Below are 461,373 nucleotides of genomic sequence, written 5' to 3' on the forward strand. Positions count from 1 at the left end.
CTTCTCGCGATCGGCTGGGAAGGCATGGCGCGTGCCCTCCACAATCCCCTGATCCCAGGGGTCGAGGACGTCGCGCAGGCGTTGGGCGCGATCCTGAGTGACGGCAGTTTCGTTTCACAGATGGCAGTCACCCTGCAACGCGTGGCGCTGGGCTTCGTGCTGGCGTTCGTAGTGGCCCTGATTGCCGGCATCGGCATGGGGCGCAGCCGCAAGCTGCAGCAGTTTCTTGAGCCGGCGATCCTGATCGGGCTGACGGTGCCGGGTCTGGTCTGGGCGCTGCTGTGCATCATCTGGTTCGGCATGTCGCTGATCAGTTCGACGCTGGCGGTGGCGCTGGGCATTGCGCCGGCGTTGACGTTGAGCGTGGCCCAGGGCATCCGGTCGGTCAACGCGGATCTGGTCGAGATGGCCGGTGTCTTTCAGTTGTCGTGGCTGGCGCGTTTGCGACTGTTGTGGTTCCCGACCTTGGTGCCCTTCCTGCTGAGCGGCACGCGGCTGGGGCTGTCGCTGGCGTGGAAGGTGATCGTTCTGGTGGAAGTGTTTGGTCTGTCCAGCGGCGTGGGCTACCAATTGAATACGGAATTCAGTTCGCAAAATGTGGCGGCCGTGCTGGCCTGGACGCTCGCGTTCGCGGCGGTGATGGCGGTGCTGGAGTACGGCGTGATCGGTTCGCTTGAACGCCGCGCCACTCGGTGGAAACGCGTGGCCACGGTGTGAACATCGCGTTTTGACGGACTCGCTTGATCGCACGCGCCTGCGGTGTTGCGCTGGCGCTTGCAAGGTTTGAGGGTGCTGGCGGTGTCGGGACGTTGCTTGCAGGGTTGCGACGGTGCTTGCAGGGTCGTTACGGCGCTTGCAGGGTTGCGACGGTTTGCAGGGTTGTCACGGCGCTTGCAGGGTTGCGACGGTTTGCAGGGTCGTCACGGCGCGTGCAGGGTTGCGACGGTTTGCAGGGTCGTCACGGTTTGCAGGGTTGTCACGGCGCTCGCAGGGTTGCGACGGTGCTCGCGACCGGTCTCGCCCGATCTTGAAAGATCGACGAACCTTGAACGACCGACGAACCGCCAAAGATCGAAGAAGCTGAACCTTTCGACAAGCCTCGACCTATCAACGAACCTCGACCGCTCGACACACCTCGACCTATCGACCAACTTTGACCGCTTCAAGAATCCTTATGACAACTGTTCCATCCCCAGGCGCCCTGGTGTTGCGTGACGTCGGCAAGTCGTATCCGTCGGCACACGGCAGCACCTTGGCGCTTGACCGCGTTTCCCTCTCCGTCGCGCCTGGAGAATTTGTCAGCATCATCGGCCACAGTGGCTGCGGCAAATCGACCCTGCTGCGGCTGGTGGCCGGGCTCGACAAGGCGTTCACCGGCGCCATTGCGTTCGATGGGCAACCCATTACCGGGCCGAGCCTGGAACGCGGCATCGTGTTCCAGGAACATCGTCTGTTCCCTTGGCTGTCGGTCCGGCAGAACGTTGGCCTGGCGATTCAGGAAGCGCCCCTCAGCAGAGCCGAGAAGGCCGACCGGATCCAGTCGCGTATCGACCTGGTGGGTTTGCAGGGGTTCGAAGACGCCTTTCCTTTTCAGTTGTCGGGCGGCATGGCGCAGCGTGTGGCGATCGCGCGTGCGCTGACGGCGCGCCCCAAGTTGTTGTTGCTGGATGAACCGTTCGGCGCGCTGGATGCCTTCAATCGGTTGAACATGCAGACGGAACTGCGCCGCGTCTGGCATGAGCAGCAACTGCCCATGGTGCTGGTGACGCACGATGTGGAAGAGGCCATTTTCCTGTCGGACCGGGTGGTGGTGATGTCGCCGCGTCCAGGTCGCATTCAGCGCATCGTGCCCGTACCACGTGGCGTGTCTCGCGATCGGACCAGCGCTGATTTTGTTGCGATCAAACGGTTGTTGCTCGATGAGTTGGGCGAGTCGCTGGCAGGAGCCGCGCACGACCAGGCAGCGTAAGCCGGGTCGGCGGCAGGTCAAGGTCGTCAGCGGCTCGGAGCGTCAAGTGGTCCACGCCTTACGCCCGTGCCCGATTCCCCAGTCCTGCCTCATCACGCGTCGCCAATGCGGCCGACGCAAAGAAGGTGCGATGCGCCATCAGGTGGCCGGCGGCGTCGCCCAGCAGTTCGGCATCCTGTACCCAGGCCGCACCGCGCAATGACTCGGCGCCATACCCTCCGGCCGCAACGCGCAATGATTCGGCACCATGCTCCCCGGCCGCACCACGCAATGACTCCGAGCCATGCTCCCAGGCCGCAACGCGCAATGACTCGGCGCCATGCTCTCCGGCTGCAACGCGCGATGATGCAGCAACCTGCACCTCTACCGCACCGCGCACTACCCCAGCATCCTGCACCCAGCCCACATCGCGCATGGGCGTGTTTCCGGATGACATTGCGCCCGCCATGATCTGACGCGCCACCTCCTGCAAGGCCGAGGCGGCGTTGTTCGGGTGGTGCGACACACGGGCCAGGGCGTGAATCGCTCCTCGCACGGCCGTACGCACGGCAAACGGCGTGTCGTCGGCCCGCAGCAGCGACTGCAGGCGCAGCACGGCGTGGCCGAGCTGCAGGGCAGCCATGCCGTCGCCGACGACCTGGCTCGACTGCGCATCGTTGGTCCGCGCAACCAGTCGCAGAATGCGCTGATGCATACGTGCGCGCCATTTCCATTCGGGCAGGCGAGTACGCGACCGGGCCATGCCTTCGATGTCGCCGACGATATGGCGGACCAGCACGCGCAGGCGCTGGCCCGGATCGACCGGCACGATGTAGCGGAAGGCAAGCCAGGCTGCGGTCAGGCCGAGCGTCATGGCCTGCGCGCCGCCGACGGTATCCGCCAGAGTGGTATGCATGGGCCAGGAGGGATGCGACACCAGCAAGAAGCCCATGCAGTAGTCGAGCGCGTACGGCATCGTGGTGCGATGCGCCAGCGCCAGCGCGCCGACAGCCAGCACGGCGCCGACAGCGGCGAGCAGCGCGATCTCGCTATGGACATAAGGCAGCACGAGCCAGGTGAATAGCACGGCCGCGCTCACGCCCGCGATCGACCCGAGAGCCACGTTGCGCATCAGGGCGCTGGGCGTTTCCATGGTCGAGAACAGCGGAAGGAATACGGCGGTGCCCAGCACCATGTAGGGGCCGTAGTGCCAGCCGGTGGCTACCCAGGCGCCGCCGACGAGCAGGATGGCCAGTACGGTACGGAACGCCGCCTGGCGCGCGCCGACCCAATCGCGATGGGGGTGCAACGTAAAGCTGTCGTCATTGCGCGATGCAAGCGGCGGAGCCTCCGGCTGCGGTACGTTCTGCGGTCGGGCATTCTGCAGTACTGCCGTTTTCAGCGACGACTTCTGCAGTGACGCATTGTGCAGGGACGCCTTTTGCAGTGACCCGTCGTGCAGTGACCCGTCGTGCAGTGATCCGTCGTGCAGTGACCCGTCGTGCAGTGATCCGTCCGACACCGACACGTATCGCAATGCCCCATCCCGCATAGCCCCATCCCGCAGAGCCCCATACTGCAGCATCGCATCGAGCGCCGTCACCAGCTCCGCCAGCGCCACAGCCAGCCGACTATTGGCCGGCGCCGTCGCCACCAGGCGGCGCAACGGGGCAATGGCATCCGCAGCCGCTTGACCAGCATTCATCGCCGCCTGCACAGCCCGCAGGCCGCGATCCAGGTCGTCACGCCAGGCGCGCAGCGCGGCATCTGCTTCCAGCCGATCCAGGTGCCCCACCACCGTGCGCGTTGCGGTAGCCAATGCCAGCAGCGCCGAGAACACCCGCCGCACCTGCACCATGCGGCGGCGCTTGCGCAGCGAACCAAAGGCAGCCTCGTCCAGCCCGAATTCGATGTCGGCCATCTGCCGCACGCGCGCCTGTTCTTCGGCAATCAGGGCGGGCGTAGGGCCGTTGGCAATGATGCGGGCGGCCCAGCCCAGGGTGTCGCTGACCAGGACCGGGATGCTGTCAAGCCGGGCCAACGTGCCCGAACGCGGCGTCAGCATGCCGTTGGCCAGCACGGCCACCAGCGCGCCTAGCAGCACGCCTTCCACCCGGTCGAACGCCAGGTGCGCAACGCTGCCGTGATGGTTGAGCGACAGCAAGGCGACGATGCCCGCGGTGTAGCCGGACAGCATGAATCCATACGCCCTCAGCGGCCGGGCAAGGTTGCCCAGCCAGCAGCACAGCCCAAGCCACACCGCCAGGCACAGCACCAGTTGCAGCGGCGACCCGCCGGTCGCCACGATCATTCCGGCCCCTACGAACGCACCGACGACGGTGCCGGCCACGCGGTAGAAACTGCGGGCCTTGAGCAGGCCGCGGGTGGGCTGGCTGACCAGGAATACCGTCATGGCGGCCCAGCCAGGACTATCGATGCCCAGGGCATTGGCCAGCACCAGCGCCACCAGCGCGGCCAAAGCCGTGCGCAAGGTCGCGCGGACCCGCTGGCGGTCAAAGCCATCGACCAAGTGATGCAACGCCCCGGCGCGCAGAGTCCCCACGGCCAGAGGCCCCGCAGGAAGAGTTCCCACAGGCAGAGGGCTCGCAGGCACCACCCCGCCCAAGGTCTTCTTCGAACTGTCAACGACCGGACCCATCAAGCCGCTCCCTTGTTCCGCTCGGGCTCCAGCACGGCTTCCAGCCGGTCGAACACGTCGCTGAAGCGTGCGATGTCCCGGTCATCGATGTCGCGCAGCAGGTCCTGCTCGAATTCCTGGATGCGCACATGGACGCGCCGCGCCAGGGCATGGCCGGCGTCGGTCAGGCGCAGCAACTTGGCCCGGCGGTCGGCGGCATCATCGGTGCGTTCAACCAGGCCGTCGGCACACAGGATATCGAGCAGGCGCACCACGCTGGACCCGTCCAGGCCCAGGCGGGCCGCCAGGTCTTTCTGGCGGATGGGGTGATCGACCAGATGCAGATGGATCAGCGGGCGCCAGGTGGCGTCCGTCAGGTTGAGCGACGCCAGTTCGAGATCGATCGCACGGCGCCAGTGGCGCGCAAGCGCCGACATGCGGCGGCCGAACTGTTCGCGCCGGGACGCGGCGTCGGTCGGGGCACCGGGCGCGGTTGCAGCAGTTGCAGCGGTTGCGGTTGCAGCGCTTGCAGCGGCATCGGTCGGGGCAGCGGTTGCGGTGGCAGCGCCAGCGGATCCGACGTCTGCCGCTGCCGCAGCACGGGAAGCGGTCGCGCTTTTCCTAGGTTTTGAAAGTGCAGAGCTCATGAATTAGATGATATACCATCTATTTGTATCTCACCAATATTGCCTTGCACCAGCGTTGTGCCCACGCACCGCTCCGGCTCGGATCAACGGAATCATCATGGTGCGGCAGACCGTCCGCCTGGTGCGCAAGCTATTGATTCAGAACGACTTTGGCGATTGGCACAGTCTTTGCATCGACAGCTTCGCGAGTCAACGAAGATTCGTCCCAATCTATCGAGCGCCCGGCCAACGGGTGCTGCGGACAACGGCGTCCCCTGAAGCGGTCTATGACCTCCTCACGGGACGCCGTTTGTTTTTCACGGATCCGATATGACACGTTCCACACCGCTTGCCCAATCCACGCCGGACCGTCCGGCTGCACTGCCCCAGGAGCACGACACCATGAAACTGATCGTCATCGGCCACGGCATGGTGGGCCACAAGCTGCTCGAGTCGCTGGCCGACGCAGGCGATGATCGCCTTGATGTGACGGTGCTGTGCGAAGAGCCGAGGGCCGCCTATGACCGCGTGCATCTGTCCGAATTCTTTTCCGGACGCACTGCCGAAGACCTGTCGCTGGTCAAGGCTGGCTTTTTCGATCGCGGCAACATGCTGCTGCGCCTGAATGCGCGCGCCACCGCCATCGACGCCGCGCACAAGACGGTTACGGTATCGACAGGCGAAACGCTGCATTACGACAAGCTCGTCATGGCCACCGGGTCGGTGCCTTTCGTGCCGCCGGTGCCCGGCAATGATCGCAAGGACTGTTTCGTCTATCGCACGATCGAGGACCTGGAGGCAATGCGGGAGTGCGGCGCGCGGTCGCGCACGGGCGTGGTGATCGGCGGCGGGCTGCTCGGACTGGAGTGCGCAAAAGCCCTGTGCGACATGGGCCTGCAGACGCATGTCGTGGAATTTGCGCCACGCCTGATGGCCGTGCAGATCGACGAAGCCGGCGGCCGCGTGTTGCGCAGCAAGATCGAAGCGCTGGGCGTGACGGTGCACACGCAAAAGAACACGCTGCGGATCGTGGACGGCGAAAGCGGCACGCACCGCCTGGAGTTCGCCGACGGCACGCATCTGGACACCGACATGATCGTGTTCTCGGCCGGTATTCGCCCGCGCGATGACCTGGCGCGCCATAGCGGCCTGGCGGTCGGCGCGCGCGGCGGCATCGTGATCGACAACGCCTGCGTCACGTCCGACCCCGACATTTTTGCCATTGGCGAATGCGCGCTGTGGGAAGGCAAGATCTTTGGTCTGGTGGCCCCCGGCTACGACATGGCCCGCACCGTGGCCGCGCAGCTGCGAGGCGAGACGGCCGCCTTCACTGGCGCCGACATGAGCACGAAGCTGAAGCTGATGGGCGTGGATGTGGCCAGTCTGGGCGACCCGCACGCCACGTCACCGGGCTGCCGGTCCTATCAGTACACCGACGAACGCAAGCAGGTCTACAAGAAGCTGGTGGTGTCGGACTGCGGCAAGTATCTGTTGGGGGGTGTCATGATCGGCGACGCAACCGAATACGGCACCCTGCTGCAGATGATGCTGAATCGCATCGAACTGCCTGAGTCGCCAGAATTCCTGATCCTGCCGCAAAGCGATGGCGCGGCACGCCCCGGACTGGGGGTGGACGCCCTGCCCGATAGCGCGCAGATCTGTTCCTGCAATGACGTCTCCAAAGGCCAGCTATGCCAGGCCGTGGCCGACGGCGCCGTCACCATCGGCGCGCTCAAGGCCTGCACCCAGGCGGGCACGACCTGCGGCGGCTGCGTGCCGCTCGTCACCCAGGTGATGAAGGCCGAGATGAAAAAGCAGGGCATGGCCGTCAACAACCATATCTGCGAACACTTTCCCTATTCGCGGCAGGAACTGTTCCACCTGGTGAGCGTGGGTGAGATCCGCACGTTTGCCGATCTGCTCGACAGGCACGGCAAGGGGCTGGGTTGCGATATCTGCAAGCCCACCGCCAGCAGCATTTTGGCGTCGTGCTGGAACGACTTCGTGCTGAAGAAGGAGCATGCGTCGCTGCAGGACAGCAATGACTATTTCCTGGGCAATATTCAGAAAGACGGCACCTACTCGGTCGTGCCGCGCATGACCGGCGGCGAGGTCACGCCGGATGGCCTGATCGCCGTTGGCCAGGTCGCCAAGAAATATGGCCTGTACACCAAGATCACCGGCGGCCAGCGCGTGGACCTGTTCGGCGCGCGTGTCGAACAATTGCCGCTGATCTGGGAAGAACTGATCGCCGCCGGCTTCGAGACGGGACATGCCTACGGCAAGTCGTTGCGCACCGTGAAGTCGTGCGTGGGATCGACGTGGTGCCGCTATGGCGTGGACGACAGTGTCGGCATGGCGATCCAGCTCGAGAACCGCTACAAGGGCCTGCGCTCGCCACACAAGATCAAGTTCGGCGTGTCGGGCTGCACCCGTGAATGCGCCGAAGCGCAAAGCAAGGACGTCGGCATCATCGCGACCGACAAGGGCTGGAACCTGTACGTGTGCGGCAACGGCGGCATGAAGCCGCGCCATGCCGAACTGCTGGCCACCGACCTGGATCGCGACACGCTGATCCGCATGATCGACCGGTTCCTGATGTTCTACGTGCGCACGGCCGACCGCCTGCAACGCACCAGCACCTGGCGCGACAACCTGGAAGGCGGCCTGGATTACCTGAAGCGCGTCGTGCTGGACGATTCGCTGGGCATCGCCAACGACCTGGAAGCCGACATGCAGCGCGTGGTCGACGCCTATGAATGCGAATGGAAGCGCGCCGTGAACGATCCGGAAACCCGCCGCCGCTTCCGCCACTTCGTGAACAGCGATCAGGCCGACTCGACCGTGACGTTCGTGGAAGAACGCGGCCAGATCCGCCCTGCCACGCCGGCCGAGCGTTCCCGTGCGCGCCTGATCGACATCCCCGTGGTCACCGAATCCGTCAAGGAGCTTGCCTGATGTCCGCCCAACTCGACACCGTTCCGCTGCACTGGACGCCTGTCTGCGCACTGACCGATATCGTGCCCGACACGGGCGTGTGCGCCTTGGTCGCCGGCCGGCAGGTCGCCATCTTCCGGCTGGCCCGGCTGCAGGACAAGGTCTTTGCGATCGACAACTATGATCCGAATTCGAAGGCCGCCGTGCTGTCGCGCGGGCTGGTCGGCAATCTGGGCGACCGCATCGTGGTCGCGTCGCCGATCTACAAGCAGCACTTCGACCTGGGCACGGGCGAATGCCTGGAAGCGCCCGAGCATTCGGTGTCGGCGTGGCCGGTCGACGTGCGCGACGGACAGGTCTGGATCGGCGCATGATGACGGCGCCGGACGTGCCCAGCCAGACGCCCGTGGCCAATCCTGTCGCGGCGATGCACGCGGCGGACCCGGCGGCCGCCCTGCGCGCCACGGCGCCTGCCCGCCGGCCGTCGCTGGTCGTGATCGGCAACGGCATGGCCGGCATCCGCACGATCGAAGAGCTGTTGAAGCTGGCGCCCGACCGTTACGACATCACCGTGTTCGGCGCCGAACCGCACGGCAACTACAACCGCATCCTGCTGTCGCCGCTGCTGTCGGGCGAAAAACAGCTGGACGACATCATGCTTAATCCGCGCGAATGGTATGCGCGGCACCACATCACGCTGCATGCGGGCGATCCGGTCATTGCCATCGATCGCGCGCGGCGGAGCGTGCGATCGGCGGCGGGCGTCGAGGCGCATTACGACCGGTTGTTGATCGCAACCGGTTCCAAGCCGGTGATCCTGCCTGTGCCCGGCCATGACCTGGAGGGCGTGATTGCCTTTCGCGACATCCAGGATGTGGACACCATGCTGGCCGCGGCGCGTAATCACCGTCATGCGGTCGTGATCGGCGGTGGCCTGCTTGGACTCGAAGCGGCCAATGGCCTGATGCGCCAGGGCATGTCGGTCACGGTGGTGCATGTGGCCGATGCCTTGATGAACCGGCAACTGGATGCGCCCGCGGCCGCGCTGCTGAAGCACGCGCTGGAACGACGCGGCCTGCGCTTCCTGCTGCAAGCCCATACGCAGGACATCCTGGGCGCCACGCGTGTGGAAGGCGTGCGCTTCAAGGACGGCAGCACGGTGCCGGCCGACCTGGTGGTGATGACAGCGGGTGTGCGCCCGAACATCGAACTGGCCGCGCAATGCGGCCTGTTCTGCGAACGCGCGATTGTCGTCGACGACACGCTGCAGACCTACGATCCGCGGGTGTATGCGGTGGGCGAATGCGTGCAGCATCGTTCGGCCACCTTTGGCCTGGTGGCGCCGATCTGGGAACAGGCGCGCGTATGCGCGGCGCACCTGGCCGGCGCCGGGCACCGGCGATATGTGCAGCAGGCCACCGCCACCAAGCTCAAGGTGACCGGCGTCGACCTCTATTCGGCCGGCGACATCCTTGGCGCCGCAGGCACCACGGACCTTGTGCTGCGCGATGCGCGGCGTGGCGTCTACAAACGGCTTGTCCTGGATGGGCAGGTACTGGTGGGCGCGGTGCTGTACGGTGATGTGGCCGATGGCCCGTGGTACTTCGACCTTATCCAGCAGCGCACCGACGTCGCGCCCCTGCGCGACCGTCTGCTGTTCGGCAAGGCCTTTTGCGAGGCGCTTGCCGCCTGACCGACAGGAATTCATCGTGACCGTCGTTCCCATCCTGCCCGTGTCGGCAAGTGCTGTGTCTGCATCCCCGTGGCCGTCATCGATCGCGCCTTCCCACGTGCCGGGGGCGGCGTCTTCGGCGGCGGCGCACAGAGTCACCTCCACCACCTGCCCTTATTGCGGCGTGGGCTGTGGCGTACAGGCCAGCGTGGCCGCCGATGGCAAGGTCACCGTCGCCGGCGACCCCACGCATCCATCCAACTTCGGACGCCTGTGCGTGAAAGGATCGGCGCTAGGCGAAACAGTAGGCCTGGAAGGCCGGCTGCTGCACCCCTGCAACGCACGGAGGATGGCCTGCGGCGCGTGTCGTGGGACACCGCGCTTGACACCGCCGCCAGCGGCCTGCGCCGCATCATCGACGCGCATGGGCCCGACGCGGTGGCCCTGTACGTGTCCGGTCAACTGCTGACCGAAGACTATTACGTCGCCAACAAGCTGATGAAGGGCTACGTCGGGTCGGCCAACATCGACACCAACTCGCGGCTGTGCATGTCATCGGCCGTCGCGGGGCACAAGCGCGCGTTCGGCGAAGACCTGGTGCCGGTGTCCTACGCCGACCTGGAACTGGCTGACCTGATCGTCCTGGTAGGGTCGAACACGGCATGGTGTCACCCCATCCTGTTCCAGCGGATCGCCAAGATGCGCGAGGCGCGGCCATCGGCACGGCTGGTCGTGATCGACCCGCGCCGCACGGCGACCTGCGAACTGGCCGACCTGCATCTGCCCATCAAAGCCGGCACCGATGTGTGGCTGTTCAATGGCCTGCTCAGCTATCTGACGCGTTCGGGCGCGGTCGACACCGTCTTTGTCGAAACGCACACCGCGGGCTGGGACGCTGCCCTCGTTGCCGCCGACACGGACTGCGCTGACCCGGCCCACGTCGCGCGCGTGTGCGAGATCGACCTGGATGCCTTGCTTCAGTTCTACCGGATGTTCTCGGACACCGACCGGACAATTACCGCCTTTTCGCAGGGCGTGAACCAATCGTCCGCCGGGACCGACAAGGTCAACGCCATCATCAACTGCCATCTGGCCACCGGCCGCATCGGTCGCCCGGGCGCCGGGCCGTTTTCCATTACCGGCCAGCCCAACGCCATGGGCGGACGCGAAGTCGGCGGCCTGGCCAACATGCTGGCCGCCCATCTGGATCTGGACAACGCCGGGCACCGCGATCTGGTGCAGACGTTCTGGTCGTCCCCGGCGATCGCCAGCCGGCCGGGACTCAAGGCCGTCGACCTGTTCCATGCAATCGAAGCGGGCACCGTCAAAGCCGTCTGGATCATTGCCACCAATCCCGTGGTCAGCCTGCCCGATGCCGACCAGGTCAAACGCGCACTGGCCGCCTGCGAACTGGTGATCGTCTCGGACATCATGGCCGAGACCGATACCAGCGCCTATGCCGACGTGTTGTTGCCCGCACTCGGCTGGGGCGAAAAAGACGGCACGGTCACGAGTTCGGAACGCCGCATCTCGCGCCAGCGGGCGTTCCTGCCGGCCCCCGGCGAGGCCCGCGCCGACTGGCAGGTGCTGTGCGACGTGGCCACGCGAATGGGCTATGACGGTTTCGATTTTGACGGACCGCACGCCATCTTTGATGAACATGTCCGGCTGACGGGATATCGCAATGAAGGTGATGATCCGCATCGTGTTCGGCGGGTGCTCAATCTGGGCGGGTTGAGCGGGATGGATGCCGCGCAGTTTGACGGGCTGGTGCCGGTGCAATGGCCGGTAGCCGGGGTGTCGGGCAGGATAGCGGGTGCGGTGTCGGGTGCGGCATCAGATGCGGTGTCGGGTGGCGTGTCGGGCGCAGCATCGGGTGCCGTGTCAGGTGCCGTGTCAGGTGCCGTGTCGGGTGCTATGTCGGGCGCAGTATTGACTGCGGTGTCGAGTGGCATGCCGGCCGCCGCGCCACGCGTACTGGCCGACCATGTCTTCTCCTTCACGGATGGCCGCGCGCGTTTCGTGCCCACGCCGCCGCGCGCACCACGGCATGCCGTCGACGACGACTATCCGTTGACGCTGAACACCGGCCGCGTGCGCGACCAGTGGCACACCATGACACGCACAGGCAAGTCGGCCACCCTGGCCAGCCACATTGCCGAAGCGTTCATCGACATCCACCCGCAAGACGCCTTGCGCTATGGCGTGCGGGAAGGCGGTCTGGCACGCATCCAGAGCCGCTGGGGCGCCATGGTGGCGCGCGTGCAGCACGGCGGCGGCATGACACGGGGCAGCGTCTTCGTGCCGATCCACTGGAACGACCAGTTCGCGTCCGACGCGCGGGTCGGCGCCGTCGTCAATCCCGTCGTCGACCCCGTGTCCGGCGAACCGGAATTCAAGCACACCCCCGTGCGCATCGAAGACTTTCCGGTCGCCTGGTACGGCTTCGTGCTCAGCCGCCAGCCCGTCGCCCTGGACGGCGCCGCGCACTGGACCCGCATCCAGGGCAAGCACTTCACCCGGCTGGAACTGGCGGGACGTACCGTGCTGGACGACCCACGCGCCTGGGCGCGCGCGTTGTTCGGCGCCACCGACCCCGACGCGGACTGGCTGGACTATCGTGACCAGGCCGGCGGGGTCTACCGCGCGGCCTATGTGGTCGATGACAGGATCGAAGCCTGCGTGTTCCTGTCGCCCCGCCCGTCCCTGCCATCACGCGCCTGGCTGGCAACGCTGTTCGATCACGCCGTGCTGGCCGACATCGACCGCATCGGTCTGCTCGCGGGCCAGCCCATGACACCCGGCGCGGATGTCGGGCCTATCGTCTGCTCATGTTTTGGCGTGGGACGCACCACGCTGCGCAATGCGATCGTCGACGGCGGACTGACCACGCCGGCGCAGGTCACGGCGTGCGTGAAGGCAGGCGGCAACTGCGGATCATGCGTGCCTGAAATCAAGAAGCTGATCCACGAGACGCGTATCGAAGTCGCGGCCTGACGCAACCTCCGCGCGTGCCGATATCCTAGGACATCGGCACGCCCGACAGGACCCACTCGAAGGATCAGTCACGTAGGCTTTGGGTTTGCCACCTACCGCTACGGCACGCGCCGCGTGTTGATCCATATCGAAATCCAGGGCCGCGCCGATGCCCGCTTTCCGGCGCGCATGTACCGCTACAACGCGCTGCTCAAAGACACGCGGGGCGGCCCCGTGGTTGACAGCCTGGCAGTTCTGACAGGTCATGACGCAGGCCCGGAATGGATGCGCTACCGTGACGAAGGCCTTGCCTGCACCACCGAATTCACATTCCCGGTCGTGGCGCTGGGCCACTGGCGCAGTCGCCTGCCTGAACTCATTGCATTGGCCGCCACCAACCCCTTTGCGGTCATCGTGATGGCGCAACTGCAGGCATCGCACGATCGTGACGCCGAGCATCGCCTCGACGGCAAGATCCAGCTACTGCGCCTGCTGTACCGCAGCGGTTATGCGCGCGACGACATCCGCGCGCTGATCCGATTGATCGACTGGATGATCACCCTGCCCCTGGCTTCGACCAACGATTCAAGCAGGCCGGGCGGGATATCGAGGAGGAAATAAGGATGCCTTTCGTGACGACGTTTGAACGGCTGGGCGAAGAGCGCGGTCTTGCCAAGGGACTGGAGCAAGGCCTTGAACAAGGCCGCGCCCAGGCGCGCGAGCTTGCCGAACAAAAGCTGCAGGCGATGCAGGCCGGCGCGCTGTGCCGTCTGCTCACCCGCCGTTTCGGAACCTTGCCCGCCTGGGCGTATGAGCGGCTTGGTACCGCATCGCAGGCCCAGTTCGACCTGTGGTTTGATCGGCTGCTGGATGTCGAGACGGTGGACGACGTGTTTGCGCCGGAATCTCCCGGCCCATCCTCCGACAAGGACTCGCGGTAAAAGGCGTGCGTCAGCTTGCCCGCGGTGAAGGGCCCGTTGAAGTCCCCTTGTCGACGTTCCTGCCTAGGCTCGGGCGCCGCGAACGTTCGTCATGGCGTGGCACCACCTGTCGCCGGCTCGTCGCCGCTACGCAACACCTGTCGATCAATCGTTAATTGCGCGTCTCTTCGGTAAGCAAGCCGTAACGCGCCGCCTGCCGGCCCACCCTGCGTCATCGCACGCAGGTAGACTCCTGACGATTACCTGAACAGGAACCCTTCCCATGGCCGGCAGCAGTTTTTTTGCTTTGCTCGATGACATCGCCACGATGCTCGATGACGTCTCCATCATGACCAAGGTGGCGCTGAAAAAAACCGCCGGGGTGCTGGGTGACGACCTGGCCCTGAACGCGCAGCAGGTTACCGGGGTGCCGGTCAACCGTGAACTGCCCGTGGTGTGGGCGGTGGCCAAAGGGTCTTTCATCAACAAGCTGATCCTGGTCCCCTCGGCCCTGGCGATCAGCGCCTTTGCGCCGTGGCTGGTGACGCCGCTGCTGATGGTGGGCGGCGCCTACCTGTGTTTCGAAGGCGCGGAAAAACTCGCGCACCGGTTCCTGCCCGACAGCAACGGCCACCACGCGCACGCCGAGCGTGCGGAAGCACTCAAGAACCCTCAGGTCGACATGGTTGCGTTCGAAAAGGACAAGATCAAAGGCGCTGTGCGCACCGACTTCATCCTGTCCGCCGAAATCATTGCCATTACGCTGGGCGCCGTGGCCACGGGCACGTTCACCGAACAGGTAGTCGTGCTGTCCGGCATCGCGCTGCTGATGACCGTGGGCGTGTATGGCCTGGTGGCTGGCATCGTCAAGCTTGACGACCTTGGCCTGTATCTCACGCAAAAGGCGTCGGCGGCCGCCAAGGCGATTGGCGCAGGCATTGTGCGCGCCGCGCCGGTGCTGATGAAGACGCTGTCGATCGTTGGCACTGCTGCCATGTTCATGGTGGGCGGCTCCATTCTGACCCACGGCATTCCGGTCGTCGCTCACACCATCGAAGGCTGGGCAGCCGCTGCCGGCACGATCAGTGGCGTGGGCGGCGTGTTGCAAGCCATCCTGCCGACGGTGTGCAACGCCCTGTTCGGGATCGTGGCGGGTGGCTTGGTCATGGTGGTGGTGGAAGGCGTCAAGAAGCTGTTCAAGAAGAACAAGGCGGTGTGATTGATGGCGCGATAGTGCGCTAGGACGACGGCGCGACGGGGCGGCGGCGCGACGAGGCGACGGCCGCGCATCTCTTGACGCCGCGGGCCGACCGACCCCGGCGGCAGAATGATCGAGGCGCCGCCGCACCTGTCGGCTTGCGTTGGACACTTTCTTGATCGCGGCGCCAGCGCCCCCGCTGGCTTGCGCTGATGCTTTCATGATCGCGGCGCCGCCTCCAGCCACAGCCTGCGTTGACGCTTTCTTGACGCCAACGCCGTGAATCTGAACGCCGTTTTTGCAACCCGCTTCCTACACTGGGTCATGTCCAACAACGCGGCGGCGTCCGTCGACGACGCTGCCTGCCACCATGCCCCCCAGATCGCTGTCCACCGCCGTCCCGCGCATCGCACTCCCCTGCAGCCTGACACTGCGCATCGACACTCCCCGCGCCGAGCGCACCCATCGTTGCCTGCTCGAAGCCCTGGGCAACGCCATCCAGATCGATGACATTGCCAGCGATAGCCGGGGCGGGCGCAGCACGTTGCTGTTGCATACCGACCCCGCTCATCTCGATGCCCTGATGCATACGATCATGACGTCCCTGCCCGAAGCCGAGTTCGGCCCGATCGGGCAGATCGGCCCGCAGGTGCACTGATGACCGCCCCGCTGCATGGAACGCCCCAAGGCGTAATCCGGCAGGACTTAAGGCTCCCGATCCGGCAGGGCTTGTGGATTCCCGTGGTCACGCCGTTCCACCACGACCGGATCGACCTCGGTGCGTTGCAGTCGCTGGCCCGCGATCTGGGTGCGGAAGGCGTGGCGGGCAACCTTGCCGGCGCCGTCCTGTTTGGTTCCACGGGCGAAGGACATCTGCTGTCGATCGCCGAGCGCCGCGATGCCGCCAACGCCGTTCGCGACGCCGCGCCGTCCCTGCCTCTGATCTTTGGCGCGGGCGGCATCGACACCCGCGACGTGGCCCGCGATCTGCGGGCACTGGATGCCCTCCAGCCAGACGCCTGGCTGATCCCGCCGCCCTGCTATCTCCAACCGTCGGAAGCGGGCATCCACTGGCATTACGCCACCTTGAGCGACGCCTCGGACCGCCCCATCGTGATCTACGACGTGCCCGGCCGCACGGGGGTACGCCTGTCGGCCGGCACCGTCGAATCGTTGTGCGAGACAACGTCGTGCGCGGCCATCAAGGCCTGCGACGCCGCGCTGCGTGGCGACCTGCTCGCCCAAGGACGCATCCCGGTGTTCTGTGGAGACGACACCGCCTTTCTGGCCCATGCGGCGGCGGGTGGCCAGGGGGCGATCAGCGCCTCGGCCCACGTGCGGCCGGATCTGTTCGCGGCGATCCTGCGGCTGGCCCCGACGGATGCCGTGCCGTTGGCGCACGAACTGTTCAACGCCGTCCTGCCGCTCATTCACGCGCTGTTCCAGGAACCCAATCCGGCGCCACTGAAGGCGCTGCTGGCCCAGGCGGGCCGGATTCATGATGAACTGCGCCGGCCCCTGACGCCCGCTTCCCGAACGCTGGCCCGACAGGTACGCGCACTGGCGGCGGCACTGCCTTCGCGCGATCGGGTGCAACACATGGAGAGACAGCACGGCGTGCCAACCATGACGTGCTTGTGACATCCGCCCGGTTATGACGTCCAAGCCGGAAACGCCGTGTTCACCCGGACCCAGCGCCGTCGCGGCTTGCAAGGCCTAGGACGAACGCAACCTACATGCTCGCCGGCCGCTGCCCCAGTTCGCGCGACAGCACTGCCGCCTCTTGGATCAACAACGCCCCGAAGCGCGCCACATCGTCCGCATCCAGCCGCACGCCCGGACCGAAGATGCAGATCGAGCCGGCCACCCGGTCTGATCCATCAAAGAATGGCGCCGCGACCGCCACGGCGCCGGTGATCAATTCATCGCGGCTCATGGCGTAGCCGCGCGCGCGCACGTCATCCAGCACCGCCGGATAGGTCGCCAGGTCCATGTCGATGCCCGCCGCATAGGTCGCCAGCGCGTCCGCCGACAAAGGCATGTTGGCCAGGATGCATCGCCCGCTGGCGCCGAGCACCAGCCGCTCGCGATACCCCACGCCGCGCTTGAAGCTCAGGGGCTGCGCGCTTGGCAACTCTTCCACACATAGCCGGTACACGCCTTCGGGCACGAACAGGGCGACTGTCTCGCCGGTCGCCTCCCACAGGCGTGTCAGCATCGGTTCGGCAATCGTGTGGATGCTCAGGCTTGCTCGCCATACATGCGCCAGCCGGGCCACCGAACTGCCCAGGCGAAAGCGCTGCGGATCGCCCGACGACACCAGAAAGTGATTCTGCTCCAGCGTCGCCAGCAGCCGATACAGCGTCGGCCGGCTCAGGTTCACCCGCTTGAGCAGTTCGGCCACTGTCAGCCCCTCGTCTCCGGGCCGCCAGGCCGAAAGAATTTCCAGGGCCCGGTCCACTGCCCGGACGCTGTCCTGCCCCTTGTCGTTTTCCACGCCGCCCCGCCATCCGCAAAACCTGCATGTTACTGAAAGCCCGCCGTATCGCCGTCGCGGGCGCTGCCCGCTCACGGCGCCCCCGCGCCCAGGCTGGATTGACATCGGCCAGCGCATGTCCGTAGAATGGACAACATTATCACTAAGCGGACAACCCGGGTTAGGGTTGAGGAGACACAATGGAACAAGCGATGGCAGACACCCTGGTGCGCACTGGCCCGGGCACTCCAATGGGCAACGTCATGCGGCGCTACTGGGTGCCCGTGCTGCAGGCCAATGAAATTGCCGAACCGGACTGTCCGCCCGTAAAGGTGCAGATCCTGGGCGAAAAGCTGCTGGCGTTCCGCGATACGGATGGCAAGGCCGCGCTGATCAGCGAGTTCTGCTCGCACCGTGGCGTTTCGCTGTACTTCGGCCGGAACGAAGAAAACGGCATCCGCTGCGCGTATCACGGGCTCAAGTTCGACCGGGACGGCAGATGTGTCGACGTGCCGTCCGCCCCGCAGGCGTGCAAGTCCATGGGCATTACGGCCTATCCCTGTATGGAAATGGCCGGTCTGGTGTGGGCCTACATGGGTCCGAAAGACAAGATGCCCGCGCCGCCGGATGTGGAGTGGTGCACCCTTCCGTCCAGCCATGTCTTCGTGTCCAAGCGCCTGCAGGAATGCAACTACCTGCAGGCCATGGAAGGCGGCATCGACACCAGCCATGTGTCCTACGTGCATCGCTATGAGGTCGACACCGATCCCATGCACCAGGGCACCAAGGCGCTCGATTACATCAAGGCCGACGGCAACGTCATTTTCGACATCGAAAAAACGCCTTTCGGACTGACCCTGTTCGGCCGCCGCAACGGTGACGCCGACACCTTCTACTGGCGGGTCACGCAGTACCTGTTCCCCTGGTACACCCTGATTCCCCCGTTTGGGGACCACTCGCTGGCAGGCCATGTGTGGGTGCCGATCGACGACCATTCCTGCTGGGCCTGGAGTATCAACTTCCGTCCGGACCGTCCGCTCAGCGACGAAGAAATGGCTGACCTGGAAGCCGGCAAGGGCATCCACTGCGAATACGAGGCCGGCACCAACCAACCCGGCGGCACCTTCCGGCCCAAGGCAAACAAAGACAACGACTACCTGATGGACCGCCAGGCGCAGAAAGACAAGCGAGCCTACAGCGGCGTGTTCGGCTTTGCGGTGCAGGACTCGTCCCTGCAGGAAAGCATGGGCCTGATCCAGAATCTGCGCGACGAAAAACTGCTGCCCACCGACCGCGCGATCGTGATGGCGCGCCGCATGTTGTACGAGGCCGCCACCGCACTGGCCCAGGAACAGGCCGACCCCCGGCGTTGGCCGCCGACAAGCAGCGGGTGCGCGCCGCCGGCGTGCTGCTGCCGCGCGATCAGGACCCGCAGGACTGGGCCGCCATCCACCTGGCGGACGGCAAGGACCAGCCCGTCTACACGATCTAGTTTCTTCCTTGCCGCCCCGCCCCCTCCACCGGTTCGTTTCCGGTCAGGGGTAGCGATGCGGCAGCCCCTTTTCCTGCCAAGGCGCACCAGCGCCCCGGTACGACTTTGGACCCGGCGCACAGACGCCGGGCCTTCCCTGGAGACACCTTCATGCCACGCTTCCCTTTTCCCCGCGGGCTGCTTGCTGCCGCCTTGCTCGCCTGTACGGCGGTCCCCCTGGCCGCGCAGGCCGCCGACTGGGCGCCCACCAAACTCGTCCGCATCGTGGTGCCTATCGTCGGCAGCACCAATGACGTCCTGGCCCGCCTGGTCGCGCCCGAACTGCAGCGCGTGCTGGGCCAGACTGTCATCGTCGAAAACAAAGGGGGCGCCGGCGGCAACATCGGCACGGCCGAAGTCGCGCGGTCCGCGCCCGATGGCCATACCTTGCTGGTCGGCTTCAATGGCCCGATCGCCATCAACCCGACCCTTTACAGCAAGCTGCCCTACGACCCGATCAAGGACCTGTCGCCCATTACCCTGGCTGTGACGTCGCCGCAGTTCCTTGCCGTCAACGCCAACGTGCCGGTCAAGACCGTGGCCGATCTGGTCGCCCTGAGCAAGACCCGGAACATGGCCTATGCCTCGGTCTCGACCGGCAGCGCATCGCACCTGACCATGGAAATGCTCAAGTCCGCCGCCAAGATAGACATTGCCCACGTGCCCTACAAAGGCGCCGGCCCCGCCGTGGTGGACCTGGTCGGCGGACAGGTCGATGCCGCCTTCATGGTGCCCGGCAATGTCCAGCAATTCGCCAAGGAAGGCCGCGTGCATCTGATCGCGTCCACTGGCGACAAACGCTTTGCTTCTACCCCTAACGTTCCGACCATGATCGAGTCCGGCTACCCCGGCTTTATCGCGCTGTCGTGGATCGGCTTCTTTGCGCCAGGCGGCACGCCCCAGCCCGTCATCGATCGCTATAACCGCGAACTGGTTGCCATCCTCAAGCAACCGGAAATCCGAAGCAAGCTGGAACAGATGGAATTCGACGTGGTCGCCAGTTCGCCACGACAGTTTGCGGACTGGATACAGACCGAAATTCCGCGTTGGGGCAAGGTCATCAAAGACACCGGCGCCAAGGCCGACTAAGGAGCACGCCATGTATCAGCAAGACCAGCCTTCCTCCACCGATGCCGGCCGGCGCAACGGGCGGCTGCACGGAAAAAGCGCGCTCATTACCGGCGGCGGGGGTGGTATCGGCGCCGCCACGGCAGGCGTGTTCTGCGCCGAAGGCGCATCCGTGATGCTGGTGGACGCCAGCGAAGACGGTCTGGCCCGAACGGCCGCGGCGCTGCGCGCGGCGTACCCGAGAGCGCACGTGCTGACCTGCGTGGCCGACGTCGCCGACGCCGACCGCGCACGTCAGGCCGTGGCGCAAGCCGTCAAAGGCCTGGGCGGCCTGGACATCCTGGTCAACAACGCGGCCATGCGCAATTACGATGCGCTGGCCGACGTGACCCCGCCGCGTGGCAGGCCATGGTCGCCGTCAACCTGATTGGCCCGTCCAACTACATTGCGGCCGCCCTGCCAGCGCTGCGGGCGTCCGGCAAAGGCAGTGTCGTGACGGTGTCATCGTGTTATGCGGTGACCGGGCGCAAGGGCATGGGCCTGTACGACACGACCAAGGCCGGCCTGCTCGCCATGACACGTACCCTGGCCTGCGAAGAAGCCGCGAACGGCGTGCGCGCCAATGCGCTCTGCCCGGGGTCCACGCTGACCGACTTCCATGTCGGCCGCGCCCAGGCCAGTGGCAAGTCGGTGGAAGTGCTCAAGACGCAGCGGCAGGACACGTCCCTGCTCGGGCGCTGGGCCAGTCCGGAAGAAATCGCGTGGCCCATCTTGTGGCTGGCGTCCGACGAAGCCTCGTTCATCACCGGCGCGACGCTGATGGTGGATGGCGGGCTGTCGGCCATGTAGACACGGACGCACAGGCGCGTCATTCAGTCACGGCCAGGCAAGTCGTCGTCAGACGAACCCCGCCTTGCGCGCGCCGAACTCCCGCAGTGCCGGAAAGATGTCATTCAGATCGCCGGCGCTTGCGCCGAACCACCCTCCCAAGGTCGCGGCAAAGGTCTCGACCGACGTCGACGGCAACATGCGCCCATGGTCGACAAAGCCCGGTCCGGCCACATCGATATCGGGGTGTGACCCATAGAAACGCCCGCCACGCACCGCACCGCCCATCACCAGATGATGGCCGCCCCACCCGTGATCCGACCCATTGCCGTTCGACGTCAGGGTGCGGCCGAACTCTGACGCCGTGAACGTCGTCACCTGCTTGCCCATGCCCATGGCATCGATCGCCTGCTGGAACGCCGCCATGGCCGCGCCAAGCTGCGTCAGCAGATCCTTGTGCGCGCCCATCAGGCCATCGTGATTATCAAAGCCATTGAGCGTCACCACGAACACCTGCCGATTCACGTCCAGGCTGCGCCGCGCCGCGATCATCCGCGCCACGACCTTCAACTGCTTGGCGAACGGCGTCGAAAAATCGCCCTGCACCGTGATGGGTTCCAGCGCCGCGCGCAGCTTGGCATCCGCCTCGATGGACCGCGCCACCGTCTGCGCATGCAGATCGCCCAGCACGTGCTGCTGCGACTGCGTGATCAGTTCGCGCAGCAAGGCCGTACACGTGCTCGATCCGTACGTGTCCCGACGCAGCAGTTCGATCGGCGTCGATCCGTCGATGCCGACGCGGTAGCCCGCCACATGCCGGCCGGACAGCAGCACCGCGCCTTCGCCCGCCGTCACGTTGGCGAAGGTACTCTTGCCCTTGCCCGACGCAAACAGATCGGCCAGCCGCCCGCCCCAGCCCGTCGATGCCCCCTCCGGCGCCAAGGCCTGCCAGTAGGCCTGCTGGTCGTTATGCGAGAACAGCTTGGGCGGCAATGGCACGCTGCCGGAGATGTATTGCGCCTTGGTCGTTGGCACCATCAGCGGCCCGACGTTCAACTGCACCGCCAGTTGCCCCTTGTCGAACAGCGGTTTGAGCGGCGCCAGCCCTGGCGCCAGGGCGAACTGCGCATCGTCGTCCGCGCCACCCTGCACGCGCAGGGCCGTTGCTTCCAGGCTGTTGCGCGGCAAGGCGATGTCCGTACGCGCCGCCGCGTACTTGCGATAACCGGCCGCGTCGTACGGAACGATCGTGTTGTAGGGATCGTTGCCGCCGTACAGAAAAATGCAGACCAGCGCCTTGTAGTCCGTTGCCGACTGCGCCGCCGCCTCGCTCATGGCGCCCAGGCCCAGCGCCAGCGGACTGGCCGCGCCCAGGCTGGAAATGAGGGGACCCGCGACGCCGCCCGCGCCCAGCGCCGACATCTGCTTCAGGAACGTGCGACGCGCCTCGCCCGCCAGGCTGGCGGGACGCATGGGCTGCGAAGGGCGTGTTGGCTTGGATGAATCGGACATGACGCTCCATAGGTTTGCTGCGGCGGTACTTTGCAAGAACAGGTGAAAGCCGGACGGTGGCAAGGATGAAAGCTCAGAGTTACCTTGTGCTCATCTATCCAGAGCGTTCATCGTTTTTGCAGGTTCATCTTGGTACGGCGCTCGTTTTAATGCGGTGGTTCATCTTCGTACGGTGCTCGTTGCAATGCGGTGTTCATCTTCATGCCGTGCTCATCTTCGTGCGCTGTCCAACTGCATGCCGTGCCCGCCGTTATGTCGTCTTCGTCTTCAGCCGACGCCTATTTCTGCACGAGATATTCCGGGCTGGCCACCACTAGCATCACTGCGGCGCGCACCCGGTCCTTGGCGCGATCGGCCGGAATCTCAGCCACCGCCTTCGCAATCCGCGCCGCCGTCTTGTCGCTGTACGCATCGCCTGCCAGCAAGGTCACGATGTGATCCACCAAGGCAGGCGTATCGCCCGCCAGCTTCACCTCGTCCGAGTACGTGGTTTGCAGATCCTCCCACCCTCGGTCGACGTAAACGGCCACGAAATTCAGGTAGCCGGCGACACTCGTCTCATCGGTAATCTGCAATTCGGGCGCGACCAGCCCCTTGCGTTCCAGCCTGTCTCCGGGCGGCGCATACCCCGGCCGAAAAAGTTGAAGACCGATGGCGATCGCATCGGACTCTGCGCCAGCCGGATCGTGTTGTCCGACGTATCGGGCATCGACCACTTGCCATTGGTCGACGTCGCCTTGAATGCCCGCGCCCACGCCGCAAAGCGCACGATGGGCTCACGCACCTTGCCCCAGGTCGGTGACGACAGGTCCGGCGACCGCGCTTCCGCGTCCAGCAGAATGGCGCGGAACACCGCGCGCAGATTGCCACGCACGCCCTTGCCATCGTCATCGAAGACGGCCGACACCCGCCGCACATAGGCCGGTGACGGATTGCTCGTCACCAGCCGCTGGATCAGCTGCCGCCCGATGAACGGCCCGACGTTCGGATGCGCCGCCAGCGTGTCCATGGCCATTCGCAGCGCGGTATTGCCGTCCGTGCCCGCCTTGATGGTGGTGCCCAAAAAACGTTTTTCACCCGGCGAATGCTGCGCGGCATCCAGCGCCATGGGCCGGCGATGGAACTCCACATCGCCCTCCCCGCCGCTCAGATCCCAGCCCGTGAACACCTTGGCCAGCCCCTGCACATCGGCATTGGTATAGGTGTCCACCGGCTTGCCCTTCACCAGCTTGGGCGTGCCGTCCGGGTTGAGCTGATACAGGCCGATCGTGAACAGCTGCATCACCTCGCGCGCGTAGTTCTCGTCGGGCTGCCGGCCCGTCTTCGCGTCTTCCTTGCGATTGCCGCGAAACGTCAACATCGCCGCCATCGACAGACTGCGTGACACCGCCTCGATCAGCTCGCGAAACGTGCCGAACGCGTGCCTGGTCAGCAAATCCATGAACGACGCCGCGCCAAACAGCGGCCAGGACGCCGTCACCGCCGCAACGTTCACCACAAAGATTTCCGACAACGCAAACGCCGCGCGCACCCGCACCGCGTCGGGCGCGCTGATGAACGCGCGCCACATCGTCGCATCCAGCGGCGCATTGATCCCGTTGCCCTTGAAGGCCTCGGTATTCACTTTCTGCGAGAGCAGCCAGTCGAAATGCGTGATCGACGGCGGCATGGCCAATTGCGCATCCAGCCAGCGCGCATAGCCCTGCTTGACGACCGCATCGATCGCCTCGGGCGTGGGGCCGAACGTGGCTTGGGCAAGAAAACGCGAGGCCGCGCCGCGCGTGGGCGTGTGCGCCGAATCGGCGCGTACGTCGGGTGGCATGGTGAGCGGTCCTGATGCCCGCGCGAACCGGCGCAAGCGAGGCGGCAGCAGGCAGACATACTGTCCGGAAGTGGCCAGCGGCGGACCACACGTCGGACGCCCACCTGCATCGGTTAGAGGAGTCGACTTCAGTGTAGGCGACCCACGCCCCGATCGCGTCCTGCTTCCGGCTTCATCCTTCGTACTAGTTCTTCATGTCGGAACCAGGGATAACGTCTGCCTGGCCCTGAGGCGGAGCCTGGCCCTGGAGCGGTTGCCTGACTCTGCCGCGGGGGCCTAGCCCTGGGCAGAAGCTGCTCCCGCTGGAGCTACCGACAGCCGCAATCCCACGACATGCAGCACTGCCAGCAAAGTTCTAAGCGTTGGGTTGCCGGTGGGAGACAATGCGCGATACAAAGATTCGCGGCTGATACCAGCTTCTCGCGCAACCGTCCCCAGTCCCCCATAGGCCTCGGCAACATCACGTAAGGCCAGCAGGCCGACCGCGCGGTGGTCAGGATCATCGAGCTCTTCCAGCGCGGACTTCAAATATTCGATCGCGAACTCGCGATCAGCGCGCAGTTCCACGATGGTGGCTTCCGTGTGGGACACCGAAGCTGCCTGCTTGCGACGCGTCATGATTTTCTCCGTTTCCAGTCCGTCCAAAAAGCCTTGGCCCTGGCGATGTCTGCCTGTTGCGATCCTTTGTCACCACCAGCCAGAAGAATCACCAGTTGCGTTCCGTGACGACCAAGATAGATGCGGTAGCCCGGCCCCACATCCAGTCGCAGTTCCAGGACCCCATCGCCCACGGGCTTGATGTCTCCGAGCAAACCTAGAGACACTCGGCGGATCCGGATTTCGAGCTTGGACCTTGCGCGCGCGTCGCGAAGAGCGGCCAGCCATTGCGTGAACGGCACAGAACCATCGACGCGCTGATACCGCCGCACTTCGAGCATCTTTAACTTCCATTGTAATTTAAAAGCTACAAGTCTGGCGGGTGGTCGTTGCCGTTTACGCCCACCATCCGGACGACCGGACGCGCAGCTCCCTCTGTGCGTGTCTTCAATGTTTATCGACCGCCGTGAGCCAAACGGCGATGGGCACATCTACGCTCGGCCCCCCATGTCCTACCGCATCAACAAAAAAAGCCCGTGCACACTCGCACGGGCTTTCGTCTTGCCAGCGGCGTTCACCGCCCGGTTAAGGGACCTACTCTTCGAGCGTATACGCCAGCACCGAATCGCCCGGCGTGGTGCCGATCGATCCGTGGCCGCCTGCCGCCAGCACGACGTACTGCTTGCCGTCCGCGCCGCGATAGGTCATGGGCGTGGCCTGGCCGCCCGCCGGCAGGCGCGCCTTCCACAGTTCTTCGCCCGTGCTGACGTTGTAGGCGCGCAGGTAGTTGTCCAGCGTGGCCGCGGTGAAGGACACGCCGCCGCCGGTCATCAGCGTGCCGCCATGGCTGATGATGCCCATGGGGAACGGAATCGGGAACGGGAAGGGCAGGAAGCTTGTCTTCTGATCCTTGACGGTTCCGTTGCGGCGCACCCATGCGGTCTCGCCGCTTTTCAGGTCCACGCCGGCCATGGTGCCCCAGGGGGCGCCTGGCACGGCAGACCCAGGCCCGACCGGAAGTGCTGGATGCTGACGGCGAAACGGGCGCCGAAGTTTTCGTTGAATACCGGTTTGCCGTCCTTGGTGACCATGCGCTGGTCAGGCTTCTGCTGGTACTCGGGCCGTTCCACGAAGTGGTACAGATAGGCCAGGCGCACCGGCGTGCCGATCAGCACCTGGCGCACCGGATCCACGGCTACGCTGCCCCAGTTGAACACGCCGATGTTGCCCGGGTAGATAAGCGAACCCGCAATCGTTGGCGGCGTCCACGGATTGCCGTCGTAGCGATGCTTGTTGAACGTGATGCGGCACATGAGCTGGTCGATCGGCGTCGTGCCCCACATGTCGCGTTCCTTGAGCGCAGGCGGAATGAAGTTCAAGGACGACACCGGCTGCGTGGGCGATGGCTTTTCGCCAGGCACATCGGTCTCGGTCGAAACCTGCACTTCGTCCACTGGCAACACGGGCTTGCCGTTACGGCGGTCCAGCACGAACAGGTTCCCGCCCTTGGTCGGCAGCACCAGGGAAGGCACCTGGGCGCCCTGCACGGTCAGATCGAGCAGCGACGGCTGCGACGGATTGTCGCGGTCCCACAAGTCGTGGTGAGAAGTCTGGAAGCGCCAGATGGGCGATCCGGTCTTCAGGTCCAGCGCCACGACCGTGTCGGTATAGGCTTCGTCATCGATCGACCGGTCGATGCCCAGTTGATCCGGCGATTTGTTGCCCAGCGGCACATAGACCAGGCCAAGCGCTTCGTCGGCCGCAAAGATCGTCCAGCTGGTGGGCGAGTTGGGCGTATAGGTCCGGCCTTCGGGCAACGGGCGGGTATCGGACGGATTGCCCGCATCGAAATTCCAGACCAGCTTGCCGGTCCGCACATCGAAGGCGCGCGTCACGCCTGAAGGATTGTTCACATACGCATTGTCGATGATGGAACCGCCCACGATCGCCAGGTCGCGCGTCACGGTTGGCGGCGACGTCTGCATGTAGGTCGACTTGCGGAGGTTGGTCAGGCCCTTGAGCAGATTGACGTAACCGCCTTCGCCAAAGCCCTGGCACAGCTTGCCGGTGTCGGCGTTGAGAGCAAACAGGCGGCCGTCGGTCGTGGTGGCGATCACACGGCGGCGGCAGTCGGCCGTGGCGCGGCCCGCCGCGGCCGCAGATGCGGCTACCGGAGAGACCGCGGCGGCGGGACTTGCGGCAGCCCCCACACGAGCCCCCGGTGCCGGCAAAACAGCCGCCGCGTCTTCATCGTGATACGACACGCCGCGGCACGTCTGGTGCTGCAGCATCGCGTCCGGCTCAACCACGGGGTCGAACTTCCAGCGTTCCTTGCCAGTGGCCGGGTCCAGCGCCACGATTCGATTATGCGGCGTGCACAGATACAGCATGCCGTTCACCTTCAGCGGGGTCGCCTCGAACGTATATTCGGACGCGTCCCGCGCCGGGTCCCGCAAGTCACCGGTGTGATATTCCCAGGCCAGCTTCAGCTTGCCCACATTGTCCAGATTGATGTCCTTGAGCGACGAATACCGCTGCCCCAGGTTGTTGCCGCCATAGGCGACCCAGTCGTCGGCCGGGAACGGCGCCGTACCCGGAATGGCGGGCGGCGGCACGGCGTCGGCCTGCGTGGTGGGCAGGCTGCCTTCGGTCGGGAACGGATCGTGGAAGCACATGCCTATCGTCAAGACGATCAACAGCCCCATGACGCCTGCCAGCAGGCCATGCGCGCCTTTCCACAGGGGCGCGATGCCACGGCGGCCGTCGTGCGCCCTCAGGCGCTTGGAAATCGGATCGACATTGTTCTGGCGGGCGACTTGCCCGTTGTTCAGCCGGCGCGCCACGAACGGCAGCGCCAGCCACAGTCCCAGCACGGCCAGCAAGGCGCCACGCGGAATCAGCTGCCACTTGTCGAACCCCACTTCCCAGAGAGACCAGACCAGTGTCAACAGCAACACCACCGCGTACACGCCAAACGCGGCGCGGCGGCGGCGCATGATCAGCACGCCGGACAGAATGAGGCCCAGCCCCATCACGATATAGAACGGACTTCCTCCCACCGTGACAAGGGAAATACCCAAGCCACCAATGACAAGACCAAGCACACTGAAAAGCATGCCGGTGATTAGTACTAACATCTAATAAACCCCCAGTTAAGAGCGAATAGTCCCACATCCGTGGCGCGCGGCAGGGCATAACCCTTGGGCGGTCCTAGGATAGATGGGTCAGGGCCGGACCGAATCCGCGGCAGGGGCGGTGGCGATACAAGGCAACGCGGCACCCGGTCGCGCAAGACGCGCAGCAGGGAAAAGGCCTGGTGGGCGAGCGCTAAAGGCGCCGCCATGCTCATATTGCGGACAGGCCGGCGATACGCGCCGCCACAGGCGACGCGCACGAATGGGGATATCATCAGACCATGCATCACCTTAAAGTGACCTGATGAACGTACTGATCAACAGCCTCGTTTTTGTCTCGACCGTTGTCGGGATGGAGCTTTTCGCCATCGTCGCGCACAAGTACATCATGCACGGCTGGGGGTGGGGATGGCATGCGTCGCACCACGCGCCGCGCACGGGCTGGTTCGAAAAGAACGACCTGTACGCCGTCGTGTTCGCGGGGGTGTCGATCGTGCTGATCGCGTGGGGATCAGCCGGCCACCACCCGCTGGAATGGATAGGCGCGGGCATGACGGCCTATGGCCTGCTGTATTTCCTGGCGCATGACGGGCTGGTGCATCACCGCCTGCCCTGGCGCTACACGCCGCGGCAGGGTTACCTGAAGCGGATCTACCAGGCGCACCGCATCCACCATGCCGTGCACGGCAAGGAAGGCTGCGTCTCGTTCGGTTTCCTGTATGCGCCGTCGGTGGCTACGCTCAAGCAGCAGTTGCAGCGGATCCATGGCGAGGCCGGTCTGCGCCAGGCCGCGACGTTTCCGGCGGACGCGTCATCGGCGGATCCAGATCCGGCCGTGGCCGCGCCCACAGGTGCGCGGGACGCGCGGCGGGCGTCTGCCCCCGCAGGCGAAGCGCGGTAACCGCCGCGCCGCTCAGCAGCCGCAGTTTGTCGGCCTTGGAGGTCGACACCCGCTTGTCCCAGGCGCGCGCCCCCAGCGCCTTGACCTTGACGCCAATATCGCGATAGACCCCGCGCGCCGTCGCAATCGACCACGCCGACCGCCCAGGCAGGACCTTCACCCCTTCCAGCGCCGATGCGTAATACGGCTCGGCCTCGTCCACCAGCCGCGCGCCCAGGGGCGCCAGCTGGGCGCGATACGCCGGGTCGCCCACCCGATCCAGCGGAATGCCGGCATCCCTCAGCCAGTCGGACGGGACATAACACCTGCCTACCGCCGCGTCATCCACGATGTCCCGGGCGATATTGGTCAACTGGAACGCCAGCCCCAGGTCGCACGCACGGTCCAGGGTGGCCTCGTCCTTGACGCCCATGATCACCGCCATCATCAGGCCCACGACACCGGCCACGTGATAGCAATAGCTCAGCGTGTCTTCCAGCGTTTCGTACTTGCGTTCGCGCACGTCCATCGCAAAGCCGTCCAGATGCTCGAACGCATATTGCTCGGGAATGCGATGCTTCAACGCCACTTCCTGGAACGCGGCAAAGGCGGGGTCCGTCAAGGCCTCGCCCGCATAGGCGCGGCGCGTCTCCGTGTACAGCGTGGCCAGCCGCGCTTCGCCTTCGGCCCGGTCCTGGGCCGCATTGCCGGGTTTGGCCGGCGTTGCGCCAAACCCCAGTTCCTGCCCGTCGACCACGTCATCGCAATGCCGGCACCACGCGTACAACATCAAGGCGCTGCGGCGGGTGTCGGGCGCAAACAGCCTGGCGGCAGCCGCAAAGCTTTTCGACCCGACCGCAATGGTTTGCGTCGCATGCGCCAGCAGCGCCTCGCTCATCGTCCGGCCCCCGCCAGCATCAGGGTCGCCGTTGCCTTGGCCGACCCGATCACGCCCGGCACGCCGGCGCCCGGATGCGTGCCCGCCCCTACCAGGTACAGGTTGGGCAGATCGGCATCCCGGTTGTGCGGACGGAACCACGCGCTTTGCGTCAGGATGGGTTCAAGCGAAAACGCCGACCCCACGTGCGCGTTCAGTTCGTCACGGAAATCCAGCGGCGTGAAGAATCGCGTGGTGACCAGCTGACTGCGCAGCCCCGGCATGTAGCGCTCTTCCAGATAGGCCAGGATCTTGTCGCGGTACACCGGGCCTTCCACTTCCCAGTCGATGGGCGCGTTGCCCAGGTGCGGCACCGGCGCCAGCACATAGTGGCTGCCGCAGCCCGGCGGCGCGAGCGACGGGTCGGTCACGCACGGCGCATGCAGATACAGCGAAAAATCGTCGGCCAGCGTATCCAGATGGAAGATGTCGTGGATCAGTTCCTGGTAGCGCGGACCGAAGCACACGGTGTGATGCTGCAGCTGCGCATGGTGATGATTGACGCCGAAATACAGCACGAACAGCGAATTGCTGAACCGTTTCTTGCGCAGCGCATTGGCCCGCGACACGCCGCGCGGGTGGTGCCCCAGCAGTTTTTCGTAGGTGAACATCACGTCGGCATTGGACGCGACGGCATCGGCCGGGAACAGCTCGCCCCCTTCCAGCCGAACGCCCTTTACCCGGTTGTCGTCGACCTCGATTCGGGCTACCGGGGCATTGACCTCGATCCGTCCGCCCAGGTCTTCGAACAGACGCACCAGTCCACGCACCAGCGCCCCCGTTCCTCCCTTCGGGAACCACACGCCCCACTTGCGCTCCAGCGCATGGATCAAGGTGTAGATCGACGACGTCGCAAACGGATTGCCGCCTACCAGCAAGGAATGGAAGGAGAACGCCTGGCGCAGATGGTCGTCCTGGATGAACTTGGACACGATGCTGTACACGGTGCGCCAGGCCTGCAGCTTGGCCAGCTGCGGCCCCACCGCCACCATGTCGCGGAACGACAGGAAGGGCACGGCGCCCAGCTTCAGATAGCCTTCGTCGAACACCGCCTTCGAATACGCCAGAAAGCGCTGGTATCCGGCCACATCAGCCGGATTACGCGCGTGGATCTGGCGGTTGAGCGCCTCCTGATCATTGACGTAATCGAAGCTCGATCCGTCTTCCCAGCACAGGCGATAGAAGGGCGAGACAGGCAGCATCTCGACGTAGTCCGACATCTTCCTGCCGGCCAGCGTGAACAGTTCTTCGATTGCCGACGGATCGGTAATCACGGTCGGGCCGGCATCGAACACAAACCCCTGGTCTTCGTACACATAGGCGCGGCCGCCCGGCTTGTCCCGCTTTTCCAGCAGCGTGGTCTGCACGCCGCTTGCCTGCAGGCGGATGGCCAGGGCCAGTCCGCCAAAGCCGGCGCCAATCACCACGGCACGTTGCGCGTCGCTCATTCGTCATTCCTGATTCGATGGGGATGGACCGCCAGCGCGGCCTTCATGGCCTGCGCTATCGGCACCGGCGGCTTGCCGACCAGAATGCGCAGCTTGTCGTGCAGGGCAAGGCGCCCCGCATAGAAGCGGCGGATCAGGCCTTCGGACAAGCCGTAGAAACGTTGCATGACACGCCACCGGTCATCCGATCGGCCCGCCAGGAACAGCATGCGGTTGAGAAGACGGAAGTACCCCTGCGCGCGCCATTCCTGGCGAGCCTCGTCGCGGATCGCCGCGAACAGGGCCGGAGCGCGCACGTCGGGCAAGGCCGCCAGCCGCCATGCCAGTCGCAATGCATGCGGTAGAGAATACCCGGTCGTCGGGTGGAAAAGTGCGGCGCGCAGACCGGTGGTCGGCTGCTGGCCGATATCCGCCCAGAACGCGTCGGGATCGCCTGCCAGGATGATGGGCAGCGACCCCTGTTCCTCACGGATGATCTCGGTGATCGTCCACCCCTGGACTGTGCGTACTCGGTGACATTTGCCCGCAGCAGGTCGTCCGTCAGACGCTGGTGATCGACATAATGCGTGTCCTCGATCAGCAGGCGATCCGGCCCGAACGGCAGCACGTACACAAACCGGTAGCCCCCGCGTTGCGGCACGCTGGCATCCATGATGATCGGCGCCGTCATCCCGTGGGGCTGCGCCAGCCGGACTTCCTGGCCCAGGAAAGTCTGATAGCCCAGCGCCAGATGGTCGCTGGCCCGAGGTCCCCGCCCGTCGACCACAGCGGCAGCCGTCAGCATCTGGCCGGTCGCCAATCGAACCGACGTGGGAGTGACCTCCGTCACGGCCACGCCTAGCCGCAGCCTTTCGCCCAGGACGGGACTCACGACCCGCGCAAAGTCGTCCGACGCGATGCTGGCATAGCCGCTGTGCAGCGTGCGTTGCCGTTCGGGGAAGACCACCTGATAGCTCTGCCAGCTGCTGGATATGACAGGCTCCAGCCAGGCCCGCTGCGCTGGGTCGATATCGCTGTCATGGAACGACCAGGTGTGATTGCCGCCAAGTTGGTCGCCGCCTTCCAGAAGCAGGAAGTTGATGTCTGGCCGTTCGGTCGCCAGCCGCCATGCCAGCAGACCGTTCGCCAGGCCGCCGCCGACCAGGATCATGTCCAGGGGGCGATGGCAGAAGGCGCGCCCTCGTGATCTGCGTTGTGATCCGCGTTGCGATCTGCCTTGTGATCCGCCTCGCCCTTTGCCGTGGCGTCGGCGGCGAGCGTGGACGCCGCGACCTGCTCGGCTGGTGTTGGCAACTTGCTCGCGCTCATACTTGCTCGGCAGCCGGCGTGCGAGCGCCTGCCGGTCCGGTTCGGTCAAGCGTGGCGCCGACGCTCGCCTTCTCTTCCAATGGCATCTGCGGCCCGCTGGCCAAAGGGGCCGTCTCCCCGTGCAAAGGCGGAGCTGCGTGTGCGTCGGTGGCTGCGGTGGCCACGGTGGCCGCGTGCCCAGGCGGGGTTCTTCCTTCCACCGCGTCCAGCACGATTTCCACGGCACGCCGCGTCCCGCCCGCGCGCAACACGGCCGCCGATAGCGCTTCCAGCCGCCCGGCCATCTGCGTGTCGTCCAGCAATTCCCGCAGCAGCGTTGCCAACCGGCCAACGGTTGCAAAGCGGGGCGACGCCCGCCGCCCTGCCCCGATGCGCACCATCCGCGCCGCGGCGCCGGGCTGGTCAAACGCAATCGGCATGGCCAGCATCGGCGTGCGCGTCGCCATCGCATCCAGCACGGTGTTCAAGCCCCCATGCGACACGACCGCATCGGCCCGCATCAGCGCGGCGCCCTGGGGCGCGTAATCCGTCACCCAGGTTGCGCCCGCGGCCTCCAGTTCCCGGGCCTGCTGCGCGTTCAGCCCGCCGCAATGCCCCACCAGCAACTGCGCATCCACCCGCCGGCACGCCTGCGCGATCCGCTTGAACAGATCCACCCGATACCCCTGCACCGTACCCAATGACGCAAAAACGAAAGGCCGGTCATTCGCAATCGGCCACGCCAATGGCGGACCCGACGTATCCACCGGCCGCAAGGGACCCACGTAATGGAAGTGCGCAGGCAAAGCCCGGCGGGGAAAATCGAATTCCGGGATGATCTGGCTGATCTGCGCCAAGGGCGACAGGCACTCATGCAAGGCCCCGCGCCGCGACAGGCCAAAGGCGGACGCCCGCGATTCGATCACGCGGCGATGCGGCGTCATCATCCAGTCGTACACCCGCTCGCTTTGCGCGGCCATCTGCGCCGATTTTTCGGTGTCTTCCCACACGAAAGGCATGACCGGCAACGGCAGGCCAGGCTCGCGATTGACAGGCAAGGCGCAGGCAATCGAAACATAAGGCAGGCCAACGCCTTCGGCGATCAGTCCGCCCGCGGCTTCCATCTGATCGCACAACAAGGCGTCGATGCCCAGGCGCGAAAGCGCCGCTGGTACCTCGCGGCACAGCATGTCGGTGCAGCGGGCCAGGTCGACGATCACCCGGCGCAGGCCCCACGGGCTGCCCGGATTGGCCGCGGCGCGAATGGTTTGCGCCAAGGACCCCAAAGGATGCGTATCGGCGCCCACGGCTTCGAATCCGATACGCGAGTCGGTCACGAACGGACGCGTATCGGCCTGGTGGACGAAGGTCACACGATGTCCCTTGTCGACCAGGGCCGAGGCCAGCGCCTGCAGCACCTGAAAATGGCTTGAAAACGCCGGCGCGATGACGCCAAAATGAATCATGCCCAACGTTCCATACTGAAAGAAGAAAACCCGTAAGGCGTGTTGGCCCCGCGGCGCCCATGCGGTGCTGGCGACGCCGGCCTTGACGTTGTACAACATCCGTCACGGCATCTGTCCGCCCGGCTCACGAAACTGCTACCGGCTGCGTTCCATCGTTTACAAGACTGCAGCCGAAAAGCAGGTACCCTGACGGGCTGAAGCGCTCGAAAGCATGCAGCATCGGTCCCGCACCGGGGCGAATTGTCGCAGTTCGAAGTGTCACAAGGCTTTTCAAAGGACTTGGCCTATGGTTTTACCCGTTACCGCCACGCAGGACGCCCCGCCGTCATGCGACGTGCGCGCGCTTCGCCAGGACGTGGAACGGCGGCTGGCCGACCTGTTGCCCGAAGCCGGCGGCGAACGTGACCTGATCGCCTTGGCCATGCGGGAAAGCACCCTGGCGCCTGGCAAACGCGTTCGTCCGCTGCTGCTGGTGCTGACCGCGCGCGACCTTGGGTACGACGACCCTTCCCTGCTGGACCTGGCCTGCGCCGTGGAAATGGTGCATGCAGCCTCTTTGGTGCTGGATGACATGCCCTGCATGGACAACGCCCGCCTGCGCCGCGGCCGTCCAACCATCCATCTGCATTTTGGTGAGGATGTCGCAATCCTCACGGCGGTAGCCTTGCTCACACGTGCCTTTCATCTGGTATCGAGCCTGTCGTCCGTGCCGCCCTTGCTGCGCACGCAACTGGTCGGCGGGCTGGCCAACGCGGTCGGCACGCAGGGACTCGTCAAGGGTCAGTACCAGGATCTGCGCGAAGGCACCCGGCCACGGTCAGCCGACGAAATCGCCTCGACCAATGATCTGAAAACCAGCGTGTTGTTCAGCGCCACCATCGACATGGCGGCCATCATTGCGCAGGCCGATGAACCGGTCCGCGTCACTTTGGGCAGCTTTGCGTCGGAACTCGGCCAGGCGTTCCAGTTGCTGGACGACCTGCGCGACACGCGCGACAACGACACCGCCACCACCGGCAAAGACATCTGCAAAGACGAAGGCAAATCGACGTTGATCGCGCTGCTGGGCGTCGAGGCGGCGCATCGCCGGCTCGGCATGCACCTGCATCACGCCGACGCACACCTGAGCCGCGCGATGGGCGATCGGCAAGACACCCGCGCGTTCGTGCGCGCGCTGTTCGACGCCGCCATGCTGCCGGCCGTGCAACGCACCACGGCGCTGACGGGCGCGGCGGGTTAGCGCGGCGCGTCAGTCGGCGGCGCGTTCCAACGCCGCACGCAGCGCACCCGGATCGGTATAGGTTTTCTGGTTGACCAGCACGCCATCGCGCAGCTGCAACCACGTCACCGCGTCGTTCTGCTCCACATACTTCGAAGCGACCGTGCCTTCACGATCCAGCACGATCCGGTAGCTCGCCTTCTTCATGGCCGGCACCATGAACATCCGGCCCACAGACGGCACCCGCGCGATATCCGCCACGTACACCACCTTGCGCGCTTCCAGATAGCCCGCCGGCTGGTCTTCCATCGCTGCGTTCACCACCTTGGCGGCGTCCATGCTGCGCGCCACCAGCAGCACCTTCACGTCACTGCTGAACGCATAGGGTTTGTCGAACTGATCGTCCAGGGTCCACGGCTCGACGCGCGCGCCGGCATCCATGGCATGCGCGCCCAGCGAAGCGAGCGTCAGGACCACGGCAGCAAAGGTTTTGATCATGGCGTTTCCGGTAAAGAGAAGTGCGGGCAATGTAGCCGATCGCGCGGGCGCGCAGACCGGTGCAATTGCAGCCGGATGCTACGAAAAAGAGGATTGCCGTCAGCAGGCGCCTGTCGAACGCAATCCCGTCGCCATGCGGCCTGGGCAACTGAAGAATTCGCCCATTGCCCTTCAATATTCCAGATACCAGAGCAGCTTCACCATTGCCCGCGTTTCGTTCGCGCGAAGCCGGTCCGCTGGCGCTTGCGTTTCCGGCGCATGCCGATCCGCCCCGACATACCCCAGCCGGTCGATCGAAGCGATCACCTCCCGCTTCGCCGTCCACAGCCACCGCGCGCGGGCGCTCATCCCCAACCGGCTCGACACGTTATCCCACTGCAGCAGCACGCTTTCGGACCAGCGGGTGGACGGCGTGTGATCGACCCGGAAAGTCGCCATCCGCACGGTAAACGCACCGGATGGCAAGCGGATCGCGTTGCGTGTCAGGCCTGCGCGTGCGCCCCATGTGGACGACGGCTGCCATGTCAGCGTTATCGACTGATCGTCTCGCCGGCCATGGTAATACCCGCCGGCACGCCACTCGGCCGCAGCCGACAGCGGCCTTGACGGCGCTGTCTCCAGGTTGGCAAACAGGTACCGCCAGGTGTAATTGCCGGCGTCCACCACCACGCCGGGCACCGGCGAGAACGTCGTCGCCACCTTGTCGGTCTCCACAAAAATCTCGGCCATGGCACTGTCACCCGCCGGTGTCGTGTAAGCCACCTCGGGATTGATCAGGAACGACCGCTCCACACCTCCTGGTTTGCGCCGGAAATTCCAGTCGACGCCTGGAATGAGCGTTGTGCCATTACCGGTGCGATGCCACCAACCGATCTCGCCCTTGCCGCGCGTCACCGCCGCCTCCGCCAGATACCCAAGCGCCGGACGAAAGCCTGCGCCGATATGCTGCACCTCGGCATTCCCCGTCGCGCCCAGGTTGGGATACAGGACGCTCGCGCCCCACGCCTGTCCGGCGCCGAGGTCCGGGTTCAAGGACCGCTGGGTCCATGCATGACCTTCCAGCGTCTTGCCGCCCGCGCCACCAAACAAGGAAAAATCGGTACTGCGATACTGATAGTCCACGCCCCACACCCGGCTTCCCGACGTGCCCTCAGGATTGCCTTGCGTACCCAGCATGCCGACCCGATGGCGGGCATCCAGCGCCCGCGCCACCCGCAACACCGCCACGTCGGCAGATCGCTGAGCAGGCTGGTTCGGCGCGACCGGCCCGCCCGCCACCCGCGCGCCAAACAGTCCCACATCAACGCCGCCCACCGATCCCGACAGCTTGAGCCCTGCATCCAGACTGCGCGGCCGCCTCGATGCATCCAGCCCAATGCGCCGCGAGTAATACGGAATCACCGCCGTTTCCACCAGCCCTCCAAAACTGAAGCGGCCCGCATCCTGCAGAAAGAACGCCCGCTTCTCTGGCCGGAACAACTCGAAGCGCGTCAGATTGACCTTCCGTTCATCCGCGTCGGCATCACCAAAATCCACGTTGACGGCCAGGGTAGACCGCAAGCCGGCCGGGCTGTCGTGAAACAGCTCCAGCCCCGGCTCCACCGCCCGCTGCGCGCGGCCCGTGCCGGACGCGGCGGATGACGCCGCCGTGCCTCGCAACGACGCCTTCACCCGCACCCCAAGGCCCTCGTGGTCAGCCGCAATGGCCGGCATCGGCAACGCGTCGCCCAGCGAATACACCTCCTTGTCGGGCTGGATGCCGGCAAGGCGCACCAGCTCGCTGCCATTGGGCATCCAGCGTTCCGCGTTCAGGCGCCAGGTGGGCGGCAGGCCGGCGCGCATTGCGGTTGAGTGAGTACTTCCCTGCTCGTTAGAAGTGGCTATTGAAGCGTTTGGGTTGGCGCTTGGGGTAGTGCTTGGGGTGGTGCTTGGGGTGGCGCCACCGGTCGTGCCTGTGTTGATGCCTGGGACAACCGTCGCGTTTGTGCCTGGTTCAACGCCTGTGTTTGTACCTGCCTTGACACCTGCGGTCCTGCCTGCATTAACGCCGTGTTCAAGAGCGCGCGTGCGTCCGAACACCGAGAGAGGGATCGCCACGTCCGCATGCCACCCATCGGGTCCGATGCGGGCCTGACTCGCCCACCGCGCATCCCAATCGAATCGCATCTGCCCGCCATCGAACACCAGCGCGTCGAACTGCGCGCCGTTGGCGTTCACCGCGAACAGGAACCCATTGCGTCCGTCACCATCTGGATCGATCACCACCGTGACCTGATCTTCCTTCAGCATGCCTTCCACGTCGCGCCGCATCTGCCGCGCCACCACGGTGGACGGCGCCGGGTCCCAGGCGTCGATCCGCAAGTACAGCATTCGTCCATTATGCGCTACGCGCAACTCGGTACGCCGGGTCGGCGCCATGCCCGTTTGCGGAGCGACCTGGATGAACTGGTCGATGACGGGGGCTTGGTCCAGCGATGGGAACGCGGTGGCGTCCAGCATCCGGTGATCCAGGCGATGCGCGCCCGGCAACGACGTGCTGGGCATATTTGCAAGTGCCACCGCTCCATGGCCAATGAACAATCCCTGGCAGACCGCCACGCGACCCAGCCAGGTCAGTCGCCATAAGCATGGCCTGCTACGTGCGCTGGAAAGTCCCATTCAAGCCGCCCGATCGTGTACCACGGACGAGGTTGCCTTTGGCGACGCAAGGAAAGATTGCGCACGTGCCGCCTGCGCCCGCCGGCCCCGCCATTTCTTCCACCAGATGACGAAGCCCGTCACGCTCAGCATCGCCACCGCGATTCCCATCACAGTGACGAACACATCGAATGGCAATCCCCACACCGCCGCCATGTGCAAGCTGGTCAGCCAGGTGCGCACCGTATCGCCCGCCGCCGTGCCGGTGGGCAGCCACACATGCACAAACCGGCCCGCGGTGCCATCAAACGTCAGGCGAGTACTGCCACGGTGATCCCGGATGTCCCGATCGCTACGCACCACGTACCGATAGGTGCGGGCGGACGCGTCGTAACCTAAGGCTTCCTCGTGCAGCACCACCACGGCAGGAACTTGCGCAGGCGCAAGCTCGGCCATCAGGCGGCGTCCCGTCTCCCGCGCGTGCCGCCAATCCATCACGGGCGCGGAATCGGATGCACGGGCCACCGGTGTGGCCACCTCCGGCTGATGCGCCAGCACGGTCTTCATGACCGGGTCATACACCTCCGACAGATTGAACGCGACACTGCTCCACGCAAACACAAACAGCATGGCCCACACCCAAAGCCCGCCCGCGCGATGCAGATCAAAATTCACCTTGTACGGGCCGCCGTCCCACCGTACCTTCCACGACGGCCACCATCGCCGCCGCCAGGACTTGCGATCCGGCCGCTTCGTCTTGAGCGCCGCGGGAAACGTCAGATAGGCGCCAACAAAACAATCAAGCGTCCACAGCAGGGCAATCACGCCAAACACGTAGCTGCCGATCGTGTCCAACGCCAATGAAAAATGCAGGCGATAGATGAAGGGCATCAGGTTCTTCCACCCCTGCCCGATGTCTCCCCACTTGCGCTCACCCACCACCACGCCGCGGTATGGATCGACAAAGACCTGGTCGTTCGGCAAGCCCGCCGTTGAATGCGACGCGGCGTGTCCGCTCGTCGCCTCAGCAGGCACGCCGTCACCGCCAGCGACACCGGCAGCCCCACGTTCAGCGTTGGCGGCAGGTTGGACGTCTTTACCTACCGCAGCGCGCTGCGCCGCCTCGACCTGCGCAGCGTCACGCTTCGTGGTGTCCACAGGGGCAGCAGCAGCCGTTGCTGCCCCGTCACCAGCCCCCAGATACACCACCAGCGTCCGCCCGGCTTCTATCCGCAGCGGTGCGTAGCGAACATGCGCATGCGGATAACGGGCTTGCACGCGCTCCACCAGGTCGATCGGATCCATCGGCCGCGCATCATCGGAAGGCGGCGTCACGCGAAATAAAGACGGGGACATCGCGGCGTCCAGGGTGTCGTTCCACACGAGCAACGCACCGGTCAGGCCGGCAAGCAGCAGAAAGCCCGCCAGCACCAGCCCGACCCAGCGATGGACCACGACAAACATTTGACGGTCGACCGGCCATCGCCTGCCGACCGGAACCGGCCGGACGGGCCTCACGATCCGCTCGGCGTCTCGACAGCGATCACCTGCCCGTTCTCCATCCGGACCAGCCGGTCGGCCAGATGGAAATACCGGTCATCGTGCGAGATCACCAGCACGGCTTTGCCACGTGCGCGCAACTCGGGAAGCAGCTCGCGATAGAACACTTCCTTGAACACCGGGTCCTGGTCCGCCGCCCATTCGTCGAACACCAGGAAGGGTTTGTCCTCCAGGTATGCCACCACCAGAGCCAGGCGCTTGCGCTGCCCCTGCGACAAGGCCCGTGTCGTGAACGCCCCATTCACCACCTGCACCTTGTGATGCAGGTTCAGCTTGGTCAACAAGCCATTGCCCTGGGCGTCGAGATCGGCCGACGCGCCTTCCAGCAATCGATCGAACAAATGGAAGTCGGAAAAGATGGCCGAAAAGTTCTGGCGGAATCGGTCCCGGTTGGCGTCCGTCACGGGTTTGCCATTGCACAGAATGTCGCCGCTTTCTGGCTGATACAGGCCCACCAGCAGCTTGGCCAGCGAGGTCTTGCCGCTGCCATTGCCCCCTACCAGATAGGTGATTTCGCCCGGCGCAAATTCCAACGAGATGGGACCCAGCTTGAAGAGATCGTCCAGGCCTTCGTGGTAGTAGGTATGGCAGACTTCCCGCAACACCAAGCCCGCGAACGGCAAGTCTGGCGCTGCCCAGGACGGCGCGCCGGTCGATGCTGGCGACGGCTCGCCAATCGTTGCCGATAACGGCTCGCCAGTCGTTGCCGATGACGGCGCGCCAGTCGATGCCGGGGACTGCGCGCCGGTCGACGCCGGCGATGGCGTGCCGCGGCCAAGCTCGGGTAGCGACGCATCATCCGGCGTTATGCGATCCAGCGTCGTGCGATCCAGTTGCTGCGTGATCTCGTCGATCCTCGCCCCGGACACCCGCGCCATGTTCGCGCGCGGCAGGGCCATCAGCAGGTTTTCCAGCGGCGCCACCATGTACACGAACACCAGCGCAAAACCTGTCATCACGCGGCCGCGTTCGGGCACGTCCCCCACCAGCACGAACAGCACCAGCCCGATAAAGGCGTAGATCAGAAAATTGCCCCAGGCCGTCGACACGAGAAACACCGACATGCCAAACGTGCGTTCCCGCCGCACCGTCTCGATCGATCCGCCCAGCACCGTGTCTGCAAACCGCTGCCGCTTGCCGGCATGCAGCCGCAATTCCTTTGCCCCATCCATCAATGACCGGAAGTGGTCGAACAGCGTGTCCTGCTCTTTGGCCGCCACGTCCAGATGCCGGATCGCACGCAGGTGCGCAAGGTGATATCCGACGGAGCCCAGCCCGATCACGACCACTGCCGCCAGGAACACGTACCACGACAGCAGCGCCATGTAGACCAGGCAGCCCGACACAATGATCGCGTTCACAAGAATCGTTGGAAAGCTGACAAAAAATTCGGCCACCTGCGTGCTGTGATCGGACAATGCCGACTGCACACGCGGACCGCCAATTTCTTCCAGCCGCCGATATTCCGCGTTGATCACGCGTCCGGAGATAAAGCGCCGCATGTCCGCGTGCGCCCGCTGATTCAGCCGCTCGAACAGAACCGATGCCACCATCTGGCTGCCCATGGCCACCACTGCACAACCGGCGAACCGCCACGCCAGCACGGCGCGCTCGGCCGGCGACGCCGCCGTCAGCGCTGCGGTGATCTGCGTCAGCAGCAAAACACTGCAGATGCCGCTGAGCACACTCGCCGCTGCCGCGGCGATCATCAGATTGCGCGACTGTTGAATGAGATAGGTAAGCAAGCCACGCCCTCGGAAGATGAACAAGCGCAGACCAACGTGAGCGTCGGGGTCTGCGCTTCAACTTCACTGGAACGCGGATATATCGAATTTGTTTAGCGATGACACCCGTTATTTCGGATGCAGGAGGCCATGGGCCGCAGCATGTCGCATGCAGTTTTAGCGGCTAAATTTCTCCAGGGACAAAGGCTGACTTGACCCTTCCTTCGGGGCTGGAGCCGAATCGTGGCCCGGATTGTGGCTGTAGCCACGCCTGGGATACCGATCTTCACCGAAGTGGCCCGTCGCACGGGACCGCCGAAGCGCTAAACAACCTCCGCGACTCAGCGTCCCACGCGCATGACATCTGCGCCACCTTGCACGCCGGGGCAACCGTTGCCCGCCTTCCGCCGCGGCCTTCGCAAGGCGAACCGATGATCCCGATGCTCGCGCCCCTCTTCACAGGAGACTGGACGGAGGAAGGCGAATCGCTGGCCTATGCCCCGGACTGGCCCGCCGATGCAATACCCGTATCGCAGCTCATCAACGATCCAATGCTGCTGCGCGACACCCTTTGGCGGCACGCCCGCTACCGCGGTGTCGTCGGCGCGGATCTGCGCGCAGCCACGTCGGCATGGAGCCTCAGCTATCTGTGGACCCTGCTCCCGGCGTTCGCCGCCGCAGCCAGCGTCTTGCAACATCGATTTCCCGTAGGCGCGGATGACATGGCGGTCAGCCTGGATGGTGACGGCGCCGCCACGCGGTTCCATATCCGGCGCTTGGGCGATGCGCTTCCGGGAACATCGACAGGCGAGCGTTATCAGCCCCTCCTCGCCGACCACCTAGACCCCCTGTTTGCAGCGCTCCGCGCGCAGACCCGTATCGCTCCGAAAATTCTGTGGGGCAACGCCGCGAGGTATCTGGAAAGCGTGCTCGAGCAAGGCTTGGCGCTGACGGGCGGTGCGACCGGCATCGCAGCCGACCACCACGCGCTGCTGGAATGTGCAGTGAACGATGATGGGTCGACGAATCCGCTGCATGGAACGAGGCGTGTTTCCACACGGGTGGAGAGTGGCGTGGTGACACCAGTGAGGCTGCACCGGCAATGCTGCCTGTATTACCTGCTGCCCGGCGAAGGGTATTGCGGTTTGTGCCCCCTGGCGCCTGAACACCGGCGCGGAGCAGACCCGGATCATTGATCCGCACGACTAGACCAGCCGCTGACCGAACGCCCTAACGTACAACGCGCTGACCCACGACGCCCTGACTGACGACGCGCGGAGTAACGACACGCTGACCCACGACGCAGTGTGTCAGGATGCACTGACCCGCTACGCCATGGCCCACGACGCCGTGACCCGCTCGCCGCAAGCCGGCCCTGTCGCGACTCACGGCGGCAGAACGACTCTCCGCAGTCCAGGATCCCGCGCGATGTCCGCCTCACGGAACGGAAAGTGCAACCACGCCTTGCGCGAATAGCGCGCGACCGGTTCCACGCCGCGCCCGCCCGTCAACGCCGCTTCGTCCTGGCCATGCGCCAGCAACGTCTGTGCGTCCACCCCATTGGCGCCAAAACGCACCACTTGAAGGTAGCTGTTGCCCATGGCGTCCGGCCCCCACTTGCTCTGGCCGTCCTGGTTGCACGCCACGGTGAAGTATCCGGTCGAAGCGCAACCGCCATAGACAGGCCATCGGCGGCCGCCGCTCTCGACATACCGCCGCGCCTGCAACGGCTCATTGAGCGCCCGCGCCTGTGCGTCCCATGCGGCTACTGTCAGCGCCAAGGCCTGAGCGACCCGGCCGCTTTCCGCATTCAACACACGCGGTGCGTCCAGAGGCATGGCGCTCGAAAATTCGTCGGAGTACAGGCCGGAGTGCTGCCCGGCGGTCAGGCGTGCCCAAAAAGCTTCCCACAACAGCGCACCGCGCTCGGTCGCGTCAGCAAGGTTCGACCATTGGCGCAGGACGTTGCACGCCTTCGACACGTCGACCCGACGCGGGGCGGCGCCATCGGGTCCCTTCGCCAGACCGGCGGCCACCAGCGCCTGGCCGTCCACCTGCACAACCGGCGCCGCGCACGCCTGAGTCAGTACCTGTGTCTTGAACACGTCAGCCGAGTATGCCCGGGGGTCAGCACGTCCGTCATGACACGCCGGGCGGCAGCGCCGGAAGTGCCGGGCGACGCCGCCAGGATATCCAGCGCGATCCGGTGCCCCAACCGCCCTCGCAGTGTCAGGGCCTCCCGCTCGCCGCCCATCACTGCAGGAAAGCCTTCCAATGGCTGGCGGGCGTTGCTGAGCCAATAGCTGTCGTTCATGTTGGCCACGTAGTCCGTGCGCATCAACCATGGCATGCCATCGACTGGCATGGCGCCGCCCTGGGCGGCATCCGCCGACACCTGCCAGTTGCACGCCGACCGGCTTCCATCCAACACGGGGGTAGCTGCGTCCAACTGTGCAAAGCCCTGCGCGCGAGCAGTGCTGCACGCCTTGCGCAGCGCGTCGGGCACATTAGGCACTGCGCCTATGTCGGCGTACCAGACACGTCCGTCAGACGCGGACCCGGATCCCGCCCCGGGACTGGACGTTGCCAACGCCCCGACCCTCGTCCCAGACCCGGCCTCAGCCCGAGAGCTGGCCTCTTCCCCACCCTGCTGACGCGTTCGCCCGATCGCCACCGTATTCACCCAGGGCACGGCGGCTTCCCTTCGTTGGATCGCGACAAACTCATCCAGCGACGTCGCCTGATTCCAGAAGAAGAAATTGCGGAAGATGCGGAAGTTATCGGCGTTCACGTCGCGGATTGCCATGGCGTGCCCGCCGCCCCAGCCCAGCGACGGATGGTGACCGCCAAGATTCACCACCGGCCCAAACCGCGTGCCATAGAAAGTGCGCGTCAACCGCCCGATCTTCCCGTCCGCGTCACGCACATACACGCTGACTTCCCGAGCCGTCATGGGCTCGCTCCGTCCATCTACCTGGTAGCGCTGCGGATCGGCCGCATCCAGCGTCAGGTCGAACAGGCCAAAGCGCCGCGCGGTCGACACCGTATGGGTCCAGGCCACGTCGTCGTTGAAGCCGATCATGACCAAAGGCACGCCAAGGAAACCGACGCCTGCCACGTCCACACGCCATGGAATCGTCAGATGCATCTGGTAGAAACGGTCCGGCCCGCCCCAGAACCAATGCGGATTGCCGAACAGCACGGCGCCGTCCCCGCCCGTTGCCTCGCTGCCCAACGCCAACGCATTGCTGCCGATGCCGGCCTGGGTGCCGATGCCATGCGCCAGGATCCGACGCAGCGCGTCGCCGCGCCCCATTTCGCCCACCGCAGGCAGCGTTGCCGCCGAGCCTGACGCCTGATGCGCTGGCGAATCAGCAGCGTGCGACGCAGGAACATCCCCAGGCACTGAAGACACCGGCGCACCCGCCTTCGCCGGGGTCACGTTGGTCAATTCGGTAATGAACTTGGCGTACCCGCCCGCGATCTGCGCCGCATACAGTCGGCGGTGCACATCGTCCGGCGAAATCTGTTGCACCCACGGAGCCTCCGCGCAAGCCCTGTCCTGCGGACCGGACGACGTCTTGGACGACATGCCACCCCGCCGTGCCCGCAGGTGGGCAACGTAACGGTTGTAGCCCACGGCAAACCCATCGACCAGTTCCGCCAAACCCGGCGGGTGTTGCGCGCGGTACCGTGCCAGGACCGCATCATCGACAAACGCGCGGAAAAAGAAATCCAGGTCCACATTCTTGGGCCGGCCGAACGTCGAGTCACGCGCGGGCCGGGCATCGGGACCAAAAAACAGCGATCGCCGCCCCTGGTAGGTCACGAATGCCTCGGCAAGCGTGCACAGCGCATCTTCCGCCTGCACGTAGCCCACCCCTACACCCAGTGCGTGCCAGGTCGTTGCACGAACATGGGGAATGCCGTCCGTCGTTCGGCGGATCTCGACGTCCGACCCGCTGCCACGCAGCACCGACAGGTCGGGCACGGCCATGGATTCCTGCACATCCGGTACCCGCGTCGTGACATCCACGAATGCCACGTCGCGCTCGGGCAACTGGACCACGGATGCCTCGACATTGGCCTGCACCCCACGTGCGCACACCATCACGGCCACCACTACTGCGAAGCCCAGCACGATACGAGCCGGCGTCCACGTTGCGGCACGCCCCACCCGAACCGCACGGCGCCGCCCTTTCAGAGATCTCATGACTGACACGCTACATATCCTTCCAGAACGTTCGCTACATTCACACCAATTGCGTTCACCGCATAGCCCCCTTCCAGCACAAAGACCGTCGGCAAACGTGCGTAGGCAATGTCCTCACCAACCCGCAGGTAGTCATCACTACAGAGCCGGAAGCCCGAAATCGGATCCCCTTCAAAGGTATCGACACCTAGTGACACCACCAGTGCGTCCACCCCGGCATCAGCGATCACACGCATGGCCTGTGCGAGCGCGTCCCGCCAAACCCCGAACGACGCACCGCGCGCCAACGGCAGATTCACGTTACTTCCCTCGCCCGGTCCTTGGCCGCGCTCATCCGCGTGGCCAAGGTAGAAGGGGTAGTCCGTAAGAGGATCGGCATGGATGCTGACGTAGACCACGTCAGCGCGCTCGTAGAACAACGACTGCGTGCCGTTGCCATGGTGGTAGTCGATGTCCAGCACCGCTACCCGTTTCGCGCCCCCGTCAAGCAAGGCCTGCGCCGCCAGGGCTGCATTGTTAAAAAACAATAGCCGCCAAAAAAGTCATAACCCGCGTGATGACCCGGCGGCCGGGTCAACGCAAACGCACCCTTTGCACCCAGCTGCACATGCCGAGCAGCAGCAATGGCGCACGCCGCGCCGCCGCGTGCGGCACGCCACGCTCCCTGTGTCAGCGGCGTGCCGGCATCGAACGAAAACAACCCCAGCTGCGCAGCAAAATTGCCAGGCACGACGTCACTGCGATGCTGCCGCACCGGCCACACCGACGGCAACGCGTCACGATAGGCATTGGCGGGATCCAGGGCCACCCACGACGACCAGGCATCACGCAGAAAGTCCACATAACGCGGCGCGTGCACCCTAAGCAATGCGTCATCCTTGATCGGCGCCGGGTTGGCCATGGTTCCCAGGCCACGCCGCCGCATCTCGACCAGCACCCTTTCCGCACGCGCGGCCACATCGAAACACGGCACGAACTCGCCACGGAACATCTCCACCAGACCTTCGTGATGCGCGTGCTCGGCATTGAAGAACGTCTTCATGGCGTCAAATGGGCCGGCAGTCCGGCCATCACAGCCAGCCCCTCGCACAATGCAGGAAAAAGACTGTGATGGAAATTGTTCCAGCGCAGCTCCAGGATCGTGTCATCCGGATCGACCCGGGTGTTCAACACGTCCACGATCACCTCTCCCGAGTCGATACCCGTGTCGACATAATGGAACGACGCACCGGTCATATCCACCACGGGCACCGGCTCCGTCGCCAGGGTCTTCCAATCCGTCACCCGCAGACCCCGCGCGCCATACAGCGCATCCAGCGTCGCATGGGCACCCCTGCGCTGGTAAGGCGAATGGCTACGTGTGATGCCCGGATGGATGTTCACGATCTTCCGGCTAAACGGCGCCCCCGGGCGAACCAAAGCATCCAGGATCACCAGCAACCCGTCGATGACCACCACGTCTGCCTTCAATCGTTGCAACAGGGTCAGCAGCCGTTCTTCGAACATCCGCTTCGCAACCGGCCGCTCGGGCGACGCCAGCGGCAAACGCCGGTAAGCCGACGGCACCACCCGCAGCAGGCTGTTCACCCGCACGCCCTGCACTTCCAAGGTCGGCGGATAGAACCAGCGCGCGCCCGGCATATAGGAAAATCCATAGCCCTTCAGCGCCAGTTGATCGCGCTCCGAATCCACGTCGTCATCGAACAGCACGCCACGCAGCGCGTAGGCATCGCCCAGCTCCGTATCGTTCAGTGCCTCGACAAGGAATTCCAGCGGCGACTTCATATAGCGCTGATCGCCCTTGTACGTAATGTATTGACCCGCCTTGTCGGCCGCGGCATTACGCATCGACCACAGGTACACCAGGTTCTTCTTCGCCATGCGTCGCCGTCTCCAGTCGGATCGCGCGGCGACAGCGCCCTACAGACGACAGCCGTTGCGACGGACAGCCCGTCACACGCGATACCCCCAGAGACGCACGCGCCCAACGTGCGTTTACCCCGTCCGGGGCATCGCCAGGACAGAAAGCACACCCACGCGTAAACAAACACACGCCCACCTCGTCAGGCGCCCATACACACCGATCATCGACACCCGTCGAGCGGCAGCTGCTGCCGATCGAGACCCACCAGGAGCGCGGCATGCTCGTTCACGACCTCATCGGCATAGGCTTCGGACCGTCCAATATCGCGCTCGCCATCGCGCTCGAAGAAGCACGTCCCGCCGCCCCCGCGATCAAAGCGCTCTTCATCGAACAGCACCCCCGCTTCGCATGGCATCCCGACATGATGCTGGGCGACGCCCACATGCAGATCGCCTTCCTCAAAGATCTGGCCACCCTGCGCAACCCCACCAGCCGCTACACCTTCGTCAACTACCTGCACGAAAAACAGCGGCTGCAGGACTTCATCAACCTCAAGACCTTCTATCCCAGCCGCCACGAATTCAGCGACTACTTCGCGTGGGCGGCAGGCCGGTTTGCAGAACAGGTTGCCTACGGCGAAAGCGTTGTCGACGTCCAACCCGAACTGCGTGGGGGCAACGTCGAGCTGCTGCGCATCAAAACGCGCGACCAGGCCGGCCGCCATTCGGAACGACTGACGCGCAACCTCGTCGTCAGCATTGGCGGCACACCGCGCATGCCGCCCGCGTTCCATCCTTGCGCTGACGATGACCGTGTCTTCCACACCCACCATTACCTTCGCAGCATCCAGACCAACGCCCACGCCAGCCGCATCGCCCTGATAGGCGGTGGCCAAAGCGCCGCCGAAATCTTCCTGGACCTGCATGGACGCGCCCATGCGCCCCAAGTTGACCTCATCATGCGCGCCCGCGCCTTGAAGCCTGCCGACAGCAGCCCTTATGTCAACGAAGTCTTCAACAGCGAATTCGTCGACCACGTATTCAGCCAGCCCACCGAAGCACGGGACGCCATGCTGGCCGAATTCCGCCACACCAACTACGCCTGCCCCGATCCTGCTCTCATCGACCAGATCTTCAAGATTTTCTATGAACAGCGCGTGCGGGGGACGGCCGCCACCGCTTCCTGCGACGTCACGATGTCAAGGAGGCCCGGGTCGCAGACGAAGGTGTGTATCTCACGCTGTTCGATCACAACACCACGGGCCACGTCACCCAACGGTACGACGCCGTCGTGCTGGCGACCGGCTATGAGCGGCAATCGCACCGGACGATGCTAGCCGCGCTGGCGCCGTATGCGGAAGGGTTTGAAGTGGATCGCGGGTATCGGTTGAAGACCGTGGACGAGTTCAAGCCTGCGGTCTATTTGCAAGGCTCCAATGAGCCGACGCATGGATTGAGCGACACGTTGTTGTCGGTGACGTCGGTACGGGGTGGGGAGATTGCGGAGGGGGTGTTGGCGGCGGTGCGAAAGGGGCGTGCTTCCTGATTCGAACGCCGCCTAGCTGCCACTGCTGATGCGATAAAGGCGGCTCGTTCTGCAATGCCAACACTGCTTTGCAAGCGCCCGCCCCCAGCCGCTCCATCAATGAACTACTTGGCCGCGCGCTGCGCCCTTGCCAGATCTTGCAGCATCAATAAGCCGATCATACGGTGATGATCGTCTAGAACGCGGTAAGCCCGGTGCAAAGCCTGCATGTCATTGTCATAGACCGCTTCGACTTCTTTGAGCTGCCTATCGTTCCCGGTAGCAGGCACTTCGATCATCTTGACGATATCAGAGGCCTTCACTTTTAACGCCGCAGCTAATGCCAACAGACGGTCGAGCGTCACCGCCTGTTCACCCTTCTCCAATCGTGACAGATTGGATGTCGCAAAACCCACCTCAAAAGCAACGAACTCCTGAGTCAGGCCTTGGCGGCAGCGAATGAGACGAAGGGCTTCTCCGATATGCATTCCTACATTGTCGAAGTCGCTTGCTTTACGCGCAAAGCTCCTTACGCAAAGACATTCTTTGCATATTGCGTCTCACACATAAATTTAAGCTTCGCTCAAGGGGAGTCAGCTCGGTTGGCGATGAAGTGATTGCACACTATACGCAAATCAATGCGCTAGGCAGCGGGTTCCCACACAATCAGCGAACTTATAAGTTGGATCACCAAGCTACGCCCTCTTTGATGCGGTAGAAGCCATTCGACTATGCACGCATAACTTGATTGCAGAATTAAATCGCCATTGGGAGGTCCCGGCAATTAAACGCGCCGAGGCGCGCTTCGTCGTACGTGGCACGCTGAACGTTAGAAGGACATCCTTTGCTCTCAATCACATACGATCCGCATCTGCCCATTGCACCGCCACCAAACCCGCCGCGCGCCTTCCATATCTCCTATATAAACGGGAAGAAAATCGATGTCCGACTGGCTGGGGGCATCTTAGAGGTGGATGGGCCGGAGTACACACACAGAAGCCGCTGGTCATTAGTGGTATCTGCTTCACAGCTGACTGTCACTTTGCTCGACTCTGTTGCCGGAACGATCAATGACGAGACAGTTATGGCAGCACTGGATACGGCCTTTGTGTTGTATCCATCTCTCCCCTGCTAACAGTGCAGGCGCCTAGCGAACATCTGTCAGCGCTCGTGAGTTGCGGTGCGGTTGCAAAGGCATCAGACGGAGTCGTTCGAGCTAACCGAGGCGCGTTATGGCAGCACCCACATGTGTATTACACAGCTCGACCGTTTCCCTACCCGCTTCAATACGTTATCACTGAGGGTAGGCGCCATCCGCTCAGGCCTCCGAAAACTCCAGGCGACGTCTACCGAAGGTACATACCATGGCTGCAGTGCACACTTAGTTTTCGACCTGTTGCCCCCCTTACAGACCTGCTCACCTTTCACAGATGGATGAACGATCCAGTCGTCAGCGAATTCTGGAATGAAGCCGGAAGCCTCGAGGACCACGAGGGCTACCTAGCAAGACTGGCAGCGGACCCCCACACCAATGCCTTCATCATCTGCTTCGACGAGAAACCTGCAGGTTATTTTGAAGCGTACTGGGCCAAGGAGGATCGAATAGGTGCCCACTATGACGCCGACGATTTCGACCAAGGATGGCATGTGCTGATCGGGGATTTCAGATATCGAGGGAGAGCGTTCGCTAGCGCGTGGATGCCATCTGTTTCACACTTTCTATTTCTATCGGACTGCAGGACACAGCGGCTTGTCATTGAGCCGCGCATCGATAACACAAAGATGCACCGAAACCTTGCCCAATGTGGTTATGCGGACATTAAAGAAATTGTTTTTTCTCATAAGCGAAGCAGGCTAGGAATGTTGCTCAGAGAGCGTTTTTTTGACGAAGCGCTGCTAATTCCAAAGTCGAACACCCCCAACATAAGAAAAACTTAGTCGGTACCGTCGCGCAGCAGATGATCAGCGGCTTACGAGCTGCGTAGCGGACGGACTTCGTGTCGTTTAGCCCCGAAGATCGTCAGAGCGAAACAGTCGCTGTCCGGGTGACTTCGCCGGCTAGAAGCACAGCCATACTAAGCCAGCCCCAGACCCTGGCACTTCCCACACAACGCGTTCAACCAGTTTTCAAGGCACGCTAGCTGGCCCGCGGAGTCTTTTCGCATGAATGACGTATGCCGAGCCTCGGCGCAGACCTACCGCCACTTCGGGGTGCGTCACGAGCAACGTGTATGGGGACTCGAATGACATTACGCCGGATCGGCGCTGATCTAGTCGCGCTTGCGTCAGACGCAAACTAAACAGTGCCCATTTTTGTACGTCACTCCAATCCCGAGCCATCTGACAGGGCTCACATTGTGCATGCGATTGCTCACTTCAGGGCTGGCCCATTCGTAATTCTCGGCCGCTACCCGGAACGACCGGAAGTACTGCGCAAAGCAAGCACAATTTGGACCTGCCTCCAAGGTGGCCGGATGCAAGAGCTTTCGATACCCAGCATAACCAACACACTTGGAACAGACGCATGACGTTAAGTGGATCGTTCATATCGCCCGCCTTGATTAGCGGCAACGTAGGTTTGATTGCATTGCTTATGGCAACCGCATCTCAAGCAAACGACGCTGACGCAAAACAGAACCACACCTCGATATCTCACCTTCCCGAAATTATTGTTGAAGCCAGCTCGGCATCTGATACTGCGACTGGTCCCATAAATGGATATGTTGCCAAGCAAACGCTGACCGGGGCAAAAACGCAGACCACGCTCATTGAAATCCCGCAGTCGGTCTCCATTATTGGCGTGCACGAAATCGAGGATCGTGGAGCTTCTTCTGTCATGGACGCGCTGCGCTACGTCCCGGGCGTAGCCACGGAAACATATGGAGCACTTCTCAGAGGACAAGACGATTTCCTGCAGTTACGCGGCTTTACTGGCCTGGGTACGTCGCTTTACTTAGACGGTCTTCGTATGAATACGGACGGAAACAATTTCTCGAATCAGCGCAATGAAGTCTACGGACTGGAGCGTATCGAAGTCCTGCGTGGCCCAGCGTCGGTCTTGTACGGCAAGGGCGATGTTGGTGGTGTGATAAACCGGGTAAGCAAACGTCCGCAGACCACCGATCATGGCGAGATTGAAGCGAAGTGGGGTGCCCCCAACCGACGTCACATCGCCGCAGATATCGGCGGACCTCTTGATAAGGACAAGACGTTCCTTTACCGATTGATTGGCGTGAGTACCGATGCCGATACCCAGATCAAATATCCTGATGGAAGTGTGATTAACGACCGGCGGTATTATTTTGCCCCATCGCTGACGTGGAAACCAACCGCTCGGACCTCGGTGACAGCTCTCGCAGAGACGATGCAAGACCGCAACAAGGGCTACTCCTTTCTTTACAGGCCTGTCGACAATGGCACCAGACGCTCAGACTTCACCCTGCTTGGCGACCCGAAATTCACAGGGCTGGACAGCAAGCAAATGTCTCTGGGCTATGTACTCGGTCATAGCTTCAACGATGACTGGCAACTAAGCCAGAACATGAGGTACTCGAAGGTCGACATCGCTTACAGGCGGGTCAAAGGCGGATTATTAAGCGAGGATGCACAGTCGGTAACTCGGGTCGCTCGTGTCTTCAATCAAGAAAACAATCAAACCGTGATCGACACTCATATCGAAGGTCGCCTGAAGACGGGCTCGGTCATGCACAAGCTGCTATTTGGATTCGACTTTGAGCGTCAGAACACCTCCGATCTGACGGCAAAGGGCCTGATAGGCGACCTTAATCTTTTGAATCCGATCTATGGCCAGACAGCATTCGTGTCATCGACAGCAGACGCCAACAACTCAAGGCAGCGTTTGGGCCAGCTTGGCATATACGCACAAGAACAGCTTCGATTGACACCCAGATGGCTATTTACCGTTGGAGGGCGGATCGACCGGGCAACGATACGGACCGTCGATCATATGACCGGCACCGATTGGAGACAAACAGACAACAACTTCAGTGGACGCATAGGGGTGAACTACACCCTTCGCACAGGATTGGTACCCTACTTCAGCTATTCCGAGTCATTCTTGCCCGTAGCAGGGCGTGACGCCGCCGGCAAGCCGTTCAAACCCAGTGAGGGCAAGCAGTACGAGGCAGGCGTGAAGTACTCACCCGCAAATAGTCGCAGCCTTTTCACAGCAGCGATCTTTGATTTGCGCAAGACCAATGTGTTGACCACGGACCTCAACGACTCCGAGTATTCCACTCAGACAGGAGGTGTGCGATCTCAAGGAGTTGAACTAGAAATAAAAAAGAAATCACACGAGGCGTGAATTTCATTGGAAATTACTCGTTTAGCAAGGTTGACATCACTCAGAGCAACGACGGGGACGTAGGAAAGCGGCCCATTCACACGCCCAAGCAAGTAGCCTCAGCGTGGATAAACTTCGTCGTGCCAAACGGGGAGTTGCAGGGGCTTGGGTTCGGACTCGGTATCCGACACGTTGGTGCTTCGTTTAACGACGCTCCAAACACCTGGAAAAATCCACCTGTTAATTTGTTCGATGGCGCGATCAGCTATAACGCGGCAGCATGGCGTTTGGCGTTGAATGTGACGAATCTGGCCAATAAGGAATATGTCGCGGCGTGCTTCCCCTCGGTAGGTGGAGGGAGAGAGTGTCTGTTCGGCCAGAAGAGAGCAGCAGTTCTCACCGCAAAATTACGATTCTGAGTTCAGGCACTCAGGCGTGATGTAAAAAGATGTCGAACGTCGTTGCCTCAGGCGACCTCGTTCGGCAAGCCATTGTGGGCGGTGCATAGAACCGGTCCATGTGTTGGGAACATGAGGACCTGACTTGCCAGTCATCGTCCTCGGCAACGTCGTTTCACATCGACAGCTGCAAAGCCCTGCCCAGTCCTGATGCGACCTCGCGGCTGCGAACGATGCCGAGGTGATCCGTGTCGACATTACGCTCGCTGACACGTGCCATGGCATACCAAGCGCCGAATCGTTGCCTGTCGGCAGCTGAGTTGTCGTTGGACCACCATACATGCACGGGCAATTGCGTCCCAATTGGGTCGCAGGGCGCCTCTGCAGCAGACTGCAGTACGCGCGCGGTTTTGAACATCGCCATGAGTCCATCAGCGCCCACCGCAGCATATTCGTGGAGGTCGGCCGGGTCGATGCTTGCCAGCACGGTAGTCAGCAAAGACAACGCCGATGCATCGTCAGTAACGTTTGCAAATTCAACTGATAGCACTTCATCGTTCTCGAGTGACCGCTGCGACGCAGCGGGAAGCAAGATGGCAAGGAATTGACGCAATTGGTCCTTGAACAGTGAGGGGCCGGTGTGTTGCTGGTGTGGGGTGAAAGGATCGATGACACCGACGAACTCGACGCAATAGCCACGGTGCGTCAAGGACGACGCGATGAGCAACGCCAGAGCACCACCCAGGGACCACCCCGCGATCCGATAGGGATCGGGCAGTCCCATCTCGAGGATGGCTTCGCAGTGCTTGTCAGCCAACTCAGCCAAACTGCTTGGCGAAAACCGATCATGTTCATTGGCGTTGAACGAGACACCGATCACTGGGCAAGCATTTTGAAGCGATTGGGCGATTGCTGTGTAATCCAGCACGCTTCCCCACCCGTCGTGAACCAATAGCAATGGCGGATGATTCGCGGCCGACGAATTCAGATTTACGTAACCCGGCTGGAGCCTATTTAACCGCGACAATGCGGCAACCGTTGGCTCGGCAAAAAGGCGCTGAACCGTTAGCGCCAGTTCCGGCCATTTTGCGTTCAGTCTTCGGAGAACGCGCAGGGCCAGCAAAGAATGCCCGCCGAGATCAAAGAAATTTGCGTGGCGACCAACGCGCGACACGCCAAGCTCCTCGGCCCAGATCGCAGCCATCTCCTGCTCCACCCCTGCACGCGGGGCCTCGTAGCCACCTGTCTCGTCAAAGACAGCAGCTGGCAGCGCATGCCGATCCACCTTGCCATTCGCGTTCAACGGGAAGGCATCTAGGATAATTACGGCTTCAGGAACCATGTAGGTTGGCACAAAGCGGGCGCACCACTCGCGCAGCAACGGCTGGCTTGGGCTCTCCGTTGCGCACGTCACATACGCAACCAGGCGAGGGCCGGCCGGACTATCCGATGCGACTGCCAGGGCTTCCTGGACATGCGGGTGATCCAGCAGCCGTGCTTCGATTTCGGTGAGTTCGAGGCGACGACCACGGATCTTCACTTGGTGATCCGCACGCCCGAGATATTCCAGTTGCCCAGTCTCGTTCCAGCGGACCAGATCACCTGTCCGATACAGGCGCGCACCGCCGGGCACAAAGGGGTTCGCTATGAATTTCTCTGCAGTCAGTGCTGAACGGTTCAAGTAACCTCTGCCGAGCAAAGCGCCACCGATATAGAGTTCACCGATAAGACCTGCAGCAACTGGTTCAAGCGCGAACCCAAGGACGTATGCCTGAGTATTCGCAATCGGCGAGCCGATGGGCACGGTGTGGAGGCCATCATTCCGGCACGTTCCCATCGTGACGTGAATTGTGGTTTCGGTTGGCCCGTACAAGTTATGCAGGCTGACGCCTGGAAGGCGATTCAACGCATCATTCCGCAGAGTCGCCGTCACGGCTTCGCCGCCGATCATGATGTGGCGTAGCCCTGCCATCGTGTCGCGTCGACCGTGTTGCAGATACGCGTGCAACATGGAAGGAACGAAGTTCATCACCGTGACATCGTTCGCATGGATCAATTCACCAATGCGCGCCGGATCCATCTGGTCCCCGGGCCTTGCAACAGCTAGCCTTGCACCAGCCGTCAGAGGCAAGAAAATCTCCCACATCGACACGTCAAAGGAGAACGAAGCCTTGTGAAGTATCGTGTCGCGTTCCGATATGCTGAATTCGTCGATCATCCATTGCATGCAAACTGCCAACGATTCATGCGATATGGAAACGCCTTTCGGTTGCCCTGTCGAGCCAGACGTGTAAATAACATAAGCAAGGTTCGACCCGCGAATTTCCACCGCAGGATTGCACGCGGGAAGCTGAGAAAATGCGGGCCGATCTATTGCGACGACGTCGATACCTAACTGAGAAACCAGCCCCTCAAACCGTTTCGTCTGCGTAAGCACGATACGGACGTTGCTTTGTTCGACCATAAACAAGAGGCGATCCTGGGGTAATTCTGCGTCCAAAGGAATGATTGCGCCGCCCGCCTTCAACACAGCAAGCACGGCCACAACCAGCTCGAAAGAACGGTCTACGGCCACTCCGATTTTCGTTTCGAGCGCTATGCCTGCGCTAATGAGGAAATGAGCAAGTTGATTGGCTCTCGCATTCAGCTCACCGTACGTCATGATTTCGGTATCGAATAGCAACGCTACGTCGTCTGCAAGCTTCTTTGCTTGTGTCTCGAAAGATCTGTGTACCGGGTGCGAATACAAGAGCGCCTGTTGGCCAGCACTCCACCCCAGCAAGGTTTCGCGTTCGTCCGACGTAAGGAAATCGATATGGTCAACCCGTGTGTCAGGTCGCTCTGTTGACTGCTGCAGAATCGAGATGTAGTGACCGATCATGCGATCAATGAACGATCCCGTGAATAATTCAGCTGCATAATTGATAGCAAGCACGACCGCCGTCGGCGAGTACTCAGTCACATCCAACGTCAACTCAAATTGCGCCTCAGCGCTTCCTAAATCCATATGCTGTACCGATAGGTCGGGCAACTGCACAGCAGGCTCACCATCTTCGTGCTGATAGTTCATCATCACCTGGAAGAGCGGGTGACTACCCTTCTCCCGTTCAGGATTGAGCGCTTCAACCAAATCCTCGAAAGGAAGGTCCTGAGACGACCGTGCGTCCACGACTGATTGGTGAGCACGCTTCAACACCTGGTCCAGCGTCGTGTCATCATCAAAGACACACCGCAGCACTTGCGTATTCACAAATAGACCAATGATGCCCTGAACTTCTTGCCTCTGGCGATTGGCAATCGCCACACCAACTCGAATGTCGCGCTGGTTAGAATATCGGTGCAGCAGAGTATGCAGGGCCGCCAGGAACGTGGTGAACAAAGTGACGCGATTCGCTTCAGAATTCTGCCTTATGGCGTCCAACAGCGTTCGAGGCACCCTCAGGCTGCGCTGCTCTTTGGTGTAGCGCGCATCGGCTCGACGGGGCTTGTCGGTGCATATCTGCAGTACCGGGTGGGTATCGCCGAGATACGCCGTCCAATACGCGAGTTGCCGCTGTCTTTCGCCGGCGTCCAACCAATGCCGCTGCCACGCGGCATAGTCCGCATAGTCGATTTCGAGAGGAGGCGGCTCGTAGATCCGACCCGTAGCCAACGCAGCATAGTGACGGCTGAGCTCGTCAAGAATGATGCGCATCGACCAAGCGTCAGCAATGCTGTGGTGGATCGCCAGCACCAACACGTGTTTATCAACCTGTTCCCGGAACAGCCCCACCCGCAGCAACGGCCCCTGCCGTAGATCGAAAGGTTCGAGACTGAAGGACTGTGCAGCCGCCTCAATCGTGAAGGGAGCAGTCACAGCAGTATCGGCCAGCTCGAATCGCTGCATGCAGATCTCGTCTGGCCCCATCAGTCTGGTTTGAAGGACACCGTTTTCGTCTTCCTCGAAGACCGATCGCAAGGCGGCATGCCGAGCGATCAGCATCTTAAGGCTGGAGACGAGAAAATCCGTGCGCAGCCGTCCCTTCAGAATCAGGGCTCCTCGCATGTGGTATCGAGTGCTATGAGGCTCCAGCCGCCACAGAAACCATTGTCTGGCTTGCGCAAACGACGCGACCCTGGGTGCACCATCTTTCAGCCGACTGATGGGCAAGTGGGCAAAATCAATGCCGCGGTTCTTCAAGAATTCCAAAAATACTTTTTGTTTCTCTGCAGATAAAGAAGAAAAGCGCTCCGCAAGTTCGATGTTCGGGCTTCGCTTCATTTTTCCAAAGCATCCAGGAAAGTTTTGATCGTTTCGATGTCAGGACTGCCGTGAGCGGCCCGCGTCGATGCGTCACGTAAGTGGACAGCCAGGGATGCAGGCGTCGGGTTCTCGAAGTAGGTCGCCAAAGGCAGGACAAGGGACAACTGTTCCTGAACTCTTGCCCTCAACTTTAAGATGGACAACGAGTGACCGCCCAGATTGAAGAAGTTGTCATCCCGCCCAACCCCTTCCACGCCAAGCACAAGCTCCCACATGCGCACCAGATCCGCTTCCATTTCGTTCTTTGGCGCGCTCCCTTTCATATTGACAACCGGCGCCGGCAGAGCGGACTTGTTGATCTTCCCGTTCGCGCCAAACTCGAACCGCTCAAGCGCGACGATGGCGGCCGGCACCATGTAGTCAGGCAGCTTGGTCCGCAGCGTTGCGAGCGCGGAGGCCTCATCAAATGAATCCGGTATGCCAAGGCAGACATATCCCACCAATTGGGGGTCGGATGTCGTCGTCGACTGCGCGATGGCAATGGCGTCAGTGACACCGTGCAATTGCTTCAGGCATGCGGCGATTTCTCCGAGCTCGACGCGATATCCGCGAATTTTTATCTGGTCGTCACATCGCCCCAGATAGTCCAGATTGCCCTGCTCGTCCCATCGCGCGCGATCCCCAGTACGGTACACACGACCGCCGTTGTTACCAAAGGGGTCCGCCACAAAGCGTTCTGAGGTCAGCCCTGGACGCCCGACGTAGCCGCGAGCAAGCAGTTCACCGCCAATCAAAAGATCACCAGTCATGCCGAAAGCGAGAGGAGCCATCTCCCCGTCAACTACCCACAAAGATCTTCCCGGTAGCGGCTGACCAATCCCCATATGCATGGGCAAGGCCTTGCCACCTGCAAGGTATGCACTGCAGTCAAGTACCGATGCCGTGACGGTGGCTTCGGTCGGCCCGTAAGTGTTCAGCAACTTCACATGCTTGAGCCCGATCGCCCGCCAGGCGTCAAGCGCGCCGGGTGCCAACGCTTCACCGCCGACGTTGACTTGTCGCAAGCAGCCGAGATCCGACACACCTGTTCTCACAAACTCCTGAACCAGAAAGGTCCAATAAGCGGTGGTCAGATCGGCCACGGTAATCCGCTCGCCAAGAACCCGCCGAAGAAATGTCTGAGCATCCCAAAGGTCAGGTCCGCGCATGACGATCGATGCGCCCACCAGGAGCGGCGGGTAGATCTGCTCGACGCACCCATCAAAGTTGAGCGTCGCAAACTGGAGCGAACGATCGCAATTTCCGATCGAGAAAAATCCTGCAGCAATCTGTGCGTGCTCTGCCAGGCTCGCATGAGAGATGCCCACTCCCTTGGGTCGTCCGGTAGAGCCCGATGTATAGATGATGTACGCAAGGTTTTCACCACGCACCGAGATGGCAGGAGGGCGCAGGGACAAAGAAGCCTTGGCCAGGCCATCGATGAGGACTACCTGGACTTGATTCAATGCGGGCAATCGCCTGATTACCTTCTCTTCGGTGAGCAACATCGCTAGCTGGCTATCAGTCATGATGTGCTCCAGGCGATCCGATGGATAGTCGGGGTCCAGCGGCACGTACGTTCCACCAGCCTTCAGGACTGCCAAGACTGCGACGATCAGATTCGTTGACCTTTCGACTGCAATGCCGACCCGCTGCTCGAGATGCAAACCTCTGGCCAACAAATGATGCGCCAACGCATTTGAGCCCGCTTCCAGCTCCTGATAGTTCAACCGCTGCCCATCGCAAGTCACCGCAGGCGCATCTGGCCGCAATGCAGCCTGACTAGAAATCAGTTCATGAACAGGCCGTGCTGCCGAGAAGCGGCTTTCGTTCTTCCCAAGTTTTTCAGCTAGCCGCATCTCGGATTCCGGGGCGCCGATGTCGCAAATGCGCACGCGTGCCGGATCGCAGAAGGCAACCAGCGCATGCCGGACGTAAGCAGCGATTCGCTCGACATCTTGCGTCGCCAAAGAGCCAGCGTTATAGGCGTATTCGAGAGAGAAATCTGGCTCGTCAATGATTGAGACCGTCATCGGATAGCTGGTGTCATCTTCGACATGGCGGACGACGAACTGGAGGTCGCGGAATTCGCCTGGCTCTCTGCTTTGGTGAACCAGTGGATAATTCTCAAAAACCAGAAGACTGTCGAAAAGACTTTGGCCTTTCGTATCGGCCCAAACCTGCATATCTGCCAGGGACACATGCTCGTGCTCCCTGGAAGCGATGTTCTGTGCTTGCAGGTGGCGAAGCCATTCGCCGACGACCATCCCAGGCTCTACCTGTACGACAACAGGCATGGTGCTGATGAATAGTCCCAGGGTATGTTCCGCTCCATCCAGATCGCAGGGGCGCCCAGATGTAGTGACGCCGAACGTCACGGTATCGGCCCCGACCATGCGCCGCAGGAGAAGTGCCCATGCCCCCTGAACCAGCGTGCTCAGGGTGAAATGACCGGCGCGCGCAAACTCCCGAAGGGTTCCGCACTCTTCGGGCGACAAAAGCGTGCGGATCTTTGCGGACTTTCGGCCCGCAGGCCTTGTCTGTGGCGCCCAAACGAGGCGCGTTGGCTCCTGCATCTTACTGACGACCGTTTGCCAGTAAAGTCTTGCGGCATGCCAATCCTTGGCTGCCAACCACTCGATGAAGTCCCGATACCGCCCGCTCGGCCCCAGGTCGATTGCCCCATCGTAAACCTTCGACAACTCCGAAAATAGTCGTGCCGTGCTCCAGCCATCCAGAAGCAGGTGATGGCGTGTCCAGATAAGATGGTGCCGATGCTCGGCAACTTTCGCCAGCACCAGTCGCATCAACGGGGGATTGAGATAGTCGAAGCCAGTGCGCAGTTCAGACGCTGCCAGTCCGTCGACGTCCATCTCGGCGTGCGGCCGGGCGCAGAAATCGATGATGCGTATGGGGACATCCACCGACCTTGCTACCCACTGCAGCTCCAGGTCTGCGTCAAGGAACCCCGTCCGCAAGACATCATGCCTTTGCACCAGCAGCGTCCACGCTCGCACGAACCGCGGTACATCCAGATGCATCAGGTCGATGCGAATTTGATTGATATACGCGGTATCGGCAGGACTGAGGACGCTGTGGAAAATCAATCCAGACTGCAGCGGCGACACGGGATAGATATCCTGTACATTCGCTGGATCAAGAGGCAAACGATCAATTGCCTCTTGCGTGAGCTTCGCCAACGGAACATCCGAAGGAGTGATCCCTGCAGCACCCTCCATGCAATGCTGAATCACACTGGCAAGCTCCTCCAGGTACCGATCTGCCAGGTATCGGACTTCAGTTTCGGTATGGACGCAAGAGTTGTAGGTCCACGCAACCTGCAGTTGCCCTCTTCGAATGGCCACCACGATTTCAAGTAACGTCCTGCGAGGACTGCTGCCAGCCTTCTGAGTGCCTGCGCTTTCAGGAGCAACCTGCCACAGGGCATCTTCACCCAGCGCTTGATCCTGCTGTCCGAGATAATTGAACGTCACCTGCGGGTAGGGCTGGGCAGCGAGACTTGCCCCTGCCGCACTCATGTATCGCAGCAATCCGAATCCGATACCCTTGTTCGGAATGTGCCTGAGCGTTTCTTTCACCGACTTGATGGAGTCGCCGATACTCGACTTGTTCGCGTGCAGCCGAACGGGAAACAAGGTCGTGAACCACCCCGCGGTGCAAGACAAGTCGATATCGTGCCCTGGAAGGTCTCGGCCGTGCCCTTCTAGCTCTACGAGTACGCTATCCCGCTCTGCCCAGCCGCACACGGCACGTGCCAGCGCGGTCAAAAGGATGTCGTTTATCTGGGTGCGGTATGCGTTCGAAACGTCATACAGCAGCATGCCGGTGTGGGTCTCACTGAGCGACCTGTGCAAGGTACGCTGATCCCGGACGAGATTGCTGGTCATCGACGTTCCTGGAAGACCCGGCTCCCGTTTGCCGAGAACATCGACCCAATAGGGGAGCTCCGCAAGAACTTCATCGCTGCGGGCAAATCCGAGAAGGTGGTCGGACCACGCTTGATAACTGGTCGCGGCACGAGGCAACTGCGGAGCCCGTCCAGCAGCAATCAGCCGGTAGGCGTCTTTCAGGTCATTCAAAACGATGCGCCACGAAACGACATCGATGATGAGGTGATGTGCGACAAGGAGCAATCTTGTCGACCGCCCACCGATATCCAACCAGAATGCCTTGAACAGGCTCTGAAAGGTCAGCGACTTCTGCAGCGTTTCGACGACATCGATGATGTCGGCGGAGTGCCGCAGCTGGATCTTTTCAAGGCCATTCCAACCATCGGGCGACATCACGCGCTGGCGCCAACCTCGATGATCGTGCTCGAAGCTCGTGCGTAACACGTCGTGCTGGGCGACGACAACTTTCAGCGCGGTCATGAGATCGCCCACGTCCAATGCTGTGGTTGGCGCCAGCATGACCGATTGATTCCAGTGATGCGGCTCTTTGAAGTCTTGATCGAAGAACCAGCGTTGTATGGGCGTCAACGACCATGCGCCGCCTGCCAGATCCCGACTTGATGGTGACGGCTGTAAATCCGCTTCGCTTCTTGTCATCACGGCACCGATACGAGCGATCGTTTGCAACTCGAGCAGTTGTTTCGGCAATATCTTCAATCCTTGCTTGCGCGCCCGAGCGATGATCTGAAGAGCGAGAATGGAATCTCCGCCCATCTCGAAGAAGTTGTCGTTCCGGCCGACACGCTCGATTCGCAGGACTTGCGACCAGATCTTGGCGAGGGTGTCCTCTATCTCTCCAATCGGTGCGACGAATGTTCGGTGATCGATATGTTGAGAGTCAGGGAGGCGGGCACGATCAACCTTTCCGTTCGGCGTCATCGGTATCACGTCCAGTTGCATGAAGGCGCCTGGAATCATGTGGTCTGGTAGGATGCGCCTGATTCTTTCGAGCAATCGTCGTTGATCGACCTGAACGCCGTCTGGTGTTACCAGATACGCCAGCAGATGGTATGTTCCATCGTCGTTTGCACGCGCGATCACCTCGGCCTGAGACACTTCGGGTGCCGAAGACGCGATGGCGATGGCAACTTCTTTCGGCTCGACGCGATATCCTCTAATCTTTATCTGGTCATCGGCCCGGCCTGCAAACTCAAGTATTCCGTCGTCCAACATTTTTACGCGGTCACCCGTCCTGTACATTCGTTGACCTGGCAGGACGGTACTTGCGATGAAGCGTTCCGCGGTCAGTGCGGGACGTGTCTCGTAACCTCGACCCACATTGACACCACCGATGTAAAGCTCTCCTGTTACGCCGACAGGCACAGGAATGAGATCGGCATCCAGGACGATCGCCGAGACGTTTGCGATCGGCATGCCGAGCGGAACCGTCTTACCTTGCCTGTTCTCCAGACTGGCAAGATGTGTCAGCACGCCGACCGTAGTTTCCGTCGGTCCATAATGATTGACGACCTTGCATTCGGGCCGAACTTTGGAGATGCGGTCAATAAGCGACCACGGCGTTGGCTCTCCGCCCAGAATGAGTCTGTGACGCGGCAAGACCGAAGCCACATCGGCAGCATGCATCAACGCTTGCAGATGAGCAGGCACGATTTTCAGAATGTCGATGCGGTAGCGCTTCATGTATGTAGCGAACTGATCGGGGTCGAAGGCATGGGCTGCACTGACAAGATGCAAGGTCCGGCCGGAGCAGAGCGCCCCGAACAAGCTGGTATGTCCCAGATCGGCCGCAACGGTTGATGTCATCGCAACCGCGACGGCGTCGTCAGACAGTTCGAGCGTTTGAAGCAGACCCTGAACGTAGTTGGCCAATGCCGCGTGTCCAATCACAACGCCTTTGGGTTTGCCGGTGGAGCCGGAGGTGTAGATGACGTATGCAGCCTGCTGCGGGTGGACGTCCGCGCACGTGCGACCGTCGACAGGCGCCATCGCCCCAAAGGACAGATGCAGATAAGGCGCATCCACCTTCCAGGCAGGGGCTTCAATGCCAAGCACGATGAGCGCATTGCTGTCGCTTAGCTGATAAGCAAGACGCTCAGCTGGCAACTTTGGATCCAACGGAACAAACGCAGCGCCGGACTTCAATACCGCCAGCATGCCAAGGACGAAATGGCATGAGCGGTCCACATGAATTGCAATGCGTGTTTCTGGGCCCGCCCCAAGCTGTTGGAGTTGAAACGCAAGCAAATTCGCGTGAAGGTCAAGGTCCTTGTAGGAGTATTCACCGTCGTCAGCTCGGACGGCTGTGCGTTCCGGCACGCGGTGCACTGCATCGTTCCACATATCGAGCACGGTACGGTGCGGGAATAGTCGCTTCAAGAAGCGGTGGCCTTTCCTCAATTCGTCTTCGGCAATCTTTTCGTACCCTTGATCAGGCAGATTCACAAGGACGTCGGCCAGCGCGACAAATGTCATTTCAAACCGCCTGATGGTTGCATGATCAAACAATGCGGTGTCAAAAGCGAAGACGCAGTCGATGCCTGGTTGTCGATCACAAAAATCCAAGCTCAGGTCAAAGTGAGAATCGCCGGCCGGTACAGGTGACAGTTCGATGCACAGTCCTCCCCGCTCCCAGCGGGTCGCTCCACTGCTCTGCTCCGCGCACTTCACCTGGAATAGTGGATGCACCCCGGCTTGACGTCGTGGCTGCAGCGCCTCGACCAACGCATCAAACGGAAGATCAGGGTGACTTTGCGCTTCGAGCAGGATGCGCCGCACTTCAGAAAGCAGTTCACGGAAGGTGCCGTTCCTTTCTATTTGGGTTTCAACGACCACAACATTGGTCAAGTAGCCGACCAGCTTCTGCGTCTCGGCACGCTGCCGGTTCGCGACGGGCACCCCGACCCGGACGACGGAGTCGCCGCTGACTCTGTACATCAGGAACTGGAACAAAGCGAGGACGATAATGAACAGCGACGCGTTGTTGGAACGTGCGAACTCCCTGAGAGCACTGCTGATGTCCGAAGAAAGCGTGAACGCGTGGCGGGCTTCCCGACGACTGATTCCAGAGCCACGCGGACGATCGAAAGGAAGTTCGATTGGCGCGCGATCCATCTTCAATTTTTCCCGCCAATAGGCAAGTTGCCGGTGCCGTTCTCCGGCTTCGAAAACATGGTTATGCCAGACGGCATAATCAGCAAACTGCACAGGCAAAGGCGCAAGGTACGATGTTTCCAATCGGCATTCCTGCTCGAACAACGAGAGAAATTCATCGACCAACAGGTTTAGCGACCAGCCATCGCCAGCGAGGTGATGCAACACCATCCCCAACACAGCTTCTTCGTCGGAAAGACGCCAGATGGCTGCTCGGAACGCCGGTTCTTCTTCAAGTTTGAAAGGCTGCGATGAAAAGTCCTGTAAACGGCGTGTCGACTGGTTGACGCGTTCGGCCGGCGTGAGCTCGGAAAGGTCGGCGACGACGAAGTCCCGATCCGCTGCCGGCAGTATTTCTTGAAATGCCGAATCCTGGTCATCCGCATGGAAGCGAGTTCGCAATGGCTCATGCCTTTGCACCAATGCAAGTAGTGCTCGACGAACGTGGCTCAGCTCAAGCGGCCCGCGGAAATGCAGCGCGCCTGCCATGTTGTAGCCGCTGTTGGTTGGATCCAATCTCCAGGTCAGCCAAAGACTGCGCTGTGCGAACGAGATGGGGAGGCGACCTTTGCCCGCACGCTCGTATTCGGCGGTGACGATGGGCAGCTCGGACACACTTCCACCGGCATCGGTCAATGTCCTCACAAACTCTTGCTTGCCTTTAGCGCTAAGCGCAGCGAAACGTCGGGCAAGATGGTGAGCATCGATTGTCATGATTGCGCCTCGATCTGACTGATGATTGAACTAATTTGGGATAGGCGAGATTGGCAGGAGGGGCCATCGCGTAGCGAGTTGCTGGGCAGCCGCGCCGCCAGCAGATGAAGAGTTGGGGATTCGAAGAACCACTTCACAGGCACATCCCACCCATATCGCTCCGACATCAAAGCGATAATCCGAAGCGCCATCAACGAATGGCCACCTGCATCGAAAAAGTTCTGATCCCGGCCGACTCTGTCGATGCCAAGCACTTCTGTCCAAAGCTCGGCAAGGGCCTTTTCGGCAAACGATGCTGGAGCTTCAAAGGTTAATTCGCGATCAGGCTCAGGGTCGGGCAACGCTTTTCGGTCAATCTTTCCGTTCGCATTCAGTGGCAAGCCATCAAGAATGACAATTACACTGGGCACCATGTACTCCGGCAACACCCGAGCCAATGCGGTGCGCAGCGCTGCAGGTTCAAGAATCGCGCCGGTATGCAGGGACACGAAGCCGACTAATCGCGCGCCAGTTGGCCCGTTCTTTGCTACCGCGACGGCCTCTCGGACGCCCGGCTCGGCAAGCAATCTGGCTTCCACTTCGCCCAGCTCGATACGAAAGCCGCGAATCTTCACTTGATCGTCACGCCTTCCTAGGTATTCCAGCACGCACGCACCGCTCCAACGGACGAGATCGCCTGTGCGATAAAGCCGGTCTCCGACCGTACCTGCAGGATTGGCGATGAACCTGTCTGCACTCAACGCTGGCTTGTCCAGATAACCTCGCGCCAACCCGACGCCACCCAGGTAGAGTTCTCCAGCAACGCCTAGAGGCGCCATCTGCAAGTCATCGTCGAGCACGTGGGTCGTCACGTTCCAGATGGGAAGTCCGATCGGAACGCGCAGCGACGCCTGGCGGTCGCAGGTCCAGTGCGTAACGTCGATCGCGGCCTCCGTGGGTCCGTAAAGGTTGTGGAGTTGCGTGCCTGGAAGAGCTTCCAGCAGCGCGTTCGCTGCATCGACGGGTAATGCTTCACCACTGCAGATCACACGTTTGACGCTGCTGCACTCCGCTATGCCAGCGTGCCGCAGGAAAGCCTGCAGCATGGAAGGAACGAAGTGCAATGTCGTGACCCCATGCTGCTTGATGAGTGCCGTAAGCAGGCCAGGGTCACGGTGGTCCCCTGGCGCTGCCATGCTCAGTTGCGCGCCAGCCATCAACGGCCAGAACAACTCCCATACGGACACATCAAAACTGAAAGGTGTTTTCTGAAGAACGACGTCTTCGGCGGAAAGACGATAGGCATGCTGCATCCAAGCCAGGCGATTCGAGAGGGATACGTGTCGATTGGCCGCTCCTTTGGGATTTCCGGTCGAGCCCGACGTGTATATGACATACGCCAGTTGTTCGGGATGGGTTAACACCGCGGGCGCGTCCGATGGCTCCTCGCTCAGGCTCGCCAGATCAATGGGAATGACGTCGACCGGTTGATCACGCGGCAACCGTCCTAACGCCTCGGGCTGAACAAGGACTACCTTGATTTCGCTATCTCGGATCAGGTAATCAATACGCGCCTCCGGCAGTTCAGGATCCAGCGGAAGGTAGGCGCCGCCAGACTTCAGGATCGCCAGCAATCCCACCACCATCTCGACGGACCGCGTGGCAGCGATACCCACAGGCATATCGCGTTTGATGCCGAACCGTATGAGCCGATGTGCGAGTTGGTTGGTAAGGCGATCTAACTCGCCGTAGCTGATCCTTGCGTCACCAGCGATTAGAGCCAAGCGAGACGGATGAGTGGACGCTGCGGACTGAAAGACCTGATGGACGGGCTTGAAGATCTCGTCAACCGTCGGCCCGCGACTGCAATCGGCCAATGTCCGGCGTTCCTCCTGGTCCGGTAGAACGACCTCGGAAACCCGCCCCTGGGGATCACTGGTCAGCGCCTCAAGCAAGGTTAGATAGTGACCTGCGAGGCGAGCAATTCTTGGGGATTCAAACAAGGCCGCCGCATAGACGAAAGTCGCAGTCATTCGTCCGTCGGCCAACTCCCGTGTGTGTAATGCCAAGTCGAATTGAGTATGCGGTTCAAAGCTGACGATCTTCTCGACCTGCAGTCCTGTCCAGTGTTGCTGTTCCCGTTCTTCTTTGAGGTGATTGAACATCACTTGGAACAGCGGAGTGTCGCCAAGCTGCCTTTCGGGCTTTATCGCTTCCACAATGCGGTCCAACGGCACAGCATTGTGTTCAAGCACTTCGTGAGTTTCGTTGCGAGCCTGCTCGATTAGGTCACCTGCTGTGCACTGCCCGTCGATCTCGCATTGCATGACCACCGTGTCAACGAAAAATCCCACGACTTGCTGGATATCGACATGCGATCGGTTCGTTATCGGCACCCCTATCCGCAAGCATCGTTGTCCGGTATGGCGGTACAGGAGCGCCTGAAAAGCGCTTAGCAGCCCGGCAAATACAGTAGCGCCCAATGATTTGGTGAGCCGGCGAATTCGAAGCGCCAATTCGGTCTCGATTTCGATGCTGTGCGACGCGCACGCACTGACTTTCCCGACCGTACGCGGATGATCCGTTTGCAGTGCCAGTGCAGGCAACTCTTCCGCCAGTCGGGACTTCCACCATTCAAGATGTCGCGCCTGCAGAATGTCAGCCGTCCGCTGGTTCTGCCACACTGAAAAGTCCGCGTACGAGACCCTCAAAGGAGCGAACGCGACGCACGTTCCTGCAACGTCACCGTTGTACGCAGCGGACCAATCATCGACCAGAATCTGTACCGAACGGTGGTCAGCAACAGCATGGTGTAACGCGACGTGGATCTCATGAAGATAGGGTCCGCGGCGGATAAGTAGCGCTCGGATCAATGGCCCACGTTCGAGATCGAACGGGGTTTCTTGAAGCAGTCGAATTCGCTCCAACGCATCGGTGGATCGGTCGGTACCGGTAGAAGACTGCGTATCCACGCAGGGCAGATCAATGCGCAGGTCGTCCTTCACTATCTGTCGAATATCACCTGCAGCGTCGGCTGTAAAAACCGTGCGTAAAGCGCCGTGCCGTGCTATCACCGCATTGAGACCTCGTTCAAGCGCCTGCGCATTCAGATTTCCTCTGAGTCTGAGACCGCCAAGGAGATGGTAGGCCGCGCTGTCCGGATCCAGTTTCCAGAGAAACCACTGCCTGCGCTGCGCGAGCGACGCCAATGCCTCGCCTGTGCCAGGAACTTTGGGAATCGATTCGTGCAGGGGAGTGGACACGTCGCCCCCCAGGCGTCGTTCCAGCGCGATTCGTTGCTCGGGACTCAGTTGGTCCCGGAGTCCTTCCATGTCTTGTCTTGAGATCATGAGATGCCTTTAGGGGTGGCAGACGGATCTGCAGAATGCGCGTCGCCAGATGCAATCTGGTCAATCAAAGCGGTTTCGACAAGCAGCGAAAGTGTTGCTATGGTCGGCGCTCGCAAGAAAGGTGTCGGATGGACGTCAACGCCGTACGTCATTCGCACCTTGGCAATAATTTGTATCGCCAGCAGTGAATCGCCGCCTAATTCGAATAGGTTGTCATTCACGCCAATCGGACCCACACCCAGAAGCTCACTCCATAAAGCTTCGATGGCCTTGTCGAGCGTCGTGGCTGCGCCGACGTATTGGGTAGACAGCGCAGTGGCGGTTCGCTGCGCGTGAGAACTGGCTGGGAGCAACGCTGTTACGTCGGCCAACGATGCAAGGTTCCGCCGATCTGCCAGGTCGGGATGGATGGATGAAACAACGGTCTGCGGTTGCCCTGCCCCCAGCACCGCTTCAAGTAGCGCTCCGGCCATCTCTAACGGTATTCCAACGCCGTCAGGCAGAACCTGCCTGGCGGCCATGCCCACACCGCGCCAGACGTCCCAGTTGACCGATCGGACATGCGCTTTCCGTTGCTTTGCGGCGCTCCATGCCAGTGCATCTTGAAACGCATTGGCCGCGCAGTAATCCACCTGTCCAAATCCGCCTGTGATCGACGTCAATGATGAACACATCATGAAAAAGTCCAGCGACAGGCGGGACACGGCGGCGAGGAGATTGAGCGAACCCTGGCACTTGGGTGCGATGACGCGTTCCATTGCACTGCGACTTCGCGTTTCTATCGCACCTCCACCAGGTATGCCCGCGGCGTGAATCACGCCATGCAGTGTCTGGAACCGCTGTGTTACCGCCTCTACGACACCTTGAATCTGGGTGGCGTCATTGACGTCAGCACACATGACCACAGCCTGGGCACCGTAACCTTCCAGCAGCGACACAGCGTGTTGATGCCTTGCTGCATCATCTGTCCTGGTCACGAGAACGACGGAGGCCTGGTAAGTTCGGGCCAGGTAAGTTGCAAACGCGTTGCCGAGGCCGCCCAATCCGCCGGTGATCAAATACACACCGCCTTGTCGAATACGTGACTCGGGCGGCAATTTGACTTGCGCGGGTTCAAACGCCCTGGTCCAGGCATACACGCCACGGTATGAGACTGCTCCACCAACGGAGGCTCGCAGCGAGTCTTGGATCACCTGTTCAATCAACCGGTTGCGTTCTTCTTCACCCGATGGAATTGGCACGTCTATCAGGCGACACCTAATATTCGGATACTCTTGCGGAATCACGGCGCAGGGGCCCTGCAACAACGCCCGTTCCGCCACCAGTGCATCGCTACCGGTTACGTCAAAGACGCCAGACGCGACTACCCTGATTGCGACCTCTGTGCGGAAGTCTTGTCCGAACACCTGGGCCAGCGCGAGCAGACTCCACAACGTTGACTCGAAGGCTGCATCGCCGAGCGCTGGTGAATCAACGCCGACATTCAAAAGGTGATAGATATCAATCTGCCGCCCCAGATCTCCGCCTAGCGCATACCTCAGAAGGTTGTAGTGCTCGCGGTTTCCCATATCCAGGGTGTACTCGCGCTCTCCGATCTGCGCAAAGTCGGCACCGTGCCACACGTTGAGCACGTCGTTACCGCTCTCGCGCAACGCACGCAATAGCCCACGTGCAAATGGATCATTGTTTCCAAACATGAGCACGTAACGTGGGGACCGTACATTTGCCGACGTGGGCAGCATGCCGGATACGCGCTTCCAGGTGGGCAGATAAAGCCAATCGGATGCGGCCTTGAGACGATCGGCCGAATTGGCGATTGGCTCGGGTGCAGTCCGACGTTCCACCCAATATCGCTCCCGCTCAAACGGATACCCCGGCAACGGCACCCTCCACCCTTCTCCGTCCCCACGCATTGCCGGCACGTCAACCCCCGCCACCCACAACTGCGCCAGGCAGCGCGCGGGCTGCTCACCATTGCTCGCCGCGCGCTGCGGATGGCATTGCGATGCGATGACCGGCCGGCCCGCAGCCTCGGCGTGCCGGCGCGCAAGCGCCGTCAACGTGTCGCCCGGCCCGACTTCGAGCAGCACTCGATCCGACTTTTCCAGCAACACACCCAGCCCATCGGCAAACCGAACCGTGCTTCGCACGTGATTGGCCCAGTACGCGGGGCTCGTGGCCTGGTCGTTGGTGATCCATTGGCCGGTCACGTTCGACAGGAACGGGATCGTCGGGGCGCGTAGCGGCGCGGTGGCCAGCAGGTCTTCGAAGCGGGCGAGCATGGGCTCGACCATGGCGGAATGGAAGGCATGGGACACGTGCAGTCGCCGCGCGCCGATGCCGCGGGACAGGATGTCCTGTTCGGCACGTTCGATGGCGTCGGCAGGGCCTGACAGCACGCACAGGTCGGCGGCGTTGACTGCGGCCAGGTCGCACCCGGCGTAGCGGTGCGCGCGCAGCTCTTTTTCTGGCAGGCTGATGGCGAGCATGGCGCCGGGGGGCATGGACTGGATCAGCCGTCCACGTGCCGCGACGATGCTCAACGCGTCTTCTAGCGTGAAGACGCCCGCGACGCATGCGGCGGCGTATTCACCAATGCTGTGGCCGAGCATCGCGTCGGGCTGGATGCCCTGATGCTGCCACCATTGCGCCATGGCGTACTCGATCACGAATAGCGCAGGTTGGGTTATCGCCGTTTGGGCGAGCCGCTCCGCGGCGGCAGCAGCCTGGTCTGCTGTTGGGTATAGCAGCTCGCGCAGATCCAGCGCCAGGTGGGGCCGTAGCAGAGCGCTGCATTTGTCGACGCACGCCCGGAAGACGGGTTCGGTGTCGTATAGCGCCTTGCCCATGCCGACATGCTGGGCGCCTTGCCCCGGGAACAGAAAAGCGACTGAAGGACGTTCGGACAGGATTTGGCCTTCAACGATCGTGGCTGGGTCGCGCCGCTGTAACGCGCCTGCCGCATCGGCGCAGCTGCGCGCCAGGGCGACGGCGCGGTGGGGCATGTGCCGCCGCCCGACTCGCAGGGTGTGGGCGACGTCGCGAAGCGTCACGCCGCGCGCGTTGGCAAGCGCATCGCCCAGGTGGCGCGTGGCGGACTCCAGCGCGGTGGCAGTACGTGCGCTGATCGGCAAAAGGTGCAGCGTCGTGGCTGGCAGCAACGCCGCATCCATCTCGGCGGCCACCTGCAAAGGCGCTTCTTCCAGAATGACATGCACGTTCGTTCCGCCGATGCCGAATGAACTGACACCTGCGCGTCGAACGCTGCCGTCCGTCTCCCACGGCTTGCACGCCGTGTTGACATAGAAGGGACTGTTCGCAAAGTCGATCTGCGGATTGGGCGTCTCGTAGTTGAGACTGGGCGGCAAGGTGCGATGCTTGAGCGCCAGCGCCGCCTTGATCAATCCAGTCACGCCGGCTGCAGCGTCAAGGTGACCGATGTTGGTCTTGACCGAACCAATGGCGCAGTACTGCTTGCGGGCCGTACTGACGCGGAACGCTTGCGTCAGCGCGGCGATTTCAATGGGATCGCCCAGCGTCGTGCCGGTGCCGTGGGCCTCGACATAGCCGATGGTATCCGCAGCAACGTCGGCCATCTCTTGCGCTGCGCGAATGACCGCGGCCTGGCCATTGACGCTGGGCGCCGTGAACCCGACTTTCTCCGACCCGTCGTTGTTCGCTGCGCTGCCCTTGATGACGGCATGAATGGTATCGCCGTCGCGCAGTGCGTCGTCCAGGCGCTTGAGCACGACCAGCGCGGCGCCGCTGCCTTGCAGAGTGCCGGCGGCCTTGGCGTCGAAGGCGCGGCAGTGGCCGTCGGGGGAAAAGATGGCGCCGGCCTGATATCGGTAACCTCCGTTCTGGAGCAGGTTCAACGACACGCCGCCTGCCAGGGCCATGTCGCATTCCTGGCCCAGCAAGGCCTGGCATGCCGTGTGGACCGCCATCAATGACGTGGAGCATGCGGTCTGTACGGTGACGGCAGGGCCGCGCAGGTTCAGCTTGTAGGCAACGCGGGTGGCGAGCGTATCCGGCATGTTGCCGCTCATCAGGCCGAGGAGTTCCGAGACGCCGGCGCCTTGCTCGAGCTCGCTTCCCTGCAATAGATTGCGCATCAGGTAAACGTTGGCGCCGGCCCCGGCGTAGATGCCGATCATCCTGTCGTAGCGGTGCGGGTCATAACCGGCATCTTCCAACGCGTGCCACGCGCATTCCAGGAAGATCCGATGTTGCGGATCAATGCGCTCAGCGTCTCGTGGGGTGTATCCGAAGAACGTGGCATCGAACCGGTCCATGCCTTCAAAGCGGACACCTGCCTTGACGTAGTCAGGGTCGGCAATCAATTCGGCCGGTACTCCCAAGGCGGCCAGTGCCTCATCGTCATAGCGCGTGACGGCTTCAACGCCATTGCAGAGGTTTGACCACAGGGCGTCGACACTGTCTGCGGAGGGGAATCGCCCGGCCATGCCGATGATTGCCAGGTCCAGGCTGGAAGCGGCGTGATGATGTGTCGGATCTGTCATGACCGGTTCCTTGCATTCGATCGGTTACGGGTGAGCAGCGTGGCGCGGCGGCTGGCTGAGGGCCCGCCGCGGGGATCTGCGGCATGACGGACCGCAGCGTTGGACTGGCCTTGTTCGATACGGCGGGCCAGCGCACGGATCGTTGGATACTTGAACAGGTCAATGACCGACAAGCCGGGATGCAGCGCGTCTTCCAGCGCGGCGTGGACCCGGACCAGCAGCAGGGAATGGCCGCCAAGTTCGAAGAAGTTGTCTTCGACCCCTACCCGCGCCAGACCCAGCGCAGTCGCCCAGATATCGGTGATGATTTGTTCCGTGCGCCCTTGGGGTGCGGTGTAGGCATGTGCGCTGACGTAGACAGGTGCTGGCAGCGCACTGCGGTCGAGTTTTCCGTTCGCGCTGACAGGCAGTTCGGTCATGACGACCAATGCCGCGGGAATCATGTAGTCGGGTAGCGACAGCCCGAGGCGTTCCCGCACTTGGGCCACGTCGATGACAGCGCCTTGCCTGGCGCAGAGATAGCCGGTCAACTGCTGGCCGCTCGGGCCTTCCTTTACCACCACAGCGGCGTCGCGAACGTCGGGCTGTGCGATCAGTTGAGCTTCGATTTCGGCCAGTTCTACTCGGAAGCCGCGAATCTTGACCTGGTGGTCGAGCCGGCCCAGGTACTCAAGGTGTCCTTCCGCATTCCAGCAGACGCGGTCACCCGTTCGGTACAGCCTTGCCCCGTCACTGGCGGCCACATCGGCAACGAACCGCTCGGCGCTCAGACTTGGGCGCCCGGCGTAGCCCCGCGCCAAGGCCACGCCACCCAGGTACAGTTCCCCTGGCACACCGATCGGCACATGATTGAGTCGTTCGTCCAGTACCCGCACGATCACGTTGCCAATGGGAAAGCCGATGGGAACACGCAGCGCGCCGTCGTCATGGCACGTCCAATGCGTGACATCGATCGCCGCTTCGGTCGGACCATAGAGGTTGACCAGTTCGACATGCGGCAAGGTGTGCAGGACGTCGTTTCTCAACTCCGCGGAAAGCGCTTCGCCGCTGCAGATGATGCGCCGTACGCTGTCGCACGATTGAGCAACGTCGCTGGACAGGAACGCCGCAAGCATGGACGGAACAAAATGCAGCGTGGTAATGCCATGCGTTCGAATCAGTCGCCGCAAGCGTTCTGGATCACGGTGCTCGCCAGGCTGCGCAAGCACCAGCCGGGCACCCGTCATCAGGGGCCAGAAGAATTCCCAGACAGACACGTCAAAGCTGAACGGCGTCTTTTGCAGGACGGCATCGGCTGAAGTCATCGCGTAGGCATCCTGCATCCACGCAAGTCGATTCAGCAGCGCACCATGCCGATTCGCCGCGCCCTTGGGACGCCCGGTCGACCCCGACGTGTAAATAACGTATGCAAGGTTCTCGCTGTGAACAGCGACGTCGGCGTCGCTGGCGGGAAAGGCGTTCAGATCCAACGCGTCGACGTTGATGAAAGGCAAGGCGTCATGGCTAACGACTGTGGCGTGGGTAGCGTCATGCGTCAGCGACAGGAGGACCCCACTCTCTTGCAACATGGCGGCAATGCGCCCTGCGGGGTACTCCGGCTCAAGGGGAACGTAGGCAGCACCGGCCTTCAAAACGGCCAGCATGGCGACGATGAGTTCAGAGGAACGTTGCATGCAGATGCCAACCAGTGCATCGATGCGCACGCCATGCCCGATCAGATAATGCGCAAGCCGGTTCGCACGGCGGTTCAGCTCCGCATAGGTCAGCGCCTGGTCGGCGAATACGACCGCTATGCTGTCAGGGGTGTCGCGAGCCTGTCGTTCGATCAGGCGATGTATCGGTTCTTGCTCCGGGTAAATAGCCGGCTCTTCGCTCCAGATATGCAAGGCCTGTTGCTCAGCAGGTTCAAGGATGTTGACGTCACCGACATAACGCTGTGGCTCATCGACGAACGCCGTCAACAACATCAGGAAGTGGCGGGACATCCGTTCAATCGTCGCAGGGTCGAACAGATTGGCTGCGTAGACGAAGGTGACGGTTATTGCGCCGTGCACACGCTCATGGATATCCAGGGCCAGGTCGAACTGCGCATCGCTTGGCGTCAGTTCGCAACGCTCGACCTCCACATTGCGCCATTGCTCCAGCGCCAATCGATCGTCCTGAAGGTAATTGAAGAGCACCTGGAATAGCGGACTGTGGCTGGCGCTGCGCTCAGGATTGAGCACCTCGACCAGCGCTTCGAGTGGCAAAGACTGATGCCGTTGCGCATCGACCATGGCCCGCCGTGTCGTGGCAAGCACGTGTTCCAGCGGCTCGGTACCGTCAAAAAGGTGACGCATGACCAGCGTGTTCACGAACAAACCCACTACGTTGTCAACCTGAGGCTGTGTGCGGTTCGCGACTGGCACGCCAACACGAATGTCACGTTGGCCGGTGTAGCGATACAGCAGCGCCTGGAACGCCGACAACAACACCATTGGAAGCGTTGCGTCATGGTGCGTTGCCAACGCCCTTAACCTGGACAACAGCGGTGCTTCGATTGAAAGGTGGCATCGGCCGCCCACATACTTTGTGTTGGGTGCGCGGGGCCGATCCGCGGCAAGCGCCAGGACGGGATGGCATTCGCCAGGTTCGACCGCGAGCGCTTCCCGCCAGTAGGCAAGGTGTTCCGCATGATGCTGGGTGCTTCCTCCGGCCTGTTCCCACGCGGCGTAATCGGCATACTGCAACAATGCTTCGGGCAGCAGCAGGCTTGCATCGGCACTCGCACCCGCCGAATACAAAGTGCCAAGCTCGCTCATCAGGTGCGCATTGACGCCCCATCCGACACGATGTGATGCATGGCCAGGGCAAGGATGCAGACCTGTTCGTCCAGCCACACGAGCGCCGCGCGCGCCACGGGTCCGTCAATCAGATCGAAGGGGTCGCCGAGCAAGGCGTGCAGGCTTGCCGTCGAGCGCATGTCGCGTTCACCGGGTGCGACATGGCGAAGGTCGATGATCTGCAGATCCAGCGTGCGGTCGGCGTGGACCACCTGGCGGATGACGCCGTCCGGTTCGGCGATGAATGTCGTTCGCAATAGCTCGTGGCGTCTGGCTACGACCTCCACCGCATGTCGCAGCGCGTCGACATCAATCTGCCCCTTCAGCCTCAGCGCACCCAGCACGTGATAGGCCGTGCTCATGGGATCCATCCGCCACAGGAACCACTGGCGTTGCTGCGCCGACGACAGGGGCAAGGGCTGCGCGCGCTGTTCGGCCGAAAGCACCGGGATCACGGCTGCCGGCACCGATGGACCTGCCTGCACCTGCGCGCGGATCGCCGCGGCCTGCGCCGCAAGGCGCGGGTGGTCGAAGAGGTGGCGGATCGTGAAGGGGATGTGCCAGTGCTGCGATATGCGCGCAGCCAGTTGCACGGCGGCCAGCGAATTTCCGCCCAGGGCAAGAAAATGGGCATCGCTTGCGTAGCGAAAGGAGGGCTCGTGGCCGAGCAGGTCGCGCCAGATGTCAGACAGATCGTGCGCGACGTCGTCAGGCGCTGAGGTGCCGGAGGTCGCCTTAGGCGCGGCTGCGTCGGTTGCGTGGGGCGCGCTGCCGGACTTGCCTGCACCCTCTCCCAGCACGCACCGTCCGTTCTGGAACGCGGCGTAGGCATCCAGAGAGCGCTTTTCCCACCCTTGCCTGCATGCCGACCGCTGCAGTTTGCCGCTCGACGTTTTGGGCATGGCGCCGGGGTTGAGTAGCACGACCGTCGCGGGCGCCTGGCCGCAATGTTCGCTGACGGTGGCGCCGATGGCGTCGGCCAGTACCTGGGGCGGCACGAGCTTTTGCAGGCCGCGCGAGACTTCGGCGGCGACGGCGATGCCTTCCACGCCGTCGACCATGACGGAGAATGCCGCGACCCGGCCTTTGCGCACGGCTTCGACGTGGGCTTCGACGACGCGTTCGATGTCGTGCGGATACAGGTTATGGCCGCGCACGATGATCATGTCTTTGAGCCTTCCGGCAACAAACAGCTGGCCGTCGTGCAGGAAGCCGAGGTCGCCGGTGCGCAGCCACCGCGTGCCGTCGCGCTCGACGAACGTTTCCGCGGTCTCTGCCGGTTTGTTCCAGTAGCCCGACGCGATGCTGGCGCCGGCCGCCCAGATCTCGCCGATGGCGCCGTCGTGCACCGGCGCGCCCGTGCCGGGGTCGGCGATGCGGACATGGTGGTCCCGAGGCACGCTGCCGCAGCCGACGAGTGCTGCGCCGTCGGCCTGGACCTGCGCGCTTCGGGCGCCAAGGGCGGTTTCGTCGAAGCGTGTCACGACCATGCCTTTTCCGCGCTGGCCGCCGGTGACGTACAGGGTCGCCTCGGCCAGGCCATAGCAAGGGTAGACGGCGCCGGCATCGAATCCGGCCGGTGCGAACCGGGTGCTGAAGGCGTCCATGGTGTCGTAGCGGACGGGCTCGGCGCCGGTGTAGGCAATGCGCCAGCTCGACAGGTCCAGGTCGTCGATCTGTGCGTCGCTGATGCGGTCCAGGCACAGGCGATAGGCGAAATCCGGGCCGCCGCTGATGGTGACGCGGTGGCGGGCGATCATCTGCAGCCAGCGCACGGGGCGCTCAAGAAAGAAGCGCGGCGACGACAGCACGCAAGGAATGCCGCTGTAGAAAGGCTGCAGCAGGCCGCCGATCAGGCCCATGTCGTGGAACAGGGGTGACCAGACACCGAAGATGTCGCTGGCGCCAATGGACAGCCCTTGACGGATGGCGCGTTCGTTGGCCATCAGGTTCGCGTGCGTGACCATGACGCCTTTGGGTGCGGACGTTGAACCGGACGTGTACTGAAGAAAGGCGACGTCGCCCGCGTCCGGACGATGGGGCTGCCAGGTATCGGCGGCCATGCGGTCGATCTCGTCCACCGCGATGACGGTGGACACGCCGAACTGGCTGGCGGCGGTTGCGACCATGTCCTTGAGCGTGCTCAAGGTCAGGATGCCCGACGCCTGCGCATCCAAGGCAATCCCGGCCAATCGAGCCATGTGCTGCGGGCGGGCAGATTCCGGGGGAACACGGGCACGGCAATCACGCCTGCGTGAAAGCACGCGAACATGCTGATGGCGTAGTGCTCGTCGTTGTCGAGCAGGATGAGAACCCGCTCTTCCTTGGCGAACAGGTGCTGCAGGGTGGCGGCGAGCGCCAGGACGCGTTGCGTGAAGACGCGGTAGCTCAGAACCGTTTCGATCCAGTGATCGTTGCGTTCCGCAACCACCGTCAAGGCGATGTCGTCGGGCCGGGCCGCGGCCAGCTCTTGCAGGCAGTCGACAAAGTCGGTCGGCGGGGTGAAGGTGTCGTTCCTGAACGCGGAATCGGTCGTCATGGGGTACCTCTTTGCGCGATGGGCGCGGGATGGCTCAGTGCCGGGGTGGCTTGACGCGGGGTGGTTCAGTGCGGTGGCAGATTGCTGTGTGACTCAGCCATGGCCACGACGACTTTGCGCGGTCCTTTGAAGGGGGATCGCGCGTGCGCGACAAGCATGTTGTCGAGCATCAGCACGTCGCCTTTCTCCCAAAGGAAGGACACGGCTTCGGCATCCAGTACGGCGCGTACCTCATCGAGCATGGCGTCGGGGATGCGGGAACCGTCGGCGAATGTGGTGTCGCGCGGCATGTTGTCGATGCCCAGCACGTCTTCCAATGTTTCGCGGACTTCAGGCTGCAGATTGGACACGTGGAACAAGTGCGCCTGGTTGAACCAGACCTGCTCTTGCGTAATGGGGTGGGTCTCGATGGCCTGACAACGTTGTGTCGTGCGCAGGTCGCCATCGGGCTTCCATTCAAAGGCGATGCCGGCCTGGCGGCAGAATGCTTCGACCTCGTGGCGGTGTTCGGTGTTGAAGACCTTTTGCCACGGCACGTCAAAGTCGCCATAGTTGCGGATGTAAACCAGTCCTGGCGCGAAACGTTCGCGTATCGCCCGAGGCATGCGCTTGAGCACGGCGCGGCTGTCGGCAATCGGCGTCTCGCCTTGTTCAAGCGCGGGGGTGACGCAGTGGAACCAGATCTTCATGGGCCATACGCGGGTATAGGCCTGTTCGTTATGCAGGGGGATGGCCTGGTGCGAGGGGTATTCGGTCGCGGTGTAGACACCGCCCCCCAGGCCCGAGCGCGGCGTCGATCCGAACTCGTAACTCAGCAACGGATGCCCGAAACCCGCCGCGAACTCGCGGAAGCGGTCGACCGACGGGACGTCGAAGCCACGCAGCAGCACCCCGCCCACGGTCGCCAGGTGCGCCTCGATGTCGGACTGCAGCCGGGGCAGCGCGTCCAGCAACGATTCGCCCTGGACCGCCGGCACCATCAGCGCGGGCAGGTCGGACCCAGGCGGGGCCTTGCGTTCGAATCGCTGGATCGATGCATTCATCTCAACTCCTTCAGTCAGTTCCTATCCACGCGAGTGCAGCCGCGTAGCCCTTGGGCGCCCACAGGCGACAGGCACTGACGCCCGGCGAGGCCATGCCTTCAATGACGAGGCGATAATGGCCGCCCCCCGGTGTGTCATTCGATGGGTCGGGCAAACACACCGACAGGTCGCGCAGGTGCGCTGCGACGCCGATGCCGATGGCCTTGAGCACGGCTTCCTTGGCGGTCCAGCAGTCGAAGAAGCGCGGACGTTGGGTCATGTCCGCTCGCCATTCGGCGTCGGACAGGATGTGCGGCTCGAGTTCCGGGATGTTTAGCGTGGCATCACGGCGTTCGATGTCGATACCGACATGCCGGTCGGTCGACACGGCAATCAGCACGTACTCGCCCGCGTGGGACACGTTGAAATGCAGCGCGTCGTCCATGGCGCAGGCGACCTGCAGTTGCGGCTTGCCATGACGATTCGTCTCGAGCACGACATGCGCCGGACGGATGCCCATCACATCGCCAAGCACCTGCCGCACGCCTGCCCGTGCGCATACGAACCGCATGCGATCCGCGTGCTGGCCAAAGCGCAGGGCTCGCTCGCGTTCCGCGGGGGCAAGCAGTGTCCAGTCGGTAGCTGGCAGCGGTGCGCGCAGGTCGACTTTGCGCTGGAACACGTGGATGCTTGTTGGTACGCCGTCAGGCAAGCGCAACGGCTGCATCGCCCGCTCCTTGTGCAAAGGGTGACAGCACGCGAATCAGCGCGGCAAGCACGTCTGATTCCCGGTCGCGGATGAAGAAGTGCCCACCGTCGAACCAGTCAACCGAAAAGCGATCGCGCGTCTCGTGGTGCCACTGTTCGATGGCGTGCTGGCCAATGTCGTCGTGACGGCCACCCCACGCGTGCACGGGCAGCGCCAACGCCTGGGTGGCGCGCGATGGAAAGCTGGCGCAGACGGCGTAATCCGCTGCCAGCGTATCGAGCGTCATCCGCAACATGTCGGCATGTGCGAAGACCTCGTCAGGCGTTGCGCCCTGCTTGCGCAAGTCAGCGATCAGCGTCGCGTCGTCGTGCCTGTTCGCGTAGCGCTCGGGACTGCGGCAGCGTGGCGCCGCGCTGGCCGAGACGATGAGCAGTTGCGGCATCGGCCTGGACAGCGCACGTTGCCGCAGTGCCATGCCATACGCCAGCAACGCGCCCATGCTGTGCCCGAGCAGCACAAAGTTGCCCTGCAACGCAGCAGCTTGTTCATCGCACAATTTGGCAACCAACGAATCGAAGTCCGTCACGTAAGGTTCGTTCGACCGACCGCCCCGGCCTGGCAATTCAATCGGCACGACATTCAACCAGGTGGGCAACGCGCGCCGCCAGCGCAGGTACATGGTCGCGCTGGCGCCCGCGCACGGCAGAACCAGCAGATCCAACGTTGCTTGGCGGCGGGCCATGGAACGGCTCAATGGGAGGATGGGCATGGGCATAGCGGAGGTACGGCGAGGAGTCGCGGGTTGGCGTGTTGCAGCGTGGGCGCGAGGGTGGACGGCGTGTCGGCGTTGCAGCGCGTGGGCGCCTCAAGGGGCCAGACGCCGTCGGACGATCACGACTGCGGTTCCGCCGCCTTCTTGGCCGCCTGTTCGTCCATCCACTTGCGCAGCGACAGCGGGCGCATGTCGGTCCAGGCCTGCTCGACGTAGGCAAGCACCGTTTTCTTGTCGCCCTTCACGCCGTCGATGGCGGTCCAGCCGCCAGGCACGGCCTTCCAGTGGGGCCAGATGGAATACTGTTCTTCGTGGTTGATCAGGACGATGAAGGTTTCGTCTTCGCGATCGAAGCAGCTGGTGGACATGAGCATCCTCGTGCAGGGTGGGAAAGCGTCTTGCAGCAGGCGCTGATGGACATCACGCACCTGCTGAACTTCCCTAATAGACGAAAGCGTCTCAGCACCGTTTAGCCATTTGCATGCGGCGCAATGGGTTCAGGGCAAATCGAATGGGTGTTGAACGGGGTTTCAGCTTGGAGAGGCTTGGCAGGCGTGCGGGAAAACTCGCCTGTCAGCCTTGCCAGGACAAAACACGGCGTTGACGGCTTTTGCTTAGCGCCGCACGCAAACCTTCAGGCGTGGGACATGGAAAAACCTGACGGCGCGGCGCGGTCAGGCAAGGATAGGCAGATCGGGAATGGGGACCGATGGTTCTCTGCGTGGCAGGAATCGGTCCGATGAAGGGTGTGAGCCGGTCGGGCTTTTTATTGGGCAGGCTTTCTGTAGGCCAGGCTGGCGGTGGGTCAGGCTGTCTGTCGCTTGGCCGGTCAATCAGTCAGTCATCCAGCATGTCGCGGCATTCGGCGATGGCCAGCGTGGCGTCGCGAATCATGAAGTTGATGAGCGTGGCCGAGCATCCCATCTCGGCGGCAAGTTCACGTTGCGTGAATCCGCCCAGGCGGTACAGCTCGAACGCGTGGCGCGTCTTGGCTGGCAGGGTGTCGAGCACTTTGCCCAACGCGGCGATCACCTGGCGTTCGCGCAGCCGCTGTTCCGGGCGGCAGCCGCCCGACACGTGCGGCAATTCCCCGTCGCTGGTGTGCATGCGATAGATGGATTCGGTCGACTGCCGGCGGCAGTGATCCCGTGCCACGTTGCGGATGACCTGGCAGCAGTAGCAGTACGGCTTTTCGATATCCCGGTCGTAGCCGCCGGTGATCAATTTCAGATAAGCGTCCTGAGTGACCTCGTCGGCAATTTCCGGTGTGCCGACGATGCGCTGCGCGATGCGGCGCAATTGTGGACGGTTTGCGATGAACACTTCTTCGAGTGTTGCACCTTCGATGACGATCGCCATTGCAGTTCCCCTGACCGCGCCGTGGATGGCGTGATCGAGGGATGATTGTTGCGAACTATTATCATTTGCGCAGCTTTGTAGTTCTACGACTTGCCGCGGCCGAACGGGGGATGGCGGTTGCAGTGATGAAGGTGGCGGTGATGGTGCCTTGGGCAAAAGGACCAGCGGCGGGCCGACCTTGAACCGCGCCCCCCAACGAAAAAAGGCCACGTCGCGATGACGTGGCCTTTCGAATCTTTTGGCGGAGCGGACGGGACTCGAACCCGCGACCCCCGGCGTGACAGGCCGGTATTCTAACCAACTGAACTACCGCTCCGCAGCGGCACTGCTAACTTCTGTACTGCACACTTCTACTACCTGCACTACACGCTGCCCTACCCAACCAACAGGTTTGGTGGCGTCCCCAGGGGGATTCGAACCCCCGTACTCACCGTGAAAGGGTGATGTCCTAGGCCTCTAGACGATGGGGACAACATGTACTGCTTTTTGCTTACCAGCGCGCTGTTGGCTACAGCCCGCTTAGCGAAGCCCTACATCTTACTACATACTGCTTTCTTCGCACAACTCATCGACTTGTTTGATCGAAGGTTGGTGGTGGAGGTAAGCGGGATCGAACCGCTGACCTCTTGCATGCCATGCAAGCGCTCTCCCAGCTGAGCTATACCCCCGTGCAGCGAAGAACGACATTATGCACACTTTTTAAATCCTGTGCAAGCGTTCCAGCACAACTTCTTTGCCAAGCAATTCCAGAACCGCGTCGATGGCTGGGGTTTGGGCCCGGCCGGTGACTGCTACGCGCAAAGGAATGCCCAACAGCGGCATTTTAACCCCATGTTTGGCCAGAAGTGGCTTCATGAGGCCCTGAATGTTCTCGCGGGTCCATTCGATCTGGGCCGCTTGCGCCGCGAAGTCCTGCAATATCGGGCGCGTGACGTCGGTCAGGTGCTGCGAAATTAATTCTGGCGGTGTCGCGGATGCGTCGAATTCACCGCAGAAAAGCATGGCGTCGTCGGCCAGCTGTTCAAGCGTTTCGGCGCGTTCCTTGAGCAGGCCCATGATGGCTGCGACGTTGACGCCGTCGGTCTTGCCGCCGCGCTCGGCAATGCGGGGCGCGACGCGGGCGGCCAGGTCGTCGTTGCTGCTGGCCTTGATGTAGTGGGCGTTGACCCAGTTCAGCTTTTTGGGATCCCACTGGGCTGCCGACTTTGACAGGCTGCGGGTGTCGAACCAGTCGACCAGTTGTTCACGCGAAAAGATTTCGTCGTCGCCGTGGCTCCAGCCCAGGCGGGCCAGGTAGTTGACCATGGCTTCGGGCAGGTAGCCCTGGTCGTCGTATTGCATGACACTGACGGCGCCGTGGCGCTTGGACAGTTTTTCGCCGTCGGGCCCCAGAATCATGGGGACGTGGCCGTATTCAGGCAGGCTGGCGCCGAGTGCGGTCAGGATGTTGATCTGGCGGGGGGTGTTGTTGACGTGGTCGTCGCCGCGGATGACGTGGGTGATCTTCATGTCCCAGTCGTCGACCACCACGCAGAAGTTGTACGTGGGCGTGCCGTCGGGGCGCGCGATGATCAGGTCGTCGAGTTCGCCGTTCGAAAAGCTAATGGGGCCTTTGACCATGTCGTTCCAGGTGACGTCGCCGTCGGCTGGATTCTTGAAGCGCACGACGGGTTTGCGGTCGGCGGGAATCGAGGGCAAGGTTTTGCCGGGTTCGGGGCGCCAGGTGCCGTCATAGCGCGGCTTGCGGCCTTCGGCGCGGGCGAGCTCGCGCATGGCTTCGATTTCCTGCGGCGAGCTGTAGCAGTAGTAGGCGGTACCGGCGGCCAGCATATGTGCGACGACGTCGCGATAGCGGTCCATGCGCTGCATCTGGTAGAACGGGCCTTCGTCGTGGGACAGGTCCAGCCACTGCATGCCGTCGATGATGGCCTGGACGGCTTCGGGCGTGGAGCGTTCGACGTCGGTGTCTTCGACACGCAAGATGAACGTGCCGCCGTGGTGGCGCGCGAATGCCCACGAGAACAGGGCCGTGCGGGCGCCGCCCAGGTGCAGGAAGCCGGTCGGCGACGGGGCGAACCGGGTGCGCACGTTAGCGAGGCGGGCGGGCGATGTCGGGGTGTCGGTGCTCATGGGCAATCTCGAATAAGAGGGGACTGCGGCACAGTCCAATCCCCGATTGTACGAAAAGCCTCTTGCAGTGAGACGGCATATCCCTTGAAATGGCCGCATGCCGGCCCCTGCCGGCCTTGAGAAAGGGCTATGTCACGCCACAGCTTATCCCCCTGTTCGATCCGCGTTCGCTGGTGGCGATCAGCGACCGTCCCTTGCCGCTGATGATCACGCTGCCGCCCGCGCTGCGCGCGACGACGACCGAGATCCGGCTCGATGCCCAGCAGCGGATCACCCTGCCCTCGCCCTTGTGCGGCAGTGCCGACCCCAAGGCCCGGCCCGATCTGGCGGTGATCAAGGTGCCCCGCGCGGCCTTGCGTGGCGTGCTCGAGACACTATCTTCGCTGCCGCCGCGCGCAGCCATCGTGATCACCCACGAGCCGTCGGATGACGACACGGCGTTCTGTCGGCGGTGGGCGCAGGCGCACGATTGCATGTTGCTTGGACCGCACAGTTTTGGACTGCAGCGGCCGCATGCGGGTCTGAACGCCAGTGTGCATCCGCAGCTGGCGCGGCTGGGCCGTGTGGCGCTGGTCACGCAGTCGCGCTCCATCATGGCGGTGGTCATGGATTGGGCCGACGACAATCGCACAGGCTTTTCAACGGTGGTGTCGCTGGGTGCCGAGGCCATGCTGGACGTGCCGACGGTGCTGGATTTTCTGGTGGCCGATCCACGTACCGACAGCATCGCGCTATATCTGGAAGACGTGCAGAACGCACGCGAGTTCATGAGCGCGGTGCGGGCGGCGTCCAGTGTGAAGCCGGTAGTGGTGTTGAAGGCGGGCCGCGCCGGGCAGGCGCGCACCAGTGTGCGGCCGGGCGCGCCCGCGGATACCGGCGTGCCGGACAACACGGTGTCCACGATTCCGTCCGACGTGGTGTTCGATGCGGCGCTGCGCCGGGCGGGGGCGGTGCGGGTCCGTTACTTTGTTCAACTGTTCTCGGCGGTCAAGGCATTGGGTTTTGCCAAGCGCCCGAGTGGCCGGCGCATTGCCCTGTTCGCCAATGGCAGCGGGCCGGCGCAACTGGCGTTGGATTTGATGGGGCCGGGAGGCGCGGCCGTGTCGCCTGCTGAATTGAACGAGATCACCCGGGTGGAGTTGGCGGGCGCGTTGACCGCGACGTCCTGGGTGGACAATCCCGTGGTCGAGTTTTCGGCGCTGACACCGGATGCGTGCGCCAAGGCGATTCGCAGTCTGGTCGCGGATCCGGGGGTGGATGGCGTGCTGGTGGTGCTGTCGCCGGATCCGGACGCCAATATGGAAGCCGTGGCGCAGGCCTTGACCGAGGTGGCGCCCAAGGCGGCCAAACCCGTGATCACCTGTTTCATGGGGGACGCGGCCATGCGGCCCTTGCGGCGTGTACTGGACGATGCCGGGTCTCCGGCCTTTCGCACACCCGAGTCGGCGGTGGACGCCTTCGGCAACCTGGCGACCTATCACTACAACCAGCAATTGCTGCTGCAGACGCCACCGCCCGAGCCGCCGGGCCAGTCGCCCGACCTGACGGGAGCGCGCATCATGATCGAGACGGCGCGGGCCGACGGACGGCTGACGTTGACCACGCCCGAAGCCAAGGCCTTGCTGGCCGCCTTCCATATCCCTGTCGTGTCGGTGGTGCTGGCGCGGTCGGCGGCCGAAGCCGTGATCGCCGCGCAGCAGATCGGCTTTCCGGTGGCGATCAAGATCGATTCGCCCGACGTGGAGCGCAAGTCGGCGGTGCGCGGCGTGCATCTGGACATTCGCAACACGACCGAGCTGGTGACGGCGTATCACCGCATGCTCGCCAATGCGCATGACGCGGCGCCCAACGCCCGCGTGGCCGGCATTACGGTCGAGGCCATGTCGAGCCCACCCGGCGCCGTCAAGGTCGCGATCGGTGTCGCCCGCGATCCGCTGTTCGGCCCGGTCATACGCTTTGGTACGGGCGGCACGCGCCCGGAAGGCATCAACGGAAGCGGAGTGGAACTTCCGCCGCTGAACGGCTTTCTGGCGCAGCGGCTGATGGAGCGCACGGCCGTCTGGCGGCACACCCTGGCGGGTCAGGCGTCGCCCGAGGCGCTGGATATGCTGGAAGACACGCTGGTGCGGGTGTCGGAGATCGTATGCGCCCTGCCGGATATCGCGACGATCGACATCAATCCGATCATCGTGGATGGCGCGCGCGTGCTGGCGGCGGATACGCGCATCAGCCTGATGCCAGGCGTTGCGTTGCCCGAGGGCGCCACGACATCGGGGGCGACGGAGCTGGGCGTCATCGATGCTGGCGCCACCGCCTATGCGCATATGGCCATCCATCCGTATCCCACGCGTCTGGTACGGCATGCGCAGTTTGCGAATGGCGCGCCCTATACGATCCGGCCGATCCGCCCGGAGGATGCGGTGCCCCTGCAGACGTTCACGCGCGGACTGTCGGAACATACGCGCTACATGCGCTTCATTTCGACGATGCGGGAACTGTCGCCGCGCATGCTGGCGCGCTACACGCAGGTCGATTACCACCGCGAGCTGGCCGTGGTGGCGACGGTGTGGGAACCGGATCCCGAGCGCCCTGCCCTGCTGCATGAAGTGGTGATCGGTGTCGCCCGCTATCTGCTGAATCCGGATGGCGAGAGCGCGGAGTATGCGTTGGTGATCGGTGACGACTGGCAGCGCAAGGGATTGGGCATCCAGCTGATGACGACGCTGATCGAGGCGGCGCGCAACCAGGGGCTGTCGCGCATCGAAGGCTTCGTGCTGGGCAACAACGGGCCGATGCTGACCTTGATGCGCCGTCTCGGTTTCCAGGTGGATGTGGACAAGAACGATCCGTCGATGCGGCAGGTGTGGCTGGCGCTGCAGACGGAGGGGGTGGCTCCTGAGCAGGTCGTTGACAGCAGCAACACGTTGTTTGCCGCAATCAACGAAGTGGTGGGTCAGGTCAACGTACGGTGGGTGGCTTCGAGGCCATCGTTGATCACTTCAACGAGAAGTCCACCCGCGTCGTCTTGCCATCCTTGACGCCGTTGGCGTCGGTGTGCGGTGTGATGATGAAGGCGCGTTCGCTCAGGCCGGCGTCGCGCAGCACGGCCATGACGGCCTGGGCGCGGCGCACGGCCAGCTCCCGCAACTGCGGGGCGCCGACTTCCACCTGCGCTTCGAGCAGGGATCGCATCTCGTCGTCAGGCAGCGATTTGGTCAGGCCGATGGCATTGCGCGGCTTGTCGAAGCGGGCGGCCTTGTAGGCGGCTTCGAGATAGGTTGCCTCATCACCCGCTTGCAGCGTGATCGAGGCGGGGTCGACATCGTTGCGGCGAGTCATGACGCGCCGCTTCTGGTCCAGCATCATTTGTTCGACGCCCACTTTACGCAGCGCGTCGGTATCGACGGCGGGGTCGGCGCGGCCGCTGATGTCCAGCTTGAGCGCGGGTCGGTCTTTTCAGAGCCTTGATCAGCGTGTCGATCTTGCTTCGCGCGGTGCTGCTGAGCGCCGTGCGGCCGGGTTCGAATTCCACATAGGACAGTTCCTGCGCGCCACTGCCGCCGAAGGCCGATGCGATCAACGAGAACGGTGACGTGACGGCGCGCACGATCAGGTTGCCCAGCGCGCGGAACACGACCGCGCCGATCGAAAACTGCGGGTCGTCCAGCGAGCCGGCCACGGGCAGATCCAGATTGATCTCCCCCTTGCTGTTCTTGAGCAACGAGACGGCCAGACGCACCGGAAGATTGAGCACGCTCGGTCCGTCGACACGATCACCAAAGGTCAGCTGGTCCAGCAGCAGCTTGTTGCTGGCGGTCAGCTTGCCGTTTTCGATCAGGTAGTGCACGTCCATCGACAGCTTGCCGCGTTCGATGGGGTAGCCCGCGTACTTGGCGGCGTACGGGGTCAGGCCGGGCAGGTCCACCCCTCTGGCGCTTGCCGTGATGTCCGTATAGAGCTGTTCGCCAAAGGGTTGCACCTTGCCGCGGATGTCGACGGGCGCATTGCCATCGACGCGGCCTTTCAAGGTGACGTCGGCCGGGTCCGGACGGTCGGTGGCCAGCGCGGTAATGCCGCCTTCGATGTCCGTCAGGTTGGCCGTGTAGTTGGGCTTGACGAAATTGTCGGTGAAGTTGATGTTGCCGCGGCTCAGTTGCAGGCCGCCGACGCGAATGGTGCGTTTGCCGGTGTCGGGGGCGGCGCCGACCGACGCCTGCGCCTTGCCGCTGCCGCCGCGCTCGCTTGACGCCTGCGTGATCGATGCGTTGCCTTCTTCACCCGGGGTCACCAGCAGTTCGCGCAGGTTCAAACGGCCGCTTTCACGCAAGATGACGCGGGCAAAAAAATCCTGCAGCGCAATGTCGCCAAGGTCGGCCGTCAGTACGTCGCCCTGCTGTCTGACGTCGAGTTGTTTGAAGCCCAGACGGCGCCAGCGCAGGAAGTCGGCGCGATTGGCTCTGTCGAGCAGGGTCAGATCGTTGACGTCGGCTGATCCTTTCCAGGCCACGGATTGCGGCGTGCGGCCTGCGGCGGCGGCATAGTCCAGGCGGCCCTTGGCGCCGACGACCAGACTGGCGACGGTGGCGTTGATGCGTTCGGCAATGTAGGGAGCAAAGGCCGTCAGGTTCAGGCGGGTGGCGGTCAGGTCGGCGTTGACGGCGAGTGGCGAGGGCGTGACCTTGCCGGAAGCGTCGAGCTTGCCGCCGCGTTGCAGGCCGCTGGAGAGCGTGAAGTCGATGGGGGCGGTGGCGGGCCAGGCGAGCTTGCCGGTGGTCAGGCGCAGGTCGTCCAGGCGGGCGTTGACGCGGGGCGTGACGGATTCGTCGGTGAAGCGGACGGCGGAGTCCGTGATGGCGACGCTGGTGGCGGAGACGGTCCAGGGGGTGGCGGCGGGAGCCGGCGATGCGGTGAGTGTGGCTGGTGCCGTTGGTGTAGCCGAGGCCGGTGTTGCTGGTGTGGCTGAGGCCGGTGTTGCTGGCGAGGCTAAGGCCGGTGTTGCTGGTGTGGCAGCGGCCGGTGTCGCTCGTGTGGCAGCGGCCGGTGTCGCTGGTGCGGCTGCCGGTGTCGCTGATGCGGCTGCTGGTGTCGCTGGTGTACCTGCGCTTGCTTTCGACGCGCGGCGCTTTACTGGCTTGGTATCCGCTGCGGATCTCGGTTGACGGGTGGATGCACCCGTTGCAGACGCACCCGTTGTGTTCGTCAACGATGCCCAGGATATGGCGCCGCTGCGATCGCGTTGCGCGGCAAGATTGAGCGCGCTCAGTGTGATGGCGCCCAGGTGCGCGCGGCGGGTTTGCAGGTCGCCTTCCAGGCCTTGCAGCGCCAGTTGATCGAATTGCAGTTGCGATTCGGGGTTGGCCAGCGGTGCGGCGCGCAGTTGTCTGATGCTGACGCCGCCGTTGTTCCAGGCGACTTGCATGCCGCTTGCACCTTGCGAGGCACGGACCTTGGCCTTGACGTCGAGCGTTCCGCGATCTATGGCGAGCGCGAGGTAGGGTTTCCAGAGCGGCGCGAGGGCCGGCAAAGCCAGGCCGGTCAAAGAAGCGTCCAGGTCCGCGCCGAAAGGCTGGAGGCGGACGGGGCCGCTCACCTTCACGGCTCCGGCGTCGGCGACCTTGGCGTCGAGGGACAGGGTTGCGGGTGCGTTGGCCGGGTCAGGAAAATTGAGCGCGCTCACCTTCACGGCGATGCCGGACAGCGAAGTGCCGAAGTTGTCCCTGGCGTCCTGCCAGCGGACATTGCCGCCGGTCAGGTCGATTTCCTTGACGGCAACGTGCCAGGCCGCAGATGCGGAAGTCGCCGCGGGTGCAGGGGTCGCCACAGGCGCAGGGGTCGCCGCAGGCGCAGGGTCGCCGCAGGCGCAGGGGTCGCCGCAGGCGCAGGGTCGCCGCAGGCGCAGGGTCGCCGCAGGCGCAGGGGTCGCCGCAGGCGCAGGGTCGCCGCAGGCGCAGAAGTCGGCGCAGGCGCAGGGCTGGCCGCAGGTGCAGAAGTCGGCGCAGGCGCAGGGCTGGCCGCAGGTGCAGGGGTCGCCGCGGGTACTGGGGTGGCTGCAGGCGGCGTCGTCCTGGTCGCACGCACCGTCGCTGCCGGCTGTGCCGTACCGACGCGCACTACGTTCACTTCCCCGCCGCATTCCGCGTCACATTCACGTGCGGGTCGGCCACCTCCACACGGCCTATCGTCACGCGCCGGGCCAGCGGTTCGACGGCCATCTCTTTCACGGCCAGCGTCTTGACCTGCATCAACGCGGCGTCGCCAGGGGTGCTGCGGATATCGACGTCATGCAACGCGACATCGCCGCTGATGCGGAAGGTGGGCGCAACGTCGGGCGGTGCGTCGAACACCATCTGCACTTGCGCGTCCAGCGTACCCTTGCGCAAGGCAACCGGATACGGCAAGGGCCAGGCGTCGGCGAACGCGTCGAGCGCCAGGTTGTCCAGGTGGAAGTCGAGCGAGGACGTGCGTGATGTGTCGAAGGGCCGTGCGCGGCCGCCCAGGTCCAGGGGACTGCCGTTGATGACGGCCGTGAGGCGGGGCAGGACGTCGATCTCGGCCGCGTACGGCAAGGTCGACAGGAATGGCAGGCCGATGTCGAGCGACTGCACGGTGTGCGTGCGGCCGGTGATTTTGTCTTGCAGGGTAATGGCGCCGCCCTGCAAGGACACGTTGTTCAACGAGAACCGGGGCGTGCCGCCGTCGCCGGCGGGGCGCGCGGCCAGGCGTTCAAGAATGTCGCTGATATTGAAGCGGCGGGTATCTTCGCGCACCAGGGCTAGCCGGGGCTCGGTCACGGTAATGCGATCGAGCACGGGCGCCAGCCGGAACAGCGACGTGATCGATGCGTCGACGTCCAGGCCCGCGACGGTCAGCAGCGGTGTCGTGCCGTCGGGTTCAAAGACGTGCATGCCGCGCGCGCGCAGCACCAGGGTGAACGGGTTGAAGGTGACGGTGTCGATACGCGCCGGGCGGCCAAGGATCTCGGCGGATTGCGACGCGGCAAGGTCCTGTACCAGGATGGGCACGCGCCAGGCGGCCAGGCCTGACAGCAGCAGCCAGCCGGCCACGACGCCGCCGCCGATCTTGAGGGATCGCCTGGCCCAGACGGGCAGCGTGCCAAGCCGCGCGCGCACGACCACCTCGTTCAACGCTGCGAGATGGCGAGCTGGTACAGGCGGGTGCTGCGGGCGCCGCTGCGGCAGAAGGCCAGGATCGGGCCGGGCAAGGTGTCGAGTTGCTGGGCGAAGGTGGCGACGTCGCCGGCCTGGATGTTGGCGCCGTTGACGGGCTGATGCACGTAGTTCAGGCCGGCGGCGCGCGCGGCTTCACCGATCGTATCGGCGGCGGGCTGGTCGGCGCCGCCTTCGAAATCGGGGCGGTTGTTGATCACGCTTTTGAAACCAGCGGCGGCCAGAGCAGCCATGTCTTCAGGGGCCAGTTGCGGCGCCACGGCAAAGTTGTCGGAAAGCGGGGTGAACGAAGGTGCGGACATGACGATTCCTGAACGGGAAAGGGTAAGTCAACCATGCTACCCCGGCGATGCGTCGCCGCCAAACCGGCACAAAAAAGGGGAGCCTGAGCTCCCCTTCAGCCGCCAGCGGATGGCCTCGACTGGCGGTCCTTTCTCGTTACCCACTTGACTGCTACCGGATCAGCGCCTTGCCGCCGATGCGTTGCCGGACGGCGTTGCAAGACGGCGTTGCAAGATGGCGTTGCCCGTGGGCCTTGCAAGACGGCGTTGCCGGTGGCGTTGCCTGGTGGCGTTGCGGCGTAGGCGCCGCGCCTGTGCGTTGCCTCGATGGCGTTGCGCCGGAGCGTTGCGGTCGATGTTGTGATCGATGCGTTGCCTGCCGTGCGTTGCCATGATGCGTTGCGCCAGTGCGCTGCCTTGCCGCGTTGCCGCCCTGCGTTGCCTGCCTGCGTTGCGTTCCTGCGTTGCCCTCCGACCTTGCCTTCCTGCGCTGCCCTTTCGCGCTACCTTCTGGCGTTGCCTGCCTGCGATGTGTTGCGGCAGGGCGCCGACCCGGGCCACCCTTTTTGAAACTTGCTAACGGCGTGCCTCCGCCTTGCCCGTGATTTCGAGTTCGACCCGCCGATTCGGGGCCAGGCACGCGATCAATTCCGTACGGTTGCTTTGGGTGCACTGGACCACCGGTTCGCGCGATCCGCGGCCATCGGACGTGACGACGTTGCCCGGCACGCCCGCGCGCACCAGATAGCTCGTCACCGTGGCGGCGCGTTCGCGGGACAGCCTGTCATTGGCCGCGGCGTTGCCGATGCGGTCGGCGTGTCCGATCACATGGACCCGTTCGACATCGACCGCACGGATTTCGCGGCTGAGCTCATCCAGCCGGCGGCGGCCCGCGGTCGAAATGCTGTTGATGTCGGACTTGCCGAAATCGAACAGCGCATCGGCGGCCAGCGTCACGCGCCGTGGCGCGGGGGGCGGGGGCGGCGCGACGGGAGCGACCACGGGTGCGGGCGGCGGCGGTGGCGGCGGCGCGGCCACGGGGCGCGGGAATACCATGTCCGCGCACTCGCGCTTGTCCCACGCACCGGTCTGGGTGCGCATCGCCTCGTCGTACTTGATCTGGTATTGGCAGACCAGGTACTCGTTGCCCTTGCCCGTGCGGAAGTTGAAGATGTAGTCCCACTGCCGCACGTTGAACAGGCCTTCGCTGAAGTGCGGCGGACCGACCAGGTCGTATACCTGCGGCTTGGTCAGGCCGGGGATCATCTTGCGCAGGTTTTCGATGTTGGCGAACGTACCTTCCTTCAGGGTCGCGCTGGCCTTGTCCGGGAACTGCGGGGCGCCGGCATCGGCATTGGCGACGACCGGCCGGCTCGGCGCGCCGCCCTTGAACATCGAACAGCCGCTCAACACCAGCAGCGTCAGCAGGGATGCTGCGACAAGTGCGCCCTTGCGTGGGTGGGACATGAAATTCTCCAGGGGTGGGTGGTGCCGGTTCAGGGTGGGTTGCCGATCCATGGTGGGGTGCCGCATCAGAACTGGTAACCGGCGCCGACCACCGCACCGAGCTTGCCCTGCGAGTTGACGTTGCCCGCGAACTTGTAGACCCAGCGGCCGTTATCGGTGATCGTCGACACGCCGATCGCCACCGCGGACTGGCCCAGGTAGTTGCTGACCGCGGCCGAGGCCATGCTCTTGCCCGGCTGATAGGCCGACGGCAAGCCCGCCACTGCCATTGCCGACGCCGCACCCGCATACGAATTGCGTTCGTACTTGCGCAGGTCGCCACGCAGGTTGTTGAGGTCGTCACCAAAGCCCGACGTGGCATCACGCAATTGCTGGACGTTGACCGCATCGGTGCCCTGCGTGCCGGCCCGCACGTTGGTGATCTGGCGATCTCCCGTTGCGCCACCGCCCACCGATACCGAGTTGTCGCGGCTGGCCACCGACGAGGTGCCGATCGCCACGCTGTTGGTCGCCGCGGATGCTACCTGCGTGCCATTGCCCAGCGCCATGCTGCCCGACGCCTGCGCCTGCGCATTGTTGCCAACCGCCACTGAATTGGTGCCCGAGGCCACGGCCGCCTGACCGAACGACGATGCGTTGGCGCCTGAAGCCACGGCGCCCTGTCCGAGCGATGCCGTGTTGGTGCCCGACGCGACCGCGCCGTTGCCGACGGCGGTGGCATTGCTGCCCGCGGCGTTGGCCGCGTTGCCCAGGGCCGTGGCTTGCGCACCGGCCGACAGCGCGCCCGCGCCACCTGCCACCGAGTCCACGCCCGTGGCTGCCGGCTTGGCGCGTGCCAGCGAGTTTTCGACCTGGAACATGCCGTCCTTGCCGGCGATCACATTGGTGACGTCGCCTGAGATCGCCTTGACCTGGCGCACGTTGGCCGCGTCGGTGTCCGCGACGCCGTCAGCCACGTTGGTGATCTGGCGTTCGGCGCCCACGGCGCCGACCGACACGCTGTTGGACCGGTCGGCAACGGACCCGCTGCCCAGCGCCACGCTGTTGCTGGCCGTGGCCTTGGCATCGGCGCCCAACGCGGTCGACTGCGCGCCGCTGGCGGTCGAGTTGGAACCCACTGCCACGGCAGCCGTGCCGGTCGCCGCGGCGGCATTGCCGGTCGCGACGGAGTTGTCGGCGGCGGCGTTGGCGGACTTGCCGGTCGCCACGCTGTTTGCGCCTGCCGCAACCGCTTGCGGGCCCGCCGCCGTGCTGTCGAGGCCGGTGGCCTGCGCGCCAGCCAGGGTGGAGTTGGCGCGGAAGTACGGCGAACCGCCGCTGGTGTTGATGTTCTGGATGCTGTTGTACAGGCTGGTATTGCTTAGGACATTGGTGGGGTCCTGCGTCCATCCCCACAATTGCGAGCCGTTCACGGCGTCGGTGCTGGCCGCGGTTTCGGCGCCGCGCGACAGGTTCGTGATGCGCGTCGAGCCGCCGCCGGCATTGAGCGTCAGCACGGTCTTGGTCGCATCATCGTATTTGACGGCCAGCTGGTCGAGCTGGGTGACCTGCGAGCCCACCGCGCGCAATTGCGCGATATTGGCGGCATCGGTATCGACGCTGCCCGCCGCGACATTGGTCAGCTTGCGTTCGGCGCCTGCCGAACCAATTGACACTTCACCGGCCGACGTCTGCGGCGCGGCCAAGGCCACGGCCGTGTAGCCGGTCTGCGCGCCCACCGACGTGGTGGATCCCGCGCCCAGCGCGACGCTGTTGGCCTGCGTCGCCGCGGCGTTGGTGCCCAGCGCCACCGAGTTGGCGGCCGATGCCGTCGATGCGCCCCCGCCGCCACACTGTCGGCGCCCGTTGCGGCCGCCCCGGCCAGGGTCGTGTTGGCGCGGAAGTAGCGGGTGCCTTGCAGGTCGATCGTGTTGATCGTGTCGCCCAGCGTCGTGACGGTGTTGGTGACCGTTGTCACGTTTTGGTTGGTGGCGTCCAGTTGCGCGCCGTTGACGGCATCGGTGCTGGTGGCCGAGAGCGTGCCGGCCGCCACGTTGCTGATGCGCGTGGACGTACCGCCTGCGTTCAGGGTGAGCTGGCTTCTGCTGGCATCGTCATACTTCACGGCCAGGGCGTCCAGGTCGCCAACTTGCGAGCTGACGGCGCGCAGTTGGGCAACGTTGGTGGCATCCGTATCGGCGCTGCCCGCGGCCACGTTGGTCAGCTTGCGTTCGGCGCCCGCCGAACCAATCGATACTTCGCCAGCCGAGCTTTGCGGCGCGGCCAGCCCGAACGCAGCGTAGTTGGTCTGCGCACCGACCGTGGTGCCCGCCCCCGCACCCAGGGCCACGCTGTTGGCTTGCGTGGCGTTGGCGCCGGTGCCAAGGGCAACGGAATTCGTGGCCGACGCTGTCGAGGCCCCGCCTGCCGCCACGCTGTCGATGCCGGTTGCCGACGCACCGGCCAGCGTCGAATTTGCGCGGAAGAAGCGCGTGCCCTGCAGGTCGATCGTGTTGACGGTGTCACCCAGAGTGGTGACGGTGTTGGTGACCGTGGTGACGTTCTGGTTGGTCGCGTTCAGTTGCGACCCGTTCACCGCATCGGTGCTGGTTGCAGAGACGGCGCCAGCCTTGAGGTTGGTCAGGGTGGTACCGCCGACACCGGCCAGGGTGGCGGTGCCCTTGGTGACGTCGTCGTATTTGACGGAGTTGGCATCGCCCACGTTGATCTGCGTTTCCAGTGCCCGCAGCTGGCGCAGGTTGACCGCGTCGGTGTCGACCGTGCCGCCCGCCACATTGGTGATCTGGCGTTCGGCCCCTGCGCTGCCGACTGACACCACGCCCTGCACCGGTACGGCCAGGCCGCTATAGGCTTCGACACCGGTACCTACCCGATCGGCAACCGACTGGAAGCCGAGAGCAACGCCGCCGGCCACGTTGGACGTGGCTTCCGCGCCGATGATGGTCTGGCCGTTCGCGGTGCCCAGCGTGTTGTCGCCGATCACCACTGAATGGCCCTTGCGCGCCGCGTAGTTGGTGTTGGGGACGCCCAGCATGTTGGGGTCCGTAAAGATGTCGTTCGCGTTTTCGTTCGGCAGCAGGTGGCGCGCGTTGGTGCCGATCACCACTTCCTGCGAACCGTTGGCGGACGCGCCGTCCCCGATCAGGACCTGGTTGTTCTGCGCCGCCGGAATGTCCCAGCAGGTGGCGCCTGCGATCCCCAGTACGTTCAGGCAGTTGTTGCCCTGCACGTAGGACGGCGGCGTGGTGCCAGGCAACAGCAGGCCGTTGTTGTAGGTCAGGCCGGAATTGATGTTGGTGATGTAGTTGCCCGATGTGACCCCGCCCAGCAGCGTCAGGTTCTGCTGCGGCAAGGTCCCGCCCGTAGTGCCGGCCAGCGTGCCCGTGACAGGCGCCAGGTCCAGCACCGGCAGGCCCAGCACGTTGACCACGCTGAAGCGCGCGTTGATGTTTTCACGGTTGACGGCCAGCGCGCCCGACCGCAAGAAGGTTTCCTGCTGGCCGAAGGCGGCCAGGGTCAGCGGCGCCAGGCCTTGACCCACGCCGCCGGTCACACCGGCCGTGCCGATGACCAGGCCCGACGGGGGCTCGGGGTTCAGCGGCGGCGCGATCGAGCCCGAAACGACCGGAGTGGGCGCGATCATGGGCGACACCACATTGCCGATGACAGGCAGGGCTGCCAATGGCGTTGTGATACCGCCCAGGGCGTTGGTGACCGGCGCGGCAATGACGCCGACGCCGTTGGTGACCGGGGCCAGCGGCGTCGTGACGGGCGCCAGGGCCGTTGTAACGGGTTCCAGCGCGCCGGTGACGGCGTTCAGGACCGGCGTGGTGGCCGTGGCGACAGGGGTCGTCACCGTCGTCAATGACGCTGTTACGGGCTCCACCGCGTCGGTCACGGGTGCCAGCGGCGAACTGGGCGTCCCGGCCAGCGGAGGCACCAGGGCAGCGACCGGCGCCACCACGGTGTCCAGCGTATCCGTGACCAGGCTGATGGACGGCGTGCCGTTGCTGCTGGGGGTAACGACCCGCGATACGGGCGCGATGGCGGCGTTGACCAGAGTGGGCAGGCCCGACGCCGGATTGGAACCGCCGCTTTGCGTGACCACGGTGGACAGCAGTTTGGGCACCGCGGTGCTGAGCGTGGCCAAGGGTTCGGACACGACCGGCGCGGCCGCGCCGCCCACGATCGGGCCGGTGACGGCGGCGACGGGAGCCTGCGCGGTCCGCGCAACGGGCGCCGTACGCGCGGCCGTCGTGGTGACGGCGGTGCGGACCGGCTGGGTGACCGTGGCGACGACAGCCGGCGCGGCGGTGGGTGTGGCGCCCGCCAGGGGCGCGGTGACAGCGGCCACCGGCGCCTTGAGCGTCTGCACCGTGTTCTGCAGCGAGGGCACGGGGGTGATGACGGCCGGAACTTGCGACATCGATGGCGAGGCCATCGGCGTGTCCATCAGGGGGCGTTCAGCATCGGCACCACGCCATTCATGGCGGACACCGTAGCCGATTGCAGCACGGCCGGCGCGGCGGTCGCGACCTGCACGGTCTGCGGGGTCTGGCTGACCTGATTCAACGCGGCGGTCATGCTGCCCACCAGGGGGCGGCCGTCAGACGGCCATTCAACAGGTCCGGGGTGTCATGCATGCCCGCCGCGAACGACGGCGCAGCAACCAGGGACGCGCCCAGCAGCACAGCGGCGCTTGCGCCGACCCGCGCACCGCCGCTCTTGCCCTTTGCCCGGGCGTTTTCGGCCACGGCAACCCAGGTGCGCAGGGTGTCACTCCAAACGGTGCGATAGATCTTGTTCACGTTCAATCCCCCATCACGAACTCATGAATCCACCCCTCGCTCCGTAACGCCCTGCGTTGGTCTTTGGGTGGATGGCTTGATGGATGAACTTTTGCAAAAGGTGTGCCATGGGATGACATGAGGACCCATCCGATGGATTAACCCTTCATTCGGGCAATGACACCGTTGCGCAAGTCATTGAATTCATTGGTCTTATTGATGAGCCACAGACGTTTTTCTGCCACTGCGCGTGGGTTGCCGACCCGGCTTTTTAGCCTTGGGGATTACCCTTGTTTCGTGGGGGACGTTACGTCACAGCCGATACGACGTTACGTAACGTCATCGCAAACTTGCGACTAATTCGGGCCCCGGAATTGCATTGGCTTTTCATATGGATCCATATGAATTTTTCGATAACGCATATGGGTCGGCCCCTGCTAGATTGCGTTCAGGTACCTGCTGCAGAGGTGCCCCGCAGTGCGTCGAGCCGGTTGTGCGCAGTGGTGAACCGGCCATTCACGAGACATTCCCGCTCCCCTTCGCCTCTCGAGAACCGTCATGCACCTTTGTCTTTCGCCCGCGCGCCGCGCCCTCCTCGCCTTCGCCTGTGGCGCCGCCCTGCTGGCCGGTCCCGCCGCCCAGGCCGCCGATGCCTGGCCCAGCCGGAACATCCGCCTGGTCATTCCCTATGCGCCCGGAAACGCCGGCGACGTCACGTTCCGCCTGATCCAGGCCGATCTGGAAAAGCGCCTGGGCGCGCGTTTCTATATCGACAACAAGAGCGGGGCGTCGGGAAACATCGGCGCCGAAGACGTGGCGCGCGCGGCGCCCGATGGCTACACACTGCTGCTGGGGGCCACGAACAACTTCGTCATGAACCAGTACCTGACCAAGGGGCTGCGCTACGATCCGCTCAAAGACCTGGCGGCGATCACCAAGGTCAACCTCGCGCCGTCGGTCGTCGTGGTCAATGCGGCGCTGCCCGTCAATTCGCTCAGTGCACTGACGGCGTATGCCAAAGCCCATCCGAGCAAGCTCAACTTCGGCACGCCGGGCAATGGCACGCCGCCACATCTGACCGGCGTGCTGTATGCGCAAATGACGCAGACCGAGATGGTGCACGTCGCTTTTCGCGGCGCGCCACCCGCTGTGCAGGCGCTGCTCGCCAATGACGTCCAGATCTTTTTCGCCAGCGCCGGCATCAGCACGGTGGCCGGGCATCTGGCAGCGGGCAAGCTGAAGGCCCTGGCCGTGGCCGACACGCAGCGTCTGGCCGCATTGCCCGACGTGCCCACCACAGCGGAACAGGGGCTGCCCGAACTGCGCACCGGCAACTGGTGGGGCCTGGCGGCGCCGGCGGGCACCGATCCGGCGATTCTGGAAAAAATCGCAGCCGCGGTGAAGGCATCGATATCCCTGCCCGAGACCGTTGCCAAATTCAATGAATTGGGCCTGACCGGAGTGGGCGACACGCCCGCGGAATTCGCCGCGCAGAACGCCCGGGAAGCGGCGGTGTGGCAGGCGACGATCAGCAAGGCGAATATCCAGGTCGAATGACTTTCGCACCGGCGTCATCAGCCGGTTACGCCGAGTCGGGGATAATGGATTTGTTGCAGCGCAGCGCTGCTTACGCCAGGACACCCCGCCGATGAAGTATTCCCTCGCGATCTTCGACTTTGACGGCACCCTTGCCGACTCATTCGACTTCTTCGTCAGCGTAGTGAACCGCCTAGCGGCCCACCACGGCTTCCGGCCCATCGACACCGCGCATCTCGACACGGTGCGCGGCTACGACATCAAGACCCTGCTGCGCAAGGTCGACCTGCCCTTGTGGAAGCTGCCCCAGGTCGGCAACCACTACAAGCGGCTCATGACCGAGAGCATCGAGACGATCCGCCTGTTCGACGGCATCGGGCCGCTGCTGCGCCAACTGGCTGACGGTGGCGTCGTACTTGCGGTGGTCAGTTCCAATTCGCAGGACAACGTGCGGCGGGTGCTGGGGCCGGATCTCTCCGCCCTGGTGCGCCACTATGAATGCGGCGCGGCCCTGCTCGGCAAACGCACGCACCTGCGGCGGGTGCTGTTGCACAGTGGCATCCCGGCCCACCGCGCCATCTACATTGGCGACGAGACCCGGGACCGCGAGGCCGCGCGTGCCGAGGCGATCGATTTCGGCGCGGTTGCCTGGGGCTATGCCACGCCCGCGGCGCTGGAAGCGTCGGGCCCGACCTGCATGTTCGAGTCCCCTGCTACGATCGCGGCAGCGCTGCTGCCGGACACCCAGTCGGCGGCATAGATGTTTTCCGGACCCCACCCCATGTCTGACCTGCCCACCGATATCTCGACCTTGCCAGCGCGCGAGCTTGCCGCTCTGTTCGACGCCGCGCCCGTCTCGCTGTGGCTGGAAGACTTCAGCGGCATCCATCACCTGCTGGACGGCCTGCGCGCCGGCGGCATTCAGGACCTGGCCGCCCACATTGCCGCGCATCCGTCGTTCGTCGATACCTGTCTGTCCCGCATCCGCGTGCTGGCGGTCAACGCATGCACGCTCAAGCTGTTCGGCGCGGCGTCGCAAGCGCACTTGCTGGACAACCTGCACCGCGTGTTCCGTGACGACATGGCGCAGCACTTCACCGCCGACCTGCTCGGCATGTGGGAAGGCCGCTTCGAGATCGAAACCGAGGGCGTCAACTACGCGCTGGACGGCCGTCCGGTCGAGATCCTGATGCGAAGGTCCGTGCTGCCCGGCCATGAGCACGACTGGTCGCGCGCCCTGATTTCATTGCACGACATCGGCGCGCGTAAAGACGCGGAGCGCCAGCGCGAGGTGATGCGCGATTACTCCCAAGGCCTGTTCGAACACTCGCCAGTGTCCTTGTGGGTCGAGGATTTTTCGGGCATCCGGACGCTGCTGGATGGCCTGACCGAACAGGGCGTCGCGAACCCCGCTGCCTACATTCGCACCCACCCGGACTTCGTGCAGCGATGCCTGCACGCAATCAAGGTGCTGGACGTGAACGGGCGCACCTTGCAGATGTTCCGCGCGTCGTCCAAGGCGGAACTGCTGACCAACCTGGGCACCGTGTTCGGGGGCGACATGCGCGTGCATTTCACCGAGGAACTGGTCGAAATGGCGCAGGGCCGCGTGGCGTATGAATGCGAAGGCATCAACACCACGCTGACGGGCGAACCGGTGGACGTGCACTTGCAGCGGTCCGTGATGCCGGGGTCGGAAGCGACGTGGGATCGTGTGTTGATTTCGTTGACCGACATTACCGCCCGGAAGCGGGCCGAAGCCTACATGCGCTACCTGGGCACGCACGACGCGATGACAGGTCTGCTCAATCGCGCGTCGTATGAAGAGGCGCGCGTGCGCATCGAGAAGGACGCCTCGGTCACGAGCGCCGTGGCCATGATCGATGTGAACGGCCTGAAGCCGGTGAACGATGATCTGGGACATGCGGCCGGAGACACCTTGATCCGGCGCGCGGCCGAGGTGCTGAAGGAAGTGTCGCAGTCCGGTGACATCGTGGCGCGTGTGGGCGGCGACGAATTTGCGGTGCTGATGCCCGGCCAGGACCTGGACTATGCCGCGCGCCTGGCCGACCGCCTGCAGCGATTGATTGAAGTCAACAACCAGTTCTATCAGGGCCCGGAACTGAGCGTGGCGATCGGCTATGCGCAGACCGGCCCGGACGTTCCCTTTGCCGCAGCCGAACGCGCGGCGGACATGGCGATGTATGCAAACAAGGGGGCGCGCCGGCGGTAGGTTGGGCGGGTCTGCAAGTCCGATTACGCCGGGCGTCCGGCAGGGGCGACAGGGGCCGGCACGTGGGCTATACCCGCGCCTGCCAGCGCGCCACTGCGCGCCGTGTGACTTCCATGAAGGCCAGTGACGCGGCCGACGGCGAACGGAAGCGGTCGCGCGCCAGCACGATCTGCGACGGGATGACCGGCGCGCTGACCGGCCGCACGACCGTCTTGCGCCCGGCCGGAAACAGCGCGGTGTAGGGCGGCAACAGCGCAATGCCAAAGTCCGCTTCCACCAGGCTGATGACGGTCGCCAGCTGGGCGACCTCGATCGCGATCCTGGGCGTCAGGCCCAGCTGCGCAAAGGTGCGATCCAGGAACGCGCGGAATCTGTTTTCGGGTGTTTGCGTCACCAGGGGATAGGTGGCCAGCTCTTCCCACTTGATCGCGCGTTTGTGCGCGCACGGATGATCACGCGGCATCAGCACCATCAGCGGCCCTTCCAGCAGCGGTTCGATGACACAATCGTGATCGTCGTCGCTGAACGCGCCCACCCCCACATCCACCTCGGCACTGGCAATACGCGGCAGGATGGCTTCAGACGGGATATCCAGCAGCGTCACGGCAATGTCGGGGTACTGCCGCCGGAAATCCGCGGCGACCGGGATCAGCAGCCGCGCCAGCAGCAGCGGCGGCGCGGCGACCGTGACGTGCCCATGCTGACGGGTGGCCAGACCGCGCACATTGCCGACCGCGCTGGACAGGTCGGCCAGCAGCCGCGCGGCCGGCGCCCGGAACTCGCGCCCCGCGTCGGTCAAGGTGACCTGCCGCGTGCTGCGGTCGAACAGCCGGCTATCCAGGTTCTGTTCCAGGTCGCGCACCAGGATGCTCAGCCCCGACTGCGAGATGTGGATGCGCTGCGCGGCCTTGCTGAAGCTGCCTTCATTGCAGACGGCCACAAAGGCTTCGAGCTGGCGCAGCGTGATCGACATGGCGGCTTGCAGTATTGAAGAATCGAATAAATCTATATGAACATTTCAATTTTTTCAATCTGCGCGCGCTGGTAGATTGGGCGTCTGCCTCAGGAGCCGCCCGCTGTGTCCGCTTACGTTTTCGATCGGTTTACCCAGGAAGCCCTGGACGCCCAGTACAACAATCAGCTGGCCTGTCCTGGCTTTCGCGAGACGCTGGCGCAGGGCACTGCGCTGTCCGCGGCAGCCGCCGGGTTGCCCGGCGCGCGTGATATCGCGTGGGGTCCCCATCCGCTGGAACGCCTGGATATCTACGGGCCGCCACGTGGGACGGGATCGCGCGATGCGGGGCGTCCAGGAGCCAGCGGCGAGGCGGGCGCCGCGGAGGGTGCGGCGGATCCAGGGTGGCGGGCGGAGCTCCCGGCGCCCGTACCAGCACTGCTGCCCGTCCTGCTGTTCGTGCATGGGGGCGCGTGGCTCACCCAGGACAAGGAAGACAGCGCCTTTGGTGCGCAGGCGTTTGCCGATCATGGGTGCATGTGGGTGGCGCTGGGATTTCCGGATGCGGCGGACGTTCCTTTTGCCGACATGGTGGCCAGCGTGCGGCGCGGCATTGCCTGGGTGCACGCGCACATTGCCGAGCATGGCGGCGACCCGCAACGTATCGTGCTGGCCGGACATTCGTCGGGCACGCATCTGGTCAGCCAGGCGCTTACGCATGACTGGCCGGCGGAAGGCCTTGGCGCCTGGCCGTTCCATGGCGCGGTGATGGTCAGTGGGCTGAGCGATCTGGAACCCGTGCGCCTGTCCTATCGCAATGCCCGGCTGAACCTGGATGCGGCGCATGTCCGCCGCTATTCGCTGGCCCACAACGCGCCCACGGTGCGGGTGCCGGTGGTGGTGGCCGTGGCCGAACGCGATACCGCTGAATTCCGCAGGCAAGCCCGCGCCATGGCCGACCGGCTGCGTGCGTTCGACATGCTGGCGGACTTCGACGTCGTGCCGGGGCGGCATCATTTCGATGTGATCCTGGACCTGGCCGATCCGCGCAGCAAGCTGTTTCGCGACACGCTGGGTTTGCTGAAGGGGAATGGAAGTGGCGGGGGTGGCGGCGGGAGTGATCGCGGCGGCAATGGTGACGGCGGCAACAACGGCGCCAACGACGCCAACGGCAAGGACGGCGGTAACGACCACGACGTTGGCAGCAACGCCAACCGCAACGACAGGAATCGCCTGCCATGACGACCCCGCTTGCTCCGCGGCCTGACCAGGCCACCCTGCTGCTGTACGGCGGCACGGTCATCACCTGCGATGGAGGGAGCGGCTCCGGCTCCGCCATCCATCGCAGCACAGACCGTGGTGCAGGAAGCGGCACAGGCAGTAAGACAGGCATTAGCACGGGCAACACAGGCAACACAGCCACCATCGCCCAGGCCGTCGCCATCCACGGCAACCGGATCCTGGCCGTGGGCCGCGACGATGACCTGGCCGCGCTGGCCACCCCCGCCACGCAACGCGTGCACCTGGCCGGCCGCACCGTCATGCCGGGCATGACCGATGGCCATGCCCACTTGGACCGCGAAGGCTTGCGCAAGCACCTGCCCTCCCTGCAGGGCGCGCGATGCATCGACGACATCCTTGACCGCATCGCCCAGGAAGTGCGGCGCACGCCTCCCGGCACCTGGATCGTCACACAGCCGATCGGCGAGCCGCCCGAGTATCCCGACCCCGCGGCGGGCCTGCGGGAAGGCCGCTACCCGACCCGTCATGACCTGGATCGCGTCAGCCCCGACCACCCGGTGTATATCCGGCCGATATGGGGCTACTGGCGCAACCGCGCGCCGCTGGTATCGATTGCCAATACCTTGGCGCTGCGCCTGGCCGGCATCGACCGGCACACCGTCCCGCCGAGTCCGGACATCACCCTGGGCCGCGACGCACAGGGCGACCCCGACGGCACGTTCAGCGAATCGACGCTGGTGCCGATCGTGGAACATACCCTGATGCGGGTCGCGCCCGGCTTCAGCGCCGCGCAGCGCGCCAGTGGCTTGCGCCGCGCCATGCGCGCGTACAACGCGGTCGGCACGACGGCGGTGTTCGAAGGACATGGCGTGGCGGGCGAGGTGATCGCGGCCTATCGGGATGTGGCGGACCAGCGCGCCGCCACCGTGCGCGCGACGCTGACCTTCAGCCCGCGGTGGCGAATCGAAGCCAGCGAAGCGAGCGAGGCCAGCCCGGCCGGCGAGCGCAACGCGCCCTCCACTGCCGCCGACACGGCCATCGAACTGCTCCGCGACTGGCGCACCTGGCTGCGCCGCCGCCATGGCGATCATCCATGGGTGCGACTGCAGGGCCTGTATGCCGAGATCGATGCCGATCCCTTGAACAACCAATTACGTGCCGCCAATCATCCATGCACCGGCTGGGCGGGCTTTCAGGCGGGCGCGGCCTTGCCGGCCTCGGTGCTGCAGGCACTGCTGATCGAAGCCGCGCGTGAAGGCATTCGTGTATGCGGCATCTGGCCCACGCTGCTTCCCTTGTTCCAGGCCGCGCACCGCGTGCACCCGATCCATGACCTGCGATGGGTGCTCGGCCATCAGCCCGTGCTGACAGGAGAAATGATTGCGATCGTCCACGATCTCGGCCTGGTCATCACCACGCACACCAATCGGCACATCCACAAGGATGGCGATGCGTGGGTGGAAAAACGCCGGAACCTTAGCCGGAACGACGGCGCGATGGCCGGCAGCACCGGCAGCAGCAACACCCGCGGCAGCATCCCAGGCACCCGCGATACAAGCGACCCCATCAATGACATTGTCCCCCTGCGCCGCCTGCTGGACGCCGGCATCCCGGTCGCCTTCGGCAGCGACAACCTGCCCGTGTCCCTGTTCGGTCCGATCAGCCATGCGGTGCTGCGCCAATCGCGCACGGGCAACCCGGTCGCACCCAACCAGGCGATTACCCGTGCGGAAGCGTTGACGATTGCAACGATGGGCGGCGCGTGGCTGACGCATGACGAGTCGGTACGCGGCAGCATCACGCCCGGCAAGCTGGCCGACCTGGTCCTCCTGAATGACAACCCGCTTACCTGCCCGCCGGAGGCCCTTGCCGGCCTGCGGGCAGACCAACTCATCATCGACGGCCGCCTGCATGCTGCCGACCCACCCCAGGAGTTCTCGCATGACTGACCCCACCGCCGCACCTGCCCGCCGTGCCGATTCCCGTGGCTACGCCAGCCTGTTGACCGCTGCGGCCGTGTTCATCGCAGGCGCCGCATTCACGGTGCCCGCGCACGCCGCAGACGCCTGGCCGTCACGCCCGATCCGTATCGTCGTTCCCTATGCGCCGGGCAACACCGGCGACATCACGTTCCGCTTCATCCAGCCGCAACTGGAAAAGCAGTTTGGCGTGCGCTTCCTGATCGACAACAAGAGCGGCGCATCGGGCAATATCGGCGCGGACGAAGTCGTGCGCGCGCAGCCCGATGGCTACACCTTCCTGCTGGGGGCGACCAACAACTTCGTCACGAACCAGTTCCTGTTCCGGAACATGCGTTTCGACCCGCTCAAAGACCTGATGCCCGTGGCCCTGCTGAGCAATGCACCGTCGGTCATGATCGTGAACAGCGCGCTGCCGGTGAGCACGCTCAAGGATTTCACCGAGATGGCGCGGCAAAGTCCGTCCAAACTCAACTACGGGTCGCCCGGCAACGGCACGCCGCCCCATCTGGCTGGCGAGCTATACAGCCAGCTGGCCAAGGTGCAGTTGACGCACGTGCCTTATCGCGGCTCGCCCCCTGCCGTGGCAGGGTTGCTTGGCAGCGAGATCCAGCTGTATATCACCGCCTTCAGTTCGGTGGCGGGCAACGTGGCAGGGGGCAAGCTCAAGGCACTGGCGGTGGCGAGCGATCAGCGGCTGGCGATTCTGCCCGACGTGCCCACGACGCGCGAGCAGGGCCTGCCGGACCTGTTGACCGGCAACTGGTGGGGCATGGCGGCGCCGGTGGGCACCGACCCCGCCATCATCGACAAGCTGTCGGCGGCGATCAAGGCCGCCCTGGCCGACCCGGCCGTGCGCAAGCAGTATGCGGACATTGGCGTGACCGCCGTGGGCAGCTCGCCCGCGGAATTCGGCGCGCAGATCGCCAAGGAAGCCGTCGCGTGGAAGCAGGTGATCGACCGCGCGCAGATCCAGCCGGAATGACCACCCCGTACCGCCGTCCGCGCAAGCCAGGGGCGGTGTTCGTCGCCCCCGGTCTGCCTGGCGGGTCGGCTCGGGAATCGCGGTCCGGGCACTGCCCGACGGAAACTGCGTTCTTGGAATTGCGCCCTAGAACTGCGTGTGCAATCGCACCGAAAACACCTTGGCCGGACCGCGATCCCGGTTGTAGCCCGGATTGCGGATGTATTGCGCATCGCCCGTCAGCCAGAAGTACTTGAAGGGCCGCCAGCTGTAGTAGGTCTCGGCAATCTGTTCGACGCCGTAGTTCAGCGCGCCGTCACCCAGGAAAGGACCGATGCCGCCTGCCGCCAGATAGCCACGGTGCGTGCGGCTCAGCGCGTTCACGGCCACGGCGGCGCCAACCGTGTCGTACGGCCGTGACCACTGCGTGCCCTTCACGACCACGCCGGCCGAGACGGCACGGTCGATCTCGGTGAAGGCATAGGTCTCTGTCTTGCCGTCCGACCAGCTGGCGCGCATGAAGGCATTGACGTCGTCCGTGACCGACTGATCGAAGCCTATCCCTACGCCGACCTTGGCATGTTCGCGGCGCACGGTGTCCAGTTCGGGGGCGGCCCCGGCCGCGCGGCCGGCGGCGATGGCGTCACCGAAGTCGGCCATGCGGGTCTTGTTGCGAAACCCGATGATGCGTGCCGTGCCCGGCCGGTTCCCCGCCTGGTACTGCTTTTCGAATTCGATCTGGTCGCCATAGTGCTTGCCCAGCCGCGTATCGAGCGGCAGGCCGTTCGATTCCTTGGGCATCATGAAGCGGCCGGCGCGCACGGCCCAGCCGTCATCGATGTATTCCAGCGCCGCGCCACTGGTGTAGCCGCGCGAGTCGGCGGCGTAGTCGAAGCTGCCGTGCGTCAGGAACGACCAGTTCAGGAACTGCGTGCGGGGGTCATGCGCCGATTCCAGCGAGTCGAAAATGTCGAGCATGGACACCGTGCCCACGGTCAGCACCACGCGGCGCTTGTCCTGCCCGCCCGCCAGTTGATTCATATCCCCTTCGACCGCTTCGCGCCCGCCGCCCAGGCCCCAGGTCTGCCGCAGGAAGGTGCGCGCGCGGTAATAGACCATGTCGGCGCCCGCCGTCTTGGCCAGCTCGCCATTGGTCAGTCCGCCCAGGCCATGCAGTCCCGAGAAGGCCTGGCCACGCGCACCTTCGCCATTCACATGGAACTCGGCGCCTTCCCACAGGCGCAGGCCCAGATCGACGGTGGCGGTAAAGGAATAGCTCTTGGCCTTCTTGCCTTGCAGGCTGTTTTCGCCTTCATACGGCGACGCGAATGCGGGCTTGCGCTGCCAGACATAGGTGGACTGGCCGTGCAGCGCATAGCGTTCGTCTTCGGGGATCAGGCCTGGGTCTTGCGCCCAGACCGGCGCGGCGCAGCACAGTGCAACAACCGCCGCGACGGCACGGCGTTCGAAGGTTCTTTTCATGGTGATTCCGCCAGTGCCGGCAAAGCGACAGGGTGCGTTCAAGCAGTGACAAGGGCATGACCGCGCACACCCGCATGTGGCAGTCGGCCAACGGTGTCGATTGTCCCTGTTTTATGCCGGGCCGGCGTTGCACAACGGCATCATGCTTCGAACGGCAGGCCCACGTAGTTTTCCGCCAGCGAGGTCGATGCGGCTTCCGACCCGATCAGGTAGGCAAGCTCGGCCTGCTGGATCTTGTGCCCAAAGGCGCCATTTTCAGGAAACTTGTGCATCAACGACGTCATCCACCACGAAAATCGCTCCGCTTTCCAGACGCGCTGCAGGCACTTCTGGGAATAGGTGTCGATGCCGTGCGCATCGCCATCAAAGAACTGCAGCAGCGCCTGGGACAGGTAACGCACGTCGGCCACGGCCAGGTTCAGCCCCTTGGCGCCCGTGGGCGGCACGATGTGGGCAGCGTCCCCCGCCAGGAACAGCCGTCCGAAGCGCATCGGTTCGGCCACGAAGCTGCGCAGCGGGGCAATGCTTTTTCGATCGATGGCCCCGTCACCAGGCGGTCGGCGGCCTCGTCATCCAGGCGCAACCGCAGCTCGTTCCAGAAGGCGTCATCGGACCACTGTTCCACCTTGTCGTCCAGCGAACACTGCACGTAATAGCGGCTGCGCGTGGCCGACCGCATGCTGCACAGGGCAAAGCCGCGTTCATGGTTGGAGTAGATCAGTTCGTCTGATACAGGGGGCGTGTCCGACAGGATGCCGAGCCAGCCAAAGGGATAGACACGTTCGTAGGTCTGCACGGCGTCTTGCGGCACGCTGGCCCGGCACACGCCGTGAAAGCCATCGCAGCCAGCGATCACATCGCACTCGACCTCGTGCGCCACCCCGTCCTTCAGGTACCGGACCTTGGGGTGATCCGTGTCGAAGTCATGGACGCTGACGTTCTGCGCTTCGTATACCGTCTCGTAGCCGGCAGCCTCGCGCGCGTCCATCAGGTCGTGGGTGACTTCGGTCTGGCCATACACCATGACTCGCTTGCCACCACTCAGCGCCTTCAGGTCGATGCGATGGCGCGCGCCGTTGAAGCAAAGCTCGATGCCGTCGTGATACATGCCCTCGGCGTTCATCCGGCGGTTGACGCCGATCTCGTTCAGCAGGTCGACCGTGCCCTGTTCCAGCACGCCGGCGCGGATGCGGCCCAGGACGTAGTCCTTGCTGCGCTGTTCGATGATCAGGGTGTGGATGCCAGCCCGCGACAGGATCTGGCCGAGGAACAATCCGGCAGGGCCGGATCCGATAATGGCTACTTGGACGCGCATGGCCTGTCTCCTCGATTCGTTATTTCGGCGATCTTAATAGCCGAGCACGGCCGCGAGAATAGATTTTGCCGACATTCGGATGGATAATCCGAACATCGTCCGCTACCGGCCCCCGCCATGACCAGCACCGTGCCCACCTATGCGCTGTACGGCGAACACACGCAGTCGCTGGTCCCGGACAGCCTTCACTGCGAGTCGATTCCCATGCGCAGCCGCCATTACGACTGGGAGATCAAGCCGCATCGGCATGAACTCTTCATGCAAATTCTGTACATCCGCAGCGGGTCGGCCGACATTCATTTCGATGCGCGTGAATTCCATGTGAACGGACCCTGCATGCTGGTGGTGCCGGCTTTTTTGCGCATGGTTTCCGCTTTTCGAGCAATGTGGACGGATCGGTCGTAACGGTCGTGACGCAGCACATGGAACACCTGCTGGCGCCCACGCCCGAATTGCTGGGCTGCTTCGGCAGCGCGCAGGTGCTGCATTGGCCGGCCGGCCAGCCCTCGCCCGCCGCGCGGTCGCTGGAACACTTGTTGGAAGAGTTCGATACACACGGACCCTGGCGGCTGGTGGCGCTGGAAACCCTGCTGCGTCTGGTGCTGGTGATGCTGGCCCGCGAAGTGGGCGTGCGCGCCGAACAGGCGTTGAACGCCCGGCCATCGCGGGCCGTGCAGCATGTCCAAAGCTTCAAGGCCATGCTGAATCAATGCTTTCGCGAACAGCGGGACATTGGCTACTACGCCGGACACCTGGGCATCACGCCGACGCAATTGAACCGTGTCTGCCGTGACGCGCTGGGCCAGTCCGCGCTCGAAGTCGTCCATAACCGCCTGGTCATGGAAGCCAAACGCGACCTGGCGTATTCGTCGCTCAGCATCAAGGAAATCGCGATCGCCCTGGGGTTTTCCGATCCGGGTTATTTCTCGCGTTTCTTCACGCGCCAGACGCAGTATTCCCCTACCGATTTTCGTGTGCTGGCCCGCGAGCGCCTGGCGCAGGACCGGGGCGCGCCGGTCCGCGTGGCGGCGGATCCGGCGTAACGCATACACGCTCGATGACTCCCCCATCCGGGCGACCCAAGGGGCCGCGCAGCCAAGTCATGGCATCATGGCCCGCCTGCCGCGCCCGGGTTTTATTCGACCGGGCGACAATAGGACACTTCAGACTGCCGGATTCGCTCCACACTTTCATCGACATGCCGACCTTCCTGCGCCGCATCGCCCCGATCACCGGGGTGCTCATCCTGGTCAACGTGGGCCTCTTCCTGTATCAGGTCGCCACGGGCATCAGCCCTACCAATCCGGAACTCGACGACCTGGGCCGCTGGGGCGCCAACATCGCGGCCCTGACCCTGACCGGCGAAAGCTGGCGCCTGCTGGCCAGCATGTTCCTGCACATCGGCGTGCTGCACCTGGCCCTCAACATGATCAGCCTGCTGTTCCTGGGGTCGATCGCCGAACGCAATTTCGGCAAGCTCAACTACCTGTTGGTGTACTTCCTGTCGGGCCTGGGCGGCAGCCTGGTCAGCGCCCTGTGGAACGCCCGCCCGCAGGCCGCCGCCGACCTGAGCAACGCCACGCCCACCATTTATCTGGTGGTCAGCGCGGGGGCCTCGGGCGCCGTCATGGGCCTGGCCGCCGCGGCCATCATGCTCAAGCTGCTGAAAAACGCCAGCCGCGAACCCCTTGCCCTGCCGTTCAGCGCGGTCGAACTGGCCGTGCTGGTCGGCATCAACGTGGTGTATGGCTGGCAGACCAACGGCACCGACAACGCCTGCCATATCGGCGGCCTGCTTGCGGGCGCGGTGGTCGGCCTGGTGCTGGGCGCCGTGCGCAACACGCCCCGCCCCGTGCGCATGGCCGCGTGGCTGCTGGTGCTGGTCGCGGCGGCATGGGGCACGCAGCGGATCCTGGACGTCAACGAAGCCCGCGCCGACCTGATGGACATTCGCGAAGAGCTGGATCAGGAAAGCATGGACAACGCAAAGGTGAATCCGGGGCGCGACCACGACGCGGCGCCGGCCACCGGACGGCGGTAAGCGGACATGTTATCGATTCACGCAGACACGTCCCACGTCATCCAGCTGGCAGTGGGCCCGGCGTTCATGCTGGCGGCAATCGGCGGCACTCTGACGGTGCTGACCAACCGGCTGGCCCGGGTCAACGACCGGACCTTGAAGCGCCGTGACGACTTGAAGGCCGTTGCCGACGACCAGCGCGCCGAGATCGAAGAAGAACTGCGGACCCTGAACCGCCGCGCAAAAATCATCAACGCCGCCGTGACGGCCGGCGCGGTCTGCGCGATTCTGGTGTGTGTGTTGATCGGGTCGCTGTTCGTGGGCAATGAACTGGAGATCCCGTTTGACCGGCCCGTGGCCGTGCTGTTCATCCTGGCGATGCTGGGGTTGATCGCGACCTATACCTTGCTGCTGGTGGAGATCTTCATTACGCAGCGGAGCATCAACCCGACGTAGCCTTGCCCACCACTGCCCGCATCTGCGTGGCCAGATCCGTCTGCAGCCGCGTAACCGCCGCGGTCCAGTCGCTGGCGGTCGGGAACTGCATCGTGGCGCGCGTGTTGCCCACGAAACGCGGGCCTTGCTGCAGGCCTGGCAGCGCCGCCGACACGGTCACGTCGTAGCTCGCCTGCAATTCCACTTGCCAGAACCCGGACTCCGTCCACGCCCACAGCCGATCGATCCTTGCCGTGACCGGAATGGCGCGCGCGTAGTCGGGATCCCCGCCTTGGCGACGCGGTAGCCCGCGTCCTGCAGCACTTTCAGGATCGTTGCTTCCGTGACCTTCGCCACCGATTGCCCGGCCGGCAGCAGCACGCTGCCCAGCGGCCTGCCATTGCTGTCCCGCTTTTGCGCGAAAGCGCGCGCGCGAACCGCCGGGTTGGCGGCCTCGTCGTCATTCAGGAAAGGCGTCGTGGCGACCCGCGTGCGCGGCTCGAAGCGGCGAGCATCGTCGACCCGGTCGATGCGGACGGCGGGCGGCAGCGCGGGGGTGGTGACATCGGGCAAGGGCGTCGCGCCGCTGTCGGGCGGCATGGCGTTGCGGCTGAGGGTGCAGCCGGCCAGCAGTGTGGCGGCGAGCACGAGCGAGAAGATGGATCGAATATGTGGCACGGAGCGAGTGTGTAAAAAAGGACGTTGCGTAAAGCGGCGCGGATCGAATTCCATTCATGTCATTCCAAGGTCAGCCGGGTCGCTCGCGTGGTGACATCGTCAAGGTGCCGGAAGGCGGGACTGATGCGTTCGATATCCTGGGCAGATACGCCGAATCGTTCGAAATGCACCTTCCACTCCCGGACCTCGCTCCAGACTTTTGCTACAAGCTCGCCAGCGCGTCTAGCGTTAAGGGTAAAGACGCCGCAGCCTGCAATCGCATTGTCTATCGAGGCATGCCGTCCTTGTGGTCCGACACCCAGATGGAGCTGGCGCTCTTGCGCGTGGGTCGGCCTGGGCAGCACGTCATAAAGCGGGCTCAGCCGCCAGCCCTTGATGCGCGGGTCCCACAAGAAGCCATGATTGCGCAAATGATCGTCGTCATTGGTGACGAATATATTGAACACCATGCGCATGTACAGTTCTTCGTTGTCCGCACGAATGACAGAAGGATGGCAATACCGCCGGATCGCTTGCGCAAGATCCGAGTAGCTCTTTTGGCGCGATTCCGTTTCATCGCATCCAACCATCGTCAGTCCACTGACGAACGCCCTGCGCCGTTCCGTCTTGCCAGGTCCGGGATCAAGGGACAGGGACGTCACAGGCCCTGGCACCTGGCCTTGTTCGAGCCAGTATCGATCGAAGCGCCGGATCATCATCACGCGACGATTACCCACGAGGCTCGTGCAGACGTCGGGCACGTCGAGACCCACCTGCCGTGCGAGCAGCAAGGACGCCGACTCAATGGCCGGAATATCGAATGGATCACCGGCACTGGGAAATTTGGCCATCGCCAGACGGCCGGCCGCATCCCTGACCGTCGCCTTGGGGCGCGCGCCACCCAGGCCGCTGCCGTGGTCAAAGATCATTTCCAGCGCGTTCGGGACAGGCAAACCTTGTTCGATTCGCTCGGCGGCCTCCAACAAGTAGGCCAACTGGTGCGTATGGCTGACGGATGGTGACGGCGGTGATGCGATGGACTCGCGGACATCGAGCGCGCCGACACGCTCAGAGCCTGCCTCCAGCAGGTAGGTCGATTCGGGCAGGCTGTTGGCAGGCTGACGATGTTTCGCCTCGATGACACGCCTGCCCCAGGCGTCGGGGGCGGCGTCACGAATTCCGCCAAATGCGACGAGCGCGTTGGCCGGAAACAGCCGGTTGCCTTGTGGCGACTCGCCGTGACGGAGGGGGAGGCTGACAGGATCGACCTCGATCGCATTGCTGCGAGCGACATAGCGCGTGCCATACGCAAAGCTTGACGCCAGCAGCTCCGAGCCTTCTTCGGTCATCGAAAGTTGACCGCAAGGCGCCCATGCTTCATCGAGATGCGCAAAGACCATCAGTTTGCGGTTTCTGGCCATTGATGTCAGAAATCCAGCGCGTCGCGTTCAGCAGCGGTCAACCCACGTACCCTCTGGGTAGCCTCGCGGGACGCTAATGCCTTGAGCGCAGGATCTGTTTCGAGTAGCAGGCTTTCAAGGCTGGCCCCAGGCGAAATGGCGTCCAGATACCGAAGCATCAGACCCACGGCCAACCCTGGATCGCCTTTTTCGATTCGATAAGCAGTATTGCGAGACAGCCCCGCGCGAAGCGCCGCGTCCGCCTGCTTGACCTGGCGGGCGCGACGCAGCCGGGCGAATTTGAGGCCAACCTCTCGCGCCTGGGCGATCAAGCCATCGGATAGTACTGCCGCCTGCGTTACCTTCATGATCGTTAAATCGAGTTTTATGCGCTTAAAGATTGATAATACGCGCATCACCTATTGCCAAGTGGGATTTCGTCCACGCAATAAACAAAAAACCCGCAACGCCATGCAGCGTTGCGGGTTCCTGGAATCTGGTGGGTGGTACAGGGATTGAACCTGTGACCCCTGCCGTGTGAAGGCAGTGCTCTACCGCTGAGCTAACCACCCATGTGGTTGGTACTGTAGTGGGTACTACTGGCTGCCAAACGTGGAAACGTCCTGGCAGCCCAAGAATATAGCACAGATTTCGAATCGTGCAGCAAGTGCGATCAGGCGGCTTCGGCCACGCTATCCCATTTGCGCCACACGGCCTGGCCTTTGGACTCTTTGTCCAGGCTGGCCAGGTAGGCGGCGTGGGCGGCGAGTTCGTCGGCGGGCACGGCCGGGATGGGCAGGACGGACGGATCGAACGCGCCCAGGTCCAGGGTGCCGGCGCCACCGGTATCGCCCAGGTCGATCACCAGGCTGTCCTGGCCGCGGGTCATGGCAAGCCAGACTTCGGCAAGCAGTTCGGAGTCGAGCAATGCGCCGTGCAGCACGCGATGCGCGTTGGAGATGCCGTAGCGGTCGCAGAGCGAGTCCAGGGAATTGCGTTTGCCCGGGTGCAGTTCGCGGGCGTGCAGCAGGGAGTCGATGACGTCGACGCAATGCGTGCGGAAGCCGGGGCGGTCCAGGCGGGCGAGTTCCGCATTCAGGAAGCGGATGTCGAACTCGGCGTTGTGGATGATGACGGTGGACCCCTGGATGAAGTCCAGGAATTCGTCGGCCTTTTCGTGGAAACGCGGCTTGTCGGACAGGAATTCGGTGGTCAGACCGTGCACTTCCAGCGCGCCCGGTTCGCTGTCGCGTTCGGGATTCAGGTAAGTGTGAAAGTTGCGTTGGGTGACGCGCCGGTTGAAGATTTCGACGCAACCGATTTCGATGACCCGATTGCCCAATTGGGGGTCGAGGCCGGTGGTTTCCGTATCGAGGACGACGTAACGCATAGGGGTCCGGGTATTCGTAAAAACAGCAAGGGTGCAGTGTAGGCCAACTGGCGCGGACCCGTCGATGGCGGGTCCGCGCGCCTTACCCTACCGACTCGGGCGTCGCGACATGTCCCGGCGTGCGGCCATGCTCGGGCGCGTGGCTGTCCACGCCCAGCGGCACCGGCTTGTTGCGGGCGCCGGCGATCAGGGTATAGACGCAAGGGACGACGAACAGCGTGAGCAGCGTGCCCAGGCTCATCCCGCCGACGATCACCCAGCCGATCTGCACACGGGATTCGGCGCCCGCGCCAGTGGCCAGGGCCAGGGGCACGGCGCCAAGCACCATCGCGCCGGTCGTCATCAGGATGGGGCGCAGGCGCATCACGCTGGCGTCGACGACGGCATCGACCAGGGCGTGACCTTCGTCGCGCAGTTGATTGGCAAATTCAACGATCAGGATGCCGTGCTTGGTGATCAGGCCGACCAGGGTGATCAGTCCGATCTGGCTGTAGATCGATAAGGTCCCCCCGGTCAGCCACAGGGCGAGCAAGGCGCCGGTCAAGGACAGTGGCACCGACAGCATGATGATCAGCGGGTTGCGCCAGCTTTCGAATTGCGCGGCCAGCACCAGGTAGATGAAGGCGATGGCCATGCCGAACACCAGATAGATGCTGCCGGCCGAGTCGCGGAATTCGCGCGACTGGCCATCCAGATCGGTCTGGGCCTGCAGCGGCAGCACCCGGGCCGCGATGGTGTTCATTTCCTTGAGCGCTTCGCCCAGTGAATACCCTGGCGCGGGCGCGGCCGAGATCGTGACGGAACGCAGGCGGTTGAAGTGGTTGAGCGTTTGCGGCGATACGCCTTCGCGCACGTTCAGCACGTTGGCCAGCTGGACCATTTCGCCGCTGCGCGCGCGCACGTAGATGTCCGAGATGTCGTTGGGGCGCGACCGGTCGCGCGGCACGACCTGCACCAGAACGTCGTACTGCTCGCCGCTTTCCTTGTAGCGCGTGACCTGGCGGCCGCCCAGCATCGATTCAAGCGTGCGGCCGACTCGCGACACGTCCACGCCCACGTCGGCCAGCTTGGCGCGATCGACCTGCACCCGCAGTTCCGGCGTGTTCAGCCGCAGATCGGTCTGCACGTTCTGCACGCCTGGATACTTGGCGAGTTCGGCCAGGAAAACGTCGACGATGCCCGACAGTTCCGAGTACGACACCTGGCTCATGATCACGAATTCGATCGGGGACGAGCGCTGCGATTGACCCAGCGAAGGTGGATTGAGCGGAAAGGCCTGCACACCCGGCAGCGCGGCGAACTTGGGTTGGAGCTCGCGGGCGATCTGCTGTTGCGACTTGGTGCGTTCGTCCCAGGGCTTGAGCCGCAGGATGGCGTTGCCGTCGGTCACGACCGGAAAGCCGGCCACGGCCTGGTGGGCGGCGGCTTCGGGAATGTCGGCGTAGATCTGTTCGATGCGTTCCAGGTAGTTGGTGGTGTAGCCCACCGTGGCCCCCTGCGGGGACGTGATGCGGCCAAAGATCATGCCGCGGTCTTCGACCGGCGCAAGTTCGCTTTTGATGACCGAGAACAGCGGCACCATGGCGCCGCCGACCGCCAGGCCCAACGCCACGACCCACAGCCGATGCCGCAAGGAGAATCCGAGCACCCGGCGATAGCCTCGGTTCAGGGCCTCGAGCCAGCCTTCGACCAGGTTGTACAGGCGGCCATGCTGTGTTTCGTGCCGCAGCAGCAGCGAGCACATCATGGGTGTCAACGTCAGGGCAATGAAGCCCGAGAACAGCACGGCGCCCGCAAGCGCCAGCGCGAATTCGATGAACAGGCGGCCGGTGCGGCCGGTCGCGAAGGCCAGGGGCGCGTAGACGGTCACCAGCGTCAGCGTCATCGCCACCACCGCGAAGCCGATTTCCTTGGCGCCCAGCAAGGCCGCCTGGATGCGGGTCTTGCCTTCTTCGATGTGGCGGAAAATGTTTTCGAGCACGACGATGGCGTCGTCCACCACCAGGCCGATGGCCAGCACCATGGCCAGCAACGTCAGGGTATTGATGGAAAAGCCGAACGCGAACATCAGCGTGCACGCGCCGATCAGCGACACCGGAATGGTGACGATGGGAATCAGGCTGGCCCGCCAGTTGCGCAGGAAGAAGAAGATGACGAGCACCACCAGAATCACGGCTTCGACAATGGTGTGAAAGACGGATTCGATCGACTTTTCGATGAACACCGACGTGTCGTACGCCAGGTTCAGCTTCATGCCGCTGGGCAGCGATTCGTTGATTTTCTCAATCTCTTCGCGCACCGCTTTCGACAGGTCGAGCGGGTTGGCGGTCGATTGTTTGACGACACCGATGTTCAGCGCCGGCTGCCCGTTGAAGCGCGACGTGACGCGCTCGTCCACGGGGCCCAGCCGCACGTCGGCCACGTCGCCGATGGTGACGCTGTAACCGCTGACGTTGGCAATGACGACGCGGCGGAATTCTTCGGGCGTGCGCAGATTGGTGGCGGCCACGACGGAAAATTCGCGGGCCTGCGATTCGATGCGGCCCGACGGGATTTCGACGTTCTGCGCGCGCAAGGCGTCTTCGACTTCCTGCACGGTCAGCCGGAAGGCGGCCAGTTTGCTGCGGTCGACGTTGACGCGCATGGCGGGCAGGCGCTCGCCGTACACACGCACTTCGGCCGCGCCCGGCAGCACCGACAGGCGCGGCTTGATGAAGCGGTTGATGTAGTCCGACGCTTCCATGCTCGACAGGCTGCCCGCTTCCACGGCCAGCTGGATGACGGGCTGCGAGTCGGCTTCGACCTTGGCGATGATGGGCTCGTCCACTTCGTCGGGCAGGCGGCCACGGACCCGCGCCACCTTGTCGCGCACGTCGGCGGCGGCGGCATCGGGCGGGATGTTCAGGCGAAACTTGACGTTGATGTTGCTGCGTTCGGCGCGGCTGGCCGAACTCATGATCTGCACGCCTTCGATTCCCGACAGCGAATCTTCCAGCGGCTTGGTGACCTGCGATTCGATCACCTCGGCCGACGCGCCCTTGTAGACCGTCGTGACCGATACGACCGGTTCGTCGATCTGCGGATATTCGCGCACCGTCAGGCGCGAATACGAAATCGCGCCGACCAGCACGATCAGCAGCGACAGCACCGTCGCGAAGACAGGCCGCTTGATGCAGACTTCGGAGAGCTTCATGACCGCGTTCCTGCAGGACGGGGACCGGCGCTGGGGGCGGCGGGCCTGCCGCGCTCAGCCGGAGCGGCGTCGGTTCTTGCCGTGGCAGGCCCCGTTCCGGTGGGCTTGGCGACGGTGACCGCGCCGCCGTCACGGATCTTCTGCGTACCGGCAACGACCACGATGTCCTGGTCTTCGATGCCGCGGATCACTTCCACGAGTCCATCGCGGCGCTCGCCCACTTCGATCTGCACGCGCACCGCGCGGCCCTCTTCCACCCGGAAGACGAACTGGTTGTCGCCCACCGGCACCAGCGCCGCTTCGGGCACCAGCAGGGCTTCGGACTGCCCGCCCATCTGGAGTTCGACCCGCGCGAACATGCCCGGCCGCAGCTGCGCCGCCGTGTTCCGGACCTGCGCGCGCATCACCACGGAGCGCCCGCCGGCATCGATCAGGGGACTGATGGCATAGACGGAGCCGTTGAACATCTTGTCGGGGACGGCGTCCACCATGATGCGCAGGGCCTGGCCGTTGCGGATCTGCGGCAGGTAGCGTTCGGGCATGCGAAAGTCCACCTTGAGGGCATCGATGGCCTCGATCGGCACCATGTCCTGTCCCACTGCCACGTAGTCCCCCACGGACACGCTGCGCAGACCGATCACGCCATGGAACGGCGCGCGGATCTCGCTTTTGTCGAGCTTGACCTGGGCCAGCACCATGGCTGCCTGCTGCACTTTCATGGCGTTGTCGGCTTCGTCGCGCGCCTGCTTGCTGATGAAACCCTTCTGCTGCAGTTCCATCGACCGGTCGAAATTGCTTTTGGCCAGCGAAAAGTTGGCGCGCGCCTGTTCGAATTCCGCGCGCGGCACCGAGTCATCCAGCTTGATCAGCACCTGGCCGCGCTGCACGCGTTGGCCTTCGGTAAAGCGGATTTCGCTGATGCGGCCAGCCACTTCCGGACGCAGCGTGACCGATTCGTCGGACCGCAGGCTGCCCACCGCGCTGACACCACGCACGAAGGGCTGGCGGCGGACGGTGGCGACTTCGACCGCGACAGGCCGGGCAACGGGCGGCTTGGGGGCCTCGGCCGCAGCCTGCGTTCCCGGACCGGCGGACGCGCCCAGATACCGGGGCGCGACGAAACCGATCGCGCCACCGGCGACCAGTGCGAGGACCACAAACAGGACGACGGAGCTTTTTTGCATGCTGAACGGAGGTTGAATGCCCAGGAGGTGTAGCCAAATGTAGCACCGCGATCGAGCCGGAAGCACGTCCGCAACAACTTAACTTCTGGCTTAGGCAATCGCCCCACACGACCCGTGCATGCGGGTCGGCGCGGCAGTGCCGGCTTACTCGCGCTCGCTGTCGGGCCGCGTCGCATTCATGCGCGGGGCCACCGCCACCGCGGCGGGCGGCGCAGCCGCTGGGTCTTCCAGGGCGGACCCATCAGGCGCATGCCCGCCTGCCGCTTGACCGCCGACACGATGTACAGCGACCCGCAGAACGGCCACCACTTGGCGCCCGCGTTTTCCATGAAGGCGAATCGCTGCAGCCAGACGTCGCTGCTGCAAGGTGGCACGTAGCCGCCGAAGTGGGCGCGGTCGACTTCGAATGACAGCAGCTTCAGCCAGTCCTTCAGGCGCGGCACCGGCAACGGGCCCAGGCTGGTGGGCAGGAAGGCGGCGCGTTGCCCGAGCAGGCGCCCCGCGCCCCACAGGCTCCAGGGATTGAAACCGGTCACGATCAGGCGGCCCTCGGGCATCAGCACGCGTTCGGCCTCGCGCAGCACCTGGTGCGGGTCGGCGGACACTTCAAGGGTATGCGGCAGGACGAGCAGGTCGATGCTTTGCGAGTCGAAGGGCAATTCTTCGAATTCGGCCACGACAAAGGCGTTGCACCGCGGCGCGACCATGGGCCCACCCGGGGCCTGGTCGCCCACGCACCCCTTGAAAGGCATGCGGTTGGCCCGCAGGCCGTCGATCTGGTGCAGCCCGACCTGCACCGCGAAAAAGCCAAATACATCCGATACCGCCTCGTCAAGCCGGGCTTGTTCCCAGGCCAACAGGTAGCGTCCGGGAGGCGATTCCAGCCAACGGCCGAGTTCGGAAATCGGGTAACCTTGGGCGGCAGATAGGGGCATCGGATGAAAGGTTCGGATAAACGACAGAAGCAAACCGCCAGCACCACCCCCGGCGTGCCGCCGGGCAATTCGGGCATCACCGGGTTGGCGGCGTTCAGTGACAACTATATCTGGTTGATCCGCAATGGCAGTCTTGCCGCCGTGGTCGACCCCGGCCAGGCCGCTCCCGTCCTCCAGGCCTTGCAGCAGCAACGCCTGCAACTGCGCGCCATTCTACTGACTCACCATCACAACGACCATGTTGGCGGGGTGACCGAACTGGTCGAGCGCACCGGCGCCACCGTGTTCGGCCCCGCGGGCGAAACCCTGCCGCACTGCGACCGCAAGCTGGTCGAAGGCGATCAGGTGGCATTGCCCGAACTGGACCTGAATCTGGAAGTGATCGACGTGCCGGGCCATACGGCCGGGCACATTGCCTACGCCGGCCGCGCCGGCGGGGTCGAGCCTTTGGTGTTCTGCGGCGATACGCTGTTCGCCACGGGCTGTGGCCGGCTGTTCGAAGGCACGCCCGACCAGATGACCGAATCGCTGGGCAAGCTGGCCGCCCTGCCCGACGACACCCGCGTGTACTGCGCCCATGAGTACACGATGTCGAACATCCGCTGGGCCAAGGTGGTCGAGCCGGACAACGGCGCCCTGGCGCAGTGGCACGATCAGGCCCAGGCGCTGCGCGACAGCGGGACGCCCACGGTGCCTACCACGCTGGCGCTGGAACGAGAGGTGAACCCCTTCCTGCGGACGGACGAACCTGCCGTGGCCGCCGCCGCCGTCACCCATGCCGGCCGAGCCCTGGCCACCCGGACTGAAGTATTCGCCGCGCTGCGCGAATGGAAAAATTCCTTCAAGTAATCCGGAAATATGCCGTTTGTATTGAACGTGCTCGGATCGTCGGTCAACCCCTGACATCAGCCGCTGATATGTAAGGAAGCTTGACGTGAACCCCGTCAGGCTCCTACTATGCGCAGCGCCTTTAACCCAGTCAAACTGAAGAACATCTATGGAAATACGCCTTGGCGGCGCGTGGATCTCGCGGACGACGCTCCGCGATTGCATCCCCGCGGCGCGCTCCTGAAAGTGATCACGGCGGGTGCCCTTCTGGCCCTTGCCGCTTGCGCTCCCCTCCCTCCCGCCAATCCTGGCGACTCCACGGCCACTGCCGAAACGACGTCCACCGTGGCCGATCTGCCCAACGTGCCGGCCAATCCGCGCGTGGCGGCAGCGACCCAGGGCCGGCGGCTCGACTCGCCGCTGATCAAGCAGGTGGCCCCAACGGGCCTCTCGCCGCTGGTGGTGGACCTGACCGTTGCGCCAGCCGATGTCTGGACCCGCATCCGCCGCAGCTTTGCCGTGCCGAACATCGACACGCCGCTGGTGCGCGAATGGGAAAACTTCTACGCCAGCAAGCCGGAATACCTGCAGCGCACGGCGCAGCGGGCCGGCAAGTATCTGTACTACATCATTGAAGAAATCGACCAGCGCGGCATGCCCAGCGAATTGGCATTGCTGCCCTTCGTGGAAAGTTCGTTCGACCCCTGGGCGCTGTCGCGTTCGCAGGCCTCGGGCCTGTGGCAGTTCGTACCGGCCACCGGCCGCGGCTACAACCTGAAGCAGGACTGGTGGCGTGACGAGCGCCGCGATCCGATCGCGTCGACCAACGCCGCGCTGGACTACCTGCAATACCTGTTCGAATTCCACGGCGACTGGCACCTGGCGCTGGCTTCCTATAACTGGGGAGAAGGTTCGGTCAAGCGGGCGATCGAAAAGAAGGCCGGGCAAGGCATGCCGACCGACTATCTGTCGCTGGACATGCCCGATGAAACGCGCAACTACGTGCCCAAGCTGCAGGCGATCAAGAACATCATCGCCAACCCGGCCAAGTTCAGCATCGTGCTGCCGACCATCGACAACCAGCCCTACTTCGTCACGGTCACCAAGAGCCGCAACATCGACGTGAAGCTGGCGGCGCAGCTGGCCGAAATGCCGCTGGAAGAATTCAAGGCGCTGAACCCGTCGTTCAACCGCGGCGTGATTCTGGGCCGGCATGAACCGACCCTGATCCTGCCTGCCGACCGTATCGGCGTATTCGAAGCGAACCTGCTTGCGCACAACGGCGAACTGTCGTCGTGGCATACCCACCAGATGGCGCGCGGCGACACGCTGGCCAGCGTGGCCAAGCAATACCGCACGTCGGTGGCTACCCTGCGCAGCGCCAACGGCCTGGGGCCCAAGTCGTCCGTGTCGGCGGGCGACAGCCTGATCGTCCCGGTGGGTGCGGCGGCTGGCGAACCCGCGATCATCGCGACGGCGGTGCCGGCGGCAGTGCGCCCCGTGGCCGCGCGCGGTACGGTGGCTGTGGGCAAGAAGGTACATGTGCGCACGCACCGCGTGACCAAGGGCGACAGCCTCTCGTCGATCGCCAAGCGCTACGACACGACGGTGGACCAGTTGCGCGCGCTGAACCGCATCAAGGGTAGCGCCGTGCAGATGGGCAAGACACTGCAGATTCCGGGAACGGATTCGCGCAGCTGATCGGACGTCATGACCGCAAGCAAAAAGGGGCGATATCGCCCCTTTTTGTCGTCTGGGCGTCGGGTTTTGTCTGACCCGGGCGTGGCGATACCCCGGCGGTCATTTCCCCGGAGCTCATTCCCCCGGCAGTTCAAACGCCGCGCGGTCGATGCCGTGCCGCTGCAGTTTGTCGTAGAAGGTCTTGCGCGGAATACCCAGCGCCTGCAGGGTGGCGCGCACGTCGCCGCGGTAGGTGGCCAGGGCGTCCCGGATCAGGCTCGCTTCATACCGTTCCATACGTTGCGGCAGCGTGGCCCCGGCGTCACCGGCATCGTCCGGTCGGGCCTGTATGCCTTCCATCCCCTCCTCCGCCAGTCCCAGCGCGACGCGCTCGGCAAAGTGCGCCAGTTCGCGCACGTTGCCGGGCCAGCGGTGCGTGGCCAGGTAAGCCCCGATGCCATCGGTCACGCTGGGCACGGGCATCTTGAAGCGGGCCGCGGCGCGGGACAGGAAGTAGGAGAAAAGCAGGCCGACGTCGTCGCGCCGCTCGCGCAGCGGGGGCAGCCGCAGCGTGACCACATTGAGCCGGTGGAACAGGTCTTCGCGGAAGTCGCCGCGTTGCGCCGGATCGCTCAGGTCGACCTTGGTGGCGGCCACGACGCGCAGGTCCACCTGGCGAACGTCGTTGGTGCCCAGCGGCGAGACTTCGCGCGCTTCCAGGACCCGCAGCAGCTTGACCTGCAACATGACCGGCATGCTTTCGATTTCATCAAGAAACAGCGTGCCCCGGTTCGCATGTTCGATGCGCCCGACCCGCTTGCGCTGCGCGCCGGTGAAGGCCCCGGGTTCATGACCGAACAGTTCGCTTTCAACGACCGCTTCGGGCAGCGCGCCGCAGTTCACCGCCACGAAGGCGTGTTCGCGCCGGCGACTGCTCCATTGATGCAGCGCGGTGGCCACGACTTCCTTGCCGGTGCCGGTTTCGCCTTCGATCAGCACGTCCACGTCGGCATCCGCCAGGTGCCGCACGGTGCGCCGCAGCCGCTGCATCACTGGCGTATCGCCGATCAGCGGCAGGCTGGCGCCCGCATCGTGCGCAAGCTGTTTGAGCTGACGGTTTTCCAGCACCAGGCGCCGCTTGTCCAGGGCGTTGCGGACTGTGGCCAGCAGGCGGTCGGCCGGATAGGGTTTGGGGATGAAGTCATAGGCGCCCTGGCGCATCGCGTCGACCGCCATGCCGATATCGCCGTGGCCGGTCACGAGGATCACGGGCAGGTCAGGGTCGCGTTCGTGCAGCGCGCGAAACAGCTGCAGGCCGTCGATGCCGGGCATGCGCACGTCGGTCACGACGACGCCGGGAAAGTCGGCGGTCAGCAGGTCCAGCGCAGCGCGGGCGTTGGGCAGCGCGGTGACGTCCATGCCGGCCAGTTCCAAGGTCTGGCTGTTGGCTTCGCGCAGGGCGGGGTCGTCGTCGACGAACACCACTCGTTGGGGGGCAGGACTGTCGGGCATGAGGGAAGTGACGGGTGACATCATGATGGCCTTGCGCGCTGCAACAGCAGGGTGAACCGGGTGCCGACGCCAGGTTCGCTATGCGCCTGCAGCTCGCCGCCGAAGTCGGCCGCAATGTCCCGCGAGATGACCAGCCCCAGGCCGAGGCCGTTGGGTTTGGTGGTGGTGAAGGGGGTGAACAAGGCCGCCATGACTTCCGGGGCGATGCCGGGGCCATTGTCGGTCACGTCGATGCGGACGCGATTGGCACCCTTGACGACTGCCTCTGCGTCGACGCGCACACTCAGCACGATCCGCGCGTCAGGCGTGCCTTCCAGCGCATCCACTGCGTTCTGCAGCAGATTGACCAGCACCTGTTCCAGCCGCATGCGTTCGCCCATGACCCAGACATCTTCCGTCGTGGCCGGCCGGATCAGCGTGATGCCCTGCCGTTGCAGCGCATTACCCACCAGCAGCAACGCACCATCGATCGCCGCGTCCACCCGCGTCGGCACGATGCCCGATCGCCCCTTGCGCGAGAAGGCGCGCAGTTCGTCGGTGATGGCGCCGATCCGCTGCGTCAGGCCGGCGATCGACGCCAGGTTGCGCCGCACCGGTTCAGTCTGCGCGCGATCCAGGAAGGTGGCCGCATTGTCGGCAAAGCTGCGGATCGCCGCGACCGGCTGGTTGATTTCGTGCGCAACCCCCGCGGTGATCTGACCCAGAAAGGCGAGCTTGTTGGCCTGTTCCAGCTCTTCCTGCAACTGCCGCAGGGCGGCTTCCGCGCGGCGGCGGTCGTCCATTTCACTGACCAGGTGAGCATTGGTGTCGCGCAGTTCCGCCGTGCGCGCGGCGACCCGGCGTTCAAGCTCTTCCCGCACGGCGGTCTGCGCCGCGATGGCGTTGCGGGCCAGATGCCGCCGGTGCATGACCAGCCCCGCGGCAAAGACGGACAGCAGCACGGCCAGCACGCCCACGGCCTGCGCCAGGGTCGCGGCGCGCGCCACCGGCTCACGGGTCGGCCCGAGGAAATGAAAGGTCCACTGGGTGCTCGGGACCGGCAGGCTGACCTGCAGATAGCGGTCTTCGCGGCCCGTGCCGGGCACCGTGGCCAGTACCCGTTCGTCCCCCCGGCGTTCAGGGTCGGTACGGATCGGCAAGGGCTGCAGCGGCGCATCGCCAAATTGCAGGCTGTCCCGCAGCCGGGCGCGGTCGGCGTCGGGCAAGGTGCCCAGGGTCATGAACTGCCAGTCCGGCACGGCGGACAACAGCACGACACCGTTCTCATCGGTGACGAAAGTCGGTTCGGGAAACCTGCGCCAGTTGTCTTCGACGCCATTGAATTCGACCTTGACCACCACCACGCCCAGCAGCAGGCCGTCTTTGTCCACCCGGCGCGTCAGGTACAGCCCGGGCCGCTGGCTGACATTGCCGAGCGCAAAATGCTCGGCCGCACCGTTGGCCACGCCTTCCTGGAAGTACGGGCGAAAGCCGTAGTCGCTGCCAACGAAGGACGTCGGCTCGCGCCAGTTGCTGGCCGCAAGCGTGATGCCGGCCGGGTCGATCAGATAGATGACCGCCGCGCCGGTACCCGACTTGAGCGCGAACAGTTTGGCGTCCAGCGCCTCCAGGCGTGCCGGATCGCGGGACCGCAGGGCATCCTGGACTTCCAGATCCTGGGCCAGGACAAAAGGCAGCGACCGCTGTTTTTCCAGCTCGCTCATCAACACCGCGACCTTTAATGCCGCCGAATTTTCGGCGCGGGCGCGCACGTCGTTCACCGCCTGGTCCTCGCCAACATGCGACGCCAGGAACAGCACCGCCGCCAGAGCTACGGCGGCCGCGGCCGCAAAGTAGCGCCACGCGCGGCGCTGCCGCGCCAGCAGCGCAGGCGCGGGAGTGGCGAGCGACGGCTCGGTCAGGTCATGCACGGAAGATGTCACGCGATGGGGACAACGGGAGGGCGTGTGCGGATTATCACACACGGCGCCCCCGGCGCGAGCGAAAGTCCGCACACAGGTTGGCGGTCCAGGAATCCGCCATTGCCCGAATCCCCTTATGTATCAACGTTTGATTCAGCGGGACCAACCTGGCACAGGCATTGCTAATTCCACGTACCGAATGCCGCTGGCCATTGCCGGAAGGCAGAAGACAGTGAAAACAATGTGCTGGCACGCCTTCGTGACGGAAGGCCGCCAAGCTCCAACACCTGGCAGGGGACATCCCAACATGATCGCACCACAACCCGTGGTGAGCGGCGCGCCCGCTCGTAAGAAAAACTCTATCAGCACCTGTATTTCCAGGTCATCTTCGCCATTACCCTGGGCATTCTGCTCGGGCATTTCTATCCGCAGCTCGGCGAACAGATGAAGCCGTTGGGCGACGCGTTCATCAAGCTGGTCAAGATGATCATCGCCCCGGTTATCTTCCTGACCGTGTCGACCGGCATCGCAGGCATGCAGGACTTGAAGAAGGTCGGACGCGTGGTCGGCAAGGCCATGATCTATTTCCTGACCTTTTCGACCCTGGCGCTGATCATCGGCATGGTGGTCGCAAACGTGGTCCAGCCCGGCCATGGCCTGCACATCAATCCGGCGTCGCTCGATGCGGCCAGCGTGGCCAGCTACTCGGCCAAGGCGCATGAGCAGACCTTGACCGGTTTCCTGATGAACATCATCCCGAACACCGTGGTGGGCGCGTTTGCGGGTGGCGACATCCTGCAGGTGCTGTTCTTCTCGGTATTGTTCGGGATCTCGCTGGGCGCGATTGGCGAGCGCGGCGCGCCCGTCATGAACTTCCTGACGGCCATTTCCGGCGCGTTCTTCAAGCTGGTGTCGATCCTGATGAAGGCGGCCCCGATTGGCGCGTTCGGCGCCATGGCGTTCACCATCGGCAAGTACGGCATCGGTTCGATCGCCAACCTGGCCGCGCTGGTCGCCACGTTCTACCTGACCTCCTTGCTGTTCGTGCTGGTGGTGCTGGGCGCCGTGGCCCGCTACAACGGCTTCTCGATCCTCAAGCTGATCAAGTACATCCGCGAAGAACTGCTGCTGGTGCTGGGCACCAGCTCGTCCGAAGCCGCCCTGCCGACGCTGATGGAAAAAATGGAACACGCCGGCTGCTCCAAGCCGGTGGTGGGCCTGGTTGTGCCGACCGGATATTCGTTCAACCTGGACGGCACCAACATCTACATGACGATGGCGGCGCTGTTCATTGCCCAGGCCATGGACATCCAGTTGCCGATCGCCGACCAGATCCTGCTGCTGGCCGTCGCCATGCTCAGTTCCAAGGGCGCAGCCGGCATTACCGGCGCAGGCTTCATTACCCTGGCCGCCACGTTGTCGGTGGTGCCGTCGGTGCCGGTGGCGGGCATGGCGCTGATCCTGGGCGTGGACCGTTTCATGTCCGAATGCCGCGCGCTGACCAACCTGGTCGGCAATGCGGTAGCCGCGATCGTCGTGGCCCGCTGGGAAGGCGAGCTGGACAAGGAACAGCTGGCGCTGACCTTGAGCGGCGAAAGCGTATTCGTGCCCGAAAATGCGACGTCGGGCCGCGATCCGGTGCCGGTGGGCAGCCACTGATCCGGGCAACACGGGGCGCAGCCATGCGCCGCGCGCAAACAAGGAAAGGCATGCTTTAAGGCATGCCTTTTTTCGCGCGCGAACGCTAGGAAACTACGAACCGGGAAAGTCCCTTGCATTTGCGTCACACGCAATTGGTTACATTCACTGCGACGGCCGAAGTGGCTGTTTTGTGCGTGAACAAAAGGGAGGAGAACCACCATGACAACACATGCACCGGGTTTACCGGGCAGGCGCCTGAGCGGTGGCGCGGCCGTGCTCGGGCTGACCGCGCTGACCTTGCTGTCCGGTTGCGGCGGCGACGATAGCCCGGCATCCACCGGCACCCGTGCCGGCTCGGACGCCACCTCGGCCGCGCGGCTGGCGTGTACCGACGTCTCGACAGCGGCACTGGGCCTTCCCCAGTTGCTGATCGACAGCGCCAACCACACCGGCGCGCAAGCCGGCGCCACCCCGGCGCAATCGGTGCCGGCGCACTGCCTGATCCGTGGCCGCCTGAACCACCGCAACAGCACGGTCGACGGGAAGACCTACGCAATCGGTTTCGAACTGCGCCTGCCGGACGTGTGGAACGGCCGCTTCTTTTTCAGGGCGGCGGCGGAGCGGATGGCACGGTGCGTGCGGCGCTGGGCGCGCTGAGCGGCGCCGGGCAGGTCACCAACGCCCTGTCCATGGGATTTTCCGTGGTCAGCACCGACGCCGGCCACCAGATGGAAAGCGATGCGCTGGTGGGTGGCTCGATGTTTGGCGTCGATCCGCAAGCCCGTGTCGACTATGGCTACAACGCCGTCGGCACGGTCACGCCGGCGGCCAAGACGATCGTTTCCCGGGTATATGGCCGGGGTCCGGACAAGTCCTATTTCCTTGGCTGCTCGAACGGTGGTCGGCAGGGGGTCGTTGCAGCATCGCGGCATGCGACGCTCTTTGACGGCATCGTGGCTGGCAACCCCGGCATCGACCTGCCCAAGGCGGCCGTGCAGCACGCGTGGGACACGCAACACTTTGCGGCCGCAGCGCCGTTGTCGGCGTCGGGCCGCGCCCTGATCGGCCAGTCCTTCTCGAACACCGATCTGGCGCTTGTGGCGAACGCCACGGTCGCCGCCTGCGACGCGCTGGACGTCGCCACCGATGGCATGATCGACAATCCGCAGGCCTGCAAGACGGCGTTCACCCCGGACACCCTGCAGTGCACCGGCGCCAAGCACGCCGGTTGCCTGTCCGGGCAGCAGGTCAACAGTCTGAAGGCCATTTTCAGTGGCCCAAAAAACAGCAAGGGAGAAGCGCTGTACGCCGACTGGCCCTTCGACGCCGGCGTGGGCGGGGCTGGCTGGCGTTTCTGGAAGCCGGGCTTTTCGCAGACCGACGTCCCGGACGCGCTGATCATGACCATGGGCGGCGCGGCCCTGCCCTATATCTTCACGACACCGCCCGTGAAGGTCAGCAGCACAGGCTTCCAGGTGCTCGACCACCTGCTTGCCTACGACTTCGATCGGGACGCCCCCAAGATCTTCGCGACGGATTCGATCTACACCGAGTCGGCCGTATCGTTCATGTCACCCCCGCCCCGCGGATCTCAGCGCATTCAAGAATGCCGGCGGCAAAATGATCGTCTACCACGGCAATAGCGACCCGGTGTTCTCGGTCAATCACACCATTGACTGGTATGAAAAGATCCGTGCGGCGGAACCGCAAGCGAGCGACTTCGTGCGTCTGTTCACGATACCCGGCATGCACCATTGCTATGGCGGACCGGCCACCGATCGGTTCGACATGCTTACGGCGCTGGTGAACTGGGTGGAGCGCGGCGTTCCCCCGGCGTCGGTGCCGGCGGCAACGGGTCCTGACGGCAACACGCCATGGCCCAACCGCACGCGGCCGCTGTGCCCCTACCCGCAGCAGGCGCGTTACGTCGGCACCGGGTCGCTGGAAGACGCGGCAAACTTCCGCTGCGTCGCGCCGGCTTCCTGAATCGGCTGACGGAGGGCCGGGCCCGTCCCGGCCGCTGGCCCGAGCCTTGAACAGGCGAAAAAACCGTGGTGCGAGCACCACGGTTTTTTCTGTCGCGACAGGCTCAGGCCTTCTTGACCTTCTCGAGCATCTTGAAGATGCCCTTGGGCGAACCCACAAACAGACGCTTGAAGGTTTTGCCAAGGCAACGGCGCTCGAGGGTGTTGCGACGTGTGCGCTTCTTTTCCGCCATGTCGTTCTCCAGGAAATAGATCGTTAAAACAGGCTGCCGGATAACAGACTGCCAGGAAAAGCAGACCGCTAATCGAAATAACCGCAGGCTGCTGAATCAGACTAACCCACGATTCTAACGGGTTTTTAGTGCAGCGGGGGGATGAAGGTAGGTTCGGCGGCCGGCGCGAAGTTGGCGGTCAGGTCCGACAAGAGCTCGGCGGTCTGCACTTCGGCCTTGCCCAGGACGCGCGCCAGGGCGCGGTCGGTCTGGTGGCTGACGACGTGCCAGGTGTGGGCCGCGGCCGGCACCACATTCACGGCAACCACGGTGGCGCCGATGCTTCCCGCAATGACCACGACCGCGACCAGGCGCAGGCTGCGCGGCGGCGGCGGTGCGTCACCCAGCACGCGAGGCGGCATATAAATGCCGGCTTCAACGCCGAGTGCTTCCGAAGGGGTCAGTGGACGGGCTTTCATGGCTTCATCTTACGCCTCGCTCCACCGAAAGACTGAGCCCGCAGGTGTTACCAAAGCTTGTCAGGCGTTGCCGAATGCGCGGCGGTGTGGCGTTTTTCGCGCGGCCTTGTAACGGGCTACGATCTGAGGATTGCCGACGAGCGAACCGGCCCCATCTTGCATCCATGACGTCCGCCTCTACTCCCCCGCCGTTACCGATACCGCCCTCGACACCGACACCGGCACATCCGATATCCAGGTCGTTGGCGCCCGCCAGAACAACCTCAAGAACCTGACCCTGACCATTCCCACCAACGAACTCGTGGTGGTGACCGGTGTCTCCGGGTCGGGCAAGAGCTCACTCGTGTTCGACACGTTGTATGCCGAAGGGCAGCGGCGCTATGTCGAAACCTTCTCGCCCTACGCGCGCCAGTTCCTGGACCGGATGGACAAGCCGCAGGTGGACCGCATCGACGGGATTCCGCCTGCGATCGCCATCGACCAGACCAATCCGGTGCGCAGTTCGCGCAGCACGGTCGGCACGATGACGGAGCTGAACGATCACCTGAAGCTGCTCTTTGCGCGGGCGGCCACGCTGTACGACCGCCAGACCGCGCAACCGGTGCGCAAGGACACGCCCGATTCGATCTACGACATGCTGGTCGACCGGGCCGCGCAGGCCGGGGATCCCCGTCTGGCCATCACCTTTCCGGTCCAGGTGCCGGCCAACTATGGCGAGGACGAGATCCGCGCCTTCCTGGAACGCCAGGGCTACACGCGGGTGCATGCCCGGCGCGCGGTGGGCAGCGGCAAGGACGCCGCGCAGATCCTGGATGTGGTGCAGGACCGCCTGCGCATGGCCAGCGCGGAACGCGCGCGGGTGATGGAAGCGCTGGATGCCGCCTTGCGCCTGGGCGCGGGCCGGGTGGACGTACGCGTGCTGGGCGATGACGGCGCCGATACGGCCGTGTGGAAGTTCAGCGACGAGTTGCACTGCGCCAACAGCGATATTTCGTATTCGGCGCCCACGCCCAGCGCGTTCTCTTTCAATTCGCCGCTGGGCGCCTGCGAGGCGTGCCGGGGGTTTGGCCGGGTGATCGGTGTCGATTACGGCCTGGTCGTGCCCGATGGGAACAAGACCTTGCGCGGTGGCGCGGTCAAGCCCTGGCAGACGGCCAGCAACAAGGAATGCCAGGACGACCTGATCAAGTACGCGGGCCGCGCGGGCATTCCGCTGGACGTGCCGTGGGCGCGGCTGACCGATGCGCAGCGCGAATGGGTGCTGAATGGCACGCCGGACTGGAAGGGCGCCAGCAACGCGTGGAAGAACCAGTGGTACGGCGTGAAGCGCTTCTTTGACTGGCTCGAGACCAAAGCCTACAAGATGCACATCCGGGTGCTGCTGTCGAAGTACCGCGCCTATACGCCCTGCGACGTGTGCCGCGGCTCGCGCCTGAAGCCCGATGCCCTGCTGTGGCGCGTGGGCAGCAAGGCCGACGCCGATGCCGTGCTGCCGCAGACCGATGACAAATACACGCGATTCCGCCCGGTCCATGCGGCGTGGAGCGCCGCCACCCTGGCGTCCCTGCCCGGCTTGAGCATCCATGACCTGATGATGCTGCCGATCGAGCGCGTGCGCCGTTTCTGCGACGGTCTGGCGTTCGACGGCGTGCTGGATGCCGCGACCGACCTGCTGCTGGAGGAAGTCCGTGCCCGCCTGAAGTTCCTGTGCGACGTCGGCCTGGGCTATCTGACGCTGGATCGCCAGAGCCGCACGCTGTCGGGTGGCGAGGTGCAGCGGATCAACCTGACGACCGCGCTGGGCACGTCCCTGGTGAACACCCTGTTCGTGCTGGATGAGCCGTCGATCGGCCTGCATCCCCGCGACATGAACCGCATCGTCGAAGTCATGCATCGCCTGCGCGATGCCGGCAATTCGCTGGTGGTGGTCGAACATGATCCGCAGGTCATGCTGGCGGCCGATCGCGTGATCGATATCGGCCCGGGGCCGGGCGAGCGCGGCGGCAACATCGTGTTCAACGGGTCGCCGTCGCAACTGCGCACGGCCAAGACGCTCACGGGCGATTATCTGTCGGGCCGCCGGCACGTGGCCGCGCCGCGGCCGATGCCGGTCACGGCCAGCACGCCGCGCCTGATCGTGGAAGGCGCGCGCGAGCACAACCTGAAGAACGTGACCGTGGAATTCCCGTTGGGCCGTCTGGTGACGGTGACGGGCGTATCCGGGTCGGGCAAGTCGTCCCTGGTGCAGGACGTGCTGTATCCGGGCCTGCTCAAGCTGAAGGGCAAGCCGACCGAAACGCCGGGCGCGCATGACCGCATCCTGGGTGACGACTGGCTGGTGGACGTCGTCATGGTGGACCAGTCGCAGATCGGCAAGACGGCGCGGTCCAACCCGGCCAGCTACGTTGGCGCTTTCGATGGCATCCGCAAGATCTTTGCGCAGGCGCGGCTCTCGAAGGAACGCAATTACACGGCGGGCATGTTCAGCTTCAACGCGGGCGACGGGCGCTGCCCGACCTGCGGCGGCACGGGCTTCGAACACGTGGAAATGCAGTTCCTGTCGGACGTCTACATTCGTTGCCCGGATTGCGATGGCACGCGTTTCCGCGCCGAAGTGCGCGAAGTGACGGTGGAGCGCAATGGACGCGCCGCGTCGATTTCCGACGTGCTGGACATGACCGTGACCGAAGCCCTGGAGTTCTTTGCAGGCGAGCGTGATGTGCAATATGGCCTGGCGCCGCTGGCCGATGTGGGGCTGGAATACCTGCGCCTGGGGCAGCCCGTGCCGACCCTGTCGGGCGGCGAAGCGCAGCGGCTGAAGCTGGCGGGCCATTTGGCCGAAGCGGCCCGGTCGGGCATCTCGACCGTGGGCGCCAAGCTGTCGAAGAAAGGCAGCCTGTTCCTGTTCGACGAACCGACCACCGGTCTGCACTTCGACGACATCGCCCGGCTGATGGGCGCGTTCCGCAAGCTGCTGGCCGCGGGCCATACGCTGATCGTGATCGAACACAATCTGGACGTGATCCGCGCGTCGGACTGGCTGATCGACCTGGGTCCGGAAGGCGGCGATGCTGGCGGCGAGATCGTGGCCGTGGGCACGCCCGAGCAGGTCATGAACACGCCGGCATCCCATACCGGGCTGGCGCTGCGCGAGTACGAACACGAGATCGGCGCGCTGAATGCCGACCGGCCCGAAATGTCGCCCGACATGACCCTGGCCGAGCGCATGACGCCCTACGCCACCAGCCGCACCGAGATCGACGCCGCCGCCGAACTGGCGGACGACATTGCCGAAGACCTGGGCGTGCCGCTGCAGAACGTGCTGGCCAAGCGGCGTTCCACGGCAATCGAAATCAAGAACGCACGCGAACACAACCTGAAGGGCGTGGACGTCGACATCCCGCACAACGTGTTCACGGTGATCACCGGGGTGTCGGGATCGGGCAAGTCGACCCTGGCCTTCGACATTCTGTTCAACGAAGGGCAGCGCCGCTATCTGGAATCCTTGAACGCGTACGCCCGTTCGATCGTGCAGCCCGCGGGCAAACCGGATGTGGACGCCATTTTCGGCATTCCGCCCACGGTGGCGATCGAGCAGCGCACGAGCCGCGGCGGCCGCAAGTCGACGGTCGCGACCATGACCGAGACGCATCACTTCATGCGCCTGCTGTACATGAAGCTGGGCACGCAGTACTGCCCGAATTGCGACGTGCCGGTCGAACCGCAGACCTTCGATCTGATCGTGGATCGCATCATGCGCGAGCTGAAGGGCCAACACATCGGCGTCATGGCGCCGCTGGTGACCGCGCGCAAGGGCTTCTATACCGACATGGCCAAGTGGGCGGCCAACAAGGGGCACTCGCACCTGCGGGTCGATGGCGCCTTCTTGCCGACCGCGCGCTGGCCGCGCCTGGACCGCTTCAAGGAACACAACATCGAACTGCCGGTGGCGGACTTCCTGGTCGATCCGGCCAATGAAGCGCAACTGCGCAAGGCCATCGACATTGCGCTGGAACATGGCAATGGCGTGATGAGCGTGGTGTGGCCGCTGGAACGGCTGCGCGAGGCCATGGCGGTCGACAGCAGCGCCGCGGCGCCGTCGCTGGAACAGCGCGTGTTCTCGGTCAAGCGGGCCTGCCCCTGCTGCGGCTTGAGCTTTCCCGAGCCGGATCCGCGCATGTTCTCGTACAACTCCAAGCACGGCTGGTGCCCCTCGTGTTTCGGCACGGGGGTGAAGCTGGAAGGCTTCGACCAGGAACAGACCGGCGAAGAAGCCGCCTGGAACGCTGCGTTCGAAGGCGAAGCCGTGGCCTGCCCGACCTGCGAAGGCCAGCGCCTGAATCGCAATGCGCTGGCGGTGCGCTGGCGCGGCAAGTCGATCGCGCAGATGGCGTCGCTGGCGGTGCGGGACGCGGGCAGCTTCTTCCAGACCCTGGAAACGCATGGCCGCGAAGCGGAGATCGCCCGCGACATCCTGACCGAACTGCGCAGCCGGCTGGACTTCCTGGAAGAAGTCGGACTGGGTTACCTGGCGCTGGACCGGGCCGCTCCGACGTTGTCGGGAGGCGAGGCGCAGCGCATCCGGCTGGCCGCGCAACTGGGGTCCAACCTGCAGGGCGTGTGCTATGTGCTGGACGAACCGACCATCGGCCTGCACCCGCGCGACAACCGCATTCTGTTGAACGCGCTGTCGCGGCTGGAGGGCAAGGGCAACACGCTGGTCGTGGTGGAGCATGACGAAGACACCATCCGCCGCGCCGCGCACGTGATCGATATCGGCCCGAGTGCGGGGGTGCGAGGCGGCCGCGTGGTCGCGCAGGGCACGGTCCAGGACATCATGGACAATCCCGATTCATTGACCGGCAAGTATCTGCGGCATCCGCTCAAGCACCCGCTGCAGCCGCGCCGGCCGGTGGATGCCGACACGCCATCGATCCAGGTCAAGAGCGCGCGCCTGCACAATCTGGCGAACGTCGATGCGCGTTTTCCGCTAGGCCGGCTGACGGTCGTGACGGGCGTGTCGGGGTCGGGCAAGTCGACGCTGGCGCGTGAAGTGCTGCTCGACAATCTGCAACGCGAAGTCGCCAACGCGGCCTTGCGCGAAGACAAGCGGACCAAAACGGCCTGGAAGGGCTGCGCCAACATGACTGGATGGGAAACCCTGGACCGGGTCCTGGAAGTCGACCAGACGCCGATCGGTAAGACACCGCGATCGTGCCCCGCCACCTATGTGGGCTTCTGGGACACGGTGCGCAAGCAGTTTGCCGACACGCTGGAATCGCGCATGCGCGGGTGGACGGCCGGCCGTTTCAGTTTCAACACGGCCGGGGGCCGCTGCGAGGTCTGCGAAGGCCAGGGCATGCGCACGATCGAGATGAACTTCCTGCCCGACGTGAAGGTGCCGTGCGATGTGTGCAACGGCGGCCGCTTCAACCGCGAGACCCTGGCCGTGCACATGCGCGGCAAGAGCGTGGGCGAAGTGCTGGGCATGGAAGTGGACGATGCGGTCGAATACTTCGGCGCGCATCCCTCCATCCTCAATCCCCTGCTGCTGTTGCAAAGCGTGGGGCTGGGCTATCTGACGCTGGGGCAGCCTTCCCCTACCCTGTCGGGCGGCGAGGCGCAGCGGATCAAGCTGGTGACCGAACTGGCCAAGGCACGGCTGGAAGACGGCACGATGCGAACCGGCCGCGGGTATCGCCAGCCGCATACGCTGTATGTGCTGGACGAGCCGACAGTGGGCCTGTCGATGGCCGACGTGGAAAAGCTGATCCGCGTTCTGCACCGACTGGTCGAAGCCGGCAACACCGTGGTCGTGATCGAGCACAACCTGGACGTGATTGCCGAAGCCGACTGGCTGCTGGACATGGGGCCGGAAGGCGGCAACGAAGGCGGGCAACTGGTGATCGAAGGCACGCCGGAAGCGGTGATCGACTATCGCGATCAGTCGCATACCGGGCGCGTGCTGCATGAATTCATGCAGCAGCAGGAGGGTTCATGACATGCGGCCGCATCTGATCGAAACGTTACGGGTCGAAGCCGACGGCCGCATGCCCCTGCTGCCGTGGCACATCGAACGGCTGGGCGCGTCGTCAACGGCGTTGGGGTACCGGTGGTCCATCGACGCGCCGCAGCGGGCGATTGCCCGCGCGGCGGCGCCCTTGGCGGAAGGGGTGTCGCATCGCCTGCGGTTGCGGGTGAGCGATGACGGCGTCATCGATATCGAAACGCAGGTGTTGCCTCCCCTGCCCGTCACGCCACGGGTCATGGTGGCGCGCCAGCGGCTGGCTTCCGATGAACCGTTGCTGCGGCACAAGACGACGCATCGCCCGTGGTATGCCGGCGCGGCGGCCTGGATCGCGACGCATCCGGACCATTTCGATCTGCTGTATTTCAACGAGCGCGATGAACTGTGCGAAGGCAGCCGGTGCAATGTCTATCTGCGGATCGATGGGCAGTGGGTGACCCCACCTATCACGTCAGGCGTGCTGCCGGGCGCGCAGCGGGCGGCCTTGCTGGATGACGAAGCCGCGGTAGAAGCCGTGCTGACGCGCGGCGACCTGATGCGCGCCGACGCCCTGCGGCTGTCGAATGCGTTGCGGGGATGGTTCGATGTGACGCTGCTGCCGGGCGAGGTTGCCTGACGGCGCGCCGTTATCGGGCCAGTCCGAGTCGGCTCCGGGCCAGCTCTCGGCTCAGTCCTCTGCCGGCCCGTTGGCTTCGTCCAGCAAGGCTTGCCAGGCTGCATTGACGTCGGCCGCCGACCATCCCCCCGCCACCGTGCGCTGCGCGCTGGCGGCCACGTCGGAAGGCGGCACGCGATCCGCGGGCGCCGGCCTTGCACCGGTTGAGGTCTGGCCGCGGGCCAACAGGCCGCGCAGCACGTCCAGCAGGGGTCGCCGGTTGACGGTCACGGCCAGCACAATGGATTCGCCCACCGAAAACCCTTCGTGCCAGCAGCCGGCGGGCAGGTAGAACGTATCACCCGGGTGCAGGGTCTGCTCGACGAATGCGTCGGCGGGGGCGTTCCAGATCGCCCCAGGGCAGGGGCAGGCTGTCGACGTCGGCCGGCAAGGTCACGTCGAGCGGGGCGCCGCCGGAAATCGGTTCCGGCACGTAGCGCCAGGTATAGCGGCCCGACACCTGGAAAATGCACAGCGGCGTGCTGTGGATGCCCAGGGGGTGCAAGGATCCGTCCGGACAGACCGCGCCATCGAGCTGCAGCGGAAGGGCCGATGTCTGCAGGCTTCGGTAGGCGTCCAGGAATGTCTTGAGGCGGCCTTCTTCAGGCAGCTTTTCGGCCAGTACCGTCATGCCGGCGCCCAGCATGCGCGGGATCTGCCCTGGCGTAATGGCCACATTCACCATCCACCCATCGACGTCCACGAACGATGCGTGCAGACGGCCGGCCGTGGCTGCCAACGCCTCGAAACCTTGCCGGTCGAACAGACCGTCGAAGCGCGCCGGTTCGCCGGTCAGAATCACCGCGCGCCGATCGCGGTACTGATCAAGGAAATGCGGCGCCTGCACGTCCTGGAGCAACGTGGCGAGCACAGCATCGGATGACCAGTCGGGGGTCGACACAAGGGTGGGCATTGTCGCTACAGACGTTCCGGAATGGGAAGGCACTGGGCCGCGCCGGGTAATAGCGTAACTGTAGAGCAATATCGCGACTTTGCCGTACGTCGCAAGCTTGCGTCTGTTTGTCTCAAAAAGCTAGGTCGCAAGCTCTGACAAGGCCGACTGACGGTCCGGCGCAACATTCAGGATCGCAAGAAAGCCGCTGACGTCGAACACTTCGCGCACGTGCGGCTGCATGCCGGCAAGCACCAGCTTGCCTCCAGCCTGCTTGAGGCGCTTGGCCGCCACCAGCACCACCCGCAATCCGGCGCTCGAGATGTAATCGAGCGCGGTCAGATCGAGCACGACCTTGCGCGCGCCGCCAGTCACCTGCGCAAGTATGTCGCTTTCCGCCGAGGCGGCATTGCCGCTGTTCAACTGTCCCTGGAGATCGAAGACGTGAACGTCGTCGACGCGCTGATGTGCGATCGTCATGGCTGCCTTGGAGGTGAGATCTTCATAAGTATTCTTAGCTGTTGATCATACAATGCGCCTAGTCTGGACTCATCAATGATTGACGACATGCGCGACTCTCTGGAAGTACCCGCCGACCTCGCGCAGATCGCTCACGCGCTGGCCTGGCTCGAACAGATCGGCGAACGCGATGCGTGGCCGCCGCGCCTGCGCTTCGGCATGGAATTGAGTCTGGATGAAGCGCTGACCAATATCGTGTCGTATGCCTACCCCGACGGGCGGGACGTGGGGCCGTCCGCCGGACGCATCACCCTGCACCTGGCGCGCGTCGATGACCAGGTGGCCCTGACGATTGAAGACGATGGCCTGGCCTTCGATCCCACCCAGCTGCCGCCGCCCGCCGCCGTCGACTCGATTGACGACGCCGAGATTGGCGGACACGGCATGCAACTCATGCGGCATTACATGGATGCGATCCGGTATGCCCGCGTCGATGGGCGCAATCAGCTGACGCTTGTCGCGGACGGCGTTGCCGCGCGTGGCGCATAGTGTTCGGGTAGGGTCGCCCAGGCCTGCGCCGCCTGCCGCACGTCGCGCGGTGACGCGTCGAACAGGCGCCGGAAGGCCCGGCTGAACACGGCTTCGTTGTTGAAGCACCAATGTTCGGCAATGTCCGAAATCCGCCGATGGGCGTGCACGGGCGAGACGATGTCGCGGAAACAGGCGCGCAGCCGCTGGTCCCGCAGGTAATGCGCGAAGCCGCCAAAGGGCGCGAACAACCGGAACAGCGTGGACCGCGACAGGCCGAACCGGTCGCACACCTGTTCGGCGCACAAATCGGTGCGGGTCAGGTGGTCATCGACATACCTGCGGATGCGGGTGAAGGACGCGGCACGGACCGGCGATTCGTGCGCGCCCGATGTCTGCCCCAGGCATCCCGCCATCAACGACGCCGATCCGGACAGCACGCGCTGGGCATCGTCCTGCGTCATGCGCGGCAGGTTGCGCCATAAGGACTGCAGGTGCTCGCACAGCAGGCGGCCGGCGGTCGTGCCGCCGCTCAGTACCGTACCGTGAGCGCGGTCGGGCTGGCTCAGCAGCGGTTCGAGCATCGCGCGCGGCAGCATCAGCGACAGATGCCGGAAGGGCTTGCAGGTGGCGTTCCACGTGCGCGACAGATCGAAGATGCCCACATCGCCTGGCAGGACTTCGAAGCTGCGGCCTTCGGTCACGCCGTGATAGCCGCCTTCCAGACAGGTGTGCGCCATGATGTGATCGACCTGGCTGCGCGCGATCGTGGTGCTGGTGCGCTGGCAGTACTGCGCGGCGGCGACGGCGTAAGTGATCAATGCCGGGCCCAGGTGCATGGCCGTCAGCTGCGCATGAAAGCGAATGAGTTCGGCCGCCGACGGACGCGCGACGTCGTACACCGGCGCCAGCATGTCCCGCCAACGGTCGAAGGTTTCGGCGGGTGAATCGAAGTCGGCGCTGTCGAAACGCAGCGTCGGCGTGCACAGGCCACTGCCTGCCGGCATGTCCTGCATGGCGCCCATTGTCAGCTGTCCCCCAGGCTCATGAGCCAGCTTTCGATCAGGCTGTCGGTGCTCCAGCGCGAGGCGCCGGCCAATGGCGCTGGCGCCTGACCTGATGCGTGGCCTGGCGCGTGGCCCGGGCGGGCCCCCGACCTGGCCGCGGCTTGCCGCAATTCGCGTGGCGACACATCGAACTGCCGGCGGAACGCCCGGCTGAACGTCGCTTCGCTGCCAAATCCCCAGCGCTGCGCGATATCGGCAATCCGCTGGCCCCTGGCATGCGGCGACGTCAGTTCGGTAAAGCAGCGGCGCAGGCGGCGTTCCTGGATGTACCGCATGAAGCCGCCATAGGGTTCGAACAAGCGGTACAGCGTCGGGCGGGACACGCCAAAGCGGCCGCACACCCGTTCGGCATTCAGGCTGGACGCGCCCAGGTTGCCTTCGATGAAGCGTTTGATACCGACCAGCGTGGCGGCGCGGATGTCGTCGGCGGCCATCTCGCGTGCATCGGCAGTGGGCCCGATGCACGCGCCCATCAAGGCGACCGTTCCTTGCATCAGCGCTTCGGCCTGGTCGGCCCGCAAGTCCGGAGCCTGCGTATACAAGGATGTCAGATGGTCGCGCAGCAAGGCGCCCGCGCCGGTAGTGGCCCGCAAGACGGTGCCATGGACCGCGTCGGGCGACGCCAGCAGGGGCGCCAGCATCCGGCGCGGAACGACCAGACTGATGTTCTCGAAACTTTGCGCCCGGGTCTGCAGCGGCAGGGACATGTCCAGGACGCTGACATCCCCCGGCCCCACCGCGATGCTGCGGCCATTGGCGTCGCCGTGATAGCCGCCCTGGCGATAGAGCTGCACCAGGTAGTGGTTGATGCCGTTGCGGGCAATGGTGCCGGGCGACCGGCGAAAGTGCTGCGCCGAGGCCGCCACCGACGCGAACAGGATGGTGCCCGGATGATAGGACCGCACTTCGGCGGCAAAGGTGTCGACGGCGTCGGACGATGGCAAGGCCACGTCGAACAAGGGCGACACGGCATCCCGCCAGGCCCAGAAGGCGTCATCGCCCGACCCCACGGCGGCCGTGTGGAAATGATTGCTGGGAATCGTATCGGGAGGGCGCGGCTCTGCCACGGGGTCATCCTTGCAGCGTCGGCGGGACCGAAGTGGTTGCTCAGGCTTTTGTCACCAAATGTCAGCATAGCGCAAACAATCGGTAATCAAGCGTGGGCAATCACTTCCATGGCGCGCTTTGCCGCGGGACGTTGCGTGGAAGCCCTATCAGGCGGCCGGCGGGCTTTCGAACAACAGTTGCAACACCTCGTGGGCGGCGGCCAGGCCCATGGCGGCCGTGACGGTCACGATTGATCCATATCCCGCGCACGACAGGCCCTGCAGGGCCTCGGCGCCTTCGCTCCCAGGCTCGGCGGTCACGGCTGCCTCGACCCAGGCGGCGGGCAGGCGCACTGGTTCGTTGACCCACAGGGCGCGAATGTGCATCTTGGGAATGCGCTTGAGCGGTTTGCCGCCGGGCGTGGCCGCGCGCGCATAGCCGTGCTGCCGCCGCAACTGATTGCGCACTTTCGCCAGCAGGGCGTCGTTCAGGGTTTCGGTAATGTCGGTGGCCCGGAGCGCCAGCGGATTGGTCTTGCCGCCCGCGCCGCCACAGACGACGACTGGCACGTTGTTGGCCTTGGCGAACAGGATCATGGCGACCTTGGCGGCGGCCTGGTCGGTACAGTCCAGGATGGCGGTCAGCGGGCCCGCCTGGGGGTCGTCCAGCAGGCTGGCGGCGTTGTCGGGCGTCAGGAAGTCGTCCACCCGCGTCAGCCGGCAATCGGGGTTGATGGCCAGGATGCGGTCGGCCATCGCATCGATCTTGGCCATGCCCAGCGTGCTTTCCAGTGCGTGCGCCTGGCGGTTGATATTGGATTCGGCCACGTGGTCGAGATCGATCAGCGTCAACCCGCCTATGCCGCAACGGGCCAGCGCTTCGGCGGCCCACGACCCGACGCCGCCCAGGCCCACGACCGCCACGCGGGCGTTGGCCATGGTTTCCAGGGCGCGATCGCCGTGCAGGCGCGCAACGCCGCCAAAACGGCGGTCGCGGTCCAGCGCCGGAGTCTCTTCAGTCGTCATGCGAGTCGTCCATGTCTGCCATCGAAAGCGGGATCGCGCAATGTTAGCAGCGGGATGCCTGAGGATCGGGGCGGAGCGGCGTCGCGCTGGGGAGACACCAGGACATTGTCCTGCCCCGGATACATTTTCCGCTCAGCCTCGCAGATACAATTTGTGCCGAGTGCCACGCCCGGCCGGGTAGAAGCGACTGCATCGGCCGGCTCCGCCAACCCGCGCGCCGTATTCATAAGGTTCACGTTCATGACCCGCACCGTGAGTGGCTTGCTCGCGCTGTTTGCGTTGGTGGCTGGCGCCTGCATTGCCTTGGGGGCCTATTTCACCTACGGCGCGCTGGTGGCGGCCCATCGCGATGCGCTGGAATCCCGCTACGTGCTGGCGGCGCAACGGGTCGCGGGCACAGCCGAACTGGCGGCATCGTTCGGCATCGCGCTGCCGGCGCAAACCACCTTGACGCCGTTGATCGAGCGCGAAGCGCGCCTGGACGCCAGCATCGTCGCCCTGGACGTGCTGGATGCCTCACGCACCGTCTTGTTCAGTACGCGGCCCGACCGGGTCGGGCACGCCGCCACCCCGCTGGGCGAAGACGTGGTGCGCCCTATCCGTAACGACCTGGGACGCGATATCGGCCGCGCCGTCGTTCACTATGATGACGCCGCGGCCTTGCAGGCCCGCGCATCGCTGGCGCGCCAGATCCGCACCGTGGCGATTCCGGCGGCCCTGGTGGCCAGCCTGGGCACCCTGCTGATCGGGTGGGTGCTGGCGCGGCGGCTGCACGGCCGGGCGGTGCGCGCGGCCGACCCGGTGTCGTGGCCGGCGCAGGCGCACGACGCGCTGGATGACGTGGCCGCGGTGCATGCCCGGCTGGCCGCGCGGCTGGATGCCGGCGACGCGGCGCTGTACGGAGCGCGCCCATGATCGGCTTGCGCGGCGCCCTGTCCATCTCGATTGCGCTGATCCTGTGCGCGGCGCTGGCCGTGGTCGGCTGGAGCGCGCAGCGCGCCGTGTCGGACACCATTGCCCCCGCCATTGCGGCCAAAGGCGACGCGGTGGCGCGCGGGTCGGCATCATTGATTCAGCGGGCCCTGCAGGCGGGCATCCCTTTCACTGAACTGACCGGGGTGGACGCTTCGCTTGCCGCGCTGCGCAGCGCCAATCCCGAGGTATCCGCCATCGAACTGGTCGATGCGGCCGGCGTGACGCGGCTGCGGGTGGGCCCGGCGGCCAGCGATGACGCGCCGGCGCGCGAGGCCTCGCGAGAGCCGGTCCGCGCGCCGATCCTGCTCGATGGCGCTACGGCCGGCGCCGTGATGCTTTGGGTGGATCCGGGCGTGGTGTCGCAGCGCGTGCGCAGCGTGCTGCTGGACATGGCCTTCCTGGGCGTCGTGGCGTTGCTGATCGCGCTGGAACTGCTTGCCCTGGCCGTGGGGTCGCGCAGCGCCCTGTCGCTGGGCGCGCTGGAAGACCGGCTCAAGCGCCTGGCGCACGGAAAGCTCGCCCCCGCGACCCGCACACCGCAGGACGCAGCGGTGCGCGCACTGACCGCGCCGATCGATGCCCACCTGCAGGCGATGTGGGCGCGGCATCATCAATTGATCGACGCGGCGCAGGCGCGTGGCGACACCGCCGCCCTGGCCGAACTGCGCGCGCTGGGCGACCGCCACGGCATCGATGCGCCCGTTACCCAGGAAAGCCGCGCCGCGGCCGTGGTGCGCCCTGGCCTGTTCCTGTTCATGCTGTCCGACGAACTGACGCGGCCGTTTCTGCCGGGCTTCGTGCGCAGCATTGCGCCCGACACCTGGGGCATCGGGCTGGACGTCCTGGTCAGCCTGCCCATGGCCGCCTTCATGTTGACGATGGCCCTGTGCCAGTTGCCGTTTGCGTCGTTGTCGGAACGCATCGGACGGCGCGAAGGATTCCTGGCAGGCGCCGTGCTGGCCGCTCTCGGGTATGCCGTCGCCGCCGTCACCACGCACTACGGCGTGTTTGCCGCGGCCCGCATCGTCACCGCCATCGGCTACACCTTGGTGTTCGTGTCGGCGCAAGGGCACATCATCGACGGGTCGACCGCCGCGGATCGCAGCCGCAGCCTGGCCGTGTTCGTGGGCGCCATTCTGGTGGCCGCCCTGTGCGGCCCCCCGATCGGCGGGGTGATCGCCGACCGCCTGGGCGCGTCTGCCGCCTTCGCCGCGTCGGCCGTGCTGGCCCTGCTGGCCTGCGCCGCCGCCTGGCGCATGCTGCCGAAACGCACGCCGCACACCGGCGCGATGGCACCGGGCTTTGCCCTGCACGACGTGTCGGTGGCGGTGCGCACGCCCCGGCTGCTTGGCCTGCTGTTCGGCTGCGCCTTCCCGGCCAAGTTCATCCTGGCGGCCATCTGCTTCTATCTGGTGCCGGTCGAACTCGACAAGCAGGGCTATGGCAGCGCCGAAATCGGTCGCCTGCAGATGATCTATCCGCTGATCATGGTGGTGTGCGTGCCCATGTTCGCGGCGCTGGCCGATCGCCTGCGGCAACGCACCGCCTTCGTGGTGATGGGCGGCGTGCTGGCCGGCGCGGGGGCCCTGCTTGCGGGCGTCGGCGCCAGTCCGGCCGTGATTGCCACGATTCTCTTGCTGCTTGGCCTGGGTCAGGCCATGTCGATTACCTCGCAGTCGGCGTTGGTGGCCGACAGCGCCCGCCAGGCGCCTGGCGCGTCGGGCGCGGTGCTGGGCGTCTTCCGCCTGGTCGAGCGAGGCGGCAACGCCGCCGGCCAGGCCGCCGCCGGCATCCTGCTGGGCGCCATCGGATTTTCGGCCGCTACCTTGTCGATCGGCGCACTGGTCGTGGCGGGCGCACTGGGGTTTGCCTGGTCCGTCCGCCCGGGCAGCCGTCCCACTGAGACTTCTTCCCGACCATGACTTCCCGCCGCGACCTTCTTTCCCTGGGCATGGCAAGCGCCGCGCTGCTCGCCATGCCGGTGGCTGCGCGTGCCGCGGCCGCTGCCGGCGCCGCCACGCAGGCGGCTTCTGGTCCGTTCCGCATCCTGATGATCACGTTTCGGGGCGAGACCGACGCCGAACGGGGCTTTCGTGACTACTTCGCCAGCGCGGGCATCCCGGTGGAATTCATTGCCCGCGACGTCAAGCAGAACATTGCGAACCTGGCGGCGATCCTAGAAGAAATCCCGTCGCTCAAGCCCGACCTGATCTACACCTGGGGCACGCCGGTCACCCTGGGCGTCGTCGGGCCCTTCGATGCGCCCGCCAGCACGCCCTTCGTGCGCGACATTCCCGTGGTGTTCTCGCTGGTGGCGGCGCCCGTGCAGTCGCGGATCGCGCGCAGCCTGGCCTCGTCCGGCCACAACGTCACGGGCGCCGTCCACGTGGTGCCGACCGACGTGCAATTGCGCGCCATGCAGTCCTATCTGCCGTTCAAGAAGATCGGGGTGCTGTATTCGCCGGCCGAACAGAATTCGATCGCCATCGTGGACCAGGTCAAGGACTTCTGCGCGCGCCAGAACAGCACCCTGGTGGCGCGCACCTTCAACCTGAACGCGCAAGGCCGCCCCACGGCAGACGGGGTCGAAGCCATCATTGCCGACATCAAGGCGCAAGGCGCCGACTGGCTTTACCTGTTGCCCGACACCTTCCTTGGCACGGTATATGACCGCGTGACACCGGCCGCGCTGGCGCAACGATTGCCAACCTTCGGCGCCGCCGAACTGGCCGTGCGACAGGGCGGCGCGCTGGTGGGCCTGATCAGCCGCTATCAGTCGGTGGGGCAGCTGGCCGCGGCCAAGGCCGTGGACATCCTGGTGCATCGCAAGGCGCCTGCCGACATTCCGATCGAGACGCTCAAGCGCTTTTCGCTGTTGATCAACATGCGCACGGCCAAGCAACTGGGCGGGGTCTATCCGCCCATCGACATGCTCAATTACGCCGAGGTGATCAGCCTAGGCAAGGATGGCGCGTCGTGATCGGGCGCAATGACGGCGGGCAGGGCGACGCGCAGCGGGAAGATGCCTGCCACGACGATGCGCTGCGCGGCGATCCTTTGCGGCACGATGCCATGCGCAACGATGCCTGGCGCATGCTGGGCACCGGCGATCTCGATGCCATCGAGCAGTTGCACCGGCTGTCGATCGGGTCGGCCGGACCCGACGTGGTCAAACCCGAGACGCGTGATTTCTTTGCGGGGTTGCTCGGCGGACGCGGACGCATCCTGGGATGCTTCGACGGCGGCGCGCTGGTGGCCTACGGTGTGCTGCAGACCGAAATCCTGGCCTACGACGACCCGCGTGCGGAACTGGGCTACGGCGCCGACCGCGGCATCGCCAAGCTGGCGGGGGCGGCCGTTGCGCCGTCGCATCGTGGCGCGGGCTTGCAGCGGGCGTCGATCCGGCAACGCGTGGCATTGGCGGGGAACACGCCTCTGCTGTTTTCGACGGCGGCCCCGAACAACACGGTCAGTCTGCAGAATCTGCGGGCCGAAGGGTTCGAGATACGGGCCACCGTCACGCGGTATGGCGGGTTGCGGCGGTATCTGCTGGTGCGGGAACATCAAGGTGCGGCCCAATGAGCGCCGCGCTGTCGCTGGACCGTCCCACCATCACCATCGATCTGGCCGCGATCGGCCACAACTGGCGCGCAGTCGCCAGCCGCTACCAGGGTCGGCATATCGGCGCTGTCGTCAAGAACGACGCCTATGGCCTGGGGGCGGCGCAGGTCGTGCCGCTGCTGTCATCGCTGGGCTGCCGCGACTTCTGGGTGGACCACTTCCAGGCCGCCCTCGACGTCCGGCGGCTCGTACCCACCGGGCGGGTATTCGTGCTCAATGGCCTGGCTGGCGCCGACGCCGCCCGTTGCCGCACGCACGGCATCGTGCCGGTGCTGGTGGACGAACGCGAACTGCGCCTGGCCAGCACCGAGGCCCGGCGGCACGGTCCGCTCCAGGTCGCCATCCATCTGGATAGCGGCCTGACCCGGGTCGGCCTGGACGCCGCGGCCGTATCAAGGCTGATCGCGCAACCCGACCTGCTGCACGGACTGGATGTCATTGCCTGGGTGACCCACCTGGGCCGCTTCGCCGATCCGGACGCCACCGAAAACGTCGAACAGCGCGCGCGCTTTACCGCGTGGACCGACCGGTTGCCGCGCGCCGCGCGCAGCATCGCAACGTCGTCGTGCGTCTTTGCCGACAGCAGCTGGCACATGGACATGGCGCGGGTCGGCAGCGCCCTGTACGGCGTCGACACCACGCCCTCCGCCCCGCAAGGCCTGATGCCCGCGGCCACACTGAGCGCGCCTGTGCTGCGGGTCGCAACGGTTCCCGCCGGCACGGAGATCGGCTACGCCGGCGGCTTTCGTGCGTCGCGTAGCTGCACGGTGGCGACCCTGGCGATCGGCTATGGCGACGGTCTGCCTTTCGCGCTGGCCAACCGCGGACAGGTGGCCCTGGCGGGCGGTCTTGCGCCGGTCGTGGGCGGGGTCAGCATGGGTCTTATCAGCGTGGACGTGACCGCATTGGGCGAAGGCCGGGTGCAGCCCGGGATGCACGCCGTGCTGTTCGGCGCGGATCTGCGGCTGGAGCAGGTGGCGGCAACGGCGGGCATGGCGCCCAATGCGCTGCTGGTGGCATGCGCATCGCAGGTGCATCGCAGATACAGGATGGGCGATGCGCTTGATCCGGCGGGAACGACGATCCCCGGGGCAACGGCCATGACGGGAGCAGACGCGGACGCCGCTGCAGGCACGGGCACCGATGCCGTCACCGGGCCAGGCGTGGATCCCCGGCACCTTGGGGGCAGCCGGCACGCCCCCGCCATGTCGAAGGAGGCGTCATGACCTACCGCGGCCGTCTTGCCTGGATCCTGGTCGTGGCCGTGCTTGCGGTGCTTGCCGCCACCGCATTGACCGCGGGCCGGGCCAGCCAACGCATCCGCGATGACATCGAACGCGCCCGCGGCGCGCATCTGTTGAACACGCTCAAGAACACGGTCGACAGCAACCTGGCCATCGGGCTCACCTTGGAGCAGATGGGCGTGCTGCAGACGTTGATCGAACGCGAAAAAGGCGGTGCGAATGACGTGCTGGCGATCGACGTCTTCCTGCCCGATGCCACCCTGCTGTACAGCACCGACCGGGGCGTCATCGGCGCGCCGGTCGGCGAAGACTGGGTCGCGCGGCTGGCCACGGACGATACCTGGCAGATTGCCACGCGCGGCGAAACCGTGCTGGGTGCGCGCGTTGACACCGACCTTGGCACGCCGGCGGGCGGCATTGCCGTCACGCTGGCCAACGACGACAGCCATGGCGATCTGGCCCTCTGGACGAAGGCCTGGCCCATCCTGCAGCCGCTGCTGCCCGTGTCCGGCGTGGCCGTGCTGCTGGCAATCGCCGCCGCCGCGCTGGTGACTGTGCGGATGATGCGACCCTTTCACGACGTGGCCCGGATCCTGGCCAAGCCGGAACCCGATGGATCGGCAACGCAGGCGGACCTGACCGGACCCGCAACGGGGCCAGCCGCAGCCGCCCACGACGTGCGCCGGGCCTGGGCGGACGCGGAGCGCCATGTCGCCATGGCCACCGCCGGCCTGCGGGAGATCGACGATGTCCAGTGACCGCTGCGCCATCATCCGGACGGGCCTGGTCACCGCGGTGCTGGTGCTCGTCATCGGCGGCCTGGGTAGCCTGCTCGTCCTGGCGCACGTTCAGTGCACGGTCGAAAACGACGCGCGGCAGGATGCCGGTCTGCTTGCCGATTCGGTCGCGCGCACCCTGGTGCAGCAGTTCGAAAAAGCGGGACGCTACGGCATTCCGTTCGATCGCCTGCCCGGCGTGCAGGGCGCGCTGCAACGCACGCTGGACGATGTGCCTGGCCTGGCCACCATCACGCTGACCAATGCCGCCGGCGCCACGCTGAATCGCGTTGACCGCGCGGGCGCCGTGGCGCGCGACACGGTACGTGTTCCCATTGCGGTAGCCGGCGAGCCGCTGGGCGCCATTGCCATCGGCACCGCGCCGGCCGAACTGGCGGCCGCCTTCGACACGGTGCGTCAGGTGTGCGCGATCACCACCGTGCTGCTGGCGCTGCTGGCCGGCATCGTGGCAGCCGTGGCGGCGGGGGCCTTGCTGGACAGGCGGCGGGCACAACTGCGCGACGCCCTGTCCGCCAACGCCGCCGGGCGTTTCGATCACGATCTGTCCGCCGCCGCGCTGGGCCGCGACGCCGTCGCAATGGCGTTCCGCGCCCTGGCCGATGGGCAGGCTGCGCAGCGCGAACGGCGCGAGGCCTTCGATGCCTACGCGCAGGAATTGCTGGCCGTCGATTTCGACGGCAGCCAGCGTGAATTGGTCGCCGCCTGGAGCCGCGTGGCGCGGGGCATGACGCCGGTGACCTCGGACTACCGCACGCAACCTGCCCGAGATGTGGCAGCAGGTGTTGCCGATGTCCGCGCTGGGGCCGGGGCTGATGCCGTGCCCACCCGTCTCGATCGTGACGACGGTGTGGCCGCGACGCCTGCCTCCCCCTCATCCACGCCTCGTTCCGGAGCCCGCTGATGCTGCTCCGTTCCCGCATCACCCTGATCGTCGCGCTGGGCTTTGGCGCCCTTACCCTTGCGTTGGGCAGCGCCAGCCTGGTCCGTGACCGCCTGTTAGAACAGCGGCTGGCGCAAACGTCGATCGCCGCGCAGTCCGCGCTGTGGGGCGAAATCGTTGCCGTGGAAACCGGGGCGCTGAGCGCCCGCGCGGGCGCCATCGCCATGAACCCGGCCTTTGGCGCGGCGCTGGCCCGGGGCGACCAGAACGACGCCGCGCGCGCGCTGGCGTCGCTGGGCATCGATGTCGGGTCCGCCGACAGCATCGACTTCATTGCCGTGATCGGCGCCGATCGCGAGCCGCTGTACACGGCAGGCAAGACCGCGGGCCTCGCCCTGCTCGACGCCAGCACGCTGGACCGGGTGCTGACCGGGCAGGCCGCGGCCGGCCTGCGCCAGGCATCGGCCACGCAACTGCCGGTGATCGCGGCCAGCCCCCTGCGGATCGGCGACAGCCCGGCGGCCCTGGTCGTGGGCCGCGACGTGCAGCACGCCCTGCGCCGCTACGCATCCCGCGCGGGGGCGGGCGTGACCTTGCTGACCTTGCGCGGCCGGCTGGCGGCATCGACCGATCCGGGCTTGTGGCAACGCGCCGCGCTGACCCTCAGCCCGCGCGCCGCCCTGGCCGAACAAGTCGACTTCGACAACCGTATCTACAGCCTCATCAGTGTGCCGGTGCGCGACATTGCCGACGGCGCGGTGGGTGCGATCGTGACGCTTAGCGACGCCACCGACAGTCTGGCCGCCAGCCGCTGGGTAGGCCGGCTGGCCATCGCCGGCGCCCTGCTGCTGGCACTGGTCGGCCTGGCCCTCGTTAACTTCTACCTGTGGCGCAGCTTCCGCCCCTTGCAGGCGGCCATCGCCGCGCTGCAGGCCCTGTCCCGCGGCGACGCCACCGTACGGCTTGAAGCGGGCGGATCCGACGAGATCGGCCGCATTGCCCAGGCGGTGGCCGCTTTCCGCATGAACGCGCAGGAACTGGCGGCCAGCCGCGCGCTGCGCGAACGCGTGCGCCGTCGCCAGGAAAGCGTGATCCGCCGGGAGCTGCACGCCCTGGCCGACGCCACCGACATGACACGGCGTGATGAAGTGCTGGCGCTGCTCGACGGCCCGGGCGCGTTGCAGGACGGGGGCCATGGCGCCGTGGTCAGCCCGGACCTGGACGCCACGTCCGGCGCGGCTGCCGGCTCGACTATAGGCGCCGCGTCCCCACCGCCCGCCGCCCAGGACCGCGACGATGATCAGTTGCGCCGCCTGGCTCGCATCATGGGCGACCTGACCCGTCGCATCGTGGACCAGCACAACAGCCTGTCGACCATGGTGGTCGAACTGCGCGACGCGCTGGTCAGCAAGACCCGGCTGGCCGGCCTGCAGCAGGAATTGCAGATCGCCAGCCAGGTGCAGCTAAGCATCCTGCCGCGCGACATGCCGGTCGACCCCCGCGTCAATGTGTTCTGCCACATCACCCCCGCGCGGGAAGTCGGCGGCGACTTCTACGATTACTTTCCGATCGACGCCAACCGCTTCGGCTTCGTGATTGCCGATGTGTCCGGCAAGGGCGTGCCCGCGGCGCTGTTCATGGCGATCTCGCGCACGCTGCTCAAGTCCACCGCGCTGTTCGTCGACTCGCCGTCCGCCTGCCTGCAACGCCTGAATGACCTGCTGGCCGCCGAAAACGAACAGATGCTGTTCGTGACCGTGTTCTACGCGGTGATCGACCTGTCGACCGGCCAGGTTGATTATGTCAACGCCGGCCACAACCCGCCGTGGCTGCTCCGGCGCGATGGCGACCTGTCGCCCCTGCCCCGCACGCGTGGCATCGCGGTGGCCGTGCATGAAGGCTTTGCCTACCAGCAGGGCATGGTCCAGCTTGCTCCCGGCGATACGCTCTATCTGTACACCGACGGCATTACCGAAGCCTTCGATGTCGACGGGCAGGAATATGGCGATGCGCGGCTGCAGGCGTCGCTGGAGCGTATCCCGCCCGCCACGCCCATCGACGCGCTGTCACAGCGCGTGATCGACGACGTGCGGGCGTTCGAGCGCGGCGCGGCGCAGGCGGACGACATGACCAGCCTGGCACTTCGTTACCTGGGCGGCAGGGCACCGGGAGTAGAATGAACATGCTCAATCGCGGCGCTCGCACCCGGCATTGACCCGGGCAGGCCGTCCGCGACCTTACGGCAAACTTCAGGATCGGTTCCCACGCTTTGGCCGAAGACGGTTCACAACGACAGGTGCCCGCAGGCACCGCGCACGAGACTGCGCCCCACTCCACACTCTCCAACCGCGGCGTGTACGTCTTTTGCGGCCTGGCGATTCTCAACCACTTTGCATTGACCGGCGGGCGGGTCACCGTCGCGCTGGGTTCGCTCAGCCAGGGCGCGTCGAGCTTCACGGTGGGCGTGCTGATGGCGCTGTTCGCGCTGCTGCCCATGCTGCTGTCGGTGCATACCGGGCGCTGGGTGGACCGCATCGGCGTGCGTCGCCCCATGCGGGTCGGCACCCTGCTGCTGATCTTTGGCAGCGCCCTTCCCTTTGCCATCACCCGCACCGAAGTCCTGTTCCTGTCGAGCTGCACGGTAGGCATCGGCTGCATGCTGTACATCATTGCCGCGCAGAACCTGATGGGCGCCAACATGCCGCCCGATCGGCGCATCGTGAACTTTGCGCGGCTGTCCATCTCGATGTCGATATCCGGCTTCAGCGGCCCCCTGGTAGCGGGCCTGGCGATCGACCATCTGGGCTACCGGTGGTCGTTCGGCATCCTGACCCTCGCGCCGCTGGCCGCATTGCTTGCATTGATCCACTATCGGCGACTGCTGCCGCGTACGCTCAACCTGGTCGCCCGGCAGGAAAACGCGCAGCTGAGCGACCTGCTTGCGATGCCGGTCATGCGCAAGATTCTGGTCGCTACCCTGCTGCTGTCTGGCGCCTGGGACGTCAACGCGTTCATGATGCCGATCTTCGGCAACAGCATCGGGCTGTCGGCGACCACCATCGGCGTCATCCTGGCCACCTTTGCGGCGGCCACGTTCGTGGTGCGCATGCTGCTCCCATGGATACAGCGCGCGCTGACGCCGTGGCAGCTGCTGCGCACGGCCATGTTGTCGGCTGGCACGGTCTACCTGCTGTTCCCCATGTTCACCCAGGTGCCGGTGCTGATCGGCCTGGCCTTTCTGCTGGGCCTGGCGCTGGGGAGTTGCCAGCCCAGTCTGCTGAGCCTGCTGCATACCCACGCACCGCTGGGCCGCGCGGCTGAAGCCCTGGGCCTGCGCATGGCGTTGATCAACGGGGGACAGTTCGCGCTGCCCCTGACCTGCGGCGCGCTGGGCGCGGTCGCCGGCGTCGGCCTGCCCTTCTGGACGATGGCGACCGGCCTGCTGCTGGGTGGCATCTTCAACGGACCGCCAAGGACGTCGCCTTGCCCGATCAAAGTTCCTCCGCACGACTAGACCCCGGCCAGCTGCTCGCCTCGATGGACCGCGCCCTGGCGCAACGGCCCCCAGGCGACGTATGGGTATTCGGGTACGGGTCGCTGATCTGGCGGCCCGGCTTCGAACCCGCCGGCCGCCGGATGGCGCGGGTGCGCGGGTATCACCGGTCCTTGTGCCTGTGGTCGCGCATCAATCGCGGATCCCCTGACGACCCTGGCCTGGTCTTCGGGCTGGACCGCGGTGGCAATTGCCGAGGCGTCATCCTGCAGGTGCCCGAAGACGCGCTTCGCCCTGTCTTTCACGACCTGTGGCAACGTGAAATGCTGATGGACTCCTACCTGCCGCGTTGGCTGACCTGCAGCACCCCCGACGGCGACATCAAGGCACTGGCCTTCGTCATCAACCGGCAGGCCAGCGGCTACACCGGCGAACTGCAGGAACAGCATTTGCTCGACATTGTGCGCCGGGCACGTGGCCGTTACGGCCCTTGCATGGACTACGTCATGGACACCGCCCAGGCCTTGCGCGACTGCGGCATTCGCGACCGGCGGCTGGAACACATCGTCCAGCAGCTGCAGCATGACCCGCACGCAGCGCTATAGTTGCTGGCGAGGCGCACACTTATCTTATTTACCGGAATTTCAGCATGTCGCTAGCCGACCTTCGCAAGACCTACCAACAAGGCGCGCTGCATGAGGCGGACGCGCTTCCTTCACCGGTCGACCAGTTCACCGCGTGGTTCGAACAGGCGCTGCAGGACAACCTGCTCGATCCCAACGCCATGACCCTGGCCACCGTCAAAGACGACGGCCGGCCCGCCGCGCGGATCGTGTTGTTGAAGGACTATGACGAACGCGGCTTCGTGTTCTATACGAATTATCACTCCAGCAAGGGCCATCAGCTGGAGGGCCACCCGTGGGCCAGCCTGCTGTTCTTCTGGGCGCCGCATGAACGGCAGATCCGGATCGAAGGGAAGGTCGAAAAGGTGTCCGACGCCCAGTCGGATGCCTACTTCAAAAGCCGTCCGCTGGCGTCGCGCATCGGCGCATGGGCGTCCGACCAAAGCACCGAAATCCCGCGCCGCGAATGGCTGCGCGAACGCGAAGCCGAATTTCGCGCGCGCCTGGGCGACGATCCCCCACGGCCGCCGCATTGGGGCGGCTACCGCGTGGTGCCCGACCGATTCGAATTCTGGCAGGGCCGCCCGTCGCGTCTGCATGACCGTCTGGCGTATGTCCGAGATGCCGAAAGCGGCGGCGATGCGTGGCGTCTTGCGCGGCTGTCTCCCTGAAGCCTGCACCGACGGCCACCGGCTTCGTTTGCCGGCCAGCATGCGGCACGACGTTCGCTAGCGCCTGAACAGGGCGGCGTGCCCCGGGCGGGATACGCCTGCGATTCCCGCGCCCGAATACATAAGCTGGAAGTTATGTGTCATACATAAGCCCGATGTTATGAATCAGACGTCCTTTTTCGAGCTGGATGCGCCTGATGCGCAGACAACCCCTGCCGACGCAGACGCAGCAGCCGTGCCCGCCAAGAAACGCCGGGCGCGCGGCGCCGTGGCCCAGGTGCCCCCGGCCGAGCATTCCGACGACCTTCGCGCGCTGGGCGCCGACCTGCCCGCCGACATCCATTTGGGCACGTCGTCGTGGGCGTTTCCAGGGTGGCGCGGGCTGGTCTATGGCGACGACGCCAGCGAAACGCTGCTGTCGCGGGAAGGCCTGCGCGCCTATGGCAAGCATCCCTTGCTGCGCAGCGTCAGCCTGGACCGCACCTTCTACGCGCCGATCTCCGAAGCGCAGTACGCCACCTACGCCGGCCAGGTGCCTGAGGGTTTCCGCTTCGTGGTCAAGGCGCCGAACCTGGTGACGGATGCCGTCCTGCGCCAGGACAAGGGCACCCCCACCGGTCCCAACCCCAGCTTTCTGGATGCGTCGATTGCCACCGAGCACTTCGTGACACCCTGCCTGGCCGGCCTGGGTGCGAAGGCCGGACCCCTGGTGTTCCAGTTTTCGCCGCTGCCCATGGACCTGCTGGCCGACCCGGCGGGCTGGGTCGACCGCCTGGAAGCCTTCCTGGCGGCGCTGCCGCCGCTGCCCGCGTCCGACGCTGCCCGGCAGGCCTTCTATGCCGTGGAATTTCGGGATGCCGACGTCGTCACGCCGCGCATGATGAAAATGCTGGCACGGCGCGGCGCCCGCTATTGCGTAGCCATCCACAGCCGCATGCCGCCCGCCGCGCGCCAGCTGCAGGCCGTGGCCGCGACCGGTCCGGGACCGCTGGTGGTGCGATGGAACCTGCTGGCCGGACAGCGGTACGAAGCGGCCAAGTCGCGCTTCAAGCCTTTCGACAAGATGGTCGTGCCGGATCCCGAGACCCGCAGCGCCCTGGCCGATGCCGCCGCCATCGCCCACCAGTCGGGCATGCCGGTCTGGATCGTCGCCAACAACAAGGCCGAAGGCAGCGCGCCGCTGACGATCGAAGCCCTGGCCAGGGAAATCACGGCCCGCCGCCGCACGCGCTAAACTCGAAGTCTCTCAGCCAACCTGACGTCGCCCTGGATGCCCGCTGCCCCACCGGATTTCGACTCCACCGACTTTCGCGCCGCCCTTGGACGCTTCGCCACCGGCGTGACGCTGGTCACCGCCGTGGGCGCCGATGGCCAGCCTGTGGGTTTGACCGTCAGTTCGTTCAATTCCGTGTCATTGACGCCGCCCCTGGTGTTGTGGAGCCTGACGCTCACGTCCAGTTCCTTCCGCACGCTGGAAACGTGCCAGCACTACGCGATCAACGTGCTGGCCGCCGATCAGCTCGAACTGGCCAAACGGTTCGCGACCCGCAAGGGCCCCGATCGGTTCACCGACGTGGCGTGGCGCCCGGGTGCCCACGGCGTACCGCTGATCGATGGGTGCACCGCCTGGTTCGAATGCTTCAACCGCAGCCAGTATCGCGAAGGTGACCATTGCATTTTTGTGGGCGAAGTCGAACATTGCGGGCACACACCGGCAATGCCGCTCGTGTTCCACGCAGGGGATTTCGACCTGACGCCCCAGCCGGCGCGGGCCGACGACGCGGCCTGACCGCCGCAGGACACGCATCATGTCGCAACGCCGAATGTCTGCCTATTCCTTCTTGTCCGGCCGTTTCATGGCTTGGTAAACGGCGGCCCCCGCATCCTGTCTACTGGCATCACCCCCCCTGGAGTCCACCATGCGCCGCCCTGCCCTTTTCATCGCCTTGTTCAGCGCCGCGGTGCTGGCCGCCTGCAACGGCGGCTACTTCGGTGTCGATTCCGACAACAACGGCAGCGGGGGCGGCAACGGCGCGACCAGCGACGCGCAGGGCCTGTGGACCGGCACCACCAGCGACCGCTACACCTTTGCGCTGCTGGTCACGCCAACGAATGACGTGTGGGGCCTGTCGTACGACGAAAGCGCCAATACCGCCTTCCGCCTGTTCCGCGGCACCGGGGCGCTGACCGGCAAGAACTTCACAGGAACAGGCAAGACCTATGCAAGCGGCGCCAGCGGCACCGTCACCTCGGGCACCGTAACGGGCTCGGTCACCACGGCATCCGCTTTCGATGGCAACCTGCCGAACAACCTGACGTTCACCACCAACTTCAATGGCCAGTACAACACCGCCGCCCCGCTGTCCGACTACGCCGGCACGTGGGAAGGCCGGGACAGCAGCGGCGCCCGCCTGGTCGTGACCCTGGATGGCGGCGGCCGGATCACCGCCACATCGACCGTCCCTGCCAAGCCCGATCCGTGCGCGATCAACGGCGCCCTGTCCAGTGGCGCCGGCAACAAGAACTACACGGTCTTGAACCTCAGCTTTGGTGGCGATTCCGGCTGTGCGTCCAATGTGGCAGGCCAGTCCATGCAAGGGGTGGGCGTCCGGATAGCCGACGCCGCCGGCACCGCGCAGCCGTTGCTGTTGCTGGAAGCCACCAACAACGGCCAGACCGCCGCCTGGTTTGCGTACGCGCGGCGCCGCGCGGTCGCGACGGGGTCCTGAGCCAGAACAAAAACGGCGTCCCGAGGGACGCCGTTTTTCATTCCACCCAGCCGTTTTACTGCGGGCCGAGCTTCTTGATCAGGCGATCCAGGTCGGCCAGTTCGCTGTCGTTCAGGTCGGTCAGCGGGGCGCGGACCGGACCGGCGTCATGGCCAACCAGGCGGGCGCCTGCCTTGACGATGCTGACGGCATAGCCGGCGCGGCGGTTGCGGATTTCCAGGTAGGGCAGGAAAAAGTCATCGATCAGCTTGCCCACCGTGGCGTGGTCTTCAGCCGCAATCGCGCGGTAGAAGTCCATGGCGGTTTTGGGGATGAAGTTGAACACGGCCGACGAATACACCGGCACGCCCAGCGCCTTGTAGGCCGCGGCGTAGACTTCGGCGGTCGGCAGGCCGCCCAGATACGAGAAGCGGTCGCCCATGCGGCGGCGCACCTTCACCATGTGTTCGATGTCACCCACGCCGTCCTTGAAGCCGATCAGGTTCGGGCAACGGTCGGCCAGGCGTTCCAGCGCGTCGGGGCCAAGGCGCGAGTTGGCGCGGTTATAGAAGATCACGCCGATGTCGAGCGCCTTGCAGACCTGTTCAACGTGGTCGGAAATGCCTTCTTCGCTGGCTTCGGTCAGGTAATGCGGCATCAGCAGCACGCCGTGCGCGCCCAGGCGCTGGGCTTCCTTGGCGTACGCAATCGCCGTACGGGTCGGGCCGCCGGCGCCGGCCAGGATCGGCACCTTGCCGGCGCACGTCTTGACGGCAGCGTCGATCACCTTGGAGTATTCGTCCGGTGCCAGCGAGAAGAATTCACCCGTGCCGCCCGCCGCGAACAGCGCCGTGGCGCCATAAGGCGCAAGCCATTCCAGACGTTCGATATACGTCGACTCGCGAAATTCGCCATTCTTGTCGAAGTCCGTGATCGGGAAGGACAGCAGGCCTTCGGACACGATGGACTTGAGTTCTTGGGGAGACGTTTGCATGGCACCGCACCTTCTTTGAATGGACGCCGCTACAACAGCACCGCCCCGTGTTGAGATAAGTCATCGTACAACTAAATGCCTGTATTGCACATACGGGTTGTTGCTAATGCACCCCAGCTACGTGCGCCCTGCGTACGACGTTCAATCTTACGATTGGCTTAAGGGAAATTCCCTAATGAGCAACGACCAGCTCAACATTTCCCGTGTTGTATGATGACTTATCACAAATCGGATGCAGCATCGTTCGCGACGCATTCGCACATCTCGGAGATACTCTGGTCATGTTCCTCAAACGCGTGCTTACGTCTGCTCTCGCCACACTTGCCGTCCTGGGTGGCGCGGCCACTGCCAACGCGGCAGACGACTGGCCCAGCCGCCCCATCCGCATCGTGGTCCCCTACCCTGCGGGCGGATCGTCCGACATCATCGCGCGTCTGATCAGCCAGCAACTTGGCACCGCGCTCAAACAAACCGTCATCGTCGACAACCGCCCGGGCGCCAACGGCAACCTTGGCGCGTCGCAAGTCGCCCAGGCCACCGACCAGCATACCTTCCTGCTGTGCGACGTGGGCGCACTGGCCATCAGTCCCTCGGTCTACAAAACATTGACGTTCGATCCGTCCAAAGACCTGCGCGGCGTGTCGATGCTGGCCTATTCGCCGCATATCCTGGCCGTGAATCCCTCGGTGCCCGCCAACACGCTGCCGGAACTGGTGGCGCTGGCCGGCAAGCAGCCGATCAGCTTTGCCGTGACCGCCATTGGCAGTGCGCCGCACCTGGCCGGCGTGGCCGTGGAACAGGCGACGAAGGCCAAGTGGCTGTACGTGCCCTACAAGGGCGGTTCGCAAGCCGTGACGGACACCATGGGCGGCCAGACGCAAGTCATCATGAACGGCATGCTCGCCACCCTGCCCTATGTGAAGTCGGGCAAGCTCAAGGCCATCGCCATTTCCAAGCGTGACCGCATGGCGGCCGTGCCGGACATCCCCACTCTGGCCGAACAAGGCATGACCGGCTTCGAGTCGGGCACCTGGCAAGGTGTGATGGCCCCGGCCGGCACGCCCGACGCCGCCGTCACCCGCCTGTCCGCCGAACTGGCCCGCGTGATTGCGTCGCCGGAGATCAAGGCCAAGCTGCTGGAGCAAGGCGCCGAAGTCGTCGTGCAGAACCCGAAAGAGCTGGACACCTTCTTCAACAGCGAACGCAAGCGCTGGGCGACCGTGGTCGAAAAGGGCAACATCAAGCTGGATTGATTGTCTGCTTGGTCCATCGGCTTGCGTGGCCGATGGCAGAGACGCCAGAGCCGCCGAAAGGCGGCTTTCGGCTAGGGATCGGTAATCACTTGAACGTCGCGTGGAGTCCTGTAGCGCGGGCACGAAACGCCGTCGCCCGCGGTGCCGCCTGGGCCAAACGGCACGGCCTGCAGGTCTGACTGTCCTGCCGTGGGCCGCGCGGCCCAGCCGGACAGTCTGAGCGCCCCGCCAACAACTTCACCCTTTGCCCGACCCCACCACGGCGCGCCCAAGACGGTCATTCACGGCGGCCCACGCATCGGTGTCGGGCAGCGCGTCCACCAGCAAGATGTCGCAGCCTTGCGTGTCCAGGAAACGCAGCGTGGCATACAGGTCTTGCGCGTAGGCGACAGGGTCCAGCGGCGCGCCGACCCACATCACATCCGCCGCCGGCTTGACGGTAGACCAGACCCCCACGCGACGGCCAGACGCCACCAGCATACGGGCGCGCACGTCCAGGGCGCCCGCCGGCACGCGTTCCAGCGGCGTGCGTGGTGCGTAATGGGCGGCCAGCGCGCCTGACACCCGGGGCACCTCGCGCGCGGCTTGCGTGCCGGCGTTCGTGCCGGCGTTCGTGCCAGCGTTCGTGCCGGCGTTCGTGCCGGCTTGCGTGCCGGCTTGCGTGCCGGCCTGCTTGCTGGCTTCAGCGTCGGCTTGGGCGTAGGTCTCCCTGCGCAACTCAACCTCGGCGCGCGTCAGCACCGACTTGCCCAGCGCGTCGGCCAGCATGGCGATCGAGATGTGTCCGGGCCTCAGCAGGACGGGCGTATCGCCGGTCACGTCAACGATCGTGGATTCAATGCCGACCTCGCACGGACCGCCATCCAGCACCAGGCTCAATTCCTGTCCGAACTCGTCGGCCACGTGTTGCGCGGTGGTCGGACTGACGCGGCCGAAGCGGTTCGCGGAGGGCGCTGCCACCCCGCCCCCGAAGGCCGACAGCAATGCCTGGGCGACCGGATGCGACGGGCAGCGAACGCCTACCGTGTCCTGCCCGCCCGTGACCGCATCGGGTACACCGGCCGCGCGAGGCAGGATCAAGGTCAACGGACCGGGCCAGAAGGCGTCGATCAGGGCGCGGGCGTCGCCGCTGATCGTGGCGGCCCATGCCGACAGATCATTGCCCGGCGCCACATGCACGATCACAGGATGATCGTTCGGGCGGCCCTTGGTGGCAAAAATCCGGGCGACCGCTTCGGGACTGGACGCGTCGGCGCCCAGGCCATAGACCGTCTCGGTCGGAAACGCCACGAGTTGGCCGGCGCGCAGCAGGGCCACTGCGCGATCCACGGCCTCGGGTGACGCGGGCGAAATGCGTGGCACGGCCACACTCACGGAAACGCGATGCCCAGCACGCCAGCCACCTTTGCCGCGGCCGCCGACGCTTCTTCGGCGGTGTTGCCCAGACAAGTGATATGCCCCATCTTGCGGGCGCGGCGGGCGTCGGTCTTGCCGTACAGATGCAGCTTGGCCGTCGGAACCGCCAGCACCTTGGCCCAGGCGGGTTCGGTGACCGCGTCGGCGGCGGCAGCGGCTGTATTGGCGGCGACACCTGATGCATTAGCGGCGGCACCTGATGCATTGGCGGCGGCACCGGCCGCATCGGCGGCGGCAGCGGCTGCATTGGCGTCCGCACCCTCACCTGCACCTGCACCCGCATTTGCATTTGCACCCGTGCTCGCGCCTGCCCCCGCGAACCAGACATCCCCCAGCACATTCAGCATCACCGACGGCGCCAGCACGTCGGTCGACCCCAGCGGCAATCCCGCCATGGCCCGCACCTGCTGCTCGAACTGGCTTGCCACGCACGCGTCGATCGAAAAGTGCCCGCTGTTGTGTGGCCGGGGCGCCATTTCGTTCACGACCAGGCGATCGCCTTCCAGTACGAAGAACTCGACGCACAGCACGCCGTGGTAATCCAGGCCGGCCGCGATCGTGCGGGCGGCTTCCGTCGCGCGCGCCACCACAGCGGGTGACACGTTGGGCGACGGCACGGTCGACACGGCCAGGATGCCGTCGCGATGTTCGTTTTCTGACGCCGGATAGCTGACCGACTGCCCGTCGAACCCGCGCGCCACCACAATGGAAATTTCGTACTTCAATGCCAGCATGGCTTCGAGGACGCAGGGCACGTTGCCGAAGGATGCAAACGCGGCCCTGGCTTCGTCTGCCGTCTTGACCCGAGCCTGGCCCTTGCCGTCGTAGCCCAGCCGGGCGCTTTTCAGGATGGCCGGATAGAGCGATGCCGCGGCGGCGTCCAGGTCTGCGGCGGTATGGATCTCGGCATAGGGGGCCACCGGCACGCCCTGCGACGCAATGAAAGCCTTTTCGGCCATGCGATCCTGCGCAATGCCGACGGCCTTGGCATCGGGGGCCACCGGACGTGTCGCCGCCAGGAATTCCAGGCTGGCGGCCGGCACGTTCTCGAATTCGGTGGTCACGGCAGCGCACAGATTGGCCAGTTCAGCCAGCGCGTCACGGTCGTCGTAATCCGCCACGATGTGCAGGTCCGCCACCGACCCCGCCGGGCTTTCCTGCGCCGGGTCCAGCACGGCCACACGGTAGCCCATGGCCTGTGCGGCATGACAGAACATGCGGCCCAGTTGGCCACCCCTAACATGCCCAGCCACTGGCCCGGCAAAATCGCGGCGCGCGGCGGCGTCATGGCTGCTTTCCTTGCGCGGCGCCGGTGCCCGCTGCGATGCCAGTGCCAGTGCCAGTGCCAGTGCCAGTGCCGGTGCCAGTGCCAGTGTCGGTGCCAGTGTTCAGGCCCGTGATCGGCAGCGCCATGGCGCGGGCGGCTTCGGTCTGACGGGCGCGGAAGGCGTCCAGGCGGGCACGCAGATCGTCGTCCGTCGTGGCCAAGTTGGCGATCACGTGCAGCGCCGCGTTGGCCGCGCCCGCTTCACCAATGGCAAACGTCGCCACGGGCACGCCCTTGGGCATCTGCACGATCGAGAGCAATGAATCTTCGCCCCGCAGGTAGCGCGACGGCACCGGTACGCCAAACACGGGCACCGACGTCAGCGCCGCCACCATGCCAGGCAGGTGGGCCGCGCCCCCGCGCCCGCAATGATTGCGCGCATGCCGCGCTGGGGCGCCTGCGCGCCGTAGTCGACCATGTCGAGCGGCATGCGGTGGGCGGACACGACGCGCGCTTCGAACGGAATCCCGAATTCGGTCAGGATGGTCACGGCATGCTGCATCACCTCCCAATCGCTGGACGAACCCATCACGATACCGACGGTGACGGGCGCAAGAGAAGAAGACGGTGCGGGAGCGTGACTGGACATTGGCTAAGGATCCCGGGGATCAGACCCCGATGGTAAACCGGGGATCGGACCCCGATGGTGAACGGAGGCGGCGACGCACGTTGTAGCCGCTAAAGTTGCCTGGCCGGACCTTGGCGTCTGTTCAGGTCCTTCGTGCGTCAACCGGTATATCGAACCCGCGATTTTACCGCGCTCCACGGGTTTCCCCGTTGCCTCTGCCACAAAACGCCCCACATAGAGGAAAATTCGCCTAAACGAACGCTACATAGGATGCTTGCCATGGATGTCACACTCGCCAATTTCGAACGTGAAGTCATACACGCGTCGCGGGAGGTCCCTGTCCTGGTGGACTTCTGGGCGCCGTGGTGCGGGCCCTGCCGCACATTGACCCCCACGCTGGAAAAGCTCGAGCGCGACTACGCCGGCCGCTTCAAGCTGGTCAAGGTCAACGTGGACGAGAACCCCGAACTGGCCGCCCACTTCCAGGCACGCAGCATTCCGCTGGTCGTCGCGATCGTGAACGAGCGCCCGGTCGACAAGTTCACCGGCGCGCAGCCCGAAGGCCAGATCCGCGCGTTCATCGACCGCTTCCTGCCCCTGCCGCACGAAGAGGAACACCAGCAGGCATTGGCTGCCGCCCAGGCCGGCGACATGGAAACGGCCGAAAAACACCTGCGCGCCGCGCTGGTGCTGGACGCCACCTATGATGAAGCCCGCTTCGATTATGTCGAGGTGCTGATCGCCACCGGCCGCCCCGAAGACGCCAAGGCGCAGTTCGCGCTGCTGACGCCCAAGGCCAAGGCCGACCCGCGCTATGAACCGATGGAAACGGCGCTGAACGCCGTCGACCAGGCCCAGGACCTGCCGGACGAAGACGAGATCCTGACCCGCATCGAGGCCAACCCGAACGACCTGCAGGCCCGCCTGGAACTGGCCAACAAACGTATCGCCCGGCGCGCCTGGGCCCTGGCCATGGACGAATTGCTGGAAATCGTGGCCCGCGACCGGACCTTCCAGGAAGAGATCGGCCGCAAGACCTTGATCGCGGTGTTCGGCATGGCGTCAGCGCAGCCTGAACTGGTTTCACAATACCGCCGCAAACTGTCCACATTGCTGTTCTAGACTGCAGCCTGGGCGGCGCGCGGCAACGCGCCGCTGCCCTTTACCGTCGGGTCTCTGCGGTTTGCGGTTTGCGGTTTGCGGTTTGCGGTTTGCGGTTTGCGGTTTGCGGTTTGCGGTTTGCGGCCTGCGGTCTGCCCCTTGCTGCTTGCCGCTTGCCTTTGCCGCTTTCGGCTTGCCCTTTGCTCTTTGCCGCTTTCGGCTTGCCCTTTGCTATTTGCCGCTTGCCGCTTTCCGCTTTCCGCTTTCCGCTTTGCCGCTTGCCGCTTGCCGCTTGCTGCTTGCTGCTTGCCCCGCAGTTTGCCCTTTGCCCCCCACCCTCTGCCGCCCCTTACACCGGCTGCCAGGAGCTTACCGTGTCCGCTTCCCGTCCTTTCCTGGCCCGCCTGGGCCTGTCCCTTCCCATCATCCAGGCGCCCATGGCCGGGGTGTCGACACCGCAGCTGGCCGCCGCCGTGTCCAACGCGGGCGGGATGGGCTCGCTGGGCATCGGCGCCAGCACGGTGGAACAGGCGCGCGAGGCCATCAAGGCCACGCGCGCGCTGACCAAACGCCCGTTCAACGTCAATGTGTTCTGCCATGCGCCGGCGCAGCGCGACGCCCAACGCGAAGCTGCCTGGCTGTCGCACCTGGCGCCGCTGTTTGCCGAGGCGGGCATTCCCGCGCCCGACCAGCTGAACGAAATCTACCCAAGCTTCCTGGGCGACGACGCGGCGTTCGACATGCTGATCGCCGCCCGTCCGGCCGTAGTCAGCTTTCACTTCGGCTTGCCTTCAGCGGATCAGATCCAGGCCCTGCGCAAGGCCGGCATCGTGACCATGGCCACCGCCACGAACCTGGATGAGGCTTGGCGGATCGAACAGGCCGGCGTCGACGCCATCGTGGCGCAAGGCATCGAGGCCGGCGGCCACCGTGGCATGTTCAACCCGTCTGCCGTCGACGAAGCCCTGCCCACCTGGGTGCTGGTGCGCCTGATACTGCGGGAAACCCGTCTGCCCGTGGTGGCGGCGGGCGGCATCATGGACGGCCGCGGCATCAAGGCGGCGCTGGACCTGGGCGCGGCCGCGGCGCAGCTGGGCACCGCCTTCGTGCTGTGCCCGGAATCGGCGGCCAATGCCGCCTACCGCGCCAACCTGAGCGGCGACCGGGCCTATTCCACGCGCCTGACATCGGTGCTGTCGGGCCGGCCGGCGCGCGGCATGGTCAATCGCTACATCGAGTTCGGTGAAGCCGCCGGCAGCCCTCCCCGGCCGACTATCCGCTGGCCTACGATGCGGCCAAGCAGATCAATGCCGCGGCGGGCAAGCAGGACAACCACGAGTTCGCGGCGCAATGGGCCGGGCAAGGCGCCCCGCTGGCCCGGGAAATGGCTGCGGCGGACCTGATGAAGACGCTGGCCGAAGAAATGAAAAACTGAACGCAGACGGCCGGGTGGCCAGGCAGGACCCGACGGAGCAGGCGAGGCTCGACGGATCAGGCCTGGCTCGACGGACTAGCCCAGGCCCAACGGACCGGGCCTGCCTCAACGGACCCGGCCCGGTTCGACGGACCGGGCCCTGGGACAAGGCGCAGATCCATGCGCTTCCGCGAACACGGTGCGCCGGTGGACATGCCCTGCCCTGCCGCCGCCCCAAAAAAACGCCGGTTCATGATGAACCGGCGTTTTCACATCCTGCTGACATCTCGTTTGCCGATCGCCGCGGGCTACAGACTCACCATCCACGCGATCAGCCGTTTTATTCGTCGTTTCAAGCCACCAACCTCGCACGGGCTTCCTTGTACTTGTCCGACGTCTTTTGCAGCACATCGGCCGGCAGGCGCGGGGCGGGGGCGGTCTTGCCCCAGTCCTGCGTCTCGAGCCAGTCGCGCACGAACTGCTTGTCGAACGACGGCGGGCTCATGCCCGGCGCATACGAATCGGCAGGCCAGAAACGCGACGAGTCCGGGGTCAGCACTTCGTCCATCAGGTGCAGCTGGTTGTTTTCGTCCAGGCCGAACTCGAACTTGGTGTCGGCAATGATGATGCCGCGCTGGGCGGCGTAGTCCGCCGCGACCTGGTAGATCCGCAAGGACACTTCACGGATCTGCTCGGCCAGTTGCGGGCCGACTTCGCGCACGACGTGCTCGAAATCGACGTTTTCATCGTGCGACCCCAGTTCGGCCTTGGCCGCCGGCGTAAAGATCGGCGACGGCAGCTTTTCGGCTTGCTGCAGGCCGGCCGGCAGCTTGATGCCGCAGACCGAACCGGTTGCCTGGTAATCATTCCATCCCGAACCGATCAGGTAGCCCCGCACCACGGCTTCCACCAGCACCGGCTTGAGGCGCTTCACCACCACGGCCCGGCCCGTGACCTGCTCGCGCTCCAGTTCCGTCACCACCGTTTCGGGCGCGATGCCGGTCAGGTGGTTGGGGATGATGGTCCCGAGGCGGTCGAACCAGAAGTCCGTCAGCGAGTTCAGCACTTCGCCCTTGCCTGGGATCGGGTCATCCAGGATGACGTCGAACGCGGACAGGCGGTCGGTCGTCACGATCAGCAACTTGTCGTCGCCAACCGCGTACATGTCGCGCACTTTGCCGCGTGCAAGCAACGGCAGGGATTGAATGGTGGACTGATAAAGCGGTGCGGACATGGATCTGCCTGAAGTTCGGAATGGATGCCGCTTACGCGACGACTTGCTGGAGTTTACCCGTTGCGTACAGGGTTGCGATTTCCGACAGCGGCACAGCCTTGATCTTGCTGGCGTTGCCGGCGGTGCCGAATTCCTGGTAGCGCTGCAGGCAGATCATCTTGGCGGCTTCGCGAGCAGGCTTCAGGTATTCGCGCGGGTCGAACTTTTCGGGGTTCTCGGCAAAGAACTTCCGGATCGCGGCGGTCATGGCCAGACGGATGTCGGTGTCGATGTTGATCTTGCGCACGCCGTGCTTGATGGCTTCCTGGATCTCTTCGACCGGCACGCCATACGTTTCCTTCATGTTGCCGCCGAACTCGCGGATGATCGCGAGCTGGTCCTGCGGAACACTGGAGCTGCCGTGCATGACCAGGTGGGTGCTGGGCAGGCGGCGATGGATTTCCTTGATGCGGTCGATCGCCAGGATGTCGCCCGTGGGCTTGCGCGAGAACTTGTACGCGCCGTGGCTGGTGCCGATGGCGATCGCCAGCGCGTCGATCTGGGTGCGCTTGGCGAAGTCGGCGGCTTGTTCCGGGTCGGTCAGCAGCTGTTCGCGGGTCAGGGTGCCTTCGAAGCCGTGGCCGTCTTCCTTGTCGCCCATCATGGTTTCGAGCGAGCCCAGCGAACCCAGTTCGCCTTCCACGGTAATGCCGCGGGCATGGGCCATTTCCACGACGCGCTTGGTCACGTCAAGGTTGTAGTCGTAATCGGCGATGGTCTTGCCGTCTTCCTTGAGCGAGCCGTCCATCATCACGCTGGAAAAGCCCATGTTGATGGCGCCTTCACACACTTTGGGCGACTGGCCGTGGTCCTGGTGCATCACCACCGGAATGTGCGGGTAGGTGTCGACTGCCGCGGCGATCAGGGCCTTCAGGAAGCCTTCGCCGGCGTACTTGCGGGCGCCTGCCGAGGCTTGCATGATGACCGGGCTGTCGGTTTCGTTCGCCGCTTCCATGATGGCCTGGACCTGTTCCAGGTTGTTCACGTTGAAGGCGGGAATGCCGTAACCGTTTTCTGCCGCGTGATCGAGCAGTTGACGCATGGAAACTAGGGCCATTTTTGAAACTCCTGGAGAGTGATGCCTGAGCAGATCGAAAACACGAAATCGTTGTCGCGATCAGGCGTCTGGGCCTGACCGTAAAGCATTCTGTGGGCGATATTCCGCAGACGTATCGCCGCTCGCCCGAACTAGATACGCGACAACCCGGGCGGTAGCCAGGGTTTTTGCGTTCGGTAGCGATTTACGAAAGAGGGCTCCGAAACGGCCTACCACTTTACGCCGTCTCGAAGCCCCGGGTACTACGTCAAACGCCGCAGTCCAGACGATGTCTGGCGCACGCGGATCTTTGCTTGGATCACCCCGCTCAGGCGGCGCGTTCCTGCAGGATCGCCACGGCCGGGAGCGTCTTGCCTTCCAGGAATTCCAGGAAAGCGCCGCCACCGGTCGAGATGTATCCCACCTGGTCCGCAATGCCGTACTTGGCGATCGCAGCCAGCGTGTCGCCGCCCCCGGCGATCGAAAAGGCAGGCGAGGCGGCGATGGCCTGGGCCAGCGTCTTCGTGCCGTTTTCGAACGCGTCGAACTCGAACACGCCGACCGGACCGTTCCAGACGATGGTGCCGGCCGCCTTGAGCGAATCCGCCAGGACCGCGGCCGTTTGCGGGCCGATGTCCAGGATCATGTCGTCGTCGGCCACGTCGGCAGCCGCCTTGGTCTCGGCAGGCGCGTCGGCGGCAAACTTCTTGGCGCAGACGACGTCGGTCGGGATCGGCACGGCAGCGCCACGCGACTGCATCAGGTCGATGATCGCGCGGGCTTCTTCCACCAGGTCGGGCTCGGCCAGCGACTTGCCGATCGGCAGGCCCTTGGCCAGCATGAACGTGTTGGCGATGCCACCGCCTACGATCAGCGCGTCGACCTTGTCGGCCAGCGCACGCAGGATCGTCAGCTTGGACGAGACCTTGGAACCGGCCACGATGGCGACCAGAGGACGCTTGGGCGCCAGCAGCGCACGGCCCAGGGCGTCCAGTTCGGCTTCGAGCAGCGGACCGGCGCACGCCACGGCGGCATACTTGGCAATGCCGTGGGTGGTGGCTTCGGCACGGTGGGCGGTGCCGAAGGCATCGTTCACGTACACGTCGCACAGCGCGGCCAGCTTCTTGGACAGCGCTTCGTCATTCTTCTTTTCACCCTTGTTGACGCGGCAGTTCTCGAGCAGAACCACTTCGCCCGGGGCGACGTCCACGCCGTCGACCCAGTCGGTCGCCAGGCGGACCGGCTTGCCCAGCAGTTCGGACAGGCGCTCGCCCACCACCCCCAGCGAATCCGCCGGGGTCAGCGTGCCTTCGGTCGGACGACCAAGGTGCGAGGTCACCATGACGGCGGCGCCCGCGTCCAGCGCCAGGCGGATGCCGGGCACCGACGCGCGGATGCGCGTGTCTTCCGTGATCTGGCCCTGGTCGCCAAGAGGCACGTTCAGGTCGGCGCGAATGAACACGCGCTTGCCCTTCAGCTTGCCTTCCGACGCCAGACCCGACAGCGTGAGGACCTTGCTCATGATTACTTCGCCGACGTCAGGGCGATGGTGGTGTCCAGCATGCGGTTGCTGAAGCCCCACTCGTTGTCATACCACGACGACACCTTCACCAGGTTGCCGATGACCTTGGTCAGCGTGGCGTCGAAGCTGCTGGAGGCCGGGTTGTGGTTGAAGTCGACCGACACCAGGGGCGCGGTGTTGTAGTCCAGGATGCCCTTCAGTTCGCCTTCGGCGGCTTCCTTCATGATGGCGTTGACTTCTTCAACGGTCGTGTCGCGCGAGGCCACGAACGACAGGTCGACCAGCGACACGTTGATGGTCGGGACGCGGATGGCGAAGCCGTCCAGCTTGCCGTTCAGTTCCGGCATCACCAGGCCCACGGCGGCGGCAGCGCCCGTCTTGGTCGGGATCATGCTGTGGGTGGCCGAACGGGCGCGGCGCAGGTCTTCGTGATAGACGTCGGTCAGGACCTGGTCGTTGGTGTACGAGTGGATCGTGGTCATCAGGCCCGACACCAGGCCCAGCTTGGCGTGCAGCGGCTGCACCAGCGGCGCCAGGCAGTTGGTCGTGCACGATGCGTTGGAAATGACGGTGTCGGTCGACTTCAAGACGTTGTGGTTCACGCCGTAGACGATCGTTGCGTCGACATCCTTGCCGCCCGGGGCCGAGATGATGACTTTCTTGGCGCCGCCCTTGATGTGCGCGCTGGCCTTTTCCTTCGTGGTGAAGAAGCCCGTGCATTCCATCACGACGTCGACGTTCAGCTCGCCCCACGGCAGTTCGGCCGGGTTGCGGTTGGCCAGCACGCGGATCTTGTCGCCGTTCACGACCATGTAGTCGCCGTCGACGGTGACCGTGCCCGGGAACTTGCCATGGGCCGTGTCGTACTGCGTCAGGTGGGCGTTGGTCTTGGGATCGCCCAGGTCGTTGATCGCAACGATTTCGATGTCATGCTTCTTGCCGCCTTCGTAGTGGGCACGAAGGACGTTGCGGCCGATGCGGCCGTAGCCATTGATCGCGACACGGATGGTCATGGTGTGTTTCCTCGAGGTAGTGATGTGAATATTCGGGTACTAGTCGTCAACTCTCAGCCAATCACTTTCTTGACCGCAGCCGCGACACGTTCCGCGGTGAAGCCGAAATGCTTGAACAGGACACCTGCCGGGGCGGATTCACCGAAGGTGTCGATGCCGACCACTTCGCCTTCCAGGCCCACGTACTTGCGCCAGAAATCGGTCACGCCGGCTTCGACCGCGACGCGCGGCAGCCCCTTCGGCAGGACCTTCTCGCGCCATTCGGCATCCTGCCGGTCGAACACGTCGGTGCTCGGCATCGACACGACGCGCACCAGCACGCCTTCGGCGGCCAGCGCTTCCTGCGCGGCCAGCGCCAGGCCCACTTCGGAACCGGTCGCGATGATCACCGCGGCCGCGCCCAGCGCGTCACGCAGCACATAGCCGCCGCGCGCCACGGCTTCGATGGTGTCCTGGTCGCGTTCGACGAACGGCAGGTTCTGACGCGACAGGAGCAGCGCCGTCGGGCCGCCGGCACGCACCTGCATGCCGATGCTGGCCGGACGCTCGACCGCCGCGCCCCACGCCACCGCCGTTTCCGTCGTATCGCACGGACGCCATACCGACAGGTTCGGGATCAGGCGCAGGCTGGCGGCGTGCTCGACCGATTGATGGGTCGGGCCATCTTCGCCCAGGCCGATCGAATCGTGCGTGAACACGAACACCACGCGCTGTTTCATCAGCGCCGCCATCCGCAGCGCATTGCGCGAATAGTCGGCAAAGGTCAGGAAGGTGCCGCCGAACGGCAGGTAGCCGCCGTGCAGCGCGATCCCGTTCATGATCGCGCTCATGCCGAATTCGCGGACGCCGTAGTTGATGTGGCGGCCGAACTGGATGCCCTGCTCGCCTGGCCGCACCGCCGCCACGCCCTTCCAGTCCGTGAAGTTCGACCCGGTCAGGTCGGCCGATCCGCCCAGCATTTCCGGCAAGACGTCGACCAGCGCCGTGATCGTCTGCTGCGACGCCTTGCGGCTGGCCAGCGTTTCCTGCTTGTCGGCCGTCTGGGCCACGATGCGCGCCAGGGTGTCCGAAAAATCCGCAGGCAGGTCACCCTTCATGCGGCGCTCGAACTCGGCGGCCAGCTCGGGGAATTGCGTGCGGTACTCGGCAAAGCACTTGTTCCAGGTCGACTCGGCGGCCTGCCCGGCTTCCTTGGCGTCCCAGGCGGCGTAGACGTCGGCTGGAATCTCGAACGGCGCATGCGGCCAGTCGATCGCGGTGCGCGTGGCCGAAATTTCCTTGTCGCCCAGCGGCGCGCCGTGCACGTTGTGCGTGCCGGCCATGGTCGGGGCGCCCTTGCCGATCACCGTCTTGCAGACGATCAGGGTGGGCTTGCCATTCGCGGTCGTGGCTTGCGTCCTGGCGCCTGCAATGGCCGCGTCGACAGCGTCCACATCGTGGCCGTCGACATCGCGGATCACGTTCCAGCCATAGGCTTCGAAACGTTTGGCGGTGTCGTCGCCGAACCAGGGTTCGATATGCCCGTCGATCGAGATGCCGTTTGCGTCATACAGCACCACCAGCTTGGACAGCTTGAGCGTACCTGCCAGCGACGCCACTTCGTGCGACACGCCTTCCATCAGGCAACCGTCACCCACGAATGCGTACGTGAAGTGATCGACGATGGGCAGGCCCGGGCGGTTGAATTCGTTGGCCAGCAGCGCTTCGGCCAGCGCCATGCCCACGGCGTTGGAAACGCCCTGGCCCAGCGGACCGGTCGTGGTTTCGACCCCGGGGGTGATGCCGACTTCGGGGTGGCCGGGCGTGCGGGAATGCATTTGCCGGAAATTGCGCAGCTCGTTGATCGGCAGGTCGTAGCCGGTCAGGTGCAGCAAGGCATAAATGAGCATCGAGCCGTGCCCGTTCGACAGCACGAAGCGGTCGCGGTCCGCCCACGCCGGATTGGCGGGATTGTGGCGCAGGTGCCTGTTCCACAGCGCCTGAGCGATCTCGGCCATGCCCATGGGCGCGCCGGGGTGGCCCGAATTGGCCTGTTGAACGGCATCCATCGCCAGCGCGCGAATCGCGTTGGCCATCGATGAATGAGGGGCAGCTTGCTTGCTCATAAAGGCGCTCTATCCGGCGGGAAACCCCGCAGCTACAAAGCTTTAGAGTTTAACATTCGTGTCAGCTTCGCACCGATCGCGCCTTGCGGACCGTTACTGATCTGTTACATCGACCCCCGCCCAGCATGTCTCTCCCACGTTTTTTCGTTGATCTTCCGCTTGCTGCACATACCCGCGTCCCGCTTCCCGCCGACATCGCGCACCACGCGTTCCGGGTGCTGCGCCTGCGCGACGGCGAAGACGTCATCCTGTTCAATGGACAGGGGGACAGGTCCCGGCGCGGCTGGAAGCCGAAGGCAAGGGCGGCTGGGCGGCGCTCGGGGATCACGACCCGCGCGAAGCCGAACTGCCGGGCCGCATCACCCTCGTCCAGGGCATCGCCTCGGGCGACAAGATGGACTGGGTGATCGAAAAGGCGGTCGAAGTCGGCGCCCACGCCATTCAGCCTATCGCGGCGACCCGGTCGGTGCTGCGCCTGTCGGGCGACCGGCTCGACAAGCGGCTGGTGCACTGGCGCCGCATCGCCATGGCGGCCTGCGAACAATCCGGCCGCAACCGCGTGCCGCGAGTGTTCGCGCCGTTGACGGCCGAGCAGTACTTTGCATCGGCTGCCGCTGGCGCCTCGGTGGGTGCCGCCGGCGATCCGCCCGGCAACGCTTCTCCTGCCTCGTCTTCCGCTCCGCTGCGCCTGATCTGCGACCCCGACGCCAAGAACCGCCTCACGATACTCGCGACCCAGCGCCCCGGCGACCTGGCAAATGGCCTAGAACTCCTGATTGGTCCGGAAGGAGGATGGTCACCCGAAGAAATGGCCCTGGCCGCCCGCCACGGCGTGCTGCCCGTGCGTTTCGGCGACCGCGTGCTGCGGACCGAAACCGCCGGGATTGCCATCGTGTCGGCGTTGAGCGCGGCGCTGGGCTGGGTGTAACCACGAGACTGTTCCGCGGGCGCCACACCGCGCGGCCGTCACGCGCCCTTCACATTGCGGACGGATACTGCCGCACCTTTCACTCCCGCGTCCCGCCGCCGTGCACCCATGACTGCTCTTCGAGCGACCCCTGCCGGGAACTGGCAGTCGGTGGAGGATGTGCCCTGGACGCTGGCGCGCGTGCTGGCAGATAACGCCCTGCATCCGGTGTTCCAGCCCATCGTGCGCCTGGCCGACGGCGCCGTCACCGCCCATGAAGCTCTGATCCGCGGCCCGGCGGGCACGCCGCTGCAGATGCCCGACGCCATGTTCGCGGCCGCGCGGGCGGAAGGCCTGCTGATCGAACTGGAGATCGCCTGTGTGCGGGCCGGCATCCTGGCCTGGTCGCGGCAGGCCATGAAAGGCAAGCTGTTCGTGAACATCAGCGGCGCGGCGCTGGTGGAAGCCCTCGCGCGGCACGATGTGCCCGACCTGCTGCGGGTGCTGCGGGGCATCCGGGTGTCGCCGGAATCGCTGGTGTTCGAGCTGACCGAGCACGATCGCGTGGCCGACATGCCTGCCCTGCTGGCTGCGGTGGCTCGCCTGCGGGCGTGCGGGGTGCAGATCGCGCTGGATGATTTTGGCGATGGCTGTTCCAGCTTGCGGCTGTGGACGGAGGTCAAACCCAACATCGTCAAGATCGACAAATTCTTTGCGCGCGACATTGGCGACCACGGCGAAAAGGTGCAGATGCTGGACGCCTTGCTCCGCCTGGCGGCCAGCCTGGGCACGACGGTGATCGTCGAAGGCATCGAGACCGACGTGGAACTGCGGGTGATCCGCGACCTGGGCGTGGCCTATGGCCAGGGCTATTTCTTTGGGCGGCCCGCGCCGCTCGGGGTGCGCGCGATCGACGCCGACGCCCGCCGCGAACTGGACAGCACCGAGATCGCGGTGCTGCCGGAAGTGGGCCGGGCGGTGCATTCGGACTTTCGGGTCGAACGCATGCTGATGCGCGCGCCGGCCGTGTCGCCCGACACGTCGCACCAGACCGTGGCGGTCATGTTCCAGGCCGACGAATCGCTGCAATCGATCGCCATCGTGGAAGACGGCGCACCGGTCGGCATGCTCAATCGCGAACGGTTCTTCGACCAGTACGCCAAGCCGTATTTCAAGGAGCTGTACGGCCGCAAGCCATGCACGCTGTTCGCCCACATGTCGCCGCTGACACTGGATCGGTATACCGGCATCGACACGCTGACGCAGGTGCTGACGTCGGAAGACCAGCGCTACCTGACCGAAGGCTTCATCATTACCGAAGGCGGGAAGTACCTGGGCGTCAGCACCGGCGAACAGCTGGTGCGCGCCGTGACCGAGATCCGCATCGAAGCCGCGCGCCATGCCAACCCGCTGACCTTCCTGCCCGGCAACATTCCGATCAGCCAGCACATTGCGCGATTGCTTGCGAGTGGCAACGACTTTGTCGCCTGCTACGGCGACCTCAATCACTTCAAGCCTTTCAACGACCACTACGGCTACTGGCAGGGCGATGAAATGATCCGGCTGGTGGCCAGCGTGTTCGTGGCGCACTGCGACGCGCGCCGCGATTTTGTCGGCCACGTGGGTGGCGATGACTTCGTGGTGGTGTTCCAAAGCCAGGACTGGGCTACGCGCTGCGCCGGCATCATCGATGATTTCAACGGCAAGGCACGTTCGCTGTTCGATGCCGAGGCCCTGGCGCGCGGCGGCATCGAAGCGGAAGACCGCGACGGCATGATGCGCTTCTTTGGCTTTACCACGCTGTCGATTGGCGCGGTGCGGGTACGTGGCGGGCAGTACACACAACCCGAGCAGGTCGCGTCGGCTGCCGCGCTGGCCAAGCACAAGGCCAAGCTGGCCACGCGCGGGCTGTACCTGGAGGAAGACGGGGCGCTGCGCGAGGCTCCGCCGCGGTAGGCCACGGGCAGGGCATGCGCGCGAGGCGGATCGCCTGCCGCAGACCGATTGCCGCAGGCCGCCTGTTCGGGCCGCGGCCCGCTTCCAACGATGGCCTCAGCGTGTCTTGGCGCGCTCGACGTAATCGAGCACGGTTTCCAGCATCCGGCGCAGCGTGGGCTGGACCTTGCTGGCCACGTCGGGCAAGTAGTCGAACGGCAGCGCTTCCTGCATGTAGCTCGACTGCGTCATTTCCAGCTGGATGGCCTGCACGCCGTCCGCGGGCTGGCCGTACTGGCGCGTGATGTAGCCGCCGGTGAAGCGGCCATTCAGGATGGCCGTGAGCCCTGGCGCCTGCTGCGCAATGCCATAGACCGACTCGGCCAGCTCGGCGTCGCAGCTCGATCCCTTGCCGGTGCCCAGGTTCAGGTCGGGCAGCTTGCCTTCAAAAAGCGCGGCAGCACCGACCGGATCGAATGGCAATCCCACAGTGCGACCGTGCCGTGCTCGGCCTTCATGCGGGCGAGTTCTTCGGCCAGTTTGGCGTGGTACGGATACCAGATGGCGTCGCGGCGCGCGGCCACTTCGGCATCGTCGGGCGTGTCGCTGGGGTCCAGATAAATGCCGCGGTCGTCGAAATTGTCGACCGGGCACAGACCCGTCACGCTCTGTCCAGGATACAGGCTGGCGCCATCGGGCGGACGGTTCAGGTCGATCACATACCGCGAATGGGTGGCGACCAGCACCGAGGCGCCAAGGGCGTCGGCGAAGTCATACAGCCGTTCCAGATGCCAGTCGGTGTCCGGTACCTGACGCGATTCGTCGGTCAGGCGCTGGGCCAGGTCCGGCGGCACGTAGGTGCCGACATGCGGCATCGACAACAGCAGCGGGCGGGTGCCCTGGCGGAAACGGAAAGCGGGTTCAGTGGTGGTGAACGTCATGATCATTGGTCCTGAAGAAGCTGGGCGCGCGCGGCAATGAACGCCCGCGCAGCCGTGTCGTGCAAGGAATGCCGGCCGGCGGTCACGCGCGCCTGGCCGGCCCGCCAGACCTCGGCAATGGCGGAGGTGCGATGGCTGGCAAACACATGGGCCGACAGCATATCCTCTGGCGCTAGGCCTTGCAGCGCAAGGTGGGCGCTGTCCAGCACGACAAAGTCCGCCTGCTGGCCGATCGCCAATCCGGCAATGGCCCGGCCCGACGCCTGCGCGCCGCCCTGCACCGCGCCCAGGGTCAAGGCCGTCGCGACATGGCGGTGGGCGGATTCGGCGCCCACGTTGCGTTGACGGGTGGACAGCCGCTGGCCGTATTCGAGCAGAATCAGCTCTTCGGCGGCATTGACGCAGGCATGGCTGTCGGACCCCACGCCCCACACGCCGCCGTGGTCGCGCCATCGGGAAAAGTCGAAGATGCCATCGCCCAGATTGGCTTCGGTGGTCGGGCACAGGCCGGCCACCGCACCGCTGCGCGCACCGCGATCGTATTCGTCGTGGTCCATGTGCGTGGCATGCACCAGGCACCAGCGCCCGTCCACGGGCAGGTGGTCCAGCAGCCAGGCCACCGGGCGCTGGCCGCTCCAGGCCACGCAATCGTCGACTTCCTGCGTCTGTTCGGCAATGTGGATATGCAAGGGCGAGGTCGGGTCGATGCGGTCCAGGCCCGCAATGGCATCGCGCAGGCTGTCGGGCGGCACGGCGCGCAGCGAATGGGGCGCCAGGCCCAGGCGCGCACCCTGCGCATCGCACCGAGGCTTGAGTCCTTCCAGCAGCGCAAGCATCGAGTCGGTGGACCGGATGAAGCGGCGTTGGCCTTCGGCCGGCGGCTTGGCGCCAAAGCCGCTGGTCTGGTACAGCACGGGCAGCAGGGTCAAGCCGATGCCGGTTCTGTTGGCGGCCCGCAGCAGCGCCAGGCTCAGCTCCGCATCATCGGCATAGGGCTTGCCATCGGCAGCGTGGTGCACGTACTGGAATTCGCAGACGGACGTGTAGCCCGCTTCCAGCATCTCGGCATACAGCCAGGTTGCGATGGCTTCCATCTGTTCCGGGCCCAGGCGCGAGGCAAACCGGTACATCAGGGTGCGCCAGCTCCAGAAACTGTCCTGCGCCTGGCCGCGATGCTCGGTCAGGCCCGCAAACGCGCGCTGGAACGCATGCGAATGCAGGTTGGGCATCCCGGGAATGACCGGTCCGGCGGCGCGCGCAACGTTGGCGGGGGCCAGGGTGTTGGCATCGACGTGGGTCAATGCGCCCTGTTCGTCCCAGGACAGGACCACGTCCTTGGCCCAACCAGACGGCAGCAAGGCGTCCGTGGCGAACAGTTGGCGGTGGGGGACGATGACGGTCATAGAGGGGTACCCGTGGACGATGCTGCAGGGGTCGAAGAACCGGTGGCTGCCGTTGCGGTGACGCCGCCCGATGTAGCGGGCGGCCTCGGCGCCGTCACGGCAATGCGCCCCTGGCGCACCACGGTCCGCACTGGACGCTGGCCAAACCAGTAGGCCAGTTCGGCCGGGTCGCGCACGTCCCACAGCACGAAGTTGGCGGGGACGCCGACCCGCAGTTCGCCATGCGTATCCTGCAGACCCAGCGCGCGCGCGGCATGGCGGGTCACGCCGGCCAGCGCCTCGGGCACGGTCAGCCGGAACAGCGTGCAGGCCATGTTGACCATCAGCAGCAGGCTCAAGGCGGGCGACGTGCCGGGGTTGTGATCGGTGGCCACGGCCATTGGGACGCCTGCCTTGCGCAAGGCATCGATGGGCGGCAGATGGGTGTCGCGCAAGGTGTAGTACGCGCCGGGCAGCAACACCGCAACCGTGCCCGAAGCCTTCATGGCGTCGATGCCGGCCTGGGACAGGTGCTCGATGTGGTCGCACGACAGCGCGCCGTATTTTGCGGCCAAGGCGGTGCCGCCCATGTCCGACAGTTGTTCGGCATGCAGCTTGACCGGCAAGCCCAGGGCCTGCGCCGCCTTGAAGACCTGCTCGGTTTCTTCAAGGGAAAACGCGATGCGCTCGCAGAACACATCCACCGCATCGACCAGTCCTTCGGCGGCCAGGGCGGGCAGCATGTCGTTGCACACCGCATCGATATAGTCGCCGCTGCGGCCGGCGTATTCCGGCGGCAAGGCGTGCGCGCCCAGAAAGGTCGTGCGCACCGTCACGTGGTGGGCGTCCGCAAGCCGGCGCGCCACCCGCAATTGCTTGCGTTCGTGTTCCAGCGACAGGCCGTAGCCCGATTTGACTTCAATGGCGCAGACGCCCTCGGCCAGCAAGGATTGCAGGCGGTGCGAGGCGCTGGCAAACAGTTCGTCTTCAGACGCTTCCCGCGTGGCTTTGACGGACGACACGATGCCACCGCCCGCCTTGGCAATGTCTTCGTAGCTGGCGCCGGCCAGCCGCATCGCAAATTCATTCGCGCGCTGGCCGCCATAGACCAGATGGGTGTGGCAGTCGACCAGGCCCGGCGTGACCAGCGCGCCATGCCCATCGTGACGGGGCAGCATGGCGTAATCACCAGGCAGATTGGCCGGTGAGCCCATCCACGCAATCATGCCGTCCTGGACAACGATGACGGCGTCCGACGTGTCCGTGCCGGCTGCCACGCGCAGCCGGGTCCAGACGCCGTCGGCGGAAGCGGGGCTCTGTGACGGTGCAGGGGTGATCGTTGCGTCCGTCATCGTTGCATCCTTCAACGAGTCGCCCGAACTTGAGCCGCCCTGCTCGCCTGTTCCACCCATTGCATTCTTGATCATGCTCACGTCCTTTTGCTGTTCTACCGCGGCATTGCCTGTCGCGGTTCGATGCGCACCGCGATCATGGCGGCGTCATCACCCCGCGGCGTCAGGCGCGCGCCAAACGGCGTATCCGCCCACCATACGCCCTCCCCGGCTTTCAAGGGGCGCGACGCGTCGTCGCTTTCCGCCGTCCATTCGCCGGCAACCGCCAGCAACAGGCCATGCGGCGCGGGCGCCAGGGTATGCGCCGCACGCAGCACGCGGCACTGCGACGCCAGCCGGTCCGCGCGCACCATGACGTTGAAGTCAGTGGACGTGCCGCCCAGCAGATCGCAGTCCAGCGCCGTGCCGCCGTCGAAATCAAAAGGCGCCAGCGGGGTGTCCAGCCTGTGGTCGATCGCGGCCTGCGCCGACCGCAGCCGCACGCCGCAGCCTTCCAGCAGCATGATGGTGCGCGCGACGCCTGGAAACGCCGAAAACGGACCTGGCCGGTCGATGGTCGCGATACTGACGCGCCAGTCGAACGCATCCATGCCCGCGCCCGGCGGCTGGCACACGATTTCGCGCGTGGACCCGCCCCCGTTCTTCCAGGGCATGGACAGCAGATGTTCAACGGCGAAGCGCTGCACCGTCATGGCGCCACCGCCATGCAGGTGCGGGGGTCGCCGCCGTCGATGATCCGGTAGTCGCCGCCATGGATGCTTCCGTGGCCGCCCCCATGGACGCTCGGGCAGTCGCCGCCATGGATGATCGGGTGGCCACCGCCACGCAGGTTTCAGTCGCCGCCATTCACTTGATCATCGGCAGGTTCAGCTTCTGCTTCCGGGCCGTGTCGATGGCCTGCTGATAGCCGGCATCGGCATGGCGCATCACGCCCGAACCGCTGTCGTTGACCAGCACGCGCGCCAGGCGCTTGGCCGCTTCATCGGATCCATCGGCCACGATCACCATGCCCGAGTGTTGCGAGTAACCCATGCCCACGCCGCCGCCATGATGCAGGCTGACCCAGGTCGCGCCGCCGGCGGTGTTCAACAAGGCGTTGAGCAGCGGCCAGTCCGACACGGCATCGGTGCCGTCCTTCATGGATTCGGTTTCGCGGTTCGGGCTGGCGACCGACCCGGTGTCCAGGTGGTCGCGGCCGATCACGATCGGCGCCTTCAATTCGCCGTTCCTGACCATTTCGTTGAAAGCCAGCCCGGCAAGGTGGCGTTCGCCCAGGCCCAGCCAGCAGATGCGCGCGGGCAGGCCCTGGAACGCAATCCGTTCCCGCGCCATGTCCAGCCAGCGATGCGTGTGCTTGTTCTCGGGGAACAGTTCCTTGATTTTGGCATCCGTTTTGTAGATGTCTTCCGGATCGCCCGACAGCGCCACCCAGCGGAACGGACCCTTGCCTTCGCAGAACATGGGGCGAATATAGGCCGGCACAAAGCCAGGAAAGTCGAAGGCGTTGGTCACGCCCTCGTCGAACGCGACCTGGCGGATATTGTTGCCGTAGTCAACGGTAGGCACGCCCAGCGCCTGGAAGTCCAGCATGGCCTGCACGTGCACGGCGCACGATTGCGCGGCGGCCTTGGTCAGGCGGACGTGCTGCGATGGGTCCTGTTGCGCGGCCTTCCATTCGGCCACCGACCAGCCTGCCGGCAGATAGCCGTTGATCAGGTCATGGGCGGACGTCTGGTCCGTCACGATATCGGGGACGATCTGGCCCGCCTTTGCGCGCTTGACCAGTTCGGGCAGGACTTCGGCGGCGTTGCCGAGCAGCGCGATCGACACGGCTTCCTTGGCTGCCGTGTGCTGCGTGATCAGCGCGATCGCATCGTCGATGTCCTTGGCCTGCTTGTCGACATAGCGGGTGCGCAGGCGGAAGTCGATACTGCTCTGCTGACATTCGATGTTGAGCGACACGGCGCCGGCCAGCGTCGCAGCCAGCGGCTGCGCGCCGCCCATGCCGCCCAGGCCCGCTGTCAGGATCCAGCGGCCGGCCAGGTCGTTGTTGAAGTGCTGGCGGCCCGCTTCCACAAAGGTTTCGAAGGTGCCTTGCACGATGCCCTGGCTGCCGATGTAGATCCAGCTGCCCGCCGTCATCTGGCCGTACATGAACAGGCCCTTGCGATCCAGTTCATTGAAGTGTTCCCAGTTCGCCCACTTAGGTACCAGGTTCGAATTGGCGATCAGCACGCGCGGCGCGTTGGGGTGCGTCTTGAACACGCCCACCGGCTTGCCCGACTGGATCAGCAGGGATTCGTCGTTTTCCAGGTCGCGCAGCGACGCCAGGATCTGGTCGAAGCACGCCCAGTCGCGCGCCGCGCGGCCAATGCCGCCATACACCACCAGGCTCTGCGGATTCTCGGCCACTTCGGGGTCGAGATTGTTCTGGATCATGCGGTAGGCGGCCTCGGTCAGCCAGCTCTTGCACGTCAGCTCGGTGCCACGCGGTGCGCGGATGACGCGCGTCGGGTCCACACGGGGATCTTGCAGAACGGAAGTTTCGGTTGAAGTCGTGGAGTTCATGAGGTGCTCCTGGAACAGGTACGAATAAGGAAGTGGCCGGGCGCGAATCGAGTCGGATGCCGTGTGGCCCGGTTCAAGGCAGACTTCAGGTCAATGCGGCGGCTGGAGGTGTGCCATGTGCTGCGGGTCGATGTGATGCGGTCGGTTCAATGCGGATCGGTTCAATGCGGTTCGCTTCAATGCAATCCGAGATACGCGGCTGACAGGGTGTCGTCCTGCCGGGCATCGGCGGCGCTGCCCTGCCATACGGCACGGCCGGATTCCAGCACGCAGACATCGTCTGCCACCGACAGCACGCGTTCGGTGTTCTGCTCCACCAGCAGCACGGTCATGCCATCGCTGCGCAAATGTTGCAAGGCGCTGTAGCACAGGTCGATCACTTTCGGCATCAGGCCCAGCGACAGCTCGTCGATCATGATCAGTCGCGGGCGCGCCATCAGCGCGCGCCCGATCGCCAGCATTTGCTGCTCGCCGCCCGACAGATTGCCCGCCAGCGATTTGATGCGTTCACCCAGACGGGGAAACATTGTCAGCACCCGGTCGCGATCCTGCGCATAGCCCTTGACCGGATGAATCATGCCGCCCACGCGCAGGTTGTCTTCGACCGACAAGTCCTTGAACAGACGGCGGCCTTCAGGCGAAATCGCGATGCCGCGGCGCACGCGTTCCGTTGCCGGCAGCGCGCTGACGTCCTCGCCATCGAACAGGATACTGCCGCCCTGCTGTGTCACGTGGCCGGCTATGCACATCAGGGTCGACGACTTGCCCGCGCCATTGGGGCCGATCAGCCCGGTGATGGTGCCGGGCCTGAGTGTCAGGGTCAGGTCGTGCAGCGCGTGGAAGACGCCATAGCCGCACGACAAGTTGCGAAGTTCAAGCATCAGGGGCTCCTGGCACGGTGGCGGTCGTTGCCGGTGCGGATGGGCTCGGTTGGATCGGTTGGCCCGATTGGCTAGGTCGGCTCGGTTGGCTCGATGCCGCAGCCTGCCCGCCCGCCTGACCGTCGGCCAGCGTGTCGCCGCCCAGATAGGCGCTGCGCACCGCCGGATCGTTCATGACCGCGCGGGGATCGCCTTCGGCAATCCGGCGCCCGTTGTCCAGCACGACCAGGCGTTTGCAGATGCGCATGACTTCGCCCAGATTGTGCTCGATCAGCACAATGGTCACGCCCTGCGCGTTGATATCGGCGATGGTATCGGCCAGCGAATGCGCTTCCTTGGTGTTGAGACCGGCCAGCGGTTCGTCCAGCAACAGCAGGCGCGGCGACTGGGCCAGGGCCCGCGCCATCTCCAGCCGCTTGAGCACACCCAGTGGCTGGATGGCCGGGCTTTCGTCGGCATGCCGTGCGATGCCCACCCGTTCCAGCATGACCATGGCTTGCTCGCGTTCAACGGCTTGCGACCGGTTCAGCAAGGCGCGCAGGGGCGACACGGTCTTGGCGGCGCCCGCAGCCAGTGCGACGTTGTCGATCACCGAAATGTTGCGCAGCGGCTTGACCAGCTGCTGCGACAGCGCAAGGCCCAGGCGCACACGGCGGTCGATGGACAATCCCGACAGGCTGGACCCTTCCAGCGACACGTCGCCTTCGGTAGGCCGAACCACGCCGGTGATCGACCGAAGCATGGTTGTCTTGCCCGCGCCGTTCGGCCCGATCAGCCCAAGCAGTTCGCCGGCAAATACGTCGAACGACACGCTGTCGATGGCGGTCAGTCCACCAAAGCGCACCGTCACATTGGAAACCCGGAGCAAGGGATGGCTTGTGGCCGCAGGCGTGGCAGCGATCACCCCGTTCGCCGTCGCGGTGGTTCCCGTCGTGTTCATTGCAGTCCCGCTCATGACGGCTCCTTCTTCATCGCGTTGCGCATCCTGCGGACCAGGGCTGCCATCCCGCCGGGCGAAAAGCGCATCATCAGGAACAGCAGGCCGCCGTACACCAGCAGCTTGTAGTCGCCAATGAACTGGAACCACTCGGGCAATATCGACAGCAGCGCAGCGGCCACCGTCACGCCCGCCACCGACCCGATGCCGCCCACCACCACCATCGACAGCACGGTGATCGACTCCACGAAACCAAAGCTGTCGGGGCCAATGAAGTGCAGGTGCTGCGAATACAGGGCGCCCGCCATGCCGGCCAGCGCGGTCCCGATCGCAAAGGCCGCCAGCTTGTAGCGCGGCACGTCCATGCCCAGCACCCGCATGGTGTCTTCGTCTTCGGCAATGCCGTTGAACACCCGGCCCATCCAGGACGCCCGCACGTAAACACTCAGCGCGGCAACCGCCACACACAGCCCCAGCACCAGCAGCATGAAGCCCGTGCGCGACAGGCCCGATTCCGGAAAGCCCGACAGGCCCATCTCACCGCCCAGCCAGCCCTGCTTGCGTACGATGCCGACGAACAGGAAACCGACACCCATGGTGGTGATGGCCAGGAAGTCGGCCCGCACCCGCAGGCTGGCGAAGCCGACCACGACGCCCACCAGACCCGCCAGCAGCATGGACGCCGGCAGCGTCACCAGGAAAGGCACGCCCGCTTGCGTCAGCAGCACCGACACATAGGCGCCCACCCCCAGGAAGGCGGCATGACCCAGACTGATCTGCCCGCAAAAGCCGGTGATCATGTTCAAGGACAGTGCGAACAGGACCGCAATGCCCATGCTGGTCAGGAGCGAAATTTCATATTCCATTTCGGTCTCCCTTAGCGTTTCGCGAACAGCCCTTGGGGCCGCAGCATCAGGACGAAGATCAGGAAGGCGAAGGCGATCGCATTGCGATCCAGCACGTTGCCCAGATAGATGGTGCCGTAGGCTTCGACCACGCCCAACACCAGCGCCGCCAGCAAGGTGCCGCGCACGGAACCCAGCCCGCCCAGCACGATGATGGCCAGCGCCTTGTACGAGGGCACGCTGCCCATGGTCGGCTCCACCAGATTGTTCAGCAGCGCCACCCATACGCCCGCGAAACCGGCCAGTGCCGATCCCACGAAGAAGTTCAGGTCACGCACGGTCTTGAGACGGATTCCGAACGACTCCGCCATCTTGGGATCCGACACCGTGGCCTGGCAGGCCACACCAATGCGCGTGCGCATCTGCAGCCAGCCCAGCAGGCCGATGATCAGGGCCGCGCTCACCATCACGGCAAGCTCGGCTTGCTTGAATTGCAGGCCGCCCGGCAGGACCACCTGGCCTTGCAGGAACGGCGTCACGAACGACATGCCCGACGCGCCGAAAATCAGGCGAAAGGTTTCTTCGGCCGCCACGAACAGGCCGATCGACGCAATCAAGGCCACGAATGGCGGTTGCGACAGCAGCGGCTGATAGGCCAGCCGGAACATGGCGACCCCGGCCACGCCACTGGCCAGCATGGCCGCGGCAAACCCGAGCAGCGGCATGCCGGTCGCGTTGCAGACCAGCACGCCCACGTATGCGCCCAGGGTGAACAGCGCGGCGTGGGCGACGTGCAGGATACGCAGCAGGCCGTAGACCAGAGTCAGGCCCAAAGCGACCAGGGCATAGATACTGCCCTGCACAAGGCCCTGGGCGGCAAGTTCCAACAGGAGCATGAAGAGTCCGTTCGTGGATGAAAAAGTACAGCGGACGGGGGCGCCGCCAGCCTCAGTTGCCCGCCTTGGTCGGCGGCGCGAGCAGGACCGGGTCCGAAATCACCGAATGGCGATGGAAGGCCTTGTCCTTCACGATCTGGACCTGAATGTCCTTCTTCACTTCATGCAGATCGTTGAACGACAGCTGGCCGATCGGCGTGTCGTACTTGCCTGCGGCAATCGCGTCGCGCAGCGCCTCGCCGCCCTTGCCGCCGGTCTTGGTCAGGCCGTCGATCACCACCTGCACGGCGGTGTACGACGAGGCGCCCACCATGTCGGCGCCAAAGTTGGCGGACTTGCGGAATTCGGTCAGGAAGGCCTTGGTGGCCGGTGCGGTCGAATCGCGGTCCAGCGACGTCGTGATCAGCGTGCCTTCGGACGCGGGGCCGGCGATTTCCATGAACTTCTCGGAGTCATACCCTTCCTGGCCGATGACCGGCGCGGTGATGCCCGCGGCGCGGATCTGGCTGACCAGCGGGCCTGCCGTGAAGAAGTAACCCGACGCATAGATCACGTCGGGGTTGTCGCTCTTGAGCTTGCTGACCAGCGCGCCGAACTGGCGGTCCTGCATGCCGTAGTCGTATTCGGCAACGATCTTGAAGTCGAACTTGGGCGCGGCTTCCTTGAAGCCTGCGGCCAGGGCCTGACCGAAGTCGTTGTTGATGCTGACCAGCGCCACGCGCTTCTTGCCCAGTTCGCTGACCAGCTTGGCGCCAGCGCGGCCCTGCACTTCGCCCATGGCCGACACGCGGAACATGAAGTCGCCTGCGCGGGTGATGTCCGGGTGGATCGCATAGGCCACCACGTACGGGACCTTGCCGCGCTGGAAGATCGATGCGGCGGCGCGGGTCGAACCGGAATACGAACCCGACACGGCGGCAACCACCTTGTCACGCTCGACCAGCTTGGTCGCGGCCGGCACTGCGTCTTTCGCGGCGCCCTGGTCGTCATACACCACCAGTTCCAACTTCTCGCCCTTGACACCGCCCTTGGCGTTGGCCTGGGCGATCGCCAGCTTGGCGCCTTCCAGCGCCGACTTGCCGTCCGCCGCGGCAAAGCCGGTCAGCGGCACGTTGAAACCGATCTTGATATCGGCGTGGGCGGGCAGCGCGGCGCCGGTGGCCAGTGCTGCCAACACCAGGGCCAGCGAGGTGTGCTTGAAGTGGGACATGGACGATCTCCTGCGGATAGGGTGGCCGTGGCTGACTCGGCAGCACACGCTGAACATGACTATGCCTGTATATACAAGTCAGCTCAACCCAAATTCGGCGGGGTTTTCCATTAGACGAATGCGTCCATGGAACACGCGCACCGCCGTGTATCGGTATCTTGGCTAGACAGGCATAGTCGAGTATTCTCAAAAGCATGAACTATGCCCGTCCCACCGCCGCCTACGCGCACGTCAAGCACTTCCTGAAGTCCGGTCTGGCGGAAGGCCGCTGGGCGCCCGGCACCCTGATGCCGTCTGAAGCCGAGCTGGTCGAGCAGTTCAGTGTCAGCCGCATGACGGTCAGCCGTGCCGTGCGCGAGTTGCAGGCGGAAGGCTTGGTGGAGCGGGTGCAGGGTGTCGGCACCTTTGCCGCCCAGCCCTATCGCGCGTCATCCACCCTGACGATCCGCGATCTGCATACCGAGATCAGTGAACGGGGCCACCGGCATCGGGCCGACGTGCAGCTGGTGCAGAAGGAACAGGTCACGGCGGGTGGCCTGGCGCAGCGGCTGGGCCTGCCGGTCGGCAGCGACGTCTTCCACACCCTGATCGTGCATTACGAAGACGACGTCGCACTGCTGTGCGAAGACCGCTATGTGAACCCGTCTCGCGCGCCGGACTATCTGTCGGTGGACTTCACGAAAACCACGCCGACCAACTACCTGCTGGCCGTGGCGCCGTTGTGGGAAGCGCAATATTCCATCGAGGCAGGCACCCCAACGGTGCAGGAAGCCCAACTGTTGGGCATCGAATCGGCCGACCCGTGCCTCATCATTGTGCGCAGGACGGAAAGCCAGGGCACGCCCATTACGGTGGCGCGGCTGGTGCACCCCGGGGCGCGGTACACGATCGAAGGATCGTTCAAGCCTTGAGCTGACGGCAGGCGGCCCTTACCCGTCGTAGGACGACGTGGGCGGCAGCGGCGTAGGTTCCAGCACGCCCTCGTCCGTCTCGAGCACGAACGTAAACACCTTGCCATTTTCGCGCGCGAATTCAACCGTGTCTTCACAGACCTGAACAATGCCGGCCACGTGCGGGACCAGGCCCGGATCGTTTTCGTGCAGGTGCCGCAGCGCGAGCACCATGCCCCGCTTCTGGTCGAGCAGCGTGTCGGTCAGACAGTCGTACAGCGCGTCCAGATTGCCGCCGAAATGCTCCGGAAAATCGACCGCATTGGCGATCGCACGCAAGACCGCCGACTTGGTCCGGGCGCGTGTGCAGTCGATGTCGAACAGGGCCAGCTTCAGGTCATGCGCTGCCCGGTGCAGCGTCACCGGTTCCAGCGCCGTGCGATACAGCGTGCCGCCATCTTTCAGCAGGGCATGCAAGGGCGTCGCGGTGTCGGACATGATCACTCCTGAATACGTTGAAACGATGAATAGTGATCGGACGTGTACCAGTATTCGCCGCTGGTTGCCGGGTTGCCGCCGGCGCCACGTCCCGCCACGATACGCCGTGCGCCGCGGTTGCGGGCGCCTGGGGTCGGCACCGTGTACTCGGTATAGTATCCGCGCGCTTGTGACGGCAAGAGGCGCTCTCGGTTAAAAAACGTCACGCCGTCTTTCCTGTGCGGAAACGGCCCGCCCTGCCGGATCAAGACCAGCACGCGCTGCGCTTCGGGCGGCAGGGCGCGGATCGAAATCACGTCTTGGGAAACGACGTCCTGTCGGACAATCTCTTGCCGGGCGATGTCTTGCCGACCGAATTCCTGCGTCTGACGCGCTACGGCGGGTGTGGATCCCGCCACACCAAGCGCGATATTGAACAACAGGCCAAGCAGCAGGCCCGCCAGCCAGCGCTGCCACACCACGCGGCCCCGCGCCGCTCCCAACGTCTTCAGCATGTGATTCCCCGCGATACCCGCTTGCGTCCGCTGCGCGCAGCCGTCTGCGCAGGCCGTCGCTAACCGCGGACTAGTCGAAAAAATCGATCACGTCGGACCGACGACTGAGCGTATCGCCAAACCCCAGCGCGATCAACTCACGGGTGTAGCCGGGTTCGAACAACAGATATGAGGCAAGCGCGGCGCCTCGCGGATCGCCGGTGCGCGACGACACGCCGATGCCCCCCAGCAGGCCGCGGATGGTCGGTGGCAGGCTGGCCGTGTGGCGCGATGCGATGTCGTCCAGCCGCTGGCTCGGCGCGATCACCAGCACCTTGACCGGACGCAGGCCCGAATGGCCACGCCGGTCGGCGGGCAGCAGCGTCAGGGTCTGGTTGATGCGCTCCAGCCGTTCCACGTCCACCGCCAGGCTGTCCAGAAAGATATTGGACAGCGCGTGGCCCGCGATCTGCGCGACTGACGGATATGCGCTCGACGCCGGCGCGGCCCGGGCGGGCTCGTGCATCCGCCCTGCCCCGATCACCAGCACCTTGTTCGCGCCCAGGTGGATGGCTGGACTGATCGGCGCCAGTTGCCGCATCGACCCGTCGCCGCACCACTCGGCATGGCCGAACACCGGCACGCGGTGCGCCGGAAAGACGAAGGGGATGGCGCTGGATGCCAGCAGGTGGTCGACGGTCAGCGTGGTGCGGCATGCCAGACGCTGCGTGCGCCGCCACGGTTCGATTTCGTAGGCCGACTGGTAGAAGGTGATGTGCTGCCCGGTCGTGTAGCTGGATGCCGAGATGGCCAAGGCCTGCACCGCGCCCTGCCGCAGGTGGTCGGCCAGCGCCGGGAAGTCGAGCATGCGGGTCAACAGGTCGCCCAGCGGCCGGTTGTCGAGCAGCGAACGTGGCTTGAGCCGCCCCAGCCGCGCCAGCATCCAGCCGAACGACAGCATGGACAGCCATCCAGCGCCGGTTCGCATCACGCCCAGCGCATCCGCGCGATACACCTGCTCGGCATGGAAGTGTTCCCACACTTGCAGCATGCGGTCCACAGTTCCGGCAATGTCGTCCGCCCCGCAGGCCAGCGCACTGGCATTGATCGCGCCTGCCGACGTCCCGCAGATCACCGGAAACGGATTGCGCGTCAGCCCGCCGGGCCGTTCCTGCAGGACCTGGACGATGGCCTTGAGCACGCCCACCTGATACGCCGCGCGCGCACCCCCGCCCGTCAGGATCAGGCCGAGGGTATCGGGATCGTGCACAGGCGATGCGCCCGCCGGCACATCACCGGCAGGCGAAGCTTGAAACTCAGGCCTGGCGGGTGGCGTTGGCATCCATGACCGTCAATGCAGTCATATTGATGATACGGCGGACCGTGGCGCTGGCCGTCAGGATGCTGACCGGCGCCTTGCAACCCAGCAGGATGGGACCGATGGCCACGTTGTTGCCGGCGGTCGTCTTGAGCAGGTTGTAAGAGATGTTGGCCGACTCGATCGTCGGGCACACCAGCAGGTTTGCTTCGCCCTTGAGCGTCGTGTTTGGCAGCAGGCGGTTGCGCAGCGTTTCAGACAGGGCGCAGTCGCCGTGCATTTCGCCGTCGATTTCCAGCCAGGGCGCCATCTCGCGCACCAGGTCCAGCGTGCGGCGCATCTTGACCGCCGACGCCGAATTGTTGGACCCGAAGTTCGAGTGCGACAACAGCGCCGCCTTCGGTTCGACGCCCAGACGCTGCATTTCTTCGGCGGCCTGGATGGTGATCTCGGCCAGTTGCTCGGCTGTCGGGTTCTCGTTCACGTGCGTGTCGACCAGCACCAGGGTGCGGTTCGGCAACACCAGGAAGTTCATGGCGGCGTAGACCTTGGCGTCGGGACGGCGGCCAATGACTTCATCGACGAACTGCAGATGGTTCGAGTACGGGCCCACGGTGCCGCAGATCATGCCGTCGGCGTCGCCGGTGTGGACCATCATCGCGCCGATCAGCGTCAGCCGGCGGCGCATTTCAATCTTGGCGTATTCCTTGGTGACGCCCTTGCGGTTCGTCATTTCCCAATACAGCTGGGAATATTCACGATGGCGTTCGTCGAATTCGGTGTTGGTGACTTCGACGTCGACACCCAGCCGCATGCGCAGGCCCAGCTTTTCGATGCGCTTGGCCAGCACGGCCGGACGGCCCACCAGAATCGGCTTGGCCAGACCGTCGTCGATCACCGCCTGCACGGCGCGCAGCACGCGTTCGTCTTCGCCTTCGGTGTAGACGATGCGCGCCTTGCCGCCGCTGGCCACCGTGCGGCGCGCGGCGCCGTACAGGGGCGCATGAACGCGCCCGAGTGGTAGACGAATTGCTGCAGTTGCTCGACATAGGCTTCCATGTCGGTGATCGGCCGCGTCGCCACGCCGGAGTCCATGGCCGCGCGGGCCACGGCCGGCGCGATACGCACGATCAGGCGGGGATCGAAGGGCTTGGGAATCAGGTATTCCGGACCGAAGGCCTGGTCGGCCGTGTCATAGGCCGCGGTCACGATTTCGCTCTGCTCTTCACGGGCCAGTGCCGCGATCGCGTGCACGCATGCGATTTCCATTTCGCGCGTGATCGTCGTGGCGCCCACGTCGAGCGCGCCACGGAAGATGTACGGGAAGCACAGGACGTTGTTGACCTGGTTCGGATAGTCCGAGCGCCCGGTTGCCATCACGGCGTCGTCGCGCACGGTCTTGACCAGTTCCGGCAGGATTTCCGGGGTCGGGTTGGCCAGCGCCATGATGATCGGGCGCGGCGACATCGTCGCCACCATTTCCGGCTTGAGCACGCCGCCGGCGGACAGGCCCAGGAACACGTCGGCGTCCTTGATGACGTCGGCCAGCTTGCGGTGTTCGGTGGGCTGCGCGAAACGTGCCTTGTCCGGATCCATCAGCGTGGTCCGGCCTTCGTACACGACGCCTTCGATGTCGGTCACCCAGATATTGCTGATCTTGACGCCCATGTCGACCAGCAGGTCGATACATGCCAGCGCGGCCGCGCCGGCGCCCGAGGTCACGAGCTTGATCTCGTCGATCTTCTTGCCGACGACTTCAAGGCCGTTGATGATCGCCGCCGCCACCGTGATCGCGGTGCCGTGCTGGTCGTCGTGGAACACCGGGATGCTCATGCGTTCGCGCGCCTTGCGCTCGACCACGAAGCATTCGGGTGCCTTGATGTCTTCCAGGTTGATCCCGCCGAAGGTCGGTTCCAGCGCGGCAATGATGTCGACCAGTTTGTCGGGGTCGGTTTCGTTCAGTTCGATGTCGAACACGTCGATGCCCGCAAACTTCTTGAACAGCACGGCCTTGCCTTCCATGACCGGCTTGGAAGCGAGCGGGCCGATGGCGCCCAGGCCCAGCACGGCGGTGCCGTTGGTAATTACCGCGACCAGGTTGCCCCGCGCGGTGTAGCGGAAGGCGTTGGCGGGATCGTCGACAATGGCCTCACACGCGGCCGCGACGCCGGGCGAATAGGCAAGCGCGAGGTCTCTCTGGTTGGAGAGCTGCTTGGTCGCTGCAATGGAAATTTTGCCCGGGCGACCTTGCTCGTGATATTCGAGGGCGGCCTTGCGCAGATTGGGATCGAGGGGTTGAGCCATTGTCGATGTTGTGCCCTGGGGGTAGACAGTTTGCGAGCCAGGGATTATCCGCTCCAAACCGGGGTTAGACAACCTGACTGGGGAACAGGCCCAATGGATCGAAACATCCTTTGACCATATCGTCCAGATCATCGAGCACATGGCGGCGTACGGGCGGGATCGCCGCGGACGCCTCGGTTGCGGCTGTTGCGGGCGTCGTAGCAGGCCCTGGCGACGCGGCCGGATGGTTTTTGGACGATCGCGAGGGGTCGCTCCCGGCTGGCGCATCTCGCAGCAACTGCAGTTGCACGCGGCCGGTCCACGCCAGCGTGCCGCGGCTGCCCAGCAGCAGATGCGCCGGATTGGGCGCCAGGGCGTCAGCCCCAGGCGCGACACGACCCTGCGCATCGGCGCCCGCCCGCGCGGCAGTACCCTGCAAGGCCGCGCCTTCTCGCGCGGCAATACCCTGCTGGGCCGCGCCCGCCAGCGCGTCATCGGCCTGGACGGCGTCATCCGGCCTTTCATCGCTCCGCGGCGTCAGCGCATCCAGCCGGTAGGCCGCCAGCCAGGTTGGCTGCGCCAGCAATGTCTGCATGGAAGATGCGCCACTGAGTTCGAACAGCGACGAAATCAGCCGGCTGCTGGCGGCGGACCGCAGCGGCCGCGTGGCGTCCACACCGAAAGGCCCCAGGCGCTCGAACTCACCGCCGGCGAGCATGACATCGGCCCAGCGCAGGCCGGAATCGCGGCAATGTCCTGGCCGCCAGGGACCCGGCGCGGCCATCCAGGACGCCACCGTCGCGCCATCGTCTCCATGCGGCCAGGTCCAGCCAGTGCCTGCCAGTGCCTGCCGAAGCATTCCGAACGTGCATCCGACATCGATGTCGATATGGCCCTGCGCCAGGTCCACCGGGCCCAGCGTGTTCAAAGCGTCGACATCCAGTATCAGCCAATGGCGATCCGGCGGCAGCAAGGCCGGATCCGCGCCGGGCAACACCAGCATGACGCCCAGTTCCGCACACAAGGCACGCGCGTGAAAGACGTCCTCGTCCCGCGCCACGCGCAGCCGCGCTCGCCCCGGCGCACCCGGCGCCGGCGTGTCGTCGTCCACCCGGCCCTGCGCGGCCCGCGCCAGGCGCTGGCAAAAGTTCGCCCAGGGCGTGGCCGCGGCAAGCCGGGGCAGGAAGAAGGCGCGTCGACCGGGTTTCATGAAGGGATGCGTGCGGCGGCCTGAAAGGGCCAGAAGGAAGATGCGCCATTGTAGGTCCGGTAAACTTCTTGCATGCCTCGTCTCGCCTCCCGTATCGCCCGCATTTCTCCGTTCTACGCCATGGAAGTCGTCAAGCAGGCCGCGCAGCTGCAGGCGGCGGGGCGCGACATCATCCACATGAGCATTGGCGAGCCCGACTTCACCGCCATTCCGGCCGTGGTCGACGCCCTTGACGCGGCTGCACGCAGCGGGCGCAGCCAGTACACCGAAGCCCTGGGCATCCCGGCGCTGCGCGAAGCGATCGCCGGCTTCTACGCCACGCGCTTTGGCGCGCAGGTCGATCCGTCGCGCGTCATCGTGACCGCGGGCGCGTCCGGCGCGCTGATGCTGGCCTGCGCCGCGCTGGTCGAACCCGGGCAGGACGTTCTCATGCCCGATCCGACCTACCCTGCCAACCGGCACATCGTGACGGCGGCTGGCGGCAACCCGCGACTCATCCCGTCCGGCCCGGCCGACCGTTTCCAGCTGTCGGCGGACCATGTGCGGCAGCACTGGTCGCCTGCCACGGCCGGCGTCATCGTTGCGTCACCCAGCAACCCGACCGGCACCTCGGTGGCCCCCGGCGTGCTGGCGGAAATCGCAGCCGAAGTCCGCGCGCGGGACGGCTTTACCGTGGTTGACGAAATCTACCTGGGCCTGAGCTACGACGGCGACCGCAAGTCGGCGGCCGCGCTGGGCGATGACGTGATCCTGGTCAACAGCTTTTCCAAGTACTTCCATATGACGGGCTGGCGGCTCGGCTGGCTGGTCGTTCCACCCGACCTGGTGCCTGCATTCGAAAAACTGGCCCAGAACGTGGTGATTTGCCCGTCCGCGTTGTCGCAGCACGCGGCCCTGGCCTGCTTCACGCCGGAATCGCTCGAAATTTTCGAGACCCGGCGCGGCGCCTTCCAGCAACGGCGCGACTTTCTGCTGCCCGCGTTCGAGCGTCTGGGCCTGTCGGTACCAGTGCGTCCTGACGGCGCCTTCTATATATATAGTGATGTGAGCGCCCACGCGTCCGACAGCTTCGATTTTGCGACCCGCCTGCTCAATGAAGCGGGCGTCTGCGCGGTGCCCGGACTGGATTTTGGCGATGCCGAGGCACATCGCTACCTGCGCTTTTCGTACGCCACCGAACTGAGCCGCCTGGAAGAAGCCATGGCGCGTATCGGTGACTTTCTTGCCAAAGCCTGACTCCTGTGAACCCTGCGCCCCGTGTAGCCCGCGTGCTGCGCGAACGGGGCCTGGCGGCGCGCCACGCCGCACGCACACGCCGGCCGCCACCCGCCAGCATCCATAAAAAAGCCCCGATGGCGACCATCGGGGCTTTTTCGTGGGCACGTCGTGCCCTGCCGGCGGATGTATGCCTTACATCATGGCAGACGAAGCCACCACTTGCTGACCCGCGGCCGGGCGCTGGGGCTCGTTGGATGCCGACTGCGCCGGCTTGGCCAGCGGCGCGATCTGCTGCATGCCGGCCGCTGACGCCAGGCGGCGGCGTTCCGCCAGCACCTTTTCGCCGTACGGGCTCACGCCATCGGCGGTCACGCCGACGTACATGCGCAGCCCCGTCACCAGCGAACCGCCGCGCGCGATACAGTCACGCAGGATCATGGCGCCGACACGGATGTTGGCCACCGGGTTGAACGCGGCCTGCTCGCCACCGAAGTGCTGGAATTTGTCCTGATGGACCTTGGTCAGCACCTGCATCAAACCCTGGGCGCCCACCTGGCTTTCAGCAAACGGATTGAAGCTTGATTCGATAGCGATGATCGCCAGCAGCAGCAGGGGATCCAGCCCCATTTCCTGCCCGACGCCATAGGCCGTCGAAATCAGCATGCGGGTCGCTTCGTTGGACACGCGGTACTTGCCGGTAATGTAGCGGCGCAGCGATTCGACCTGGGCCGGAGACATTTTCACGGCCGGCAGCTTGTGCACCGACTGGCCGTCGCCCATGGACTCCAGAAACGCCACGGTGCGGCTGTGCGGCACGTCCAGCGGAACGATCACGTCGTCCACGGGGGCAGCGGGCACGCTAGCTGCTACAGCATCGGTGTGCCACTGAAAAACATTGTTCCGCAGATCCGGGACGGACCAGACGGCACCCATGACGACCAATAAGGCGAGGCCGAGAAAACCGGTGAACGAGCGTGACAGGTCGGCAACGCCTTTGTGGGCATTGGTAGCCATCAGCTTGAGCGACGTGCGCGGTTGCGCGTCGGGCATGCTTATTACCTCCTTGCTGAGGCCGGCAGACCATGCGCGTCCCTGGAAGATGTGCTTCCAGCCATGACATCGCATACCTGACAGCCCGCTTGGCTGTACATCGCACCGCTATCAGAACGATTAGGCGGTACACCTGCACGGCGCGGGGTCGCAGAGACTCCCTGATGGCCGTGCCTGTTTCGGGCTAGGACGCGTTCGCGCCGCTAGGAACTCCAGTAGGGTGGGCACCCGATGACCCGTTAGTCCAGCCTGATCGCTCTGTCGGAACCCGCGCTTGCGGGACATGTAGGAGGGACAGAAATCGTGATCAGGCGTACGCTGAAAGTGGCCCGATTTTAGGAACCGATTTTTGACCGGTCAACCAACCCCCGGACAAAAGCGCCCTGATTCAGCCGTTTTAGCAGCCATCTGAAGATGTAAGCGGATTTGAATCCGCCATATATGGAAAGATCGGGAAAAGTGAGCGGTCACTTTCAAGAATTATGGCGTAGATTTTGAACACGGTTCGAAAAAACCCGTAAATTGGCGGCTTTTCGGACGCGGGTTTGCCCTGGTTTCCCGCGATTTCCGGCGCATTTCTAGCGCGTTTCCAGCTGCTTTCCGGTCCGGTCCTGAAGCCGTTGGAACACCCTGGTACCCTTGCATGACTGCCCCCTTTTCCAAGGCTTTGCACGAGTGAAATACCGCGATCTCAGAGACTTCATCCGCCAGCTCGAATCCATGGGCGAACTCAAGCGGATTACCACCCCCGTGTCCACGCACCTCGAAATCACCGAAATCGCCGATCGCGTGTTGCGCGCCGGGGGTCCGGCGCTGCTGTTCGAACACGTCACGCAACCCGGGCGCGGCCGAGCCACGATGCCCGTGCTGGCCAATCTGTTCGGCACGCCCAGGCGGGTGGCGCTGGGCATGGGCGCCGATGATGTCGGCGCACTGAAGGATGTGGGCGAACTGCTGGCGTCGCTGCGCGAACCCGAGCCGCCACGCGGATTCAAGGATGCGCTGGCCAAGGTGTCGATGCTCAAGTCGGCCCTGTGGGACATGGCGCCGCGCACCGTGCGCAGCGCGCCATGCCAGGAAGTCGTGATCGAAGGCGATGACGTGGACCTGGGCGCCCTGCCCATCCAGCATTGCTGGCCCGGCGATGTGGCCCCCTGCTGGCCTGGGGCCTGGTGGTCACCAAAGGACCCCAGCGCAAGCGCCAGAATCTGGGCATCTACCGGCAGCAGCCCATTGCCCGCAACAAGCTGATCATGCGCTGGCTGTCGCACCGCGGCGGCGCGCTGGATTTCCGCGACCATATGCTGGCGCACCCCGGCGAGCCCTTCCCGGTGTCCGTGGCGCTGGGCGCCGATCCCGCCACGATCCTGGGGGCGGTCACCCCGGTGCCCGACGCGCTGTCGGAATACCAGTTCGCGGGCTTGCTGCGGGGTGGACGCACGGAAACGGTCAAGTGCATAGGCAATGACCTGACGGTGCCCGCATCGGCGGAAATCGTGCTGGAAGGCTACCTGCTGCCCTCGACCGATCCGCGGGCGGTGGCGCCGCTAGTGCCCGACGGAATGACCCCGCCGCCCTCCACCGGCTACGAAATGGCGCTGGAAGGCCCCTACGGCGATCACACGGGCTACTACAACGAACAGGACTGGTTCCCGGTGTTTACCGTAGAGCGCATTACCCTGCGCCGCGACCCTATCTATCATTCGACCTATACCGGCAAGCCGCCCGACGAACCCGCCGTGCTGGGGGTGGCGCTGAACGAAGTGTTCACGCCGCTGCTGCGCCGTCAGTTGCCCGAAATCGTGGACTTCTACCTGCCGCCCGAAGGCTGCAGCTACCGCATGGCCGTGGTGTCGATCCGCAAGCAGTACGCCGGACATGCCAAGCGGGTCATGTTCGGCATCTGGAGCATTCTGCGGCAGTTCATGTACACCAAGTTCATCGTGGTGGTGGACGAAGAGATCGATGTGCGCGATTGGGCCGAGGTAATCTGGGCGATCACTACCCGCATGGATCCGGTGCGGGACACGCTGCTGGTCGAGAACACACCGATCGATTACCTGGACTTCGCGTCTCCGGTGTCGGGTCTGGGCGGCAAGATGGGGCTGGATGCGACCAACAAGTGGCCCGGCGAAACCACCCGCGAATGGGGCACGCCGATCGTGATGAACGACGAGGTGAAGTCACGCGTGGATGCCATGTGGGGCGAGCTGGGGCTGGGACCGGCGGCCAGATCCTGACACATCCGCCAACGGCACGCCTTGGCGGAAACCAGTAAGCTTGCGGGGCGAACTTCGCGTTTCCCTCAATTAGGAGGCCCCATGGCCCAAGCTACCGCCCGTCACATCCTGGTTTCGACTGAAGCCAAGGCCGCAGAACTGAAGAGCGCCATTGAAGGCGGCGCCGACTTTGCACAGATCGCCAAGGAAAACTCGAGCTGCCCATCGGGCCGCAACGGTGGCGAGCTGGGCTCGTTCGGTCCTGGCCAGATGGTCAAGGAATTCGACACCGTCGTGTTCAGCGCGCCGATCAACGTCGTGCAAGGCCCGGTCAAGACCCAGTTCGGCTACCACCTGCTGGAAGTCACCAGCCGCAGCTAAGCCGCGCGCCGTGAATGCAAAAAGGCCCGATCACGATCGGGCCTTTTTGTTGGCATCGGTTCGGTCAGTAGTACCGCCCGCCGCCCGGTCCATTGACCGCGCGCCAGATCTTGTACACCTGCATCGCCACGGCCGCGACGCCGCCCAGCTTTGCCAGCTTGAAGACGCCGCCGGACGCCACTCGTGCCAGCAGCATGGATATGGCCGACGACACGATCGGGTAACGCCGCAGGTTCTGGAACGCTCTGAGCGCAATGGCAGGGCCTTGCTGGCTGAGCATGCGCGCCGGCAAGGCCAGACGGATCAAGGACGACGGGGTCGCCGCCGACTTGACCCGGCCCACGTGCGCCGCGAACTCCATCCGTTCGATGGAGGCCCGCGCCAGCAGCAGTTCCTTGCGGGTGGCCAGTCTCGAACGCGCATCGCTCATGGCCGGCTCCGGTAGGCGTCGTCGGGGGCATCGCCTGCAAGCAGTTCACGATCCCGTTCCAGTTCCGCCAGCGTTTCTTCAAAGGCAATCGGCGCATCGATGGCCTTCTTGCGGACCGCGAACAGCATGCCTATCCCCAACAGCAGGTAGACCAGGCCTACCAGGACGATGGAGAGCAGACGATGATCGGTGTCCCAGAAAGCGACGACGACCAGGAACGAGAACATCAGCAGGCCGATCGCCAGACAGAGCAAGCCGGCCAGCGCCAGGATCAGCAGGCCCATCAGACGCGTCTTTTCTTCGGCGAGTTCTATCGCAACGAGTTCAAGCCGCGTCTTGAGGATGCCCACCGACGTAGCGGCGAGCGACCTGAGCGATCCGACCAGTGGAAGGGGTCCGGGCACCTTGCGCGGAACGCTTAACGACGACCGCTGTTGACAACCAGGCCAGCCAGGAAGCCGACCGCGGCAGCGATGCCGATCGCGCGCCAGGGGCTTTCATGCACGAAGTCGTCGGTGACGCGGGCAGCCTGCTTGCTGCGTTCCATGACGGAGTCCTGCACGTCGACCAGTTTTTCCTTGGCGCGCTTGAGCGACGCCAGCGCGCTTTCACGCAGTTCAATAGCACGGTCGCCCGTGCTGGCTGCGGCTTGCTTGAGCAGATCTTCTGCGTCAGTCAGCACCACTTTCACATCGGTGATGAGCTTTTCTTTTCCGGCTGTAGACATAGGTTATTGCTCCTGTGCGGTGTGGTTGACGATTGATCATAGCAGCGTCGTTCGGCATCCGGAACCCATACCTGCACAGCGCATCATCGGGTAACACCTGCAACGTCAGCTTGCAGCTTGACGAGGATCAGCGAGCCGCGATCCAGGCGATGAGCTGGTCATTGAAGGCATTGACCTGCTGCGCCTTCTCGTCGTTGACCACGCTCACCACCAGATACCGCTTGCCGCTGTTGGCCAGCACGTAGCCGGCCATCGCCCGTACGTCGCGCAGCGATCCGGTCTTGAGGTGGGCCATCCCCTGCGCCGACGGATCGCGCAGGCGGCGGCGCACGGTGCCGTCGGTGCCCGAGATGGCCAGCGACGACACGAACTCGGGCATGACCGCCGACTTCCACGCCGCCCCGAGCAGACGGCCCAGGCTGTCGGCGGAGATGCGGCCATTGCGGGACAGCCCCGACCCGTTATCCAGCACCAGCTCGGGAAACTCCAGGCCGCGCGCCGCCAGGATGGCGTTGACCGCCTGCCCCCCGCTGGCCACCGTGGCCGGTCCCCGCTCATGGTTGGCGCCCAGGGTCAGCAGCAGCGACCGGGCCATGACGTTATTGCTGAGCTTGTTGATCCGTCGCACGACATCGCCGAGGGGCGGCGAATCGTGCGACGCGAACAGCACCGCATCGGGCGGCACCTGGCCCTGGCGGATGCGGCCGGTCAATGTCCCGCCCTGCTCCTGCCACATCAGCTTGAAGGTGGCCTCGGCATGGGCGGGCTGGGGCAGCGCCAGGCGGTACACGGTGAACTCGCCGCAGGACCCGGCCGCGGTGCCGGTCACCCGCATCGATACGCCGCCGCTAGGCGTAATGAAAGGCTCGGTCTGGACCACGGGTGATCCCGGGCACACGGCGTCCGACCACTTGGGGACGCCATCGACCCGCACGCCGGGCAGGGGCGGATCCATCACGACCCGCCACTGGCGCGCGTCGCGGTCGGGCGTGAACAGCAGACGCACCGCGCCCAGGCCGACCATCCATGCGTCGGGGCTGGCGTTATAGGGACGCGAAGGATCGTTGTCGAAGGCGCCTGGATCGATCGCCACCGGCCCAAAAATGCTGCGGTCGACGATGAGTTCCGGAATACGACGAATGCCCCGCACCCGCAGCTCGCGCAGCAGGCTCCACAGGTCTTCGAGCTGGAACTCCGGATCGCCGCTGGCCCGCAAGTACAGCGGTCCCGACAGGCTGCCATCGGGCAGGCGCGTGGTACCGGGTTCGACCAGCAACTGCGTGCGCCATACGTAGGCCGGGCCCAGGCTGTCCAGCGCACTGAAGGTGGTGACCAGCTTCATGACCGACGCGGGGTTGCGCGGCTGCTGGGGATTGACGCCAACCAGGCGCTGGCCGTCGACCTCTTCGACCACGACCGACAGCGCCGATTCGGGCAGCCCGGTGGCGGCCCAAGCGCCGGTCAGCTCTGGCGGAAGCGACTGGCCGACGGCCGGGGTGGCACACGCAAGAACCGCGGCAGTGGCCGCGGAGGCGAGCAGGCAGGTCCAGGCGCGATGAACACAACGACCTGTTGCGTTTGCCTTGATGCGCGGGCGGCCAGAAAGCTGCTGACCGGCCGGATGGCGTGCTGGCCCGATCCGCAACGCGGCGTGCTGATCGTCGGGCTGGCTGTTCTGCTCGTTGTCGTCCTGGCCTGATGCCAGGGCCGAACGGCCCCGTGTCCGCAACCGCATGATCCCCCAACCGCCCTTCTTCACAGACCTCTCCCGCTATTGCATCGACATGCCAGCCCAGAGCATACCGGGAGAGGCTGACAGCCCGCTGGGCGAGCGGCGCAAGCGCGCTGCGCTGTGGCGGGCGGGCGACGCGGTCGGGCGTGAACGCGCCGTCGCATCCTTCGCGCCGCCGGTCCCTGCGCCGTCGCTTCTTGTTTACGCCGTCAACGACTCTTCATACCGCACCAGCAACTGCCGCATGTCCTGCACCGACCCGCGCAAGGTGTCGGTGGCGGTCGACAAGGACGACACCGATGCGGCCGTGCGTTCGACTTCGCCAGAAATCCCTTCCATGCTGGTCGCGACTTCCTGCGACGCGGCCGACTGCTGCTGCAGCATGTCGGAAATGTCGCGCGATCGTTCCACCACCAGCGACGATGACTGGCGCACCCGTTCAAAAATCCCGCGCTTTCGCGGATCTGTTCGCCGCTGTTCTTGACCGACGCCACGGCTTCTTCCATGGACCGCGACGTTTCCGTCGCAAACCGCGTGATGGCTTCCAGCGCGTGGCCGATGTCGTCGGTGCTGCCGGCCGTGCGATCGGACAGCGTCCGCACTTCTTCGGCCACCACGCCAAAGCCGCGGCCATTTTCCCCGCACGCGCCGCTTCGATCGCGGCGTTCAAAGACAGCAGGCGGGTCTGGCTGGCGATCTCGCTGATGGCCTGCGTGACCCCGGAAATGGTCGACACCAGCGCATGCAGCGAACCGATCTGCTGGTTCGTGCGGCCCACGGCATCCGCCACCGAATGCGTGCCGCGCACCGAATCGCCGATCTTGCCTTCTGCGGTGTCCACCTCGCCCAGCGCCGACTCCGACAAAGACAGCGCCGTGGCCGTGTGCTGAGAGGCTTCGGCAATCGCCACGCTCATTTCTTCGACCGCCGCGGCAATGCGGGTGATGCGGTCGCGCTGTTCGTCGACCACGCTGCTGATCGCCGCAATCTCACGGCCGACGCGGTCCGCGCCACCTTCGACCGAGCTGGCCACCTGCAGCACATCGCACAACGTCGACCGCAGATGGATGCGGGTGGATTCGATCCGCATGGGCAGGCCCAGCAGGTCGAATTGGTCCTTGCTCCGGATGCGGGTCGACAGCACGCCCTGGCCGATCGCATCCAGTGCCTGGTCGGCGCGGCGGATCGGGCCGCTGACCCGCCGGCGCCAGAGCGCGACGCCCGCCGCCAGCAGGGCCGCCTCACCCGCCAGCCAGCCCCAGTGCGGCGCCAGATACATGCCAACGAACAGGCCGAGGGTGGCCGCCGCCACGCCCGCGCCCCACGGCGTCGGGTCATGCCACCAGCGGCGGCGCGGCGTGACCGGAAAGCGGGCCGCGCCCCGCTTGATGGCCGCATACAGCTCGGCCGCGCGCGCAACGTCGGCGCGTTCGGCCGCGTTGCGGACCGACATGTAGCCGACCTGCGTGCCGTTGTCATACAGCGGGGTTGCGTAGGCTTCCACCCAATAGAAGCCGCCATCCTTGCTGCGGTTCTTGACCATGCCACGCCATGGCTGCCCACGCTTGAGCGTGTTCCACATGTCGGTGAACGCTTCGGACGGCATGTCGGGGTGGCGGACGATGTTGTGGTGTTCCCCCAGCAATTCTTCTCGCGCAAATCCGCTGACCTCGATAAAGGCCGGATTGGCATAGGTGATACGCCCGGTCAGGTCGGTGGTCGTGACCACGGGACGGTGGGCGTCGACGAAATGTTCGACCGCGGTAACCGGCTGATTATTGCGCATAGTGGAAAAGGGTCTGGTGGAAGGCGATCCTCACGTTGACGGCAGAAATCTCACGAAGTTGAGTCCTATTTGTTGACATGGCAATGTGGGCATCCGGCGGCGCGATGGCATGCTCTAAACTGGCGGATTGACCTTGCGCACCCCAGACCAGGAGCCTCAGCATGAAGACCAAAGCCGCCATTGCATGGAAAGCCGGATCCCCCTGACCATCGAGGAAGTCGACCTTGAAGGGCCGCGTGCCGGCGAAGTCTTGGTCGAGATCAAGGCCACCGGCATCTGCCATACCGATTACTACACGTTGTCGGGCGCCGATCCGGAAGGCATCTTTCCGTCCATCCTGGGCCATGAAGGCGCCGGCATCGTGCTCGAAACCGGGCCGGGGGTCACGTCCGTCAAAAAGACGATCACGTCATTCCGCTCTACACGCCTGAATGCCGTCAGTGCAAGTTTTGCCTGTCGCGCAAGACCAACCTGTGCCAGGCGATTCGCAGCACGCAGGGACGCGGCCTGATGCCCGACGCCACCTCGCGCTTTTCGCTCGATGGCAAGCCAATCTTCCACTACATGGGCACGTCGACCTTCTCCAACTACATCGTGGTGCCGGAAATCGCGCTGGCCAAGATCCGCAATGACGCCCCCTTCGACAAGGCCTGCTACATCGGCTGCGGCGTGACCACCGGCGTGGGCGCCGTGGTGTTCAGCGCCAAGGTCGAAGCCGGCGCCAACGTGGTCGTGTTCGGCCTGGGCGGCATCGGCCTGAACGTGATCCAGGGGGCCAAGATGGTTGGCGCCAACAAGATCATCGGCATCGATCTGAATCCCGAACGCGAAGCCATGGCCCGCAAGTTCGGCATGACCGACTTCATCAACCCGTCCAAGGTCGACAACGTGGTGGACGCCATCGTGCAATTGACCGACGGCGGCGCCGACTACAGCTTCGAGTGCATCGGCAACGTCAAGACCATGCGCCAGGCGCTGGAATGCTGCCACAAGGGCTGGGGCCAGTCCTTCATCATCGGCGTGGCCGCGGCCGGCGAAGAAATCGCCACGCGCCCATTCCAGCTGGTGACCGGCCGGGAATGGAAGGGCTCGGCCTTCGGGGGCGCGCGCGGCCGCACCGACGTGCCCACCATCGTCGACTGGTACATGGACGGCAAGCTGAACATCGACGACCTGATCACGCACACCCTGCCGCTGGAACGCATCAACGAAGGCTTCGACCTGATGAAGAGCGGTGAATCGATCCGGTCCGTGGTGCTGTACTGATAGCCGGGGAGCCCCGCATGCTTGAACTCCTGAACGAACACCGCTGCTTTGGCGGGCGCCAGCGCTTCTACCGGCACGCGTCGGCCGTCATCGGCCTGCCCATGAAGTTCTCGGTCTTCCTGCCCGAAGGCGCCGAGGCCGGCAAGGTGCCGGTGCTGTTCTACCTGGCCGGCCTGACCTGCACCGAAGAAACCTTCATGACCAAAGGCGGCGCGCAGCAATTCGCGGCCGAGCACGGCATCATGCTGGTCGCCCCCGACACCAGCCCGCGCGGCGCCGGCGTGCCCGGCGAAGCCGACAGCTGGGACTTTGGCGTGGGCGCCGGCTTCTATGTCGACGCCACCCAGGCGCCCTGGTCCACGCACTACCGGATGGACAGCTACGTGACGCAGGAACTGTTCGGCCTGGTCACGTCCGAACTTCCGGGCGACGCGGATCGCGTGGGCATCTTCGGCCATTCGATGGGCGGGCACGGCGCGCTGGTGCTGGCGCTGCGCAACCCTGGCCGCTTCACGTCGGTGTCGGCCTTTGCGCCGATTGCCGCGCCCAGCCAGTGCCCCTGGGGCCAGAAAGCCCTGGGCAACTACCTGGGGCCGGACCGCGCGGCATGGGCCCGCTACGACGCCACCGCGCTGATGGCGACGATGCAGTCACCGTTTCCCCAAGGGATCCTGGTGGACCAGGGCCTGGCCGACAAATTCCTGGACGAGCAGCTGTACCCCGAAGCATTCGAAGCCGCCTGCCAGCAGGCCGGCCAGCCGCTGACCCTGCGGCGGCATGACGGATACGACCATGGGTACTACTTCATCTCGACGTTCATGAAGGATCATCTGGCGTTCCATGCGCGGAATCTGGGCGCATCCTGAACGCCGTCTGCCGCAAGACAAAAGCGCCCTGGACCGGGCGCTTTTTTCGGGTGCGCCATCACGTCCCGCGCAGCGCCCGCCCGTGCTCCTGGCAGTACTCCACCAGGGTATCGATGAACAGCCGCACCCTGGGCAGCAGGTAGCGGCTTTCCAGATAGGTGGCGTACGCAATGCGGATTTCGGACGACCAGTCGGGCAGCAGGCGCGTAAGCGTGCCGGCGTGCACGGCCTCGTTAGCAACGTACTGCGGCAGGTAGCCGACGCCCAGGCCTGAGGTGGTGCCGCGCATGACGGCGGTGCTGTTGTTGACGCGCAGCAGATGGCGCACCTGCAATTCGACGTCGCGTTTGCCCTTGCGCAGCATCAGGGCGGGCGAATGCGCGGGCCCACGAAAGGACAGGAAGGCATGGCGCCGCAGGTCATCCGGCACACGCACGGGCGGGTGCTGCGACAGGTAGGCAGGCGTCGCATACAGGCCCCACTCGATGGGCATGAGCATGCGGGATTCGGCGTTGTCGGGCGGGTCGCGGCTGATGACGACTACAACATCCAGATCGGCTTCTTGCGGGTCCACGGTCCGGTCGGTCAGTTCCAGATCAGACTGCACCAGGGCATTGCGTTCGACGAACCGGCACAGGGCGGGCATGACGGCGCGGTTGCCGAAGGTGACGGGCGCGGTCACCCGCAGATTGCCGACGGGTTCTTCGGTGGTCTGCCGCAGAAATTGGTTGGCTCCCTTCTGTTCGGCAAGTACCCGCGCGCAATAGGTGTAGTAGGCGCGGCCGATCTCGGTGACTTCGATCTTGCGGGTGGTGCGACGGAGCAGCACCACGCCCAACGACGCTTCGAGCCGCGCGATGTCTTTGCTGACCGACGATTTGGCGACGCCCAAAGAGGCGGCGGCCTGCGTATAGCTGAGGGTTTCAACGATGCGGGCAAAGACCGCCATGGCGCCGAGTTGATCCAACGAATTCACTGTTCGCTCCACGAAACAATCACGCCATACTAACAGTTATCGTTTTCGAAACATGCGCCCGCTGCTATCTTGGTCGCCATCGTTCAAGGAGCAGACATGCAGCAGACGCTGAGTCAGAAAGTATTGGCGAAAGCCAGTGGCCGCGAGCACGTGGCGGTGGGAGAAGTGGTGTGGACGAAGGTCGACGTGCTGATGTCGCACGACCCCTGTATGCCCGGCGTGGTGGGCGTGTTCAAGCGGGAGTTCGGTGAGGACGCCAAGGTGTGGAACCCCGACCGCTTCATCATGATCCCCGACCACTTCGTCTACACGGCCGATCCGCTGGCCAATCAGAACATCCGCTTGATGCGCACGTTCGCGCAGGCGCAGGGAATCACCCATTTCTATGACGTGGGCACCAAGGACTACAAGGGGGTCTGCCATATTGCGCTGGCGGAAGGCGGCCACAACCGGCCAGGCGAAGTGCTGCTGGGCACCGACTCGCACACCGTCACGGGCGGCGCGTTCGGCACGTTTTCCATCGGCGTGGGCAACACCGATGCCGCTTTCGCGCTGGGCACCGGCATCATCCCGCTCAAGGTACCCGCCACGATCCGCGTCAATTATCACGGCACGATGCCTTCGCACCTGATGGCGAAAGACCTGATCCTGGAATTGATCGGCCGGTTGACGATCGAGGGCGCGACCTACATGGCGCTGGAATTCGGCGGCGCGGTGGTCGATGCGATGTCGGTCGAGTCGCGCATGACCTTGTGCAATATGGTGGTCGAATGCGGCGCCAAGAACGGCATCATGGTGCCCAATGCGGCCACTCTGGCGTACCTGGCCGAGCGCACCGACATTCCGTTCGAGGTCATGGAACCGGATGCGGACGCCGTCTATGCGCAAGTGATCGATATCGACGTCAGCACGTTGCAGCCAAGAGTCGCCAAGCCGCACTGCCCCGACAACGTCACGGGCGTGGACACGCTGTCCGATGTGCCGCTTGCCCAGGCTTACATCGGTTCGTGTACCGGCGGCAAGCTGGAAGATTTCGTGGAAGCGGCGCGCGTGCTGCGCGGGCACACCGTGTCGGTGCCGACCTACGCCGTGCCGGCCACGAAAGAAGTGTTCCATGGCCTGATCCGCACCCGCATCGCGGACCAATCGGTCTACGACATCCTGGTCGATGCAGGCGTGGTGCTTTCATCCGAGACCGGCTGCGCGGCGTGCTGCGGCGGGCCGTCGGATACGTTTGGCCGCGTTAACGATGCGATCAGCGTGATCTCGACCACCAACCGCAATTTCGTGGGCCGCATGGGCAACAAGGGCGCGCAGGTGTATCTGGCGTCGCCCTATACCGTGGCCGCGTCCGCCATTCACGGGCGCATCGCCAACCCGGCGGATTATCTTTCCCTTTGAGGAGTCGTTGATGTCATCCCCTATCCCTGCCGGCCGCAATGTCATCCGCGGCACCGCCTATGTCCTGGGCGACAACATCGATACCGACCAGATCCTGACGGCCGAGTATCTGAAGATCAATCCGTCTACCCCCGACGGCTATGCGGAGCTGGGCAAGCTGGCGATGTGCGGCCTGCCCGATGACGCGCTGCCTTTCGTCGACCCGGTCACCGGCGCCTGTGCGTATACCGTCATCATCGCCGGCGCGAACTTCGGCTGCGGATCGTCGCGCGAACACGCGGTGATTGCGCTGGGGTCGGCGGGCATTCAGGCGGTGGTGGCGCAGTCCTTCGCACGCATCTTCTTCCGCAATTGCGTGTCGACGGGTGAGGTCCTGCCCGTCGTCGCGCAAGAGGCCTTGACCGCCACCGTGCGCACGGGTGACGAGGTGGAGGTGCACGTCGATGAAGGCCGCGTCGTGGTGCACGCGCGAAGCGTTAATGTGCCCACCGAACCCGTGGGTGAACTGGCCGACATCGTGACCGCGGGGGGCCTGTTTGCGTATGCCAGGGCAACGGGTCGGATGCCGGCGCGGACTTGAAGCAGCCGCCTGCCGCGCGTCAATAAGCGCAGCTACCCGCCCGCAACGGCGGCCGTGCCTGCCCGCCCCGCCTCACTCCCGCTGCCGCCCCGTGGCAAACAGGTCATACGACATCTGGAACATGGCCTGCGCGTCCTGTTCCAGCACCGGGTTATGCGGGGCGGGCCGCAACTCGCCCAGCGCGGCGTCATAGGTCTCGGTCTGCACGGTCTTGCCGAAACCCAGCGTTGCGATCTGGTCGCCGCGCATCATCGCAATGTTGCGGTTGTGATTGAAGACGGCGTAGCCCTCTTCGGGCTTCATGCGCAGGATGTCACGCCCGGGCAGCCGTGACTCGTACGACAGATGCAGCATGCCGAGCAGCGTCGGGCCGATGTCGATCTGGCTGGCCAGGGTGTCCACGCGCTGCGGCGCCAGGTAGGCCGGGGCATGCACGATGAACGGCACCGAGTAGGTCGGCACGGGAATCTGGGCGCGGCCATAGACACGCGCGCCGTGATCGCCCGTCACCACCAGCACCGTATCGCGATACCACGGCCGGGTCTTGAGCTTGTCGTAGAACTTGCCAATGGCATAGTCGGCATAACGCACGCCGGCGTCGCGGCCACCGCCCTTGGCCTGCACGCCCGCAATGCCTTCCGGAAACGTGAAGGGCTTGTGGTTGGACGTGCTCATTACGACCGAGAAGATTTTTTCTCCGTGCGCGACCTGTTTATCGAACACGTCGAGCGCGTTGTCCATCAGCTCTTCATCGGCAATGCCCCATATGTTGGAAAAGCGGGGGTGGGCATGTCTACCCGGTCCACCACGCGCCATCCGTTGCCGCCAAAAAAAGCGTTCATGTTGTCGAAGGTGCCGTAGCCACCGTAGATGAAAGTGGGTGCGTAGCCCGCGCGCCGGGCCACCGTGGACAGGTTGAACAATCCTTCGTTGTGGCTGCGCTTGACGACGGCTTCGGGGGGCACGGGGGCCAGCGACGTGGTCAAGGCTTCCATGCCGCGCACGGTGCGCGTGCCGCTGGCATACAGATGCGTGAAGCTGACGCCTTCGCGCGCGATGCGATCGACATTGGGCGTCAGGTCGCGTCCGCCCAGGCTGCCCACGAATTCCGATCCCAGGGACTCCTGCAGCAGCACGATCACATGCAGCTTGCGCGGCGGCCCCAGGTCGCTGTTGTCGACCTGGCGGGCGAGCGGATGGGTGGTGACGGACGGCGGCAGGAAGCGGGTGTTCGATTGCCGCACCAGATGCCGCAGCCGCACCGCGGCATCGGTGTCCGACAACGTGGCGTAATAGCGGTCGTAGTCGATGTCGGCATTCTTCAGTGCACTGAAGAACGAGTACACACCGTTGTCGGCCAGCTCGCCGGAGATGCGATTGGTGTTCGCCCCCTGTGCATTCTGCAACGACAGGCCTTCCAGCGACAACGCGATCAGCACGCCATAACCCAGCATGGCCAGGGTGCGCGCGCGCAGCGCACCGGCATCGTCCTGAAAGGCCCGGCGCAGGCGATGGCGCAGCAGAAAGGTCGCGCTCAGCCCGATCGACAGCGCCGTCAGCAAGGCGCGTCCGACCGGATAGGACTCGCGGATATTGGTGAAGACTTCCGTCGGGTAGATCAGGTATTCGACGGCGGTGTAGTTGAAACGCGCATTGAATTCGTCAAAGAAAAACGCCTCGGCGGCGATCAGATACACGAACGCGGCAATGGCGACGACGAAGCCTGCGAACATCAGGCGCCGTCCGAAGCGGGACGCGAACAGCCCGCGGGGCGCCAGCCACAGGTAGAGGGCCAGACCACCGCACAGATACAGGCCGGTCACCGAATCCAGCAGCATTCCCATCGCAAAGGCGCGCGGCAGCATGGCCCAGGTGACCAGCCCGTCATGCAGGCTGATGGCCGACAGGATCACGCGTGTGATGAACGACGTGGCCAGATAGGCCAGCCAGGCCAGGCCGAACACCGTCAGGCGCCCGTTCTGCAAGGACAACAGCAGGCGGCTGATGCGCCCGCTGCCGGGCGGCGCCATGCCCGCCGGCGACAGGGCGGCGGCGGGCGGCAGGGTTTTGATGGACGACATGAGGGCGGTTTCCTTGCACCAGAACAGACCGGGGCAAGGCTACGGACCGGGGTGTCGAATCCCTGTTGAAGCGGTGTCGAATTTGCGTCGAATCAGGCGAACTGCAGGAAGAAAGACGTGTGATGCCGGTCGCTGTCGGTGCTGGACGTGACTGTCAGCGTCCAACCCTGGGTGTCGCACACCCGCTTGGCAATGGCCAGACCCAGTCCACGTTCGCGTGCCGCCGCATCGGACGTGGTGCCCGCCTTGAGGGGATGATCCTCGGGCGCCCCGGCTTCCATGCGATCCTTCCATCGGCCGCGGTAGTACCGTTCGAACACGAAGGGCAGATCGGGCGCCGCGATGCCTGGGCCATCGTCCGTCACCACCAGCCCGCTGCCTTGCGCCGTGACCCGCAGGGTGGCCGGCGCGGCATGGTCGATCGCGTTGCGGATCAGGTTGCGCAGCACGATCAGCAGGCCGTAACGATCCAGTTCCGCCACCGCGGTGGGCGGCAGTTCGTTCACCAGCACGAGGCCCGCGCGCTGCCCGCGTTCGTTCAACCCGCTCCAGGCGTCGTCCAGGCACTCGGCCAGCACCACCTGGGTGCGGGGACCGGCTTCGGCGCTGCTGATGGCCCGCGCGGTTTCCAGTGTCGAGCCGATCTCGTCCACGTTCTGCATGATGCGCGCAAGCCGGTCGCGCAGCGGTGGCGACACGGCCGCATCCAGCGCGGCCATCTCGGCATCGGTGCGGATCGATGTGAGCGGCGTGCGCACCTCATGGCTCAGGTTGGCGGAAAACTCGCGTTCCTGCGCAATCGATTGTTCGACGCGGTCCTGCACGCGGCTGAAGGCTTCGATCAGCCGGCCGGCTTCATCGTCGCGATCCACCTTGATCGCGGGCGCGCCCGGCGCCCAGCCCGACACGCGGTCCGTCACTTCCATCATGGGCCGCAGGATCAACCCGGCGACCGATCGGGACAGCCAGAACCCGGCCAGCGAACAGGCCAGCCACAGGCCCAGCAATATCGCGCCGAATTCATACACCCGTTCTTCATTGTCGGTGGCGTCGTAGCGCACGAACACGCGGCCCGAGGGCGAGTCGGTCACGATCACGTGCCACACCGATTCATCGGGATTGACCTGATAGGCTCCCGGCGGCAGGGCCTGGATGCTGGCAGGAATCTCGTCATGCGCACCCCCGGTGGCGCCACCCAGGCCTTCAGGCTCGGCCCCAGTTCAAGTGGACCGCTGGCGGGCGGCACCACTTCGCCCAGGGTCAGCCGCTGCACCAGCCGCGTGGCTTCGGTCGTCACGATCTGGTCGACCAGCGCGTCTTCCTGTTCGTCCAGGACCAGGTAGACCAGGGCCGCCTGCAGCGCCACGAACAGGGCCACCGCGCCGGTCAGCGCCCACGTTACCCGCTGCTTCAGGGTCATGCGGCCAAAGCGGCTGTTTTCCGCCAGGCCCGCACGGCCCGCCGCGCTTGCACCGGCTCCGCCAGCCCCACGCATCATCACGCGTCTCCCGCCGTGTCGGCCAGCCGATAGCCCACGCCATGCACGGTGTCCAGCCCGTCAAAGCCAGCGTCGGACAAGGCCTTGCGCAGCAGGTGGATCTGGCTGCGCAGCGCATCGCGTTCGGGCACGTCGTCGCCCCACAGGGCCGATTCCAGTTCGCTGCGCGGCACGACGCGGCCCGGGTCGCGGATCAGGACTTCGACGATGCGGCTGCCCTTGGGGGTCAGCTTGACGGCCTTGCCCGCCACTTTTACCGATCGGGTCCGCGCGTCGAACGCCAGGCGGCCGAACTCGCGCACCGGGTTGGCGACCACGCCGCTGGCCCGGTTCAGCAGCGCCCGCAGCCTGGCTTCGACCTCGGCCAGCGCATAGGGCTTGGTCACGTAATCATCGGCGCCATGCGAAAAAGCGTCCAGCTTGTCGCTCAATTCATCGCGCGCCGTCACCAGCAACACAGGCGTGGCCAGACGCAGTTCGTTGCGCAAGCGCCGCAGCACGGTAATGCCGTCCAGGCCGGGCAGGCCGATATCGAGCAGGACGGCGTCGAAACTGTCGGCCCCCAGGCGGTACAGTGCCGACGCGCCGTCATACGCAACGTCCACCGAAAAGCCCTTGGCTTCCATGAAGGCGCACAGGTTGGCCGAAATCGTAAGATCGTCCTCGATAATGAGGACCCGGGGAAGCAGCGCGATCATGGCAGGGACACAGTCAGGTCGGCGGCCACCGGGACCGGGGCGCCGTTCAGCCGCTGAGTGTATCTGTCCATTCATCAAAATGCGTTAAGGTTTTGCCTGCGCCAGGGTTTGCCTGCGCCGCGCCCACGAACGGACTCCCATGCCTGCCCTGACCTGTCGATCGCTGTTGGCGACCCTGCTGACCGCGCTGGCGCTTTGCGCCGGCTCCGCAGGCGCGCGGGCCGACGCCAGCATCGACGCCAATCCCGAATCCGCCAGCGGCGTGACTCCCAAGGCGCTGGTGACGGCGCGCCACCTGATGGCGGTGACCGCGCATCCGCTCGCCACCGACGCGGCGTACGTCACGTTGCGGCGCGGCGGCAGCGCGGTCGATGCGGCCATTGCGGCGCAGATGGTGCTGACCTTGGTGGAACCGCAATCGTCGGGCATCGGCGGCGGCGCCTTCCTGCTGCATTTTTCGGCATCGGATGGCGCGGTGCGTTTCTTCGATGGCCGCGAAACGGCGCCCGCGCGGGTCGATGAAGACCTGTTCATGCGCAATGGCCGTCAGCTTCCTTTCTTTGACGCCGTCAACAGCGGCAGGTCGGTGGGCGTGCCGGGCGTGCTGCGCATGCTGGAACTCGCGCATCGCCGGCACGGCAAGCTGCCCTGGGCCGACCTGTTCCAGCCCGCCATCGCGATGGCCCAGGACGGCTTTCTGGTCACGCCGCGTCTGGCGGGATTGATTGCCGGCAGCGAGGCCCTGGCGCGCCAGCCGGCCGCGCGCGCCTACTTTTTCCGCCCCGATGGCACGCCGCTGCAGGTGGGCGACCGCCTGCGCAACCCTGCCCTGGCCGCCACCCTGCGCACGATCGCCGCGCACGGCGCCGACGCTTTTTATACAGGCGCGCTGGCCGGCCGCATCGTCGATGCGGTGGCCAGCCACCCGGTACCGGGCACCTTGTCGCGGCAGGACCTGGCTTCCTATCAGGCGCTGGAACGCGAACCGGTGTGCGCGCCCTACCGCCACTATCAGGTATGCGGCGCCTCGCCGCCCAGTTCCGGCGGCATCGCCATCGCGCAGATGCTGGGCATTCTTGCCCATACGCCGATCGACCGGCTGGCGCCGAATTCGGTCGATGCCGTGCATCTGTTCAGCGAAGCAGGCCGCCTGGCCTACGCCGACCGCGATCGGTACGTGGCCGATCCCGCGTTCCAGCCGGTGCCGGTAGCCGCCATGATCGCGCCTGCCTACCTGGCCCAGCGTGCCGCGTTGATCTCGCCAACGCGGTCGATGGGCCGTGCCGCCCCCGGCGATCCGGTTCCGGGCGGCCTGGTGCGGCTGGGCCTGGACGACACGCCCGAACTGCCGTCGACCACGCACCTGTCGATCGTGGACGCGGACGGCAACGCGGTGGCCATGACCTCGACGATCGAACAGGCGTTTGGCAGCAAGATCTTCGTTGGCGGCTTCCTGCTCAACAATGAACTGACCGACTTTTCTTTGTCGCCCACGGATCAGCAAGGCCGCCGCGTGGCCAATCGGGTCGAGGCCGGCAAACGGCCGCGCAGCACCATGGCGCCTACCCTGGTCATGGCGCCGTCGGTCGATGGCCGCCCGCCCCGCTTGCGGCTGGTGGTCGGATCGCCCGGGGGTAGCGCCATCGTCAACTATGTGGCGCAGACCATCGTCGCGAACCTGGACTGGGGCCTCGATATCCAGGCCGCGGTAGCTCTGCCGCACCGGGGCAGCCGCAACCGCGACACCGAACTCGAAGCCGCGACGGGCCTGGATTCGCTGATTCCGGCGCTGGAAAAGCGTGGTCATCATGTAACCTTGCATGAGTTCCCCAGTGGCGTGCATGCCATCGCGAGCACGCCCGACGGTGGGTTGCAGTCGGGGGCCGACCCTCGCAGAGAAGGCACCGCCATGGGGCACTGAGCCAAGGCTGTTGTGCAACAGCCCGTGAATGGCGACTTACCTCGTTGCCGAAGCAACATCTCGTATTACTTGCGTGGCATGAAGGGGTATCGCATATTGCCGTGCCCTCTAAAATCCCCCAAAGCTTTGCCCAGCCCTACCCCTTTCTATTGCAGACGTTAAGAGGTTCCGTGACTGAGTCTTCCACTATTGCCCATCGCGCGTACGCCCGACTGACCCGTTCGTTCATCGTGGGTCTGTTGGCCGTTTCCGGGGCCGTGAGTGCCACATCTGCGCACGCGTTCAATTTCTATGATGTCGCCCGGCGAGCCAAAGAGCTCTCCAATGAAAAGTTCAAGGCGCCGACCAGCGCCCTGCCGCGGGAGTTGCGCGACCTGAAGTTCGCCGACTACCAGCAGATCCAGCTCAAGCGCGAGAAATACCATTGGGCCGACAACAAGTCGCCCTTCGAACTCGTGTTCCATCACCAGGGCATGTACTTCGACCTGCCCATCAAGATCAACGAAGTGGATGCCGAAGGCGTCCGCGAAATCAAGTACGACCCGAACGACTTCGACTTCGGACCACGCAAGCCCGACGCCAAGGCGCTCAACAATCTGGGCTTTGCCGGCTTCAAGGTGCTGTACCCGCTCAACAATTCGAAAAAGCCCGATGACGAGATCGCCTCGTTCCTGGGAGCCAGCTACTTCCGCGTGATTGGCAAGGGCCAGCAATACGGCATTTCGGCACGGGGCCTGGCCATCGATACGGCGGTGCCGTCGGGCGAGGAATTTCCCCGTTTTCGCGAGTTCTGGGTATCGCGTCCGGCCAACTCTGACAAGCACATCGTGATCTATGCGCTGCTGGATTCGCCGCGCGCCACGGGGGCCTTCCGCTTCACGATCACGCCGGGCGAAGACACGACGGTGGACGTGAAGTCGCGCGTGTACCTGCGCGCGCCCGTCGCCAAGCTGGGCATTGCGCCCATGGCCAGCATGTTCCTGTATGGATCGAATCAGCCGACCACGTCGTCGAATTTCCGGTCCGAACTGCATGATTCCGACGGCCTGGCTTTTCACGCGGGCAATGGCGAATGGCTGTGGCGTCCGCTGAACAATCCGCGCCGCCTGTCGACCAGTTCGTTCGGCATGGAAAATCCCAAGGGCTTCGGATTGCAGCAGCGCGGCCGCGAATTCAGCCGCTATGAAGACATCGACGACCGCTACGAGACCCGTCCTTCCTTGTGGGTCGAGCCGAGCGGCAACTGGGGCAAGGGCCGCGTCGAGCTGATCGAGATCCCGACGGCCGACGAAACCAACGACAACATCGTTGCGTTCTGGGTCCCGGAAAACCAGCCCAAGCCGGGCGCGGCGCTGGACCTGGACTACACCCTGCGCTTTACGCGCAACGAGGCCAAACTGCAGGACCCGAAGCTGGCCCGCGTCATCCAGACCCTGCGATCGGCCGGCGAACTGAAAGGCGCCGACCTGATCCGCCGTGCCGATGGCAGCCTGGCGCTGATGATCGACTTCACGGCGCCGGCAACGGCCCGCAAGAATGATCCGCGCGTGCCGGTGTCGCTCAGCTTTTCCAACAACGGCAACGCCGACGTGATGGAGAACAGCCTGCGCCACAACCCGGTCACGGGCGGCTGGCGCGTGACGCTGCGCCTGAAGGTCAAGGACCCCACCAAACCGGTCGAGATGCGCGCCGCGCTGGTCAATGGCCAGACGCAGGTTTCGGAAACCTGGAGCTATCAATTGCCCGCCAACGAGACGGCTGAATGATGAGCGTGCTACCTGACGACGGCGCCAGCGCCGCGGTCCCGAACGATCGCAAGGCGCTGGCGCGTGCCTACGGTCCGGACATGGACGCGGCGGGCCTGGTGCACGTCGCGCCCGACGGCGAAGCGTGCATTGCCGCCACGCCGCCAATGCATCGCAGTTCCATGGTGCCCGAGCCCTGGATCACCAACCCGCTGGTGCGCGGCTGGCGCAGCTTCCGTGGAAAGGCCCGCGCCGCCAAGGCCGGCCGCGACCAGTCACAGGAACCACGCTGGAAGTCGGCAGGCCGCGCGCGCCGCATGTGCCTGCTGATTGCCGTCATCGTGCAGACGGTGGTTGCGACCTGGTACATGAAAGCAGTGCTGCCCTACCAGGGCGGCCAGATCCTGGAAATCGCGATCCTGTTCCTGTTCGCGCTGCTGTTCTGCTGGGTGTCCGCCGGTTTCTGGACCGCCCTGATGGGCTTCCTGCAACTGATGATAGGACGCGACCGCTACAGCATTTCCGGCACGGCGGCCGAAGGCATACCGATCAACAAGTCCACCCGGACCGCGATCGTCATGCCGATTTGCAACGAAGATGTGGCCCGTGTCATGGCCGGCCTGCGCGCTACCTATGAATCGGTGGAGCGGTCCGGCGAACTGGCGCAGTTCGACTTCTTCATCCTCAGCGACAGCTACAAGGCCGACACCTGCGTGGCCGAGCAACGCGCCTGGGTGGAACTGTGCAAGGCCGTGGGCGGCTTCGGCAAGATCTTCTATCGCCGGCGCCGCCGCCGCGTCAAACGCAAGAGCGGCAACATCGATGACTTCTGCCGCCGCTGGGGCGCCAACTATCAGTACATGGTGGTGTTGGATGCCGACAGCGTAATGAGCGGCGAATGCCTGAAGCGCCTGGTGGTGCTGATGGACGCCAATCCTGAAGCGGGCATCATCCAGAGCGCGCCCCGCGCCGCCGGAATGGACAGCCTGTATGCGCGGGTGCAGCAGTTCGCAACCCGCATCTACGGCCCGCTGTTCACGGCCGGGCTGCATTTCTGGCAATTGGGCGAATCGCACTACTGGGGCCACAACGCCATCATCCGCCTGGAACCCTTCATCCAGCATTGCGCGCTGGCGCCGTTGCCGGGCAAGGGCAGCTTCGCGGGCGCCATCCTGTCGCATGACTTTGTCGAAGCGGCCCTGATGCGCCGCGCCGGCTGGGGAGTGTGGATCGCCTATGACCTGCCGGGCAGCTACGAAGAACTGCCGCCCAACCTGCTGGACGAACTGCAGCGCGACCAGCGGTGGTGCCAGGGCAACCTGATGAACTTCCGGTTGTTCCTGGTCAAGGGCATGCACCCCGTGCATCGCGCGGTGTTCCTGACCGGCGTCATGTCTTACCTGTCGGCGCCGCTGTGGTTCCTGTTCCTGGCCTTGTCGACGGCGCTGCTGGCGGTCCATACGCTGACCGAACCGCAATACTTCGTGGCCCCCCACCAGTTGTTCCCGGTGTGGCCACAATGGCATCCCGAAGAAGCCATTGCGCTGTTCTCGACCACGGCCATTCTGCTGTTCTTCCCGAAGATCCTCAGTGTGCTGTTGGTCTGGGCCAAGGGCGCGAAGGAATATGGCGGCGGGGTGAAGCTGTTCTGGAGCATGCTGTGGGAAGTGCTGTTTTCCATGCTGCTGGCGCCGATCCGCATGGTCTTCCACACCCGTTTCGTGGTGGCCGCCTTCCTGGGCATGTCGGTGCAGTGGAAGTCGCCCAAGCGGGACAACAACGAGACGTCCTGGGGTGAAGCGACCCGCCGTCACGGCCTGCAGACCCTGCTGGGGCTGTGCTGGGGCGCGCTGGTGGCCTGGCTGAACCCGAACTTCCTGTGGTGGATGATTCCGATCCTGCTGTCGCTGGTGCTGGCGATTCCGCTGTCGGTGCTGTCGAGCCGGGTGGCGCTGGGCAAGGCGGCGTACCGCAACCGCCTGTTCCAGATCCCGGAAGAGACGCATCCGCCCGTGGAACTGGTCCATACCAAGACCTACACGCAGCAGAACAACGCGTCCCTGCCCAGCCCGGGCTTTGCCGACGCGCTGCATGATCCGGACGTGAACGCCCTGTCGGCCGCGATGGCGACGGGCCGGCATCGCAGCACGGAACTGCTCGCGCAAAGCCGCGCCGCGCGGATCGCGCGGGCGCTGGAACGGGGTCCGGAAACCCTGCCCGAGCCGGAAAAATCCGTTTGCTGGACGACCCGGTGGTGCTGCGCGAAGTGCATCGCCAGTTGCTGCTGGCGCAGCCCAAGGAAGGCCTGGCCGCGTGATCCGACGCCGCGACCCGCGGTGAGTCACGCAACGCCCCGGTCCATGGATCGGGGCGTTGTCGTTTGGGGTGCTGTCACGGTCCGGTCATTCGCGAGGCCTAGGCTGGCGCTCTTCCCTCTTGCGCCATTTCCCCTATCATGCCCTTCCGCCTGCCCCGCGCTGCCCTGCTCTGTGCCGTCTTCCCGCTGCTGCTCCTGACCGGTTGCGGCAGCGACGACGATGACAGTACGCCCGAACGCAGCGTGGGTTCGCTCAAACTGATCGGTCAGCAGGTCCTGCCCCGCCGCGGTGAATTCCAGGGCACCGTGGTCGGCGGCCTGTCGGGCATCGATTACGACGCGGCACGCCAGCGCTACCTGTTCATTTCAGATGATCGGACCACCACCGACTCGCCCACGCCGCCACGCATGTACACCGGCACGCTGACCTTCGACGCCACCACCTTCTCGTCGGTGCAGATGCTGTCAACCTTCACCATGAAACAGCCGGGCGGCGCGGTCTACCCCAAGGTGCCCAATCCGCTGGTGGCCGATCCCGAGTCGGTCCGCGTCGATCCGGTCAGCGGCAACTACGTGTGGACCAGCGAAGGCGATCGCACGCTGGCCAGCGGCGCGACGGCCGAACGCCTGATCAACCCGTTCATTCGCGAGATCCGTCCCGACGGCACGCATGTCCGTGAATACACCTTGCCCGGCATGTTCCAGATGTCGCGCGGCGAAAAGGGCCCGCGCGGCAACCTGGCGTTCGAAGGGCTGGCGTTGACGCCCGATACGCTGAGCGCCGCCGTGATGATGGAAGGCCCCTTGTTCGAAGACGGCCCCGCGCCGTCGGTCACCGCCGGTGCGCTTGCGCGCCTGACCGTATTCAACCGCGCCGCCGGCGTGGCGGTATCGCAATATGTCTATCCGGTCGACAAGGTGCAGGTCGCGCCGGTGCCGGCCGACCAGTTCTCGGTCAGCGGCGCAACCGAGATCCTGGCTATCACCAACACGCGTTTCCTGGTGCTGGAACGCAGCTTCTCAGTGGGCGTGACAGGCAATCAGATCCGCCTGTACGAGGTGGACATCAGCAAGGCCAGCAACGTGCTCAACACGACGTCGTTGACGGGCGCGGCCTATACGCCCTTGACCAAGCGCCTGGTGCTGGACTTCGAAACGCTCAAGACCCAACTGGGGGGCATCGCCAACCTGGAAGGCATGACCTTCGGCCCGAAGCTGCCGAACGGCCATGACTCGCTGGTGATCGTTGCGGATGACAACTTTCCGGCCGCGGACTCGGCAACGGATCGCAATCAGATCATCGTGTTCGACGTGCAGCCTTGACCGGCGAAAGACAGGCGGCCGTGGCCGCCTGTCACGCCCATGCGCCTGTCGTGCCCATGCAGGGCCGCGACGGGACGCTTAGTCGCCGTATACCGCCGCCGCCCTGATCGGCCCTGCCCATCGCTCGATTTCCGCTTCAAGGTATTGCCGATGGCCCTGCGGCGCCAGCCGCGCGTCATCGACCGGGCGAATGCCCGCGTCTTTCTGTTGCTGCCGGAACGACGCAGACGCCACCACCCCGCGCAGCGCGGACGACAGCGTGCGGACGATGGCATCGGGCGTGCCACGTGGCGCGTACATGCCGTACCAGATCGTGATCGGCGCCTGATCGATGCCAAAGGATCGCAACGAAGGGACGCTTGCGAGCGGCGTCCCCGACAGCGGGTCGTCCACCGTCAACGCCACCGCCTGCACCTTGGCGGCCTGGATCTGCGGCAGGGCGTTGGCCGTCAGGTCGCACATCAGATCCACCTGACCGCTCAGCATGTCGATCATGGCCGGCCCCGTGCCGCGGTAGGGCACGGTCGTCATGCGCAGCTTCAGGGCATTCTGCAACAGCAGCCCGCACAGATGCGACGCGGACCCCACGCCGGCATTGGCCAACGTGACCTGCGGCTGCCTTGCCATCCAGCGCAACAGATCGCCCGGGGTGGACGTGGGCACGTCCGGTCTGGCGATCAGCACCAGCGGCGATTCCGCGATCACGCCCAGCGGTTCGAAATCGGCAACGGGGTCGACGTCCAGCTTGCGGTACAGGCTCGGCGCCGTGGCCATGTGGACGTGATCCAGCAGCACGGTGTAGCCATCGGGCGCGGCGCGCTTGGCGGCGGCTACGCCAATGTTGCCGCCGGCGCCCGCCTGGTTCACCACCACCACGGTCTGCTTCAGTTGGGGATTGAGTTGCGCGGCCAATTGCCGTGCCAGTTTGTCCATGGGTCCGCCCGCCGCGTACGGAACGATAAGCGTGACGGGTCGCTCGGGATACGCGGCCAGGGCGGGCAGCGCCGTCGCGCACAGCAGGGCGGCCAGGGTGTGCAGCAGGAAAGGTCTGCGCGCAGACATGCTGGAGGGGTCGCCGAACGCCCTGTGGGATGGCGGCTCACAATGGCGACGACCCGGTGAGCGACGCGGCAGGCGACGTGGCCGACGACGTGGCCGACGCGGCCGACGACGTGGCCGAGCGCGTGGCCGATGCGGTCGACGCAGCTGACGCAGCAGACGTTGCCGATGTCGCCGACAACAGCGACGCCGCCTGCAGCACGGCGCGTTCGCGGATGGCGTAGCGCTGCCGTGTCGCGTCCAGGCAGCGCTGCACGATGTACTGCGGAGACGTCGACGGGGTGCCACCTTCGAAGGGCGGCTCGGGGTCGTATTCGATCTGCAGCTGGATCTGCCGCGCGGTATCTTCGTCGATCATTCTGCCGACGGCCAGCAAGGCCATGTCGATACCGGACGTCACGCCACCCGACGTGAAGATATTGCCGTCGATACACATGCGAGACGTATCGGGAATGGCGCCGAACGCGGTCAGGAAATCGCGGGCCTGCCAGTGGCAGGCGGCACGTTTGCCTTTCAGCAGGCCTGCCGCGCCCAGCAGCAAGGACCCGGTGCACACGCCGATCACATACCTTGCGGTGGCTGCCTGCTGCGCCGTGAAGGACACCCATCGCGCGTCCGTCAGGCAGTCGTCGGTGCCGGGTCCGCCAGGTACCACCAGCACGTCGCAAGGCCGGGCCGTTTCGAAGGTGGCGGTGGGCATCATCACCAAGCCCCGGTCGGAGCGCACCGGGTCCATGGACGGCGACACGAAGTCGATCGTAAAGCCGGGCGCGCGGGCGAGCACTTCGAAGGGACCAGTCAGGTCCAGTTGAGTCAGGTCAGGGAATAATAGAAAATTGACGTGCATGACATCCTCCGTATGAAGCCCAGACGATAGAAGGACAACCCATGACAGGCGCGCCAAAAACAGAGGAAAACGCGCCAATTGCCGTGGCGTTCCTGGTCTTCGACGGCTTCCAGCCCATCGACCTGAGCGGGCCGTGGCAGGCCTTTGCCACCGCCAATGACGAGGTCGGCCAGATCCGTTATGCGCTGTCCACTTGCGGCGTGTCGCCCACGGTGTCGACCACCGACGGCGGCCTGCGCATCCTGGTGGACCACACGCTGGATGCCTCGGCGGGCACCCCGTTTCACACCGTGGTGGTGCCAGGCGGCGAAGGCGTGCACGTGGCGTCGAAAGACACTGCCTTCACCCGCTGGTTGCGGCAGCAGGACGCCACGTCCCAACGCACCTGCAGCGTGTGTTCGGGCGCTTTTCTTCTTGCCGCGGCAGGCGTGCTGGACGGTCAGTCTGTCACCACGCACTGGCGGTCGGCGGACCGCCTGCGCAGCCGGTACCCCAAGCTGGACGTGGCCGACGAACGCATCTTTTGTGAGAGTGATAAGTATTGGACGGCGGCCGGTGTCACGGCAGGCATCGACCTGGCGCTGGGGCTGATCGCCCGCGACTGCGGCGAGATCATCGCGCAGCGCGTCGCGCGCCGCCTGGTGGTCTACCTGCGGCGTTCCGGCGATCAACGCCAGTACAGCCAGACCCTGCGCCTGCAGGATCGTGCAAGCGCGCCGTTTCGGGCGTTGATCGAAAAAATGGAAGCGGACCTGGCGCGTGACTGGCACGTCGATGCCATGTCAGACGAATGCGCCATGTCGCGGCGCACGTTCCAGCGCAAATTCAAGGCGCAATTCGGCATGGCGCCAAGCGAGGTGTTGCGCGGTCTGCGCACGGATCGCGCACAGATGCTGCTGGCGGGCGGAACGCTGTCGCGCAAGGACATTGCGCGACAGGTCGGCATGGCGCCGGGGGACTTCTAGATCAGCCCACCGTTGGATGCATGGGTGTCCGGAAAGCGCGCATCATGGCGTCGGCTTGCCGCCCGTCACGCCATACACCTCGCCGGTCGTGAAGCTCGACTCTTGCGAGGCCAGCAGCACATACACCGGCGCCAGCTCGGCGGGTTGCCCCGGACGCTTCAAGGGCAGCTGCTCGCCAAAGTGCACCACCTTTTCGGGCGGCTGACCGCCCGTCGGTTGCAGCACGGTCCAGAACGGGCCCGGCGCAACCGCGTTCACCCGGATGCCTTTGGGCGCCATCTGTTCGGCCAAAGCCTTGGTAAAGCCGACAATGGCCGCCTTGGTGGACGCATAGTCCAGCAGGCCGCCCGACGGCTGATAGGACTGGATGGACGCCGTGTTGACGATGGTCGCGCCCGGCGGCATCAGCGGCACCGCGGCCTTGCACAGCCAGAACAGCGCATAGACATTGGTCTTGAAGGTGGCGTCGAACTGTTCGGTAGTGATGTCTTCGATCGACTCCTGCGTGAGCTGCTTGCCGCCCACGTTCACCAGAATGTCGAGCCCGCCCAAGGCCTTGCTGGCATTGGCGATCAACGACTTGCAGAATGACTCGCCGGTCAGGTCACCGGGCAGCGGGAAGGCCTTGCGACCGGCTTCCTCGATCAGCTGCACGACCTCTTTCGCGTCGGGTTCTTCTTCGGGCAAATAGTTGATGGCGACATCGGCGCCTTCCCGTGCAAAGGCAATGGCCACGGCGCGGCCGATGCCCGAATCTCCACCCGTGATCAGCGCCTTGCGGCCGGCCAGGCGGCCAAAACCGCGATAGGTCTTCTCGCCATGGTCGGGCGGCGGATTCATCTTCATGTCCAGTCCGGGCTCGGCCTGTTCCTGTCTCGGAAACGGCGGCTGCGGATACTGGGTGAGCGGATTCTGCATGGCGTACTGGTTGGGGGTCTGGTCATTCGACATCAGAGGGCTCCTGCATAAATAAGGTTGAGGGGAAGCGCGGCACAGGACCGCGCGGGCGTCGATACCGTCGATACTGTCGATACCCATGACATCCGCGGTCCTGTCACCGGTCAGTCCTGATCGTTGGGACGCTGCCCGCCCACCGGGCCGCCCGGGCGCGTGGTGCCCTGCTCCAGATCGCCGTCGCCGGCCGCCTTGTCGGGTTGGCTGTGGGCGCGAGTACGGGCTGCATCGGCGTACTCATCCGTACCGGGCAAGGTGCCCACGCGTGCCTGCGATTCTTCGGCCGCAACGGCCTGGTCGAAACCGGGCTGGTCATGGCGCTCCGCGCGCGGCACGTTGTCCATGGTGGACACGGGCGCATCATCTGCATCGACGTGTTTGGGCCGGGGCGCGCCGCCCGTCATGTCGGGCTGGTCGGCCAGGCGCTCTTTGACAAGGGGATTGATGGTGTCTGGCATGGTGTGTCCTTTACGGTTCCGTGATTCGGTCTTGTGATTCCTATGCCGAAGCTCCAGCACATACTGTGCCCTCTGGCAGGCACGGAATCTGCGCAGTGACAGCTACCATCGTCCATCGCTGCGTCTCACTCATGCCCGTCGCTACCGCTGTCGCTGCATCATCCCCTGCCCGCAAGGCTTCGCCCCGCCCTCCCGCCAAGGCCGCTACTCGCCGCCCTGGATCGTCCCGTGCATCGTCCGGCCGCGCATCATCCACGGCCACGTACAAGGCCGACATTGGAAGATTGCTGCGCGACGTGTTCGGGCTGGAACGGTTGCGTGAAGGGCAGTCCTCGGTCATCGACCGGGTATTGCGCGGCAAGCACACCGTGGCGGTCATGCCGACCGGCGCAGGCAAGTCGCTGTGCTATCAGTTGCCGGCACTTATGCTGCCGGGCTGCACGGTGGTGGTCACACCGCTGATTGCCTTGATGAAGGACCAGTGCGACAAACTGCGCGCGCTGGGTATCGCGGCCGTGCAATTGAATAGCGCGATCGAATCCGACGAAGCCCGCCAGACCGAAGCGGCCATTGCCGATGGGTCGGCGCGCATTGTGTTCACGACGCCGGAACGGCTCGCATCGCCCGACATCATGGACGCGCTGTCCGCGCATCCCATCAGCCTACTGGTGGTCGACGAAGCGCATTGCATCTCCCAGTGGGGCCACGACTTCCGCCCGGCGTTCCTGGAAATCGGCGCCGCGGCCCGCGCGCTGGGCAGCCCGCCCGTGCTGGCGCTGACAGCCACGGCCACGCAAGAAGTCATCGCAGATCTGACACAACAATTGCAGATGCAAGATGCCGCGGTGATCAACACCGGCGTCTTCCGCCCGAACCTGCATTACGCGGTGGAAACCGTGACCGACGAACGGGCCAAGCTGGCGCGCGTGCGTGATCTGGTCCAGCGCACTGAAGGCGCCGGGATGGTCTATTGCGCCACGGTGGCCGCCGTCGAACAGGTCTACAGCGCCCTGGCCGAGACAGGCGAATCCGTGGGCCGATATCACGGCCGCATGGGGTCGGCACAGCGGCGGGCGAGCCAGGATGCGTTCATGGCTGGCGAAGTCCGCGTCATGATCGCGACCAACGCGTTCGGGCTGGGCGTGGACAAGTCGGACATCCGCTTCGTAATCCACTTTCAGACCCCATCGGGCCTGGACGCCTACTACCAGGAATCCGGCCGCGGCGGACGCGATGGCGAGGTGGCCCAGTGCACCCTGCTGTTCCACGACAAGGATCAGGCCGTCCAGCGGTTCTTCATGGCGGGAAAGTACCCGTCGGCCGAGGACGTGGGCGCGGTGTATGCCGCCCTGCTCCATCCGCCGGAAGATGCCGCCGCGGGCTGGACGACGGATGCCCTGTGCGAACACCTGGAGCGGCCACGCAGCAAGGTGCAAGTGTCGATCAGCCTGCTGCTGGACCATGACGTCATCGTAAAAGACCGGCAGGGTCACTTGCGGGTCGCGATGGCCGAGGTGCTGGATCGCGACCTGCATGCGCTGGCGGCGGCGTACCGCGAAAAGCGCGAACACGATCGGTCCATGCTGGAAGAAATGGTGGCCTACGCCCATAGCGGCGCATGCCGCTGGCAGGCGCTGCTGGCCCACTTCGATGCCGCGTCGGAAAGCGGCCCGTGCGGCACCTGCGATAGCTGCCTGCGGATCGCCGCAGTGTCTGCCCGTCAGGCGGTGGAACAGGCGGCGGAACAGGCGGCGGAATCGGTCGGCGATGATGCCATTCGTGTCGGGCGGGACGACGTGCTGATGGCGCGCCGCAGCGGCGCCGCTGGCGGAATCGGCGGAATGGCAGGCCGCGCGACCCAGGGTCAGGCGGTCAAGGCCCCTGGCTCCGTACAGTCGATCGCGCCATCGGCCGTCATGCCCGAGGCCGAGGGGCCGCCGGAAAGCGCAGGCTCAGGGTCCGACGCCGCGCCGGCTTTCGCCCCGGGCGACCTCGTCAGCGTGCGCCGTCATGGCACGGGCACCGTCGAGCGCGTGGACGCGGAAACCATTACCGTCTCATTCGAGGACGGGGCGCATCGCGCGTTCGTGGCGAGCTTCGTGCAGCCCGCCGAACGCGCGGCCAACGCTTGAACAGGCAGCCCGGACCGTGATGCGCCATGGGACCGGGCAGCTCTGTTCTGCGCAGCCGCCTTCGTTCGCAACCTAACAGGAGAACCCCATGAAACTGCAAGGCAAACGCGCGCTGATCACAGGCGCGGATTCCGGTATCGGCCAGGCCATCGCCGCCCTGTTCGCCCAGGAAGGCGCCGATGTCGCCATCACCTATCACACCGACAAAGACGGTGCGGAAGAAACGCGCCGCCTGATCGAAGCGGCAGGCCGCCAAGCCATCGTGATTCAAGGCGACGTAGGCGACTCGTCCTCGGTCGAACGTACCTTTGACGAAGTCATCAACACCTTCGGCAGCCTGGACATCCTGGTCAACAACGCCGGCAAGGGCATGGGCGGCGTTCCGGTCGTCGAATTGACCGATGAACAGGTCGAATTGATCCTGCGCACCGACCTGATGGGCCCGCTGTTCTGCTGCCGCGCGTTCATCAAGCGCCGCCGAGCAGCCGGTCCCGGCGGGCGCATCGTCAATATTTCGTCGGTCGCGCAGCACCTGCCGACGCCTGAAAGCGCCCCGTACGGCATGGCCAAGGCGGGTGTCGGATCGCTGGCGCGCAGCCTGTCGCGCGAACTGGCCGAAGACAAGATCAACGTCAACAATATTGCACCGGGGCTGATCCAGACCCCCATGACGCAGGAACGACTGGATGACCCGGAGAAAAAGGCCGAGTCGATGAAGGCCATTCCGTGGCACCGCCCGGGCCAGCCGGAAGAGATCGCACGACTGGCGCTGTTCCTGGCGTCGGACGACGGCGATTACGTGACGGGGCAGACCTGGACGATGGACGGCGGGCTGACGATGCAATGGGGCGGCGCCTGATGCATGTTCGGGCAAGCGCTCGATCCGGGCATCGAGGCGGGTGCCAATTCGGGTATCCATCCGGGTGCCCATTCGGAGAAGGTCCCGCCCTGATCCCCTGACTCCTGCTTGGCACCGTACCCCGCACTCGGTACTTACCATGACAACGGCCGCGATACTCTCGCGGCCGTTGTGCTACAAAGCCAGCACTTACCCCGCGCGCCCGGCGGTGCGTCTTGCGCCCCTGAGCTTCCTTGCGGCGCTTACAAAGAAATATAAATCTGGACCGCCCTTGAAACGGTCCATCACCGTCCCTATAATTAGCACTCGATCGCATAGAGTGCTAACAGCGCTGGAAGCCGTGCTTCCGCCTGCCCCACTGTGTGATCCGGCGTCCGCGGCGTCTTGTGCGCCCGGCTTGCCGATCCTGGCTGACTCAGCCCCTTTTTCCAATTCATACGTCAATTTTTCGTATATCAGGAGTTTGTATGGCCCTCCGTCCCCTGCAGGATCGCGTGATCCTCAAGCGTCTCGACAACGTGCGTACAACCGCTTCGGGCATCGTGATCCCTGAAAGCGCTGCCGAAAAGCCTGATCAAGGCGAAGTCCTGGCTGTCGGTCCTGGCAAGAAGAGCGACGACGGCAAGGTGAGCCCGGTTGACCTGAAGGTCGGCGACAAGGTGCTGTTCGGCAAGTACGCCGGCCAGACCGTCAAGATCGACGGCGAAGAACTGATCGTTATCCGCGAAGAAGAAATCCTGGCCGTGATCCAGTAAGCGCCTGCCGCGCCTTGCTGTCCTGATCACCCGATTTCGCTTCTAGACCCCTACTCAAGGAATATCCATGGCTGCTAAACAAGTTGTATTCGGCGACGACGCACGTGCTCGTATCGTCCGCGGCGTCAACGTTCTCGCGAACGCCGTCAAAGTCACCCTCGGCCCGAAAGGCCGCAACGTCGTGCTCGAGCGTTCGTTCGGCGCCCCCACCGTCACGAAAGACGGCGTGTCGGTTGCGAAAGAAATCGAACTGAAAGACAAGTACGAAAACCTTGGCGCCCAGCTCGTCAAGGAAGTGGCTTCCAAGACCAGCGACAACGCCGGTGACGGTACCACCACCGCAACCGTGCTGGCCCAGGCCGTCGTGCTGGAAGGCCTGAAGTACGTGACCGCCGGCCTGAACCCGATGGACCTGAAGCGCGGCATCGACAAGGCCGTGGCTGCCGCCATCGAAGAACTGAAGTCGATCAGCCGTCCTTGCGCCACCAGCAAGGAAATCGCGCAAGTCGGCTCGATCTCGGCCAACAGCGACAGCTCGATCGGCCAGATCATCGCCGACGCGATGGACAAGGTTGGCAAGGAAGGCGTGATCACCGTTGAAGACGGCAAGTCGCTCGAGAACGAACTGGACGTCGTCGAAGGCATGCAATTCGACCGCGGCTACCTGTCGCCCTACTTCATCAACAGCCCGGAAAAGCAAGTTGCCGCGCTGGAAGACCCGTTCATCCTGATCCACGACAAGAAGATCAGCAACATCCGCGAACTGCTGCCGGTGCTGGAACAAGTCGCCAAGCAAAGCCGTCCGCTGCTGATCATCGCCGAAGACGTCGAAGGCGAAGCCCTGGCCACGCTGGTGGTCAACAACATCCGTGGCATCCTGAAGACCACCGCCGTGAAGGCCCCTGGCTTCGGCGATCGTCGCAAGGCGCTGCTGGAAGACATCGCCATCCTGACCGGCGGTACCGTGATCTCGGAAGAGACCGGCCTGTCGCTCGAAAAGGCAACGCTGGCTGAACTCGGCCAGGCCAAGCGCATCGAAGTGGCGAAAGAAAACACCACGATCATCGACGGCGCTGGCGACGGCAAGAACATCGAAGCACGCGTCAAGCAAGTGCGTGCCCAGATCGAAGAAGCCACGTCGGACTACGACCGCGAAAAGCTGCAAGAACGCGTGGCCAAGCTGGCCGGCGGTGTTGCCGTGATCAAGCGTCGGCGCAGCCACCGAAGTCGAAATGAAGGAAAAGAAGGCCCGCGTCGAAGACGCCCTGCACGCTACCCGTGCAGCCGTTGAAGAAGGCGTGGTTCCTGGCGGCGGCGTTGCACTGATCCGTGCCAAGCAAGCCATCGTGGACCTGAAGGGCGACAACGCCGATCAGGACGCAGGTATCAAGATCATCCTGCGCGCCATCGAAGAACCGCTGCGCACCATCGTGTCGAACGCTGGCGACGAGCCTAGCGTCATCGTCAACGCGGTGCTGGCTGGCAAGGGCAACTACGGCTACAACGCGCAGTCCGGCGAATACGGCGACATGATCGAATTCGGCGTGCTGGACCCCACCAAGGTGACGCGTACCGCGCTGCAGAACGCTGCATCGGTGGCCTCGCTGCTGCTGACGACGGAAGCCATCGTGGTTGAAGTGGCCGAAGACAAGGCACCTGCCGGCGGCATGGGCGGCGGCGGAATGGGCGGCATGGGTGGCATGGGCGGCATGGACTTCTAAGTCCTTACGGCGACACGCTCCACCTGTGTACGACCTCCCCGGGCTGGCCCGGGGCTGCAAGACAAAAAACCCCCGACTTCGGTCGGGGGTTTTTTTATGGGCGGCCTATCCTGGCTATGAGTCGTTGCGCCAGATCCACCTAATGGCGAGAATCGGCTTTCAATGCCCACAAAGTTGGTATGCTTCACACCTCAAGTAACCAAACGTATTAATTAGATCAGTGGGCTTCGTCAGGCCAAGGTCGACCAGCACAGTCAGCACAAATTTGTAATTTATTGCGCATGCATACGCTTGCTCAGCAAAGAATTTGTGCGGACACGTCTCTACACGATTGAAGTCAGCACGGTCTTAAATACCAAAAGTCGTCCGCAGACATTGAGTGGGCGTTTTTTCAGTAGCGGGACTCGCCAATTATGCTTTTGCAAGCGAACTTGACGTGAAAAGCAGACTTCGAAAGTCCCGCCGCCCTGGCGAATAGTGCAACGGCGCCTGCAGGCTGGAGACGATAAAGCTAAAGGGTTTCGAGCACCACACACATGGCGGATTCCAGTGTGTTGACATAACAACCCAAGTTAGACCTGTGCGCTACTTTGTCAGAGGACGGCTCGGGCAGCTCGCAGCCGGACGAGACAAGTGTCCTGTTCTGGCGGTTAAATCGATTGCTTTTTCAAACTGCCACAAACTTGCGCAGAACTCCGCATTGCCGGACGCAAGTGTAAGCACAGACATGCAGAAAATCAGGTCAACCCGTAGTTAGGAGGAAACATGGAGTGGATGCTCAAGCACCCGGAGCTTATGCAGCCATGGGTGCTGGCGATTTTCTTCGGCATCTTAATTGGCGGCTTTTTTACCTACGTTTGCTGGGCCCAGCCAATAATCAGCAGCGCGCGGGTAAAGCTAGATAATTTTGCAGACCTGGTCGAAATTCATAATCCCGGCGGTGCCAACGAGAAAGTACTAAACGATGCAGCGGAAGCGACACCATGGATTAATCAAGCTTGGAAGACTACTCGCAGCCGCCAATTTCTGTTAGGCAGTGGGGGCAATCAGAGGCGAGTGCTAATGGTACCTATAGGCGATGTGTGGCACGCCGAACGGATGCTCCATAAAGATTTCAACCTTTCGCTTTTCGAAGCTGTTCCTAATATCGCGGTAGGTGTAGGGCTATTTTTCACCTTCCTCTTTCTCACTTTCGCACTGAGTGACGCCACCGTTGCGCTCAGCGCAACAGGCACCGCTAATCCGATCGAAGCGACAAAAGGCCTGCTAAGTTCAGCAGGGGGCAAGTTCTTATCATCGCTGGCAGGCCTGCTGGTGTCGTTGGTTTGGACTGTGATGGGCAAGCGCGCGTGGGCGCGGGTTCAACGCGCTAGTGACCGAGTAGTGATAGCCATCGAAAGCTGGTGGCCGCCAATTGGTGCCGAAGTTGCCGTAGTCGAACAATTGGCGCAGTTGGACACTGTCAACGACCAGCTGCGCGAACATCATGAAACCGCGCAAGATCAGACGGCCGTCGCAGGCGAATTGCTGGTCGAAGCACAAGAGCAGACTGGCGTGCTTAAACGCTTCGAAACCGACCTTGCGATGAGCATTGGCAAAGCAGTCTCGGCTGGCTTCAGCCCGCAGATGGAGCAGATGACTGAACGTCTGGAGCGCGCAATTTCGGATTTGAGCGAGCGCATGAGTTCGATGAACGAAGACGCCCTGCGAACCATGATGCAGGACTTCTCGCAGGCTATCAGCGCCAATACGGCAGAAGAAATGCAGCAGTTCAAGGAAACGCTGACCGGGCTGTCGGGCAAGCTCGACGCGTCCGCCGCGTTATTAACGTCCGGTGTTGAAGACGCCGCCGCGCAGCTAGGCCAGGCTACCCAGGGGATGACAAGTGGCATCTATTCGGCGACCGAAAAGATGAGCAGCGACATCGCTGCCGCGGCGCAGGGGCTTTCTGCCAGCGTGGGTAGCATGGAAACCGTCATCGCCCGCACGACTGAAGCGGTGCAGGAAATTGATGTTGCTTTCCGCCGCGCCGCGTCGCTGGGCGCGCAGGGCGTCGAACAAATGGACCGGTCCATCAAGGCAGCAATTGAGCTCGTGGACGACTTGGGTGACGTGGGCGAAGACTGGGAAAAGATCAGTACTGACGTGTCCAATCTCGTCGGCAAGCTAACCGAAGCCAGTGACGCAGTCGATGAGGTGTCCGAAGGACAGCGTTCCGTTATTCACGCCGTGCAGTCAATCGGGCCGGAGGTCGTGGGTGTCGTGACACAAATGCGCTCGCAAATGGAAGGCACGTCACGAGCCGTTGCGGATGCAATGCAGCAGGTTCAAGGCGCCATGGGCCGCACAAGCGAGGATCTTACCGGCGTGGTCAGCGCCGTCAAGGAAGGTGTGACAGAGTACTCCCGTCAGCTTGCTGCGCTGCACTTGGATATGGACACGGCCATGGCCACGGCTGTGGGCAAACTAGGTGGGGCTATACACCAACTGGAAGACACGATCGAAGATCTTACCGACGGTCTGGAAGCGATTCAAGCAAAGGGCTGACGCATGTTGATTCTTAAACCGCGTAGCACGCTTTCTAGTAGCCGCGAAGAAGGAGAAGGCAGCTACTTGGCATCGGCAAGTGACCTGATGATTGGTTTGCTGTTTATCTTCATTATTCTGGTGGTGGTGCTTGCGCTGGAACAGGGGCGACAGCAAGGTGAACTCAATGCGGTGAAGGGTGCCGCAGACCCACGGGCTTCGGTGACGGAGGTCATCGGCCAAGCATTGAAGGACGCCAGGCTTGACGTCCGAGTGGATCCTGCAAGCGGCGTCATTTCACTACCATCTGACACACTATTCGCGCTTGGATCCTCGTCACTCAGCGTGCCCGCGACGCAAGCCATCCGCGACGCCCGTGAGCGTTTGGCGACCGTGTTGCCCTGTTACGTTGCCAGCGAGCGGCCTCGCGTTTCTGACAGGCAATGCGCCAAGAATCGAGGATGGCACGAGATCGACACCATCTTTCTGGAAGGTCATACCGACAGTGTGGTCAACCTGAAACCGGGGGGCAACCTGGGGCTGTCGTTCGACCGCGCACGTGCGATTCAGCAGGTCGTACTTGGAGACGGCTCGCCACTGGAACCTTTTCGCAACGCTGCAGGACAACCGATTTTTTCATATAGCGCTTACGGCGCTGACCGACTTCTACCCGGCATCGACGGGACGTCCGCGCAGAACCGCCGCGTGGACCTGCGCATTGTTTTGAAGTATCAGTCCATCAACGACACCTTAGAAAACCTCAAACGCGTCGAGGGCGGGACCTGACATGTTCGTACGCCTGCCTTCCGGCTTTCCAAGCCTGCATGCGGCGATCGAAGCGTTGGGACAATTCTCATTGCCTCCGCCGCCGCCACTGGATTCGATCGGCATGCGCATGCGCAGGGCTTATGCGGCAGCCCGGGGCGACGGCTATCGGTACCTTAGCCGCGGCGCGCTACGTCGATTGCCGTATGCACTTTGGATCCCAGACGAGCCACCCTTAAGTAGCACGGACCCCCAGCTGCTCCAAGCGTATTGGGATCACCATCTTCCTGCAGCAGTGCGCGATCCCAGAGCTGCCAAACGCTGGTTGCTACCGCTGTTCTACGTCTATTGCCACACATTCAATAAACACAACGCAGACTTTCAGGACTTCGCGCGACGCATCCGGCAGTCTCTTGCCGAAGCCAAAGGGCCAGCGGCTGAAAAATTTCTAGCGCTACATTCCGCACAGCGATGGTTTTCGCCGCATGAAGTTGGTGCGGCCTTGGGCAAGACGATTGCAGAAGGGAATGGGCACGTACGGGACACCTTCGCATCCATGGAACTGTGGTCCGGCTTCATGGAAGAGCCGATTTGCAGTGAGGCATTTGCCGGCGCACTGAAAGCCCCAAGTGATGTGCTGTCTCAGGAGCACGTCGTCACTCGAATCAAGTCATGGGCTCAGGTCGATAGGGTCGGCCCGCGCAATGCACCCTTCCTGCGCTATAACGAGCACCGAATCGCGTTGGCAGACGGCCTCGTCAGACCCTGGCTGAAGCAAAAGCCCCCCGATAGGGTTCGTCAAGTTTTGGCTTCATTCCTGATCAAGCATTACGGCGATCCCCGCATGCTTACAGAGGTTCATGGCGGGCATCGATGGCAAGACGTTTCGCCGTCGACCATTGATACGGTGCGCCGTTGGCTAGTGGGCGATACCCTGCGCGGCTTCATGCGAATTCTGCAACTAACGGCAGACCATATCTGGCGGCACCGCGAACGTTTCTGGATGGCGTACTACGACCATGGCGACATCGAAGAGGCTTGGCTCGTTCTAGGCTCGCAAGCCGCCGCCCACGCCCAGCGGGAATTTAGCAAGGCCGATTGGGCGCAATACGGAGTGCTTGTGTCCGGCGCGACTTCTGACCAATCAGTGCTTTTCCTCAGAATTGGACACATGGTCTTCATGGAGTGGAGCCATAACGGCAGCCTGCGCGCCTGCACGTATGCAAACACTCACGTGCCTGCTATGTACCTGCCTGAGTACCGCGGCGAGGAACTGCGGGACGTCGTTTCCTACGACTTCCACAACGGCCAGAATCAACGCCCTGAACTTCGCCACATGAATTCCGAGGGTGGCACTTGGCAGCGCAAAGCACGGGACTTCATCGCATTGCATACGGGAGTGAAACTCAGTGACCAAGCCATCATTGGTTGAGGGCGGCGCCTGCTGGACAGTGGGTTCCGACGTTGGTTTATGGCTAGACATGCTATCGGTCGGCGCGGCGGCCGCTGTTAACCAAGCGCTCGAGCAAGGTTCCACGCAACGCGGCGATCAACTTTTCGTGCCAACGGCCGCCCTTTCGCAGTGGTCAGAAAGCGTGGCAGTGGAGCTTGGCCTGCCCCCCAACTGTCCAATGGCATTGGATCTGAGGCTCAGTGGCGCGCTCGGGCGCGATGGTGCGAAACTCACCGCCCGTTGGTTGCAGCCCGGCAAAACCATCCCTGCCCGCGATGTAGACCTCCGCGGCGGCTGGCTCTATCGCGGGGACCAGGTGTTTCGACTTCAAGCGCCTCTGCACGAGATAGGAGTGCATGTCGACGCGTTCAACGGGCTGCGCACCGATGATCGTGACAGCCAGTTGAAAATTTGGGCCAGCATCCGTGCAAGCCTTGGGGACGATGCGGCGAATCAGCTTACGGACGGCTTCCTGAAAAGTCTGAGGGTTGTCACCGCATCGGCCTTTACCTGGCTTATTCGCACCGACAAAGAAGGCCAGATCGAACTCATTCCGAGCCTGCTCACCGAGCAGCATTCCGCAGACGGGCAGACCACCGAGCTGGTCCCAGCTTTGCCTGCGGCCGACACTGACGTGTTCGCCAATCGGCTGGACCAACTACAGGAAGGCGCTTCGGCCTTTCCGGTCAGCCAGGGACTGTATGTCGTTGCCGAAGATGGACTGCGCAAAGCGCTCACGGCGGTTCGCCAGCTGCGGAAGGCTCCCCCGGAACAACGAAAGCGTGCAGCATTGCACCCAGAAGCGATCATCCGTGAGCTACTAGATCAAGCTGAAGATGCACCTTCGGTATTCGTTGAAACTGAGCGCTATGCGGACCGCGTGGTCGACGTCGCCGACTGGGTCAACCCCATACTTCCATGGATCAAGATCCAACCACAGTCTTGGGCGCCGCCCACGCAGATGGGCTTCAGGCTGAACGGGGTGGATGTTCCAATCCAGCCCGACCAGCTCGATGAACTCCGGACTGCTATGGCACAAGCACTCCAGAAGGGAGAAGCCAGTATTGACGTCGATGGCGTGACGGTACCCGCGACCCAAACCAATATGGATGCGCTCACCACACTTCAGGCCACGATAGACGCAAGAAAAGAAGGAAAGCCAGAGCGCGACATTGACGGTCAAGAGAATCGACAAGATAAGAAGGTACTGGTCATTGAAAGCAACTTCGACGCCGTGGGTTTCAGCCGTACTAATGATCGGCAGCGACCGGGTTCATTTGATTGGCCTTCTAGCATGCGCACATCACCTAAGCCTCACCAGGAGGTTGGATTGGCCTGGCTTCAACGGCACTGGGTGTCCGGTAGCAGTGGAGCCATGCTGTGCGATGACATGGGTCTGGGCAAGACCTTCCAGGCGCTTGCCTTCTGCGCATGGTTGCGGGAACTGATGGTCGCTGGCTGCATTGATCGCAAGCCAATACTGTTGGTCGCCCCGGTGGGACTGCTCAGAAACTGGGAAAAGGAACACGAAGAACATTTGTGGAGTCCAGGTTTGGGCGACATCGTTCGCGTATACGGCGAACACGTGAAGCACCTGAAGCGGGGCCGGCACGGCGATGGCACCGCAAGCCTGGACACCGCTCGCATAAGCCAGGCAGACGTCGTCTTGGCCAACTATGAAGCCGTGTCGGACTATCAACTGAGCTTCGGAGCCATCCGCTTCGCTACGGTCGTATTGGATGAGGCACAAAAGATCAAATCACCTGGAACACGCGTGACCAACGCGATCAAAGCGATGAACGTAGATTTCTTCGTGGCAATGACCGGAACGCCCGTTGAAAATCGTCTGGCCGATCTATGGTGTATTGCCGATGCCGTTCAACCTAGTGCACTTGGGGACTTGAAGAGTTTCAGTGCCCAGTACGAGGCAGATGCTGGGAACGTAGTGCTCCTGCGCGAACAGGTCTGGCAAGAAGAGGAACAGACTACTGGCACACCAAAGTTGATACTGCGCAGACTAAAATCCGAGAAGCTCAAGGGGTTGCCTCGAAAGTTTGAACATCCCATCCAGCATCCGATGCCACCCCGGCAATTGGATGCGTACTTGCGCGCAATCCAGCAGAAAGGCATGTCGGGTGACGGCGCCATGCTTGAATTGATCCACAACATGCGGCGGGTATCACTGCATCCTATCTTGATGGATGGGGGGCTAGGCCGAGGCGAAATCCTTGATCCTGCAGAGTCGGCGCGCATGGCAGTGACCTTTAACGTGCTGGACGACATTGCCCGCAAAGGCGAAAAAGCGCTGGTATTCCTGGAATCGCTGGACCTTCAGGACGCTAGCCAATTGCCCACCATCATCGCGCGTCGCTACGGACTGAAGCGACTGCCTATGATCATCAACGGCGAGGTCGGGACGGATGCGCGTCAGCGGCGGGTCGATCTGTTCCAGCAGGAGCAGGGCTTCGACGTCATGCTGCTTTCTCCGAAAGCCGGTGGTGTTGGACTTACGCTCACAGCAGCAAATCACGTGATCCACCTTTCACGTTGGTGGAATCCTGCTGTTGAAGATCAATGTTCCGACCGCGTTTACCGCATCGGGCAAACTAAGGATGTCCACATCTATTATCCGATGGCAGTCCTGCCCGACACCCCGGAACACAGCTTTGATCTTCAGTTGCAGATGCTGATGGAAAGAAAGCGAAATTTGGCTCGCAACCTTCTTGCGCCGCCAGCGTTCACCAAAGAAGACTATGCCCAATTGCGGGCGGGCTTGACAGCGGAGGGATAAGAAGGAATGCAAGCAAGAGAAACCCAACTGCTAACGCTCCTTGCGGGCCAGCATCAGTTCGTCGTTCCCATTTTCCAGCGCGACTACAGTTGGGGCGCAGATGAATGCGAACGCCTTGTGAAGGACGTTCTGGCCGTAGCCGGCGCGCCCGAGGGCGCAATTCACTTTCTTGGCTCGGTCGTGTGGGTTGGCAGTGAGTCAGGAGACGCGGTGCTGCAGCAGCGGTTAGTCATCGACGGCCAACAGCGGCTTACCACCTGCCTCTTGCTGTTGATGGCGTTACGCGATCATTTCAAGCAAACCGGCGTTCAAACAGCTCCAGCAGATTCACCTGAGGCGCTACATAACCAATATTTGGTGAACCCGTATGTTGATAAGGTCGAGTTGCGGTCGAAGCTGCAATTGCGACGATTGGACAACGAGTGGCTGCAACACCTATTGCTTGAAGCTCCTGAATCCAAAGATCGACAGAGCCAAGTGCCTTCGAACCTTGAGTACCTGCGCAATCTTATTTCCGACAAGGACGCCGCGCAAGTTCTGAAGGGCATCCGCCGACTAATGATCGTGTCGGTATCTTTGTCGCCGGGGCAAGACAACCCGCAGCTTATATTCGAAAGCCTGAATTCGACAGGCGTGAAACTCGCGCAAGCCGATCTGGTGCGCAACTACGTGCTCATGGGTCACTCGGAGCAGCTGCAAACCGATTGGTATTTAAAGTACTGGCGACCTTTGGAAGAGGTCTTTGGCACTAGCTACCGAGCGCTCTTCGATAGTTTTTTGCGAGACTTCCTTACGCTGGAACTACGACCCACCAAGCCGTTCAAGCTCGAGAACGTCTACGCCGAATTTAAGCGCTGGTATCCCGCTTACTTGAACCGCAGCGAAAACCACGGCCAAGCCATCGTTTTATTGCAGCGCATGGCCAGGTTCGGGCGGTACTACTGCAGGTTCATCATAGGGCCCGACGAATCTACAAAAATCGAAACGTGCCTAGCAAGGCTCCGTAAGCTGGTGGATGTGGCAGCAACAACTGTCATGGTGCTGTACGAGCGCCTACATCACGACAAGACAATGAGCGACGACGAGTTTGCGGAGGCGATCGATACATTGGAAAGCTATGTATTTCGGCGATCTGTGCTGGGCGCCGAGACGCGGAGCGGCGGCACGATGTTCGCCACTCTCGCGTCTAAGATTCGTAGCGATGCTCCTTTAAAAAGTCTAAAGGCGCGGCTTGCGATCATGGGTCGCGGAAAGGAGTTTCCCAGCGACGAGGACTTTGCGCTTGCCTTGACCACTGCAGATTTGTATCACCGCCGTACGTGTTTCTACATGCTTGAGCGTCTCACTAACTTCGGCAAGGAAAAGACGGCACTGAATGGTCTATCGATCGAACACGTGTTGCCACAGAAAGCCGAACTGTCTGATGAGTGGAAATCGATGCTTGGCGTGCAGTGGCGCGAGGTTCAGCAGATGTGGCTACATTGGCTAGGCAATCTTACGCTCAGCGGTTTCAACTCGGAGTTGCAAGCGGCTCCTTTTAAAAAAAGCGCGATCTGAAGCCTGGCGGTTATGCAGATAGCAGCGTCTGGCTTAATTTGGAACTTGCTCAGCTCGAACGCTGGACACCTGCGGAAATTGAGGCGCGCGGCCAGCGACTGGCAGTTCTCGCGCTAAAGGTTTGGCCCAGATTGATCGCTGACGATCTTTGGGTGAAGCAAGCGCGGCTTGATGATGCCGTTCAAGCTGCCAGCGGAAAAAAACGAGCTGACTTGAAATGCGATACGGTCGTCCGGTCGTGGCTAGATAAGCTGGCGGACTTTTCCGTTGCTTTAGGTGAAGATGTCACCGAAGTGGTCGCAACAAAGTCCACTGTCTTTCATAAACCGGTCTGGTTTGTTGAGCTTCTACCGCGCGCAATGGCATAGATTTGCGACTGGGCTGCGAAGCAACGGAATTGGCGACAGTTACTACTGGGGTGCAGGTCACGTCACAATGGGCTTGGATTCCAAACTCCGCGATACAAGGAACGGAGGGCTCAATGTTTCATGTCAATGCTGATACCAAGCTTGACGTCGCATACGCTTTGATCCGGAAGGCCTATGAGCTTGCGAGTGACGACGCCGAATAAGACGCAGCCAGCTCGCACATCGCCAACGGAGCGTTGACTAACCGACTTTCGTGCCGCTTGTTCAGGGATAAGAGCGGTTTCGGCCGCGATTTGTCTGTAGCATGGTCACCTGTGGCAACGGACGATGCAGAATTCTTGTGCAGTTTTGAAGGCGGCCCACCGTGCACTATCGAACGTCATTTGCTTCCCTGGGCTACGTGTTTCCCGACCTGAAGACGCTGATGGCCAAGGCGACGCCGGCGCGGTCGGGTGACCAGCTGGCCGGGCTGGGGGCATCCACCTATGAAGAACGGATGGCGGCGCGGATTGCCCTGGCGGACGTGCCGCTGCGCGACTTCCTGCAGAACGCGTTGATCCCCTACGAGATCGACGAAGTCACGCGGCTGATCATCGACACCCACGACGCCGCCGCGTTTGCACCCATCAGCCACTTCACCGTGGGCGACTTTCGCAACTGGCTGCTGCTGGACACCACCGACAGCGTTGCCCTCACCGCCGCCGCGCCCGGCATCACCCCGGAAATGGCTGCGGCGGTCAGCAAGCTGATGCGCAACCAGGACCTGGTGCTGGCCGCGCGCAAGTGCAGCGTGGTGACCCGGTTTCGCAATACCATCGGCCTGCCGGGGCGGCTCTCGGTCCGGCTGCAGCCCAACCATCCCACCGATGACGTGGCAGGCATCGCGGCCAGCATGCTTGACGGCCTGCTGTACGGCGCCGGGGATGCGGTGGTCGGCATCAATCCGGCCAGCGACTCGCTGACGGCCCTGACCCGCCTGTGGCACTTGCTGGACGACGTGCGCGCCCGGTTCGACATCCCGACCCAGACCTGCGTGCTGACCCACGTGACCACGCAGATCCAGGCCATCGAACGCGGCGCGCCGATCGATCTGGTGTTCCAGTCCGTGGCCGGCACCGAGGGCGCGAACCGGGGCTTTGGCGTGACGCTGGACCTGCTGCGGGAAGCGCGGGCGGCGGCGCTGTCGCTCGATCGCGGCACGCTGGGCGACAACGTCATGTATCTGGAAACCGGCCAGGGCAGCGCGCTGTCGTCGGGGTCGCACCATGGCGTGGACCAGCAGACCTGCGAAGCCCGCGCTTACGCAGTCGCGCGGGAACTGAAGCCGCTGTTGACCAATTCCGTGGTCGGCTTCATTGGCCCGGAATATCTGTACGACGGCAAGCAGATTATCCGCGCGGGCCTGGAAGACCACTTCTGCGCCAAGCTACTGGGCGTGCCCATGGGCTGCGACATTTGCTACACCAACCACGCCGAAGCCGACCAGGACGACATGGACACCCTGCTGACGATGCTGGGCGCGGCTGGCATTACCTTCATCATGGGCGTGCCGGGGGCGGACGACATCATGCTGAACTACCAGAGCACGTCTTTTCATGACGCGATTTACCTGCGCAACGTGCTTGGCCTGAAACGCGCGCCCGAGTTCGAATCCTGGCTGGAAAAGATGGCGATTACCGATACCGCCGGACGGCTGCGGGACGTGGGCGCGGGCCATGCGCTGCTGCGCCAGTTGCCCGACATGTCGCGGGGCAGACAGGAGTGATGATGAGCGATTCAGATTCCAAGCAGGGAGCGGCGCCGGAGCAGGCGGGCAACGAGGCGTCCATGGCAGCGCGGGTGGGCGGTGCGTCGTCGATGGCAGTCCGGGCGGATGACGAGCCGTCTGCTTCCGAGGCGGCTGCTTCCGAGGCGGCTGCTTCCGAGGCGGCTGCTTCCGAAGCGGCTGCTTCCGCACAGCCACTGCCCGAGTCGTTCCGGCCTGCTCATTCGGTCTCGGCACCCGGTTCCCGGGCAATGACCGCCGGGCAGCCCGTCGCGCCATCGCCGGACGTACCTGCGTCTGCAGCGTCAACCGACGACGACCCGCTGGTTCAACCGGACCCGTGGGACAGCCTGCGCGCGCATACGTCGGCCCGCATCGCCGTCGGCCGGGTGGGCGGCAGCCTGCCGAGCGCCGAAGTGCTGCGCTTTGGTCTGGCCCACGCCCGCGCGCGCGATGCCGTGCACCATCCCCTGGACAGCGCCGACCTGGCCACCCGTCTGCGTGCAGCGGGTTTCCGGGTGACCCAGGTGCGCAGCCAGGCGCCCGACCGTCAGACCTACCTGCTGCGGCCCGACCTGGGCCGGCGGCTGCATGAAGACGACCGCAACGCCCTGCTGGCTGCGCCACCGGCCCCCGAACTGGCGTTCGTGCTGGCGGACGGCCTTTCCACCTTTGCGGTGGAACGTCACGCGCTGCCCCTGCTGGAAGCCCTGCGCGAGCGATTCACGACCGACTGGGCCGCCACCCCGGTGGTCATGGTGGACCAGGGCCGGGTGGCAGTGGGCGACGACATCGGCGAGGCCTTGCAGGCCCGCATGGTGGTCGTGCTGGTGGGCGAACGCCCCGGACTGACCTCGCCCGACAGCCTGGGCATCTACTTTACCTACCAGCCCCGCACCGGGCGCATGGACAGCGAACGCAACTGCATATCGAACGTGCGGCCGGAAGGCCTGCCCGTGACCGCGGCCGCCGACAAGCTGAGCCATATGCTGCGGCAGTCGTTGACGCTGCAATTGAGTGGCGTGGGGCTCAAGGATGACAGCGAAGCGCCCGACGTCCTGAAGGAGAGCGCCACGGTAGACGTTGCCCTGAACGCAGCGCCGTCTCAGGGCCCAGCGCCCTGACCAAGGCTCGGGCACGGCTTGGGCACAACTCGGGCGCGGCCTGGGCACAACTCGGCCACGGCCTGGGCACAACCCGGGCACGGCTTGGGCACGCAACTCGGCCACGGCTTGGGCAGGGCTTGGGCAGGGCTCGGGCTCGGGCTCGGGCTCGGGCGCGGGCACCGGCATGGGCATGGGCATGGGCACAAGCATGGACGCGGGCGCGCGACTAGGCGTCATTTTCCTGGCAGCACCCGGCGCAGCGGCTGGCAAGCCCCCAAGGACTCGACCGTGACGCTCCTTAGTCCAAGGGGAAGCTTCTTATTCGACCGTCACGCCTGACGTCTTGACCACCTTTGCCCACTGATCCACTTCCGCCTTGATGAAGGCGCCGAACTCGGCAGGCGATTGCTTGACGGCGACGGCGCCCAGTGCGTCGAGCTGCTGACGGGTATCGGGCCGGTCCAGGACCTTGGTAATGGCCGCGTTGAGCGTGGCGACCACATCGGCAGGCGTTTTGGCAGGCGCCAGCACCCCGGTCCATGACGTGACGGTGAAGCCGGCAAACCCTGATTCGATCATGGTCGGGATCTCCGGGGCGACGGGCGAGCGTTCGGCCGACGTCACGGCAAGCGCCCGCAGCTTGCCGCTACGCACGTGGGGCAGCGCTGACGGCAGGTTGTCGAACATGAACTGCGCCTGATTGGCGGTCAACTCAGCCAGGGCCGGCGCACTGCCACGAAACGCAATGTGCGGCGTGTCGCCGCCGATGCGCTGCTTGAACATTTCACCGGTCATGTGGATGGATGTCCCCTGCCCCGACGACACGAATGTGAGCTTGCCCGGATGCTTCTTGATGGTGTCAGCCAGTTCCTGCACGGTCTTGGCGGGTACCGACGGATGCACGACCAGCAGGTTGGGCACGCGGGCCATCATGCCGACCGGCGCGAAGTCCTTGAGCAGGTCGAATGAGCTTTTCCTGACCAGCGTGTAGTTGATGGCGCTGTTGACCGCTGCCATGAACAGAACGGACCCGTCGGCGGGCGCCTTGGCCACATAGTCGGCCGCCAGGTTGCCCGCGCCGCCCGGCTTGTTTTCTATGGTGACGTCCTGGCCCAGCGTGTCTTTCAAGCCCTTGGCCAGAATGCGCGCCAATTGGTCGGTGTTGCCCCCGGCGGCAAAGCCGACGACGATGCGCACCGGCTTGTCGGGGTAGGCCGCGTGCACCACGCCGGGCGAGGCCAGGACCAGGCCCATCGTGATGGCGGCGGCGAGGCCCGGAACAGTGATGCGGGAACAGAGTGTTTTGCCCATGTCGTTTTCCTTGTCAGACAAAACGCCGCGGCGGCGCCGTGGTCGTGTTGAACCTAACGGCATCGCATCCTGGCAGCCGGATGCGGGGATGTGCGCACGGACGGGTTTGTCCTGGCCCGGCGGCGACACGTGCCGCCTGCCCTGCCCGCTGCGCCGCATCGCAGGGTTCCTACGGGTATTACCTAGCCGCGCGCCGGACTACGATCTGACACGCTCGCGCGCGACGTGTGCCTTTGATTGTCCAGACAAAGATGGGATACTCGTCCCGCGCATCGGCGCCTTCGCGCGTCATCCTTACCTTTCCCGGAATCCGCTTCCCAGGAGAACCCCCGTGGTCGACTTCGTACTCAATGGCAAGCCCGTCTCGGCAGACGTGGCGGACGACAAGCCTTTGCTGTGGATCATCCGTGAAGATTTCAATCTGACCGGCACCAAATATGGCTGTGGCGTCGCCCAGTGCGGCGCCTGTACGGTGCATCTGAATGGCGCGCCAACGCGCTCCTGTGTGCTGCCGGCCGCCGCCGTGGCCGGCATGCAGGTCACGACCATCGAAGGCGTTGCCGCCACGGCCGAAGGCAAGGCGCTCAGCGCCGCCTGGGTCGCGCAGCAGGCCCCGCAATGCGGTTACTGCCAGTCGGGCCAGATCATGACGGCCGCCGGCCTTCTGAAAGACGCCAAAGGCCCCCTGACCCGCGACGCCGTGCTCGAAGGCATGGCCGGCAACCTGTGCCGCTGCGGAACCTACAACCAGATCGCCGCTGCCGTCATCAGCGTGCACAAGGCTTCGGCCTGAGCCGACGGGAGCAGCACATGGACATCAAGAACATTTCCCGCCGCCGCTTCATCGTCGGCGCCGGCGCCTTTTCGGTGGGCGTCGCCTTCGGCCCGCTGGCCTCGCTGAACGACGCCCAGGCGGCGGACGGCACGGCCGCCGCGGCATCGTCCGGCTTTCGTCCGGTGGCCTGGGTCAGCATCTCGCCAGACAACATCGCGACCATCTACTCGCCCGCGTCCGAAATGGGCCAGGGCACGATGACCGCCATTCCCATGATCTTTGCGGAAGAAATGAATCTGGACTGGAGCCGCGTCCGCGTGGAGCAGGCGCCCACTGACGCCAAGCGCTTCGGCAATCCGGCATTTGGTGGTGGCCTGGTGACCGGATCATCCCGCACCATCAAGGGCTACTACGAATCGCTGCGCCTGGCCGGCCTGCAGGCCCGGCTGGTGATGATCGATGCCGCGGCGCAGGCCTGGAAGGTTCCGGCCAGCGAGATCCGCGCCGAAAAGAGCACGCTGGTGCACACACCCACGGGCCGCCGCGTGACGTACGGCGACATCGCCGCTACGGCGCAGGCGCCGGCTGCCTTGCCCAAGGTCGACAAGACCATGCTCAAGCCCATGTCGGAATTCACGATCATCGGCACCGACCCGATGCGTGTCGAAGTGGCGTCCAAGGCGGACGGCACGGCGGTCTATGGACTGGACATCCGCCGGCCAGGCATGGTGTGGGCGGCGATCCGCTACGCGCCCGTGCAAGGTGAAAAACCGGTCAAGGTGGACGACACCGCCGCGCGCGCCGTCAAGGGCGTCAAGCAGGTGGTGACGTTGCCGCAAGCCGTTGCCGTGGTGGCCGATTCCTTTGCGACCGCGCGCAAGGCCCGCGACCTGCTTGACGTCACGTGGACCACGACGTCGCAGGCCCGCAGCTACGACAGCGACGTCGTGCTGAAGGAATATGTGAAGCGCGCCGAAAACCTGGACGATGCCGGCACGGTCTGGCACAAAAGCGGCGACGTGGCGGCCGCGCAGTCCGGCGTCGCCCGCACCTTCAAGGCGACCTACACCAGCGACCACGTGGCGCAGTTCACGATGGAACCCATGAACTGCACGGCGCTGGTCACGGGCGACACGATCGAGCTCTGGGTGCCTTCGCAGGTGCCCAGCGTGGTGATCGGCACGGTCGCTGCCGCCGCCGGGTTCAAGCCCGAAAACATCAAGGTCAACATCACGCTGCTGGGCGGGGGCTATGGCCGCCGCGCCGAAGCCGACTACACGGTCGAAGCCGCGCAACTGGCCAAGGCCATGCCTGGCGTACCGGTGCAGATGATCTGGACGCGGGAAGACGACTTCCAGCGTTCCAAGCCGCGTCCGCTGACCGCGCATCATGTGGTGGCAGGCGTCGATGGCAGCGGCAAGCTGCAAAGCCTGCGCCACCGGACCGTGTCGGAAAGCATCTACGCGCGGACCTCGCCGGCCATCTTCAAGGCGGCCGGCGGCAAGGACTCGCCGGTCATGGAAGGCGCGGACGGCGTCTATGGCATCCCTGCCACCCTGGTGGAACACGTACGCGACGAACGGGGCGTGGACGTCAGCTACTGGCGCGGTGTGGGCGCTGGCTACCAGAAGTTCGTGATGGAAACCCTGGTGGACGAGATCGCCGCCGAAACGAAGCAAGATCCGCTCAAGCTGCGCATGGACCTGACGCAGGGATCTCCGCGCGCGCAAGGGGTGCTGCGCACGGCGGCCGACATGGCGGGCTGGAACACGCCCCGCACGAACGGCCGCGCGCTGGGACTGGCCTTTTCAGACGCCTGGAACACCTTCATTGCAATGGTGGTCGAGGTGTCGATGAAAGACGGCAAACCCGTCGTGCACCAGATGTGGGCCGCGGTCGATTGCGGGCACGCGATCATGCCCCGCAACGTCCGGGCGCAGGTCGAAGGGGCGGCCATTTTCGGCTTGTCGGCGGCGCTGGGCGAAACGCTGAGCTACAAGGCCGGACAGGTCCAGCAGAGCAATCTGACGGACTACCCGATCCTGCGGGCCGACGCGACACCGCTGGTGGAGATCAAGGTCGTGCCGACCGACAATCCCCCGGGCGGCATCGGAGAAGTCGGCTTGCCGCCGGTCGCGCCGGCAGTGGCCAATGCCATGGCCCGGCTGACCGGCAAGCGGGTTCGCAGCTTGCCGTTCCCGCAGATCGCCTGACGCAGGACCGCCGCGGCCGCCCTGGCCGCGGCAGCACCTAAGCGGCGGTCAGTCGACCGTCGCGCCCGATGCCTTCACCACCGTTGCCCACTGGTTGACTTCGGCCTTGATGAAGTTGCCGAATTCGGCAGGCGTCGTCTTGACCCACACCGCGCCCAGGTCCTTGAAGGACTTCTGTACCGACGGGTCGTCCATCGCCTTCACCACGGCGGTATTCACCTTGGTCACGACGTCGGCCGGCGTGCCCGCGGGCGCGATCAGGCCGAACCACGACGACACGTCAAAGTCGGGAAAGCCCGATTCGGCCATGGTGGGCAATTCAGGCGCCGTGGCGGACCGTTCCTTGGTGGTGACCGCCAGCGCGCGCAGCTTGCCCGCCTGCACCTGTGGCCATGACGACGGCATGTTATCGAACATGTACTGGGTCTGGTTGCCGATCAGGTCCGTCACGGCCGGCGCGCTGCCCTTGTAGGGCACGTGCTGGATGTTCAGCCCGGACTGCAGCTTGAACAGTTCGCCCGCCATGTGGATCGACGTGCCGCTGCCCGACGACGCGTACGACACCTTGGCCGAATTGGACTTGAGGTAGCTGACCAGTTCCTGCACCGACTTGGCCGGCACCGAGGGATTGACCACAAGCAGGTTCGGCACCTTGACCACCAGTGCGATGGGCGTGAAATCCTTGTTCAGATCGAAGCTCAGGTTCTTGTACAGGGTCTGGTTGATCGCGCTGGTGACCGCAACCATGTACAGCGTGTAGCCATCGGGCTTGGCGCGCGCCACCTGTTCGGCCGCGATGTTGCTTCCGGCGCCCGGCTTGTTCTCGACCACGAAGCTTTGCCCCAGGGCGTCGGTCAGGGCCTTGGAGATGATGCGCGCGGCAATGTCGGTCGAGCCGCCCGCGGCGAATCCCACCACCACCCGCACCGGCTTGTCAGGATAGTCCGCCGCGGCAGCCGGCGCCGCCCAGGCCGTTGCCATCAGCGCCGCCAGCGCCAGGCGCGCCACGTGTTTCTTTGCGGTTCCATGACACGTGTTGGAATTGCCCATCGTCAGTCTCCATCCTTGTCGGTCCGCCACGCGGTGATTCGCGGGCGTGCTGCTCGTGCCGGCAGCCTGACGACTATAGCGCCACGAACGGCTTTCGCGACAGGCGGGCAAACGCGGAAGGACAGACCTGTCCTGGCGTCCCGCACCGGACACGCGTCCGGGCAGGAATTGCCTGTATCCTGCTGCCACCTGACAGCTTCCGACCGATCGCCGACATGACCAGCCCACCCGGACACTCTCCCTTCAAAAGCAAAGGCGGCCTGCAGCGGGTGGCGCGCGCGCTGCAGTACTCGCTGCAGGGCCTGCGCGCCGCCTTCAAGCATGAAGCCGCCTTCCGCCAGGAAGCCGCGCTGGCCGTCGTCATGGTCCCGGCCGCCTTCTGGCTCGGGCGCGACCTGCTGGAGATCATCGTCCTGCTCGCAACGATCGCGCTGGTGCTGGTGACCGAACTGCTCAATTCGGCCGTGGAAGCCGTCGCCGACGCGCTGACCGTCGAGCCGCATCCGCTGATCGGTCGGGCCAAGGACATCGGCAGCGCCGCCGTCATGGTGATGCTGATGTTTGCCGGGGTCGTGTGGTTCGCGGTGGCCGCCGACCGCTGGCGCTGGTTCGGCTGAAACAGGACGGATTTAGCGCATTTCGCGGTTGCTCCTACAATGGCGCGGTTGAACACCCCTCGCACGGCGCTCCCGATGTCATTCACCCAAAAGCTCGCCCAGGCCTGGTCGGCCTCCGATTCCCTGTTGACCGTGGGTCTGGACCCCGATCCGGCGCGGTTTCCCGCCGACCTGAAGGGCCGCCAGGACCGTATCTTCGACTTCTGCCGCGACATCGTCGACGCCAGCGCCCCCTACGCGTCCGCCTTCAAGCCGCAGATCGCCTACTTTGCCGCCCAGCGCGCCGAAGACCAGCTCGAAGCGCTCTGCGCGCACATCCGCCAGGCCCATCCGACGATTCCGGTCGTGCTGGACGCCAAACGCGGCGACATCGGCTCCACCGCCGAGCAATATGCGATCGAAGCCTTCGAGCGCTACCAGGCGGATGCCGTGACCGTCAGCCCCTATATGGGCGCGGATTCGGTCGAACCGTACTTTGCATTTCCGGATCGCGGCGTTTTCGTGCTGTGCCGCACGTCCAATCCGGGCGGGTCGGACCTGCAATTCCTGGAAACCGGCGGTGAACCGCTGTACCTGCGCGTCGCCAGCCTGGTGGCCGACAAGTGGAACCGCCATGGCCAGTGCGGCCTGGTCGTCGGCGCCACCTTCCCGGCCGAACTCGCCGCCGTCCGCGCCCGGGTCGGCGCCGACATGCCCTTGCTGGTGCCCGGCGTGGGCGCCCAGGGCGGCGACGTTCTGGCAACCGTCCAGGCGGGCTGCAATGCTGCTGGCACCGGCATGCTGATCAACTCGTCCCGCGCCATTCTGTACGCGAGCCAGGGCGACGACTGGCGCGACGCCGCCAAGGCCATGGCCTTGCAGACGCGCGATGCGATCAACGCGGCGCGGTCGCAGAAGGGCTGAGGTCAGTTCTGACTTTGTGAGGGGAACTGCGTACAAGCGCTCAAGGAGCTGTGATCTGGCCGTGTGTCAGGTTAGGATCATGGATCACCTGACGGCATTCCAGGTCGGGGGCTGACGTATGTCGGGCTCCCTGGTGCCGCATTCGGATGACCGACCTACATGGAGAAACAACATGAACACTGTGCCGCTCGTCCTGGACGTTCGTCCCTGGCCTTGAGAACCCTATTCAGCTGATGACCCGCCACAAGCGGGTTTTTTTATGTCCCCGGAATTTTTCGCAGCTGGAGTCAGGTTGATTCATGATGCGAGTTGGTCGTCCCGCCTACCAAGGCTGCAAACCGCCGGCCGTAAAGGGAATGACTTCTTAGCCATTCGAAATCTGCGTCCTTTGACGCTCGGTCGCGAAAAGGCTCGCAATGCGCAATGGAGGTGCTCAATGATGACAAGGCCTCTTCTGCAAACCTTCCAATCTGCTCACCGCCGCCACCGCCGCTTATGGCAACTTCCCAAGCCGCCACCAGACACGCGTAGCAGGCATGGTTGTAATGGGCCCAGGGATCGTTTGGCGCGAGTCGAATCGTCTCGATCGCCGCTTCCAGCGCGCCGACGGGATCACCGAGCCGCTTCTTGACGTTGCCTACCGTTCCGAGCGCACGACACCTGACCTTGGTATCTAGACCGGAGACGCTCGTAAGGGCACGGTCTAAATAGGCCAGGCTGTCACGAAGACATTGCCGGCGCTCGGGAAATGTATCGGGCATGCCATGCAACGACATGCGTCCACCGACTGCTTCGTACACTTCAGCAATTTCACGCATGATCAGGCCGTGAGCGACATTGATTTCGGCTGTGGTATTGCGAGGGTAATCCTGCGTCAGGAAACGGTGTAGTTCGGCTATGGCGTCCTCTGCCCTTTCGCGCGCTGCCGCAGCACCCTGAATGGCAGCTTCCGCCATTTCCACAGTTGTTTCTGCCTTGGCTCTAGCCAATGCGAAAGACTCAAAGCCCTTGAATCCGAGGAACGCCAGGAGCGCTCCCAGAGCCGCAATCAATGCAAACAACCTGTCGTAGGTTTCCTTCATTGCATCGATGCGTTCTTTTGACGCATCGATTGCAAGTTTGGCGATGTCAGAGATGCTTTTCTGATCATTGCCGGCCGATGCTGAATCAAGAAGGACGGGTGCCATCTTGTACGCTCGCTTCGACTCTGAGTTGGCCGGGGCATGGTCCACTGCCAAGGCCGCATCAGATGGTGTGGAAGGCAGCAAGGCCGTCACACTTACTAGCAGCAAGCAGCCAAGCACCGCATACAACGGGATTCCATTGGTCAGTAGCCAAGCCATGCCTGTCAGCAGCCCGCGGCGGGCAAAGGGAGGTCGGACCGCGGCACCGGCACGGTACATCGCAGGGATCTCGGTATGGGTCGTAGAGGGCATGGAAGGAAGCAACTGAAGTGGATCGCGAGCAAGCGAAGGCGCAGCCAACATCCTATGCGGGTGACGGCCACCGGTTGTCACCACCTTACCCGTGCTCCATTGGCGCAGCCAGTCGTAGTCGCCGCTCTCCAGGACAACGTTGTCCAGCACGCGCCTTACACGCGATCCACGTGCCCCATCTCCCTTCCCGGGTCCAGCCGATCCCGCACGCGTTGCTTCAGCACCTTGGCTTCCGGAAATCCGCCGTCGGCCTTGCGGTCCCAGATCAGGGCGTCGTTGTAGTGGATCTGGAAGATGCCGCCCGTGCCGGGCACGAGGGCGACCTCGCGCAGTTCGGTGCTGAATGTGGACAGCAGTTCCTGCGCCATCCAGGCGGCGCGCAGCAGCCACAGGCATTGGGTGCAGTAGGTGATGGCGATGCGGGGCGCGGTTGCGGTTGCGGAGGATGCAGCGGCCGGGATTGCGGGCTTATCGGTGGTGTCGGTCATGGAAGGTCCATCGGGCGGGCGTCGGTCCCATCGTACCGTGCAAGAGGCACAGGCCGCGCCGGTCGACACGCCCACCCAGCCTCGCCAGGATGGGCGGCGGCGATCCGCCTCCTCGCAACCCTCGACATGGCATCTCCCCTGCCCCCTACCGCACCAGCGACGCCCCGCCGCACAACTGGATGTCCTGGCCCGTCATCGCCTCGGCGGCGGGCGAGAGCAGGAAGGCGACCGTGGCCGCGATTTCTTCGGGACGGATCAGGCGGCCGATGGGCGGCAGGCGTGGGGCGTCGGCGGCGCGGGCGGGGTCGTTCGACATGGCGGTCTGTGTGGCGGCGGGCGAGACGACGTTGATAGTGACGCCATAGGGGGCGACTTCGGCGGCCCAGCTGCGCGCCAGGGCGATCAGGGCGGCCTTGGTGGCGGCGTACTGGCTGCGGCCGGCCATGCCCTGAGCGACGCGGCTGCCGAGCAGGACGACGCGGCCGTGACGCCGGTCGACCATGCCGGGAACCAGCACGTTGGCCAGCACGGAGGCCGCCTGGACATGCAGCTGCCACATCAGGGCGCCGGCAGCGGCATCCATCTGACCGAGCGCGCCGACGCGCAGCACGCCCGCTGCATGAACAAAGGCGGCGACGTCACGCAATTCCCGCGCGGTGGTGGCCATGGCCTCCACGTCGCGCAGGTCGACGGTGATGGAGCGGAACCCGGCGTGATCGAGCGTGGGCGGCGCCACATCCAGGCCGCTGACCCGCCAGCCGTCGGCAAGCAGCCCGGTGGCGATCGCCTTGCCGATGCCGGAACTGCTGCCGGTGACCACCGCGTGTCGGGCCGCCTTGGGCGCCTCGGCGGCACCCGATGACGATGCCCAGCCAGAAGCCGTAGCTGCCGTTCCCGCATCATCGGACCGGGAGCCAGCCGCCATGCCACCCCCGGTGCCGGTCGTCAGTCCGCTTCCGGCCGACGAGCCCTTGGCCGCTTGGGATCCGCTTTCACTCGGCACGGATATTCCCCTCGGTCACGATCTTGAGCGACCGCGCCATGTCATCGCGCTGGAATGCCACGAAGTCATCGATGGAGCCGGGTTGCAGCACCAGGCCCTGCTGTTCCAGCCGCTCGCGCATATCGCCGGCCAGGGCTTTGTTGACTTCCACGTTGAGCTTTTTGGCAATGTCCATGGGCAGCTTGGCCGGACCCCACAGGCCGTACCAGCTGTAGAACTCGTAGCCCGGAATGGTTTCGCCGACTGTCGGCACGTCGGGCAGGGTCGGCACACGCGCTTTGGAAGTCACGGCCAGTATCTTCAGCATGCCGCCTTTGTAGTAGGACATGGAACCCAGAATCGGGTCGATGAAGCCGGAGATCATGCCGCCGACCAGCCCCTGGTACGCGGGGGCCGAGCCTTTGTAGGGCACGACCAGGTATTCCATGTCGCCGGCGCGGCGCAGCAGTTCGGTGGCGAGCTGGCCGGCGGATCCGGTCGACCCGATGGCGAAGCTGAGCTTGCCGGGGTGGGCCTTGGCGTAGGTCAGCATGCCCTTGACGTCGCTGAAGGGCAGGTCTTTGTTGACCGCGACGGCCAGTGGCGCCTGGGCCACCAGCGCCACCGGCTGGAAGTCCTTGACGACGTCGAACGGGGCTTTCATGGTCATCGGCGTGGTGGTGAACGTCGATGCGTTGAAGAGCAGCGTGTAGCCGTCGGCGGGGGCCTTGGCGACCGCGTCGGCACCGATGATGCCATTGCCGCCCGCGCGGTTTTCGACCACGAATTGCTGGCCGGTCTGCTCGGTCAGTTTCTGAGCCAGCAGGCGGCCCACCGTGTCCAGGGTGCCGCCGGGCGGGAACGGGATCAGCATGCGGACCTGTTTGGACGGCCACGTGTCGGCAAGCGCCGCCGCGGCGGGAATCAGTGCAAAAGCGGCCACAAGGGCTCGCGCAGCAAAGGTGCGTAGCATGAAGGTGTCTCCGATGTCGTTCTTATGATGGCGCGGCACATTGCGGCGGATTGTCGCCGCTAAGGTGTCTTTAAAGGAACGCCTTGGCCCGTGCCGCAATGAATCGCCGTAAGTCGTTGCGGTTGGCGATCACCGCGGCGCGACCCCCACGCCGTGGTGACCCTGCCTGGGCCCGTGATTTATCGGGCAAGCAATCCGGCCTTGCGCAGCCCTGCCTTCAGCGCCTCGTTGTCGGCCGCGGTCGGCGCTTCGGTGGGCGGGCGCACGGTGGGATCGGCGATCACGCCGGCCAGGTACATGCCAGCCTTCATGCGGGCATGCGCTTCGCCAGTGGGCTCGCCGCCGCCGTACACGGCATCCTTCAAGGGTGTGATCAGCGCCTGCACGTCCTGCGCCTTTTTCAGGTCGCCGGCCTTTACGGCGTTCCACAGATCGATGATCAGCTGCGGAATGAAGGTGGCGAAGCCAACCAACGCGCCGTCCACGCCTTGCACCATCGACGCCAGCAGATATTCATCATGGCAGGTCAGGATAGCCTTGCCGGCATCGGCTTCGCGGATCGCCTGAATGTCGCGGGCGTACTTGTTCATGTCGCGCTGCCCCACCTTGAAGGCCGCCAGATAAGGCAGGCGAGCCAGGTCGGCCAGCAGTTGCGATGAGTACGACGCACGCGTCCATGCCGGGTACACGTGGCACACCAGATCCAGCTCGGGCGCCGCGCGGTGGATGGCCTCGAAATATTGCAGGGCGTGGCCCGGCGTGAAGCCGAAGCGCAGCCAATGGTGCGGCGGCATCACGTCAAGCGCCTTGGCGCCGGCAGCCTGCGCGGCGCGGGCATGTTCGGCGGCTTCGACCACGCCTTCGCACACGATGGACGAGATTACGGGCATCTTGCCTTCCAGCTCGGACGCCACGATGCGGGTGACCTCGGCCCGCTCGGCGGGCGTCAGGGAAAACACTTCCCCGGTGTGGCCGTTGGTCATGATCGCGACGACGCCCTCATGGCTGGCGAGCCACGACGCCAGCTTGCGCAGCGCGGGTTCGTCGATGCGGTGATCGGGCGTGAACGGGCACGAAATGGCGGGGATGATTCCGTGGTAATTGGTGATCGATGGCATGGCGTCTCCGGTGTCATGGTGTGAGTAGAATGACTGCATCATTGCCGCCCGCGGCCGGGCGGTCCAATACTCGAATCGCATACATCTATCCACGGAGCATCGGCAGCATGGGACCCGGCAACCGGCCCCTCGACATCGAGTGGCTCGAAGACTTCGTCACCCTGGCCGAAACCGGCAGTTTTTCGCGCGCGGCCGAAGCGCGCACCATTGCGCAGCCCGCCTTCAGCCGCCACATCCGCGCGCTGGAAGAGTGGGTAGGCGCGGACCTGGTGGATCGCGGCGCGCATCCGGCCACGCTGACCGCCGCGGGCAAACGGTTTCTTCCGCTGACCGAAGACGTGCTGGCGCGCCTGATCGCCGCCCGCATCAAGGCGCGCATGGCGCATGACCAGAGCGTGGCCAGCCTGCGCTTTGCCGCGACGCATGCGCTGTCGCTGGGCTACTTTCCGCAATGGCTGGGACGCATCGAAGCGCAGGGAGCGCTGGGACCGATCGAGATGATGTCGGACAGCACCCTGGGCTGCGAAGAACTGATGCTGCAGCGGCGCGCGCAATTCCTGATGTGCTACGCGCACGACGCCGTGCCGAACCGGCTGGATGAGGCGGGCGTGGCGTGGGTCAAGCTGGATGACGATTTGCTGGCGCCGGTGTCGGCGGTCGATGCGCAGGGTGCGCCCCGTTTCCGGCTGGATGCGGGCACGTCATTGCCCTTGCTGGCCTACAGCGATGCATCGGGCGTGGGCCGCATTATGCGGGGCCGCCTGCGTGCCGTGTCCGCCAAGGACGCGCCTTTTCATACGGTGTTCACCGGCCACCATGCATTGGTGCTGAAAAGCCTGGCGCTGGAAGGACGGGGTCTGGCGTGGCTGCCCAAGCGGCTGATTGCCGATGAACTGGCCAGCGGCCGCCTGGTGGTGACGGGTGGCGAGAACTGGCGCTTGCCGATGGAGATCCGGCTGTACCGCCAGCCGGTGGTGATGTCCGATGCGGCCGAAGCGGTGTGGACGATGGTGGCCAAGGGACAGGAATAGGACTGAACTACCCGATGCAGGCTGGCGTGGCGCTAGGTGTCCGGCACTGGCAGGCGAACCCGACGGCATACCGTACCGCAGGAACCACCACGCGGCCCTGAGGGGCGGGCTTGCGGCAGGTCACCCCCGCCCGTTCATACCGCCGGCATATCCAGCAATCCCCGTAATGCGACCTGTACCGCCGCGACACGCACATCGGTGCGGTCGCCGGGAAAGACGTCGGTCAACACACGCGTGCAGCGGCCTTCGGGGCTGTCCCAGGCCCACGCAAAACACACCATGCCGACCGGCTTGCCAACCGTTGCGCCCCCGGCCCGGCAATGCCCGTGGTCGACACGGCCACGTTGGCCTGACTGCCTTCCAGGGCGCCGATCGCCATCTCGAGCGCGGTCGCCTCGCTGACGGCACCGTGGGCGGCCAGTGTGTCTTCGCGCACGCCGATCTCTTGCGACTTCGCGTCATTGCTGTACGTGACATACCCGCGGTCGAAGCAGGCGCTGGACCCCGCAATGGCGGTGATGGCGCCGGCCACCAGGCCACCCGTGCAGGATTCCGCCGTGGCCAGCACACGCCCGCCCACGGTCAAACGGTGGACGACCTGTTCGGCCAGTATCAAGGTCTTGGGATCGAACATTCGGGTCTCCGTGAAAAGGTCAACCAAACAGCCGCGACACCAGCGCAAACACCAGCACCGCGTAGAACGCGGCCACCAGATCGTCCCACATCACCCCCAGGCCGCTCTTGAACCGCTTGTCGAAGTAGGCGATCGGCGGCGGCTTGAGGATATCGAACAGGCGGAACAGCAGAAAGCCGAAGGCCTGGGCCACCGCCGTATCCGGAATCAGCCACAGCACGACCCAGAACGCGACGACTTCATCCCAGACCAGCCCGCTGTAGTCGCCCACGCCCAGTTCGCGGCCGACCCGGTCACAGGCCCATACGCCGATGCCAAAGGCCAGCAGCAAGAAAAGGGCCATCGCCCCGGGGGACGTGATCATGGACACGGGCTGCCACAGCAGCCAGGCGAGCAAGGTGCCCCAGGTGCCGGGGGCGGGCTTGATCAGGCCGCTGCCAAAGCCAAAGGCAATCAGGCGGCTCAGCTTGAGGCGCATCCACCCGAACGTGGGCTGGACGAGCAGGTTCTTGGTGGACGATTCAGCCATGGCTCATGCGAAATGGTCGTAGCCGCCATGCGGCGGCGGATCGAGGGGGCGCCCGACGCGTCAACCAGACGCAGGCCGGGCGCGGCGGTGATCTGGCCGATGCGGGTGACGGGAACCCCCGCGGTTGCCGCGGCGGCAAGGACTTGGGCACGGTGGCCCGGGGCGGCGGTAAAGCAGAGTTCGTAGACATCGCCCCCGGACAGTGCCGCCAGACGCCGCAGGGGGCCGGCAAGGCCGCGACCGCGGGCGACACGGGCACCGCGTCGGCCTCGACACGGGCCCCCACGCCGCTGGCGGTCAGGACATGGCCCAGGTCCTGCAGCAGCCCGTCGGAGATGTCCAGGGCGGCGCAGGCCACGCCGCGCAGGGCCTGCCCCAGCGCCACGCGGGGTTCGGGCCATTCCAGCGCACGGCGGGTGGCAGCGAGCAAGGCGGCGCGGTCGACGTGAGGCAAGAAGGCGGAAGCGTTGTGCGGGACGGGGTCAATCCCCTGCGTTGTGGGATCCCCCCTGCGCGGACGGACCTGTCCGGGCGCTCGCATCCCCCAGCAACAACCGCAATGCAATATCCGCATCGCCCAGGCAGCCCGACACCCAGATATCGTCATCGGGCCGGGCCCCATCGCGGCGCAACGCCTGCGCCGGCGCCACCGTGCCGAAAATGGTGATGGAGATGACGAGGCCGTCCTGACCGCGCGTGGTGTCGCCACCGATCAGCGGACAGGCATGGCGGTCGGCCAGGGCGTACAGGCCCTTGGCAAACCCCGCCAGGAAGTCGTGGTCGATCCGGGGCAGCGCCAGGCCCAGCACAAAGCCGGCCGGCTCGGCGCCCATGGCGGCGAGATCCGACAGGTTGACCGCCAGGGACTTGTGCCCCAGCGCAACCGGGTCCACGTCGGAAAAGAAATGCCGGCCTTCGACCAGCAGGTCGGTGCTGATGGCCATGGCGCCCGGCCGCATGGGCAGCAGCGCGCAGTCGTCGCCCACGCCCAGCACGCCAGACGGCGCGGGCCGGCTGAAATGCCGGCGGATCAGGTCGAATTCGCCGTCGGCCATGATCAGGCGCCGGCGATCACGATGCAGGCAGTCGAGACGCACGCCACCGCCCTGCACGATGCGTCCGCAGGCCCCGACGCCAATGCCGCCATCAACGACGCAGGGACTGCACTTCGTTGGGCCGCACTTCGGCCGCCAGCTTGTCCAGCACGCCATTCACGAACTTGAACCCGTCGGTGCCGCCAAACGACTTGGCCAGTTCCACGGCCTCGTTGATGACGACCTTGTACGGGATCTCGACGTGGGTGGACAGCTCGTACGCGCCGATCAGCAGAATGCCGTGTTCGACCGGTGACAGCTCATGCACCGGGCGGTCCAGGAAAGGCGCGAACTTTTCGCGCAGCACGGCGGCGTCGCGCACCGCGCCGTGCAGCAGCGCGCGGTAGTGCGCCAGGTCGGCTTCGTCGAAACCTTCAGCGTCGCGCATGTGGGCGTCGATCTCGCCGGCTTCGTCAGGGTTGCCCCCTTTTACCAGCCATTCGTACATGCCTTGCAGGGCAAACTCGCGCGCGCGGCGGCGCGCTGCGCGCGTTCTGCCGTTGGGTGCTGTCATTCATCCTGGTCGTCCTCGTCGTCGAAACGGGGATCTTCGTCCTCGTCGTCTTCTTCGGGCTCCAGGCCGGCCAGCAGGTTCGCCATTTCGACGGCGGCCTGGGCGCAGTCACGGCCCTTGACCTCGGCACGTTCCAGCGCCTGCGCTTCGGTGTCGACGGTCAGCACGCCGTTGGCGATGGCAATGCCGGTTTCGAGCGACACGCGCGTGATGGCGGCGGCGCTTTCATTGCTGACGACTTCGAAGTGATAGGTTTCGCCGCGCACCACCGCGCCCAGCGCGATCAGGGCGTCGAATTCGCCAGTGTTGGCCAGTTGCGCCAGGGTCACGCCGAGTTCCAGCGCGCCGGGCACGGACACGACCATGATGTCCTGTTCGTCGACGCCCAGCTTGCCGAGTTCGGCCAGGCAGGCGTCAAGTTCGATTTCGCCGATGTTTTCGTTGAAGCGCGCACGGACCACGCAGATGTGCAGCCCTTCGCCGTTCAGATCGGGAGTGAGGGTATAGGGATTCATGATGCGGCACCGTCCTGTGCGGAGTGAGAGTCATGGCCGGCTTCATAGCCGGTCACGGTAAGGAAAAGCCCGCCATGCTGGGCATCTTGCGCGGCTGCGCAAGCAACTTCATCTGGCAGACGTCGAGATCTTTCAGGATCTGGGCGCCAATGCCGTAGGTGCGCAGATCGACGCGCACGGGCGCCATGCCGGTGCGTCTGCCGCTGCTGTCCATGTCGGTCAGCTGCTGGAATTCCTTGAACAGGTCACCGGCGGCGCCATCGCAGTTGAGCAGGATCACGACGCCGGATTCGGCCGCCGCGATCGCTTCCAGCGCGGCCGGCACGCTCCAGCTGTGCGTGCTCTTGTCGACTTCCAGCAGGTCCAGCACCGACGTGGGTTCGTGCACCCGCACCAGCGTTTCGCGATCGGGCTGGATGGTGCCGTGGACCAGGGCCAGGTGGGGCGCCCCGCTGGGCGTGTCGCGATACAGCACGCAACGGAAGTCGCCATGCACCGTCCGGACCACGCGTTCGGCCACGCGCTGCACCATGGATTCGTGTTCGCTGCGGTACTGGATCAGGTCGGCGATCGTGCCGATCTTCAGTCCGTGCTGCTTTGAAAACTGGATCAGGTCGGGCAGGCGCGCCATGGTGCCGTCTTCGTTCAGCACTTCACAGATCACCGAGGCAGGCGTCAGGCCGGCCAGCGCGGTCAGGTCGCACCCGGCTTCGGTATGGCCGGCACGCATCAGCACGCCGCCATTGGCCGCCTTGAGCGGGAAGATGTGACCGGGCTGGACCAGGTCGGTCGGCTTGGTGTCGCGCGCCACGGCCACCTGCACCGTGCGCGCGCGGTCAGCGGCCGATATGCCGGTGGTGACGCCGGTGGCGGCCTCGATCGACACCGTGAAGTTGGTGCCGTGTTTGGTGCCGTTGGCGCTGACCATCAGCGGCAGGCCCAGCTGGCGGCAGCGTTGTTCGGTCAGGGTCAGGCAGATCAGGCCACGGCCGTAGCGGGCCATGAAATTGATGGCTTCGGCGGTGACGTGTTCGGCGGCCATGACCAGGTCGCCTTCGTTTTCGCGGTCTTCTTCGTCGACCAGGATCACCATGCGGCCCGCGCGCAGCTCGGCAATGATGTCCGATACCGAGGCGATGGCCGATGCCTCGGGGGAGACGGCCGGCGCGGCGTCCGTCGGCACGGCGGCGGGAACGGCGGCGGCAACTTGATCAAATGCAGACATTGGCGGGGGTCCGGCGGGGGTTGGCTCGGCGCGGCGCCGCATCTCGGGATACGACACGGGTCGGCTAAGGAAGGAAACCGCGCATTTTACCGCCTGAACGCGAAAATCTTCAGCGCGGGTGGGACAACCGTGCCCAGGTGGCGTTTTGGCGTCAGGCAGCGGGCGCGTTCACGCGGGGTTGCAGTCCGGCATCCAGGGTCTCGCGTTCGTCGAACACGAAGCACGACCCGTTGAATCCCGTGCCCCCGGTTTCCTCGAAATACTTCAGGATCCCGCCTTCCAGCTGGTACACGTGGTCGATGCCGGCGTCGGCCATGTAGATCGCCGCCTTTTCGCAGCGGATCCCGCCGGTGCAGAAGCTGACCACCGTCTTGCCTTCCAGCTCGGCCCGATGCGCCTGCACGGCCGCCGGAAATTCGGTGAATTTGCCGATGCGCCAGTCGATGGCGCCTTCGAATGTGCCTTTGTCCACTTCGAAGGCATTGCGGGTGTCGAGCATGACGACATCCCGCCCTTCGTCGTCCTTGCCCTGCCGCAGCCAGCGCGCGGCGGTGTGCGCATCGACCGCGGGGCGCGGCCCGCGGCGGGTCGGATCGTGGGATGGTCCATGCGGATGATTTCGCGCTTGATCTTGACCAGCAGCTTGCGAAACGGCACGCCGTCCGACGTGCTGAATTTGACTTCGAGGTCATCCAGCAGGCCCTGGAACCACGGCCCGTTGCGCAGCCAGTCCAGCCAGCCGTCGATAGCGGCGCGGTCACCGGCCAGAAAGAGGTTGATGCCCTCTTCGGCCAGCAGCACCGTGCCCTTCAGCCCCGCGGCAGCCGCCTGGTCGCGCACCGCCTGCTGGCGTTCGGGCAGGCGGTCGAGCGGCACGAATTTGTAGGCGGCGATGTTGACGATGGCGGGCACAGCGGACTTCCAGGACGAAACGATCAGCCCGCCATTTTACGCGGAAGCGCTGTCGCGCTCTTCCTCGCCTTCTCCCTCGAACTGCACATGGTGGTAGCCATACCGCTCGGCCGTCATGTGCGCAATGATCGCCACCGCGATTTCGGGCGGCGTGCGTGCGCCGATGCGCAGGCCCACCGGCCCGTGCAGGCGGTCGATCTGTTCCGGGCTCACGTCGAATTCCAGCAGCCGTTCGCGGCGGCGTGCCTGGTTCTTGCGCGATCCGATGGCGCCCACGTAGAAGGCGTCGGACTTCAGGGCTTCCATCAGCGCCAGGTCATCCAGCTTGGGATCGTGCGTCAGCGCGACGACCGCCATATGGCGATCCGGCCGCATGTCGATCACGGTGTCGTCGGGCATGGTGCGCACCAGGGTTGTACCGGGAACGCTCCAGTGGTCCGCATATTCTTCGCGCGGATCGCAGATGACGACGTCGTAGTCCAGCGCGCGAGCCATCTGCGCCAGGTATTGGGTCATCTGCCCGGCGCCGATCACCAGCAGGCGCCAGCTCGGGCCATGCGTGGAAATCAGGCAGCTGTCGGTGATCTCGAAAGCGTCTTCCCCCTTGGCCGGCGCGTGTGTCACCTGGCCGGACGCAATATCCAGTTCGCGGCGCACCCGCTTGCCAGCATCCAGGTCGGCCAGCAATTCGTCCAGCCGCGTGGCGGGCGTGACGGGCTCCAGCACCAGTTCCAGCGTGCCGCCACAGGGCAGGCCGAAACGGTTGGCTTCTTCGGCCGACACGCCATATCGGGTCAGGGCTGGCGACTGGGTCGGCAGTTCGCCCTGGCGCGCTTTGATGATGAGGTCATCTTCGATACAGCCGCCCGACACCGATCCGGCGATCGATCCGTCGTCACGCACGGCCACGACCGACCCGATCGGCCGGGGCGCCGAGCCCCAGGTGCGGGTGACCGTTCCCATGACCACCCGGTGGCCTTCCCGCTGCCAGGCCGCGACGCGCCGCAAGACGTCAAGGTCGACGTTGTCCATAGTCCATCCTCATGTGCTGGAGCGCGGCGGAACCGCGCGATGGGCACCATGATAATGCGGGCGGGGGAAATACGTAGGGCAGCCGCAGGAGGAGTTCGCCATGCGCAGGACAGCGGCCAAGTCCGCACGACGGCGCCGCGCCCCAGCGCCGTCTACGCCGCGGCCGGGAACCGCCCTGCCCTGGCCAGTCCGCTCATTGGCGGATGGCCCAAGCGGTCGCCCAGCCAGCCGGCCGTATCGATCAGCCTCTGCAGATCGACACCGGTATCGATGCCCATGCGCTCGAGCAGATACACCACGTCTTCGGTCGCGACGTTGCCCGTGGCGGCCGGCGCGAACGGGCAGCCGCCAAACCCGCCGATGCTGCTGTCGAGCGCATGCACTCCGGCTTCGACCGCCGCCAGCACGTTGGCCAGCGCGGTGCTGCGAGTGTTGTGGAAGTGGCAGCGCAGGCGCATGCCGGCATCCAGCGCCTTCGCCCCGGCCAGCAGTTCGCGCACCTGGGTCGGCACGCCGCAGCCGATGGTGTCGGCAAACGCGATTTCGTCCGGCCGGGCGGGCAGCAGCGATTCGACCAGGCCCAGCACCTTGGCCGCGGGCACTTCGCCTTCAAAGGGGCAGCCAAACGCGGCGGCAATCGTGACCGATGCCGTCATGCCCGCCTCGCGCGACTGCGCCAGGATGGCGGACGCGGCGGCCACCATGTCGGCCATACCGGCGCCCTGGTTCCTGCGCGAAAAGGTGTCGCTGGCGACCACGACTACGTTGATTTCATCGCACTGCGCCGCGCGCGCCCGATCGAACCCCGCCTGATTCAGCAGCAGTCCGATCAGCGCCGCATGCGCCGGCTCGGCCCGCGCGCCCGCCATGACCGCTTCGGCATCGGCCATTTGCGGCACGCGTTTGGGGCTGACGAAACTGGTGGCCTCGGTACGGCGCAAGCCCGCTGCGTGGATACGCCGCAGCAGCTCCAGTTTGTCGTAGGTCGACAGCACGATCTTTTCATTCTGGATGCCGTCCCGAGGCGATACCTCGATCAATTCGACGCGTCGCGCCGCGTGATTTCCTTGTGGTGTCATGGCTGCCTCCAAGCATGCATTCCCAGCGGTCAACGGATAGTATAGTATTTGTCCGGACAAAGCATCCGACCTCCGTCAAGACCACCCGCCACGAGTCCGCGCACCCCGCGATACCCGGGCACCAGACCATAAGGATTGCCATGAACGAAGCGCGCGACGCCACCCGGTCGGGCCCCCTGACCGACCTGCGGGTCATCGAAATGGGCCAGCTGCTGGCCGGTCCGTTCTGCGGCCAGCTGTTTGCCGACTTTGGCGCCGAAGTCATCAAGGTCGAGCAGCCCGGACTGGGCGACCCGATGCGCGAATGGGGCCGTGAAAAGCCGCATGGCAAATCGCTGTGGTGGCCCGTGGTGGCGCGCAACAAGAAGTCGGTCGAGATCAACGCGCGCGAACCCGAAGGCCAGGCGCTGATCCGCGACCTGGTCAGGAACGCCGACATCCTGCTCGAAAACTTCCGCCCCGGCACCATGGAACGCTGGGGGCTGGATTACGCCACGCTGCGCGAATTGAATCCGCGGCTGATTATGGTGCGGGTGTCGGGCTATGGGCAGACCGGGCCGTACGCATCCCGCGCCGGCTACGGGGCGATCGGTGAAGCCATGGGCGGCCTGCGCTATGTGGTCGGAGACCCCTCCGCACCGCCCAGCCGCATGGGCATCTCGATCGGCGACACCCTGGCCGCCACCTTTGCCTGCCTTGGCGCATTGACGGCGCTGCATCATGTCCAGAAGACGGGCCGTGGCCAGGTCGTTGACAGTGCCATCTATGAAGCCGTGCTGGCCGTGATGGAATCGCTGGTGACCGAGTACGACCAGACCGGCTACGTGCGCGAGCGAACTGGCGCGATCCTGCCGAACATTGCGCCGTCCAACGTGTACCCGACCCGTGACGGGCGCTTTACCTTGATCGCGGCCAACCAGGACACGGTGTTCAAGCGCCTGGCCACCGCCATGGACCGCGCCGATCTGCTGGCCGACCCGCGTTACATCACGCATACCGCGCGTGGCCAGCACCAGACCGAACTGGACGAGATCATTGCCGCGTGGACGCGCACCCTGAGCGCCGACGCACTGGCCGCGTTGATGGAGCAGCACGGCGTGCCCTATGGCGACATCTACCGCGCGCCCGACATGCTGGCCGATGCCCACTTCAAGGCGCGCCATGCGATTGCAGAGGTGCTGCATCCGGCCTTCGGGTCGCTCAAGATGCAGAACGTGGCGCCGCGCCTGTCCGACACGCCAGGCAGCATCGTGTCGTGCGGACCGGAGCTGGGCCAGCACAACCGGGAAGTCTTCGAAGGCATACTGAAGATGGAGCGTTCAACATTGAGCGCGCTCATGGAAAAAGGCATTATCGGCACCCTGGACAAGAACGCTGCCGAGGTCCCCGCATGACCGCACTGAGCTTAGGCGTGATTGCACCGCCCACCAATACCGTCAACCAACTGGAATGGGGCACGCTGCTGCCCGCCGGCGTGTCCATGCAATTCACGCGCATGGGGCTGCATGCGGACACCGACACGCCAGCCGGCCGGCAGGCCCTGCACGACGACCTGGCCAGCGCCATGACGCAGCTGCGCAACGAGGGCGCCGACGTCATGGTGTATGCCTGCACGGCGGGGTCCATGACGTTGCCGCACCATGACCTGCCCGACTGGATGGCGAAGGCGTCGGGTGTCCCCGCCGTCACCACCGCCGCGGCGATCGTGGATGCGCTGCGTTTCCTGAAGGTCAAACGTGTGGCCGTGGCCACCCCTATCACGATGCCCTGAACGCGCACGAGACCCACTTCCTGGAACACGCCGGATTCGATGTGCTGGCCTGCAAAGGCCTGGGCATCGGCGCCAACGGCCCGCATGAATACGTGCGGATCGCCAAGGTGGATCCGGCAACGATTCAGGCGCACGTCAGGTCGGTCCATCAAGATGGCGCTGACGCACTGCTGGTGTCGTGCACCGATTTCCCGACGCTCGATCTGATCGAAACGCTGGAACAGGAACTCGGCATCCCGGTGCTCTCCTCCAATACCGCCACGCTGTGGGCTGCCCTGCGCGCCGGCGGCGTCCGCTTTCAGGATGCCCCGGTGCCCGCATCGGGCGGCCAGTTGTTCAACCCTGGGAATCAAGCATGAACGAATCGGATCTGTCGTTGAAGGATCGTGTTGTCGTCGTAACGGGCGGCACGCGCGGGCTGGGCAAGGAAATGGCGCTGGCGTTGCTGGCCGCTGGCGCACGGGTGGCCATTACCGGATCGGACATCACGCCCGCCATGGACGAGACGCTGGCCGAAGGCCGCGCACTGGCGGGTGAGGACCGCATCGTTGCCGTCGTGGCCGACGTGACCGATCCGGGCGACTGCCGCCGGGCCATCGACCAGATCATCGACGCGTTTGGCGCGGTGCATGTGCTGGTCAACAATGCAGGCCGCGGCATGCGCCTGATCAGCGAGACCTTCAATACGCAACCCACCCGCTTTTGGGAAGCGGACCCGGTGGCGTGGCGCCAGATCATCGATACCAACGTCAACGGTCCGTTCAACATGGCGCATGCTATGACGCCGCACCTGGTGGCGCAGGGCTTTGGCAAGATCATCAACGTATCGACCAGCGATGTCACCATGGTGCGCAAGGGCTACGCGCCGTATGGCCCGTCCAAGGCTGCGCTGGAAGCCGCATCGCGGGTGTGGGCGCAGGACCTGGCCGGCACCGGCGTGACCGTCAATGTGTACCTGCCGGGCGGCGCGGCCGATACCGATCTGCTGCCCACGGGTCCCGACAAGAAAGGCGCCGACGGCAAGCTGCTGTCGCCGTCCATCATGCGGCGCGGCATTCTGTGGCTGTGTTCGGATGCCTCCAACGGGCACAACGGTGAACGGTATACGGCCAGGTTGTGGGACGAGTCGCTGCCAGCGGATGACGCCGCGGCCGGCGCCCGATCAGTTGCCGTGGAAAAGCCCGCAATCATGTAGGCGGCGTCCGCAAGCCCGGCGCAACGCACGCAACGCACAACGCCGTCATTCGACGGCGTTGTCATGTCAGGTCATGTCATGTCGACCGGCGTCCTAGCGCTTGCGTTCGATCTGCATCCTGTAGCTGAAGCTGTCGGCCGGATGCCAGTTGAAGGACGCGATCTGCACACCTTCGGCCGAAAAGTATTGCCGGATCAGGCACAGCGCAATCGCGTCGTCGTCCGCCCCGAACACGTCCCGCAGATGCGCGGGCATCCGTTCGCCGCGGATCTCCTGCGTCGCGTGCGTCAGGGGCTCCTTGCTGCGCTCTTCGATGTGGGCGTAGAACGGCCCTACGCAATCAGGCAGTTCCGGCCCGACCCAGGCCAGGCGTTCCGGAATGAAGGAACTGGTGCAGCAGATCGGCGTGCCGCCCGGCGCGGTCCAGCGCACGCTGTCCACCTGAAGCCAGCGTTCGCCCGGCGCGGCGCCCAGGGTGCGCGCGATGTCTTCGGTCAGCTCGACCATCGTGCTGGACCGGATCAGCACATACGTATCCAGCGCGAACTGAAACAGGTCGGCCAGCGAACTGATCGACTGCTGATACGCCCGTTGCGAATGCGCCGCGATCACCACTGTCCCAATGCCCTTGCGGCGCGTCACCATGCCGTGTTCAACGAGATGGCTCAGCGCCGCGCGCACGGTGTAGCGGCTGACGTCGAATTCGTCGCACAGCTCGCTTTCGGTCGGCACATGGCTGCCGACCGGATAGACCCCTTGCGCGACCCGTTCGGTCAGGGTCTTCAGGATCTGGCGATAGCGGGGGCTGTCGTCGGCAGGCGCCGGGATGGCGGCGCTGCGTCCAGCGCTGCGGACCGCGGAACGAGCTTGGGCGCGGGATTCCGGGGTGCGGCCCGCCGCGCGGCCTGCCTTCACAGATGGGGAAAGCGAATCCGGGGCCGCGCGCCCGGACCCGGTCCGTCCTGTCTCCGGACGGACGTGTTTTTTGCCGGCATACCGCTGTCATCCTCAACCATGCATTATTCGACTAGCCCGGGAAGATACCACTTCCCCCGGCGGATCCCGGGCGCCGAAGCTTATTCCGGCTTGACGCCGGCGTCCTGCAGGGCCTTGGTCAGGCGCACCGACTCCTTGTCGATGAAGGCCACGAACTCGGCGGTCGTGCCGCCCGTGGCGTCGGCGCCGCCATTCGTGATCGCCGTCTGCATGGCCGGTGTCGCCAGGATCCTGGCTGCCACCGACTGCAGCTTTTCGATGATGTCGGGTGGCGTGCCGGCGGGCGCCAGCAGACCGAACCACCCGGTCAGTTCGTACGGCACACCCAGCACTTCCGACACCGTGGGCACCTCCGGCATCAGCGGCGATCGCTTGGCGGAGGTGACCGCCAGCGGGCGCAGCTTGCCGCTGTTCACGAAAGGCACGGCAACGGGGGTGTTGACGATGCCGAACTGCAGGCTGCCGCCCAGCAGGTCGGTCGTGGCCTGCGCATTGCCGCGATAGGCCAGGTGCACGATGTCCACGCCGGTGGCGGACGCCAGCAGCACACCCGACAGATGGCCCGAACTGCCGTTGGCCGGCGACCCGTAATTGAAGGTGCCCGGCTTGGCCTTGGCCAGGGCAATGAATTGCTTCAGGTCTTTCGCGGGCGAGTCGGGCGTGACCGCGATCACGTTGGACATGCCGCCGACCGAGATGATAGGCGCGAAGTCCTTGATGGGGTCATAGGGCAGCTTGCTGAACAGCGCCTTGTTCGTGGCGAGCGTAATGCCGTTGACCAGCAGCGTATAGCCGTCGGGCGGGGCCTTGGCCACGTAGTCGTTGCCGATATTGGTGCCAGCCCCGGCGCGGTTCTCCACCACGAAAGGCACGCCCATCGCCTCGGACATCTTGGTCGACAGGATGCGGCCCAGGAAGTCGGCCGTGCCCCCGGGCGCCGAGGGCACGATCACGTGCACCGGTTTCGACGGGTAGGACTGGGCCAGCACGGAAGAGGCGGCCAGGCTGGCGGCGGTCAGGCAAAGGGAAGTCAGCGCAAGTCGGATCATCTCGGTTCTCGGTCAGAAGGGTCAGGAAAAAGGGTCGAAGCCAAAAACAGGTCGATGCCAAAAGCCGTCCGGCGGGCGCGGTGCGCCTGCCTGTCTCCTGCGGGGTAATCGAGTCGCGGTCTTGATGCCGGCTGAGGTGTGCGGAAGAAATCCCTGGATCAGTAGTGCGACAGCAGCTTGCCGAAGCCCTGGATCTTGTCGTCGATGCCGTTCTGGCGCAGCGCCCACCAGTAGGTCGCGGTGTTGATCGCGATCACGGGCTTGCCCAGCCAGAACTCGGCAATGCCGGCCACGCGCGCCATGGCCAGGTTGGTGCCGACCTGCACGATCGCATCCACCGACGGGTCATCCACTTCGATGATCGCGTCGCGCAGTTCGGCTTCGCTCACGTGCGCGATCAGCATCGGCCCGGGGCACTTCAGGCCTTTCAGGTTGACGACTTCGAAGCCGCAGTCCGCAAAGAACTTGCGCACCTGCTGGTCACCCACCGGCATGTAGGGCGTGATGACGGAAATGCGCTTGATGCCGCCATAGGCCTTCAGCGCGGCGCGGCACGCATCGGATCCCATCGCCACCTTGACGCCGGCGCGCGCTTCCACGCGCTGCTGCAATTCCACCGAGCCGTCCAGGCCGTCCCAGAAGGTTTCGGCCGACATGCCCATCACGATGTAGTCGGGGCTGCAGGTCATGACCGCATCCACCGAGTCCATCAACGTCTTGCGGATGTCATTCATCAGCTTGTTGAAATCGTCATCGTTCCGCACCGGGTTGTCGGGAATCACGATGCGCGAAAAGTGATTGGTCACCCCCACGGGGCGCATCGAGTCGAATTCGGGCTGTACCGAAGTATTGGTGGACGGGGCAATGACGCCGAACTTGCGGCGGTATCCAAGACTGTCAGTCATAAGGGTTCCTTGGCGATCTGAAACTTCAACGATGGATCAGTGCGTCAACCGACGACAGGTCGGCATACTTCTGCCCCATGTCGAACAGGTTGGCGTCGTGCGGGCCGATCGCCCGGTCGCCCGTGGCGTCCACAGGCAGAATGGTGCGGAAGTTGTGGGCCACGCTGTCGATGACGGTGGCGCGCACGCAGCCCGACGTCGTGCAGCCGGCCACCACCAGGGTGTCGGCGCCGCGCCAGTGCAGCCACCCGGCTAGCTCAGTGCCAAAAAAGGCCGAGGCCTGGCGCTTGCGCACGATCAGCTCGCCCGGCATCGGGGCCAGTTCCGGCACGATCTGGCTCAGCGGCGACTGCTCGGTCAGTTTGAGCAGGCCGGGCACCTTGCTCGTGAAGGCATTGGCATCGGACGCATCGTCGGCATACACGACGCGGGTATGCGCAATCGGCCACATCCGCGCGCGGGCATGGGCCAGCAGCTTTACGGTCTGCGTGATGGCGGCGGCAATGTTGCCGCCGCCAAAGTGGACAGGGTCGGCAAACGCCACCACGAAGTCCACGATCACGAGGGCGGGCGTCTTGCCAAAGCCCACGCTGTGCCCCATGCCCTGACGGCGATAGATGTCCAGTTCGTCGTCCGGCGCGCCGGACGGGTGCGGTGTTGCCTGGTTCATGGCTTCATTCCCTAGGCCTTTCGGTGCGCGATCACGCCACGGTATCCAGGTCGCGCAGCGACTGGATCATGGACGATTGCAACAAGTAGGCGCGATGCTTCGCCGGGTCCTGCACGGTGGCGCGCAGGCTGTCGTGATGCGCGCGCCGCGCCGCCGGATCACGTTCGTTCAGTACCTTGCGATTCTTCAAGGCCTGCGTCTGCACGGTCTCGACCGCGACCTTGCGGCGCTGCCGCTCATAACGTTCCATGGTGTCCAGCGGCGCACCCTTCCACACGTCCGACAGCTTTTCCGCCAGGTTCATCGCATCGTGAATGCCCCCGTTCATGCCCATGCCGCCCAGCGGATTGTTCAGGTGCGCGGCATCGCCCGCCAGGAACACCCGGCCCTGCACGTAGTGCTCGGCCACGCGCTCATGCACGCGGTACGCCGTGCAATGCGCGATGTCGTAAGTGCCGTCTATCGGGTTCAGCTTCTGCAGGCGCGCTTCGATCGCATCGGCCTGTTTGATGACCTCTTCGGGCTGGCGGGGATCGGTCGGCAACAGCACGCGCCACAAGGTGGGTGTACGCAGCAGCACGGCCCATTCGTCGGGGTCCGAGATGTAGGCGATGTTGCTGAGTCCGCCAATGTCGTCGCTGAACGAATGCGGGGTCGACATCGACAGATAGATCTCGGGAATCGTCATGCCGTCAAAGGCGACGCCCAAGGATTTGCGCACCGTGCTGCGCGCGCCGTCGGCACCGATCAGGTAGCGGCCACGATGGGTTTCCTGCACGCCGTCGGGCATCGTGACGGTCAGCGTCACGCCATCGCCGTCCTGTTCGACCGTGGTGGCGCTGGCGCCGTAGATGAACTCGGTGCCGGCCGTTTCCAGCTTGGCGCGCAGCAGGCGCGTCAGTTTCCATTGTTCGCATTGCAGGCGATAGGGGTGCCGCGTGTCGTTCGCCAGCACGGCCAGGTTGAAGGTCACGATGGGGCCTTCCTGCCGGTCCCGGAATTGCCACTCGGGACAGATCAGGCCCTGCGCAATGCAGGCGTCGGCCACGCCAAAACGGTCGAGCATGTCGAGCGTCGGCGGATGGAAGGTCGAGGCCCGCAGGTCTTCGGGCAGCTCGCGGCTCAGCTCGAATACGGTCACGGGAATGCCTTCACTTGCCAGATAGGTGGCGGCCACCAGTCCGACCGGACCCGCGCCAACGATAAGTACGCGATCACGCGCCATACAGCCGTTCTCCTGAAGTCATCCGGGGCAGCGCCACGGCACGTCACGCTGCCGACATGGCTCACATCCTAAGTCCAAATCTTTGTCCGGACAATATAAATATGCGGTGTTCCATGGAGGTTTTTCAGGGCGCTCATGCGGGTGCCTGGAACGCCATCAGCGAGCGCACCACAACGGATCGCCAGGCGGCGATCCGCGCATGACGGCAGGCCAAGGGAAAGACGGGAATGACGGCGCCAGGAGGGCGCAAAGTGGTGCATGGCGGCACGGCGCGCGCACCGGTATGCAACGTCATGCAGCGGGCAAAAAAATGGACCCCGAAGGGTCCGATGCAGGGGATTGCGACGGGCGCGCGTCGTCTACATCTCCACCGTCAGCACATGCGTGAACATGGTCCGCTTGGGATTGCGGAACATGGGCCGCACGCGGTCGCTCCAGGGCGATGCACGCACCTTCAGCCACGCAGGCGACCCGAAGGTTTCCTGCGTTTCGAGTTCGTACAGGGCGTGGTATCGGGGCGACCCGGTGGGGTCCGACAGGCGCTGCGCGAGCACCGTCCCGGGCACCGAGGCAAGACCCGGCAAATGTTCCTGGTCGTACCAGGCATTCAGGTCCTCTTCGCCACCCTGCGCCACATCGGTTTCGACCACGTAGTGGAAAGGCGCCGGCTTGCCTGCCGATGCGCCGTCGACCGACATCATCAATTGGAGCGGTACCAGTTGGGCGCCGGGTTCAAGACGGGCCAGCGCATCCTGCAGCGGCCCCAGGTGCGGCACACCGGGTTCGCGCAGCACCAGGTACACGTACGATTCGACCGATTCGATCGACGCGTGCGCGGCGATGTGCCGCAGCGGGGGCGCCACGTCGCGCAACGATGCAGCCAGTTCGCGCACGCCGTCGGCAGCGATCCGCCGCGCGGGCAGCTTGAGCAGCAGGACGTCGATGGATGTCATGCGCGTCTCCGTCTCAATGACCGATATGCATCGCGACCAGGAAACGCGACACCATGTTGTAGGCCGCCACGGTGGCGGTCAGTTCCACCATGCCCTGCGGACCGAAGTGGGCTTCGAGCGCGTTGAACTGCGCATCGGGCACCTCGATCTCGCGCGTCATGGTGTCGGTCAGGGCCAGCACCTGGCGGTCCAGGTCGTCCAGCTCGACGCCGCGGATGGCGCCGTCGGCGTCGTCGCGCAGCGCGTCGATGGCCGCCTGCGACACGCCGCCCTTGAGCGCATGCGGCACATGGGCATCGAACTCATACGCCGCGCGATTGAGCATGGCCACCCGAAGGATCACCAGTTCACGATGCCGGGCCGAGATGCCCGTCTTGTTGCGGATGGCGGTCAGCATGGCTTCCCAGCCCTCGACCACGGCCGGGCTGTTGAGCAGCACCTGATACAGCGGCGAGATGCGGCCGCGCGCGCCCTGGATGCGGGCTTCCATGTCGGCCAGTTCCGGCCGCGTGCCGGGCTCGACCAGCGCCACGCGCGGGCCGTTCGCCCCATTTGAAGTCGTTGATGTCGTCATTCATTCCGCCTTGATGTTCTTGGCCTTGATCAGGCCGCCCCACTTGGCCGTGTCCGATGCCATCAACTTGCCCAATTCGTCGGGCGTCGATGGCGCGGGTTCGGTGCCCAGCGCGATCAGCTTGCTGCGCACGGCGTCGTTGCCCAGCGATTTACGCACGGCGGCATTCAACTTGTCGATGGTGGCCTTGGGTGTCTTGGCCGGCACGACAATGCCATACCAGTTGTTGGATTCAACGTCTTTGATGCCCAGTTCGCCCAGCGTCTTGACGTCGGGCAGCAGCGGGTGGCGCTTGGGCGACGCAATGCCGATGGCCTTGAGCTTGCCGCCCTTCACGAAATTGATCACGCCCGGCACGTCGCCGAAGAAGCCGGCCACCTGGTTGCCCATCACATCATTGATCACCGGCGCCGCGCCCTTGTACGGCACGTGCAGTACGTTGGCGCCGCTGGCCGCCGCGAACAGTTCCATCGTCAGATGCGGAATGCTGCCCACGCCCGACGATCCGATGGCCACGGCCTGCTTGGCGGTCTTGGAACGCGCCACGAAGTCCTTGGCGTCGGTGGCCGGATTGGACGGGTTCACCACGAACAATTCCGCATTGTTCACGACCAGCGACACGGGCGCGAAGTCCTTGGCCGGATCATAGGGCAGCGTTTCATACAGAGCCGGGCTGACGGCCACGGCGCCCACGCTGGTCAGCAGCATGACGGTGCCATCGGCCGGACCGCGCGCCACCGTGTCGGCGCCGATATTGCCGTTCGCGCCGGCGCGGTTTTCAACGATCACGCGCTCGCCCAGTTCTTCGGACAATTGCTGCGCAAGAATGCGGCCGACCAGATCGACCGGACCGCCCGGCGGGAAGGCCACGACCATGCGGGTGACGTTGTTCTGGGCCTGGGCGCCGCCAATCAGGCTCAAGCTGGCGGCGATCGCCAGCAGGCTGGTGCGCAAGAAGGAAGTCATGGAAAGTCTCCGTTGGTTTTATCGGGAAAGCAGGAATCAGGGGGATCCATCCGCGCGGCGGCGGGCCGCGCGGGCGGCAATCAGAACTTGAACAGGCGGGCCGGATTGTCCACCAGGATTTTTTGGCGGGTGGCGGCGTCGGGGCAGGCTTCAAAGAAGCTGTTCACCAGTTCGCCGTCATCGGGCATGTCGCCCGCCACGTTGGGATGCGGCCAGTCGGTGCCCCACACCAGGCGGTCGGGCATGGCGCCGATCAGCGCGCGAACGTAGGGCAGGCCGTCATCGAAAGGCCGCTTGCCGCTGGAAATGCGGTCGATGCCCGACACTTTCACCCAGGCGGTCGGCACGTCCTTCAGACGCAGCAGATTGACGAAGGCCGGATCGTCCAGCCCCCGGTCGGCGCGGATGCGGGCCATGTGATCGATCACGAAGGGCATGGGCAACCGGACGAAACGATCCAGGTGCTGGGTCAGATCCTTGCCATCGATGTGCAGCGCGATGTGCCAGCCATACGGCGCCACCAGATCGACGATACGGTCGAATACCTCGGGCGACGGCGCGCCGCCCAGGTGCGGGACGAAGTTGAAACGCACGCCGCGCATGCCACCGTCGTGCAGCGCGCGCACCTGGGCATCCGTTGCCTCGGCGCCCAGCAGGCACACGCCGCGATACCGGCCCTCGCTGCGCGCCAGGGTGTCCAGCAGCGCGGAATGGTCGGTGCCATGGCAGTTCGCCTGCACGATCACGGCCCGGCTGGCGCCCACATGGGCATGCAACGCGGCCAGCTTTTCATAGGGCGCGTCGGGCGGCGTGTAGGACCGGCCTTCGGCATAGGGGAAGCGGTCGCCCGGCCCAAACACGTGGCAGTGGCTGTCGCAGGCAAGCGGTGGCAGCGCATGGCGCGGAGCGGAAGGGTGCGACAGCGGTGGCGCGCAATCAGGCATGGCGATCGGTCCAGTGACGGGAAAGACGCTCATGGTCCCGGATCCTGCACCGCGGAACAAACCGATATCGAAAATTTCTGATATCTCAAAATGAGATATCCTGGCGGCATCATCCGGATTCAAGCCGTCTGCCATCGCGGATCCGCCGCGCTGGCACAAACGGTTGCCCAGGAGGAGACCCCGGTGGATCTGAAGCAGATCGAATATTTTCTGCGGGTGGCCGAACTGCGCAGCTTTTCGCGCGCGGCCGAATACCTGAACATTTCGCAGTCCGCCCTTAGCCGCCAGGTCCGGCTGCTGGAACTGGACCTGCGCCAGCACCTGCTGTACCGCAACGGCCGCGGCGTGGAGCCTACCGAAGCCGGCGAGCGCTTCGTGGGGTACGCCAAGGCGCTGCTGCAACTGGTGGACCGGGCGCGCGAAGACATGCAAAGCATGCAGGACGCGCCCTCGGGCAAGGTCACGCTGGGCCTGCCGCCGCGCGTGGCCCACGTACTGACGCCGCCCATGGTGCTGGCCTTCCGCAAGCGGTTTCCGCAAGGCGCGATCAGCGTGGCGGAAGGCCTGAGCGCCCAGACCCGCGAATGGCTGATCACCGGACGGGTCGACATCGCCCTGCTGTACGACCCGCCGCCCTCCCCTCTGCTGGGATACGAAACGCTGTTTCGGGAAGAATTGGTGCTGGTCTGCGCGCGTACGCAAACGCCGGCGCTGCCCGCGTCGGTCACCGTGGCGGAACTGGCCAACTACCCGCTGATCCTGCCCAGCCAGCCCAATGCCATCCGCACCCTGACCGAACGGGTGTGCGGATCACAGAACGTACGGCTGAACGTTGTGGCGGAAGTGGATGCGGTGCATACGATCACCGAGCTGGCCGCGCAAGGTCATGCCTACGCGATCCTGCCAGAATCGGCCGTGGTGCTGGAAGCCAATCCCGAGGCCTTCGCCACGGCAAGAATCAGCTCGCCGGCGATCCGCAACAACCTGGTGCTGGCGGTGCCCCGCAGCCGGCCCATGACGCGGCTGGCCGTGGCGACGGCGGAACTGATCCGGGCCACGGACTTTCCGTCCCTGTTCGTGAAGACAGCGCGGGCGGGACAGGTGGCCGCGACCGAGGCGGCCCATCTCGACCAGGGTGTCGCGTTGCCCTGAGTCGGCACGGCGCCTGGCCTGGCCTGCCTTTGGCGCGGCACGGCGCCTTCTTTAACCTCAGCGGACTTCGGCCAGCACCCGGTGATAGTCATACGAACACACCCGCTGGAACAGCGTGCGTTTGGTGTTCGTGAACATGGGTCGCACCACCCCGCTCCACGGCGTATTGCGCACCGCCAGCCAGGCCGGACTGCCGGCCGTGTGCGAGCTTTCCAGGTCGTAGCACGCGTGATAGCGGGGCGAGCCGCTGCTGCTGCGGAAACGGCGGGCAAGGACATTGCCCGGCACGGCGGCCAGACCCGGCAGATGCTCGCTGTCGTACCACTCGTTCAACTCTTTTTCAGCCACCGGCACCACATCGGTTTCCACCGTGTAGCGGTACGGCGCGGGCCGGCCGGCCGATGCGCCCGGCAACGACAGCAGCAGATTCAGGTCGACCAGCTTGAGCGATGGATTCACGTCGGCCAGATGCGCGCGCGCCCGGCTCATGCACATCGCGCCACCCAGAACCGGCTCGACCGTCAGATAGATATACGCTTCACGCGTTTCAAGGCCGTTATAGGCCGCCACATGCAGCACCTGGGGATAGGCCGGCGCAAGCCGTTGCACCAGCGAACGTACCCATGTTTCATCGACATGCGTGTCCGCAGCTTTCAGCAGTAAGACGGAGATGTCGGACATAGTCTTCAGTAGTACCTCAATTGGCCAATACGAGGCGGCAGGCGTCACCCCGCCCGCCGCGATGCGGCGCCACGACATCGGCGCGGCAGCCCGCCGGCATGCGACAGGGCAGCGCCAACTTCGCGCGGTTCATAACCAGGGGAATGTGGACTCGTCGGACGGGACGTCGATGCGCGGGCGCATCTGCGATGACCGAGCCAGGATGAATACCTCGCTATGCTCCGGCATACCGCCGCGAATGACAATGCGACTTGGCGTATTTCTGATATCCAGAAATGGGATATCGGGCGGTTGCCAGCAGGCCATCATAAACCACATTTGGTGAGTATTTAGAGGACCCAGCCGCTGGTACACGGCGTTTCCCGGGTGTCAGAACTGTTTCCGATTGCCATTTCGATGCGCAGACGGTGCCGTTTGCAGGATGATCCTTCCTGCGTCGTGCCGTGTGGCGCGCGCGATATCTAAGGGCAGTACCGCGGTCCCTATCCGCGGTGACCAGGCAGTCACGAAGTCGCAGCGACTTCAGGGAGTGAGAACATGCAACGCAGAAAAATGATGGCAGGCCTCGTGATGGGCGCCGCAGCGCTGATGCTGGGCGCGTGCACGACGACCCCGCAGACCCCGGTGGATAAGGCAGCCAAGCGCACCGAGATCAACAACAGCTATGACGCAGCGCTGAACAAGCTGTATGCGTCGGCGCCCAGTTCGCGCGAGCTGGTCAGCCGTGCCCGTGGCGTGCTGGTGTTCCCGAACGTGCTGGCCGCGGGCCTGGGCGTAGGCGGCGAATATGGCGATGGCGCACTGAAGGTGGGCAACCGCACCGAAGGCTACTACCGCACCATCTCGGGCTCGTTCGGCTTGCAGATCGGCGCGCAGTCGAAGGCCGTGATCCTGCTCTTCATGACGCAGGATTCGCTCGACAAGTTCGTGGCCAGCAAGGGTTGGACGGCAGGCGTGGACGCGTCGGTGGCCGTGGCCAAGGTCGGCGCCAACGGCGAGATCGATACCAACACGATCCGTCAGCCGGTCATCGGCTTTGTCGTCACCAACGCCGGCCTGATGGCGAACCTGACGGTGGAAGGCACGAAGATCACCCGCCTCGATCTGTAAACCGGATCGCGCGCGGCAAGACGGCGCCTGGAATTTTCCTGGCGCCGTTTTTTTATGTACCGCGGCGCTGGGAGACGAACCCGGCGCTTTTTTGCCGTTTTTGTTCTTTAGTCCTTCAACGCAAACAGACTCGTCGCCTGCAGGTCCAGGACTTCGACATCATCCTGGTTGAACAGCTGCCAGCGCCACCGCAGGATACCCATGGGTCTGGTACGCGCGCGGCGTACTTCCACCACTTCGGCCCTGACCCGCAGATGGTCCTTGGCGCGCACCGGATGGGGCCACTTGATGTACTCGATCCCCGGAGACGCAAACGATTCCGACCCCGCCAGCGCCTGGTCGGCAATCAGCCGCATGGCAATGCCACAGGTCTGCCAGCCACTGGCGATCAGGCCGCCGAACGGGCCGCCCCGCGCCGCATCGGGGTCGGTGTGGAACCACTGCGGATCGTAGCGATCGGCGAATTGCAGCATCTCGTCTTCGGCCAGCACATACGGGCCGGCCTCGATGATCTGGCCCACGTGGAATTCGGCGAACTTCATGGCGCGGCTCCTGAAGGGGTGGCACCCTGGCCGATGCCAGTGCCCGTACTTTGACTGGCAACGGCGTTCGTGCCCTGGATCGCACCGGAGCGTCCGGCCGGCGTGGACGTGGCAGGGGTTGGGCCGTTGAACTGGCCGCTGAACTATCCATCGGCAGCGCAGGCACATCGCTCCGCGGCGCAAACACCGGCGCACGCCGCTCGGCCATCGCCGCCAATCCCTCGCGCGCATCCGCTCCCGCGAAGCCGGCGATCTCGGCACTGAGCGAATGTTCGAACGCAGGCCACGCGGCGCGCAGCCAGTGGTTCAGGCTGCGCTTGGTCGCGGCGATGGCACGGGGGCTGCCCGCGGCCAACTGGCGCGCGACCTGTCTTGCGGTGTCCAGCAAGCGATCGTCGGCCACGACGCGGCTGACCAGGCCGATGCGCTCGGCCTCGATGCCAGTGAGCGGCTCGTTCGTCAGCAGGTAGTACTTGGCCTTGGCCATCCCGCACAGCAGCGGCCAGATCAGCGCTGCATGGTCGCCCGCGGCAACGCCTATCTTTACGTGTCCATCGATGACCTTGGCGGATTCGCCCGCGATCGACACATCGGCCAGCAGCGCCACGGCGGCACCCGCCCCCACGGCCGCGCCGTTGATGGCGGACACGATGGGCAGTTCGCATTCGACCATGCCCTGCACCAGCGCCCGGGCCTCGCGCATCACGCGCAGGCGGGCCGATTCGTGATCCAGCATGTCGTTGACCAGGTCCATGTGCCCGCCGGCGCAGAAACCCTTGCCCGCGCTGCGGACCAGCACGGCGCGCACGTCGGCCTGCGCCTCCAGCCGCGGCCAGACGGCGGCCAGGGCGCCATGGCCGCGTGCATCGGTGGTGGGCATCGTGCCTGCCTGCCCCAGCACGATCTCGGCCACGCCGTCATCACCAATCTCGACGGCAAAGTCGTTGGTATCCACAAGCAGTGCGCGCGTCATGCCCCATCCTTGCCGGCGATCCACGCGGCCGGTCGTTTGCCAAGAAAGGCCGCAAAGCCTTCGCGGGCTTCATCCGTCATGCGCACGCGAGCGATGGTTCGAGCCGTCAGTTCGCGTGTCGCCTCGGTCACCTCGCCCACCGGCAACTGGCTGAACAAGGCCTTGATCTCGGCCAGGGAATCCGGGCCATTACGCAGCAGTTCATCGATCCGCGTCTGCACGGCGGCATCCAGCCCATCCCGCGGCACGACTTCGTCGATCATGCCGATGCGCTGCGCTTCGGCCGCGCCGATGCGGCTGGCCAGCAGGGCCAGGCGGCGCGCATGGCGGCGCCCCACCGCATTCGTCAGGTAAGGACCGATCACCGACGGCAGGATGCCGAAGCGCGCCTCGCTCGCGGCAAAGGCCGCGTCGTCGCTGGCCACCGCCATATCGCAGGCGCAGATCAGGCCCACGCCGCCCCCGAGCGCCACGCCATGCACCCGTGCAATCGTCGGCTTGGGGCAGGCATCGATCCGCTGCAGCATGGCGGCAAAGCGCCGGGCGTCTTCCAGATTGTCGGCTTCGCTGGCCACGCTGGCGCGTTTCATCCACTGCAGGTCGGCGCCGGCTGAAAAGGCCTTGCCCTGCCCTGCCAGCACGATCACGCGCACGGCCGGGTCCTGGCCGAGTGCGGTGAACACCTCGGTCAGTTCCGCGATCATGGTTTCGTCAAAGGCGTTGTGCACCTCGGGGCGCGCCATCTCCACCGTGGTTACGCCCGCTGCGCCGTACGTCACGGCCAAGGTCTTCATGTCGGGTGTCTCCCTTGTTGTCGTTCCGATCACCTGGCGCACGTATCGGTCACACGCGATGGACCGCACGCATTAGCCACAGGTATCGGTTGCAGCTTTCCGTTGCATTCGCCAGCATCACGCATCGCTCTTGCGCGACGCCGGCACTCCCCGCATCAATACGTTTCCAGGTGCAGCCGCCCTTCCCGCTTGAGCGCCCCCGCCACGCTGTCCCAGTCCATGCCCGCTTCGCGCACGATGTCGCGCAGCGTCAGCACCACGCCCTCTTCCATGCTCTTCAGTCCGCACACATAGATGTGCGTGGCGCCGTCCTGCAGCAACTGCGCCAGGTCGGCCGCGCGCTCGCGCATCAGATCCTGCACATACCGTTTGGGCTGGTTGGGCGCGCGCGAAAACGCCAGGTTGACGTCGATGAAATCCTTGGGCAGGTTCTGCAGCGGCCCGAAATACGGCAGTTCCTGCTGGGTGCGCGCGCCAAAGAACAGCATCAGCTTGCCGCCTTCGAACTTGCCGCTGGCCCGCAGGCGGCGGCGCCACTCGGTCATGGCGCGCATGGGGGCGCTGCCGGTGCCGGTGCAGATCATCACGATGTGCGACTTGGGGTGGTTGGGCATCAGGAAGGAATGGCCGAATGGTCCCACCACCTGGACCTTGTCGCCCACCTTCAGATCGCACACATAGTTCGACGCCACGCCGCGCACCGGATTGCCCGCGTGGTCCACCGTCACGCGCTTCACGGTCAGCGCGACGTTGTTGTAATTGGGACGTTCGCCATTGCGCGGGCTGGCCACCGAATACTGGCGCGGCATGTGCGCCTTGCCGTTCGCATCGGTCCCGGGCGGAATGATGCCGATGGACTGCCCTTCCAGCACCGGAAAAGGCATCGCCCCTAAATCGAGCACGACATGATGGGTTTCGCTGTCGAAGCCGGCATCGGTACAGTTGTAATTGCCAACGACCGTGGCGGTCGTCGCGTTCTTGGGGCCATACAGATTCGTGAAGGCCTTGGCCGCCGACCAGGGCGGCGTCGTGGCGCCGAACGAGGCTGAATTGAACACGTCCTCGCCCGCGGGCGCGACCGGCGCGGTCGCGGCGCCGAAGGACGGCGCCACGTCAATGTCGGCCGCATCCACTTCCATCTGCTCGGGCGTCAGTTCCGCCGGCAGCACTTCCCAGGTCAACTGTTCTTCGATCGAATAGGCCTTGGCGACCGGCATGGTGCGCCAGTTGTCGATCGAGCCCGTCGGGCACGGCGAGATGCAGGCCATACAGCCATTGCAGACGTCGGCGCGGACCACGTAGTTGTTGTCATCATGCGTGATGGCGTTGACCGGGCAGGTCGCCTCACAGGTGTTGCACCGGATGCAGATCTCGGGGTCGATCAGATGCTGCTTGATGATCGTCACATCGGTAGCCATGTCCATGTCGTCTCCTTTCTTGCTGCAGGGCGGTCCCTGCGTACATAAGCCCGCCAGGGCGGGCCTGCGCGGGCTTGCATCGCGTCGGGCTTATGGGGCCGGCGGGTGTCGCCCGCGCGACGCCGTCCGCATCAGCCGAAGCGCACGTATTCGAAATCCACCGGCTGGCGATTGATGCCCATGACCGGCGGCGCAATCCAGTTGGCGAATTTGCCGGCGTCGGTCACGCGGCCCATCAACGACGCCACGAAGGCGCGGTCGTCGGCCGTCGGCAGCCATTCGTCCTTGCGGCCTTCCCATTCGGCGGCGCTGACGACCTTGCCCTCGGGCGACATGCGGATCCCGGCCAGGGCGCCGATCTGGCGATTGAAGGCCTTGTGCGGCACCGTCAGGCGCATGGGCAGCCCGGCCTTTTTGATGACCTTGTTCCAGCGGTTCACGCCAGCAATCGAATCCTTGATGAAGTCATCTCGCAGCACTTCATTGAGCGCGTTCAACATCGGGGCGTCCTTTTCGACCAGTTGGCCGTTCTGGACTTCCAGCACCTTGTAGGTCTGGCCCTTGAGGACGTGATCGTCAGTACGCTTGCCTTCTTCGTAGCGCCCTTTCAGGCCGCTGCTGTAGAAGCTGGCGGCGTTGCTGGACTGGTCGGCGCCGAACAGATCGATGGTGACGCTGTAATGGAAATTCAGGTAGCGCTGGATGGTCGGCAGGTCGATCACGCCGGCGGCGCGGATCTTTTCCACGTCGTCCGTCTTCAGTTCATTCATGACCTGGCAGGTGCGCGAAATGGTGCGCGAGATCCCGCTTTCCCCCACGAACATGTGGTGCGCTTCTTCGGTCAGCATGAACTTGGTCGTGCGCGCCAGCGGATCGAAGGCGCTTTCAGCCAGGGCCGACAGCTGGAACTTGCCATCGCGATCGGTAAAGTAGGTGAACATGAAGAAGGCCAGCCAGTCCGGCGTCTTTTCATTGAACGCGCCCAGGATACGGGGATTGTCCACGTCGCCCGACGTGCGCTGCAGCAGCGCATCGGCTTCCTCGCGGCCATCACGGCCAAAGTGCTTGTGCAGCAGATAGACCATGGCCCACAGGTGGCGGCCTTCTTCCACATTGATCTGGAACAGGTTGCGCAAGTCATACATCGACGGCGCGGTCAGGCCCAGGTGCCGCTGCTGTTCGACCGATGCGGGTTCGGTGTCGCCCTGCGTGACGATGATGCGGCGCAGGTTGGCGCGATGTTCCCCAGGTACGTCCTGCCAGACTTTCTCGCCCTTGTGATCGCCGAAGTGCACTTCGCGGTTGGCGTCGCCGGGGTTCAGGAAAATGCCCCAGCGGTAGTCGCGCATCTTGACGTGGCCGAACTGGGCCCAGCCTTGCGGATCCACGCTGACCGCGGTACGCAGATACACCTCGTGGTTGGTCGATCCTTCCGGACCCACGTCATCCCACCAGTTGATGAAGTTGGGCTGCCACTGCTCCAGTGCGCGCTGCAGCGTGCGGTCCTCGGCCAGGTTGACGTTGTTGGGGATGCGTTCGCTGTAGTTGATGGAAGACATGTCGGATTCCTTGGATGCGTGAATGTTGACGGTCAGACCCGGTTCAGGTCGAAGGCAGCCTTTTCGCCGGTGCCGTAATTCTTCAGCGCACCTTTTTCTCCTACAGCGTTGGGCCGGTTGAAAATCCAGTTCTGCCAGGCGGTCAGCCGCCCGAAAATGCGCGTGACCATGTTCTCGTTGCTCGAGAACCGCAGGTTGGCTTCGAGGCCGGTCAGGGCATCGGGCGACATCGCCGCGCGCTCTTCGATCGCGATGCGGATTTCGTCATCCCAGTCGATGTCATCGGGAGCGGCGGTCACCAGGCCCAGGGCCAGCGCCTGGTCGGCGTCCAGCGGCCTGCCCGCCGCGTCACGCACCGCTTCCATCGGCGACGTCTCTTCATAGAAGCGGCGCTGCAGGCGGCTCTGGTCGTTCACCATCGAGAAATAACCAAAGTTCATTTCGTTCACGGCAATCCGGGGCGCACGCTCGGGTTCGTCGGGCAGCGCCAGCATGTAGGCGCGGTCAGCGGCAAAAGCCACTTCGGCCAGCGTGCCGACGAAGCACGACCCCGGTTCGATCAGCGCGAACAAGCTGCGCGACGACACATCCAGACGGGCCAGCGTGCGGCGCAGCAGGCCGATCGTCTCGTTGACCAGCCAGTGGTCCTTGTGGGCCAGCAGCGTGGCGTCGGACGCCAGCACGGCGTCGGCATCGCCCGCGGTCTTGAGCAGCCAGGTGCCCACGTCCAGTTCATTGGTGCGCATCACCAGGATGGCGTCATCCAGTTGACGGGCCATGGCCAGCGGCCACCAGTCGGCGCCCTGCGCTTCGATGCCGGCGATGTCGGTCGGCGTGGCGGTCGTGGGCGCCTTGATCGTGAACGTGGCGCAGCGCTTGGCGCGATCGATCGAGACCGTCACGTGTTCGTAGTTCACGCCGTTCTCGGTGTCTTCCCGGTCGATACGCGGCAAGGCGATGCCTTTGGCATCGGCCGGACGCGTGCTGCCTTCCGCCAGCCTGGCGGCGCGTTCCTGCACGGTAGCCGCGAACTGGGCAGGCTTGGCCACGGCATCGACCAGACGCCAGTCCACCGCCTTCTGTCCGCGCACGCCTTCCACGCTGGTGCAGAAGATATCCGCCAGATCGTGGCGCACGTGGCGCTTGTCGGTCACGCGGGTCAGCCCGCCGGTGCCCGGCAGCACGCCCAGCAGCGGCACTTCGGGCAGCGACACGGCCGACGAACGGTCGTCCACCAGCACGATGTCGTCGCAAGCCAGGGCCAATTCATACCCGCCACCGGCGCAGGCGCCGTTCACGGCGGCCAGGAATTTCAGGCCGGAATGACGGGACGAGTCCTCGATCCCGTTGCGGGTTTCATTGGTGAATTTGCAGAAGTTGACCTTCCACGCATGGCTGGAAACCCCCAACATGAAAATGTTGGCGCCGGAACAGAAGATCCGGTCCTTGCCGCTGGTGACGACCACGGTGCGGACTTCCGGATGTTCGAAGCGCACGCGATTCAATGCGTCGTGCAGTTCGATGTCGACGCCCAGGTCGTAGCTGTTCAGCTTGAGCTTGTAGCCGGGGCGGATGCCGCCATCTTCGGCAATGTCGAGTGACAGGCGAGCCACCGAGCCCTCGGTGGAAAGCGTCCAGTGACGATACTTGGACGGTTCGGTGCGGTAATCGACGCGCGGGGCTGCGGTGGTGGTCATACGGTCTCCGACAGGCAGTGGAAATATAATGCATTTCTTGTGTACGAATGCCTGCAGAATATTGCACTAAACTGCCACTGTCAACCGCGACGCGATGCTTTTTATTGCATGCTGGGGATTACCTGGAGGCCGCCCCTTCCGCCTGCCGCACCAGACCACGCAGCGCCGCGAACGACTGCTCCAGCGTCTGGCCGGTGGTGTCCACGGTCATGTCGGCCTTGGAATAGAAAGCGGACCGGCCGTTCAGAATGCGGCGGAGGTCTTCCATGGCCTCGGTACTGGCAGCCATGGGGCGGGTGTCGCCCTGCGCCGTGACGCGTCCCATATGTTCTTCGGGCGCGGCCTGCAGCCAGACGGTGGTGCAATGGGTCAGCAGCTGATTGAAGGTGGCCGCGTCGGACACGATGCCGCCCGGCGTGGCGATCACCACGTCGGCATGGATCTGTATGGTTTCTTCCAGCGCCCGGCGCTCGTAGCGGCGATAGGCATTGGTGCCATACAGGTCATGGATCTCGCGAATGCTGCAGCCAGCAAACTTTTCTATCTCGCGGCTCAGCTCCACGAAGGGCACGTCCAGGTCATTGGCCAGCATCTGCCCCAGCGTGGACTTGCCCGCGCCGCGCAAACCGACCAGGGCGATGCGCCGGTGACGGGCGTCGTCTTGCGTGCCCGCGCCCAGCAATTCCGAGATGCCGATGCGCACGCGCCGCAGCTCGGCCTCGCTGCGGTTTTCCAGCATTTCACGGATCAACAGCCATTCGGGAGAACTGGTCGTGACGTCGCCCAGCAGCTCCGACATGGAGCACTGGAGCGCCCCCGCGACCTGCTGCAGCACCAGGATGGACGCATTGCCCGTGCCGTATTCCAGGTTGGCCAGATGGCGCTCGGACACGTCGGCCGACACCGCCACGGCCTTGCGGGTCAGGCCGCGCCGGGCGCGCAGCGTACGCACGCGCTCGCCCAGCGCTTCGAGCAACGGATTCTTTTCGGACGGAACGACAGACAAGGGCGAATCGGAGCCGGAAGGGTTGGCGTTCAACATGTCAGGGAAATCACCATATATGCATTATACTGCTTGACACTCATTTCGCTCGACGCTACCTTGCAGTCACCAGCAAGATACTGCATAAGGCATCGACCAACAAGCGACGCCCTTGCAGCTTATAAGGGAGACACGCATGTCGCAGCAGGAATTTCGGACCTTGATCCAGAACGTGACGTCCCAGCTGGCCGGCCGTTCCATCGATGCGTCGCTGGATACGTGGCTGAATGCGGAGCACGGCGCGCAAAGCGACACCTACCGTCATCTTACGCAAGCCTGTCGACGCGGCGTGGAAGAAGGGTGGCTGGCCGACCGCGAACACGGCGGCATCCGCTACGGCCGCATCTTCAAGGCCGATGACGACCTGCACGGCTTTTCGGTGGATGTGGTCGACATGCATGACATTGCCGGTCCCCACCATGTGCACCCGAACGGCGAAATCGACCTGATCATGCCGATCGACGACGACGCCCGCTTCGACGGACGCCACGCCGGCTGGTGTGTCTATCCCCCGGCAGCGCCCACCGCCCCACGGTCAGCCAGGGCCGCGCCCTGGTGCTGTATCTGCTGCCGCAAGGCGCGATCGAATTCACCCGAAACTGATGAGTACCGTTGCCGCAGGCCGCACGCCCGCTTGCGCGCGTGCGGCCACGGCGCCAGCGACAAGGCAGGCCGGCGCTGCACGCCATGCCTGCCCGATAAAGGAAGCCTGTGGATCTCTTGAAAAACCATGTTGGCGGACAGTGGATCGCCGGTCACGGAGACGGCATTGCACTGCGCGACGCCGTACTGGGCACGGAACTCGCCCGCGTGTCGTCGGCCGGCATCGACCTGCCCGCGGCGTACCGCTATGCCCGCGAGACCGGCGGCGCCGCCTTGCGCGCCCTGACCCACGCGCAGCGCGCCGGGCTGCTGGCCGACATGGCCGCAGTGCTGCAACAGCACCGCGACACGTACTACGACATTTCGATGCGGAACTCGGGCACGGTCAGGAATGATTCGGCCGTGGACATCGACGGCGGGCTCTATACGCTGAACTATTACGCCAAGGCCGGTGCGGCGTTAGGCCAGCACGGCGCCCGCGCCGATGGCGATGCGGTGTCGCTCGCCAAAGACAAGGCCTTCCAGTCGCAGCACGTCATGGTGCCCACGCGCGGTCTGGCGCTGTTGATCAATGCCTTCAATTTCCCAAGCTGGGGCTTCCTGGAAAAGGCCGCCCCGGCCCTGCTCGCGGGCGTGCCGGTCGTAGTCAAGCCGGCCACGGCCACGGCCTGGCTCACGCATCAGATGGTCAAGGACATCCTGGAGGCCAAGGTGCTGCCCGAAGGCGCACTGTCTATCGTGTGCGGCAGTTCCGATGGCCTGCTCGACCCCCTGGCGCCCTTCGATGTGGTGTCGTTCACCGGGTCGGCGGACACGGCGTCGGTGCTGCGCCGCCATGCGGCGTTTGCCGATCGTTCGGTCCGCCTGAACGCGGAAACGGATAGTTTGAACAGTGCCATTCTGGGACCCGACGCGGCGCCGGGCACCGAAGCCTTCGACGCGCTGATCCGCGAAGTGGTCCGCGAAATGACCGTGAAGTCCGGCCAGAAATGCACGGCCATCCGCCGCATCCTGGTGCCCCAGGCCTGGTATGACGATACCGCGCAAGCCATCGCCGCCAGACTGGCCAAGACCACGGTCGGCAATCCGCGCAATGAATCCGTGCGCATGGGATCGCTGGTCGGCCGCCCTCAATATGACACGGTGCAGGCCGGCCTGCGCGAACTGGGCGGCGTGTGCGACACGCTGTTCGACGGCAAGGGTGTGACCCTGGTCGATGCCGATCCGGCCGTGGCCGCCTGCGTTGCGCCGCACCTGTTCGGCACGCGCAATGCCGATGCAAACACTGTGGTGCATGAACTGGAAGTGTTCGGCCCGGTGGCCACCTTGATGCCGTACCGCGATGCCGCGCACGCCAATGACCTGGCGCGCCGCGGCCACGGGTCCCTGGTGGCGTCGCTGTACAGCGCCGACGCTGCGTACCTGGCAGCCACCGCGCTGGACCTGGCCGACAGCCATGGCCGCGTGCACGTGATCACGCCCGACGTCGCCAAGGTGCAGACCGGCCATGGCAACGTCATGCCGCAGTCGCTGCATGGCGGCCCCGGCCGCGCAGGCGGCGGCGAAGAGCTGGGAGGGCTGCGCGCGTTGGGGCTGTACCAGCGCCGCGCCGCGATCCAGGCGTCACCGGACGTGGTGGCCGCGCTGTTCCCGGTGGCGGCTGCGGCTGCCACTTCTGAGGCGGGGGCTGCGGCTGGCGCCCAGGCATCGGCGGCGCCATCGCCCGCCTCCGGCCGCAACTGAACCACGAGCCGCCTACCCGACTATCAACTACCGATCCCACGCGCGAAGCCAGCCGCCAGAGCCGCCCACGCGCCATGCAGGAGACCATCGTGACGATCACCCCACCCAGCAGCGACCTGAACTTCGCGAGCTATCTGTTGGACCTGAATGCGGGGCGCGGCGACAAGCTGGCGTTCATCGACGACACCCGCCGGCTGACGTACGGCCAGCTGGCCGATCGCATTCGCACGTTCGCTGGCGTGCTGCGCGACCTGGGCGTACGCCGCGAAGAACGGGTGCTGCTGCTGATGCACGACACCATCGACTGGCCCGTGGTGTTCCTGGGCGCGTTGTATGCGGGCGTGGTGCCGGTGGCCGTCAACACCCTGCTGACCGCCGACGACTATGCCTACATCCTGGCGCACAGCCGGTCGCGCGCCGCGTTCGTGTCGGGCGCGCTGCTGGATACGCTCAGGCAGGCAATGGCGTCGGGCCCGAATCAGGTCGAGCACATCGTGGTGTCCCAGCCGGCGGGCGACGTCAATGTCGTTGCGGGTGCCGTGCACGAATTCGAAGCCTGCCTGGCCGCCGCGGCGCCCCGCGCGCAAGCCGCGCGCACGCTGGCCGACGAAATCGCGTTCTGGCTGTATTCATCGGGTTCCACGGGCCGTCCCAAAGGCGTGGTGCACAGCCACTGCAACCTTTGGTACACCGCCGAACTCTATGCCAAGCCCGTGCTCGGCATCAACGACAAGGACATTACCTTCTCGGCCGCCAAGCTGTTCTTTGCGTATGGCTTGGGCAATGGCCTGACCTTTCCGCTGTCGGTCGGCGCCACGTCGGTGCTGATGGCCGAACGTCCCACGCCCGCGGCAACCTACGCGCGCATCGTCGAGCATCAGCCCACGATCTTTTTCGGCGTGCCGACGCTGTACGCCAGCATGCTTGCGCATCCCACGATTCCCGCCCGCAATGACGTCGCCCTGCGTGTCTGTGCCTCGGCCGGTGAAGCCCTGCCGCAAGACATTGGCGATCGTTTCACCCAGCACTTCGGCTGCGAGATCCTGGACGGCATCGGTTCCACCGAAATGCTGCACATCTTCCTGTCCAACCACAGCGGCAAGGTGCGCTACGGCACCACCGGCCTGCCGGTGCAGGGCTACGAGGTCGAACTGCGCGACGAGAACGGCAAGCCGGTTGCCGACGGCGAAATCGGCGACCTGTACATCCGCGGACCGAGCGCCGCCGTCATGTACTGGAACAACCGCGAAAAGACCCGCCAGACGTTCCTGGGTGACTGGTTGAAAAGCGGGGATAAATACCAGCGCGACGCCGACGGCTACTACACCTATGCCGGCCGCAGCGACGACATGCTGAAGGTCAGCGGCCTGTATGTGTCGCCCGTCGAAGTCGAGAACGTGCTGTCGCAACATCCCGCCGTGCTCGAAGCCGCGGTGGTCGGGCTGACCGACAGCGATGGCCTCGTCAAGACCAAGGCGTATGTGGTGCTGTGCCAGGGCAATGAGCCGTCGGTGGCCATGCAGGAAACGCTCAAGCAATTCGTGAAGGCGCACCTGGCGCCATTCAAATACCCCCGCTACATCGAATTCGTGGACGACCTGCCCAAGACCGCCACCGGCAAGATCCAGCGCTTCAAGCTGCGCCAGGCGCAGGAAGCGCTTGCCCAACCGGGAGCCGCGGCGTGAGCGCGCCCTCATCGTTCGTCGACATCCGCCATGGCGATCGCGACTATCGCATCGAATACCGGTGGGTCCATGGCGAGCGCGCCAATGCGCCGGTCATCGTGTTCCTGCATGAAGGCCTGGGCTCGGTATCGATGTGGAAGGACTGGCCGTCGGAAGTGTGCAGTGCGCTGGGCATGCGCGGCCTGGTGTTCTCTCGCTATGGCTACGGCAAGTCGACACCGCGCCCCGATGCGGAACGCTGGACGCCAGAGTTCCTGTTCGAGCAGGCGCGTGACGCCCTGCCCGCCGTATTGCGCGGCGTAGGCATTGACGCGAAGCGCGACCGGCCGGTGATCCTGGGCCATAGCGATGGTGCATCGATCGGTCTGATCTACGCGGCGCTGTATCCGGATTCGCTGTCGTCACTGATCGTGCTAGCGCCGCATGTGATGGTCGAAGATGTGTCGATCCAGAGCATCGCCGCGGCCCGCGAAGCGTACCTGAACACCGACCTGCCCCGGCGTCTGGCCCGTTATCACGCGTCGCCCGACTCGGCGTTCTGGGGCTGGAACGACGTGTGGCTGTCGCCAGCCTTTCGCGCCTGGAACATTGAAAGCCTGTTGCCGCGCATCACCTGCCCCGTGATGGCGGTGCAAGGGGTCGATGATGAATACGGCACCCTCGACCAGGTGCGCATCATCCGTCGGCGTACCCCGCAAACCCTACTGGCGATCCTTGACGATTGCCGGCATTCTCCCCACAAAGATCAGCCTGTCGAGCTGGCAAAACAACTCAAGGGTTTTCTACAAGCCCAACTGCAGCACACATAAAAGTCACCCAGGAGACACACCATGACTTCGTTGCGCAACAAAGTACTGCAGGCCACCGCCTGCGCCACCCTCGGCCTGATCGCAGCGGGCGCCGAGGCCCAGGAAAAGATCAAGGTCGGCTTCATGCTGCCCTATAGCGGCACCTACGCCGCCCTTGGCACGGCGATCGAAAACGGCTTCAAGCTGTATGTCGAAGAACAAGGCGGCAAGCTGTCGGGCCGCGAAGTCCAGTACTTCAAGGTGGACGACGAATCGGATCCGGCCAAGGCCACGGCCAATGCCGACCGCCTGATCAAGCGCGACAAGGTCGACCTGCTGGTCGGCACCGTGCACTCCGGCGTGGCCATGGCGCTGACCAAAGCCGCCAAGGACAACGACGTCACGCTGATCGTGCCGAATGCCGGCGCCGATGCGATCACCGGCCCGATGTGCGGACCGGGCGTGTTCCGCAGCTCGTTCTCGAACTGGCAGCCGGGCTTTGCCATGGGCAAGGTCGCCGCCGAAAAGGGCAAGAAGACCGCCGTGACGGTGACCTGGAAATACGCGGCCGGCGATGAGTCCATCGGCGGCTTCAAGGAAGGCTTCGAGAAAGGCGGCGGCAAGGTGCTGAAGGACCTGAACGTGCCTTTCCCCAACGTGGAATTCCAGTCGCTGCTGACCGAAATCGCATCGCTCAAACCTGACGCGGTCTATGTGTTCTTTGCAGGCGGCGGCGCCGTCAAGTTCGTGCAGGACTACGCGGCCAGCGGTCTGGGCAAGACGTCCACGCTGTACGGCGCGGGCTTCCTGACCGACGGCACGCTGCAGGCCCAGGGCGCCACGGCGCAAGGCCTGTTCACCACGCTGCACTATGCCGATGGCCTGAACACCCCGCGCGACACGTCGTTCCGCACGGCCTATGCCAAGTCCTTCAAGATGCAGCCTGATGTGTATGCGGTGCAGGGCTATGACGCGGCACAGATGTATGGCGCCGGCCTGAAGGCCGTGAAGGGTGACTTCACCAAGAAGGCCGACCTGCGCTCGGCGATCCGCGTGGCCAAGATCGACAGCCCGCGTGGCCCGTTCAGCCTGTCCAAGGCCGGCAACCCGGTGCAGGACATGTACCTGCGCCAGGTCGACGGCATGGAAAACAAGCTGGTGAGCGTCGCGGTCAAGGGACTGGCCGATCCGGGCCGCGGCTGCCGCCTCTGATCCTGTCGCACGATCCCTGCAGCACGATGTGCCAGACCTGGCCTGCGCCGCCGCGTGACGTAATGCGTGGCGGCGCGGGCCGGGCCCGACAGCCAGGGCTGCGTTCGCGCGCCCGTGCAATGGACTCACCATGGATGTATCGATCTTTCTGATCCAGTGTCTGAATGCCGTCCAATACGGACTGCTGCTGTTCCTGGTCGCCAGTGGGCTGACGCTGATCTTCGGCGTCATGGGCGTCATCAATCTCGCGCACGGCAGTTTCTACATGATTGGCGCCTACATGGCGTTCGCGCTGTCCCCGCTCGTCCAGGGCGTGGTGGGCGGCGGCTTCTTCACGACGCTGGTGTTCGGCCTGCTGCTGTCGGCGGTGCTCGGCTATCTGCTCGAGTGGGCCTTCTTCAGCTATCTGTACGACCGGGATCACCTGCAGCAGGTGCTCATGACCTACGGCCTGATCCTGGTATTCGAAGAACTGCGCAGCATCCTGGTCGGCAATGACGTGCACGGCGTCAAGGTGCCCGACTGGCTGGCCGGCACGGTCCAGCTGGGCGACGTCATGACCTATCCGGTGTACCGGCTCTTCATCTCGGCCGTCTGTATCGGCGTGGCGCTGCTGCTGTACTTCCTGATCGGCCGCACGCGGCTCGGCATGATGGTGCGGGCCGGCGCCAGCAACCGCGAAATGATCACGTCGCTGGGCATCAACATCAAGCGCCTGTACCGCATCGTGTTCGCGGTGGGCGTGGTGCTCGCGGCGCTGGCCGGCATGCTGGCCGCGCCCATGTCGTCGGTGTACCCGGGCATGGGCAACCATGTGCTGATCATCTGCTTCGTGGTGGTGGTCATCGGCGGCATCGGGTCGATCCGCGGCGCGTTCCTGGCCGCGCTTCTGGTGGGCTTCGTCGATACCTTCGGCAAGGTGCTGTTCGCGGAAGCGGCCGGCGTGGCGGTGTATGTGCTCATGGCCGCCATTCTTCTGTACAAACCCGAAGGCTTGTTCAAGCAAGGCTGATTCCATGCAAAACGCAACTACCCATGCCTTGCCCGCGGCCGTGCCGGCGGGCCTGCCGCAAAGCCACGGCGGCTCGCTGGCCCGGGCCGTGCCGCTGGTCGCGGCCCTGGTGCTGCTGGCCGTCTTCCCGATGTTCGGCGACAGCTATTACACCGGTCTCGTCATCAAGATCATGATCTACGCAGTGTTCGCGCTCAGCCTGGAACTGCTGGTGGGCCAGACCGGACTGGTGTGCTTCGGCCACGCCGCGTTCTTTGGCATTGCGGCCTACACCGCCGCGCTGCTGACGCCGCAGGCGGGTCCGGTGTCGCTGTTCTTCCTGCTGCCGGCCGCCTTGCTTGCAACGGCCCTATACGCCCTGGTGACCGGCGCGCTGTCGCTGCGCACCAAAGGCATCTACTTCATCATGGTGACGCTGGCCTTTTCGCAGATGGCCTACTTCGTCTTCCACGACACCAAGATCGGCCGCGGCAGCGATGGCATCTACCTGTACTTCAAGCCGCTGGTCGAATTCGGGGGATGGTCGCCCTTCAGCCTGGAAGACGCCAGCACCTTCTACTACTTCGTGCTGGGCGCCCTGGTGCTGACCTACGCCTTCCTGGCCATGCTGCTCAATTCGCGCTTCGGCCGCGCCCTGGCCGGCATCCGCGTCAATGAACAGCGCATGCGCGCGGCAGGCTTTTCGACCTTTCCGTACAAGCTGACCGCCTTCGTGATCTCGGGCACCCTGGCCGGCCTGGCAGGCTTTCTGTTCGCGCTGAAAGACGGCTTCGTGAATCCGGAATTCCTGTCGTGGCACCAGTCGGGCGCCGTGCTGCTGATGATCATCCTGGGCGGCATGGGCAGCCTGCGGGGCGCGGTGCTGGGGGCCTTCATCTTCACGATGCTGCAGGAAATCTTCCAGTCGCAGGAGATCTTCGGTGACTTTGCCAGCCACTGGAACCTGAGCCTTGGCCTGGCCATCATCGTGCTGGTCGCGCTGCTGCCGAAGGGTGTGATCGGCCTGCCGGCGCAGCTCGGCGCACGCTTCAACAAGGGGACCCGAGCATGACTGACATTCTTGTCCAGGCCGACAACATCACGCGCCGCTTCGGCGGCCTGACGGCCGTGAATGACGTGTCGCTGACCCTGCAACGCGGACAGGTCCATGCCGTCATCGGCACCAACGGCGCGGGCAAATCGACCCTGGTGCACGTGCTGTCGGGCGAGATCGCGCCCACGTCGGGCACCATCCACCTGGGCGGCCGCGACGTCACCCGCGCCACCCAGCCCGACCGCGCCCGCGCGGGCCTGGGCCGCAGCTACCAACGCACCACCATCTTTCCGCAGTTCAGCGTGTTCGAGAACGCGCGGCTGTCGGCGCAGGGCGGGTATCAGCGCTTCTGGAACTGGTGGTCGCGCGCGTCGACCTGTCCGGATTCGTCGGCGATCGCGGCCGATGCCCTGCGTCTGGCCGGCCTGGACACCGTGGCCGACCGCCCTGCCGGACTGCTGTCCCACGGTCAGAAACGGCAGCTGGAAATCGCCATGTGCCTGGCGCTGCGGCCCAAGGTGTTGCTGCTGGACGAGCCCCTGGCCGGCATGGGAGCCGAAGAAACCGAACGCATGCTGGCGCTGCTGCATACCCTGAAAACCGATCACGCCATCCTGCTGGTCGAGCACGACATGGACGCCGTGTTCCGCGTATCGGACGTCATTACGGTGATGGTGAACGGCAGCGTAATCGCCAAGGGCGCGCCCGAAGCGATTCGCGCCGATCCGCTGGTGCAGACGGCATATCTGGGCGAAACGCATGCCGAGGCGGGTGCTGCTTCAGGTGCTGCCCCTTCCCCATCCGCGCCTTCATTTGCCGTCGGTCATGCCGCGCCCATCCATCAACCTTCAGTGCACTGACCATGACAGCGACAATGACAGCTCCCGCGCCAGCACCGATCATCTCCGCCAGAACCGGCCTGGACACTGGCAGCCCCGCGGTTCGCGGATCCGCCCAAGGGCCGGCAGCAGCCACCGCTGCCGCCGCCCCGCTGATCCAGGCCGACAATCTGCACGTGCACTACGGCGCCAGCCACGTGCTGCGCGGCATCGACCTGACGATCGCACCCGGTGAATCCATCGGCCTGCTTGGCCGCAACGGCATGGGCAAGACCACCCTGATCCGCACGCTGATGGGCCACCTGCGCGCCACGGAAGGCAAGGTGCACATCAGGGCACGCGACTGCACCCGCACCCCGCCTTACGGCATCGCGCAGCAAGGCATCGCCTATGTGCCCGAGGGCCGCGGCATCTTCCCGAACCTGAGCGTGCGCGAAAACCTGCTGGTCGCCGCCCGCGCTGGCGTCAACGGCCAACGCGCCTGGACTTACGATCGTGTGCTGCAGGTCTTTCCGCGCCTGAGCGAGCGGCTTGGCAATGGCGGCAACCAGCTGTCGGGCGGCGAGCAGCAAATGCTGGCGATCGGGCGGGCATTGATGACCAATCCCGACCTGATCATTCTCGATGAAGCCACCGAAGGCCTGGCGCCGCTGATCGTGGCCGACATCTGGCGCATCATCGGCGAGATCCGCAAGACCGGCATTTCGTCATTGATTGTGGATCGCAACTATCGAAGCGTGCTCGAACACACGGATCGTTGCGTGGTGATGGAGAAAGGTCAGTGGGTGTTCCAGGGCGACTCGCGATCGATCGCATCGCAGCCGGATGTGCTGACGCGGTATCTGGGGGTGTAATGGCGTCTTCGTCGGGGCACCAAAGGCCTGCCCAATACGTGAAGATCCAGTGCGCAGGCGGCCCTGATCCTATGCCCTGACGTGCGCGCACCGAGTCGTCACGGGCGGGATCTCGAGCATCAGGTACCGCTGATCTGGCGTCCTCCAGCGGGTATTGTGGATCCGACGCCAGATACCACCTCGGGTGGCATCACCGCGGCGTCTTGAACGCCTGGATCACTTCCGGCTCGACGCGGATGGCGGCTTGCCCGCCACCTTGCCCACTGCCCTGCTGCGACTCGATCGCCGTCTTGGCCGCCAGCGCCGCCGCAGGGCTTGGATAGACCAGCATCGCCATCGACGCCGCGGTGATCAGGCTGTCCACCGCGCCCCCGGTGCTGCTTGCCACCGATGCCGCCTGCGCGGTCGACACGCCGAACAGTTTCAGATGATTCGAGACCAGCACCGGACTTCCGGTGCGCCGGTTCACGGCGACGAGATAGTCGGAAGTCGCGGAGGAGGCCGGCGCGGATTGCGGTGCTATCGCGCCGCTCGCGGCGGCAGTCGATCCGACGCCTGATCCGCTGGCTGATGCCGCCGCCGCGCCTGTCGCGGTACTCGATCCTGTCGCTGGCAAGGTAATCGTGTAATCGCCGATCGTCCCCACCGTCACGGCTGCCGCATTCCCTGCTTCCGAACCCGCCGCCGAGCCCGCAGCCGCCCGCGCCGCCGGATCCGCACTGCCATGCTCGGCCCGCGCGCGCGTCACCACCTGATACGGCGTGCCGCCTACCGTGAAGCTTGCGCCATCGGCTGCATTGATCAGCGTCGCGTCGGCCGCCCCGGCCGGAGCCGCATAGGCTGCCGAATACACTGCCGCTGCTGCCACGGTCACCGCCGCCCGTATCGACGCCCGCACCGCTACCCGCATCGACAACCGCAGTCCGGTCACAGCCCTTGAAGCATTTGTCATGATGACGCTCCTGTCAGATCCTGCAGGGTAAAAATGTGCGTGTGCGCCGGGCTCGTCATCGCCCCGTCACCCGCAACGACCATGACACCAGCTGGCTGGGACTCGTCCCCGACGCCGCCGTCACGTCCACCACCTCCAGCCGCCACGTGCCCTGCGCGTTCTCGTCCAGGAATGCATTGGTCAGCATGCGGTCGGACCCGAACCCTGCCGTCGTCGATCCCGTCAGCGGCCGAATGCCACTGAACGGCCAGACCAGAATGCTGCGCGTGCCGCTGGGCGAAATCAGCGCGACCCGCAGGTTCGCCGGACGGCGATGCGTGGTGGTGAAGGCCACCTGCACACTTTCCACCGTCAGGCTGGCCCCCACCGAAATCGGCAGACTGCCCCCCGTACCTGCCCCATCCCGATAGGGAATCGCCACCGGCGTGGCAGGCGCAGCCGTCTGCCAGTCGATCTGCCGGCGCGGCGCCAAGGGGGTGAAGGAGCGGGCCGCCGCGACCGCGGCCTGCGCATCGACCAGCCCGAATCCGTACGAATTGCTGAACGCCCGCCGCGCGCCATTCACGACCCACGCGTCATCCACCGCAATGCCCTGGAACTGCACCGGCGTGCCCGGATAATCGACGCGCCGCGCCGTGGTCGCCAGCAGATACTGCACTTCCCGCTGCGACAGTTGCGGATTCACTTGCAGCATCAAGGCGGCCACCCCGGCCACCGTCGGCGCCGCCGCCGACGTTCCGTTGAAAATGGCCGTGTAGTTGCATGACGGGTCCAGCGGCGACGGTCCCACCAAATCCAGCGGATTGGCCGGCGTGCCCACGGTACGGTGGTAGCCCTTGTCGCAGCCCGAATAATCGGTGGTCAACAGGGCCGGCTGGTAAGCCACGTCCGCCTGGCCGGGCGCCTGCGCCCGGTTCTCGCCAAATTCGCCGCCCAGCCCCATGACCGCCAGCGACGCGCCCTGCGACGAATACGAGGCCCGCCGGCCCGCTGCGTTGACCGAACCCACCACCGTCATCGACACGAGATTGCTCGACGTTTCCAGATTGGTGTTGCCGCAACTCACGCCCAGGCGCTGCGCCACGCTGCAATCCACGCCGTCGATGGCAAAGAAGCCATTGCCGGCCGACTTCACGTAGATGCCGCCCCGACCCGCCCGCGACGACGCCATGACTTGCTCGCGCGCAGCCAGTTCATCCGCCGACACCACCGCGACTTCCGACAAGTCTTCCCCGTAGCTCAGGTTGAAGACCTGCACCGGCGCGGCCTGCGCCGCACCGCCAAACGACGCCAGTTCGTTGGCCAGCGTCGGTGCTACCAGGAAATTGAAGCCGTGCAGCACGGCTTCAGGCGCCACCCCCGGCCACCCAGCCCGTTCCACGCCCGCGCCGCCACCACACCCGCTACCGACGTGCCATGGTCGCCCCCCGTGCTGGCCGACGTCGGGTCACCCGATCCATTGCGGAAATTGATCGACCCGCCGATCGCCACATTGGCCTGCAGGTCTTCATGACGGATGTCGAGCCCCGTGTCCAGCACCGCCACGCTGACGCCTGTGCCGCGCACGCCCGAGTCGTACAGATTGCCCAGGTTCAGGTCCACACCCGCAACCGGCCGCGTCGACGACAGGGCGTCCTGCCCGGTGTTGAGCAGGTGCCACTGGTAGCGCGCCAGCGGATCTTCGGCGACCACCGAGGGCACCACGGGCAAGGTGACGGGCGGCAGCGTGCCGGGTGGCGTCGCTGCCGCGGCCGGCTCGTCCCCGCCGCCCCCACCGCCGCATCCCGCCAGCAGCAGGGCTGCGATCAGCGCCGAGAACGTGTGGGTGTAAGGGAGATTGGGCCTGCCAGACAGGGGCGGCGGGCACGATCCGCTCGAGGGGTCAGCACGGCGGGGCGAGCCAGGACGGATCGGTATGTCAGACAGGCTACGCGCGCACGACTGTGCAGGCGGACAAGGCAAGCCGGACGACCCTTGGTCGGCCACATCGATTCGAACATGCGTCATCACCTGCCCCCGTCACGCACGCCGTCATGGCAGCGCACTGTCCACCCGCAACAGCGCGGGCGTTCCGAGATATTCCGCGTGCGCGGTGACGCTGGCAAGCGCGGCAGGAAAAGACTTGTGTAACGAGTCGCGAATGCCGGGATCGTGACGTGTCATGGACGGCGGGCTACGTCGTGCGGTCGGGTGGCTACGTCGTGCGGTCGGCTGGCTACGTCGTGCGGTCGGCTGGCTACGTCGTGCGGTCGGCTGGCTGATTAGACCTGACGCCAGGAAAAGCTCGGCGCCCAGGAACTCGCAATGCGACCCTGGGCCGCTCAGCGCACGGTCAGCGCGGTGTCATGAACGCCTGGGTGACTTCCGGTTCAGCTTGCGCGCCACTGCCGCCGGTTTGAATCGCCTGCAGCGCGTTCAGCGCCACTGTCGGGCTGGCGTAAAGCAGCACCGCCATGGACGCGGCGGGTATGGCGACCTCGACACTGCCGCCGGTCTGCCGAGCCACCGCGGCAGCCTGGTCGGACGACACCTTGAAGAGCTTGAGCCGGCGGGACACCAGCGCCGGCCCGCCCGTGCGCCGGTTTACCGCCACCGCATACTCGGACGACGCCGTGGACTGCGTCACATGACCCGTCGTGCCGCCCAAGGTAATGCGATAGTTGCCGATCCGGCCGACCACGGCCGCGGACGCGCCTGTCGCGTCGCGGGTGACCTGCTCGTTGCGGACGCCGCTGCCCGTGGCAGCACCTGGCTCCGCGCGCGCCGCCGTGACCACCTGGTAGGGCGTGCCCCCAATGCTGAATGCGGGTCCGTCCGCTGCGTTGAGCAAGACGGCGTCAGACGCCACGGCGGGCACGGCGCACAGCGCGGCCAGCAGCGTCAGCCACAGCGCAGGCCGCACCAAGGACAGCGCTGCGGTAGCCGCGCGCAGCGAAGCGGGCAAGAAAGAAAGGGGGTTCGTCATGGGTGATCGCTCCTGATTAGCGGCCGGCAATACGCAGCGACCAGTGGGTGAACAGCGCCGTGCTCGATCCGGAAGGCGCCGACACATCGACCACCTCCAGCCGCCACGTGCCCTGCGCCTTCTCGTCCAGAAAGGCGTTCGACCGCATCAGATCGGAGCCAAATCCGGCCGCGGTCGTCCCAGTCAGGGGCTTGAGTCCGCTGAACGGCCACACCAGAATGCTGCGCGTGCCGCTGGGAGAAATCAGCGTCACGCGCAGCTTGGCGGGATCGCGATGGGTGGTGCTGAAGGACACCTGCACGGTTTCCACTGTCAGCGCATCGCTGACCGCAATGGGAATGCTACCTCGGGCGCCCGCGCCATCCCGGTAGGGAATCGCCTCGGGCGACGCCGGCCGCGCCGACAGCCAACTCGATTGGCGGGGCGCGGACAGTCCGCTGCCCTGACGCGCCGCCGCGACGGCGGCGCGGGCGTCGACCAACCCGAAACCAAAGGCGTTGCTGAACGCCCGGCTGGCGCCGTTCACTACCCACGCATCATCGATCACAAGGCCTTCCACCTTGACTGGCGTGCCCGGGTAATTGACGGGGCGCGCCGTGGTGGCCAAAAGGTATTGCACCTCGCGGCGCGTCAGGGCGGGGTTGACCTGCAGCATCATCGCCACCACGCCCGAGACGGTCGGGGCAGCCGCCGACGTACCATTGAACATCGCCGTGTAGTTGCATGACGGGTCGAGCGGCGACGGACCCACCACGTCCAACGCGTTGATCGCTTTTCCGATGCTCCGGTGGTAACCCTTGTCGCAGCCCGACAGATCCGTCGTCACCATGGCCGGTTCGTACAGCAGGTCTGGCAGGCCCGGCAGCCGGTCGCGGTGAACGCCTGCCTCTCCTCCCAGGCCTGCCACCAGCACGGAGGCACCCGGAGTCGAGTACGACGATCGCTTGCCCGCCGCGTTGACCGCGCCCACCACGGTCATGGCCGACAGGTTGTTGAGCGTCTCGAAGTTGCTGTTCGCGCAGCCTACGCCGTAACGTTGGGCCAGCGAGCAATCCACCTTGGCCATCTCCAGGAAGCTATTGCCTGCAGACTTCACGTAGATGCCACCAAGATTGTTCCGGGTCGATGCCAGGAATTGGTCGAACGCCTCGATTTCGTCCAAGGATATCGGGCCGGCGTCCAGCGTTTCAGATCCATAGCTAAGGTTGAACACGTGCGCCGCGGCGGCCTGCGGCGACATCCCCAACGCCAGGACCATGTTGGTCCCGTTTTGCGACTTGATGTAGTTGAAACCCTGAAGCCCTGCTTCCGGCGCAACCCCGCGGCCGCCCAGGCTGTTCCACCCGCGCGCCGCCACGATGCCGGCCACCGCGGTGCCATGATCCGGATCCGACTCGCTTGGCGTGGGATCGCTGGAATTGTTCTGGAAGTTGAGGGACGCCCCCGCCACCACGTTTGCCTGCAGGTCTTCATGGCGGATATCCAGCCCGCTGTCCACGACGGCCACCCGGACACCCGTACCGCGCACGCCCGCGGCATGCAGGCCGTCAAGGTTGAGATCGATGCCGGCCACGGGCCGCGTCGACGACAGTGTGTCCTGCCCGGCATTGGCCAGATGCCATTGGTAAGGGAACAAGGGGTCGGTCAACGTGGTGACCGGCTCGGTGACGGGTGATGTTACGGGTGCGGGATCCGGCGTGGTGACCGGCGTGGCGGCCGAGGGCGGTGCGTCGCTCGTGCTGTTACCCCCTCCCCGCCGCCGCACCCGGCCGCCACCAGCGCCGTCATCATTGCCACCGCCAGCGCCACGGCATCCCGCCTCGGTCGCTGCCTGCCTGTGTCTGTCATCGTCCCGTCCTCTGTCCGCGGGCCGCCTGGACGGCCCGGTAGTCACCTGCACCATGCAGGCAACCTCGGATGGTGCTCAGAGGACATCAACCCAACCAGTTCGTAGACCACACAATTGCCGGAACGATGAGCCTACGGGTCCGGACAGTCTCCGCAGGTACGGGACGACGGGTATTCGGGACCGTGCAACGCGATTCGAACAGCGACCACAGACACATCCAACTCAATCCAGCACAATCCGGTTCGCTTCGATCACCGGCTTCCAGCGCGCGTACTCCTTGTCCATCCACACCTTGAATTCGTCGGGCGTGCTGGCCACCACATCCATCATCTGCTGGCCCAGTACCGTGCGCGTGGCGGGATCGTTGAGGACCGCAACGATTTCGTCGTGCAGCCGCCTGGCGATCGGCAGGGGCAGGCCGGCCGGGGCGACGATGCCCATCCAGGCGCCGGCGTCGATGTCGGTCATGCCTTGCTCGCTCAATGTCGGAATGTCGGGCAGCAAGGCGGACCGTTTGGCGGTGCTGGCGCCGATCACGCGCAGCTTGCCCGCCTTGACCTGCGGAAGCACGGCCAGCGCGGGCAAGACGGCCATGTCGACGTCGCTCGAGATCATGGCCATGACGGCCTGGCTCGAACCGGGATAGGGCACGTGCACGATGCGCGTGCCGCTACGGGCCGCGAGCAGTTCCATCGTCAGGTGCGACAGGGAACCGTTGCCGATGGACGCATAGTTGTATTTGCCAGGCTGACGCTTGAGTTCCGCAACCAGTTCCGACAGCGTGCGGGCAGCCAGTCCGTTGCGCACGACCAGCAGGCTGGTCTGGTTGACGGCCACCGAAATGGGCAGCAGATCGCGCACCGGGTCGTAGGGCATGGACTTGTAGAGCATGCGGTTGTTGACCAGCGGCCCGGCCACGCTGACGCCGATCGTATAGCCATCAGGCGGTGCCTTCGCGACCGCGTTGGTGCCGATCATGCCTGCGCCGCCGCCTTCGTTCTTGACGACCACGGCCTTGCCCAACCGTTTGCTCAGGCCTTCGGCCAGGATGCGTGCAAAGGTGTCGGGCGTGGAAGCGGGGGCGAATGGCGCAATCAGCGTCACGGGGCGGGCGGGCCAGTCGTCGGCATGGGCGGCCGGGGTCAGCGCGACGGCCAGTACGAGCGCGGCCAGGCGGGCGAACGTGTTCATGAAAAGTCTCCTTGGATGTTGTTTTGAGTGGGTGTCATGGCAGCACAGGATGGGACGGCGCCCGGCATGCTGAAACGCGCCGCGGCGCGCGGGGACACAAGCGCGTTGCACCCATACGCGGCTGCGATTCGCCATCCATCCGCAGCCGCGTATAAATCAGCCCAGGAACGCGCCGTCCTGCTGCAAGGTGCGCTGCAGTACCGCCACATCGATATCGCGCGGCCGAACGCCTTGGCGGTGTGCCTGCGCGGCCGCCGTGCCAGCAGCCTGCCCCATCACGAAGCACGCGCCCGACACGCGCGCGGCCGACTGTCCCATGTGCGTCATCGATGCGCAGCGGCCCGCCACCAGCAGGTTGTCGATGCCCTGCGGCACGATCATGCGGTAGGGCAGCTGGTTGTAGCCGCGCACTTCGGGAATGTCGGGGAACTTGAAGAGGACGTCACCGGCCACGTGCGCTTCGATCGGCCACCCATTGACCCCGATGGCGTCGTCGAAGCTCACGCACTGCAGCACGTCTTCTTCGGTCAGCTGATAGCCGCCCACGATGCGGCGGGTTTCGCGCACGCCTACCTGGGGCGCGATTTCCAAGATGTAGGCGTTTTCGAAACCAGGCGCCGTGCTGCGCAGGAACTCGAAGAAATCCACGATCTGCCGGCGGCCTTCCATCTCGGCCCAGCTCAGTTGTTCGGCATTGGTGCAATCGACGGCGGACCCATCCGGCATGGCCAGCTGCGTGACGTTGGCGCGCCATTCCATCGGATTCTTTTGCGGACGGATGATGGGCGTCTTGCGCGGGAACACGCGGCCCTTGGCGATCGCTTCTTCCATCCATCGGCCAAAGTGATTCCATGCATCGCCCGCGCGTTCGGGGTCCACGCCGTTCACTCGGAACATGGTTGATGGATACAACATATCGTGGCCGCCCTCGCCTTTTTCGAACGGCGCGCCGGCCAGGGCGGCCATGTCACCGTCGCCCGAACAGTCGATATAAGTGCGGGCGGTGACCGCGAGGCGGCCCGACTTGGTCTCGATCAGCAAAGCGTCTATCTCGGCGGGGGTGCGCATGATCACGCCCACGGCGCGCGCATGGAACAGCACGGCGGCTCCGCTTGCCTGCACCAGTTGATCGGCTGCGACCTTGAACGCAGCGTTGTCGTAGGCTTGCGCGGCAATCTTGCCCTGGAACATGACGTGCGGTTCGCTCAGCCCGCCCAGGGCCCGCATGCGCGACAGCAGCGCGTCGGCGTCGCCATGCACGACCTGCCGGATCTCGCCGTACACGTTGGCATGCAGACCGCAGAAGTTGGTCACGCCCGCCGCCGTGCCCATGCCGCCCAGAAAGCCATAATGCTCGATCAACAGGGTGCGCTGGCCGGCACGCGCCGCCGATGCAGCGGCGGTCATCCCGGCCGGGCCGCCGCCGAGGACCACCACGTCGAACTCGCCGAACAGGGGCGTCTTGCGGGCGGGCTCATCGATCTCGCGGCGATTGGGGGTAGTGGCCATGCAGTGACTCCAGATAATGGCGGCTCGTTGCCGCGTCGGGGTCATTCTATCTACGCCTGGCGGCGAGCAATTGCTCTATATTGCGAAACCATCTATCGCGATTGTGAACAGATAAAGGCGCATTTATGGACACGCTGGGCAACCTCAGAGCCTTCCTTGCCACCGTCAAACTCGGCAACTTTTCCGAGGCGGCGCGTGAATTGAGCGTGGTGCCGTCGGTCGTTGCAAAACGCATTAATCATCTGGAATGGACGCTGGGCGTGACCCTGTTCCAACGCTCGACCCGCAAGGTGGCACTGACCGAAGCCGGCCATCGCTTCCTGCCCAAGGCCAGTGCCTTGCTTGCGCAGTTCGACGGCATCGTGCGCAGCTTTGAACAGGACACCGGCGCGGTGGAAGGGCATGTGCGGCTGAAGGCGCCAACGTCCGTCACGGTGCTGTACCTGGGCGAGATCCTGGCGCGCTTCAAGAAGGCGTACCCGGCCATCACGCTGGACGTGATGCTGGTGGACCGATCCGTCAATCCGATCGAAGAGAACTACGACATCGCAATCGGCGGCCGCGCAGGCGCCTATGACGGCGTGACCGATGAACCGCTATGCCGGCTACGGCAAGTGCTCTGCGCGGCGCCCGACTATCTGACCACCCAGGGCCGGCCGGCGCATCCGCGCGACCTGCTCGACCACCCTTGCCTGGTCTTCAGTCCGACCGGCAATACCTGGCGGTTCGAAGGGGCGCGCGGGCCGGTCAGCGTGGACGTGCCGGTTGCCTTGTCATCGAATGACAACCACATGCTGTACTCGGCCGCATGCGCCGGCACCGGCATCGCCATCCTGCCGTCGTACGTCGCGCGGCAGGCCATGGTCGATGGCACGCTGGTGGAGTTGCTGGAGGATTTTGCGCTGCAGTCGACCTGGCTCAAGGCGCAGGTGCCCGCGCGCAAAACGGGGCTGCGGCGGGTGCAGGTCCTGCTGGACTGGCTCAGGAACGAGCTGGGGCCGGTGCCGCCGTGGGAAGCGGACCGGACAAGGACCGAGGCAGGCCGGCTTGCCTCGTCGACTGGCGATCCTCAGTAGGCTGAGCAATGCGGCCAGGCCCTTGCCGGCTGATTGCCGCAAAAACAGCAGCCCTGCGCGTCGTCGGTCTGGCCCGCCACGGGAAGGTCAGCCCTGCGCGTCCTCTGCCTTGCCCGCCGCCGGCGCCGTGGCCATGCGCTCGACATATCGCGCGATCATGTCAATCTCGACGTTGACCTTGCGGCCCACACGCAGGTGCTTGAGCGTGGTCACCTCGATCGTGTGGGGGATCAGGTTGATCGACACATCGCAGCCGGCCTGGTGATCGCGCACGCTGTTCACCGTCAGGCTGACGCCGTTGATGGTGATCGATCCTTTGTAAGCCAGGAAACGCGCTAGATCGGCGGGCACGCGCACCACCAGTTCATGCGACTCGCCGACCGGTTCGAATTTCATGACGATGCCCAGGCCATCGACGTGGCCCGACACCATGTGCCCACCCAGCCGGTCGCCCAGCCGCATGGCCTTTTCCAGATTGACGTCGCCTTCGGCGTCGAGTCCCACCGTGCGGTTCAGGCTTTCGCGCGACACGTCCACGACGAAGTGATCGTTGTCGAATTCAACGACCGTCATGCAGGCGCCCTGGATCGCGATCGAATCGCCTAATTGCACATCGGTCAGGTCAAGACCGCCCGACGCGATATCCAGCCGCACGCCGCCTTCGATGTCGCCCCCCTGCGACGCCACGCGCGTGACGCGTCCGACTGCTGCAACGATGCCTGTGAACATGGTCCTGCTCCTGGAATGCTTGATGAATCGGTATGGAAAGAATGTCCTGCCACGATCTGCCGGCTATCGATGCGGTGGCCAACGCAAGCATCGCCAGCGCATCGACACGTGAAGCGCGATAACGAGCGCCGGTCAGTCCGCCGCGACTTCGACCGCCTGTCGCAGCGTCTGCCAGCGTGTGTGCACCTGCGCGCGCACACGCAGGTCGTCACCCAGCTGCCGCACGTCGGCATACCGATAGCGCTGCGCCTGGTCCAGTTGCGTCAGCTCCGGCAGCTTCGCCATGGCGGCGCCCTCGCCCAGCAGCAGCGGCGCCAAATACAACAGCAGCTCGTCGACGCAACCGGTGCGCAGCAACGAGCCATTCAATTTTTCGCCCGCCTCGGCATGCACTTCGTTGATCTCGTGGCGGCCCAGCCATTGCATCATTGCGATCAGATCGACCTTGCCTGCCGCGTCGGGCAGGCAGATCACATCGATGCCCCGGTCGGCCAGCGCGGCGGCCTTGGCCACGTCTTCGCGTGCCGTGAAGATCCAGGTGGGCGCGCCGTCGAGCAACCTGGCGTTCAGTGGCACTTCGAAGCGCGAGTCGAGCAGGATCTTGCGCGGCTGGCGCGGCGTGCTCACGGCCCGCACATTCATTTGCGGATCGTCGGCCAGCACCGTGCCGATGCCGGTCAAGACGGCGCAACTGCGCGCACGCCAGTGGTGGCCGTCGCCCCGCGCATCCGGCCCGGTGATCCATTGCGAGACGCCATTGGGCAGCGCGCTGCGCCCGTCCAGGGACGACGCCATCTTGAGCCACATCCACGGCGTGCCGCGATGCATGCGTGCAATGAAGCCGATGTTCAGCGCCAGCGCGTCGTCCAGCAAGACACCTGCCGTGACCGCAATGCCGGCCGCACGCAAGCGGGCCAGGCCCTGGCCATTCACCTGAGGATTGGGATCGCCCATCGCGATGACCACCCGCGCCGGCGCGGCCGCGACCAGCGCGTCCACGCACGGTGGCGTGCGGCCGTAATGGCTGCAAGGTTCGAGCGTCACATAGACGGTCGCCCCTGCCACCCGTTCGCCCCGCGACTGCGCATCGCGCAGGGCCATGACTTCGGCATGCGGGCCGCCCACGGGCTGCGTGGCGCCTTCACCGATCAGCCGGCCGTTCTGCACGATCACGCAGCCGACACGGGGATTGGGGGTTGTGGTGTAGAGCACGCCTTCGGCCAGCGACAGCGCGCGCCGCATCCACGTCAGGTCGGTAGCCGGGTCGGACATCACGACAAGGCTCATTCGGCGCGCGAGGGTTTCACCACGGAAGGTGGCGCGACGGGCGTCGTTGCCGACGGCGCGGAAGCGGACGCCGGGGGCTTGGGCACGGCGGGCGGGCCCTGCATTTCGCGGACTTCGTCGGCGAAAGCGTCGATGTCTTCGAAATTCTTGTACACCGACGCAAATCGGATGTACGCAATCTTGTCGAGCTTCTTCAGCTCCTGCATCACCAGTTCACCGACGCGGTGCGAGGGCAGCTCGCGCAGGCCACTGGTCATCAGCGCTTCTTCGATACGCGTGACTGCAAGTTCCACGGCATCGGCGCTGACCGCCCGTTTGCGCAGCGCCAGCATCAGGCTGCCGCGCAACTTGGCGGGATCGTATTCGGTACGGCTGCCATTACGTTTCACGACCGCCGGCATGAGCAGCTCGGCCCGCTCGAAGGTCGTGAAGCGGCGATCACAGCTCGTGCAACGCCGCCGGCGCCGGATGGCGTCGCCGTCTTCGAGCACCCGGGTGTCGACCACCTGGGTGTCGTCGTGACGACAGAAGGGGCACTTCATGTGTCAGTCCGGCGCGGGGCGATGGGAACGATCAGCCGTAAACCGGGAACTGCGCGGTCAGGGCATTGACGCGTTCGCGCACGGACGCGATCACGGCTTCGTCGTTCGGGTTGTCCAGCACGTCGGCAATCAGGTGCGCCGTCAGTTCCGCCTCGGCTTCCTTGAAGCCGCGGGTGGTCATGGCCGGCGTACCCAGGCGGATGCCGCTGGTCACGAAGGGCTTTTCGGGATCGTTCGGAATCGCGTTCTTGTTGCACGTGATGTGCGCGCGGCCCAGGGCGGCCTCGGCTTCCTTGCCGTTGATGCCCTTGGAACGCAGGTCCACCAGCATGACGTGGCTTTCGGTGCGGCCCGACACGATGCGCAGACCGCGTTCGACCAGGGTGTCCGCCAGCACGCGGGCGTTTTTCACGACCTGCGCGGCATAGTCCTGGAACGAGGGATCCAGCGCTTCCTGGAACGCCACGGCCTTGGCCGCGATGACGTGTTCCAGCGGACCACCCTGGATGCCCGGGAAGATGGCCGAGTTGATGATCTTTTCGTGCTGCGCCTTGCACAGGATCAGGCCACCGCGCGGACCGCGCAGCGACTTGTGCGTGGTCGACGTGACGAAGTCGGCATGCGGCACGGGATTCGGGTACACGCCGCCCGCCACCAGGCCTGCGTAGTGGGCGATGTCCACCATGAACAGCGCGCCGCACGACTTGGCGATCTCGGCGAAGCGGGCAAAGTCGATCTTGAGCGAATAGGCGGACGCCCCCGCCACGATCAGCTTGGGCTTGTGTTCCTGCGCCAGGCGTTCGACCTGTTCGTAGTCGATCTCTTCGTCGGCGTTCAGGCCGTACGAGATGAAGTTGTACAGCTTGCCCGAGGCATTCACCGGCGAGCCGTGCGTCAGGTGCCCGCCTTCGGCCAGGCTCATGCCCAGCACGGTGTCGCCCGGCTTCAGGACGGCCATGTACACGCCCTGGTTGGCCTGCGAGCCCGAGTTCGGCTGGACGTTGGCGGCTTCGGCGCCAAAGATTTTCTTGACGCGATCGATGGCCAGCTGTTCGACGATGTCGACGAACTCGCAACCGCCGTAGTAGCGCTTGCCTGGATAGCCTTCGGCGTATTTATTGGTGAGCTGGGTGCCCTGGGCCTGCATGACCGCCGGGCTGGCGTAGTTTTCGGACGCGATCAGCTCGATATGCTGTTCCTGGCGTTCGTTTTCCTGCTCGATGGCGGCCCACAAGGCGGGGTCGATCTGGGCGATGGTGACTTTACGGTCGAACATGTAGGTTCCTTCCTGTGCAGAACGAGGGGACCGACCGGGACACGAGGGGAATCCGGCCAGCCGCGAATGTGCGAACACCGTACCGGCAAAACCGGAACGATCGTCGTAACTGCCTACGGCTGCCCAGGCGAACGGCGTGGCGCGGAGTGCACGCAACGATGCCGTGCACTGCCTCGCCAGAACCCTGCGCTTCCTTGTGGTGATCCCACCTAGGGTGGCCAAGTTGCCGTGGCCCTAGAATTCGCCAGTCACGCAGGGAAAGGCAAACTGATTATACCTGTATGTTGCCGCATGTATGTGCCCCCCTGGGCGCTTCGCGCCTCCCCAGGGGCGACGCGGGCGGACTGGCGTAGCCAGATCCGCCGCGTCCTGGGTCTGGGGCCTGTGAGGGTGCAGACGGCGGGGCTGTTGCGGGGATGGTTTCCGACAGGCGCCAAGATCGGCTTAGGCCAGCAATGCATCCGCGCCGTCGTAAAACACCTTTCGCGCATTCGCATCGAAAGGGATCTCCTGTCCCAAGGCTTCCGCCCAGGCCGCCGGCAACGCATGCAATGCCGGGTAGTCCGCGACCTGCTCGAAGTTTGTGCAGGGCCAGTCCGAACCCCACAACAGGCGGTCCGTGCCAAGCAGGGACGCCCACCGGCTTAGCAAGGCAACGGGATCCTGGCCCTGCAGGCGATAGGCGGCGCTGCACTTCACGTACACGGGGTGGCGATCGGCCAGGGCCATGGCGGCGGCGAAGGTGTCGCAGGCGGGGCCGCGCGCGGGGTCGGGTTTGCCGAAATGGTCGAGCACGAGCGGGATGGCGGTGGAGGCCAGGTCAGGCAGGCGATGCAAGGCGGCAGGCAGGCCACCGACATCGCTGTGCACTTCCAGGTGCCACCCGAGCGACGCCACGTGCGCAAGCAACGCGGGCCAGTGCGGGTGCGACCACGACGCATCGTCCAGGCGGCCCGCCATGTTCCAGCGCACGCCGCGCACGCCTGCCGCATGCAGGGACGTAATGACGTCGGCCGGCGTGCCGGGCAGCAGTTGCACGACCCCACGCATGTGCGGCGCGCGGGCAAGCACGTCGAGCAGCGCGCTGTTGTCTGCGCCCAGAAAGCTGGGCTGCACGAGCACGCCGGCGCGCACGCCACAGGGCTCGGCCAGCGCCTGCCATTGCGTAAACGTAGCGGCATAGGCCGGGCGGTAGCGCGCGCCGGGTACGGCGTCGGCGCTGGCGGAAAACACATGGAAATGCGTGTCGATGGAAGGCGACGACACCGAAGATTTGACAACTGCCATGACCGGCCCCTATGCTGCGTCCTCTAGATGACTAGAGCTATCAATGACCGAGTATAACGGTCCGACATCGAGACGTCATGCCCGCACCCTCTTCTTCCCTGCATTCGGACAAGTACACGCAGTCGCAGCCCCTGTGGGCGCGCATCGCGCTGGCCCTGCGCGGCCGCGTGCTGTCAGGCGAATGGAAGGCGGGTGAAGCCATTCCTGCCGAAAGCGCGCTGAGCGAGTTCTATGGCGTGGCCCTGGGCACCATGCGTGGCGCGATCCAGTCGCTGGTCGAAGACGGTCTGCTGGAACGCATCCATGGCCGCGGCACGTTCGTGCGCGGTGGCCTGACCGGCGCAACCATGCTGCGTTTTTTCCGCTTCGGGTCGGCGGAAGGCGACGTGCCGGAGTCACGCATCAAGACCGTCAAGGCGGTCAAGGCGCCTGCGCTTGCCGCGCGTGAATTGCTGCTGGGCGCCGACGATCAGGCGATCTGCATCGAGCGCCAGCGCTGCTGGGGCGGCAAGGTGCAGTTGCTGGAAACGCTGTGGGTGCCGTACGGCCCGTTCAAGGCGCTGCTGGATCTCGACAAGAAGGATTTTTCGCCGCTGATGTATCCCATGTATGCCGAACGGCTGGGCATCACGGTGAACCGCGCGGTGGACGAACTGAGCTTCGACCGGCTGTCGGCGGCGCAAGCGCGCACGCTGGACCTTCCGGCAGGCCACCCGGCGCTGCGGGTCGAACGCGTCGCCTTCGACCTGGCGGGCCGCCGGATCGAATTTCGCGTCACGGTCGGCAATGCCGATCACTTCCGCTACCGGGCCGAGATCCGCTAGCAGGGGTTCGTACTCGGCAGCACCCAGGCAATACACACCGACCGCTATACCGATCACCGCATCACATCACATCGACCGCAAGCCGGTCTCTTCACTCGACCACCGCGGGCCGCAGAGCCTGCACCAGGAGACGCCATGTTCGCCCGTATGACCTCCCTTCCCCGCCTGACCGCCCTTGGCGCGATTGCCGTGTCGTTCGCTGCCGCGGCGCCCGCCGTGGCGCAGCAGGCGTGGCCGACACGCATGCCGATCCGTCTGGTCGTGACCTACGCTCCTGGCGGCGGTGCCGACACCATGGCGCGTCTGATCGCGCCCAAGGTCGGCCAGATCCTGGGGCAGACCGTGGTCGTGGAAAACCGCCCCGGGGGCAGCGGCCAGATCGCCGCCGCCAACGTGGCCCGCAGCGCGCCCGACGGCTATACCTTCATGGTCGACGCCGCGTCGTTCTCGACCAACCCGTCGCTGTTCAAGAAACTGCCCTACGACACCGCGCGCGATTTCACGCCCGTGTCGGTCCTGGCCCGCTTCCCGAACATGCTGGTGGTGACGCCCACCCTGCCGCAGAAGAACGTACAGGAACTGATCCAGGCCATCCGCGCCAAGCCGGAATCGCTGGCGTATGCGTCGTCGGGCAATGGGTCGGCGCAGCACCTGGCGGGCGCCCTGTTCGCGCAGCGCCTGAAGCTGGATCTGCTGCACGTTCCGTACAAGGGGGTGGCCCGGCCATGACGGACGTGATGGCCGGACAGGTGCCGATCTTTTTGCCAACACGGCGTCGGGCCTGCAACACGTCAAATCAGGAAAGCTGCGCGCGTTGGCCGTGACCGGCGCGACGCGCGTCGGCGCGCTGCCTCAGGTGCCGACCTTGTTGGAGTCGGGGGTCACGGACTATGAAGTCTACGAGTGGAATCCGGTGCTGGCCCCGGCCGGCACGCCTGCCGATATCGTTGCGAAGATGTCGGACGCCATCGCGCAAACACTGCGCTCGCCTGACGTGACCAAACATATCGAAGAGCTGGGCGGTCGGGTGGATGCGATGTCGCCGGAGCAGGCCAAGACTTTCATTACGGCAGAAATGCAGCGATGGGAAGGCGTGATCAAAGCGGCCAAGATCCAGCTGGACTGAGCGGCTGACCGCCATCCGCCCGGCTCGAACCCTCAGGCCGGGTGGATTTCCGCTGGTGCGCCAGCCAGATGCGACACATCGCCCCAGCCCAGCACCCGCCACTGTTCACCGTCGATCTCGAGCCGGTTGATGCTGGCGTTGGGCACGGACCGGCGCCGCTCAGCTTCGACCGGAATGCCCATGGCATAACGATAGGCCATATCGATCACGCCACTGTGGGTGAATACCAGCACCCGCTGATCGGGATGCTGCGTGGCGATCCGGGTCAGCGTGCTCACCACCCGCTGCTGAAACTGGCGCAGCGATTCGCCGCCCATCATGTCGTAGTCCGGACGGCGGTGGTGCACGGCATCGGCCGCCTCGGGAAAACGTTCGGCGAGTTCCGGAAAGCTCAGCCCTTCGAACACGCCGTACTTGCGCTCGCGCAGTCCGGGTTCGATGGCCAGGGGCAGTCCCAGCTGCGCCGTTCCGGGCCGCGCCGTGTCGTGCGCCCGGTCCAGGTCACTGGTATAGCTGGCATGCGCCTGTGGCGGGACGTCGCGAAAGTGCGCGGCCAGCTGCTCCGCCTGACGATGGCCTTCTTCGTCCAGGGCGATATTCAGCATGCCTTGCACACGATGCGCGCGATTCCATTCGGTCACGCCATGGCGTATGAGCCAGAGTTCAGTCATCTGCTGCGATCTGCTTTGGCGCGAGGGCCGGGTTCAGGGTGTAGGTGCCGGTGATGGCTGCCTGGTCGATCACGTGCTTCTCGATCGCCCGGCGCACATCGGCTCCCGTAAAGTTGCCTTCGATCGGCAATACCGGAATGTCCAGCGCGTACAGCGTGAACACGTAATGGTGCACCAGCGAGTCGTTCCACGGCGGGCACGGGCCGTCATAACCATAGTAATCGCCGTTCATGTCGTGATCGGCCGAAAACCAGATGGTGTAGTCGTTGATGCCCTGGCGCGCGCCCAAGGGCGTGGCCGGGCTTTTGCCGCGCGGCGTTACGCCGCTGCTGAACGCGCCTTCGTCGATGTCCCGCACGTCGGCGGGCAGGTCGACCAGCACCCAGTGGAAGAAATCGACACGCGGCAGGTCGGCCGGGACGTCGACGCCCGACTGATTGACGGTGTCGCCCACGCTGGGCACGTCGTAGTCATGGCAAAGCAGCACGAAGGACTGCGTGCCCAGCGGCACGTCGCTCCATCCAAGCTGCGGATTCAGGTTGTCCGACAGCGTCACCTGAGTCTTGGGGTCGATCTTCCCGAACGCGTAGCGGGGGAAATCGGCTGTCCGTCCGCGAATGAGTTGCTCCAGATCTTCATCGCGCTGCTCCTTATAAGGTGAGGTCGAGATTGGCGTGCCACGTCCTATTATTCACCATGCACCGCAGCAAATCGCGGGAGACGGCAACGCTTTTACACCCTGGAACGCGCATCACGTTCCATGCGCACGGAACCCAAACGGCCCGGTGCTCCGGCTACAGGAAAGCCCTTAGACGTCTTCGACGATAGCACGCAGCCGGGTGTACTCCCTGTGGCCGCAGCGCGACACTCCTGGTAGAGCCGGATAGGCCCCCTGTCAGAACCGACAGGGGGTGCGCGGCGTGCTGCTCTGCGGCGTAACGCGGCGGCCAGGATGACGGCAGCGCTTGCCGCGAGGATCAGGCCAGCGTGACCCGCGCGAATTTCCGCTTGCCGACCTGCAACACGTAGGTGCCGGCGTCCAGCTTCAGACCCTTGTCCTCGACCTTGACGCCGTCCACCCGCACCCCGCCCTGTTCCACATTGCGCTGCGCGTCGGACGACGACGTGCACAGGCTGGCCTCGCGCAACAGTTGCAGGATGCCCATGGGCGCGCCGGCGAGTGCGACTTCGGGCAGGTTGTCCGGGATTTCCTTGTTCTTGGTGCGGGCGACAAAGTCGGTCCAGGCCTGTTCCGCGGCCGCCTGGCTGTGGAAACGCGCCACGATTTCCTGCGCCAGCACTACCTTCACATCACGCGGGTTGCGGCCGTTCTCGGTTTCCTGCTTGAGCGCGGCGATCTCGTCCAGCGACTTGAACGACAGCAAGGTGAAGTACTTCCACATCATCACGTCGGAAATCGACATGAGCTTGCCGAACATCGAGTCGGGCGTTTCCGAGATGCCGATGTAGTTGTTCTTGGACTTGGACATCTTTTCGACGCCGTCCGTGCCTTCCAGCAGCGGCATCGTCAGCACGCACTGCGGTTCCTGTCCATATTCCTTCTGCAGCTCGCGGCCGACCAGCAGGTTGAACTTCTGGTCGGTGCCGCCCAGTTCCAGGTCGGACTTCAGGGCCACCGAGTCGTAGCCCTGCATGAGCGGGTACAGGAACTCGTGCACCGAAATCGGCACGCCGCCCTTGTAGCGCTTGGTGAAATCCTCACGCTCAAGCATGCGGGCCACCGTGTAGCGCGAGGCAAGCTGGATCATGCCGCGTGCGCCCAGGGGGTCGCACCACTCGGAGTTGTAGCGGACTTCGGTGCGCGCCGGGTCCAGCACCAGGCTGGCCTGTTGATAGTAGGTTTCCGCATTGACGGCGATCTGCTCTTTCGTGAGCGGGGGGCGGGTGGCGTTGCGGCCGCTGGGATCGCCGATCATGGACGTGAAGTCGCCAATCAGGAAGATCACGGTGTGACCCAGTTCCTGCAGCTGGCGCATCTTGTTCAGCACCACCGTGTGGCCCAGGTGGATGTCGGGCGCGGTGGGGTCCAGCCCCAGCTTGATCCGCAGAGGCACGCCGGTCGCGCGGCTGCGAGCCAGCTTGCGCGCGAACTCGGATTCCACCAGCAGTTCGTCACAGCCCCGCTTCACGATCACCAGGTCGCGCTCGACCTCGGGGGTGATCGGATAGGCCGCAGCCGCAGCGGCGGTGGGAGGGGTCGGAGAAACCGGTAGGGTGGAGTCAGTCATTTCAGCCGTCTGGGGGAAGAGATGTAAATGGTAAGGAGGGCGTGTTGGCACGCCAGCTTGAGTTATATATACTCGGCGCGTTCCGGTTGAAACATCGTTGTTACATATACGGGTTCAATTGGTGCACGCGCAGTCCTGATTGCGTCGGTGCCCTTATGGTGTCCGACGCGATGTTGCGTGTGCGGCAGCCGGAACCCGCCGCGTTTCGAACCCGCACTTCGAAGCAAATTCTAGCCCAACCGTCTCTTGGGGCCAGGACGCATGAATCCTAAGTTTTCAGGCGTTGCTCACGCAATGCTCAGCCGTATCGCGCACGCCGTGCGCACCGCCATCACCCGCATCACCTCTCCCAGCACTGCCGCACAACCCACCGCTGCTCCGCTCAAGAAGCGCATCCTGATCGGCGCGGGCGCGGTTGGCGTCTTCGCCACCGCAGCCGCCATTGGCGTTGCGCCGCTGTCTCCCGATGACGCCCTGCCGCCCACCACCCGCGTCACGCAGGCCCTGCTGCTGCCCGACCTGGCCGACCAGGTGTTGCGCGACGAAGCCGCCGTATCCGCCAACTTCATCCGTGAAGAGCGGGTCCAGCGGGGCGATTCGATCGCGTCGCTATTGAACCGGCTGGGCGTGGACGATCCGGAAGTCGAAAAATTCCTGCGCGCGTCGCCCGACGCCAAAGGCTTCTACCAACTGGTGCCGGGCCGCACCATCCAGGCGTCGACCGACGTGCTGGGCCAGGTCCGCTGGCTCCGTTATCTGCACACCCCGGGCGCCGATGTCGATGGCAAGGTCGTCTCCAAGATGTTGCAGGTGGAGCGCACGGCCGCCGGCCTGAACGCCCGTGAAGTCCAGTTCGACACCGATCGCCAGGTCCGGATGGCCCATGGCGAGATCCTGAGTTCGCTGTTCGGCGCCACCGACGCCGCCGACATTCCCGACTCGGTGGCCACCCAGATCGCCGAAATCCTGTCAGGCGAAATCGACTTCCACCGCGACCTGCGCCGCGGCGACCACTTCAATGTGGTCTACGAAACCTTTACCCACCAGGGCAACTATGTGCGCGCCGGCAAGGTGCTGGCGCTGGAATTCGTCAACAAGGGCGAATCACACGAAGCCATCTGGTTCGACCAGCAACCCGGCGCGACCGGCGGCTACTACACGTTCGCCGGCAAGAGTCTGCGCAAGGCCTTCCTGCGCTCACCCATGGAATTCACGCGGGTGACCTCCGGTTTTTCGCGCCGCTTCCACCCGATCCTGAAAACCTGGCGCGAGCACAAGGGCGTGGACTACGGCGCGCCCACCGGCACCCCCATCCGCAGCACCGCCGATGGCGTGGTCGATTTTGTCGGTACGCAGAACGGCTACGGCAATGTGGTCGTGCTGCGCCATAGCGGCCAGTATTCGACCTTGTACGGCCACATGAGCGCGTTCGCGCCTGGCCTGAAGAAGGGCCAGCGGGTACAGCAGGGCGAATTCATCGGCAAGGTCGGTTCGACTGGCTGGGCCACCGGACCGCATCTGCACTACGAGTTCAAGATTGCCGGCAACGCCGTCGACCCGCTGACCGTGGCCCTGCCCGGCGCGCCCGACCTGAGCGCGAAAAGCCTGGCGCTGTTCCGCAGTTATACCGCCCCGCTCCATCACCAGATGGAACTGCTGGCGACGCTGAACGGCCCCACCGGCCCTGGCCTGCCCGTCGCTGCCAAGTGAGCACGCACTCGTCATCAGACCTCTACATCGGTCTGATGTCGGGGACCAGCCTCGACGGTGTCGATGGTGTGCTGGCCCGCTGTCCGGCTGACGGCCAGCCGGTTGTGCTCGCGCATGCCGACCTTCCCTTTCCCCCGGATTGCGGGAAACGCTGCTTGCCTTGAACGCTCCCGGCCACGATGAACTCGATCGGGCGGCGCGGGCGTCGGTCGCCCTGGCGGACGTCTACGCCGATGTCGTCAGCGCCGTCCTGAAGACAGGGGCCTGGCCGCATCGGCCGTGCGCGCCGTGGGCGCCCATGGCCAGACGGTGCGGCACCGGCCCGAACTGGGCTACACGCTGCAGCTCAATGCCCCGGCGCGGCTGGCCGAAACCAGCGGCATTCCGGTGGTGGCCGATTTTCGCAACCGCGATGTGGCGGCGGGCGGCCAGGGCGCGCCCCTGGTGCCCGCTTTCCATGCGGCCTGCTTCGGCACCGACACGCCCCGTGTCATCCTGAACCTGGGCGGCATTGCCAACGTCACCCTGCTGCACCCCGGCCAGCCCGTTACCGGCTTTGACACCGGCCCGGCCAACCTGCTGCTGGACCTTTGGTGCGCACGGCACACCGGGCAGCCCTATGACGCCCAGGGCGCGTTTGCCGCATCCGGCAGGGTGTCGGACAGCCTGCTTGCCTATTTCGTCGCCAGCGAGCCCTGGCTGGCCTTGCCGCCGCCCAAATCGACCGGACGCGACCTGTTCCATGCGGACTGGCTGGACACGCGCCTGGCGGCCTGGCAAAGGTCGCCAGCGGCGCAGGGCGCGGGCGCCCCGCTGTCTCCGGCCGACGTGCAGGCCACCTTGCAGCGGCTGACCGCACATACCGTGGCCAACGCTCTTCAGGGCCGCGTCACCGATAGCGCCCAGGTCTGGGTATGCGGTGGAGGCGCCCGCAATGATGGCCTGATGGCCGATCTGGCCCACTGCCTGCGCCGGCCCGTGCAATCCACTGACGCCCTGGGCATCCCGCCGCAGCAGGTGGAAGCGCTTGCCTTCGCATGGCTGGCGGCGCGCCACGTGCAGGGGCGGACGGCGAATCTGCCGGCGGTGACCGGCGCGCGCGGGGAACGGATCTTAGGGGCGTACTACCCGGCGTGATCCGGCGGGGCGGCCAGTGTCCTGGCCTCGCCATTCGCTCCCACACAGGCTTCGTTGCTGGCCTGGCCAAGCGGGCTTCTCAAGCAGGCTTTTCAACCCGTCTCCTGACGCGGTTCGGCCTTCGGCGTTGTCGGCTGGCCATACGGCGGGTGGGTCGACCCGTCGCAGTATTCGATCAACAGGTCGATCAGCGCGCGTATCTTCCGGGCCGGATGCTGCCCCGGCGGCCTGACGACGTAGGCGCCCGCCGGAGGCGGCGGATGCTCCGGAAGCACGGGAACGAGCGCCCCGGACGCCAGGTGTTCGTGCGTCAGGCAATCCGGCAGATATGCAATGCCCAGCCCTGCCACGGCCGCCGCGACCAGCGCCGCCCCGCTATCCGATTTGAACCGCCCCTGCGGGCGCACGGTAAGGGTCTTGTCGCCGTCCGTCAGTTGCCACACTTCCGCCCCTTTGGTCAGCGCTTCATGACGAAGCAGGTCGTCGGGCGTCTGCGGCGTGCCGTGGGCCTGCAGATAGGCCGGGCTGGCCACCAGCTGTCCGTAGACCGGTCCGACGCGCCGGGCAATCAGGTTGGAATCCGGAAGGTGGCCGACCCGTATTGCACAGTCGTAGCCCTCGGCAATCAGATCGACGAAGCGGTCGCTGTAGCAGGTCTGCATTTCCAGCTGGGGATGCCGCCGCGCCATTTCCGCCAGTGCAGGCGCGAAATGATTGGGGCCGAATGACATGGGCGCCGAGATGCGCAGGTAGCCGCGCAATAGACCGGCAGGCAGGATGGCTTCCTTGCCTGCCTCGATATCGGCGTACACCCTGGCCGCGTAGTCCCTGAACGTGACGCCGGCCTCGGTCAGCGCCGCACCGCGGGTGGTGCGCGAGAGCAACTGCACGCCCAGCTCCGCTTCCAGGCGCGCCAGACGGCGGCTCACGATCGATTTCGACACGCCCAGCCGTAGCGCACCTGGCGAAATGCCCCCGGCGTCCGCCACTTCCACGAATGTTCTGAGTTCTTCGATGTCCATGGGGGCGTTTCCCGGTGATGTTCGTTGCGGGTGCATCCAACGGGCGTTCCCATTCCCGCGACACAGCTTGCCCGCCGATGGTACTACTGGTGCGGGAACAGGAACATGACAATGCGTCCTCGGCCCATTGCACCAGACGATGGCAGCCGGCCAAGCCTTTCAACCGCTCGCAAAAGAGGATGTACCCATGACGACCCTACGCAACGGACTGGATTCCCTGCTTCGCCCCGAAGATTCCGTGCTGGTCCTGATCGACCATCAGCCCTTCCAGCTCACCAACCTGAACAGTCACGATCCGCACATGGCCGTCAACAACGCTACGGCGCTGGCGAAATCCGCCAAGGCCTTCAACGTGCCGACCATCCTGACCAGTGTCATTGCCGACCGGGGCGGTTATATCTTCCCGCAGATCACCGAGGTGTTTCCGGGCCAGGAAATCATTGACCGCACCCTGATCAATACGTGGCAGGACAAGAAGGTGGTCGACGCGGTCAAGGCGACCGGCCGCAAGCAATTGATCATCGCGGGCCTGTGGACCGAAGTGTGCGTGGCGATGCCCGCCATCCAGGCGCTGGGCGAAGGCTGGGACGTGACGGTCGTGACCGATGCGTCGGGCGGGATTTCGGTGGAATCGCACCAGGTGGCCATCCAGCGCATGATCGTTGCGGGCGCCAACATGATGACGTGGATGGCTGTCACTGCCGAATGGCAGCGCGACTGGGCGCGGCTCGAGACGGCCGGCGCCGTGACCGAGATACTGAAGCAGCATGCCGCGGGCAGCGGCATTGCCTATCTGTGGGAGCAGCAGCTGCTGAACACGCCCGTGCCCGCAGCCGCGTAAGCATCACCCGCGCTTGCTTTCCAGCACTTCCCAGCGTTCCAGCTTCTGCAGCATCTCGGCTTCGATCTCGGCCAGGCGCTTTTCGAACGCTGCGGCGTCGGCCGGCTTGTCGCGGTAGATCATGCCGTCGGCCAGCTTGGCCGTCAGGTCGGTCTGCTCGCTTTCCAGCTTGGCGATGACGTCGGGCAGGCCGTCCAGTTCCTTGGCTTCCCAAGAGCTGAGCCGTGACTTTTCGGCCGGCTTGGCTGCGGGGGCTGCAGGGGCGGCGGGCGCAACAGGCGCCGCGGAAACCGTCGCCTTGGCCGTTTCAGCGGGCTTTGCAGCCGCCGCTACGGGCTTGGCCGCCGCAGGCGCGGCCGAGGTCGGCAGGGCCACCGCCGCTTTGGCTTCATAGGCCGCTTCAGCCGCCGATGACCGCTGGTTCAGCCAATCTTCATAGCCGCCCACGTAATCCCGCCACCGTGCGTCGCCTTCGTACGCAATGGTCTGCGTGACGACATTGTCGAGGAAGGCGCGGTCATGGCTGACCAGGAAGACGGTGCCGCTGTAGTCCTGCAGCAGGTCTTCCAGCAGTTCCAGGGTTTCGATATCCAGGTCGTTGGTCGGTTCGTCCAGCACCAGCACGTTGGCCGGGCGGGCAAACAAGCGTGCAAGCAGCAGGCGGGCACGCTCGCCCCCGACAGGCTCTTGACCGGCGAACGGGCACGCTCCGGGGCGAACAGGAAGTCGCCCAGGTAGCTCATGACGTGCTTGCGCTGGCCATTGATTTCGACCCATTCGCTGCCCGGGCTGATGACGTCGACCAGGGCATCGTCTTCATTCAGGGCGCTGCGCATCTGGTCGAAGTAGGCCACGGCCACGTTCGCGCCCAGCTTCACGGTGCCGCTGTCGGCGGGCAGCTCGCCCAGGATCAGCTTGAGCAGCGTCGTCTTGCCCGCTCCGTTGGGGCCGATCAGGCCGATGCGGTCGCCGCGCATGACGGTGGTGGAAAAGTCGCGGATGATCGCGCGGTCGCCAAACGACTTCGACACGTTTTCCAGGTCCGCCACCAGCTTGCCCGACCGGGCGCCTTCCGCCACTTCGATCGCCACCTTGCCGACCTGATCGCGGCGCATGGTGCGCTGCTGCCGCATTTCCTGCAGGCGCTTGATCCGGCTGACACTGCGCGTGCGGCGTGCTTCCACGCCCTTGCGGATCCACACTTCTTCCTGCGCCAGCAGCTTGTCGAACCGCGCGTTTTCCAGCCGTTCGTTTTCCAGCATGTCGGCCTTGCGCGCCTGGTATTCCTTGTACGACCCCGGAAAGCTGACCAGCCTGCCGCGATCCAGCTCGACGATCCGGGTGGCTACGGCGTCAAGGAAATGGCGATCGTGGGTCACGAAGATCACGCTGCCGGCAAAGCCGCGCAGCAGTTCTTCAAGCCAGGCGATCGCATGGAAATCCAGATGGTTGGTCGGCTCGTCCAGCAGCAGCAGATCGGGATCGCCCAGCAGCGCGCGCGCCAGGGCAACCCGCTTACGGGTGCCGCCCGACAGGCCCGATATCAGCGCGTCGGCCGGCAGGTTGAGCTTGACCAGCGTGGCTTCGATCCGGGCCTGCACGGTCCAGCCGTCTTGCGCTTCAAGCTTGCCTTGCAGCACCATCAACTCGTCCATCAGCGCGTCGTAATCGACGTCTTCGCCCGGCTCGGCCAGGTCATGCGTGACCCGGTGGTAGGCGCGCAGCAGGTCGCGGCTTTCGGCCAGGCCTTCGCTCACGGCGTCGAACACCGTGTCGTCGTCATTGAGCAGGGGTTCCTGCTCGACGGTCGTGACCTTGAGCTTGCCCTGGCGCACCAGCAGGCCGTCGTCCGGGACGGAACGGCCATCGAGCAGGCGCAGCAGCGACGATTTGCCGGTGCCATTGCGCCCGATCAGGCCCACGCGTTCGCCCGTCTCGATCGAGAAGTTCGCTTGGTGCAGCAGGGGAACATGGCCAAATGCCAGTTCGATGTCGGTCAGAGCAAGGAGAGCCATAAGGGAGCGGCGCGGCGTACCGGCCAGAATGAGGTCACAGACAAAGACAAAAAGCGCCCCGCTTGCGCAAGGGCGCTCCAGGCACCGGCCGGGGCCGGTGGCGAAGGGACAACTACCCGATCAGACCGAGAAGGACGAACCGCAACCGCAGCTGCTGGACGCGTTCGGGTTCTTGATCACGAACTGCGCGCCTTCCAGACCTTCCTTGTAGTCGATCTCGGCGCCGACCAGGTATTGGAAGCTCATGGCGTCGATCAACAGCTGCACGCCGTTCTTTTCGAACGTCGTGTCGTCGTCGTTCACGTCTTCGTCGAACGTGAAGCCGTACTGGAAACCGGAACAGCCGCCGCCTTGCACGAACACGCGCAGCTTGAGCGCGGCGTTGCCCTCTTCTTCGATCAATTCCTTGACCTTGGCAGCGGCCGAATCGGTAAAGATCAGCTGCATGGGAGGGGCGTCGAGGTTGACTTGTTCTACTGCTGCATTCATGGACTGCTCCTTGTGCACGCCCGCTGCGACGGCCCCTTGGGGAAGCCTGCGAACGAAGGTGCTGAATCGATCTTGCGATACGGTTGACGCGGCCAGGTTGGCGGGCCGCGGTCGGTTCTATTCTGCGATACGGGTATTGCACCGCTATCGTCGGCCAAATTCAACCCCGGCGTCGTCAGGGGTTCTTGATCGCCCGGGCCAAGGCAACCTTGAACGATCGCGCCGCGACGCAGGTCGGGTGCGCCGTAGTGCACATCATCCAAGATGCGGGCTGTTGGCTGGAGTTCAAGCTCGCGGCTGAACGCCCAACCGGTAATAGTACCGCCAACCACCCTGTTCGAGGCCTTGACCTTGCCTTCGACTGTGGCAAGTTCGCACACCTGAAGTTCCCCGCCCAGCCGGCGCCATGGCAGGGCGTGCGGCTCAGGGCATCAGGGTGACGGTACTTTGCGACCGGACCGCGCCGCCTTCCAGCACCCGCACGGTCACGCTGCGCGGCGTGAAATTGGCGGGCAGCGCCAGTGCGCCTTCGGCCCGCTGGTACTGCCGGAAGCTCAGGGCCAACGGGTTGCCGCCCGGGGCTGCCGTGACCGCAGGCGATGCCGGCAACGGATTTCCCAGTACCGGCGCACCCAGCACGGGCGCCGTGGGCCGGATGCCGCCGGGCATCGCAAGGCCCGGCGCCGCCGGCTCCACCAGCGGTAGCAGGTCCACCGTGGCGCTCGCGCCGCCGCGCGTGCCCACCGCCGAAAACTGCAGCGCCCCTTGAATTCGCCGGATGGCCGGCCACTACGCATGAGCAACACCCGGTAGCGCAGCGCGGTACCCTGCTTTTCGAGTTCGGCCGAACGGATGCTGACCTGCCCCATGCGGGGATCGGCCGGAATCAGCTGTTCGAAAAACGCCAGGTCATTGCGCAGGTCGCCCACTTCCTTTTGCGACGCGCGCAACTCCGCCTCGAGTTTGTCCTTGGCGGCGCGCTCCATTTCGATGCGGCCATCGGCGGCATTGAGCCGGCCCTGCAAGGCCTGCAGTTCGGCCGCCAATCGTTCGCGGTCGGCGCGCAAGGTTGCCGCGTCGGACGCGCTGACTTGCGGCGCCAGTCCGGCCACCCGGCGCACCCATTCATACAGCCCGCTACCCAGCGCGGCGCCCAGCGCCAGGATCAGCAGCAGGGCGAACGCGCGCAGGGGCCACGGTGCGCGAGTCTTGGCAGCGCGAGGGGCGGACGCCGCCGCCTGCCGTCGCCTGCGCTGGACTGCCGCAGGAAACAGGGGGCGGCGCTTCATCAGGGCAGGACCGCGACGTGGCCCAGGCCTGCGTTTTCGGGCAGGCCAAACATCAGGTTCATGTTCTGCACGGCCTGGCCAGACGCCCCTTTCACCAGGTTGTCCTGCACCACCAGGATCACGAGCTGGTCACCGCCATTCGGGCGGAAGACCGAGATCCGGACCATGTTGGATGCACGCACCGAGCGCGTTTCCGGGGTGCTGCCGGCAGGCATCACGTCAACGAAGGGCTCGTTGGCATAACGCGCTTCGAACAGCGCCTGGAAGTCCACGTCACGCGCCTCGGGCTGGATGCGGGCATACAGGGTCGAATGCATGCCGCGGATCATTGGCGTCAGGTGGGGAACGAAGGTCAGGCCAACCGGCCCGCCGTGCAGCTTTTCCAGCTGTTCGACGATTTCGGGATGGTGACGGTGACCGCCCACGCCATAGGCCTTGAAGTTGTCCGATGCTTCCGAGAACAGGATATGCACTTCGGCCTTGCGGCCAGCACCCGTGACACCCGATGCGCAATCGGCGATCAGGGTCTGCACGTCCACCAGCGGCTTGCTGTCGCTGCCCCGGCCTTCGAGCAAGGGCGCCAGGCCGAGCACGACCGTGGTCGGGTAGCAGCCGGGATTGCCCACGACCCGGGCATTGCGGATCCGGTCGCGGTTCACTTCGACCAGGCCGTACACCGACTCTTCCAGGATGTCGGGGCAGGTGTGCGGCATCTTGTACCACTTCTCGAATACCGCGGTGTCCTGCAGGCGGAAATCAGCGGCCAGATCGATGATCTTGACGCCCGCAGCGAGCAGCGCCTGGGCCTGCGCCATGGCGACCCCATGCGGCGTCGCAAAGAACACCACATCGCAGTCTTCAAGCTTCGCGTTGTCGGGCGACGAGAACTTCAGGTCGACGACGCCGCGCAGGTTCGAATACATCTCGGCCACTGGCAGGCCGTCTTCCTTGCGGGAGGTGATGGCTCGCAGTTCGGCATGGGGGTGCTGGGACAACAGGCGGAGCAGTTCGACACCGGTATAGCCCGTGCCACCCACGATACCTACTTTGATCTTGGCGGTACCCGCCTCGTCGCGACTTGCCATCTTCCTCTCCAGATTTTGTACAGCCAGAATCGGCGCGGTGCCCTCTGAAACCGGGCACCAGCATGCCATCGCAATATGAACACAAAACAAAAAAGGCCGCATCGCTGCGGCCTTTTTTGCCCACCCCAGGTGTATCCACCAGGGGAACTGCCGGGCAAGCAGGGATCAGCGCTTGCTGAACTGCTTCCTGCGTCGTGCTTTACGGAAGCCGACTTTCTTACGTTCAACTTCACGCGCATCACGCGTGACGAAGCCAGCTTGCGACAGCTGCGACTTCAGCGTTGCGTCGTAGTCGATCAGAGCGCGGGTGATGCCGTGACGCACCGCACCGGCCTGGCCGCTTTCGCCGCCACCGCCAACGTTGACGTGAAAATCGAACGACTCGACGTGACCGGTCAGCACCAGCGGCTGGCGAACGATCATGCGGCCCGTTTCACGAGCAAAATATTCGTCGACAGGCTTGCCGTTGACGACAATCTTGCCCGAACCTTTCTTGAGGAACACGCGCGCAACCGAAGACTTCCGGCGGCCGGTTCCATAATTCCAGTTACCGATCATTCACGGCTCCTCAGAGTTCCAGCAGCTTGGGCTGCTGGGCGGTGTGCGGATGCTCGGATCCAGCGTACACCTTCATCTTCTTGATCATGGCGTAGCCCAGGGGACCCTTGGGCAACATGCCCTTGACGGCCTTCTGGATCGCACGACCAGGAAAACGCTCTTGCATCTTCTGGAAGGTGGTTTCAGTAATACCGCCCGGGTAGCCCGAGTGACGGTAGTACCGCTTGTCTTGTGCCTTGTTGCCGGTAACGACAATATCGGCGGCGTTGATGATGACGATGTAATCGCCGGTATCAACGTGAGGCGTGAATTCTGGCTTGTGTTTACCGCGCAAACGGCGTGCGACTTCGCTGGCCACACGACCTAGGACTTTGCCCTTGGCGTCAATCACGTACCAGTCACGCGTCACTTCTTGCGGCTTCGCAACGAAGGTTTTTTGCATGAGAGTGTTCTCTGTGACGTTGGTTTTTGCCGGAAAGCCCCCTTCGGGCCGTCCTGACTGCCAGAAGCAACCCAATCGGGCAACGGTTGATCGCCGCCGATGGCCTTTCTGACACCTGCCCCGCCATCACCTCAGCATTGTCTAACTGCGAGTGTAAATAGGGGCAAGCCTTTGATCATAGCGGGTTTGGAGCCTCGAAGTCAACACAAGGCTGCCCAAATGGTGTAGGCAAAAAAAAGCCCGGAGCCGTGAGGCTTCGGGCTTAATCCACCAAATGAGGAGGTGGAGGAGACACGGTAGAGATCGCTTTGCGGGACTTTCCGTCGAATGCCGAGGGGCCTGAGGCCGTGTCTGCATCCAAAGCGACATCTGTTGAATGAATTATAGGAAGCTTTTTTGTGCGGTGCAAGACCTATTTGAGCGATTTACCACAATGCGGTGTGGCATTTCACAAACAGGATTGCCTTATAAAACAACTACTTAAAACCTAAACTATCCGGCCTTTGCGCATTGTCCAGGCAAATCAACGACTTACCAGGGCAGTGCCCCTGCCCAATGGCAGCATGGAACGCCGGTTTCATGGCGCAGCGCAACATGGATGCAGCATGAAAAATGCGCATCGTTACCATCGGAGCAGCCAGACACGGCAAAGTTCCGTGGTCTTTTCGCATCGTTCGCGCAAGGGAAATCTTGTGTGATCGCGAACTGGACAACTCTGCCCGGCAAATGAACCACGCAAAAAAGCCCGGAGCCGTGACGGCTTCGGGCTTAATCCACCAAATAAGGAGGGTGGAGGAGACACTTTGGAGATCGCTTTGCGGTGCTGTCCGACGGAGACGAGGGGCCTTGGGCCATGTCGTCACTCAAAGCGACTTCCGTTGGAACAATTATAGAAACGCGTTTTGTGCAGCGCAAGAATTTTCTAGGGTTTTCGTGTAGGTAATGACCACCAGTGTGGCGAGCGCGCTGACGCCACCGGGCCGCACGCTATGATCCCGCCCTATCGACACCGCAATATCAAAGGACAATCGACATGGAATGCACAGTGAGCTGGGGCGGCCCCCAGGGGATGTTGTTCACGGCCCGGACCGGGAGCGGACACATTGCGGTCATGGACGGCGCGCCCGACGGCGGTGGCAACAATCTGGCCCCCCGCCCCATGGAACTGGTCCTGGCCGGGACGGGTGGCTGCACGGCGTATGACGTGGTGCTGATCCTGAAGCGCGGCCGCCATGCCGTCCGCGGCTGCACGGTCGCCATGCAGGCGGAACGCGCCGACACGGATCCCAAGGTGTTCACAAAAATCCACTTCCAGTTCACCGTCACGGGCAAGAACCTGCCGGTCGCCGCCGTCGAACGCGCCGTCCAGTTGTCGCACGACAAGTATTGCTCGGCGTCGGCCATGCTGGAACACACGGTCGCCATGACCTGGGGCGTGGACGTCGTGGAAGCCGACTAAAGGCTCCGTCCTGACTGCAGCCGCGGCGGTTACCCGGTCGCGGCCACTGCCCTTCAGGCCATGTTCTCAAAAGGCCGTGCCTTCAAAAGACCGTGTCCTTAAAAGCCGTGTCCTCAAATATAGTAGGAGGTCGTAGTCATCACCTTCGACCCCGCCCGCATGGCCGCGCGGGCCAATGGCGGCAACGGCCGCCCGCCCGCATGCTGCGCCGTTTCGCGATGATGGCGCTCTTCTTCGCACATCTGCGTCACGATCGCCCGTGACCGCACATCATTGACCGGCAACTTCTGCAGATGCCCGTCAAGGTGCTGTTCCACCTGCTTTTCGGTCTCGGCCATGAAGCCCAGGTTGACGGCATCCCCCGCCCTGCCCGCCAGCACCCCCAAGCCGAATGCGCCCGCGTACCAGAGCGGATTCAGGAAGCTGGGGCGCGATTTCAGTTCTTTCAGCCGGTCGGCCAGCCACGTCAGGTGGTCGGTCTCTTCGACCGCGGCTTCCAAGAAGATGGCGCGCGTTGACGCGTGACGGCTGACCAGCGCCTGCCCGCGGTATAGCGCCTGCGCGCAGACCTCGCCTACGTGATTGACGCGCATCAGCCCGGCGGCATGGCGGGTTTCGGCGGGCGTCAGTTCGGCAGTCGCAGCCGGATCGTCGACGCCCACGCCGCCTTGTGAGCTGACCCCCGCCGACGCGCCAACCACGGCCAGCGGTTCGGTGGCCAGGACGGCCGGCGGCGTGGGCTTGCGCAGCGCCGCGGCCGGATTGGGGCGGGTGCCCGACGTACTGCCCGACAGCACCCGCAGCGCGCGATCCGCCTCGGCCAGCAGGCGATCGAGCGGCGAGATCCGGCGAAAGCTGGACGGCGACGAAGAGGAAAACGACGAAGTGGACGACGAGGTCATGACCGGTGCCTTCTGCATGCGGCCCGCGAGCACGCGGGCACGAAAGAACGATCTGCCCAGTATAGGCAATCGCAGCGATGGCAGCGGTCAAGCACGCCGCGTACCTGCGCGAAGGTGGTCTTTCCGACGCTTCCCGAGTGCCGTTGCACAGGCACAACAGACCCTGCGCCACCCCGGGGCTGTCACGTGGGGCACATATTCACTCGTCATTCTGACCGCCGTGCACCAGGAAAGACGTGCCGCACCACCCTTACTCATTCGGAGCTCCAATTGAACAAGACCCTTATCGCCGCCGCCCTGCTCGCTGGCTTCGCGGGAGCCGCCCAGGCGCAAAGCAACGTCACGCTGTACGGCATTGCCGACGCGGGCTTTGTTTCCAGCAAGAACGACGGTCAGCGCGCCACCAACGGCATTGACAGCGGATATGCCGGCGGTTCGCGCTGGGGCATTCGCGGTTCGGAAGACCTGGGCAACGGTCTGAAGGCCAACTTCCAGCTGGAAAGCGGCATCAACATCGACCAGGGCACGACCGGCCAGTCGCTGGGCACCACCAGCCGCCTGTTCGGCCGTACCGCCTGGGTGGGTCTCCAGTCGACCTCGCTGGGTGAACTGCGCCTGGGCCGCCAGGACTCGTTCGCGTTCGGCTGGTTCGGCAGCAGCATCAACCCCTTCGGCAACGCCTACGGCCAGGCCCAATCGCAAACCATCTTCGGCTTCAACGCCACGGGTGGCACGGGCGACCGACTGGACAACACCGCTCTGTACATGACGCCCGTGTTCGCGGGCTTCCAGGCCGGCATCGGCTACAGCTTCAACGCCGCGGGCGCCGAAGCCACGGTTGCCTCGGGCGCGGCGCGCACCGACCAGCGCGTCATTACCAGCGGCCTGCGCTATAACAACGGCCCCCTGGCCGTCGTGTTCACGTACGACCAGCGCAATGCGCCTGACTCGGCTGCCGCCGCCGCCAGCAGCGACATCAAGAACTACCAGCTGGGCGCCACGTACGACTTCGGCGTCGTCAAGGCCCACGCCGGTTACGGCCGCCTGCAGAACTACGCGTTCCGCTCGGCGTCGGAAAAAGAAAATGCCTACCTGCTGGGCCTGAGCGTGCCGTTCGGCGCCCACGCCCTGCTCGCCACGTACCAGCGCCTGGACAACCGCAACAAGAACCTGGGCCGCGAAGACAACAACATCGACGGCTTCGCCATCGCGTACAACTACAAGCTGTCGAAGCGCACCATGGTGTACGCCGCGGCCAGCCAGTACAGCGACTCGGTGCAATACACCGGCGCCGCCGCCACGCGCACGGGCGACCGCCGCGAACTCGGCTTCGGCATCCAGCACCGCTTCTGATCGTCACGGCACCACGCACTGGCGGCTGGCTCAGGCCGGTCCGCCTTGCCGGAACGCAGCACATGCTACCGGCCTTGAAGGCTCGTTTTCCCAGGGAAAACGGGCCTTTTCACTGCCGCTGTTGGTACAAACGCACGTAGGACGTAAGCAGTCGTAAAAACACGGGCTCAACTGCAGGCAATCTTGGCCCTGGAACGTTTTTTTGATGGAATAGCACCACGGCTTCCACGGAAGCTAACGAGACCGGGCCCAAGGCAGGGACCGGAACCGACGCTGCGGGCGTGCATCGACCGCCCCCGTCGGCCCCCTGCCCCGGCCCGTCTTCCAGACAACAACCATCCGATCGCGGAGATCTTCATGAAGAAAACGCTTATCCTCGCAGCCATTCTGGCCAGCGCAGCAGGTACCGCCCAGGCACAAAGCTCGGTCACGCTCTACGGTCTCGTGGACGCCGGTTTCCTGCACTCGAAGACGGATGGCCAGAGCTCGCGCAACGCGCTGGACAGCGGCATTCAGAATGACTCGCGCTTCGGCATGCGCGGCTCGGAAGACCTGGGTGGCGGCCTGAAGGCCAACTTCACCCTGGAAAGCGGCATCAACGTCGATGACGGCACCACGACCGGCAGCGGCCTGTTCAACCGTCAGGCATGGGTGGGTCTGTCGCACTCGCGTTTCGGTGAAATGCGTCTGGGCCGTCAGTTCATCCTGGGCTCGGCATTCTTCACGTCGATCGACCCGTTCGGCACCGTGTTCCGCCAGGCTGGTATCGGCTCGACGGTCATCGCCGCGAACCAGGTGCGCAACGACAACACCGCCATGTTCTTCTCGCCGAACTTTGGTGGCCTGCAAGCCGCGATCGGCTACAGCTTCACGCGTTCGGGCCAGGAAGTGGCTGGCAACGCCAACAACAACCGCGCCGTGACGACCGGTGTCCGCTACAACAACGGCCCGATCGAAGCCGCTGTGACGTATGACCGTCTGGACCCGGGTACGGGTGGCGCGAACGGCATCTCGACGCAAGTCGGTGGCGCCTATGACTTCGGCGTCGTGAAGGTCCACGCCCTGTACGCTGACCAGCGCAATATCGCCGTGACCGCCGGTACCGCCGCGACTCCGGCCACCAGCGTGCCGTTCGCATCGAACACCAAGTCGTACATGGTGGGCCTGTCGGCACCGATCGGCGCAGGCCGCGTGTTCGGTTCGTACCAGAAGGCGAAGGACTGGGACATCAAGGGCTACAGCGTCGGCTACACCTACGCGCTGTCGCGCCGCACGAACGCCTACGCGTTCTTCAGCGACATCGACAACCTGGGCAGCCGTGCCTCGGTCAGCAACGACATCGGCACCCGTCAGGCCGGTTTCGGCGTGCGCCACATGTTCTAAGTATGTCAGGGGCTTCGGCCCTTGGGATGCTGGAACAAAAAAGCCGGATCGCAAGATCCGGCTTTTTTCGTCCTGACAAAGCCGAAAGATCAGGCGCCGGCCAAGGCCTTCAGGGCGTCGTCACGCGTCATGACGGTGGCGTACTTCTGGCCCATGTCGAACAGGTTGGCGTCGTGCGGGGCAATGGCGCGATCGCCCACGCAATCGGACAGCACCAGCGGCCGGTAGCCGTACGACATGGCATCGACCACGCTGGCCCGCACGCAGCCACTGGTGACCGCGCCGGCGATGACCAGCGTCTTGACGCCGCGCTGTGCGAGCCAGGCCGTCAGCATGGTGCCGAAAAAGGCGGACGGCACCGTTTTGCGGACGACCAGTTCGCCCTGCGCGGGCGCCAGTTCGGGCACGATGGCGCTGCGCGCTTCGTGTTCCTTCAGGGTCAGCATGCCCGGCACTTTCTGGGCGAACACGTTGTGATCACCGCCGTCATCGGCGAACACGATGCGGCTGTGCGCCACCGGCCAGCCGCGTTTGCGAGCTTCTTCGAGCAGGGGCACCGTGTTGGCGATGGCCTGCGGAATGTTTCCGCCGCCGAAGATCTCGGGGTCGGCAAAGCCGTTGACGAAGTCAATGATCAGAAGACCGACCGGGCCTTCCAGTTTCAACGCGGTGCCGAAGCCCTGGCGCTGGTAGGTGTGAACGTCGTTGTCCATCAATTGTCCTGTGGTTGATCCAATACCTTGCCATTCCGCACCACGGGTTCGCCGTCCAGGCTGACCGTGCAATCGCGCAGCGGGATATCGATATGGCAGGCGGTGGCGCGGCTGCCGCCCGCCTCATTGTTGGGTCCGAGCGAGAACAGGAAGTTGCCTTCGTACGCCCGCGCGTCCATGCCAATCGTGGCCTCACGATCGTACAAGCCCAGCGTCGACCAGCGCGCGCGCGGCTGCAGGCCCCAGCCGATGTGCGAGATCGCATAGGCCTCGGGGTCATTGAACGACGACATGTAGTCGCGCAGCAAGGCCGCATCCACGCCGCCTTCGATCCTGGTGGCATAGCCGTTTTCGACCGTCAGCGTGATGGGCTCGGTCACGTAGCATTTCTGCGGCAGCAGGATGTCGCCTTTGTCGATCACGATGCGGCCCGAGGTCTTGCCGTCGTCGGGGAAGGTCAGCACGAAACCGCTCGGCCAGTGGTCCCAGCGGCCAGGTTCGTCGACAAAACCGTATTCGCTGATGACCGGGAATTGCCCCATCGGGCAGGTCAGTTCCGTACCGGCGGGTGACGTGACCGTCATGGTCCTGGCGCGAGACAGGCGGGCATTGGCCTTGATGACACGCTCGCGATCGGCCGCGGTCGGCACCAGGCGCACCAGCACTTCGGGCGGTTCGACGGCAAGCAGGATCTTGGTGCCGGTCTTGAGGATGTCGTGCTGCTCGGCCGAGAACAGCAGCGTCATCAGGTCCAGCACCAGATCGCTTTCCTTCAGCGCGGCAATTGCCGCGTTGTTGCCCGTCAACGGCGTGGTGCCCAGGTAGGCCAGCGAATCGCGGCTGAGCGCCTTGTCGGCATTGACCGGCAACAGGTCGAGCCGGTTGACCACCGCCCCCAGCGATTGCGCCGCGACCAGCGCGCTCGACAGCGTTTGCGGATGGGTGGCCGCGCCGGTCAGCACCGTCACGGTCTGGCCCGCTTCGAGCTTGGACAGCTTCAGCACCTGGGTCCAGGCGTTGATCATTTCATAGTCACTGACCGGCATGGCGGTTACTCCTGGAAGAAGCGTAAAGAGGAAGGTCGGTGGTTGAAAGGGTCACGGTGCCGAACTCGACCGTTGCCGGATTCAACCGTTGATCTTCACCATGATCAAGGCGTGGCGGGCGTGCCCATGGCGGCATCGCCATTCGTGGCGCCTGACTTGGCCAGCGGCGCGCCCAGGAAGGTGCCGAAGGCGGCGTAGAAGCCCGCTTCGTCGTCCCACGGAATCATGTGACCCGCGTTGGGCACGTGCGCCACTTCGGTCTGGGCGTGCAGCGAGCGGATTTCTTCGATGTCTTCGGGGCGGATCACGTCACCCCGTCCCGCCACCATCAGCATGACCGGCACGGTCAGCTTGGGCAGGTCGGCGTGGATGTCATCGGTGGCGAAGGCTTCGAAGCTGGTCAGGATCGCGCTTTCGTTGCAGGTGTGCAGCCATTCGGCGCGCAGCGCGCGTTGCTCTTCGGTCCATGTCGGGCAGAAGGCCAGCATGCCTTCTGCGTCGGTGCCCTGCACGGCCAGGCGGATCGAGTCGATGTACCAGGGCAGCTTGGCGGGATACGCGCGGCGGCCCGGACCCGACACGGGCGGATCGATCAGCACCATGCGTTCCAGGCCCGCGGGGGCCGTGCGGCCGGCGCGCACCGCGATGCGGCCGCCCATCGAATGGCCGACGATCATCCAGCGGTCCAGCTTGAGCGCCTGCGCAAAGGCCAGCACATCGGCCGCCTGGGCATCCAGGCTGTAGTCCAGGCCGTCTTCGGCCGACGACAGGCCACGGCCGCGCACGTCCAGCACATAGGTGTCGAACTGCTCGCCGAACACTTCGCCCACGAAGCCCCAGGTAATGGCAGGGCTGGTGATGCCTGGCACCAGGATCACGGTGGGCCGCGACGCGCGCGCTTCGGTGGCGCCGCCGTAACGGAGATAGTGTTGGCGGATGCCATTGGCGTGCACGTTGCCGCCAGCGATGAATGTGCTCAAGAGTTGCTCCTGTTCGCGATGAGGAACGCCTGCGTCGGACCACGACGACGACGCGTCGGGATCCGGCGCAGGCGCTGTCTGGGCAGGCCGCCTGCTGCGGCCCCGGCGGCGCGTTGCGGTCTGCGGCTTGATGAAGCCTACAGCTTGAACAGGCGCTCGGCGTTGCCGTGGCAGACCAGGTGCCGGGTTGCCTCGTCAAGCGGGGCGGCTTCGATGAAATCGGCCGCGTCGGCACTCGACTCGTAAGGATAGTCTACCGAGAACATGACGGCTTCGGCACCCATCTCTTCGATCGCGCCCATCAACGCGCCTGGCGAACAGACGCCGGACGTCGTGATGACGATGTTGCTGCCGATGTATTCCGACGGCTTGCGCTGCAACGTGATGCCGTGCGGATAGGCCGCGAAGCGGCTGTCGAAACGCCAGCGCTGGTAGGGCAGCCCTTCGCCCATGTGGCCAATCACGATCTTCAGATCGGGGAAACGGTCGAACACGCCCGCAAACAGCAGGCGCAGCGTATGGGTGCCGGTCTCGACGCCCCAGCCCCAGGCCGCGCGGCTGATCTCGGGGTGATCGTTGTAGGCGTGGGGCATGATGAACGCATCGGTGGGGTGCAGATACATCGGCACGTCCAGCGCCTGCATGCGTTCCCAGAAGGCGTCGTACTTGGGCTCGTCCAGGTACACGCCATTGGTGTGGCCGTTGACCAGCGAACCCTTGAAGCCAAGGTCGTTCACGCAACGTTCGAGTTCATCGGCGGCGGTGTCGGGATCATGCATGGGCAGCGTGGCGAAGCCGGCGTAACGGGTCGGATGACGCTGCACCTGGCTGGCCAGGAAATCATTGTTTTCACGGGCGCGGCGCAAGGCGACGGCGGCATCGGGCTCGGCCTGCACACCCGGACCGCTTTGCGACAGGATCGCCAGATCGATACCGGCGGCATCCATTTCGGCCAGGCGCATGTCGTCGAAGTCCGACAGGCGGGAGCCGAGTTCGGCGATCTGCACGGGATCGATGTGCTTCAGGAAGCTCGAGGAATAGCTCTGGAAGCCGGCTCCCATGAAGTGTTCTTCGAACGCGATCTTGCGAATCCTCGTCATTGCCTTTTCCCCAGGGTGGCCGGTGGTGCGGACCGTGTGTCCCGCATCAATTGTCAGTGTACTGATAATAAAGTCTAGCAACGGAAATCATAAAAGTCCAGATTTCGCGCGGGTCGCGGCAGGGCTCCCACGCCCGCTTTGCGGCCATGCATGGAATCGGTGCCGGACCGCGTGCGCCCTCACGGATTCGGTGCGCGGCGGCTCCCGTTTCTGGTGCGCCTACCCCGGGCATCCCCTAGCGCCGCGCGCCGTTGACCCTGTCCGAGTCCGTCAGTATGCTCACCATATGTTCAGTGTACTAACGAACAATTCAGTATACGTACAGACTTGCGGGCAGGCTGCGCGCGGCATTGGCATGCAGATTGCTTGATGGCCCCATCCGAATTGTCCTTCCTTCCTCGAGGTCGCCATGCTCCAGAAACTGATTTCCACGATTACCGGCGCGGGCGCCATCGGTCTGCTGGGATTCTGTCTTTCCACCCCCGCCATGGCGCAGACGGCCGAGCCGCTGCGGGTGCGTCTGGACTGGACGCCGTGGGGGGTGCAGGCGCCATTCCACCTGGCGCAGCAGAAAGGCTGGTTCAAGCAGGCGGGTCTGGATGTCATGCTGGAAGACGGCAATGGTTCGGTCACGACGGTGCAGATCGTCGGATCGGGCGACAGCTTTGACGTAGGCCATGCCGCACTGGCCTCGATGATGATCGCGCGTGACAAGGGCCTGCCGGTCAAGGCCGTGGCCGTGTTTGCGCGCCAGAGCGACATCGGCCTTTTGGTGCCCGATGGCAGCGGCATCACCGGCCCGGCTCAGCTCAAGGGCAAGAAGATTGCGTACACGGCAGGTTCGCTTGAAGCGCCGTTCGTCGATGCGTTCCTGGCGGCCGGCAAGCTCAAGCGCACCGACGTCGAATTGCTGAATGTGGACGCCGCCAGCAAGGCCACGACCTATGCCGTGGGCCGCGCCGATGCGGCGTTCTCGACCATCCCCTTCTTCCTGCCATCGGTGTCGAAACAACGGCCGTCGCAAGCCGTGCGCTTTGCCGACTACGGCCTGAACATGCCCAGCTTTGGCCTGTTCGCCAGCGAAGCCAAGCTGGCCAGCAAGCGCGATGCCATCAGCCGCTTCGCCAGCGTGACCGCCATGGCATGGGAATACATCCATGCCGGTCATCAGGATGAAGCGGTGGACGCCATCGTCGCGCAGCGTCCGCAGGCGCGCCTGGACAAGACCGTGCTGCGCGGGCAGATCGACGCGCTCAAGCCTTACTTCGGCACGGGTGCCCGTGTGGGCGCGATGGTGCCCGCCGACTGGACCGATGCGGTCAAGACGCTGTCGTCGGTCGGACTGATCGGCACGACCCGCGCCGCCACCGACTATTACGTCGAAGGCCTGGCCACGCCCGAAAAATTCAGCGCGCTGGCCACGAAGAAATGAGTGGTTCGGTTCACGCGGCAGGCGTACGCAAGCAGTACCCCGGACCTCGCGGCGTCCAGGCCCTGGCGGGCATCGATGCCGACATTCCACAGGGACGGTTCGTCAGCATCCTGGGGCCCAGCGGCTGTGGCAAAAGCACCTTCCTGCGCTGCGTGGCGGGTCTGGAAACCATCACGGACGGCACGCTGGAAGTGCACGGCAAGCCCGTGCGCGGCGCGCCCGACGGCATCGGCATCGTGTTCCAGCGCGACGCCCTGCTCGACTGGCGCAGCATCCGCAGCAACATCCTGCTGCCCGTGGAATTCGCGCACAAGCCGGTTGACCGCTATACCGACAAGGTCGACCACCTGCTGGCGCTGACCAAGCTGACGGACTTTGCCAACAGCTATCCGCGCGAACTGTCGGGCGGCATGCGCCAGCGCGCCGCGATCTGCCGCGCCCTGGTGGACGACCCCGAACTGTTGTTGATGGACGAGCCCTTTGGCGCGCTGGACGCACTGACACGCGATCAGATGAATGTGGAGCTGCAGCGCATCTGGATGGAGACGCGCAACACCGTCATGTTCGTGACGCACGGCATTGCCGAAGCGGTATTCCTGGGGGATGTGGTCATGGTGTTTTCGCCGCGCCCCGGCCGTATCGTAGAAACGATCACCATCGACCTGCCCCGCCCCCGGCCGCTCGCGATCCGCGAAACGCCCGAATTCGGCCAGTATGTCGCGCATATCCGCGGCCTGTTCCAGGACATGGGACTGATCGACGAGAAGAAGGCCTGATATGCGCGAGTCCCGTTATTCCAGCACCCTGGCCGGCCTGTTTTCGACCGTGGTCGTGCTGCTGCTGTGGGAAGCCGCCGGCCGGCTGCTGCAGGTGCGGCCCATCATGCTGCCCCTGCCGTCCGCCATCCTGATGGAACTGGCCGCGGAATTCCCCTGGTACATGGGCCACGCGGCCTATACCTTGCTGACCACCCTGGGCGGCTTCCTGTTGTCGGTGATCGGCGGCGTGGCGATTGCGGCCATCATTGTCGGATCCCGGACGTTCGAGCGTTTCGTGTGGCCGGTCATCGTTGCCTTCAACAGCGTGCCCAAGGTTGCCATCGCCCCCCTGTTCGTGATCTGGATGGGCACGGGCGCCGAACCGAAAGTCGCCATCGCTTTCCTGATCGCCGTGTTTGCGATCATTGTGGATACCGTCCACGGACTGCGTTCGGTGCCGCCCGACGTGACCGACCTGTCGCGGGTGCTGAAGGGATCGGCATGGGACGTGTTCTGGAAGGTCAAGCTGCCGTGCGCGCTGCCGTCCATCGTGACGGGCATGAAGGTCGCGATTTCGCTGGCGCTGGTCGGCGCGATCGTGGGCGAATTCGTGTCGTCGCAGCGCGGCCTGGGCTACGTGATCATGAGCGCGCAAGGCACGTTCGATACCGTGCGCGTGTTTGCCGCGCTGTTCATTCTCGCGATCATGGGCATGGTGCTCTATGGCGCGCTGGTGCTGCTGGAACGCCGGGCCACGCCCTGGCGGAACGACCCGTCGCATTGATGGGAAAGCGGGCGACCACAATTCGCCCGCACCATCTTCCATTCGGCAATAATCTCAGTATACTGACGATTATTAGTCAGCATACTTACAGATAGGATTCATTATGGCCTGGATCAAAGTCGCAAGCGCCGGTCAGCTGCAGAATGGCGACGTGATCGGCGTGCATGCCGGTCAGGCGCACATCGCGCTCTATCGCGACGACGACAGCTATTTCGCCACCGACAACGTCTGTACGCACCAGTACGCGCTGCTGTCCGACGGCTACCTGGAAGACGGCTGCATCGAATGCCCGCTGCACCAGGCTACCTTCGACATCCGCACGGGCAAAGCCCAATGCGCGCCCGCGACCAAGGATCTGGTGACGTACCCGGTCAAGGTCGAGGGCGACGACGTGCTGGTCGACGCATAAAGGCAAGCCATGAGCGCCGATACCCCCGTCAACGATTCCGCCGCCCGGCCCATCCTCATCATCGGGGCCGGTCAGGCGGGCGCCACCGCGGCGGCCACGCTGCGCCAGCTGGGCCACGGCGGCGGCATCGTCATGCTCGGCAGCGAAGCGCATGCGCCCTACGAGCGCCCGCCGCTGTCCAAGTCCGTGCTGAGCGGCGAGCAGGCCGATCACGAGATCGGCGTGCACCCCACGGCGTTCTACGCTGACAACACCATCGACCTGCACCTGGGCCGCACGATTGCGTCGCTGGACGTCGCGGCGTCGGTGGCTCACGACGGCGCGGGGAATACGATCCCCTACAGCCACTGCCTGATCGCCACCGGCGGGACGGCCCGCGAACTGCCCGAGCTGCCGGCTGGCACGCCTGGCGTGCACTACATCCGGTCGCTGGACGACGCCCGCGGCCTGCGTGCCGCACTGGCCGACCTGAAGGCGAGCGACACCGTGCTGGTGATCGGCGGCGGTTTCCTGGGACTTGAAACGGCGTCGACGGCATTGACGCTGGGCCGCCGGGTGGTCCTGGTCGAAGCCGGCAGCCGCCTGCTGGAACGCGCCGTGCCGCCCGCGCTGTCGGAATGGTTGTCCGCCCGCGCGCGGCATGCCGGCGTGGACCTGCGGCTGGGCCGCCGGATCGCCAAGCTGACCCACACTGCCGACGGCACGTCGTTGATGCTGGATGACGGCGCCGAAGTGTCGGCCCGCCTGACGGTGGTCGCGATCGGCCTGGTGCCCGATACCGGCCTGGCCGAGGCCGCGGGCGTTGCGGTGCACCCGGCCAATCGCGGCGTGCGCATCGACGCGCAGTGCCGTACCAATATTGCCAATGTGTTTGCCGCGGGCGATTGCGCATCGCAGTTCCAGCCGCTGTTCAAGCAGGAAATGCGCCTGGAATCCTGGCAGAGCGCCAATGAACAGGCGCGCCTTGCCGCCGCCGCCATGCTGGGCGTGGACACGGCGCCGCAAGCCGTGCCGTGGTTCTGGACCGACCAGTTCGGCTGCAACTTCCAGATGCTGGGCGCGTACGACCCGGCGCTGGAATACGTCATGCGCGGCAACGCCGATCCGGATGCGGCCGCGCCCAAGTTCCTGCTGCTCGGCCTGGAGCAGGGCCACCTGCGTCATGGCATTGCCGTGAACGCGGGCGGCGACCTGCGCCAGTTGCGCGTGCTGATCGAAAAGAACCTTCCCTGCGCGCCCGAGGCGCTTCAGGACACGACGCTGAATCTGCGGCAACTGGTGCGCGACGCTGTCGCCGCGTCGCCCGCCGCGCCCCTTCCCTGACAGGAATCGCCATGTACAACGCCCACGCAGTTATCAACCGGACGCTCGGTCACAAGGATGCGGAGCTTGCCTCCTATGCCTGGCCCGACGACGCGCTGCACGAAATCCCGGACTGGATCTACACGAGCAATGCCGTGTACGACCAGGAATTGCAGAAAATCTTCAAAGGCCGGGTCTGGAACTTTGTCGGCCTGGAAGCCGAAGTGCCCAACGCCGGCGACTACAAACGCTCGTACGTTGGCGCCACGCCCGTGGTCATGTCGCGCGCCGAAGACGGTTCGATCAACGTGTTCGAGAACCGCTGCGCGCACCGCGGCGCCGAGTTCTGTCGCAACAGCCAGGGCAACGCCAAAGAGTTCGTGTGCCCCTATCACCAATGGTCGTACGACCTGAAGGGCAACCTGCAAGGCGTGCCCTTCAAGCGCGGCGTGAACCGGATCGGCGGCATGCCCAAGGACTTCAAGAACGAAGACCACGGCCTGCTCAAGCTGCACACCACCGTCTATAACGGCGTCGTGTTCGCGTCCTACCACGACGACGTCGAACCGATCCCCGAGTACCTGACGCCCGAAATCCTGCAGGATTTCAATCACGTGTTCAACGGCAAAAAGCTGAAGATCCTGGGCTATTACAAGAACGAGTTGCCTTGCAACTGGAAGATGTATCACGAGAACCTGAAGGATCCGTATCACGCGACCCTGCTGCACTCGTTCCTGGTGGTGTTCGGCCTGCTGGTGGCGGGCAACGATTCGGCCATGATCGCCGACCCGGTGCATGGCCGCCACGGCACCATGGCGTCGGCCAAGAAGGAAGACAAGTACGCCGAGGTCAGCAGCGAGAACAAGAAGGAAATGCGGTCGTACCACGAAGGCATGCGCCTGCAGGACGACCGTTTCCTGGAATACATCAAGGAAACGGATTCGCGCTGGTCGGTCACGATGCAGACGATCTGGCCCAACCTGGTCGTGCAGCGCGAGATGAACACGCTGGGCGTGCGCCACATCGTGCCCAATGGTCCGGACAGCATGCTGATGATGTGGACCATGTTCGGCTACGAAGACGACACCGAAGAAATGACCCAGCACCGTCTGCGCCAGGGCAACCTGATGGGTCCGGCCGGCTTCCTGGGCCTGGAAGACAACGAGGCCATGAAGTTCGTGCAGGAAGGCGTGCGCCGCACCAGCACGGACGTCAACGTGCTGAAACTGGAATCGGGCCACGTGGGCACCAGCGAAACGCTGATCTCGGAAGCGGCGATCCGTGCCATGTACCAATACTATCGCGGCGTCATGGGATTCTGACCGTTATGACCTTCACTACGACTTCACTGTTCCACGCCTCGACCCTGGCGCCTGCCCGCGCGCTGGAACTGCGCCAGCGCGTCGAGGCCTTCCATGCCGACTACTGCGCGACCCTGGATTCGGGGTCGCTGGAAGACTGGCCCGGGTTCTTTACCGAAGACGGCATCTACCGCGTGACGGCGCGTGAAAACGCCGAGCTGGGCCTGCCCGTGGGCCTGGTGTATTGCGAAGGCAAAGGCATGCTGCAGGACCGCGCGGTCGCGATCAATCGCACGCAGATGTTCGCGCCCCGCTACATGCTGCACCTGGTGACCAACACACGGGTGACGGCCGAGGAGGCCGACGGCGCGATCAAGGCGCAAGCCAACTTCCTGTTGATGCAGACCCTGGTGGAAGGCCCGACCACGGTACACATGGCCGGCACCTACCACGACGTGTTCGTGGTGGAAGGCGATCGATTGCTGTTGAAGGACCGCCAGGTGATCTACGACAGCACGATCATTGCGAACGACCTGGTGTATCCGGTCTGACCTGGTTGCTGGCGGAAGGAGGAAGCCGCGGGGGCGCGATGGCCCCGCGGCTTTTTTATCAGCTGCGCAGCGCGGCGCGGCTGTACTGGTTGTTGGCTTCCACCAGTTGCGACACCAGCTTCATGAAGGTTTTCTGCTGCGCGTCGGTCAATGGGCTGAGCATGCGTTCCTGTGCGCGAACCATGTCGGCATGCATGGCGTTGACGGCGCTCTTGCCTTCGCGCGTCAGGAACACGTGACGGGTGCGGCGGTCGGCCTCGTTTTCGCGGCGTTCGAGCAACCCACGTTCTTCAAGGCGGCGCACGACGTCGGCCGTGGTGGTGCGATCCAGCCCCACTTCCTGGCCCAGCGCCGTCTGGTCCAGGCCGGGCATGACGGCCAGCGCCGACAGGATGGCGTACTGCACGGGCGTGGTGTTGGACGATTTGCATTCTTCGAAGAACATGGCCACGTGGATCTGGTGCAGCCGGCGCACGAGGAAGCCGGGCCGCGCCCACAGCAGTTCCTTGGCGGGATCAACGACAGCCGCCGCCGCGGGCTTGCTGGATTTCTTCTTGACTGCGGGTCGGCTGGTGCTCGACGACATGAAAGTGCCCGGGGTTATTAGTATGCTGACGATTATAACCGCCGGCACCCGCGCCAACAGGCCGAATGCGGCCGTTTTTCCACGTCGCCGTGGCGGTGCCGATGAATGGGCGGCATACGTCTTAAATGCTCAGCATACTGATCATCTGCGAGTACGTATCGCCGCCCCTGTCATGTCCATGGCATCGCCGCCGGTCCGGAACGCTGGAAGACGCTCCAGGGATCATCAGCATACTGCTCATCTGCACTAAAACGGGCCAGCGTTGCGCCCCAATATGCCGCAGCACCGGGCCGCTTTTGGTGCATCGCCCACCCCTTGCCGGGCGCCCCCCAGGATCAGGATTAACCCCGATCCGATCCGAAAAAATTTTTCATACCGTCAGTACACTGATAATATGGCTCAGCATACTGACGAACTGCGAGAAGCGCCCAGGCGATGAGGGCGCAAATTTTCAAATTGGCATAGCGCTTGCTTGAAAGGGGTCGAAGCCCGATGGCGTCACCCCCACCCTCACTTCCTACCCTGAACCTTCTGCAGGAGTCTTCCATGTCGTTCTGGAAACGTGTTTCAGTATGCGCCTCCGTGCTGGCCGTCAGCTGTCTGTCCTCGGCCACCGCCGTGGCGGCCGATGCTGCGACCTTCCCGACCAAGCCCGTCACGATCATCGTGACCTTCCCCCGGGCGGAGGCACTGACCTGCTTGCCCGCCTGATTGGCGGCGAACTCCAGAAGGTGTGGGGCCAGACCGTGATCGTCGACAACCGCACCGGCGCGAGCGGCAACATCGGCGCGCGCGCGGTGGCCGAAAGCCCCGCCGACGGCTACACGCTGTTGATGGTGAACAGCTCGTTCGCGGTCAATCCGGGCGTGTTCCGCAACCTGCCCTTCGATCCCAAAGCGGACTTTGCGCCCGCCGTGAACGTGGCCTTCGTGCCGTCGGTCATCGTCGTGTCGGCCGAGTCCCAGTACAAGACCTTGCCCGAGCTAATGGCGGCGGCCAAGCCCGGTTCAGGCAGCGTCTCTTTCGGTTCGTGCGGCAACGGCACGCCGCAGCATCTGGCGGGCGAGATGCTGAACGTGCAGGGCAAGATCGGCATGCAGCACATCCCCTATCGCGGTTGCGGTCCGGCCCTGACCGACGTGCTCGGCAAGCAGGTGCCCGTGGCGATCGTGACCGCGTCGTCGGCCATGCCGTACGTCAAGGCGGGCAAGCTGCGCGCGCTGGCCGTGACGTCCAAGGGCCGCTCGCCCTTCCTGCCCGACGTTCCAACCGTGGCCGAAAACAATCTGGCGGGTTATGAACTCGACCAGTGGCACGGCCTGCTGGCCCCGTCCAAGACGCCCAAGGCGGTGGTCGACAAGATCAACGCCGATGTGGCCAAGATCGTGGCCCGTCCGGACATCAATGAAAAGCTGCTTGGCCTGGTGTATGCGCCAACGTCGAGCACCCCGGCGGAATTCAGCAAGATCGTGTCCGACGACATCGACCGCTTTACCAAATTGACGCAGCAAATCGGCCTCAAGGTAGATTGACGGTTGCGTGGCCACCGGCGCGGATGCGCCGGTTTTTGTTCAACATCGCTTGAGAAAATCAGATGAAGAAATTGCAGATCAGCCTCTCGTGTGGCGACTATGACCGGACCCGCGCCATTCTGGATGGCCGCGCGCAGATCGAAGGGTGCGAGGTCGTCACCGCAGCCATCGAACCGGAAGAAGCCTTCCACCGCGCATTCCGCTACCAGGAATTCGACGTCACCGAAATTTCGATGAGCAGTCACATGATGACGACGGCTCGCGGCGACAACGAGTACATCGGCATCCCGGCTTTCATCTCGCGCGTATTCCGCCAGTCGGGCATCTATGTGCGTACCGACCGCGGCATCAACACGCCGCAGGATCTGAAGGGCAAGACCATTGGCGTGCCCGAATACCAGATCACGGCCAACGTGTGGATCCGCGGGATCCTGAAAGACGAATACGGTCTGGAACCGCGCGACGTGAAGTGGGTGCGTGGCGGGATCGAAGAACCCGGCCGGGGCGAGCGTTCGCCTATCGTGCTGGACGACGACATCGACCTGACCCAGATTCCGGACGACAAGACCCTGTCGCAGATGCTGGAAGACGGCGAGATCGACAGCTATATCGGCGCGCGCGCCCCATCGTGTTTCCTGCGCGGCGCCCCCAACGTGGGCCGCCTGTTCGGCGATTACATCGAGGCCGAGAAAGACTATTTCCGCCGCACCCGTATCTTCCCGATCATGCACATGGTCGGCATCCGCAAGTCGCTGGTCGAACAGCATCCGTGGCTGCCCGTGAGCGTCTACAAGGCCTTCATCAAGTCGAAGGAAATGGCGATCCACGAGTTGAACGAGATCTGCCACCTGGCCGTGACCCTGCCGTGGATGGTCCATCACCTGAACGAAGCCAAGGCGCTGATGGGTGACGACTACTGGCCTTTCGGCATGGAGAACAACCGCCATACCATCGAGACGTTCGCACGTTATCACTACGACCAGGGCCTGTCGAAACGCCTGGTCAAGCCCGAAGAACTGTTCCACCCGGCAGCGCTCGACCTGTCGAAGATCTGATACAAGGCAGGCCGCAGTGAAACCTCCCGTCGTAGGCTACCACTCCCCTCCAGCGTCGATGACGCATTGCGGCTTCTGGCTGCCCACGAGAACGTTCGCGTGCTCGCCGGCGGCCAGTCCCTGATGGCGATGCTCAACATGCGTTTTGCGTTCCCCGACCATCTGGTCGATATCAACGGGCTGCAGGAACTGGGCTATATCCGTGACGACGGGTCCGCGGTCCATATTGGCGCCCTCACGCGCCAGCGGGACGTGGAGTTTTCTCAGGTGGTCAAGGACCGCCTGCCGCTGCTGGCCGAAGCCATCCTGCAGGTCGGGCATCGCCAGACCCGCAACCGTGGCACGGTCGGCGGCAGCCTGTGCCAGCTCGATCCGGCGGCCGAGATCCCTTCTGTCGCGATGGCGATGGATGCGGTGATCACGGTCGCCAATCAGGGCGGCACACGCCAGATCGCCATGACGGATTTCCCGGCCGGCTACATGACGCCGTCCATGGAACCCGATGAATTGCTGACCGACATCATGTTCACGCCCTGGCCTGCCGGCCACGGCTGGTCATTCCTGGAATACGCGCGCCGCCATGGCGATTTCGCCATCGTGTCGGTCGCCGTGCTGCTTGCGCCAGGCGCCGATGGCAGCATCGCGCGGGCATCGATTACGCTAGGCGGCGTGGGCTCGGGCCCGGTTCGCATGACCGACGCCGAAGCGCTGCTGGTCGGCTCGCGCGGCAACGCGGCCTTCGACGCCGCGGCCGCTGCCTGTGGCCTGATCGACGCCAGCAGTGATTCCTATGTACCGGCGTGGTATCGCCAGCGGCTTGCGCGCGTGCTGACGCGGCGCGCCCTGGACACCGCGCTTTCACGCATTGCAAGGTAAGCCATGGAAGAATTCGATCCCGCGCAGAAGCGCACCATCATGCTCAAGGTCAACGGGACCGACCACCAGTGCGAGGTCGACGTGCGCATGCACCTGGCCGACTGCCTGCGTGGCGAACTGGGCCTGACGGGCACCCATGTCGGCTGCGAGCACGGCGTCTGCGGCGCCTGTACGGTGCTGGTCGACGGCCAGTCGGCACGCAGTTGCCTGATGTTGGCGGTGCAGGGCAACGGCCATGACATCTCCACGGTGGAAGGGCTGGCCGATCCGGCCGATCCGCTCCACCCGATCCAGCAGGCCTTCCATGACCTGCATGGCCTGCAATGCGGGTACTGCACCCCGGGCATCCTGATGTCGGTGGCCGAACTGCTGGCCGACGATCCCGACCCTTCGGAAGCCACGGTGCGGGACGTGCTGTCGGGGCACCTGTGCCGCTGCACCGGCTACCAGAACATCGTTGCCGCGACGCTGCACGCGGCCCACATGCTGAAAACGAGGGCCGATCATGGACACGCGGGTTAAACACGGCGCCGGCGTCAGCGTCGGCCGCATGGAAGACCAGGCGCTGCTGCGCGGCACGGCGCGCTTCGTCGACGACGTGCCCGTGACGGCGCCGCTGCACGCCTGTTTCGTGCGCAGCCCGCACGCGCATGCGCGCATTCTGTCGATCGATACGTCCATGGCGGCCGACCTGCCTGGCGTGGTGGCCATCTATTCGGCGGCCGACCTGCGCGGCGACGTGACCACCCTGCGCATGCCGCTGGGCTTTCCGTCGCCGACCATGCCCAAGAACACCACGCCTTTCGTGCTGGCGCCTGACGAAGTCAGCTTCGTGGGCGAAGCGCTGGCCGTGGTCGTGGCCGAGTCGCGCTACCTGGCCGAAGACGCCGCGCAGATGGTGATGGTCGACTACGACATTCTGCCGGCGGTGGCGGACTGCCGCGCCGCGGTCGAACCCGGTTCGCCTACCGTGCGCACCGAAATCGAATCCAACGTCCTGCAGCAGTATCAGCTGGCGTACGGCGATTGTGATTCGGTATTCGCCGCCGGCCATACCATCGTGGCCGACGATTTCTGGGTGCATCGCGGCTGCGCGCATTCAATGGAAGGCCGCGGCGTGCTGGCCGTGCCCGACCTGTCGTCCGACACGCTGATGGTATGGTCGTCGACGCAGCTGGCGCACGAACTGCACGCGGCGATCGCACAGATGCTGGGCCAACCCGAAGACAAGCTGCGTGTGATCACGCCCGACGTGGGCGGCGGCTTTGGCGCCAAATTCATGATCTATCCGGAGGAAGTGGCGATCCCGGCCGCGGCGCGCAAGCTGCGCCGTCCCGTCAAGTGGGTGGAAGACCGCCGCGAGCACTTCACCAGCGCCATCCAGGAACGCGACCAGTACTGGCACGCCGAGATGGCGGTCGATGCAGCCGGCAAGATCGTCGGCCTGCGCGGCAGCATGATTCACGATCACGGCGCCTACACGCCCCAGGGCACCAACGTGGCGTACAACGCGGCGTCGTCGCTGACCGGACCGTATGTGGTGCCGAACTTCGTGCTGGACGTGCAGGTGGCGCATACCAACAAGGTGCCGGTCGCAACCATTCGCGGCGCGGGTTACCCACAGGCCAACTTCGTGATGGAACGCCTGCTGGACCAGGCCGCCCTGGTCCTGGGCATGGACCGCGCCGACCTGCGCCACCGCAACCTGATTCCGCCCGAAAAGATTCCGTACACCAAGCCGCTCAAGTCGCGCGCCGGACTGCCCCTGGTCGTTGACAGTGGCAACTTTCCGGCCTTGCAGGCTGCGCTGCTGGAACGCATCGACTACGCCGGATTCAAGGCCCGCCAGGATGCCGCGCGGGCGCGTGGCGTGTACCTCGGAATAGGCATTGCCAACAGCGTCAAGCCGACCGGCCGCGGCCCGTTCGAAACGGCCAGGGTGCGGGTGCTGCCTTCGGGCAGGATCACCATCCATACCGGCGCGCTGGCCATGGGCCAGGGCCTGAAGACCACGCTCGCGCAGATCTGCGCGGGCCACTTCGGCGTGTCGATCGATGCCATCGACGTGATCGCGGGCGACACGTCATTCGTGGGGTACGGCATGGGCGGCTTTGCCAGCCGGCAGACCATCATGGCCGGATCGGCCGTCCACCAGGCGTCGATCGCCGTGGTGGCCAAGGCCCGCGCCGTGGCGGCCGCCATGCTGAAGCAGCCCGAGTCCGACATGTCGGTGCAGGACGGCTACGTGACCGGCGCGGGCGGCAAGAGCCTGTCGCTCGCGCAGATCGCGCTGGCCATGAAAGGCGCGCCCGGGTATTCGCTACCCTATGCGTCGGACCCGGGCCTGGAAGCCATATCGCACTTCCATTGCGATGACCAGACGTATGCCGGCGCATCGCATGGCTGCGAAGTCGAAGTCGACCCCATGACCGGAGCGATCACCTTGACGCGCTACGTGGCCGTGCAGGACAGCGGCAACCTCGTCAACCCGCAGGTGGCCGAAGGCCAGGTGCATGGTGGGGTGGTGCACGGCATCGGCAATGCGCTGTTCGAGTTCATGGCTTACGACGAAAGCGCGCAGCCCGTCTCGACCACCTTTGCCGAATACCTGCTGCCGACCGCGCCCGAACTGCCGCACATCGACGTGCTGTTCTGCAATTTTCCGTCGCCGCTCAACCCGCTGGGCGTCAAGGGCATAGGCGAAACCGCCACCATTCCCGTGGCATCGGCCATCATCGGCGCGGTGGAACATGCCCTGTCGGACCTTGGCGTGCGGATCGCCGAATCCCCGCTGGGCCCGGTGCGCCTGCTCGAACTGATCGACGCGACCGGCCACGACGCACCTCTCCGCTAGGAAAACCGTATGGAATTCACCAATCAATTTCACGTTCCGCTGCCCATCGACCAAGCCTGGGCGCTGTTGCTGGACGTGCCGCGCATCATGCCGTGCCTGCCCGGCGCCAAGCTGACGGAAGTCGTCGGGCCGGGCAAGTACAAGGGGTCGGTCAGCGTCAAGCTGGGCCCGGTCTCGTTGACCTTCAATGGCCTGGTGGAACTGGTCAAGCAGGATGACGACGCGCACATTGCGTGGCTGAAAGGATCGGGCGTCGACCCAGAGGCCGCGGCGGCGCGCAGTCGGAATTTAGCTTTGCGCTGACCGAGGCAGGCGCGGGCACCGATGTGCTGGTGACGACCAACCTGGCGCTGTCGGGCTCGGTGGCCCAGTACGGCCGCGGCAGCGGCATGATTTCGGAAGTGGCCGCGCAGATCCTGAAGCAGTTCGAGAAGAACCTGGCGAAGTCGTTCGCGCAGCCCGAAGGGGCCGCTCCGGCGGTAGCGGGTGCAAGCGCTGCGGCAACTGCGGTGGCGCCTCCGGCGACGCCAGGGCACACCGCCAGTGCATCCTCGGGCATCCCACCGGCTGCGGCGGAGGTTCCTGCGGGAGGCCCGGCCAGCGCGCCGGCTGCCACCGGTACGTCATCCCACGCCGCACCGGCCGCGGGCGTTGCCGCTGCGACGGCTGCGGTGCCCGCATCGACCGGCATACATGCGCCGGCATCGATGGCGGCCATGGCGGCTGCCGCCGACGGCGCGGCGTCGCCTGTCGCGCCTGCCAGCCCGGGCTCGACGGCTGCTGCAACCGCAGCGCCTGCACCCGCACCCGCCTATCGTCAGCCCCCGTGGCCAACGACGATCCGGTCCAGGAAATCAATATGCTGGCCATTGGTCTGAAAGCCATGTGGCGTTCGTTCTTGGGCATGTTCGGCATCGGCAAGAAACGCTGATCAGTGCGCGGCGGTACCCGTATTGACGGGGGCCGCCCGCTTTGGAAACGCCAGGTTGGCCACCAGCGCAGCGGCCACGCCGCAGCCCGCGATCGCCCCCAGCATCGGCGCCGCCGTGCCGTCGGCCAGGGCCGCGACGATCGCGCTGCCGATCGCGCCCAGGCCGAACTGGAACGCCCCCATCAGCGCGGCCGCCGTGCCTGCAATGGCGCCATGCGCTTCCATCGCGAGCATGGTGCTCGGTGGCAGCAGGAAGCCCATGCTCGAGATGACCACGAACAGCAGCACGCACAGCAGCGGCAACGTGGCCACACCCGCCTGGTCCGCCAGGGCCAGCGCCACGGCGGCGATGGCATAGACCACCGTCGCGCATCGCACCACCGGCGCCGCGCCATGCCTGCGCACATAGCGTGCGTTGAGCTGCGCACCCGCGATCAGGCCCACCGCGTTGACCCCGAAGATGATGCTGTACGCCATGGGCGACAGGCCATGCAGCGAAATGAACACGAACGACGACGCCGACAGGTAGGCAAAAAGCCGGCCTGCGCCAGCGCCAATGCCAGCACATACGGAATGAATTTGCTGCTGACCAACAGGCCGGCGTAGTGCTTGAACGCGGCCGACGGATGGCTGACCGCGCGCAATTCCGGCATGCGGCTTTCAGGCAGGAAACGCGCCACGACAGCCATCGCTACTACGCCGTAAACGGCCAGCACAATGAAGATGATCTGCCATGTGGCCACCGACAGCACCACGCTGCCGAACAGCGGCGCCAGGATGGGCGCGATGCCCAGCACCATGATCATCAACGACATCAGCCGCCCTGCCAGCGCACCCGTGTACAGGTCGCGCACCACGGCCATGCCGATCACCATGCCAATCGACCCGCCCAAGCCCTGCACCAGCCGCAGCACGGTCAGCTGGTCGATGGACGTTGCCATCGCGCAGCCGATCGACCCCAGCGTGAACAGCGCCAGGCCAGCGTAGATCACCGGCTTGCGGCCGACCTTGTCGGACACCGGCCCGTACACCAGCTGGCCGAGCGTCAAGCCGATGAAGAACGACATCAGGCTGCGCTGCACCGCGCCGTCATGGGTCGCAAGATCGTTCACCATCATCGGCAACGCCGGCAGATACATATCGATGGCCAGCGGTCCGAGCGCGCTGAGCGCGCCCAGGATGATGGCGATGCGCAGCGCGCGTTTGTCCATGATCGTAGTCAAATAAAAAAGAAGGCCGTATTATGGAACCATTGAGTTTCCTTAATCAAGGCTCGCGACCGTTTCGATGACGCAAGACACCGACATGACCGACAAAAAGGGGCCTGGACGGCCCCCGTGTTGTCGGCCGCCGACAGGCGCCGCCGCATCCTGGACGCCGCCGAAGCCCTGTTCACCGCGAAGGGATACGGCGACACAAGCATGGACGACATCGCCCGCGCCTGCGGCATGTCGAAGAAAACGCTGTACGCCGTCTTTGCCGACAAGGCCAGCCTGTTCTCGTCGCTGATCGCCGACAACGACGCCTTTCCCATCCTGGCCTACCAGGGCAGCGACACGATCGCGGACACCCGCGCCGCATTGACGGACGTGCTGAGCGGACTGGTGGATTTCATTCTGATGCCGCGGCAGGTGTCGATGACCCGCCTGGCGATCTGCGAGACGCTGCATGCGCCCGAGCTGAGTCAGCAGTTTTTTACCGCCGCCCTTGATCGCGGCGAAAGCTATCTGCGCGAGGCGCTGACGCGCGTCTTTCCGGCATGGAATGCCAGGACGATCCAGCCGCTGCTGCCCATCATCGTGGGGGCCGCGCTGGGGGCTGCAACTGCGTGCGCTGGTGGAACCCGGCAAGCTGCCCGACCGGCGCACCCGGCGGCGCAACGTTGCTGTGTGCGTGGCGATGGTGTGGCCGCTCCTCAGCCGGCCACCGGGGGCAGCCGACTGAAGGGCGTACCGAGGTCCGACCGCATGGCGATCAGGGAGTGGAGGTCGACGGCGCGCGCTTGATGGACGATGACGGCGTGACAGGTGACGGGGTGACGACCTTTTGTGCATCGGCCCGTTTGGACTTCTTGCCCAGCATCATGGCGATCATGACCATTGCGTAGATAAGGGCACACGTGCCGCCGATAAGACCCACGACGATGAGTAGCGTAACCATGGCAACTCCTTGACTAGTGAGCTTCCAGTCTAGGAGCGCGGGCGCCGGAAGAACCGGATTGCGCCTTACCGTATGGAAAGGCCCGATCCCTGGATCAGGCCCGCCATTGCTCAATCTTGAGCTTGCTCAGGGGTTACGGTTTGGCAAGAATTGGCCCTGACCGAGGGATAACCCGGTCAGGGCTTTGTCGTTGGAGCAGGCTTACAGGAAGCCCATCGTCCGCGAGCCGAAGTTCCCAATCCCCGGCACCACCAGGCTCAGCTCACTGTCGGACACGCCGAACCAGCGCGCCATCGTCGCCGCGAACTGGTCGACCGACGTGGTGGGCAGCAGGCGGCCCTGGCCAACGTCATCCGGCCCGTTGACCGAGACCGACGGCGCCGTGCCGTAGAACTGCTTGCCCTTGACCGCGCCGCCCACCACGAAGTGGTGCGAGCCCCAGCCGTGGTCCGAGCCGTCGCCGTTCGACACCAGCGTGCGGCCGAAGTCCGATGCCGTGAAGGCGGTCACGCTGTTGGCGATGCCGAGTTCCACCGTGTTGGCGTAGAACGCCGTCATCGCTTCGGACACTTTGGCCAACAGGGCCGGGTGCTGATATGGCAGGCCGTCATGCAGGTCGAAGCCACCCATCGACACCATGAACACCTGACGCTTGGTGCCCAGCGCGCTGCGCGCCGAGATCAGCTTGGCCACCATCTGCAACTGGGCAGCCAGCGGGTTGTCCGCCGGATAGGGAGTGGTGGAAGTCGGGATGCCGGCCAGCGCCGCCCCGACCTGCGCTTCCGCCGCGATGGAACGGCTGGTCACACGGGCGTATTCGTTTTCAAGGACGTGCGTGCTGGATCCGGTGATCAACGACTTGAGCGCCGCGCTGCACGCGTTCGAGCCATACAGACCGCTCTTGGTGGGCCACATCGACACGGGGCCCGACGGGCTGACCTGGTACTGCAGGGCCGAGTCCCCCGACAGGTAGACGGCGTTGCCGGACACGGAAATGCAGGTGAAGACCGAGCTGCCGTTATTGGCCATGGCCAGGTCACCCATGCGGCCACCCCAGCCACGCGTGGCGCCTTCGGTCTGCGACGACTGCCAGATGGATTGCTGGTCGTTGTGCGAGAACAGCTTGGGAGGCAGCGGCACCGACCGCGCCTGGTATTGCGCCAGCGTGGTCGGCACCCGCAGCGGACCCACGTTCAACTGCACCGCCATGCGGCCGTTGTCGAACAGTTGCTTGAGACCGGTCATTTGCGGCGCCAGGGCCAGCTTCATGCCGTTGGGCAGGGCTGTGGTTGGATCGAGGGTGGTGCCGGCCAGGCTGGCCTGGGGCAGGCCGAGGCCGCCGCGGATCGTGGCGTACTTGGCATAGTTGGCCGAGTCGACCGGGATCACGGTGTTGCCATGATCGTTGCCGCCGTACAGGAAGACGCAGACCAGCGCCTTGTAGTCCGACGCCGTGAAGGCGGCGGCTTCGCCAATGGCGGCAAGGTTGAGTGCCCACGGCGTGGCCACGCCGGCCAGTCCGAGTTGACCCGCGCGGCGCAGGAAGGCGCGGCGGGCAAGCTGGCCCGAAGAATGGAGAGGAGTCATGGCGGGGCCTATTTCTGGACGATGTATTGCGGGGAAGCCATCACCAACAGGATGGCGGCGTAGACCCGGTTCTTCAGACCGTCGGCCGACCCGGCCGAGATCGACGACACGGCGGTCACGATGGTGTTCAGGGTCGCAGCGCTGAGTTGCCGGCCCGTCATCAACAAGTTGACGCGGTCCACCAATGCGGTGGCGTCGGCGGCGATGCTGAGTTCCTTGGTGTAGTTGGGCACCAGTTGCACGAAGCCCTTGCGGACGGTGTCGGCCATGAAGTTGATGTAGCAGGCGACGGTCGATTCGTTGGTGATCTGGAATTCGGGCGCCACCTGGCCGGTGGCGGCCAATGCGGTATCCGGCGGCACATACCCTGGACGGAAGAAGTTGAATACCGATGACGAATAGAACGGGCTTTGGCCCAGGGCCCACGAGCTGCTGTTCAGGTCGCCAAGCGTCCATTCGCCCGACGGCGAGCTGGCGTTGAAGGTGCGTGCCCACTGGATGAATCGGATCATGGGTTCGCGCAGCTTGCCCCAGGTCGGGCCGCCGGCGATGCTGCCGCTGCGGGCTTCGTCGTCGAGCAGGATGGCGCGGATCACGGCCTTCAGGTCACCGCGGACACCCGATCCGTTGTTGTTCCAGACCGCCGACACACGGCCGATATAGGCCGGGCTGGGATTGCTGGTCACCAGACGCTGGATCAGCTGGCGGCCGATGAAGGGCGCCACGTTTGGATGGTTGGCCAGGGTGTCGAGCGCCATCTTGAGCGCGGTTGCGCCGTCGGTGCCGGCCGCGACATTGGTTCCCAGGAAGCTGGCGGCGCTGGTCGAATGCAACGAGGCATTGAGCTTCATCGGCAGGCGCACCTGCACCGGGTTTTCCTGCGTGTGGCCTTGCGTGTAGTCGTAGTCCCAGCCCGTGAAGACGCTGGCCATGGCCGATACGGTGGCCTGGTTGTAGGTTTCAATCGGCTGACCGTTGCCGTCGGTCTTGAGCGTGCCATCCTGGTTCAGCTCGTACAGGCCAATCGAGAACAGTTGCATGACTTCGCGGCCAAAGTTCTCGTCGGGCGCGCGGCCTGTCGACGGGTTGGCTTTCTGGTTGCCTCGCACGTTCAGGAAGTAGCCCATGGCCGGATTCAGCGTGACCGCTTCGAGCAACTGGCGATAGGTGCCAAAGGCATTGCTGGACAGCATGTCCCAGTAGGCGGCCAGCAGGAACAGCGGCCGTTCGGCGCCCTGCACGTTTTCGGCAGCGACCACGAAAATTTCGGACAGGGCCAGCGCGACACGTTTGCGCACGGCGTCGCCGCTCATGATGAGCTGATGCCACGCCATGTAGTTGATCGGGAAGAAGTTGCCGTTCTGGTTGCTGCCGTTCAGGCCGCGGCTGATCAGCCAGTCCCAGCCGCTGATGGCGGACGGGGTGTTGAACTGCTGGTCCAGCCAGGCCTTGTAACCCATCGTCTGCACCGCGGAGATTTCCGCGTCCGAGGCCGAGAACTGCGCTTGCTGCAGGAAGCGAGACGCCTCGGCGGCCGTCGGCGCGATGGTGGGCTGCGGGGTCGGCTCGGGCGTCGGCTGCGGAGTGGGCGTGGGATCCGGCGTCGGTGTTGGCGTCGGGGTCGGATCCGGCGTTGGCGTTGGCGTTGGCGTTGGCGTTGGCGTTGGCGTTGGCGTTGGCGTTGGCGTTGGCGTCGGCGTTGGCGTCGGTGTTGGCGTCGGCGTCGGCGTTGGGGTCGGGGTCGGCGTCGGCGTTGGCGTCGGCGTTGGCGTTGGCGTCGGCGTGGCTACCGCCGATCCGACTTCCGCGCCGCCTTCACCGCCACCGCACGCGGCAAGCACCGTTGCGGCCAATGCCGACGGCCAGGCAAACAGCGACGACCGCACCGTATTGAGCAGGCCGTTCGATGCGGGCGTCGCGGAGACGTCTTCCGGTTCAGGCATGGCGACGCCGGTCACGGCGTCATCGATCGTCACGTTGGACGCGATCGGGTCGTCAAGGCTGGGATGAGTGCTCAAGGTATTCCGCCGCTGCAAAGGGTCGGGCGCTTTGAGGCACCCAACTATGTAGAATCTATATTTACGTGGTAATCCTTACAAATAGTGAACGACTGCGGTCTTGTACATCGTTTGAAAAGGACTACTTTCCCGGTCCTAATCTTGTCTGTCTCAAAATTGACGACACTTCCCGAAAAGCCCGATATAACAGGGTTTTACGTATGCATGACTGTCGCGAAGTAAGAGCTAAGCCTACATACTTCAGGACCTATACCGCTTCCCGTTGAGCAGCCAGGCCAATACTGTCAAAAGTTCACTTCAGAACGAGTAAGGAATACAACCCACAGCGCGGCTGCGCGTCCCTGACACATCCTCTGACAGACATTCCCTTACACAAGGTTGACACCCAGTCCGGAAGAAGGACGAAAAAACCGGCCACTTGGGCCGGTCGTTGTTGCTGCAAACACCACAGTTCCTTCAAGGCTGCAACCGCTTGGTCACGCCAATGTCACCCGGACGTCATCGGAACGTCATCCTGACGTCACCCGGACCTCACCCGGACGTCACGCCAACATCGTGCCAACTTTACGCCGAGATCCCGCGGGTCAGGTGGCAGTCGTGTGGTCCAGACCGATGCATGAACGAAAAAAGCCGGATCATCTAAAGATGATCCGGCTTTCCGATTCTTGGTCGGGGCGAGAGGATTCGAACCTCCGACTCCTGCGTCCCGAACGCAGTACTCTACCGGGCTGAGCTACGCCCCGACGGTAACGCTGGTTTTGATCGGTTGCCCGATCACGGGATTTCTTTCAGCGATCTCGATTGACCGCGAAAGCGCAGAATTCTATCAAAGAATTCCTGAAATCGGAAATGGGATAGGTCTCCAACGCCTGGCGCGCCGCATCGGCTTCTTCGATCGCGCGCTGACGGGTATAGGCCAGCGCGTCGGACTCGCGGATCGCCGCGGCAACGGCCGCAAAATCGCCTTCCCCGGTTTCGATGGCATCGCGGATCAACGCCTGCTGCGACGGCGTGCCGACGTTCATGACGCGGATCAGGGGCAGCGTGGGTTTGCCTTCGCGCAAGTCGTCGCCCAGGTTCTTGCCCAGCGCGTCGGCATCGCCGCTGTAATCGAGCACGTCGTCGATCAACTGGAATGCCGTGCCGATGCGGCGGCCGAATTCCGTAGCCGCGGCTTCCTGTTCCGGGGTGGCGCCAGCCAGCACGGCGCCCAGTTGCGACGATGCCTCGAACAAACGCGCGGTCTTGTAGCGGACCACCTGGAAGTAGCGTTCTTCGGTCACCAGGGGATCGTGCACGTTCAACAGCTGCAGCACCTCGCCTTCGGCGATCACATTGGTGGCGTCGGCAAGGATCTGCATGACCCGCACGGATCCGGTTTCGACCATCATCTGGAACGAGCGGGAGTGCAGGAAGTCGCCCACCAGCACGCTGGCGGCATTGCCGAACACCGCATTGGCGGTGGGACGGCCGCGGCGCAGGCTGGATTCGTCGACGACGTCGTCGTGCAGCAGAGTGGCCGTATGGATGAATTCGACCACCGCCGCCATCAAGTGATGGTTGGTGCCCTGGTAATTGAGAGAGCGCGCGATCAACAATAACAATGCAGGCCGCATCCGCTTGCCGCCCGCGCCGATGATGTAATCGGCAATGGTGCGGATGAGCGGCACATCGGAGTCGAGACGCGCGCGGATCACGGCATCGACAGCTTTCATGTCGTCGGCGATCGGGGCAAACAGCGTAGGCAGGCTCAAGGGGAATCCGGGCGGCAAACTGGCTGCCGAAGGTCGAGTGCACAACCGGCGGCCAGGACAGTGATCAATGACCGAGAACCCCGGTCGGCGGCAGAGCTGCAGGTTGCCCCGCAGTCAGTCGGCGCATCGGGGAAACCCCGGCGCGCGTTCCCGGATTATACGGTGCTGCGCGCCCGCCACGGCTCAGGTTGACGCCGTGAAACAAGTCTTGCTATAGTCGCATGTTCACCCTGTCAAAAGGATGAATACGTGCGCGTTCGAAGTATTGAATGCGGACGGACAGACGGCGAAGGACAGACGGCGAAGTTGACGCCGTATCAGCGGCGCATGATGTTAACCGCCGATGCTAACCGCCGTATCAGCCGGCGCATGATGAAATCCTGCCCGCAATCCCCTTGGAATGCATTCCGGCGGATTTCGCGTCAGCTGATTGAAAAGTACAGCCGTACAGGTGCAGCAGTACCAGTGCAGCAGTACAAGCACAGCACGACAAGCATTACCCTGCGCATTGCTGCCGGACGTTGTCCGCCGCGGCTTTGCAAACAACCCAAGAAAGAAGCTAGAGGTTATCCCATGTACGCGGTCATAAAAACCGGTGGCAAGCAGTATCGCGTTGCCGCTGGTGAAAAATTGAAGATAGAACAGATACCGGCAGACATTGGGCAAGAAATCACGCTGGACCAGGTACTGGCAGTGGGTGAAGGCGATCAGATCGTGATCGGCGCTCCCCTCCTGACCACCGCGGTCGTTACGGCAACGATTCTTGCACACGGTCGTCATGACAAGGTCCGCATTTTCAAGATGCGTCGGCGCAAGCACTACCAGAAGCGCCAGGGCCACCGTCAGAACTACACCGAAATCCAGATCGGCACCATCACCGCCTAAATTGGCTTGATGTTGCGCGGTTTGCCGGTGTAGCGGGCAAGAATCTTAAGAGTAGTAGGAGTTCAAAATGGCACAGAAAAAGGGCGGCGGTTCGACACGGAACGGCCGCGACTCAGAATCAAAGCGCCTGGGCGTCAAAGCCTACGGCGGTCAAGTCATCTCGGCGGGTTCGATCATCGTGCGTCAGCGCGGTACGCGTTTCCACGCTGGCGTGAACGTTGGCATGGGCAAGGACCACACCCTGTTCGCGCTGAGCGAAGGCCGTGTGACGTTCTCGTTCAAGGGCGCCCTGCGCAAGCAGGTCGTCTCGATCGTTCCCGCCTGATAGACGTCAGCCCTGCGCGGCGGGCCTTCGCGCCTGCCACGTGGTGCGGCGCCTAGGTCGTGCACAATGGGTCCTGTCGCTCGCGTGGCAGGACCTTTGTCTTTTGCAGTCCCTGTTGTTGCAGTCCCTGTTGTTGCAGCCTCTGTTGTTGCACTCCCCCTTTCCAGCGTCGGATTGCGTGACGCTGTTTTGCCGTTGATTCACAGCGGCGGCTCTTCTATGCGGTACAGATCATGAAATTCGTCGACGAAGCCACCATCGAAGTCATTGCCGGCAAGGGCGGCAACGGCGTGGCGAGCTTTCGCCGCGAAAAATTCATCCCCTTCGGCGGCCCCGATGGCGGCGACGGCGGCCGCGGCGGCACGATCTACGCGATCGCCGACCGCAACATCAACACCCTGATCGATTACCGGTACGCCCGGCTGCACCGCGCCCAGAACGGCGAACAGGGCAGCGGGTCCGACCGGTACGGCGCGGGCGGCAAGGACATTACCCTGCGGATGCCCGTCGGCACGATCGTGCATGACGCGGACACCGGTGAATTCCTGTTCGACCTGTCGACCCATGGGCAGCGCGTGGTGCTGGCGGCAGGTGGCGCTGGCGGACTGGGCAACCTGCACTTCAAGTCGAGCACGAACCGCGCGCCGCGCCAGTTCACGTTTGGCGCCGAAGGCGGTCAGCGCAAGCTCAAGCTGGAATTGAAGGTGCTGGCCGACGTGGGCCTGCTGGGCATGCCGAACGCCGGCAAGTCCACCCTGATCCGCAAGGTGTCGAACGCGCGGCCCAAGGTGGCCGATTATCCCTTCACCACCTTGCATCCGAACCTGGGCGTGGTCCGGACCGATACCGATCGCAGCTTCGTGATTGCCGATATTCCCGGGTTGATCGAAGGCGCATCCGACGGCGCGGGGCTGGGTCACCAGTTCCTGCGTCACTTGTCGCGCACCCGCGTGCTGCTGCACCTGGTGGACGTGGCCCCGCTGGACGCGTCGGTCGACCCGGTGCACGAAGCGCGCGCGATCGTCGAAGAACTGCGCCGGTACGACGAAGAGCTTTATAACAAGCCGCGCTGGCTGATCCTGAACAAGCTGGACATGGTCGATGACCCCAAGGGCCTGCAGGAAGCCTTCTGCTACGAACTGGGCTGGGATGGTCCGGTATTCGGAATCTCGGCCCTGAGCGGGGCCGGCACCCAGGAACTGGTGTGGGCGTTGCAGAACTGGCTGGATGAGCAACGCCTGGCCGAACAGGCTTTTGACCAGGACTCGCGTTTTGCCGACAGCCGATCGGCAGCGTCCGCCAAAGCGGAACATGACGCGGCCATGTCGGCGGCGCAGGCGGGTGTGGATGCCGGTGACTACCCCGGGTCGGACACCCACTCCGGCCGCGGCGCGCATGGCAACGCCGCCATTCGCGACGAAGACCAGGACGACCAGGACGGCGAAGCCTTCGTCAAGCGCAGCGACGACCCCCGCTTCCGTTAAATCGTCAGGTCCTTCCCGATGACATCGACTTCAGTGATCGCCGAGGCCAAGCGCCTGGTAGTAAAGGTGGGCTCTTCCCTTGTGACCGACGAGGGTCGCGGCCTGGATCGCCAGGCCTTGGCCCGGTGGTCGGCGCAGATCGCGCGGCTGCGCGCGATGGGCAAGGATGTGGTGCTGGTGTCGAGCGGCGCGATTGCCGAAGGCATGCTGCGCCTGGGTTGGGACAAACGCCCTACCCACATCCCCGAATTGCAGGCTGCCGCCGCTGTGGGGCAGATGGGCCTGGCGCAGGCCTATGAAACCAGCTTTGCGCAACATGGCATCCATACCGCGCAGATCCTGCTGACCCATGACGACCTGTCGGACCGCCGCCGCTACCTGAACGCGCGGTCGACGCTGTTCACGCTGCTGCGCCTGGGCGTCGTGCCCATCATCAACGAAAACGACACGGTCGTGACCGACGAGATCAAGTTCGGCGACAACGATACGCTCGGATCGCTCGTGACCAACCTGATCGAGGCCGATGCGCTCGTGATCCTGACGGATCAGGCGGGGCTGTACTCGGCCGACCCCCGCAAGCAGCCCGACGCCCGCTTCATCTCGCTGGCCAACGCCGGCGACCCGGCGCTGGAACTGATGGCTGGCGGCGCGGGCAGCAGCCTCGGCCGCGGCGGCATGCTGACCAAGATTCTGGCCGCCAAACGCGCGGCCGGCAGCGGCGCGCACACGGTGATTGCGTCGGGTCGCGAGCCCAACATCCTGGAACGCCTTGCTGGCGGCGAATGCATCGGCACCGAACTGCGTGCGTCCGTCCCCATGCTGTCGGCGCGCAAGCAGTGGCTGGCGGATCATCTGCAATTGCGCGGGCGGATCACGCTGGACGAAGGCGCCGCCAAGGCGCTGACGCGCGACGGCAAGAGCCTGCTGCCGATTGGCGTCACAGCCGTGGAAGGTGATTTCGAGCGGGGGATGTGGTGGCGTGCATCGACGCAACGGGTCAGGAACTGGCCCGGGGGCTGATCAATTATTCAGCCAGCGACACGCGGCGCATCATGCGCAAGGCGTCCAGTCAGATCGCCGCGATCCTGGGCAGCATGGAAGCGCCTGAACTGATGCATCGCGACAACCTGGTGGTTCGGTAAGCAGGACCCGTCAGCGAAACAATTCAGGCGCCGTCGAATCCGCGTAGCGCGTCCAGTTCCGCAAACGGTAGACCAGATCCTGCGGCCGCAACGCAGCCGGGCCACCGCCGGTGCAGAACACCCCGTTGCGCAGCACCTGTTGCACCGTGTCGGTATCGATCAGCCGCCAGTCTTCCCGGTACGGCCGTTCCCAGCCCGTGCCCTTGCGCAACGTGGCGACCGGCCGCCATTCCTTGCTGCGGCAGCGGATCGACTCGTAGCTTGCCGTTTCGGCGCCCCGATCGCTGACCTGGTACAGCGTATAACGAACGATGCCGCCAGGCGCGATGCCCACCGACCGCGGGTCGATCCCGAAATCGAAGGTGCGGTTCTGCCGCACGGACATCGGTTCGATCGGCAGAAGGTCAGCCTTGGTCGGCACGGGCGGCAACTGGGTCTTCAGTTCTTCCCAGCCCGCATCGGGCAGCATCTTGTCTTCGTCCAGATCGTCGAGCAGGTAGGTGCCCGGCGGCCGCGGCGCGCCGCATGCCGCCAGCCCGGCCACGAGACCCAGGGCCACCCCGCCTGGGCGGCGCGGCGCATCCAGGAACGTCCGTGGGCGCGATCAGGCAAGGCATCAGACGACGCGGCGGCCGCCCCGTCGCGGGCGGCCGCCGAAGCAGGCGCAGGTGTCCCAGCAGTCAAAAGCATCATTCGATTTCCGGCGCGCCGCTCTTCAGCGACGGTTGTTCTTCGGTTTGCGTGCGGCGATGCGTGCCGACGTGCTGACGCAGGTAGCGCGTTTCGTGGCTGCGGCGAAACAGCACCAGCGACAGCTCGTTCAGCGCCAGCGTGTACACATCGCGCTTGAATTCGATCACGGCGTCCAAGGGGACCCAGTAATCGCTCCAGCGCCACGCATCGAATTCCGGATGCGTGGACGCGCGCAGGCAGACATCACAGTCCCGGCCCAGCATTCGCAGCAGGAACCAGATCTGTTTTTGTCCCTTGTAGTGCCCTCTCCATTCGCGTCTGACGAAATGATCGGGCACGTTATAGCGTAACCAGTCTCGCGTTCTTCCCAAGATACGGACATGCTCGGGCTTCAAGCCCACTTCTTCATAGAGCTCGCGGAACATGGCTTGCGCAGGGCTTTCGCCGTGCTTGATGCCCCCTGCGGAAACTGCCAGGAGTGTTCGTTGATTCGCTTGCCCCAAAAGACCTCGTTACGTTGATTCACGAGGATGATGCCGACGTTGGGACGGTAACCTTCGCGGTCAAGCATGAGCCACCCCAGCGATTCTCATACAATTGAGTCGATTATAGGCCCGAGGGGGCCGAACCCACATTTACTCTCGTGAGCAACGCAATGCGCGCATCGCAGTTCCATATCAGCACGCTCAAGGAAGCGCCGGCCGAAGCCGAAATCGCCAGTCATCAATTGATGACCCGCGCAGGCATGATCCGCAAGTTGGCGGGCGGCATCTACAACTACATGCCCCTGGGCCTGCGTGTGATCCGCAAGGTCGAAGGCATCATCCGCGACGAAATGCAGCGCGCCGGCGCGCTCGAATTGCTGATGCCTCTGGTGCAGCCGGCCGAGCTCTGGCAGGAAACCGGCCGCTGGGAACTCTACGGCCCGGAATTGCTGCGCATCAAGGACCGGCATGGCCGCGATTTCGTGCTGCAGCCGACGTCGGAAGAAGTCATCACCGACATCGCGCGCAACGAGATCCACAGCTGGCGCCAGCTGCCCAAGAATTTCTTCCATATCCAGACCAAGTTCCGCGACGAACGCCGCCCGCGCTTTGGCGTGATGCGCGGCCGCGAATTCACCATGAAGGACGCGTATTCGTTCGATCGTGATGAAGCGTCGGCGCAAAAGAGCTACGACGTGATGTACGCCGCGTACATGCGGATTTTCGAACGCATGGGCCTGACGTTCCGCGCGGTGGCGGCCGACACCGGTTCGATCGGCGGTTCGCGCAGCCATGAATTCCAGGTGATTGCCGATACCGGCGAAGACCTGCTGGTCTACAACCCCGATACCCAATACGCCGCCAATATCGAGCTGGCCGAAGCGCCCTGCTTGATTGCCGAGCGTGCCGCCGCCGTCCAGCCGCTGACCAAGGTGTCGACGCCGGGCGCAGGCAAGTGCGAAGCCGTGGCCGAGATGCTCAAGCTGCCCCTGTCGCAACAGGTCAAGACCCTGGCGATCGCGGTCGAGCCCGAAACGGCCGGGCAGCCGGCCGAGATCTGGGCCCTGCTGCTGCGTGCCGATCACGACCTCAACGAAATCAAGGCCGGCAAGATCGACGGCCTGAAGCGCGGCTTCCGGTTTGCGACCGATGACGAAATCGTGGCGCACTTCGGCTGCCGCCCGGGCTTTATCGGCCCCATCGGCACGGCCAGGCCCATTCGTACGATCGTGGATCGCACCGTGGCGAATATGAACGATTTCGTGTGTGGCGCGAACGAAGCCGACTTCCACTACATCGGCGCCAACTGGGGCCGCGACCTGCCCGAGCCGACCCTGGTGGCCGACCTGCGCAACGTGGTGGCGGGCGATCCGTCGCCCGACGGCAATGGCACGCTTGCCATCCAGCGCGGCATTGAAGTGGGTCACGTGTTCTACCTGGGCACCAAGTATTCGGCGGCCTTGAAGGCGACCTACCTGGACGAGACCGGCAAGCCGGCCCTGCTCGAAATGGGCTGCTACGGCATTGGCGTGACCCGGCTGCTGGGCGCCGCCATCGAACAGAACCACGACGCCAAGGGCATCATGTGGCCCCGCGCGCTGGCGCCGTTCGAAGTCGTGATCTGCCCGGTGGGCTGGGGCAAGAGCGAAGCCGTGCGCGACGAGGCCACCCGCCTGTACGAGCAATTGCAGGCGCAGGGCGTGGACGTGCTGCTGGATGACCGTGACGAGCGGCCCGGCGTCATGTTTGCCGACTGGGAACTGATCGGCGTGCCGGTGCGCGTGACCGTGGGCGATCGCAGCCTGAAAGATGGCGTGATCGAACTTCAGGGCCGCCGCGACAGCGCATCGACCAAGGTCGAAGTCGCGCGCGGGCTGGAAGAGACGCTGGCGAAGCTGGCTGGCGCGGTGTAAGTGGCGCGACCGGAACGGTAAATTCGTTCCACTCGACGTAATAAGAAAGGGAGACGCTTCACGGCGTCTCCCTTTTTATCGAGGATCCCCGGGCGGAACTTCGTACGCGCGGCCTGTTGCGCGGGATCCCGCCGGGTGCTGATTCCGAACGCCTATCTTTTCTACTTTCCCAGCAACGCGATCATTCGCGCCTGCATGTCGATGTCCGGATACGGCCCGACGCCGGCCTGCACGTTGTCACGCATGTGCTGCGGCTTGCCCGTGCCCGGAATGGCGCACGTGATGGCCGGGTGCGCCAACACGAACTTCAGCAGCAGCTGCGCCCACGATGTACAGCCGATCTCGCCCGCCCACGACGGCAGGGCCTGGCCGCCCAGCGATCGCAACAGGCCCCCGCCGCCGAACGGCTGGTTCACGATCACGGCCACGCCACGGTCCGCCGCCAGCGGCAGCAGGCGCTGCGCGGCCGCGCGATCATCCAGCGCATAGTTCAGCTGCACGAAGTCGAGCTTTTCAGACTTCAGGACGGCTTCGAGCTGGGCGTGCGCGCTGGCCGTGTAGTGGGTCACTCCCAGATAGCGGATGCGTCCTTCGTCTTTCCACGCTCGCAGCGTCGGCAAATGCGTCTTCCAGTCCACCAGGTTGTGGATCTGCATGAGTTCGAGCTTGTCGTCGCGCAGCAGGCGCATGGATTCACGCATCTGCGCGATGCCGGCGTCGCGGCCCTGCGTCCACACCTTCGTGGCCAGGAAGGCACGGCCGTGCGCCTCGTTCGTGAAGCCGTCCATGAGGGCGAGCACGTCGCCCGTCACCTTTTCGGACGCGCCATACATGGGCGAGCTGTCGATGACCGTACCGCCGGCATCGAACAGCACCTGGAGCACTTCGGCCAATGGCGCGCGGTCTTGCGGCCGGTCGCCCACGTCAAACGTGCGCCAGGTGCCCACGCCGATGACCGGCAAGGTTTCGCCGCTGGAAGGAATACGGCGGCGATGCATCTGGCCCGAGGCGGCTGCCGTACCGGCCGCATCGGCCGACTGGGCAGCCGCCTGATCCGGTGAAGGCGGCGGCGACGACGTGGCGCCAGACGCCGGATTGGCGCCCACCGACGGCGTCTTGGCCAGCGGAGGCGGATCGACGCGGCCGGACTGCACCGCGGTGGCGGCGTTCAATGCGCGGGCGGCGGCATCGGAAGCGGCCGACGCGCGAGCCGTGCCGGGGGTCAGACCCAGGGAGCCTGCCACGGCCGCGCCCGCACTGGCCACGCCGAGTCGCAAGAAATCGGCGCGGGTCATCCGCGCGTCGGGAACGCGTTGCTGCGTGGTTCGCTTCATCGTGCCTCCTGATCGAAGATGCGGCGCGGCTTATTCACGAGCGCTCCAGCCGCGCGGCCGCAGGGGTGTCACGCCGCCCCTTCCGCATTACTTCATGCCGGGCAGGCCCTTCATGCCCTTCAATGCCTTCATGCCGCCCATGGCCCGCATCATCTTGGCCATGCCGCCCTTCTTCATTTGCTTCATCATCGACTGCATCTGTTCGAACTGCGACAGCATGCGGTTGATTTCCTGGACCGGCACGCCTGATCCCGCCGCAATGCGCCGCTTGCGCGAGGCCTTGAGCAGTTCCGGCTTGGCCCGTTCCATTTCCGTCATGGAATTCAGGATGCCTTCCATGCGGCGGATCTGACGCGAGGCCTGCTTGCTGTCGACCTGCGACGCCGCCTGCGAAAACTGCGCCGGGAGCTTTTCCAGCAGCGAACCCATGTCGCCCATGTTCTTCATTTGCGCGATCTGGGCGCGGAAGTCGTTCAGGTCGAACTTGTCGCCGGCCTTCATCTTGGCGGCGAGCTTTTGCGCCTCGTCGACGTTGATGGCCTTTTGCGCCTCTTCGACCAGCGACAGGATGTCGCCCATGCCCAGCACGCGCTGCGCCATCCGTTCCGGATGGAACGGTTCCAGGCCGGCCAGCTTTTCGGATACGCCCACGAACTTGAGCGGCTTGCCCGTGACGTGACGCACCGACAGCGCCGCGCCGCCGCGCGCATCGCCGTCCAGCTTGGTCAGCACGACGCCGGTCAATGGCAGCGCTTCGTTGAAGGCCTTGGCGACGTTGACCGCGTCCTGACCCAGCATGGCGTCGACCACGAACAGCGTTTCGATCGGCTTGAGCAGGGCGTGCAGCGCACGGATTTCCTGCATCATGGCTTCATCAATGCCCAGACGGCCGGCCGTGTCGACGATGAGCACGTCGTGGTGATGGCGTTTGGCGAAATCCAGCGCGTTGCGGGCGATGTCTTCGGGTTTCTGGTCGGCCGACGACGGCATGAAGTCAACGCCTGCCTGACCCGCGACGGTCTTCAGCTGTTCGATAGCGGCCGGACGGTACACGTCGGCGCTGACCACCAGCACTTTCTTCTTGCCTGACTTGTGGCCGTTCTGGCTGTGGCCGCCTTCGGCCAGCCAGCGGGCCAGCTTGCCGGTGGTGGTGGTCTTGCCCGAGCCCTGCAAGCCGGCCATCAGGATGATGGCGGGGGGCTGCTGCGCCAGCGACAGTTCGCTGGCATGCGGGCCCAGGTCGCCGCCCATCAGGGACGTCAGTTCCTTGTGGACCACGCCCACCAGGGCCTGGCCCGGCGTCAGGCTGTTGGCGACTTCCTCGCCCAACGCCTTTTCTTTGACGCGCGACACGAATTCGCGCACGACCGGCAGCGAGACGTCGGCCTCGAGCAGCGCCAGGCGCACTTCGCGCAGCATGTCCTGCGTATTGGCCTCGGTCAGTCGGGCTTCGCCGCGCAGCGTCTTGACGACGCGCGACAGGCGGTTGGTAAGGTTATCAAGCATGACTGGGTTCGCTTACACTTCCATATGGATATGGGAATTGTATTGCACGCACTGGCCGCGGCCGGTTACGCCGTTTTGGCGGTAGCCGCCTGGCGCGCCGTTTCCTCGCACCCCGAAGCCCGGGCGGGCAGGTCCGAACGTATCGGCCTTGCCCTGGTGCTGCTCGTCCATGGGATTGCGGTGCAGCAGGGCATGCTGGGGGATGGCGACCTGCGCCTGGGCTTTGCGCTGGGCGTGTCGGCGGCCTTGTGGATGGGGCTGGTCGTGTTCTGGGGCGAAAGCCTGTGGATCGCGATCGACGGCTTGCGCCTGTGGTTGATGCCGATCGGCGCCATCGCCACCCTGCTGGTGCTGCTGTTTCCCGATGGCCGGGTGATCGCACATGCCGACAGCGGCTGGCTGCGGGTGCACCTGGCCATTTCGCTATCGGCCTACGCCATGATCACGATCGCCGCGCTGCATGCCTTGCTGATGGCGTCGGCCGACCGCCGGCTGCATGAACTGTCGACCGACGCCGCCGTGCCCGCCTCCCGCACGGGCCAGGTGCTGGCGCGGCTGTTCGACGCCATGCCGCCGTTGCTGATGCTGGAACGCCTGCTGTTCCGTTTGATCTGGGTAGGTTTCGTGCTGCTGACCCTGGCGGTCATGACCGGCATCATCATTTCGGAAGCGCTGTCGGGCAAACCGCTGCCTTTCGACCACAAGACCGTCTTTACCCTGCTGTCATGGCTGACCTTCGGCCTGCTGCTGCTGGGGCGGCAGGTCTGGGGGTGGCGCGGCCGTATCGCGCTGCGCTGGACCCTGACCGGCTTTGCCCTGTTGCTTCTAGCGTATACCGGCAGCCGTTTCGTGCTGGAAGTCATTCTTCACCGCTAAGCTGACGGTATTCCCTTTCTTTGACCTGCTATGAGCAAGCTTCTGTTCTGGATCGTGATCATTCTGGTGGCGCTGGTGGTCGCGCGGCTGCTGGCGCAAAAGGCTACCCGGGGCGCACCGCCCACGCCGTCATCGCGCCATCGCTACCCGCCAGGCGCTCGGCCCGGGGCCAAAGACAGCCCTGGCAGCGAATTGATGGTGCGCTGCGCCCACTGCGGCATCCAGCTGCCGACCGACGAAGCCGTGCGGCGCAAGGGCTATAACTACTGCGGGCTTGCGCATTCGCTGCGCGGCCCGAAGACCTGATTGGGCGCCGCCATGACGCAGCCCGCCGCGGGCGGCCTGTTGGCGCAGGCCGATGCCGCTGTGCCCCTGTCCCAATCCGACCCTTTGGGGCCGGTCGTCGCGGCCCCGGCTTTCCTGGATCGCCACGGGTGGATCATCCATCCGGCCGTGCGCCACGCGCCGTCTCCCAACAGCGACGCCCGTCCGCCGGGCACGCAGGTGTCGCTGCTGGTGCTGCACAACATCAGCCTGCCCCCGGGCCAATTCGGCGGGCCCTACGTGAGCGGGCTGTTCACCAACACTTTGGATTACACTGCGCACCCCTGGTTCGACCGGTTGCGGCCGCTGCGGGTATCGGCGCACTTCGTGATCGGCCGGGACGGCGTGATCGTGCAGTTCGTGAGCACCGACCGGCGCGCCTGGCATGCGGGGGTGTCGTCGTTTCGCGGACGCGACCGGTGCAATGACTTTTCGATCGGCATCGAACTCGAAGGCACCGACACCCTGCCCTTTACCGCCGCGCAATACCGGTCGCTGGCCTGGCTGACGCCGGCGCTGCGCACCCGCTACCCGCTGAGGGCCGTGCGAGGGCATGAACATATCGCTCCGGGGCGCAAGACCGATCCCGGGCCCTGTTTCGACTGGTCCCGATTTGCAACAGAAGCCGGTTGGGCGCTGCGGCAATTACCGGGTTGAAAATATTTTTCGGCCGGTCCGGATCGTTGCAGAACGGGCGTCTTCAGCCGATTGTGGCTGGAATCCCTTGCCAATGACCGATGTGCGCCGCAAAGCGGCGCAGTTCATGCGTTTGGCGGAGATTCCAGCGTCATTTTGCGTAGCCGCAAGCCGCTTCTTGCCCCCGTTAACACGGTTTGGGCAGCTTGATCAAGCGCCCGCGCACCACTACACTTAGTGCAATCGCTTCGAGACACCACTGCATATAGTGTTTCCAGGCCGAATTTCGTAGGTTAGCGCAGTAGCTTGCGCAGTAGCTCGTTTACCAGTCAGTCGACCCGTTTGTCGGAAAGGCCTTACCGCGCGGCGGTTGGGCCTTTCGCTTTACTACAAGCCTTCGACCACGGCGTCAGTACCTGTCCAGCCTTATCTCATAACCCGATCTTGAGCATCGTCCATCCCTGCTCACAGTCTTCGAGGAGCCACCATGCAACTTTCCACGCCATCGGCCCAACCGGTCGCCGTGCCGCCCGCCACCAAGCCAGCCACCCCGGCTGCCGAGTCCAGGGCGGTCTACAACGATCACAAGATCATCCGTCGTAACGGCAGCGTGGTCAGTTTCGAACCCGGCAAGATTTCCGTCGCGCTCACCAAAGCCTTCCTCGCCGTCAATGGCGGCCAGGGCGCAGCTTCCGCGCGCGTGCGCGAGCTGGTCGAGCAGCTGACCGGCCAGGTGGTGAATGCCCTTGTGCGCCGCCAGCCCAGCGGCGGCACCGTGCATATCGAAGACATCCAGGACCAGGTCGAACTCGCGCTGATGCGCTCGGGTGAACACGACGTGGCCCGCGCCTATGTGCTGTACCGCGAAAAGCGCGCCCAGCAGCGCGCCCTGATGCACACCGACGCCAGCCAGCCCACCCTGCACGTGACCGACAACGGCCGCCGCGTGCCGCTGGACCCGGCCCATCTGCATTCGGTGATCGAAGCCGCGTGCGTCGGCCTGACCGAGTTCGTGTCGGTCGACGGCATCTTCAAGGAAACGGTCAAGAACCTGTATGACGGCGTGCCCGTCGACGAAATCTTCAAGTCGGCCATCCTGGCGGCCCGGTCGCAGCTCGAAAAGGACCCGGCGTACAGCACCGTGACCGCGCGTCTGCTGCTGCACACGATCCGCAAGGAAGTGTTGGGTGAGGAAGTCGAGCAGTCGGCCATGGCCGAGCGCTATGCCGAATACTTCCCGACCTTCATTGCCCGCGGCATCGAAGGCGGCCTGCTGAATCCGGAACTGGCCAAGTTCGACCTGGACCGCATCGGCAAGGCGCTGGACGACAAGCGCGACCTGCAGTTCACCTACCTGGGCCTGCAGACCCTGTACGACCGCTATTTCCTGCACATCGAAGGCAAGCGCCTGGAACTGCCGCAGGCCTTCTTCATGCGCGTCGCGATGGGCCTGGCGATTGCTGAAAAGGACCGCGAGGCCCGCGCCATCGAGTTCTACAACATCCTGTCGTCGTTCGACTTCATGAGCTCGACCCCGACCCTGTTCAACTCGGGCACGCTGCACTCGCAACTGTCGTCGTGCTACCTGACCACGGTGGCCGACAACCTGGAAGGCATCTACGACGCCATCAAGGAAAACGCGCTGCTGGCCAAGTATGCCGGTGGCCTGGGCAATGACTGGACCCCGGTCCGTGCGCTGCGCAGCCACATCAAGGGCACCAACGGCGAAAGCCAGGGCGTGGTCCCGTTCCTGAAGGTGGTGAACGACACGGCGGTTGCGGTCAACCAGGGCGGCAAGCGCAAGGGCGCGGTCTGCACCTACCTGGAAACGTGGCACCTGGACATCGAAGAATTCCTGGAACTGCGCAAGAACACGGGCGACGAGCGCCGCCGCACGCATGACATGAACACCGCGAACTGGATTCCCGACCTGTTCATGAAGCGTGTGATGGAAGGCGCGGACTGGACGCTGTTTTCGCCGTCGGACACGCCTGACCTGCACGATCTGGTCGGCAAGGACTTCGAAGCCGCGTATATCGGCTACGAAAACAAGACGCAGACCGGCGAACTGAAGCTGTTCAAGAAGATGCCCGCGCTGACGCTGTGGCGCAAGATGCTGTCGATGCTGTTCGAAACCGGCCACCCCTGGATCACGTTCAAGGATCCTTGCAACATCCGGTCGCCGCAGCAGCACGTCGGCGTCGTCCACAGCTCGAACCTGTGCACCGAAATCACGCTGAACACCAACGACTCTGAAATCGCCGTGTGCAACCTGGGTTCCGTGAACCTGGTCGCCCACCTGACGACCGGCGCCGATGGCAAGGTCACGCTCGACCACGACAAGCTCAAGCGCACCATCGACATCGCGATGCGCATGCTCGACAACGTGATCGACATCAACTACTACGCCGTCGACAAGGCCCGCAATTCGAACGCGCGTCATCGTCCGGTCGGGCTCGGCATCATGGGCTTCCAGGACTCGCTGCACATCATGCGGGTGCCGTACGCCTCGCAAGACGCCGTCAGCTTCGCCGACACGTCGATGGAAGCGGTCTGCTATTACGCCTACCTGGCGTCGACCCGTCTGGCCGAAGAACGCGGCGCCTACCAGTCGTTCAAGGGTTCGCTGTGGGATCAGGGCATCCTGCCGAAAGACTCGGTGCAACTGCTGCGTGACGCACGCGGTGGGTATGTCGACGTCGACGACAGCCAGACGCTGGACTGGGATGCGTTGCGCACTCGCATCAAGGCCCATGGCATGCGCAATTCGAACTGCGTCGCCATTGCGCCCACCGCCACGATTTCCAATATCATTGGCGTATCCGCGTGCATCGAACCGACCTATCAGAACCTGTACGTGAAGTCGAACCTGTCGGGTGAATTCACCATCGTCAACGATTACCTGGTCCGCGATCTGAAGAAGCTCGGACTGTGGGACGAAGTGATGGTCGCCGACCTGAAGTATTTCGACGGCAGCCTGGCCAAGATCGACCGCGTGCCGGCCGAAATGCGCCAGCTGTACGCCACCGCATTCGAAGTCGAACCGAGCTGGCTGGTGGAATGCGCATCCCGCCGCCAGAAGTGGATCGACCAGTCGCAATCGCTGAACATCTACATGGCCGGCGCGTCTGGCAAGAAGCTGGACGAAACCTACAAACTGGCATGGCAACGGGGTCTCAAGACCACCTACTACCTGCGCACGATGGGCGCGACCAGCGCCGAGAAGTCGACGGGCCGGGGCGGCGAGCTCAATGCCGTGGCCAACACGTCGTCGACGGCGAATCTTGCGGCATCGGGTCAACCCGCTCTGCCCGAGGCCGAGGTACTTGGCGCGGCATGCACGATGCGGCCAGGCGATCCTGGCTTCGAAGAGTGCGAAGCCTGCCAGTAAACCGCAACACAAGAATCTGGAGTGAATGACATGCTGTCCTGGGACGAAGACGTCGCAACCCCTACCCCCGCGCGTGGCGCACGCCCCGCCGCGGGGGCGCCCCGGTCTGTCGACAGTTCGTTTGACGATGGCGCGCTTGCCGTGCCCGCCGTTGCGAACCCGGCCGCCGAGGCCCCTGCCGCCCACCGTGTGAACGTGGCCGACAAACGCATCATCAATGGCGAAACCGACGTCAATCAGTTGGTTCCGTTCAAGTACAAGTGGGCATGGGAAAAATACCTGGCCACGTGCGCGAACCATTGGATGCCGCAAGAAATCAACATGTCGCGCGACATCGCGCTGTGGAAGAACCCCACCGGGCTGACCGAAGACGAGCGCCGCATCGTCAAACGCAATCTGGGCTTCTTCGTCACGGCCGACTCGCTGGCCGCGAACAACATCGTGCTGGGCACCTATCGCCACATCACGGCGCCGGAATGCCGCCAGTTCCTGCTGCGCCAGGCGTTTGAAGAAGCGATCCACACGCACGCGTATCAGTACATCGTTGAAAGCCTGGACCTCGACGAATCCGAGATCTTCAACGCCTACAACGAAGTGCCGTCCATCCGCGCCAAGGATCAGTTCCTGATCCCGTTCATCGACGCGATCGCCGATCCCAACTTCAAGACCGGCACGCCCGAAGCCGATCAGACACTGCTCAAGTCGCTGATCGTTTTCGCATGCCTGATGGAAGGGTTGTTCTTCTATGTCGGCTTCACGCAGATTCTTGCGTTGGGCCGCCAGAACAAGATGACTGGCGCCGCCGAGCAGTACATGTACATCCTTCGCGATGAATCCATGCACTGCAACTTCGGCATCGACCTCATCAACACGATCAAACTGGAAAATCCTCACCTTTGGACACCAGAATTTCGTGAAGAAATCCGTGCACTCTTCCGCAAAGCCGTCGATCTGGAATACGCTTACGCCGAAGACACGATGCCGCGTGGCGTGTTGGGTCTGAATGCACCGATGTTCAAGTCGTATTTGCGCTTCATCGCAAATCGCCGGTGCCAGCAGATCGGGATCGAACCGTTGTTTGCGCAGGAAGAAAACCCCTTCCCGTGGATGGCGGAAATGATCGACCTGAAGAAGGAACGCAACTTCTTCGAAACGCGAGTGATCGAGTACCAGACCGGCGGTGCGCTGAACTGGGACTGATCGCACGATTGCGACAACGGCGCGATAGGCGCCGTTGATGAATACGGCGCGTGTTGCGCCGTTGCAGATACGGCGCCTTGTGCGCCCGAGCTGCGAAGCTCGATGCGTCAGACGCGAGCGGGAGAGGCACCCTGCCCCCGCACACCGCGCACCATCGGACTTCGACGCGGCAGGCCGACCGGCCCGCGGCACAGCCGGGACACAAGGCGCCATTCGGCATACGGGAAACAGACCGTTTGCCAGGCCATTCGACATCAGCCGCACCGGATGCGGGTTATGTCGAATGGCTGTGTGCCGGATTCATTAGCGCAAACCGTGGCGCTGACTGGAGATCGTATCCAGCAGCGGGGCTTGCGCCGATGAATAGCCCGTCAGGATGGTCCGAGCGGGTTTGTGTTCTGGGTCCCTGAACGTCTCGTAAAGGAGCAGACCATGGCGACAGCCAAGAAGGCCGCGAAAACGGCCGCAAAAAACCGGCAGCCACTAAGGCGCCGGCGAAGAAAGTAGCGGCCAAGAAAGCCGCCGCGACGAAGGCACCGGCCAAAAAAGCCGCTGTGAAGAAAACTGCAGCTACCAAGAGTGCAGCGACCAAAGCTGCGGCAAAGAAAGCCGCAGTGAAGAAAACAGCAGCCACCAAGGCACCGGCGAAAAAAGCGCCCGCCAAGAAAGCCGCTGTAAAGAAAGTCGCAGCAAAGAAGGCCCCGGCCAAGAAAGCGCCTGCCAAGAAAGCCGCCGTGAAGAAAACGGCAGCCACCAAGGCACCTGCAAAGAAAGCCGCAGCCAAGAAGACCGCAGTAAAGAAGGTCGCGGCCAAGAAAGCGCCAGCCAAGGCCCCCGCGAAGAAAGCCGCGGCAAAAAGACGCCCGCCGCTAAAAAGGCGCCAGCGAAGAAAGCAGCCGCCACCAAGGCGCCTGTGAAGCCGGCGGCCACGAAGGCGCCTGCGAAGAAGCCCGCAGCCAAGAAACCGGCGGCAAAGAAAGTTGCAGCAGCGCCCGCAGCCGAAGCGCCCGCAGCAAAGACCGCCGCCAATCCGGCAGCCGCCGCTTGGCCATTCCCCACGGGCAGCCGTCCGTGAACGAATGATCGGCGTGCCATTGGCGCGTCGATGCGAGCCCCACCCGGGCAGTTACCGGGTGGGGCTTTTTTATTGGGTGATCAAAGGGCGGGGTGCGGGGTGGGGTGCGGGGGTGGGTTGCGGGGGTGGGTTGCGGGGTGGGTTGCGGGGTGGGTTGCCTGCGAAGCTGACATTTTGCTGACCTGTCGGATGCGAAGGCCGGCGACTCCATGCGACAATCGACGCTCTTGATGGTCCGCCATTTGCGGCGGGTTTACCGGAGCTACCGTCATGGGCGATATTGCCCGCTTTATCCTGAATATCATTTTCACCCTGTTCGGCGCGGTGCTGCTGCTGCGCGTCTGGCTGCAGATGGCGCGCATGCCGCCGTTCAACACCGTGTCGCAAACCGTGTTCAAGCTCACGGACTGGCTGGTGATCCCGCTACGCCGCGTGCTTGGCAGCCGTGGCGGCATCGACTGGGCCTGCGTATTCGCCGCCTGGCTGTGCGCGGTGGTGTTCCTCATGGCCACGGTAGCCGTGTCGGGCATCAGCCCGCTGGAATTCTTCCCTGAAGCCTTGTGGATCGCGGTCGTGATGGTCCTGAAGTGGGCCGTCAATCTGGTGATGTGGATCACCTTGCTGATGGTCATCATGTCGTGGGTGAACCCCAGCGCGCCCGCCATGCCGGTGCTGATCGCGCTGACGGACCCGCTGCTGGCGCCCATCCGCCGCGTCATGCCGTCGTTGGGTGGTCTGGACCTGGCGCCTATCGTGCTGTTCATCCTGACCCAGGTTGCGTTGATGGTGATTGCGCGGATCGGATTGCCGTTCCTGGGGATGTAGCCGGTCTGCATTGCCGTTCGGGTCGGCTCGGCTGACATGCAAAAGGGAGACCGCAATGGTCTCCTTTTTATTGACGTGGCGCGATGAGGTGGCTGTCGTGATTCCGGCCTATCGCACCTGTCGGTGGTGTCGCGCCTTTCAGCTGTGCGGCATCTGTCAGCCTTCTCGGACCGTCATCGACGCAGACGGAACGATCTTCAGCGATCAGCGATGCGTCACGCGCGATGCGCCGCTGCCACTCAACACACGCACGCGGTCGCCCACGTAGAACTGCTCGTCGGCTTCCTGCACGATCGAACGGATTTCGCCGCTTTCGAAGCGCACGGTCAGCTCCAGGCCCTGCTTCTTCTGCACGCCGCCTTCAATGGCCTGGCCTGCCAGGCCGCCGGCAATCGCACCAAGCACACTGGTGATGATCGAACCGCGACCGCCGCCGATCGAACTGCCGGCCACGCCACCCACGATGGCGCCGCCCGCGGTGCCCACGCCGCTCTGGCCGCGATCGATCGTGACCGGGCGAACCCCTTCGATCGTGCCGTAGCGGACGATCTGCTCGCGCTGGGTGGAGTTGCGGTCATACACCGCGCCCGAGTTGCTTGCGCTCGTCCCACCGCCAGCCGCGCATCCTGCCAGCGAGGCGACGAGGGTCAGCGCAGCTGCCATCACCGTCAGGCGGGCGCGAGGCGCGTTATGGAAACTGGAACCACGTTGGGCTTGCATAGTATTTTTTCCCTGCAGGTGACCGGCGATCAGCCGCCGGCAAAACCGAATCATGTCTGTTTGACGTAGTTATACCTGCTAGGTTCGGCCAAATCGCCACAGTCCAGCCTGCCGCCCCCCGAAAGGTGTGTCAAACGATAACAACTCAGGGCAGCGTCAGGCCGTAGTGCTGCTGCAGCAAGGCGGAGATCTGCTCGCGTGTAGCCACGTGGTTCTGCGCACCACGCTCCGCGATCTTGAGCGATCCCATCAGGCTCGCGACGCGGCAGCAATCGGCCCAGCTCCAACCCAGCGTCAGGCCGTACAGCAGGCCCGCGCGGTAGGCGTCCCCACAACCGGTCGGGTCGACTACGGCTGTCGCCTTGACGGCCGGAATATGCGTTTCGGCGCCGTCGGCCAGCAGGGTCGAGCCCTTTTCGCCACGCGTGATGATCGCGGCCTGCAGGGTCTTGGCAATGTCAGCCATCGACCGGCCCGTGCGCTGCTCGACCACCGTGGCTTCGTAGTCATTGACCGTGATGACCTGCGCCATCGTCAGCATCTCTTCGATGTCGGCGCCACTGAACAAGGGCATGGCCTGGCCTAGGTCGAAAATGAACGGAATGCCCCGGGCGTGCAGGCGGCGCCCATGCGCAAACATGCCGTCCTTGGCGTCGGGCGCCACGATGCCCCATACGCCTTGCGCGTCCGACAGATCATTGCTGGCCGAATCGCCCATGGCGCCCGGGTGGAACGCCGTGATCTGGTTGTCGGACAGGTCGGTCGTGATGAAGCATTGCGCCGTGAAGGTATCGTGGATCACCTTGACGAACGACGTGTCGGTGCCCTGTTCCCGCATGCGCGCCAGGTAGTCGCCCGCGTCCTGGCCGACCGTGGCCACCGGCACGGGGTGCCCGCCCAACAGGCGCATGTTGTAGGCGATGTTGCCGGCACAGCCGCCATATTCCTTGCGCATCGATGGCACCAGAAAGGACACGCTTAGCGCATGCACCTGATCAGGCAGGATGTGGTCCTGGAACTTGCCTTCGAAGACCATGATGGTGTCGAAAGCCACCGAACCGCAAATGATGACCGGGGATGTCTGGGTGCTGTGCATGGCGGATAGGGACCTGGCGGAATTCAAGGAAAGAAGGCGGCAACACGATAGCCGCTGGCACGCGCTTCCGTGGTGTCGATCGGAATGCGCAGCGATCGTTCTTGCCCCGCGGGGATCGGATCGGCCAGTTGCTGCGGCGGCAGATAGGTGGATGGCAGCAACACGCGCCGCGCCACCACGGTTTCGGAAAAATCGGTCAACGACAGTTCCAGCGCGGGCCACGGCTGCGGGTGCTTCGCGCGATTGCGCAGGGTCACCCGCAGCGCAAGATGGCGCACGCCAGGAGTGGCTGACGGTACGGCTGCCGGCGTGGCCGACGCGCCGATGGCGCCCGGGTCGGACGGGTTCGCGGCGGCACCGGTCGCCGGTGCGCCGTCCGCGCCGGCCGCTGCCTCGGGCGACCAGGTTTCCAGCGCCGATGATTCGATGGTCAGTTGCCGCGGATCGCGCGGATAGCTGACGGTGCAGTCCAACTGCACGCAGGCCTTTTCCAGCGCGGGCCGCATGGCCGGGAACCACGTGGCCAGCTCGGTGCGATAGAGCCAGATCGACTGGCCCAACAGGGCAAGCACGGCCAGCGTCGCCAGGACGATCCAGACCCAGCGCCACGGCGAAGGCTCGGCGTCGTCAGGGGTCGCCATGAAGCCGGGCGACGAGGGAGGGTGGCTGTCGGGGGCTGCGTCTGGGGACGCGCCGCTTGCGGGGGCATGCGCACGGTCGTCATCCGCATCGTCGTCGGGCGCGCCATCGCGCATATCGCCAATGACGAAGTGCGGTTCACGATCGTTGCGAGACAACGGTGGCGTACTGAAGCTGGGTTCGGTCGCGCGCGGCGCGGCATCGCCGAGAGAAGGTTCCGTGCCACGCGGCGAGGGATTGGAGAAGGAAGGTTCCGTGCCACGCGGCGAGGGATCGGAGAAGGAAGGTTCGGCGCCACGCGGCGAGGGATCGGCGCGCTCGAACAACGGGTCGGTCCTGCGGGAAGGCGCAGGACGCGGCTCCAAAGAAGGCTTGTTGGCTCGCGGCGATGCAGGAGGTGACTCGAACGACGGTTCGTTGCCCCGTGGCGAAGCCGGGCGTGGTTCGAACGACGGTTCGGTACCCCGTGGCGATGCCGGGCCTGGCTCGAAGGCCGGTTCGGTACCCCGTGGCGATGCCGGGCGTGGCTCGAAGGCCGGTTCGTTGCCCCGTGGCGAAGCCGGGCGTGGTTCGAACGACGGTTCGTTGGCGCGCAGCGATGCAATCTGCGGATCGAACGTTGGTTCGTTGGCGCGCATCGAGGGCTCGGCGCCTCTCAAACCGGTATGTGCGCTGGCCCCCGACTCGCCGGCCCACACGGTCGGCTCGGTGCGCCCCGACGCAGCGGCGCCATGCTCGAGCGCAGCACGCAAGTGCGCAGCGGACGCGGCCTCGGTGTCGGCGCGGAAGGTCGAATTCGGGACGAAGGGGCCACGTGCGGGCGATGGTGCACCAGGCCCCGGCGGTGCCACGGGCGACGGTGGTGCGAGGGACGACGACGGTGCGACGGGCGACGGTGCTGCAACAGGCGACGACGGTGCAACGGGCAACGATGGTGCACTAGGCGCCGGTGGTGCAGCAGGTGCTGGTGGCGCAGCAGGCGCCGGTGGTGCAGCAGGCTCCGGTGACGCAGCAGGCGCCCGGGATGCAGCAGGCGCCGGTGACGCAGCAGGCGCCCGTGATGCAGCAGGCCCCGTCGATCCGGCAGGCGCGGAACCTGCAGGCATGAACGCAGGCGCCGTCGGCCGCGGCTCCACCGGCAACGCGGCACGGCGTGCCGCATCGGCAGCAGGATACAGATCGGGCACCGGGCCGAAGCCAGCCCCGTCGTCGCGAGCCAACCCTGTCTCGCCATCTGCCAGTCCCGATCCGGCAGCCGCCGCGTGGCCGTCCACCGGAACCGGCGCGCGCGGCACCCGCGTGCGCAACACCGCCGGGTGGTCTTCGATCGGGTCAGGCGCAGGCGGCGCGGGCTGGGCCGAATGCGGCGCAGCGACCGGGGCTTGCGCCGCCACCGGCGGTTCCACGGGCGCCGGGGAGGCCGGCACGTCGATCTCGATCAGCGACGCATGGCTGTCGAACGGCGTGGAGCACACGCCGCAACGCACCCAGCCTTCACGCAGCTTGATCTGGTCGCGCACCACACGAAACGTGGTGCCGCACTTGGGGCAGCGAGTCGCCAGCGCCATGGTCGCGCTCAGCCGGCCAGGGTGGTGCGCTGCCCATGCAGGCAGACCCAGCCATCGAGCGAGCGCCAGACGCTGAGCTGGATCCACGGCGCATAGAAGGCCGCCACTTCCTCGGCCTGGCGTTCCAGCACGCCCGACAGCACCAGATGGCCGCCTTCGACCACCCGTTCGCACAACATGGGCGCCAACACTTTCAAAGGATTGGACAGGATGTTGGCAACGACTACATCGGCATGCCAGCCTGGCAGCATGTCGGGCAGACCGGCTTCGATCACCACGCCATTGGCCGACGCGTTGTCTTGCGCGGATTGCACTGCTTGCGGGTCGATGTCGATGCCGACAGTGTCGCCCGCGCCCAACTTGCGGGCGGCGATCGCCAGGATGCCCGAACCGCATCCGTAGTCCAGCACGCGCTGGCCAGCCTGCAGATGACGCGCCAGCCACGACAGGCACAGGTGCGTGGTCGGATGGCTGCCCGTGCCGAAGGCCAGGCCCGGGTCCAGCCGGATCGAAATCGCATCACCCAGTTCGGGTACTTCATGCCACGAGGGCACGATCCAGATCCGGTCGTCGATCGAAATGGGGTCGAACTGCGATTGCGTCAGGCGCACCCAGTCGGCATCGGGCACGTCCCGCAGCGACCACGCGGGCACCTCGGCAATACCCGTGGCGGCGCAGGCCGATTCCAGCATCAGGGCCGGATCTTCGCCGTCGGGCAGCAGCGCGACGACGCGGTTCCGGCTCCAGGCCTGGGTGGTCGGCTCCAGCCCGGGCTCGCCAAACAGCGGCTGCTCGGCTTCGGTGCCAAAGTCGGCGTCTTCGACGGACACCGACAGGATGCCTGCGTCGAGCAGCGCGTCGGACAGGGCTTCCGCCAGTTGCTCGGGACAATCGAAGACGAGTTCACGCATGGGGCGATCTTATTCCGGACGCTGCGACAGACGGTGTTCCAGGTAATGGATGTTCGTGCCGCCTTCGATGAAGCGGGCATCCTGGAGCAGTTCGCGGTGCAGCGCGATGTTGGTGGAAATACCTTCGACCGCCATTTCGGACAGCGCGATGCGCATGCGGGCAAGGGCCTGCTCGCGCGTGTCGCCGTACGAAATGACCTTGGCGATCATCGAGTCGTAGTTCGGCGGCACGAAATAGCCCGCGTACACATGCGAGTCGACACGGATGCCGGGACCGCCAGGCACGTGCCAGTTCAGGATGCGGCCCGGGCTGGGCGTGAACCGGAAGGCATCTTCGGCGTTGATCCGGCATTCGATGGCATGGCCACGGAAGATGATGTCGCGCTGACGCAGGCGCAGCTTTTCGCCGCAGGCGATGTAGATCTGTTCCTGCACGAGGTCGACACCGGTAATGGCTTCCGTGACCGGATGCTCCACCTGGATCCGCGTGTTCATTTCGATGAAATAGAACTCGCCGTTTTCGTACAGGAATTCGAACGTGCCGGCGCCGCGATAGCCCATCTTGCGGCAGGCATCGGCGCAGCGATCGCCGATCCGGTCGATCAGGCGGCGCGGGATGTGCGGCGCCGGGGCTTCTTCGATGATTTTCTGGTGACGCCGCTGCATCGAGCAGTCGCGCTCGCCCAGCCACACCGCGCCACGCTGGCCGTCGGACAGGACCTGGATTTCCACATGGCGGGGGTTCTCGAGGAACTTTTCCATGTAGACCTCGGGGTTGTTGAACGCGGCGCCCGCTTCGGAGCGGGTCATCGTCACGGCGTTCAACAAAGCCGCCTCGGTGTGCACCACACGCATCCCGCGTCCGCCGCCGCCACCTGCCGCCTTGATGATGACGGGATAGCCGACCTTGCGGGCGATCTGGATGATTTCCTTGGGGTCTTCGGGCAAGGCGCCTTCGGAACCTGGCACGACCGGCACGCCGGCGGCAATCATGGCCTGCTTGGCGCTGACCTTGTCGCCCATCAGGCGGATCGTTTCGGGCTTCGGACCGATGAACACGAAGCCGCTCTTTTCAACACGTTCCGCGAAGTCGGCGTTTTCGGAAAGGAACCCGTAGCCCGGGTGGATCGCTTCGGCGTCGGTGACTTCGGCCGCGGAAATGATCGCGGGCATGTTCAGATAGCTTTCCCGCGATGGCGCGGGGCCGATGCAGACCGATTCGTCGGCCAGCTTCACGTACTTGGCCTCGCGATCGGCCTCGGAATGGACGACCACCGTCTTGATGCCCAGCTCGCGGCACGCGCGCTGGATACGCAGGGCGATTTCCCCGCGATTGGCGATCAGGATCTTTTCAAACATGATGAACGGATGTCCTGGAAACGTCGGGGCGCGCGGCCTGGCCGCGTCCTGGCGACCCGCGCCACGCGGGCGCGTGCGCCCCGACAGATACGTCATTGCGGCGCCGCATCGCCCCAGGCGTCATGCGGCGCGGGAGGCTGACCGGAATCAGCCGATGATGAACAGCGGTTGGCCGTATTCGACCGGCTGGCCGTTTTCGACCAGGATTTCCTTGATCACGCCCGACTTGTCGGCTTCGATCTCGTTCAGCAGCTTCATGGCTTCGATGATGCAGAGCGGGTCGCCTTCCTTGACGGTCTGGCCCACTTCGACAAACACCGGCGAGCCGGGGTTGGGCGCGCGGTAGAAGGTGCCGACCATGGGCGACTTGACGGCGTGGCCCGTTGGGGCCGGAGCCGCCACCGGTGCGGCTTCGGCGACGGGCGCGGGCGCGGCGGCGGCAGCTGGCGGGGCAGCCTGCGGCGCGACGGAGTAAGGCTGCACGCCGGACATCACGCCAACCTGCCCACCCTGCGCAAACTTGACGATACGGACCTTGCCCTCGCCCTCGGTGATTTCCAGTTCGGCAATACCGGACTCGGCAACGAGGTCGATCAAGGTTTTCAGCTTTCGGAGATCCATGGATGGTTCCCTAACAAAATTCTTTTAGTGCGTCAGTGCGTAGCGCACTGCCGCTTCGTAGCCATCGGCACCCAGCCCGGCAATCACACCCACGGCCAGATCGGAGAAATAGGAGTGATGCCTGAACGCTTCCCGTTTGTGGACGTTCGACAGATGGACCTCGATGAACGGAAGGCCCACGGCTGCCAACGCGTCCCGTATACCGACACTGGTATGCGTGAACGCCGCCGGGTTGATGACGATGAAGTCGGTCCCATCTTCCCGCGCAGCCTGAATGCGATCGATCAACGCGCCTTCATGATTGCTTTGATAGGAGGCGGTCACGGCGCCGCTTGCCTGCGCAAGCGCTGCCAGGCGGGCATCGATATCGGCCATCGTCGTCGACCCATAGATATCGGGTTCACGGGTGCCGAGCAGGTTCAGGTTCGGGCCGTGCAAGACGAGGATGCGTATGGCCATGGTGCCTGTAAGCGAGTCAGAAGGGCGCGATTTTTACGCGATTCACCCTGTATTGTCCATCAAGTGTAACCAAAATGCGGATTTATCTTGATTGTGTGGGTCAGAAACGTCCTGGCGATGACGTGTCAGGCATCCCGTATGACCCGACGCAGAGTATCCACGTGGATCCGCCCCGCGTATTGATGGATAAGCGCGCCTTTTTCGTCGATCACCACGGTAAAAGGCAATCCACCGCTGGTATTGCCAAGTTCGCGTGCCAGTTCCGTTCCGACATTGCCCGCGACCAGCAAGGGGTAGCGGACCGCCACTTTTTCAACAAATCGCTTCATGTTGGCGGCTGAATCGATGCCGATGCCAATGAATTGCGCCGAGTCCTTCAGTTCGGCCTGCAGCGCATCCAGTTCTGGCATTTCGTCGACGCAGGGGGCGCACCACGTTGCCCAAAAATTGACTACCAGGGGCCGGCCTTGCCACTGGGACAAAGCCTGTTCCGAACCATCCAGGGCAGTCAGGCGCTGCGCAAACAGGATGTTGACGGCTTTGTCTCCCGCGGCGCCTGGGGCCAGGCGTTGCCAGGCCAGTGTGCCACCGGCTACCGCGGCCAGGGCGCCAACACCAGCGAAGGTCAGCGCGCGTCGGCGATTCATTGGTCGTCTCCCGGGGATGCGGCGGTTTCGTTGATCAGCCGTTCGAGCGCCTTGGCATTGGCGCGTTCGGGACGCCCGTCGGCACCGGTGCGCAATGCGCCGCGCAAGGCATGGCTGTCGTAGATGCTCAGCACCACGCCCTCGTCCTGCCACATGAAGTACAGCGCTTCGACCATCTTCCGGCCGCCACGGAAGTCTGGACGTTCGCCCACTTCATACTGGATGCTATGGTTGATCAGGTAGATCTCGACCTCTTTGGACGAGTCGACGAAACACTGCAGATAGATATCGGAATGTTCGCCCGCCGTGCCTGTCCAGACCGGCCCGACCAAGTACGGACGGAAGATGGCCAGCCGTTCCATGACCGACAGCGCGACCTGCCGCAGGCGAGCCAGCCGCATGGGCTGCGTATCGCCCATGTACAAGGCCTGGTACTCGCGCACTTCGGTTTCGATCTCGTCGTTGTCGGGCAGGAGGTCGCCGCGGGCAAGGGTGCCGGGGCCTACCAGCTGCTTGATGGCCTTGCGTTTGGCCGTGCTGTAGTCCAGGCCGTCTTCGGCGATCATGCGGGCCGCCGCCGCGGCGATTTCCTGGCGCAAAAGGGGTGCGTCATGATTGCTCCAAGAATGCGACCTCTCATGATACTTCCTGGACGCCGCGCCAACATGCCGCCGCCAGGACGTCTTGCGCCTTGTTACCCTCCGGCCCATCGCGCGCCCCACCGCCGTCCAGCGGCGCTGCATGGACAGTTTTGGCCTGCCCGCATGCGGGCTCGCGGCGCAAGACGCTCTACAATCCCCCTCCCTAAGCTGATACGCGCCGCACCGCGCGGACTTCCGGACATGCACCTACACATCCTTGGCATCTGCGGCACCTTCATGGGCGGCCTGGCGCTGATCGCCCGGGCGGCCGGCCACCGGGTGACCGGTTGCGACGCGGGCGTCTATCCGCCCATGAGCACCCAGCTGACCGAACAGGGCATCGACCTGATCGAAGGCTTCGGCGCCGACCAGCTTGCGCTGCGGCCCGACCTGTTCGTGATCGGCAACGTGGTGACCCGTGGCAACCCGCTGATGGAAGCCATTCTCGACGCCGGCCTGCCGTACACGTCCGGCCCGCAATGGCTGGGCGAGCATGTGCTGGCCGGCCGCCACGTGCTGGCCATCGCGGGGACACATGGCAAGACCACCACCACCGCCATGCTGGCGTGGATCCTGGATCAAGCCGGACTGGCGCCATCGTTCCTGGTGGGCGGCGTGCCGCAGGACTTTGGCATGTCGGCGCGGCTGGGCACCACGCCCGCTCCCGCCGCCGCCGGCCGCAATGTGTTCGCGATCGAGGCGGATGAATACGACACCGCCTTTTTCGACAAGCGGTCGAAGTTCGTGCATTACCGCGCGCGAACGGTGGTGCTGAACAACCTGGAATACGACCACGCCGACATCTTTCCGGATCTCGCGGCGATCGAAACGCAATTCCATCATCTGGTCCGGACCGTACCCATGTCCGGCCGGATCATCGCCCCGACGCATACCCCCGCGATCGATCGCGTGCTGGCGCGAGGCTGCTGGTCGGACACCGTCGCCTTCGGCGCCGATGGCGACTGGCAGGCTGGCGCCGAACAGGATGACGGGGCATTTGACGTGGCCCTGCGCGGATCCGCGGTGGGCACGGTGCGCTGGGCATTGAGCGGCGCGCACAACCGGATGAACGCGCTGGCGGCCATCGCTGCCGCTGACCACGTGGGCGTATCGCCTGCCGACGCGACCGCGGCGCTCAGCCGTTTCGCGGGGGTCAAACGCCGCATGGAACTGCGCGGTACGGTGGCCGACATTCGTGTCTATGACGATTTCGCGCATCACCCGACTGCGATCGAGACGACCGTGGCCGGGCTGCGCCGGCGCATGCCGGCCGGCCGCATCCTGGCCGTGCTGGAACCGCGCTCGAACACCATGAAACTGGGCGCCATGAAAGCGCAACTGCCCGCGTCACTGCAGCAGGCCGACCGTGTCTTTTGCTTTGGCGCGACCGACGGCAAGCAGGCGCTGGGCTGGTCGGCGGCGGACGCCCTGGCGCCCCTGGGCAGCAAGGCGCAGGTGTTCAGCGACCTGCAGGCGCTGGTTGCGGCGGTGTCGGCGGACGCCGCGCCGGGCGATCATGTGCTGGTCATGAGCAATGGCGGCTTTGGCGGCGTGCATGACAAGCTGCTGGCGGCGCTGGCGTCAAGGTTTGATGGGCGATTCGCGCAAGGTGGCTCGCAGACCGTGGGCGCCGCGGACGCGACAGGGGCGGCGGGTTCTGGTCCCCATGCAGCGTCTTCCGCCAAGGGTCCCACGCCATGATCCTGTATCTGCACGGGTTCCGTTCATCGCCCGAATCCTTCAAGGCGCGGTTGCTGGCGCAGGTCATGGCCGCCCAGGGGCGCAGCGACGAATGGGCCTGCCCTGTCCTGCCCGCCAGCCCCCGGCTTGCCGTCGAACTGGCGGAATCGCTGGCCGCCGACCTGCAGCGGCGGGCCGGGGTGCGGCAGTCGCCGGACCGCCCGCGGACTGGCCTGACCATCATCGGATCGTCCTTGGGCGGCTACTATGCCACCTGGCTGGCCGAACGCCTGGGGTGCCGCGCCGTGTTGCTCAACCCAGCGGTCCACGCCGCGCGGGACCTGGCCACCCAAGTGGGCGAACACACCTCTTATCATGACAACCAGCCCTTTGTGTTCACGCCGGCCTATGTCGACGAACTCAAGGCCATGGAAGTCCCGCGCATCACGGACCCCGACCGCTACTTTCTGGTGGCCGCCACGGGCGATGAAGTGCTCGACTGGACTGAAATGCGGGATTTCTACGCCGGCGCCCGCCAACGCATCATCGAAGGCAGCGACCATGGCATCGCCGATTTTGCGACCTGGCTGCCCGAAGTGCTGGCCTTTGCCGATGCCCCGCATCCGCATGCCCCCAATGACGAATAACGCGCCGCTGGCGCAGCAGGATTGTTAGCAATGCATGTCTTATACGAGGATGACGGCGGTTTCAAGGCAGCCACCCTGCTGAGCGAAACCGACGCCAGCCTGCAGGTCGAAGCCACCTCCGGCAAACGCAGCAAGATCAAGAAGACCGCAGTGATCCTGCGGTTCGACAAGCCATCGCCCGACGCGCTGGTCAAGGAAGCCGAGGCCGCCTCGGGCGACCTCGACCTGGAATTCCTGTGGGAATGCGCGCCGAAAGAAGACTTTGATGTTCCGGCCCTGGCCGAAGAGTATTTTGGCCACAAGCCCGGCCCCGTCGAACAGGCCGCGCTGTTGTTCCGCCTGCATGGCGCGCCGGTGTATTTCCATCGGCGCGGCAAGGGCAAGTTCCGTCCGGCGCCGCCCGACATTCTGGCCGCCGCGCTGGCCGCGGTCGAAAAGAAGAAGCGCCAGGCCGAACAGCAGCAGGCCTGGGCCGATGAAATGAAGGCGGGCACCCTGCCCGAGGCCATGACGCGCATGGCCGACATCCTGCTGTTCAAGCCGGACAAGAACACGCAAGAGTGGAAGGCCTTCGACATGGCCTGCACGCAGATCCAGATCCGTCCGGACCGTCTGCTGCTGAACCTGGGCGCCTTTCCCAGCGCCCTGTCCATCCACAAGCGCCGTTTTCATGGTGAACACTTTCCGAAAGGCACGGCCTTTGCACCTGTGACGGTGCCGCCGGTAGCCGCAGAATTGCCACTGGCCACGGTCGACGCGTATTCCATCGACGATGTCACCACGACCGAAATCGACGACGCCCTGTCGGTGGAAACGCTGGCCGACGGCAACGTGCGAGTCGGCATCCACATCGCCGCGCCGGCCCTGAGCGTGACCCGCGACAGCCCGCTCGACCTGTTGGCGCGGGGCCGCATGTCCACCGTGTACATGCCCGGCGAAAAGATCCCGATGCAGCCGGACGAAGTGATCGCGGCGTTTTCGCTCGATGCCGGCAAGCCCGTGCCAGCGCTGTCCTTGTACGTGACGGCCGACCCGGCCACCGGTGACATCCTCGCCAGCGAAACGCGCATCGAACGCGTCGTCGTCAAGGAGAACCTGCGCCACAACCTGCTTGACGAATCGGTCAGCGAAGCCGCGCTGGATGACCCCGCGTCCGACCTGCCCTACGCCGCCCTGTTCCGCCCGCTGTGGAATCTTGCGCAAAAGCTGTCCGCCAAACGGGACGCCGTCCGTGGCCGTCCGGAACTGAACAATCGCGTCGACTTCAGCTTTTACGTGGACGGCGACCCCGACCTGCCCGATGAAGCCACCGTCCGCATCGTGCAGCGCAAGCGCAATGCGCCGCTGGACCGCATGGTGGCCGAATACATGATCCTGGCCAATAACCTGTGGGGCGGACTGCTCGCCAGTTGCGGGGTGCCCGGCATCTATCGGTCGCAGCAGATGGGCCGCGTGCGCATGAGCACCGTGGCCGCGCCGCACGACTCGATCGGCGTGCCGCAATACGCGTGGTGCACCTCGCCGCTGCGCCGGTATGTCGACCTGGTCAACCAGGGGCAGCTGCTGGCCGCCGTCGAACACGGCGTATCGGCCCGCCTGGTGGCGCCCTTCAAGCCGCGCGAGGCCGACCTGTTCGCCATCATCAGCAACTTCGACGCAAAGTATTCCGCGTATTCCGACTTCCAGCAGCAGATGGAACGTTTCTGGTGCCTGCGCTGGCTCAAGCAGGAAGGCGTGACCCGCGCCGAAGCCGTCGTGCTGCGCGAAGACGCCGTCCGCCTCAAGGACGTGCCGTTGTTCACGCGTGTGGGCGGTCTGCCCGCGCTCCAGCGCGGCCAGACCGTGCTGCTCGACATCATGGGCAGCGACGAGCTGGACCTGGAACTGGACTGCCGCTTTGTGGAAGTGGTGCAGACCGACGCGCTGGAAGCCCCGGAAGACGAGCCCCTGCCCGTGGACACCGACGTGGAACTGGCCACCGGCGACGTCAGCCCCGAAGCCGTGGCCGAAACTGCCGAGGTCGAAGCGGCCGATGGCCCGGATGCGAATGATCTGCCGCTGGATGTCGTCAATGATGACGCCGCGGCGGCGCCGGGAGACGGGGGGACGGCGCGCAGAGCGAAGGCGCGAAGCAGGAATGACCGGCCATAGGAATGACCGGCCGCGTTGATGACCGGCTGCAGCGATGACCCGCCGCAGCGGTGACCAACCGCTGCGGTGACTAGCCGCAGCGATGACCGGCCGGCGGGCGACCGTCCACACCGCCGTAAAGAAAAATGGGTGCCCTGGGGCACCCATTTCTGCATCAAGCCGCCACGTCCTGCCGGCTGCGGATCAGGCGCAGTACGCTATTGCCCAGCCGCGCATGATGGCTGCGCGTCGCGTTGTACGCCCCTTCGCAATCGCCGGCAAGAATCGCCTGGACAATGGCGGCGTGGTCATCGTGCGAGATCTGCAGGCGATCATCGACCTGCGACTGGGCCTGGCGGAAAGGGGCAAGCCGCTCACGCAGATCCGCCACCATGCCGGTCAGCACATCGTTGTGCGCACCAACCAGAATCAGGTTGTGGAATTGGCGATTGTTGGCCAGGTAGGCGTCGATGTCGCCATCCCGGCTAAGCGTCGTGCTTTGCTCGAAAATGAATTCGAGTTCTTTCTTTTCCATCGCGGTCATGCATTCGGCGGCGCGGCGGGCGCACAGCGCTTCCAGTTCACAGTCCGCCTCCAGCAGCTTGGCCAGTTCGCCAACGCCGATGCGCGCGACCACCACACCGCGCCGCGGCACCACTTCCACCAGCCCTTTGCTTCCCAGCTCCCGCAGCGCTTCCCGGATCGGGGTGCGCGACACCTCGAATTTTTCGGCCAGCACCCGCTCTTCGAGCTTCGCGCCCGGAGGGTAGGTGCCATCGACAATCTGTGCAGCGAGCAGTTTGGAAAGTTTGGACGAAATGGTGGACATGACTGCCTGGATTGAGCCGGACCGCCTGCGGGAAGGTCCGGGCGCGGGCGTGGACCCTGAAAGATACACGATCACGCAGTGCGCATGAAATCCAGGATCTCGCGTCCCAGCAGTTCCTCGCCACTGTCGAAATGGGCCACGATCGACGTGTGATTGTGTTTGCGCATCTGCAGGAATCGGGGCACCTTGCCGCGGGCTTCGCACAGGCTTTGCACGAAGGCCACGCCATACAGATCAAGATACGGATTTTCGTATTGCGCGATCACGACCATTACGGGCAGATCCCAATGGGCGGCGTGGGTGGCGGGCGAACGCAGCGCATACGTCGACGCGTCTTCGCCAAAATAGGCCTGGACCGCCTTGGCGTTGGGATTGCCTGCCAGCGCGTCCGCCTGCAGCCGGCCGCTGATCAGAATGGCGCCGCGGACTTCCGCCGCCGCACGGCGCGGATGGTTGGGGTCGAAGCAGTAGCTGGCCACGTGCGTGCCGCCAGCCGAATGGCCGATCAGGAAGACCCGGCGCGGGTTTCCGCCGAACGAGGCAATGTTGGCCACGACCCAATCCACCGCCGCCGCGACGTCTTCGGTACCCCCGGAAACGGCGCTTCAGCCGCCAGGCGGTATTCAACATTTACAGCTACGCATCCCTGGCGCGCGAACCACCAGCACACGTTGTCGTAGATGTGGCCGTTCGAACTCTTGGCGCCCCGGATGAAGGCGCCGCCATGCACGAAAACGACCACGTCAGCATCATGGGCGCTGTCCGGCTGGAAGACGTCCAGCACCTGCCGGGCGCTTGCGCCGTACGCCAGGTCCTTGTGCATGGTCATGCCGTCTTTGGGCGTGGCCGATACCAAGGGCGTATAGGCATTAAAGACGACGTCGCGGAACCCATTGATGTCGGTGCCCCAGATCGGGCCGATCGATTCGAGCAAGGCGGCCTGGTCGGGCGGCAGGCTGCCCAAGGGTTCGAGCGGATTCACGGCGCGGGAAGCATCAGTCGATGGCATTGGCGGTTTCCAGGCTTTCGAGAAGGGAAGCCCGGCGCATATAGCGGCGGGCGGATTCCGGATTGGAAGCCGTGCGGCGCAGTTCGTCAAACTTGGCCTGCCGGCTGGCCGGATCCTTTTCTTCAAGCAGCTTCTTGTTGGCGATCGTCTGGGCCTGCACGAACGACACCGCGGCGTGGCGTCGCTGGCGGCTGTACTGGTCCAGGCGAGCGTCGTCCGCGCCGTGCCGCAGCACATCGGCCAGCTTGCCCGCCAGATTGATCGCGTCGTGGATCCCGCCATTCATGCCCATGCCGCCGATCGGATTGTTGACATGGGCGGCGTCGCCGACCAGCAGGATGCGGCCCCGATGAAAGGTTGCGGCAACCCGTTGGCTGACGTTGTAGACGTTGACATAGGCAACGTCGTAGCGCCCGGCCTTGGGAAAGAATTTCTGCAGCCGCGCTTCGATGCCTTCGGGACTCAGCGCCTCGGCCTCCGTCTCATCCGCCCGTGTGGGAAAGATCGCGCGCCACAGGCCGGCGCCGTCCTCGCCGCGCACCTTGAACAGGTTGCACCATTCGTCGGGATCGGAAAAATAATTACGGTACGCGTAATCCGGATGGCCGGATTGAAAGTCGAAGTCGGTGGCGATCTTGATGAAGCGTTCCTGGTAAGTAAAGCCTTCGAACGCAATACCCGCCGCCTTGCGCACCGTGCTGCGGCCGCCGTCCGCGCCGATCAGATAGGCGCCCGAATGGCGCTCGATACCCTCCGGACCCTCGACTTCGATGTCCACGCCGCCGTCGTGCTGCACGACGGATCGCAGCCGATGCGCATATCGCACATCAAAGTCGGACTGATCGGCATAGGTCTGCGCAATGTCATGCGTCAACTTGTATTGCTCGTACTGCAAGACGTAGGGAAAGCGGAAAACGTCTGCCATCGTCGAGAGGTCGAACTCCGCGATCAGGTCGCCGCTGACGCGATCGCGGTACTGATAGGTGTCGGACACCAGGCCCCGTGGCACGATGGTTTGCGTCACGCCCAGTTCGTCCAGCATGTCGAGCGTGGTCGGGTGCAACGACGCAGCCCGCTGGTCGTGGACGGGCCCGGCTTCCTGCTCGAACACCGTTACCGGAATGCCTTGCCGATGCAAGGCCAGGGCGCACACCATGCCGACGGGGCCGGCGCCGGCAATCAGCACGCGCTGCGGTTGTCCATGTTTCATGCTGCTCATCTCCTTTGAATGTCCTGGCTCAGGGAAAGCCGGGCGCGACGGAGGGATCCGCCCGCGCCCGGCGCCGTCATTCCGGCTTGATGCCCGCGTGTTCGACGATCGGCTTCCACGTCGCGATGTCGTTCCGGATACGCTGCGCGAAAGCCGCCCTGGCCTCCGGCAACGGGGTGATCCCGGCGTCTTCCAGGCGCTTCTGGAAATCAGGGGACGCATGCGCCTCCATGACGGCATCGGCGATCCTGTCGACGATGGCGCCTGGCATGCCGGCGGGTCCGACCAGGCCGTTCCACGTTTCGACCGGCTGCGCATCGGGAAACAGCTCCGTGACCGTGGGTACGTCAGGCAGTTGCCGGATGCGCGACTTGCTCGACACCGCCATCAGCCGAACCTTTGGATTGTTGGCGTAGGGAAGGACTTCGGACAGGTTCCCGGAATACAGGTCGGTCTGGCCGCTCAGCACGTCGGCAAGCGCCAGGGCCGCCCCCTTGTACGGCACTTCGGTCACGTCGATGCCGGCCCGCCGGGCAAACAGCAACCCCGATAGGTGGGTCAGGCCACCGACCCCCGCATTGCCCATGTTCAATTTGCCAGGGTTGCGTCTGCCGTACTCGATCATCTCGGCCATGGTCTTATAGGGTTTCTGAGTGCTGACGGTAATGACGAAGGGATTGCCGCCCACGTTGGCGATCGGCACAAAGTCCTTGATCGGGTCGTACCGGATCTTGTTGGTGAAGGGCGCCGTAGAGATCTGCGTCAGCGTTGCCATGAACAGCGTGTAGCCGTCGGCGGGTGCCCGCGCAACGAAGTCGGCCGCAATCGTTCCGCCCGCGCCCCCTTTGTTGTCCACGATGAAGGGCCCGCCCAGTGACTTTGTCAGGCGCTCGCCGATCAGACGCGCCATCAGATCGGTGTTCCCTCCTGGGGCAAATGGCACCACGATCGTGACCGGCCGCGTCGGCCATGCCGCGGTGGGCGTGTCAGCCTTGCTGGCGGATGTTGTCAGCGCGGATACGACGGCGAGCAAGCTTGAGGCAATGAAGCAGGACCTGCGTGTCATGGCGATACCCCTAAGGATGGAAGACGAACGCCGCACCCGATTGGGGCATCAGCGATATGCAACCCACGCAATGCAATTTGCATTCCAGAACTCAATCTGGTGCGCAAACATACCTCTAATGTTCTCTTGTTCTTCTTTGGGTATACCAATAATATATTCAGGAATATTTTTTCAACAGTGTTTATTTCTTGGCTGGCGTACCGGCTGTAGGAGCAACCTCGTGGACAAACTCAGGCACATCGCGCTGTCGGTCAGCGACCCGGAAGCGGCCGCGCAGTTTTTCGAAAAGGCGTTTGGCATGCGACGCGCGGGCCCGGCCATGCGTGGGGTCTACATGACCGATGGCGTCATGAATGTGGCGCTGCTCGACTTCACGAACGAAACCGTGCCGGGCTACGCGGGATTGAAGGACGTACGTGGAGTGATCCACTTCGGCATGTGGGTCGACAATCTCGAAGAGGCCGAACAGCGCGTGATGGAGGCGGGCGGAACCTATCTGACGGGCCGCAAAGAAACCGACCCCAATGTCTTTTATGAGGTCAAATACCGCATGCCCGACGGCACGGTGTTCGACATCACGGAAAGCGGCTGGAAGGGTGCCGTCAAGGAAGTTGCCCCTGTCGACCCTTCGGCGGTCCCTTCTACCCTGCCCTGACTCCTCCCATAGGTTCTCCATGTCCCACGACGTCCTGGCGCTGATCGGTCTGTCCGGTCCGATGCGCACCGCGCTGCAATCCCGCTTCCGGCTGCATCTGTACGAACAGGGGCCCGACACGCTGGACTGGACGGAACCTGGCTTGGTGGACACCGTCGCCGTGCTGACCAATGGCACCGTTGGCTATGCGCCCGCGCTGATGGACCGCATGCCGAACCTCAAGCTGATCATGGCGATTGGCGCCGGATACGAGAACATCGATGTTGCCGCGGCGGCGCAGCGGGACATTACGGTCACGCACGGGCCCGGCACGAATTCGGTGTCGGTGGCGGAACATGCGGTGGGGTTCGCGCTCAGTCTGGCGCGGGGCTATGCGCCGCTGCACCAGGCCTTGCGCACCGGCACGCCGTGGATGGACCTGCGGACCTCGCGGCCGGCGTTCAGCGGTTCGCGTGTGGGCATCCTTGGAATGGGCCAGATCGGGCAGTTGGTGGCGGCGCGGGCAGCGGCGTTCGGGGCGTCGATCGCCTATCACTCACCCCGGCGCAAGCCCGAACTCGAAGCGGCTTTCCAGGCCGCCTATCACCCTGACGTCATCCGCCTGGCGGCGGCCAGCGATTTCCTGTTCGCCTGCTGCCCCGGCGGCCCGGCCACGCGGCATCTGCTGTCGAAACCGGCATTCGACGCCCTGGGTCCCAAGGGTTTCGTGATCAATGTGGCGCGGGGGTCGGTGCTCAAGACCGCGGATCTGCTGGACGCGCTGCGCAGCGGCACGATCGCGGGGGCAGGCCTGGACGTGCTGGAGGAAGAACCCTTGCCGTCACCGGACCTCCTGGCGGAATTGACGTCGTATCCTAATGTGCTGATCACGCCGCATATGTCGGGACGGTCGCCGGCGTCCGTCCTCGCGCAGCGCGACGTGGTGGTGCAGGCGATCGAAGCCATCGTGGCGGGTCAGGCGCCGGCGCATCGGGTTACCGCCTAGCCAGGCTTATCCCGCCACTGCGTCAACGCCACATCGAGCTACTGGGTCACCGCCACCTCGGATCACCACGTAGCCGCCGCCTTCCACCTCGCGCACAGCAACTGCTCACCAGCGTCGAGCATTGCGCCGCTACGGTCGAGCATCCCGAACTGTCCAGCCGTTGTTTACGCCGCACCGTGGCGGTTTGATCCGCACCCGTCCCGTAACTTGCCCCTACAATTGCGGCGTGCCAGTTACCTTGACTTCTCGCCCTTCGGCTTTGCTCCGCGCAGCGCGGACTGCGCCGCGATCCTCGCCGCCGCCCAGGCGCCCAGACCGCCCGGCGGGCCCGATTGCGTCCCTGTTCCACGACCGCCGGTACCGCCTGATGCGCACGGCGGTGGTGATTTCGCTGCTGACGCACGGCCTGGCGATGACGGTGCATTTCACGTCGCCCGAACCGCCCAAGCCGACGGCGCAGGAAATCGGGATGGAAGTGATCCTGGTCAATGCCGGGACCAAATCTGCCCCGGCCAAGGCCGACGTGCTGGCCCAGGTGAACAGCGATGGCGGCGGCAACAGCGATCGGGGCCGCGCCGCCGCGCCGGTGCCGCGGTCGGCCGCCAACAGCGATGGCGAGATGCTGGCCAGCGTGCAGCAGCAGCAGGCTCAGCTGGAAGCCCAGCAACGCCTGCTGGCGGCCGAGGTCGAGGCGCAGAAGCGGCACGTCGCGCCGCCGCCCGCGCCGGAAGGGGCCAATGGCGTGCCGACCCAGCAGCCGGTGGACGCCAAGACGCGGGCGAATCAGCTGACGCGTCAGTTCGCCGAGATTGCCAATCGCATCGAAGACTACAACAAGCGGCCGCGCAAGCATTTCTTTGCGCCGTCGACGTCCGAATACCGTTTTGCGACCTACGTGGACCAATGGCGCACCCGGATCGAGGCGGTGGGGAACCGCAACTATCCGCCAGAAGCACGCGGCCGCCTGTATGGGTCCTTGCGGATGACCGTGTTGATCCGGGCCGATGGCAGCATCGATTCCTTCGACATCGATCGCCCGTCGGAACACAAGGTCCTGAACGACGCCGCCCGCCGCATCGTGGCGCTGGCCGCGCCGTTTCCGCCATTTCCGCCCCAGATCGCGAAAGACACCGACATCCTCGCGATCACGCGCACCTGGCACTTCACCAAAGACTCCTTGATAGCGACACCCGGTTAATGGCCCCCACCGACCTCCCCTCGCGCTACGCCGTGATCGGCAACCCGGTCATGCACAGCAAGTCTCCCCAGATCCATGCGGCTTTCGCGGGCCAGACCGGCCAGAACATGGTCTATGAACGGCTGGCGGCCCCGGTCGATGCCTTTCCGCATACGGTCGACGAGTTCTTCTCGACGGGGGAGCCGGCCTGAACGTGACAGTGCCGTTCAAGATGGAAGCCTTCGAACTGACGCGCGGCCGGCAGACGCCGCGGGCGATGGCGGCGGGCGCGGTCAACACCCTGTGGGTCAAGCACGGCGAATTCCACGGCTGCAATACGGATGGCGTGGGTCTGCTGCGCGACCTGGGGCGCCTGGGCGTCGCGCTGGATCGCGCGCGCGTGCTGCTGGTGGGCGCGGGCGGCGCGGCGCGGGGCGTAGTGCTGCCCTTGTTGTCGGCGGGTGCGCAGCGGCTGCATGTGGTCAATCGCACCGAAGAACGCGCGCATGAACTGGTGCGGGCATTTGCCGATCATCCTGCGGCGGCGCGTTTGAGCGCCGGTGGCACGACCAGCGGCATCATGCTGCACAGCCAGTGGGATGTGGTCATCAATGCCACGGCAAGCAGCCTGGGCGATACCGCGCCCGACCTTCCTTCGGGGCTGTATGCGCCGGACTCGCTGGCCTACGACATGATGTATGCCGCGCAGCCGACGGCGTTCATGCGCCAGGCCACGGCAGATGGCGCCGCGCGCACGGCCGACGGTCTGGGCATGCTGGTCGAGCAGGCGGCCGAAAGCTTCTTTTGTGGCGTGGCGTGCGTCCGCAGACGGCGCCCGTGCTGTCGTCGCTGCGTGCGATGTTGCAGACGGGCGCCTGAACGATGGCGGCACGCAAGGCGGCAGCGGCAGGGAAAGGCACGAAGACCCGCAAGCGCGGGGTGGTCGGAACCGTGTTCAAGATCCTGGGCGTCTTTCTGCTGCTGGTCGTGCTGTACCAGGCGTGGCTGTTCGGCTGGGTGGTGTGGTATGCCTACCAGGCGCCCGCGAGCACCTCGGTCATGCGCAATGAACTGTCGCGTCTGCAGACGACCGATCCCAATCGCCGGCTGCAATATCAATGGGTCGATTACGGCCGCATCAGCAACAACCTCAAACGTGCGGCCATCGCGGCCGAAGACGCCAACTTCATCGAGCATGGCGGCATCGATTGGGACGCCATCGAGCGCGCCTACGAGCACAACCGCCAGCTGGCCGAGGCCACCGAACGCGCCCTGGCCCGCGGCCGCAAACCGCCGTCCAAGCCCGTGCGCGGCGGATCGACCATTACCCAGCAGGTCGCCAAGAATCTGTTCCTGTCCAATTCGCGCAATTACGTGCGCAAGGCGCAGGAAGTCGTCATTACCTACATGATCGAAACGGTCATGAGCAAAGAGCGGATTCTTGAGCTGTACCTGAACATTGCGGAATGGGGCGAAGGCGTATTCGGCGCCGAAGCCGCGGCCCGCCATTACTTCCGCACGTCAGCCAGCAATCTGACCGCCTATCAGTCCGCGCGGCTTGCTTCGATGCTGCCGCGGCCCCGCTTCTACGACCAGCATCCGGGGTCCGCCTACCTGGCGTCGCGCACGGATACGCTGGTGCGCCGCATGGCCGGCACGCCCATCCCCTGACGCAATTGCAACAAAGCGGGACGGCCTCCTTGCTGCAATGACGGAAGAGCAACCGCCCGCGTACAATCCTCGCTTCGTTGACTCCGCGGCGCCTCCTCGCCGCTCACCGGAATGGCCTTACCGCCACCCCCAAGCATCCCAGCCCGCAGTGCCGGTTTCCTGAATTCCGGATCTCGCACCCGCCCGCTCTGACTGACGCGCCCTCGCGCATGACGGTCAGGCGCCCGGCTCGTGCGGACCCGTTTTGCCTTTCCCCGCGCGATGGTCGAATCCGTTCACACCCACAAGTCGCTCGAGCGTAACCGGCTCGAACCCGAAGACGCCCAGGAAGCCCTGGAACACGTCCAGGAACTGTTGCGCCGCCAACATCTGGTGGCGGATCTGGTCCACCGCCAGGAAGTCGGCGACAGCCGCGGTCCCCTTGTCGAAGCCCTTGTCCATCGCCAGCACGACGCCGAACTGAGCGCCCTGCTCGACGACCTGCATTCGGCCGACGTCGCCTTCATTCTGGAATCGCTGCCCAAAGACGATCGCCAGAGCATCTGGCAACTGGTGCGGGCCGACCGCGATGGCGAGATCCTGCTGGAAGTGGCCGACTGGGTTCGCGAGTCGCTGATCTCGACCATGGACCAGCAGGAGCTGGTTGCGGCGACCGAAAATTTGGAAGCCGACGAACTGGCCGACCTGGCTCCCGACCTGCCGCCCGAAGTGGTGGCGGAAGTCCAGAAGGGCTTGACCGACGAAGAGCGGGCCCGGCTGACCGCGGTCATGAGCTACCCCGAAGATTCGGTGGGCGCGATCATGGACTTCGAAATGGTCCGGGTGCGCAGCGACGTGACGCTGGAAGTCGTGCTGCGCTATCTGCGCCGGCTGCAGGAACTGCCCGACCATACCGACCAGATCTTTATCGTCGACCGCCAGGAAAAGCTGATTGGCGGTCTGCCGATCAACCGCCTGCTGGTGACGGATCCGGAACGGCTGGTGACCGACGTCATGGACACCGAGATTCTGACCCTGGCACCGCTGGACGAAGCCGACGAAGCCGCCGCCGCATTCGAACGCTATGACCTGGTGTCGGCCCCGGTGGTCGACGCCGTAGGCCGCCTGATCGGCCGCGTGACCGTGAACGACGTCGTGGACGTGATCCGCGAAGCGTCCGATGAACAGGCCCTGTCCAAGGCCGGTCTGGGCGAAGAAGACATTTTTGCGCCGGTGTCGCAAGCCATCCGCAACCGCGCGCCGTGGCTGTTGGTTAACCTGTGCACCGCCGCCATCGCATCGTTCGTGGCGTCGCGTTTCGAAGACACCGTCGGACACATCGTCATCCTGGCCTTTCTGATGTCGATCGTGGCCGGCATTGGCGGGAATTCGGGCAACCAGACCATGACCCTGATCATCCGGGCACTGGCGGTAGGCCGGATCAACAGCGCCAACGTGTCCAAGCTCGTGCGCCGTGAATTGCAGATCGCCCTGGTGGTCGGCATTGGCGGCGGACTGGTCGCGGCGCTGTTCGCGTGGGCCATTTCGGGCCGCTATTCATTGGGCCTGGTGATGATGTCGGCCATGGTGCTGAACCTGCTGGTCGGCGCCAGCATCGGCATGCTGGTGCCCCTGACCCGCACCCGCTTCGGCAAGGACCCCGCCATCGGATCGTCGGTGCTGCTGACGTTTGCGACCGATACCATGGGCTTTTTCATCTTTCTGGGACTGGCGACGGTGTTCCTGCTGTGATGACCCGAACGCCCCTTGTCTTTCTGCCCGGTCTGCTTTGTGACGACGCCCTGTGGCGCGCGCAGGCAGACGACCTGTCGGACGTTGCCGACCCGCGGATCGCCGACCTGACCCTGGACGACACGATCGCCGACATGGCCCGGCGCACGCTGGCCGCCGCCCCGGATCGATTTGCACTGGCGGCCCTGTCCATGGGCGGCTACGTGGCCTTCGAGATCCTGCGCCAGGCGCCCGACCGCGTCACCCGCCTGGCCCTGTTCGACACGCGCGCCACCCCCGATCACCCCGACAAGATCGCTGAGCGCCGCGCCGGCATCGCGTCCCTGGAAGTTGGCCAGTTCCGCGGCGTCACGACCCGCCTGCTGCCCCGGCTGGTCCACGCCTCGCACGTGGCCGGCCCCGTCGGCACCGAAGTCAAAGCCATGGCCCTGCGCGTGGGCGGCCCCGCCTTCATGCGCCAGCAACTTGCCATCCTTGGCCGCCCCGACTCCCGCCCCCTACTGGCAACGATCAATGTTCCCACCCTGATCGCGGTTGGCGACCACGACGTCCTGACCCCACCCAGCGACGCCCAAGCCCTGCGCGCCGCCATTCCCGGCTCGCGCCTGCACACCTTCCAGGCCTGCGGCCACCTGCCCGCCCTGGAACAACCCGAAGCCACCAGCCAGCTGCTGCGCGACTGGCTGAACTGGTAACAAACTCGCCCTACGACCTACAGCCCGCCAAGGCGCAACCGTCCAGCCCAAAAAAATGCCCGCAAAACCATTGCGGGCATTCTTCATTCAAACCAAGCAAACCACTTCAAGTACGACCCCGCCCCCAATCCAGGACGCGGCGGATCTGGGGAGGCACGAAGCGCCCGTGGGGCATTCCTTCAAACAAACCACCCGTGGCCCCACTCTGCCCTAGACTGGGGCACAGCGGATCTGGCTTTGCCAGTCCGCCAGTGCCGCCCCCTGGGGGAGGCGCGCAGCGCCCAGGGGGGTCAATCCAGCTTGCCGTGGCACTGCTTGTATTTCTTTCCACTGCCACACGGGCACGGATCATTGCGTCCCACCTTCGGCACCAGATTGCGCACGGTGTCTTCGCCGCTGCGATCCGTACTCGCTTCCGCCGCCGCCATGGCTTCGTCGTAGTCCGAGTGGTGATATTGCACGTTCTGCACTTGCGGCTGGGCCAGGTCTTCGGCCTGCTCGACCTGTTCAGGCGACTGCACCCGCACGGTCATCAGCACCTTGACCACTTCGTTGCGAATGCGGTCCAGCATGCCCGAGAACAGTTCGTAGGCTTCGCGCTTGTATTCCTGCTTCGGGTTCTTCTGCGCATAGCCGCGCAGATGGATACCCTGGCGCAGGTGGTCCAGCGACGACAGGTGTTCACGCCAGTGCGTGTCGATCGACTGCAGCATGATCGACCGTTCGAATTGCGCCCACATCTCGTCGCCCACCAGCGCAACCTTGCTGCGGTAGCTGTCGTTGGCCGTCTGCACCACGCGTTCCAGCAGGTCTTCGTCGGTCAGGTTGGGTTCGGCGTCGACGATGCTGGCCAGCGGCATCGGTGTCTGCCATTCCAGTTCCAGCACCTTTTCCAGGCCCGCGATGTCCCATTGCTCTTCGACCGAATTTTCCGGCACGTAGCTGCGGAAGACGTCGGTGAAGGCAGCCTCGCGCAGGTTCGAGACCATGTCGGAAATCGACGTGGCTTCGAGCACTTCGTTGCGCTGCGCGTAGATCACCTTGCGCTGCTCGTTCGACACGTCGTCGTATTCAAGCAGTTGCTTCCGGATGTCGAAGTTGCGGCCTTCGACCTTGCGCTGAGCGGTCTCGATCGACCGGGACACCATGCCGGCTTCGATCGGCTCGCCTTCGGGCAGCTTCAGCCGTTCCATGATGCCGCGCACGCGATCGCCCGCGAAGATGCGCATCAACGGGTCTTCCAGCGACAGGTAGAAGCGCGACGACCCGGGGTCGCCCTGGCGGCCGGCACGGCCCCGCAGCTGGTTGTCGATCCGGCGCGATTCGTGACGTTCGGTACCGATGATGCGCAGGCCGCCGGCCTGCTTCACCACCTCGTTCAGGGGCTTCCATTCGGCCCGCACGGTCGCGATCTGCGCTTCCTTGGCATCTTCGGTCAGCGCATCGTTCGCACGGATCAGGTCGATCTGCTTTTCTACGCTGCCGCCCAGCACGATGTCGGTACCCCGGCCTGCCATGTTGGTGGCGATCGTGATGCGGCCTGGCTTGCCGGCTTCGGCCACGATCTCGGCTTCGCGGGCATGCTGCTTGGCATTCAGCACTTCGTGCTTCAGCTTGGCCTTGGTCAGCATGTCGGACAGCAGTTCGGAGTTTTCGATGCTGGTCGTTCCGACCAGCACCGGCTGATTGCGCTGCTGGCAGTCCCGGATGTCTTCCAGGATCGCGTTGTACTTTTCCTGCGCCGTCTTGAAGACCTGGTCGTTCTGGTCTTTCCGGATCATCGGACGGTTGGTCGGCATGATGATCGTTTCCAGGCGATAGATTTCCTGGAATTCGAACGCTTCGGTGTCGGCCGTGCCCGTCATGCCGGACAGCTTGTTGTACATGCGGAAGTAGTTCTGGAACGTGATCGACGCAAGCGTCTGGTTCTCGTTCTGGATCTTGGCGCCTTCCTTGGCTTCGACCGCCTGGTGCAGGCCGTCGGACCAGCGGCGGCCCACCATCAGGCGGCCCGTGAATTCATCAACGATCACCACTTCGCCGTCCTGCACCACATAGTGCTGGTCGCGGTGGAACAGGTTGTGCGCGCGCAGCGCCGCCATCAGGTGATGCATCAGCGAGATGTGGCGCGGTTCGTACAGCGATTCACCCGGCGGCAGCAGACCCTGGCGTTCCAGGATTTCTTCGGCCTTTTCGTGGCCGGCTTCGGACAGGAAAAGCTGGTTGCCTTTCTCGTCCACCCAGAAGTCGCCTTCGGGTTCGGGTTCGTTAGTCTTGGGTTCGGACGCCATGCGCGTGAGCAGCGGCGGCACCGCGTTCATGCGGATGTACATCTCGGTGTGGTCTTCGGCCTGACCCGAGATGATCAGCGGCGTGCGCGCCTCGTCAATCAGGATCGAGTCCACTTCGTCGACCACGGCAAAGAACAGGTCGCGCTGGCGGCGGTCCTGGACCTGGTATTCCATGTTGTCGCGCAGGTAGTCGAAGCCGAACTCGTTGTTCGTGCCATACGTGATGTCGGCCTGGTAGGCAGCCTTCTTCTCGTCATTGTCCTGCTGCGAGACCACGACGCCGATCGACAGGCCCAGGAAGCGGTACAGCCGCCCCATCCAGGCCGCGTCGCGGGTAGCCAGGTAGTCGTTGACCGTGACCACGTGCACGCCTTTGCCGGCCAGCGCGTTCAGGTAGGTGGGCAGGGTCGCGACCAGCGTCTTGCCTTCACCCGTGCGCATTTCGGCGATGCGGCCGGAATGCAGCACGATGCCGCCAAGCAGCTGCACGTCGAAGTGGCGCATGCCCAGCACGCGCTTGCCGCCTTCGCGCACCACGGCGAACGCTTCGGGCAGCAGGTCGTCCAGCGTCTCGCCATTCTGGTAGCGCTGCTTGAATTCCTGGGTGCGGGCGGCGAGTTGCTCGTCGGTAAGGGCAGCGGTCTGGGATTCCAGCGCATTGATGCGCTCAACCAACTTGCCGTACTGCTTCAGGAGCCGGTCATTACGGCTGCCGAATAATTTCTTGAGCAGAGAGGAAACCATTGCGCGATGTCTGCAAGGAACCGGGGCGCCGAACCACTGGCGCAACGACCCAGCCTATAGATAGAGGGAAGCCGACGAGTTTAGCACCGTAGTGGCCAAACGGCCGCGCGGGGGCGGCCGTAAGTGTCCAGGCTGGCCGCGAACGAGCGGCCATGCGTGCGCCGAGGGCGCACCGGTCAGTCCAGTGGCTGCGCGGGCAACGTGGCGATCACCGGCGCATTGGGCACGGGCTGCTTGCCCGGGCCATGGACCAGGAACATATTGGGATCGACCGCGACGCCCGAAATCCGCACCTCGAAGTGCAGATGCGGCCCGGTGGACCGCCCGGTGCTGCCGACGAGCGCGATCTTCTGGCCGCGCTTGACCAGATCGCCGGCCTTGACCAGCAGGCGCGAGGTGTGCGCGTACCGGGTGACCAGGTCGTTGCCATGATCCAGATCGATCATGTAACCGTATCCCGCATGGTGCTCGGCCGCCTGCACCACGCCGCCCGCCGCCGCCACGATAGGCGTGCCGGTGGGGGCGGTGAAATCGATGCCTTCATGCAGCGACCGCGAGCCCGTGAACGGGTCGAGCCGCCAGCCGAAGCTGGACACATGCACGCCTTGGGACACCGGCAGGACAGTGGGCGTCATGGATTTGCGCACCGACAGCGTTGTCAGTTGGGCGTCGAGCACGCTCAGGTAGTCCGACCGCTCGGCCAGTTGCGCTTCCAGCCGGTCCAGCTCGGTGCTGACATCCTTGCGCGACAGCTCGTGCGGATCGACCAGCAGGCCGCCGCGTCCGGGGTTGCGCTTCATGTTGAAGGTGGGCGTGACGCCTGCCAGACCCGCGACCCGTTCACCCAGGGCGTCGAGCTGGACCAGCTTCGCCTGCATTTCGCCAACGCGGCGGGCGAGCTGGTTGATGTTTTCGCGCATGGCCGCTTCCTGGCGGGCCTCGTCGGATTCGACCCGCGCGGTCGTTTCCTGCCACGGCAGCACGCTGTCGGTGCTGGCGGTGACCGCATGCAGCAGCAGCGCGCCAAGCGCCACCGCGGCCAGCAGGGCCGCTGCCGCGCCCGCCGCAAGACGCGGCGTGATGGTGAGCGTGCGTGCCTGGCGCAAGCGCGGATGCACTATGATGATCTGCACTTGCGTGCCTCCTGGACTGATGCGCCTTGCTCGGCGCGCTGCACCCTTCTGGTACGTGGTGTCCCTTTGGACCTGTTCGCCCGCTTTTCATTCGAGACTTTCTCGCAGTGCTACGACGCAAGAAAAAACTGACCGATCCGGCATCGCAGACCGCTACGATGAACTGGTTGCGCCAGGACAGCCGCGGCGCCAGCCTGATGAGCACCGCCACCCAGCTCATGGCCCTGCAACGCCAGGTGGATGCCGCGCTGCCCGAGGCCCTGCGGGGCGCCTGCCGCGTGCTCCGCTTCCAGGACAATAACCTGACTTTGGGGGTGCCGGCGGCATCGCACTCGGCCAAACTGCGCCAGTTGGCGCCGCGGATCGTGGCCGGGCTCGAAAAGCAAGGGTGGCAGGTTAACGGAATCGCAGTGCGCGTTCAAGCGTCCCTGACCCGGCCCGTTGAAGCCCTGATGGCCGAACATGCCCTACCCCGGCAGCCCGCCCAACCCCTGGGAAATCAAGGGATTGCGGCGTTCGAGGAACTGCAGGGACACCTGCGGGAAGGACCGCTGGCCGACGCCGTGGCGCGGCTGCTGGCCCGGCGCAAGGACGGCTGACGGCTGGCCGCGCGGGCCACCCGCAAACCGGTCAGTCGATCAGCCGGCTGACGAACAACACGGCAAAGAACACCAGCGCAACGGCAATGCCGATCCGGCCAAGCTTCCATGCGCGCTGATAGTGCTTGCGGTTGCCCGTCACGAAGCCGGCAATGATCAGCAGGCCGACCGCAACGGCCAGCAGCACGACAAGAAGGCGGACGAGAACCAAGGGGCCAGGCCGGGAAGTGACGAGCGGTGGCGAGCCTGGCGCTCAGGCCAGCGCCCATTCCTGGCGGAATGCGCGCGGCGCGGCGGCCGTGGATTCGAACGACACCAGTTCCCACGCGTCCTGCCGGGCCAGCAGTGCGCGCACCAGCTGATTGTTCATGCCGTGGCCGGACTTGTGCGCGACGTAGCGGGCGATCAGCGGCTTGCCGATCAGATACAGGTCGCCAATGGCATCCAGGATCTTGTGTTTGACGAATTCATCGTCGTACCGAAGGCCGTCGGCGTTCAGCACCCGGTATTCATCCATCACGATGGCGTTGTCGAGACTGCCACCCCGGGCCAGGCCCGCGGCACGCAGGTTTTCGACGTCCTGCATGAAGCCGAAGGTTCGGGCGCGGGCGATCTCGCGCACATAGGACTGCTTGGAGAAATCGATCTCGGCGAAGTTTGCGGTCGAATCGATCGCCGGATGATGGAAGTCGATCGAAAACGCCAGCGCGTAGCCATCGAACGGTTCCAGGCGAGCCCACTTGGCGCCCGCGCCTTCGCCTTCGCGCACTTCCACGGGTTCCAGCACCCGGATGAATTTCTTGGCAGCGTTCTGTTCTTCCAGCCCGGCCGACTGCAGCAGGAACACGAAGGTACCCGCGCTGCCGTCCATGATCGGCACTTCTTCGGCGGTCAGGTCGACATGCAGATTGTCGATGCCCAGGCCGGCGCAGGCCGACATCAGGTGTTCCACAGTGGACACCCGTACATTGCCTTTCTGCAGCACCGACGCCATGCGCGTGTCGCCCACTTCCAGCGCGGACGCGGGCAGGTCGACAGGTTCGGGCAGATCGATGCGGTGAAACACGATGCCGGTATCAGGCGCGGCGGGCCGCAGCGTCAGCTCGACCCGGCGACCTGAGTGCAGGCCGACGCCAGTCGTGCGGGTAACGCTTTGGATGGTGCGCTGACGAAGCATGGCAATGGGCCAAAAGAAGGAAAGCAGAGGAGGATTGTAACGTTTCTGTGCTAGCGGAACCAGATGCCGTCGTCGCGCCAGCCACAGAGAGGCTGAAACCGGTTGCAACGCACCATGCAGAAAGCGATACAGATGGCTCATCCATAGAGGGACGGCCAAGGGAAAAGTTCGCGCGCGGAGCGGCGCGGCTGAACACGGGAACAGCGAAGATCCACCGAGGCCTGGCATGCCGCCCGGCCCCGGCGTCGTGCCTTACAGCTGACCGAGCATCGTCGCGCCGTCGCTGACTTCGTACTTGCCGGCGGCTTCGACATTCAGTTGCTTGACCACGCCATCGTCCAGCAGCATGGAATAGCGCTGCGAACGCACGCCCATGCCACGTTCGGTCAGGTCCATGTCCAGACCGAGCGCCTTGGTCCACTTGACCGAACCGTCGGCCATGAAGCGGATCTTGCCGCCCGCCTTCTGGTCCTTGGCCCAGGCGCCCATGACGAATGCGTCATTGGTGGCCACGCACCAGACTTCGTCCACGCCCTTGGCCTTGATGGCGTCAAGGTTTTCCAGATAGCTGGGAACGTGCTTGGCCGAGCAGGTCGGGGTAAAGGCGCCGGGAACCGCGAAGACCGCGATCTTCTTGCCCTTGACCAGATCCGCCACCGGAAAGGCGTTGGGCCCCAGGGCGCAGCCTTCGGTTTCCACTGCAATGAACTCGGTCAGGGTGCCGTCGGGGACGCGATCGCCAACTTTGATGGTCATGTTCAACTCCAGTAAGTAGGGAATACAGCCGGACAGTATAGGCAACTATCGATTGCAACTTCGTACCCTTGCTAAATTCTTGCGCGTCTAAGATCGTTGCACCCATCCACTGATCCAGGACATCCATGCGCACCCACGCCCTGCCCCTCCTTGCCACCGTCTGCGTCATTGCCTCGGCAAACGTTTCGGCGCTCGAATTGGCCAGCTACCCCAAAGTGTTCTCGGCGGATGAAGGCGTCGAAGTCGTGATCGCGCCGACCGCGGACGGCAAGCAGGCGCTGATGCGCATCAGCGGCGTCAACCACCCGGTCGACAAGGTGGTGTTCCTGACGCGCGTGGAACGGTGGGGCGGCAGCACCGACGCCTATGTGACGACCTTCGATGGCCGCGACTCCGGCATGGTGCAGAAAAAAGGCGCCATGTATGGCGGCGGTGACCGCTACGTTGCCTACCTGCCCGGCCGCAAGCAGGAATATGCGCTGTCGTACGACGAAAAGAAGTCGAAAGCCATGAAGCCGGCAGCCTTGCTGGCCACCTATGAATCGCAGAACAAACAGGGCGTGCAGCAGAAGCTGGCGCGCTTCGATCGTGACAAGCATGTGCAGCAGGGCCAGGCCGCCTTGGCCGCGACCGATGCGGCCGCCAGCGCATCATGCGGTGTGCCGGTCAAGACCACCGTGGACTGGGCGGCGATCAAGGACGAGCGCCTGAAGAAGATCAGCGTGCAAGGGTATTGCGGCGCGGTAGCGGCGGGGCTGGATCGGATGTGCAGCGACACGTCGGCCAACTTCAAGCAGAAGGCTGGCGGCCTGAGCCAGATCACCTGCCAGTTCGGCCCGGAACTGCGCGCCCGTGTGGTCGATCGCAAGGTGGTGTTCACGACGGAAGAAAACGCGCCGAACCAGGACGATTTCATCCGCGAGTTCCTGCGCAACAACTGATCGATGCACGGGGCGCTCGCCATGCCGGTGGCGGTACTGGTCAGCTTCATGGCGGGCCAGGCGGCGCCGGCGGCGGCTGCCACGCATGCATCGGCGCCTGCCATGCCAGCAGTGGCGTGGCAGGCAGTGCCTGTCGCGGGGCCGGAGCACGGCCGCCCTGCGGGCACGCGCACGCGCCCGCCGGCTGAAGATACCTTCTTTGGCGTGGCCACCGCAAAGGCGAACGGCGACATCTGCCTGCAGTTGAGGTCAGCCGAGCCGGGACAACCGGTGGCCGAAAGCTACCAGTGCTACGGACCCCGGCACCCCGACTACGCCATGATCCGCACGCACGTCGGGCCAATCAAGCCGGGCGAAGAAAAGGTCATCCGCCCGTTTCCTTAGCGGATGACCTGACCCGTCCCGTCAGACTTGCGGCCGGCTGTCACCCGTTGCACCGCCCGTGACGTCGCCGCCCGTACTGTCCGCTGTTACCGTCACCGGCGCCGCCGTCCCCCCACTTGCCGCCCCCGCCCCCGCTGCCGCCAGCGTCTCGGCCGCCTGTTGCCGCTGCGCGCGCATCACCTGATGACGATGCCAGTACTGGCCTACCGCCGCCTTGAACTCGTCCTTGCGTTTGCCCAGGCCCGTCAGCTTGATGGTGCTGGTCTTGGCGCCCAACGTGCCTTTCTCGAAATGGGTCACCTTCAAGGTGTCCCGGCCAAAGTTGCTGTCCTTGAAGGTCAGGCCCTTGATCTCGTCCCAGGTCACGGCCGCGCCCATGCTGGCGCTGGGCGCCAGGCCCAGGTAGGTCACGGCAATGTTGCCGTCCTTCAGGTCAAACGAAACGGGCGGGAAAAAGCGCAGGACGTGGTCCTTCTCGTCTTCGGTCGCGGGCTCGTAGCGGTAGGCCAGGCTCAGTTCGTGGTCCTGCACGAAGCGCTGTTCGTACTCGCTCCACAGGCGCTGTTCGATCGCGTCGGCGGTTTCGATATCGTCGACCCAGGTCGCGGCCGGGGGCGTCGCCACGATCCGGCCGTAGTCCTGTTCGGCAATCGGATGGTTGACGTGGCGCATGCGCTCCGACAAAGGCGGATGGCTGTCGTACGGATGCGGCACGCCGCCCTGCTGCATGTCGGCCAGGAAGTCCGATGACCGGGCATACGGTGGCAGGCCTTCCGCCACGAACCGCGCGATGCCCAGGGCGCCGTCGTGCTGATGCTGCTGCGCGAACAGCCGGTTTTCGACGCTGTTGCGATAGCTTGCGTAGGCGGTGATCTTGATCAGCGCGCGGATAACGGCGTCGGGGTCAGTTACCTCGGCCGCTACGCGGTCCGCTGCATGCTCACGTTCGCGGCTGTCGCGCGCCAACGCATATTCGATGATCATCCGGAACAGGCGCAACAGGTAATGCGTGACGATCGTCAGACCGCCTTCGCGCATCTGCCACGTGTACCGGTCGAACTGCTGCAGTTTCGGGCCCAGGGCCGCGCTCATGCGTGTATCGCCGCCGCCCAGATGAGCCAGTTCATGCGCCAGCACCGCATCGGCTTCAGTCTGATCCAGTACCCGCAACAGCGGCAGGCTGACGAACAGCGTGCGCCCGGTCAGTGTCCGGCCACCTACGTCGCACGGCGCCTCGGTCACGAAAAAGTTGGTGTCGATGCCCGCCACCACGTGATCGGGCGGCGTGGTCTTTGCGGCCGTGGCCAGCTGGCGGATGCGGTCCCACAGGCGCGGCGCATCGGCTTCGGCGATCAGTTCGCCTTCCACCGCATTGCCCGACGGAATGCGCTTGAACAGCGTCCAGATCGCAAAGAACACCGCGGCCGCGGCGGCAATGCCGGCCAGCGCGATCAGCTTGACGTAGTAGCTGTTCCAGAAATACGCGGTGACCCAGAACGACAGCCACACCAGCATCACGCTTTGCAGCACGACTTCGATTGCGCTGGTGATCGTGACCAGCCGCCAGCCCGTGACGAACGCCGCATACCGCAGGGGCCGGCTGACATACGCAACCGCGCCAAGCGCCAGTGCGGCAAGCAGCAGGGCCACGCCGAGCACGAGCGTCCAGATTGCGGTCAGCTCCAGGTAGTGGAACTGCCAGTGCATCGAATAGGGACTGCACACCTTGTCGTGATAGACCTGGTCTTCCGGTCCCGTGGCGGCACATGCTCCTGACAGCGGATGGCTGCGGTAGTACGCAATGGACTCGGCGCGTTCCGCGGGAGACATCGTCGGGTCCGCGCCCATCCGCTGTTCGATGCTCTGGATGAATTCCGCGTCTTGCGTGCGCAAGGCGTATTCAGTGAACAACAAGGTGGCGATGGGGATCAGGAACAGCGATACGAGGGTCAGCACGAAGACTCGTATGAGCTGCGCGTGCACGGTGCGTGGGGTGGACATCGACGACTCCAGAGTGGCCCCCCTTGGCGCTTCGCGCCTCCCCCAGGGGCGACACTTGGCGGACCGGCAAAGCCGGATCCGCGGTGTCCTCGCTGGGCGCTGCGCACGAGGGGAGCGGTGCGCAAAGGGTATACCGTGCTCTTGCTTTGATGGCGTAACAAAAGCGCAGCGGTGTATCGGAACGATCGCGGATAAGCCCTCCGTTGGCGCATCACGCCCCCCGTTGGCGCATCCACGAAGCACTGGACCATAAAAAAACCGCCGCGTGGATCGCTCCACGCGGCGGTTTTTCTGAAAAATCGAACGATCAGTCGGCTTGCTTGCGCAGGAAGGCCGGGATGTCCAGATGTTCCATGCCCGAGCTTTCCAGGGCTTGGACGCGCATCGACGCATCGCGCGGATTGCGGAATACGGTCGGCGTGTCGTAGTCGTGGTAGTTGGTCGAACCGTTGTGGTTGCTGTTGCCGCCACCCAGGTTGCCGGCGTTGCCGCCCGCTTGCTGGTAGACGTGCGCATCGCTGGTGCCGGTGCGCAGCTGGGGCATGGCGTTCTGCACCAGTTGCGGCTTGGCCTTCGCGCGGCCCAGGCCGGTGGCGACCACGGTCACGCGCAGGTCTTCACCGATCGCGTCGTCGTACGCCACGCCGAAGATCACGGTGGCTTCTTCGGCGGCGTAGCTGCGGATGGTGTCCATGATTTCGCGCGTTTCGCGCATCTTCAGCGAACGGCTGGCGGTGATGTTGACCAGCACGCCACGCGCGCCGTTCAGGTCGATGCCTTCGAGCAGCGGGCATGCAATGGCATGCTCGGCGGCCACGCGCGCGCGGTCCACGCCGCTGGCGATGGCCGTACCCATCATGGCCTTGCCCTGCTCGCTCATGATGGTCTTGACGTCTTCGAAGTCGACGTTGACGTTGCCGTCGACGTTGATGATTTCGGCGATGCCGGCGCAGGCGTTGTGCAGCACGTCGTCGGCATTCTTGAAGCAGTCTTCCTGGGTGGCGTCTTCGCCCATCAGGTCATACAGCTTTTCGTTCAGCACGACGATCAGCGAGTGCACGTGTTCCGACAGTGCATCGATGCCTTCTTCGGCCATGCGCATGCGCTTGCCGCCTTCGAATGCGAACGGCTTGGTCACGACGGCCACGGTCAGGATGCCCAGTTCCTTGGCGACTTCCGCCACGACCGGACCCGCGCCCGTGCCCGTGCCACCGCCCATGCCGGCGGTAATGAACACCATGTTCGCGCCTTGCAGCGCGTCACGGATTTCTTCGCGCGCCGTATCGGCGGCGGCGCGGCCCTGCTCAGGCTTGGCGCCAGCGCCCAGGCCGCTGCGGCCCAGACGGATCTGGATCGGGGCATTGGTGTGGGCCAGCGCTTGCGCGTCGGTATTGGCGCAGATGAAGTCCACACCCTGGACGCCACGGCGAATCATGTGGGCGACGGCGTTGCCGCCGGCTCCGCCCACACCCACGACCTTGATAACCGTGCCACGGGTATCGGTGTCAAGCATTTCGAATTTCATAAGGTTCTCCGAAGAGGTTCTGGCAGTTTGGGAGTGGGTGATCGGGAATACGAAAAATGAAAAGCGATCCGGACAAGCAGCCTTGCGGCAAAAACAGCCGGCTGTGACCCCGCCAAGGATCACGCTTCATATTTCATATTCCCGGCACACGCGGCTCCATAGGTTGAATGAACAAGAAAGTACCGGTGGCTTGCGCCGGCCGGGCACTGCAACTACGACTGCGACTGCAGGACTTGCACAAAATCTTTCTGCGACTGGGCTCGCACTCAGAAATTCCCCAGAAACCACTCTTTCATGCGCGCGAAAATCTGCGTGACGTTGCCGGTCTGCTGTGCAACCCGGCGGCCGCGGACACGCTGGAGGCGCGCCTCGGCCAACAGGCCCATCACGGTGGAAAAGCGCGGACTGCGCACCACGTCCGCCAGGCTGCCGGTGTATTCCGGCACGCCCAGGCGCACGGGTTTCAGGAAAATGTCTTCGGCCAGCTCGACCACGCCAGGCATCTGCGAGGTACCGCCGGTCAGCACGATGCCGGACGACAGCAGTTCGTCGTAACCGGATTCGCGCACCACCTGCTGCACGAAGGTGAACAGTTCTTCGACGCGCGGTTCGATCACGGCGCCGAGCGCCTGACGCGATAGTTGACGCGGTCCACGATCGCCCAGGCCCGGCACTTCGATGCGTTCGTCGGGGCTGGCCAGCACCTGCTTGGCCACGCCATAGCGCAGCTTGATCTCTTCGGCATCGGGGGTCGGCGTGCGCAGCGCGGCGGCGATGTCGCCGGTGATCTGGTCGCCCGCGATCGGGATCACGGCCGTGTGGCGGATCGCGCCGCCGGTAAAGATCGCGATGTCGGTGGTGCCGCCGCCGATGTCGACCAGGACCACGCCCAGTTCCTTTTCGTCGGTGGTCAGGCACGCCAGGCTGGACGCCAGCGGTTGCAGGATCAGGTCCTGCACTTCCAGGCCGCAGCGGCGCACGCACTTCACGATGTTCTGCGCGGCGCTGACGGCGCCGGTCACGATATGCACCCGCACTTCCAGGCGGATGCCGCTCATGCCGATCGGCTCGCGGATGTCTTCCTGGCCGTCGACGATGAATTCCTGCGTCAGCACGTGCAGGACTTGCTGATCGGTCGGGATGTTGATGGCCTTGGCGGTCTCGATCACACGGGCCACGTCGGCCGCGGTGACTTCCTTGTCCTTGATCGCGACCATGCCGCTGGAATTGAAGCTGCGGATGTGGCTGCCGGCAATGCCGGTGAACACGTCGCGGATCTTGCAATCGGCCATCAGCTCGGCTTCTTCGAGCGCGCGCTGGATCGAATTGACGGTCGTCTCGATGTTGACGACGACGCCCTTGCGCATCCCGCGCGACTCGTGCTGCCCGAGGCCGAGGACTTCGAAGCGCCCTTCCGGCTGCATCTCGGCCACCACTGCCACCACTTTGCTGGTGCCAATGTCGAGGGCAACGATCAGGTCCTTGGTTTCACGGGTCATGGCTTTTTCTGCGTAGTTTTCGGGGTTGATGCGGGTTTCTTGGTGCCGGGGGTCGCCTTAGGCGCCGGCGCCGGTTTTGCCGTGGTGATGGCAAAGCCGTTGGGGTAACGCAGGTCGGCATGGATCGTCTTGCCGATCCGGCTGTCGATGACCGGGGCAGCCTGCACGAAGCGCTGCACACGCGATTCGAGCGACGCCGGATCGGTCCCGCCGACCGAGGTCGGATCGCGGCCCAGATCGATCGTCAGACCGGTCGACAGTTCGACCTGCCACGCATACCGCTGAGTCAGCAGTACCCGCGACGGGTCGACCTTGATGGGCGCAAACCAGCGGATCAGTTCCGCATAGCGCTGCGCCACGAGTTTTTCCGAGCCCGGCGGGCCGCCGAACACCGGCAGCGCGCCATCCTCCTCGGCCTCGCCCAGGTTCGCCGTGAACGACTCCCCATAGGTGTTGAGCAAGCGGTTTTCGTTCCACAGGCCCAGCACCCGATGCTCTTCCACCGTCACGCGCAGGGCGTTGGGCCACTGCCGGCGAATGGAGGCATGGCGCACCCATGGCACCGTCTCGAGCACCTGCCGTACCTGCTCCAGGTCGGCCGTGAAGAAATTGCCGGTCAGCCGCCCCTCGATGGTCGCGCGCACGCTGGCTGTCGTCACATGCTGCAGCTCGGCGTTGTCGGCTTCCACCACGATGCCCTTGAGCTCGAACACCGGCCGCTGCGCCATCCACAGCAACGCGGCCAACCCCAATGCCAGCGCCGCCAACAGATACAGCGTGTTGGCAAGAAGGTTGAGGGTTCGGGAGTCGTTCCACACAGATCGTCCGATTAAGCGCTTTGGGGCCGGCTGGCCGAGACCTTGCACCGGGCATCCGCGAGGAGCTCGACACACAGGCTTTCATAGTTCATGCCGTTCGCGGCGGCGGCCATCGGGACCAGCGAATGGCTGGTCATCCCGGGCGACGTATTGATCTCGAGCAGATACGGTTCGCCGTTGTCCGCCAGGATCACGTCGGCGCGGCCCCAGCCTTCGCAGCCGATCGCGCGATAGGCGGCCACGCAGATGTCCTGGATGCGGCGGGTCGTGGCTTCCGGCAGGTTGGCCGGGCAGAAGTACTTGGTCTCGTCGCCAAAGTACTTGTGTTCGTAGTCGTAGTTGCCATCCGGCGCCACGATCTCGATCACCGGCAGGGCATACGCACTGGCGCCCTTGCCCAGGATCGCGACGGTCAATTCGCGGCCGCTGATGAAGGCTTCGGCCAGCACGTCTTCGTCGAATTCCGATGCCTTGGCGTAGGCCGCGGCCAGGTCGTCGCGGCGCGTGACCTTGGTCACGCCCAGGGTCGAGCCTTCGTGCGGCGGCTTGACGAACACGGGCAGGCCCAGCGTCGAGATGACGTTGTCCAGGTCGGTGTCGGCATCGAGCACGGCGTAGCGCGGCGTGGGCAGCGCTTCGTGCAGCCAGACGCGTTTGGTCATGATCTTGTCCATGGCCAGCGACGACGCCAGCGGACCGCTGCCGGTGTACGGAATGCCCAGCAGTTCCAGCGCGCCCTGCAGCGTGCCGTCTTCGCCGTACCGGCCATGCAGCGCGATGAAGACGCGATCGAAGCCTTCGGCGGCCAGTTCGGCCAGCGAGCGTTCGCCCGTGTCGAACAGGTGGGCGTCGACGCCGGCATTGCGCAGGGCCTGGTGCACCCCCGTGCCGGACATGATGGAGACGTCGCGCTCGGCGGACTTGCCGCCGTACAGCACGCCGACTTTGCCAAAGGACTGCGGGGACTTCATGACGGACTTCCTTGAAGAATCGGGGCGGCTGGCGCGCTGAACATCGCGCCCACCTTGGCCGGAACGGCGCCGATCGATCCGGCGCCCATGACGATGACCACGTCGCCATCGCGCGCGAAGTCGGCGATGGTGTGCGGCATGTCGGCTATGTCTTCGACAAACACCGGTTCGACTCGGCCCACCACGCGCACGGCGCGGGTCAGCGACCGGCCGTCGGCGGCCACGATCGGGGTTTCGCCCGCGGGATAGACCTCGGCCAGCAACACGGCGTCGGCGGTGCCCAGGACCTTCACGAAGTCCTCGAAGCAGTCGCGCGTGCGGGTATAGCGGTGCGGCTGGAACGCCAGCACGATGCGGTGTTCCGGATAAGCGCCCCGGGCCGCGGCCAGGGTGGCGGCCATTTCCACAGGGTGATGACCGTAGTCATCGATCACGCGGAAGCTGCCGCCGCCGTTGGCGTCGCTGACCGGGAACACGCCGGCCTGGGTGAAGCGGCGGTTCACGCCATTGAAGGCGGCCAGCGCATCGCGGATGGCGCTGTCGGCAACGCCCAGTTCGGTCGCCACCGCGATGGCGGCCAGGGCGTTGCGCACGTTGTGCTCGCCCGGCAGGTTCAGCGTGATGTCAATCGGCGGCAGTTCGACGTCGCGGTCGCGGCGCAGCACGGTAAAGCACATGCGTGGGCCGTCGGCGCGCACGTCGATCGCGCGGATCTGCGCGTCGGCATTGAAGCCGTAGGTCGTGATCGGGCGCGAAATGAAGGGCAGGATTTCACGCACGCTGGCGTCGTCCGAACACAGCACGGCCGTGCCGTAGAACGGCATGCGCTGCGTGAATTCGACGAAGGCGCTCTTCAGGCGCGCGAAGTCGTGGCCATAGGTGTCCATGTGATCGGCGTCGATGTTCGTGATCACCGCCATGACGGGCAGCAGATTCAGGAACGACGCGTCGGACTCGTCGGCCTCGACCACGATGAATTCGCCCTGCCCCAGCTTGGCGTTGGCGCCAGCGGAATTCAGCCGGCCGCCGATCACGAAGGTGGGGTCCAGGTCGCCCGCGGCCAGAATGCTGGCGACCAGGCTGGTCGTGGTGGTCTTGCCATGCGTGCCGGCCACGGCAATGCCGCGCTTCAGGCGCATCAGTTCGGCCAGCATCAATGCGCGCGGCACGACCGGAATGCGTTTGTTGCGAGCCGCAATCACTTCCGGATTGTTGCCGGCCACCGCGGTCGACGTGACGATGGCGTCGACGCCTTCGATGTTCTCGGCCTTGTGGCCTTGCACGATGCAGGCGCCCAGCGCGGCCAGGCGCTGCGTGGTCGCGTTGTCGGCCAGGTCGGACCCGCTGATGCGGTAGCCCAGGTTCAGCAGGACTTCGGCGATACCGCTCATGCCGGAGCCGCCGATGCCAACGAAATGGATGTGTCTGATCCGGTGTCTCATGGTTTCTCTTTGCGCGCCGCGGCTTCGCAGATGTCGGCGATGCGGGCGGTTGCCTGCGGCCGGGCCATTGCACGCGCACGCGTCGCGGTCTCGATCAATTCGGGGCGGGTGCGCTCGGCCAGCCAGGCCGCCAGCCAGTCGGGCGTCAGCGCCGATTGCGGCTTGAGCCAGCCGGCCTGCGCATCGCTCAGGTATCTCGCATTGGTGGTCTGATGGTCGTCGACGGCGTGCGGGAACGGCACGAACAGCGCGGCCGCGCCCGCCGAGCAGATCTCGGCCACTGTCATGGCGCCCGACCGGCAGATCACCAGGTCGGCATCGGCATAGGCCGCCGCCATGTCGGTGATGAACGCGCGGCAGTCGCCCGTCACCCCGGCCTTGGCATACGACGCCTGCAGGGCCGCCAGGTGCTTTTCGCCGGCCTGGTGCACCACGGTGGGCCGCTCGGCGGCAGGCAGGCGCGCCAGCGCCTGCGGCACCGTATCGTTCAAGGCCTGCGCGCCCAGGCTGCCGCCCACGACCAGCAGACGCAAGGGGCCGGTGCGGCCGGCCAGGCGCTGCGCCGGCGCCGCGACATGGGTCATTTCCGGGCGCACCGGATTGCCGACCTGCTCGTCCCCGGTCTTGCCCGGGAAGGCGCCAGGGAAGGCCGTCAGCACCTGGTCGGCCACACGGGCCAACACCTTGTTGGTCATGCCGGCCACGGAATTCTGTTCGTGCAGCACCAGCGGAATGCCGCGCATCGCCGCCATCAGCCCGCCGGGCAAGGCCACGTAGCCGCCCATGCCCAGCACCACGTCCGGCTTGTGCCGGCCCAGCGCCGAGAAGGCCTGGCCCAGCGCGCGCAGCAACGTGAACGGCAGCTTGACCAGCGTCTTGACGCCCTTGCCCCGCACGCCCGAAAAGCGCAGCGGCACCAGCGGAATGCCTTGCGGCGGCACCAGGCGCGATTCCATGCCTTCGGGGTGGCCCATCCAGACCACGTTCCATCCGCGCGCGCGCAGGTCCTGCGCGACGGCCAGGCCGGGCATGATATGCCCGCCCGTGCCACCGGCCATGACCATCAGGGTGCGTGCGTGAGCGGTCACAGGCGCCCTCCGCGCATCAGGATGCGGTTTTCGTAATCCACGCGCATCAGCACGGCCAGCGCGCACATGTTGAACACGATGCCCGTGCCGCCAAAGCTCATGAACGGCAGCGTCAGCCCCTTGGTCGGCAGCAGGCCCAGGTTCACGCCCATGTTGATCAGCGTCTGTACGCCGAACCACAGCACGACACCCTTGGCGACCAGGCCGCTGAAGGTGCGGTCCATGGCGATGGCCTGGCGGCCGATTTCAAAGCCGCGGCGCACGATGGTCGCGAACAGCAGGATCACCACGGCCACGCCGACAAAGCCCAGCTCTTCGCCAATCACGGCCAGCAGGAAGTCGGTATGGGCTTCGGGCAGGTAATGCAGTTTTTCGACGCTGCCGCCCAGGCCCACGCCCAGCCATTCGCCCCGGCCGAACGCGATCAGGGAATGCGACAGCTGATAAGCCTTGCCCAGCGCGTTGCCTTCGCTCCACGGATCCAGGTAGGCGAACAGCCGTTCGCGGCGCCACGGCGCGGCCCAGATCAGCAGCATGAAGGTGCCGACCAGCACGCCGGTCAGGCCCGCGAACAGCTTGCCGTTCATGCCGCCCAGGAACAGGATGCCCATGGAAATGGCCACGACCACCACGAAGGCGCCCAGGTCGGGCTCGAGCAGCAACAGCAGGCCCGACGCCGCCATGGCGACGGCCATCGGCACGAAACCTCGCCAGAAGAACTGCATGTGTTCCTGCTTGCGCACCGTGTAGTCCGCCGCATAGACCAGCACCGCCAGCTTCATCAGTTCCGAAGGCTGGAAGTTGACGACACCCAGCGGCAGCCAGCGGTGCGCGCCGTTCACTTCGCGGCCCACGCCCGGCACCAGCACCAGGGCCAGCAGCACCAGCGAGATCGTGAACAGGAGCATGGCGTACTTCTGCCACGTATCCAGGCGGATCGAAAAGGTGAACACCGCCGCGAACAGACCCACCAGCAGGTACGCGACGTGGCGGATCAGGAAGAAGTAGTTGCCGTAGTTCTTGTACTTGGGCGAGTCGGCCAGCGTGACCGATGCCGAATACACCATGACGAGGCCCATCAGCAGCAGCGCGGCCGCCGACACCACCAGCGCGGCGTCGTAGTTGAGCATGCGCGTGCGGCTTGGGCGGACGGCGTTCACGCCGCTGGACAGTTCTGCGAACAGGCTCATGTCAGATTTCTCCGCGATCGTGCGCGAGTTCGGTGACCGCGGCGTCGAACACATCGGCGCGGTGCTTGTAGTCGCGGAACATGTCGAAGCTGGCGCAGGCCGGCGACAGCAGCACCGCGTCGCCGTCTTCGGCATGCGTGAGGGCAGTCGCAACGGCGGCTTCGAGCGAATCGCTGGTCAGCAGCGGCACGTTCGTGCGGGCCAGGGCCTCGGCAATCGCGGGCGCGTCGCGCCCGATCAGGACCACGGCGCGGGCATGCAGCGCCACGGCGCGCGCCAGCGGCGCAAAGTCCTGGCCCTTGCCCACGCCGCCCGCAATCAATACCGACCGCTGGCCCAGCCCTTCAAGTGCCGCCACGGTGGCGCCCACGTTCGTGCCCTTGCTGTCGTCGATGAAGTCCACGCCACCAATGGTGCGCAGGAATTCCACCCGATGCGGCTCGCCACGGTAATCGCGCACGGAATGCAGCATCGGCACCAGGGACAGGCCGATGCACCGGGCCAGCTGCAAGGCCGCCAGCACGTTGGCGGCGTTGTGCTGGCCGCGCACCAGCAAGGCATCGACCGGCATCAGGCGTACCACGCGGCCGGCCGTCCGCAGGATGGGGTCGTTCTTCTTGCGTTTGACCGGCTCGGCATCGAATTCGTCGAACGCCGATTCGGCCAGCCAGGCCACGCCATGGCTATGGTCCATGCCCATGTCGCCGGCCAGCGCGGGCAGGTCGCGGCCAAAGCTGCGCACCCGTTCGGCGTCCAGGCGATCGACCATGGCCACCGTGGCCGGGTCATCCCGGTTCACGATCGCGATGGCCGACGCCGTCAGCAGCCTGGCCTTGGCGGCGGCATAGGACGCCATGTCGCCATGCCAGTCCAGGTGGTCCTGCGTGACGTTCAGCACCACGGCGGCATCCGGACGCAGGCTGCTCGTAGTTTCCATCTGGAAGCTGGACAGCTCCAGCACCCATACATCGGGCAAGGCACCCGCGTCCTGCGCGGCCATCAGGGCGGTCAGCGCGGCGGGGCTGATGTTGCCCGCCACGGCCACCGACTTGCCGGCGGCGGCCACCAGCCGGCCGGTCAGCGACGTGACCGTGGTCTTGCCATTGGTGCCGGTAATGGCCAATACCTTGGGGGCATAGGCCTGCTCATTCTTGAGCGTGTTCAGCGCTTGCGCGAACAGTTCGATTTCGCCGATGACCGGGATGCCACGCGCCTTGGCGGCATCGACCAGCGCGCGGGCCGGAGCCAGGCGGGGCGACAGGCCGGGGCTCAGCACGGCCCGGTCCACGCCCTCCAGCAGCGCGGGGTCGAAGTGCGATTCGCCGTCGATGTCCCGAAGGCCCGCCGCGCCGAGCACGAACACGGCGTCGCCCGCCTGCTCGCGCAGCGCGGCCAGGCCGTTCGTTTCGGTCCGCGTGTCGGCCACGCGCACGCCGCAGCCGGTGCGTACGCACCACTGCACGGCGGCCGAGCCCGTCTCGCCCAGGCCAAGGACCAGGGTGAACGGCATCGCGACTGAAGGCTCCAGCGTGTCCATCAAAGCGTCCACATCACCGCAACTTGAGGGTCGACAGTCCGATCAGCACCAGCATCATGGTGATGATCCAGAACCGCACGACAACCTGCGTTTCTTTCCAGCCGCTGACTTCGAAGTGATGGTGCAGCGGCGCCATCTTGAAGATGCGGCGGCCCTGGCCATACCGCTTCTTCGTGTACTTGAACCACGTGACCTGCATGATCACCGACAGCGTTTCGACCACGAACACGCCGCCCATGATGAACAGCACGATTTCCTGGCGCACGATCACGGCCATGGTGCCCAGCGCGCCGCCCAGCGCCAGCGCGCCGACATCACCCATGAACACCTGCGCCGGGTACGCGTTGAACCACAGGAACGCCAGGCCCGCGCCGGCCAGCGCCGCGCAGATCACCATCAGTTCCGATGCGCCCGGAATGTACGGAAACAGCAGGTAGCGCGAATAATCGGTACGCCCGACCACATACGCGAACACCCCCAGCGCACTGCCTACCAGCACGGTCGGCATGATCGCCAGGCCATCCAGCCCGTCGGTCAGGTTGACCGCATTGCTGGTACCGACGATCACCATCCACGTCAACACCATGAAGCCCAGCGCGCCCAACGGCAGGCTGATGCTCTTGAAGAACGGCACGATCAGGTCGGCCCGCGTCGGCAATGCCATCGTGAATCCGCCATGGATCCAGTCCCGGAACAGCACCCAGGTGCCGGCCAGGTCGGGCGCCGCGATCGCGAAGGTCAGATAGACCGATGCGACCAGGCCGATCAGCGCCTGCCAGAACATCTTTTCGCGCGCCGGCATGCCTTCCGGATCGCGGCGCACCACCTTGCGGTAATCGTCGGCCCAGCCGATCCAGCCAAAGCCGAAGGTGACCAGCAGCACGACCCACACGAACCGGTTGCTCCAGTCGGCCCACAGCACGGTCGACACCCCGATCGAAATCAGGATGAGCGCGCCGCCCATGGTCGGCGTGCCATTCTTGACCAGATGCGATTCCGGACCATAGGCCCGCACGGCCTGTCCAATCTTGAGCGCCGTCAGGCGGCGAATCACCCACGGGCCCGCCACCAGCCCGATCAACAACGAGGTTGCGCACGCGAACACCGCGCGCAGCGTGATATAGCTGAAAACCGAGAAGCCCCGGAAGTCTTCGGATAGCCACTGGGCCAGTTCAAGCAGCATTCCGCGTACCATTCAAAAAGTCAGTCGACGGGTCATTGCCGGCCAGCAAGGCCGCCACCACCCGTTCCATACGCATGAAGCGCGAACCCTTCACCAGCACCGACGCTGGCCGCAATGCCCGGATCGCCGGGGCCAGGTCCTCGACCCGATCCGCATGCACGCCGCGCCGGGTGTCGTTGCCGGCGGCATTGGCTGAGCCATCTGCCGAAGCGTCTGCCGCGCCATTGACCGCGGCATCGCCCTTGAACGCCGCCACCGTATCGCGCGTGGCGTCGCCGAGCGCAAACACCGCATCGATGCCGCGGGCGCGCGCATACTCGCCCACTTCACGATGCATGGCGGGGCTGTCGTTGCCGACCTCGCCCATGTCACCCAATACCAATACGCGCGGCGCGGGCAGGCTGGCCAGCACGTCGATCGCGGCGCGGGCGGAATCCGGATTCGCGTTGTACGTGTCGTCGATCAGCAGTCCGCCCGATGGCAGCGCATGACGCTGCATGCGGCCCTTGACCGGCGCAAACGCCTGCAGGCCGTCGACCACCGTGGCCAGTGGTGCGCCAATGGCCAGCGCGCAGGCGGCAGCGGCCAATGCGTTGCGAACGTTGTGCAGGCCGGCGGCGGCCAACACTACCGGCGCCGACCCGGCGGGCGTCACCAGCGTAAAGCGGGTATCGAAGGCCTGCATGTCGATGCCGGTGGCCGTGACATCGGCCGCGCCGTCCAGGCCAAAACGCAGGCAGGGACGCGCGCCGGCCAGCGCCGTCCAGATCGGGGTATGCGGATCGTCGCTCGGGAACACGGCCACGCCGTCGGGCGGCAGGTGGTCGATCACGGCGCCGTTTTCACGCGCGACCGCTTCAACGGTGTGCATGAATTCTTGATGCTCACGCTGCGCGTTGTTCACCAGGCCCACGGTCGGCGCGGCAATGCGCGCCAGCTGGGCGATCTCGCCCGGGTGGTTCATGCCGAGTTCCACCACCGCGCTCTGGTGCGTTGGCGTCAGGCGCAGCAGGGTCAGCGGCACGCCGATCTCGTTGTTCAGATTGCCCCGGGTCGCCAGGCGCGCCGGCTCGCCGTGCCACGCCGCCAGAATCGACGCGATCATTTCCTTGGTCGTCGTCTTGCCATTGCTGCCGGTCACGCCGATCACCGGAATCGCATAGCGCGCGCGCCATGCCGCGGCCAGGCGCGCCAGCGCCACGCGCGTGTCGGATACGACGATCTGCGGCACGCCGACATCATCCATCGGACGCTGCACCACGACCGCCGCCGCCCCGGCTTGCGCCACGGCTGCCACGTAATCGTGCGCATCGAATTTTTCGCCGACCAATGCAATGAACAGGTCGCCGGCGGCAACGCTGCGTGAATCGGTGCTGACACCGTGCATCGCGATGCGCGGCGCGGCGGCCGTTTCGCCCGATGCGCCGTGCAGCACGCCTTGCATGGCGGACGTCGCATCCGCCAGACTCATGAAGCCCAAAATACGTGTTTCCTGTCGCGGGTAGCCGGCAAGGACCTTGCGCGCTTCATCGACATCCGAGAAGGGCTGTCGCACGCCGGCGATTTCCTGGTAAGACTCGTGACCCTTGCCCGCGAGCAGGATCACGTCGTGAATGTCGGCGCCCAGAATGGCGGCGCGGATGGCGTGCGCCCGATCGATGTCGGACGTCACGCGGTCAGAGTGCTGGAGCAGATCCGCGGGCACGCCGGCAAGGATCTGTTCGATGATGGCCCGCGGCGATTCGCTGCGCGGGTTGTCGCTGGTGATGACGACACGGTCGGCGCGCGCCGCCGCGATCCGTCCCATTTCCGGCCGCTTGCCGGCGTCGCGGTCGCCACCGCACCCGAACACGCACACGCAGCTGCCGCCGCGCGCGGCCGCCACCGGCAGCAGGGCATCGATCGCGCGTTCCAGTGCGTCGGGCGAATGGGCGTAGTCCACCACGACCAGGGGCGTGCCGTCACCGGGCGCGCTGTCTGGCGCACCCACGGCTTCAAGGCGGCCCGGCGCGGCCTGGGCCAGGCCCAGCGCGCTGGCCGTGTCCTGCACCGACCAGCCCAACGCGCGCAGCACGCCGCCCACAGCCAACAGATTGGCCACGTTGTGCGCGCCCAGCAGATGCGTGGCGATTTGCACCGACCGGTCGTCCAGATGCAAGGTAAAGACCATGCCCTGGCTGGTGCCATGCAGATCGCTGGCCGACAGGACGGCAACGCCGTCGCGCGTCGCCGCGGATGCTGCCGGCGCAGTGGGGGCCGTTGATGCGGCCAATGCCGCCGATGCGGCACCCAGAGTGAAACCCATCAGGGCAACCGGTTCAACCGCGCCGGACGCGGTGTCGTTGCCCGCGGCGTTCGCGCTGCCATCCGCATGGCCCGTGCCCTGGACGGCGCCTGCATGGGCCGCGATCGCGTCCAGCACACGATGCCCGGCCGGGTCATCCAGGTTCACGATGGCCGCGCGCACGCCCTTCCAGGTGAACAGCCGCGTCTTCTGCCGTTCGTATTCGGCCATGTCGCCGTGGTAGTCCAGATGATCGCGGGTCAGGTTGGTCAGCACCGCCACATCCACATGCAGGCCATCCATGCGCCCTTCGGCAATGCCGATCGATGAAGCTTCGATCGCCACGGCCACCGTGCCGGCCGCGCGCATCTGGGCCAGCGACCGATGCAGGGCCACGGCGTCGGGCGTCGTCAGCCCGGTCACCACATGGGCGCTGGCGCCATCGGCCGTCGGCGTGCGAATGCCCAAGGTGCCGATCACGCCGCACGGCTGGCCATGGGCGGTCAACGCATCGGCCAGCCATTGCGTGCACGAGGTCTTGCCATTGGTGCCGGTTACCGCGATCACCGTCATGGCCTTGGACGGCTCGCCATACCAGGCCGACGCCGTCTCGCCCAAGGCTTCCTTCAGGCACACGAACGCGCAGGCCGGCACGCCGCGCTCGGCCAGCACCCCATCGATCTCGGCGCCGTGGGCGCCTTCCGCCGCTTCGAACACCACGGCCGCGGCGCCTTGCGCCAGCGCCTGGCGCAGGTAGTCGCGCCCGTCGCTGCGCGCGCCCGGATAGGCCAGGAATACGTCGCCCGCCGCCACCGACCGCGAATCCAGGGTCAGCTGCGCCGACGCCGGCACGTTCGCGCGCAGCCATGCCACCAGGGCCGCCGGATCACGCACCTGCGCGCGGTGGTTCACCGCGTTCACAGCACTTCTTCCATCAACGGCACATCGGGCACGACCAGCGACTTGAACGGCGCATCGGGTTCGACACCCATCAACCGCAGCGTGCCGCCCACCACATTGGAAAACACCGGGCCCGCGACCGCGCCGCCGTACACGCTGCCGGTGGTGGGTTCGTCCATCATCACCGCCACGACCAGGCGCGGGTTGGACGCGGGCGCCAGCCCGATGAACGACGCCACATACTTGGTGCTGTAGGCGCCGTTGATGATCTTGCGCGCGGTGCCGGTCTTGCCGGCGATGCGGTATCCCATGACCTGCGCCTGGACGGCGGTGCCGCCCGCGCCGGTCACCGCTTCCATCATCTTGCGCATGGTCTTGGCCGTGGCCGGCGTGTAGACCTGCGTGGGAGTCGGTTCGCGATCGGTCTTCAGGAACGACAGCGGCACCATGTCGCCGTTGCGGGCGAACACCGTGTAGGCCTGGGCCATCTGCACCAGCGACACCGACAGGCCGTAGCCGTAGGCCATCGTGGCCTTTTCGATCGGGCGCCACCGGTCATACGGCCGCAGGCGGCCCGCCACCGCACCGGGAAAGTCCAGCTTGGGCACCTGGCCGAAGCCCAGCTCGCTGTACTTGTTCCACATCTCGCGGTTTTCGATCAGGTTCGCGATCAGCGACGTGCCGATGTTGCTCGACTTCTCGATCACGCCTGCCGTGCTCAGCACGCCATAGCCGTGGGTGTCCGAAATCGACCGGCCAAAGAACGTCATGCGGCCATTGCCCGTGTCGAACGTGCTGTTCGCGCGGATACGGCCCAGGTCCATGGCCAATGCGATGGAAAACGGCTTGATGGTCGAACCGGGCTCGAAGGTGTCGGTCAGCGCGCGGTTGCGCAGCTGGCCGCCATTGAGCGATTCGCGGGCATTGGGGTTGTACGTGGGCAGGTTGACCAGCGCCAGGATCTCGCCCGTGCGCGTGTCGACCACGACCGCCGCGGCGCCCCGCGCCTTGCTCTTTTCCACCGCCGCTTTCAGTTGCGAAAACAGCAGGTACTGGATGCGGGTATCGATGGACAGCGTCAGGTCATGCCCGTTGGCGGGTGAACGCACGGCCTGCACGTCTTCGACCACGCGGCCCAGACGGTCCTTGATCACGCGGCGGCTGCCGGCGCGGCCTGCCAGCTGCGAGTTGTACGCCAGCTCGATGCCTTCCTGGCCCTTGTCTTCGATATTGGTAAAGCCCAGCACGTGCGCCACCATTTCCCCTTCCGGGTAATAGCGCATTGTTTCGCGTTGCTGATGGATGCCTTCCAGGCCCATCGCGGCCACCTTCTCGGCGGTTTCGACCGTCAGCTGGCGCTTCAGGTAAACGAAGGTCTTGTCTTCGTTGGACAGCTTGCGCTGCAGATCGCTCAGCGGAATGCCCAGCAGAGTGGCCAGTTCGGCCAGCTTGTCGGGCGGCGCTTTCACGTCTTCCGGAATGGCCCACACGGCGCGCGCGGGCACGCTCGACGCGATCACCACGCCATTGCGGTCGGTGATCTTGCCGCGCGAGGCCGGCAACACCAGCGTGCGCGCATACCGCGACTCGCCCTGGCGCTGCAGGAATTCATTGGACAGCCCCTGCAGGTACAGGGCCCGCACCATCAGGGTCGCAAAGCCCGCGAACAGCAGGAACAGCACGAAACGCGACCGCCACGGCGGCAGCGTGGCGTGCAGCACGGGATTGGACGAAAAGCGGACGCTTCGTGTGCTCTTGCGCTTCATCGGCGGGCTCCCGACGGATTGCGGCCGGCAGGCGCCGGCATGGGTTCGCCCAGCGGTCCGAACGGAAGGACCACGGGCGCATCGCCCTGGTCGCGGCGCTGCGCGAGATAAATGGTGCGGGCCGGCGTGACCGGCTCCATCTTGAGCGTGTTGCGGGCCACGTTGTCGATCAGGCCGTGCTTGGAATGATCGGTCTGTTCAAGCTGCAGACGGCGCCAGTCCACGTCCAGGTCACGCGTCACGACCTGGGCGCGTTCCAGCTCCATGAACAGACTGCGCGCTTCGTACTGGCTGCTGACGAGCGACAGCGCGCAGCCGATCAGCGCAAGGGTCAGGACGAACAGAAGACGGGCCATGGCGCCGGGACCTAGGTCGACGAGCGTGCTTGCGCACGCACTTGCCGCGGACGCGACGACGCGGGGCGGCGTGCCGCACCCACGGGCAATTCGGACCGGATGAACGCCGTGCCGCCCTCGGCAGGCAGCGGCACCGACGTACGCTCGGCCACTCGCAGCACGGCGGAACGCGCGCGCGGATTGCCGTCGACTTCGTCATCGGTAGGCAGGATGCGGCCGATCGACAGCAGGACCGGCTGCGGCCGGTCGCGTTCGGGAATCGGCAGACGCGCGGTCTCGGCGCCCGGATTGGCGGCGGCCGCGATGAATTGCTTGACGATGCGGTCTTCGAGCGAGTGAAAGCTGATCACCGCGAGACGCGCGCCAGGCGCCAGCAACTCTAGAATGGACGCGAGCGCACGCGAGAGCTCTTCAAGTTCCTGATTGAGGAAAATCCGTATAGCTTGAAAGGTGCGTGTCGCTGGATGTTGCCCCTTCTCCCGCGTGCGGACTGTACCAGCCACGAGGTGGGCAAGCTCACCGGTTGTCGTAAGAGCCCGCACCTCGCGGCCAGCTGCAATCGCCTTTGCAATCTGGAAAGCAAACCGTTCTTCTCCATAGCGCGCTATGACCTCCCGCATATCGTCGATGCTTGCCTCGGCAAGCCATTGCGCGGCGGTCAGGCCGCGCGTCGTGTCCATCCGCATATCGAGCGGGCCGTCCCGCATGAACGAAAATCCACGCTCCGGATCGTCGATCTGCGGCGAAGAAATCCCCAGGTCCATCATGACGCCGTTGACCTGGGTGATGCCCAGCTCGGCCAGTTCTTCACGAATGCCGGCAAAACCGGCATGCACGATGGTCAGGCGCGGATCGGCTGCCGCGACGTCGCGCGCCGCCGCCACGGCCTGGGGGTCCTTGTCGAAAGCAATCAGCCGCGCGTCTGGTCCCAGGCGCGCCAGAAGCGCCCGCGAATGACCGCCACGGCCGAAAGTCGTGTCCACCCACACGCCGCCCACGGCGTCGCCGTCGTCCTGTCTGGACAACGCGTCTATCGTCGGCGCCAGCAGCACGGGCCGATGTTGAAAGGGGGAATTCACGATTTAGAAAGAAAACTGATTGAGGACTTCTGGCGAGGCCTGATCGAGCAGTTCCTGCTCTTTTCGGGCCAAAGCGGCGGCGTCCCAAAGTTCGAAGTGCGCGCCCATGCCGAGCAGCATCACATCGCGTTCCAAAGACGCAGCCGAGCGTAACTCGGGGGCAATCAGAATCCGTCCCGTTCCGTCGAGTTCGACGTCTTGCGCGCTTCCGAGCAACAATCGCTGAAGCCCGCGCGCCTGCATCGGGAACGCCGCGATCTGTTCGCGTTTCGTTTCCCATATCGGACGGGGATAGACCAGAAGGCAACCATCGGGATGTCGGGTGAGTGTCAGGCGCCCTTCAGCTTGAACCATCAACGCGTCACGATGCCGGGTCGGGATCGATACCCTCCCCTTTGCATCCAGCGTTAATGCGCTGCTGCCCTGGAACACGACTCTGTCACCCCACTTTTTTGCACAAATTTCTACTATTTCCCACTCTAAAGGACCGCCCTTGCAGGGTCAAGCCGGTAACGGCCATTTATCCATTAGTAACAAGGACTTAGCCGAACTTGCTCGAATATTCACGATATGAAATATCGAATCGAATCAGTGCCTTGGATGGAGAAGTGAATGCGGGACGTGAGGATTCGGTCCAAAACTCCCCTCTCAAGAGTGTGGTAACTAGATACAAGTGCTTTCCCGGGCCACCCCCTATTGCTGTCCAAACTTGCCTGACCACGAAGGATGAACCCAGCCTGACATCGACCTGAATCGGGCCGCAAAACAGCTTGCGCGCCGCGATTATGGAAAGTCGGGAAAGGGATCCTCTCCTGATGGCGAAGGGTAAGGACGCACGAAGCCGCCTGACCAAGGCAGCGTTCTCGTACGGAAATGGGGAGGCAAAGCAGATCGATAGGCCGGATTCTGTACACGGGTTGCCCCGCGGGCAATCATTCCTCTAGGCGGACCATTGCTGGCCAGCTCAAGCCACCTACCCGCATGCGCGAACTAGCCGCCCTCCACGGCCCGGGGGCCGCATGCATGCCTATTTGGTGTTGCTCCGGATGGAGGTTGCCGCGTTTCACCCTGCCACGCCGCGCCCGGGATGACCCGGACGCGCAGCACGGAGATGCCGTGCCGGTGCGGATCGAAATCCGCCCTCGCCGCAGACTCGTCTCTGTGGCCCTGTTCCTCGGCTTCGCGCCCCATACTTGCGCACGAGGCGATCGCCGGACGGTCGTTAGCCGCCATCCTGCTATATGGAGTCCGGACCTTCCTCGCCGCTTGCGCGCCGCGATTGCCTGATCTGCTCTGCGCCGACAGTTTACCTCTGACGTGACCGTCCGGGCCGGAATACGTCCGTGTCGTCGTAAAAACCGGGAGCCGTATTGCCGGCCCACCAGCCGGGCAGGCCCAGCACGGGCAACGGCGACAGGTCGCGCGGCGTAAAGAAGGGCCAATTGGCCAGCCAGTCGCTGACCAGCCGGTCGATGGTGGACCGCCGCTCGCCAAACGATGCGCGAAAGTAGGAATCGTCCACCGGCACGATCAACGTATGCGCCGTGATCGACTTGTAGGGGTTCATCAGTTTTTCGAGCAGCGCGTGGCCGACCACCCACGGCTCGGTCTGCACCAGGGTGGCGGTACGCCGGTCCTGGAACAGGGTCTGCCAATCGAAGCGCCGCAGCGCCGTCGCCAGTTCGTCGTTGGAGCAGGCCAGCACCAGCCCGTTCTCGTCGAACAGCGTGACGGCATCGCGCAGCGCGCCGCGGCCGTTCTTGCCGCCTTCGCCGGGCGGCGGCATGTGCGGCTGCGCCAGCGCGTGCGCCTGCGTGGCATTCAGGCGCGACTTGATGTGCGGATAGGACAGCCAGGCCAGCCCGTTGAACAGGTCGTGCAGGTTGTCGCGGGTCGGGATGCGGCCCGTGTCGTGGATGTGCTTTTCGTAGGGCGTGCCGTCTGGGAGGTCGGCCTGCGGCGCAAACACGATCGGCTTGCCCGAGTCCATTTGCGGCCGCACGCCCCGCGCCGACGACGTCACCAGCAGTCGGTTCAGACGATCGCACAAGGGCTCGCCCGCCTCCAGCGACAGCAGCGCGCCCGCGGGCGCCACGCCGGTGAACCAGGGCTGTTCCCAATCGATCACGGTGGCGCCGGGGCTCGCGCCATCCTTGGAGCCGGCGTTCAGTTCGCGACCCGCCATGGCAGCGTCTCCCCGGCGGCAAGCGGCACCACCGTTTGCGCCCCGTAGGGGAGTTCGTCAGGGATCATCATGGGTTCCCGCAGCAGGGTCAGCGTGCCGGTGTTGCGTGGCAGGCCGTAGAAGTCGGGACCAAAGAAGCTGGCGAAACCTTCCAGCGCCTCGATCTTGCCGGCCAGATCGAAGGCCTGCGCATACAGTTCCATGGCGTGCAGGGCGGTATAACAGCCCGCACAGCCGCAAGCATGCTCCTTCAGTCCGCGGGCATGCGGCGCGCTGTCGGTGCCCAGGAAGAACTTGGGGTTGCCGCTGGTGGCGACTTCAACCAGGGCCTGGCGATGCCGCTCGCGTTTCAGCACCGGCAGGCAATACCAGTGCGGGCGCACGCCGCCCACGAACAGCGCATTGCGGTTGTACAGCAGGTGATGCGCCGTCACCGTTGCCGCGGTGGGACCGTCGGTATCGCGCACGTAATGGGCGGCGTCGGCCGTGGTGATGTGCTCGAACACAACCTTCAGCCCTGGGAACGACTTGCGCAGCGGAATCATGACGGTATCGATGAACGCCTTTTCGCGGTCGAACAGGTCGATGCCCGGATCGGTCACCTCGCCATGCACCAGCAGCGGCAGGCCGACTTTTTCCATGGCTTCGAGCGCCGGCGCGCAGCGGCCCAGCAAGTCGGTCACCCCGGCGTCGGAATTGGTCGTGGCGCCGGCGGGGTACAGCTTGACCGCATGCACGAAACCCGAGGCCTTGGCCTTTTCGATTTCGGCTGGCGGCGTATTGTCGGTCAGGTATAGCGTCATCAGCGGCGTGAACGCCGGCGCATCGGCCGGCCGCGAGGACAGCGCCTGCAGGATGCGCTCGCGGTACGCGCCGGCCTGTTCGGTCGTCGTGACGGGCGGCTTCAGGTTCGGCATCACAATGGCGCGGGCAAACTGGTCGGCGGTATGCCCCACCACGGCCGCAAGCGCCTCGCCATCGCGCAGGTGCAGGTGCCAGTCGTCGGGTCGGGTGATCGTAAGCGTAGGAGTCGTCATCGTCATGGCCGCCAGGGCAGCTTCAGGAATTAGGGGAATGCGGCAAGGGACCGCAAGGAGGCACGTGCACGGCGTTGCCGCAGCCACCGCCACGCACCGCCGGTGCCGAACCGGCAAGCGTGAAGCCCGCTATCGGGCCGCCCTGACACGGGCCGCATGGCTACCGCCTGCCCCAATGTTAACCGCTGGCGCCGGCCGATAACGCCGGCGGCCCGCGTCGGCCGCTGCACCAGGCGCCGCGCGGCCCGCCGCAGCCGTCGTCAGTCCACCACCGGCATGCTGCGTTCCACGATCGACGCCATCACTCCGGCACCTACGGGAATGATGGCGTCATTGAAGTCGTAGCCTGTGTTGTGCAGGAAGCAGCCGCTTTCGGCGCCGCCCTGGCCTACCCGGAAATACGCTCCCGCTCGTCCCTGCAGCATGAACGAAAAGTCTTCCGCGCCCATCGATGGCGTCAGGTCGCGAATCACGTTGTCCTTGCCGATCATCGCGGTTGCCACGTCGGCCACGAAGTTGGCTTCGTGCGGGGTATTGATGGTGGCCGGATAGATGCGCTCGTATTTGAGCGTGGCCGTCGCACCGAACGCCCCGGCAATCGACCATGCGATGTCACCCAGCCGGGTCTCGACCATTTCTTGCACGCTGCGGCGAAAGGTCCGCACCGTGCCCACCAGCCGCGCCTCGCTGGGAATCACGCTCATTGCGCCCGGATGGCCGGCCTGCACCGAACAGATCGACACCACCGCCGCATCCAGCGGGCTGACGTTGCGCGACACGATGGCCTGTGCCGCCGTAATGATGTGAGCGGCCACCACCACCGGATCGATCGTCTGGTAGGGATGCGCGCCGTGCCCCCTTTGCCGTTGACCACGATCTCGAACCGGTCGGCCGCCGCCATCATCGGGCCGGGATTGACGCCGATCTTGCCCGGCGGCAGGCCGGGCCAGTTGTGCATCGCATAGATCGCATTGCACGGAAAGATGTCGAACAGGCCGTCTTCAATCATCGCCTTCGCGCCGCCCAGGCCTTCTTCGGCGGGCTGGAAGATCAGCACGGCGGTGCCATCGAAGTTGCGGGTGCGCGCCAGATACTTGGCAACGCCGATCAGGATGGCGGTGTGGCCGTCATGACCACAGCCGTGCATCAGGCCAGGCTTGGTCGACCGATGGCCAAAGGTGTTCTGTTCGGTCATGGGCAGCGCGTCCATGTCGGCGCGCAGCGCGATCATGCGGCCGCTGTCGCAGCGGCGGCCACGGATCACGCCAACCAGGCCCGTCTTGCCGATGCCGCGATGCACCTCGATCCCCAGCAGTTCCAGGCTGCGCGCCACGATGCCCGACGTGCGAACCTCTTCGAAGCCGAGTTCCGGATGCGCGTGCAGGTCGCGCCGCAGCGCCGTCAGCTCGTCATGAAATTTGCGGATCGCTTCCAGGGGCGACCGCAAACCAACTCCAACATCCATCCTGTTCTCCGAAGTCCGCTACGTGCCTGCTGCTAGTCGATTGCCGTGGGACCCCTGGAGTTCCCCAAAGCGGTCGTGCGCTCGGTCAGCAAACGAATATCGCCGTACCACGCCTCGGCGCGCTGGCGCGTGTTGTCGGTGTCGGTCAACACGCCCACCCCCAGCAGCTTGCCTGGAGGTTCACCAAAGATCTCGGTGTAGTCCTTCACGTAGTCGCGCTTATAGGCCAGCCACTGTCCAAGGCGCGCGGGGCCGGACTCGACCACCTTCTTTTTCACGCGGGACGTATGGGAATTGGCGATCACGGTACCCACGGGTTGCTTGGTGTCCCACGTGTAGATCAGCGTCGCATACGGCATGTCGCGGCCCAGCAGCATGCGCGCCGTTTCGGCCAACATGCGTTCCTTCATGGGCAGGCGGCTCATGTCTCCATCGAATGCCAGCACCACGCGCGTTGGCGCGTCTTCGGCGTCCGCACGGGTGCTGTCCGCGCCCGGAATCATGGCATCGGTACGCCAGGTCCATGCGATCGACGACGCCGATGGCGCCACGGGCATCGGCACCCACAGGCCGCTGGCCGAGGCGTCGGCGGCCGCATGCAGCACGCGCATGGGCTTGGCAGCCACCTGCTTGTGGGCAACGCTGTAGTGGGTGCGGGTCTTGTCGCGGCGAATGATGAGCGGCTGCCAACCCGCTGGCGGCTCGCCAATCGGGGACGCAGACGTCGACACCAGCAACGCTTCTTCGGGCGGAATCACGGCCGCTTCGGATGCAGGTGTAACCACCTGCTCATGGTCGTGTTCTTCGTCGTAGTTCGGCAATTCGGGATGCGTCGCGCAGCCACTTGCCAACAGGCCGAAAAGCGCGCTGCAGCAGGCGTTTCGGGCGAGACGAACGGGCAGGAAAGACATCGATTTCACAGTCGGCACCGGCGCTCATGTAAGACGGTCGAGTCATTCTACCGGCCTGACGTGACGTCCAAGCGTTGCGGACCGGGCAAATTCTGGTGGGAAACACCAATTCAAACGAAATTTTGTTGTAGCTTTCCCTGGCGAAACGATATGCTGCGCTCGCGGGGTTATTCCGCAGTACTGGAGTTTGCCTCTCTCGCGCACTGCGGTGTGGCCCTGCTACCGATCGGACGATTCTTCTTTGTAGGAGTACAGCATGGCCACAGCCAAGAAGGCAGCAGCGAAAACCGCCGCGCCCGCCAAGAAAGCAGCCCCGGCTAAGACCCCCGCCGCTAAAAAAGCAGCGCCGGCCGGCACGAAAGCGGCTCCTGCCGCCAAGAAAGCAGCAGCCACCAAGGCTCCGCGTAAAGTCAACGCAGCTTTCCTCAAGCCCCTGACCCCGAGCGCCGAACTGGCCGCGGTGATCGGCTCGGAACCGCTGCCGCGTACCGAAGTCACGCGCAAGATCTGGGAATACATCAAGAAGCACGACCTGCAAGACCCGAAGGCCAAGCGCAACATCAATGCCGATGCCAAGCTGAAAGAACTGTTCGGCAAGCCGACCGTCGACATGTTCGAACTGACGAAGATCGTGAACGCGCACCTGAAGTAAACCAAGCTGCCCTGGCACGCCCCCGGGTATCCCGGGACCGCTTGACGCCCACACCGACCCAGGTCGCTGTGGGCGTTTTTACGTCAGCCGCCGGCAGGCCTGAGCACGATCACCTGTCCGCGTGGCGCATCCGTCAGCAGGTAGACCTCGCCTTGCGGACCCACCGTCACATTGCGCACGCGCGCCTCGCCCGACAGATAGCGGTCTTCCTTCACGATCCGGTCACCCTGCCGCTGCAGCCGGATCAGCGCCTGGCCGCTCAGGGCGCCCAGCAGCACGCTGCCTTTCCACTCGGGGATCCGGTCGCTGGTATAGAACGCCAGGCCGCTAGGCGACACGGACGGCACCCAGCTGTACAACGGCGGCATATAGCCCGGCGCGGACGCCTCTTCGCCGATCTTGCCGCCGCCATACTGTTCGCCATACGTAAACTTGGGCCATCCATAGTTCTGCCCACGCTTCACGATGTTGATCTCGTCCCCGCCCTGCGGCCCATGTTCGGCCACCCACAGTTCGCCATTGACCGGATCGAGCGCCGCGCCTTGAGGATTGCGATGCCCCAGCGAATAGATCTCGGGCAGCGCACCCTTCGCCGTGCGTTGAGTCGCCGCCTCGGCATAGGGGTTGCCTGGAGCCGGTTTGCCGGCATCGGTCAGGCGCACGACCTTGCCATGGTGCGTGCCCAGGTCCTGCGCATCCACGCTGCGTGACGAGCGTTCACCCAGTGTCACGAACAACGCGCCGTCCCGATCGAACACCATGCGCGACCCGAAATGCAGGCTGCTCGCATACTTAGGCGCCTGGCGGAAGATCACCGTCGTCTCCGTCAGCGCCCAGGAGCCCGACGTCTGGACCAGCTTGCCGCGCATGACGGCGGTGCTGTTGGTCCGCGCTGCCTGGCCCGGCTCCGAAAAGCTCAGGTAGACCCATTGATTGCGGGCGAAGTCCGGGTGCAGGATCACGTCCAGCAGCCCGCCTTGCCCGCGCGCGTCCACCTGCGGCGTGCCCGTTACCGGTGCGGACAGCGTCCCATCCTTTGCGATGACGCGCAGGCGGCCCGGGCGCTCCGTCACCAAGGCTTCGCCGGACGGCAACAAGGCGAGTCCCCAGGGATGTTCCAAGCCATCTGCCCACGTGGTCTTGGTGACGCCGTTGGGCAAGGACGTACGTTCGGCACGCACGTCGCTACCCGGACGAACCGCCTGGGCATGAGCCTGAAGCGTAGTGGCCAAGGCAAGGACACTGAAGCCGGCGGCCGCAGCCTGCCGGATGAAGGATCGTGGATGCATCAATGCTCCCTGTCATGTCGTCGACGCGCACGCACGCCCCGCGAGGACATGCCGAGCCCTGCCTGGAGCTCGCGCGTGATCGAATTGGATTGGTGTCAGGGAAGACTGTAAGCGGTCAGCGCGGCACGTGCCGGTGTCGAACCGGTGCAAGGCGTAATCGGGCGTAAACGTCCGCCAAAAGCAAAACCCCCGCAGCGTTCGCTACGAGGGGTTCTGGGTATAACTAGCCTGACAATGACCTACTTTCACAGACGTCCGTCCACTATCATCGGCGCAAAAGCGTTTCACTGTCCTGTTCGAGATGGGAAGGAGTGGTACCACTTTGCTATGGTCGTCAGGCATTAACTTGTTGGCTCGCTGGCAAGCGGGTCACGGTGCGGTCGCACGGTGAGGCTTGAGGCCAGGTCGCCCAATTTGGAAAGAAGCACAACAGATTCGAGTGTGTGGGGTCATCAGACGCGCTTGGGGCGTCTGAGGTGCACGACGCGCTGGCGCCGTGACTTTGTGATTGCGTGCACTGAACACTACAACCGCCAGGGTTATAGGATCAAGCCGCACGGGCAATTAGTATCAGTTAGCTTAACGCATTACTGCGCTTCCACACCTGACCTATCAACGTCCTGGTCTCGAACGGCCCTTCAGGGGGTCAAGCCCCCGGGAAATCTTATCTTTAGACGAGTTTCCCGCTTAGATGCCTTCAGCGGTTATCTCTTCCGTACATAGCTACCCGGCAATGCCATTGGCATGACAACCGGTACACCAGAGGTACGTCCATTCCGGTCCTCTCGTACTAGGAACAGGCTCCATCAAATTTCCAGCGCCCACGGCAGATAGGGACCAAACTGTCTCACGACGTTTTAAACCCAGCTCACGTACCTCTTTAAATGGCGAACAGCCATACCCTTGGGACCGGCTACAGCCCCAGGATGAGATGAGCCGACATCGAGGTGCCAAACACCGCCGTCGATATGAACTCTTGGGCGGTATCAGCCTGTTATCCCCAGAGTACCTTTTATCCGTTGAGCGATGGCCCTTCCATTCAGAACCACCGGATCACTATGTCCTGCTTTCGCACCTGTTCGACTTGTCAGTCTCACAGTTAAGCACGCTTATGCCATTGCACTATCAGCACGATTTCCGACCGTACCTAGCGTACCTTCGAACTCCTCCGTTACCCTTTAGGAGGAGACCGCCCCAGTCAAACTGCCCACCATGCACTGTCCCCGATCCGGATAACGGACCAAGGTTAGAACCGCAAATAAATCAGGGTGGTATTTCAAGGTTGGCTCCACGAGATCTGGCGACCTCGCTTCAGCGCCTCCCACCTATCCTACACAGACCGATTCACAATCCAATGCAAAGCTACAGTAAAGGTTCATGGGGTCTTTCCGTCTAGCCGCGGGTAGATTGCATCATCACAAACATTTCAACTTCGCTGAGTCTCAGGAGGAGACAGTGTGGCCATCGTTACGCCATTCGTGCAGGTCGGAACTTACCCGACAAGGAATTTCGCTACCTTAGGACCGTTATAGTTACGGCCGCCGTTTACCGGGGCTTCGATCAAGAGCTTGCACCCCATCACTTAACCTTCCGGCACCGGGCAGGCGTCACACCCTATACGTCCACTTTCGTGTTTGCAGAGTGCTGTGTTTTTATTAAACAGTCGCAGCCACCGATTATCTGCGACCCTTTCACGCTTTGTGCGCAGGCACATCACGCTACCAGGGCATACCTTCTCCCGAAGTTACGGTATCAATTTGCCGAGTTCCTTCTCCTGAGTTCTCTCAAGCGCCTTAGAATACTCATCCCGTCCACCTGTGTCGGTTTGCGGTACGGTCTTGTTTAACTGAAGCTTAGAGGCTTTTCTTGGAACCACTTCCGATCACTTCGCGAACAAGTTCGCTCGTTCCACACCCTTGAATTACGCGCCCGGATTTGCCTAAGCGCCTTCTATGATGCAGCAACAGGGACTTCCAACACCCTGATGACCTTCCGCGATCCGTCCCCCCATCGCATTAAACAATGGTGCAGGAATATTAACCTGCTTCCCATCAGCTACGCATCTCTGCCTCGCCTTAGGGGCCGACTCACCCTACGCCGATGAACGTTGCGTAGGAAACCTTGGACTTACGGCGAGAGGGCCTTTCACCCTCTTTATCGCTACTCATGTCAGCATTCGCACTTCTGATACCTCCAGCATCCTTTACAAGACACCTTCGCAGGCTTACAGAACGCTCCCCTACCACGCATGGATATGAATCCACGCATCCGCAGCTTCGGTATATTGCTTAGCCCCGTTACATCTTCCGCGCAGGACGACTCGATCAGTGAGCTATTACGCTTTCTTTAAAGGATGGCTGCTTCTAAGCCAACTTCCTGACTGTCTATGCCTTCCCACTTCGTTTCCCACTTAGCAATATTTGGGGACCTTAGCTGGCGGTCTGGGTTGTTTCCCTCTTGAGTCCGGACGTTAGCACCCGGTGCTCTGTCTCCCAAGCTGTACTTCCAGGTATTCGGAGTTTGCAATGGTTTGGTAAGTCGCCATGACCCCCTAGCCATAACAGTGCTCTACCCCTGGAGTAATACTTGAGGCACTACCTAAATAGTTTTCGGGGAGAACCAGCTATTTCCAGACTTGTTTAGCCTTTCACCCCTATCCACAGCTCATCCCCTAATTTTTCAACATTAGTGGGTTCGGTCCTCCAGCACGTGTTACCGTGCCTTCAACCTGGCCATGGATAGATCGTCTGGTTTCGGGTCTACACCCAGCGACTAGTCGCCCTATTCGGACTCGCTTTCGCTACGCCTTCCCTATTCGGTTAAGCTTGCCACTGAATGTAAGTCGCTGACCCATTATACAAAAGGTACGCAGTCACGGAACAAGTCCGCTCCTACTGTTTGTATGCATGCGGTTTCAGGATCTATTTCACTCCCCTTCCGGGGTTCTTTTCGCCTTTCCCTCACGGTACTGGTTCACTATCGGTCGATTACGAGTATTTAGCCTTGGAGGATGGTCCCCCCATATTCAGACAGGATTACACGTGTCCCGCCCTACTTGTCTTGCGCCTAGTTCCACATCAGAAATTTCGGGTACAGGACTATCACCTGCTATGGCCAGACTTTCCAGACTGTTCCCCTATCACTGAAGCTAAATCGCAAAGGCTGATCCAATTTCGCTCGCCGCTACTTTCGGAATCTCGGTTGATTTCTTTTCCTCGAGCTACTGAGATGTTTCAGTTCACCCGGTTCGCCTCGCACACCTATGTATTCAGTGTGCGATACAGCCGAAGCTGTGGGTTTCCCCATTCGGAAATCTACGGATCAAAGCTTGTTTGCCAGCTCCCCGTAGCTTATCGCAGGCTACTACGTCCTTCATCGCCTGTAATCGCCAAGGCATCCACCACATGCACTTAGTCGCTTGATCCTATAACCGTAGCGGCTATAGTCTCTAGTAATTCTAGCGTTTGTGCGTTTTAAAGCATAAGAACTCTTTAAAACTTAATAATGCAATCACAACCCGTTTGCTCAGCAAAACTCCACAGGCTCTTAACCTGCGTGCTGAGCACACTTTATTGTTGTGCTTCTTCCAAATTGTTAAAGAACAAAACAGCCAAATTCGGTACATCAAACTACTGAGCCAAAGCTCAGCTTTAAGCATCGACTCGCGACACTTAAAATTGAGTTTTGAGATAAGCCACCCGTTTGACATCCGGTGATCGATGTTCCAAGAAACCTTGGTGGAGACGCACGGGATCGAACCGTGGACCCCCTGCTTGCAAAGCAGGTGCTCTCCCAGCTGAGCTACGCCCCCAGGGACTTGCGCTAACCGTAAAACTGTTTTGTATGCCTACAGTGTCTTAGATTTCTCTAAAAGATCTGGTGGGTCTGGTTGGACTCGAACCAACGACCCCCGCCTTATCAAGACGGTGCTCTAACCAGCTGAGCTACAGACCCAACACTGCAACAACCGATAAGCGTGGACACTTTGAAGACCAGAGCGCTATTCGCTCTGAAAGGAGGTGATCCAGCCGCACCTTCCGATACGGCTACCTTGTTACGACTTCACCCCAGTCATGAACCCTACCGTGGTAATCGCCCTCCTTGCGGTTAGGCTAACTACTTCTGGTAGAACCCACTCCCATGGTGTGACGGGCGGTGTGTACAAGACCCGGGAACGTATTCACCGCGGCATGCTGATCCGCGATTACTAGCGATTCCGACTTCATGCAGTCGAGTTGCAGACTGCAATCCGGACTACGATCGGGTTTCTGGGATTGGCTCCCCCTCGCGGGTTGGCTGCCCTCTGTCCCGACCATTGTATGACGTGTGAAGCCCTACCCATAAGGGCCATGAGGACCTGACGTCATCCCCACCTTCCTCCGGTTTGTCACCGGCAGTCTCATTAGAGTGCCCTTTCGTAGCAACTAATGACAAGGGTTGCGCTCGTTGCGGGACTTAACCCAACATCTCACGACACGAGCTGACGACGGCCATGCAGCACCTGTGTTCCGGTTCTCTTTCGAGCACTCCCAAATCTCTTCGGGATTCCAGACATGTCAAGGGTAGGTAAGGTTTTTCGCGTTGCATCGAATTAATCCACATCATCCACCGCTTGTGCGGGTCCCCGTCAATTCCTTTGAGTTTTAATCTTGCGACCGTACTCCCCAGGCGGTCAACTTCACGCGTTAGCTGCGCTACCAAAGTCCGAAGACCCCGACAGCTAGTTGACATCGTTTAGGGCGTGGACTACCAGGGTATCTAATCCTGTTTGCTCCCCACGCTTTCGTGCATGAGCGTCAGTATTATCCCAGGGGGCTGCCTTCGCCATCGGTGTTCCTCCACATATCTACGCATTTCACTGCTACACGTGGAATTCCACCCCCTCTGACATACTCTAGTTCGGGAGTTAAAAATGCAGTTCCAAGGTTGAGCCCTGGGATTTCACATCTTTCTTTCCGAACCGCCTGCGCACGCTTTACGCCCAGTAATTCCGATTAACGCTTGCACCCTACGTATTACCGCGGCTGCTGGCACGTAGTTAGCCGGTGCTTATTCTGCGGGTACCGTCAGTAGCGCCAGGTATTATCTGGCACCGTTTCGTTCCCGCCAAAAGTGCTTTACAACCCGAAGGCCTTCTTCGCACACGCGGCATTGCTGGATCAGGGTTGCCCCCATTGTCCAAAATTCCCCACTGCTGCCTCCCGTAGGAGTCTGGGCCGTGTCTCAGTCCCAGTGTGGCTGGTCGTCCTCTCAAACCAGCTACGGATCGAAGCCTTGGTGAGCCTTTACCTCACCAACTAGCTAATCCGATATCGGCCGCTCCAATAGTGAGAGGTCTTGCGATCCCCCCTTTCCCCCGTAGGGCGTATGCGGTATTAGCTACGCTTTCGCGTAGTTATCCCCCGCTACTGGGCACGTTCCGATACATTACTCACCCGTTCGCCACTCGCCACCAGGTTGCCCCGTGCTGCCGTTCGACTTGCATGTGTAAGGCATGCCGCTAGCGTTCAATCTGAGCCAGGATCAAACTCTTCAGTTTAATCTCTAACTATTTGTGTACTACGACTTCGGATCCGAAGACCCTACGTCGCGGCACGTTCGCTGCGTACTCTCAAAGAACTTGAAGGTTGGATATGATCCTTCCTACAAATTTACTTCTATGAGCACTTGATTTCATTGGGCTAGTCGCTTGCGCAATCCGAAGATCGCGCCGCGTGACACGCACACTGGCTTCAAGTGCCCACACTTATCGGCTGTTTAATTTTTAAAGAACGGGTATTGCTAACTACGGTACTGCTAAATGCTGTACTGCTGAACCGCTAACTTTGCTGCGTCGCCGACTTAACTTTCGTTTCGTCGTTTGCTGCAGCAAGCCTGCTATTCTAAACCATCTTTTCGCGTCGTGCAAGTCGCCTTGCTTTACTGCTTTCGTCGCGTGCGCTGCGTGTTTCGCTGCGCCTGGTTGTTTACCGCTACTACCTTCTTGCCGACAACTTCATCAGCACAGAAGCGAGATTATGAAGGAGTTTTTTACGCTTGTCAAACCGCTGAAACATCCTGCTGCTGACTTCTTCATACTGCACTCTTCATACCGCACCACTGCTCTTCAGAACCCGCTGCACCGCTGCTGCCTTGGCAGATCGCGTTGCGTTTTGCGTTTGTTCCGTCGAGCCAATGAATATAGCACGCATCAATTTCGGTTTGCAAGCGGGCCCTGGGTTTTTCCCTAATAATTTAGGACCAGGACCAAAAAAGTCAGGATCGAAGCCGAAAAAGCATCGCTACGCCAGGCGATATGGGAGGACCTTTTATTGAAACGGGTGCAGCGTCGTCCCAATCCGCTCTGCGTGATCGTCGACAGAACGCTTCCAGGCGTCCCCCTGCTCTACTTATTGCGGAATGCCGGCTTTCGTTTTTCCATGAACGCCGTCATGCCCTCTTTCTGGTCATGCGTGCCGAACAGAGAGTGGAACATCCGGCGTTCAAACAGCAGCCCGTCATTCAGCGGCGCTTCATAGGCACGGTTGACTGCTTCCTTGGCCATCATGACTGCCGGCAGCGACATCGATGCGATGGCTGTCGCGGCGTCCAGCGCTTCTTCCATCAGCTTGTCGGCCGGCACCACGCGGGAGACCAGGCCCGCGCGCTCGGCTTCGGCGGCGTCCATCATCCTGGCGGTCAGCACCATATCCATGGCCTTGGCCTTGCCTACCGCGCGGGGTAGCCGTTGCGTCCCCCGCGCCCGGAAGAATGCCGATCTTGATTTCGGGCTGGCCGAACTTTGCCGTGTCCGACGCGATCAGGATGTCGCACATCATGGCCAGTTCGCAACCGCCCCCCAGTGCGTAGCCCGCCACGGCGCCGATCACGGGCTTTCGGACCTTGCGGATGGTTTCCCAATTGCGGGTGATGTAGTCGGAGCCAAAGACATCCATATAGGTCCAGTCTTTCATGGCGCCGATGTCCGCCCCGGCGGCGAACGCTTTTTCTGATCCGGTGATCACGATCGCACCGATGTCCTCGTTGGCGTCGAAAGCCAGCAGCGCCGCGCCCAACTCGTCCATCAACGCGTCGTTCAAGGCGTTGAGCGCCTTGGGGCGATTCAGGGTAATGAGGCCCACCCGGCCACGGGTGTCGGTAAGTACCAGCGATTCGCTCATGTTGGCGTCCTTGCTGAAAGAAGTGACGGGACCGAGCGTCAGAGGCGCTGTCCCTGGGTTCGTTTGCTACTAGACCACACCTTGTGCGGGAGTGCACCGGGAACTGCCCCAACAGGCAGGTCAAGAAACGCACCAGGCTGCCCACCCTGCGCAGCCCAGCTCCGGCACGGCAAGGGAGACGGCAACGTCGCCCACCAAGCTTAAGTTTCCCCTAAGTCTGTAGCCCGATGATGCATCCCATCGCAAACCGATTTGTGTTTGATGGACCAGACAGGAGCCACCATGACCACCCCGTTCAAGACCACCCCCTCGTCGTTGCCGTGATTGCCGCCGGTGTGTTCGGTGCGGCCGGGGCGACTGCGTTTACCCGCACCGTGTCCAATACCGCCGAGACGGCATCCAGCCAGGTGGCGACCACGCTCACCGCGCCCGTGGGTGTCGTGACGCCGCCGGACTTTTCACAGATCACTGAACGCTACGGCCCGGCCGTCGTGAATATCAGTGTGAGCGGCATGACCAAGATTGCGAACCCGTCCGACGACGGTGATGATCCGTTCGCACAGTTTTTCCGGCAGGACCCGCGCCAGCAGCGTCAGGTGCCGGTCAAGGGCCAGGGCTCGGGATTCATCGTCAATGCGGACGGCATCATTCTGACCAATGCCCACGTGGTGCGTGACGCGAAGGAAGTGGTGGTCAAGCTGACGGACCGCCGCGAATTCGTCGCCAAGGTACTGGGCAGCGATCCCACGACCGACGTCGCCGTATTAAAGATCGACGCCAACCATCTGCCCGTGGTGGCGCTGGGCAATGTGGCCGACCTGCGCGTGGGCGCCTGGGTGCTGGCCATTGGTTCGCCTTACGGCCTGGAAAACACCGTGACCGCCGGCGTGGTAAGCGCCAAGGGGCGTTCGCTGCCCAATGACGGTTCGGTGCCATTCATCCAGACCGATGTGGCCGTGAACCCGGGCAATTCGGGCGGCCCGCTGTTCAATGCGCGGGGCGAAGTGGTCGGCATCAATTCGCAGATCTATAGCCAGACCGGCGGCTACCAGGGTGTGTCGTTTGCCATCCCGATCGACGTTGCGACCAAGATCAAAGACCAGATCGTGGCGACCGGCAAGGCTCAACATGCGCGCCTGGGTGTGACCATCCAGGACGTGAACCAGGCGCTGGCCGATTCATTCAAGCTGGATTCGCCGTCGGGCGCCCTGGTGTCGAGTGTCGAAAAAGGCAGTCCGGCGGACAAGGCGGGGCTGAAGGTAGGCGACGTGATCCGCAGCATCAACGGCAAGCCGGTCATCGTGTCGGGCGACTTGCCTGCCGTGGTCAGCCTGGCCATGCCGGGCGACAAGGTTATGTTGGGCGTTCATCGGGACGGCGGTACGCAGCAATTGACGGCGCAATTGGGGGACGCGAGCAAGGTGCCGACCAAGACTGCGTCCGCCAACGGCGATGCCACCAAGGGCGGCAAGCTGGGACTGGCGCTGCGTGAACTGGATCCGCGCGAGCAGCAGGAATTGGGATCTACCGGCGGATTGCTGGTCGCCCAGGTCGGCGGCGCCGCGGAACAGGCAGGCGTCGAACCGGGTGATGTCTTGCTGTCGCTCAATGGCACGCCGGTGACGACGGTGGAGCAGGTCCGGGCACTGGTGACCAAGGCAGGCAAAAACGTCGCCCTGTTGGTGCAACGCGGCCCGAACAAAATTTTCCTGCCGGTGCGCATCGGGTAAGCCGCGCTCAATTGGCGGCGTTCATTGACGGCGTCCGACCCGGTCTTGGCCATCGCATGCTTCGGGCGACACGGCTCGGCCTAACCGCGAGACCTGATGGCGATTGCGGGTTCGTCACGTAAAAAGCGCAGCATCGTGATCGATGCTGCGCTTTGTTGCGGTACGCACTGCATGGACCGTGCGATGACGGGTCGCCCGGCAACGAGTCAAATCGCCAGTCTGTCGGACCCTCAGGCCGTCCGCGGCGGTGTCGTCACCTGCTTGACCACGGCAACCGCACCCGCCACATTGTCGGCAACGTCCTTGCTGACTTCCTTGCGATAGCGATTCAGGTCCTGCACCGTGGCGAAACTGCGATCCAGCAACAGCGACATGTTGTGGAGGATACGGTCGGCCACCTTGGTTTCCCATTCCTTGTCGAAGTTGATCTGCTGGTCCAGCCAGTTTTCCAGCCAGCCGGGTTCCGGCACACGCGACTGGATGGTGTCGTTCGGGAACAGGTCTTTATTGACGTGCAGATTGGTGGGGTGCAGCGCCTGGGGGTACGACGCGCCGACGCCATCAGCACGCCGATCTTGGAAAAGGCGGCCCGCGCCTGGTCGCCCAGTTCCTTGCTGCGGCTGGTCAGCGCGCGCTTCATATACCGCAGGTAGGCGCCCGCATGACGAGCTTCGTCTTGCGAAATCAGGCGATAGATGGCCTTGATGACCGGCTCGGTATGCCATTCCGCGGCGCGCCGGTACCAATGGTTCAGGCGGATTTCGCCGCAGAAGTGCAGCATCAGGGTTTCGAGCTCCGGCGCGGGGTCGAACTCGAAGCGCACGTTGTGCAATTCGGCTTCGGTCGGCACCAGGTCGGGCCGGAAGCGCCGCAGGTATTCCTGCAGCACCAGCGAGTGCTTCTGTTCTTCGTAGAACCAGATGGACATGAAGGCGCTGAAATCGCTGTCATGGCGATTGTCGCGCAGGAACATCTCGGTCGCCGGGAGCGCCGACCATTCCGTGATCGCGTTCATCTTGATCGTATTGGCCTGTTCGTCGGTCAATTTGGCGGCCTCGAACTGGTCCCAAGGCACGTCCTTGTCCATGTCCCAGCGAACGGACTCCAGCGATTTGAACAATTCGGGGTACAGCATAGCGAGCCTTTTCTTTCTTATGGATCAACGGGTTGCACGTGCCTGTACGCCGCAGCACAGGGGCACGATATCGCTCGCCCGGTGACCTCTTGATGACGGGATTCCGTCAGACCGTCAATTCCGGATGAAGTGCCGGCCGCACTTTGCTGCGAATCACCTGGGGCAGCAAAGACCCTGCAAAAATGCCGGCGAAACCACCGATCAGACCCGCAAGCTGTGGGGGAAAGGTGTCGGCGTAGGCGCTTCGGCAGATGAGCCAGCACGCAACACCCAGCAAGGAAGATGCCAGCGCGCCTTGCGTGGTCGCCCGCTTCCAGTACAAGCCCATGAACAGGGGCACGAACGCCCCCACCAGCGTCACCGTGTACGCACCCGCGACCATTTCATAAATGCTGTCCGTGGTATTCAATGCAAAGGTCAGCACGCAGACGGCAAACACCACCACCGATACACGCATGGCGCGCAGGAATTTGCGGTCGTCCATGGCAGGCAACAGGTGACGCAGAATGTTTTCGGCAAACGTGGTGGACGGGGCAAGCAAGGTCGCCGAGGCCGTCGACATGATGGCCGACAGCAATGCGCCAAAGAAAAAGATCTGCGCCAGCGCCGGCATGCGCTGCAGGATGAAAGTCGGCAGGATCTTTTGCGGATCGTCTTGCAACAGGGTGGTGACGACATCGGGCATCACGCCGAAGGCCGATAGCGCGATGTACATCGGAATGAAGGCGAACAGCAGATACAGCAAGCCGCCGATGACCGGACCCCGCTGCGCCGTCTTGACGTCGCGCGACGACATGACGCGCTGGTAGACGTCCTGCTGCGGGATCGATCCCAGCATCATCGTGACCAGAGCGGCAAAGAAAAAGAGGATGTCGTGCGCGTTGGCGGGCGGGGCAAAACTGAGCAGGTCACGGCTCATGGCCTGGTCCATCACGGGGCCGATACCGCCTGCCAGGTCGGTTGCGAAGTAGGCGATGGTGAACAGACCAAGCACGATCACGATCATCTGGAAGAAGTCGGTCAGCGCGACCGACCACATACCGCCGAACAGCGTGTACGTCGTGACGATGGCGGCGCCGACCAGCATGCCTTGCGTCTGCGAGAACATGGTGGGATCGAGCATGTGGAAGACCAGGCCCAGCGCCTTGATCTGCGCGGCCACCCAGCCCAGGTAGGAAACGATGATGGCGACGCTCATCAACACCTCGACGATCGTGCCGTACCGTTCCCGGAAGTAGTCGCCCAGGGTCAGCAGGTTGTGCTGGTACAGCCGCCTGGCAAAGAACAGCCCGACCAGCACCAGGCAGAAGGCGGCGCCGAACGGATCTTCGACCACGCCGCCCAGCCCATCCTTGATGAACACGGCAGACACGCCCAGCACGGTTTCGGAACCGAACCAGGTCGCGAAGGTGGTGGCGACCACGATATAGAGGGGAAGCGAACGTCCGGCAACGGCATAGTCGGCGGACGTTGACACCTTGCGCGCGGCAAAGAGCCCGATCGCGATGGAGGTCAGCAGATAGAGAAGAACAAAGCCCAGAACCATGATCGCGCGCCGTCAGTTCGAAACAAACGGCGCGAGTATCGCACGCAGACCCGCGGGGATCCCAGGTTTATCGCAAGCCTGAAGCCGCTTTACCGTGACAGTGCCCACAAAGCCACAGCCACCGCGGTGGCGACCACGCCTGTCAGCGCCGCCAGCAGGCGGTTGCCATGCTGCTGGGTCTGGCGCAGACGCACCATTTCAAGGCGCAGCGCTTCGCTGTGCAGGGGTTCGGCCAGGCGGGCATGCAGCAGGCGCGGGAATTCGGGCAGCATCTGCGCCCATTGTTCCGCTTCACGCTTCAGGCCGTTGCGAAGCGCCTTGAATCCGACCCGTTCCTGCATCCAATTTTCCAGATAAGGCTTGGCCGTTTTCCACAAATCGAGCTTAGGGTCCAGTTCGCGGCCGAGACCTTCGATGTTCAGCAATGTCTTTTGCAGCAGCACCAGTTGCGGCTGGATTTCGACGTTGAAGCGGCGTGACGTCTGGAACAGGCGCAGTAGCACCTGGCCCAGTGATATTTCGGACAGGGGACGGTCAAAATACGGTTCGCAGCAGGCGCGAATGGCGCCTTCGAGTTCTTCTTCGCGCGTCTCGGCCGGGGCCCAGCCTGATTCGATGTGAAGCTGCGCCACGCGGCGGTAGTCGCGGCGGAAGAAGGCCAGGAAGTTCTGCGCCAGGTAGTTCTTGTCGAATTCGGACAGGGAACCGACGATGCCGAAGTCGAGCGCGATGTAGCGGCCGAGCGATTCGGGCCGGTCGGACACGTAGATGTTGCCAGGGTGCATGTCGGCGTGGAAAAAGCCGTCGGCGAACATTTGCGTAAAGAAGATCTCGACGCCGTCGCGCGCCAGCTTGGGCAGGTCGACGCCGGCTTCGCGCAGGCGGCCCACGTGATTCACCGGAATGCCGTACATGCGTTCCATGGTGAAGATGGACGCCGAACAATAGTCCCACATCACTTCGGGCACGATCAGCAGGTCGCCCCGGGGGCCTTCGGGCGAGAAATTGCGGCGCAACTGGCTGCAGTTGGCGGCTTCGCGCAGCAGGTCCAGTTCGTCGTGCAGATAGGTGTCGAACTCGGCAACGACTTCGGTCAGCTTCAGGCGCTTGCCGTCGGGCGACACGCGTTCGATCATCCGTGCCAGGGCACGCATCAGCCGCATGTCGTTGTCGATGATGGGGCGCATGTTCGGGCGCAACACCTTGACCGCCACGTGCCGGCCGTCGTGCAGCACCGCGAAGTGGACCTGGGCGATCGACGCCGAGGCCACCGGATCCCGTTCGAAGCTGGCGAACAGCTGGTCGGGGTGGCGGCCCAGGCCTTTTTCGATCGACGCGATGGCCACCTGTGATGGGAACGGTGGCACGCGATCCTGCAGGCGGGCCAGTTCATCGGCAATGTCGGCGGGGATCAGGTCCCGCCGGGTCGACATGACCTGGCCGAACTTAACGAAGATGGGCCCCAGCGATTCGAGCGCCAGACGCAGGCGTTCGCCGCGCGGCGCGTCGAGCTTGCGGCCGAAGCGCATGATGCGCAGGGCGCGGGCCGTCCAGGGGTGGCGAATGTTGGAAAGGACCAGGTCATCGAGACCGTACCGGAACAGGATGGCCAGGATCCGGATCAACCGCAGCAAGGTGAACATCCGGCCCTACCCCTTGCTCTGGCTGCGGGCGCGGCGCGCCTCGAGGGCGTCAAGCCGGGCGGCCAGCGCGTCCACACGCTTGGCGGCGCGTTCACTGTCGTCGCGGATCTTGCGCACGCCGGCGCTCCACGCTTCCAGTTCATACGACGACGCCACGGCGCCGCTTTCTTCCGATAGATATTCCGCCACATTTTCGGCAAAGCGGCGGGCACCCGTGCGGGCGCCCTGGGCCACACCGTGGGCAAAGCCGAACAGACGCGCGGCCGGAATGTCCCCAATCACCTTGGCCACGTCGTCTTCGGCGTCCCAGCGCAGATCGCGCGCCAGATCCCCGATCACATGGGCAAGCGCGGCGTCGCCGTCGATCCGCACGGCGCTCATGCGCTGCGCGGTATCGGCCGACATGAGGGCCGACAGCTTGTCGGTCGCCACGGTCAGGCTGACATCGGGGACGGCGTCGGCCGCTGCCACCATGACGCCGCCCTGCTCGGTGACCTGCAGTGTCAGGGTGCCGACGCCCAGGATCAGGCGGGCGACTTTTCCGGCATGCGGCGCCAGGCGCGCCTGAGCCCAGGGCTCACGAGACAACAGCGCGTCGAGCGCGCGGGCAGCAGCGTTGTAGGGACTCAAGGCGGGCAAAGGCATAGGGGACACAGAATGACAAACGCCCGTCCGAGGACAGGCGTTCCACGGGGTTCAACCCGTGCAGTTTACCGGCTGTTGAGGACAGCCGGCCTTCAGGCGGACGTTTATTGCGTTACCGGAATCTGCTGGACGCCAGCCAGCAGCCAACCGCCTTGCTGGGGCTTGAACAGGTTCCAGATTTCTTCGAAGCGGAAGGCTTCCGCGCCTGGGGCTTCACGCAGCATGCCGGAGTAGCGCACGCTGGCCAGGTGGCCGTCGGACACGGTCTCGATGCCCAGCAGTTCGGCATTGAGCAGCACCACTTCGGTCACGTTCTGGCCTTCGCGCTGCGCCAGTTGCTGACCCAGCTCGGCAAGCAGGTCGTCGGTGACCAGTTCCCGCATTTCGTTCGTGTCGCCACGGTCCCACACGGCCTGCAGCTTCACGAAGTGCGCCTTGGCGTTCTGCAGGAAGTTGGACGTGTCGAAGTCGGCCGGAATGGTCCATTCACCCAGGGCCGTTTCGACCGGAGGGGCCGCCACGACGGAAGGTGCCACACCCGCAGCCGCTGCCGAAGCCGGCACGGCCACGTCGGCCTGACGCGCCATGGGAGCCGTATCGGCCGCACGCGGCTGCAACGGAGCATGACGATCATTGCCACCGGCTGCCGCGCCCTGGAAGGCGTGCTGCTGACGCTGGGCGCCCGCGCCGCGGAAACGGCGAACCAGGAAGATGACCGCGAAGATGACCAGCGCGATCAGCAGCATGCTGCCGATCATTTCGGCCATGGCCGCGCCCATGCCCAGGTGCGAGAACAGCGCTGCCAGGCCAAGGCCAGCGGCGATGCCCGCGATCGGGCCCAGGAAACGGCCCATGCCGCTGCGCGCGCCCGCCGTGGCGGCGGCGCCTGCCGCGGCACCCGCCGCGGGCGCTGCCGCCTGCGACGTGGCGTTGTTCTGTTGTGGCGTGCGGGCAGGCGGCGTGGCCTGGCGCGTCACGTTGCTGGATTGACGGCCGATGCTGGCGCCGCCACCAGCCCGCTTGGCTTCGGCGTCGGCCACCACCAGCATCGAGCTGGCGCTAACCATGATCACCAGAGCCGGCAGGATCTTGGACAGGAAACGTCGAGACATTGTGTGTTCTCTCCTCTAATCAATGTCATGTCGGGCAGGAATCGATTTTTGCAAGACCGGGTCTTCCCCGCAGAAGGCCAAGCCGCAGAAATCTTCCTGACAATAAGCTGAAATGTAGCGGACTATCGTAAAAGGTCCAAGTGAAAGTCAGACCTTTTTGGGCCGATCGGTTGCAAGGTGCTTCACGATCGGCCCGATGGCAGGGCCGGCGGCCGCCAGGCTACAGCGACACGCCTTCGTGCAGCGCCACCAGGCCCGCACTCAGGTTGAAATATTGGACCCGTGACAGGCCGGCTTGTTCCAGCATGCCGGCCAGCGTTTTCTGGTCCGGATGCATGCGGATCGATTCGGCCAGATAGCGGTAGCTGGCCTCGTCCTTAGCGACCGTCTTGCCGAGCCACGGCAGGATATTGAAGGAGTACCAGTCGTAAGCCGGCTGCAAGGGCTTGGCCACCCGCGAAAACTCCAGCACCAGCAGCTTGCCGCCCGGGCGCAGCACCCGCTTCATTTCGGCCAGCGCGCGATCCTTGTGCGTCATGTTGCGCAAGCCGAAGGCGACGGTGACCCGGTCGAAATAGCCCGACGGGAACGGCAGCTTTTCGGCATCGCACACGGCGGTCGGCAGCAGTACCCCCTTGTCGAGCAGGCGGTCGCGGCCCACGCGCAGCATGGAATCGTTGATGTCCGTCAGCCAGACTTCGCCCGTCGGGCCGACGCGTTTGGCGAACGACAGCGCCAGGTCGCCCGTGCCGCCAGCGATATCCAGCACTTTCATGCCGGGGCGCACATTGGCGCGGCCGATGGTAAAGGCCTTCCAGACCCGATGCAGGCCACCCGACATCAGATCGTTCATGACGTCGTAGCGCGCCGCGACGGAATGGAAGACCTCGGCCACCTTGCGCACCTTGTCGTCTTCGGCCACTTTCTGGAAGCCGAAATGGGTCGTGCCGGCCGCATCGGCGGACGCATCGACCGACGGATCGGCGGGATAACGGGGGTCACTCATGAACGGGTTCCTCGACGGACTTCGGTAATGGCGGGTTCGGACGGCACGCCGTGGCCGTGGCTATGGCCGTGGTCATGGCCACATGCGTGCCCCTGGCCGGCGGGGGCCGCGGCGCCACCGGCATCGGCGGGATCGCGTGACGCGCCGGCTGCCTCGAGCTGCGCCAGGTAGGCCTGCCAAAGGGTGTCCTGGTTGGCGCCCAGGTCATACAGGATGTCCCACGAATAGATGCCCGTGGAATGGCCGTCGGAAAAGGTGGGCTGCACGCCATAGTTGCCAACCGGCACGAGTTGGACGATCGTGACGTCTTTCTTGCCGACCTGCAGCACTTCCTGGCCGACGCCATGACCCCGCACTTCGGCGGACGGACTATGCACCCGCATGTGTTCGAACGGCAGGCGGAAGACCTTGCCGTCGTCGAATTCGACTTCCAGCACGCGAGATGCGCCATGCAGTACGAAACGGGTGGGAATGGGGGTATCTTTATTGAGGCCGGCCATGGACTTTCTCGGAGACAGACCTCCATGGTAGCCCAAGCCGCAGCAGGTCAAGGCGGCCTGGCCGGGGCGCTCGCCGCGCTGTAACGCATCGACGTGAAAATGAAGACTTGCGATGCACGCGGATGCCCCAACACGAAAGAGTTGCGCGGTGGAATCAGGCTTTCGACTCGCATGCGCTACGGGGCCGGACTACCTATCGCCTCGATACATAATTTCAATCATACGGCTAGATAATATAGCTATAATTTATCAAAGTCGCAGATGTGCTGCGGCACCCACTGGAGAAACACAGCATGATTGGCATCAACCAACAAGTCCCCGCATTCAAGGCTCAGGCTTTCCACAACGGCAAATTCGTTGAAGTCACCGACCAGTCCCTGAAGGGCAAGTGGTCCGTGTTCATCTTCATGCCGGCTGCTTTCACCTTCAACTGCCCGACCGAAGTCGAAGACGCGGCCGACAACTACGCCGCCTTCCAGAAGCTGGGTGCCGAGGTCTACATCGTGACCACCGACACGCACTTCTCGCACAAGGTGTGGCATGAAACCTCGCCCGCCGTGGGCAAGGCGAACTTCCCGCTGGTTGGCGATCCCACCCACTTCCTGACCAACGCTTTCGGCGTGCACATCCCCGAAGAAGGTCTGGCGCTGCGTGGCACGTTCGTCATCAATCCGGAAGGCGTCGTGAAGACCATCGAAATCCATGACAACGCCATTGCTCGTGACGTTCAGGAAACCCTGCGCAAGCTGAAGGCTGCCCAGTACGTGGCGAACAACCCTGGCGAAGTGTGCCCGGCCAAGTGGAAGGAAGGCGAAAAGACCATTGCTCCTTCGCTCGACCTGGTTGGCAAGATCTAAGCAACACCCGTCACGCAATCCATCGTTGCTGGCGCGAGGAGCTCCACGCGCAGCTCCTCCTTTTATCTGGGAACACCATGCTCGACTCAACCATCAAGGCTCAGCTCAAGGCGTATCTTGAACGCCTCCCCGGTCCAATCGAACTCGTTGCCGCGCTGGACGACGGCGCATCGAGTACCGAAATGCGTGGCCTGCTCGAAGACATCCTCGACTGCTCACCCCAGGTGTCGCTGCGCGAAGATGTGTCGGGCGCCCGCGTGCCGTCCTTCGCCATCACGCGGCCAGGACAGGCGCCACGTGTGCGCTTTGCCGGGCTGCCGCTCGGCCACGAGTTCACGTCGCTCGTGCTGGCGCTGCTGCAGGTCGGGGGCTATCCGCCCAAGGTGGAAGAGTCGGTGCTGGCCAACGTCCGTGATCTGGCGGGTCCGTTGAACTTCGAGGTCTATATGTCCTTGTCGTGCCACAACTGCCCGGACGTGGTGCAGGCGCTGAACCTGATGGCTGCGGTCAACCCCGACGTGAACGTGACGACCATCGATGGCGCCCTGTTCCAGTCGGAAGTGGCTGAACGCGAGATCATGGCGGTTCCCTCCGTTTACCTGAATGGCCAGCCGTTTGCCTCGGGCCGCATGACGGTCGAGGAATTCGTGGCCAAGCTCGATACCAATCGGGAAGCCAAGGACGCCGCGCGACTGGCGGCGCAAAAGCCGTTCGACGTGCTGGTGGTGGGCGGTGGCCCGGCCGGCGCCGGTGCGGCGGTATACGCCGCCCGCAAGGGTATCCGTACCGGTATCGTTGCCGACCGTTTTGGCGGGCAGACCAACGACACCCTGGGGATCGAAAACTACATTTCGGTCAAGGAAACGACGGGCCCGAAGTTTGCCGCCGACCTGCTCGAACACGTCAAGCAGTATGGCGTCGACGTCATGAACCTGCAGCGCGTCGCCAAGATCATCCCGGCCAACGAGCCCGGTGACATGATCGGCGTGCAGCTGGAAAACGGCGCGGTGCTGCAGTCGCGGTCGGTGGTGCTTGCCACGGGAGCGCGCTGGCGCAATCTGAACGTGCCCGGCGAAGAGGAATACAAGAACAAGGGCGTGGCGTACTGCCCGCATTGTGACGGCCCCTTGTTCAAGGGCAAGCGGGTGGCCGTGGTCGGCGGGGGCAACTCCGGCGTTGAAGCGGCAATCGATCTGGCCGGTATCGTGGCCCATGTCACGTTGATCGAATTCGGTGAACAGCTCCGCGCGGACGCCGTGCTGGTGTCCAAGGCAAGGAGCCTGCCGAACGTCACCATCCTGACGCGTGCCAAGACGACCGAAGTCGAGGGCAAGGACGGTGTGGTCAGCGCCCTGCACTATGAAGACATGGCGACGGACACGAAGCACCGCATCGAGCTCGAAGGCGTGTTCGTGCAGATCGGCCTCATTCCCAACACGGACTTCCTGAAGGGCGTGGTGACACTGAGCCGCTTTGGCGAGATTGAGGTCGATGCCAAGGGCCACACCAACCTGCCGGGCGTGTTCGCGGCAGGGGACGCAACCACGACGCCGTACAAGCAGATCGTCGTGGCGGCTGGCGAAGGATCGAAAGCGGCATTGAGCGCGTTCGACTACCTGATCCGGTCGAGCGTGGCCGAAGCGGCGTAAGCCCGGCGCCAGGCAAGCGGCCCACTGCAGCCCTGCAGTCAGGACCCGCCGGCCCTGGTGAAGTAAAAGCCTCCACGTCGTGGAGGCTTTTTTGTCTCCGGCCGGCGGGGTCAAGGTCCCGGCCCTTGCGCAAGGCGCGCCACCGTCAGAATCATGGCGGTCACATACCTGCAACATTGCCGCCATACTATCGACATGGTCCAGCAACCTGAATCACACAACCCATGTCCAGCACCATCCTTGTCGTCGAAGACGAACCCGCCATCCAGGAACTGATTGCCGTGAACTTGTCGTTCGCGGGGCACAAGGTGCTGCGCGCGACGGACGCCGAACAGGCCCAGACGCTGATCCGCGCCGAATTGCCTGACCTGATCCTGCTCGACTGGATGCTGCCTGGCGCGTCGGGCATCACCCTGGCTCGCAAGCTGCGCGCCGAAGAGCGCACCAAGGCCGTCCCGGTCATCATGCTGACCGCCAAGGGCGCCGAGCAGGACAAGGTCGACGGCCTGGAAGCCGGGGCCGACGACTACATTACCAAGCCGTTTTCGCCCAAGGAATTGATGGCGCGGATCAAGGCGGTGTTGCGCCGCCGCGCGCCGCAGCTGACCGATGACATGATCACGGTGGCGGGCCTGAAGCTCGACCCCGTCACGCACCGTCTGGCCGGCAACGATGTGCCGCTGGCGATCGGCCCGACCGAATTCCGCCTGCTGCACTTCTTCATGACCCACCCGGAACGCGTGTTCTCGCGTTCGCAGCTGCTGGACCAGGTGTGGGGCGACCACGTATTCGTCGAAGAGCGCACGGTGGACGTGCACATTCGCCGTCTGCGCAAGGCGCTGGAACCCAGCCGCCACGATGGTCACGTGGAAACGGTCCGGGGCAGCGGCTACCGCTTTACCGCGCAACCGGTTCCCGGCGTCCAGCTGAACGACTGAACGGAAAGGGTCCACGCCCTGCCGGGTGCTGCGACAATCCCTTATGGTCTGGATCCGAAATCTCGTTGTTGTTCTCGCCTGGGGCGGCCTTGCCGCGCTGGGACACCCCGTGGCGGGGCATCATGGCAGTTGGGCGCTGTTCAGCTTCGGGCTGGGTACCCTGCTGTGCTGGCACATCTGGCAGTTGTCGCGGGTCACGCGCTGGACGCGCGATCTGAAACGCCCGCCGCCGCCCTCGGCCGGGTCGTGGGACGACGCCCTGGCCCGCATCTACCGGCACCTGCGCAGCCAGGAACGCCAGCTGGCATTGCTGGAAGGCAATGTGCAGGGCTTCCTGTCCGCCGCGCAGGCCCTGCCCGACGGGCTGGTTACGCTGGATGAAGACTTCCATATCGATTGGTGCAACCGCATTGCGCGCCACCACCTGGGCCTGCGGCTGCCCGAAGACCGCGGCCACAGCCTGCTGAATCTGGTGCGGTCGCCGGAGTTCGTGCGGTATGCGCGGCAACTGGAGTGGCCGTCCCCCGTGCTGGTGCGCAGCCCTGGCGCGGGCGACCGGGTGCTGATGGTGCAGCTGATCAGCTACAACAAGCGCCAGCGCATGCTGCTGACGCGCGACGTGACGCAGATCGAAAAGCTGGAAACCACCCGCCGCGATTTCGTGGCCAACGTGTCGCACGAACTGCGTACGCCGCTGACGGTGCTGGCCGGCTTCCTGGAAACCCTGATCGACCTGCCGCCCGACGCCCTGCCCCAGGCGCAACGCGACCAGTACCTGCGAACGATGCACGAACAGGCGCAGCGGATGCAGGCGATCGTGGCCGATCTGCTGACGCTGTCGACGCTGGAATCGTCGCCCGCCACCGACCCGCAACCGGTCGGCATGCCCGGCCTGATCCGTACGGCGCTGTCGCAGGCCGAGGCGCTCTCCAACGGCCGGCACACCCTGGCCAGCGAGATCGACCCGCAACTGGATGTGCTGGGGTCCGGCAGCGAACTGTCGTCGGCCATCTCGAACCTGCTCATCAATGCCGTGCGGTATACCCCTGATGGCGGCAAGGTGACCGTGCGCTGGCACACGGAAGCCGACGGAAGCGCGCGGTATTCGGTCACGGATACGGGTATCGGCATCGCGGCGCACCACCTGCCGCGGCTGACCGAACGGTTCTACCGCGTGGACCGCGGCCGATCGCGCGAATCGGGCGGCACTGGACTGGGGCTGGCGATCGCCAAACACATTGCCATGCGCCATGGCGCCGAACTGGAGATCACCAGCGAGGTCGGGCGCGGCAGTTGCTTCTCTCTCCACTTTCCGCGGACACGCCTGACCGACGGCGACCGCTCCTGAGCGGATCACGCACTCCTCGGTGTCGGGCCAGCCGGGAATTCCCCGCCTGGCCGAGGTGGCTTTCTTAACAAAGCCGGCCGAATGTGTGACAGTCGAAGGTTGGACGGCCACCCGCTTCGAATCGAGGCGCCTGCCCGCCCCTATCAGCCCGGAGTTGCCCTGTATGGCGAAAATCGTACTTTTGGAAAATATCCACCCCAGCGCGCGTGAGGTTTTTACCGCCGCGGGGTTTACCGACATCGTGACCTACAACAGCGCCCTGCCGCCTGACTCGCTGCAGGAAGCCATCCGCGACGCCGACGTGGTCGGCATCCGGTCGCGCACGCAACTGGACAAGGCTGCGTTCGACGCAGCGCGCAAGGTGCGTGTGGTGGGATGCTTCTGCATCGGCACCAATCAGGTCGACCTGACGACCGCCATGGAATCGGGCATTCCGGTGTTCAATGCGCCGTTTTCGAATACGCGCTCGGTGGCCGAACTGGTGCTGGCCGAAGCGATCCTGCTGCTGCGCCGCATTCCTGAAAAGAACTTGCGGGTGCATCAGGGCCATTGGGACAAGACGGCCAATGGCTCGTTCGAAGCACGCGGCAAGACGCTGGGCATCATCGGCTACGGCAACATCGGCTCGCAGATCGGCACGCTGGGCGAGCAGCTGGGCATGCGCGTCATTTTCCATGACGTGGAAGCCAAGCTGCCCCTGGGCAATGCTCGCGCCTACGATCTGCCGACGCTGCTGGCCGAGTCGGATGTGGTGACCTTGCACGTGCCGGGTGGCCGTTCCACCGAAAACATCATGAACGAAGGCACGCTGTCGATGATGAAGCGGGGCGCCATCCTGATCAACGCGTCGCGCGGCACCGTGGTCGACATCGACGCGCTGCGCGCGGCGCTGGATACCGGCCACATCTCGGGCGCGGCGCTGGACGTGTTCCCGGTGGAGCCCAAAGGCGTGGACGAACCTCTGGCAAGCCCGCTGATCGGCCTGCCCAACGTGATCCTGACGCCGCACATTGGCGGCAGCACGATGGAATCGCAAGAGAACATCGGCCGCGAAGTGGCGGAAAAGCTGGTGCGTTTCGTGCAAAGCGGCACGACCAAGGGTGCCGTCAACTTCCCGGAACTGCCGTACCAGGAACCGGCCGGCACGGCGCGTATCCTGCACGTGCACCGGAACGTGCCGGGCGCGCTGGCGCAGCTGAACAGCCTGTTCGCCGACGCCAAGCTCAACATCGTCAGCCAGCAATTACAGACCAAGGGACCGGTCGGTTTCGTGCTGACGGATATTGGCGATGCGCCTAGCCCCGACATGATCGAAAAGCTGAAAAGCCATCCGATCACGGTGCGCTGCGACGTGCTGTGAAGCGGTTGCACGACAGGTCTTGCCGGGGCAAGCTGCCCCGACAGGCCTTGGAAAGCGCTGTGCCTGTTGCGGGCACGGCGCTTTTTAATGGCGGGCCGTCATGCTGACGGCACGGAGGGATTCATGGCGGCGGGATTCCGCGCCGACCGCGCGTCGCGCACCGGAGGCTGGCCGAAAGCTCGGCTGTATTCGCGAGTGAATTGCGACACGCTTTCATAGCCGACCTTGAAGGCGGCGCCGCGGGCGCTGGCGCTGTCGGCCAGCATCAGGCGCCGGGCTTCGATCAAGCGCAATTGCTTCTGGAATTGCAGGGGCGACAGCGACGTGACTGCGCGGAAGTGGTGGTGGAAGGACGACGGGCTCATCCCCGCCACGGACGCCAGCCGTTCGATGGCAATCGGCTGTGCGTAGTCGGCGCGCAGCACGGCCACGGCCCGGGCGATCCGCTGCACATGCCCCTCGGGCCAGCCCAGGCGGCGAATGGCCGGACCATGCCGGCCAGCCAGCAACCAATAGTGCATTTCCCGGACGAGCTGGGCCTGCAGCACGGCGATCGCGGCTGGGCGGTCGAGCAGGCGCATCATGCGCAGGGCGACGTCGGCCACATCGGGTTCGGTGGGTTCGACGTGCACCGCCGCGCCATGCCGATCCTGTGCAGAACCGGCCATCCCTGCTTCTGACATCTGTGCCGTCAGATCGGCGATCACCGCGGGGTCCAGCACCAGCGCCAATGACAGATAAGGCGCGGGGATGCTGGCCTGCGTGATCTGGCTGACCGTGGGTACATCCACCGCGATCAGCAGGGAATCGCCGGCGGTGAATGACACGGTGTGCGTGCCGGCGGCGACCTGCTTGCTTCCTTGCAGCACCAGGCAGACCAGGGGACGCGAGATGTCGTACATCAGTCCGCTGGACGTGTGGGCGCGAATCAGCACCAGGCCGTCGATCGGCGTCTGGGCCACGCCATCGGCGCCGGCATGAAATTGGGTATAGCGGCGGACCGCATCGAGCAAGGTGTCCATGGCTGCCAGTCTAGTGCGGCGCGCACCGTGGCGACAGCGGTCTGGAGGATCGGGCAATAGTGCGCGAGGTTCTGGCAACCCGGCAAGGTCTGACGGCAGGACACTGGAACCCCTGCAATCACCCTTCCTAGGACGCCAGACATGACCTCTATTGCACTCATTACCGGCGGCAGCCGCGGCCTGGGCCGCAACATGGCGCTGCACATCGCCCGTCAGGGCGGTGACGTCATCATCACCTACCAAAGCCGGGAGGCGGACGCCCGCGCCGTGGTGGCCGAGGTCGAATCGCTGGGCCGCAAGGCCGTGGCCTTGCAGCTGGACAGCGGCCATGCGGCGGCGTTTGCCGCCTTTGCCGACACGGTGCGCACGACGCTGGCCGTTATCTGGCAGCGGGATCGGTTCGATCACCTGGTGAACAACGCGGGGCATGGCGACATGGCGCCGATCGCCGAGACGACCGAAGCCCAGTTCGACCGCCTGTTCGACGTGCATGTGAAGGGAGTGTTCTTCCTGACGCAGGCGCTGCTGCCGCTGGTGGCCGACGGCGGCCGGATCGTGAACCTGTCCACCGGATTGACCCGGTTCGCGTTTCCAGGTTTTGGCGCCTATGCGGCCGCGAAAGGCGCGGTTGAAGTCCTGAGCCTCTACATGGCCAAGGAATTGGGCGGCCGCGGCATTGCGGTGAATGCCGTGGCGCCGGGCGCGATTGAAACGGACTTTGGCGGCGGCGCGGTGCGCGACAACGCCGACCTGAACGCACAGTTTGCCGGGTTGACGGCCCTGGGGCGGGTCGGCGTGCCCGACGATATCGGCGCGATGGTCGCCAGCCTGTTGACCGACAACAATCGCTGGATCAACGCCCAGCGAATCGAAGTGTCAGGCGGGCAGAGCATCTGATCCCGATCATCCGCCGATCAGGTGCCTATCATCCGCCGATCAGCGGAAAGATCCCGAACACCAGGCCTGCCACCAGCATCAGCGCGCAGATCAAGATGCCCCACTTGATGGTGAACTTCTGGTGATCGCCGAATTCGACGCCCGCCAGGGCTACCAGCAGGTAGGTCGATGGCACCAGCGGGCTCAGCAGGTGAACGGGCTGGCCCACCAGGGATGCGCGGGCGATCTCGACCGGTGAAATGCCGTAGTTGCCGGCGACCTGCGCAATGATCGGCACCACGCCGTAGTAGAAGGCGTCGTTCGACAGGAAAAACGTGAACGGCAGGCTGAGTACGGCGGTGATCGGCGCCAGATAGGGGCCAAGCGCCGGTGGCAGCAGCGCCAGTGCGCTCTTGGCCATGGCTTCGATCATGCCGGTTCCGGCCAGGATGCCGGTAAAGATGCCGGCGGCAAAATCACCGCAACTACCGCCAGCACACTGTCGGCATGCGAGGCGATACGGTCGCGCTGGGCCTTCATGCCCGGATAGTTGATCAGCAGCGCGATGGCAAACCCGATCATGAACAGCACCGGCAGCGGCAGCACGCCGTAGATCAGCGCAATCATCAGGGCGAGCGTCAGCGCGGCATTGACCCAGATCAGCTTGGGACGCTTGGCGGCTTCGGTTTCCGATTGCAGGGCGTCTTCTTCGGTGTTGCGGCTGGCGTCGTCGTCCACGGGCGGACGGGCCACCGTCGCGCCGGACCCGCTCGGCAGACCCGTTGCCAAGGCAGCGCCCCCACCGGCCATGGCCATGGCACCCGTGCCCGCCTTGTCGCCCACGTAGTCGATACGGCCAATACGTGCGCGTTCACGGAGCCCCAGCCAGAACGAGATCAGGATCACACCCATGGCGCCGACGATCATGGCGGGGATCATCGGCACGAATACATCGCCAACGTCCAGATGCAGCACGGCCGCCGCACGCGATGTCGGACCACCCCAGGGCAGGATGTTCATGACCCCGCTGGACAGCATGATCACGCAGGCCATGACCAGCGGACGCAACCCCAGCTTGCGGTACAGCGGCAGCATGGCCGATACCGTGATCATGTAGGTCGTGGATCCATCGCCATCGAGCGAGACACCCAGCGCCAGGATGGCCGTGCCGATCACGACCTTGAGCGGGTCGCCACGGACCAGCTTCAGCATGCCGTTGATCAAGGGATCGAACAGGCCCGCGTCCAGCATCAAGCCGAAATACAGGATGGCGAACATCAGCAGCACGCCGGTCGGCGCGATCTTGCGGATGCCGTCCAGCATGAAACCGCCCACGTCGGCGTAGAACCCGCCAAGCAACGCGAACGCAATGGGAACGATGATGAGTGCGACCAGGGGAGACAGGCGCTTGGTCATGATGAGCGTCATGAACGTCACCACCATCGCGAAACCGAGGAATGTCAACATAAGGGAACCGTTGCACCAACTGTCAAAGTGCCGCGATTGTAGGATGTTGCATAGCAACACCCCTCCCCCAGACGCACTGACTAGGGGAATACCCTAGGAACAATTTCCTATGTTTGGGGCACCGCTGCCAGGTTTTGCACCAATTCGGTGAAATACCGAGCCAGAAGACTCACAGTAAGCTCACGATGGGCGACGAAGGCAGCGGTTTCAGTACCTGCGGAAATTCTTGGGGCGGCCCAGAAAGGATCCGGAAAGTGCCGGTCGTCGCGCCAGCGGGGATCACATGCCAATGCACGTGCGGCACCATATTCCCGAACGAGGCCAGATTGATCTTGTCGGGCGCAAGGATGTCTCGCTGCGTCTGTTCCACCACCCACACCACGTTCATGATGTGCGCCCGGTCGGCAGGCGACAGATCGGTCATTTCAGCTACGTGGTCACGCCAGATGACTCGGGTGAATCCAGGATAGTCCGGTTCGTCGACGCGGATGACATAACACCGGTCATCGGACCAGATGACAGGATGGGATGCGGGATGGCACAGCGGACAGCCAGGGGCGGAGGGAGTCGCGGACATGAAGGTGGGGCCGTCCAGAAAGATCAATCGAACAGGCAGGCTATCACGCAGGCGGACCTACGGAGCAGCGCGCATGGCCGACGAGATTTCCTGGAGACCCCATGACCGAAAAGACATCGACGAGCAGACTGCTCGCGGTGGATCCGCCTGGCAACGCCGGATCAGACGTCGGTCCAGGCCATGGCGCGGCGGCGCTTTTGCGTCTGGTCGATGAAGCGCTGCAGCGAGCGCAGGGCCATGCCGTCCAGGCCGTCCATTTCACAGCCCAGCCGGCCGCCTGGCTGCTCGTTCTTGAGCGGGCTGACGTGCATCACACGCAGGTTGGTCGTGAAATAGGTGTCGGCGTCCAGTTCGATGTCGACAGACACGACTTCAGTCCCGGCGCCCAGACTGGCGGCGCCTTCGGGCATCAGCAAGGCGACACCCGTCACGCTGACATCGATCACCCGCAGTTCGATCGGGTCGGCGGCGGGGCCGACGCGAAATCGCGCCACCGGTGGCGGCGTATGCAGCGGACGGACACGGAAGTTGGACCGACGCTGGAAACGATACAGCTGCAGCGGGAAGGTGCAGGTCAGCACCTGCGTGCTGCCTTCGCCCTTGACGCGCATCAGGCCATGCACTTCGAACTGGATCTTGACCTGTTCCAGGTAGCCGACGGCGAATACTTCGTTGGACGACAGGACGCGTTCAAGCTGCGGGTCGACCAGGTCGGCGCCCAGGCGCACGACCCGCTTGGCGCGGTCCACGTCCCAGACCGTGGTGGTGTAGCTGGCGCCCCCGGCGTGGTCAGCGCCACCAGCACGTTCTGATCGGCCATCTGGTTCAGCAGGGTCTGGATTTCCAGCGGCTGGGAAATCCGGTAGTCCTCGAGGCCCTCGCTCGTCAGTCGTTCGGGCACCAGCGGCAACGCAGTCGTGTCGGTCATGGAAGTGTGGGAGCAAGGGTGCAAGGGCGGGTTATGCCTCGTTAACGAACACATCCCCGCTTACTTGAGCGCTATTTCCACCAGTCAGCACTTACACCAGCACGCGCTCGATACCGCCATCGTTGGCGACCTTTACGTAGTTTTCCATCCAGTCCTTGCCAAGCAGATGGCGCGCGATCTCGACCACGATGTAGTCGGCATCCAGGCTGGCGTCTTCGTTGTACCGCTTGAGCCCCTGCATGCACGACGGGCAGGACGTCAGCACCTTCACGTCGCCGTCGAAGCCATCGGCCCGCAGCGCGTCGGCGCCCTTGCGCAGTTCTTCTTCCTTGCGAAAGCGCACCTGCGTGGAAATGTCCGGCCGGGTCACGGCCAGCGTGCCCGACTCGCCACAGCACCGTTCGCTTTTTCGACGTCGGGACCCACCAGCGCCTTGACCGTCTTCATGGGCTCCTGCAGCTTCATGGGCGTATGGCAGGGGTCGTGGTACATGTAGCGCGTGCCCGTCAC

The 461,373-nt window shown here is 64.6% G+C and carries 355 protein-coding genes, 7 tRNA genes, 3 rRNA genes, 1 other RNA gene, 42 pseudogenes and 1 riboswitch (2 of these 409 running past the window's edge); of the genes and pseudogenes, 164 read left to right on the forward strand and 244 right to left on the reverse strand.

Annotation, left to right across the window (positions count from 1 at the left end; genetic code table 11):
• Positions 1–717 carry the 3' portion of an ABC transporter permease gene (locus ACNANG_RS07870; protein WP_420226724.1) on the forward strand. The gene continues 21 nt to the left of window position 1, outside the view, so the window shows 717 of its 738 coding nt (coding positions 22–738); its start codon lies beyond the left edge, outside the window; it ends in the stop codon at positions 715–717.
• Positions 718–1,174: 457 nt separating this feature from the next.
• A complete protein-coding gene (locus tag ACNANG_RS07875; protein ID WP_420226725.1) occupies positions 1,175–1,969 on the forward strand; it encodes an ABC transporter ATP-binding protein in 795 nt (264 codons plus the stop codon).
• Between the two features lie 58 nt (positions 1,970–2,027).
• Here ACNANG_RS07875 and ACNANG_RS07880 read toward each other — a convergent pair whose 3' ends face one another.
• Together ACNANG_RS07880 and ACNANG_RS07885 are read right to left on the reverse strand one after the other, a co-directional pair.
• Positions 2,028–4,511: an FUSC family protein gene (locus ACNANG_RS07880; protein WP_420226726.1), complete on the reverse strand. Its 2,484-nt coding sequence runs from the start codon at positions 4,509–4,511 to the stop codon at positions 2,028–2,030.
• A 95-nt stretch (positions 4,512–4,606) separates the two neighbouring features.
• A complete protein-coding gene (locus ACNANG_RS07885; RefSeq protein WP_420226727.1) occupies positions 4,607–5,023 on the reverse strand; it encodes a MarR family winged helix-turn-helix transcriptional regulator in 417 nt (138 codons plus the stop codon).
• 591 nt (positions 5,024–5,614) lie between these two features.
• Between ACNANG_RS07885 and nirB the strand changes: the two genes are divergently transcribed.
• From nirB to ACNANG_RS07935, 10 genes are all read left to right on the forward strand, one after another.
• Positions 5,615–8,170 (forward strand): nitrite reductase large subunit NirB, encoded by a 2,556-nt coding sequence (nirB, locus tag ACNANG_RS07890; protein ID WP_420227485.1) that lies wholly within the window; start codon positions 5,615–5,617, stop codon positions 8,168–8,170.
• On the forward strand, positions 8,170–8,523 hold the full coding sequence (nirD, locus tag ACNANG_RS07895) for a nitrite reductase small subunit NirD (protein ID WP_420226728.1): 354 nt from the start codon (positions 8,170–8,172) through the stop codon (positions 8,521–8,523). The genes nirB and nirD overlap by 1 nt, the downstream gene beginning before the upstream one ends.
• Positions 8,524–8,576: 53 nt before the next feature.
• Positions 8,577–9,842 carry an NAD(P)/FAD-dependent oxidoreductase gene (locus ACNANG_RS07900; RefSeq protein ID WP_420227486.1) on the forward strand — a complete coding sequence of 422 codons (1,266 nt, stop codon included), beginning with the start codon at positions 8,577–8,579 and terminating at the stop codon, positions 9,840–9,842.
• Entirely contained in the window at positions 9,739–10,290 is a 552-nt protein-coding gene (locus ACNANG_RS07905; RefSeq protein ID WP_420226729.1) for a hypothetical protein, read from the forward strand. Before ACNANG_RS07900 ends, ACNANG_RS07905 begins: the two co-directional genes overlap by 104 nt.
• On the forward strand, positions 10,185–12,818 hold the full coding sequence (locus ACNANG_RS07910; RefSeq protein ID WP_420226730.1) for a molybdopterin-dependent oxidoreductase: 2,634 nt from the start codon (positions 10,185–10,187) through the stop codon (positions 12,816–12,818). The genes ACNANG_RS07905 and ACNANG_RS07910 overlap by 106 nt, the downstream gene beginning before the upstream one ends.
• 114 nt (positions 12,819–12,932) lie before the next feature.
• Positions 12,933–13,418 (forward strand): hypothetical protein, encoded by a 486-nt coding sequence (locus ACNANG_RS07915; RefSeq protein WP_420226731.1) that lies wholly within the window; start codon positions 12,933–12,935, stop codon positions 13,416–13,418.
• Between the two features lie 2 nt (positions 13,419–13,420).
• Positions 13,421–13,738, forward strand: coding sequence for a hypothetical protein (locus tag ACNANG_RS07920; RefSeq protein ID WP_420226732.1), 318 nt, complete (start codon positions 13,421–13,423; stop codon positions 13,736–13,738).
• A 262-nt stretch (positions 13,739–14,000) separates the two neighbouring features.
• A complete protein-coding gene (locus ACNANG_RS07925) occupies positions 14,001–14,936 on the forward strand; it encodes a DUF808 domain-containing protein (protein ID WP_420226733.1) in 936 nt (311 codons plus the stop codon).
• Between the two features lie 349 nt (positions 14,937–15,285).
• Positions 15,286–15,573 carry a hypothetical protein gene (locus tag ACNANG_RS07930; RefSeq protein WP_420226734.1) on the forward strand — a complete coding sequence of 96 codons (288 nt, stop codon included), beginning with the start codon at positions 15,286–15,288 and terminating at the stop codon, positions 15,571–15,573.
• Positions 15,574–15,656: 83 nt separating this feature from the next.
• A complete protein-coding gene (locus ACNANG_RS07935; RefSeq protein ID WP_420226735.1) occupies positions 15,657–16,556 on the forward strand; it encodes a dihydrodipicolinate synthase family protein in 900 nt (299 codons plus the stop codon).
• Positions 16,557–16,647: 91 nt separating this feature from the next.
• Here ACNANG_RS07935 and ACNANG_RS07940 read toward each other — a convergent pair whose 3' ends face one another.
• Positions 16,648–17,412 (reverse strand): IclR family transcriptional regulator, encoded by a 765-nt coding sequence (locus ACNANG_RS07940; RefSeq protein WP_420226736.1) that lies wholly within the window; start codon positions 17,410–17,412, stop codon positions 16,648–16,650.
• 179 nt (positions 17,413–17,591) lie between these two features.
• Here ACNANG_RS07940 and ACNANG_RS07945 point away from each other — a divergent pair.
• The 3 genes and pseudogenes from ACNANG_RS07945 to ACNANG_RS07955 all read left to right on the forward strand — a co-directional run bounded on the left by ACNANG_RS07945 (position 17,592) and on the right by ACNANG_RS07955 (position 20,839).
• Positions 17,592–18,883, forward strand: a pseudogene (locus tag ACNANG_RS07945) (Rieske 2Fe-2S domain-containing protein).
• 150 nt (positions 18,884–19,033) lie between these two features.
• Complete coding sequence (locus ACNANG_RS07950) at positions 19,034–20,011, forward strand: Bug family tripartite tricarboxylate transporter substrate binding protein (protein ID WP_420226737.1); 978 nt, start codon at positions 19,034–19,036, stop codon at positions 20,009–20,011.
• Between the two features lie 10 nt (positions 20,012–20,021).
• Positions 20,022–20,839: pseudogene (locus ACNANG_RS07955) on the forward strand (SDR family NAD(P)-dependent oxidoreductase).
• Positions 20,840–20,887: 48 nt separating this feature from the next.
• Here the strand turns inward: ACNANG_RS07955 and ACNANG_RS07960 are convergent.
• From ACNANG_RS07960 to ACNANG_RS07990, 7 genes are all read right to left on the reverse strand, one after another.
• A complete protein-coding gene (locus tag ACNANG_RS07960) occupies positions 20,888–22,330 on the reverse strand; it encodes a DUF1501 domain-containing protein (RefSeq protein WP_420226738.1) in 1,443 nt (480 codons plus the stop codon).
• A gap of 278 nt (positions 22,331–22,608) precedes the next feature.
• Positions 22,609–22,905, reverse strand: coding sequence for a hypothetical protein (locus ACNANG_RS07965; RefSeq protein WP_420226739.1), 297 nt, complete (start codon positions 22,903–22,905; stop codon positions 22,609–22,611).
• Positions 22,866–24,152 (reverse strand): DUF1800 domain-containing protein, encoded by a 1,287-nt coding sequence (locus ACNANG_RS07970; RefSeq protein WP_420226740.1) that lies wholly within the window; start codon positions 24,150–24,152, stop codon positions 22,866–22,868. The genes ACNANG_RS07965 and ACNANG_RS07970 overlap by 40 nt, the downstream gene beginning before the upstream one ends.
• A 276-nt stretch (positions 24,153–24,428) precedes the next feature.
• The gene (locus ACNANG_RS07975; protein WP_420226741.1) at positions 24,429–24,770 is read right to left on the reverse strand and encodes an addiction module antidote protein; all 342 of its coding nucleotides are present in this window, start codon (positions 24,768–24,770) and stop codon (positions 24,429–24,431) included.
• Positions 24,767–25,090: a type II toxin-antitoxin system RelE/ParE family toxin gene (locus ACNANG_RS07980; protein ID WP_420226742.1), complete on the reverse strand. Its 324-nt coding sequence runs from the start codon at positions 25,088–25,090 to the stop codon at positions 24,767–24,769. The genes ACNANG_RS07975 and ACNANG_RS07980 overlap by 4 nt, the downstream gene beginning before the upstream one ends.
• 253 nt (positions 25,091–25,343) lie before the next feature.
• The gene (locus ACNANG_RS07985; protein ID WP_420226743.1) at positions 25,344–25,745 is read right to left on the reverse strand and encodes a hypothetical protein; all 402 of its coding nucleotides are present in this window, start codon (positions 25,743–25,745) and stop codon (positions 25,344–25,346) included.
• Positions 25,703–27,829 (reverse strand): PQQ-binding-like beta-propeller repeat protein, encoded by a 2,127-nt coding sequence (locus ACNANG_RS07990; protein WP_420226744.1) that lies wholly within the window; start codon positions 27,827–27,829, stop codon positions 25,703–25,705. Before ACNANG_RS07990 ends, ACNANG_RS07985 begins: the two co-directional genes overlap by 43 nt.
• Positions 27,830–28,271: 442 nt before the next feature.
• Here ACNANG_RS07990 and ACNANG_RS07995 point away from each other — a divergent pair.
• Positions 28,272–28,535: pseudogene (locus ACNANG_RS07995) on the forward strand (beta-carotene hydroxylase); the annotation flags it as partial.
• A gap of 88 nt (positions 28,536–28,623) precedes the next feature.
• Here the strand turns inward: ACNANG_RS07995 and crtB are convergent.
• The 5 genes and pseudogenes from crtB to ACNANG_RS08020 form a co-directional block, all read right to left on the reverse strand.
• Positions 28,624–29,661: a 15-cis-phytoene synthase CrtB gene (gene crtB / locus ACNANG_RS08000; protein ID WP_420226745.1), complete on the reverse strand. Its 1,038-nt coding sequence runs from the start codon at positions 29,659–29,661 to the stop codon at positions 28,624–28,626.
• Positions 29,658–31,148 carry a phytoene desaturase gene (locus tag ACNANG_RS08005; RefSeq protein ID WP_420226746.1) on the reverse strand — a complete coding sequence of 497 codons (1,491 nt, stop codon included), beginning with the start codon at positions 31,146–31,148 and terminating at the stop codon, positions 29,658–29,660. Before ACNANG_RS08005 ends, crtB begins: the two co-directional genes overlap by 4 nt.
• Positions 31,145–32,298: pseudogene (crtY, locus tag ACNANG_RS08010) on the reverse strand (lycopene beta-cyclase CrtY). The gene ACNANG_RS08005 and the pseudogene crtY overlap by 4 nt, the downstream one beginning before the upstream one ends.
• Positions 32,295–32,456 carry a hypothetical protein gene (locus tag ACNANG_RS08015; RefSeq protein ID WP_420226747.1) on the reverse strand — a complete coding sequence of 54 codons (162 nt, stop codon included), beginning with the start codon at positions 32,454–32,456 and terminating at the stop codon, positions 32,295–32,297. The pseudogene crtY and the gene ACNANG_RS08015 overlap by 4 nt, the downstream one beginning before the upstream one ends.
• Positions 32,453–33,901, reverse strand: a complete 1,449-nt coding sequence (locus ACNANG_RS08020) for a glycosyltransferase (protein ID WP_420226748.1) — start codon at positions 33,899–33,901, stop codon at positions 32,453–32,455. Before ACNANG_RS08020 ends, ACNANG_RS08015 begins: the two co-directional genes overlap by 4 nt.
• Positions 33,902–34,187: 286 nt before the next feature.
• Here ACNANG_RS08020 and ACNANG_RS08025 point away from each other — a divergent pair, with 286 nt between their 5' ends.
• The gene (locus ACNANG_RS08025) at positions 34,188–35,141 is read left to right on the forward strand and encodes a polyprenyl synthetase family protein (protein ID WP_420226749.1); all 954 of its coding nucleotides are present in this window, start codon (positions 34,188–34,190) and stop codon (positions 35,139–35,141) included.
• A 9-nt stretch (positions 35,142–35,150) separates the two neighbouring features.
• On the opposite strand, the gene ACNANG_RS08030 is transcribed toward ACNANG_RS08025, so the two are convergent.
• From ACNANG_RS08030 to ACNANG_RS08045, 4 genes are all read right to left on the reverse strand, one after another.
• Positions 35,151–35,618, reverse strand: coding sequence for a hypothetical protein (locus tag ACNANG_RS08030; RefSeq protein ID WP_420226750.1), 468 nt, complete (start codon positions 35,616–35,618; stop codon positions 35,151–35,153).
• Between the two features lie 171 nt (positions 35,619–35,789).
• The gene (locus tag ACNANG_RS08035; protein WP_420226751.1) at positions 35,790–38,162 is read right to left on the reverse strand and encodes a hypothetical protein; all 2,373 of its coding nucleotides are present in this window, start codon (positions 38,160–38,162) and stop codon (positions 35,790–35,792) included.
• A 114-nt stretch (positions 38,163–38,276) separates the two neighbouring features.
• Positions 38,277–39,719: a PepSY-associated TM helix domain-containing protein gene (locus ACNANG_RS08040; protein ID WP_420226752.1), complete on the reverse strand. Its 1,443-nt coding sequence runs from the start codon at positions 39,717–39,719 to the stop codon at positions 38,277–38,279.
• 50 nt (positions 39,720–39,769) lie between these two features.
• A complete protein-coding gene (locus ACNANG_RS08045) occupies positions 39,770–41,560 on the reverse strand; it encodes an ATP-binding cassette domain-containing protein (protein WP_420226753.1) in 1,791 nt (596 codons plus the stop codon).
• Positions 41,561–41,970: 410 nt separating this feature from the next.
• Here ACNANG_RS08045 and fhuF point away from each other — a divergent pair, with 410 nt between their 5' ends.
• On the forward strand, positions 41,971–42,735 hold the full coding sequence (gene fhuF, locus ACNANG_RS08050; RefSeq protein WP_420226754.1) for a siderophore-iron reductase FhuF: 765 nt from the start codon (positions 41,971–41,973) through the stop codon (positions 42,733–42,735).
• 189 nt (positions 42,736–42,924) lie between these two features.
• Here the strand turns inward: fhuF and ACNANG_RS08055 are convergent, their stop codons facing one another.
• The 4 genes and pseudogenes from ACNANG_RS08055 to ACNANG_RS08070 form a co-directional block, all read right to left on the reverse strand.
• Positions 42,925–43,644 carry a penicillin acylase family protein gene (locus tag ACNANG_RS08055; protein WP_420226755.1) on the reverse strand — a complete coding sequence of 240 codons (720 nt, stop codon included), beginning with the start codon at positions 43,642–43,644 and terminating at the stop codon, positions 42,925–42,927.
• Positions 43,623–45,752 carry a penicillin acylase family protein gene (locus tag ACNANG_RS08060; protein ID WP_420226756.1) on the reverse strand — a complete coding sequence of 710 codons (2,130 nt, stop codon included), beginning with the start codon at positions 45,750–45,752 and terminating at the stop codon, positions 43,623–43,625. The genes ACNANG_RS08055 and ACNANG_RS08060 overlap by 22 nt, the downstream gene beginning before the upstream one ends.
• A pseudogene (locus tag ACNANG_RS08065) lies at positions 45,749–46,794 on the reverse strand (histone deacetylase family protein). Before ACNANG_RS08065 ends, ACNANG_RS08060 begins: the two are co-directional and overlap by 4 nt.
• The gene (locus ACNANG_RS08070; RefSeq protein WP_420226757.1) at positions 46,791–47,633 is read right to left on the reverse strand and encodes a formyltransferase family protein; all 843 of its coding nucleotides are present in this window, start codon (positions 47,631–47,633) and stop codon (positions 46,791–46,793) included. The pseudogene ACNANG_RS08065 and the gene ACNANG_RS08070 overlap by 4 nt, the downstream one beginning before the upstream one ends.
• 260 nt (positions 47,634–47,893) lie before the next feature.
• On the opposite strand from ACNANG_RS08070, the pseudogene ACNANG_RS08075 reads away from it, so the two are divergent.
• A pseudogene (locus ACNANG_RS08075) lies at positions 47,894–49,161 on the forward strand (lysine N(6)-hydroxylase/L-ornithine N(5)-oxygenase family protein).
• Between the two features lie 104 nt (positions 49,162–49,265).
• Here ACNANG_RS08075 and ACNANG_RS08080 read toward each other — a convergent pair.
• Positions 49,266–49,628 carry a helix-turn-helix domain-containing protein gene (locus ACNANG_RS08080; RefSeq protein ID WP_420226758.1) on the reverse strand — a complete coding sequence of 121 codons (363 nt, stop codon included), beginning with the start codon at positions 49,626–49,628 and terminating at the stop codon, positions 49,266–49,268.
• Between the two features lie 946 nt (positions 49,629–50,574).
• Between ACNANG_RS08080 and ACNANG_RS08085 the strand changes: the two genes are divergently transcribed.
• From ACNANG_RS08085 to ACNANG_RS08095, 3 genes are all read left to right on the forward strand, one after another.
• Positions 50,575–51,078 carry a GNAT family N-acetyltransferase gene (locus tag ACNANG_RS08085; RefSeq protein WP_420226759.1) on the forward strand — a complete coding sequence of 168 codons (504 nt, stop codon included), beginning with the start codon at positions 50,575–50,577 and terminating at the stop codon, positions 51,076–51,078.
• Between the two features lie 586 nt (positions 51,079–51,664).
• Complete coding sequence (locus ACNANG_RS08090) at positions 51,665–53,464, forward strand: TonB-dependent siderophore receptor (protein ID WP_420226760.1); 1,800 nt, start codon at positions 51,665–51,667, stop codon at positions 53,462–53,464.
• The gene (locus tag ACNANG_RS08095; protein ID WP_420226761.1) at positions 53,461–53,862 is read left to right on the forward strand and encodes a TonB-dependent receptor domain-containing protein; all 402 of its coding nucleotides are present in this window, start codon (positions 53,461–53,463) and stop codon (positions 53,860–53,862) included. Before ACNANG_RS08090 ends, ACNANG_RS08095 begins: the two co-directional genes overlap by 4 nt.
• A 154-nt stretch (positions 53,863–54,016) precedes the next feature.
• Here ACNANG_RS08095 and ACNANG_RS08100 read toward each other — a convergent pair whose 3' ends face one another.
• From ACNANG_RS08100 to gltX, 16 genes are all read right to left on the reverse strand, one after another.
• Positions 54,017–58,102 (reverse strand): amino acid adenylation domain-containing protein, encoded by a 4,086-nt coding sequence (locus tag ACNANG_RS08100; protein WP_420226762.1) that lies wholly within the window; start codon positions 58,100–58,102, stop codon positions 54,017–54,019.
• Complete coding sequence (locus ACNANG_RS08105) at positions 58,099–65,919, reverse strand: amino acid adenylation domain-containing protein (protein WP_420226763.1); 7,821 nt, start codon at positions 65,917–65,919, stop codon at positions 58,099–58,101. The genes ACNANG_RS08100 and ACNANG_RS08105 overlap by 4 nt, the downstream gene beginning before the upstream one ends.
• On the reverse strand, positions 65,916–69,161 hold the full coding sequence (locus tag ACNANG_RS08110) for an amino acid adenylation domain-containing protein (protein ID WP_420226764.1): 3,246 nt from the start codon (positions 69,159–69,161) through the stop codon (positions 65,916–65,918). The genes ACNANG_RS08105 and ACNANG_RS08110 overlap by 4 nt, the downstream gene beginning before the upstream one ends.
• Positions 69,162–69,244: 83 nt before the next feature.
• Positions 69,245–73,771: an SDR family NAD(P)-dependent oxidoreductase gene (locus ACNANG_RS08115; RefSeq protein WP_420226765.1), complete on the reverse strand. Its 4,527-nt coding sequence runs from the start codon at positions 73,769–73,771 to the stop codon at positions 69,245–69,247.
• On the reverse strand, positions 73,768–76,572 hold the full coding sequence (locus ACNANG_RS08120) for an amino acid adenylation domain-containing protein (RefSeq protein ID WP_420226766.1): 2,805 nt from the start codon (positions 76,570–76,572) through the stop codon (positions 73,768–73,770). Before ACNANG_RS08120 ends, ACNANG_RS08115 begins: the two co-directional genes overlap by 4 nt.
• Positions 76,572–78,794, reverse strand: coding sequence for an AMP-binding protein (locus ACNANG_RS08125; RefSeq protein WP_420226767.1), 2,223 nt, complete (start codon positions 78,792–78,794; stop codon positions 76,572–76,574). Before ACNANG_RS08125 ends, ACNANG_RS08120 begins: the two co-directional genes overlap by 1 nt.
• On the reverse strand, positions 78,743–79,132 hold the full coding sequence (locus ACNANG_RS08130; protein WP_420226768.1) for an AMP-binding protein: 390 nt from the start codon (positions 79,130–79,132) through the stop codon (positions 78,743–78,745). Before ACNANG_RS08130 ends, ACNANG_RS08125 begins: the two co-directional genes overlap by 52 nt.
• 65 nt (positions 79,133–79,197) lie before the next feature.
• Positions 79,198–80,175, reverse strand: a complete 978-nt coding sequence (locus tag ACNANG_RS08135) for a TauD/TfdA family dioxygenase (protein ID WP_420226769.1) — start codon at positions 80,173–80,175, stop codon at positions 79,198–79,200.
• Between the two features lie 10 nt (positions 80,176–80,185).
• Positions 80,186–80,881 (reverse strand): 4'-phosphopantetheinyl transferase family protein, encoded by a 696-nt coding sequence (locus ACNANG_RS08140; RefSeq protein ID WP_420226770.1) that lies wholly within the window; start codon positions 80,879–80,881, stop codon positions 80,186–80,188.
• Positions 80,859–81,605, reverse strand: a complete 747-nt coding sequence (locus ACNANG_RS08145) for a thioesterase II family protein (RefSeq protein ID WP_420226771.1) — start codon at positions 81,603–81,605, stop codon at positions 80,859–80,861. Before ACNANG_RS08145 ends, ACNANG_RS08140 begins: the two co-directional genes overlap by 23 nt.
• 149 nt (positions 81,606–81,754) lie before the next feature.
• Positions 81,755–82,003: an MbtH family protein gene (locus ACNANG_RS08150; protein WP_420226772.1), complete on the reverse strand. Its 249-nt coding sequence runs from the start codon at positions 82,001–82,003 to the stop codon at positions 81,755–81,757.
• Between the two features lie 469 nt (positions 82,004–82,472).
• Positions 82,473–82,994 carry a sigma-70 family RNA polymerase sigma factor gene (locus tag ACNANG_RS08155; RefSeq protein ID WP_420226773.1) on the reverse strand — a complete coding sequence of 174 codons (522 nt, stop codon included), beginning with the start codon at positions 82,992–82,994 and terminating at the stop codon, positions 82,473–82,475.
• Positions 82,995–83,233: 239 nt separating this feature from the next.
• Positions 83,234–83,310 (reverse strand) — tRNA-Asp (locus ACNANG_RS08160).
• Positions 83,311–83,389: 79 nt separating this feature from the next.
• Positions 83,390–83,465, reverse strand: a tRNA-Glu gene (locus tag ACNANG_RS08165).
• A gap of 121 nt (positions 83,466–83,586) precedes the next feature.
• Positions 83,587–83,662, reverse strand: a tRNA-Ala gene (locus tag ACNANG_RS08170).
• A 31-nt stretch (positions 83,663–83,693) separates the two neighbouring features.
• Positions 83,694–85,124 carry a glutamate--tRNA ligase gene (gene gltX / locus ACNANG_RS08175; protein WP_420226774.1) on the reverse strand — a complete coding sequence of 477 codons (1,431 nt, stop codon included), beginning with the start codon at positions 85,122–85,124 and terminating at the stop codon, positions 83,694–83,696.
• Between the two features lie 116 nt (positions 85,125–85,240).
• Here gltX and ACNANG_RS08180 point away from each other — a divergent pair, with 116 nt between their 5' ends.
• Complete coding sequence (locus tag ACNANG_RS08180) at positions 85,241–88,162, forward strand: GNAT family N-acetyltransferase (protein ID WP_420226775.1); 2,922 nt, start codon at positions 85,241–85,243, stop codon at positions 88,160–88,162.
• On the opposite strand, the gene ACNANG_RS08185 is transcribed toward ACNANG_RS08180, so the two are convergent.
• From ACNANG_RS08185 to ACNANG_RS08225, 9 genes and pseudogenes are all read right to left on the reverse strand, one after another.
• Complete coding sequence (locus ACNANG_RS08185) at positions 88,119–88,505, reverse strand: hypothetical protein (protein ID WP_420226776.1); 387 nt, start codon at positions 88,503–88,505, stop codon at positions 88,119–88,121. The two genes, ACNANG_RS08180 and ACNANG_RS08185, sit on opposite strands and share 44 nt — an antisense overlap.
• A 1-nt stretch (position 88,506) precedes the next feature.
• On the reverse strand, positions 88,507–90,945 hold the full coding sequence (locus ACNANG_RS08190) for a DUF748 domain-containing protein (protein ID WP_420226777.1): 2,439 nt from the start codon (positions 90,943–90,945) through the stop codon (positions 88,507–88,509).
• Between the two features lie 295 nt (positions 90,946–91,240).
• The gene (locus ACNANG_RS08195; protein ID WP_420226778.1) at positions 91,241–92,254 is read right to left on the reverse strand and encodes a DUF748 domain-containing protein; all 1,014 of its coding nucleotides are present in this window, start codon (positions 92,252–92,254) and stop codon (positions 91,241–91,243) included.
• Positions 92,255–92,265: 11 nt separating this feature from the next.
• Complete coding sequence (locus ACNANG_RS08200; protein ID WP_420226779.1) at positions 92,266–92,613, reverse strand: TIGR01244 family sulfur transferase; 348 nt, start codon at positions 92,611–92,613, stop codon at positions 92,266–92,268.
• A 555-nt stretch (positions 92,614–93,168) separates the two neighbouring features.
• Positions 93,169–94,059 (reverse strand): OmpA family protein, encoded by an 891-nt coding sequence (locus ACNANG_RS08205; protein WP_420226780.1) that lies wholly within the window; start codon positions 94,057–94,059, stop codon positions 93,169–93,171.
• A gap of 65 nt (positions 94,060–94,124) precedes the next feature.
• Positions 94,125–95,849, reverse strand: a complete 1,725-nt coding sequence (locus ACNANG_RS08210) for a YadA family autotransporter adhesin (RefSeq protein ID WP_420226781.1) — start codon at positions 95,847–95,849, stop codon at positions 94,125–94,127.
• A 140-nt stretch (positions 95,850–95,989) separates the two neighbouring features.
• Positions 95,990–98,512 (reverse strand): annotated as a pseudogene (locus ACNANG_RS08215) (hypothetical protein); the annotation flags it as partial.
• Positions 98,512–98,643 carry a hypothetical protein gene (locus ACNANG_RS08220; protein ID WP_420226782.1) on the reverse strand — a complete coding sequence of 44 codons (132 nt, stop codon included), beginning with the start codon at positions 98,641–98,643 and terminating at the stop codon, positions 98,512–98,514. The gene ACNANG_RS08220 and the pseudogene ACNANG_RS08215, both read right to left, overlap by 1 nt.
• Positions 98,640–98,867 carry an ESPR domain-containing protein gene (locus ACNANG_RS08225; RefSeq protein ID WP_420226783.1) on the reverse strand — a complete coding sequence of 76 codons (228 nt, stop codon included), beginning with the start codon at positions 98,865–98,867 and terminating at the stop codon, positions 98,640–98,642. Before ACNANG_RS08225 ends, ACNANG_RS08220 begins: the two co-directional genes overlap by 4 nt.
• A gap of 537 nt (positions 98,868–99,404) precedes the next feature.
• On the opposite strand from ACNANG_RS08225, the gene ACNANG_RS08230 reads away from it, so the two are divergent.
• The 3 genes from ACNANG_RS08230 (at position 99,405) to ACNANG_RS08240 (ending at position 102,615) form a co-directional block, all read left to right on the forward strand.
• Positions 99,405–100,403, forward strand: a complete 999-nt coding sequence (locus ACNANG_RS08230) for a Bug family tripartite tricarboxylate transporter substrate binding protein (protein ID WP_420226784.1) — start codon at positions 99,405–99,407, stop codon at positions 100,401–100,403.
• A gap of 91 nt (positions 100,404–100,494) precedes the next feature.
• Complete coding sequence (locus ACNANG_RS08235) at positions 100,495–101,142, forward strand: HAD hydrolase-like protein (RefSeq protein WP_420226785.1); 648 nt, start codon at positions 100,495–100,497, stop codon at positions 101,140–101,142.
• A gap of 21 nt (positions 101,143–101,163) precedes the next feature.
• A complete protein-coding gene (locus ACNANG_RS08240; RefSeq protein WP_420226786.1) occupies positions 101,164–102,615 on the forward strand; it encodes a diguanylate cyclase domain-containing protein in 1,452 nt (483 codons plus the stop codon).
• 67 nt (positions 102,616–102,682) lie between these two features.
• Here the strand turns inward: ACNANG_RS08240 and ACNANG_RS08245 are convergent, their stop codons facing one another.
• Complete coding sequence (locus ACNANG_RS08245) at positions 102,683–103,588, reverse strand: LysR family transcriptional regulator (RefSeq protein WP_420226787.1); 906 nt, start codon at positions 103,586–103,588, stop codon at positions 102,683–102,685.
• 105 nt (positions 103,589–103,693) lie between these two features.
• On the opposite strand from ACNANG_RS08245, the gene ACNANG_RS08250 reads away from it, so the two are divergent.
• From ACNANG_RS08250 to ACNANG_RS08260, 3 genes are read left to right on the forward strand one after another with little or no spacing between them, the layout of a single operon-like run.
• A complete protein-coding gene (locus ACNANG_RS08250) occupies positions 103,694–104,809 on the forward strand; it encodes an alpha/beta hydrolase (protein WP_420226788.1) in 1,116 nt (371 codons plus the stop codon).
• Entirely contained in the window at positions 104,806–106,758 is a 1,953-nt protein-coding gene (locus ACNANG_RS08255; protein WP_420226789.1) for an amidohydrolase, read from the forward strand. Before ACNANG_RS08250 ends, ACNANG_RS08255 begins: the two co-directional genes overlap by 4 nt.
• Entirely contained in the window at positions 106,751–107,773 is a 1,023-nt protein-coding gene (locus ACNANG_RS08260; RefSeq protein WP_420226790.1) for a Bug family tripartite tricarboxylate transporter substrate binding protein, read from the forward strand. The genes ACNANG_RS08255 and ACNANG_RS08260 overlap by 8 nt, the downstream gene beginning before the upstream one ends.
• 126 nt (positions 107,774–107,899) lie before the next feature.
• On the opposite strand, the gene ACNANG_RS08265 is transcribed toward ACNANG_RS08260, so the two are convergent.
• Both ACNANG_RS08265 and pobA read right to left on the reverse strand, forming a co-directional pair.
• The gene (locus ACNANG_RS08265) at positions 107,900–109,234 is read right to left on the reverse strand and encodes a carbohydrate porin (protein ID WP_420226791.1); all 1,335 of its coding nucleotides are present in this window, start codon (positions 109,232–109,234) and stop codon (positions 107,900–107,902) included.
• A gap of 140 nt (positions 109,235–109,374) precedes the next feature.
• Positions 109,375–110,549, reverse strand: a pseudogene (gene pobA, locus ACNANG_RS08270) (4-hydroxybenzoate 3-monooxygenase).
• Positions 110,550–110,666: 117 nt separating this feature from the next.
• Here pobA and ACNANG_RS08275 point away from each other — a divergent pair.
• The 4 genes from ACNANG_RS08275 (at position 110,667) to ACNANG_RS08290 (ending at position 113,025) form a co-directional block, all read left to right on the forward strand.
• The gene (locus tag ACNANG_RS08275; RefSeq protein WP_420226792.1) at positions 110,667–110,954 is read left to right on the forward strand and encodes an AraC family ligand binding domain-containing protein; all 288 of its coding nucleotides are present in this window, start codon (positions 110,667–110,669) and stop codon (positions 110,952–110,954) included.
• Positions 110,936–111,592 (forward strand): helix-turn-helix domain-containing protein, encoded by a 657-nt coding sequence (locus ACNANG_RS08280; protein WP_420226793.1) that lies wholly within the window; start codon positions 110,936–110,938, stop codon positions 111,590–111,592. Before ACNANG_RS08275 ends, ACNANG_RS08280 begins: the two co-directional genes overlap by 19 nt.
• 155 nt (positions 111,593–111,747) lie before the next feature.
• On the forward strand, positions 111,748–112,590 hold the full coding sequence (locus tag ACNANG_RS08285; RefSeq protein ID WP_420226794.1) for a rhomboid family intramembrane serine protease: 843 nt from the start codon (positions 111,748–111,750) through the stop codon (positions 112,588–112,590).
• A 6-nt stretch (positions 112,591–112,596) separates the two neighbouring features.
• Positions 112,597–113,025, forward strand: a complete 429-nt coding sequence (locus ACNANG_RS08290) for a DUF2721 domain-containing protein (RefSeq protein ID WP_420226795.1) — start codon at positions 112,597–112,599, stop codon at positions 113,023–113,025.
• Here the strand turns inward: ACNANG_RS08290 and ACNANG_RS08295 are convergent.
• The 9 genes from ACNANG_RS08295 to ACNANG_RS08335 all read right to left on the reverse strand — a co-directional run bounded on the left by ACNANG_RS08295 (position 113,012) and on the right by ACNANG_RS08335 (position 121,763).
• On the reverse strand, positions 113,012–113,209 hold the full coding sequence (locus tag ACNANG_RS08295; protein WP_420226796.1) for a hypothetical protein: 198 nt from the start codon (positions 113,207–113,209) through the stop codon (positions 113,012–113,014). The genes ACNANG_RS08290 and ACNANG_RS08295 overlap by 14 nt on opposite strands.
• Positions 113,182–113,682, reverse strand: coding sequence for a hypothetical protein (locus tag ACNANG_RS08300; protein ID WP_420226797.1), 501 nt, complete (start codon positions 113,680–113,682; stop codon positions 113,182–113,184). The genes ACNANG_RS08295 and ACNANG_RS08300 overlap by 28 nt, the downstream gene beginning before the upstream one ends.
• 59 nt (positions 113,683–113,741) lie before the next feature.
• On the reverse strand, positions 113,742–115,082 hold the full coding sequence (locus ACNANG_RS08305; RefSeq protein ID WP_420226798.1) for a type II toxin-antitoxin system HipA family toxin: 1,341 nt from the start codon (positions 115,080–115,082) through the stop codon (positions 113,742–113,744).
• Positions 115,083–115,087: 5 nt separating this feature from the next.
• Positions 115,088–115,477 (reverse strand): helix-turn-helix domain-containing protein, encoded by a 390-nt coding sequence (locus tag ACNANG_RS08310; protein ID WP_420226799.1) that lies wholly within the window; start codon positions 115,475–115,477, stop codon positions 115,088–115,090.
• Positions 115,478–115,558: 81 nt separating this feature from the next.
• Positions 115,559–115,633 (reverse strand) — tRNA-Val (locus ACNANG_RS08315).
• Positions 115,634–115,734: 101 nt separating this feature from the next.
• On the reverse strand, positions 115,735–116,451 hold the full coding sequence (gene dnaQ, locus ACNANG_RS08320; RefSeq protein ID WP_420226800.1) for a DNA polymerase III subunit epsilon: 717 nt from the start codon (positions 116,449–116,451) through the stop codon (positions 115,735–115,737).
• An 82-nt stretch (positions 116,452–116,533) separates the two neighbouring features.
• On the reverse strand, positions 116,534–119,644 hold the full coding sequence (locus tag ACNANG_RS08325) for an efflux RND transporter permease subunit (RefSeq protein WP_420226801.1): 3,111 nt from the start codon (positions 119,642–119,644) through the stop codon (positions 116,534–116,536).
• Positions 119,641–120,828 (reverse strand): efflux RND transporter periplasmic adaptor subunit, encoded by a 1,188-nt coding sequence (locus ACNANG_RS08330; protein WP_420226802.1) that lies wholly within the window; start codon positions 120,826–120,828, stop codon positions 119,641–119,643. The genes ACNANG_RS08325 and ACNANG_RS08330 overlap by 4 nt, the downstream gene beginning before the upstream one ends.
• 176 nt (positions 120,829–121,004) lie before the next feature.
• A complete protein-coding gene (locus tag ACNANG_RS08335; protein WP_420226803.1) occupies positions 121,005–121,763 on the reverse strand; it encodes a class I SAM-dependent methyltransferase in 759 nt (252 codons plus the stop codon).
• A gap of 3 nt (positions 121,764–121,766) precedes the next feature.
• On the opposite strand from ACNANG_RS08335, the gene gloB reads away from it, so the two are divergent.
• Complete coding sequence (gloB, locus tag ACNANG_RS08340) at positions 121,767–122,612, forward strand: hydroxyacylglutathione hydrolase (protein ID WP_420226804.1); 846 nt, start codon at positions 121,767–121,769, stop codon at positions 122,610–122,612.
• Positions 122,613–122,783: 171 nt separating this feature from the next.
• Complete coding sequence (locus ACNANG_RS08345) at positions 122,784–124,292, forward strand: LysM peptidoglycan-binding domain-containing protein (RefSeq protein ID WP_420226805.1); 1,509 nt, start codon at positions 122,784–122,786, stop codon at positions 124,290–124,292.
• 114 nt (positions 124,293–124,406) lie between these two features.
• Here the strand turns inward: ACNANG_RS08345 and ACNANG_RS08350 are convergent, their stop codons facing one another.
• Positions 124,407–125,804 (reverse strand): sigma-54-dependent transcriptional regulator, encoded by a 1,398-nt coding sequence (locus ACNANG_RS08350; RefSeq protein ID WP_420227487.1) that lies wholly within the window; start codon positions 125,802–125,804, stop codon positions 124,407–124,409.
• Positions 125,804–127,705, reverse strand: coding sequence for a sensor histidine kinase (locus ACNANG_RS08355; protein WP_420226806.1), 1,902 nt, complete (start codon positions 127,703–127,705; stop codon positions 125,804–125,806). Before ACNANG_RS08355 ends, ACNANG_RS08350 begins: the two co-directional genes overlap by 1 nt.
• 286 nt (positions 127,706–127,991) lie before the next feature.
• Between ACNANG_RS08355 and ACNANG_RS08360 the strand changes: the two are divergent.
• The 4 genes and pseudogenes from ACNANG_RS08360 (at position 127,992) to ACNANG_RS08375 (ending at position 131,311) form a co-directional block, all read left to right on the forward strand.
• Positions 127,992–129,343: pseudogene (locus ACNANG_RS08360) on the forward strand (dicarboxylate/amino acid:cation symporter).
• Positions 129,344–129,544: 201 nt separating this feature from the next.
• Positions 129,545–129,982: a hypothetical protein gene (locus ACNANG_RS08365; protein WP_420226807.1), complete on the forward strand. Its 438-nt coding sequence runs from the start codon at positions 129,545–129,547 to the stop codon at positions 129,980–129,982.
• Entirely contained in the window at positions 129,958–130,968 is a 1,011-nt protein-coding gene (locus tag ACNANG_RS08370) for a tannase/feruloyl esterase family alpha/beta hydrolase (RefSeq protein WP_420226808.1), read from the forward strand. Before ACNANG_RS08365 ends, ACNANG_RS08370 begins: the two co-directional genes overlap by 25 nt.
• Complete coding sequence (locus ACNANG_RS08375; RefSeq protein ID WP_420226809.1) at positions 130,946–131,311, forward strand: tannase/feruloyl esterase family alpha/beta hydrolase; 366 nt, start codon at positions 130,946–130,948, stop codon at positions 131,309–131,311. The genes ACNANG_RS08370 and ACNANG_RS08375 overlap by 23 nt, the downstream gene beginning before the upstream one ends.
• A gap of 103 nt (positions 131,312–131,414) precedes the next feature.
• Here ACNANG_RS08375 and ACNANG_RS08380 read toward each other — a convergent pair whose 3' ends face one another.
• The gene (locus tag ACNANG_RS08380) at positions 131,415–131,543 is read right to left on the reverse strand and encodes a hypothetical protein (protein ID WP_257022584.1); all 129 of its coding nucleotides are present in this window, start codon (positions 131,541–131,543) and stop codon (positions 131,415–131,417) included.
• A gap of 125 nt (positions 131,544–131,668) precedes the next feature.
• Entirely contained in the window at positions 131,669–132,001 is a 333-nt protein-coding gene (locus tag ACNANG_RS08385) for a hypothetical protein (protein ID WP_420226810.1), read from the reverse strand.
• A 232-nt stretch (positions 132,002–132,233) separates the two neighbouring features.
• On the opposite strand from ACNANG_RS08385, the gene uvrA reads away from it, so the two are divergent.
• The gene (gene uvrA, locus ACNANG_RS08390) at positions 132,234–138,002 is read left to right on the forward strand and encodes an excinuclease ABC subunit UvrA (RefSeq protein ID WP_420227488.1); all 5,769 of its coding nucleotides are present in this window, start codon (positions 132,234–132,236) and stop codon (positions 138,000–138,002) included.
• A gap of 1 nt (position 138,003) precedes the next feature.
• Complete coding sequence (locus ACNANG_RS08395; RefSeq protein WP_420226811.1) at positions 138,004–138,645, forward strand: aminotransferase class IV; 642 nt, start codon at positions 138,004–138,006, stop codon at positions 138,643–138,645.
• A gap of 51 nt (positions 138,646–138,696) precedes the next feature.
• On the opposite strand, the gene ACNANG_RS08400 is transcribed toward ACNANG_RS08395, so the two are convergent.
• From ACNANG_RS08400 to ACNANG_RS08410, 3 genes are all read right to left on the reverse strand, one after another.
• Positions 138,697–138,939 carry a hypothetical protein gene (locus ACNANG_RS08400; protein ID WP_420226812.1) on the reverse strand — a complete coding sequence of 81 codons (243 nt, stop codon included), beginning with the start codon at positions 138,937–138,939 and terminating at the stop codon, positions 138,697–138,699.
• A 43-nt stretch (positions 138,940–138,982) separates the two neighbouring features.
• Positions 138,983–139,597, reverse strand: coding sequence for a hypothetical protein (locus ACNANG_RS08405; protein WP_420226813.1), 615 nt, complete (start codon positions 139,595–139,597; stop codon positions 138,983–138,985).
• 120 nt (positions 139,598–139,717) lie between these two features.
• Positions 139,718–140,056 carry an STAS domain-containing protein gene (locus ACNANG_RS08410; protein ID WP_420226814.1) on the reverse strand — a complete coding sequence of 113 codons (339 nt, stop codon included), beginning with the start codon at positions 140,054–140,056 and terminating at the stop codon, positions 139,718–139,720.
• A gap of 87 nt (positions 140,057–140,143) precedes the next feature.
• Here ACNANG_RS08410 and ACNANG_RS08415 point away from each other — a divergent pair, with 87 nt between their 5' ends.
• A complete protein-coding gene (locus ACNANG_RS08415; protein WP_420226815.1) occupies positions 140,144–140,584 on the forward strand; it encodes an ATP-binding protein in 441 nt (146 codons plus the stop codon).
• Here ACNANG_RS08415 and ACNANG_RS08420 read toward each other — a convergent pair.
• The 3 genes from ACNANG_RS08420 to ACNANG_RS08430 form a co-directional block, all read right to left on the reverse strand.
• Positions 140,539–141,588 carry a helix-turn-helix domain-containing protein gene (locus ACNANG_RS08420; RefSeq protein ID WP_420226816.1) on the reverse strand — a complete coding sequence of 350 codons (1,050 nt, stop codon included), beginning with the start codon at positions 141,586–141,588 and terminating at the stop codon, positions 140,539–140,541. The genes ACNANG_RS08415 and ACNANG_RS08420 overlap by 46 nt on opposite strands.
• Positions 141,589–141,590: 2 nt before the next feature.
• Positions 141,591–142,697, reverse strand: coding sequence for a helix-turn-helix domain-containing protein (locus ACNANG_RS08425; protein WP_420226817.1), 1,107 nt, complete (start codon positions 142,695–142,697; stop codon positions 141,591–141,593).
• A 147-nt stretch (positions 142,698–142,844) separates the two neighbouring features.
• Positions 142,845–143,702 (reverse strand): tRNA threonylcarbamoyladenosine dehydratase, encoded by an 858-nt coding sequence (locus ACNANG_RS08430; protein WP_420226818.1) that lies wholly within the window; start codon positions 143,700–143,702, stop codon positions 142,845–142,847.
• A 240-nt stretch (positions 143,703–143,942) separates the two neighbouring features.
• Between ACNANG_RS08430 and ACNANG_RS08435 the strand changes: the two genes are divergently transcribed.
• The 14 genes from ACNANG_RS08435 to ACNANG_RS08500 all read left to right on the forward strand — a co-directional run bounded on the left by ACNANG_RS08435 (position 143,943) and on the right by ACNANG_RS08500 (position 158,735).
• Complete coding sequence (locus tag ACNANG_RS08435) at positions 143,943–144,617, forward strand: hypothetical protein (RefSeq protein ID WP_420226819.1); 675 nt, start codon at positions 143,943–143,945, stop codon at positions 144,615–144,617.
• Positions 144,614–146,599: an MFS transporter gene (locus ACNANG_RS08440; protein ID WP_420226820.1), complete on the forward strand. Its 1,986-nt coding sequence runs from the start codon at positions 144,614–144,616 to the stop codon at positions 146,597–146,599. Before ACNANG_RS08435 ends, ACNANG_RS08440 begins: the two co-directional genes overlap by 4 nt.
• A complete protein-coding gene (locus ACNANG_RS08445) occupies positions 146,596–147,657 on the forward strand; it encodes an ABC transporter substrate-binding protein (RefSeq protein ID WP_420226821.1) in 1,062 nt (353 codons plus the stop codon). The genes ACNANG_RS08440 and ACNANG_RS08445 overlap by 4 nt, the downstream gene beginning before the upstream one ends.
• Positions 147,654–148,259: a hypothetical protein gene (locus tag ACNANG_RS08450; RefSeq protein ID WP_420226822.1), complete on the forward strand. Its 606-nt coding sequence runs from the start codon at positions 147,654–147,656 to the stop codon at positions 148,257–148,259. Before ACNANG_RS08445 ends, ACNANG_RS08450 begins: the two co-directional genes overlap by 4 nt.
• Positions 148,256–149,524 carry an alanine racemase gene (alr, locus tag ACNANG_RS08455; protein ID WP_420226823.1) on the forward strand — a complete coding sequence of 423 codons (1,269 nt, stop codon included), beginning with the start codon at positions 148,256–148,258 and terminating at the stop codon, positions 149,522–149,524. Before ACNANG_RS08450 ends, alr begins: the two co-directional genes overlap by 4 nt.
• Complete coding sequence (locus tag ACNANG_RS08460) at positions 149,521–150,300, forward strand: hypothetical protein (protein WP_420226824.1); 780 nt, start codon at positions 149,521–149,523, stop codon at positions 150,298–150,300. Before alr ends, ACNANG_RS08460 begins: the two co-directional genes overlap by 4 nt.
• The gene (locus tag ACNANG_RS08465) at positions 150,290–151,240 is read left to right on the forward strand and encodes a hypothetical protein (RefSeq protein WP_420226825.1); all 951 of its coding nucleotides are present in this window, start codon (positions 150,290–150,292) and stop codon (positions 151,238–151,240) included. The genes ACNANG_RS08460 and ACNANG_RS08465 overlap by 11 nt, the downstream gene beginning before the upstream one ends.
• Positions 151,240–153,399 (forward strand): SpoIIE family protein phosphatase, encoded by a 2,160-nt coding sequence (locus ACNANG_RS08470; protein ID WP_420226826.1) that lies wholly within the window; start codon positions 151,240–151,242, stop codon positions 153,397–153,399. The genes ACNANG_RS08465 and ACNANG_RS08470 overlap by 1 nt, the downstream gene beginning before the upstream one ends.
• A 116-nt stretch (positions 153,400–153,515) precedes the next feature.
• On the forward strand, positions 153,516–154,733 hold the full coding sequence (locus ACNANG_RS08475; protein ID WP_420226827.1) for an MFS transporter: 1,218 nt from the start codon (positions 153,516–153,518) through the stop codon (positions 154,731–154,733).
• Positions 154,703–155,317: a gamma-glutamylcyclotransferase gene (locus ACNANG_RS08480; RefSeq protein ID WP_420226828.1), complete on the forward strand. Its 615-nt coding sequence runs from the start codon at positions 154,703–154,705 to the stop codon at positions 155,315–155,317. The genes ACNANG_RS08475 and ACNANG_RS08480 overlap by 31 nt, the downstream gene beginning before the upstream one ends.
• Positions 155,318–155,361: 44 nt before the next feature.
• Positions 155,362–156,006, forward strand: a complete 645-nt coding sequence (gene pdxH, locus ACNANG_RS08485) for a pyridoxamine 5'-phosphate oxidase (RefSeq protein WP_420226829.1) — start codon at positions 155,362–155,364, stop codon at positions 156,004–156,006.
• A gap of 160 nt (positions 156,007–156,166) precedes the next feature.
• Entirely contained in the window at positions 156,167–157,240 is a 1,074-nt protein-coding gene (locus ACNANG_RS08490) for a DUF72 domain-containing protein (protein ID WP_420226830.1), read from the forward strand.
• Positions 157,241–157,276: 36 nt separating this feature from the next.
• Positions 157,277–157,795, forward strand: coding sequence for a flavin reductase family protein (locus tag ACNANG_RS08495; protein ID WP_420226831.1), 519 nt, complete (start codon positions 157,277–157,279; stop codon positions 157,793–157,795).
• Between the two features lie 130 nt (positions 157,796–157,925).
• Positions 157,926–158,735 carry a hypothetical protein gene (locus tag ACNANG_RS08500; RefSeq protein WP_420226832.1) on the forward strand — a complete coding sequence of 270 codons (810 nt, stop codon included), beginning with the start codon at positions 157,926–157,928 and terminating at the stop codon, positions 158,733–158,735.
• Between the two features lie 55 nt (positions 158,736–158,790).
• Here ACNANG_RS08500 and kdgD read toward each other — a convergent pair whose 3' ends face one another.
• Positions 158,791–159,708, reverse strand: coding sequence for a 5-dehydro-4-deoxyglucarate dehydratase (gene kdgD, locus ACNANG_RS08505; protein WP_420226833.1), 918 nt, complete (start codon positions 159,706–159,708; stop codon positions 158,791–158,793).
• A gap of 281 nt (positions 159,709–159,989) precedes the next feature.
• On the opposite strand from kdgD, the gene ACNANG_RS08510 reads away from it, so the two are divergent.
• A complete protein-coding gene (locus ACNANG_RS08510) occupies positions 159,990–160,961 on the forward strand; it encodes a Bug family tripartite tricarboxylate transporter substrate binding protein (protein WP_420226834.1) in 972 nt (323 codons plus the stop codon).
• A gap of 237 nt (positions 160,962–161,198) precedes the next feature.
• Here ACNANG_RS08510 and ACNANG_RS08515 read toward each other — a convergent pair whose 3' ends face one another.
• The 3 genes and pseudogenes from ACNANG_RS08515 to purE all read right to left on the reverse strand — a co-directional run.
• On the reverse strand, positions 161,199–162,335 hold the full coding sequence (locus ACNANG_RS08515) for an L-threonylcarbamoyladenylate synthase (RefSeq protein ID WP_420226835.1): 1,137 nt from the start codon (positions 162,333–162,335) through the stop codon (positions 161,199–161,201).
• A pseudogene (locus ACNANG_RS08520) lies at positions 162,332–163,665 on the reverse strand (5-(carboxyamino)imidazole ribonucleotide synthase). Before ACNANG_RS08520 ends, ACNANG_RS08515 begins: the two are co-directional and overlap by 4 nt.
• A 113-nt stretch (positions 163,666–163,778) precedes the next feature.
• A pseudogene (gene purE / locus ACNANG_RS08525) lies at positions 163,779–164,293 on the reverse strand (5-(carboxyamino)imidazole ribonucleotide mutase); the annotation flags it as partial.
• Between the two features lie 258 nt (positions 164,294–164,551).
• Between purE and trxA the strand changes: the two are divergent.
• Positions 164,552–165,394 (forward strand): thioredoxin, encoded by an 843-nt coding sequence (gene trxA / locus ACNANG_RS08530; RefSeq protein WP_420226836.1) that lies wholly within the window; start codon positions 164,552–164,554, stop codon positions 165,392–165,394.
• 416 nt (positions 165,395–165,810) lie between these two features.
• A pseudogene (locus tag ACNANG_RS08535) lies at positions 165,811–166,808 on the forward strand (NAD(P)H-dependent flavin oxidoreductase).
• Between the two features lie 331 nt (positions 166,809–167,139).
• Here the strand turns inward: ACNANG_RS08535 and ACNANG_RS08540 are convergent.
• The 5 genes from ACNANG_RS08540 to tkt form a co-directional block, all read right to left on the reverse strand.
• The gene (locus ACNANG_RS08540) at positions 167,140–168,021 is read right to left on the reverse strand and encodes a phosphoribosylaminoimidazolesuccinocarboxamide synthase (RefSeq protein ID WP_420226837.1); all 882 of its coding nucleotides are present in this window, start codon (positions 168,019–168,021) and stop codon (positions 167,140–167,142) included.
• A gap of 31 nt (positions 168,022–168,052) precedes the next feature.
• Positions 168,053–169,117, reverse strand: coding sequence for a class II fructose-bisphosphate aldolase (gene fba / locus ACNANG_RS08545; RefSeq protein WP_420226838.1), 1,065 nt, complete (start codon positions 169,115–169,117; stop codon positions 168,053–168,055).
• A 307-nt stretch (positions 169,118–169,424) separates the two neighbouring features.
• A complete protein-coding gene (locus ACNANG_RS08550) occupies positions 169,425–170,618 on the reverse strand; it encodes a phosphoglycerate kinase (protein WP_420226839.1) in 1,194 nt (397 codons plus the stop codon).
• A 2-nt stretch (positions 170,619–170,620) separates the two neighbouring features.
• Complete coding sequence (gap, locus tag ACNANG_RS08555) at positions 170,621–171,631, reverse strand: type I glyceraldehyde-3-phosphate dehydrogenase (protein WP_179589039.1); 1,011 nt, start codon at positions 171,629–171,631, stop codon at positions 170,621–170,623.
• 53 nt (positions 171,632–171,684) lie between these two features.
• Positions 171,685–173,736 (reverse strand): transketolase, encoded by a 2,052-nt coding sequence (gene tkt, locus ACNANG_RS08560; protein ID WP_420226840.1) that lies wholly within the window; start codon positions 173,734–173,736, stop codon positions 171,685–171,687.
• Between the two features lie 125 nt (positions 173,737–173,861).
• On the opposite strand from tkt, the pseudogene ACNANG_RS08565 reads away from it, so the two are divergent.
• Together ACNANG_RS08565 and ACNANG_RS08570 are read left to right on the forward strand one after the other, a co-directional pair.
• A pseudogene (locus ACNANG_RS08565) lies at positions 173,862–174,664 on the forward strand (16S rRNA (uracil(1498)-N(3))-methyltransferase).
• A gap of 108 nt (positions 174,665–174,772) precedes the next feature.
• On the forward strand, positions 174,773–176,599 hold the full coding sequence (locus ACNANG_RS08570; protein WP_420226841.1) for an EAL domain-containing protein: 1,827 nt from the start codon (positions 174,773–174,775) through the stop codon (positions 176,597–176,599).
• 96 nt (positions 176,600–176,695) lie between these two features.
• Here the strand turns inward: ACNANG_RS08570 and hutG are convergent.
• The 10 genes and pseudogenes from hutG to ACNANG_RS08620 form a co-directional block, all read right to left on the reverse strand.
• A pseudogene (hutG, locus tag ACNANG_RS08575) lies at positions 176,696–177,519 on the reverse strand (N-formylglutamate deformylase).
• Between the two features lie 2 nt (positions 177,520–177,521).
• The gene (locus tag ACNANG_RS08580) at positions 177,522–178,922 is read right to left on the reverse strand and encodes a formimidoylglutamate deiminase (protein ID WP_420226842.1); all 1,401 of its coding nucleotides are present in this window, start codon (positions 178,920–178,922) and stop codon (positions 177,522–177,524) included.
• Positions 178,919–180,253 carry an imidazolonepropionase gene (hutI, locus tag ACNANG_RS08585; protein WP_420227489.1) on the reverse strand — a complete coding sequence of 445 codons (1,335 nt, stop codon included), beginning with the start codon at positions 180,251–180,253 and terminating at the stop codon, positions 178,919–178,921. The genes ACNANG_RS08580 and hutI overlap by 4 nt, the downstream gene beginning before the upstream one ends.
• Before the next feature lie 95 nt (positions 180,254–180,348).
• Positions 180,349–180,945, reverse strand: coding sequence for a HutD family protein (locus tag ACNANG_RS08590; RefSeq protein ID WP_420226843.1), 597 nt, complete (start codon positions 180,943–180,945; stop codon positions 180,349–180,351).
• A gap of 154 nt (positions 180,946–181,099) precedes the next feature.
• Positions 181,100–182,821 (reverse strand): urocanate hydratase, encoded by a 1,722-nt coding sequence (gene hutU, locus ACNANG_RS08595; protein WP_420226844.1) that lies wholly within the window; start codon positions 182,819–182,821, stop codon positions 181,100–181,102.
• A 176-nt stretch (positions 182,822–182,997) separates the two neighbouring features.
• Positions 182,998–183,702 carry an ABC transporter ATP-binding protein gene (locus ACNANG_RS08600; protein ID WP_420226845.1) on the reverse strand — a complete coding sequence of 235 codons (705 nt, stop codon included), beginning with the start codon at positions 183,700–183,702 and terminating at the stop codon, positions 182,998–183,000.
• Positions 183,695–184,657 carry an ABC transporter ATP-binding protein gene (locus ACNANG_RS08605; protein ID WP_420226846.1) on the reverse strand — a complete coding sequence of 321 codons (963 nt, stop codon included), beginning with the start codon at positions 184,655–184,657 and terminating at the stop codon, positions 183,695–183,697. The genes ACNANG_RS08600 and ACNANG_RS08605 overlap by 8 nt, the downstream gene beginning before the upstream one ends.
• Entirely contained in the window at positions 184,654–185,505 is an 852-nt protein-coding gene (locus tag ACNANG_RS08610) for a branched-chain amino acid ABC transporter permease (RefSeq protein WP_420226847.1), read from the reverse strand. Before ACNANG_RS08610 ends, ACNANG_RS08605 begins: the two co-directional genes overlap by 4 nt.
• An 11-nt stretch (positions 185,506–185,516) precedes the next feature.
• On the reverse strand, positions 185,517–186,380 hold the full coding sequence (locus tag ACNANG_RS08615; protein WP_420226848.1) for a branched-chain amino acid ABC transporter permease: 864 nt from the start codon (positions 186,378–186,380) through the stop codon (positions 185,517–185,519).
• Between the two features lie 52 nt (positions 186,381–186,432).
• Positions 186,433–187,590 carry an ABC transporter substrate-binding protein gene (locus ACNANG_RS08620; protein WP_420226849.1) on the reverse strand — a complete coding sequence of 386 codons (1,158 nt, stop codon included), beginning with the start codon at positions 187,588–187,590 and terminating at the stop codon, positions 186,433–186,435.
• 194 nt (positions 187,591–187,784) lie between these two features.
• Between ACNANG_RS08620 and ACNANG_RS08625 the strand changes: the two genes are divergently transcribed.
• Positions 187,785–188,501: a UTRA domain-containing protein gene (locus ACNANG_RS08625; protein ID WP_420226850.1), complete on the forward strand. Its 717-nt coding sequence runs from the start codon at positions 187,785–187,787 to the stop codon at positions 188,499–188,501.
• Between the two features lie 18 nt (positions 188,502–188,519).
• On the opposite strand, the gene ACNANG_RS08630 is transcribed toward ACNANG_RS08625, so the two are convergent.
• The 5 genes and pseudogenes from ACNANG_RS08630 to ACNANG_RS08650 form a co-directional block, all read right to left on the reverse strand.
• Positions 188,520–188,978 (reverse strand): barstar family protein, encoded by a 459-nt coding sequence (locus ACNANG_RS08630; protein WP_420226851.1) that lies wholly within the window; start codon positions 188,976–188,978, stop codon positions 188,520–188,522.
• A gap of 2 nt (positions 188,979–188,980) precedes the next feature.
• A complete protein-coding gene (locus ACNANG_RS08635; protein ID WP_420226852.1) occupies positions 188,981–189,472 on the reverse strand; it encodes a ribonuclease domain-containing protein in 492 nt (163 codons plus the stop codon).
• A 70-nt stretch (positions 189,473–189,542) separates the two neighbouring features.
• Positions 189,543–190,721 carry a patatin-like phospholipase family protein gene (locus tag ACNANG_RS08640; protein ID WP_420226853.1) on the reverse strand — a complete coding sequence of 393 codons (1,179 nt, stop codon included), beginning with the start codon at positions 190,719–190,721 and terminating at the stop codon, positions 189,543–189,545.
• A gap of 46 nt (positions 190,722–190,767) precedes the next feature.
• Positions 190,768–193,073, reverse strand: a pseudogene (locus ACNANG_RS08645) (NADP-dependent malic enzyme).
• 64 nt (positions 193,074–193,137) lie between these two features.
• Positions 193,138–194,262, reverse strand: coding sequence for a hypothetical protein (locus ACNANG_RS08650; protein ID WP_420226854.1), 1,125 nt, complete (start codon positions 194,260–194,262; stop codon positions 193,138–193,140).
• 72 nt (positions 194,263–194,334) lie between these two features.
• On the opposite strand from ACNANG_RS08650, the gene ACNANG_RS08655 reads away from it, so the two are divergent.
• Positions 194,335–195,498 carry a pyridoxal phosphate-dependent aminotransferase gene (locus tag ACNANG_RS08655; RefSeq protein WP_420226855.1) on the forward strand — a complete coding sequence of 388 codons (1,164 nt, stop codon included), beginning with the start codon at positions 194,335–194,337 and terminating at the stop codon, positions 195,496–195,498.
• Positions 195,499–195,672: 174 nt separating this feature from the next.
• Here ACNANG_RS08655 and ACNANG_RS08660 read toward each other — a convergent pair whose 3' ends face one another.
• The gene (locus tag ACNANG_RS08660) at positions 195,673–196,530 is read right to left on the reverse strand and encodes a transglycosylase SLT domain-containing protein (RefSeq protein WP_420226856.1); all 858 of its coding nucleotides are present in this window, start codon (positions 196,528–196,530) and stop codon (positions 195,673–195,675) included.
• A 675-nt stretch (positions 196,531–197,205) separates the two neighbouring features.
• Between ACNANG_RS08660 and ubiD the strand changes: the two are divergent.
• A pseudogene (ubiD, locus tag ACNANG_RS08665) lies at positions 197,206–198,770 on the forward strand (4-hydroxy-3-polyprenylbenzoate decarboxylase).
• A gap of 81 nt (positions 198,771–198,851) precedes the next feature.
• Positions 198,852–199,130, forward strand: coding sequence for a peptidylprolyl isomerase (locus tag ACNANG_RS08670; protein ID WP_179589020.1), 279 nt, complete (start codon positions 198,852–198,854; stop codon positions 199,128–199,130).
• A 64-nt stretch (positions 199,131–199,194) separates the two neighbouring features.
• On the opposite strand, the gene ACNANG_RS08675 is transcribed toward ACNANG_RS08670, so the two are convergent.
• From ACNANG_RS08675 to ACNANG_RS08700, 6 genes and pseudogenes are all read right to left on the reverse strand, one after another.
• Positions 199,195–199,560, reverse strand: a complete 366-nt coding sequence (locus tag ACNANG_RS08675; protein WP_420226857.1) for a hypothetical protein — start codon at positions 199,558–199,560, stop codon at positions 199,195–199,197.
• Complete coding sequence (locus tag ACNANG_RS08680) at positions 199,557–199,964, reverse strand: phage holin family protein (RefSeq protein WP_420226858.1); 408 nt, start codon at positions 199,962–199,964, stop codon at positions 199,557–199,559. Before ACNANG_RS08680 ends, ACNANG_RS08675 begins: the two co-directional genes overlap by 4 nt.
• Positions 199,965–199,978: 14 nt before the next feature.
• Entirely contained in the window at positions 199,979–200,287 is a 309-nt protein-coding gene (locus tag ACNANG_RS08685) for a DUF883 family protein (protein WP_179589017.1), read from the reverse strand.
• 127 nt (positions 200,288–200,414) lie between these two features.
• Positions 200,415–202,046: a D-alanyl-D-alanine carboxypeptidase/D-alanyl-D-alanine endopeptidase gene (gene dacB / locus ACNANG_RS08690; RefSeq protein WP_420226859.1), complete on the reverse strand. Its 1,632-nt coding sequence runs from the start codon at positions 202,044–202,046 to the stop codon at positions 200,415–200,417.
• A 174-nt stretch (positions 202,047–202,220) separates the two neighbouring features.
• Entirely contained in the window at positions 202,221–202,454 is a 234-nt protein-coding gene (locus tag ACNANG_RS08695) for a hypothetical protein (protein WP_420227693.1), read from the reverse strand.
• A 62-nt stretch (positions 202,455–202,516) separates the two neighbouring features.
• Positions 202,517–203,805, reverse strand: a pseudogene (locus tag ACNANG_RS08700) (methyl-accepting chemotaxis protein); the annotation flags it as partial.
• Between the two features lie 161 nt (positions 203,806–203,966).
• Here ACNANG_RS08700 and ACNANG_RS08705 point away from each other — a divergent pair.
• A pseudogene (locus ACNANG_RS08705) lies at positions 203,967–205,071 on the forward strand (S-(hydroxymethyl)glutathione dehydrogenase/class III alcohol dehydrogenase).
• Between the two features lie 17 nt (positions 205,072–205,088).
• Positions 205,089–205,937, forward strand: coding sequence for an S-formylglutathione hydrolase (gene fghA, locus ACNANG_RS08710; protein ID WP_420226860.1), 849 nt, complete (start codon positions 205,089–205,091; stop codon positions 205,935–205,937).
• 58 nt (positions 205,938–205,995) lie between these two features.
• Here the strand turns inward: fghA and ACNANG_RS08715 are convergent, their stop codons facing one another.
• Entirely contained in the window at positions 205,996–206,913 is a 918-nt protein-coding gene (locus tag ACNANG_RS08715; RefSeq protein WP_420226861.1) for a LysR family transcriptional regulator, read from the reverse strand.
• 96 nt (positions 206,914–207,009) lie between these two features.
• Between ACNANG_RS08715 and ACNANG_RS08720 the strand changes: the two genes are divergently transcribed.
• Complete coding sequence (locus ACNANG_RS08720; protein WP_420226862.1) at positions 207,010–208,314, forward strand: 3-isopropylmalate dehydratase large subunit; 1,305 nt, start codon at positions 207,010–207,012, stop codon at positions 208,312–208,314.
• Between the two features lie 10 nt (positions 208,315–208,324).
• Positions 208,325–208,894, forward strand: a complete 570-nt coding sequence (locus ACNANG_RS08725; RefSeq protein ID WP_420226863.1) for a 3-isopropylmalate dehydratase — start codon at positions 208,325–208,327, stop codon at positions 208,892–208,894.
• 72 nt (positions 208,895–208,966) lie between these two features.
• Here ACNANG_RS08725 and ACNANG_RS08730 read toward each other — a convergent pair whose 3' ends face one another.
• The 5 genes from ACNANG_RS08730 to ACNANG_RS08750 all read right to left on the reverse strand — a co-directional run bounded on the left by ACNANG_RS08730 (position 208,967) and on the right by ACNANG_RS08750 (position 213,171).
• The gene (locus ACNANG_RS08730; protein WP_420226864.1) at positions 208,967–209,635 is read right to left on the reverse strand and encodes an LTA synthase family protein; all 669 of its coding nucleotides are present in this window, start codon (positions 209,633–209,635) and stop codon (positions 208,967–208,969) included.
• Positions 209,635–210,975: an LTA synthase family protein gene (locus tag ACNANG_RS08735; protein WP_420226865.1), complete on the reverse strand. Its 1,341-nt coding sequence runs from the start codon at positions 210,973–210,975 to the stop codon at positions 209,635–209,637. Before ACNANG_RS08735 ends, ACNANG_RS08730 begins: the two co-directional genes overlap by 1 nt.
• A 92-nt stretch (positions 210,976–211,067) precedes the next feature.
• Positions 211,068–212,066: a sensor histidine kinase gene (locus tag ACNANG_RS08740; protein WP_420226866.1), complete on the reverse strand. Its 999-nt coding sequence runs from the start codon at positions 212,064–212,066 to the stop codon at positions 211,068–211,070.
• Between the two features lie 2 nt (positions 212,067–212,068).
• A complete protein-coding gene (locus ACNANG_RS08745) occupies positions 212,069–212,473 on the reverse strand; it encodes a hypothetical protein (protein WP_420226867.1) in 405 nt (134 codons plus the stop codon).
• Positions 212,473–213,171 (reverse strand): response regulator transcription factor, encoded by a 699-nt coding sequence (locus ACNANG_RS08750; protein WP_420226868.1) that lies wholly within the window; start codon positions 213,169–213,171, stop codon positions 212,473–212,475. Before ACNANG_RS08750 ends, ACNANG_RS08745 begins: the two co-directional genes overlap by 1 nt.
• A 139-nt stretch (positions 213,172–213,310) precedes the next feature.
• On the opposite strand from ACNANG_RS08750, the gene ggt reads away from it, so the two are divergent.
• The 4 genes and pseudogenes from ggt (at position 213,311) to ACNANG_RS08770 (ending at position 220,477) form a co-directional block, all read left to right on the forward strand.
• Complete coding sequence (gene ggt, locus ACNANG_RS08755; RefSeq protein ID WP_420226869.1) at positions 213,311–215,092, forward strand: gamma-glutamyltransferase; 1,782 nt, start codon at positions 213,311–213,313, stop codon at positions 215,090–215,092.
• A 257-nt stretch (positions 215,093–215,349) separates the two neighbouring features.
• Positions 215,350–216,858 carry a glucan biosynthesis protein G gene (locus tag ACNANG_RS08760; RefSeq protein WP_420226870.1) on the forward strand — a complete coding sequence of 503 codons (1,509 nt, stop codon included), beginning with the start codon at positions 215,350–215,352 and terminating at the stop codon, positions 216,856–216,858.
• Positions 216,858–219,154: pseudogene (mdoH, locus tag ACNANG_RS08765) on the forward strand (glucans biosynthesis glucosyltransferase MdoH). The gene ACNANG_RS08760 and the pseudogene mdoH overlap by 1 nt, the downstream one beginning before the upstream one ends.
• Positions 219,155–219,292: 138 nt before the next feature.
• On the forward strand, positions 219,293–220,477 hold the full coding sequence (locus ACNANG_RS08770; protein ID WP_420226871.1) for an esterase-like activity of phytase family protein: 1,185 nt from the start codon (positions 219,293–219,295) through the stop codon (positions 220,475–220,477).
• A 78-nt stretch (positions 220,478–220,555) separates the two neighbouring features.
• Here ACNANG_RS08770 and ACNANG_RS08775 read toward each other — a convergent pair whose 3' ends face one another.
• Positions 220,556–221,539, reverse strand: coding sequence for a tripartite tricarboxylate transporter substrate-binding protein (locus tag ACNANG_RS08775; protein ID WP_420226872.1), 984 nt, complete (start codon positions 221,537–221,539; stop codon positions 220,556–220,558).
• A 37-nt stretch (positions 221,540–221,576) separates the two neighbouring features.
• A complete protein-coding gene (locus tag ACNANG_RS08780; RefSeq protein WP_420226873.1) occupies positions 221,577–222,383 on the reverse strand; it encodes a DJ-1/PfpI family protein in 807 nt (268 codons plus the stop codon).
• Between the two features lie 41 nt (positions 222,384–222,424).
• Here ACNANG_RS08780 and ACNANG_RS08785 point away from each other — a divergent pair, with 41 nt between their 5' ends.
• A complete protein-coding gene (locus ACNANG_RS08785) occupies positions 222,425–223,348 on the forward strand; it encodes a GlxA family transcriptional regulator (protein WP_420226874.1) in 924 nt (307 codons plus the stop codon).
• 42 nt (positions 223,349–223,390) lie between these two features.
• Here the strand turns inward: ACNANG_RS08785 and ACNANG_RS08790 are convergent, their stop codons facing one another.
• The gene (locus ACNANG_RS08790) at positions 223,391–224,299 is read right to left on the reverse strand and encodes an SDR family oxidoreductase (RefSeq protein ID WP_420226875.1); all 909 of its coding nucleotides are present in this window, start codon (positions 224,297–224,299) and stop codon (positions 223,391–223,393) included.
• 110 nt (positions 224,300–224,409) lie between these two features.
• Positions 224,410–224,760 carry a hypothetical protein gene (locus ACNANG_RS08795; protein WP_420226876.1) on the reverse strand — a complete coding sequence of 117 codons (351 nt, stop codon included), beginning with the start codon at positions 224,758–224,760 and terminating at the stop codon, positions 224,410–224,412.
• A gap of 131 nt (positions 224,761–224,891) precedes the next feature.
• Between ACNANG_RS08795 and ACNANG_RS08800 the strand changes: the two genes are divergently transcribed.
• The 12 genes and pseudogenes from ACNANG_RS08800 (at position 224,892) to eutC (ending at position 242,576) form a co-directional block, all read left to right on the forward strand.
• Positions 224,892–226,892, forward strand: a complete 2,001-nt coding sequence (locus tag ACNANG_RS08800) for a RecQ family ATP-dependent DNA helicase (RefSeq protein ID WP_420226877.1) — start codon at positions 224,892–224,894, stop codon at positions 226,890–226,892.
• An 88-nt stretch (positions 226,893–226,980) separates the two neighbouring features.
• Positions 226,981–227,751, forward strand: coding sequence for an SDR family NAD(P)-dependent oxidoreductase (locus ACNANG_RS08805; RefSeq protein WP_420226878.1), 771 nt, complete (start codon positions 226,981–226,983; stop codon positions 227,749–227,751).
• A gap of 467 nt (positions 227,752–228,218) precedes the next feature.
• On the forward strand, positions 228,219–228,506 hold the full coding sequence (locus ACNANG_RS08810; protein ID WP_179588997.1) for a co-chaperone GroES: 288 nt from the start codon (positions 228,219–228,221) through the stop codon (positions 228,504–228,506).
• Positions 228,507–228,573: 67 nt separating this feature from the next.
• A pseudogene (gene groL / locus ACNANG_RS08815) lies at positions 228,574–230,227 on the forward strand (chaperonin GroEL).
• 765 nt (positions 230,228–230,992) lie between these two features.
• Entirely contained in the window at positions 230,993–232,774 is a 1,782-nt protein-coding gene (locus ACNANG_RS08820; RefSeq protein ID WP_420226879.1) for a hypothetical protein, read from the forward strand.
• A gap of 3 nt (positions 232,775–232,777) precedes the next feature.
• Positions 232,778–233,539 (forward strand): hypothetical protein, encoded by a 762-nt coding sequence (locus ACNANG_RS08825; protein WP_420226880.1) that lies wholly within the window; start codon positions 232,778–232,780, stop codon positions 233,537–233,539.
• 1 nt (position 233,540) lies between these two features.
• Positions 233,541–234,950: an EH signature domain-containing protein gene (locus ACNANG_RS08830; protein ID WP_420226881.1), complete on the forward strand. Its 1,410-nt coding sequence runs from the start codon at positions 233,541–233,543 to the stop codon at positions 234,948–234,950.
• Complete coding sequence (locus ACNANG_RS08835; protein WP_420226882.1) at positions 234,928–237,762, forward strand: DEAD/DEAH box helicase; 2,835 nt, start codon at positions 234,928–234,930, stop codon at positions 237,760–237,762. Before ACNANG_RS08830 ends, ACNANG_RS08835 begins: the two co-directional genes overlap by 23 nt.
• A gap of 6 nt (positions 237,763–237,768) precedes the next feature.
• Complete coding sequence (locus ACNANG_RS08840) at positions 237,769–239,319, forward strand: DUF262 domain-containing protein (protein WP_420226883.1); 1,551 nt, start codon at positions 237,769–237,771, stop codon at positions 239,317–239,319.
• Positions 239,320–239,357: 38 nt separating this feature from the next.
• The gene (locus ACNANG_RS08845) at positions 239,358–239,687 is read left to right on the forward strand and encodes a hypothetical protein (protein WP_420226884.1); all 330 of its coding nucleotides are present in this window, start codon (positions 239,358–239,360) and stop codon (positions 239,685–239,687) included.
• 364 nt (positions 239,688–240,051) lie between these two features.
• Positions 240,052–241,452 carry an ethanolamine ammonia-lyase subunit EutB gene (locus ACNANG_RS08850; RefSeq protein WP_420226885.1) on the forward strand — a complete coding sequence of 467 codons (1,401 nt, stop codon included), beginning with the start codon at positions 240,052–240,054 and terminating at the stop codon, positions 241,450–241,452.
• 251 nt (positions 241,453–241,703) lie between these two features.
• Positions 241,704–242,576: an ethanolamine ammonia-lyase subunit EutC gene (eutC, locus tag ACNANG_RS08855; protein ID WP_420227490.1), complete on the forward strand. Its 873-nt coding sequence runs from the start codon at positions 241,704–241,706 to the stop codon at positions 242,574–242,576.
• Positions 242,577–242,876: 300 nt separating this feature from the next.
• Here eutC and ACNANG_RS08860 read toward each other — a convergent pair whose 3' ends face one another.
• On the reverse strand, positions 242,877–243,812 hold the full coding sequence (locus tag ACNANG_RS08860; RefSeq protein WP_420227491.1) for a Bug family tripartite tricarboxylate transporter substrate binding protein: 936 nt from the start codon (positions 243,810–243,812) through the stop codon (positions 242,877–242,879).
• A 388-nt stretch (positions 243,813–244,200) separates the two neighbouring features.
• Between ACNANG_RS08860 and ACNANG_RS08865 the strand changes: the two genes are divergently transcribed.
• Positions 244,201–244,662, forward strand: coding sequence for a (2Fe-2S)-binding protein (locus tag ACNANG_RS08865; RefSeq protein ID WP_179588993.1), 462 nt, complete (start codon positions 244,201–244,203; stop codon positions 244,660–244,662).
• 17 nt (positions 244,663–244,679) lie between these two features.
• Positions 244,680–246,857, forward strand: a complete 2,178-nt coding sequence (locus ACNANG_RS08870; RefSeq protein WP_420226886.1) for a molybdopterin cofactor-binding domain-containing protein — start codon at positions 244,680–244,682, stop codon at positions 246,855–246,857.
• A gap of 48 nt (positions 246,858–246,905) precedes the next feature.
• Here ACNANG_RS08870 and ACNANG_RS08875 read toward each other — a convergent pair whose 3' ends face one another.
• A complete protein-coding gene (locus ACNANG_RS08875) occupies positions 246,906–247,907 on the reverse strand; it encodes a Bug family tripartite tricarboxylate transporter substrate binding protein (RefSeq protein ID WP_420226887.1) in 1,002 nt (333 codons plus the stop codon).
• A 215-nt stretch (positions 247,908–248,122) separates the two neighbouring features.
• Here ACNANG_RS08875 and ACNANG_RS08880 point away from each other — a divergent pair, with 215 nt between their 5' ends.
• Together ACNANG_RS08880 and pyrF are read left to right on the forward strand one after the other, a co-directional pair.
• Positions 248,123–248,524, forward strand: coding sequence for a diacylglycerol kinase (locus ACNANG_RS08880; RefSeq protein ID WP_420226888.1), 402 nt, complete (start codon positions 248,123–248,125; stop codon positions 248,522–248,524).
• 75 nt (positions 248,525–248,599) lie between these two features.
• Positions 248,600–249,427: an orotidine-5'-phosphate decarboxylase gene (gene pyrF, locus ACNANG_RS08885; protein WP_420226889.1), complete on the forward strand. Its 828-nt coding sequence runs from the start codon at positions 248,600–248,602 to the stop codon at positions 249,425–249,427.
• Between the two features lie 287 nt (positions 249,428–249,714).
• On the opposite strand, the gene ACNANG_RS08890 is transcribed toward pyrF, so the two are convergent.
• From ACNANG_RS08890 to ACNANG_RS08910, 5 genes are all read right to left on the reverse strand, one after another.
• Positions 249,715–251,013, reverse strand: a complete 1,299-nt coding sequence (locus tag ACNANG_RS08890) for a hypothetical protein (RefSeq protein WP_420226890.1) — start codon at positions 251,011–251,013, stop codon at positions 249,715–249,717.
• 5 nt (positions 251,014–251,018) lie between these two features.
• Entirely contained in the window at positions 251,019–251,351 is a 333-nt protein-coding gene (locus tag ACNANG_RS08895; protein WP_420226891.1) for a SelT/SelW/SelH family protein, read from the reverse strand.
• A gap of 145 nt (positions 251,352–251,496) precedes the next feature.
• Positions 251,497–252,354, reverse strand: coding sequence for an SDR family NAD(P)-dependent oxidoreductase (locus tag ACNANG_RS08900; RefSeq protein ID WP_420226892.1), 858 nt, complete (start codon positions 252,352–252,354; stop codon positions 251,497–251,499).
• Positions 252,344–253,306, reverse strand: coding sequence for a Bug family tripartite tricarboxylate transporter substrate binding protein (locus ACNANG_RS08905; RefSeq protein ID WP_420226893.1), 963 nt, complete (start codon positions 253,304–253,306; stop codon positions 252,344–252,346). Before ACNANG_RS08905 ends, ACNANG_RS08900 begins: the two co-directional genes overlap by 11 nt.
• A gap of 179 nt (positions 253,307–253,485) precedes the next feature.
• The gene (locus ACNANG_RS08910; protein WP_420226894.1) at positions 253,486–254,424 is read right to left on the reverse strand and encodes a dihydrodipicolinate synthase family protein; all 939 of its coding nucleotides are present in this window, start codon (positions 254,422–254,424) and stop codon (positions 253,486–253,488) included.
• Positions 254,425–254,531: 107 nt separating this feature from the next.
• On the opposite strand from ACNANG_RS08910, the gene ACNANG_RS08915 reads away from it, so the two are divergent.
• A complete protein-coding gene (locus ACNANG_RS08915) occupies positions 254,532–255,455 on the forward strand; it encodes a LysR family transcriptional regulator (protein WP_420226895.1) in 924 nt (307 codons plus the stop codon).
• A gap of 134 nt (positions 255,456–255,589) precedes the next feature.
• On the opposite strand, the pseudogene ACNANG_RS08920 reads toward ACNANG_RS08915, so the two are convergent.
• The 9 genes and pseudogenes from ACNANG_RS08920 to ACNANG_RS08960 form a co-directional block, all read right to left on the reverse strand.
• Positions 255,590–256,089: pseudogene (locus tag ACNANG_RS08920) on the reverse strand (CinA family protein).
• Positions 256,090–256,108: 19 nt separating this feature from the next.
• Positions 256,109–256,618, reverse strand: a complete 510-nt coding sequence (locus ACNANG_RS08925) for a phosphatidylglycerophosphatase A (RefSeq protein ID WP_420226896.1) — start codon at positions 256,616–256,618, stop codon at positions 256,109–256,111.
• A 3-nt stretch (positions 256,619–256,621) separates the two neighbouring features.
• Positions 256,622–257,673: pseudogene (thiL, locus tag ACNANG_RS08930) on the reverse strand (thiamine-phosphate kinase).
• A gap of 91 nt (positions 257,674–257,764) precedes the next feature.
• Positions 257,765–258,226 (reverse strand): transcription antitermination factor NusB, encoded by a 462-nt coding sequence (gene nusB, locus ACNANG_RS08935; protein WP_420226897.1) that lies wholly within the window; start codon positions 258,224–258,226, stop codon positions 257,765–257,767.
• A complete protein-coding gene (gene ribH / locus ACNANG_RS08940) occupies positions 258,223–258,741 on the reverse strand; it encodes a 6,7-dimethyl-8-ribityllumazine synthase (protein WP_420226898.1) in 519 nt (172 codons plus the stop codon). The genes nusB and ribH overlap by 4 nt, the downstream gene beginning before the upstream one ends.
• A pseudogene (ribBA, locus tag ACNANG_RS08945) lies at positions 258,738–259,834 on the reverse strand (bifunctional 3,4-dihydroxy-2-butanone-4-phosphate synthase/GTP cyclohydrolase II). Before ribBA ends, ribH begins: the two are co-directional and overlap by 4 nt.
• Before the next feature lie 283 nt (positions 259,835–260,117).
• Positions 260,118–260,878 (reverse strand): annotated as a pseudogene (locus ACNANG_RS08950) (sulfurtransferase).
• A 36-nt stretch (positions 260,879–260,914) separates the two neighbouring features.
• Positions 260,915–261,910: an XdhC family protein gene (locus tag ACNANG_RS08955; RefSeq protein WP_420226899.1), complete on the reverse strand. Its 996-nt coding sequence runs from the start codon at positions 261,908–261,910 to the stop codon at positions 260,915–260,917.
• Between the two features lie 152 nt (positions 261,911–262,062).
• Positions 262,063–262,989, reverse strand: a complete 927-nt coding sequence (locus ACNANG_RS08960; protein ID WP_420226900.1) for a hydroxymethylglutaryl-CoA lyase — start codon at positions 262,987–262,989, stop codon at positions 262,063–262,065.
• Positions 262,990–263,129: 140 nt separating this feature from the next.
• Between ACNANG_RS08960 and ACNANG_RS08965 the strand changes: the two genes are divergently transcribed.
• From ACNANG_RS08965 to ACNANG_RS08980, 4 genes are read left to right on the forward strand one after another with little or no spacing between them, the layout of a single operon-like run.
• Complete coding sequence (locus ACNANG_RS08965; RefSeq protein ID WP_420226901.1) at positions 263,130–264,383, forward strand: CaiB/BaiF CoA transferase family protein; 1,254 nt, start codon at positions 263,130–263,132, stop codon at positions 264,381–264,383.
• Positions 264,380–264,760 (forward strand): hypothetical protein, encoded by a 381-nt coding sequence (locus tag ACNANG_RS08970; protein WP_420226902.1) that lies wholly within the window; start codon positions 264,380–264,382, stop codon positions 264,758–264,760. Before ACNANG_RS08965 ends, ACNANG_RS08970 begins: the two co-directional genes overlap by 4 nt.
• Positions 264,761–264,801: 41 nt before the next feature.
• Positions 264,802–265,119: a hypothetical protein gene (locus tag ACNANG_RS08975; RefSeq protein ID WP_420226903.1), complete on the forward strand. Its 318-nt coding sequence runs from the start codon at positions 264,802–264,804 to the stop codon at positions 265,117–265,119.
• Positions 265,116–265,955 (forward strand): SDR family NAD(P)-dependent oxidoreductase, encoded by an 840-nt coding sequence (locus tag ACNANG_RS08980; RefSeq protein WP_420226904.1) that lies wholly within the window; start codon positions 265,116–265,118, stop codon positions 265,953–265,955. The genes ACNANG_RS08975 and ACNANG_RS08980 overlap by 4 nt, the downstream gene beginning before the upstream one ends.
• Before the next feature lie 93 nt (positions 265,956–266,048).
• On the opposite strand, the gene ACNANG_RS08985 is transcribed toward ACNANG_RS08980, so the two are convergent.
• The 9 genes from ACNANG_RS08985 to ACNANG_RS09025 all read right to left on the reverse strand — a co-directional run bounded on the left by ACNANG_RS08985 (position 266,049) and on the right by ACNANG_RS09025 (position 274,237).
• Complete coding sequence (locus ACNANG_RS08985) at positions 266,049–266,870, reverse strand: GntR family transcriptional regulator (RefSeq protein ID WP_420226905.1); 822 nt, start codon at positions 266,868–266,870, stop codon at positions 266,049–266,051.
• 161 nt (positions 266,871–267,031) lie between these two features.
• Complete coding sequence (locus ACNANG_RS08990) at positions 267,032–268,000, reverse strand: Bug family tripartite tricarboxylate transporter substrate binding protein (protein ID WP_420226906.1); 969 nt, start codon at positions 267,998–268,000, stop codon at positions 267,032–267,034.
• A gap of 158 nt (positions 268,001–268,158) precedes the next feature.
• The gene (locus tag ACNANG_RS08995; RefSeq protein WP_420226907.1) at positions 268,159–268,905 is read right to left on the reverse strand and encodes a maleate cis-trans isomerase family protein; all 747 of its coding nucleotides are present in this window, start codon (positions 268,903–268,905) and stop codon (positions 268,159–268,161) included.
• A 25-nt stretch (positions 268,906–268,930) separates the two neighbouring features.
• The gene (locus tag ACNANG_RS09000) at positions 268,931–269,575 is read right to left on the reverse strand and encodes an isochorismatase family protein (protein WP_420226908.1); all 645 of its coding nucleotides are present in this window, start codon (positions 269,573–269,575) and stop codon (positions 268,931–268,933) included.
• Between the two features lie 31 nt (positions 269,576–269,606).
• Complete coding sequence (locus ACNANG_RS09005) at positions 269,607–270,800, reverse strand: FAD-dependent oxidoreductase (RefSeq protein WP_420226909.1); 1,194 nt, start codon at positions 270,798–270,800, stop codon at positions 269,607–269,609.
• A gap of 359 nt (positions 270,801–271,159) precedes the next feature.
• Positions 271,160–271,753, reverse strand: a complete 594-nt coding sequence (locus tag ACNANG_RS09010) for a hypothetical protein (protein ID WP_420226910.1) — start codon at positions 271,751–271,753, stop codon at positions 271,160–271,162.
• Between the two features lie 13 nt (positions 271,754–271,766).
• Entirely contained in the window at positions 271,767–272,327 is a 561-nt protein-coding gene (locus ACNANG_RS09015; RefSeq protein ID WP_420226911.1) for a carboxymuconolactone decarboxylase family protein, read from the reverse strand.
• A complete protein-coding gene (locus tag ACNANG_RS09020) occupies positions 272,328–273,293 on the reverse strand; it encodes a Bug family tripartite tricarboxylate transporter substrate binding protein (RefSeq protein ID WP_420226912.1) in 966 nt (321 codons plus the stop codon).
• A gap of 80 nt (positions 273,294–273,373) precedes the next feature.
• Complete coding sequence (locus tag ACNANG_RS09025; RefSeq protein ID WP_420227492.1) at positions 273,374–274,237, reverse strand: amidohydrolase family protein; 864 nt, start codon at positions 274,235–274,237, stop codon at positions 273,374–273,376.
• Between the two features lie 183 nt (positions 274,238–274,420).
• Here ACNANG_RS09025 and ACNANG_RS09030 point away from each other — a divergent pair, with 183 nt between their 5' ends.
• On the forward strand, positions 274,421–275,389 hold the full coding sequence (locus ACNANG_RS09030; protein WP_420226913.1) for a LysR family transcriptional regulator: 969 nt from the start codon (positions 274,421–274,423) through the stop codon (positions 275,387–275,389).
• Positions 275,390–275,446: 57 nt separating this feature from the next.
• On the opposite strand, the gene ACNANG_RS09035 is transcribed toward ACNANG_RS09030, so the two are convergent.
• Positions 275,447–276,070, reverse strand: a complete 624-nt coding sequence (locus ACNANG_RS09035; RefSeq protein WP_420226914.1) for a hypothetical protein — start codon at positions 276,068–276,070, stop codon at positions 275,447–275,449.
• Positions 276,071–276,607: 537 nt separating this feature from the next.
• Between ACNANG_RS09035 and ACNANG_RS09040 the strand changes: the two genes are divergently transcribed.
• Positions 276,608–277,180 (forward strand): YSC84-related protein, encoded by a 573-nt coding sequence (locus ACNANG_RS09040; RefSeq protein ID WP_420226915.1) that lies wholly within the window; start codon positions 276,608–276,610, stop codon positions 277,178–277,180.
• Positions 277,181–277,287: 107 nt separating this feature from the next.
• Here ACNANG_RS09040 and ACNANG_RS09045 read toward each other — a convergent pair whose 3' ends face one another.
• The 7 genes and pseudogenes from ACNANG_RS09045 to ACNANG_RS09075 all read right to left on the reverse strand — a co-directional run bounded on the left by ACNANG_RS09045 (position 277,288) and on the right by ACNANG_RS09075 (position 285,205).
• Positions 277,288–277,722, reverse strand: coding sequence for a MaoC family dehydratase (locus ACNANG_RS09045; RefSeq protein WP_420226916.1), 435 nt, complete (start codon positions 277,720–277,722; stop codon positions 277,288–277,290).
• Between the two features lie 235 nt (positions 277,723–277,957).
• Positions 277,958–278,695 (reverse strand): annotated as a pseudogene (locus ACNANG_RS09050) (enoyl-CoA hydratase/isomerase family protein); the annotation flags it as partial.
• Complete coding sequence (locus ACNANG_RS09055) at positions 278,692–279,489, reverse strand: enoyl-CoA hydratase-related protein (RefSeq protein ID WP_420226917.1); 798 nt, start codon at positions 279,487–279,489, stop codon at positions 278,692–278,694. The pseudogene ACNANG_RS09050 and the gene ACNANG_RS09055, both read right to left, overlap by 4 nt.
• A 155-nt stretch (positions 279,490–279,644) precedes the next feature.
• Positions 279,645–280,913 carry a benzoyl-CoA 2,3-epoxidase subunit BoxA gene (gene boxA / locus ACNANG_RS09060; RefSeq protein WP_420226918.1) on the reverse strand — a complete coding sequence of 423 codons (1,269 nt, stop codon included), beginning with the start codon at positions 280,911–280,913 and terminating at the stop codon, positions 279,645–279,647.
• 125 nt (positions 280,914–281,038) lie between these two features.
• Positions 281,039–282,466: a benzoyl-CoA 2,3-epoxidase subunit BoxB gene (boxB, locus tag ACNANG_RS09065; protein WP_420226919.1), complete on the reverse strand. Its 1,428-nt coding sequence runs from the start codon at positions 282,464–282,466 to the stop codon at positions 281,039–281,041.
• Positions 282,467–282,498: 32 nt separating this feature from the next.
• The gene (gene boxC, locus ACNANG_RS09070) at positions 282,499–284,163 is read right to left on the reverse strand and encodes a 2,3-epoxybenzoyl-CoA dihydrolase (RefSeq protein WP_420226920.1); all 1,665 of its coding nucleotides are present in this window, start codon (positions 284,161–284,163) and stop codon (positions 282,499–282,501) included.
• A 118-nt stretch (positions 284,164–284,281) separates the two neighbouring features.
• Complete coding sequence (locus ACNANG_RS09075) at positions 284,282–285,205, reverse strand: helix-turn-helix transcriptional regulator (RefSeq protein ID WP_420226921.1); 924 nt, start codon at positions 285,203–285,205, stop codon at positions 284,282–284,284.
• 136 nt (positions 285,206–285,341) lie between these two features.
• Between ACNANG_RS09075 and ACNANG_RS09080 the strand changes: the two are divergent.
• From ACNANG_RS09080 to ACNANG_RS09120, 9 genes and pseudogenes are all read left to right on the forward strand, one after another.
• Positions 285,342–285,808: pseudogene (locus ACNANG_RS09080) on the forward strand (DUF4863 family protein).
• A 108-nt stretch (positions 285,809–285,916) separates the two neighbouring features.
• Complete coding sequence (locus ACNANG_RS09085; RefSeq protein ID WP_420226922.1) at positions 285,917–287,551, forward strand: 3,4-dehydroadipyl-CoA semialdehyde dehydrogenase; 1,635 nt, start codon at positions 285,917–285,919, stop codon at positions 287,549–287,551.
• Between the two features lie 74 nt (positions 287,552–287,625).
• Positions 287,626–289,236, forward strand: coding sequence for a benzoate-CoA ligase family protein (locus ACNANG_RS09090; RefSeq protein ID WP_420226923.1), 1,611 nt, complete (start codon positions 287,626–287,628; stop codon positions 289,234–289,236).
• Positions 289,233–290,045: an alpha/beta fold hydrolase gene (locus ACNANG_RS09095; RefSeq protein ID WP_420226924.1), complete on the forward strand. Its 813-nt coding sequence runs from the start codon at positions 289,233–289,235 to the stop codon at positions 290,043–290,045. The genes ACNANG_RS09090 and ACNANG_RS09095 overlap by 4 nt, the downstream gene beginning before the upstream one ends.
• A gap of 21 nt (positions 290,046–290,066) precedes the next feature.
• On the forward strand, positions 290,067–291,236 hold the full coding sequence (locus ACNANG_RS09100; protein ID WP_420226925.1) for an ABC transporter substrate-binding protein: 1,170 nt from the start codon (positions 290,067–290,069) through the stop codon (positions 291,234–291,236).
• A gap of 130 nt (positions 291,237–291,366) precedes the next feature.
• A complete protein-coding gene (locus tag ACNANG_RS09105; protein ID WP_179588943.1) occupies positions 291,367–292,248 on the forward strand; it encodes a branched-chain amino acid ABC transporter permease in 882 nt (293 codons plus the stop codon).
• Between the two features lie 130 nt (positions 292,249–292,378).
• Positions 292,379–293,299 (forward strand): branched-chain amino acid ABC transporter permease, encoded by a 921-nt coding sequence (locus ACNANG_RS09110; protein ID WP_420227493.1) that lies wholly within the window; start codon positions 292,379–292,381, stop codon positions 293,297–293,299.
• Entirely contained in the window at positions 293,296–294,141 is an 846-nt protein-coding gene (locus ACNANG_RS09115; protein ID WP_420226926.1) for an ABC transporter ATP-binding protein, read from the forward strand. Before ACNANG_RS09110 ends, ACNANG_RS09115 begins: the two co-directional genes overlap by 4 nt.
• A gap of 14 nt (positions 294,142–294,155) precedes the next feature.
• Entirely contained in the window at positions 294,156–294,974 is an 819-nt protein-coding gene (locus tag ACNANG_RS09120; protein ID WP_420226927.1) for an ABC transporter ATP-binding protein, read from the forward strand.
• Positions 294,975–295,164: 190 nt separating this feature from the next.
• On the opposite strand, the gene ACNANG_RS09125 is transcribed toward ACNANG_RS09120, so the two are convergent.
• The 7 genes and pseudogenes from ACNANG_RS09125 to ACNANG_RS09155 all read right to left on the reverse strand — a co-directional run bounded on the left by ACNANG_RS09125 (position 295,165) and on the right by ACNANG_RS09155 (position 303,440).
• Complete coding sequence (locus ACNANG_RS09125) at positions 295,165–295,926, reverse strand: hypothetical protein (protein WP_420226928.1); 762 nt, start codon at positions 295,924–295,926, stop codon at positions 295,165–295,167.
• A 55-nt stretch (positions 295,927–295,981) separates the two neighbouring features.
• Positions 295,982–296,530, reverse strand: a complete 549-nt coding sequence (locus ACNANG_RS09130; RefSeq protein ID WP_420227494.1) for a proprotein convertase P-domain-containing protein — start codon at positions 296,528–296,530, stop codon at positions 295,982–295,984.
• Positions 296,507–297,933: pseudogene (locus ACNANG_RS09135) on the reverse strand (S8 family peptidase); the annotation flags it as partial. The pseudogene ACNANG_RS09135 and the gene ACNANG_RS09130, both read right to left, overlap by 24 nt.
• A gap of 325 nt (positions 297,934–298,258) precedes the next feature.
• The gene (locus tag ACNANG_RS09140; RefSeq protein WP_420226929.1) at positions 298,259–298,891 is read right to left on the reverse strand and encodes a hypothetical protein; all 633 of its coding nucleotides are present in this window, start codon (positions 298,889–298,891) and stop codon (positions 298,259–298,261) included.
• A 16-nt stretch (positions 298,892–298,907) separates the two neighbouring features.
• Positions 298,908–300,539, reverse strand: a complete 1,632-nt coding sequence (locus ACNANG_RS09145) for a S8 family serine peptidase (protein WP_420226930.1) — start codon at positions 300,537–300,539, stop codon at positions 298,908–298,910.
• A 423-nt stretch (positions 300,540–300,962) separates the two neighbouring features.
• Complete coding sequence (locus ACNANG_RS09150; RefSeq protein WP_420226931.1) at positions 300,963–301,931, reverse strand: Bug family tripartite tricarboxylate transporter substrate binding protein; 969 nt, start codon at positions 301,929–301,931, stop codon at positions 300,963–300,965.
• A 156-nt stretch (positions 301,932–302,087) separates the two neighbouring features.
• A complete protein-coding gene (locus ACNANG_RS09155) occupies positions 302,088–303,440 on the reverse strand; it encodes an FAD-dependent oxidoreductase (protein ID WP_420226932.1) in 1,353 nt (450 codons plus the stop codon).
• 125 nt (positions 303,441–303,565) lie between these two features.
• On the opposite strand from ACNANG_RS09155, the gene ACNANG_RS09160 reads away from it, so the two are divergent.
• Positions 303,566–304,516 (forward strand): LysR family transcriptional regulator, encoded by a 951-nt coding sequence (locus ACNANG_RS09160; RefSeq protein ID WP_420226933.1) that lies wholly within the window; start codon positions 303,566–303,568, stop codon positions 304,514–304,516.
• Between the two features lie 87 nt (positions 304,517–304,603).
• Here ACNANG_RS09160 and ACNANG_RS09165 read toward each other — a convergent pair whose 3' ends face one another.
• From ACNANG_RS09165 to ACNANG_RS09185, 5 genes and pseudogenes are all read right to left on the reverse strand, one after another.
• Positions 304,604–305,245: a riboflavin synthase gene (locus ACNANG_RS09165; protein WP_420226934.1), complete on the reverse strand. Its 642-nt coding sequence runs from the start codon at positions 305,243–305,245 to the stop codon at positions 304,604–304,606.
• A 132-nt stretch (positions 305,246–305,377) separates the two neighbouring features.
• Positions 305,378–306,532: a bifunctional diaminohydroxyphosphoribosylaminopyrimidine deaminase/5-amino-6-(5-phosphoribosylamino)uracil reductase RibD gene (gene ribD, locus ACNANG_RS09170; protein ID WP_420226935.1), complete on the reverse strand. Its 1,155-nt coding sequence runs from the start codon at positions 306,530–306,532 to the stop codon at positions 305,378–305,380.
• A gap of 92 nt (positions 306,533–306,624) precedes the next feature.
• Positions 306,625–307,074 (reverse strand): annotated as a pseudogene (gene nrdR / locus ACNANG_RS09175) (transcriptional regulator NrdR); the annotation flags it as partial.
• A 31-nt stretch (positions 307,075–307,105) separates the two neighbouring features.
• Entirely contained in the window at positions 307,106–308,350 is a 1,245-nt protein-coding gene (gene glyA / locus ACNANG_RS09180) for a serine hydroxymethyltransferase (protein ID WP_420226936.1), read from the reverse strand.
• Between the two features lie 114 nt (positions 308,351–308,464).
• Positions 308,465–308,612, reverse strand: a riboswitch (ZMP/ZTP riboswitch).
• 182 nt (positions 308,613–308,794) lie between these two features.
• Entirely contained in the window at positions 308,795–309,637 is an 843-nt protein-coding gene (locus tag ACNANG_RS09185) for an amidohydrolase family protein (protein WP_420226937.1), read from the reverse strand.
• A gap of 77 nt (positions 309,638–309,714) precedes the next feature.
• Between ACNANG_RS09185 and ACNANG_RS09190 the strand changes: the two genes are divergently transcribed.
• From ACNANG_RS09190 to ACNANG_RS09200, 3 genes are all read left to right on the forward strand, one after another.
• The gene (locus tag ACNANG_RS09190; protein WP_420226938.1) at positions 309,715–310,461 is read left to right on the forward strand and encodes a GntR family transcriptional regulator; all 747 of its coding nucleotides are present in this window, start codon (positions 309,715–309,717) and stop codon (positions 310,459–310,461) included.
• A 135-nt stretch (positions 310,462–310,596) separates the two neighbouring features.
• Positions 310,597–311,190, forward strand: coding sequence for a tripartite tricarboxylate transporter substrate-binding protein (locus ACNANG_RS09195; RefSeq protein ID WP_420226939.1), 594 nt, complete (start codon positions 310,597–310,599; stop codon positions 311,188–311,190).
• 91 nt (positions 311,191–311,281) lie between these two features.
• Positions 311,282–311,587, forward strand: coding sequence for a tripartite tricarboxylate transporter substrate-binding protein (locus tag ACNANG_RS09200; protein WP_420227495.1), 306 nt, complete (start codon positions 311,282–311,284; stop codon positions 311,585–311,587).
• Positions 311,588–311,619: 32 nt separating this feature from the next.
• On the opposite strand, the gene ACNANG_RS09205 is transcribed toward ACNANG_RS09200, so the two are convergent.
• The 3 genes and pseudogenes from ACNANG_RS09205 to tyrS form a co-directional block, all read right to left on the reverse strand.
• Complete coding sequence (locus ACNANG_RS09205; protein WP_420226940.1) at positions 311,620–312,258, reverse strand: histidine phosphatase family protein; 639 nt, start codon at positions 312,256–312,258, stop codon at positions 311,620–311,622.
• Positions 312,251–312,897: pseudogene (locus ACNANG_RS09210) on the reverse strand (YbhB/YbcL family Raf kinase inhibitor-like protein). The gene ACNANG_RS09205 and the pseudogene ACNANG_RS09210 overlap by 8 nt, the downstream one beginning before the upstream one ends.
• A 338-nt stretch (positions 312,898–313,235) precedes the next feature.
• A complete protein-coding gene (tyrS, locus tag ACNANG_RS09215; protein WP_420226941.1) occupies positions 313,236–314,507 on the reverse strand; it encodes a tyrosine--tRNA ligase in 1,272 nt (423 codons plus the stop codon).
• Between the two features lie 294 nt (positions 314,508–314,801).
• Between tyrS and ACNANG_RS09220 the strand changes: the two genes are divergently transcribed.
• Positions 314,802–316,217, forward strand: coding sequence for a peptidoglycan DD-metalloendopeptidase family protein (locus ACNANG_RS09220; RefSeq protein WP_420226942.1), 1,416 nt, complete (start codon positions 314,802–314,804; stop codon positions 316,215–316,217).
• Between the two features lie 35 nt (positions 316,218–316,252).
• Positions 316,253–317,354, forward strand: a pseudogene (locus tag ACNANG_RS09225) (anhydro-N-acetylmuramic acid kinase).
• Between the two features lie 92 nt (positions 317,355–317,446).
• Here the strand turns inward: ACNANG_RS09225 and ACNANG_RS09230 are convergent.
• On the reverse strand, positions 317,447–318,376 hold the full coding sequence (locus ACNANG_RS09230; protein WP_420226943.1) for a LysR family transcriptional regulator: 930 nt from the start codon (positions 318,374–318,376) through the stop codon (positions 317,447–317,449).
• Between the two features lie 187 nt (positions 318,377–318,563).
• Between ACNANG_RS09230 and ACNANG_RS09235 the strand changes: the two genes are divergently transcribed.
• Entirely contained in the window at positions 318,564–319,217 is a 654-nt protein-coding gene (locus ACNANG_RS09235) for a hydrolase (protein WP_420226944.1), read from the forward strand.
• Between the two features lie 3 nt (positions 319,218–319,220).
• Here the strand turns inward: ACNANG_RS09235 and ACNANG_RS09240 are convergent.
• From ACNANG_RS09240 to rplM, 8 genes and pseudogenes are all read right to left on the reverse strand, one after another.
• Positions 319,221–321,232 (reverse strand): annotated as a pseudogene (locus ACNANG_RS09240) (ATP-binding cassette domain-containing protein).
• Positions 321,233–321,352: 120 nt separating this feature from the next.
• On the reverse strand, positions 321,353–321,721 hold the full coding sequence (gene erpA / locus ACNANG_RS09245; protein WP_420226945.1) for an iron-sulfur cluster insertion protein ErpA: 369 nt from the start codon (positions 321,719–321,721) through the stop codon (positions 321,353–321,355).
• Positions 321,718–322,101: a polymer-forming cytoskeletal protein gene (locus ACNANG_RS09250; RefSeq protein ID WP_420226946.1), complete on the reverse strand. Its 384-nt coding sequence runs from the start codon at positions 322,099–322,101 to the stop codon at positions 321,718–321,720. Before ACNANG_RS09250 ends, erpA begins: the two co-directional genes overlap by 4 nt.
• 43 nt (positions 322,102–322,144) lie before the next feature.
• A complete protein-coding gene (locus tag ACNANG_RS09255) occupies positions 322,145–322,285 on the reverse strand; it encodes a hypothetical protein (RefSeq protein ID WP_420226947.1) in 141 nt (46 codons plus the stop codon).
• Complete coding sequence (locus ACNANG_RS09260) at positions 322,276–323,010, reverse strand: DUF6776 family protein (RefSeq protein WP_420226948.1); 735 nt, start codon at positions 323,008–323,010, stop codon at positions 322,276–322,278. The genes ACNANG_RS09255 and ACNANG_RS09260 overlap by 10 nt, the downstream gene beginning before the upstream one ends.
• A complete protein-coding gene (argC, locus tag ACNANG_RS09265; RefSeq protein ID WP_420226949.1) occupies positions 323,010–324,095 on the reverse strand; it encodes an N-acetyl-gamma-glutamyl-phosphate reductase in 1,086 nt (361 codons plus the stop codon). The genes ACNANG_RS09260 and argC overlap by 1 nt, the downstream gene beginning before the upstream one ends.
• Before the next feature lie 165 nt (positions 324,096–324,260).
• Entirely contained in the window at positions 324,261–324,653 is a 393-nt protein-coding gene (gene rpsI, locus ACNANG_RS09270; protein ID WP_179588910.1) for a 30S ribosomal protein S9, read from the reverse strand.
• 10 nt (positions 324,654–324,663) lie between these two features.
• Positions 324,664–325,095, reverse strand: a complete 432-nt coding sequence (gene rplM, locus ACNANG_RS09275) for a 50S ribosomal protein L13 (RefSeq protein ID WP_179588909.1) — start codon at positions 325,093–325,095, stop codon at positions 324,664–324,666.
• Positions 325,096–326,128: 1,033 nt separating this feature from the next.
• Between rplM and ACNANG_RS09280 the strand changes: the two genes are divergently transcribed.
• Positions 326,129–326,554, forward strand: a complete 426-nt coding sequence (locus tag ACNANG_RS09280) for an OsmC family protein (protein WP_420226950.1) — start codon at positions 326,129–326,131, stop codon at positions 326,552–326,554.
• Positions 326,555–326,667: 113 nt separating this feature from the next.
• Here the strand turns inward: ACNANG_RS09280 and coq7 are convergent, their stop codons facing one another.
• A complete protein-coding gene (coq7, locus tag ACNANG_RS09285) occupies positions 326,668–327,456 on the reverse strand; it encodes a 2-polyprenyl-3-methyl-6-methoxy-1,4-benzoquinone monooxygenase (protein ID WP_420226951.1) in 789 nt (262 codons plus the stop codon).
• A 270-nt stretch (positions 327,457–327,726) separates the two neighbouring features.
• On the opposite strand from coq7, the gene ACNANG_RS09290 reads away from it, so the two are divergent.
• Entirely contained in the window at positions 327,727–328,809 is a 1,083-nt protein-coding gene (locus ACNANG_RS09290; RefSeq protein ID WP_420226952.1) for a porin, read from the forward strand.
• A gap of 357 nt (positions 328,810–329,166) precedes the next feature.
• Positions 329,167–330,192 carry a porin gene (locus tag ACNANG_RS09295; RefSeq protein WP_420226953.1) on the forward strand — a complete coding sequence of 342 codons (1,026 nt, stop codon included), beginning with the start codon at positions 329,167–329,169 and terminating at the stop codon, positions 330,190–330,192.
• Positions 330,193–330,281: 89 nt separating this feature from the next.
• Here the strand turns inward: ACNANG_RS09295 and ACNANG_RS09300 are convergent, their stop codons facing one another.
• From ACNANG_RS09300 to ACNANG_RS09315, 4 genes are all read right to left on the reverse strand, one after another.
• Entirely contained in the window at positions 330,282–330,905 is a 624-nt protein-coding gene (locus ACNANG_RS09300; protein WP_420226954.1) for an N-carbamoylsarcosine amidohydrolase, read from the reverse strand.
• Positions 330,905–331,951 (reverse strand): 2,5-dihydroxypyridine 5,6-dioxygenase, encoded by a 1,047-nt coding sequence (locus ACNANG_RS09305; protein ID WP_420226955.1) that lies wholly within the window; start codon positions 331,949–331,951, stop codon positions 330,905–330,907. The genes ACNANG_RS09300 and ACNANG_RS09305 overlap by 1 nt, the downstream gene beginning before the upstream one ends.
• A 104-nt stretch (positions 331,952–332,055) precedes the next feature.
• Positions 332,056–332,931: an alpha/beta fold hydrolase gene (locus ACNANG_RS09310; RefSeq protein ID WP_420226956.1), complete on the reverse strand. Its 876-nt coding sequence runs from the start codon at positions 332,929–332,931 to the stop codon at positions 332,056–332,058.
• Positions 332,932–333,068: 137 nt separating this feature from the next.
• The gene (locus ACNANG_RS09315) at positions 333,069–334,031 is read right to left on the reverse strand and encodes an amidohydrolase family protein (protein ID WP_420226957.1); all 963 of its coding nucleotides are present in this window, start codon (positions 334,029–334,031) and stop codon (positions 333,069–333,071) included.
• A gap of 409 nt (positions 334,032–334,440) precedes the next feature.
• Here ACNANG_RS09315 and ACNANG_RS09320 point away from each other — a divergent pair, with 409 nt between their 5' ends.
• The 7 genes from ACNANG_RS09320 to ACNANG_RS09350 all read left to right on the forward strand — a co-directional run bounded on the left by ACNANG_RS09320 (position 334,441) and on the right by ACNANG_RS09350 (position 340,568).
• The gene (locus tag ACNANG_RS09320) at positions 334,441–335,463 is read left to right on the forward strand and encodes an ABC transporter substrate-binding protein (protein ID WP_420226958.1); all 1,023 of its coding nucleotides are present in this window, start codon (positions 334,441–334,443) and stop codon (positions 335,461–335,463) included.
• Positions 335,460–336,239 (forward strand): ABC transporter ATP-binding protein, encoded by a 780-nt coding sequence (locus ACNANG_RS09325; protein WP_420226959.1) that lies wholly within the window; start codon positions 335,460–335,462, stop codon positions 336,237–336,239. Before ACNANG_RS09320 ends, ACNANG_RS09325 begins: the two co-directional genes overlap by 4 nt.
• A 1-nt stretch (position 336,240) precedes the next feature.
• Positions 336,241–337,005 (forward strand): ABC transporter permease, encoded by a 765-nt coding sequence (locus ACNANG_RS09330; RefSeq protein ID WP_420226960.1) that lies wholly within the window; start codon positions 336,241–336,243, stop codon positions 337,003–337,005.
• A gap of 103 nt (positions 337,006–337,108) precedes the next feature.
• Positions 337,109–337,414 carry a non-heme iron oxygenase ferredoxin subunit gene (locus tag ACNANG_RS09335; RefSeq protein ID WP_420226961.1) on the forward strand — a complete coding sequence of 102 codons (306 nt, stop codon included), beginning with the start codon at positions 337,109–337,111 and terminating at the stop codon, positions 337,412–337,414.
• Positions 337,415–337,423: 9 nt separating this feature from the next.
• Entirely contained in the window at positions 337,424–338,737 is a 1,314-nt protein-coding gene (locus tag ACNANG_RS09340) for an NAD(P)/FAD-dependent oxidoreductase (protein ID WP_420226962.1), read from the forward strand.
• Positions 338,738–338,748: 11 nt separating this feature from the next.
• Positions 338,749–340,038, forward strand: a complete 1,290-nt coding sequence (locus tag ACNANG_RS09345) for an aromatic ring-hydroxylating dioxygenase subunit alpha (RefSeq protein ID WP_420226963.1) — start codon at positions 338,749–338,751, stop codon at positions 340,036–340,038.
• Between the two features lie 5 nt (positions 340,039–340,043).
• Positions 340,044–340,568: an aromatic-ring-hydroxylating dioxygenase subunit beta gene (locus tag ACNANG_RS09350; RefSeq protein ID WP_420226964.1), complete on the forward strand. Its 525-nt coding sequence runs from the start codon at positions 340,044–340,046 to the stop codon at positions 340,566–340,568.
• A gap of 58 nt (positions 340,569–340,626) precedes the next feature.
• Here ACNANG_RS09350 and ACNANG_RS09355 read toward each other — a convergent pair whose 3' ends face one another.
• Positions 340,627–341,154 (reverse strand): MarR family winged helix-turn-helix transcriptional regulator, encoded by a 528-nt coding sequence (locus tag ACNANG_RS09355; protein ID WP_179588893.1) that lies wholly within the window; start codon positions 341,152–341,154, stop codon positions 340,627–340,629.
• A 546-nt stretch (positions 341,155–341,700) separates the two neighbouring features.
• Here ACNANG_RS09355 and ACNANG_RS09360 point away from each other — a divergent pair.
• From ACNANG_RS09360 to ACNANG_RS09390, 7 genes and pseudogenes are all read left to right on the forward strand, one after another.
• A pseudogene (locus ACNANG_RS09360) lies at positions 341,701–342,686 on the forward strand (tripartite tricarboxylate transporter substrate binding protein).
• 62 nt (positions 342,687–342,748) lie between these two features.
• Positions 342,749–343,741 (forward strand): ABC transporter substrate-binding protein, encoded by a 993-nt coding sequence (locus ACNANG_RS09365; protein WP_420226965.1) that lies wholly within the window; start codon positions 342,749–342,751, stop codon positions 343,739–343,741.
• A 99-nt stretch (positions 343,742–343,840) separates the two neighbouring features.
• Positions 343,841–344,617 (forward strand): FAD binding domain-containing protein, encoded by a 777-nt coding sequence (locus ACNANG_RS09370; RefSeq protein WP_420226966.1) that lies wholly within the window; start codon positions 343,841–343,843, stop codon positions 344,615–344,617.
• 3 nt (positions 344,618–344,620) lie between these two features.
• Positions 344,621–345,139, forward strand: a complete 519-nt coding sequence (locus ACNANG_RS09375) for a (2Fe-2S)-binding protein (RefSeq protein ID WP_420226967.1) — start codon at positions 344,621–344,623, stop codon at positions 345,137–345,139.
• Positions 345,123–347,471: a xanthine dehydrogenase family protein molybdopterin-binding subunit gene (locus ACNANG_RS09380; RefSeq protein WP_420226968.1), complete on the forward strand. Its 2,349-nt coding sequence runs from the start codon at positions 345,123–345,125 to the stop codon at positions 347,469–347,471. The genes ACNANG_RS09375 and ACNANG_RS09380 overlap by 17 nt, the downstream gene beginning before the upstream one ends.
• Before the next feature lie 9 nt (positions 347,472–347,480).
• Positions 347,481–347,774 carry an SRPBCC family protein gene (locus ACNANG_RS09385; protein ID WP_420226969.1) on the forward strand — a complete coding sequence of 98 codons (294 nt, stop codon included), beginning with the start codon at positions 347,481–347,483 and terminating at the stop codon, positions 347,772–347,774.
• 29 nt (positions 347,775–347,803) lie between these two features.
• The gene (locus ACNANG_RS09390; RefSeq protein ID WP_420226970.1) at positions 347,804–348,349 is read left to right on the forward strand and encodes a hypothetical protein; all 546 of its coding nucleotides are present in this window, start codon (positions 347,804–347,806) and stop codon (positions 348,347–348,349) included.
• A 53-nt stretch (positions 348,350–348,402) separates the two neighbouring features.
• On the opposite strand, the gene ACNANG_RS09395 is transcribed toward ACNANG_RS09390, so the two are convergent.
• Together ACNANG_RS09395 and ACNANG_RS09400 are read right to left on the reverse strand one after the other, a co-directional pair.
• Complete coding sequence (locus tag ACNANG_RS09395) at positions 348,403–348,879, reverse strand: hypothetical protein (RefSeq protein WP_420226971.1); 477 nt, start codon at positions 348,877–348,879, stop codon at positions 348,403–348,405.
• Positions 348,837–349,613 carry a Bcr/CflA family efflux MFS transporter gene (locus tag ACNANG_RS09400; protein WP_420226972.1) on the reverse strand — a complete coding sequence of 259 codons (777 nt, stop codon included), beginning with the start codon at positions 349,611–349,613 and terminating at the stop codon, positions 348,837–348,839. The genes ACNANG_RS09395 and ACNANG_RS09400 overlap by 43 nt, the downstream gene beginning before the upstream one ends.
• Before the next feature lie 126 nt (positions 349,614–349,739).
• Here ACNANG_RS09400 and ACNANG_RS09405 point away from each other — a divergent pair, with 126 nt between their 5' ends.
• Entirely contained in the window at positions 349,740–350,408 is a 669-nt protein-coding gene (locus tag ACNANG_RS09405; RefSeq protein ID WP_420226973.1) for a TetR/AcrR family transcriptional regulator, read from the forward strand.
• Here ACNANG_RS09405 and ACNANG_RS09410 read toward each other — a convergent pair.
• The 5 genes from ACNANG_RS09410 to ispB all read right to left on the reverse strand — a co-directional run bounded on the left by ACNANG_RS09410 (position 350,377) and on the right by ispB (position 355,921).
• Positions 350,377–350,562, reverse strand: a complete 186-nt coding sequence (locus ACNANG_RS09410) for a hypothetical protein (RefSeq protein WP_420226974.1) — start codon at positions 350,560–350,562, stop codon at positions 350,377–350,379. The genes ACNANG_RS09405 and ACNANG_RS09410 overlap by 32 nt on opposite strands.
• Positions 350,563–350,763: 201 nt before the next feature.
• On the reverse strand, positions 350,764–352,149 hold the full coding sequence (locus ACNANG_RS09415; protein ID WP_420226975.1) for a DUF1501 domain-containing protein: 1,386 nt from the start codon (positions 352,147–352,149) through the stop codon (positions 350,764–350,766).
• An 8-nt stretch (positions 352,150–352,157) separates the two neighbouring features.
• Positions 352,158–354,167 (reverse strand): DUF1800 domain-containing protein, encoded by a 2,010-nt coding sequence (locus ACNANG_RS09420; RefSeq protein WP_420226976.1) that lies wholly within the window; start codon positions 354,165–354,167, stop codon positions 352,158–352,160.
• 666 nt (positions 354,168–354,833) lie between these two features.
• A tRNA-Pro gene (locus ACNANG_RS09425) sits at positions 354,834–354,910 on the reverse strand.
• Between the two features lie 45 nt (positions 354,911–354,955).
• Positions 354,956–355,921 (reverse strand): octaprenyl diphosphate synthase, encoded by a 966-nt coding sequence (gene ispB, locus ACNANG_RS09430; RefSeq protein ID WP_420226977.1) that lies wholly within the window; start codon positions 355,919–355,921, stop codon positions 354,956–354,958.
• Positions 355,922–356,494: 573 nt separating this feature from the next.
• On the opposite strand from ispB, the gene rplU reads away from it, so the two are divergent.
• The 4 genes and pseudogenes from rplU (at position 356,495) to proB (ending at position 359,757) form a co-directional block, all read left to right on the forward strand.
• Positions 356,495–356,806, forward strand: coding sequence for a 50S ribosomal protein L21 (gene rplU / locus ACNANG_RS09435; RefSeq protein WP_420227496.1), 312 nt, complete (start codon positions 356,495–356,497; stop codon positions 356,804–356,806).
• Between the two features lie 67 nt (positions 356,807–356,873).
• Positions 356,874–357,131 (forward strand): 50S ribosomal protein L27, encoded by a 258-nt coding sequence (gene rpmA / locus ACNANG_RS09440; protein WP_420226978.1) that lies wholly within the window; start codon positions 356,874–356,876, stop codon positions 357,129–357,131.
• Between the two features lie 233 nt (positions 357,132–357,364).
• A complete protein-coding gene (gene obgE / locus ACNANG_RS09445; protein ID WP_420226979.1) occupies positions 357,365–358,615 on the forward strand; it encodes a GTPase ObgE in 1,251 nt (416 codons plus the stop codon).
• Between the two features lie 18 nt (positions 358,616–358,633).
• Positions 358,634–359,757 (forward strand): annotated as a pseudogene (gene proB, locus ACNANG_RS09450) (glutamate 5-kinase).
• Between the two features lie 10 nt (positions 359,758–359,767).
• Here proB and ACNANG_RS09455 read toward each other — a convergent pair.
• Both ACNANG_RS09455 and ACNANG_RS09460 read right to left on the reverse strand, forming a co-directional pair.
• The gene (locus tag ACNANG_RS09455) at positions 359,768–360,316 is read right to left on the reverse strand and encodes a CNP1-like family protein (protein WP_420226980.1); all 549 of its coding nucleotides are present in this window, start codon (positions 360,314–360,316) and stop codon (positions 359,768–359,770) included.
• Between the two features lie 130 nt (positions 360,317–360,446).
• Positions 360,447–361,021, reverse strand: a pseudogene (locus ACNANG_RS09460) (RNA pyrophosphohydrolase).
• Positions 361,022–361,105: 84 nt separating this feature from the next.
• Here ACNANG_RS09460 and ACNANG_RS09465 point away from each other — a divergent pair.
• Positions 361,106–362,848, forward strand: coding sequence for a proline--tRNA ligase (locus ACNANG_RS09465; RefSeq protein ID WP_420226981.1), 1,743 nt, complete (start codon positions 361,106–361,108; stop codon positions 362,846–362,848).
• A gap of 161 nt (positions 362,849–363,009) precedes the next feature.
• Here ACNANG_RS09465 and ACNANG_RS09470 read toward each other — a convergent pair whose 3' ends face one another.
• Positions 363,010–364,182 (reverse strand): aldo/keto reductase, encoded by a 1,173-nt coding sequence (locus ACNANG_RS09470; protein WP_420226982.1) that lies wholly within the window; start codon positions 364,180–364,182, stop codon positions 363,010–363,012.
• 87 nt (positions 364,183–364,269) lie between these two features.
• Complete coding sequence (gene ffh, locus ACNANG_RS09475) at positions 364,270–365,688, reverse strand: signal recognition particle protein (RefSeq protein WP_420226983.1); 1,419 nt, start codon at positions 365,686–365,688, stop codon at positions 364,270–364,272.
• Positions 365,689–365,712: 24 nt separating this feature from the next.
• On the opposite strand from ffh, the gene ACNANG_RS09480 reads away from it, so the two are divergent.
• From ACNANG_RS09480 to ACNANG_RS09510, 7 genes and pseudogenes are all read left to right on the forward strand, one after another.
• Positions 365,713–366,564: a cytochrome C assembly family protein gene (locus ACNANG_RS09480; protein WP_420226984.1), complete on the forward strand. Its 852-nt coding sequence runs from the start codon at positions 365,713–365,715 to the stop codon at positions 366,562–366,564.
• Between the two features lie 30 nt (positions 366,565–366,594).
• On the forward strand, positions 366,595–366,870 hold the full coding sequence (locus ACNANG_RS09485) for a PP0621 family protein (RefSeq protein ID WP_420226985.1): 276 nt from the start codon (positions 366,595–366,597) through the stop codon (positions 366,868–366,870).
• 12 nt (positions 366,871–366,882) lie between these two features.
• Positions 366,883–367,545, forward strand: a complete 663-nt coding sequence (gene ampD / locus ACNANG_RS09490) for a 1,6-anhydro-N-acetylmuramyl-L-alanine amidase AmpD (RefSeq protein WP_420226986.1) — start codon at positions 366,883–366,885, stop codon at positions 367,543–367,545.
• Between the two features lie 466 nt (positions 367,546–368,011).
• Positions 368,012–370,915, forward strand: a complete 2,904-nt coding sequence (locus ACNANG_RS09495) for a ribonucleoside-diphosphate reductase subunit alpha (protein ID WP_420226987.1) — start codon at positions 368,012–368,014, stop codon at positions 370,913–370,915.
• A gap of 30 nt (positions 370,916–370,945) precedes the next feature.
• On the forward strand, positions 370,946–372,115 hold the full coding sequence (locus ACNANG_RS09500) for a ribonucleotide-diphosphate reductase subunit beta (protein ID WP_420226988.1): 1,170 nt from the start codon (positions 370,946–370,948) through the stop codon (positions 372,113–372,115).
• A gap of 524 nt (positions 372,116–372,639) precedes the next feature.
• Positions 372,640–373,032: pseudogene (locus tag ACNANG_RS09505) on the forward strand (histone H1-like repetitive region-containing protein); the annotation flags it as partial.
• 428 nt (positions 373,033–373,460) lie between these two features.
• Positions 373,461–374,015 carry a YggT family protein gene (locus ACNANG_RS09510; RefSeq protein ID WP_420226989.1) on the forward strand — a complete coding sequence of 185 codons (555 nt, stop codon included), beginning with the start codon at positions 373,461–373,463 and terminating at the stop codon, positions 374,013–374,015.
• A gap of 204 nt (positions 374,016–374,219) precedes the next feature.
• On the opposite strand, the gene ACNANG_RS09515 is transcribed toward ACNANG_RS09510, so the two are convergent.
• The 9 genes from ACNANG_RS09515 to ACNANG_RS09555 form a co-directional block, all read right to left on the reverse strand.
• Positions 374,220–374,735 carry a glycine zipper 2TM domain-containing protein gene (locus ACNANG_RS09515; protein ID WP_420226990.1) on the reverse strand — a complete coding sequence of 172 codons (516 nt, stop codon included), beginning with the start codon at positions 374,733–374,735 and terminating at the stop codon, positions 374,220–374,222.
• A gap of 145 nt (positions 374,736–374,880) precedes the next feature.
• Positions 374,881–375,831 (reverse strand): carbohydrate kinase family protein, encoded by a 951-nt coding sequence (locus ACNANG_RS09520; RefSeq protein WP_420226991.1) that lies wholly within the window; start codon positions 375,829–375,831, stop codon positions 374,881–374,883.
• Between the two features lie 23 nt (positions 375,832–375,854).
• A complete protein-coding gene (locus tag ACNANG_RS09525) occupies positions 375,855–378,038 on the reverse strand; it encodes a DUF3426 domain-containing protein (RefSeq protein WP_420226992.1) in 2,184 nt (727 codons plus the stop codon).
• Positions 378,039–378,046: 8 nt separating this feature from the next.
• Entirely contained in the window at positions 378,047–378,949 is a 903-nt protein-coding gene (gene prmA / locus ACNANG_RS09530; RefSeq protein ID WP_420226993.1) for a 50S ribosomal protein L11 methyltransferase, read from the reverse strand.
• A gap of 9 nt (positions 378,950–378,958) precedes the next feature.
• The gene (accC, locus tag ACNANG_RS09535; RefSeq protein WP_420226994.1) at positions 378,959–380,308 is read right to left on the reverse strand and encodes an acetyl-CoA carboxylase biotin carboxylase subunit; all 1,350 of its coding nucleotides are present in this window, start codon (positions 380,306–380,308) and stop codon (positions 378,959–378,961) included.
• A gap of 147 nt (positions 380,309–380,455) precedes the next feature.
• Positions 380,456–380,929 carry an acetyl-CoA carboxylase biotin carboxyl carrier protein gene (gene accB, locus ACNANG_RS09540; RefSeq protein WP_420226995.1) on the reverse strand — a complete coding sequence of 158 codons (474 nt, stop codon included), beginning with the start codon at positions 380,927–380,929 and terminating at the stop codon, positions 380,456–380,458.
• 24 nt (positions 380,930–380,953) lie between these two features.
• On the reverse strand, positions 380,954–381,388 hold the full coding sequence (gene aroQ / locus ACNANG_RS09545) for a type II 3-dehydroquinate dehydratase (protein WP_420226996.1): 435 nt from the start codon (positions 381,386–381,388) through the stop codon (positions 380,954–380,956).
• A gap of 125 nt (positions 381,389–381,513) precedes the next feature.
• Entirely contained in the window at positions 381,514–382,035 is a 522-nt protein-coding gene (locus ACNANG_RS09550) for a TlpA family protein disulfide reductase (RefSeq protein WP_420226997.1), read from the reverse strand.
• A complete protein-coding gene (locus ACNANG_RS09555) occupies positions 382,032–382,601 on the reverse strand; it encodes a hypothetical protein (RefSeq protein ID WP_420226998.1) in 570 nt (189 codons plus the stop codon). The genes ACNANG_RS09550 and ACNANG_RS09555 overlap by 4 nt, the downstream gene beginning before the upstream one ends.
• 276 nt (positions 382,602–382,877) lie before the next feature.
• On the opposite strand from ACNANG_RS09555, the gene mpl reads away from it, so the two are divergent.
• From mpl to ACNANG_RS09570, 3 genes are read left to right on the forward strand one after another with little or no spacing between them, the layout of a single operon-like run.
• On the forward strand, positions 382,878–384,377 hold the full coding sequence (gene mpl, locus ACNANG_RS09560) for a UDP-N-acetylmuramate:L-alanyl-gamma-D-glutamyl-meso-diaminopimelate ligase (RefSeq protein ID WP_420226999.1): 1,500 nt from the start codon (positions 382,878–382,880) through the stop codon (positions 384,375–384,377).
• Entirely contained in the window at positions 384,374–385,003 is a 630-nt protein-coding gene (locus tag ACNANG_RS09565; RefSeq protein WP_420227000.1) for a YqiA/YcfP family alpha/beta fold hydrolase, read from the forward strand. The genes mpl and ACNANG_RS09565 overlap by 4 nt, the downstream gene beginning before the upstream one ends.
• 30 nt (positions 385,004–385,033) lie before the next feature.
• The gene (locus ACNANG_RS09570; RefSeq protein WP_420227001.1) at positions 385,034–387,154 is read left to right on the forward strand and encodes a ribonuclease catalytic domain-containing protein; all 2,121 of its coding nucleotides are present in this window, start codon (positions 385,034–385,036) and stop codon (positions 387,152–387,154) included.
• A gap of 154 nt (positions 387,155–387,308) precedes the next feature.
• Here ACNANG_RS09570 and ACNANG_RS09575 read toward each other — a convergent pair whose 3' ends face one another.
• The 5 genes from ACNANG_RS09575 to ACNANG_RS09595 all read right to left on the reverse strand — a co-directional run bounded on the left by ACNANG_RS09575 (position 387,309) and on the right by ACNANG_RS09595 (position 391,247).
• Positions 387,309–387,962, reverse strand: a complete 654-nt coding sequence (locus tag ACNANG_RS09575) for a GntR family transcriptional regulator (protein WP_420227002.1) — start codon at positions 387,960–387,962, stop codon at positions 387,309–387,311.
• A 71-nt stretch (positions 387,963–388,033) separates the two neighbouring features.
• Positions 388,034–388,516, reverse strand: coding sequence for an alpha/beta hydrolase (locus tag ACNANG_RS09580; protein WP_420227003.1), 483 nt, complete (start codon positions 388,514–388,516; stop codon positions 388,034–388,036).
• Positions 388,468–388,971, reverse strand: coding sequence for an alpha/beta hydrolase (locus tag ACNANG_RS09585; protein WP_420227004.1), 504 nt, complete (start codon positions 388,969–388,971; stop codon positions 388,468–388,470). Before ACNANG_RS09585 ends, ACNANG_RS09580 begins: the two co-directional genes overlap by 49 nt.
• On the reverse strand, positions 388,958–390,181 hold the full coding sequence (locus tag ACNANG_RS09590) for an FAD-dependent oxidoreductase (RefSeq protein WP_420227005.1): 1,224 nt from the start codon (positions 390,179–390,181) through the stop codon (positions 388,958–388,960). The genes ACNANG_RS09585 and ACNANG_RS09590 overlap by 14 nt, the downstream gene beginning before the upstream one ends.
• 76 nt (positions 390,182–390,257) lie before the next feature.
• Positions 390,258–391,247, reverse strand: coding sequence for a Bug family tripartite tricarboxylate transporter substrate binding protein (locus ACNANG_RS09595; protein ID WP_420227006.1), 990 nt, complete (start codon positions 391,245–391,247; stop codon positions 390,258–390,260).
• A gap of 220 nt (positions 391,248–391,467) precedes the next feature.
• Between ACNANG_RS09595 and ACNANG_RS09600 the strand changes: the two genes are divergently transcribed.
• The 7 genes and pseudogenes from ACNANG_RS09600 to ACNANG_RS09630 all read left to right on the forward strand — a co-directional run bounded on the left by ACNANG_RS09600 (position 391,468) and on the right by ACNANG_RS09630 (position 398,161).
• Complete coding sequence (locus tag ACNANG_RS09600; RefSeq protein WP_420227007.1) at positions 391,468–391,902, forward strand: VOC family protein; 435 nt, start codon at positions 391,468–391,470, stop codon at positions 391,900–391,902.
• Between the two features lie 19 nt (positions 391,903–391,921).
• Positions 391,922–392,887 carry an NAD(P)-dependent oxidoreductase gene (locus tag ACNANG_RS09605; RefSeq protein WP_420227008.1) on the forward strand — a complete coding sequence of 322 codons (966 nt, stop codon included), beginning with the start codon at positions 391,922–391,924 and terminating at the stop codon, positions 392,885–392,887.
• Between the two features lie 367 nt (positions 392,888–393,254).
• Positions 393,255–394,085, forward strand: a complete 831-nt coding sequence (locus ACNANG_RS09610) for an energy transducer TonB (protein ID WP_420227009.1) — start codon at positions 393,255–393,257, stop codon at positions 394,083–394,085.
• Positions 394,085–394,943: pseudogene (aroE, locus tag ACNANG_RS09615) on the forward strand (shikimate dehydrogenase). Before ACNANG_RS09610 ends, aroE begins: the two are co-directional and overlap by 1 nt.
• A 3-nt stretch (positions 394,944–394,946) precedes the next feature.
• Positions 394,947–395,735 carry a monofunctional biosynthetic peptidoglycan transglycosylase gene (mtgA, locus tag ACNANG_RS09620; protein WP_420227010.1) on the forward strand — a complete coding sequence of 263 codons (789 nt, stop codon included), beginning with the start codon at positions 394,947–394,949 and terminating at the stop codon, positions 395,733–395,735.
• A 261-nt stretch (positions 395,736–395,996) separates the two neighbouring features.
• Positions 395,997–397,466, forward strand: a complete 1,470-nt coding sequence (mgtE, locus tag ACNANG_RS09625; protein WP_420227497.1) for a magnesium transporter — start codon at positions 395,997–395,999, stop codon at positions 397,464–397,466.
• Positions 397,466–398,161, forward strand: coding sequence for an alpha/beta fold hydrolase (locus ACNANG_RS09630; protein ID WP_420227011.1), 696 nt, complete (start codon positions 397,466–397,468; stop codon positions 398,159–398,161). The genes mgtE and ACNANG_RS09630 overlap by 1 nt, the downstream gene beginning before the upstream one ends.
• A gap of 290 nt (positions 398,162–398,451) precedes the next feature.
• On the opposite strand, the gene secA is transcribed toward ACNANG_RS09630, so the two are convergent.
• A complete protein-coding gene (secA, locus tag ACNANG_RS09635; RefSeq protein ID WP_420227012.1) occupies positions 398,452–401,196 on the reverse strand; it encodes a preprotein translocase subunit SecA in 2,745 nt (914 codons plus the stop codon).
• 176 nt (positions 401,197–401,372) lie between these two features.
• Positions 401,373–402,329 carry a peptidoglycan DD-metalloendopeptidase family protein gene (locus tag ACNANG_RS09640; protein ID WP_420227013.1) on the reverse strand — a complete coding sequence of 319 codons (957 nt, stop codon included), beginning with the start codon at positions 402,327–402,329 and terminating at the stop codon, positions 401,373–401,375.
• 26 nt (positions 402,330–402,355) lie between these two features.
• On the opposite strand from ACNANG_RS09640, the gene ACNANG_RS09645 reads away from it, so the two are divergent.
• A complete protein-coding gene (locus ACNANG_RS09645; RefSeq protein WP_420227014.1) occupies positions 402,356–402,928 on the forward strand; it encodes a DciA family protein in 573 nt (190 codons plus the stop codon).
• Positions 402,929–402,959: 31 nt separating this feature from the next.
• On the opposite strand, the gene ACNANG_RS09650 is transcribed toward ACNANG_RS09645, so the two are convergent.
• The 3 genes from ACNANG_RS09650 to ACNANG_RS09660 all read right to left on the reverse strand — a co-directional run bounded on the left by ACNANG_RS09650 (position 402,960) and on the right by ACNANG_RS09660 (position 404,861).
• Positions 402,960–403,139, reverse strand: a complete 180-nt coding sequence (locus ACNANG_RS09650) for a hypothetical protein (RefSeq protein WP_420227015.1) — start codon at positions 403,137–403,139, stop codon at positions 402,960–402,962.
• Positions 403,140–403,181: 42 nt separating this feature from the next.
• The gene (lpxC, locus tag ACNANG_RS09655; protein ID WP_420227016.1) at positions 403,182–404,105 is read right to left on the reverse strand and encodes a UDP-3-O-acyl-N-acetylglucosamine deacetylase; all 924 of its coding nucleotides are present in this window, start codon (positions 404,103–404,105) and stop codon (positions 403,182–403,184) included.
• Positions 404,106–404,357: 252 nt separating this feature from the next.
• Positions 404,358–404,861: a peroxiredoxin gene (locus tag ACNANG_RS09660; protein ID WP_420227017.1), complete on the reverse strand. Its 504-nt coding sequence runs from the start codon at positions 404,859–404,861 to the stop codon at positions 404,358–404,360.
• 125 nt (positions 404,862–404,986) lie between these two features.
• Here ACNANG_RS09660 and ACNANG_RS09665 point away from each other — a divergent pair, with 125 nt between their 5' ends.
• Together ACNANG_RS09665 and ACNANG_RS09670 are read left to right on the forward strand one after the other, a co-directional pair.
• On the forward strand, positions 404,987–405,802 hold the full coding sequence (locus ACNANG_RS09665; protein ID WP_420227018.1) for a hypothetical protein: 816 nt from the start codon (positions 404,987–404,989) through the stop codon (positions 405,800–405,802).
• A gap of 3 nt (positions 405,803–405,805) precedes the next feature.
• Positions 405,806–406,186: a hypothetical protein gene (locus ACNANG_RS09670; RefSeq protein ID WP_420227019.1), complete on the forward strand. Its 381-nt coding sequence runs from the start codon at positions 405,806–405,808 to the stop codon at positions 406,184–406,186.
• 21 nt (positions 406,187–406,207) lie between these two features.
• Here the strand turns inward: ACNANG_RS09670 and ACNANG_RS09675 are convergent, their stop codons facing one another.
• From ACNANG_RS09675 to ACNANG_RS09770, 20 genes and pseudogenes are all read right to left on the reverse strand, one after another.
• A complete protein-coding gene (locus ACNANG_RS09675; protein ID WP_420227020.1) occupies positions 406,208–408,187 on the reverse strand; it encodes a M48 family metallopeptidase in 1,980 nt (659 codons plus the stop codon).
• A gap of 307 nt (positions 408,188–408,494) precedes the next feature.
• Positions 408,495–409,712, reverse strand: a complete 1,218-nt coding sequence (ftsZ, locus tag ACNANG_RS09680; protein WP_420227021.1) for a cell division protein FtsZ — start codon at positions 409,710–409,712, stop codon at positions 408,495–408,497.
• A gap of 266 nt (positions 409,713–409,978) precedes the next feature.
• On the reverse strand, positions 409,979–411,211 hold the full coding sequence (ftsA, locus tag ACNANG_RS09685) for a cell division protein FtsA (protein WP_179588834.1): 1,233 nt from the start codon (positions 411,209–411,211) through the stop codon (positions 409,979–409,981).
• Entirely contained in the window at positions 411,208–412,029 is an 822-nt protein-coding gene (locus ACNANG_RS09690) for a cell division protein FtsQ/DivIB (protein ID WP_420227022.1), read from the reverse strand. The genes ftsA and ACNANG_RS09690 overlap by 4 nt, the downstream gene beginning before the upstream one ends.
• Before the next feature lie 11 nt (positions 412,030–412,040).
• Positions 412,041–413,000: a D-alanine--D-alanine ligase gene (locus ACNANG_RS09695; protein ID WP_420227023.1), complete on the reverse strand. Its 960-nt coding sequence runs from the start codon at positions 412,998–413,000 to the stop codon at positions 412,041–412,043.
• Positions 412,997–414,442, reverse strand: coding sequence for a UDP-N-acetylmuramate--L-alanine ligase (murC, locus tag ACNANG_RS09700; protein WP_420227024.1), 1,446 nt, complete (start codon positions 414,440–414,442; stop codon positions 412,997–412,999). The genes ACNANG_RS09695 and murC overlap by 4 nt, the downstream gene beginning before the upstream one ends.
• Positions 414,439–415,506 (reverse strand): undecaprenyldiphospho-muramoylpentapeptide beta-N-acetylglucosaminyltransferase, encoded by a 1,068-nt coding sequence (murG, locus tag ACNANG_RS09705; protein ID WP_420227498.1) that lies wholly within the window; start codon positions 415,504–415,506, stop codon positions 414,439–414,441. Before murG ends, murC begins: the two co-directional genes overlap by 4 nt.
• 20 nt (positions 415,507–415,526) lie before the next feature.
• The gene (ftsW, locus tag ACNANG_RS09710; protein WP_420227025.1) at positions 415,527–416,720 is read right to left on the reverse strand and encodes a putative lipid II flippase FtsW; all 1,194 of its coding nucleotides are present in this window, start codon (positions 416,718–416,720) and stop codon (positions 415,527–415,529) included.
• Between the two features lies 1 nt (position 416,721).
• Positions 416,722–418,257: a UDP-N-acetylmuramoyl-L-alanine--D-glutamate ligase gene (gene murD, locus ACNANG_RS09715; RefSeq protein ID WP_420227026.1), complete on the reverse strand. Its 1,536-nt coding sequence runs from the start codon at positions 418,255–418,257 to the stop codon at positions 416,722–416,724.
• Between the two features lie 13 nt (positions 418,258–418,270).
• Positions 418,271–419,440, reverse strand: coding sequence for a phospho-N-acetylmuramoyl-pentapeptide-transferase (gene mraY, locus ACNANG_RS09720; protein ID WP_179589703.1), 1,170 nt, complete (start codon positions 419,438–419,440; stop codon positions 418,271–418,273).
• Positions 419,430–422,645, reverse strand: coding sequence for a UDP-N-acetylmuramyl-tripeptide synthetase (murE, locus tag ACNANG_RS09725; protein WP_420227027.1), 3,216 nt, complete (start codon positions 422,643–422,645; stop codon positions 419,430–419,432). The genes mraY and murE overlap by 11 nt, the downstream gene beginning before the upstream one ends.
• Positions 422,642–424,390: a peptidoglycan D,D-transpeptidase FtsI family protein gene (locus tag ACNANG_RS09730; protein WP_420227028.1), complete on the reverse strand. Its 1,749-nt coding sequence runs from the start codon at positions 424,388–424,390 to the stop codon at positions 422,642–422,644. Before ACNANG_RS09730 ends, murE begins: the two co-directional genes overlap by 4 nt.
• Positions 424,387–424,746: a cell division protein FtsL gene (gene ftsL / locus ACNANG_RS09735; RefSeq protein ID WP_179588827.1), complete on the reverse strand. Its 360-nt coding sequence runs from the start codon at positions 424,744–424,746 to the stop codon at positions 424,387–424,389. Before ftsL ends, ACNANG_RS09730 begins: the two co-directional genes overlap by 4 nt.
• Before the next feature lie 11 nt (positions 424,747–424,757).
• Positions 424,758–425,828 carry a 16S rRNA (cytosine(1402)-N(4))-methyltransferase RsmH gene (gene rsmH / locus ACNANG_RS09740; protein WP_420227499.1) on the reverse strand — a complete coding sequence of 357 codons (1,071 nt, stop codon included), beginning with the start codon at positions 425,826–425,828 and terminating at the stop codon, positions 424,758–424,760.
• Positions 425,829–426,257, reverse strand: a complete 429-nt coding sequence (gene mraZ, locus ACNANG_RS09745; protein ID WP_179588826.1) for a division/cell wall cluster transcriptional repressor MraZ — start codon at positions 426,255–426,257, stop codon at positions 425,829–425,831.
• Between the two features lie 447 nt (positions 426,258–426,704).
• Positions 426,705–427,120: RNase P RNA component class A (rnpB, locus tag ACNANG_RS09750), an RNA gene on the reverse strand.
• Between the two features lie 11 nt (positions 427,121–427,131).
• On the reverse strand, positions 427,132–428,010 hold the full coding sequence (locus ACNANG_RS09755; protein WP_420227029.1) for a DUF3025 domain-containing protein: 879 nt from the start codon (positions 428,008–428,010) through the stop codon (positions 427,132–427,134).
• Positions 427,992–429,047: a dihydroorotase gene (pyrC, locus tag ACNANG_RS09760; RefSeq protein ID WP_420227030.1), complete on the reverse strand. Its 1,056-nt coding sequence runs from the start codon at positions 429,045–429,047 to the stop codon at positions 427,992–427,994. The genes ACNANG_RS09755 and pyrC overlap by 19 nt, the downstream gene beginning before the upstream one ends.
• Positions 429,048–429,307: 260 nt before the next feature.
• A pseudogene (locus ACNANG_RS09765) lies at positions 429,308–430,512 on the reverse strand (M20 aminoacylase family protein).
• 32 nt (positions 430,513–430,544) lie between these two features.
• Positions 430,545–431,423 carry a DUF3047 domain-containing protein gene (locus ACNANG_RS09770; RefSeq protein ID WP_420227500.1) on the reverse strand — a complete coding sequence of 293 codons (879 nt, stop codon included), beginning with the start codon at positions 431,421–431,423 and terminating at the stop codon, positions 430,545–430,547.
• 256 nt (positions 431,424–431,679) lie between these two features.
• Between ACNANG_RS09770 and ACNANG_RS09775 the strand changes: the two genes are divergently transcribed.
• Entirely contained in the window at positions 431,680–432,075 is a 396-nt protein-coding gene (locus tag ACNANG_RS09775; protein ID WP_179588822.1) for an SWIB/MDM2 domain-containing protein, read from the forward strand.
• Between the two features lie 83 nt (positions 432,076–432,158).
• On the opposite strand, the gene ACNANG_RS09780 is transcribed toward ACNANG_RS09775, so the two are convergent.
• The 7 genes and pseudogenes from ACNANG_RS09780 to ACNANG_RS09810 all read right to left on the reverse strand — a co-directional run bounded on the left by ACNANG_RS09780 (position 432,159) and on the right by ACNANG_RS09810 (position 440,524).
• Positions 432,159–433,364, reverse strand: a complete 1,206-nt coding sequence (locus ACNANG_RS09780) for a PQQ-dependent sugar dehydrogenase (RefSeq protein ID WP_420227031.1) — start codon at positions 433,362–433,364, stop codon at positions 432,159–432,161.
• 226 nt (positions 433,365–433,590) lie between these two features.
• Positions 433,591–433,703: ribosomal RNA gene (gene rrf / locus ACNANG_RS09785) — 5S ribosomal RNA — on the reverse strand.
• A 204-nt stretch (positions 433,704–433,907) separates the two neighbouring features.
• A 23S ribosomal RNA gene (locus ACNANG_RS09790) occupies positions 433,908–436,788 on the reverse strand.
• Between the two features lie 311 nt (positions 436,789–437,099).
• Positions 437,100–437,175 (reverse strand) — tRNA-Ala (locus ACNANG_RS09795).
• 66 nt (positions 437,176–437,241) lie between these two features.
• Positions 437,242–437,318 (reverse strand) — tRNA-Ile (locus tag ACNANG_RS09800).
• A 58-nt stretch (positions 437,319–437,376) separates the two neighbouring features.
• Positions 437,377–438,903, reverse strand: a 16S ribosomal RNA gene (locus ACNANG_RS09805).
• Together the 16S, 23S and 5S rRNA genes with 2 tRNA genes alongside form the textbook arrangement of a ribosomal RNA operon.
• 846 nt (positions 438,904–439,749) lie before the next feature.
• Positions 439,750–440,524, reverse strand: a pseudogene (locus tag ACNANG_RS09810) (enoyl-CoA hydratase).
• 320 nt (positions 440,525–440,844) lie between these two features.
• Here ACNANG_RS09810 and ACNANG_RS09815 point away from each other — a divergent pair.
• Entirely contained in the window at positions 440,845–442,254 is a 1,410-nt protein-coding gene (locus tag ACNANG_RS09815) for a DegQ family serine endoprotease (RefSeq protein ID WP_420227032.1), read from the forward strand.
• A gap of 230 nt (positions 442,255–442,484) precedes the next feature.
• On the opposite strand, the pseudogene ACNANG_RS09820 reads toward ACNANG_RS09815, so the two are convergent.
• The 7 genes and pseudogenes from ACNANG_RS09820 to ACNANG_RS09850 form a co-directional block, all read right to left on the reverse strand.
• Positions 442,485–443,389 (reverse strand): annotated as a pseudogene (locus ACNANG_RS09820) (ferritin-like domain-containing protein).
• 106 nt (positions 443,390–443,495) lie between these two features.
• Positions 443,496–444,935 (reverse strand): sodium:solute symporter family protein, encoded by a 1,440-nt coding sequence (locus ACNANG_RS09825; RefSeq protein WP_420227033.1) that lies wholly within the window; start codon positions 444,933–444,935, stop codon positions 443,496–443,498.
• A gap of 89 nt (positions 444,936–445,024) precedes the next feature.
• Positions 445,025–446,578 carry a ubiquinone biosynthesis regulatory protein kinase UbiB gene (gene ubiB / locus ACNANG_RS09830; RefSeq protein WP_420227034.1) on the reverse strand — a complete coding sequence of 518 codons (1,554 nt, stop codon included), beginning with the start codon at positions 446,576–446,578 and terminating at the stop codon, positions 445,025–445,027.
• A 6-nt stretch (positions 446,579–446,584) separates the two neighbouring features.
• On the reverse strand, positions 446,585–447,223 hold the full coding sequence (locus tag ACNANG_RS09835; RefSeq protein WP_420227035.1) for a ubiquinone biosynthesis accessory factor UbiJ: 639 nt from the start codon (positions 447,221–447,223) through the stop codon (positions 446,585–446,587).
• A 104-nt stretch (positions 447,224–447,327) separates the two neighbouring features.
• Entirely contained in the window at positions 447,328–448,335 is a 1,008-nt protein-coding gene (locus ACNANG_RS09840; RefSeq protein WP_420227036.1) for a Tim44 domain-containing protein, read from the reverse strand.
• Positions 448,336–448,555: 220 nt separating this feature from the next.
• Positions 448,556–449,341, reverse strand: a complete 786-nt coding sequence (gene ubiE / locus ACNANG_RS09845; RefSeq protein ID WP_420227037.1) for a bifunctional demethylmenaquinone methyltransferase/2-methoxy-6-polyprenyl-1,4-benzoquinol methylase UbiE — start codon at positions 449,339–449,341, stop codon at positions 448,556–448,558.
• Entirely contained in the window at positions 449,338–449,841 is a 504-nt protein-coding gene (locus tag ACNANG_RS09850) for a gamma-butyrobetaine hydroxylase-like domain-containing protein (protein ID WP_420227038.1), read from the reverse strand. Before ACNANG_RS09850 ends, ubiE begins: the two co-directional genes overlap by 4 nt.
• Before the next feature lie 293 nt (positions 449,842–450,134).
• Here ACNANG_RS09850 and ahpC point away from each other — a divergent pair, with 293 nt between their 5' ends.
• From ahpC to serA, 5 genes are all read left to right on the forward strand, one after another.
• Positions 450,135–450,698 (forward strand): alkyl hydroperoxide reductase subunit C, encoded by a 564-nt coding sequence (ahpC, locus tag ACNANG_RS09855; RefSeq protein WP_420227039.1) that lies wholly within the window; start codon positions 450,135–450,137, stop codon positions 450,696–450,698.
• Positions 450,699–450,775: 77 nt separating this feature from the next.
• The gene (gene ahpF, locus ACNANG_RS09860; protein WP_420227040.1) at positions 450,776–452,347 is read left to right on the forward strand and encodes an alkyl hydroperoxide reductase subunit F; all 1,572 of its coding nucleotides are present in this window, start codon (positions 450,776–450,778) and stop codon (positions 452,345–452,347) included.
• Between the two features lie 224 nt (positions 452,348–452,571).
• The gene (gene phoB / locus ACNANG_RS09865; protein WP_189616763.1) at positions 452,572–453,285 is read left to right on the forward strand and encodes a phosphate regulon transcriptional regulator PhoB; all 714 of its coding nucleotides are present in this window, start codon (positions 452,572–452,574) and stop codon (positions 453,283–453,285) included.
• 43 nt (positions 453,286–453,328) lie between these two features.
• Positions 453,329–454,633 carry a phosphate regulon sensor histidine kinase PhoR gene (gene phoR / locus ACNANG_RS09870; RefSeq protein ID WP_420227041.1) on the forward strand — a complete coding sequence of 435 codons (1,305 nt, stop codon included), beginning with the start codon at positions 453,329–453,331 and terminating at the stop codon, positions 454,631–454,633.
• A gap of 163 nt (positions 454,634–454,796) precedes the next feature.
• Positions 454,797–455,993: a phosphoglycerate dehydrogenase gene (serA, locus tag ACNANG_RS09875; protein ID WP_420227042.1), complete on the forward strand. Its 1,197-nt coding sequence runs from the start codon at positions 454,797–454,799 to the stop codon at positions 455,991–455,993.
• Between the two features lie 98 nt (positions 455,994–456,091).
• Here serA and ACNANG_RS09880 read toward each other — a convergent pair whose 3' ends face one another.
• Positions 456,092–457,015, reverse strand: coding sequence for an AraC family transcriptional regulator N-terminal domain-containing protein (locus tag ACNANG_RS09880; RefSeq protein WP_420227043.1), 924 nt, complete (start codon positions 457,013–457,015; stop codon positions 456,092–456,094).
• Between the two features lie 141 nt (positions 457,016–457,156).
• Here ACNANG_RS09880 and ACNANG_RS09885 point away from each other — a divergent pair, with 141 nt between their 5' ends.
• Positions 457,157–457,912 (forward strand): SDR family NAD(P)-dependent oxidoreductase, encoded by a 756-nt coding sequence (locus ACNANG_RS09885; protein ID WP_420227044.1) that lies wholly within the window; start codon positions 457,157–457,159, stop codon positions 457,910–457,912.
• 28 nt (positions 457,913–457,940) lie between these two features.
• On the opposite strand, the pseudogene ACNANG_RS09890 reads toward ACNANG_RS09885, so the two are convergent.
• The 4 genes and pseudogenes from ACNANG_RS09890 to ACNANG_RS09905 all read right to left on the reverse strand — a co-directional run.
• Positions 457,941–459,358, reverse strand: a pseudogene (locus tag ACNANG_RS09890) (CitMHS family transporter).
• A gap of 107 nt (positions 459,359–459,465) precedes the next feature.
• Positions 459,466–459,935, reverse strand: a pseudogene (locus tag ACNANG_RS09895) (HIT family protein).
• Positions 459,936–460,096: 161 nt separating this feature from the next.
• A complete protein-coding gene (locus tag ACNANG_RS09900) occupies positions 460,097–460,684 on the reverse strand; it encodes a flagellar brake protein (RefSeq protein ID WP_420227045.1) in 588 nt (195 codons plus the stop codon).
• A 270-nt stretch (positions 460,685–460,954) separates the two neighbouring features.
• A pseudogene (locus tag ACNANG_RS09905) lies at positions 460,955–461,373 on the reverse strand (DUF3683 domain-containing protein) (it continues 3,510 nt past the right edge of the window).

Source organism: Pigmentiphaga litoralis (assembly GCF_048632615.1).
GTDB lineage: Bacteria > Pseudomonadota > Gammaproteobacteria > Burkholderiales > Burkholderiaceae_B > Pigmentiphaga > Pigmentiphaga litoralis_B.

Coding starts and splice junctions, on each gene's coding strand:
- ACNANG_RS07875 (WP_420226725.1), top strand. CDS start 1,175: ATGACAACTGTTCCATCCCCAGGCGCCCTGGTGTTGCGTGACGTCGGC.
- ACNANG_RS07885 (WP_420226727.1), bottom strand. CDS start 5,023: ATGTCGGCGCTTGCGCGCCACTGGCGCCGTGCGATCGATCTCGAACTG.
- nirB (WP_420227485.1), top strand. CDS start 5,615: ATGAAACTGATCGTCATCGGCCACGGCATGGTGGGCCACAAGCTGCTC.
- nirD (WP_420226728.1), top strand. CDS start 8,170: ATGTCCGCCCAACTCGACACCGTTCCGCTGCACTGGACGCCTGTCTGC.
- ACNANG_RS07900 (WP_420227486.1), top strand. CDS start 8,577: ATGCACGCGGCGGACCCGGCGGCCGCCCTGCGCGCCACGGCGCCTGCC.
- ACNANG_RS07905 (WP_420226729.1), top strand. CDS start 9,739: ATGGCCCGTGGTACTTCGACCTTATCCAGCAGCGCACCGACGTCGCGC.
- ACNANG_RS07920 (WP_420226732.1), top strand. CDS start 13,421: ATGCCTTTCGTGACGACGTTTGAACGGCTGGGCGAAGAGCGCGGTCTT.
- ACNANG_RS07925 (WP_420226733.1), top strand. CDS start 14,001: ATGGCCGGCAGCAGTTTTTTTGCTTTGCTCGATGACATCGCCACGATG.
- ACNANG_RS07930 (WP_420226734.1), top strand. CDS start 15,286: ATGCCCCCCAGATCGCTGTCCACCGCCGTCCCGCGCATCGCACTCCCC.
- ACNANG_RS07950 (WP_420226737.1), top strand. CDS start 19,034: ATGCCACGCTTCCCTTTTCCCCGCGGGCTGCTTGCTGCCGCCTTGCTC.
- ACNANG_RS07960 (WP_420226738.1), bottom strand. CDS start 22,330: ATGTCCGATTCATCCAAGCCAACACGCCCTTCGCAGCCCATGCGTCCC.
- ACNANG_RS07970 (WP_420226740.1), bottom strand. CDS start 24,152: ATGCCACCCGACGTACGCGCCGATTCGGCGCACACGCCCACGCGCGGC.
- ACNANG_RS07975 (WP_420226741.1), bottom strand. CDS start 24,770: ATGACGCGTCGCAAGCAGGCAGCTTCGGTGTCCCACACGGAAGCCACC.
- ACNANG_RS07980 (WP_420226742.1), bottom strand. CDS start 25,090: ATGCTCGAAGTGCGGCGGTATCAGCGCGTCGATGGTTCTGTGCCGTTC.
- crtB (WP_420226745.1), bottom strand. CDS start 29,661: ATGAGCGAGGCGCTGCTGGCGCATGCGACGCAAACCATTGCGGTCGGG.
- ACNANG_RS08005 (WP_420226746.1), bottom strand. CDS start 31,148: ATGAGCGACGCGCAACGTGCCGTGGTGATTGGCGCCGGCTTTGGCGGA.
- ACNANG_RS08015 (WP_420226747.1), bottom strand. CDS start 32,456: ATGAGCGCGAGCAAGTTGCCAACACCAGCCGAGCAGGTCGCGGCGTCC.
- ACNANG_RS08020 (WP_420226748.1), bottom strand. CDS start 33,901: ATGATTCATTTTGGCGTCATCGCGCCGGCGTTTTCAAGCCATTTTCAG.
- ACNANG_RS08025 (WP_420226749.1), top strand. CDS start 34,188: ATGGTTTTACCCGTTACCGCCACGCAGGACGCCCCGCCGTCATGCGAC.
- ACNANG_RS08030 (WP_420226750.1), bottom strand. CDS start 35,618: ATGATCAAAACCTTTGCTGCCGTGGTCCTGACGCTCGCTTCGCTGGGC.
- ACNANG_RS08035 (WP_420226751.1), bottom strand. CDS start 38,162: ATGCCCAGCACGTCGTTGCCGGGCGCGCATCGCCTGGATCACCGGATG.
- ACNANG_RS08040 (WP_420226752.1), bottom strand. CDS start 39,719: ATGTTTGTCGTGGTCCATCGCTGGGTCGGGCTGGTGCTGGCGGGCTTT.
- fhuF (WP_420226754.1), top strand. CDS start 41,971: ATGATCCCGATGCTCGCGCCCCTCTTCACAGGAGACTGGACGGAGGAA.
- ACNANG_RS08060 (WP_420226756.1), bottom strand. CDS start 45,752: ATGAGATCTCTGAAAGGGCGGCGCCGTGCGGTTCGGGTGGGGCGTGCC.
- ACNANG_RS08070 (WP_420226757.1), bottom strand. CDS start 47,633: ATGGCGAAGAAGAACCTGGTGTACCTGTGGTCGATGCGTAATGCCGCG.
- ACNANG_RS08080 (WP_420226758.1), bottom strand. CDS start 49,628: ATGCATATCGGAGAAGCCCTTCGTCTCATTCGCTGCCGCCAAGGCCTG.
- ACNANG_RS08085 (WP_420226759.1), top strand. CDS start 50,575: ATGAACGATCCAGTCGTCAGCGAATTCTGGAATGAAGCCGGAAGCCTC.
- ACNANG_RS08090 (WP_420226760.1), top strand. CDS start 51,665: ATGACGTTAAGTGGATCGTTCATATCGCCCGCCTTGATTAGCGGCAAC.
- ACNANG_RS08100 (WP_420226762.1), bottom strand. CDS start 58,102: ATGAAGCGAAGCCCGAACATCGAACTTGCGGAGCGCTTTTCTTCTTTA.
- ACNANG_RS08105 (WP_420226763.1), bottom strand. CDS start 65,919: ATGACAATCGATGCTCACCATCTTGCCCGACGTTTCGCTGCGCTTAGC.
- ACNANG_RS08115 (WP_420226765.1), bottom strand. CDS start 73,771: ATGACAGATCCGACACATCATCACGCCGCTTCCAGCCTGGACCTGGCA.
- ACNANG_RS08120 (WP_420226766.1), bottom strand. CDS start 76,572: ATGAGCGAGCTTGGCACTTTGTATTCGGCGGGTGCGAGTGCCGATGCA.
- ACNANG_RS08125 (WP_420226767.1), bottom strand. CDS start 78,794: ATGGCTCGATTGGCCGGGATTGCCTTGGATGCGCAGGCGTCGGGCATC.
- ACNANG_RS08130 (WP_420226768.1), bottom strand. CDS start 79,132: ATGACGACCGATTCCGCGTTCAGGAACGACACCTTCACCCCGCCGACC.
- ACNANG_RS08135 (WP_420226769.1), bottom strand. CDS start 80,175: ATGAATGCATCGATCCAGCGATTCGAACGCAAGGCCCCGCCTGGGTCC.
- ACNANG_RS08140 (WP_420226770.1), bottom strand. CDS start 80,881: ATGCAGCCGTTGCGCTTGCCTGACGGCGTACCAACAAGCATCCACGTG.
- ACNANG_RS08145 (WP_420226771.1), bottom strand. CDS start 81,605: ATGGCCCGCCGCCAAGCAACGTTGGATCTGCTGGTTCTGCCGTGCGCG.
- ACNANG_RS08150 (WP_420226772.1), bottom strand. CDS start 82,003: ATGTCCACCAGCTGCTTCGATCGCGAAGACGAAACCTTCATCGTCCTG.
- ACNANG_RS08155 (WP_420226773.1), bottom strand. CDS start 82,994: ATGGCGATCGTCATCGAAGGTGCAACACTCGAAGAAGTGTTCATCGCA.
- gltX (WP_420226774.1), bottom strand. CDS start 85,124: ATGAGCACCGACACCCCGACATCGCCCGCCCGCCTCGCTAACGTGCGC.
- ACNANG_RS08200 (WP_420226779.1), bottom strand. CDS start 92,613: ATGTCCGCACCTTCGTTCACCCCGCTTTCCGACAACTTTGCCGTGGCG.
- ACNANG_RS08205 (WP_420226780.1), bottom strand. CDS start 94,059: ATGTCCCACCCACGCAAGGGCGCACTTGTCGCAGCATCCCTGCTGACG.
- ACNANG_RS08220 (WP_420226782.1), bottom strand. CDS start 98,643: ATGACCGCCGCGTTGAATCAGGTCAGCCAGACCCCGCAGACCGTGCAG.
- ACNANG_RS08230 (WP_420226784.1), top strand. CDS start 99,405: ATGCACCTTTGTCTTTCGCCCGCGCGCCGCGCCCTCCTCGCCTTCGCC.
- ACNANG_RS08235 (WP_420226785.1), top strand. CDS start 100,495: ATGAAGTATTCCCTCGCGATCTTCGACTTTGACGGCACCCTTGCCGAC.
- ACNANG_RS08240 (WP_420226786.1), top strand. CDS start 101,164: ATGTCTGACCTGCCCACCGATATCTCGACCTTGCCAGCGCGCGAGCTT.
- ACNANG_RS08245 (WP_420226787.1), bottom strand. CDS start 103,588: ATGTCGATCACGCTGCGCCAGCTCGAAGCCTTTGTGGCCGTCTGCAAT.
- ACNANG_RS08255 (WP_420226789.1), top strand. CDS start 104,806: ATGACGACCCCGCTTGCTCCGCGGCCTGACCAGGCCACCCTGCTGCTG.
- ACNANG_RS08260 (WP_420226790.1), top strand. CDS start 106,751: ATGACTGACCCCACCGCCGCACCTGCCCGCCGTGCCGATTCCCGTGGC.
- ACNANG_RS08265 (WP_420226791.1), bottom strand. CDS start 109,234: ATGAAAAGAACCTTCGAACGCCGTGCCGTCGCGGCGGTTGTTGCACTG.
- ACNANG_RS08275 (WP_420226792.1), top strand. CDS start 110,667: ATGACCAGCACCGTGCCCACCTATGCGCTGTACGGCGAACACACGCAG.
- ACNANG_RS08285 (WP_420226794.1), top strand. CDS start 111,748: ATGCCGACCTTCCTGCGCCGCATCGCCCCGATCACCGGGGTGCTCATC.
- ACNANG_RS08290 (WP_420226795.1), top strand. CDS start 112,597: ATGTTATCGATTCACGCAGACACGTCCCACGTCATCCAGCTGGCAGTG.
- ACNANG_RS08305 (WP_420226798.1), bottom strand. CDS start 115,082: ATGGCCAGAAACCGCAAACTGATGGTCTTTGCGCATCTCGATGAAGCA.
- ACNANG_RS08310 (WP_420226799.1), bottom strand. CDS start 115,477: ATGCGCGTATTATCAATCTTTAAGCGCATAAAACTCGATTTAACGATC.
- dnaQ (WP_420226800.1), bottom strand. CDS start 116,451: ATGCGTTACGTCGTCCTCGATACGGAAACCACCGGCCTCGACCCCCAA.
- ACNANG_RS08325 (WP_420226801.1), bottom strand. CDS start 119,644: ATGAAGCTCTCCGAAGTCTGCATCAAGCGGCCTGTCTTCGCGACGGTG.
- ACNANG_RS08330 (WP_420226802.1), bottom strand. CDS start 120,828: ATGCAAAAAAGCTCCGTCGTCCTGTTTGTGGTCCTCGCACTGGTCGCC.
- ACNANG_RS08335 (WP_420226803.1), bottom strand. CDS start 121,763: ATGCCCCTATCTGCCGCCCAAGGTTACCCGATTTCCGAACTCGGCCGT.
- gloB (WP_420226804.1), top strand. CDS start 121,767: ATGAAAGGTTCGGATAAACGACAGAAGCAAACCGCCAGCACCACCCCC.
- ACNANG_RS08350 (WP_420227487.1), bottom strand. CDS start 125,804: ATGTCACCCGTCACTTCCCTCATGCCCGACAGTCCTGCCCCCCAACGA.
- ACNANG_RS08365 (WP_420226807.1), top strand. CDS start 129,545: ATGACAACACATGCACCGGGTTTACCGGGCAGGCGCCTGAGCGGTGGC.
- ACNANG_RS08375 (WP_420226809.1), top strand. CDS start 130,946: ATGATCGTCTACCACGGCAATAGCGACCCGGTGTTCTCGGTCAATCAC.
- ACNANG_RS08380 (WP_257022584.1), bottom strand. CDS start 131,543: ATGGCGGAAAAGAAGCGCACACGTCGCAACACCCTCGAGCGCCGTTGC.
- ACNANG_RS08385 (WP_420226810.1), bottom strand. CDS start 132,001: ATGAAAGCCCGTCCACTGACCCCTTCGGAAGCACTCGGCGTTGAAGCC.
- ACNANG_RS08395 (WP_420226811.1), top strand. CDS start 138,004: ATGCGGCCGCATCTGATCGAAACGTTACGGGTCGAAGCCGACGGCCGC.
- ACNANG_RS08405 (WP_420226813.1), bottom strand. CDS start 139,597: ATGCCCACCCTTGTGTCGACCCCCGACTGGTCATCCGATGCTGTGCTC.
- ACNANG_RS08410 (WP_420226814.1), bottom strand. CDS start 140,056: ATGACGATCGCACATCAGCGCGTCGACGACGTTCACGTCTTCGATCTC.
- ACNANG_RS08415 (WP_420226815.1), top strand. CDS start 140,144: ATGCGCGACTCTCTGGAAGTACCCGCCGACCTCGCGCAGATCGCTCAC.
- ACNANG_RS08420 (WP_420226816.1), bottom strand. CDS start 141,588: ATGGGCGCCATGCAGGACATGCCGGCAGGCAGTGGCCTGTGCACGCCG.
- ACNANG_RS08430 (WP_420226818.1), bottom strand. CDS start 143,702: ATGACGACTGAAGAGACTCCGGCGCTGGACCGCGACCGCCGTTTTGGC.
- ACNANG_RS08435 (WP_420226819.1), top strand. CDS start 143,943: ATGACCCGCACCGTGAGTGGCTTGCTCGCGCTGTTTGCGTTGGTGGCT.
- ACNANG_RS08440 (WP_420226820.1), top strand. CDS start 144,614: ATGATCGGCTTGCGCGGCGCCCTGTCCATCTCGATTGCGCTGATCCTG.
- ACNANG_RS08445 (WP_420226821.1), top strand. CDS start 146,596: ATGACTTCCCGCCGCGACCTTCTTTCCCTGGGCATGGCAAGCGCCGCG.
- alr (WP_420226823.1), top strand. CDS start 148,256: ATGAGCGCCGCGCTGTCGCTGGACCGTCCCACCATCACCATCGATCTG.
- ACNANG_RS08460 (WP_420226824.1), top strand. CDS start 149,521: ATGACCTACCGCGGCCGTCTTGCCTGGATCCTGGTCGTGGCCGTGCTT.
- ACNANG_RS08465 (WP_420226825.1), top strand. CDS start 150,290: ATGTCCAGTGACCGCTGCGCCATCATCCGGACGGGCCTGGTCACCGCG.
- ACNANG_RS08470 (WP_420226826.1), top strand. CDS start 151,240: ATGCTGCTCCGTTCCCGCATCACCCTGATCGTCGCGCTGGGCTTTGGC.
- pdxH (WP_420226829.1), top strand. CDS start 155,362: ATGTCGCTAGCCGACCTTCGCAAGACCTACCAACAAGGCGCGCTGCAT.
- ACNANG_RS08490 (WP_420226830.1), top strand. CDS start 156,167: ATGAATCAGACGTCCTTTTTCGAGCTGGATGCGCCTGATGCGCAGACA.
- ACNANG_RS08495 (WP_420226831.1), top strand. CDS start 157,277: ATGCCCGCTGCCCCACCGGATTTCGACTCCACCGACTTTCGCGCCGCC.
- ACNANG_RS08500 (WP_420226832.1), top strand. CDS start 157,926: ATGCGCCGCCCTGCCCTTTTCATCGCCTTGTTCAGCGCCGCGGTGCTG.
- kdgD (WP_420226833.1), bottom strand. CDS start 159,708: ATGCAAACGTCTCCCCAAGAACTCAAGTCCATCGTGTCCGAAGGCCTG.
- ACNANG_RS08510 (WP_420226834.1), top strand. CDS start 159,990: ATGTTCCTCAAACGCGTGCTTACGTCTGCTCTCGCCACACTTGCCGTC.
- trxA (WP_420226836.1), top strand. CDS start 164,552: ATGGATGTCACACTCGCCAATTTCGAACGTGAAGTCATACACGCGTCG.
- ACNANG_RS08540 (WP_420226837.1), bottom strand. CDS start 168,021: ATGTCCGCACCGCTTTATCAGTCCACCATTCAATCCCTGCCGTTGCTT.
- fba (WP_420226838.1), bottom strand. CDS start 169,117: ATGGCCCTAGTTTCCATGCGTCAACTGCTCGATCACGCGGCAGAAAAC.
- ACNANG_RS08550 (WP_420226839.1), bottom strand. CDS start 170,618: ATGAGCAAGGTCCTCACGCTGTCGGGTCTGGCGTCGGAAGGCAAGCTG.
- gap (WP_179589039.1), bottom strand. CDS start 171,631: ATGACCATCCGTGTCGCGATCAATGGCTACGGCCGCATCGGCCGCAAC.
- tkt (WP_420226840.1), bottom strand. CDS start 173,736: ATGAGCAAGCAAGCTGCCCCTCATTCATCGATGGCCAACGCGATTCGC.
- ACNANG_RS08570 (WP_420226841.1), top strand. CDS start 174,773: ATGACTGCTCTTCGAGCGACCCCTGCCGGGAACTGGCAGTCGGTGGAG.
- ACNANG_RS08580 (WP_420226842.1), bottom strand. CDS start 178,922: ATGACCGTCATCGTCCCCCACCGCCAACTGTTCGCCACGGACGCCTTG.
- hutI (WP_420227489.1), bottom strand. CDS start 180,253: ATGACGGACGCAACGATCACCCCTGCACCGTCACAGAGCCCCGCTTCC.
- ACNANG_RS08590 (WP_420226843.1), bottom strand. CDS start 180,945: ATGACGGTGCAGCGCTTCGCCGTTGAACATCTGCTGTCCATGCCCTGG.
- hutU (WP_420226844.1), bottom strand. CDS start 182,821: ATGAACTCCACGACTTCAACCGAAACTTCCGTTCTGCAAGATCCCCGT.
- ACNANG_RS08600 (WP_420226845.1), bottom strand. CDS start 183,702: ATGCTTGAACTTCGCAACTTGTCGTGCGGCTATGGCGTCTTCCACGCG.
- ACNANG_RS08605 (WP_420226846.1), bottom strand. CDS start 184,657: ATGAGCGGGACTGCAATGAACACGACGGGAACCACCGCGACGGCGAAC.
- ACNANG_RS08610 (WP_420226847.1), bottom strand. CDS start 185,505: ATGGAATATGAAATTTCGCTCCTGACCAGCATGGGCATTGCGGTCCTG.
- ACNANG_RS08615 (WP_420226848.1), bottom strand. CDS start 186,380: ATGCTCCTGTTGGAACTTGCCGCCCAGGGCCTTGTGCAGGGCAGTATC.
- ACNANG_RS08620 (WP_420226849.1), bottom strand. CDS start 187,590: ATGTCCCACTTCAAGCACACCTCGCTGGCCCTGGTGTTGGCAGCACTG.
- ACNANG_RS08625 (WP_420226850.1), top strand. CDS start 187,785: ATGAACTATGCCCGTCCCACCGCCGCCTACGCGCACGTCAAGCACTTC.
- ACNANG_RS08630 (WP_420226851.1), bottom strand. CDS start 188,978: ATGTCCGACACCGCGACGCCCTTGCATGCCCTGCTGAAAGATGGCGGC.
- ACNANG_RS08635 (WP_420226852.1), bottom strand. CDS start 189,472: ATGCTGAAGACGTTGGGAGCGGCGCGGGGCCGCGTGGTGTGGCAGCGC.
- ACNANG_RS08650 (WP_420226854.1), bottom strand. CDS start 194,262: ATGAAACCCGGTCGACGCGCCTTCTTCCTGCCCCGGCTTGCCGCGGCC.
- ACNANG_RS08655 (WP_420226855.1), top strand. CDS start 194,335: ATGCCTCGTCTCGCCTCCCGTATCGCCCGCATTTCTCCGTTCTACGCC.
- ACNANG_RS08660 (WP_420226856.1), bottom strand. CDS start 196,530: ATGCCCGACGCGCAACCGCGCACGTCGCTCAAGCTGATGGCTACCAAT.
- ACNANG_RS08670 (WP_179589020.1), top strand. CDS start 198,852: ATGGCCCAAGCTACCGCCCGTCACATCCTGGTTTCGACTGAAGCCAAG.
- ACNANG_RS08675 (WP_420226857.1), bottom strand. CDS start 199,560: ATGAGCGATGCGCGTTCGAGACTGGCCACCCGCAAGGAACTGCTGCTG.
- ACNANG_RS08685 (WP_179589017.1), bottom strand. CDS start 200,287: ATGTCTACAGCCGGAAAAGAAAAGCTCATCACCGATGTGAAAGTGGTG.
- fghA (WP_420226860.1), top strand. CDS start 205,089: ATGCTTGAACTCCTGAACGAACACCGCTGCTTTGGCGGGCGCCAGCGC.
- ACNANG_RS08720 (WP_420226862.1), top strand. CDS start 207,010: ATGCAGCAGACGCTGAGTCAGAAAGTATTGGCGAAAGCCAGTGGCCGC.
- ACNANG_RS08725 (WP_420226863.1), top strand. CDS start 208,325: ATGTCATCCCCTATCCCTGCCGGCCGCAATGTCATCCGCGGCACCGCC.
- ACNANG_RS08730 (WP_420226864.1), bottom strand. CDS start 209,635: ATGGACAACGCGCTCGACGTGTTCGATAAACAGGTCGCGCACGGAGAA.
- ACNANG_RS08735 (WP_420226865.1), bottom strand. CDS start 210,975: ATGTCGTCCATCAAAACCCTGCCGCCCGCCGCCGCCCTGTCGCCGGCG.
- ACNANG_RS08745 (WP_420226867.1), bottom strand. CDS start 212,473: ATGATGCGTGGGGCTGGCGGAGCCGGTGCAAGCGCGGCGGGCCGTGCG.
- ACNANG_RS08750 (WP_420226868.1), bottom strand. CDS start 213,171: ATGATCGCGCTGCTTCCCCGGGTCCTCATTATCGAGGACGATCTTACG.
- ggt (WP_420226869.1), top strand. CDS start 213,311: ATGCCTGCCCTGACCTGTCGATCGCTGTTGGCGACCCTGCTGACCGCG.
- ACNANG_RS08770 (WP_420226871.1), top strand. CDS start 219,293: ATGCCCTTCCGCCTGCCCCGCGCTGCCCTGCTCTGTGCCGTCTTCCCG.
- ACNANG_RS08775 (WP_420226872.1), bottom strand. CDS start 221,539: ATGTCTGCGCGCAGACCTTTCCTGCTGCACACCCTGGCCGCCCTGCTG.
- ACNANG_RS08780 (WP_420226873.1), bottom strand. CDS start 222,383: ATGCACGTCAATTTTCTATTATTCCCTGACCTGACTCAACTGGACCTG.
- ACNANG_RS08785 (WP_420226874.1), top strand. CDS start 222,425: ATGACAGGCGCGCCAAAAACAGAGGAAAACGCGCCAATTGCCGTGGCG.
- ACNANG_RS08790 (WP_420226875.1), bottom strand. CDS start 224,299: ATGTCGAATGACCAGACCCCCAACCAGTACGCCATGCAGAATCCGCTC.
- ACNANG_RS08795 (WP_420226876.1), bottom strand. CDS start 224,760: ATGCCAGACACCATCAATCCCCTTGTCAAAGAGCGCCTGGCCGACCAG.
- ACNANG_RS08800 (WP_420226877.1), top strand. CDS start 224,892: ATGCCCGTCGCTACCGCTGTCGCTGCATCATCCCCTGCCCGCAAGGCT.
- ACNANG_RS08805 (WP_420226878.1), top strand. CDS start 226,981: ATGAAACTGCAAGGCAAACGCGCGCTGATCACAGGCGCGGATTCCGGT.
- ACNANG_RS08810 (WP_179588997.1), top strand. CDS start 228,219: ATGGCCCTCCGTCCCCTGCAGGATCGCGTGATCCTCAAGCGTCTCGAC.
- ACNANG_RS08820 (WP_420226879.1), top strand. CDS start 230,993: ATGGAGTGGATGCTCAAGCACCCGGAGCTTATGCAGCCATGGGTGCTG.
- ACNANG_RS08825 (WP_420226880.1), top strand. CDS start 232,778: ATGTTGATTCTTAAACCGCGTAGCACGCTTTCTAGTAGCCGCGAAGAA.
- ACNANG_RS08830 (WP_420226881.1), top strand. CDS start 233,541: ATGTTCGTACGCCTGCCTTCCGGCTTTCCAAGCCTGCATGCGGCGATC.
- ACNANG_RS08840 (WP_420226883.1), top strand. CDS start 237,769: ATGCAAGCAAGAGAAACCCAACTGCTAACGCTCCTTGCGGGCCAGCAT.
- eutC (WP_420227490.1), top strand. CDS start 241,704: ATGACCGCCGGGCAGCCCGTCGCGCCATCGCCGGACGTACCTGCGTCT.
- ACNANG_RS08860 (WP_420227491.1), bottom strand. CDS start 243,812: ATGGGCCTGGTCCTGGCCTCGCCCGGCGTGGTGCACGCGGCCTACCCC.
- ACNANG_RS08870 (WP_420226886.1), top strand. CDS start 244,680: ATGGACATCAAGAACATTTCCCGCCGCCGCTTCATCGTCGGCGCCGGC.
- ACNANG_RS08875 (WP_420226887.1), bottom strand. CDS start 247,907: ATGGGCAATTCCAACACGTGTCATGGAACCGCAAAGAAACACGTGGCG.
- ACNANG_RS08880 (WP_420226888.1), top strand. CDS start 248,123: ATGACCAGCCCACCCGGACACTCTCCCTTCAAAAGCAAAGGCGGCCTG.
- pyrF (WP_420226889.1), top strand. CDS start 248,600: ATGTCATTCACCCAAAAGCTCGCCCAGGCCTGGTCGGCCTCCGATTCC.
- ACNANG_RS08895 (WP_420226891.1), bottom strand. CDS start 251,351: ATGACCGACACCACCGATAAGCCCGCAATCCCGGCCGCTGCATCCTCC.
- ACNANG_RS08905 (WP_420226893.1), bottom strand. CDS start 253,306: ATGCTACGCACCTTTGCTGCGCGAGCCCTTGTGGCCGCTTTTGCACTG.
- ACNANG_RS08910 (WP_420226894.1), bottom strand. CDS start 254,424: ATGCCATCGATCACCAATTACCACGGAATCATCCCCGCCATTTCGTGC.
- ACNANG_RS08915 (WP_420226895.1), top strand. CDS start 254,532: ATGGGACCCGGCAACCGGCCCCTCGACATCGAGTGGCTCGAAGACTTC.
- ACNANG_RS08925 (WP_420226896.1), bottom strand. CDS start 256,618: ATGGCTGAATCGTCCACCAAGAACCTGCTCGTCCAGCCCACGTTCGGG.
- nusB (WP_420226897.1), bottom strand. CDS start 258,226: ATGACAGCACCCAACGGCAGAACGCGCGCAGCGCGCCGCCGCGCGCGC.
- ribH (WP_420226898.1), bottom strand. CDS start 258,741: ATGAATCCCTATACCCTCACTCCCGATCTGAACGGCGAAGGGCTGCAC.
- ACNANG_RS08955 (WP_420226899.1), bottom strand. CDS start 261,910: ATGGACAACGTCGACCTTGACGTCTTGCGGCGCGTCGCGGCCTGGCAG.
- ACNANG_RS08960 (WP_420226900.1), bottom strand. CDS start 262,989: ATGACACCACAAGGAAATCACGCGGCGCGACGCGTCGAATTGATCGAG.
- ACNANG_RS08965 (WP_420226901.1), top strand. CDS start 263,130: ATGAACGAAGCGCGCGACGCCACCCGGTCGGGCCCCCTGACCGACCTG.
- ACNANG_RS08970 (WP_420226902.1), top strand. CDS start 264,380: ATGACCGCACTGAGCTTAGGCGTGATTGCACCGCCCACCAATACCGTC.
- ACNANG_RS08980 (WP_420226904.1), top strand. CDS start 265,116: ATGAACGAATCGGATCTGTCGTTGAAGGATCGTGTTGTCGTCGTAACG.
- ACNANG_RS08990 (WP_420226906.1), bottom strand. CDS start 268,000: ATGATCCGACTTGCGCTGACTTCCCTTTGCCTGACCGCCGCCAGCCTG.
- ACNANG_RS08995 (WP_420226907.1), bottom strand. CDS start 268,905: ATGACTGACAGTCTTGGATACCGCCGCAAGTTCGGCGTCATTGCCCCG.
- ACNANG_RS09000 (WP_420226908.1), bottom strand. CDS start 269,575: ATGAACCAGGCAACACCGCACCCGTCCGGCGCGCCGGACGACGAACTG.
- ACNANG_RS09005 (WP_420226909.1), bottom strand. CDS start 270,800: ATGGCGCGTGATCGCGTACTTATCGTTGGCGCGGGTCCGGTCGGACTG.
- ACNANG_RS09010 (WP_420226910.1), bottom strand. CDS start 271,753: ATGACATCCATCGACGTCCTGCTGCTCAAGCTGCCCGCGCGGCGGATC.
- ACNANG_RS09015 (WP_420226911.1), bottom strand. CDS start 272,327: ATGACGACATCAACGACTTCAAATGGGGCGAACGGCCCGCGCGTGGCG.
- ACNANG_RS09020 (WP_420226912.1), bottom strand. CDS start 273,293: ATGACTTCCTTCTTGCGCACCAGCCTGCTGGCGATCGCCGCCAGCTTG.
- ACNANG_RS09025 (WP_420227492.1), bottom strand. CDS start 274,237: ATGCCTGATTGCGCGCCACCGCTGTCGCACCCTTCCGCTCCGCGCCAT.
- ACNANG_RS09035 (WP_420226914.1), bottom strand. CDS start 276,070: ATGTCCGACATCTCCGTCTTACTGCTGAAAGCTGCGGACACGCATGTC.
- ACNANG_RS09040 (WP_420226915.1), top strand. CDS start 276,608: ATGCAACGCAGAAAAATGATGGCAGGCCTCGTGATGGGCGCCGCAGCG.
- ACNANG_RS09045 (WP_420226916.1), bottom strand. CDS start 277,722: ATGAAGTTCGCCGAATTCCACGTGGGCCAGATCATCGAGGCCGGCCCG.
- ACNANG_RS09055 (WP_420226917.1), bottom strand. CDS start 279,489: ATGAAGACCTTGGCCGTGACGTACGGCGCAGCGGGCGTAACCACGGTG.
- boxA (WP_420226918.1), bottom strand. CDS start 280,913: ATGGACATGGCTACCGATGTGACGATCATCAAGCAGCATCTGATCGAC.
- boxB (WP_420226919.1), bottom strand. CDS start 282,466: ATGTCTTCCATCAACTACAGCGAACGCATCCCCAACAACGTCAACCTG.
- boxC (WP_420226920.1), bottom strand. CDS start 284,163: ATGACCACCACCGCAGCCCCGCGCGTCGATTACCGCACCGAACCGTCC.
- ACNANG_RS09075 (WP_420226921.1), bottom strand. CDS start 285,205: ATGTTGAACGCCAACCCTTCCGGCTCCGATTCGCCCTTGTCTGTCGTT.
- ACNANG_RS09090 (WP_420226923.1), top strand. CDS start 287,626: ATGCAGGAGACCATCGTGACGATCACCCCACCCAGCAGCGACCTGAAC.
- ACNANG_RS09100 (WP_420226925.1), top strand. CDS start 290,067: ATGACTTCGTTGCGCAACAAAGTACTGCAGGCCACCGCCTGCGCCACC.
- ACNANG_RS09105 (WP_179588943.1), top strand. CDS start 291,367: ATGGATGTATCGATCTTTCTGATCCAGTGTCTGAATGCCGTCCAATAC.
- ACNANG_RS09110 (WP_420227493.1), top strand. CDS start 292,379: ATGTTCGGCGACAGCTATTACACCGGTCTCGTCATCAAGATCATGATC.
- ACNANG_RS09115 (WP_420226926.1), top strand. CDS start 293,296: ATGACTGACATTCTTGTCCAGGCCGACAACATCACGCGCCGCTTCGGC.
- ACNANG_RS09120 (WP_420226927.1), top strand. CDS start 294,156: ATGACAGCTCCCGCGCCAGCACCGATCATCTCCGCCAGAACCGGCCTG.
- ACNANG_RS09125 (WP_420226928.1), bottom strand. CDS start 295,926: ATGACAAATGCTTCAAGGGCTGTGACCGGACTGCGGTTGTCGATGCGG.
- ACNANG_RS09140 (WP_420226929.1), bottom strand. CDS start 298,891: ATGACGAACCCCCTTTCTTTCTTGCCCGCTTCGCTGCGCGCGGCTACC.
- ACNANG_RS09150 (WP_420226931.1), bottom strand. CDS start 301,931: ATGAACACGTTCGCCCGCCTGGCCGCGCTCGTACTGGCCGTCGCGCTG.
- ACNANG_RS09155 (WP_420226932.1), bottom strand. CDS start 303,440: ATGGCCACTACCCCCAATCGCCGCGAGATCGATGAGCCCGCCCGCAAG.
- ACNANG_RS09160 (WP_420226933.1), top strand. CDS start 303,566: ATGGACACGCTGGGCAACCTCAGAGCCTTCCTTGCCACCGTCAAACTC.
- ACNANG_RS09165 (WP_420226934.1), bottom strand. CDS start 305,245: ATGTTCACAGGCATCGTTGCAGCAGTCGGACGCGTCACGCGCGTGGCG.
- ribD (WP_420226935.1), bottom strand. CDS start 306,532: ATGAGCCTTGTCGTGATGTCCGACCCGGCTACCGACCTGACGTGGATG.
- glyA (WP_420226936.1), bottom strand. CDS start 308,350: ATGTTCGACCGTAAAGTCACCATCGCCCAGATCGACCCCGCCTTGTGG.
- ACNANG_RS09185 (WP_420226937.1), bottom strand. CDS start 309,637: ATGGCAGTTGTCAAATCTTCGGTGTCGTCGCCTTCCATCGACACGCAT.
- ACNANG_RS09190 (WP_420226938.1), top strand. CDS start 309,715: ATGCCCGCACCCTCTTCTTCCCTGCATTCGGACAAGTACACGCAGTCG.
- ACNANG_RS09195 (WP_420226939.1), top strand. CDS start 310,597: ATGTTCGCCCGTATGACCTCCCTTCCCCGCCTGACCGCCCTTGGCGCG.
- ACNANG_RS09205 (WP_420226940.1), bottom strand. CDS start 312,258: ATGACTGAACTCTGGCTCATACGCCATGGCGTGACCGAATGGAATCGC.
- tyrS (WP_420226941.1), bottom strand. CDS start 314,507: ATGACTGACTCCACCCTACCGGTTTCTCCGACCCCTCCCACCGCCGCT.
- ACNANG_RS09220 (WP_420226942.1), top strand. CDS start 314,802: ATGCTCAGCCGTATCGCGCACGCCGTGCGCACCGCCATCACCCGCATC.
- ACNANG_RS09230 (WP_420226943.1), bottom strand. CDS start 318,376: ATGGACATCGAAGAACTCAGAACATTCGTGGAAGTGGCGGACGCCGGG.
- ACNANG_RS09235 (WP_420226944.1), top strand. CDS start 318,564: ATGACGACCCTACGCAACGGACTGGATTCCCTGCTTCGCCCCGAAGAT.
- erpA (WP_420226945.1), bottom strand. CDS start 321,721: ATGAATGCAGCAGTAGAACAAGTCAACCTCGACGCCCCTCCCATGCAG.
- ACNANG_RS09260 (WP_420226948.1), bottom strand. CDS start 323,010: ATGAAGCGCCGCCCCCTGTTTCCTGCGGCAGTCCAGCGCAGGCGACGG.
- argC (WP_420226949.1), bottom strand. CDS start 324,095: ATGGCAAGTCGCGACGAGGCGGGTACCGCCAAGATCAAAGTAGGTATC.
- rpsI (WP_179588910.1), bottom strand. CDS start 324,653: ATGATCGGTAACTGGAATTATGGAACCGGCCGCCGGAAGTCTTCGGTT.
- rplM (WP_179588909.1), bottom strand. CDS start 325,095: ATGCAAAAAACCTTCGTTGCGAAGCCGCAAGAAGTGACGCGTGACTGG.
- ACNANG_RS09280 (WP_420226950.1), top strand. CDS start 326,129: ATGGAATGCACAGTGAGCTGGGGCGGCCCCCAGGGGATGTTGTTCACG.
- coq7 (WP_420226951.1), bottom strand. CDS start 327,456: ATGACCTCGTCGTCCACTTCGTCGTTTTCCTCTTCGTCGCCGTCCAGC.
- ACNANG_RS09295 (WP_420226953.1), top strand. CDS start 329,167: ATGAAGAAAACGCTTATCCTCGCAGCCATTCTGGCCAGCGCAGCAGGT.
- ACNANG_RS09300 (WP_420226954.1), bottom strand. CDS start 330,905: ATGGACAACGACGTTCACACCTACCAGCGCCAGGGCTTCGGCACCGCG.
- ACNANG_RS09305 (WP_420226955.1), bottom strand. CDS start 331,951: ATGCCGGTCAGTGACTATGAAATGATCAACGCCTGGACCCAGGTGCTG.
- ACNANG_RS09315 (WP_420226957.1), bottom strand. CDS start 334,031: ATGACGAGGATTCGCAAGATCGCGTTCGAAGAACACTTCATGGGAGCC.
- ACNANG_RS09320 (WP_420226958.1), top strand. CDS start 334,441: ATGCTCCAGAAACTGATTTCCACGATTACCGGCGCGGGCGCCATCGGT.
- ACNANG_RS09325 (WP_420226959.1), top strand. CDS start 335,460: ATGAGTGGTTCGGTTCACGCGGCAGGCGTACGCAAGCAGTACCCCGGA.
- ACNANG_RS09330 (WP_420226960.1), top strand. CDS start 336,241: ATGCGCGAGTCCCGTTATTCCAGCACCCTGGCCGGCCTGTTTTCGACC.
- ACNANG_RS09335 (WP_420226961.1), top strand. CDS start 337,109: ATGGCCTGGATCAAAGTCGCAAGCGCCGGTCAGCTGCAGAATGGCGAC.
- ACNANG_RS09340 (WP_420226962.1), top strand. CDS start 337,424: ATGAGCGCCGATACCCCCGTCAACGATTCCGCCGCCCGGCCCATCCTC.
- ACNANG_RS09345 (WP_420226963.1), top strand. CDS start 338,749: ATGTACAACGCCCACGCAGTTATCAACCGGACGCTCGGTCACAAGGAT.
- ACNANG_RS09350 (WP_420226964.1), top strand. CDS start 340,044: ATGACCTTCACTACGACTTCACTGTTCCACGCCTCGACCCTGGCGCCT.
- ACNANG_RS09355 (WP_179588893.1), bottom strand. CDS start 341,154: ATGTCGTCGAGCACCAGCCGACCCGCAGTCAAGAAGAAATCCAGCAAG.
- ACNANG_RS09365 (WP_420226965.1), top strand. CDS start 342,749: ATGAAGAAATTGCAGATCAGCCTCTCGTGTGGCGACTATGACCGGACC.
- ACNANG_RS09375 (WP_420226967.1), top strand. CDS start 344,621: ATGGAAGAATTCGATCCCGCGCAGAAGCGCACCATCATGCTCAAGGTC.
- ACNANG_RS09380 (WP_420226968.1), top strand. CDS start 345,123: ATGGACACGCGGGTTAAACACGGCGCCGGCGTCAGCGTCGGCCGCATG.
- ACNANG_RS09385 (WP_420226969.1), top strand. CDS start 347,481: ATGGAATTCACCAATCAATTTCACGTTCCGCTGCCCATCGACCAAGCC.
- ACNANG_RS09395 (WP_420226971.1), bottom strand. CDS start 348,879: ATGGCGTACAGCATCATCTTCGGGGTCAACGCGGTGGGCCTGATCGCG.
- ACNANG_RS09400 (WP_420226972.1), bottom strand. CDS start 349,613: ATGGACAAACGCGCGCTGCGCATCGCCATCATCCTGGGCGCGCTCAGC.
- ACNANG_RS09410 (WP_420226974.1), bottom strand. CDS start 350,562: ATGGTTACGCTACTCATCGTCGTGGGTCTTATCGGCGGCACGTGTGCC.
- ACNANG_RS09415 (WP_420226975.1), bottom strand. CDS start 352,149: ATGACTCCTCTCCATTCTTCGGGCCAGCTTGCCCGCCGCGCCTTCCTG.
- rplU (WP_420227496.1), top strand. CDS start 356,495: ATGTACGCGGTCATAAAAACCGGTGGCAAGCAGTATCGCGTTGCCGCT.
- rpmA (WP_420226978.1), top strand. CDS start 356,874: ATGGCACAGAAAAAGGGCGGCGGTTCGACACGGAACGGCCGCGACTCA.
- obgE (WP_420226979.1), top strand. CDS start 357,365: ATGAAATTCGTCGACGAAGCCACCATCGAAGTCATTGCCGGCAAGGGC.
- ACNANG_RS09465 (WP_420226981.1), top strand. CDS start 361,106: ATGCGCGCATCGCAGTTCCATATCAGCACGCTCAAGGAAGCGCCGGCC.
- ACNANG_RS09470 (WP_420226982.1), bottom strand. CDS start 364,182: ATGAAGCGAACCACGCAGCAACGCGTTCCCGACGCGCGGATGACCCGC.
- ffh (WP_420226983.1), bottom strand. CDS start 365,688: ATGCTTGATAACCTTACCAACCGCCTGTCGCGCGTCGTCAAGACGCTG.
- ACNANG_RS09480 (WP_420226984.1), top strand. CDS start 365,713: ATGGATATGGGAATTGTATTGCACGCACTGGCCGCGGCCGGTTACGCC.
- ACNANG_RS09485 (WP_420226985.1), top strand. CDS start 366,595: ATGAGCAAGCTTCTGTTCTGGATCGTGATCATTCTGGTGGCGCTGGTG.
- ampD (WP_420226986.1), top strand. CDS start 366,883: ATGACGCAGCCCGCCGCGGGCGGCCTGTTGGCGCAGGCCGATGCCGCT.
- ACNANG_RS09495 (WP_420226987.1), top strand. CDS start 368,012: ATGCAACTTTCCACGCCATCGGCCCAACCGGTCGCCGTGCCGCCCGCC.
- ACNANG_RS09500 (WP_420226988.1), top strand. CDS start 370,946: ATGCTGTCCTGGGACGAAGACGTCGCAACCCCTACCCCCGCGCGTGGC.
- ACNANG_RS09510 (WP_420226989.1), top strand. CDS start 373,461: ATGGGCGATATTGCCCGCTTTATCCTGAATATCATTTTCACCCTGTTC.
- ACNANG_RS09515 (WP_420226990.1), bottom strand. CDS start 374,735: ATGCAAGCCCAACGTGGTTCCAGTTTCCATAACGCGCCTCGCGCCCGC.
- ACNANG_RS09520 (WP_420226991.1), bottom strand. CDS start 375,831: ATGCACAGCACCCAGACATCCCCGGTCATCATTTGCGGTTCGGTGGCT.
- ACNANG_RS09525 (WP_420226992.1), bottom strand. CDS start 378,038: ATGGCGCTGGCGACTCGCTGCCCCAAGTGCGGCACCACGTTTCGTGTG.
- prmA (WP_420226993.1), bottom strand. CDS start 378,949: ATGCGTGAACTCGTCTTCGATTGTCCCGAGCAACTGGCGGAAGCCCTG.
- accC (WP_420226994.1), bottom strand. CDS start 380,308: ATGTTTGAAAAGATCCTGATCGCCAATCGCGGGGAAATCGCCCTGCGT.
- accB (WP_420226995.1), bottom strand. CDS start 380,929: ATGGATCTCCGAAAGCTGAAAACCTTGATCGACCTCGTTGCCGAGTCC.
- aroQ (WP_420226996.1), bottom strand. CDS start 381,388: ATGGCCATACGCATCCTCGTCTTGCACGGCCCGAACCTGAACCTGCTC.
- ACNANG_RS09550 (WP_420226997.1), bottom strand. CDS start 382,035: ATGAATCGCCGACGCGCGCTGACCTTCGCTGGTGTTGGCGCCCTGGCC.
- ACNANG_RS09555 (WP_420226998.1), bottom strand. CDS start 382,601: ATGATCGCCGAAGACGGCCTGGACTACAGCACGGCCAAACGCAAGGCC.
- mpl (WP_420226999.1), top strand. CDS start 382,878: ATGCACCTACACATCCTTGGCATCTGCGGCACCTTCATGGGCGGCCTG.
- ACNANG_RS09565 (WP_420227000.1), top strand. CDS start 384,374: ATGATCCTGTATCTGCACGGGTTCCGTTCATCGCCCGAATCCTTCAAG.
- ACNANG_RS09570 (WP_420227001.1), top strand. CDS start 385,034: ATGCATGTCTTATACGAGGATGACGGCGGTTTCAAGGCAGCCACCCTG.
- ACNANG_RS09575 (WP_420227002.1), bottom strand. CDS start 387,962: ATGTCCACCATTTCGTCCAAACTTTCCAAACTGCTCGCTGCACAGATT.
- ACNANG_RS09585 (WP_420227004.1), bottom strand. CDS start 388,971: ATGCCATCGACTGATGCTTCCCGCGCCGTGAATCCGCTCGAACCCTTG.
- ACNANG_RS09590 (WP_420227005.1), bottom strand. CDS start 390,181: ATGAAACATGGACAACCGCAGCGCGTGCTGATTGCCGGCGCCGGCCCC.
- ACNANG_RS09595 (WP_420227006.1), bottom strand. CDS start 391,247: ATGACACGCAGGTCCTGCTTCATTGCCTCAAGCTTGCTCGCCGTCGTA.
- ACNANG_RS09605 (WP_420227008.1), top strand. CDS start 391,922: ATGTCCCACGACGTCCTGGCGCTGATCGGTCTGTCCGGTCCGATGCGC.
- ACNANG_RS09610 (WP_420227009.1), top strand. CDS start 393,255: ATGCGCACGGCGGTGGTGATTTCGCTGCTGACGCACGGCCTGGCGATG.
- mtgA (WP_420227010.1), top strand. CDS start 394,947: ATGGCGGCACGCAAGGCGGCAGCGGCAGGGAAAGGCACGAAGACCCGC.
- mgtE (WP_420227497.1), top strand. CDS start 395,997: ATGGTCGAATCCGTTCACACCCACAAGTCGCTCGAGCGTAACCGGCTC.
- ACNANG_RS09630 (WP_420227011.1), top strand. CDS start 397,466: ATGACCCGAACGCCCCTTGTCTTTCTGCCCGGTCTGCTTTGTGACGAC.
- secA (WP_420227012.1), bottom strand. CDS start 401,196: ATGGTTTCCTCTCTGCTCAAGAAATTATTCGGCAGCCGTAATGACCGG.
- lpxC (WP_420227016.1), bottom strand. CDS start 404,105: ATGCTTCGTCAGCGCACCATCCAAAGCGTTACCCGCACGACTGGCGTC.
- ACNANG_RS09660 (WP_420227017.1), bottom strand. CDS start 404,861: ATGACCATCAAAGTTGGCGATCGCGTCCCCGACGGCACCCTGACCGAG.
- ACNANG_RS09665 (WP_420227018.1), top strand. CDS start 404,987: ATGCGCACCCACGCCCTGCCCCTCCTTGCCACCGTCTGCGTCATTGCC.
- ACNANG_RS09670 (WP_420227019.1), top strand. CDS start 405,806: ATGCACGGGGCGCTCGCCATGCCGGTGGCGGTACTGGTCAGCTTCATG.
- ACNANG_RS09675 (WP_420227020.1), bottom strand. CDS start 408,187: ATGTCCACCCCACGCACCGTGCACGCGCAGCTCATACGAGTCTTCGTG.
- ftsZ (WP_420227021.1), bottom strand. CDS start 409,712: ATGAAATTCGAAATGCTTGACACCGATACCCGTGGCACGGTTATCAAG.
- ftsA (WP_179588834.1), bottom strand. CDS start 411,211: ATGACCCGTGAAACCAAGGACCTGATCGTTGCCCTCGACATTGGCACC.
- ACNANG_RS09695 (WP_420227023.1), bottom strand. CDS start 413,000: ATGAAGTCCCCGCAGTCCTTTGGCAAAGTCGGCGTGCTGTACGGCGGC.
- murC (WP_420227024.1), bottom strand. CDS start 414,442: ATGAGACACCGGATCAGACACATCCATTTCGTTGGCATCGGCGGCTCC.
- murG (WP_420227498.1), bottom strand. CDS start 415,506: ATGGTCATGGCCGGTGGCACGGGCGGGCATATCATGCCCGGCCTGGCC.
- ftsW (WP_420227025.1), bottom strand. CDS start 416,720: ATGAGCCTGTTCGCAGAACTGTCCAGCGGCGTGAACGCCGTCCGCCCA.
- murD (WP_420227026.1), bottom strand. CDS start 418,257: ATGGACACGCTGGAGCCTTCAGTCGCGATGCCGTTCACCCTGGTCCTT.
- mraY (WP_179589703.1), bottom strand. CDS start 419,440: ATGCTGCTTGAACTGGCCCAGTGGCTATCCGAAGACTTCCGGGGCTTC.
- ACNANG_RS09730 (WP_420227028.1), bottom strand. CDS start 424,390: ATGAAGCGCAAGAGCACACGAAGCGTCCGCTTTTCGTCCAATCCCGTG.
- ftsL (WP_179588827.1), bottom strand. CDS start 424,746: ATGGCCCGTCTTCTGTTCGTCCTGACCCTTGCGCTGATCGGCTGCGCG.
- ACNANG_RS09755 (WP_420227029.1), bottom strand. CDS start 428,010: ATGGCGGGTCGCGAACTGAACGCCGGCTCCAAGGATGGCGCGAGCCCC.
- pyrC (WP_420227030.1), bottom strand. CDS start 429,047: ATGACGACTCCTACGCTTACGATCACCCGACCCGACGACTGGCACCTG.
- ACNANG_RS09770 (WP_420227500.1), bottom strand. CDS start 431,423: ATGTCTTTCCTGCCCGTTCGTCTCGCCCGAAACGCCTGCTGCAGCGCG.
- ACNANG_RS09775 (WP_179588822.1), top strand. CDS start 431,680: ATGGCCACAGCCAAGAAGGCAGCAGCGAAAACCGCCGCGCCCGCCAAG.
- ACNANG_RS09780 (WP_420227031.1), bottom strand. CDS start 433,364: ATGCATCCACGATCCTTCATCCGGCAGGCTGCGGCCGCCGGCTTCAGT.
- ACNANG_RS09825 (WP_420227033.1), bottom strand. CDS start 444,935: ATGGTTCTGGGCTTTGTTCTTCTCTATCTGCTGACCTCCATCGCGATC.
- ubiB (WP_420227034.1), bottom strand. CDS start 446,578: ATGTTCACCTTGCTGCGGTTGATCCGGATCCTGGCCATCCTGTTCCGG.
- ACNANG_RS09835 (WP_420227035.1), bottom strand. CDS start 447,223: ATGCCTTTGCCCGCCTTGAGTCCCTACAACGCTGCTGCCCGCGCGCTC.
- ACNANG_RS09840 (WP_420227036.1), bottom strand. CDS start 448,335: ATGTCTCGACGTTTCCTGTCCAAGATCCTGCCGGCTCTGGTGATCATG.
- ubiE (WP_420227037.1), bottom strand. CDS start 449,341: ATGAGTGACCCCCGTTATCCCGCCGATCCGTCGGTCGATGCGTCCGCC.
- ACNANG_RS09850 (WP_420227038.1), bottom strand. CDS start 449,841: ATGGCCGGCCTCAATAAAGATACCCCCATTCCCACCCGTTTCGTACTG.
- ahpC (WP_420227039.1), top strand. CDS start 450,135: ATGATTGGCATCAACCAACAAGTCCCCGCATTCAAGGCTCAGGCTTTC.
- ahpF (WP_420227040.1), top strand. CDS start 450,776: ATGCTCGACTCAACCATCAAGGCTCAGCTCAAGGCGTATCTTGAACGC.
- phoB (WP_189616763.1), top strand. CDS start 452,572: ATGTCCAGCACCATCCTTGTCGTCGAAGACGAACCCGCCATCCAGGAA.
- phoR (WP_420227041.1), top strand. CDS start 453,329: ATGGTCTGGATCCGAAATCTCGTTGTTGTTCTCGCCTGGGGCGGCCTT.
- serA (WP_420227042.1), top strand. CDS start 454,797: ATGGCGAAAATCGTACTTTTGGAAAATATCCACCCCAGCGCGCGTGAG.
- ACNANG_RS09880 (WP_420227043.1), bottom strand. CDS start 457,015: ATGGACACCTTGCTCGATGCGGTCCGCCGCTATACCCAATTTCATGCC.
- ACNANG_RS09885 (WP_420227044.1), top strand. CDS start 457,157: ATGACCTCTATTGCACTCATTACCGGCGGCAGCCGCGGCCTGGGCCGC.